Below are 461373 nucleotides of genomic sequence, written 5' to 3' on the forward strand. Positions count from 1 at the left end.
ATCATCGCCAGCAATACCCAGCCAAGACCGTATTTGTAAGCTGCACCGGGGCCGCCAATAAACGAGCTGGCACTGATGTAAGTGGTCGTGATAGTCATGGCCAGCACGAAGCCACCCATAGAACGGCTGCCGAGGAAGTATTCGCTCAGGAAGTTACCCTGGCGCTGTTTGCGCATGGCGAAAACAGACAGTGCCGCAATCAGCACCAGATAAGCCAGAAGTGGAAGAATGATTTCAGCGTCCATCATGGTCCTCCAGTGACATATCACGGAACAGGATGCGCACCATCAGCCAGCACAACACAATAAACAGCAGCGGTGCAAAGATGCAGGAAAGTTCGAACCAGCGAGGCAGGCCCAAAACACCGATTTCATCCCCACCTAACCAGGCGGAAAATCCCCAGACGGCAAGGTAAGCCAGCGTCAGATAAAAAGCCCAGCGCGCCTCTTTGTTCGCTTGCAAAAAACGCCAATCCATTATGTAACCTCAAAGGCGACAAAAATGAAAAAAGGCCGGATTAACCGGCCTCTGATTTGCTCTGCGCTGCCATTACTTCTCGTGCAGGCCGAGTTTTTTCTCCAGATAGTGGATGTTGGTGCCACCCTGCTGGAAGTTTTCGTCGGACATGATTTTCATCTGCAGCTCGACGTTGGTCTTGATGCCGTCGATGATCAGCTCTGCCAGCGCATTCTTCATACGCGCGATGGCCACTTCACGGGTGTCACCGTAGGTGATCAACTTACCGATCATGGAATCGTAATACGGCGGCACGCTGTAGCCGGCATAGATGTGCGATTCCCAGCGCACGCCAAAACCGCCTGGCGCGTGGAAACGGGTGATCTTGCCCGGGCTTGGCAGGAAAGTGTTCGGGTCTTCGGCGTTGATACGGCATTCCACCGCATGGCCGCGAACCACCACGTCTTCCTGTTTGATCGACAGCGGCTGACCGGCAGCAATACGCAGCTGCTCTTTGATCAGATCCACGCCGGTGATCATCTCGGTCACCGGATGTTCAACCTGAATACGGGTGTTCATCTCAATGAAGTAGAACTCACCGTTTTCGTACAGGAACTCGAAGGTACCCGCACCGCGATAGCCGATATCAATACAGGCCTTGGCACAACGCTCGCCGATGTTACGACGCAGCTCTGCCGTGATGCCTGGCGCAGGCGCTTCTTCGACCACTTTCTGGTGACGACGCTGCATTGAGCAGTCACGTTCCGCCAGATAGATCGCGTTGCCCTGACCGTCGGCCATCACCTGAATTTCAATGTGACGTGGGTTCTCGAGGAATTTCTCCATGTACACCATGTCGTTGTTGAAAGCCGCTTTGGCTTCCGCTTTCGTCATGCCGATGGATTGTTCCAGATCTTTTTCGCTGCGCACCACGCGCATGCCGCGACCGCCGCCGCCGCCGGAGGCTTTGATGATCACCGGATAGCCGATGCGCTTGGCGATGGCACGGTTTTTATCCATGTCATCGGTCAGCGAGCCGTCAGAGCCCGGTACGGTCGGTACGCCGGTTTTCTTCATCGCGGTGATCGCAGACACTTTGTCGCCCATCAGGCGGATGGTGTCGGCTTTCGGGCCGATGAAGATAAAGCCAGAGCGCTCAACCTGCTCAGCGAAATCGGCGTTCTCAGAGAGGAAGCCGTAGCCCGGGTGGATCGCCACTGCGCCAGTGATTTCGGCGGCAGAGATCAGTGCCGGGATGTTCAGATAACTTTTGACCGACTGCGCCGGGCCGATGCAGACGGTTTCGTCCGCCAGCAGCACGTGCTTCAGGTCGCGGTCCGCAGTGGAGTGTACGGCAACAGTCTTGATGCCCAGCTCTTTGCAGGCACGCAGAATGCGCAGCGCAATTTCACCGCGGTTAGCAATGACAATTTTATCCAGCATGCTTCGCCTCGTTATTCGATGACAACCAGCGGCTCGTCAAATTCAACCGGTTGGCCGCTTTCGACCAGGATCGCCTTCACAACGCCGGATTTATCGGCTTCGATCTGGTTCATCATTTTCATCGCTTCAACGATGCACAGAGTGTCGCCCGCGTTGACTTTCTGGCCCACTTCCACGAAGGCTTTCGCGTCCGGGCTTGGGGTGCGGTAGAAGGTGCCGACCATCGGGGAACGCACGATGTGACCGGTGATTTCTGGCTTAGCGGCTTCTGCAGCCGGTGCTGCTGCCGCAGGGGCAACGGCGGTGGCCAGCGCAGGTTGCTGCATCATCGGCGCAGCATAAGCCTGCTGCATCACAGGGTAGCCGGCATTAGCAGGTGAACGGCTGATACGAACGGACTCTTCGCCCTCGGAGATTTCCAGCTCGGAGATGCCAGACTCTTCAACCAGTTCGATCAGTTTCTTAATTTTACGAATATCCATGAGTGTGGTTCCGTACTCTGTTTAATTGGAATGTGACAGGCGTTTTACTGCCGTTTGTAAAGCCCACGAGTATCCATCAGCGCCAAGTCCACAGATGACGCCGGCAGATACATCGGAAAGATAGGAGTGATGCCGGAACGGTTCGCGTGCATGCACGTTTGAGAGATGCACCTCAATAAAAGGAATGCTTACCGCCAACAGCGCATCACGCAGTGCAACGCTGGTGTGCGTGAACGCAGCTGGGTTGATGATGATGTAATCCACATTGCCACGGGCCTCGTGAATACGATCGATCAACTGAAACTCAGCGTTCGATTGCAAATGACTCAATTTCACATGGTGCTGGTCAGCCTGTTGTGTCAGATCGCCGACGATTTGTGCCAGCGTGGTATGACCATACTTCTCAGGCTCGCGCGTTCCCAGCAAATTCAAATTGGGACCGTTCAAAAGCAGTATGTGAAATTTGTGCGCCATCTTGCTGCTATCTCCTGCAATCAGTGAGGCATCGCGTAAAATACCGCGACATCTGCCGTTTGTCACTCCTGAGAGTGAAAAAGACGACTTCGCTTGCAATAAAGCCGGGCATTATATCCGTTTCGTCGCAATTCGCAGCAAAATACTGGTCTTATCTGCGAAGTTGATCGGATGCGGCCCTGAGGCCACACCTTTTAACAGATCTCGTGACAGGAAAACAACCTTGCGGGGATTATCGGCGAAGAAGATTACGCAACTTATTGTAACGCCAGCCTAACAACACCAAAGCCAGCAGTGCATAAATCCAAGGCTGAGGTGAGAAGACTTTGACTGACCAAAGATAGTGGATAGGTGCGAGGATCGCGACAAGATAGATGCCATTGTGCAAGGTTTGCCAGCGGCGACCGAGTTTGCGCTGCGCACGTTGAAACGAAGTAATCGCCAGGGCAAACAGCACCAACCAACAGATCATACCCAGTAACAGATAGGGGCGAGAAACGATCTCTTTGCCCAGCAATTGCAGATGGTTGTACCCCAGTTCCAGTAGGTAATAGCTGGTTAAATGCAAACAGGCCCAAACAAAGCACCATACGCCCAACAGGCGACGGGTGCGAATAAGCAGCGGTTGTTTCAGGTAGCGCGTCAAAGGGCTGACAAGTAGCGTGGCGAGCAGTAACTTCAGCGCCATTCTGCCGGTAAAATGCTGAATATCTTTTGCCGGATCGGCACTCAGCCAACCCTGGCTAGCGGCCATAAACAGATAAATAAACGGCAGAAAGGCCGCCAGGTGCAGCACCACTTTCAGTAGGGTGATTTGCCGTAACGTCAGTCGCACTCAGTAGTTCTCCCGTAAATCGAGCCCACGATAGAGCGATGCCACCTCTTTAGCGTAGCCGTTAAACAAAAGTGTAGGCTGACGTTCCACGTTAAGAATACCGCCGGAACCAATAAAGCGTTCAGTGGCCTGCGACCAGCGTGGATGATCGACGTGCGGGTTCACATTGGCATAAAAGCCGTATTCATTGGCGGCGATTTGACTCCAGGTCGTAGGGGGCTGATCGCGCGTCAGGGTGATCTTGACGATAGATTTAATGCCTTTGAAACCGTATTTCCATGGCACCGTCAGACGAATCGGCGCGCCATTCTGCGGTGGCAGCGCTTTGCCATAAACACCGGTACTGAGCAGCGTGAGGGGATGCATCGCTTCATCCAGGCGCAACCCTTCTACATAGGGGTAATCCAGCCCGCCGCCGATAAAGCGGTCTTTTTGGCCAGGCATTTGATCCGGTGCATAGAGCGTCTGGAAAGCGACAAAACGCGCATTGCTGGTAGGTTCCGCCAGTTTGAGCAGTTTATTCAGCTCAAAACCGACCCAAGGGATCACCATCGACCAGGCTTCCACGCATCGCATACGATAAATGCGCTGCTCCATGGCAAACCGTTTAAAGATGTCGTCCATATCCAGCGTCACCGGTTTTGCGACTTCACCTTCAATGCGCAACTGCCACGGCTCGGTTTTCAACGTTCCTGCGTTGGCTGCGGGATCGGCTTTATCCAGGCCAAATTCATAAAAATTATTGTAACCGGAGACCTTATCAAACGGCGTCAGCGGCAAATTCGCCTGCCACTCGGCTGGCTTGGTGAATTGCAGATCGCGGCCCGCAGGCGCAGGCGGGCGATCGTTCCCCTTGAACCAACTCAGCACATCAGCCTGTGCCACCCCGGGTAAACTGGCTGCTGCAGCGCCCAGTCCCAGTGCTTTCAAAACCTGACGGCGACGCATATTAAAGATGCTTTCTGGTGTGATGTCGGCTTCGGTCAGTGATTGCTTCAGCTTCATGGCTTTCTCCAGCGAAAAAGTAACTTGCACTTAGCATGCGTAAAGGCCAGCTATCACGCCAATTTACCCAGAAAAATATGAAATTTCCTGGCGGGAGGATTCTGTTGAGAATAGGACGAAAAAGGCCGCAGAAAACGCAGGCCATCACACTTTGGCGCTATACTCGCGCCGCAGGGTAAATTAGCATAGCGCACCGCATGATTTTGATGCGTATACCCTTCATACTTCGAGTTGCAGGTGCGTTGGCTACGTGCATTCACCTCAGTCACTTACTTCAGTAAGCTCCTGAGGATTCATGCACTTGCCGCCTTCCTAAAACTCGAATTATTTTGGGTATACCCTTCATACTGCGAGTTGCAGATGCGTTGGCTACGAACATTCACCTCAGTCACTGACTTCAGTAAGCTCCTGAGGATTCATGCACTTGCCGCCTTCCTGAACCAAGAGTAGGCCCCATGAGGGGACGCGAATTATTTTGGGTATAGCTGCCGCTGATTCAGGCAATGATTTGTGATATTTTGCTCAGGTTTGCGCCAATGAGCAGGTGAGCAGGCTGGCGCTAACGGATAGCGACCGTTCATAACCGCAGTGATACAGGCACAGGGATGCGATTAACAACAAAGTTTTCTGCGTTTATTACATTATTAAGCTTACTGGCGATGTTACTGATGCTGGTCGGCTGCGCTTTTAGTTTTATCTGGCTGTCACAACAACGTGTGGAAACGCGGGTGAATACGTTGGCAACCGAAGTCGACAAAGCACTCGCGGCGCAATCACCGCAAGAACTCACACAGTGGCTAACGCGCTTGATGCCGGTTATCAATGCCGAGCAAATCGAGATGCATAACGGTAACACCGTGGTCTTTCAGCTTAATCGACATGAAAATCCGATGCTGGAAGATGAGCCCAATCGCTTCATCCAGTTTGATATTCCTTTATTGCACTCTCCTGGCCTTGAGCTGCGCGTGGTGGTACTCGATCCTGCAAAAACCTGGTTTCGATCCTTTACGGGAGCCTACACGCTGATTGCATTGTTTTCTGTGGTCGCCATTATGTCAGCGCTGCTGATCATGACGCATCGCTGGATCAACCGTCGCTGGCAGAACATGGAACGCCTGGAAGATCGTTCTGATCGTATTTTGGCAGGTGAGCGGGCTCCTCATGTTGAGCATTACAGCGAGTGGCCGCCCAAAGCCAGCCGTGCCATAGACACCTTGCTTAACGATCTGCAGGAAGCCGGCGAGCAGCGTCTGCGCATCGATACTTTGATTCGCACCTTTGCCGCGCAGGATTCACGTACTGGCCTCAATAACCGACTGTTCTTTGATAACCAACTGGCTACCCTTTTGGAAGATCAGGAAGACGTTGGCACCCACGGTGTGGTGATGATGGTACGCCTGCCGGATCTCGACGTATTGCACGAAACACTGGGCCCCACGCTGGTGGATGAGTATCTGTTTGATCTGATCAACATGCTGTCGACATTTGTCTTGCGCTATCCAGGCGCATTGCTGGCGCGCTATTTCCGCAGTGATTTCGCCGTATTGTTGCCGCATCGCACTCTGAAAGAGGCCAACAGCATCGCCGATCAGTTAATCAACGCGGTCGATTCGCTGCCGCCGATGCGCATGGTGGACCGTGATGATCTCATTCACATCGGTATCAGCGCCTGGCGTAGCGGCCAGAGCGTGCCTCAGGTGATGGAAAATGTGGAGATGGCCACGCGCCGTGCAGCACTGCAGGGAGGAAACAGCTGGTCAGTGGGTGAGGGCAATACCTTAGACATGGGGCGTGGCAGCGTGCGCTGGCGGACCCTACTGGAAAATACCCTCAACCGTGGCGGGCCACGCCTTTACCAGAAACCCGCGGTGTTATTAGACGGCAAAGTTCATCACCGTGAGATGCTGGCCCGCGTATTTGATGGCGATAAAGAGGTGGTTTCGGCCGAATTTATGCCGCTGGTGTTGCAACTCGGTCTCACCGATAGCTGGGATCGCCAACTCGTGACGCGTATTGCCGCACTTTCTGAAGTCTGGCCAGATGAAACGCTGGCGTTACCCGTGAATATTGATTCATTATTGCAGCGCCCGTTCCAGCGTTGGCTGCAAAATTTACTGTTGCAGTGTACGAAATCGCAAAGAAATCGTTTTTTATTTGAACTTGCTGAGGCGGATGTTTGTCAACACATCAATCGTTTAGTGCCTGTTTTCCGTATGCTGACGGCATTTGGCTGTCGCGTTGCGGTGGATCAGGCGGGCTTAACGGTGGTGAGTAGTGCGTACATCAAGCAATTCCCCATTGAAGTGATCAAGCTTGATCCTGGTTTAGTACGCAATATCGAACGCCGTACTGAGAATCAGCTGTTTGTGCAAAGCTTACTCGAAGTCTGTAAGTCGACGCAGACGCAAGTGTTCGCTGCCGGGGTACGTACCCGTGCCGAGTGGCAAACGCTGGCAGGATTAGGGGTTTCAGGTGGGCAGGGTGACTTCTTTGCACCTTCCTTACCGGTAAACAGTAATGTGAAAAAACACTCACAACGTTATCGAATTTAGTGCTTCGGCGCGTGATGACGCACTAACAGCGTTTTTTCTGCCTTATTCATTTCAGTCGGCTGAATTCTGCTGGCTGGAAATGTTAGATTTTATGTCGAGATTTGCCCACAACAGGTGGGGAAATTGGCGTTTGATAGGGCGACTTAGCGCTATTTAACGGTGGCCAGGGATAAGCGAATCGGCCCAAAAAATTATTCAGCGTGTTTTTTCACCGGAGCAGAACGTTTTTGCGCCTTGTGGCGGCTTCGCGTGGTTGGTAAAGTAGGCGGATTTTATTTTCCGCCCCCAGCTTGCAGGATTATCCCTTAGTATGTTTAAAAAATTTCGTGGCATGTTTTCCAATGACTTGTCCATTGACCTGGGTACCGCGAATACCCTGATTTACGTAAAAGGACAGGGCATCGTGCTGAACGAGCCTTCCGTAGTTGCTATCCGTCAGGACCGTGCTGGCTCTCCAAAGAGCGTAGCGGCAGTAGGCCATGACGCGAAGCAGATGCTTGGCCGTACGCCTGGCAACATCGCGGCTATCCGTCCAATGAAAGACGGTGTGATTGCCGACTTCTTCGTGACCGAGAAAATGCTGCAGCACTTTATTAAACAAGTGCACAGCAACAGCTTCATGCGTCCAAGCCCACGCGTGCTGGTCTGTGTGCCAGTAGGCGCCACTCAAGTTGAGCGCCGTGCGATTCGTGAATCTGCACAGGGTGCAGGCGCACGTGAAGTCTTCCTGATTGAAGAGCCAATGGCTGCGGCAATTGGTGCCGGTTTGCCGGTATCAGAAGCAACGGGTTCAATGGTGGTGGATATCGGTGGTGGTACCACTGAAGTCGCCGTGATTTCATTGAACGGCGTGGTCTACTCTTCATCTGTACGTATTGGTGGTGACCGCTTCGATGAAGCTATCATTAATTACGTACGCCGCAATTACGGTTCACTGATCGGTGAAGCCACTGCGGAACGTATTAAACACGGGATTGGTTCTGCTTATCCGGGTGATGAAGTACACGAAATTGAAGTGCGTGGCCGTAACCTGGCAGAAGGTGTGCCACGTGGCTTTACACTGAACTCCAATGAGATCCTTGAAGCGCTGCAAGAACCGTTGACCGGTATTGTCAGTGCAGTGATGGTGGCGCTGGAGCAGTGCCCGCCGGAACTGGCTTCCGACATCTCCGAGCGCGGTATGGTGCTGACCGGTGGTGGCGCGTTGCTGCGTAACCTCGATCGCCTGCTGATGGAAGAGACCGGTATTCCGGTTGTCGTAGCAGAAGATCCGTTGACCTGCGTCGCGCGTGGCGGTGGTAAAGCGTTGGAAATGATCGACATGCATGGCGGCGATTTGTTCAGCGAGGAGTAATTCCTCATCGGCTGAGACCGTGGTCAAATTGCGCAGGGAGTCGCGCTAATCGACGCTGCGCACGACGGCGTGATGCGTCCAGCCCTGGAGGCGTTGGTCATGTGACTAACGCTTCTTCCCTGATGTCGAGGAACACGCAGATTTTATGAAGCCGATTTTTAGCAGGGGGCCATCCCTGCAGTTGCGCCTCTTTCTGGCAGTCATTGTGGCTATCGCGATTATTATTGCCGACAGTCGCGTGAGCTCCTTTTCCCAGATCCGCAACTACCTGGACACGTCGGTGAGTCCATTTTATTTTCTGGCCAATGGCCCGCGACAGCTTCTGGACGGCGTATCGGAAACGCTGGCCTCACGCCAGCAGCTCGAACTGGAAAATAAAGCGTTGCGCCGCGAGCTCTTCCTGAAAAACAGTGACCTGCTGATGCTGGGGCAATACAAGCAGGAAAACGCACGTCTGCGTGAACTGCTCGGCTCGCCGCTGCGTCAGGATGAGCATAAAATGGTGACCCAGGTGATCTCCACGGGTACCGATCCTTACACCGATCAGGTGGTCATCGATAAAGGCAGCGTAAACGGTGTTTACGAAGGCCAGCCGGTGATCAGCGATAAAGGTGTGGTCGGTCAGGTGGTGGCTGTTGGCCAGGTAACCAGCCGCGTTCTGCTGATTTGCGATGCCTCGCACGCATTGCCGATTCAGGTATTACGTAACGATATTCGCGTCATTGCGGCCGGTAACGGTTGTAGCGAAGATCTGCAGCTGGAGCATCTGCCGGGTAACACGGATATTCGTGTGGGCGATGTGCTGGTGACATCCGGTCTCGGTGGTCGTTTCCCGGAAGGTTATCCGGTTGGCGTGGTCTCGTCCGTGAAAGTGGATACCCAACGCGCTTACACCGTGATTCAGGCACACCCAACAGCTGGCCTGCAACGTCTGCGTTACCTGCTGCTGTTATGGGGCTCGGATAAGAACGGTGACATGCCAATGGCACCGGACGAAGTGCATCGTGTGGCTAATGAACGTCTGATGCAGATGATGCCACAGGTTCTGCCGCCAGCCGGTGAAATGGGCCCTCCGGCACCGGACATGATGCAACCGACGCAACAAATGGGGCCGCCGGCACCCGCTAATGGCAGCCGTTCGCAAGGGATTCCTGCGAACACACGCGGAGGCCAGCCTTGAGTCGATATCGCAGCCAGGGCCGATGGGTTATCTGGCTGTCCTTCCTGATTGCCCTCATTCTGCAAATCATGCCTTGGCCGGAACAAATTTACATGTTCCGGCCTTCATGGCTTTTGTTGATCCTGATTTACTGGGTTCTGGCCTTACCGCACCGGGTGAATGTAGGAACTGGCTTCTTTTTAGGTGCCGTGATGGATCTGGTGGCCGGTTCTACGCTGGGTGTGCGTGCGCTGGCATTCAGCATCATCGCGTATTTGGTGGCCTTCAAATTTCAGCTATTCCGAAATCTGGCGTTGTGGCAGCAAGCATTAATGGTTATGGTGCTGTCGCTTGCGGTGGATGTGATTGTTTTCTGGGCTGAATTTTTGGTGATCAACGTCTCATTCCGCCCGGAAATCTTCTGGAGCAGTGTGGTCGACGGCATTCTATGGCCTTGGCTATTCTTATTAATGAGAAAGATTCGCCGTCAGTTCGCTGTTCAGTAAGGAAGACTATGATAACCCTGTACCTCGCCTCCGGTTCACCGCGTCGCCGTGAACTGCTCACGCAGCTTGGCCTGCAGTTTGAGCGCCTAATCACGCAGGTTGAAGAGCAGCGCAAGCCCGATGAAGCCGCTGAAGCCTATGTGCGACGTCTGGCTTCTGATAAAGCGCGTGCAGGGGTGGCGGTGGCACCGCAGGATTTGCCGGTGTTAGGTGCAGATACTATCGTGGTGCTCAATAGCGAAGTGCTGGAAAAACCGCGCGATGCTGAGCACGCGGCTGAAATGCTGAGTAAACTCTCTGGGCAAACGCATCAGGTGATGACCGCCGTAGTATTAGCGGATGCGCAGCGTGAACTGGATTGCCTTGTGACCACTGACGTGACATTTCGCAATATCACCGCAGCGGAAATTTCGCGCTATATCGCCAGCGGCGAGCCGATGGATAAAGCCGGCGCGTACGGAATACAGGGTCTGGGCGGCAATTTTGTCCGCAAGATTAATGGAAGCTATCACGCCGTAGTGGGATTACCGCTGGTTGAGACCAATGAGCTGCTGAGCCACTTTCAGTCGCTGCGTGCGTTAAGGGGACAAGATGACGGCTGAACTGCTGGTAAACGTTACACCTTCTGAAACCCGTGTCGCCTATATTGATGGCGGCATTTTGCAAGAGATCCACATTGAGCGTGAAGCGCGGCGCGGTATTGTGGGTAACATCTATAAAGGACGCATCAGCCGCGTCTTACCGGGCATGCAGGCTGCCTTTGTCGATATCGGCATGGATAAAGCCGCCTTCCTGCATGCTTCCGATATCATGCCGCATACCGAGTGCGTAGCGGGTGATGAAAAGAAAAACTTCGTGGTGCGTGACATCAGCGAACTGGTGCGCCCCGGCCAGGATTTAGTGGTGCAAGTGGTGAAAGATCCGCTGGGCACCAAAGGCGCGCGCCTCACCACCGATATTACGCTGCCCTCACGCTACCTGGTGTTTATGCCGGGAGCCTCACACGTCGGCGTTTCTCAACGTATTGAAAGTGAAGCAGAGCGCGATCGCCTGAAAGCGGTGGTGTCGGCTTACTGCGACGATTTGGGCGGCTTTATTATTCGCACTGCAGCGGAAGGCATTTGCGAGGAAGATCTGGCACAGGATGCCGCATTCCTCAAACGGCTGTGGACCAAAGTCAGCGAGCGCAAGAAGCGCAACCAGACGCGCTGCTTGCTGTACGGTGAGTTAGCCTTAGCGCAGCGAGTGCTGCGTGATTTTGCTGGCGCAGCGCTTGATCGCATCCGTGTTGATTCCCGTCTGACTTGCGATCTGCTGGTGGAGTTTACCGGCGAATACATCCCGGAAATGGCCAGCAAGCTGGAGCTGTACAGCGGCAAACAACCGATCTTTGATCTGTTTGATGTCGAGAATGAAATTCAGCGCTCGTTAGAGCGTAAGGTGGAGTTGAAGTCGGGTGGCTATTTGATCATCGATCAAACCGAAGCCATGACCACGGTGGATATCAACACCGGTGCTTTTGTGGGGCACCGTAATCTTGACGAAACCATCTTCAACACCAACATTGAAGCCACACAGGCGATTGCCCGCCAGCTGCGACTGCGCAACCTGGGCGGCATCATCATCATTGATTTCATTGATATGAGTAATGATGATCACCGCCGTCGCGTGCTGCATTCGCTGGAAAGTGCGTTGAGCAAAGATCGGGTGAAAACCGGTATTAACGGCTTTTCAGCGCTGGGCTTGGTGGAAATGACGCGTAAGCGCACGCGTGAAAGTATTGAGCATGTACTCTGTGCGGATTGCCCGGTGTGCAAAGGGCGTGGCACGCTGAAAACGGTTGAGACCGTGTGTTATGAGATCATGCGTGAAATTGTACGCGTGCATCACGCCTACGACTCCGACCGCTTCCTGGTGTACGTTTCCCCGGCGGTGGGCGAAGCGCTGAAAAGTGAAGAGTCCCATGCGCTGGCTGAAGTGGAAATCTTTGTCGGCAAGCAGGTTAAAGTCCATGTTGAGCCGCTCTATACACAGGAGCAGTTTGACGTCGTGATGATGTAAGTCGTGAGGTTAAACGCCGTTATTCAACGGAAAGCAAGGAGAGGTGTGTGAGGCGGTTGCCGAGGATATTGTTACTGCTGCTCGCCGCAATCATCGTTATTGTGGCGCTGCTGGTCAGCGGGTTGCGCCTCGTGATGCCGCATCTCAACAGCTATCGCAGCGACATACTGCAGACGATTTCACGCGTCAGCGGCGTGACGGTGGACGCCAGCGAACTACAGGGTAAATGGGAGAACTTTGGTCCCACCTTGCAGGTGCGCAATCTCAACGTGATGATGCCGGATGATGGCAAACTCACCATTGGCCGCGTGAACCTGGCGTTAAACATCTGGCAATCTCTGCTGCACTGGCGCTGGCAGTTCCGCGATCTCACCTTCTGGCAATTACGGGCGGATCTCAATCGTCCATTGCTCACCAATGATCAACAACGCAACAGTTTCAAACCGACGCAAATCAATGATCTCTTTCTGCGCCAGTTTGACCACTTTGATCTGCGCGACAGCAGCATCCGTTTTCTCACGCCCTCAGGCCAACATGCTGAACTGGCTATCCCGCGCCTGACCTGGCTCAACGAAAGTACGCGCCACCGTGCGGAAGGCGAAGTGAGTCTCTCCAGCTTTACCGGCCAACATGGTGTAGTGCAGGTGCGACTCGATCTGAATGACACAGATGGCTTGCTTAACGATGGCCGTATCTGGATGCAAGCGGATGATGTGGATGTCCGTCCGTGGATCGGTCCTTGGTTACGTGACAACACCAGCCTGGAGAGCGCGCGTTTCAGCCTGGCAGCCTGGGTGAATCTGCGTGACGGCGACGTGTATGCCGGTGATTTACTGCTGAGCAAAGGCGGCGCACGCTGGCGTGGTGAGCAGGGCGATCATCAACTGCAAGTGGATGGTTTAACCGCCCATCTGTCGCGTTTCCAAAATGGCTGGAGCCTGTCCGTCCCGCAAACCCGTCTCAGCACCGATGGGATTGCCTGGGCGCCTGGCCACTTCGCGATTCTGTGGAAGCCAGAAGATCAACAGATGCTTGGGGCCAACAGTTCACCTGAGGTGCGTGTTCGTGCCACCCAGCTTGATCTGGAACGTTTAGCCCCGCTGGTGCCGCTGTTCAAACCCTTATCACCGGCGTTGCTCGACAACTGGCGGGCGTTGCAACCGCGCGGCTACCTTGATGCGCTGGCGCTGGATATCCCGCTCAATCAACCCGAAAACACTCGCTTGCAGGCTAAATGGCGCGATTTGGCGTGGCAGCATTGGGAACTCTTGCCTGGCATCAGTAACCTGAGCGGCACGGCCAGCGGCAGCCTGAACAACGGCCAACTGGATGTGGCGATGGGGCAGGCCGAAGTGCCTTACGGCGATATGTTCCAGGCACCGCTGCAGATCAAGCAAATCACCGGCAAGCTGAACTGGTTGCGTGATGCTAATGGCCTGACGCTGGATGGGCAGAACCTCGATGTGCAAGCGCGTTCGCTGTGGGCGCGCGGTGATTTCCGCTATCAGCAGAACCTCGGTAAATCTCCACGCCTCGATATTCTGGCTGGGATTCGCGTCACCGATGCAGGCGATGCCTGGCGCTACTTCCCGGAACCGCTGATGGGGCATGATTTAACCCATTACCTCAGCGAGTCGATCAAGGGCGGGCAGGTGGATAATGCCACCTTGCTGTTTGCGGGCGATCCGCACTTGTTCCCGTTCAAACACAACGACGGCATGTTTGAGGTCTGGGTTCCATTAAAGAATTCCACCTTCCAGTTCCAGCCCGGCTGGCCAGCGCTGCAGAACCTCGATATCAATCTCGACTTCCTCAACAATGGGCTGTGGATGAAGGCGGAGAAAACCAGGCTGGGCGAGGTTGAAGCGCGCAACGTCAGCGCGGTGATCCCTGATTACCTCAAAGAGAAGCTGATCATTGATGGTGACCTGAGCGGTGGTGGCCAGCAGATCGCCGATTACTTTGAACAGACACCGCTGAAACCCACGTTAGGTGCAGCGCTGCAGCAGCTACAAATTGGCGGCAACGTACGCGGTTCGCTTAACCTCGACATTCCGTTGGATGGCGAGCTGGTGCATGCCAGTGGCAACGTGGTGCTGAATAACAATAGCCTGCATATCAAACCGTTAAATACCACGCTAAACAATCTCAGCGGGCGCTTCCGTTACAACAACGGTAACCTGGAAAGTGAAGAGATGCAGGCCAACTGGTTCGGCCAACCCACCGGAGTCAGCTTTACCACCACGGAAAACCCGAATGACTTCGGCGTGAACGTCAAACTGCTGGGAGACTGGCAGCCCGCCAAACTAAAAGTGCTGCCGCAAAATGTCAGCAGTCAGCTGAGCGGCAGTTTGCCCTGGCAGGGGAATGTGGATATCACCTTGCCACACAAAGGTGGCGCGACTTACAAGGTTGATTTGAAAGGCGATGGCAAAACAGTAAGTAGTCACTTACCTGCACCACTGGATAAGCAGGCTGGTGAAGCGATGCCGATTGCAATTAACGCGACAGGCGATCTCCACGGTTTCACCTTAAGCGGCAGCGTGCGTGAGCACCATCGCTTTAACAGCCGCTGGATTCTGGAACCGCAGTTGCGCGTCGATCGGGGCATCTGGCTTAACGACGCGAAAAGCACGCCTAAACTGCCTGAAAACCGCGGTATGGAGCTGAATCTGCCGGCGATGGATGGTGAAGCCTGGATGGGCTTACTGGCTGGCTCGGGTAATTCGCGTAATGCGCAGGGTGAAACCGAAGTCGGCGGTGCGCTTCTGCCCGGTGATGTGATTCTGCGTACACCGGCGTTAACACTGGGCGGACAGCAGTGGCACGACGTCAACGCCACTGTGACGCAAGGCCCTACCGGCAACACGCAGTTGCAGCTGGAAAGCCGTGAGGCGCGCGGCAGCGTGACGACGGCACAGCACGCCCCGTGGCAAATCGACCTCAGCTATCTTTACTACAATCCTGAATGGGCGAGCGAAAACAGCAGCGCTGCTTCCCCATTTGGCAACAGCAGCAGTGTTAACTTCAGCAACTGGCCTGCCATGCAACTGAACTGCGACGAATGCTGGCTGCGAGGCCAGAAGTTTGGCCATATGCAGGCCAGATTGCAGCCGCAGGGAGATACGTTAGCACTCACTAACGGCAGCGTGGATACCGGCAGTTCGAAGTTGTTGATCAACGGTGAATGGGTTAACAAACCGGGCGACCAGCGTACCTCACTGAAAGGCACACTGAGTGGCAAGAGCATCAATGACGCGACCAACTGGTTTGGTATGAACACCCCGCTGCGGGATGCCCCTTTCAAACTGGATTATGACCTGCACTGGCGCTCCGCGCCTTGGCAGCCGTCGGAAGAGACGTTAAGTGGCACGCTGAAAACGCACTTTGGTAAAGGTCAGATTGCCGACGTGAACACCGGGCGTGCCGGTCAGCTGCTGCGCCTGTTCAGTTTCGATGCCCTGCTGCGCAAGCTGCGTTTTGATTTCAGTGACACCTTCAGCGAAGGTTTCTACTTCGACTCGATTAACGGTACGGCGTGGATTGAAAACGGCGTCATGCGCACGGATAACCTGCTGGTGGATGGCCTGGAAGCGGATATCGCGATGCAGGGCAAAATCGATTTGGTGAAACGTCAGATTGATATGGAAGCGGTGGTCGCACCTGAAATCTCTGCTTCTGTCGGCGTGGCGACCGCGTTTGTGGTCAACCCGGTGATAGGTGCGGCGGTGTTTGCTGCCAGCAAGGTATTGGGGCCGTTGTGGAATAAGATTTCGCTGCTGCGATATCACATCAGCGGGCCGCTGGATAAACCGGAAATCAATGAAGTGCTGCGTAAACCGCGCGAAGATGACAAGAAGTGAATTTGACGCCATCGGGGAATTGCCGCAGGCTATGACTATCTGAGCACATAATGAGTGAGAAACGATGACTCTGAATCTGGTAAGTGAGCAGTTACTAGCTGCTAACGGCATTAATCAGCAGGACCTTTATTCCCTGTTAGGGCAGCTTTCAGAACGTCGTCTGGATTATGCCGATCTCTATTTCCAGTCCAGCTTCCATGAGTCCTGGGTGCTGGAAGACAAAATCATCAAAGATGGCTCTTATCATATCGATCAGGGTGTGGGCGTACGTGCGGTGAGCGGTGAAAAAACCGGATTCGCCTACGCTGACCAAATCACGCTGAACGCGTTACGTCAGTCGTCAGAAGCCGCGCGCAGCATCGTGCGGGAACAGGGCAACGGCAAAGCGCACACGCTCTCTGCTGTGGTTAATCGTTCTTTGTATGCACCGATCAATCCGCTGGACAGCTTAACGCGCGAAGACAAGATTGCCTTGCTTCACCGTGTCGATAAAGTGGCCCGTGCCACCGATCCGCGTGTGCAGGAAGTGAATGCCAGCCTGAGCGGTGTCTATGAGCAAGTGCTGGTGGCCGCAACAGATGGCACGCTGGCGGCGGATATTCGCCCGCTGGTGCGTTTATCGATCAGCGTGCAAGTGGAAGACCAGGGCAAACGCGAACGCGGTTCAAGTGGCGGCGGCGCGCGTACCGGTTATGAATTCTTCCTCGCCGATGAAAGTGGCGATGTGCGCGCTGATGCCTGGGCACGTGAAGCAGTGCGCTTAGCGTTGGTTAACCTGTCTGCGGTTGCCGCGCCGGCGGGCACCCTGCCAGTGGTGTTGGGTGCAGGCTGGCCAGGTGTTCTGCTGCATGAAGCGGTGGGACATGGGCTGGAAGGCGATTTCAACCGCCGTGAAACCTCCGTGTTCAGCGGCAAGATGGGGCAACTGGTCGCGTCTGAGCTGTGCACCGTGGTGGATGATGGCACCATCGAAGGGCTGCGCGGCTCCCTGGCTGTAGATGATGAAGGTGTGCCAGGTCAGTACAACGTGCTGATCGAGAATGGCATTCTGAAAGGCTACATGCAGGATAAACTGAATGCGCGCCTGATGGGTGTGCCGCCAACCGGAAACGGTCGCCGCGAATCCTATGCTCATCTGCCGATGCCGCGTATGACCAACACCTACATGCTGGCAGGCAAATCCACGCCGCAGGATATTATCGAGAGCGTGGAGTACGGCTTGTACGCCCCGAACTTTGGCGGTGGTCAGGTGGATATTACCTCGGGCAAATTTGTGTTCTCCACGTCAGAAGCCTATCTGATTGAGAACGGCAAAGTGACCAAACCGGTGAAAGGTGCCACGCTGATCGGTTCCGGTATTGAAGCGATGCAGCAGATCTCAATGGTGGGTAACGACCTGGCGCTGGATAAAGGCGTGGGCGTGTGCGGTAAAGAAGGACAAAGCGTGCCGGTGGGCGTGGGCCAGCCAACGCTGAAGCTGGATAAAATCACCGTAGGTGGTACGGCGTAATAAACCGGGTGCGCATTAATCATGTTCCAGGTGCGTATTAATGCGCACCCTACGAAATATGGCACCTTGCGCATCAATCATGGCCTTGGTGCGCTTTAATTCACATCCTCCGAAATATGACACGGTAGATTGTAGGGTCGCCATTCATGGCGACCAGAACGGTCAGCTCTTTCGATGCTGCTGATACTGCCTTGCCACCTGCTTAAAATACTCGGTCAGATAATCAATACACACCTGCACCTTTAACGGCATTTTGTCCTTTTCGGTATACAGCGCATACACCGGACGGGGTTCAGAATGGTATTGCGGGAACAGAATATCGATCTCGCCCGCGTTAATTTCATCAATCACCCACATCAGTGGCACGTAAGCGATGCCGCAGCCGGCTTTCAGCCAGCGAATCAGCGTTTGCGAATCATTGGTCACAAAGCGCCCTTGCGGGGTGAGTTTGGTTACCAGCCCTTCCGGTGCCACCAACTCAAAGGTGTTGTCCGGACGCACGCTGTACTCCAGCCATGAAAAGTTATCAATCTCACCCGGTTTGTCCGGCGTGCCGTTTTGTGCCAGATAACTTTTCGCCGCGCATACCACCATCGGCATGGCACCCAGGCGGCGTGAAAACAAGTTCGAGTCCTGCAGCGCGCCCACGCGCACCACAATATCCAGCCCATTGGCGATGAGGTCAGGTGCTGGAATACCCGTCACTAAATTCACACTCAACCCCGGATATTCGTGTAACATCTCGCTGGTCATGGCGGACAGGACATTTTGCGCCATGGTGGATGAACAACCGATGCGCAGGATGCCAATCGGCGTATTATTAAAGGCATACAGCTGTTCATGTACCTGAGACGCCTCAGCCAGCATGCGGCGGCAGCCCTGATAGTAGATCTTGCCCGCTTCGGTCAGGCCAATGCTGCGGGTGCTGCGATTGAGTAATTTGACCTGCAGTTCATCTTCCAGTTTGGCGACAATCTGGCTGATTGACGAAACGCTGAGATGGAGCTGACGTGCCGCGGCGGTAAATGAACCTAATTCAACCACTTTGGCGAAGATGGACATGCCTTTAAGTCGTTCCATTGTTTACTCTGGCTAAAAAGTGATTTAGCTCACAATATGTAGAAAACGTATAGTCAAGCGCGTTACTATACGCACGCTGGGTCTGTTCACCGCACCTTAACACGGCTGTGTTTACTCGATGATACGCTATCATTAGCTCAACGCGGCCTGAATGTTGCCATCAGTCTCCCAATCATCCCCTGATAATCAACCCAACGTGCTCCGTGGCATGAGGGCAGGTATCGGTGCGATCCGGCAAGGTCGAACTAAGGATCCGAAATGAGTGTGCTTCCGGTATTTGTCGTATTCGGGCTGTCTTTTCCGCCCATCTTCATCGAACTACTGGTTTCGCTGGCGCTGTTCTGGCTGGTGAAACGCGTGCTGACGCCCAGCGGAATTTACGATCTGGTGTGGCATCCGGCACTTTTTAACACAGCGCTGTATTGCTGTGTGTTTTACCTTGTATCCCGTTTATTCGTCTGAGGTTTTTTAAGTGAAAGCGCTAATAAGAAAAATCGCGCGTTACGCGATTACGATCCTGCTGGTCATCATCGCTATCGTGATCATCTTCCGCGCCTGGGTGTTCTACACCGAGTCGCCCTGGACGCGTGACGCCAAATTCTCCGCCGACGTAGTGGCGATCTCCCCGGATGTGACGGGTCTGATCACTGATGTGCCGGTCCACGACAACCAACTGGTTAAAAAAGGCGACACCCTGTTTGTGGTCGATCGTCCACGCTACCAAAAAGCGCTGGATGAGGCCCAGGCCGATGTCGAATATTACCAGGCGCTGGTCAACGAAAAACGTCGTGAAGCGGCGCGCCGTAACCAGCTTGGCACCAGCGCGATGTCGCGCGAAGCTATCGATCAGGCGAACAACGATTTGCAAACCAGCGAACATCAGCTGGCTAAGTCTATTGCCACGCGCGATTTGGCGGTGATTGACCTCGATCGCACCACGATCAAGGCACCGTCCGACGGCTGGGTCACTAACCTTAACGTCTATCAGGGTGAGTTCATCACACGCGGTTCTGTGGCCGTGGCGTTGGTACAACAGCATTCATTCTACGTGCTGGCCTATATGGAAGAGACCAAGCTGGATGGTGTACGTCCAGGCTTCCGTGCAGAAATTACCCCGCTGGGTAGCAATACCGTACTACGTGGCACTGTCGACAGCATCGCCGCCGGTGTGACCAACAGCAGCAGCAGCGTTGACAGCAAAGGCATGGCCACCATCGACTCCAACCTCGAGTGGGTACGTCTGGCGCAGCGTGTGCCGGTGCGTATTCGTCTGGATGATCAACCAGGTAACCGTTTCCCAGCAGGGACTACAGCGACCGTGGTGATCACCGGGGATAAAGATCGTCAAACCAAAGTCTCACCGATGGCGCAGTTCTTTAACCGCCTGCGCGAGTTTGGTTAAACGAGGCTGTTATGATTGAGTTTTTGCGTTTCCCGGTGAAGCTGACGTTCGCGCTGGTTGCCGCGCTGATGATTGGCTTTCACTTTAATCTGGAAACGCCGCGTTGGGCGGTCATGACCGCCGGCATTGTGGCCGGTGGTACCGCCTTTGCTGCAGGGGGCGATCCCTATTCTGGCGCACTGCGCTATCGCGGCATCTTGCGCATCATTGGTACGTTTATCGGCAGCATTGCCGCACTCACCATCATGATTGCCACCATCCGGGCACCGGTGGTGATGCTGCTGCTGTGCTGTTTATGGGCGGGCATGTGTGTCTGGCTTTCGTCTTTAATCAAAGTCGAAAACTCCTACGCGCTGGGCCTGGCCGGATACACCGCGCTGATCATCGTCATCACCGCCGATGCCAGTGGTGCCTTAACGCTGGCACCGCAGTTTGCTGTCGAGCGCTGTAGCGAAATCGTCCTCGGCATTTTGTGTGCGATTCTTGCTGATATGCTGTTCTCGCCGCGTTCGATCAAGAAAGTGATCGATGCGGAAGTGGATGCGCTGCTGGTGGCCCACTACAAACTGCTGCAACTGTGCGTCGCGCACGGTGATAAAGAGGAAGTCGATAAAGCCTGGAGCGCGCTGGTGCGTCGCACCACGGCACTTAATGGCATGCGCAGCCAGCTGCTGATGGAATCCTCGCGCTGGAAGAACACCAGCCGCCGTTTGCAGATGCTGAATACGCTGTCATTGACGTTGATTACCCAGGCAGCAGAAACCTTCCTGATTCAGAATTCACGCCCGGAATACGTCCCGCCTCAGTATCGTCTGCTGATTGAGAAAGAGGTCAGCAACGTTAACGATGTGCACAAACGTATGAAGGTCATGCGCCGCTTGATTGGCCTCACCAGCAAAACGGTGCCGATGACGGTCGCAAGCTGGGTCGGTGCTGCCACGGAATATCTGCTGCTGATCAACGGTATTCGCAGCAATGGTCGTATCACCACGCTGGAAGAGAGTATTTTGCAGCGTGAGGTGGTGATTCAGGCACGTTCTGCCGAAACCCACCACGCGATGATCAATGGCGTGCGTACTTTTGTCGCCACTGCGCTCGGCTCACTGTTCTGGCTGTATACCGGCTGGACGTCCGGCAGCGGTTGCATGGTGATGCTGGCGGTGATCACCGCGTTGGCGATGCGTATGCCAAACCCATTGATGCTGGCAAAAGATTTTCTCTACGGCATGACCTTCGCGATCCCACTTGGTCTGCTGTACTTCGTCTACATTTTGCCCGCGACGCAGCAAAGTGCCTTACTGCTGTGTATTGCCATTGGTACTTTGGGGTTTGTCGGCGGCATCTTTGTCCAGCGTCGTCAGATTGGTACGTTAGGGGCGCTGATCGGCACCATCAACGTGTTGGTGTTGGATAACCCGATGAAATTCGAGTTCAACGTCTTCCTCGATAATGCGCTGGGGCAGTGGATTGGCTGCTTTGTCGCGATGATGGTGATTCTGCTGATCCGCGATAAATCTAAAGCGCGCACAGGCCGTAAGCTGCTCAACCGCTTTATGTACGCAGCCGTAGCGGCGTTGACCACCAATCAGGCGCGTCGCCGGGAAAACCACCTCCCTGCGTTGTATCAACAGCTGTTTCTGCTGCTGAACCTGTTTCCAGGTGATATCGATAAATACCGCATTGCACTCACGCTGATTATTGGCCATCAACGTCTGCGTAATGCCGAAGTGCCGATCAATCCGGAACTTTCGGCCTACCATCGTCAACTGCGTTATACCGCCGATCGGGTGATCTCGGCGAGCAGTGATGATAAACGCCGTCACTACTTTGAGCGGTTATTGAAGGAGCTGGAGGTCTATCAGGAAAAACTTCAGCATTACGCGGCACCTGAGAGTGTGACCGAACCGGTGAAGCGCCTGTCGCTGATGCTGGAGAAGTATCAGAACACCCTCATCCAAATCTGAATAAGGCCGCTGCCACCCGCAGCGGCCTTTTTGATCCCACGTTGACACAAAACCCAATGATTTTGGCATCTATACTTTTCTGACAGGATACACACTGACAGGAGCATAACGATGTCCACTTCTCTGCAATCACATCCGCTCTTCAAAACCGGCTACTTTGTGGCGGGTCAATGGCACAGCGGCAGTACCACCTTTGACGTCACCAACCCGGCCACGGGTGAGGTGCTGGCAAAAGTGGCTAAGGCCGGTAAGCGTGAAACCGAACAGGCGATTGCCGCCGCCGAACAGGCTTTCCCGGCCTGGCGCGATAAAACCGCGAAACAACGCGCAGAAATTCTGAATCGCTGGTATCAGCTGATGATTGAGAACAAAAGCTGGCTCGGGCAGTTGATGACCGCCGAACAAGGCAAACCCTTAAAAGAAGCAGAAGGCGAAGTCGAGTACGCCGCCAGTTTCATTCAATGGTTTGCTGAGCAGGCCAAGCGCGCCAACGGTGAAATCATCCCTCCGGCAAAACCAGGCTCACGTATTCTGGCCACGCGTGAGCCAATCGGCGTGGTTGCGGCTATTACGCCGTGGAACTTCCCCATGGCGATGCTGACACGCAAGCTCGGCCCGGCGCTGGCCGCCGGATGCACCGGCATTATTAAACCCGCCAATAACACGCCGCTGTGTGCGTTTGCCTTACTGGCGCTGGCACAACAAGCGGGAGTGCCCGATGGTGTGTTGAACGCCGTAGCGGGTGATACCCACGCCATCAGCGACGCGATAATGGCGAGCAAAGCGGTGCGCAAAATCTCCTTCACCGGATCAACCGCGGTCGGCAAAACCTTGATGCGCAATGCGGCTGAAACCATGAAAAAAGTTTCCATGGAGCTGGGAGGCAATGCGCCTTACATCGTGTTTGAAGATGCGGATATTGATGCCGCTGTGCAGGGCGCGATAGCGAATAAATTCCGTAATGCGGGCCAGGTATGCGTCAGCGTGAATCGCTTCTATGTGCACAATGCCATCTACGATCGTTTCGTCAATCAACTGGCTGCTGCGGTAAGCCAACTCAAAGTCGGCATCGGTACAGAAGAGGGCGTCATTGTCGGGCCGCTGATTGAACCGTCGGCGCTGGAAAAAGTGGAAGAGCATGTCAAAGATGCACTGAGCAAAGGCGGCACCTTACTCACCGGAGGCGAGCGCCATCCTCTGGGCGGTAATTTCTGGCAGCCCACGGTGATAGGCGATGCTCACGAAGGCATGAAGCTGGCACAGGAAGAGACGTTTGGCCCGGTGGCGGCCTGTTTCCGTTTCGACGATGAAGCCGATGTGATTCAACGCGCCAATCATACCGATTATGGACTGGCAGCCTATTTCTATACGCAAAACCTGCAGCGGGTATTTCGCGTGTCGGCGGCGTTGGAAGCCGGGATGATTGGGATTAACGAATGTGCCGTGTCCACCGAACTGGCTCCCTTTGGCGGCGTGAAAGCGTCTGGATTAGGTCGTGAAGGGTCCGTACTGGGGATGGAGGAGTACCTTGAGGTGAAAGCGCTGCACCTTGGCGGGCTTGCCTAGAAGAGGGCAACACAATGAGAACCGAGCGTTTCGATTTCGACGAAATCGTCGATCAAGCCCATTTCTATCGCCAGTTCAGCGATCGCTTCGCGCTGGTCGATCGTGCCGTCAGCGATCTTGACGATCTTTGGGATGCGATCATGGGTGAGCATATGCCATTGCCACTGGAGATTGAGTTTGTGAATCTGGGAAAAGGGCAGAAACGCCGATATGGCGCATTGATTCTATTGTTCGATGAAGCAGAAGAGGAGCTGGAGGGCCAGCTCCGCTTTAATGTGACGTGATCAACTAAAAAGGGCCCCGGCGAGCGGGGCCAAAGGGTTCGTCAGAATTGACGAGGAATTATTTATACAACTCAGCGGTCAGGTGATAGCTGTCGCCGGTTTTCGCTTCAATCACTTTGTAAGCGCTGGCACCTTGCTCATCGGCTTTCTGTGAAAGCTGGGCACGGTAATCCATAGGTGATCCACCTGTACCACTGATGGTCACGGTGCTGCCGGTAGGTTGCAGATTTTGCGCCTGCTCATCGGTCACCAGTTGTGCTGCAGAAGCACCAAAGGCAAACAGGGAAAGAAGGCTAGCGGCTGCGATGGTTGTTTTGATTTTCATAATTTTTCTCCTCGTGGCAATCAACAACCTGCGGCAAAAGTGGGTGTGGCGGGTCGTCGATCAATTGTCTGGCGCCGCGAAGGCGCCTGACGTTCGATTAATACTTATTTATACAGTTCAGCAGTGACGTGGTAGGTGTCACCACGGTTGCTCTCAATGATGCGATAGTGGCTGGCACCCTGAGCATCGGCTTTTTGTGACAGTTCCTGGCGAACATTCGCCTGGTCGCCGTCAACACCGCTAACACTGATGGTTTGGTTTAACGATTGCAGCTGTTCAGCTTGTTCGTTAGAAACCAGACTGGCGGCACTGGCACCGAAAGACAGAACAGAAGCCAGACCCAGAACTGCGATAGCTAATTTGGTTTTCATGATTCACTCTCCTGAAATTTGGTTTGGCAACCTGAGAGGCAAATGCGTCTCAAACGGGTCGCCGTTCACACTGCGTCTTGATTCAGCAAACTTATTTGTAAAGCTCAGCGGTGGCGTGATAGCTGTCGCCAGTATTCGCTTCGATCACACGGTAGGCTTTTGCGCCTTCCTGATCGGCTTTAGCGTTCAGTTGCTCATGGATGTCCATCGGAGAACCACCCACGCCGCTTACGCTAATGGTGCCAGCGGGTTGCAGGTTAGCTGCTTGTTGAGCATTGATAGAATCCGCTGCAAAAGCACCAAATGACAGGGCAGATAGAATGCTCAGGGTTGCGATAGTAGTTTTAACGTTCATGATATTTTTCCTCGTCGTCTATTTTTATCTTTTTCTTTCGTGTGATTTGCATCACGAAAAGAAGTATAGATCTAATCACTCATGAAATTAATATCTGGCTAATAATGTTTGGTTGTTATTCTTTATCCTTATGACGCTTTTTTAGAACTCATGGTTATAAAAAACGCCTGGATCTTAACCATTGACGGTTATTTATTCGTAAAAACAATGATCTGCATCAAATTATCTTTTTGTGCGAAAGATCGTGGTTGATCTCGCTGGCTGGTGCGAATTAAGGAGCTATAACGGCTGAGCACGATATGTAAAGCAGTGTAAAATAGCGCATATAGTTAAGCAGGGGAAAAGGTCGTACCAATATTACTCTGGCTACAGAACACGAGGATCTAAGGTTAACTCATTATTTACAAAAGGATTTGTAACAAGCGGGGCGGGACAGGGGGAAAACAAAGGGGGATGACCAGCAGGTGAGCTGCCGGTCTACAGCAGGGTTTTATAACTCTTGTTCGAATAAAACCAGCACAGCGTCGTGCAACTGTTTTACGGAGAAAGCGCGTGCGGGGGTAATAAAGATGGTGTCATCACCGGCGATAGTCCCGAGGATCCCTTCCGCTTTGCCGAGTGAATCCAGCAGACGCGCTATTAGCTGCGCAGCACCCGGGCTGGTGTGGATCACCACCAGCGCATCGTTGTAATCGATATCCAGCACCAAATTCTTCAGTGGGCTGGTGGTGGTCGGCACGCCCAGTTCAGCGGGCAGGCAATATACCATTTCCATTTTGGCATTGCGGGTGCGCACTGCGCCAAACTTAGTCAGCATACGAGAAACTTTTGACTGATTGATATTTTCGAAGCCGTCTTCCTGCAGCGCCTGTACGATCTCACCTTGAGAACTAAATTTCTCTTCCTTTAATAAGGCCTTGAAGGCTTTGATCAGGTCGTCTTGTTTTGATGGATTTCGCATAAGCTACCAATAAAAGAGGGGTGCGGCAGGCAACAGGCCTACAGCAGATAAATTATTATGCATTTAGATGAATTTTTATGCAATAAGCGTGATGAGAGAATCGCCGCATAATTCTGCGGGGGCGGCATCATACCAGAGATTTGTGTTGCGCCAAAATCGCGGGGTGACGCGCAAAGCGAAGGTTGCAATGTTGTTATAGTATTGAAGTGGTAACAACAATATCGATGATCATTGCCGTCCATAGTTTTCTGGCTGCGATTGTATCATTCAGGCGACTTCTGAAGTGGAGATGTCTCGGGAGCCGATTGCGGCGTAGGTTAATGCGCGACAGGTGTGTCGCTATCGCCTGAGAAGTTGATTAAACTCGTAACCTGATGGATTTTCGGCATATCTCTGCCCCACCTTAATAAGGAGTTCAGGATGAAAGTTGCCGTTCTCGGTGCAGCTGGTGGTATCGGCCAAGCGCTAGCGCTGCTGCTCAAAACTCAATTACCCGCAGGTTCCTCTCTCTCACTTTACGACATTGCTCCGGTGACGCCGGGTGTCGCGGTGGATCTCAGCCATATTCCGACTGCGGTAAAAGTAGAAGGGTTCAGTGGCGAAGATGCGACCCCCGCGCTGCACGGTGCCGATGTGGTGTTGATTTCTGCTGGCGTGGCTCGTAAACCCGGCATGGATCGCGCTGATTTGTTTAACGTCAACGCCGGGATCGTCCGCAATCTGATCGAGCAGGTGGCCAGTACCGCACCGAAAGCGCTGATTGGCGTGATTACCAACCCGGTGAACACTACCGTGGCGATTGCCGCTGAAGTGCTGAAAAAAGCCGGCGTCTATGACAAAAACCGTTTGTTTGGCGTGTCGACGCTCGACATCATCCGCGCTAATACATTTGTTGCTGCGTTGAAAGGCAAACAGCCAACCGAGATCGAAGTGCCGGTAGTGGGGGGGCATTCTGGCGTCACCATTCTGCCACTGCTGTCGCAAGTTAAAGGTATCAGCTTCAGCGACCAGGAAGTGGCTGACCTGACCAAACGCATTCAGAATGCGGGTACTGAAGTGGTCGAAGCCAAAGCCGGTGGCGGATCGGCAACCTTGTCGATGGGGCAAGCGGCAGCGCGCTTTGGTCTCTCGCTGATTCGTGCCCTACAGGGCGAAGCCAATGTGGTGGAGTGTGCTTATGTTGAAGGTGACGGCGAATACGCGCGCTTCTTCTCACAGCCGCTGCTGTTGGGCAAAAACGGCATCGTTGAGCGTCGTCCACTGGGACCCTTAAGTGCGTTTGAACAGCAGGCACTTAATGGCATGCTGGAGACGTTGAAGAAAGATATCGCGCAAGGCGTAGAATTCGTGAAGTGACGTTCACTCGATAAAACAACGCCCGGCACTTGCCGGGCGTTTTCATTTATAAGCCACCTGATTTGAAAGTCTGGCTTGAAGGCGAGCCATTACTGGCAGGCGTTTTGCGCCCCAGCGTCTCCATGCGTACCTGGAATGGTGGGAACGGCATCTCGATACCATGCTCCTCAAAACCGCGCAGAATCAGCTGGTGCAACTCATGGCGCAGCGGCATACGGTGCCCCATTTCGGCCGCGTGCACACGCAGTTCGAACAGCTGAATACCCTGCTGTAGGTCAACCAGGAACACATCTGGCGCGGGCATATCCAGTACGTAGGTACAGCGTTCGGCGGCCTGCTTGAGGATATTGGTGACTTCATCACTGTTGACGTGAGCCGGGGCAGGGATGGTCAGCACCACACGTGTCACGGAGTCTGACAGCGACCAGTTGACGAACTGCTCCGTGATGAAGGCCTTATTCGGCACAATAATCTCTTTACGATCCCAGTCGGTGATGGTGGTGGCGCGCGTATTAATGCGGGTAATGCTGCCGGTTAAATCGCGAATCGTCACGGTATCACCAATACGGATCGGTTTTTCAAACAGGATGATCAAGCCGGAGATAAAGTTGGCGAAGATTTCCTGCATACCAAAACCTAACCCCAGACCTAAGGCCGCCACCAACCACTGTAGCTTCGCCCACTCCACGCCAATGATGGAGAAACCAATTAAGCCGCCAATCAGCATCAGCGCATACTTGGTGAGCGTGGTTATCGCATAACCGGTGCCAGGCGTCAGGCTGAGATGCTGTAACAGCGCCAGCTCCAGCAGCGCGGGCATATTGCGTACCAGCTGCGTCGTGATGATGAATATCAAAATGGCAATCAACACGGAGCCCAGTGTGATCGGCTGAACGCTCTCCACGCCTTGTATGGTGGTGCTCACATCCCACAGCGGAATGTTGTCGAGGAAGCTAAAGGCGGAATGGATTTCCGACCACAGCACAATCACGGACACCAGCGCAATTAAAGTAAGGATCGATCGCACCAGGCGCAGAGACTGCGCGCTGATCTCATCCAAATCCAGACTGGGTTCATCTATCTCAATGGTGTCAGCATTAGCCGGTGCCTGCTGCTCTTTCTCTTCTTCGCTGCGCGCGCGATTGGCCAGCATGTCAGCACGGCGTTGACGCGCACGATCAAAGGCGATGCGGCGACGCTGAATCAGCATCCAGCGGCGAATGATGTGATAAATCACCAGCAGGAAGAACCAGATACCCACCGAGGTTTCAAGACGCGCCAGCAGCGCCTGCGCGGTCGCCAGATAGCCAATGCAGGAAGCCAGTGCCGCCACCAGAGGAATGGCGATCATCAGGTTCCATAAAATACGGTTGATGAAGTTGTCGCCGTTGCCCTCTTTATCCAGATAAAGCGGAATACCTGAGCGTTTAAGGCTGACCGTGACAATACTCAAGGCACCGCATATCAGGATAAAGCACAGGCGGCCGAGCGTCGCGGAGAACTGCGGATCATCGAGATTGGCGAAGGCAATCAGCAGCATGATTAGCGGCACGATCAAACCAACGGTGAGTGAGTAGTAGCGCATTGCTCGTGCGACACGCGCTTGTGGCCAGCGGAAATGCACCACAAACAGCCCATCGTGGCGGGCGAAAGCCTTGCTGATCATAAAGGCCCACAGCAGGGGCAGGGTGGCGGTAATTCCATCACCAATCGCCACCGCAAACGGGTAAGGCCATGCATGCTGTAAACCAAAGCCCAGCGCGGCCCACAGCACCGGAACCGGCACGGCAACCAGGATTGACCAGAACACCGTGCGTAACGTCAGGCTAAAGCGGTCTTGCGTCACCTTGCCCACGCGGATGGCAGAACGCGCCATAAAGTCATTGTAATGACGGCGAGAGCTGATACTAAAGCCGACCAGTAACACGGCGCAGATGATTGGCATCACCGTTTCTTTACTGGTAAACATCATGGCCATCGCTTTGCCAAGTTGCCCTAAGGTATCCAGCGACAGTAGACGTGTTAAATCGCGCGCCACCTCAATCGGGTATTTTAGGTCAATGGCGCTGACATCGGCGGTCCAGAAAAGATAGCGATGCGTGGCTTCTCTCACTTCCCCCAGCGCATCCTGAAGCTGCGTATTGGAGACTTTGAGTTTGGTGATTTCAAGAATCAGCGTATCGCAGCCAGAGATCAGCGAGTTGAGCAGTTCACGTTGCGTTTTCAGCTGCGCATCAAGGATGCGGCGTTGCTCGCTGGTAAAGGGTGTGCCATCGTCCTGTTTCTCTTTACGCAGATCTTTCTGCCGCTCAAGCAAATCTTCATAGTGCAGGCGCTGAACGCGCAACTGGCCCATTTCGCTGTCAATTTGCTGCGATTTTGGCATATCCGGCAGCCGCGCAACCTGGGCGCGCAACGCTTCACCGAGCAGATTTGAGGCTCCCAGCCACTGTGATTGCTCACGCAGCGTGCTAAGTGCCTGGCGTACTTGCAAGGTTTGATTGGTGGCCAGGCGCTGCTGCGAGGCGACCAGATCCATGCGCTGGGCTTGTGCATTCAGGTCAGCAGATAATTCGCGGTTAACGCGGAACTGGTCGCTGATGGATGCGGGTAAATCTCCGCTGTTTTCTGCCAGCTGCTCGGTGCGCTCCAGCGCCAGTTCCGCTTCGCGTTGGCGTTGGTTGTTAAGTTGATTACGCAGATCCTGCAGATAGTTATCAAGCTGGGTGGCTTTGCGCTGATGCACTTCAGCCCGCATGCGCGCCAGTTCCTGGCGATTATTGGCTGACAGCTGCGCCAGCTCTAACTCGTCAACCCGCGCTTTGTTGGCGGCATTCTCCGCCTGACGTGCATAGATCTGCGCCTGTGCCAGCGGTGTAGCGGCGGCTGAAAAACCTTGCACACGGCGATCGCTTTCGGTCATCGCGCGTCGTGCATCGGTTTGCTGCTGCGGCAGCTGCGAAAGCGAATCACTGATCTCACGAGCGCGATCCTGCTCCTGCTGCGCCTGACGACCTTCCTCCAGCAACTGGCTGCTGATTTGCAAGATCTCTTGATCCAGCTCGGCGCTGCTCATGTTGCTACGCACCGTTTTACTGCCGTCCGTTAGCGTGGCGATCTGCTGGCGTAATTCACGCGCCAGGCGCGGAAAATCATCAATCACCTGTTGATATTGTTTGGCACGCTCCAGTGATTCATCGCGCTCAGACAGGAAATTAATCGCCGCTTCCAGCGCCTGCACCTGCTCGGCTTGAGTCGGTGTGGCTTTGGCGGATTTGGCTGCATCCAGCTCTTGTTTCAGCTGATTGGCGGGTGGAACGGTAGCGGCAAATACAGAACTGCTGAGCACCAGGCTCAGCAGTAGGGAGAGGAAAACACGCACGGGAGAGGTTCCGGTTAGTCGGCGAGCGGGGCGCTATCGCCGAGCTGCGGCAGGGCGATGGCCAGCGGCTGACCAAGGCGGGTTTTGCTTTCAGCTTCCAGGCTCTCCGCCAGTTTCACGCGACCTGGCGCGAACAGGTTAATGACCGTTGAGCCCAGTTTGAAGCGGCCCATTTCCTGGCCTTTCAACAACACGACTGCGCCGTCATGATCGGCAGCCGGATAGCGCCAGCGTTTAATGACCCCTTCACGTGGTGGCGTAATGGTGCCGGCCCAAACGGTTTCGATGCTACCAACGATGGTGGCGCCGACCAGAATCTGCACCATGGGGCCGTGATCGGTATCAAATACGCAGATCACGCGCTCATTACGGGCGAACAGATTGGGGATGTTACGTGCCGTCAGCGGATTCACAGAGTAGAGATCGCCAGGCACGTAGATCATCTCACGCAGGATGCCATTACACGGCATATGCACGCGGTGATAATCGCGTGGTGCGAGGTAAGTCGTGACGAACTCACCATCGATAAACTTTTCTGCCAGGTCGTCATTACCCGCCAGCAGGGCTTGCAGCGTGTAGTAGTGTCCTTTTGCCTGGAAAATTTGATCGCCTTCAATGCGGCCTAACTGACTGACGGCGCCATCGGCGGGCAGTGCCAGTAATGACGCATCGGGATCGGTCGGGCGCGCGCCTTCTTTTAACGGGCGTACAAAGAAGTCGTTAAAGGTGCGGTAGCTACCCGTGTGCGGTTTGCTGGCTTCCGCCATATCCACTTTGTAGTACCAGACGAAAATGTCGATGACCGCTTTGGTCAGCCAGCCACCACGGCGACTGGCGCCCCAGCCAGCAAGTTCGGTAAGCCCTTTTTTGGGCAGAATATGATTCAGGCCGAGTTTAAAACGATCAAACACCGTTGCCTCCTGGCTTAATTACGCTTGGTTTTACAAAAGGGGGCGGATTGTAGCAGCGCCCCGGTCTGTTGGCGAATGTGCTGTTGTATACCCTTCATACTTCAAGTTGCAGGTGCGTTGGCTAAGTGCATTCACCTCAGTCACTGACTTCAGTAGGCTCCTGAGGGTTCATGCACTTGCCGCCTTGCTGAAGCTCGAATTATATTGGGTATAAACGTTAAATATCGTTATCGGGAAAGTTTTTACGCGTTTTTACCTGCGCCATACTCTCCAGAATTCGGTGGTAGTTAACGAAGCGCGACCTGGCAATAACCCCGTTGTTCACCGCTTCGCGCAGGGCGCAGCCGGGATCGGTGTCGTGCTTACAGTCGCGGAAACGGCAAGTACCGAGAAACTCACGAAATTCGACAAATCCACGCGTGATTTGTTCCGGTTCCAGATGCCACAAACCAAATTCGCGGACGCCTGGGGAATCAATCACGTCGCCGCCGTGCGGGAAATGGTATAAACGGGAGGCGGTGGTGGTGTGCTGACCCAACCCCGAGACATCGGAAACATCGTTAGTCAGAATTTCATCGCCCGCCACATCCAGCCCTAAGAGGTTGTTCAGCAGACTGGATTTACCCACACCCGACTGGCCGGCAAAAATGCTCACGCGTCCGGTCAATGCAGCTTCCAGTTCCGCCAGACCATTTTTAGCGTGGCTGGAAACCATCAACACGCGATATCCAATATGGCGATAGATATCCATCTGCTTATCAACCTGTTCACGGGCCTTTTCATCCAGCAGGTCGATTTTATTCAGCACCAGTAAAGGCTCTACGCCGAGTGTTTCACTGGCTACCAGATAGCGATCGATAATATTGAGTGACAGCTCGGGGAGGATCGCCGATACGATGTTGATCTGATCGATGTTCGCGGCGATCGGTTTGACGCCATCGTAGAAATCCGGACGAGTAAGCACGGTTTTACGTTCGTGCACCGCTTCTACGATCCCTTTACCGCCGCCAATCGCTGCGCGCCACACGACACGATCGCCGGTGACCAGCGACCGAATGGTGCGACGGATATTGCAGCGATGGACTTCGCCCGCGCTATCTTCCACGTCTGCGTGCATGCCGAATCGGCTGATCACCACGCCTTCGGACGCTTCTCCAAACAGGCTATCATCCGGTTCGGGCTTCTCGCTCCGTTGCTGCAGACGACGCTGATGGTTGGCGCTTACGCGACGTTGTTGGCCTTTCGACAGTTTGTTTTTACTCACGCATCCTCTCACGGCTTTCGCCAGGCTTCGCCCCGCTGGGCAAAACGTCTATGATACACCTGAATTGAGTGTAATGACGACATTGGCAACGGGCGGGAAAAGCATGACAGCTGGAAATGAACACAATCTGATTTGGATCGACCTCGAAATGACAGGACTCGATCCTGAGCAAGATCGCATTATTGAGATCGCCACGATCGTCACAGATGCCAACCTGAACATCCTGGCGGAAGGGCCGGTGCTAGCCGTGCATCAATCAGACGCGCAGCTGGCGCTGATGGATGACTGGAACGTGCGCACGCATACCAATAGCGGGCTGGTGGAACGTGTTAAGGCTAGCCAGTATGGCGATCGTGAAGCTGAGCTGGCGACCATTGAGTTCTTGAAGCAGTGGGTGCCAGCCAATACCTCACCGATTTGCGGTAATAGCATTGGTCAGGATCGTCGCTTCTTGTTCAAGTACATGCCTGAGCTGGAAGCCTACTTCCACTATCGTTATCTGGACGTCAGCACGCTGAAAGAGTTAGCGCGTCGCTGGAAGCCGGAGATTCTGCCGGGCTTTAAAAAATCCGGAAGTCACCAGGCATTGGACGATATCCGCGAGTCCGTTGCCGAGCTGGCTTACTACCGCGAGCACTTCTTGCAGCTTTAATCTGCAAAGGGTGCGCAGGAAATCATCAGGTTGTCGATTAAATCAGCAAACGCGCAGAAAGCGCAAAATATTGCTTTTAGACTCTTGCGGCTGAAAGGATTTCTCGTATAATGCGCACCCCGTACCGGTGAAGAATTTGAATCGGTGCGAGGCAGTAATACGAAGCACAGAATCGAGTATTTCAGTTTGCAGCCAAGCAGCAAATTGAAAGAAAAATTCAGAATCGAGTATTTCAGTTTGCAACAAGGCGGCAACTGAGCGAGTACCATGGAGCTTACATCAGTAAGTGACGTGGTTGAGCGAAAGCAGCCAACGCAGTAGCAAAATGAAAGACGAAGATTATGCGGGAATAGCTCAGTTGGTAGAGCACGACCTTGCCAAGGTCGGGGTCGCGAGTTCGAGTCTCGTTTCCCGCTCCAAACTTCGTAAGCAAGAACCTCTAATGCGGGAATAGCTCAGTTGGTAGAGCACGACCTTGCCAAGGTCGGGGTCGCGAGTTCGAGTCTCGTTTCCCGCTCCAGAGTTTGCAGTAAACCATCCAAATCACGGATTTAGTCGCTATCGCGATTGTTGTGACAAGAATACCAGGATTCAGAATCGAGTATTTGAGTATGCAGCAAGGCGGCAACTGAACGAATCCCTGGGAGCTTACATCAGTAAGTGACCTGGGTGAGTAAAGGCAGCCAACGCAGGTGCGAACTAAAATACGAAGATTATGCGGGAATAGCTCAGTTGGTAGAGCACGACCTTGCCAAGGTCGGGGTCGCGAGTTCGAGTCTCGTTTCCCGCTCCAAATTTTCATATTCATTAATGTTATTTGCTCTCGGGCGTCATCAGACATAAAACTGCTGCAGTCTTCATCGATCTTATGCGGCGTGGTTTTGTTTCTGGAAATTTTGCGCACCGCTTTAGCACCAACGATGCCTGTAGTCTGTTGCAGTTATCTTACAGGTTATCCACAATGCGCCTGCAACGTACTGACGGCGTTTTACCCTATCTGCAAAACTGTTTTGAACAGAGTTATCCACAAGCTCTGGACAAGCCCCTGCGCGCTATTCTCTACGTAATTGTTTACAGTAATCAGATAACCTTTTGTTTTTAAATGGATTACAGGTATTTCAGTCTGTGAATAGTCTTACCAGAAGATATAACCATCCCCATCACTAATCGGCTTTATAATTTTATTCACAGCATGTGGAAAAGGATTTTATCCTGCGCGTTTGGTTAATCACGCATCACGGGGTAAGCCTTTCTCGACCGCACGCACCAGTCGCAGTTTCTTCGCAGGCTGCACATCCACGGCCTCTGCGGCCCGCTTTTGTAACTGCTGCGCGATAGCCCAGTCAATATGCTCGTCAAGCAGCGGGTGTTCGCCTTTGCGCATTTGCAACACGGCCAGATTTTCGTCTGCCCATGGCGCATTGCCCAGCGCCACCGCGATATTACGCAGCCAGCGTAAATGGCCGATACGGCGAATGGCGGAGCCTTCAGTGATGCGCAGGAATTTCGCCTCATCCCAGGCAAAGAGTTCCACCAACGGCGGCGCGTGTAATACGGCACGCGGTGAGAAATCATCCTCATCTGTCAGCTGACCATAACGATTCCACGGGCAGATCAACTGGCAATCGTCACAACCGTAGATGCGGTTGCCAATCAGCGGGCGGAACTCTTCAGGGATCGCGCCTTCCAATTCAATGGTGAGATAAGAGATACAGCGCCGGGCATCCACCACATAGGGTTCAACGATAGCGGCTGTCGGGCAGATGGTGATGCAGGCCACGCAGCGGCCGCACTGCTCTTCCTGGGGCTGATCGACCGGCAACGGTAGGTCAATCAACAGTTCGCCAAGAAAGAACCAAGAGCCCGCCTCACGGTTGAGAATCAATGAGTGTTTGCCGGTCCAACCTAAACCTGCTTTTGCGGCGATCGGGCGTTCGAGGATGGGGGCTGAATCAACAAACGGCCGAAAATTAAGTTCACCACAGTGCGCCTGGATCATTTCTCCAAGCTTTTTCAGGCGATTGCGCAATACTTTGTGATAATCGCGGCCCAGCGCATAGCGGCTGACGTAGCCCAAATGTGGATTTTTCAGTGTTGTTGCGAAAGCGGCTTTGGCTGGCAGGTAATTCATGCGGACGCTGATCACCCGCAGTGTGCCGGGCAGCAGTTCATGCGGACGCGCGCGCATCATGCCATGACGTGCCATCCAGTCCATCTCTCCGTGATACTGCTTCTCCAGCCATTCCTGTAGTTTGGGCTCTTCCGCGCTGAGATCGGTATCGCAAATACCAACCTGCTGAAAGCCGAGTTCGCGCCCCCACAGTTTTATCTGTTGGGCAAGCTGATGAAGATCGAGAGGGTATGACATGAGAAACCAGGCAATTGAAGCAAACCCGCGCAGTTTAACACACTCTGTCTGGCCTGCGCAGGCGATGAGGCAATTGGAACGTGATGCCGCGGATAGCCTGGGCTTAACGCTATATGAATTGATGCACCGTGCCGGACAAGCGAGTTATGAACTGGCGCGTGCGCAGTGGCCGCAAGCGCAGCACTGGTTGATCCTTTGCGGCCACGGCAATAACGGCGGCGATGGGTATGTGGTGGCTCGACTGGCGCAGGCAGCGGGGATCAACATTACGCTGCTGGCCTGCGAGGGTAACCATCCCTTACCGGAAGAAGCGCAACTCGCTCAGCAAGCCTGGCTAGAGGCGGGTGGTGTCATTCATGCCGCAACCGCTGCGTGGCCGGAAACGGTTGATTTGATCGTAGATGCGTTACTGGGTACCGGAATCAATCGCCCGCCGGCCGCGCCCTATGCTGGCCTGATCGATTTGACCAATGCCCATGGCGCACCGGTGCTGGCGCTGGATGTTCCATCTGGTCTGGATGCTGCTACCGGCGCAACGCCCGGAAGTGCCATCGTTGCCGATCATACTCTCAGCATGATTGCCCTTAAACCCGGTCAGTTGACTGGTAAAGCGCGCGATGTGGTGGGGCGACTGCACTGTGACAATCTGGGCTTAGGCGCCTTTCTGGCTGGCGAGACGCCTCCTGTCCTCCGCTACGATGCGCATGACCTGGTCCGCTGGTTCAAGCCGCGCCGTGCCACTTCGCACAAAGGCGACCATGGTCGGCTGTTGGTGATTGGCGGTGATAAAGGCACGGCCGGCGCTATCCGCATGACGGGCGAAGCCGCGCTGCGCAGTGGGGCAGGGCTTGTGCGCGTACTGACCCATGAAGATAATATCGGCCCAATTCTCACCGCTCGACCCGAGTTGATGGTCGATACCCTTTGCGAGGAAGCGCTGGAGCAGGCCCTGGAGTGGGCGGATGCCATCGCGATAGGCCCAGGCCTTGGACAGCGTGACTGGGCCCAGAAGGCGCTGATGAAGGTTGCGGCCAGTGAAAAGCCGATGCTTTGGGATGCAGATGCGCTTAACCTGCTGGCAATCAATCAGGATTACCGTCAGAATCGCATCATTACACCGCATCCCGGCGAAGCGGCGCGTTTACTGGGGGTGAAAACCAGCGAAATTGAGCGCGACCGCCTGCACGCCGCGAAGACCCTGGCGAAACGCTATGGTGGCGTGGTGGTGCTAAAAGGTGCGGGAACGATTATTGCCAGCACGGATGGTGACATGGCTATCGCGGATGTGGGCAATGCGGGAATGGCGTCAGGCGGCATGGGCGATGTGCTGAGCGGCATCATCACGGCCCTGCTGGGCCAGAAACTGACTTTACTAGAGGCAGCCTGCGCGGGCTGTGTCGCGCACGGTGCAACGGCAGATGCGGTTGCCCTGCAGCGCGGAACGCGAGGCATGTTAGCCACTGATTTGTTCGAACTGCTGTGGCAGTTTGTTAATCCAGAGATGATTCAATAATAAAGCATGAAGACCTGTGTTATTCCTTTGCCCGATGAGGCGGCAACCCTAAATCTGGGTGCGCAACTGGCTCGCGTTTGCAGCAGCGCGGTGGTCATCTATCTCTATGGCGATTTGGGTGCGGGAAAGACCACCTTTAGCCGTGGCTTTTTGCAGGCACTGGGCCATCAGGGCAACGTTAAAAGTCCGACTTACACACTCGTCGAACCTTATGAACTGGGTGACCGTACGCTCTATCATTTCGACCTTTATCGTCTTGCCGATCCTGAAGAACTGGAATTTATGGGCATCCGCGACTATTTCGGCGGCGATGCGCTATGTCTGGTGGAGTGGCCACAACAGGGAACCGGTGTGTTGCCAGAACCTGATTTGGCGCTGACGCTACGCTATGTGGATACGGCGCGTGAAGCGGAACTGAGTGCCGTTTCTGCACTGGGTGAGACGCTGTTACAGCAGTTTCAGCACGGCAGGGAACAGGCATGATTTCACGGATGAAAGGCATCTTACTGGCCGCGATCTGTCTGTTTTCTGCTTCAGCGCTGTCGGCCACACTGTCTGATATTAAAGTTGAGAACGGTGACAGCCAGGCGACGGTAACACTGAGCTTTAACGGCCAGCCGGTGTATGGTTTTTTCCCTCTGCACAATCCAAATCGCGTGGTGTTGGATATTCGCCAGAGCGGTTCGATTAAAGGATTGCCGCTCAATTTCAGCGGTGAAAACATCGTCCAGCGCATTCGCAACAGCCAGCCAAAAGACAAACAGAGTATTCGTCTGGTGTTTGAACTAACCCAGGCGGCAAAAACACGTGCGACAACTCAGCGCGACGGCAATCAATATCGCGTGGTTTTCACCATCAATGGCACACAGCCTGCACGTCGCAGCGCGGCGGCTGCGCCAGTGACAACCGCCCGTCAGAGTGAAAACAGTAGCAGCCAGGGCAATCCGTTTAATGCCAATCCGGTGACGACGGTCTCGAACAGCAATACCACGGTACGCCCTGGTGGTGCGGTGACGCGCAACGATCAGGTCATCGTAGCGATTGATGCCGGTCACGGCGGACAGGATCCGGGTGCGTCGGGCCAACACGGCTTGCATGAGAAAAACGTCACCATTGCCATTGCGCGCAAACTGAAAGCGCTGATGGATCAGGACCCGATGTTTAAGCCGGTTCTGACGCGTAACGGCGACTATTTTATTTCCGTGATGGGTCGTTCCGAGGTGGCGCGTAAAGAGAATGCCAACCTGTTGGTTTCTATTCACGCTGATGCTGCGCCAAACCATTCCGCCACGGGCGCATCCGTTTGGGTGCTGTCCAACCGTCGTGCCAACAACGAAATGGCCAACTGGCTGGAACAGAAAGAGAAGCAGTCTGAATTGCTGGGTGGTGCCGGTGATTTACTGGCGAATAGCCAGGCCGATCCTTACCTGAGCCAGGCGGTGCTGGATCTGCAATTTGGTCATTCTCAGCGCGTAGGATATGACGTCGCAGTGAAAGTGTTACAGCAGCTGCGCGGTGTGACACCATTGCATAAACGTTTACCGGAACATGCCAGCCTTGGTGTGTTGCGTTCCCCTGACATCCCTTCTTTACTGGTTGAGACTGGCTTTATCAGTAACGCAGCGGAGGAGCGGCTGCTCGGCAGTAGCGCGTATCAGGAAAAGATTGCTCAGTCGATTTATAAAGGACTGCGCAACTATTTCCTCGCGCATCCGCTGCAATCGGTCCCAAAGGAGGAAAACCGGCCGCTGGACAGCGCACCAGCGGTTAGCGTCGCCAGCAACCCGGCGACCGGCACGGTGCAATACACAGGCGCAACACAGCGTCATACGGTGACGCGTGGCGAAACGCTTTCTGGCATTGCAGCCAAGTATGGTGTCAGCATGGCGACACTGCGCGATCTCAACAATCTTAAACGCGATGTGGTTTGGGTGGGTCAGCGTCTTAAAGTACCGGCCAAGTCGGGCGTCAGCGTTACCGCCGCCAGCCGCCCAACGCGACACAAAGTGGTTCGCGGTGATTCGCTCACGGGGATCGCCGCCCATTATGGCGTTAGCCCGAAAGCTATCATGCAGGCCAATAATATGAAGTCGAGCAATGTGATGCTGGGGCAAAACTTAAAGATTCCGCAATCCTGATTGCTGGCTCTGAGGAGCCAGCCCGCTACAAGGATCACCACCATGCCAATACAGATTTTACCACCGCAACTCGCGAACCAGATTGCCGCAGGCGAAGTGGTTGAGCGTCCTGCATCGGTTGTAAAAGAGCTGGTGGAAAACAGCCTTGATGCCGGTGCGACGCGCATCGACGTGGATATCGAAAAAGGCGGTGCGAAGCTGATTCGTATTCGTGACAACGGCTGCGGTATTGCGAAAGCCGAGTTGGCGATGGCGCTGGCGCGTCACGCTACCAGTAAAATATCCTCACTCGATGACCTTGAGGCAATTATCAGCCTCGGTTTTCGCGGAGAAGCCCTCGCCAGTATCAGCTCAGTTTCACGACTCACACTCACCTCGCGTACCGCCGAGCAAAACGAAGCATGGCAAGCCTATGCTGAAGGGCGCGATATGGATGTCACGGTCAAACCGGCGGCGCATCCGGTGGGCACCTCGCTTGAAGTCCTCGATTTGTTCTACAACACGCCGGCCCGGCGCAAGTTTATGCGTACGGAAAAAACCGAGTTTACGCATATTGATGAAGTGATACGTCGCATTGCGCTGGCTCGTTTTGACGTGGCGATTTCCCTGACGCACAACGGCAAGCTGGTGCGCCAGTATCGCGCGGTGGATCAGGATGCGCAGCGAGAGCGTCGGTTGGGGGCAATCTGTGGCACCACCTTTATTCAGCATGCACTGCGTATTGAGTGGCAGCATGACGATTTAGCCCTACGAGGATGGGTTGCCGATCCCGCGGGGTCGCGCCAGGTCACCGATTTACAGTATTGCTACGTCAATGGCCGTATGATGCGGGATAAACTGATTAATCACGCGATTCGCCAGGCCTATCAAACGCAACTCGGTGACGATCAGCAGCCCGCTTACGTACTGTATCTGGAAATTGATCCTCACCAGGTGGATGTGAATGTCCATCCTGCCAAGCATGAAGTGCGCTTTCACCAGTCGCGCCTGGTCCATGATTTTATCTGGCAAGGGGTGATGAGCGCACTGCAGGCGAGCCGCACGGCGGAGCTACCCATTGCTCAGGCTGAAGAACCCGCACCACAGTGGCAGCCAGAGAATCGGCAGTCGGCTGGTGCGAATCATTTTGCACAGCCTGCCCGCACGCCACGTCAAAGTGGTGGCGCAGCAGCAGGCGCTAACTGGCAGAATAAAGAGCCGGTTTATCGTGCGCGTGAAGGTGCCGCCTATCAGCAGTTGATGAAAACCCCGGTGGTGGAAATGCCTGGTGCTGCTGCACCGCAACCGGCACCGGTACGCCAGCCTGAAATGCAGGAAGCGCCACTGGCTGCTCATGCGCAAAGTTTTGGCCGTGTATTGAGCGTAATGCAGGAGCGCTATGCGTTGCTGGAGCGGGGTAATCAGTTACAGTTACTGTCGTTGAGCGTTGCCTCACGCTGGCTAAAACAGGCCCAGTTACAACCTGGAGAGCAAGGGCTGAAACCTCAGCCTTTGTTGATCCCAGTGAGGCTGAAAATTGCCAAAGAAGAGTTACCCGTCATTGATGCCCAAGCCGCGTTATTAACCCTGATGGGCATTGATTTACAACGGGAAGGTCAGCATGTGACCCTGCGCGCCGTCCCTTTACCGTTACGCACACAAAATTTACAAATCTTGATTCCAGACCTGTTAGGCTATCTCGCCCGGCAGCAAGAGGTTTCTGCATCCTCGCTGGCCCAATGGCTGGCAAGACGTGACGATGCCGAAACGGCTCACTGGAATCACTCGCAGGCGATTGCACTGCTGGCTGAGCTTGAACGGCTTTGCCCGCAACTGCTTAAGTCGCCGCCTTCAGGTCTGTTACAGGCCATTGAGATTGAGAGCGCGATTAACGCGTTGAAGCATGAGTGAACTAAACCAGGCTGGCCGGCCAAAGGCTATTTTTTTGATGGGGCCCACCGCTTCCGGAAAGACGGCGTTAGCGATTTCGCTGCGTCAGCAACTTCCAGTGGAACTTATCAGCGTTGACTCTGCCTTAATCTATCGTGGGATGGATATTGGCACGGCGAAACCGTCGGCAGAGGAGTTAGCACTGGCGCCCCATCGTTTGCTGGACATTCGCGACCCGGCAGAAGCTTATTCTGCTGCTGAGTTTCGTCGCGATGCGCTGGCAGAAATGGCGGAGATTACCCAAAAAGGTAAGATTCCGCTGCTTGTTGGTGGAACCATGCTCTACTTCAAGGCGTTGCTTGAAGGATTGTCGCCGTTGCCCTCGGCCGATCCGGACGTGCGTCAGCGGATAGAGCAAATGGCGGCGGAGAAAGGGTGGGATGCCCTGCACCGCCAGCTGTGTGAAATCGATCCGGTCGCCGGTAGTCGTATTCATCCGAATGATCCGCAGAGACTTTCGCGAGCACTGGAAGTTTTTTTTATTTCGGGTAAAACTTTAACGGAACTGACAAAAACGTCCGGCGAAGCGTTACCCTACGACGTGTACCAGTTTGCTATCGCTCCGGCGAGTCGTGAACTGCTACATCAACGCATTGCGTTGCGTTACGACCAGATGCTAGCGTCAGGATTTGAAGCGGAGGCTCGTGAACTGTTTGCACGAGGTGATTTGCATACGGACATGCCTTCCATTCGTTGTGTGGGTTATCGCCAGATGTGGTCTTATCTTTCTGGTGAAATCGATTACGACGAAATGGTTTATCGGGGAATTTGCGCGACCCGGCAGCTCGCGAAACGCCAGATGACCTGGTTACGTGGCTGGCCTGAAGTCCACTGGTTAGACAGTGACGAGCCAGAATTAGCGCGTAATGCGGTGCTTCAGGTTGTTAGTGCGAAGCAGGGATGATTGTGTACAATTGGTCCGTTATCGTGCGCAAATTTTTACGCAGTTTTTCTGAACCACGGTTCTTAAAGTAACAAACAACAAGCATATAAGGAAAAGATAGAATGGCTAAGGGGCAATCATTACAAGACCCGTTTTTGAACGCTTTGCGTCGTGAACGTGTACCGGTTTCGATCTATTTGGTGAATGGTATTAAGCTGCAAGGGCAAATTGAATCCTTTGATCAGTTCGTCATTCTGTTGAAAAACACGGTTAGCCAGATGGTGTATAAGCACGCCATCTCTACAGTGGTTCCTTCTCGTCCGGTTTCGCACCATAGCAACACCCCGGGCGGTGGCGGTGGTAGCAGTAATTACCACCATAGCGGAAGCAACCAGGGCGCTCAGTCGCAGCCACAACAAGACGGCGATAACGCAGAATAATTTTGCGCTGCCGTAAAGCCAGGGCTGGGGAGCGATAACGTTTTCCCGTCCTGGTTATTTTATTTTAGCGAGGTTATAGCTTGTTTGACCGTTATGATGCCGGTGAGCAGGCCGTACTGGTACACATCTGGTTCTCCCAAGACAAAGAGCTGGAAGATTTGCAGGAGTTTGAAACTCTTGTCTCTTCTGCGGGCGTCGAAGCGCTGCAAGTGATTACTGGCAGTCGCAAAGCGCCACATCCCAAATATTTTGTCGGTGAAGGAAAGGCAGTTGAAATTGCCGATGCGGTGAAAGCGAGTGGAGCATCGGTCGTTTTATTCGATCATGCCTTATCGCCTGCCCAAGAACGTAATCTCGAGCGTGTGTGCGAATGTCGTGTTGTTGATCGCACCGGCTTAATTCTTGATATTTTTGCTCAGCGCGCCCGTACCCACGAGGGTAAGTTACAGGTCGAGCTGGCACAGCTACGCCATATGGCAACCCGTTTGGTGCGTGGATGGACGCACCTTGAGCGCCAGAAAGGCGGTATTGGTCTGCGTGGTCCAGGTGAAACTCAGCTGGAAACGGACCGCCGTTTGTTACGTAACCGCATTAGCCTTATCCTTTCCCGCCTTGAGCGTGTAGAGAAGCAGCGCGAGCAGGGCCGACAAGCGCGTGCCAAAGCGGATGTGCCGACTGTCTCGCTGGTGGGGTATACCAACGCCGGCAAATCTACTCTGTTTAACGCAGTCACCTCTGCCAATGTCTACGCGGCGGACCAGTTGTTTGCCACACTCGATCCGACGTTACGTCGTCTGAACGTGGCGGACGTGGGTGAAGTGGTATTAGCGGATACGGTCGGATTTATTCGTCACCTGCCGCATGATTTAGTGGCGGCCTTTAAAGCCACTCTGCAAGAGACGCGTCAGGCGACGCTGTTACTGCATGTGATCGACGCGGCAGATTTACGCGTTAACGATAATATTGAAGCCGTAAATGAAGTGCTGGCAGAAATCGAATCCGATGAAATCCCCACACTGCTGGTGATGAATAAGATCGATATGCTAGAGGGATTTGTCCCGCGTATTGATCGCGACGAAGAGAATAAACCAACGCGTGTTTGGCTCTCTGCGCAGAGCGGAGAAGGGCTGCCCTTACTCTGGCAGGCGCTTTCTGAGCGTTTAGCCGGTGAAATCGCGCAGTATGATTTACGTCTGCCGCCGGAAGCAGGCCGTTTGCGCAGCCGCTTCTATCAGTTGCAGGCGATTGAGAAAGAATGGAATGAAGATGATGGTTGTGTAGGGTTGCATGTGCGAATGCCAATTGTTGACTGGCGTCGTTTATGCAAACAAGAGCCATCGCTCGCCAGCTATATTGTTTGATATTGCCCAATCGAATTTACCTGAATCACGTGTGTTTTCTTTGGGTACACGCAGTAGGGTAAAACGTTATTATCATAAATGGAGTAGAGACATGGCGTGGAATCAGCCCGGAAATAACGGACAGGACCGCGACCCGTGGGGAAGCAGCAATAATCAAGGCGGCAACTCTGGGGGAAATAAGGGAGGGCGCGATCAGGGGCCCCCTGATCTGGATGATATCTTCCGTAAGCTGAGTAAAAAACTCGGCGGACTGGGCGGTGGCAAACAGAGTGACAACAATGGCCAACGTGGCGGCGGTAGCGGTGGCAAACTGGTTGGCATTGTAGCCGTCGCAGCTGTGGTCATCTGGGCTGCCAGCGGTTTCTACACCATTAAAGAAGCGGAACGTGGCGTCGTCACGCGCTTCGGCAAATTCAGCCATCTGGTTGAGCCGGGCCTCAACTGGAAGCCCACCTTTATCGATCAGGTCCGTGCCGTGAACGTTGAAGCGGTGCGTGAACTGGCAGCCTCTGGCGTGATGTTGACCTCTGACGAAAACGTGGTGCGCGTTGAAATGAACGTACAGTACCGCGTCACCGATCCTGAGCGTTATCTGTATGCCGTGACCAGCGCCGACGACAGTCTGCGTCAGGCCACCGACAGCGCATTGCGCGGCGTCATTGGCCGTTCAACCATGGACCGCATCTTAACCGAAGGCCGTACCGTGGTGCGTAGCGAGACCCAGCGTGAACTGGACGAAACCATTCGCCCTTACAACATGGGTATTACGTTACTCGACGTCAACTTCCAGGCGGCTCGTCCACCGGAAGAAGTCAAAGCGTCGTTTGACGATGCCATCGCTGCACGTGAAAACCGTGAGCAGTACGTGCGTGAAGCCGAAGCCTATTCGAATGAAGTGCAGCCACGTGCGAACGGTCAGGCACAGCGTATTCTTGAAGAAGCCCGCGCTTACAAAGAGCGTACTGTGTTAGAAGCACAGGGTGAAGTGGCGCGCTTTGCGTTGTTGCTGCCTGAATACAAGGCTGCTCCGCAAATCACTAAAGAGCGCCTGTACATCGAGAGCATGGAGCGCGTGCTGAGCCATACTCGCAAAGTGTTGGTTAACGATCGTGGTAACAGCCTGATGGTTCTGCCGCTGGATCAACTGATGCGTGGTGGCCAGACGTCTGGCAACCAGGGCGGTCAGAAGACCACCAATTTGATGAAGTTCCCGTCGTCTGACAGTTCAGCCAGCAACGAAGAGACTTCTTCATACAGTCCGAGCAGCATCATGGACCAGCGTCGCGCCAATGCGTTACGCAACGATACCCAGCGCGCAGGGAGGGAGTAATCGATGCGTAAGCCAATTATTGCTGTAATTATTGTCGTACTGGTGGCGCTGTATGCCTCACTGTTTGTAGTGCAGGAAGGCGAGCGCGGTATCGTGCTGCGCTTCGGTAAAGTTCTGCGTGATAGCGAGAACAAACCGCAGGTGTATGCGCCGGGTCTGCACTTCAAGATTCCTTTCATCGAAACCGTGAAATCTCTTGATGCACGTATCCAGACCATGGATAACCAAGCCGATCGCTTTGTCACCAAAGAGAAGAAAGACCTGATCGTTGATTCGTATATCAAATGGCGCATCAGTGACTTCAGTCGTTACTACCTGGCAACCGGTGGTGGTGATGTTTCTCAGGCGGAAGTCCTGCTGAAACGTAAGTTCAGTGACCGTCTGCGTTCTGAAATGGGTCGTCTGGATGTGAAGGATATTGTTACTGATTCACGTGGCCGACTGACTACAGATGTACGTGATGCGCTGAATACCGGTACTGCAGGCAATGACGATGAAGTTCAGACGCCAGCAGCGGATGATGCCATCGCCAATGCAGCAGCCCGTGTAGAGCGTGAAACCAACAGCAGCGAGCCAGCGCCAAATCCAAACAGTATGGCGGCACTGGGTATTCAGGTGGTGGATGTGCGCATCAAGCAGATCAACCTGCCAGCAGAAGTCTCGGATGCGATCTACAACCGTATGCGTGCTGAACGTGAAGCAGTGGCGCGTAGCCAGCGTTCACAGGGTCAGGAAGAAGCGGAGAAACTGCGTGCCCAGGCCGATTACCAGGTGACTCGTACTCTGGCTGAAGCGCAGCGTCAGGCTTTGATCTCTCGCGGTGAAGGTGATGCGCAGGCGGCGAAGCTGTTTGCGGATGCATTTGGTCAGGATCCTGATTTCTATGCCTTTATCCGTAGCTTACGTGCTTACGAGAACAGCTTCTCTGACAATCAGGATGTAATGGTGTTAAGCCCAGATAGCGATTTCTTCCGTTATATGAAGGCGCCCACTAACGCCACGCGTTAAGAACTGATATAACCTTGAGGCCGACAATGTTGTCGGCCTTTTTTTTGGAAAAATAGAATGAACACAACCATCTGGATGGCGCTGGCGTTAGTTTTGGTGCTGGAAGGGCTGGGGCCGATGTTTTTGCCGCGAATCTGGCGCCGTATGATCCTGTCCATGGCTCAACTGCCGGATCGCATCCTGCATCGTTTTGGTGGCGGCTTAGTGGTCGCTGGCGTGGTGATCTACTACATGCTGAGCGCCCACGCGAGTGCCTGATAAGTAAATTTGTGCGCTATTTCACAGCTAAATGGTGTCTGTCCCGCGTTGTTTACCCAACATCTTGTGAGTTGATCAAAACGCAGGCAAAAAACAGCGCAATCGTATGCTAAAAGTGCTGAAAGAGACAAAAACCGATGGTAGAATCCATTTTTAAGCAATCGGTGGTTTTGAAAAAATGGGTAAGAACGTCGTCGTACTGGGCACCCAATGGGGTGACGAAGGTAAAGGTAAGATCGTAGACCTTCTGACTGAACGCGCGAATTACGTTGTGCGTTACCAGGGTGGCCACAATGCAGGCCATACACTTGTCATCAACGGTGAAAAAACCGTCCTCCACTTAATTCCCTCTGGCATTCTGCGTGATAACGTGACCAGCATCATTGGTAATGGTGTTGTGCTGTCACCTGAAGCGCTGATGAAAGAGATGAAAGGTCTGGAAGAGCGCGGTGTGCCGGTACGTGAACGTCTGCTGATCTCTGAAGCATGTCCACTGATTCTGCAATACCATGTAGCGATGGACGTTGCGCGCGAAAAAGCGCGTGGTGCTAAAGCTATCGGTACAACCGGTCGTGGTATCGGCCCAGCTTATGAAGACAAAGTGGCTCGCCGCGGTCTGCGTGTCAGCGATCTCTTCAACAAAGAAACCTTCGCCGTTAAGCTGAAAGAAATCGTCGATTTCTACAACTTCCAGCTGGTTAACTACTACAAAACTGACGCAGTAGACTACGAGAAAGTGCTGAGCGATACGTTGGCCGTGGCCGACGTTCTGACCAGCATGGTGGTTGACGTCTCTGAACTGCTGGACGGTGCGCGCAAGCGTGGCGACCTGATCATGTTCGAAGGTGCGCAGGGTACGCTGCTGGATATTGACCACGGTACCTATCCGTACGTGACTTCGTCTAACACCACTGCAGGTGGCGTGGCGACGGGTTCGGGTATCGGTCCGCGTTACGTTGATTACGTGCTGGGTATTGTTAAAGCTTACTCAACGCGCGTCGGTGCGGGTCCATTCCCAACCGAGCTGTTTGATGAAACTGGTGAATTCCTGTGTGCACAGGGCCACGAGTTTGGCGCCACCACGGGTCGTCGTCGTCGCACTGGTTGGTTGGATGCGGTTGCCGTGCGTCGCGCAGTGCAGATCAACTCCCTTTCAGGTTTCTGCATGACCAAACTGGACGTGCTGGATGGCTTGAAAGAAGTGAAAATCTGCGTGGCGTATCGTATGCCAGATGGCCGCGAAATGACTACCACACCACTGGCTGCTGAAGGCTGGGAAGGTATCGAGCCAATCTACGAAACCATGCCAGGCTGGAGCGAAACCACCTTTGGTGTGAAAACGCTGGAAGGCCTGCCACAGACAGCACGTGACTACATCAAGCGTGTAGAAGAAGTGACCGGTGTACCGATTGATATTATTTCAACTGGCCCGGACCGCAGCGAGACCATGATTCTGCGCGACCCGTTCGACGCATAATCCTTCAGGTTCTCCTCAGGCCGGACATTGTCCGGCCTTACTTCATCCGTTCTTTGACTCCGCTCACTCTCTTTTTCGTGCAAATATCGACACTTGCCTGAAAAAAACGCACCGGCCTCCACGCTCTGGTTTATCATCATACTTAAACACCACGCCGACCGGCGCATAACCATAACAATCGATGATTCACTGAGGTGTATGTGCAGCTAACGAGTTTCACTGATTATGGTCTGCGTGCGCTGATTTACATGGCGACGCTACCCGAAGGTAAGCAGACCAACATTACTGAAGTCACCGATACCTACGGGGTGTCGCGTAACCATATGGTTAAAATCATCAACCAACTGAGCCGGGCCGGCTACGTTGCTGCGACGCGCGGCAAAAACGGCGGAATTCGTTTAGGCATGGACCCGGAAAAGATCGTGATTGGTCAGGTGGTGAGAAAAATGGAGCCTTTGCAGCTGGTAAACTGTGAGGAGTGTGCCATCACACCAGCCTGTCGCCTACGTAAGGCGTTGTATGACGCGGTCCAGTTATTCCTTAAGGAACTGGATAACTATACCCTGGCCGATCTTGTCAGAGACAACGACGGCCTGTACCAAATTTTATTGTCCGAACCGCCGGTGGCAATCCAAATTAAATGACATCGGAGGAACCGTAATGTCAAAAGATCCTTTTCAGGATAGAGAAGCAGAAAAGTACGACAACCCCATTCCCAGCCGCGAATTCATTCTGGCGCTGTTAGAGAAGCGCGAAAAGCCGGCTAACCGCGATGAAATCGCTCAGGAATTGAAGATCACCAGCGAAGAGCAGCTCGAAGCGCTGCGTCGTCGTCTGCGCGCCATGGAGCGCGATGGTCAGCTGGTGTTTACCCGTCGTCAGTGTTACGCCCTGCCAGAACGCCTTGATTTACTGCGTGGGAAAGTGATTGGTCATCGTGATGGCTATGGTTTCTTGCGTGTTGAAGGCCAAAAAGATGATTTCTACCTGTCGGCTGAGCAGATGAAGTTCTGCCTGCACGGTGATGTGATCCTGGCGCAGCCGGGAAGTGCCGATCGTAAAGGGCGTCGTGAGGCGCGCGTCGTGCGCGTGCTGGAACCGCGCAACAGCCAGATTGTTGGCCGCTACTTCACCGATGCCGGTACAGGCTTTGTGGTGCCGGATGACAGCCGCCTGAGCTTTGACATCCTTATTCCACAAGAAGACACCCTCAATGCGCGCATGGGTTCGGTGGTGGTGGTCGAGATCGTCCAGCGCTCAACCCGCCGCAGCAAGGCTATCGGTAAGGTTACCGAAATTCTCGGTGATAACATGGGAACCGGGCTGGCCGTGGATATGGCGCTGCGCACCCATGAAATTCCGCACACCTGGCCAGAAGAAGTAGAGAAAGAGATTTCGAAGCTGAAGGAAGAGGTACCGGAAGCCGCCAAAAAAGGCCGCGTGGACCTGCGTGAACTGCCGTTGGTGACTATCGATGGTGAAGACGCACGTGACTTTGATGATGCAGTATATTGCGAGAAAAAACGCGGTGGCGGCTGGCGTCTCTGGGTCGCGATTGCAGATGTGAGTTATTACGTGCGTCCGGGCACGGCACTGGATACCGAAGCGCATCAGCGTGGTACCTCCGTGTACTTCCCATCGCAGGTGGTACCGATGCTGCCAGAGATCCTCTCAAACGGCCTTTGCTCATTGAACCCACAGGTGGATCGGTTGTGCATGGTGTGTGAGATGACCATCTCTTCCAGCGGCAAACTGACCGGTTACAAGCACTACGAAGCGGTGATGAACTCCCACGCGCGTCTGACCTACAACAAAGTGTGGAGCATTCTGCAGGGTAATCAGGAGCTGCGTGAGCAGTATGCTTCTCAGGTTAAGCACCTGGAAGAACTGCATGACATGTATGAAGTGCTGGAAACGGCACGTGAGCAACGTGGTGGTATCTCCTTCGAAACCGAAGAAGCCAAGTTTATTTTCAATGCGGAACGTCGTATTGAGCGCGTTGAACGCACCGTGCGCAATGATGCCCATAAGCTGATCGAAGAGTGCATGATCCTCGCGAATATCGCGTCTGCACGCTTCGTTGAAAAGAACCAGGAACCTTCGCTGTTCCGCGATCACGATCGTCCAACCGAAGACAGCATCAAAAGCTTCCGTACCGTGTTGAATGAGCTGGGCTTGAGCCTGCCTGGTGGTGCAAAACCGCAGCCTATCGATTATGCCGATTTGCTGAAGCAGGTGGCCGATCGCCCTGATGCGGAAATGCTGCAAACCATGCTGCTGCGTTCGATGAAGCAAGCGGTGTACGATCCGGAAAACCGTGGCCACTTTGGTCTGGCACTGCAGTCTTATGCGCACTTCACCTCGCCGATTCGTCGTTATCCGGACTTGTTACTGCATCGCGCCATTAAGTACCTGCTGGCGAAAGAGCAGGGCACCCTGAACGGGAACACCACGCCGACCGGTGGTTATCACTACGATATGCAGCAGATGTTGCAGCTCGGCCAGCACTGTTCAATGACCGAGCGTCGTGCCGATGAAGCCACGCGCGATGTCGCTGACTGGCTGAAATGTGACTTCATGCAGGATCAGGTGGGCAATGTCTTTAACGGTGTGATCTCCAGTGTCACCGGTTTTGGCTTCTTCGTCCGCCTCAACGATCTGTTTATCGATGGTCTGGTGCATGTGTCTACGCTGGATAACGATTACTACCGCTTCGATCCTATCGGCCAGCGCCTGATTGGCGAATCGGGTGGCCGCACCTATCGCCTTGGCGATGCGGTGGAAGTTCGCGTGGATGCGGTGCATATGGATGAGCGTAAAATTGATTTCGCGCTGATCTCCAGCAAGCGCGTGCCACGCGGCGAAGGTAAAACCGAACGTGAGCGTGAGAAGCGTGGCGGTAAGCCGCCGGCTAAGCGCCGTCGTGATGCGGGCAAGAAGGGGACTTTTGAACCTGATGCTGCATTCCGTGGCGAGAAGAAAAAGTCTGTGGCTGCTGAAAAACCGGCTAAAACTGAGAAAAAAGGCAAAAAAGTCTCAGAGAAAACCCGTAAAATCGCCGCCGCCACTAAGGCAAAGCGTGCGACGAAAAAATCCAGCGAAGCCTGATGAAGCTGCCATTAACGGCAGCTCATATTCGTAGCGGCGCAATTTATTGCGCAATGATTCGCGCCGCTACACACGATTATTCAACGATATACATCCAACCTTGAGCAAAGTAATGAGCGAAATAATTTTTGGTATTCATTCCGTGCAGGCACTGCTGGAACGTGATCCTCAGCGTTTCCAGGAAGTCTTTATTCTCAAAGGCCGTGACGATCGTCGCCTGCAGCCGCTGATTGCCGCACTGGAAGCTCAGGGGATCGTGATTCAGGTCGCTAACCGCCAATGGCTGGACAGCCAGGTTGAAGGCGGTGTGCACCAGGGGATTGTGGCGCGCGTGAAGCAGGGTAAAAACTATCAGGAAGGCGATCTGCCGGATCTGCTGCAGAGCCTCGATAAACCGTTTCTACTGGTACTGGATGGCGTTACCGATCCCCACAACCTCGGCGCGTGCCTGCGTAGCGCAGATGCGGCTGGCGTACACGCCGTCATCGTACCGAAAGACCGTGCTGCACCGCTGAATGCGACGGCGAAAAAAGTGGCCAGCGGCGCGGCAGAAAACGTACCGTTGATTCGCGTCACTAATCTGGCACGTACCCTGCGCTTGCTGCAGGAATACAACATTTGGGTGGTCGGTACGGCAGGTGAAGCCGATCATACGGTGTATCAAAGCAAAATGACCGGCCCCATGGCGCTGGTGATGGGCGCGGAAGGGGAAGGGATGCGCCGTCTGACGCGTGAACACTGCGATGAACTGATCAGCATTCCTATGGCAGGCAGCGTCTCATCATTGAACGTATCTGTTGCCACTGGCGTGTGCTTGTTCGAAGCGGTGCGTCAGCGCCTGGCGTGATCCTCGCCGCAAAAGTGTTTTTGTACCAGGCATAACTGTGCATCACCCTCATACTTGAACCATGCGTTCAATGAGGGGGATGCAATATTATGCCTTGGACCACCCACAACGTTTTCAATCAACCACCGCCACTCAGTAACAGTAACCTGTTCACCCATGATATTGCGCTTTGCGAGGCCTTGACCCGCGAAGGCGCGGGCTGGGATCGCGAATGGCTCGCCTCCGTTGGGCTGCAACTTGGCAGCGCTGAATCTCTCGAATTAGGCCGACTGGCTAATGCGTACCCGCCCGAACTGCTCCGTTACGATGCCCGTGGTGAGCGGCTTGATGAAGTGCGTTTTCATCCCGCCTGGCATTTGCTGATGCAAGGACTTTGCGCCAGCCGCCTGCACAATCTCAGCTGGCAACCTGACGTACAGCCCAATGCCATGGTGGCGCGCGCGGCTCGCTTCATTTTGCATGCTCAGGTTGAAGCCGGATCGCTTTGTCCGGTCACCATGACGCATGCCGCCATCCCGCTACTGCAAAATTATTTGCCGCAGCCCTATGCCGACTGGCACGACGCCCTGCTCAGCGATCGCTATGACGCCCATCACGTGGCGGGCAATAAAAAGCGCGGTCTGTTGATCGGTATGGGGATGACAGAAAAACAGGGTGGTACCGATGTGTTGAGCAACACGACACACGCTGAACCGCTTGGTGTGCGTGGGCCTGGCGAGCCTTATCGTATCACCGGGCATAAATGGTTCTTCTCGGTGCCACAAAGTGATGCACACCTGATCCTGGCGCAGACAGCGCAAGGGCTGAGCTGTTTCTTTTTGCCACGACTGCTGCCGGATGGCATGCGAAATGCCATCCGCATCGAGCGATTAAAAGAGAAGCTGGGAAACCGTTCCAACGCCAGCGCCGAAGTCGAGTTTCAGGATGCCATTGGCTGGTTGATGGGAGAAGAGGGTGAGGGTGTGCGGCTGATCCTGAAAATGGGCAGTATGACGCGATTTGACTGTGCGCTGGGCAGCCATGGTCAGATGCGTCGCGCCTTATCCATTGCCTTGCACCACGCACAGCAGCGCCAGGTAATGGGCAAAAACCTCAGTGACCAGCCGTTGATGCGCAGCGTGCTGGCGCAGCAGGCGCTACAACTGGAAGGGCAAACTGCACTGCTGCTGCGTCTGGCACGCGCCTGGTCAACCCCCGCCAGTGAGCATGAACGTTTATATGCACGGCTGTTTACCCCTGCAGCCAAATTTGGCATCTGCAAGGCGGGCATCCCCTTTGTGGCGGAAGCCATGGAGGTTTTGGGAGGCATCGGCTATTGCGAAGAGAGCGAACTGCCGCGCCTCTATCGCGAAATGCCGGTGAACAGCATTTGGGAGGGTTCAGGCAATGTGATGTGTCTGGATGTGATGCGTGTGATGGGGCGGCATGCGGATGTGTTAACTATGCTGGATGATGAGTTCGATGCGGTGAAAGGGATCAACCGTCATTTTGATCGCCGCTGGCGTCAGCTCCGGTTGCTGCTACCCCATGCCCGGGAGGGGGTTGCGCGCGAAGTGACCCAAACGTTATTGCAGCTGGCAAGCGCAGCCATTTTGCTCAAAGTGGCAGAACCGCCACTCGCCGATAGTTGGTGCGGCCAGCATCTGGATATGCGTGGCCGACGCGGACTGAGTGACGATCTCTGCAGCCGCTTACTGCTGCGAGCCAGTGCCCGTTGATGGGGCGCCAAAGAGAATCGCAGTACCGTACCAAAAACCAGGCAGGGTGGTTTCATCAAGCATCAGGATTTGGTAGTACACCGCTCCAGCCTGATTGGCGCGCGCGGCCAGTGCTCGTTGGGCATCATCTGGCGAGCCACGTGTAGTGACGGTGATATTGCCGAGCTTACGCAAGCCGTAACTTTGTGCGCGGGTGATTTCCTGCGCGTGGCTGGTGGGCGGCGGCGGTGCTTTGGGTGTGGTTTTGAAAGCGGAACAGCCACTCAGCACCAGACACACTGCCAGTAAAAGGCGACGCATAACACACTCCAGAAAGAGGAAGATGGCTCAAGTTTATGCCATCTTCCCTTTTCATATCAGTCCTTCAAATGAAAAAGACTCACCAACTGTGTCAGATGGCGACCTTGTTGATTCAGCGTATGCGCAGTGGTCTCGGATTGGGTGATCATATCGCTGCTCTGGTGCGTGGCTTGACCAATATGGTTCATCGCCAGATTGACCTGACCAATGCCCGCCGCCTGCTCTTGTGCAGCAATATTGATTTCCCCCATCAACGCTTTCACCTGCTCAATATGGCTGACGATGTGCTGCATGGCGTCACGTGTTTGCTCTGACAGCGTGTGTCCCGCCGCGACTTTGTTGATGGAGGTCGCAATCAAAGTATCGATCTCTTTTGCGGCCGTGGCGCTGCGTTGGGCCAGTGCCCGAACTTCGGCGGCGACCACCGCAAAACCTTTGCCATGTTCTCCGGCGCGTGCGGCTTCAACAGCGGCGTTGAGCGCCAGGATATTGGTCTGGAAAGCTATGGATTCAATGACGTGCGTGATATCTGCGATGCTTTGTGATGCGACACGAATCTCAGACATGGTCTCCACGGAACGCGCCACGGTGGCCCCACCCTGATCGACAGTGCTGGCTGCTTCACCCACCAGTGCCAGTGCCTGACGCACGTTCGCCGCGGTTTGCGCCACGGTCGCACCAAACTGCTCCATGCTGGCCGAGGTTTCCTCTACGCTGCTGGCCTGGCGACCAATCTGCTCGCTGATGCTGGAACTGCTGGCGGCGATGGTATCGGTGCCGTGGTTGATATCGCGGGCGGCACTGCGCACCTGGCTGACCACTTTTTCCAGCCCGTCGCCAATGCCATTAATCGCCGCCACCAGTTGGCCCACTTCATCGCGGCGCGAGGAGTCGATATGCGCCTGTAAATTACCCGCAGCGTATTGCTCGGCCAGATGAATCACCTGCTGTAGCGGACGCGTAATAGCACGACGGCTGTACCACATAAAGCCGACGGCGAAAGCGATCACCAACACCAGACCAATGACAATGAACAGGTTGCGGCTTTGCGTGATAGGCGCGAGCAAACTGGCACGACTGACCTCTCCGGCAATAATCCAGTTCCAGCCTGGCAGCTGTTGCCACGCCAGCAGTTTGGTTTCACCTTCCAGTTCAATACTCAGCAACCCTTTTGGCTGGGTTAACAGCTGCTGCTGCACTGATGTATCCCAGCGCGGTAATTTGCCCTCTGCCTGACGGTCAAACAGATATTGCCCTTGCGCACTGCCCGGTGCACCGTTCAGCACAAAGAAGCTGCCGCTGTCGCCCAGATGGCGTGCCAGCACTTTGTCGCGCATCAGCGCATACTGCGCATCGATTTGCACCCCAACGAACAGGATGGCGATCACCGCACCGCTCTCATCCTGTACCGGTTGATACTGTGTGATATAGCGATGACCAAACAATGTCGCCAGTCCACGATACACCTGCCCCTGATTAATACTGCGCCATGCGGTACTGCTGCGATCCAGCTTGGTGCCCACTGCACGATTGCCATCCTCCTTTTTCAGAGAGGTGGCGACACGGATGTAATCTTCGCCATCGCGCACAAAAATGGTCGTCACCGCGCCTGTGCGTTCCAGAAAATCATCCACGGCAATTTGATCGAGATTGAGGGTTTTCAACCCAGCACGCAGGGTGGGGGTGCTGAACTCGCCCACTTGAATACGCGCGTTTTCATCACGGCTAAAGCGCTTGGGCAGGAAACTCTGGAACAGTTTGGTGTAATTCGCCACTTCCTCTGACAGTGTGGCGTTAAACATGGTGGCCATTTCATTAATGCCCAGCACCTGATTTTGCATGTCATCGGTGGCCAGCTGCTCCAGTTGACGCGCGGCGTTATGGCTCAGGGTGAGGGTCAAGGTCAACAGCACAATCGCCACGCTTAAAGACGTCAATACAGACAGCTTAATTCCGAGACCCATGGCGCTGAGAGAGAGACGCTTCATAAAGTACCTATTAAAGAATAATGGAGAGGTACAAGATCAACGGCAAATCTGGCAAAAGGTTTAGTACGGAAATTATTCTGATTAAATGTGAAGTTGCTCGCGTTTTGCTGCTCAGCACTTACACTGTGACGGGTGATAATCATTCTCAACGGAGGCGGTATGATTGAGTTGGCGACGGAGAACCTGGCAGGAATTGAGTGTATTCACGCGTCACCGGCCGGGCAACGGCATGCGCGTTTACCTACCATCCTGTTTTATCACGGCTTTACCTCATCTAAAGAAGTGTACAGCTACTTCGCGGTGGCGCTGGCGCAGGCCGGTTTTCGCGTCATCATGCCGGATGCCGATATGCACGGATCGCGCTATAACGGGGATACCGAAATGCGCATGACGCATTTTTGGGAGATCCTTAAACAGAACATCGATGAAGTGCCGACACTGGAAGCGGCATTGCGTGAGAACGATTGGGTCGCCGATGAGCGCTTTGCCGTTGCAGGCGCATCAATGGGAGGGATGACTGCATTAGGCGCGATGGCACGTTATCCGCAGATCCACAGCGTCGCCTGTATGATGGGGTCGGGTTACTTTATGCAGCTGAGCCACACGCTATTCCCTCCGCTGGTGGCCCGTACGCCGGAACAGAAAGAGACCTTTGCCGCGCGTCTTGCGCCGCTGGCACCTTACGATCCCAGTCAGCAACTGGAGAAACTGGCGCACCGTCCGCTATTGCTGTGGCACGGTGAAGCCGATGAAGTGGTGCCATTCGCCGAGACGGTAAGGCTAGAGAAAGCGCTGCGCGACGCCCAGTTGGATGGGAAAATGACTTATCTCTCCGAAAAGCAGATCGGCCACAAAATTACGCCATCAGCCCTGACTGCGCTGGTGAGTTTTTTCAAACATCATCTGTAGAAACAACTCGGGCTGGCACAAGAGGCCAGCCCGTTACGTCGTCCGATTTTAAAGCTGTGAAGACAGGCGTTCTGCTGCACTGGTATTCGCACTGACCGGGTTGCTGCCAGGCGTATCCAGCCGGTTGACGTAGACATAGCCTGAAGCCGCATTGCTGCTGTTACTTCTCATCTGCTGCGCATAGTCAGCGGAGCTGGCAAAAGCGGGTGGAGACAGGAAGAGACCCAGTAAAGTGGCGAAAATGATGGTTTTCATATTCGACTCCTCACTCCAGGGATTGCACTCTCAGACGCCGCGAATAAGCCAAACCGTTGCGCCTGTAAATAGTTTAGTTGTTTGTCACATTGATGCCAGATCGTCCCATTGAACGCCACCATCAGCAATTTTGAACAATCCCTCGCTAACCTGCTGAATCACAATCCTTAGCACAAAAGGTGCCCTCGACTGGCACACACTCTGCGATTTGATGAATTGTGCGCTTGAGTTATCCCTGCAACGTCAGTATGATTACGCGTCAATTTTTCAGCTGCATTCAGAGGTGTGTTTCATTTTAAATGATTCACAACCTATAACGTTCCTTGCTTCCGTGGGCCGCAGCTGACCCTGACAGGAGGCTGAATAATCCGTAAGGAGCTATCGATGCGTCATTACGAAATCGTATTTATGGTCCATCCTGACCAGAGCGAACAGGTTCCAGGTATGATCGAGCGTTACACTGGTGCTATCACCGGTGCACAGGGCACGATTCACCGTCTGGAAGACTGGGGCCGCCGTCAGCTGGCTTACCCAATCAACAAACTGCACAAAGCACACTATGTTCTGCTGAACGTAGAAGCTCCGCAGGAAGTGATTGACGAGCTGGAAACTAACTTCCGCTTCAACGACGCCGTTATCCGCAGCATGGTTATGCGCGTTAAGCACGCGGTAACTGAAGCATCTCCGATGGTTAAAGCGAAAGATGAGCGTCGTGACCGTCGCGAAGACTTCGCTAACGAATCATCAGATGACTCAGATGCTGGGGATTCTGAAGAGTAATCCGACATGACGGCAAATCGACTGCGCCTGTCAGGCACTGTGTGCAAGACGCCAGTTCGAAAAATCAGTCCGTCAGGGATTCCTCACTGCCAGTTCGTGCTTGAGCACCGTTCTGTGCAGGAGGAAGCCGGTTTTCACCGGCAAGCCTGGTGTCAGATGCCGGTGATTATCAGCGGCAGCACCCATCAGGTGATTACTCAACATATAACGGTCGGTACGCAACTCGTTCTCGAAGGTTTCATTAGCTGCCATCAGGCACGCAATGGTCAAAGTAGAGTCGTGTTACATGCCGAGCAGATTGAATTGATAGATTCTGGAGACTAGCCAAATGGCACGTTATTTCCGTCGTCGCAAATTCTGCCGTTTCACCGCGGAAGGCGTTGTAGAGATTGATTACAAAGATATCGCTACACTGAAAAACTACATTACCGAAAGCGGTAAAATTGTCCCGAGCCGTATCACCGGTACTCGTGCAAAATACCAGCGTCAGCTCGCTCGTTGCATCAAGCGCGCTCGCTACCTGTCCCTGCTGCCATACACTGATCGTCATCAGTAATTGGTAGTTGTCCATTAACGACTTTAAGAGGATAAGGTAATGCAAGTTATTCTGCTTGATAAAGTAGCAAACCTGGGCAGCCTGGGTGATCAGGTTAACGTTAAAGCGGGCTACGCTCGTAACTTCCTGGTTCCACAGGGTAAAGCTGTTCCTGCTACCAAGAAAAACGTTGAGTTCTTCGAAGCGCGTCGCGCTGAACTGGAAGCCAAACTGGCTGACGTTCTGGCTGCTGCTAACGCACGTGCAGAGAAAATCAATGCACTGGGCACCGTTACCATCGCGTCTAAATCAGGCGACGAAGGTAAACTGTTCGGTTCTATCGGTACCCGCGACATCGCTGACGCTGTAACTGCAGCTGGCGTTGAAGTGTCTAAGAGCGAAGTGCGTCTGCCAAACGGCGTTCTGCGTTCTACCGGTGAGCACGAGATTGACTTCCAGGTTCATAGCGAAGTGTTCGCTAAACTGGTTGTGAATGTAGTGGCTGAGTAATTATTACTTGGTAACTGGTTATGCGAAAACGCCGGCTTCTGCCGGCGTTTTTGTTTCTGCGGTTTACTGGGCGCGAATAAAACTGCCGTCCGGCTGGCGAGTAAATAACACCGGACCGTTGCTGCTATCTACCGTCAATCCCGTCACCACACCTTGTGCATTCTGACGAATCTTCACCTGCTGGCCATTTTTCAGCGCGCTGAGCGGCTGATCGTTACCCTCTACGCGAGCCATCGCGAACACATCATTCACCGGTAAATTGTTGTCCCGGAATAGTTGAGCCAGCGTCTGACCAGATGTCACGGTATAACTGTGCCATTCGCCTTGGGAGTCGGCTTTTGGCGTGGCATTCTGCGGCTGTTTGTTGTCATAAATCTCGGCCTGCAGCGGCACCTCTTTGCTGCTGTTATCGGCGGGGTGTTCAATCGGATATTGTGGCGTGCTGCTCGGCCAGAGAAACGCCAGTAACAGTACCAGCAGGGCGATAACAATGCCGCGACGATGGAAGGCCGGGAGCGGGTCCATCCAACGCACATTATCCAGCAGATGCCAGACGCGCAGCAGCACGGCAGGAACGCGGGAAGGGGTATCAGAAGCCATTCGTGAATCCTCCTCGCTGGCGGCCTTGCGCTTAATTTGCGGCAGCCAACGTTGCAACCTCGGTAAAGTAAAAGCACGCGGTGCGCGCGTCCTGCGACGTCGTGGGGCGATCTGGCCCATGTATTCTCTCTTTCTTAGCGCTGTACAGCAAAAACCTTGTCACAGCTATAGTATGGGCAATGCGGGCGCGAAGTGCCTGCCAGCATTGAAAAATTTGACCTGTATATTGTTTCTCTTTCGCTGAGAAATGTCATCTCTGCCGCAGCAGATTTTACGCCAGCCGCCCGCGCTGTTATGCTGCCGTTTCTAATTTATTCGGGATTAAGGAATCAAAATGACCACCCCTTCATTTGACAGCGTCGAATCACAGGCAAGTTACGGTATCGGTTTACAGGTAGGCCAGCAGTTGCAGGAATCTGGACTGCAAGGTTTGCAGCCGGAAGCACTGCTCGCGGGCCTGCGCGACGCGCTGGAAGGGAACTCACCGGCTGTGCCTGTTGACGTGGTACATCGTGCGCTGCGTGAAGTCCATGAGCGTGCTGAAGGCGTGCGTCGTGAGCGTGTTGAAGCCATGGCAGCAGAAGGCCAGAAATTCCTTGAGCAGAATGCGCAGCGCGAAGGCGTAAGCAGCACCGAAACCGGTTTGCAGTTCAGCGTGATCACCCAAGGTGATGGCCCAATCCCTTCGCGTCAGGATCGTGTACGCGTTCACTACACCGGTAAACTGATCGATGGTTCTGTTTTCGACAGCTCAGTTGCACGTGGCGAGCCGGCTGAATTCCCGGTCAGCGGCGTTATTGCTGGCTGGATTGAAGCGCTGACCCTGATGCCAGTTGGCTCTAAGTGGGAGCTGGTGATTCCACAAAACCTCGCCTACGGCGAGCGCGGTGCTGGCGCCTCTATCCCGCCATTCAGCACCCTGATTTTTGAAGTTGAGCTGCTGGAAATTCTGTAATTTTCACCCTGCTTCAGCGTTATTGTAGGAGCGCACCTTGATGCGCCCTTGGGCGGCCTGATGGCCGCCCAAACAGAACTAATCATTCTTCTGCAAATTCACCTGCCAGAGCGCAAAGCCAATCTCATCACTCCCCACCGCTTTCATCGGGTAATCAGCGTACTGCTCAATAAACTGCGTGGCTTTTTCGCCCGGTGCGGTTTCAAAGCGGATATCCAGTGGCGTGTCACTGTGAATGGGCGCTAAACGCCAGTTGTGATCGGCTTGCGGTTTCACCTCACCGTGCGCTTTGGTTTCGCTACTGATATAAGCCGCAACCACGGAACGGTTCTCATCAGGCGAAGCAAACGCGACATACTTATCACCGGTTCCGGCAAACTTACCGCCATAAGCCCGATAGTTGTTGGTAGCAACGAGGAAAGTGGCATTCGGATCGATAGGCTTGCCCTGCCATGTCAGATCCTTGATACGTGAAGCCTGTTTGTTGATCAACGTGCATTCCCCGTCATAGCGCGCCGGTTGCGTCACATCGATTTGATAATCCACGCCATCAATCACATCAAAGTTGTAGGTGCGAAAATCCCAGTTAATCAGCGACTGCGGCTTGCTGCTGTGCGGGTCAATCTGATTAAACTGCGCGGCTGAACACTCCAGCCACTCGCTCACTTGCGCACCGCTGACTTTCATCACCACCAGGGTGTTGGGGTAGAGATAAAGGTCGGCGGCATTACGGAAGGTGAGTTCACCTTTCTCCACCTCGGTATAGCTGGCTGGATCGTTCTTGCGACCGCCGGCTTTAAACGGAGCAGCAGCAGACAGCACCGGTAGGCGGCCTAAATCGGGATCGCCCTGAATAAAGTGCTCAACATAGGCACGCTGCGCATTGTTCACGATCTGTACCGTGGGGTCGTCCTGCACCAGCGACAGATAGCTGTACATCACGTCGGCGGATTTCCCGATGGGCTTGGCCACAAATTCACGCGTGGCACGGTGATCTTGTTCCAGCACCTTCACCAGGTCGGCATCTTCCGTCGCCAGTGATTTCTTCGCGACCGGATCGTAAATCGGACGCGCCTCCGCTTTACCCTGCGTGACCTGCCATTTTCCGCCCTCGTTGTTCAGCACCAAATCGACCACACCGAGATGATCGCCCCACATGCCTGGCATCACTGATGGAATACCGTTAAGGGTGCCCTGCGCAATATCAGCGCCTTTAATGGCGGCGAACTCTTTGCTGGGGAACACCGCATGCGCATGACCAAACATAATGGCGTTAATGCCCGGCACCTGGCTGAGGTAGTAGACCGAATTTTCTGCCATGGCGTGATAGGGTTCACTGCTTAAACCGGAGTGCGGTATAGCGATGATTATTTCAGCACCTTTTGCGCGCATTTCCGGCACATAGCGCTTCGCTGTTTCCGTAATGTCATCAACACGGACTTTTCCCTGCAGATTGTTACGGTCCCACACCATAATCTGCGGCGGTACGAAGCCGATATAGCCAATTTTTAACCGATGTACCTGGCCGCTGCGGTCTGTGACCTGCGTTTCCTTGATTAAATAGGGTGTAAACAGCGGTTTTCCGCTCTTTTCATCGATAATGTTGGCGTTAACGTAAGGAAAACGTGCACCGGCAATCGCTTTTTGCAGATAGGGCAAGCCATAGTTAAATTCGTGATTACCCAGGTTACCGACGGTGTAATCCAGCGTGTTCATCGCTTTATAAACGGGGTGGACATCGCCCTGTTTCAGCCCCTTAGCGGCCATGTAATCACCCAGCGGGCTGCCTTGAATGATGTCTCCGTTATCAACCAGCACGCTGTTTTTCGCTTCCGCCCGCGCTTGTTGAATCAAGGTTGCGGTGCGCACCAGGCCAAACTTCTCGGTCGGTGTGTCTTTGTAGTAGTCGAAATCCATCATATTACTGTGCAGATCGGTGGTTTCCAGAATGCGCAGATCTACGGTAGCGGCCTGTACCGTGGCCGCTGTAACACACAGCGCCAGTAACGACATGCTCGCTTTGAACATGGCTTGCTCCTTGTTTTATGAATAGGCCTCTCAAAATAATGTAAAACAATGACGAATTATCATTTCAATTTGTGATGTAACCCGGACTTTTGCACAGTTTCCGCCGTGCGTCTCAGCCATAAACCTATTCAGCATCGCGCCATAGCCGCGGTCAGTGAACTATGGTATTGATAATCATATAGATTGCCGTAGCCGACAGTACAGCCGCCGAGGGTTGAGGCACAACTGCTAAACTGTGTAGAGGTGGGCTGTAAATGTCTGACAGGCAGAATCAGCGGATAAGAGGTGGAAAATGTTAGATAAAATTTGCCAGCTGGCGCGTGAAGCGGGCGATGCAATTATGCAGGTGTACGATGGTGCACAGCCGATGGATGTCACACGCAAATCGGATGATTCCCCCGTCACCGCCGCCGATCTCGCGGCACATAAAGTGATTATTGATGGGCTTGCCCGGCTGTCGCCCGAGATCCCGGTGCTGTCAGAAGAAGATCCGCCAGTCTGGGCGGAGCGTCAGCACTGGCAAAAGTATTGGTTGGTCGATCCGCTGGATGGAACCAAAGAGTTTATTAAGCGTAATGGTGAATTTACCGTCAACATTGCCCTGATCGACAACGGCAAGCCGGTGCTGGGCGTGGTCTACGCGCCGGCTCTGGGCGTCATGTACTTCGCTGCGGAAGGTAAAGCCTGGAAAGAAGAGGGCGGTCATAAAACGCAGATTCAGGTACGCGAAGCGCGTCCATTACTGGTGGTGGTGAGCCGTTCGCACTTTGATAAAGATGAAGAGCTGAAAGAGTATCTGACGCAGCTAGGCGAGCATCAAACCACGGCGATTGGTTCATCGCTGAAGTTTTGCCTGGTGGCTGAGGGGAAAGCGCAGCTTTATCCGCGCTTTGGGCCGACTAACATCTGGGATACCGGCGCGGGCCACGCGGTGGCGATTGCTGCTGGGGCACACGTGCATGACTGGCAGGGTAAAACGCTGGACTATGCACCGCGTGAATCTTTCCTGAACCCGGGGTTCCGCGTTTCGCTGTTTTAATTCCTGGTGCGCATGAATGCGCACCTTACGTAAACCTTGTAGGGTCGCCATTTAGGGCGACCTTTGTTTTTATTGCAACAACTCACGGATCAACGTCATCGCCTGCTGCACTTCATCCTGCGTCAATGCGCCCTCTTTGGCGTAACGCACATGGCCGGTTTTATCCAACACCACAATGGCAGAGCCGCCTTTCTCCAACTGCCAGACTTTACGTACGTTGCCATTGCTGTCGACGATAAACTGCGACCACGGATATTGCTGCTTATTGCTCTCAATGCTGCTGCGCACAAACATGCCGGTACCGGGAATGGCATCGTCGGTATTGACGATGGTGGTGGTCTGATAACGATCGTGCGGGAATTTCGCGGCTTTAATCGCTTCAATCAACGCGGCATTCTGCTCTTTAGCCGACGAGCGCCCGGCAATATGTAAGATGACTCGCACTTTTCCACTCAGCTGCGCGCTATTCCACGGCTGGTAGCTAAACTTATCTTGTTGATAAAGCAGCTCACCTCTGTCACTCACGCCAACCGGCGGGACGCGGTCGCCCAGCTTCAACGCGTGGGCTGAGACGAGCCCCGGTAACAACAGTGCCAGTGCTATTAAAGAATGTGCCAAACGCATGTTGATGCTCCTTAGTGATCCGACCAGTTATTCATGTTTCTGCAATATTAGGCGTGGATGATGCGCCTGTCGCGATGAGTTAACAGCTTTGCAACCCACGCCACAATTCCTTAATGAGTGAAGGTTTATACTGTGTTTTGTGAACGGCATAACAGAGTGTTCTGTAATGATGTGTCAATTCAGTAAAAAATTCACTTTTTCGGAACATACGTAACGCAGGGTGTTCTATAGTTATGCCTCATTTGCGCTTCATGGGCTCGTACCGAATTTGGCAACGGCGAAGCGTATTCCATCTGTTCAGGAGTTAGACAGCATGAAAATCTTCCAGCGCTATAATCCGCTGCAAATTGCGAAATATGTAAAGACGCTATTTAAAGGAAGGTTGTACATCAAGGATGTTGGCGCGTTTGAGTTTGATAAAGGCAAAGTGATGTTGCCACGCGTCAAAGATAAGCAGCATCTCAGCGTGATGTCAGAAATCAATCGCCAGGTGTTGCGACTGCAAGCCGAGTACAATTAAGCAACAAAAAGAAAGGGCGCCATGAAGTCAGGCGCCCTGTAGCGGCGCGATTTATCGCGCCTTGTTTTTTCAGCTCATCACCCTACGGTGACTCAAGCTCATCCGTCGCACTCTTAGTGACATTCAGCACTGGCGGTCGGTCGTCAATACGCGTGACCAGCAACTGGTCGATGCGGTAACTGTCGATATCCACTACTTCAAACTTATAGCCTGAGAACTTCACGAAATCGGTGCGTTTCGGGATTTTACGCAGCATATACATCATAAAGCCGCCGATGGTTTCATAGTTACCGGACTGCGGGAAATCATCAATATCCAGCACGCGCATCACGTCATCAATTGGTGTGCCGCCTTCGACCAGCCATGAATTTTCATCACGCGCGACAATCTGCTCTTCCTGACCCTGGCCCACCAAATCGCCCATTAAGGTGGTCATCACATCGTTCAGGGTGATGATACCTACCACCAACGCGTATTCGTTCATGATCACCGCGAAGTCTTCACCGGCGGTTTTAAAACTTTCCAGCGCTTCGGAGAGGGTCAGTGTGTCCGGCACAATCAACGCGGAGCGGATCTGCACGCCGCTGCTGAGCGTCATACTCTGGTTACCCAGCACACGCAGCAGCAGCTCTTTGGAATCCACATAACCGACGATGTGATCGATGTCGCCGTCACACACCAGGAATTTAGAGTGCGGATGTTCAGCGATTTTGGTTTTCAGGCTGTTTTCATCTTCATGCAGATCAAACCAGACGATGTTCTCGCGGGATGTCATAGAAGAGGGCACGGTGCGCGATTCCAGCTCAAACACGTTCTCGATCAGTTCGTGCTCCTGCTTACGCAGTACCCCCGCCAGTGCGCCCGCTTCCACCACCGCATAGATATCATCCGAGGTGATGTCGTCTTTGCGCACCATCGGTAATTTGAAGATGCGGAAGAACACGTTCGCCAGACCGTTAAACAGCCACACCAGCGGACGCATGATCAGCAAGCAGAAGCGCATTGGATTGATGATGCGCAATGCCACCGCTTCCGGCGCAATCATCCCCACGCGTTTAGGTGTTAAATCTGCGAACAGGATGAACAGGCTGGTGACAACGGTGAACGAGCAGATAAAGCTCAACTGATCGGCCAGTTCGGGAGACATGAAACGGCTAAACAGGCTGCTGAAGGCGGGTGAGAACGCGGCATCACCGACAATACCGCCAAGGATCGCCACCGCGTTCAGGCCAATCTGCACCACGGTGAAGAACATGCCAGGTTGTTCCTGCATTTTCAGCACGCGCTGGGCATTAATGTTGCCTTCATCGGCCAGTAGTTTAAGTTTGATTTTACGGGCAGCCGCCAGCGAAATCTCTGAAAGAGAAAAGAATGAGCTGATCACAATCAGTAAAAGAATGACAAGTAAGCTATCGAGCATAAAAGATCCGTTGGGTTAATCACTTGTCATTTTTGGCCTGGGCAGCGCGGGCGTACATCCAGTACTCACCCGTGATACAGGGCTATCCGTGCCAAAAATGTCTGCGCCATTTCGACAAGGAACGTTAGCGTCGGGGCAGAAAGGAAAGCAGGTCATGCCTGCTGGGTGCTGATTATAGCAGCAGCGCTTATCATGCCGCCAGAGGCGCGCATCGAAGGCCAGGATTAATCCGAGTGCACCGCTGTCAGGCACAGAACTGCGGCTTCGTTGTTGTATCGGCCCCGCCATTTACCGACAATAGGAAATGATTTGGCTTAGTGACCATTTTTCCTCAGCTATGCGCCGAAAAGAGCGGCTATGCTGATGGGTAAGCGAGTGGTGGTGATAGCCTCCTATGAGCATTAACGCCCCTGCGGAATTAGGGGCAGGCATTATTAACAGGAGTAAACGTGCCACGATTGCATATTTATTGTCTGGCCAGCCTGTTGCTTGCTGCGCCTGCCGTTGAGGCAGCGAAAGTGCGCTTGCAGCTTGAAGGATTAACCGGGGATTTACAGAAGAACGTCAGGGCGCGCTTGTCCACCATTGGTACGGACGAGGTGTCGAGCGACGGGCGTTTCCAGGCGCGTGTTTCGCAGGCGATCAAAGAAGGTTTGCGTGCGCTGGGTTACTACGAACCCGAGATCGATTTTGAGTCCCGTCCTGCTCCGCCGCAGGGTGGTAGACCGGTGTTGATTGCTCATGTGAAACCGGGTGAGCCAGTGAAGATCGGCGGTAGCCACATCGTGGTCGAGGGCGCCGCTAAAAATGATGATGATTACAAAGCCTGGGTGAAACAGGGCACGCCGAAAGTCGGCACCCAACTGAATCACGGCGAATACGATAAATTTAAAAACGGCTTCTCCAGCCTGGCACTGCGTAATGGTTACTTCGACGGTGACTTTAAGCAAAGCCAGCTTGGCGTTTCGGTCGAAAGACGCGAAGCTTTCTGGGACATCGATTACGACAGCGGTCCACGCTACCGTTTTGGCGATGTCAGCTTCCAGGGCTCGCAAATCAACGAAGCCTATCTGCGTAATCTGGTGCCGTTTAAAAAAGGCGATCCCTATAGCTCGCGTGATTTAGCGGAGCTGAACCGTCGTTTATCCGCCACGGGCTGGTTTAACTCGGTGGTGGTGGCCCCGGAATTTGATAAAGGTCGCCAGACCAAAGTGCTGCCGCTCAATGCAGCCGTCTCGCCGCGCGTGGAAAACACCATTGAAGCCGGTGTGGGCTATTCCACCGACGTCGGGCCACGTTTGAAAGGCACCTGGAAAAAGCCGTGGATCAACAGCAGTGGCCACAGCCTGACCGCCAGCTCCTATATTTCTGCTCCCGAACAGCAGTTGGACCTCAGCTATAAAGTGCCGCTGTTAAAAAGCCCGCTGGAACAGTACTACACCTTCTCCGGCGGCCTGAAGCGCACCGATCTCAACGATACCAAAGCCGATACCACCACGCTGGGCGTCTCCCGCAACTGGGACAGCAGCTCCGGCTGGCAGCGCGCGGTTAATCTGAAATGGAGTCTCGACCACTTTACCCAAGGTAGCGTCACCAACACCACGATGCTGCTCTATCCGGGCGTGAGTTTGAGCCGCACGCGTTCGCGCGGTGGCCTGATGCCCACCTGGGGCGACTCGCAGCGTTACTCGGTGGATGTCTCTGATACCACCTGGGGTTCGGATGTTGACTTCCTGATCCTGCAGGCGCAAAACGTCTGGATCCGCATGCTGGGCGAGAAAAACCGCTTTGTGGTACGTGGCAATCTCGGCTGGATCGAAACCAACGACTTCGACAAAGTCCCGCCGGATCTGCGCTTCTTCGCCGGTGGCGATCGCAGTATTCGCGGCTACAAATACAAAGATGTCTCGCCGCGTGACAGCGACGGCAAATTGACCGGGGCCTCCAAAATGGCCACCGGCTCGCTGGAGTATCAATACAACGTGACCGGCAAATGGTGGGGCGCGGTGTTTGTCGATTCCGGTGAAGCGGTGAATGACATCAAACAGAGTGATTTCAAAACCGGCGCGGGTGTCGGCGTGCGCTGGGCTTCTCCTGTGGGGCCGATCAAATTCGATATCGCACGTCCAATTGGCGATGACAAGGAACACGGTTTGCAATTCTATGTAGGACTGGGGCCTGAACTATGAAGCTGTGGAAAAAGGTCCTGATTGGATTCGGTATTTTTCTGGTGGTGCTGTTTGGCAGCGTGGCGTTTCTGATTGGCACTACGCCGGGATTGCATCTGTTACTCAAAGGCGCCGATCGTTGGGTGCCGGGTTTATCGATTAACAAAGTCGAAGGCGGCTGGCGTGATCTCACGCTGAGCGGCGTGAAATATGAGATGCCAGGCGTGAGTGTCGACGCGGGGCGCTTCCACCTGGCGCTGAATCTCAATTGCCTGCTGCACTCCTCAGTCTGTGTCAACGACATTGGCTTGCAGGACGTCAGCGTGGTGGTCGATAGCAAGAAAATGGCCCCGGCCGCTGCTCCGCCTCCGCAAGAAGAAAGCGGTAGCACCAACCTGAGTACGCCATATCCGATCACCCTGAACAAAGTTGGCCTGCATAACATCAACGTCAAAGTGGATGATACGGCGATCTCGCTGTTGGATTTCACCACCGGCCTGAACTGGCAGGGCCGTGCGCTGACGTTAACGCCGACGCATATCCAAAGCCTGCTGATTGCGCTGCCGAAAGCGGCGAAAGTGGTCGATGAGCAAGTGGTGCAGCCAAAAGTGCAGCAGCCGCAGCCAGATGAAAAGCCGCTGGGTGAAACCCTGCAAGAGATGTTTGCCAAACCGCTGCTGCCAGAATTGCCAGATTTCCAACTGCCGTTGGATATCACCGTACAGGAACTGCTTGGCGAGCAGTTGCGCCTGACCGGTGACACTGATGTCTCCATCACGCGTCTGTTGCTGAAAGCCAAAACCGCCGATCGCCATCTGCAACTGGAAACCTTTGATGTCGATTCACCGCAAGGGCAGGTTAACGCCAGCGGTGACGCGCAGCTGGCCGATAACTGGCCAGTGAACTTCACTCTCAATGGTTCCCTGAATCTTGACCCTATCAAGGGTGAGAAGATCAAAATGAACCTCAGCGGGGCGATGCGTGAAGAACTCAAGCTGGGGCTGAATCTCTCCGGACCGGTGCAGGCACAGCTGGATGCCGCTGCACAACCGGCGGTGGCCGGGTTACCGCTGTCGCTCAAACTCACCAGTCCGCAACTGCGCTGGCCGTTGACTGGCCCGGTGCAGTATCAGGCCGATAACCTCGATTATCAGTTCAGAGGCAAAGCCACTGACTATGTGATGTCGCTGCGCACCGCCGTGAAGGGTGAAGGCGTGCCGCCTGCCACTCTGGCGCTGGACGGTAAAGGCAATGTGCAGCAGTTCAATCTTGATAAGCTGCGTATCGCGGCGCTACAGGGCAACGTGGATTTGACGGCGCTGGTGGACTGGAGCAAAGCCATCAGCTGGCGCAGTGAACTGACGCTGTCGGGTATCAACACTGCCAAACAGTATCCAGACTGGCCTGCCAAACTCGACGGCAAAATTGCCACGCGTGGCAGCCTGTATGGCGGTAGCTGGCAGCTCAGCGTGCCGCAGCTGGAGCTGAAGGGCAACGTGAAGCAGAACCTGGTCAGCGCGAAAGGTTCGCTCACCGGCAACAGCTACAACCAGTGGAAAATCCCCGGTATCAACATTGCGCTGGGCCGCAACCATCTGGATGTGAAGGGTGAACTGGGCGATGCACTCAATCTGGATGCCAACATTGATGCGCCGCAGCTGGACAACGCGCTGCCAGGCCTCGGTGGGGTGGCGAAAGGCACAGTAAAAGCGCGAGGAACCTTGAAGGCGCCGCAATTACTGGCGGACCTGACGGCAACCGGCTTACGCTGGCAGCAGTTGCATATTCAACGCGTGGCGCTGCAAGGTGATGTGAAATCCAGCGAGCAGATTGCCGGTAAGCTGCAACTGCGCGTCGAGCAACTGCAACAGGATGCGCTGAAGATCAACCTGCTGACGCTGAATGCCGACGGCAACGAGAAACAGCATCAGCTGAAGCTGAACGTACAAGGCGAGCCGGTTTCTGGTCAGTTGGCACTGAACGGCAGCTTTGATCGTCAAACCCAACGCTGGCAGGGCAATCTCAACAATACCCACTTTGACACGCCGGTGGGTGAATGGCGTCTGACGCGCGCCATGGCGATTGATTATCTCAACAGCAAGCAGACTGCGACTATCGGGCCTCACTGTTGGCAGAACCCGAATGCACAAGTCTGCGTCCCAGAACCGATTGAAGCAGGGCCAAGCGGTCATGCCCATGTGGTACTCAATCGCTTCGATTTGGCGATGATCAAACCCTTCCTCACCGATGCCACCAAGCTTAACGGCGTATTCAGCGGTGATGCGCGGGTGAACTGGACCGCCGATGGCGCGCTGCCTACTGGCACCGTATCGCTCAAAGGCAACGGGGTGAAAATGGAGCAGGATGTGCAGGGCAACACGCTGCCAATTGCTTTCGATACGCTCAACCTCAATGCGGCGATGCGTAATGGACGGGCACAACTCGACTGGCTGATCCACATCGTTAACAACGGTCAGTTGAGCGGTAACGTGCAGATTGCCGATCCGCAAAACCGCCGATTGCTGTCAGGGAACGTGGGCATCAGCAATCTGTCACTGGCGATGTTCAACCCGGCGTTGATGCAGGGTGAGAAGATCAAAGGCAATCTCAACAGCAATCTGCGTCTGGGCGGTTCGTTGCAGCAGCCGCAGGTGTTTGGCCAGTTGGGATTGAGCGATGTGAATGTGCAGGCCAGCTTTATGCCGGTTTCGCTCACCTCCGCCAACCTGAATATGGTGTTTAACGGCATGAGCTCCACGCTCAACGGCCTGTTGCAAACCACGCAGGGCAACCTGAACCTGGGTGGTAATGCCGACTGGAGCCAACTGGATAACTGGCGTGCCCGTGTGACAGCCCAGGGCAGCCGTATCCGCGTAACGGTGCCGCCGATGGTACGTATGGATGTATCACCGGATCTGGTATTCGAGGCCACGCCAGCCGCGTTTAATCTTGATGGCAAGGTTGATATTCCCTGGGCGCGTATCACGGTGCAGGAAGTGCCAGAGAGCGCTACCGGTGTCTCTTCCGATGAGGTGATGCTGGATAAAGATCTGAAACCGATACAGCCGAAGACGGCGGCGATTCCGATCAACAGCAACCTGGTGATCCACGTTGGCAACGATGTGCGCCTCTCTGCTTTTGGTCTGAAAGCTAAACTGAACGGCGACCTCAAACTGGTGCAGGATAAAAACGGCCTGGGCCTGAACGGGCAAATCAATATTCCGGATGGCCGTTTCCACGCCTATGGACAGGATTTGATTGTGCGCAAAGGGGAGCTGCAGTTTGCTGGACCACCGGATCAGCCGTATGTGAATCTGGAGGCGATACGTAATCCAGAGGCAACCGAAGATGATGTCACGGCTGGCATCCGTGTCACCGGCTTAGCGGATGAACCGAAAGTGGAGGTGTTCTCTGACCCGGCAATGTCGCAACAGGAAGCACTTTCTTACCTGTTACGCGGCCAGGGACTGAGCAGTGACGGTGACAGCAATGCATTAACTTCAGCACTTGTAGGGTTAGGGGTTGCACAAAGTGGTCAGGTTATGGGTAAAATCGGCGAGACATTCGGCGTAAGTAACCTTGCCCTTGATACCACCGGCGTGGGCGACAGCCAGCAGGTGCAGGTGAGTGGTTATGTACTGCCGGGTCTACAAGTAAAATACGGTGTCGGCATATTTGATTCACTGGCGACTTTAACCTTGCGTTATCGCCTGATGCCCAAACTCTATTTAGAAGCCGTGTCGGGTCTCGATCAGGCACTGGATTTGCTCTATCAGTTTGAGTTTTAGCAATGCGAATAATTGTCTACGGCAGTTTACGGCGCAAACAGGGAAACAGTCATTGGATGACGAATGCGCAATGGCTCGGCGACCATCAGATTGAAGGGTTCGATCTCTACAATCTGGGGCACTATCCGGGCGTGGTTGAGGGTGAGGGCAAGGTCTGTTGCGAGGTTTATCGCATCGATGCCAGCACGCTCGGCGAACTTGATGCCTTGCGCACCAAGAATGGCGAATACAAACGCCAACTTATCCAGACGCCTTACGGCAGTGCCTGGCTGTATGTGTATCAGCGTTCGATAGCTGGTCGCACCCGCATCGCGAGTGGTGACTGGCTAAAACGCGACGAGGATACCGAGGCATAAATAAAAACACCGTCCAATGGACGGTGTTTTTTTATCATCCGATCGTGGCATGTGCACCCTACATTGTAGGGTGCGCATTCATGCGCACCAGGACTCGATTATTTCTTCTGAGCGCGCTCGAAAGAAGAGATGATTTCAGCTTTGGCCGCTTCTGCGTTGTCCCAGCCGTCAACCTTCACCCATTTGCCTTTTTCCAGGTCTTTGTAGTGCTCGAAGAAGTGGGTGATCTGCGCTTTCAGCAGTTCTGGCAGGTCGTTCACATCTTTGATGTGATCGTATTCTTTGCTCAGTTTGGTGTGCGGAACCGCAACCAGTTTGGCATCTTCACCAGACTCGTCGGTCATTTTCAGCACGCCAACTGGACGGCAGCGAATCACAGAACCCGGCACCAGTGGATACGGGGTTGGCACCAGCACGTCAACCGGATCACCATCCAGAGACAGGGTGTGGTTGATGTAACCGTAGTTGCACGGATAGAACATGGCGGTAGACATGAAACGGTCTACAAACAGGGCGCCAGACTCTTTGTCCACTTCATATTTGATCGGATCGGCGTTCGCTGGGATCTCGATAACGACATAGATATCTTCTGGCAGTTCTTTACCTGCAGGCACCTGGTTCAAACTCATCTGGCTTTCCTTCATTGGTCGTATGTTGAGTGACGGCTATTATAGCCAACTGACTCTGAAAGTATGCCCCCTTTTTGGCGTTTAGGAATGCTCCAACGGCCTACTTAGCAGTGACAAACAGCGAGACAATCCCCGCAGCAATCAGTGGTCCGACCGGGACACCACGGAAAAACGCCACGCCAATCACCGTGCCGATCAACAATCCGCCAATCACCGATGGCTGCACACTCATAAAACTGACGCCACGACCGCCCAGCCAGGCAACAAACACCCCGACAATAATCGCCACGATCGATTGCCAGTTAGCAAACGACTTTAGCAGTGACGACGCGGGCAAGGTGCCACTGGCCAGCGGTGCCATTACCGCCACAGTCAGAATAATGATACCGATCTGAATGCCCTGTTTTTCCACATACGGAAAGAACTGCGACAGCGGCGTAAGTTTGATGGCGAGTAAGATCAGTATCGAGATAGTGACAGCGCTGTTGTGCACGAAATAGCTGAGAACGGCGAGGCAAACCAGAATGATGGTAGAGGCATAAGCAGCCATGATTTCTCCCTGTAGATGGATGGGTGCGCGGATCAGTGCCCGCGCTGACGTTTTTTTAACGCCCCCATTTATCAACAATCATCGGGATTGGCGCAACTGCCTTTGTTGATTGATTGCAACATTAATGCCTGATTACGCACCAGGTTGACCCCTTGTGCGCCCACGGAAAGGGCCGCCATGCTGCCCTGGCTGCTCAGGAAATAGCTGCGGCTGGCATCCATCCAGCTGTCGCGGTATGTCAGCCACGCACGCTGGGCAGTGCGTAATTTGTCTTTAGCGTCACCGGTTAATTTTTTCATTGCCTGGTTGTACTGAACATTCATCTCTTTATCCCAGGACTTATTGGCCGCGCTGTAGCACTGCGACATACCCGCGGTGGACGATTCCTTGTTCAGACACTGTTGTAGCTGCTGATCCTGCGGATGGGTTTGCGCCAGCGCCATTCCCGAGGTGCATAAACAGGCGAGTAAAAGCCATTTTTTCATCGATTTATCCTTTCATTTTTTTACGGTCAAACGTAATTCATGGTGAAGAGTAGGGGATTGCCAGCCGAATGACTATCAACTCTGGATAAAGTTTCTGTGATCAACTGCCGATAATCTCTCCGTTTTAGGGCCAGTGGAGTTCTGCCTTTTTCCATACACACGGGAATGATCATGATCAGACAACTATCAATACGTACCGCTTTGCTTGCGTTGTTGGCCATCATGACGGTGATGCTGTTAGCCGTCAGCGCCATGGGTATTTATGCCATTAATGCTGGGAATCAATCACTGGACGCATTAAACCGCATCCAGGGAATTGAGCTGAACAAGTTGTATCAAAGCCGCTCTGAACTGATGCGTGCACGCGCCAATGCGGCGTTGGCGGTACGCAAAATCGAAATTGGTTTGTTGGACGACGGCACGAAAGTGACCAATCAAGCGCAGGCCGCTGTGGATAGCTCACACGCCTTACTGAAAGCCTTTGTCGATGCGGGCACGGTCACCGCTCAGGGGAAAACCTTGGCGGACGCCGTTGTCGCAACCTATGCCATCTACGACAAAGAGGGCATCACGCCGATGATGGATGCTCTGAAAAAGCAGTATACCGATGAGTATTATCAGGTGCTGGAAGGGAAGCAGTCGCAGCTGGCGGCCAACTACTCGAAAGCGGTGAATGATTTCAGCCAGTATGCCGATCAAGTCTCCGCTGCGCGTTTGCAGCAAGCGGCAGATAACGAAGTGCAGATGAAAGTGATGATTGGCGTGGTGATGGTACTGACGCTGCTGCTGATCGTCCTGGCCTGGCAGCTGTTACGCCGATCTTTGCTGCGTCCTCTCGACAGCGCCATTGCGCATCTGGAGCAGATTGCGGCAGGCGACCTCTCGCAGCCGTTACCCGCTGCGGGCAGCAATGAAATTGGTCGTCTTAATCAGGCACTGTCCGATATGCAGCTGGCGTTGCGTGATTCCGTCAGTCAGGTGCGTGAAGCCAGCTTGCAGATTGATGTGGGCAGCCGTGAACTGGCGGCAGGCACCGTGCATTTGTCACAGCGCACTGAAGAGTCGGCGGCGTCGCTGGAGCAGACGGCGGCCAGCATGGAGCAGCTCACTGCAACGGTACGTCTCAATGCCAGCAACGCACAGCAGGCAAACCAGCTAGCCAGCAATGTCTCGACCAGCGCGGATCGCGGTGCCGAAGTAGTGGGCTACGTGATGGAGAAGATGCAGGAGATCACGCAAAGCTCGAACCGCATCGGCGATATTCTTAGCGTTATCGACGGCATTGCTTTCCAGACCAATATCCTCGCGCTTAACGCATCGGTTGAAGCCGCACGTGCCGGGGAGCAGGGGCGTGGTTTTGCCGTGGTCGCTAACGAAGTGCGCACCCTGGCCGGGCGCAGTGCCACCGCCGCGAAAGAGATCCGCGAGCTGATCAGTGAATCCCAGACGCGCGTCAAAGAGGGCAGCGACATGGCCACGCGTGCGGGGGAAACCATGGATGAGATCTCCACTGAAGTGATGCGCGTGACGTCACTGATGAAAGAGATTTCGATTGCCTCAGAAGAGCAGAGTCGTGGCATTGAGCAGGTGAATCAGGCGGTGACGCAGATGGATGAAGCCGCGCAGCAGAACGCCGCGCTGGTGGAAGAAGCCAGCGCCGCCACCCAGTCACTGGAAGCGCAGTCGCAGCAGTTGCAGGAGTCGATGGCGCAGTTCCGCGTGGTCGCCGCGTAATCAGGTGGCAACGTGCTTATGGCACGTTGCCACTCTTACCTTCAGAAAAGCGCAGGATCATCTCGGCTAATCGGTCATCTTCAGCCAGAAAATAGGCGGCAGAGATATCCAGCGCCTTCGCCAGTAATTGCAGTGTCAGCAAATCGGGCTGATGCACCCCCACTTCATAGCGATTGATACGCGCGCTGGCGGAAAACTCTTCTATTCCTGCTGCAATTCCCAACCTTTTTTGCGACAAATTCTTAGCAAGACGCGCATGTTTCAGGCGTCTACAGAAAGTGTCTTGCAGGGATGAGGTTGGTTTCATAACTACGAGAATCGTAGATTTACTGCTTGTCAGATACTACGAGTAACGTAGTATCGTTAAGTGAACCTATAACGATAACTAAGGAGAGTGACGTGGGTGAAAGCAAGCAGGACTGGCATCAGGCCGATATTATTGCCGCCTTACGAAAGAAAGGGACTTCATTAGCTGCGGTGTCCCGCGAGGCGGGTTTGTGCTCAACGACGCTGGCCAATGCCTTAACGCGATCGTGGCCGAAAGGTGAGTGGCTGATTGCTGAAGCTATTGGTGTGGCACCGAATGAGATATGGCCAAGCCGATACTACTCACCACAAGGTGAGCTGATTGACCGTCAGGCAAAAAGACGAAAGATGAAATGAGCCAACAAAAAGCCCGCTACATTGAGCGGGCTTTTTCACATCAATACAACTTACGCGTGGCTGTCCGGGAATTCACGGATGAAGCGCTCAACGTCATCGACCATCGCATCGTTGCCGCAGAAGAACGGGCAACGCTGGTGCAGCGTTTCAGGCTGAATGTCGAGGATACGATGCTCACCGTCACTGGCTTTACCGCCGGCCTGTTCCGCCAGGAACGCCATTGGGTTGCACTCATACAGCAGACGCAGCTTGCCTTTCGGGTGGCTGGCGGTGCTTGGATAGAGATAGATGCCGCCTTTCAGCAGGTTACGGTGGAAGTCTGCCACCAGTGAACCGATGTAGCGCGACGTGTACGGGCGCTTGGTCGCTACATCTTCTTCCTGACAGAATTTCAGGTATTTCTTCACGCCCTGTGGGAAGCGAATGTAGTTACCTTCGTTGATCGAGTAGGTATAACCTTTCTCTGGGAAGGTCATGCGCTCGTGGCTCAGGCAGAACACGCCGAGAGACGGATCGTAGGTAAACGCATGCACGCCCACACCTGTGGTGTAAACCATCATGGTGGAAGAACCGTACACCACATAACCGGCGGCGACTTGTTTGTTGCCCGGCTGCATGAAGTCCGCTTCGGTGATCGGGGTGCCCGGCTCACTGATGCGGTGATAGATAGAGAAAATGGTACCAACGGAAACGTTAACGTCGATGTTTGAAGAACCATCCAGTGGGTCCATCAACACCACATATTTACCGTCCTCTGAACCTTCAAAGATGACAAACTCATCTTCTTCTTCAGAAGCGATACCGGCAACCACGCCACGCGCTTTCAGGGCAGCTTTCAGTTTTTCATTCGCGAACAGGTCCAGCTTCATCTGCTGTTCACCCTGCACGTTTTCCACGCCGCTGGCACCGAGAATATCCACCAGACCCGCTTTGTTAATGTCGCGGTGGATAATCTTAGCCCCAAGCTTGATGGAGGAAATCAGCGCCGTCAGTTCACCTGTGGCGTGAGGAAAGTCGTGTTGCTTCTCGACGATGAATTCGCCTAACGTTTTCATAACACATTCCCTGAATCTACGGTGGAGTGGTAGCAGCTGTAACACGCTACCAACGTATGAGCGCAGTTTAGCCGATTGAACTTTAAAAACCATAGTCCTAATCCGTTTCTTCCCACTCTGCTCGGGGTTACACTGTGCGCCGAACTTTTGAGTAATGGGTCTCTTTATGCGTATTCACATCCTTGGGATTTGTGGCACTTTCATGGGCGGACTGGCGATGCTCGCCCGTTCACTGGGACACGAAGTGACCGGTTCAGACGCCAATGTCTACCCGCCGATGAGCACCTTGCTGGAGCAGCAAGGCATTGAATTGACAGAAGGTTATGATGCCAGTCAGCTTGTTCCGCAGCCGGATTTAGTGATCATTGGCAACGCCATGACGCGCGGCAATCCGTGTGTGGAAGCGGTACTGGAACGCAACATTCCGTACCTGTCAGGCCCACAGTGGCTGCACGATTTCGTGCTGCGCGATCGTTGGGTGTTGGCTGTGGCGGGCACCCACGGAAAAACCACCACCGCAGGCATGGCAGCGTGGATTCTGGAGGCCTGTGGCCTTGAGCCGGGCTTTATCATCGGTGGTGTGCCAGGAAACTTCGACGTTTCGGCAAAATTAGGAAAAAGTCCATTCTTCGTCATTGAGGCGGATGAGTACGACAGCGCGTTCTTCGACAAACGTTCTAAGTTTGTCCATTACTGCCCGCGCACCCTGATCCTCAACAATCTCGAATTCGATCACGCCGATATCTTTGACGATCTGCGTGCGATCCAGAAACAGTTCCACCACCTGATTCGTATCGTGCCGGGACAGGGTAAGATCCTGCTGCCAGAGCACGATCACAATCTCAAGCAGGTGATGGCGATGGGCTGCTGGAGCGAGCAGGAAACCGTGGGCGACAACGGTCACTGGCAGGCGAAAAAATTGACGCCGGACTCATCACACTGGGAAATCTGGCTCGACGGCGAGAAAGTCGGCGAAGTGAACTGGGCGCTGGTGGGCGAACACAACATGCACAACGGGCTGATGGCGGTTGCCGCCGCTCGTCACGTGGGCGTGAAACCCGTGGATGCAGGTGAAGCGCTCAGCAGCTTTATCAATGCACGTCGTCGCCTGGAACTGCGTGGTGAGGCGAATGGCATCAAGGTGTACGATGACTTTGCACACCACCCCACGGCGATTCACGCCACGCTGGCGGCGCTGCGCAGTAAAGTCGGTGGCACGGCGCGCATTCTGGCAGTGCTGGAGCCACGCTCTAACACCATGAAGATGGGCGTCAGTAAAAACGATTTGGCACCGTCACTGGGCCGTGCTGATAACGTGTTCCTGTTCCAGCCACATCATATTCCGTGGCAGGTGTCGGATGTGGCGGAAGCCTGTGTCCAGCCAGCCAAGTGGAGCGCGGATATCGATACGCTGGTAGAGATGGTGGCGAAAGAAGCCCAGCCAGGAGATTCCATTCTGGTGATGAGTAACGGCGGCTTTGGTGGTATTCATCAGAAACTGCTGGAGCGATTGGGGCGTTAAGTTTGCGGTGGCCATAAATGGCCACCCTACAAGGTATGCAATCTCATTGCAGGGTCGCCATTCATGGCGACCTTTTTAATGAGCGCAGCGGACCTACGCTTCTGCCAACTCGCGCAGATACTGGAAAATCTGACGGGCTGATTTAACCGGCTTGTTCGCGGCTTTCTCTTTCTGCGCATTACGGATCATGCTGCGCAACTGCTGACGGTCAGCGTCTGGATAGAGGGCAATCACCTCTGCCACGGCGTCATCGCCTTTCTCAATCAAACGATCGCGCAACTGCTCGAGTTTATGGAACAGCGCAACCTGCTGGTTGTGGCGGTTCTTCAGCTTATCCAGCGCCTGACGGATCGGATCTTCATCGCGCGCGCGCAACATCTTACCGATCAGCTGCAACTGGCGGCGACGGCCTTCCTTCTTAATGCGCTGTGCCAGTTCAATGGCGGCACGCAGATCTTCGTCGAGGGGGATCTTATCGAGGGAGTTTTTCCCTAAATCCACTAACTCGGCACCGAGGCGTTTTAGCTCTTCGGCGTCGCGTTTAATTTCGCTTTTACTGACCCAGATAATCTCATCGTCTTCATTTTCTTCGTTTTGATTATCCGGCACATCGTCGAGCCAGTCATCGGGCTGCTTGGTCATCTCTTGGCTCCCTAAAAAAAAGAGGCTAATCCTACCAGTTTATCGGGCGACTGCGAAATTGTTCTCTGAGTCTGATAGACTCAATAAATTCATACTTAAGATTAGACGGCAGGTCGATGAACGTATCTACTCAGGTTGCAGAACAACGTAAAGTGTTAGAACAGGCTGTCGCGCAGGCGCTGGAACTGGCGAAAGCCAGCACCGATGGTGCAGAAGTGGCGGTCACGAAAACCACCGGCATCGGCGTCAGCACCCGCTACGGCGAAGTCGAAAACGTCGAATTCAACAGCGATGGTGCGCTCGGCATCACCGTCTATCATCAAAACCGCAAAGGCAGTGCTTCCTCAACCGACCTTAGCCCGGATGCGATTAAACGCACCGTGCAGGCGGCGATCGATATTGCCCGTTACACCTCGGTTGATCCTTTTGGTGCGCCCGCCGATCCCGATCTGCTGGCCTTTGAAGCGCCAGATCTTGATCTCTACCATCCTTGGGAGATCGATGCCGATCGCGCTATCGAACTGGCCGCTCAGGCAGAGCAAGCGTCACTGCAGGCGGATAAGCGCATCACCAATACCGAAGGCGGCAGCTTTAACAGCCATGTCGGCATCAAAGTGTTTGGTAACAGCCACGGCATGCTGCAAAGCTACTGCTCAAGCCGTCATTCACTCTCCAGCTGCGTAATTGCAGAGCAAGATGGCGATATGGAGCGTGACTACGCCTACACCATCGGTCGCTCATTGGACGACCTGAAAAGCGCGGAATGGGTGGGGCAGGAGTGCGCGCGTCGCGTGTTGTCACGTTTAGCGCCGCGTAAGCTGTCGACCATGAAAGCACCGGTAATCTTCGCGCCAGAAGTGGCGACCGGTTTGTTCGGTCATCTGGTGGGCATGATCAGCGGCGGCAGCGTTTATCGCAAATCGACCTTCCTGCTGGATTCACTGGGCAAACAGATTCTGCCGGAATGGCTGACCATCGAAGAGAAACCGCATCTGCTGAAAGGGCTGGCTTCCACGCCGTTCGACAGCGAAGGTGTGCGCACTCAGGCGCGTGACATCATTAAAGATGGCGTACTGCAAAACTGGCTGCTGACCAGCTATTCGGCGCGCAAGCTTGGCTTGCAGAGCACCGGTCACGCGGGCGGCATCCATAACTGGCGCATTGCAGGCCAGGGCCACAGCTTTGAGGATCTGTTGAAGCAGATGGGCCGTGGTTTAGTGGTCACCGAAATGATGGGTTCCAGCGTCAGTGCCATGACAGGCGACTACTCACGCGGCGCGTCAGGTTTCTGGGTTGAAAACGGTGAAATCCAATATCCTGTGAGCGAGATCACAATTGCGGGCAACCTGAAAGACATGTGGCTCAATATGGTAACCCTCGGTAACGACATTGAAACGCGCAGCAATATACAATGCGGGTCGGTGCTGCTGCCGGAGATGAAAATCGCCGGACAATAAAACATCGCTTCCTGAAAGCAGCCCAAGTGGCTGCTTTTTTATTAGCCCGACAATAATAAAAGGATATACCGATGCGTAAGCATGTGATTGCAATGTTGTCTCTCTCGCTGTTGTTCTCCTCGGCTAGCGTTTTTGCCGCTGACCTGGAGAAAGATATGGATACCTTGAAAGATGGTCTGAGCGTGGTGAAAAAAACCTCCGATGCTCAGGAAATGCAAACTGCACTCGGCAAGATGCGCCAGGCGGCGGAGGATGCGAAAAAATCCACCCCGGAGAAACTGGAAGGTCAGTCGGCTGACAGCGCTCAGATTAAGGATTATCACGCCGGTCTGGATTCGTTGATTGCGCAGATTGATGTCGTTGACCAGTTAGCCAAAGCCAACAAACTGGATGAGGCTAAAACGGAAGCGAAGAAACTGGAAGATATTCGCAACGCCAACCATAAGAAATTCCGCTGATAAACCTGGCCAGCCCTCTGCTGGCCTTATTTCCTTCGCTCACCTCACCGTTTTTTTTCGCCTTATTCCATCACATCACCGCATTTTGTGACCCGTTTCGCACAGTTCGTGCGTACTGCGATCTGGCGCACACTCAGCCGTGGGATTTCCACTTCAAGGTGGAAAAGATGCGTCTCCACAGCGGCCAGCGGAAAGCGTAATTTCTTTTCAACGCGAATTATCTCTAATTGTCCGCAGTAAACAGGAGTAACAAGGTGAGGAGTGAAGCTGTCCCACTGAAGCAAAGTACGCCGGAAGCCATTCAGGCGTTGGCGGATAACGTGATGAAGCAAATTGCGGCGATCTACACCGCACACCAGATTGAAGCCAATGCGGTTCAGCAACAGATGCTGGCTTCACATGTGCGGGCCATGGCCGGGCGCTCCCTCACGGGTGAGGCGCTGCCAGAGGTAGAAGCCGAGCTGTTTGAAGATATCTCGCCAGACACCATGGCGCTGGCGCAGCAGGTGGTGGATCTGTTTGGCAATCTGCCTAAAGAAGAAGCCTGGCTACTTTCGGTGCATATCGAAGTGGCGAAATCGAACGAATCTTGAATTGAGAGGAATTGAACATGGTAACTGTCGTCATTGGTGATCGTCTGGGTAAAGGCCAGAAAGTCGCAGCCGGTATTGAGAAAGCGGGCGGACGTGCCGTCGTGGTACCGGGCGTCGCGGCAGACATGAAGCTGGGCGATGTGATGAAAGCGGAAAACGCAGACTTCGGCATCTCTTTCTGCGGCAGCGGCGGTGCGGGTGCCATCACTGCACAGAATAAATACGGCTACAAAGCGAAACACGGTATGCGTTCCATCGATGAGGGCGTCACGGCCATCAACGAAGGCGCCACCGTACTGGGCTTCGGCTTTATGGATAAAGAAGAGCTGGGTGAACGTCTGGTGCAGGCGTGGAACAAGAAGCACGGCAGCTAAGCATGAAACAGCAATATGACACTCAGGTCACGGTGCAGGGCAAAGGCGACAGCAAAGCAAAAGCCTTTGCCGATGCACTGAGCAAGGTGCAGCAGCAAGTGCTGCGCACCAGTCAAAAGATTCTGTTGCGCATTGAACCCATAGATGTGCGGGTGCTGCGCGCGCAGGAGAGCGTACGCACAGAGAAGTTCTTGTTCTTCTTTCTGGCGCGCGAACGACGGAACTACAGCGTCGAGCTGGAAATTACCGTCAGCGTCACCGTGATCGATACCGACAAGGTGGATTTCATCGCGACGAAATAAAAACGACAACAAAGGGTACAACAACATGTTTCTGATCATTTTGTTTAAGTCGTTGATCATAGGTGGATTGGTTGGCGTTGGGGTAGGAGCGGGCGCAGCGCGCATGTTCCACGCACCGACCACGCAGGGTATGGGCGCATTTCGTACCTTGGGTGAACTCAATTCCTGCGAAGGCGATCCTGCATCGCACTTCTCCTTTGGTCTTGGCTTCTTCTTTAACGCCTGGGCATCGTCAGTGGCTGCGGGTTCCTTCACACAGGACGTTGACCACCGCATTATTCCCAACTGGGGCGCGGCAGCGTTGATGGTGAAAAATCGTAACCTCGCCGAAACCCTGCACAACCCGAAACGCATGGCGATTGCCTGCGGCATCATCGGCATGATCGTAGTGGCATTCCTCAACAGTACCGCTTCTGCGGTGCCCGCGGCATTGCAGGTCACGGCGGTCAAAGTCTTAGTCCCCGCCGCGAACCTGCTGGTGAACACCGTGATGCCAGTGATCTTCTGGCTGGCGGCGATTGATGCCGGTAAGAAATCAGGTTTCTGGGCGACCATTTTTGGCGGTCTGGCGCAGTTGATCATGGGTAACGCAGTACCGGGCTTGGTGCTGGGCATTCTGATCGGTAAAGGCGTGGAAGAGAGCGGCTGGAACAAGGTCACCAAAGTGATGATGTTCGCTATCGTGCTGCTGTTTGCCTTGAGCGGCTTCTTCCGTGGCTTCGACATGAAGCTGCTGCAATCCTTCCAACTGGGTATCCCAGGCTGGCTGGACATGATCCACAACAGCCTGAGCGGCAAATAAGGAGCCTTGAGAATGAACGAGACCGAAAACAAAGGGTTCTGGTATGCCGACTGGTCGTTCCCGATCTTTGTTGGCCTGCTGTCTGCGGGTGTGTTTGCCGGTACGCATATGTACTACCTGTACGGTATTGGCGCGTTTAACGAAGTCGCGTTTGTGTCGATGCTGCGTTCGGGTATGGAAACCGGCGTGTATGGCGCAGTGGCGGCATTTGGTGCCAGTTTCTTGTTTGCCCGCATCATCGAAGGTTCGCTGGTGGGGATCCTCGATATTGGTGGCGCAATCCAGACCGGCGTTGGCCTGGGCGTTCCGGCGCTGCTGCTCGGGGCAGGGATTGTGTTCCCGGTGGCCAACTTCGCCGCTTCACTGGCAACGGGCCTGGTGGTGGGGTTAGCCATTGGTTATCTGATTATCCTGGCGCGTAAGTTCACCATTAATCAGAGCGATTCCACCTACGGTGCGGACGTGATGATGGGCGCAGGTAATGCCTCCGGTCGCTTCCTTGGGCCGTTGATCATTCTCTCTGCGATGGCCGCATCGATTCCAATCGGTCTTGGTTCGCTGGTGGGTGCGCTGCTGTTTTATCTCTGGAACAAACCGATCACCGGTGGTGCGATTCTCGGTGCCATGGTGTTAGGCGCGATGTTCCCGATTTCGTTGTGATTTTTTGTGTGACCAGGTCGCCATTAATGGCGACCCTACAATGGCTCGGCGCGGTTTGTAGGGTCGGCAGTCAATTGCGGCTAGTATTTTGTAGGGTGCGCATTTATGCGCACCTGGCTAAGGAGTTCGCATGTTTGATCTGATTCTGCGCCGCGCGCGTCTGTGCGACGAACAGCTGGTGGATATTGCCATCCAGCACGGCAAAATTGCTGCTGTAGGCGAGGTCAGCGGCCCAGCCCAGCAGGAGCGCGATCTGGCAGGGCGTTACTACGTCAGCGCAGGCTGGATCGACAGCCACGTACACTGCTACCCCAAATCCCCGATTTACCATGATGAAGCTGATGCGATTGGTGTGGCGCAGGGCGTCACCACGGTTGTCGATGCGGGCAGCACCGGCGCGGATCATATCGACGATTTCTATCAGCTCACCCGTTCTGCCACCACTGAAGTACGTGCGCTGATCAACATCTCGCGCACCGGCATCATCACCCAGAACGAACTGGCAGATATGGCGCAGATCGACGGCGAAGCGGTGGTGCAGGCGGTGAAACGCCGTCCAGACTTTATCGTGGGCCTGAAAGCGCGCATGAGCAGTAGCGTGGTGGGTGAAAACGGCATCCAGCCGCTGATTCGTGCCAAAGCCATTCAGCAGGCGGCCGGTAATTTGCCATTGATGGTGCATATCGGAAATAACCCGCCGGTGCTGGAAGAGATTGCCGATCTGCTGACCTCGGGTGACATCATCACCCACTGCTTCAATGGCAAACCTAACCGCATCCTGTCGCCGCAAGGTGAGCTGAAAGCGGCGGTGAAAAATGCCATCGCGCGCGGTGTGAAGTTGGATATCGGTCACGGCAGTGCCAGCTTTAGCTTTGAAGTGGCGCGCCAGGCCATCGCGCAGGGCATTCTGCCTGACACCATTAGCTCGGACATCTATTGTCGCAACCGCATCAACGGGCCGGTACACAGTCTGGCGCACGTGATGTCGAAATTCTTCAGCATCGGTATGACCCTGCCGCAGATTATTGACTGCGTCACGGTGAACGCCGCGGCTGGCCTGCGTTTAGCAGGCAAAGGGCGCTTAACCGCCGGTTATGACGCCGACCTGACCATTTTTACCGTCAAAGAGGAAGCCCGCCCGTTCGTCGATGCTGAAGGCGAACGGGTTCTGGGTGAGCAACATTTGCTGCCGCTGGCCGTGGTTGTCGCGGGTGAGTGGCATCTGACTGATGAAGGGAAAACCAATCATGTCTTCGATTTATGAAAAATATGACCTGAAACAGGTCATCAATGCCTCCGGTCGTATGACCATTCTTGGGGTTTCTACCCCGTCTGCTGATGTGGTGGACACGGTCAGCTACGGTCTGAATCACTACTTCGAGATCAAAGATCTGGTCAACAAGACCGGCGCGTACATCGCGAAATTGCTGGAGGTCGAGAATGCGGTAGTGGTGTCGTGCGCCTCTGCCGGTATCGCGCAAAGCGTGGCGGCGGTGATCGTCAAAGATAACGACTGGCTGCTGGATAACCTGCACGCTGCGCCGCTGACCGTGCCGCACGATATCGTGGTGCCAAAAGGCCACAACGTGAATTTTGGTGCTCCGGTGGGTGCGATGGTAGCACTGGGCGGTGGACGCCTGATTGAAGCCGGTTACAGCAATGAGTGCTCGCCAGAACAGCTGGCGGCAGCCATCACGCCGACCACGGCAGCGCTGCTGTATATCAAATCACACCACTGTGTGCAGAAAAGCCACCTCAGCGTTGAGCAGGCGGCGGTCGTTGCGCGTAAGCACGGTATTCCATTGATCGTGGATGCGGCGGCAGAAGAGGATCTGCAGTGCTACTACCAGATGGGTGCCGATCTGGTGATCTACAGCGGTGCGAAAGCGATTGAAGGGCCAACCAGCGGCTTAGTGATTGGCCGCACCCAGTATGTTGAGTGGGTAAAACGTCAGAGCAACGGCATTGGCCGTGCAATGAAAGTGGGCAAAGAAGGTATTCTTGGCCTGACGCAAGCGATTGAAAACTATCTGGTACAGCCAAAAACTACCGGTGCCGAAATGGTCGCCAATATGACGCCGTTTATCGACCATCTCAATGGGATAAATGGCGTGACCGCTCGCGTGGTGTGGGATGCGGCAGGACGTGATATCGCTCGTGCGGAAATTAAGTTTGATGAAGCAGTCACGGGTTGGCCCACTGGCGAACTGGTGCAGGCGCTGAAAACCGGCGACATCGCCATCTATTTCCGTGGCTATAAAGCCAATGAAGGCATCATTGAAGCCGATGTGCGCAGTGTGAGCGCCGATCAGCTACACATCATCTTTAGCCGTATCCAGGCGTTAATCAGCGGAGGAAAACGCGCATGAGTCTGAACCCTAATTTCTATCAGGACCGTCTGTGCCTCAACGTGCTGGCGGGTTCAAAGCAGAATGCCAAAGAGATTTGGCAGGCAGCGGAAGGCCATGTGTTGGTGGGCGTGCTGTCAAAAAACTACGCCAGCAACGAAGAAGCGATTGCCGATATGCGCGAGTATGCGGCGCTGATCGATAACGCACTGTCCGTAGGGCTGGGCGCGGGCGATCCCAATCAGTCGGCGATGGTGAGTGAAATCTCCGCGGTGCTGCAACCACAGCACGTCAACCAGGTGTTTACCGGTGTGGCAACCAGCCGTGCGCTGCTGGGCCAGAACCAAACCGTCGTGAATGGATTGATCTCCCCGACCGGCACGCCGGGTTTGGTGAAGATCTCCACCGGGCCGCGCAGTTCGCAGGTTGAGGATGCGATTGTGCCAATCGACAGCGCGATTGCCATGCTGCAAGACATGGGCGGCAGCTCAGTGAAATACTTCCCCATGGGCGGTTTGAAAGCGGTGAATGAGTACCGTGCGGTGGCGGAAGCCTGCGCGCGTCACGACTTCTGGCTGGAACCGACTGGCGGTATCGATCTCAATAATTTCGAAGCCATTGTGCAAATTGCGCTCGATGCAGGCGTAAGCAAAGTTATCCCGCACGTCTATAGTTCGATCATTGATAGCGCCACCGGCGACACGCGCATTGACGATGTGCGTCAGCTTCTGGCAACGTGCAAAAAATTGCTGTAACACATCAGTACAGGTGAGGCTCCGTGAGATTTCCCAATCAGCGACTGGCACAACTTTTCGCTGCGCTACAAAACGAAACGCTGCCGCAGGATGAGCTGGCGCGCCGCTTTTCTGTTTCCACGCGCACGGTGCGCACCGATATCACCGCGCTGAATGCGCTGCTAGAGCAACACGGCGCGCAGTTCGTGCTGGCGCGCGGCGCGGGCTATCAACTGAAGATTGACGACGTGGTGCGTTTCGACCGCTTGCAGGAAGAGAGCGCCGCGCCGTTGCGCGTGCCGCGCACTTCGCAGGATCGCGTGCGCTATCTGTTGACGCGTTTCCTCACCGCCGCCTATTCCCTCAAGCTGGAAGATTTGTCGGAAGAGTGGTTTGTCAGCCGCGCGACCTTGCAAAGTGATATGGCGGAAGTGCGCGAGTGGCTCGGCCGCTATCATCTCAATATTGAAACCAAACCGCGTTACGGCATGAAGCTGTTTGGCAGCGAGGCGGCGATCCGCACCTGCCTGACGGATTTACTCTGGCAGATCGATCAGGTGACGCCAGACAGCCCGCTGCTGACGGTTGAAGCATTGCACAGCGGCATGCTGGATCAGTTAAAGCCACTGCTGGAACACTGCTTCGCTCAGCACGCGATTCGCCTTAGCGATGAGGGGGAACGCTATCTGCAAATCTACTGCGCCGTGGCGATACGCCGCATCAGCGAGGGTTTTCCCCTTAACGATCCCGGCGCAGAAGATGTCGGTGATGAAGTGCGTGAAGCGGCGCAGGATTTGGTGAACCTGATGCGACCGCTGGTGGGCAAACCGATCTCGCAGGCGGAAGAAAACTGGTTGCGCGTCAATATTGCTGCGCGCCAGATCCAGGCATTAGCACCTAGCACCATCAATGCCGATGACGCTGATGCGCTGGTCGATTACTTGCTGAATTACATCAACACCCATTACAACTACCGGCTCCAGCAGGATGAACAACTGCGCGCCGATCTGCTCACCCATATCAAGACCATGATCACTCGGGTCCGCTACCAAATCCATATTCCGAATCCCTTGCTGAGCAACATCAAACAGCACTATCCAATGGCGTATGACGTGACGCTGGCGGCGGTGACCAGCTGGGGCAAGTACACGCCTTACAGCATCAGCGAAAACGAGATTGGCTTCCTGGTGCTGCACATCGGCGTCGGGCTGGAACGCCACTACGATGTCGGCTATCAGCGCCATCCGCAGGTGCTGCTGGTGTGTGACAGCGGCAACTCCACGCTGCGCATGATTGAGGCGCTGCTGCTGCGCAAATATCCGCAATTAGTGGTCACGGCGCGTTTGTCGCAGCGTGATTATGAGATGCGCGCGCACATCGACGAAGACTTCGTGATATCTACTGCGCGTCTCAGCGAGAAGAACAAGCCGATTGTGGTGATGTCGCCGTTCCCGACTGAGTTCCAGCTTGAGCAGTTGGGTAAGCTGGTGCTGGTGGATCGCACCCGTCCGTACATGCTGGAGAAGTACTTCGATGCGCAGCACTTTATGGTGCTGGATAAGCCGATGTCACAGTCGGCGCTGTTCGGTGTGTTGTGCGAGCAGCTGGAGCGGGAAGGGTATGTGGATGCCGATTTTTATCCATCGGTTGAAGAGCGTGAAGCGATAGTCAGCACGCTGCTTGGCGAAGGTATCGCGCTGCCGCACTCGCTGGGATTACTGGCGAAGAAAACCGTGGTCTACACCGTGCTGGCACCGCATGGCGTGAGCTGGGGTGATGAAACGGCATCGGTGATTTTCCTGCTGGCGATCAGCAAAAGCGAATACGAAGAGGCGATGGCGATTTACGATCTGTTCGTGACCTTTTTGCGCGAAAGGGCGACCGCACGGCTGCGGGATTGTGGCGATTTCGTCAGTTTTAAAGCGGTGGCGATAGATTGTTTGAGCAGGATGTGAGGGGAGCGTTGGTCTTTCACCCTCACCCCAGCCCTCTCCCGCAAGCGGGCGAGGGAATGTTTAGGGGGTGCACCGTTATCACTCCAGTGCTGGGTCGGCCCCCTCTACCGCTTGCGGGAGAGGGCTGGGGTGAGGGAGTCAGCACGCACCACCCTAACCGCGCTTCGCCAGTAACCGCGGGATCTCACGCAAACACCACGCCTTGGCCTCACCCATACTGTCGCGGCGCCACGCCATAATAATATCCACTTCACGCGTGTATTCGGCACTGACCACTCGCAGACGCCCTTCGGCGATATCCTGCTCTACCATCGGGTAGGGCATGGTAGCGACACCCAATCCTGCCAGCAGCGCACGGCGTTTGTCGTCCATGCTACTGACCGTCAGGCGCTGCTGTTTATCCAGCAACTGCACGGTTAAAACCGGACGCTCGCGCGCGGTATCCGCTACGGCAATACCGCGATACTTCACGCGGGTCACTTCGGACAGCGGCTCGGCTTCCTGATGAATCGGATGATCCGGACTCGCCACGTACACGCTCATGATGCTGTACAGTTTGCGGGTGTTGATTTCGGTCGAGGCGCGAAAATGCATATCTGGCGCAATCACGATATCGGCGCGGCCCTGTTCCAGACGCTCCCACGCGCCCGCCAGCACTTCAGTGACCAGCGAAATCTGCGTATTGGCTTTTTCCGCCAGTTTCTCGACGATGGGGAACAGCAGATTGGTGGGGATCAGCGCTTCCGCCACAATGGTGAGATGGGTTTCCCAACCGCGCGCAAGGGCTTCGGCATCGGTGGTGAGTTTATCGGCCGCTTCCAGTAGCACGCGACCGCGCTCCAACAGCATGCGTCCTACATTGGTAAATTTGGTGCGGTGGCCAGAGCGGTCAAACAGCACTACGTCCAGTTCCTCTTCCAGCTTCTGCATGGTATAGCTCAATGCAGACGGAACACGACCCAGTTCATCGGCCGCTGCGGCAAAGCTGCCACGACGATCAATAGCATCCATCACACGTAAAGCTTCGAGGGTTAACGCGCGGTCTTTTGCCATGCCGGTTCTCTGTCAGTAAATTTGAACATGCCCGGCAGATTAACTGGCTTACAATCTGGCGTCCAGCCTTTTACCATTGGCGTATAAAGCCTGCGTTCGATTATCACCGCAGAGCGTCGGAGGTAATTCATGATGACAACCCGCTGCGCGTCCGCATGTGGCCAAGCCGATTTCGGTTGGTTGCAGGCGCGATACAGCTTCTCTTTTGGCCACTATTTTGATCCTAAAATGATGGGCTACGCGTCATTGCGCGTGCTCAACCAGGAAGTGCTGGCGCCGGGTGCCGCGTTTCAGCCGCGTAGCTATCCGCAAGTCGATGTGCTGAACCTGGTGCTGCAAGGCGAAGCGGAATACCGCGACAGTGAAGGGAATCATCTGATCGCCAACGCCGGGGAAGCAATGCTGTTATCCACGCGTCAGGGCGTGAATTACAGCGAAATCAATCTTAGCAAAGATCGGCCCCTTACGCGTATGCAACTGTGGCTGGCCGCTTGCCCCGAGCGTGAAAATCCGCTGCTGCAGAAAATGACGTTGCCGGAACAAACCTGCTTGCTGCTGGCTTCGCCGGATGGTGCCGAAGGTAGCCTGCAACTACGCCAACAGGTCTGGGTGCATCAGGTGACGCTGGCTCCCGGTGAGCACTACACGGTGAAATTGCATGGCGCACGCGCGTATCTGCAATCGATTCACGGTTCACTGGATCTGCAAGCAAACAGTGCCAATCAGGAACGACTCGGCTGTGGTGATGGGGCGTTTTTGAGTGAAGAGAACCAGATTACGTTACAGGCAAAAACGCCGTTGCGTGCGCTGGTGATTGACCTTCCGGGATGAAAAAGGCAGCCGATAGAGGCTGCCCTGATTTGATAAAGAGGCGCACCGTTGTGCGCCTTTTATTTTGCCGTTACTTCAGAATGGTAAAGGCTGTGGTCACGTGCTTCACGCCGCTGACACGGCTGGCCACATCCGCTGCAGCTGCCGCTTCTTGCTGTGTCACCAGGCCCAGCAAGAACACCTCACCATTTTCGGTGGTCACTTTCACGTTAGATGATTTCACCTGATCGCTGCCCAACAGCTGGGAACGAATTTTGGTGGTGATCCAGGTATCAGAAGAGGAGGTCCCGAGGCTGACTTTCTGGCCGGTACGGATTTCGTTATAGACTTCGGTGGCACCATCGACGCCCATGGCGATCTGTTTCGCGCGGCTCGCCAGATCGGCAGACGGTGACTGGCCGGTCAGCAGCACTTTGCCTTGATACGCGGTGACGACCACACGCGCCTGGTTTTTGATTTGTTCATCTTTCGCCAGCGCGTTAGTGACACGTAACTCCAGCGTACCATCATCCACCTGGGTACCTACGGTACGGGGATCGGTGGCCGTTTTGGTGGCGACAGCGGCACCGCCCGCGACAACGGCGACACAGCCCTGCAGCAGCATGGCGGTTAACAGAATGGCGACAGCGTTCAATGCTTTCATTTGAGCTCCTTCAGTCATTCCTGGTGTGGGAACAAAGTGTTATCAATCAAATCGCACAGGCAATTCAGCGTCAGCATATGCATTTCCTGAATGCGTGCGCTGCGATGTGACGGAATGCGAATTTCCACATCGTGCGGACCCAGCAGGCCCGCCAGCTCACCGCCGTCATGGCCGGTCAGCGCGACGATAGTCATATCGCGAGTAACCGCAGCTTCAACCGCTTTGACAATATCGCGGGTGTTACCACGGGTTGAAATGGCCAGCAGCACATCACCGGCCTGACCAAGCGCGCGAACCTGCTTGGCATAAATCTCATCATGAAGACGATCGTTACCAATCGCCGTCAGCATCACGTTATCAGCACTCAGTGCCAATGCAGGCAGGCTGGGGCGCTCGGTCTCAAAACGATTGATCATGCTGGCGGCGAAATGCTGCGCGTTGGCCGATGACGCACCGTTGCCGCAGCTCAGGATTTTGTTACCGTTCAGCAGCGACTGCACCAGCGTCATGGCCGCGCGGGAAATGGCATCCGGCAGCGCTTCCGCAGCGGCGATTTGAGTCTGAATACTTTCGGTAAAACACGCTTTAATTCTGTCCTGCACAAGACCACCTGGTTCTATCCATCGGCATTAAAGGCATCGGGCAGCCACTCCAGCTCGCGCCCGGTAATGGCAATGATGTCAAAACGGCAATTCACCGTATCGAAACTGCCGCCGCGTGCCAGTAACCACAGTGCGGCGGTACGCAGCAGCTTTTGTTGTTTCTGGCGAGTGACACTGGCAGCCGCACCGCCATATCGCGCATCACGCCGATAGCGCACTTCTACAAACACCCAGCAGTCGGCATCGCGCATGATCAGGTCAATTTCCCCGCTGCGACACCGCACATTGCTGGCGACCCACTGCAGCCCGGCGCGCTCCAGATAGCGACGCGCCTGCTGCTCCTGCTCAGCGCCAATGCGCTGGCGGTTTACTGCACCGGAACGATTTGTCCCTGACGATACTGGTTCCATGCCAACTTCCTGTTGATCACGCAATCCGTGTCGGCGTTCAGTTTGCCCGTGTTGCCATCAATGGCAAAACCCGGCACCTGACGCATCTGGTTAAAGTGATTCGCCAGCGTCCAGGCATCAATGCCCATCGCATAGAGACGAACCAGCGAATAATCGTTGTTAAACGACTTCGCCGCTTGCTGCATCAGGCCAGGATTGCTCCCGGAGAGCAGCGGAATATCGCTGAATTGCAGACCATCCATTTCCAGACGGAAATCAGGGCCTGCACCGGCCTGCGCACTGCGTGAGCTGGCATAAAGCGCGATGTTATTGCGGCTGCTGGTACGCATCGCAATCATCGGCTTGATCAGTTGCAGCTCATCCTGGCTGGCAACGATATACACCGCATCGATGCTGCCGCTGCTGGCATCTGCCGTTGGTGCTGGCGTCGTGGTTTGCGGAGCCGGAATGGTCAGGCCCGCCACGGCTACGCCCGCAGCTTGTGGCTGCTCCACGGTCAGTGGCGTGCCACTCAGTGCGATACCTGCACCGCTATTGATACCCTGTTTCAGCTCAGAAACGCCACCAAAACGTTGTTGCAGCACGGTGGAACCGCCGAGTTTCTGCCACTCCTGGGCAAAGGCTTTGCTCACACGGTCGCCATAGCTACTGCGTGGCACCAACAGTAATGGCTGGCGCTTGCCTTGCTCATAGATATGGTGCGCGGCATCACGCGCTTCGTCTTCAGGAGAAAGCGCAAAATAACAAATATTCGGATGGTTCTGGATCTGTTCTGGCTCATTTAACGCCAGAACATTGAGTGGCGTCTGGCTGTTTACCACGGACTCCACTTCATTTTTCAGCAGCGGACCGACCACGATGGTGGCGCCATCCTGCTGTGCCTGCTGCATCACCTGGGCAATCGGCTGGCTGCTGGTGTCATACACTTTGACCTGCGCGTTGCTGTCTGGCTGAGCAGCCGCGGGCTGAGCAGCGGGCTGTGGCTGTTCAGTCTGAGCCGGGGTGTTTGCTGCCATTGCAGGACTAACCACGGTATTGGCTGCGGCGTTGGCATCAACGGGTTGCTGTGCGGCTGGCTGCGCACTGGCATCGGTAGCGGCCGGTGCAGCAGGCGCTGGCTGAGGTGCGGGAGCATTCAGCACGCCATTTTTCGCATCGTTAAAGCCTTTCTGGATGGCATTAGCGAAGACCTGCGCCTGGCCATTCAGCGGTAACAGCAACGCGATAGTGCTGGTGGAGGCTTTGCTGAAATTCTGCACCTGGCTCAGTGCAGTCGGCAGCGTCTTCGCCGCAGGGTTCAGCGGATAGCGCGTCTGCCAGTCTTTGATGGCCGCTTTCAGCATCTGCGGATCCTGGCTGTTGGTGTGCCAGGTGTTCAGCAGATCCAGCCAGCCTTGCAGGGTATTTTCATCGGCATTGATCACCAGGCTGTTCAGCTGATCTTGCGTCATCTGCGTCAGGGCTTGCCAGGTGGCGTCAATATTGCTCTGGTGGTCGGCACCTTGCAGCAGCGGTTCCTGAGCGATATAGGCGCGTAGCAACGCGAGTGAAGGGCGATTCTGCGCCGCCGCGATTTGCAGCGCGTAGTAGCGCACTTGTTGATCCTGAGACAGACCGTCGGTTTTCACCTGACCGAGTTGCTGCTGGGCACCACCAAAATCTTGCTGACCAATCTGCATCTGAGCACGCAGTAATAGCAGCTCTTGCTGCTGTACAGCAGAGAGCTGTTGCGGCAGTTGAGCGATCTGATCGTTAGCCTGAGGATACTTTCCTTCCTTCAATAGGGCACGGATGGCAAGTAATTGCCAGTCGGTCTTGCTATCATCGCTGCTTTGTTGCACCTGCTGCAGATAATAGTCAGACCGGCCAGTTGCCGGGCCCTGAATATTGACGTTGGAGGTTTGCTGCGGTCCCTGACCGCTACACGCGGCTAAAATTAGCCCAGCGAGAAGAACAGGTACAAAGCGTCCTGCTTTATGACGTACGACTTTTGAAGGAAGCATACTGTATCCAGTGATGTTTTTTTCAAGATGCTCAATATTAAATCGGCAATTCGGATGAAACAATGAAACAACTCGATCGGGCAGAGATTTCTGCCAGCACGCTCTATATCGTTCCTACCCCGATCGGTAACCTGGGTGATATCACGCAGCGTGCGCTGACGGTGCTTGCGAGCGTCGATCTGGTCGCAGCGGAAGATACACGTCATACCGGGCTGTTGCTACAACATTTCGCCATCAATGCGCGACTGTTCGCACTTCACGACCACAACGAACAACAGAAAGCAGAGGTGTTGTTAGCCAGGCTGCAGGAAGGCCAGAGCATTGCACTGGTCTCGGATGCGGGCACGCCGTTAATCAACGATCCGGGCTATCATCTGGTGCGTCGCTGCCGTGAAGCAGGTGTGCGCGTGGTTCCGTTGCCGGGTGCCTGCGCGGCGATTACAGCATTAAGCGCGGCGGGGTTACCGTCAGATCGTTTCTGTTACGAAGGGTTTCTGCCCGCCAAAAGCAAGGGACGTTGTGATGTGCTGCGGTCTCTTGAGAATGAACCCCGCACCCTGATTTTTTATGAATCCACCCACCGTTTGCTCGATAGCCTGCAAGATATGGTGAGCGTATGGGGCGCGGATCGCTATGTGGTGCTGGCGCGCGAAATCACCAAAACCTGGGAAACTATTCAGGGCGCGCCGGTGGGTGAACTGCTGGCTTGGGTGCTGGAAGACGAAAATCGCCGCAAAGGCGAGATGGTGCTGATTGTTGAAGGCCATAAGGCAGATGAAGAAGCCTTGCCTGCTGAAGCGCTGCGCACGCTGGCTCTGCTCCAGAGCGAGCTGCCGCTGAAAAAAGCGGCAGCGCTGACAGCGGAAATTCATGGTGTTAAGAAAAACGCACTCTACAAGTACGCCCTGGAGCAGCAAGAGGCGTGACAAACGCTGACGGATCGCCTATTATCCCGCGCCGAAGCTGACCAGACAGTCGCCGCTTTGTCGTCGTCCTCTTTCGGGGGGAGACGGGCAGAGGGGAGGAAAGTCCGGGCTCCATAGGGCAGGGTGCCAGGTAACGCCTGGGGGGCGCAAGCCTACGACCAGTGCAACAGAGAGCAAACCGCCGATGGCCCAGTAATGGGATCAGGTAAGGGTGAAAGGGTGCGGTAAGAGCGCACCGCGCGGCTGGCAACAGTTCGTGGCACGGTAAACTCCACCCGGAGCAAGGCCAAATAGGGGTTCACAAGGTACGGCCCGTACTGAACCCGGGTAGGCTGCTTGAGCCAGTGAGCGATTGCTGGCCTAGATGAATGACTGTCCACGACAGAACCCGGCTTATCGGTCAGTTTCGACTTTTTAATGGAAAAACCCCGCCTCGGCGGGGTTTTTGCTTTCTGGGACAAGATGAATGACTGTCCACTCCTCTTTCTATGAAAAGAACGCGGCTTATCGGTCAGTTTCGACTTCTTTATGGAAAAACCCCGCCTCGCGGTTTTTTTGCTTTTATTTGTGCTCGTTTCCCAGACCACATTTAATAAATAGCGCCCATCGTAAAGAAATGAAAATCCACCCTAAATCTAACGGCCATATGCCAGAATAAGCGCGTGTTTAACTACCGAGGACAATTATTCATCCACATCGATGAAAAGCAACAACGTGGATAAGTTGTAAAATTATGGACAAAATGAACGCCCCAATGATGGCTATTTTTACTGACCTTCCTGAACACTTCCACTGCTCGATCTACGACCAGCACTGGCGCTTCGCGCTTTAGCGTCACACTCTCCTTATTTAAAAATATTCTTAAATTTCTCACGCGATTATTCCGCGTGATGGCTATCTATTTCTCTTAAGGAGAGAAAGTATGCGTTATTGGATTTTATTAGTTTTAGCCATCCTGGCTGAAATTACCGGCACGCTTTCGATGAAATGGGCCAGCGTCAATGACAATCAATCTGTTTTTATTTTCATGCTGGTGATGATTGCGCTTTCCTATATTTTCTTATCGTTTGCCGTAAAACGTATCGCGCTTGGCGTGGCTTACGCCATGTGGGAAGGGATCGGCATTCTGTTTATTACGCTGTTCAGCGTGATGTTGTTTGATGAAAGCTTATCGGTGATGAAAGTGGCCGGCTTAATTACGCTGGTGGCAGGGATTGTGTTGATCAAATCCGGCACTTTGGCGCGCAAGGAGCGACAACATGGCCACGTTTAATGCTGTGCACCTTGCCTGGCTGGCACTGGCGATTGGGTTGGAGATCATCGCAAACATCTTTCTGAAATACTCCGATGGATTCCGCCGCCCGCTGTATGGCCTGCTGTCTCTCACTGCCGTGCTGGCGGCATTCAGTGCCTTGGCACAAGCGGTAAAAGGAATCGATCTTTCGGTGGCGTATGCCCTATGGGGTGGTTTCGGGCTGGTCGTGACCGTCGCTGCAGGTTGGGTGCTGTTTGGCCAGCGGCTGAACCGCATTGGCTGGCTGGGCGTCGGATTGTTGATTGCGGGGATGGTGCTGATTAAGTTTGCTTAAGCGGGTAAATGCGCCCTCATCCTAACCTTCTCCCGCATGCGGGAGAAGGGAATGACCGAGCGGTTATCAGCCATGAACACATTCTGCCAAACCGCACAAAACAGTCCTGTCTTCCTGTGAAGGGTACCAAACCGCACACAACAGTTCCCTCTCCCTGTGGGAGAGGGCCAGGGTGAGGGCACCCAGCCGTACTATCCTCAGCCGCGGCCGTGCGGCTCATCCCAGTCAAATGCCGGGCCCAGCGAAATCACGCCGCTCGGATTGATGGTTTTGTGGCTGCAATAGTAGTGATGGCGAATGTGCGGCAGGTTCACGGTATCGGCAATACCTGGCATCTGGTAGATATCACGCAGGAAGCCGCTGAGATTGCGGTAATCACTGATACGGTGGCGGTCACATTTAAAGTGAGTGACGTAAACCGGATCAAAGCGCACCAGCGTCGTCCACAAGCGCAGGTCGGCCTCGGTGAGACGGTCGCCTGTCAGATAGCGATGCTGCCCAAGGATCTGCTCCAGCCGTGCCAGCGAATGAAACAGCGCCGTTACTGATTCATCATAGGCTGCCTGGGAAGTGGCAAAGCCGCTTTTGTACACGCCGTTGTTGACCGTGTCGTAAATCCAGCCGTTCAGCTCATCAATCTTGTCGCGTAATTCAATCGGGTAGTAATCACCTGCGCGCGCGCCCTGCGCATCAAAGGCGCTGTTGAGCATGCGAATGATATCGGCAGATTCATTACTGACAATGGTGTGCTGCGTTTTGTCCCAGAGCACCGGCACGGTGACGCGCCCTGTGTAGTGGGGATCGGCATGCAGATAGAGTTGATACAGGAATTCGTTCTGGTAAAGCGAGTCACCGGTGGCGTCCGGGAAATCATCATCGAAGGTCCAACCGTTTTCCAGCATCAATGGATGCACCACCGATACGGAGATCATCTCCTCCAGCCCTTTTAACTGACGCATCAACAGCGTGCGGTGTGCCCACGGGCAAGCAAGAGAAACGTACAAATGATAACGGTCACGTTCGGCGGCAAAGCCTTCTTTGCCGGTGGGGCCGGCATGGCCATCAGCGGTGACCCAGTTGCGCCAGACTGCTTCTGTGCGTTTGAAGCGGCCACCGGTTGACTTCGTATCGTACCAGGTGTCATGCCAGACACCGTCAATCAGCTGTCCCATAAGCCCTCCATAAAGAAAAAGGGCGAGGAATATCCTCGCCCCTGCAAATCAGTATATGTGTTCTGACAATGCTTGTGTGCTTAGCGTGCGGCAGCCGGAGCGAAACGCGCACGAATCAGACGATCAATGCTGTAAGCGCCTGGACCTACCAGACCCAACACCAGGAAACCACCGGCGATGGACAGGTTTTTCATGAACATCAGCTGGTTAACACCTTCCGCGAAGTTGCTGTGGAACAGGAACGCGGTCAACAAGGTGAAGCCAGCGGTGAACAGCGCAGTGAAACGGGTCAGTAAACCGAACAGAATCGCCAGACCGCCGCCGAACTCCAGCAGGATAACCAGTGGCAGCAGGAAGCCAGGGACGCCCATTGACTGCATATATTGTGCGGTACCCGCATAACCGGTGATTTTGCCCCAGCCTGCAGTGATGAACAGAATGGTCATTAATACACGTGCCAGCAACAGGCCTGAGTCTTCGAATTTTTTCATCATTTACTCCAACAAGAATTATGAAGCAGGTTGTTGGCCTGCAAGGTTTTAATCCCGCTGAACCGGATGTAAAAGTTCGTTGGGCTGATGGAGGGAGATGATAGTCGCAGGATGGAACAGTTGTAAGCGAGATAAACTGTCAATGTTGTTCAGGAATTCTGATGAAGAAAAACCGAATCAATTAGATCCGGTTTGAAATGAAGGAATTAGCGAGGTTCGAGCGTGGATTTGATCATGCGCCAGGTGCTCCACAAGCCAAAACCGCGTTTTGCCCAACGCAAAATACGGTTAGGGCTGCGGATAGACCAGATTGCTAACGCGCTGCTGCCAATCGCCAGATAGCGGCGCATGCTGATCAGCGTTAACCAACCGCGATCGTACTGCGCAGTGCTATCCAGCCAGTCCCGGCGACCCGCGCTGAGATCGAGGCGCTGCTGCTGCACCTGGTTAAGCAGTTCATGGATGCGCGCTTCACGTTCGCGGCGGCTCATGAGCGATGCTCCTCCAGCAGCTTGCGATCGGTTTCAAGTTCTTTACGCGTGTGGCGCAGCAGCGTGGACTGACGAGACTTATGCAGCGTCCACAAACCAAATATCAACGCCAAGGCAAACAGCACTGCGGTGGTAATGCCTATCGCCATCAGCCGATATTGCGCATCCACCGCCCAGATGATCAGCACCATCAGGCTCATTAAACCGAAAGCGGTAAACAGCATGGTCAAACCAATCATCAGCAGCATCTGAATCAGATTGGCTTTTTCCTCTTCCAGCTCCGCAATCGCAAGCCGGACACGCGTTTCCACCATGCCTACCAGCGTGGTGACAATGCGCTGACCAATGTTGAAGACCCCTTTGCCTGGGCCGTGGCTCTGACTATCGCTCATATCAACGACGTGAGATCAGGATGCCGATCAGCACACCGACAGCAGCACCGATGCCCACGCCGTGCCACGGGTTATCGCGCACATACTCATCGGCTTTCTCCGCAGCTTCACGGGTGGTCTGCGCGATACGCTCGCCAGAATCCCCCAGACGCTCACGAGAACTCTCAATCGCACCACGCGCTTTGCTACGCAGCTTATCCAGCTCAGTTTTGGATTTATCCGCTGAACTGCTCAGGACTTCTTCCAGGGTGTCAGCAAGGTTTTTCAATTCCGCACGCAGATGTTCAGATGTAGTGTCTTTAGACATGAAGTTCTCCATTATACCCTTCATACTTCAAGCTGCAGGTGCGTTGGCTACGTGCATTCACCTCAGTCACTTACATCAGTAAGCTCCTGAGGATTCAGGCACTTGCCGCCTTCCTGAAGCTCGAATTATTTTGGGTATACATCATTTATTTAAGTCCGATTAGTAGGGCTCAGCTTCCAGCTTTTTCAGCTCGTGCTGTGCCTCTTCTAGCTTACGTTCGCGCTTTTCAATCTTGTCTTTGTCGCCATCCTGACGTTCTTCCTTCAACTCTCGCTCACGTTCAGCAATTTTATGCTTCTGCGCTTCGATGCGTTCGCTGTGGGCAGATTTCAGTTTCTCATCGGTGCAGCTGGCACGGACTTCAGTCAGCGCGCGCTCCAGCCCGGTGACCCGGCGCTGATTATCATGCTGTTTAGCCATGTCGATCTCGCGCTGAATGTCATGCTCTTTTTGCAGACACAGTGATTCAGCCGCCAGCAGCGAACCGGAGAGAGAGAACAGAATAGCACCCAGCAGTAATTGTTGTTTCATCAGGCTTTTACCTTCCATTGTTGATGACCTGCCGCAAACCGGGCAGGAATGGCATCCCAGCTTGTCATAACGCACGCTTCCTTAAGGATAGACATCGGACGAAAAAATTCAAAGAAGACGCGGGGATAGCGAGGATTGATTCACCGTCTGGCTTATCGCCAGACGGAGGAATGTTAGCTGTAAGTGGGACGATTGGCGTCAGGAACCTGCTGCGAAGCTTGTGGCCCACTGGCCACCACGAACCCTTGTGGCAGCAGGCGTCGCAGCACTTTCTGTGCCGCTAAACTCTGCTCTTCATTCTCAAAATGAATCACTAGCGCATCGCCAGAAGGCGTAATACTTTTGATACGTACGCCTTGCGCGGTGAGTTGCTGATAAAGATAAAAACCATCGGGCAAATTGGTGCCGCTATGAGCAACACGGATTTGCACCACGGCTTCATGTTGCAGTAACGAAGGCGCAAAAATCACGGTCAGCACTGCCAACGCACCGGCAAATACCCAAGGCAGTATGCGCTTGGGGAATCCACGCAACTTGATCATGACTGTGAATTCCCATTACGTGATGCCTGGCGTTTACGCCACAGTACAACCAGAGAACCCACCAACCCAATCACCAGCAACACTAACGGCAGCAGCATCAGGCAGAACATCAGCTCATCTTCGTAGCGGCGGAAAATCGGGGTTTTACCCAGCGCAAAGCCGAGCACGGTTAGGATCAGCACCCACAAGAAGCCGCTCACCCAGTTGAAGAACTGGAAACGCGCATTGCTCAAGCCAGAGAGCCCGGCAATGGTAGGCAACAGCGTACGCACAAAGGCAATAAAGCGGCCGATCAACAGCGCCGATAAGCCGTGGCGGTGGAATAATTTATGGGCGCGCTGATGATATTGCGCGGGTAAATGTGAGAGCCATTTTTGCACGGTGGGGGTGTTGCCGAGCCATCGGCCCTGTATATAACTCACCCAACAACCGAGGCTGGCGCCGGTGGTCAGCACCAGCAATGTTAACGGGAAACCCATGGTGCCTTTGGCGATTAACACGCCAACAAGAATTAACAGGCTATCACCGGGAAGAAATGCGGCAGGTAGCAGGCCGTTCTCCAGAAACAGGATCATGAACAGCAAACCGTATATGGCCCACACCAGCGTGGGGTCGGAGAGCATTTCGTAATCCTGCTGCCACAGGGCATGCAGCAATGCTTTCAAAATATCCATCAATCGTTCCTGAACATCATTGTTAAACGTGCCCGTGAGGGGCTGAGGCGCAGGCTGGTTTGGTTATACATTTTAGGTATGCAGCCCATGCGGGGTTTCCGGATCCATCCAGAATAGATTGTTAAATCAGCGACTTTTTAAAGCCCTGTCGCAAAGGGTAAGAAAAGGGCGATAACTGTAACAAAAATCACGCTAGTCAGACAGTGTAAAGTGGCTGCCGTACAGGAGTTTTACCTTTTGACGCAGATGGTCAAAAGGAGCTTTACATGAGCTGACATTATTGCAGATTAACTGACTAATTCGCCTGGAAATGCAGCAGAATCAATGTGAATTGTCACTACCTTCCGGCAGGATGACGGGATTTTCCGCAAACATGTAACGGTCAACATTGAATTCAAAATCATCGGCTGTGGCGTTAAACAGCATCTGTTTAGTATTTTCCAGGTGCTGCCACATTGCCAGCTTGCTGGCGGCGGGATCTTTGCGCATCAGTGCTTTCAAAATCTGGTCATGATCGTCGCACCAGCTGGTGATATTGCGCGCATCGATATGTTCGTGCAGTTTCAGCCAATAGGGGTTGTGCAGGCGGTGCAGCCACATCTTTTCAACAATCGCGGCTAATGCACTGTTTTGTGTGGATTGCGCAATACGCACATGGAAATGCATATCCCATTCGGAATCACGTGAGTGATCTTCATGACGCGCTTTTTCCTGGATCGCCATCAACGCCATAATATCCTGACGCGTGACTTGCGTGGCGGCGAATTCGGCCACGTTGCTCTCAATCAGCTGGCGGGCTTGCAGCAGCTCGAAGGGTCCAAAGCTGGCAAATTCCAACTGGCTCGGGGTGGTTTCACGATTCTGCTGCTGATTGCTGACGACGTGAATGCCTGAGCCTTTACGCACTTCAACGTAACCTTCCACTTCCAGCATAATGATCGCTTCACGCACCACCGTACGGCTGACTTCCATCTCTTCAGCGATCAAACGTTCAGCAGGCAGTTTATCGCCCACGCGATAATCGTCTGCTTCAATCCGGCGTTTGAGTTCACTGGCGAGTTGTTGGTAAAGACGACGGGATTCGTTCAGATCCATTGCGCGGTTCGCTGTAGTGGTGGAGGTTGAGTTGTTATACCACTTTGGCGGAACGGAGGAAATGGGCTGGCAGACACCAGCCCGAGGAGATTAACTGCGCGCGGTGGCCGGTTGCGCCATGTGCGCATCATCCAGTTCAGACACCGGTTGATTTTTCAGTACCGTCCAGATAACGCAGGCACCCAGCAAATCAAACACGGCCAGTGCGGCGAACAGCGGGCTAAAGCCTAAGGTATCGGCCAGTGCGCCGACCACCAGAGCAAACAATGTGCTGGCGGTCCAGGCTGCCATGCCGGTCAAACCGTTGGCGGTTGCCACTTCATTACGCCCAAACACATCGGAAGAGAGAGTAATCAGCGCGCCAGACAGGGCCTGATGAGCAAAACCACCGACGCACAATAATCCAATCGCGACATAAGGGCTGGTAAACAAGCCGATGGTGCCCGGCGCAATCATCAGCACTGCGCCCATGGTGACGACCAGTTTACGTGAGACGATGAGGTTGACGCCAAACCAGCGCTGGAACAGTGGTGGCAAATATCCGCCGACAATACAGCCCAGGTCCGCGAACAGCATCGGCATCCAGGCAAACATAGCGATCTCTTTCAAATTGAAGCCATAAACTTTGAACATAAACAGCGGGATCCACGCGTTAAACGTGCCCCAGGCTGGTTCTGCAAGGAAGCGCGGCAGAGCGATACCCCAAAACTGGCGGTTGCGCAGAATCTGGCGGGCGGACATTTTGCTGTTGTTGCCAGTCTGATGCTGTACTTCCTGTCCCGCGATAATGTAATGACGCTCTTCTTCACTCAGCTTGGTTTGTTGCTTTGGATGCTTATAAAACACCAGCCAACACAGTGCCCACACCATGCTCAACACGCCGGTGATGATAAACGCCATTTGCCAGCTGTGTGCCATAATCGCCCACACCACCAGCGGCGGTGCCAGCATCGCTCCTATCGACGAACCCACGTTAAAGTAGCCCACCGCGACGGAACGCTCTTTCGCCGGGAACCATTCGCTACTGGCTTTCAGGCCCGCAGGAATCATTGCGGCTTCCGCTGCACCGACCGCACCGCGCGCCAGCGCAAAACCGCCCCAGCTGCCCGCCATCGCCGTGGCCGCGCAGAAGATTGCCCACAGCACGGCGAATACCGCATAGCCGATTTTGGTACCCAGTAAGTCCAGCACATAACCGGCCACGGGCTGCATCACGGTGTAGCACGCCGAATAGGCGGCAACGATATACGAGTATTGTTGTGTGGTAATGCCAAGCTGGGTTTCCAGCGTGGGTGCGGCAACCGCGATGGTATTGCGCGTGAGGTAGCCGAGTATGGTGCCCAGCGTCACCAGCCCAATCATGTACCAGCGTAGCCCTTTGATCTTACGCATCATTAACCTCTTCCAGTCTGTCGTAATGCTTGCCATTAAAGAGTCAGGCGCACTGCTGTGCGCACTCGGGCGGCCTTGACGAGCAGACCCGCCGCCTTGTTGTTATGCGCTGTGCCATTACGATCGGCATCAACGAGGCGAGAGGTTAACTTGTTATACAACTTTAAAAGTTGAATGCCATCACAAAAACCCTGCATGCCGTGTGAGTTCATTTAAAAAGCCGCTACAACAGCAGGTTAGTGCATTAATGCTGGCTATTTCGTCCATATACCCACAGTGAAACTGTCATTATTGTGAGATGCATCGCAAACAATTTTGCCGATTTGCAAAATTGGTATGATAACTTTGAGTCAGAAGCCAACAGGCACCAAACATGAGGAAGCAGGTATGTCGCGTTTTATGAGTGAAGATTTTCTCCTCGATAGCGAGTTCGCCCGTCGTCTGTACCATGACTACGCCAAAGATCAGCCGATTTTCGACTATCACTGTCATTTACCCCCGCAGCAGATTGCCGAAAATTATCGCTTCACCAACCTCTATGACATCTGGCTGAAGGGCGATCACTACAAGTGGCGGGCGATGCGTGCCAACGGCGTGCCGGAAGCACTGTGCACGGGCGCAGCCAGCGATCAGGATAAGTTCAACGCCTGGGCCCGCACGGTGCCACATACTATTGGGAATCCGCTGTATCACTGGACGCACCTCGAACTTCGCCGTCCGTTTGGTATTACTGATGTGCTTTTGAATGAGCAAAGCGCCGATCGCATCTGGCAGCAGTGCAACGAATTACTGGCTCAGGATGCCTTTAGCGCACGCGGCATCATGCAGCAGATGAAGGTGAAAATGGTCGGTACCACCGACGATCCACTGGACGATCTCCAGCATCACCGCACGCTGGCGAACGATGCCAGTTTCAGCGTGAAAGTGCTGCCGAGCTGGCGTCCAGATAAAGCCTTCAATATCGAACTCGATACCTTCCTGCCGTGGATCCAGCGTCTGGAGCAGGTCACGGATATCAACGTGCTGCGCTTTGACGATCTGCTGCGTGGCCTCAGCCAACGTCTCGATCATTTTGCCGCACACGGCTGCAAAATCTCCGACCACGCGCTGGATGTGGTGCTGTTTGCCGAAGCGGATGAAAGCACGCTGGATGGCATTCTGGCGCGCCGTCTGCAAGGGACCGCACCATCACAACAGGAAGTCGCGCAATTCAAAACTGCGGTGCTGGTATGGCTGGGCAGCGAATATGCCCGCCGCGGCTGGGCGCAGCAATATCACATCGGTGCGCTGCGTAATGCCAACCAACGCCAGTTCGATATCCTTGGCCCGGACGTCGGTTTCGATTCCATTAACGATGCGCCGCTGGCGATCCCGCTGGCTCGCTTGCTGGATGCGCAGAACCGCAATAATGCGCTGCCAAAAACCATCCTTTATTGCGTCAACCCCCGTGATAACGAAGTGCTGGCGACTATGGCGGGCAATTTCCAGGGGGAAGGGGAGCCGGGCAAGATGCAGTTTGGCTCAGCATGGTGGTTCAACGATCAACTGGATGGTATGCAGCGTCAAATGACGCAGCTGGCGCAAATCGGTTTACTGAGCCGCTTCGTCGGCATGCTCACCGACAGCCGCAGCTTCCTCTCCTACACGCGCCATGAGTATTTCCGTCGTCTGCTGTGCCAGATGATTGGCAATTGGGTGGCACGAGGTGAAGCCCCTGCCGACGAAGCGCTGCTGGGCCAGATGGTGCAGAACATCAGCTTTAACAATGCCCGTGATTACTTCGGCATTGAGTTAGGAGCCTGATGATGCAGCGGCTAAACCGTCACGACTTCCCCGGCGCGCAGTACAGCGAACGCGTTATTCAGTTCGGTGAAGGCAATTTCCTGCGTGCCTTCATTGACTGGCAACTTGACTGGCTCAATCAACATCAGGATACCGATGCGGGCGTGGTGGTGGTGCGGCCGCGCAATCGCGTGGTAGCGGATTCACTGAATCAGCAGGATGGGTTGTACACCACGCTGATCCGTGGCCTGAATGCGGCGGGTGAGCAGGTCAGTGAAACCCGCTTGATCCGCAGCGTGAATCGCGAGATCCAGCCTTATCAGCATTATGACGATTTCCTCGCACTGGCCCGCGCACCGCAGATGCGCTATGTGTTTTCCAATACCACCGAAGCGGGTATTGCGTTTGCTGAGCAGGATCGTCTGGAGGATGCGCCCGCCTCCTCCTTTCCCGGCAAGCTGACGCAATTGCTGTGGGAACGCTTTAACCACTTTGCTGGTGCCGCAGACAAGGGCTGGCTGATCGTGCCCTGCGAGTTAATCGATTATAACGGCGATGCGCTGCGCGATTTGGTGTTGCGCTACATCAAGCACTGGCAGCTTCCCTCCGGGTTTGCACGCTGGGTGCTGGATCACTGCGCGTTTTATAACACGCTGGTGGATCGCATCGTCATCGGTTATCCCGCCGACAGCGCGTCGATATCTGCGCAGTTGGGCTATGAAGATCGCTATCTGGTGGCGGGTGAAGTCTATTACCAGTTTGTGATTCAGGGGCCAGATGCGCTGGCGCAGGAGTTGAAGTTGGATCATCTGGCGCCAGAGGTGAAGTTTGTCGATGATATCACGCCCTACAAAGCGCAGAAGGTGGCGATCCTCAATGGCGCGCATACCGCCATGGTACCGGTGGCGTTTCAGGCGGGGCTGGAGAGTGTCGGCGAAGCGATGGATGACGCTGCCATTGAAGGCTATGTCGATGCGCTGCTACGTGATGAGGTGATCCCGACGCTGGATCTACCCCGCGATGAACTCCACGCCTTTGCCGATGCCGTGCAGCGCCGCTTCCGCAATCCGTTTATCCGCCATGCGCTGCTCTCGATTGCGCTCAATGGCATGACCAAGTTCCGCACCCGTTTGCTGCCGCCGCTGTTGCTGTCACAGCAGCAAACCGGCCAATGGCCAACTCACCTGACCTTCGCGTTTGCCGCGCTGCTGGCGTTTTATCGTGGCGAACAGGGTGAGCAGCACTGGCCTTTACAGGATGACGATCACTGGTTGCAGCAGTTCGCTGAGCTGTGGCCCGCCGTAAACCAAAACAAAATGCCCCCAGAACAGCTGGTGCAGACCGTGCTGAGCAACAGCCAACACTGGGGCGAAGATCTGACTCAGCGGCCCGGACTTGTGGCCGCCATCAGCCAACACCTGCAAAACATCATCGTCCACGGGATGCGGGCGGCGTTGAACCCACTGAGATAACGCTATGCAAGATGCGATAAAAATACATTCACGCGACAACGTGGCGGTGGCGCTGCGGGATTTAGCAGCTGACACCCAGGTTGAAATCGATCATCAGGTCATCACGCTGCAGCATGAAGTAGGGCGCGGCCATAAGTTCGCGCTGACACCGCTGGCAACCGATGCGCTGGTGATCAAATACGGTTTGCCGATTGCCCATGCCACGCGCCCAATTGCTGCAGGGGAAATCATTCACTCCAGCAACGCACGCACCAATCTGAGCGATCTGGATGAATATGCGTATCAGCCAGAATTCCTCACGATTCCGCCCCAGGCGGCTGACCGTGAGGTGCAGATATACCGACGCGCCAGTGGCGAGGTGGGGATCCGCAATGAGCTATGGATTCTGCCCACCGTTGGCTGCGTGAATGGTATCGCCCGGCAAATCCTGTCGCGCTTTATGAAAGAAACCAATGACGCGCAAGGCATTGATGGCGTGCATTTGTTCAGCCACCCGTTTGGCTGTTCACAGCTCGGGCAGGACCATGAGAACACGCGCACCATGCTGCAAAACATGGTGCGTCATCCGAATGCTGGCGCAGTGCTGGTGATTGGCCTGGGCTGCGAGAACAATCAGGTGGATGTGTTCCGCGATACCCTCGGTGGCTTTGACAGCGACCGCGTGCAGTTTATGGAATGTCAGAAGCAGGACGATGAGGTGGAGGCCGGACTTGAGCGGCTGCACGCGCTGTATAACGTGATGCGCGAAGATCAGCGCCAGCCGGGCAAACTCAGCGAACTGAAGTTTGGTCTGGAGTGTGGTGGTTCCGACGGTTTCTCCGGCATCACCGCTAACCCGATGTTGGGCTGTTTCTCCGATCAAATGATTGCTAACGGCGGCACCACGGTGTTGACCGAAGTACCGGAGATGTTTGGCGCAGAGCGCATTCTGATGAGCCGTTGCCGGGATGAAGCCACCTTCGACAAAACTGTGGCGATGATTAACGACTTCAAGCGCTACTTTATCGATCACCAGCAGCCGATTTATGAGAACCCGTCGCCAGGGAACAAAGCGGGCGGCATCACCACGCTGGAAGAAAAGTCCCTCGGCTGTACGCAGAAAGCGGGCCAGAGCCAGGTGGTGGACGTGCTGAAATATGGGGAACGTCTCAACACGCCGGGCTTGAATCTGTTGAGTGCGCCGGGAAATGATGCGGTAGCCACCAGTGCCTTGGCCGGTGCGGGCTGTCATATGGTGCTGTTTACCACCGGTCGCGGCACGCCTTACGGTGGCTTTGTGCCCACGGTGAAGATCGCGACCAACACCCAGTTGGCTGAGAAGAAGCCGCACTGGATTGATTTTAACGCTGGACGGTTGATTGATGGCATGAGCATGCCGGAGATGCTGGCCGAGTTCGTCGATATGATCGTAGCGATAGCTAATGGGAAACCAGCGCGTAACGAAGCCAATGATTTCCGTGAGTTAGCGATATTTAAGAGTGGGGTGACGCTGTAAATTCCCCGGCGCATGAATGCGCAAACCGGGCACACAGGTAACACTTTTTGCTGGTCTGGCTAACGTTGCTGTGGGTATCGTGCACGGCCCCATAAAAGCCAGCCCGATCGCAAAGGAATCACGCATCCATGCAGATCGGCCGCCGCTCCCGGCGGCGGACGCTGTTTTACAAATTATGCAGTGCTCGGTTCCCGCTCTGCCTCAGCCTGACATACCGCCGCAGTAAACAGAATGTCGGTCGATGAATTCAGTGCAGTCTCAGCCGAATCCTGCAACACGCTGATAATAAAGCCGATGGCCACCACCTGCATCGCCAGATCATTAGGGATGCCAAACATGTTGCAGGCCACCGGGATCAGCAGAAGAGAACCGCCCGCCACACCGGACGCGCCGCAGGCACAAATTGATGCCACAAAACTCAGCAGAATCGCGGTGGGAACATCCACAGCAATCCCTAAGGTGTGCACCGCCGCCAGGGTTAACACCGTGATGGTGGTGGATGCGCCCGCCATACTGATGGTCGCGCCGAGAGGAATCGAGACGGAATAGGTGTCTTCGTCCAGGTTCAGACGTTTGGCGATGGCCATGTTCACCGGAATGTTGGCGGCAGAGCTGCGGGTGAAGAAGGCGGTCACGCCACTTTCACGGATGCAGGTAAACACCAGCGGATACGGGTTACGGCGCAGCTTTTGAAACACCAGCATCGGGTTGACGATCAGCGCCATGATGGCCATGCATCCCAGCAACAGCGCCAGCAGTGTGGCGTACTCCTGCAGGGCCTCGAAGCCGGTTGAGGCCAGAATCGAAGCCACCAAACCAAAAATTCCCAATGGCGCACAGCGAATCACACAGCGCACCACCCATGTCGCCGCATGAGAGGCATCATTGAGAAACGCCTTACTGCTGGGGCTAGCGTGACGAAATGCCAAACCTAACCCGATGGCCCATACCAGAATACCGATGTAGTTGGCGTTCATTAACGCCTCAATCGGGTTGGCCACCATGCTCATCAACAAACCATGCAGCACTTCAGTAATGCCAGACGGCGGGGAAATCTCGGTCGCTCCCACTTTCATGGAGAGGTTTTGCGGGAACAGATGGCTCATGCTTACGGCGACCACCGCCGCAAAGAAGGTGCTGAGCAGATAGAGCATCACGATCGGTCGGATGTTGGTTTTCTGCCCCTGTTGGTGATTGGCAATCGAAGAGATGACCAGCACCAGCACCAGCAACGGTGCCACAGCCTTCAAAGCGCGAACAAAGAGTTCACCCAGCAGGCCCACCGCCAAGGCGGCATCATGTGAGAACCACGCCAGCGCCACACCGGCAACCAGGCCAATCATGATTTGTTTTACCAGGCTTCCTGCGAACAGCGCGCCCAGACGTCCAATAAAGTTGTTTTGCATAGTTCGGTCTTTTTATAGCGGTATGAATGTTGTGCGCGGTTGCTCCGCACCTAACGGTTTGCCCGGCGGAGTATAAGGAAAAGTCTTGGTGATAAAAGAGATAATTCTGTTTGTATGGGCTGGATCGGTTATTTGATCTGCTAATGATGGGAAGTGTGACAGAGCGATAAAAGGTGAAGGTTTAATCTGGCAAAATAATGCAGGGGCGACTATCGCCCCTGCAGCAGATTATGGTGAGATGCCCTTCTGGTCGTTTCTGTGGTTAACCCAGGCGTTAATCAGCAGTGTGCCGCCCAGAATCACACCCACCACCGTCAGTGAGACACCAACCGGGATATGATAGAACTCGACGATTAGCATCTTGATACCGATAAACACCAGCACTATCGCCAGGCCATATTTCAGCATTGAGAAACGTTCCGCCACGTTCGCTAACAGGAAATACATCGCACGCAGGCCGAGGATCGCGAACAGGTTTGAGGTCAGCACGATAAAGGGATCGGTGGTGACCGCGAAGATAGCCGGGATGCTATCAACCGCGAAAATCACATCGCTCAATTCCACCATGATCAGCACCAGCAGCAACGGGGTGGCAAACAGCACGCCGTTTTTGCGGGTAAAGAACTTCTCTCCTTCGAGGTTATCGGTCATGCGCAGATGTTTTCGCAGCCAGCGCACTACCGGTTTATCACCCACCGCTGCATCATCGCCTTCTTTTGCAAAGGCCATTTTGAGGCCGGTGAACAGCAGGAAAGCACCGAAGATGTACAGTATCCAGCTGAACTGCGTCACCAGGTAACTACCCGCGAAGATCATGATGGTACGCAGCACAATCGCGCCCAGTACGCCGTAGATCAAGACGCGACGCTGTAGCTGCGCCGGAATCGCAAAGTAGCTAAACAGCATCAGCCACACAAAGACGTTATCCACCGCCAACGCTTTTTCCAGCACGTAGCCAGTCAGGAAAGCCAGGGTTTGTGCGGTTGCCACTTCACGCCCCGCGGTGCCTTCGAGGTACCACCAGAACGCCGCGCTGAAGAGTAGGGAGATGGAGATCCAAACCAGAGACCAGATAGCCGCCTGTTTGAATGACATGGTTTGAGCGCCGCGACGTCCCTGTAAGAAGAGATCAATCGCCAGCATGATGAGCACAACAACAGCGAAGCTGCCCCAGAGTAGTGGTGTGCCTACAGAGTGCATAGTCGTATCCTGTCGGAAAATAAAAAACGGCTAAGTCAGAAGACGTTAGCCGCTTTTATTAAGCTGCAAGCAAACCTCGCCTTCCGGCAAGGTCTCACTTACAACTCAGAATTCGATTCCGGGTTGCCTGACGACCGGATGCGTTTAGCATCGTAATGACGATCAATCAGCTAATACCTTTCATAATTCAAATTGCAGGAGCGTTGGCTACGTGCATTCACCTCAGTCACTTACTTCAGTAAGCTCCTGCGGGTTCATGTACTTGCCGCCTTCCTGAAAATCGAATTATTTCGGGTATACAAGTTACTCCCCTTTGCAGCGCTCAACATACGTCCAACCGCAAGCAGATACAATGGGGGAGTGGAAATATTTTGCAATATTTACTGATTAACCTGATCCGCCGGGAACACCACACCGGTCTGACGACGGATTTCCGTCAGCAGTTTTGCCGTGATACGTGAGGTTTCCAGGGCCGGATGTTCAACCTGATGCTGTTCAACCAGACGGGCAAAGGTCTCGGCTTCATACAGCATAGTATTAGTATGCTGGGGCTGCGTCAGCGTCTGGCTCTCACCGCCGCGCGGGATAAAGCGCAGTTGCTGGCACTCAGAGATTTTCTCAATCACCAGCGAACCGGCCTCACCCTGAATTTCACTGGGGATCTGGGAGTCGCTGACTTTAGAGTGCAGCAAAGTGACGTCAAAACCCCCATAGCCCAGTACCACCACGCCGTGTGCATCCACGCCGCTTTCCAGCAGCGAAGCCTGTGCCTGCACTTTTTGTGGCTCGCCAAATAGGGTCACCGCTGCGGCCAGACAGTAGAATCCGATATCCATGATCGAACCATTCGACCAGCGTGGATTAAAGGTGTTGGGGTTTTCACCGTCGAGGTAACGCTGATAACGTGATGAATATTGGCAATAATTGATCAATGCTTTGCGTAGCTTGCCGAGTTGCGGCAGGGTTTGCTGCAGTTGCAGGAAAGTAGGCAGGCTGGCGGTTTTAAAGGCTTCAAACAGCACCACCTGATGCTGACGCGCGCAGGCGATCATCGCTTCGGCTTCACGCAGGTTTGAGGCCATCGGCTTTTCACAAATCACGTGTTTGCCGTGCGACATAAACAGCATCGCCTGTTCAGCATGCAGCGCATTCGGGCTGGCGATGTAGACCGCGTCAATCTCCGGGCTGGCTGCCAGCGTGTCAAGCGATGTGAAGGTGAGTGTGCAGGGATAGTCGGCGATAAAGGCATCAGCCTGGGCTTGCTGACGCGAATAGACGCCGCTTAACTTCATTTTGCCGGTCTCGTGCGCGGCGTCGATAAACTGGCGGGTTATCCAGTTGGTTCCCACAATGGCAAAACGAATCACGGTTAGCTCTCCTGCAACAGTAAAGCGGCAGAGTAGCATGTTCAGCGGGAAGGTCGTCAGACGAAATTTGATCATGCGATCCGCATTCCAATATGATGATGCGGCACATTTTTCTTAACCAGCAAACGGGGACGCGTGGGTGAGTGGAAGTAAACATGCATTGAACTGGACCACGCTGTTAATCGCTATCCCCGTGGGATTTGTCGCGTCGCTGGTGACGCTCGCCTTTCGCGGCGTGATTGATCTCATCAACCGTCTGCTGTTTAACAGCGACAGCGAAATCACCGTGGCGATGCACGTTTGGCCGTGGATCTTTTGGCCACTGCTGGTGGGTGCAGGCGGGGTACTGGCGGGCTATTTCCTGCGTTTTGCCGTGGCGATCGAGAAACAGGAAACGGTCAAAACCGATTACCTCGAAGTGATCAACGCCCGTCTGGATGCGGTGCCGACCAAAACCTCTCTGTTCCGTGCGCTGTCATCGATTGCCAGTATCGGCAGCGGCGCCTCGATCGGTAAAGAGGGGCCGATGGTGCAACTGTCGGCGCTGAGCGGCAGCCTGATCGGGCGCTGGTTTCCGCAGATGCGTAACAGCGATATCGTAGCAATGGCCGCGGCGGCTGGGCTCTCTTCGGTGTATCACGCTCCCTTAGCGTCCGCGATCTTCGTGGCTGAAATTGCCTTCGGTATTTCGGCCTTACAACGGCTGATCCCGTTGATTGTCGCGTCGGCGGTGGCGGTAATGACCATGTGGTCATTGGGTTTCCGCAGCGCGCTTTATCCGCTCTCCGAAGCGCTATTCCAGATGGATATCAGCAGCTTGCTGATGACCATTCTGATTGGTTTGGTGGCGGGCGGTGCGGGCTGGCTGCTGATTAAGTTGATTGCACGCAGTAAAGCGCAGTTTGCTCGTATCTCATCTCTGCCCGCCCGCCTGGGGTTAGGCGGTTTAGCGGTGGGTTTTTTGGCGCTGATCTCCACGGATATTCTGGGCAATGGTTACGAAGTGATCGTGAAAATCATCGATGGTCACTATGTGCTGGCGGGATTGGTGGGCCTCTTGGTGCTGAAAACCCTGGCGACCACCCTGTCGGTGGGATCGAACGCGGTGGGCGGGCTGTTTACCCCTTCTTTACTGATAGGCGCGTTGCTGGGTGTGGCACTGGCGCAGATTGGCGTAGTGCTGCATATACCGGTAGGTAACACCTTGCTGTATGCGGCGATTGGCATGGCGGCGGTGCTGGCAGCAGTCAGTCAGGCGCCGTTAATGGCGATGTTGATGGTGCTGGAAATGACGCTCAACAGCAGCCTGCTGTTCCCAATCATGATTGCCTCAGTGCTGGCCTCGATGGTGGTGTACCGGCTGCAATCCGCCAGCACCTATCCGGTGGTGAGCAATCACTTTAGTCGTTCAGAAGCCAAATTCGACTTCGATAATATGCGCGTGGATCAGCTGATTATCCCCGGCGCGGCGCTGCAACCGGAAGAGTCAGTGGGACAGGCGCTGGCGGTGAGTTCGCTCAAACGTGAACGCTATGTCTACGTGATCAACAGCGTTGGGCAGTTCCTTGGCGTGGTGTCGATTCACGATATCTCACGCAAAGTGCTGACGCAGGAGATCACCCTGGATTCGCCAGTTAGCAGTGTGATGGACGATAACTTCCCGTGTATTTATCAGAATCAGAGTATGCGAGAAGGCTGGGAGGCGTTTGCGCGGGTGACGCTAGAGCGCTTGCCGGTGCTGAACAACCCGCAGGAGCGCCGTTTTATGGGCGCCCTGACCAAAACCAGCTTGATACAGAAGGCGCAGGAGTTTCTTTAAGCCGCGTTGCCGCGCATCGCCTGGTCTGTCATCCACAGGCGCGCATCAAACTCCAGCTGGTGGTAATCCGGTTCCATATGGCAGCAGAGTTGATAAAACGCTTTATCGTGCTCTTTCTCTTTCAGGTGCGCGAGTTCGTGCACCACGATCATGCGCAGAAAAGGCTCCGGCGCCAGGCGGAAGAAGGTCGAGATGCGAATCTCGGCTTTGGCTTTCAGATTGCCACCCTGCACGCGTGAAATGGCCGTGTGCAGCCCAAGCGCATGTTTCATCACCTTAATTTTGTTATCCCAAATCACTTTGCTCACTGGCGGCGCGCTGCGCATATAGCGGCTTTTCATCGCTTGGGTGTAATCGTAAAGTGCCTGATCGCTGACTACATCGTGGGTATCGGGATAACGTTCCTGCAAAAAGCTGCCTAATCGCTGATTATCAATCAGCAACTGCACCTGTTCGAGGATGTTTTCAGGGTAACCCTGCAGATAGATTAATGACATTGGGATTCCCGACGAAAGACAGTATACTGCGCCCCCTTTTTAGGGCGAAAATCGCGCAAAGTGTACCACGCCGGAGATTCCATGAGCCAATTTGAACTGACCGATCGCACGCTGACGTTGCAGCGCTTCCCGCCAATGCGTGAAGAAAGCCCGTTACAGGCGTGGGATTCCGCCGATGAATACCTGTTGCAGCAAGCCCTGCCAGAAGGACCGGTGTTGGTGTTCAACGACAATTTTGGCGCCTTGACCTGTGGATTGGGCAACCGTGAAGTCTGGCACGTGAGCGATTCCTGGCTCAGCCAGATGGCGGCGAAACAGAACCTGCGTCTGAATGAGATGGATGAAGATCAGGTGCACTTTATCGATAGCCTGGCGCCACTGCCGGCCGCGCCTGCCGCCGTACTGATCAAAATCCCGAAAGCGCTGGCGCTGTTAGAGCATCAACTGCGTGCGCTGCGCAAAGTGGTCACGCCTGATACGCTGATCATCGGCGCGGCAAAAGCCAAAGACATTCATAATTCCACGCAACAGCTGTTTGACCGTATCCTCGGTGAGAGCAAAACGTCACTGGCGTGGAAGAAAGCCCGTCTGATTTATTGCACCTTCACGGAACCGAAATTGCCGGAGGTATCAGACACAACGGTTTGGCCACTGGATGATTCGTCTTACCAGATCCATAACCACGCCAACGTCTTCTCACGCGGTTCGCTGGATGTCGGCGCACGCTTCTTTATGCAGCATCTGCCATCAGATATTGAAGGTGAAATCCTCGATCTGGGCTGCGGTAACGGCGTGATTGGTTTACTGGCGCTGGAGCAGAACCCGAATGCCGAGGTGCTGTTCTATGACGAATCCTACATGGCGGTGGCGTCCAGCCAGCTCAATGTGGAAGTGAACCGTCCGCAGGATCTGGCGCGCTGCCAGTTCCGCGTTAACAACGTGCTGAGTGGCTTCCCGTCGGATCGTCTGCACGCCGTGCTGTGTAATCCACCGTTCCACCAGCAGCACGCGGTGACCGATCATCTGGCCTGGCAAATGCTGCGCGATGCCAAACGTTGCCTGCAATATGGCGGCGAATTGCGCATTGTTGGCAACCGTCACCTCGGTTATCACGTCAAAATGAAAAAGCTGTTTGGCAACTGTGAGCTGGTGGCGTCCAATGCCAAATTTGTGGTGCTGCGCTCGGTTAAACTGCGTTAATCACACACTGAGCGCCAGTTCAGTCGCCTGAGCGATGGCGCGGCGAGCATCCAGCTCCTGCGCCACATCCGCGCCACCAATCAGCCGCACTGCTTTACCGCGTGCGGCCAGTTCATCCGCCAACTGGCGCATCGGTTCCTGACCGGCACAAATCACCACGTTATCCACCGCCAGCGTGATCGCCTCGCCCTGATGGCGCAGATGCAGTCCTTCATCATCAATCTTCAGATATTCCACATCGCCCCACAGCTGCACACCGTGTGCCTGCAAACTGGCGCGGTGGATCCAGCCAGTGGTTTTTGCCAGTCCGGCACCGGGTTTACCCGACTTACGCTGTAACAGCCAGATTTGCCGATCGGCTGCCAGCGGCTGCGGGCGAACTAATCCGCCGCGCGCCTGCATGCTGCGATCGATGCCCCAGCTTTGGTAGAAGTCCTCATGTTCATTTCGATGCAGCAAAAACTCGGCGGTATCGAAACCAATACCGCCGGCACCAATAATCGCCACGCGTTGTCCCACCGGTTTTTTATCGCGGATCACCTCGAGATAGCTGAGCACGCTGGGGTGATCGATGCCCGGAATGCTCAACTGGCGCGGCGTAATACCGGTGGCAATCACCACCTCATCTGCGCTTTCCAGTTCATCTGCACAGACACGATGCTGCGTATGGATCGCCACGCCTGCGGCTTCCAACTGATGGCGGAAATAGCGCAGCGTTTCGCTGAACTCCTGTTTGCCGGGGATCTGCCGGGCGATATTAAACTGCCCACCAATCTGCGCATCGGCTTCATACAGCGTAACCTGATGCCCGCGCTGCGCCGCCTGCAGTGCAAACGCCATGCCTGCGGGGCCAGCACCTACCACCGCGATCTGTTTGCGGTGCTGTGTAGGCTCAATCGGCATCAGCGTTTCATGGCAGGCGCGAGGGTTGACCAGGCAAGAGGTGACCTTGCCGACAAAAATCTGGTCGAGACAGGCCTGATTACAGGCAATGCAGGTATTAATGGCATCGGGCTGCCCGGCTTGTGCTTTGCGCACAAAAGCCGCATCGGCGAGGAAGGGGCGGGCCATCGACACCATATCGGCGACGCCATCGCGCAGTAGCGTTTCCGCCACCTGCGGATGGTTAATACGGTTGGTGGCGATAACCGGTACCGACACAGCTTCGCGTAAGTGTTGTGTCACCCAGGCGAATCCAGCGCGCGGCACGCAGGTGGCGATGGTAGGAATGCGCGCTTCATGCCAGCCAATGCCGCTGTTGAACAGCGTCACGCCGCACTGTTCCAGCATTTTTGCCAGCGTCAGCGTCTCTTCCAGCGAGCTGCCGTTATTCACCAGGTCGAGCATCGACAGGCGGAAGATAATAATAAACTCGTTACCCACTGCTTCACGTACCGCCTGGGTCACCGCCAGCGCAAAGTGACGACGGCGCACGACATCGCCACCCCAGTGATCATCGCGATGGTTGGTGTGCGCGACCAAAAACTGATTAATCAGATAGCCTTCCGAGCCCATGATCTCCACGCCGTCATAACCGGCCTGCTGAGCTAAGCGGGCGCAGTGCGCGAAGTCCGCAATGGTTTGCCGAATCTCCGCATCGCTGAGTTCACGCGGGGTAAAGGGGTTAATCGGGGCTTGTAACGCCGAAGGCGCCACGAGATCGCGTTGATAGCTGTAGCGTCCGGTATGAAGAATTTGCAGGGCAATTTTACCGCCTTCCGCATGCACCGCATCGGTGAGCGTGCGGTGCCAGTCGCACTGGCTTTCCAGGTTAAGGACGGCACCCCCTTGCGCACCCACCCCTTGCGGATTCGGCGCGATACCGCCCGTCACGATCAGTGCCACCCCTTCACGCGCCCGCTCGGCATAAAACGCCGCCAGGCGCTCAGCACCATCGGCATGCTCTTCCAGCCCGGTGTGCATTGAGCCCATCAAAAAACGGTTTTTCAGTTGGGTAAATCCCAGATCAAGCGGGGTAAACAAGTGGGCGTAATGCTCAGTCATGATCACAGTCTCAGAAAGTGGTCGGATGAGTGAACTGTAGCGGGAAAAGGGCGGGATGGAAATTCGCGGCGTTCAGGCTGTGAGAAACCTCAAAAAAAGCAGGGCGGCAAGTCGCAAGCGAAAGGTTCGGACTCCTTCGCCAGGCACGGGAAGAAACCTGCGCGCCCTGTAATAACATGAAGATGCGGGCTAATGAATTAGCTCTATAGTTATGACTCCTGTCAGATTCAATCTAAACAACATTCCCGGGTGAGGGTGTGGCGATAATGGCACAACCGTTCCCGCTTAATCCCCCAGACCGTTCTTGGTTTTCGCCAGAAAAAAGTGATCCAGCTTCCATCTTCAGCACGAGTAGTTCACGTTCCAGGTAACAGCTTTTTCGTAACATGATTTTGAGTGATCTGGTTCACAGTTTTGTCGTGCGGATCCCGTTGTTATGGCGCCATTGCAACAGCACCAAATGGGGAAATCATGAATATCGAAACACAATCCTGCGTGATCACCGGTAAAAAACAGGTCAGTGTCGCGCAGCAGCAGGTGAAGTGGGAGGGTAAAGGCACGCTGGTGCGGATTACGCGCGGCGGCATCTGCGGTTCTGATCTGCACTACTACCAGGAAGGCAAGGTCGGCAATTTTGAAGTCAAAATGCCGATGATCCTCGGCCATGAAGTCATCGGTCAGGTGGTCGAAAGTGATGATCCTAACCTCAAGCAGGATCAGAAAGTGGCGGTCAACCCTTCCAAACCCTGTGGCGAGTGCAAATACTGCCAGCGCGACCAGGAAAACCAGTGCACCTCCATGCGCTTCTTCGGCAGCGCCATGTATGTACCGCATGTGGATGGCGGTTTCACCCAATACAAAGTGGTGGACAGCAAGCAGTGTGTTCCCTTCCCACAGGACGCTGATGAAACGGTGATGGTGTTTGCCGAGCCGCTGGCGGTGTGCATTCATGCTACGCATCAGGCGGGCGATCTCACCGGCAAGCACGTATTTATCTCTGGCGTGGGGCCGATTGGCTGCTTGATTGCCGCCGCCGCCAAAGCGCGCGGTGCCGCTTCAGTGGTATGCAGCGACATCAGTGAGCGTTCACTGAACATGGCGTTGCAGATGGGCGCGAGCGAGGTGATCCACGCCGCCGACGGCGATTTCACGCCGTATCTGGCGGACAAAGGCTATTTCGATGTGGCGTTTGAAGCGTCTGGCCATCCTTCTTCGCTGCAGCGCTGTCTGGATGTGGTGTGCGCCAAAGGCACGCTGGTGCAGGTCGGCATGGGCGGCACCATCCCGAACTTCCCGATTATGGCGCTGATTGCCAAAGAGATTCAGCTGGTCGGCTCTTTCCGCTTCACGCACGAGTTCAACACCGCCGTGGAGTGGCTGGCGACCGGCGTAGTGCAACCGCTGCCGTTGTTCAGCGGTGAATACGATTTGCAGGACATCGATGCAGCATTGCAGTTTGCCGGGGACAAAACCCGTGCAGCGAAAGTTCAGTTAACCTTTTAAGGAGCAGTGATGAGTCAGTTATTTTCCCTCGAAGGCAAACGTGTATTGCTCACCGGTTCTGCGCGCGGCATCGGCTTTCTGCTGGCACGGGGTTTAGGTGAAGCCGGCGCGGAAGTGATTATTAACGCCACCACCGCTGAGGGCGCAGAGAAGGGCGCAGAGAAATTACGCGAGTTGGGCCTGCGCGCGCACGCCAAAGCCTTTGATGTGACGCAGTCTGCCCAGGTGCAACAAGCGGTGGATGAGATTGAAGCGGAGTGGGGGCCGATCGATATTCTGGTCAACAATGCCGGTATTCAGCGTCGTCGTCCATTCCTGGAATTCCCGGAGCAGGACTGGAATGACGTGATTGCCGTTAACCAGACCGCGGTATTTTTGGTGTCACAAACCGTGGCGAAGAAAATGGTCGATCGTCAACGCGGCAAGATCATCAATATTGGTTCGATGCAGAGCGAATTGGGCCGCGACACTATCACGCCTTATGCTGCCTCAAAAGGGGCGGTGACCATGTTGACGCGCGGCATGTGCGTCGAGCTGGCACGCCATAATATCCAGGTGAACGCCATCGCACCGGGCTACTTTGTCACTGAAATGACGCAGGCGCTGGCCGACGATCCGGCCTTCACCGGCTGGCTCACCAAACGCACTCCAGCTGCTCGTTGGGGTAAACCGGAAGAGCTGATTGGTGCGGCTGTGTTCCTCGCTTCTGGTGCCTCTAATTTTGTGAATGGTCATCTGCTGTTTGTTGATGGCGGTATGCGCGTCGCCGTGTAATGCCATGGCGCGGCTGGCATTATTGCCGGGCCGCGCCTAAACCTTAATCACCCCTCTGTATTTCTAAGGATAATAAAAAAATGCCAATAACCATTATTGTGCTGGGTGTGATACTGCTGCTGGTGTTAATGATTGTATTTAAGGTCAACGGCTTCATTGCGTTGGTGTTTGTCTCCGCGGTGGTCGGGATTGCCGAAGGCATGACGCCGCTTAACGTGATGGCCTCGATCCAGAAAGGTATCGGTTCGACGCTCGGCGGATTAGCGATGATCCTCGGCTTCGGTGCCATGCTCGGGCGGCTGGTATCGGATACCGGTGCGGCACAGCGTGTTGCCACCACCTTGATTGCGGCCTTTGGTAAGGAACGGCTGCAGTGGGCGCTGGTGGTCACCGGCTTGATCGTCGGCCTGGCGATGTTCTACGAAGTGGGCTTCGTGTTGCTGCTGCCGCTGGTGTTCACCATCGTCGCCGCGGCCGGTTTGCCCCTGCTGTACGTCGGCGTACCGATGGTGGCTGCGCTCTCCGTGACGCACTGCTTCCTGCCGCCGCATCCCGGCCCCACCGCCATCGCCACCATCTTTGGAGCGAATCTCGGTACTACCTTGCTGTACGGCATGATCATCACCATTCCTACGGTGATCGTGGCTGGGCCGATCTTCTCGAAATTCCTCAAGAGCTTTGAGAAGTCGCCGCCGGAAGGGTTGTACAACCCTAAAATCTTCAGTGAAGAGGAGATGCCAGGCTTCGGCATCAGTATCTTTGCGGCGGTGATCCCCGTGGTGCTGATGGCGATTGCCGCAGTCTTTGAGCTGACCACGCCGAAAGAGAACCCGCTGCGCCAGTTCTTTGAGTTCATCGGCAACCCAGCGGTGGCGCTGTTTATCGCGGTGGTGATTGCGGTGCTGACCTTGGGCCTGCGCAATGGACGCAAGATGGAAGAGGTGATGGATATGTGCGGCGAGTCGATTGCCGCCATCGCCATGATCGTGTTCATCATTGCTGGCGGCGGTGCCTTTAAGCAGGTGCTGGTGGACAGCGGCGTCGGTAACTACATTGCCGACATGATGAAAGGATCGTCGCTCTCTCCGCTGTTGATGTGCTGGACCGTGGCCGCCATGCTGCGTATCGCACTGGGATCGGCAACCGTGGCGGCGATCACTACGGCGGGGATCGTCACGCCGATCATTGCTGCGACCCATGCCGATCCGGCATTGATGGTGCTGGCGGTGGGATCGGGCAGTGTGATCGCCTCACACGTTAACGATCCTGGTTTCTGGCTGTTCAAGGGTTACTTCAACCTCAGCGTGGTGGAAACCCTGAAAACCTGGACAGTGATGGAGACGCTGATCTCTATCCTCGGCCTGGCGGGAGTACTGGCGCTCAACGCCATCATCCACTGAGGTCACGGCTTCACAGGGACGTGAAGCCATCAGTCCCGGCGGCGAATCCACGAAAAACGTGACTGGAAGCCGCTGTCAAAATGGGTGTTGAAGCGATAGCTCGATCCCGACTCTGCCATGCAATAGGTGCACACATTCAGCAGCTCAATGTGTTGCGCCGCCATACCGCGCTGTAACAACAATCCCCGTGCCAGATGCGGCAAATCAAACCAGACACCCTGATGATGCGCGCGGGCCTGCGGACGGATCGCCGCGCTATTTTGCGGTTGCTGGTTGGCCCATTTTAATTCAGGCAAATCATCACGCTGCTGCATCTCTGCCACTAGATCCTTACCCAACTCATAACAGCACGGCCCAATCGCCGGGCCGATGGCCACCCGCAGCGTGTCAGGCCGAGCGCCGCGCGCCAGCAGGCCATCAATCGCGCTGTTCAACACACCAGCCAGCGTCCCTTTTAGCCCGGCGTGCACCGCCGCAACCAGATGGTGCTGGGTATCGGCAAACAGCACCGGCAGGCAGTCTGCGGTATAGACCGCCACGGGCAGGTGATCTTCACCGATTACGCCATCAGATTCACAGCTTTTTGGCGGCTGATTCTGCGTCGCCAGCACCACGGTGGCGGTATGGCGCTGCTGGCCGTAAGCGGCATCGGTGGGCACCGGTTGGCCCGCAGGCTGAAAGGCATAATCAAGCCATGGCAGAGCATCAAGCAGGGTTGAGCGCGGTCCGGCATGTGACATAAGTGTCTCCTTTGACTGGGCGGCAGCTTTCTTCTGCCCACAGCTTACGTTAACTGCTACATTTTTAAAGCTTTACACAAACTGACCATAATCACTTAAGGATGAAATGATGAAAAACACCACATTGCTGGCGGCGTCCGGCATGCTTGCGCTGCTGCTGACAGGATGCGCACAACCCGCCAAACAGCAGGCTCAGCAGCAACTCAGCCAGCAATCGGTATTGGCGGTGAACTGGTTCCAGCAGTCTGGGGAATATCAGGCGTTAAGCTGGCAGGCATTCAACAGCGCCCGTATGGCATTTGATGCCGCCCCTTCGCTGGCGGGCAAGCCTAAAGCGGTGATTGTCGATCTGGATGAAACCATGATCGATAACAGCGCCTACAGCGCATGGCAGGCGAAAAACGGTCAGCCGTTCTCCGGTAAAACCTGGTCCGCCTGGACTCAGGCGCGTCAGGCCACTGCGGTGCCGGGCGCAGTAGAGTTTGCCAACTACGTGAACAGTCATGGCGGCACCATGTTCTACGTTTCTAACCGCGACCAAAAGGATTACGCGGCGACAGTGGATAACCTCAACAAGCTGGGCTTCAGCGGTGTCAGCGACCAAACCGTGCGCCTCAGCACCGGAAATTCCAACAAACAGGATCGTTTTGATGCCATCAAAAATGCGGGCTACAACGTGGTGCTGTATGTGGGCGATAATCTGAATGACTTCGGCGGTGGAACCTGGCATCAGGGCAATGCGCAACGCCAGCAGTTTGTCAGCCTTAATCACCAGCGTTTTGGCACCCAGTTTATCGTGCTGCCTAATCCGCTGTACGGTGACTGGGAGAGCGGCATGGCGGAAAACTACAACAAGCTGACGCCGGAACAGCAGCTGCAGGTCCGTGAAGCTCGCCTGAAAGCGTGGAACGGTAAATAATTCGTCAAGCGAAATAGCGCCTGTCTGGCAGGCGCTATTAATCCTTTATTCAGGGCCAGTCATATTTACTTTTCTTCGTCATTATTACTTCCCTCATTATTTTCCTGATATCTTGCTTTGTTGTTGGTAGTATTTTAGAGAAAAATGCCGCTAATTTAATATTCGTCCAGTGAATCACGCTAATCATAAATTTTATAATTAAGATTTTTCTCACCCCAAAATGTTTATATCACCATACCAGTACATAGGCATAAAGAGAGTGCGTGTATATTTTTGTCATTTCATTTGAAATGAATGATTTAAATCTCGTCTTAATTGATTGATATTTATTTAATATGCTGATTTTCAAGCCAACTCTCTCGCTTGCACTAAATTACGTTCGAATGACATTTTTTGACGTTAATTTTACAGAGCGTGTTGTTTTATGGCGCATGGAAATATTCAGCATGCAACACCAAGCATTAGCAGCTATAAACAATTTCTGTGAAGGAGCACGGATTTTGCCTTCCATCGCCTGTCCTTGCGGCTTTTAAACTCCTGTGGCTCAGCCTGAAAATCCTATTTCTGGCAGTAGAGAAAAGATAATTATGACGACACTAAAACCCTTATTAGCGAAAAATCGCAGCGTGGCATTACAACGCCTTGAGCACAATCCAGATTATTTTGCGCAATATCTGCATCAGCAGAAACCGCATTCATTGTGGATCGGCCAGCTAAAACAGCTGGCCCAGCCATTTAGCGAGGAACCTGTGCCATGAATCTGAATACACTGCGTCAGGATGTGCCCGCCGGGCTGGTGGTGTTTTTGGTGGCCTTGCCACTCTGTTTAGGCATTGCGCAGGCCAGCGGTCTGCCGCCCTTTGCCGGACTGCTTACCGGCGTGATCGGTGGCCTGCTGGTCACCTCGCTCAGTCCATCACGCTTTGCGGTCAGTGGCCCGGCAGCGGGTCTGGTCACCATTGTGGTCGCGTCGATCGAGACACTCGGCAGCTTCTCCGCTTTTCTCACCGCATTGATTCTGGCGGGCGTGTTGCAGTGCCTGTTCGGCGTGCTGCGCGCCGGTCGCTTTATTTCCCTGGTGCCAAGCAGCGTGATAAAAGGGATGTTGGCGGCCATCGGTATTCTGTTGATTATGCAGCAGATCCCTGTCGCACTCGGTGCAGCGGGGGATGCCGAGCTGGTCTCGCTGGTGCAGGGCGATTTCCAGTTTTCTCTCAGTGCGATGCTGGTTGCAGGCATCGGCCTGGCGATTTTGTGGCTGTGGACCACTCCCGTAGTGAAGTCGGTTAAGGCGCTGGGCTGGATCCCGGGGCCGTTAGTCGCGGTGCTGTTCGGTTGTATGGCGACGCTGTTTGGCGATCGCCTGTTCCCAAGCCTGGCGGACGGGCTACCCCGCATTGTCTTGCCGGCCTTTGACAGCCTGTCGGCACTGGCGGCTGAACTGGAAACGCCGGACTGGCTGGCATGGCAAAATCCGTCGGTTTGGGTGGTCGCCGTGACGCTGGCGTTGGTGGCAAGCCTGGAAACTTTGCTGAGCCAGGAGGCATTGAAAAAGTTGCGTTCTCAGCATCCGGCACCGTCACCTAACAAAGAGATGTTCGCCCAAGGCGTTGGCAACCTGACGGCTGGCTTGCTGGGTGCGATGCCGATCACTGCCGTGATTGTCCGCAGCTCGGTGAACGTCAGCGTCGGGGCGCAAAGCAAGCTATCCATCTTGATCCACGGCGCGCTGTTGTTGATTTGCGGGCTGTGGTTCAGCGATCTGCTAAATACCATTCCGTTAGCCAGCCTCGCGGCCGTGCTGTTGTACACCGGCTACAAGCTGGCGACGCCGCGCCTGTTCGTTGAGCAATTCCGCATGGGGGCGCAGCAGTACGTTCCTTTTCTCGCCACCATTGGCGGCATTATCGTGTTTGGCATGTTGGCGGGCATTGGCATCGGGATCGCCACGCAGATCCTCTACAGCATTTATAAGAGCCATCGTAATGCGTTGCAGTTAACCCGTCATGACGATCATTACGTCCTCCGCTTCCAGCAGAATCTGACCTTTATGCACAACCCGAAATTGCAGGGTTTGCTGGCGGAGATCCCAGAAAACAGCACGGTGATTGTCGACCACGATAACGCCAGCTACATGGACCCGGACGTCAAAGCGGTTCTGAAGGATTTCGGTGAAAACGCCCCTCAGCGTGGTATTCGTCTGAGTCAGTGGCCAGTTGCGGTGAAATAGCAATATCACTTTGCTTAAAAACGGGTTTTTAAGGTAAAAATCGGATATCTCGGATATCCGATTTTTTTATTTGCAGGGCATAATTGCAGCGATTGAGCACCCCCAGTCGCAGAGTAGGTTGACGAACACCCGCTTAATTGCCGAATCATCACACGGGTATTTCAGGTTTAATGCTTGCTGATGCCCGTGGGCAGAGAGCAGCGATTTCCAGGTTACAGGGTTCAGACGTATGCGCGTTAAGCTGTTTGCTGAGAATAATTTAAAAAAGAATGCACTCTCGCTGTTCCTCATTACGCTTTTCTTCTGCTTTATTGGCAGCCATTTGCGTGTTCCTGAGGAATTTTCACTGTTTTGGCCGGTGAACGCACTGATTGCCGGTTTGATGGTGCGTAATCCATTCCTGCATACCACCTCCAGTTATCTGGTGTGTTTTGCTGCGATGATTTTTAACGACACGGTGTTCTCAGGCTGGGCGCTGCCCGCCGTCACGGTCAACTTCGCCAATATCCTGTTTATCCTTGTTTCAGTCAGTATGCTGATTAAGCATCTGCAACCGCCTTCGGCTAACAGCCAGGTGTTCAATGCGATGCGCATCTTCCCGGCCTGTTTTCTCGGGGCCGCAGCCTGTGCGACCTGGGGCGCATGGGCGCAGGATATCGATTTCAATGCACGCTTTGTGGTGGCCTGGGGTGACTGGTTTAGCGAGCAGTTCTCCACCTCATTAATGCTGTTACCGGTGATGCTGGCGCGTTCGCTGCGCAGCGTTTCCCCGCGTGCCTTGCTGCATCCCGGCAAGCTGTTACCGCTGGCGGCGGTGGTGCTCTCATTAACCATGGGCGCGTTGATTGGTGGCGCAGGCAGCCTGACTTTCCCGGTGCCGGCATTGATCTGGTGCGCCATCGTGTTACCGATTCCTGTTACAAGCTTGGTGATCCTGATTACCGGCATCACTGAGATCGTTCTCGTTTCACATGGTGTGATGAATATTCAGGGCGATGACGCACTGCTGCCTATCAGCCACCTGACTTCAGCGCGCTTGGGCGTTGCCACCGTGGCCTTAAGCCCACTGTTGGTGGCGGTGAGCATGGATGCAGTCCGCCAGCTCAACCATCGCCTGGCGCTACGCGCTAACTTTGATTTTCTTACCCAGTTACTGTCGCGTTCAGGTTTATATGAAAGTCTGAAGCAGGAGCCTTTCTCCCTGCAGCGTGAAGCGGGTGTTGTGATGCTGGATGTCGACTATTTCAAAGCGATTAACGACAACTTCGGCCATGATGCCGGTGATGGCGTACTGGAAGAAATTGCGCGCCGTATCCAGAAAGTGGTGGGTAATCGCGGCATGGTGTGTCGCTTTGGCGGCGAGGAGTTTGTGGTGGTAGTGTTCGACTACAGCCACCTGCAACTGTATCAACTGGCGGAAGCCATCCGTCAGGCGATGGTCAAAGAGAAGTTCTGGATTCAGGGCAACACCGTGACCGTGACTGCCAGTTTAGGTCTGGCGCGCGGCAGTGGCATCAACGAACGCGAGTGGCCAAGCTTGATCAATCGCCTGGTGTCAGCGGCGGATAAGAATCTCTATCTCTCGAAACGCAATGGCCGCAATCAAACCTCTCCGGCGATGGAACCCCGCAGCATGGTGAATGACGTGGCCTGAGGTGCGCAAATGCGCAATAAATTGCACCGCGACGGTTGGGGAGCATGTTGATGCCATCACTGGCTGCAGCGCAAATGCGCAATAAATAGCGCCGCTACGGTTGGTGAGCATATTGATGTCATCACTGGCTGCAGCGCAAATGCGCAATAAATTGTGCCGCGACGGTTGGGGAGCATATTGATGCCAACACTGGCCGCAGCAATGACCATGCTAAAAGCCCCGTAAAGGCCAGCCCGAAGAGCAAAGCGTCCGCCGCCGGGAGCGGCGGCCGATCTGCATGGATGCGTGATTCCTTTGCGATCGGGCTGGCCTTTATGGGGCCGTGCACGATACCCCCAGCAACGTTAGCCAGACCAGCCAAAAGTGTTACCTATGTGCCCGGTCTAATCTGTTACCCACGTGCTCGGTTGCACCTTCATCCGCACCAGGAAACGACACTGATCTTACTGATTAAACGCTACTTTTTAACTGACTGCTCTGCTGATGACGCTGCTGCGCCAGCTCAATCAACCGCGTAATCAAATCGCTGTAACTCAACCCTGCCGCCTGCCATAACTTCGGATACATGCTGATATTGGTGAAGCCCGGCAAGGTATTCACCTCGTTCACCACAATCTCGCCATGCTCCGTCAGGAACACATCCACGCGCGCCATGCCGAAGCACTCCAACGCCTGGAAAGCGCGGATCGCCACCTCACGAATCGCTGTGCTTTCTTGCTCAGCTATGGCAGCAGGTACCACGATTTGCGCGCCGTCTGCGCTGATATATTTGGTGTCGTAGGAGTAAAAGGCATCATGCACCACCACTTCACCGCACGGGCTGGCTTCCGGTTCATCATTACCCAGCACCGCACACTCAATTTCGCGACCTTTAATGCCTTGTTCGATCAGTACTTTGCGATCGAAGGTGAAGGCCAGATCGAGCGCTGCCGCCAAATCTTCAACGCGATCCACTTTACTCACGCCGACGGACGAACCCTGATTGGCTGGCTTGATAAACAGCGGCAATCCAAACTGATCGACCACGGCTTGCGCATCCAGACGAGCACGCTGCGGCTGAGTGACGCTGATCCAGGGTGCCACTTTCAATCCTGCATCACGCAGTAAGCGCTTGGTGAAGTCTTTGTCCATGCTCACCGCCGATCCCAGCACATCCGAACCGACAAACGGCAGATTCGCCATGCGCAGCAAGCCCTGCAGCGATCCATCTTCACCCAGGGTGCCGTGTACGATCGGGAAGATCACATCCAGCTGTGACAGTGGTTGTGCCTGCTGGCGGCTAATTAGCTGCTGCGAAGCACTACCCGGCACCAGCGCCACGTTTTCTCCTGAACGGTTCAGAGCAATCAGCGCTGGGTTATCAGCATTCAGCAGAAAGCCTGATGCCTCATTCAGATGCCACTCGCCCTGTTTATCAATACCCAGCAGCATCACCTCATATTTGCTCTTATCAATCGCTTCGAGGATGTTTTTCGCTGATTGTAACGACACTTCATGCTCAGCGGACTTGCCGCCAAACACGATTCCTACACGTTGTTTTGCCATTGCTGTTGATCCGTTTGCGGTAAAGCGAGTGGGTAAGATAGCACGGTGATTAGAGGCATCAACAGCGCGGGTAACCGGACCGAGGTGTCTTTAACCCAACCTAAACGAAAGCGCTATTCAGAGTAGCCATAACAGGGTGCGGGGTTTAGAATCCCGACGAATTTTTACCCATGAGGATAAAAGCCTTGGACACCTGTCCCGAACGATTACAAAAGGTCCCTGCGGTAAGATAGCCCTCTACGCTGTCTTAACCGTGCGTTAAGACGGTGGATTTCCTTCCTGAATCTTCCCCTCTTTTTTGGCGTGATGCTGCTGAATTTCAGCGGTAATGGCACCGGCTGTAATCCATTTATTACCCCTTGATGTTCCGTCACCTGAAGTGGCGGAGTGAGGTTTATGATGGATTGGAAAATCTTTTTACTGCGCGTCACTGTCGCGCTGGTTCTGGGCGCGCTGATTGGCAGCGAGCGCCAGCTTCGCCAACGTATGACTGGTTTACGCACCAATGCGCTGGTCAGCACCGGCGCGTGTTTATTCGTATTGATGACGCAAAGCGTTCCCGGCATCGCCACCGATGCCTCCCGCGTCGCGGCCTATGTGGTCTCCGGTATTGGCTTTCTCGGCGGCGGCGTGATCATGCGTGATGGGCTCAACGTACGCGGCCTGAACACTGCCGCAACTCTGTGGTGCACCGCCGCCGTGGGCGTGTTGTGTAGCATGGGATTGCTGCTGGAAGCGGCAATCGGCTGCATGGTGATCCTGTGTGCCAACATTTTATTGCGGGATCTGGCGCAAGGGATCAATCGCCAAAGCCTGGTGCCTGCTGAAGAGGTGGTGCAGCACTACAAAGTGCAGATCATCTGTCTGGCGCAGGATGAAGTGCAGGTGCGAAGCCTGATGCTGCACAGCCTCGGCGGCAGCGGTTTACGCCTGCAATCACTGCACAGCGAGGATATGGATCCGCCACACCGTATGGAGGTGAATGCCGAAGTGCTGGGGAAACCGAGCATGACGGATCAGCTGGAAAATCTGGTGGGCAGGATCAGTCTGGAGAAGGGTGTGAGTTCGGTGCGGTGGCAGGTTTGTGGATTGGAAGGGGAGTGATGGGTTGCGATACGATTTCGTTTCCTCTCCTCTAATGTGGGGGAAGCTCTATCATTGATGACTTGGTTCGGAAGTTAAAATCGAGTGCTGACAGATGGTATTGGAAATATTCAATACCATCTGTTGTATTTGATGTATATGAAGGAAACAAAGATCACCCAAGATATACTCAGTAATGCAGCATAATTTGGAATGAATCGTACGAATATATAGATACCTGCCACAATGGCGGCGAGGGGTATGAGGTAGATGAATGACTGAATTAACCACAGGAAGGCTTTCTTCATTTTTTTGTCTTCAATGTGGAATCTCGTTTATTGATGATTTTGATTTTTTAAAAAAACCTGAATTTCACCTGATTCGATAATGATTGATAAAACTTAAAATGGCCACGCTTGGAATGATGCTTTATTTAAGTAAGAATTATTGGTGAAGAATAAAAGTGATTGTGTCATGAAATTATTTTTGTTTTATCTTGGTGCTTTTGTGTTAGGTATGCATCAAAATGTGCTGAATGTTAATTTCACGAATTCAATGTTGATAACACAATAATTCGCTCTTGTTATTATCCCTGTTGGTAACATTAATCTTCATGGGATTATTAAGATATTTACTATTGTATAAAGTTTCTTCATACCTATTCTGAATGTAATCCGATACTCATAACTTCGTCCGATAAAGGATTGAAAATGACTGATGATGACGGCTTAACTGTAGCACTTTCGCCTGTGCAGCTTGCGGCCATTTTACGCAGAGGAACCGTGAGTGAAGGTGAGACACTCAGTAACCGACTTTGGGGTGGGGTGGGGTGGGGGTTTTAGGAGGTGTCGCTGAAATTTTTGGCGCAGGCGTTTTGTGTGTTGTACCTGAGCCAACTATGTTAACGAAAGCTGGATGTGTGGTGGTGGGTTCTCATAGTCTAGATACGCTGAATACCTCAATTAAACAGCTTTGGACAGGGCACCGCATGGAAACGGCAACGGCACAGCTTGCAGAAAAAGCAGCAAGTCAATTTGGTGCGAATCCTGAGATGGCTTACAAGATAGGTGCGACAGTTGATCTAATTGTACCTATTGGCTTCGCCTCGCTAGCAGGAGCATCACGAGTCGCATCTATTTATTCAGGGCGCATCAGGTTGATGGAACATGAGGGTGGGTCTTTAGGGCATACGATTGCCCGCCATGTTGGCAGGACTCCAGAACAGCTTATCGCTCGCTTCTCTGAACCTCGTGCCCCCCATATTTCCAGCAGTTTTGGGAGTCTCAGGCAAGCTGAGTTGGTTATTTCTGAAGTGCTGTCAGTTAAGAGTAAGCAGATGGAATATGCTTTAAAGTATTCACATGCTCGCACTACACTTGTTTATGCTCACAAGTTTAATTTCCCGATTGGCACTTACATTGATCGAGGGGCTACTGAGGTTAAGAAGGCTTACAGCGTCCGTATTGTCATCAGGCCAGCAACTTTCAATGGCAAACAGTACTATCTTGTCACCGCATTCCCAACGCCGTAAGGAGCCATATGGATACTGATATGACAAAATCCTGTGAGATGGATACGCTCGTCGTCGCTTACTTTGGCCAAGATTGCGATCTTATTGATCCTGATTGTAATTTCAATAACCTCTTAAATGATTATCTCTCTACCGCACCAGTTTTCAATTTAAGAATGCTGCTAGCGAACATACAAGAATTTGAACAAGAATCTGACAGTCTTCAGATTTTTTCTGAACGGTATAAGTATGATTTTGCGCCAGATAGATGGGATATGACGGCAGTAGAATGGTTAAGTGTTGTTAAAAAGAGAGTTGTTGACCACCTTCATAATAATGGGCACTCCTCTGAATTATCGGCATTTTGATGCTGATGCGTGGGGGGAGAGAGGGCGGTACTTTGCTAATGAAGACTTTATGAGCATCGCTGTGTGCTGATTAATGGGCACATTCACCATTCACCATTCACCCTTCACCCTTCACCCTTCACCCTTCAGCCTCTTCTCTCTGTAGTGGGAAAACCTCTGCGCATTGAAATCGCGTGCGAGCGGATCGCAAATACACACAAAAGCATGGTTCATGGCTAATTGGCGTTTTAAATCGTCTTTCAAGGTAATGCCATGGGCGCCATACCATACGTCAACCAGCCCTCTCAACTTACATCTGTCTTCTTTTTCTTCCTGCCACGGATTCTGTGCGGTTGTACCGTTCAAAGGCCAGCTCTGGCCTTGTTATCCTGGAACGTGCACTTGCATCAAAGGCGGCCCACGAAACGGACAGACGTGGCGGGGAGAGCATTGCGCTCAGATGGTTGCAAACACGAACATACACAATGTAATGGTTGATTTTCACTGGAAGAAAAAACTTAAGGTTAAGGCCGTAAGGGTGGCAATGGAGGGATAGTATTCCGCACTGAAGTAAATCAGTGTGCATTTGTCAAGACTAAAAGAAGGATTATGCTGTTTAAATGGTCAGTATCATTTTCATAATTTATGTTTAGTTAATCTCTGCCATTTGGCTCCAAGAGTAATCAGGTTTTGATTTTTCTCATAAGAAATGGTAAAGATTACCTTCAATGTTACAAGCTTCCCCTTCAACATTTAAGCTCGCAAGGAATGATAAATGGCTAACGATGATAAGACTTTAAACTTATTTCCTATAGATTATCCATTTGAAACGTTATGCTCAAGGATGGAATCAAATCCTGTTAAGTTGAAATTAAATCCAGACTTTCAAAGGAAGTATAAATGGGATCAGGATGGATGGCAGCGATCTTCAAAATTTATTGAATCTTGCTTAATGAGAATACCTCTTCCATCCTGTTATTTTGCAGAGGAAAACGATGGTAATCATATTGTTATTGATGGAGTTCAACGTTTAACTACTATACAGAAGTTCTTTAATGATGAATTTTCCTTGGAAGGAATGACTACCTTTAAGGAATTAGAGGGTAAAAAGTTTTCTGAGTTAGGAAGTTTACGGTCTGAGCTTGAATCAACCACGATTAGATGCATTGTATTACGTAAAGAAAATCCCAAAGCTCTAATACGAGAAATATTTTCGCGATTAAACCAGGGCGCGGTAAAACTTTCTGATCAAGAAATTAGACATGCGTTATATCCAGGAGGTTTCGACGATTTACTAAATGAACTGGGGGGCATTGAAGCTATAAAAAACTTTGGATTAGCAGAAACAACTACTGTAAAAAGAGATAGTCGTGAACCTGATGAACAAGTTTTACGCTTCTTTGCCTTTTACGATGATGGTTTTGCAGAGCACTTTAATAATACACTGAAAGATTTTTTAGATGATCAAATGGAGACGTTTTCGACTCTGGAAGAAGATCGTTTAAATGAGATGCGTGAGATTTTTAAATCATCTCTTCAGAAATGTGAAAAAATATTTGGCGATGATACTTTCACAAACCCCACTGTTAGAAGAAAAAGAAAAGGGTTGGTACATTACGACATATTGATGCCTACTATAGGTAAATTAAGTGATGAAGTTGTAAATGATAAGGCTGAGAATATACGTCAGGCTTGGGAAGACTTATGCTCCAGCAATGAATTTAAAAGAACTTTATCTGGAGGGTTGCAAAACAAAAGCTCTGTAATTAGGCGGAGAGATAGTTGGACGAAACTTCTGAAGGAAGTTACTGATGGAAAAGACTGAGTGTTTCGAACGCTATCGTTTATTGTTTCTTTCGTTGAAAGAAATCGTTAATGAAACCGAGAGAAATACATTACGTGAAGAAGTCGACTTTTTTAACAAAAATATAAACTTTTTTGTCAAGTCGTATCTTATCACTTTGTGTACTTATCTGGAATCATACTTATCTGACGCTGCTGAATGGCATTGTGATAGAATTAACAACAAATTAAAGGCAGCTTCCTTACCTCATAATTTTTTACTTTGGCGAGTCAAAAAAGATTTCAAAGATAAAGAGCTTAAGTATATTGATGCTGATTTAAAAGTTTATAAAAGTGAATTGTCAGATAATTTATCTGGAAACCCATATAAAACAATAAAGACATTTTCCTACTTGGGTTTAAACCTTATTGGTTCTAATGACTTCAACTTGAATAAAGATATTGTTAATGCAATAGTTACAAAAAGAAATAATATTATTCATCACAATGATCACGCTAATGATATTAGTCTGTCAGATATAAAGGGTTATATTGATATTTTCATAAGTTATATACAGATCATTGATAGTGTGATATGCAAAAACAACCAAGTTTAAATCCGTGATTGTAATTTGGGCCAGTACTCTGGCCCTTTGTTATTTCATTTGGATTAGGGTAAATTAAATTATTTATGGCTAGAGCAATGGTGGCTATTATTCACTGTGCGAGTTTAGGTGTGCTATTAAATTTTTTATAAATTACATATTTTTAATTTTATTACATAACGGAATAATTATATTGACACGCCAAAAGAACACTTGAAATTTGGTGGGCTTATACTACTCACTCACTTGACCGGCCCCCAGTATTAGATACAACGATCAGTTAGTAATGTCGGTTTGTTTACTTTCTAATTTTCCATTTCTCCAGCTTGCTGCAAATTCAGTCGACGTCTGGTAATTCAGCGATGAATGAGGTCTGGACTCGTTATAGTCCTGCCGCCAGTCATTAATGATTTTCCGGGCATGAAGAATATCGCTGAACCAGTGTTCATTCAGGCATTCATCCCGAAGTGACTTATGAAGACATTACTAACATCGCGGTGTATTAAGCAACGGGAAGCAAGTCAGTTGTAGTCGCAGGTGATAAATTTTTTCAGCAATGGCCTTTCTTATGGATGGAAAGGCCTTATTTTTTGTATTCACCGTGTCACTATAATGCAGTTAGAAAACTCTATTCAGGTATGTCTCAGATAACGGAGTAGTGGACGATAAGCTCTGGCATTATTTTGGACAAAAACGTGTCAAACGGGAGACTCGCAATTTGGACATTTGATATTAATCGATGACATGGGCATCAAGGACAAGTAGGTCCAGTACTCTCCATTTTTGATAAGCCTCGTATTGCAAGAGCCACAATGGGTATAAACCGTAAATTGTGTGCAATCATTGCACCGATACCAACGCTTTTCTTTGTTAGAGCGTATTGGATTAGAAATGTCTTCAACGTCTGGTGAGCCACAAGAAACACAGAAATTCACGGCATGAGTATCATCCGATGCTCCTCGTAAAGAAGAGTTATCTTCAATGCCATACTGTAGAAACATGCCAAGCATACGCTGAATTTCGTCAAGATAGCGTTGCGACTTCATTGGATTGGCACACACCGCCCCATAGCTTGTTGCTTGGCGTCCGTGATACGCATGTTCCCAATCGAACATGGAAAGCTCGCCCAGATAACTGTTTTTCGCCCATTCCTGCGGGGATACAATTTTCTCCACTGCCTCTAACACGGGATGAAGAACAAATACGCTGTTCTCTTGGCCTTCGCTATAATCCTTGTCACTGTAAAGTTCATGGATAACGCCACCGATTCCACCTCTTTGCTTGAGATATGTAGCTGAATAATACTTTGCATCAACGACTAGCCGCTTTGAAATCTGCTCACCACTTTTGGTGGTCGCTTTCACATCCAGAACAAAATCTGGGCGCTTACCATTGTCTAGAAACGGCTCGTATTGCAAAGTAATCGCTCTGGAAACACTTGGGTTGAAAAACTGAATGCTGATTTGTTCTTCATTGCCATGAATATGCGAAATTAATTTTCGTTTCCAGTTGTCCTCCGGCTGATATCGCAAAGCATGAGTTAACACCTTAATGATTTGAAGTAAACACCAGCGCTCATAGAGTAGTGGCATGTTTATCATGCCTATTGCCTCGATCTTCTCCAGCGAAAGCAAAATGTCCTCATCTGCTAGACCAATCTGTTCTTTCAAATTTTTAAAACCTGAGTAGACCGCTTGGTAGGGAGGGTTCTGTACAAATGTCATGGAGTTGGGAAAGGTACTTTTACTTGTGACTTTGCATTGACGCCATTCTTTCTCTAGTTGTTGGAAAGGTTTTATTTTTGGCTCCAGAACTTTGCTTACTATTCCCACTTTTTTAAGTTCAGTGGCAAAGTAACCCAAGCGTTTATTGATGGTCGAACGCTCTTTTTCCTGTTCAGAGAGCTCTTCCGGTGTTAGCTTCATTTTCCAATTATTTTCATTTAGAACAATACCTTGCTTGCGCAATTTGGCAAAATTTTCTTTATATCTCTGCAGTGATGGCGAATCCGCCAAAAGAGTTAATCGGAGTATGTGCTTTGGGCGCAATATAGAAGCTGTTCCTCTCTTAGCAGGTGCAGGCATTATCGCTTCCATCTCATAGTCACTGTAAGGCTTAAACAAGCTTGAGTACGGGCTTCCAGAGCTAAAAATAGTATATCTATCTTGCTCAAACTGTTGCCAATCATCACTTAGTTGGGGCTTAATTTTAGCCCACCACTCATTCTCAGAACCTGTAGCTTTTTCTAATCTGAGGTAACCTTTGGCGGCAATATTTTGTGAAAAGTACATATTGGTCTTAATTTCATCTAATTTGTTCGCTAATTCTTTATTGATTTCTTTTGTATCAAAGAGTTTTTTCAACCGCTCTAAGTCTTTAACCACTAGATCACGGTTGATAGAGCGATAGTTTTTTAAACTTTCTAAACGCTCATTAAGCTTGTCGACGGCATCAGAGAAACGACTTTTTTTACTCTCAGCCACCCTAACCAATTTTTTTACAATGTTCAGCGTGTTCGAAACGACATGCAAGACATATTGATTTTCAGGCACGTTGTAGCTTGGCTCAGATGCGCGACTGGTTAAATGGTTACGCGATCCCTTAGTGCAAATCTCCATAAACGTACGTGGAACAGGGCGTACTTCTTTGGTCGGCTTCAATTCTTGAATTTCTTTCAGCTCAACTTTGGGCTTTTTGAGGATTGTTTGTACATTAGTCAGAATAGATGCGACCAGTGACAAAGCCTTTTGATCTATGGTCGCCACCAGAGATTTTTTAGCGTCGCCCGTAATATGGCTATTCTCATCGAGAATCAACTCCCACAGGTCTGCTTTGAAATCTGATAGGTAGCGAGAAAGGTCTGATTTGGTCTGTTCGGAGATATCAATATCAAGCTTTAGCGTTGAGTTACCAACAACAAACGTGATCTGGCCAGCAGTTCGCCGCGCCTCACTGCGCCAGACCCGTTGTTTTTTATCCCAATGAGCAGGTTCAACCCACCACACAGAATTAGAAGCAGGATCAATAATCGACTCTAAAGGCTTCCTCTCGCCATTGGGCATTGCAATATAAGGCGGTGACTTGTCGCCGTGTTTAGCTTTAATCGCTAGTTGAGCAAATCGTAGCTCTTCGACCTTGGGGTATATGATCGTATGCGCAGAGAACGTGTTGTTTCCAAGATGCTCAAGCTTCAGCGAGTACTCTGACTCGTTAACACTGACTAAAGTTTGCTTATCATGCCATTTGGTTTCGATAAACTTGATAATGAATGGAACGTCCATGATTATGCCCAGTAGTTTACAACGCCATCATTTGCTTCGGCTGTCTTAACCAAACGCTCTACCGATTTGGTGCATGAAAACTCCGCCGCAATCTCTGTCTGATTATCTAAAAGGGATTCAAGACGAGGTAAGAATACACGGCCAACAAGCTCAACTTTACTGTAATCGCCCACTTGCTTACCGCCATCAAACGTGAATTTAGGCAACACCTTATGAACGATAAAGTTGTTAATGGCCAGAGATTTATTGTCGTTTACATCGCTAAACAACCTTATGTAGTTAAGCCCCTGACGAATGGTACGCATACCAAACTCCACTCCAAGCGGGTCGAAAACCTCTCGATTTAAGGTGGTGAACAGCTCACAGAATTCATCCGAACGTTCAAATTTCGGATAAGGGCTACGTTCGCCAAGCTCTGCAATATCGAACCCAAGTGGCAAATTGACGTCATCAAGGCCATAAGAATCGATCTCATCAAAAATTGCATCCCAGTCTGTCAGTAAAGGGCTCTTAAACTTCATCACATGCGCACGATCGAGAATTTTTGGTGATAGGTAATGGGTAGTCTCGTCGATGTTAATTGCACCAATGATCCTAACGTTTGCTGGAATCGTGATAGACGAAGGTGTGCCAAGAACACCTGCCAACATGCGTCTGATGTCACCATGGTATTTAATTAACGAATCTTTGTCGCTAAAGCCAAACGAGCGCTTCATTTCAGCGTTAATCTCTTCATCCTGCAGGAGCGCAACGAAGTCCACGATGCCATTTTTACTGAATTTTTCTTGTGCGTTTGAAATGACCGAAACAACCCCTTTTAGCTCTGCAAGAACATGGGCTGCTTCATCATCCGAATAAAGCTGAATCGTCGGTTGCTCGTTACGCTCCTCTAGCTTGGATAGAAAATCGGCAAAGTAATATTCCACTCGGGCAAGGTTCATTTCGTCTAAGCAGATAAAGTATGGGATATCTGGGTTTTGCTTGGCCTCGATTAATGCCTCAAGAAATGGCGTAGCTAGGTATTTCTTCTCTAGTGGGTTGTAATAGCCCAGCAAGTCTTCTGAACTGGTCCAGTTTGGTTTAACTGGGATGATTTTCGATACTCCACCAATCGCTTTAGCAAACGACTGAACTAGGTTCGTTTTGCCTGAACCCGAATCGCCTGCCAAAATGATAAGGTCATTTGTGCGAATTAGAGTAAGGAAATTCTCGATGATATGGCGCGGGTACAGAATGTCTCGTTCTTTCAAGTGTGCTTGAATGTAAGAAACTGCATTACTGTATTTAGAGTCAAGAGTTTGTGAAAAGGAGATATGTTTGCCTTGCTGTGCTGCAGATGAACGATTGCCTACAAAAATATCGAAATCTTCATCATCCAGAAATTCAAAGCTCTTAAGGAATAGAGCCTTACTCTCGACATAAGCTTTCAAGCGTTCAATTTTTTTTGACATCGTCTCTTCTACCTTCTTTTGCAACGCGATTTTGCGTAGCCATTCTGTATTTTTTTCTTCCAACTCTTGAGTTTTAACTCTTGCTTGAGAAAGAATATTATTATTTTTATTTAATTCTTCTTGTGTTTGCTGAAGCAGAACTTCATATGATGATATCTGCGCCTTTAATGAAGATTCTTCTCGCTCGAATTCTGCTTTTAGCGCACTGACTTCGCCGTCAATTCTTGACTGAACGTTCTGTAAATGCAGTTTATAAACAGCATCATCTAAGAAAATACTTTCATCGCCGTTGATGATGTCATTCGCCCTATATTCAGGAAGTTTGATAAGTCGACGAACTGAACTCACTACCACATTGCATTCAAATGGGTTTTCATGTTTTTCACGCTCGGATTGAGGCGCTAAAGCAAGCTCGCATGAGATAAAACTCTCATCATCTATACCAAACAACTCTTCGACGCTTTTGAAAGAAATAAAAACACCTTTGACCATGGCCAAACGAACATTGATTGGGTATTCAAGGTGCAGCCCTGTTTGGAGGGATTTTATATCTAGAAGAAGTGTCGGGAGCTTTCGGTCATCAAAGTTTGTTCGATTTTTAATCTTGCCCCAAACTGCTAGTTTTCCGCTAGTTGAACCCCAGCTCTCACACAGTCGTCGATAAAGCTCTTCATCAGAGAATCCTTTAACTTCTTCAGGATCATAGATAACTTGTTCTAAAGCCATGATTGAATCGCCACTGATAACTTAGATATATCTCATTCATTGATGATATTGGTTTTAATATTCGATCGGTGACACCTTATCGCTCAAAGCATGCCTACGCTTACTGTTACAAAGCATTTTGATGTAATCGAAAAGATCGCATCGACCTCCGGTAAGTGTCAAGGTAGTTGACACTCATTAGTTAATCTAAGCTGTCTGTTTTCCCCGCTACGGATTCAAAGTCACAGGACCTTCCGGTTGCCAGTTTCTTGTTCTCCCTGAATCGCATTCAAGATGCGCTTTCTACGCCCGACTATACAGTTCATCACGTCGTTTCGGTAAGTCACAGTCTTACACATGACGCCGCTCTTACCAACCCATAAACTTATCCGCAGATATCTTCCAGCGTTCTGAACCCCCATGACGGCTATCGAGGCACATATTTCAGTGTCCGGAGCAGCGACTTCGCATACTACCAACAGCCATGTTTTAACCGATTCAGTTATGCCTGAACTTAATAAGTGGCAGCAACACTCGCGGGAGAGAGTTTACTCCTCCGTCAGGCTGGATGCGATTCATAGTAAAATCCGCAAAGATGGCCGGTATCAGAGTAAGGTGACTTTGTAGTGAGAAGATAACGGGCGTCTGTCGAGACTGCTTTGTGATGTGCTGTCGGTTATGGCGGGGAAGGGCTTACTGGATTACAGCCTGTGGGATGAGCACAAGGCATTTTACTTCAAGGCAATACAGGCTGGTGTATCAGGGAACTACAGCCCGATGATGCAACTGGTGGACGACATCTTGCCAAACTAGCGTGCTAGCGTGCGAGGCCAACAGCTTTTGCCTGTACTGGATTTTGTTTGAGTTGCTGCTCAATTTTTTGCACTGAAAAACCTGTCTCAATAGCGGTTGAGCTGGCAACAGAACGGTATATCTGTGCTTTGGTAATCTGAGATGGTGCTGTTTCTTGTCTCATTAGCAAGTCCTCGCCATGTTTTCAGGATTGTAGTTGTACTACAATGTGCTGGCAAGGTTAATGAAAGGCTAGATAGTAAAACGCGGAGACACCAGCCGCTTATTGGGCTGGTGGCGTGGTTAGCATTTAGCGGTATTTAAATCGAAGGTTTTCTGGCAACAACAGCCTCAAAATCAGCACCACTCAAATCAGGGGTTGCACACAGCATATCCCTGGCCAATGCACGTCGGCGCTGCAGTAGGTCATCCAGAGTTTCTTCAAAAGTAATGATTTCAGAGTCCCTTACCGTCGGGTAATAGACATATACGTCTTTAGTTTGCCCAATTCGGTACGCCCGGTCCGTTGCCTGATCTTCTTTGGCTGGATTCCAGCAGCGAGTGAAATGAATAACATGATTGGCTTTCTGGACGTTAACGCCGAACCCGACAGCAACCGTAGAGAGAATAATTACCCCAAACCCGGGCTGAGCCTGAAAATCATCAATCAGGCGCTGTCGGCTGTTTTGGCTTTGACTTTTAGTACTGGTATCACCATTGATAATGACAGGGCGGAAACCAAACTTTTGGTGGATAGCATGTTGAAGTTCGCGCTGTAAATCTCGAAGCTCCGTAAAAATAATGACTTTATCTTTCGTGGTGTGTTTTATTTCTGCGAGTATTTTCAGCAGCCAATTCAGCTTGGGTGAGTTATCACGAAAACGTGGCTCTGGATTAACTACTGCAGGGTGTGCACAGATGAGTTTCAGTCGGTGTAACAAACCTAACATACCGGTTCCGGCCTGCTGCATCCCTTCACTCAGGGCTTGCTGCTGTTGCCAGTTTGCAACAGACGAAAGGTAGAGCTGTTTTTGCACGCCAGACAACGTCAATTGCTTGCAGCTTTCCACTTCAATTTTCTGAGGTAAATCACGCGCAACCTCTTCTTTAGTGCGGCGTAAAGTCTGGGGGTCTATCAGCGCCCGCAGGCTTTCCAGCCGTTCCGTATCGCGACCATCTTCGTTTTCGATGGGGCGAACATAATGTTTACCAAATTCATTTAGTGCACCTAACAATCCAGGCTGGGCAAAATCAAATAAGCTCCACAGGTCGACAAGTGTGTTTTCGACAGGCGTTCCTGTGCATGCCACTTTGAATCTGGCTTGTACCGCGTTGGCCGCATGTGTAATTAATGCAGCTGGGTTTTTTATTTTTTGTGCCTCGTCGCACACCATAATGGACCACGGCTGGCGTGCCAGAGAAAACTCCTGGTCGCGAAGCGTTTCGTAGGTTGTCAGTATGATTTTCGCCTCGCCCTGCCAGCCAGGTTTAAGCAGGTTTTTGATCCCCTGAGACTGCAGATGAGCAGGTATAGCCTGTTTGGGGTATTTCACCGCTTTAATGGTCTCGCCATACAATTTCAATACCGGAATTCCTGCGGTATAGAAGAAATTGTCCAGCTCACGTTCCCAGTTATCTAAAAGAGAGACAGGAGCAACAATGAGACTTGGCGGTTCTTGTGGGAATTTTTCAATGAACCAGACCAGGAAACTCAGGATTTGCAGCGTTTTCCCCAGACCCATATCATCCGCCAGTAAGCAACCTGCCGTTTCCTGTGGTGAGAGAAGAAAGAGTTGCTGGAGCCACGCAACACCCTTCCGCTGATGATCTTTGAGCTGGATATGTTCTTTCAGACTTAGGGGAATTTCAGGCTCGGCATGACGCGCATTGAGGAGCGAATCCCGGCGCTGTTTGATGTAGGCCGCTTCTTCAATATTCTGTTCAATTTTAAGGACGGCCCGAGCCGCTTTAACATCAACATTGCCCTGTGATTCATTTGCCGTATTTTGCTGTTTTTCCCAATTCTTACTGAAGGTTTTAGCCGCATCCAGTGGTAATTCAGCATCATTCCAAGGGGAGATGATATGCGTTTCACCAGCTGCTTCTGCCTGAATGATTCTTTCCTGCAGTTCATCGAGATGGTGCAGGTTTTCAGGCTGCCAGCCATCCAGTGTTTCGACCGAAAATGTAGAGAAATCGATGTCATCGGGGAGCCAATTTTCACTTTGCGCTTTGGTCAGCCAGGGAGATGATATTTTTTCGAACTCGCCAATACCGATAACACGATCGCCATATTTATCGATATCGAGAACATCATCGAATTCTTTACCTTCGATTTCCTGTTGCCAGCGAGATAATAGTGACTGGCAATAATGCCATTGCTGTTCGGTGAATTGGCTCAGTTCCAGCTCGTAACCCTGCCAGGAGCCTGCAGGCATTTGTGCCGCAACACTGATTCCCAATGCCTGAACAAATTTATCCAGCTCCCAAGGGGCGGAAAAGAGGAAGGTGACTTCCGGTTGTGGTACTGGCGAAACGGGCTCCAGAACCAACGTAATATCCTCTATCTTGTTCTCATCATTTAGACGGGGCTGGAGTCTAAAGTGATGGAAGAAAATATGGGCATCAAAGAGTGCCTGTTCATGCTCTTCAGGGGCAATCACGCTAGCGGCATCTTCACCCAGGAATGTGTAGGGGTTGCGAACAAATGACAGAGCTTCACTTCCGGCTACTCGGCGGCCTGGAATGGAGTGTATTAAATTCAGGACTTCTTTCACTTCGGGAGGAATGATGACGTGGCTGAGTTCGCCATTTTCGCCGGGGATTCGATAGCTATCGTGAACCTGCGAATTCTTGTCAAAACTGCCCAGCCAGTTAGCAGGCTGGTCCTCGAAATGGGGCTCAATTTCGATAACCGCAGTATCGGCAACCGTTGCTTTACGCAGACGTAATGACAATGAAGTTGGTTTGACGACATGCGTTTTTTCTAAATAATCATCAAATTTTGCCGCTGCTTGCTTTGCACATTTGCGGATAGCGGCCCATCCCAACTGATTAGTGGTTTCACCAGGAGTCTGACTCTGCTGTGCACTGAGTTGTTCTGTTGCCTGTATGAGTGCCCAGTTTTCCCGCGATAACAGGTATTGCTGATTTTCGTGGGTTAAAATGGCACCGGTACGACTGAAACGGATCGGCTTACGCGCTGGCAGCGTGGCCCATTCAGCAATCCAAACGCGAAAATCACTGTCGCTTAATGCCCCTCGCGAATTTAAACTTGCGCGTAATGGCAAAACCTCAGGGACGCCAATCAGAGGCAGGCTACTGGCATGCTCTTCATCTTCCAACAGACGGTACAATGCATCCCAGCTCAACAACCACCGGTCTGTAAGTGATATCAGATAGTCTTCTTCAGCCAGTTGTTCAAGCCAGGATGCCAGAGCCCAAAGCTCCGGCACATCAACCAGCGATAGCGGAAAGCTGAGTCCGTTATCCTCAACCTGGTATTGATTCTTTAGGTGGCGTTCTATCTGCTGACGGTTTCCCGTCAGTTTACTTAACAGGCGTTTGAGCATTATTTGATCCAGTAGCGATGTGGTTCTTTAGTCACGGGGGCGAAACCGAGTCGGAGCAACTCTCGTTCCGTTGTCTCATCCGGTGATTTGAGCTGCACAGACAGCACACCACCTTTTTGCCGGTTATCGCTGACGACACATGAGGTGTTTTCAACCAGACGCTGTATGGCCGTATCTCTCAATGGGTTGATGATCTTAACATCAGATACCGAGACGGGAGAGGGAGCTTTCTTGTCTACAAACTTGATGGGTTCTTCAGCCATCCAACGGATGCCTAGCTTGCGCAGCTCATCGTCGTATTTCAACATCCAGCCGGTGATACGGACCTTGTTATAGCCCTCAGCCCGAGGGGTATGCGGCAGTCGAAGAACATTACGGTATTTATCTTTTAAATGGATATTAATATCTAATGAACCTGTCTCTGGATTGAACGGTGCCTGACCTACTCGGTAAGCGTACATTGCGTTCCCTGTCCCGGAAAACTCCACGAAAATGTAATCGTTAATCTGCATAATCATGGCGTTATCAAAGCTACGTCCACCACGCAAATGACTCAGCCGTCCACGATTCTCCTCACGGAATTTCATAAAGTCGTTACCACGATCGTGCCAGGCATCAGGCCCCATCACGATACGAGTGAATCCCATCTGATTGGCGAAACGCAGCCAATAGTGCAACCTTGCCTGGTCAACATCGCCATTGCCGCGGAGCAGTTCAAAGAAGTGCATCAGGTCTTGTTTTGCCAGCCAACCCCGCACCATAGCCGCAACGGGCTCAGGAACATATTGATTCCACTTATTCTGCTGGCTTTTTAGCTGCGGGTTATCCCAGTATTCCAGCGCGGCCTGTTTCAGTGCTGTATGAGCCTGATCGCGATAAGTGGAATGGTAATAACGCGTCAGCGTTGCCGTCATAATGTCGTCGCGAAAACGTAGCCACTGCGCAGCCAGACCTAATAACCAGCTAATTTTTTCCAAGAATTGTGGATCGTCAAGCGTATCGAGTTGTGCCAACAGCACCATGAAAATACGCTTCCACAACCAGCTGCCATCGGGGATTTGCGCGATTTTTTCCAGTGATGATAGAGAGTTATTCTCACCGGAAAGTAGCTGTTGGGATATCACGCCGCCCGCTTGCGGCGTAAAAATATCGTGATAAAACTCAATGGTTTTCATCCACGACTTTTCTCTGCGGATAGCGGCTTTCACCACAGAGTAGCCTTGGGCGATGTGCCCACGTAGTACGCACCAATGTGGATTTTCCTCAGGAGATTCATGCTGATATGCAAAATAACTTGAACAAAGCGCTGCCCAATCCTTTCGTTTCAATTCCTTAGATTCAAGCCGCTTCATGATAGCGTTGTCGACCTCAGGAAAAAATACATCATCCTCAAGCAAGATTGGTCGGTCTGGATATAACGGGTCGTTATCGGCTAGACCATAAAATACCATCCGCCATTCTCGCTCGGTGAGTTCTTTTGCAAGACGAAGGCGACGTAGAGCCTCCAGCCGCATTTCTTGTGGCGGTGATGGGATTTTTTCTGCTTTATCAAACCTTTTTTCCATATCGAAGGCAGCGGAAGCCAACGTATGGAAATCATTATGCAGATAATTGTCTTCCCTTTGATTGGAAGAGAGTCTCGCAGCAATACGCTGAGAAAGAGAATTCAGGGCTGGCGTCATTAGGGCATTACCAACTGACAGACTTCTTTATTGACGACTGCGGGGAAATCCACCTCATCAGCCCCATCACGTTTATCTTTAAGTCCGAAGAATTGCATACGTAATTCGACACGACGGCTGGCTTCCTTGCTTTCCTTGGCATTATTGAAGGAGACGCCACCCGCGAGGAAAAGTTTACGGATTTGGATCTGCTGTTCTGCAGTTATGCTTTTTTGCAGCGGGCTGCGGCTATCGAGCAGACTACACATTACCCACTCAGAACGTTGCAAGGAGAGATGTAGATTGTATAAGTACGAACCGTCAGTGTCGGTAAACCCTTCAATAACGATCTGCTTAAACCACTTCTTGCCTTCTTCACTATCAGCTGCGTCCAGCACCAGGGGGACGACATCCTGCAACGCTTTTTGCCCTTCAGCGTTAAGGAAAAACCGGTTGTGATCGAAACGCCCGGCTTCACCAAAACTGATGCGATTATCGTGGCAATCCACCACGATAGTTTTGTTCACGTTACGGGCATGTATTTCCAGTCGCTCACACAATCTGGATATATCCTGACCTCTTGTTTTTTCACCCTGCTCTGCACGTTGGATACGTTGTGTAACGGAGCTCAACGAAGCAACCATGACGACCAGAAATAACACCATCATGGCCGCCATCAGATCGGCATAAGAGATCCAGAATGGTTTCTCTGCTTCATCGCTGCGGCGTTTTTTAACGCCAAATGCGTTTCCAAACATCAGCTGTCACCCCTTAGGCACGAACGCGTGACAGGACATCATCAAGCTCGCTGACGCTCTCTCCAATCTGTTCAACAGAACCCGCGAGCAGAGTAGAGGCCTTCGCCATTTCGACGTCCAGTTTGCCCAGCGTTTTATCCAGGCTGCGTAAAACACCTTCAGAGAAGTCTTCGAACCCTTTCCCGAGCACGTCACTGACATTTTCCATAAAAGCCTGTGCTTCACGGTTGTAGCCCTGAAGACGCTCACCATGTAGCTGAAGATCGGCGATGAATTGGCTGCGTGTGGTTTGTTCAGACTGCGTATTTGCGGCGAGCAGCTCCAGCATGGCAATGGATTTGCTAACAGCTTCCCGATTGTTACGATAATCAGCCACAACGGAAGTGAGTTCGCTGGTGGCAAGGGATAGTGATGAACCTGCTGATTGCGCTTTATTCAGCAAGTCAGCGGTAAGGTGATTTGCTTCCGACACCCGATCACCTGCATGTTCAAAGCGTTCGGCAGCCAGACGCATTTTGTCCGCGCCGTTTTGCATATCCTGAATCTGTCGGTTGGTTTGTTCTGCGAGCAAGCGAAGTGTTTCTGTCGTTCCCTGATGCTGGCTGGCAACAGTGTCGATCAGTTGTTTAATCTGATCGTCTACCTCACTCATCACTCGCTGTGTCTGTTCGTGCAGTGACTGCTGATTCGCTTGCTGAGTCGCTGAAATCTGTTGCTGACCCTTATCAATCTGCCCAAACAGGCTACCCAGTTGTTCACCAAGCGACTCGACAGAGGCTGCCATTTTTTCCATTGTGGCGCTTTGCCCCTGCTGGACAGAGTTCTGAATGGCTTCAATAAAGGCAGCCATATGTTCGGATTGTGCCTTTTCTCGCGCTTCACTATCGGCGAACATTTTCTCCAACTGACGGGCCATACGTTCACCGGCCCCTTCACCTTCTGCGCCAATTTTAGCCACTGAGGTCTGAAGGCTAGTAAGCATGTCATTCATGCCTGCCTGCAAAGCTTGCTGGCCCGACTTCATTTCAGACAGCAGTTGTTCAATGAGTTGAGCGCTACCCTGTCGGGAATCATCGCTCACCTGACGCATGTCCTGTAACAACGCGGCAAAACCGGTTTGCATTGTCTGAATCGCGCCAACAGTTTGCCCCATCATGTCGTTGAGACTTGTAAATTGCTGACCGAAGGTGGTATCGAGTTTCGCCATAAACGCGGTCAGCACATCCTGCAGCATGTTTTGCACCATGCCGCTTTGATCGCCGCTGGCGGTCTGCACAGCACCGGCAATTTTATCCAGCGGCGACTTCAAGCTATTTTCAATCGCGCCACTGACTTGTTCAGCAAATTGTTGTCCTGATTCACGATAGGTCGTGCTAAGGGTGGCCGCCAGTCGCTCATTCTCTACTTTCTGACTTTCGGCCAGCTGAAGCAACATATCGCGTAAATCGGTGACCAGGCTCTCTTTCAGATGGCGCGCCTGGGTCGCACTTTCATTACTGGATTTCACCAGTGAGGCTAAATACTCCTCACCAACGCCGCTCTCATACAGGGAATCCAGAGCAGCCGTGAATTTTTCCAAATATTTGTAGCATTTAGCGATGGACAGCTTCTCTAGCCAGGTAACCAGAATGGAGGCAAAAATAGCGATAGCAGATCCCAGAAAAGCGTACAACACATCGTGCAGAAGATTATTTACGCTACTAGTGACTTGTTCTGGAGTGCTAGGATCAAAGTGACTGAGGCCGATCATTAGGCCATAAAAGGTGCCAATAATTCCTACGCCAGTCAGGATACCAGGAAGGTGTTTGAAGAATTCCGTGTTAAGTGGAATATCAACCAGTTGTTGTTCAGAGAAAAAGCTAGCGCTTGGGGCTGTAGCACGAACACGAACGATTTTTTCGTCCCCGTTCTCCAGTTCACGCTGCGGGTGTAACGATTCTTCAAACTCACTCCAGGCATGTTTCAGTTCAGGCTGCTGAAACAGGTTTTTTAAATGCTCAAGCTGAGATTCTGGCTGGTTTTCTTTGATGGTGATAATGGATTGCGTATAGCGTCTTAAGCCAAATATAATTTTAAAGACTCTAATTAAATAAAAGAAAAAAAAGCAAATGACTGCAAAACTCACCAAGCCAATAACGGTGACTGGCACCTTGTGGGGTTCCACCGAGGTAAGCACAGCTAAAATAGAATTAAGCCAGGACATTGTTCTACCTGTGTAAAAATCAATCCATTATTAAATTCACCAAAGACAACTTTCTAGTTCAATTACCTAAAAAAAGCTGAAATGGTTGTCATTGTGTCTCTACATTGTCCCTATGTGACTAAAGACGTTCAGGGGATGAACGATACAAAGTAGGGCAATGAGTAAAGCGGTTGTCCAGTTTCCTCTTTTTTACCCGTTGAATGCAAACTTCTTTATGCTCCATCGTTTGTAATCATTGACGTACCGGGTATCATTTTGCGAAATGTATCCCAAAACCGAATCTGCGATGAGGCATGGCTGCTTTTTCGCTGCGATCTACCCCCCGAGGATTTTGATGAACAACGCCGAACAACTGTTTCTTAATGAATTGGATAACAAATTCTGGAAGGCCGCTGACAAGCTGCGCGCCAATATGGATGCCGCCAACTACAAGCATGTGGTACTGGGGCTCATCTTCCTGAAGTATGTTTCCGATGCCTTTGAGGCCCGCCAGCAGGAACTTGTGACTCTGTTCCGCGATGTCGGCAACCCGGACAACATCTATGCCATGTTGCGCGACGGTTACGACTCTGATGAAGAATACGCGCAGGCGATTGTTGATGAGCTGGAGGTGGAAGATTACTACACCGAAAAGAACATCTTCTGGGTGCCGAAAGCTGCCCGTTGGGAAACGCTGAAAAACAAAGCCATGCTGCCGACCGGCACGGTGTTGTGGGTGGATGATACCAACGGGCAGGAGGTCAAATTACGCTCCGTGTCCTGGCTGGTGGACAACGCGTTGGATGAAATTGAAAAAACCAACCCGAAACTTAAAGGCATTCTAAACCGCATCAGTCAGTACCAACTTGGCAACGAGGTGCTGACCGGGCTGATTAACACCTTCTCTGACGCGAACTTCAGCAACCCTGAATATAACGGCGAGAAACTCAGCTTAAAGAGCAAAGATATTCTCGGTCACGTTTACGAATATTTCCTCGGCCAGTTCGCGCTGGCAGAAGGCAAACAGGGCGGCCAGTACTACACGCCAAAAAGCATCGTCACCCTGATTGTTGAGTGCTTACAGCCCTACAGCGGCCGTGTTTATGACCCGGCGATGGGCTCCGGTGGGTTCTTTGTTTCCAGCGACCGTTTTATTGAAGAGCACGCGGGGGAGAAGCACTACAACGCCGCCGAGCAGAAGCAGAAAATCTCCGTCTACGGTCAGGAATCCAACCCCACCACTTGGAAGTTGGCGGCGATGAACATGGCGATCCGCGGTATTGATTTTAACTTTGGTGCCAAAAACGCCGATACCCTGCTCGACGATCAGCACCCGGATCTGCGCGCCGACTTCGTAATGGCTAACCCACCGTTCAATATGAAGGAGTGGTGGAACGCGAAGCTGGAAAACGACGTGCGCTGGAAATACGGCACACCGCCTCAGGGCAACGCCAACTTTGCGTGGATGCAGCATATGATCCACCACCTCGCGCCAAAAGGTTCGATGGCGCTGCTGCTGGCGAACGGCTCAATGAGTTCCAACACCAACAATGAAGGCGAGATCCGCCGCAACCTGATTGAAGCGGATCTGGTGGAATGTATGGTGGCGCTACCGGGCCAACTCTTTACCAACACCCAAATCCCGGCCTGTATCTGGTTCCTGACCAAAGATAAATCCGGTGGCAACGGCAAAGCACATCGCAAAGGCGAGGTGCTGTTTATTGATGCTCGCCAGATTGGTTTTATGAGAGACCGCGTACTGCGTGATTTTACCCGCGAGGATATTGCCACAATTACCAATACCTTCCACGCCTGGCAGGCGGATAAAGATTACGCAGATGAAGCTGGCTTCTGCTTCTCTGCAACGCTTGACGATATTCAGAAAAACGATTTTGTGCTGACCCCGGGGCGCTATGTTGGTACCGTCGAACGGGATGAAGACGATGAACCGTTTGCCGAGAAGATGGCGCGGCTTACGGCACAACTTAAAACTCAGTTAGAAGAGAGTGCAAAGCTGGAAGCGCAGATTAAAGCGAATCTGGGGGGGCTGGGTTATGAGTGCTAATTGGCCTTTTGTTCGCCTTGGCGATTACTGCCTAAAGATTGGTAGTGGTGCCACTCCGAAAGGTGGTAAGAGCGTTTATCTTGACGCTGGTCAAATAGCGCTGATACGTAGTCAGAATGTCTATAATGATACCTTCAAACCTGATGGGCTTGCTTATATAACATTAGATGCCGCCAACAAATTAAAAAATGTGGAGGTACAACTTGGTGATATTCTTTTAAATATTACTGGTGATTCAGTGGCACGCCTTTGTCTGGCACCAGATGAGTATCTGCCAGCTCGCGTCAATCAGCATGTTGCGATCATCAGACCAGATCCAGATGAATTCGATTCTAGGTTTCTGCGTTACTTTCTCACATCACCAGAACAGCAAGAATTACTCTTAGCGATTGCTAGTGCGGGGGCAACCCGAAATGCCTTAACAAAGTCACATATTGAATCATTAGAGGTTTGCAAGCCGGAGCTTGCCGTACAGACTTGGATAGCAATTCAGCTTGAATCTTTTGATAAAAAAATACAACTCAATCATCAAATCAATCAATCCCTCGAGCAAATGGCACAAGCTCTGTTCAAAAGCTGGTTTGTTGATTTTGAACCGGTAAAAGCCAAAATGGCAGTGCTGGAAGCGGGCGGCTCGCAGGAAGACGCGACCTTTGCGGCGATGACGGCGATTTCCGGGAAAGATGCTGATGCGTTGGCGCTTTTTGAGCGTGAACACCCTGAGCAACATGTAGAGCTAAAAGCCACGGCAGAACTGTTTCCGTCCGCGATGCAAGACAGTGAGTTGGGGGAGATTCCGGCGGGGTGGACAACACCCGCGATTCAGGATGTAGCGAGCACGGTAAAAGGGAAATCTTATAAAAGTACTGAACTCGATTCTTCCAAGACTGCATTAGTTACCTTAAAGTCTTTCAATCGAGGAGGTGGATATAGGCTTGATGGCCTTAAGGAATACACTGGTAAATATAAACCCGATCAAGAGGTTTTTGCGGGTGATTTGATTATCGCTTACACCGATGTAACACAGGCGGCAGACGTTATCGGTAAGCCTGCAATGGTAATAAGTGATACCAGATACAAACATCTCGTAATATCGCTCGACGTCGCAGTAGTTAGGCCGTTTAATGATAATTTAAAATACTATCTCTATGGGGTGGCAAGAACTGAACAATTCCAAAACCATACAAACTCACATTCAACTGGAACAACTGTATTACACCTAAGCAAAAATGCGGTTCCAAATTATAAATTTATTTTAGCTAATGAAGAGTGGGTTGATATTTATGCAAAGCATGTCAAATCTATTTTTTCTAAGATAAACATAACGATTGAGGAAAGTAATTTTCTCTCTGAGCTTAGAGATACACTTCTCCCTAAACTCCTTTCCGGCGAAATCACCCTACCGGACGCCGAGCAGGCGGTAAGCGAGGCGGAAAATGTATAAAGTCGATACACCGACCAACAGCCTGCATTCTCTGCAAGAGGTGTCCTTCAGCAGTCTCGGTTATACCGAGCGCTATCACCTGCAGGAGTGGCTGGCAAAAAATCCTCAGGCATTGACCCGCGATAACGACGACGAACTGCTGATTATTCAGAAGGAGTTCGCCGGTTTTGACGACACCAAAGAGCGCCTCGATCTATTAGCTATCGATAAGCAGCGCAATCTGGTGATCATCGAAAACAAGCTCGATGACTCCGGGCGCGACGTAGTGTGGCAGGCGCTGAAATATGCCGGTTACTGCGCCAATCTGCGCAAAGAACAGATCCTCGACATCTTTCAGCTCTATCTCGACAAATACGAGCCGGAAGAGACCCGTCCGGCGGCGGAAGTGATGGCGGAGTTTCTGGAGTGCGAAAGCCTGGATGAAGTGCAAATCAACCAGAGTCGCACCCAGCGAGTGATGATGGTGGCGGCCAGCTTCCGCAAAGAAGTGACCAACACCGCGCTGTGGCTGATGCAGTTTGGCCTGCGGGTGCAGTGCTTTAAGGTTAAGCCCTACAAATTCAACGACGATGTGTTTGTTGATATTCGCCAGGTGATCCCCACACCTGAAGCCGAATCTTTCATGATTGGCATGGCACAGAAAGAAGCGGAAGAGCAGTCCACCAGCGGCGAACTGAAAACCCGGCATTATCTGCGCAAGGCCTTCTGGACCAAAGCGCTGGAACGTCTCAAAGCCAGCCAGTGTACGCTTTACAACAATATTAGCCCCTCGACCGACCACTGGCTCAGTGCCGGGTCTGGTATTAGCGCGGTATCGTTTAATCTGATTTTCAGCAAAAAAGAGATTCGTGTTGAGCTGTGGATTGCCAAATCTTCGGCTGAGAGCAATACCTTTGCGTTTAACTGGCTCTATGAACACAAAGCGCTAATCGAGAAGTCGTTTGGTCATGAACTGAAGTGGGAACCGTTGCCGGGCAAAAAATCGTGCAGAATCTCTTTTGCCACGCCTGCTACCAGCCTCGATGAGAGCAACTGGCCAGCGATGATCGACTGGCTGCTGGTTAACCTGACGGCGTTTGAAAAAGCGCTGGAGCCTTTTATCGCCCCACTGAATATGGCGCTTAAAGATATTTCCAACGCGCCGGAAGAAACGGAAGAACCTGAGACAGAGGAAGCCTGATGCTGAGCGAAGACGATTTAGAGCAGCAATGCCTGAAATGGTTTGCTGAACAGGACTGGGAAGTGCTGCACGGGCCCGATATCGCGCCAGATGGCGACAATCCGCTGCGTGTCTCATTTCATGATGTGTTTTTACGCCCAGTAATGCTGGAGCAGCTGCAAACTATCAACCCCCATCTCCCTGTTTCCGTGCTGGAAGAGGTGATACTGCGTATTACCCGTCCCGAAAGCCCGGATCTGGTCGTTAGCAATAAGGCCTTTCATCACCTGCTACTCGACGGTGTGCCCGTAGAGTACAAACGCGAAGATAAGACGGTTCACGATAAAGCGCTGCTGATGGATTTTAACCATCCAGGTATTAACCGCTTTATGGTCGTGAGCCAGGTGGCTATTCAGGGGATAAAACAGGTTCGTCGCCCGGATATTATCGGCTATATCAACGGCCTGCCGGTGGCGGTGATGGAGCTGAAAAGCCCGATTGATGCCAATGCCGATATCTGGGCTGCGTTTAACCAGTTGCAGACCTATAAAAACGAACTCAGCGACCTATTTATCTGCAACGAAGCGCTGGTGGTGAGCGACGGGCAGAATGCGCGTATCGGCTCGCTGACCGCTGATGAAGAGCGCTTCCTGCCGTGGAAAACCGTGGCTAACGAAGACGACAAGCCGCAGTTTGACTGGCAGTTTAAAACCGTGGTGCAGGGCTTCTTTAACCGGGAACTGCTGCTCGATTACATTCGTTTCTTTGTGTTGTTCGAAAATGACGGTAAACGGCTGATCAAGAAGATTGCCGCTTATCACCAGTTCCATGCGGTCCGTGAAGCTGTCGCGGCCACTATTGTGGCGTCTACCGGAAAACATCTGCCGTTGCGCAGTAACATCCAGCCCGGCAGTAAAAAAGCGGGCGTGGTGTGGCATACCCAAGGTTCCGGTAAAAGTATATCCATGTGCTGTTACGCCGGGAAACTGCTGCAACAGGCAGAGATGAACAACCCGACCATCGTGGTGGTGACCGACCGTAACGATCTCGACGGGCAGCTCTACGCCACCTTCTGCCAAGCGCAAGATTTACTGAAACAAACGCCGTTACAGGCCAACGACCGCGACGAGTTGCGCGAGCTGCTCAATGCCCGTGAATCCGGCGGTATTATTTTTACTACTGTGCAGAAATTTGCGCCGTTGGACAATGAGCAGAGCCATCCTGCACTTAACGCGCGCAGCAACATCGTGGTGATTTCCGATGAAGCGCACCGCAGCCAATATGGCCTTAGCGCCACGCTGGACAGACAAACTGGCGTCTATAAATACGGTTATGCCAAACACATGCGCGATGCGCTGCCGAACGCCTCGTTTATGGGCTTTACCGGTACACCGATAGCGTCTGAAGATAAAGATACTCGCGCGGTGTTTGGTGATTACGTCTCTATCTACGACATCCAGGATGCTGTGGATGACGGCGCGACGGTGCCGATTTACTACGAATCCCGACTGGCAAAACTCGACCTGAATCATGAGGAGCTGGAAACGCTCTCCGATCAGGTGGATGAGCTGGTGGAAGATGAAGAGACCGGCCAGCAAGAGAAAACCAAAGGTGATTGGAGCCGTCTGGAAAAGCTGGTGGGTTCTGAGCCGCGTATTGAGCAAGTTGCCGCTGACTTGGTTCAGCACTTTGAAACTCGTAACGCAGCCATGAATGGCAAGGCGATGATTGTCGCCATGAGCCGTGATATCTGCGTGAAGCTCTACAACGCCATCACTGAGATCCGCCCGGACTGGCACAGCACGGACGTTGAACAAGGCGCGATAAAAGTCATCATGACTGGCTCGGCATCAGACAAAGACCATCTTCAGCCGCACATCTACAACAAGCAGACTAAAAAACGCCTTGAAGCTCGCTTTAAAGATTTGAACGACCCACTGAAATTGGTGATTGTCCGCGATATGTGGCTAACCGGGTTTGATGCGCCATGCTGCCACACGATGTATATCGACAAACCAATGCGTGGCCATAACCTGATGCAGGCCATTGCGCGCGTTAACCGCGTGTTCCGGGATAAGCCCGGCGGGCTGGTGGTGGATTATATCGGTATTGCGAACGAGCTAAAGCAGGCGCTGAAAACCTATACCGACTCAAAAGGAAAAGGGCAGACCACGGTTGATGCCCGGGAAGCCTTTGCCATCCTGTTGGAAAAAATAGACATCATCCACGGGATGTTTGCGCCCTCGGCAGGAAAACCAGGCTTTAGCTACGTGGGCTTTTCTCGCGATCCGTTGGCGTTCTTACGCGATGCGGTGAACTACATTCTGGGTCTGGATGACGGTAAAAAACGTTATCTCGACGTTTCATTGGCGATGAGTAAAGCCTGGTCATTGTGTAATACCCTGGATGAGGTGAAACCCTTACAGGAAGAATTCGCGTTCCTCTCGGCGGTCAGGGTGGGGCTTATCAAACTTGATCCCAAGGAAAAATTTAGCCAGTCGGAAAAAAATTCTCTGCTGAGTAAGATCCTTGATAACGCGGTTATTGCGACTGGGGTTGAGGATGTCTTCGCGCTGGCCGGGCTGGATAAACCCAATATCGGCCTGCTGTCGGATGAGTTCCTGGAAGAAGTGCGGGAAATGCCGCAGCGTAATCTGGCAGTGGAACTGCTGGAAAAACTGCTCAATGACGGCATTCATGCCCGTTCTGGTAATAACGTGGTGCAGCAGAAGAAATACTCTGACCGCTTGAAAGCAGTTCTGCTCAAATACAATAACCGCGCTATTGAAACCGCGCAGGTGATTGAAGAGCTGATAGAGATGGCGAAAGCGTTCCAGGAGGCGATGGCGCGCGATGATGCGCTGGGCTTGAACCCGGATGAAATCGCTTTCTATGATGCGCTGGCCGAAAATGAAAGCGCAGTGCGAGAACTGGGTGATGATGTTCTTAAGAAACTGGCTATCGAGGTTACGTTGAAGCTTCGTAAATCAACGACCGTTGACTGGCAGGTTCGGGAAAGCGTGAGGGCGAGATTACGGATTCTGGTGCGTCAGACGCTGCGTAAGTACAAGTATCCGCCTGACAAAACACCCTATGCCGTTGAACTGATACTGAAACAGGCAGAAATGGTGTCCAACAGTTGGACTGTGTGATGTGCAGTTCTTTTATTTTTTGCGGTCACTGTTTTCACAAAAGGTGAAATGTGAAAAAAATATAATATACAACGACTTAATAGTAATGATCGCTTTTTAACTCAATCTAAGAGTGATCATATGAAAATATGTTTGGCTACATGATCACTTTTGAAGTGCTTAATGCGCAATTGGCCGCATATGTATACATTTTTACTAGGGCTATTGGGCCGCAGTACAGTTTAAGCTTCACGGCATCCTGAGCTGGTCATTGGATCAGCCATGTTTTTTTCTGAGGTTTGTGTTGCTTCAGCTGTGCAATCGACTCTATAAACTTTCTGGCCCATTAGCTTTGAACGAATCGATATTTCCGGCCTCAATTTCTTTATCGACTCCATCCCTAAAGTTCCAGTGTTTTGGTTCATCAAATTTGTAGTTAACCCGTTTAAGAGTATTTGGATTAAAAACAAACCGAGATAGTTCATATTCATGCTGTAAGCGAATCCAATTTGCAGGTGTGCCACCGAGCACATAGCTTAATCGAAGCGCCAGTTCTGTTGTGATACGTGTATATCCAGTTACTATATAATGGCAAGTAGACAAGGGCATTTGCATCGCTTTTGCAAACTGTGTCAAGCTCACACTCCTGAAAGCCAGAATGGCCTGGATTCTTTCTGCAGGAATCAAACTATTAAGGTTTTCATAGGTCAGTATTGTTTTATTTATGGAGCGTAGAGTTTTTCGCTTGGCTTGCTCTTTCATAACTATGATTATACGGCATTAAATTATCCTTATCGCTTTTCAGAGTGCAGAGGTTCGTACTGAGTAAAAATGTTTTTACGACATCATCAGTCATCTGAGATGTTATTCAGAGCGGGTATGACTCTGCTGGTGTTGAGGGTAAATAAATATCGATTATTTATACTTGTATCGTTTAATTAATCATTGGCAGCAGTTGAGTTAATGTTTTATTCTGCTTTTGTTGGTCTCCTAAAATTCGTCGATTTCCATGCCGTTTGGTGTACATGTTAAAACGTTTTTTGGTCGTATTCTTAGCCAGGTAGCTCAATCGATAGATAATCTGCCCGAACAGTTTGTTATTACCGAGCCGCCAAATATAATAGCAGTTTGCTGGCAGACTGAATGTTCCCCCGGAAACTTCATGCCAGCACATTGCCATTAATTTGTTTAGCTTTCCAGGATGGCTAATTTTTTGCCCATTCGCCATCAATACGCAGTGATAGTGCTGACATGGACTGTGGCCATGCTCACATACCCATATCAGATGAAACCAAGTTTTAGCGTAATTCTTAAGTAATTTTTTAGTTAGCATTTTACTGAACTTGCTCAGGATAAGATTTGTTTCGCTATGTTCTTTGACATGTAAGTCGAAACGAACCACCAGCACTTTAGTTGAACGACTAAACATTTCCAGCACAGTATCCAGAATACTTCGCATAATTTTTGGCTCAGGACGGATCATGCCTCGTGACCATTCATATACCGGCAATGCATGATTCTGATACAAAAAATAACCGAGCTTATTTCGTGACACCTGAAACATTTCTGCTGAGTTGCTATTATCCATATATTATGAATAATCCTAAATGCATGTTAGCTTTGCCTTGTGACGTTACACGTCCTGACGACTTAATGTATTATCGAAAATAGTGAAATATTGGTTCATCATCAGGGCGAGAAGAATCGACAGGTTATATACCTGTCGAGTTACCTCAATTAATTCGCTCTCTGGCTAGTGTTTGATACACATGATTAATTCTGGAGGCCATCCCACAACCTTTTTCCCTACTTTAAGCGGTGCGGGGAAATCACCATTTCGAATCCAGCGATCAAGTGTCGAGCGGCTAATTCTAAGGTGATGGCATACATCACGTTTACCATGATATCGAATGAGCGATACTGGTGTTAGATCTGTGCGGGTAGGGATGAGCATCGTTCAGTATCCCTTAACGCTGGTTGCACCAGAGTAATAAATCTGATAGTAACCATGCACAACTACTATTGCCTAACTTTTTACGTGGGGGAAATTGGCCATCTTTTTCCAGCTTCCATGACAGAGAACGAGAGATCGCTGTAATTTAATGGCGTTCACTTTCCCGGACTAAGCGATCAGTTTCAATACCGTAAAAAGAGAGAATTTCTTGTTTCGTATGATTGTCGATGTTCATGCCCATCCTCCTTAGGATTTAGTTGGTGATGGGCATTTTGAAGTGCTTCTGATTATGCCGGTACGGATCCAGGGGCTGGGTAAAACTTATCTGCTTTAGATTTAATCAGCTCATACCCTTTTTTGACTTGCTTACGAATCTCTCGCGTTATTAGTTCTAAAAAAGGCATATGTATTTTTTTATCGCGAGCACCGAAAGTGTTTTCCTTGCCATAGATTTCCACGTGCGCCCTCACTTCTGAGGTAAAATCATCATGTATCTCATATGCAACCTCCGAAGCATATAGCTTAAATTCAATCGGTTGCCGATATAGAACTTCGCGAACCAGACGACAGATTAAGCTTAAGCGAAATCTTGCACGATTTTTCGAGGCAAGCCCGCCGGTTTCTCTCTGCATCAACAAAAGATTGAAAAAAGTCATTCTCGTTTTTGTAGGATTTGTTGCCATTATTCTTAATCGAAGAACGATGATGCTCATCAGGGCTTAAACCAGCCACTATGCGAAAATTATGGTCGCAATGAGTTGGTCTTTGGAAGGAAGAGGGTCAATCATGGTCATTGAGTTTATGTCCATTCGATTTTCTCGTTCATTAGCTAAAAGTAACAAAAAGAATTTGGCTCAAACCCAGGCAGTGTCTTAAAGGTACAGATAATGATGCTGAAACGTTACCTGACCCATTACCTGACCCAAATCGCACCCAAACAAAAAGGAGTCAGACGATTTCTCATCTAACTCCTTGTTTTATTTGGTGGCCCCTGCTGGGTTTGAACCAGCGACCAAGCGATTATGAGTCGCCTGCTCTAACCACTGAGCTAAGGGGCCAGCGGAGCGGGGATTATAAAGTATCTCGGATAGGTGATCCAGCGTTCGCCAATCGGTTGGTGAAAATTAGAACAATGCATGAGTCCTTGATCTCCAAACAAAAATCCCTTCCCACAACGAATGATCACCCAAACCACCCAACCCCGTTCTGTTTTTGAGACAAGACGCACCACGCGCCTTGCCCATAAACCCTAACTCTTACAAATAACGTGAAGCAGGCTTATTCAGCGAGATAAACGGAATCATCGCGCCACGCGCTTCATCCAGCTTCTGCCACAGGCCCATGTCTTCCACAGATGGGATGGTAATCAGCTCACCAGCATCCAGCCCACGCAGCGCAGCGGCGACCAGATCCTCAACTTCCATCATCTTCTCGGCGGGGATCTCATTAATCGATTTCCCCGCACGATCAAAGATCTCGGTGCGCGTGAAGCCTGGCAATACCGCTTGCAGCACCACGCCGCTGCCCGCCAACTCGCGGTCCATATTGCGCGTCAGCGACAGCACATAAGCTTTACTGGCGTTGTAGGCGCCATTCATCATCTCATGCACTAGCGCAACCACAGACGCGATGTTCACGATGTTGCCTTGTCCGCGTGCACGGAAGCCCTGCGCCGCACTGTGGGCCAGTTCGGTCAGCGCGATGATGTTGAGAGACAGCATGGTTTGAATCGGTTGGATGTCGGCGTCGGTAAATTCACCTTCCACCACCATTCCTGCATTGTTCACCAGCATCGTGATGTCGCGGTTCTCGCGCAGCTCACGCGCCACTGTCGCCAGATCATCTGTTTGAGTGAGATCCGCCGCCAGCACGTTCACCTCCACTCCATGCGCTTCACGAAGTGATGCGGCCAGTGCGTCAAGACGTGCTGCATCGCGCGCCACCAAAATCAGGTTGCTGCCGCGTGCGGCCAGTTGTTTTGCGTAAGTTGCGCCAATGCCGCTGGACGCGCCGGTGATCAAAGCCAGTTGTTGTGTCATGTTCGGTTCCTGTAAATGATGGTTGTCATATCTGATAGACTTAATATGACGATCATCATATTTATCGTCAAGCTGGAATATGATGATCGTAATAATTACACTGATTGGCATCAACGATGAGCAGGACGGAGAACGATGGAAAAGCTGAGCCACAAAGCGCGTACGCGGCAGCGCATACTGGATGAAGCCGCAGTGGTGATGCGTGAATGCGGCACCGAAGGCATTGGCGTGGCGGCACTAATGAAGCGCGCCGGTCTGACCCACGGCGGGTTTTATGCGCATTTTGCCTCGCGTGAAGCGCTGGTTGAAGCGGTGATAGCTGAGATGTTTGCCGATTCGGCGCAGCGTTTCGTGGCCATCGTCAATCTGGAAGATCCGGCGGAGCGTCTGACGCAACTGATCGACAACTATCTCTCAGAGCATCACCGCAATACGCCGGGTGAAGGCTGTCCGATGCCGGCGTTGGTCAGTGAGATCGCCCATCTGCCCATCGAGACGCGCACACTGTTTTCGCAGCGTCGTGATGCCGTGAAGCAACGGCTGGCGCAGGCGCTGCGCGAATTAAAGCATCCACAGGCTGATGAGGTGGCAAGCAGTATACTGGCTGAAATGGTCGGTGCCGTAGCGCTGGCTCGAGCCTGTCCGGATGACGAGGAAGCCCGCACGATGCTGGCGATCAGCCGTCGTGCGGTGAAACAACGGGCAGGACTGGAGAGCGCATGAGCGAACACGATATTCAGGACATCATTGCACCCGATTTACAGGTGCTGTTCTGCGGCATCAATCCGGGGAAATCCTCGGCGCACACCGGTTTTCACTTTGCCCACCCGGGCAATCGTTTCTGGAAAGTCATCCATCAGGCGGGATTTACCCGTGAGTTATTGAAGCCAGAGCAGGAGCAGCGACTACTGGAAACCGGCTGTGGTATCACCATGTTGGTTGAACGCCCGACGATTCAGGCCAACGAGCTGGCAGGGGATGAGCTGCGTGATGGCGGGGCGCGTTTGCAGGAAAAGATCTTACGCTATCAACCGCGCGCGCTGGCGGTGTTGGGCAAGGATGCGTTTCAGCGGGCGTTTCGTCAGCGTAAGGTGGAGTGGGGCGAGCAGCCACAAACGTTGGGTGAAACTAGCCTGTGGGTGCTGCCTAATCCCAGCGGTTTGAACCGCGCCTCGCTGGAAGTAATGGCGGCGGCCTATCGCCAACTTCATGATTGGTTACAGATTAACGCGTGAGCTTGCTCCGCTTAGCGCGGTCCTGTTGTTGTTCAATCTGCTGTTTCTGACTAAACCCAACTCTTTATGGCAAAAAGGAGAGGGATGATGAAACGCATATTCGCGCTGGCGGCGCTTATGGTACTGGCGCAACAGGGCGCGCAGGCAGAGACGTTAAAAGTGTTTAGCTCCGGTGGCATGTACCCGGTGATTGAGAGCTTAAAACAAGACTATCAGCAGCAAACCGGCAATACCCTGCAACTGGAAGCCGCGCCGTCGATGGGTGATACACCGCAGGCGATCCCCAATCGATTAAAACGTAAAGACAATGCCGATGTGCTGGTGATGGTCGATTACGCCATCAAACCGCTGGAGCAGGCGAAATGGGTCGAGGGTAAAAGCCATCAGGTGCTGGCGCACTCCTATATCGCGATGGCGGTGAAGCAGGGCATGACGCCGCCGGATATCAGCACGGTGGCCAAGTTTAAACAGGTGTTAACTGAAGCCTCCAGCATTGCGGTGTCGGACAGCGCCAGCGGCAAATACATTCAAAGTAAGATGCTGGACAAACTGGCCTTAGGGCCGAAGACGGCGAGTAAAGTGTCGGTGATTCCAGCCACACCGGTAGGCGAGGCGGTGGCGCAGGGCAAAGCGGAGCTGGGCTTCCAGCAGAACAGTGAATTGCAGGCGGTAAAAGGCATCACCATCGTAGGATTGATCCCGCCTGCGGTGCAGCAGGACACCCTGTACGGCGCAGTGATTACCCGCAGTACGCAGCAACCCAAGGCGGCAGCGCAGTTCGTGAAGTATCTGCAGAGCGACAAGGCGCGCAAAATGATGCAGGAGAAAGGGCTGACGCCGTTTTGAAGGCAATAAAAAACCCCGGCAAGCCGGGGTTTTTCGTCTCAACGAGGATTAATCGTCAAGGAAGCTACGCAGCACTTCAGAGCGGCTTGGGTGACGCAGCTTACGCAGCGCCTTGGCTTCGATCTGACGAATACGCTCACGGGTAACGTCAAACTGTTTGCCTACCTCTTCCAGCGTGTGGTCGGTGTTCATATCGATACCGAAACGCATACGCAGAACTTTCGCTTCACGCGCGGTCAGGCCTGCCAACACGTCGTGGGTGGCTGAACGCAGGCTCTCTGAGGTCGCAGAATCCAGCGGCAGCTCCAGCGTGGTGTCTTCGATAAAATCACCCAGATGCGAATCTTCATCATCACCAATCGGCGTCTCCATGGAGATCGGCTCTTTAGCGATTTTCAGCACCTTACGGATTTTATCTTCTGGCATCAGCATACGCTCGGCCAGCTCTTCCGGCGTCGGCTCACGGCCCATCTCTTGCAGCATCTGGCGCGAAATACGGTTGAGCTTGTTGATGGTCTCAATCATATGCACCGGAATACGGATGGTACGCGCCTGGTCAGCGATAGAACGGGTGATAGCCTGACGGATCCACCAGGTCGCATAAGTTGAGAACTTATAACCACGACGGTATTCAAACTTATCAACCGCTTTCATCAGGCCGATGTTACCTTCCTGAATCAGATCGAGGAACTGCAGACCACGGTTGGTGTATTTCTTCGCGATCGAAATAACCAGACGTAAGTTTGCTTCAACCATCTCTTTCTTCGCACGACGCGCTTTCGCTTCGCCGATCGACATACGACGGTTGATGTCTTTAACCTGCTCGATAGTCAGGCCAGTTTCTTCTTCAATCTGCTGCAATTTCTGCAGTGAACGCGTAACGTCGTCTTCAACTTCCAGCAGTTTTTCAGACCACGGCTTATTCATCGCCAGCGCGGCTTTGAACCAGCTTGGGTTGGTTTCATTACCGGTAAACAGAGTGATGAAGTTCTTCTTCGGCATTTTGCACAGTTCAATACACAGCTTCATGATCAGGCGCTCTTGCGTACGCACGCGCTCCATCATCACTCGCATACTGTTCACCAGGTAATCGAACTGCTTCGGCACCAGGCGGAACTGTTTGAACACTTCAGACAGATTGTTGATTTCTGCAATGGCATCAGCGTGGCTGCGGCCTTTGGCTTTGATGACAGTACGGGCGGTTTCGTACTGTACGCGCAGGTCGTTGAATTTCTCGCGCGCCAGCTCTGGATCGATAGAGTTATCGTCGTCAGAGCTGTCGTCATCGCCATCTTCGTCTTCGTCTTCGTCGTCATCACGATCTTCTTCAGACAACTCAGAACCCACGTGGGTGGCAGTAGGCGCGATATCTTCTTCGGCATTAGGATCAACAAAGCCGGTAATGATATCAGACAGACGTGCTTCGCCTGCTTCTACGCGATCGTACTGATCGAGCAGATAGTTGATGGCTTCCGGATATTCAGCAACGGAGCACTGTACCTGGTTGATACCGTCTTCGATGCGCTTAGCGATGTCGATTTCGCCTTCGCGCGTCAGCAGTTCAACGGTACCCATTTCACGCATGTACATGCGCACCGGGTCGGTGGTACGGCCAATTTCAGACTCAACGCTGGACAGCACCTGAGCGGCAGCTTCTGCGGCATCTTCGTCAGTATCGGAACTGTTTTCATTCAGCATCAGATCATCGGCATCAGGCGCTTCTTCAACAACCTGAATACCCATGTCGTTAATCATCTGGATGATGTCTTCGATCTGGTCGGAGTCGACGATATCTTCCGGCAGATGGTCATTGACCTCAGCATAGGTCAGATAGCCCTGCTCCTTACCACGGGTGACAAGCAGCTTAAGCTGTGACTGCGGGTTTTGCTCCATAAGACGGTATCCACACTTCTGTTAATTAGATTGGTGTCGGTCGGCAGCGAGCCAACTATAACAGTGAAGGCGTTGTGTTTTTGCCGCTGCCTTCAACGCGGCCAGGGTATTCACCCTTCATATATCGGCACTTAAGCCGCTTGAATTATGTTCGGGCCTGGCTTACTCGCCATTTTCGTCCCCGGCAGTGCTCGTAATCCTCACGTACTTCAGTACGCTCCGGTTACTGCGCGCTGGCGGTGGCGAAACTGCCTTTGACGCCGACGGCCCTCGTATTAAGTTTTTTCGAGGCTAACTTACTTGCCATTTTCAACGCTGGCAGTGCTCGTAATCCTCACGTACTTCAGTACGCTCCGGTTACTGCGCGCTGGCAGCGTTGAAACTGGCTGCGACGTTAACGCCTCTCGTACGGTGCGCTTTTCAACGGGCCGGACGAACAAACCAAAACGGGGCTTTAACAGCCTTCGGCGTTCTGGTCTGGTATAAATCTTATTTTTTCGCTAATGCCTGGCTTAATGCCCAGAACTCGCGGCGTTCGGCGGCGCTCAGGCCTTCGGTTCGGTCACGCGCGATAAGCGCTTCGAGGCGCTGTTCAAGGGCAGAGTCATAAATGCTCGCCAGTGAATCATGGAAGACGGCTTCCGCCTCTTCATCCACTATCATGTGGTTCCAGGTTGCCAGCGTTTCAAGGGGCTGGCTAAATTCTGTCCCGCGATATAACTCTAGTAGCTGTCCGGTCGTCAGGCCAGGATTCTCCGTACAACGACTGACTAACTCCACAAACAGCGGTAAACCCGCCATCTTTGACTGCTCAAGCCCGTCCAGCGTAGGGACGATGGCGGCAAATTGCGGATTCTGCACCAGTAACGCGATCAATACGCGCATGGTGGTGCGCTTCAACGGTGGTGCCGTTGGTGCCGCGCCGCTTTCTGCCAGCTTCGGCATCAGCTTGTCTAACTGGTTATCGTCAAGAATGCCGAGTTTATTACCCAACGTTTGACGCATATAAATGCGCAACGTTTCACCTGGGATCTGGCTAATCAATGGCAGCGCCAGCGTGGCCAGCTTGGTTTTACCATCGCGCGTGCTCAGATCGACCTGCGGCATCAGGCTGTCGAATAAAAACGTGGAGAGCGGCAGTGCCTGCTCCATCCGCGCTTCGAAGGCGTCTTTACCCTCTTTTCGCACCAGCGTGTCCGGATCCTCGCCATCAGGCAAAAACATAAAGCGTAGCTGACGACCGTCATTCATGTAAGGCAATGCGGTTTCCAGTGCCCGCCATGCGGCTTCGCGCCCGGCACGGTCGCCGTCATAACAACAAATCACTGTGTCGGTCGAACGGAACAGCAACTGAATGTGTTCCGCCGTGGTCGAGGTGCCGAGTGAAGCAACGGCATAATCGATGCCGAATTGCGCCAACGCCACCACGTCCATATAGCCTTCCACCACCAGTAAACGCGCCGGTTGCGGGTGATTTTTTAATGCTTCATACAGGCCATACAACTGACGGCCTTTATGGAAAATCGGGGTTTCAGGGGAGTTGAGATACTTAGGCGTGTCGTTGCCCAGTACGCGTCCACCAAAGCCAATGACGCGCCCACGCTTATCGCGAATCGGGAACATCACGCGATCGCGAAAACGATCGTAAGTCCGGCCTGAATCGTTACTGACCAGCATGCCCGCTTCCATCAAGGATTCGCGGTCTTCTTTTTGCTGACCAAACCGTTTCAGTGCGTTATCCCATCCTGCGGGTGCATAACCAATAGCGAAGTGGTCGATCACTTGCTGGCTGAGACCGCGCGTGGCGAGATAATTTTGTGCAGATGTCGCTTGCGGGTTACGCAGGCTTTGCTGATAGAAACCGTCAAGGCCTTCTAACAGCTGATAAAGGCTTTGACGCTGATGGCGTTCCATTGGGCTAGGGCCGTTGCCCGCTTCATACGGCACTTCTAAGCCGTGCTGCGTAGCCAGCTCCTCAACGCTCTCAACGAAATCCAGACGATCGTGATTCATCAGGAAATCGATGGCGTTCCCTTTGGCGCCACAGCCGAAGCAGTAATAGAACTGCTTCTCACCACTTACGGTGAAAGAGGGGGTTTTCTCGTTATGAAAAGGACAGCACGCGTGATAGTTCTTACCCTGCTTCTTGAGCTTAACGCGGGCATCGATAAGATCCACGATGTCCGTGCGTGCCAGTAAGTCATTGATAAATACGCGTGGAATTCGTCCAGCCATAAGCCCCGGTTTTTCAGCTCATAAACGGCAACAAGCCGCGCTTCCTTTCGGAAAGCACGGCCTCTTACTTGACTCTGTCTGCGTTTAACACGCGACGGAAGCGAACTTCCGAAAGAAATTAGTACAGACGAGTGCGGCGTGCGTTTTCGCGAGCCAGTTTCTTGGCGTGACGCTTAACAGCTGACGCTTTAGCGCGCTTACGTTCAGTCGTTGGTTTTTCATAAAACTCACGACGACGAACTTCAGCCAGAACGCCTGCTTTCTCGCAAGAACGCTTGAAGCGACGCAGTGCTACGTCGAAAGGCTCGTTTTCACGTACTTTAATTACCGGCATGTAACTCTTACCTCGATAAAATTCGGTTTTGCTGCTGACTGCGGCGCCAGCACTTTTAAAATGGTGCAGCATTTTACTTCAGCCGCGGCTGACTTGTAAAGCACCATGAACAATTTAGAACCAACAGAGACATGTGTCATCGCGGCTGCCGGTTTTTTCAGGCCGTGGAGTATAGCGCACTCTTTGTGCGACAGAAAAACACTTTTTCCTGGCAAACTGCTCCGGCGTGTGATTTGCCTGTGCTACACTGCGCGCCGCAAGAAGAGGGTGATAAAAGCTATGCGAGTTCTGGGTATTGAAACGTCCTGCGATGAAACCGGCATCGCGATCTATGACGATGCGTCCGGTCTATTGGCGAATCAACTATATAGCCAGGTGAAACTGCACGCCGATTACGGCGGAGTGGTGCCCGAACTGGCATCGCGTGACCATGTGCGTAAAACCGTGCCGCTGATTCAGGCCGCGCTTAAAGAGGCCGGACTGGCAGCGAAAGACATTGATGCAGTAGCCTATACCGCAGGCCCAGGTCTGGTGGGCGCATTGCTGGTGGGCGCCACCATTGGCCGTGCGCTGGCGTTTGCCTGGAACGTGCCGGCGGTGCCTGTCCATCACATGGAAGGCCATTTGTTAGCGCCGATGCTGGAAGAGAATCCGCCAGAATTCCCGTTTGTCGCGCTGCTGGTTTCCGGCGGTCACACGCAGTTGATTAGCGTTACCGGTGTGGGTGAATACACCTTACTGGGCGAATCGATTGACGACGCCGCCGGTGAAGCCTTCGATAAAACCGCCAAACTGCTCGGTCTGGATTATCCCGGCGGTCCCATGCTCTCACGCATGGCGCAGCAAGGAACACCGGGCCGTTTTAAGTTCCCACGCCCGATGACCGATCGCCCAGGGCTGGATTTCAGCTTCTCGGGTCTGAAAACCTTCGCCGCGAACACCATTCGTGAGCATAACAGCGACGAACAGGCTCGCGCAGATATCGCCCGGGCGTTTGAAGATGCGGTGGTGGATACGCTGATGATCAAGTGCAAACGCGCGCTGGAGCAGACCGGGTTTAAACGCCTGGTGATTGCCGGTGGTGTGAGTGCCAACCGTACGCTGCGTGAACGCATGGCCGAGATGATGCAAAAGCGTGGTGGCGAGGTGTTCTATGCCCGTCCGGAGTTTTGCACCGATAACGGCGCGATGATTGCCTATGCCGGCATGGTGCGGCTGAAAGGCGGCACACGTGGTGAACTCGGCGTTACCGTGCGGCCGCGCTGGCCGCTGGCAGAATTACCCGCCATCTAAAACGAAAAAACCGGCATCGCGCCGGTTTTTTTATTTCTTCTTCTTCCGCTTCCAAATCTTATTTTCCTGGCCGCGCCACAGGCGCTGGATGTTGTCGTGGTGACGTAACAATATCAAACAGGACAGCATCGAAACCGGGAAGGTGAACTGCGGTTTGAACCACCAGACGTAGAAAGGGGCAATCAGTGCGCTGACAATCGCGCCAAGTGATGAATAGCCGCTTAACAACACGGTTAAAAGCCAGGTGCCGGTCATCAACCCCGTTAAATCCCAGCCAATCGGCGCAATCGCGCCAAACGCTGTTGCGACGCCTTTTCCACCGCGAAAACGGAAAAATACCGGATAGATATGGCCGAGGCAGGCGGCTATGGCTGTCAGGCCCAGATACATCGGTGTGACGTGCAGCAGGTAGGCAATCCATACCGGCAGCATACCCTTAGCTACATCAAATATCAGTACTGCGGCTGCAGGGACTTTGCCGCCAATGCGCAATACGTTGGTGGCACCAGGGTTGCCGGAACCGGCAGTACGCGGATCGGGTAAACGCGCGAGTTTACAAACCAGTATCGCACTGGAAATCGAACCGCAAAGATACGCGAAAATAATCATACCAAGCGCGATAGCACTCATAGCCTCGTACCGTTCCTTTTGGGTCGTTTTGTTCTCGATAAGCGTGGATAATACGCATAATCCGCCGGAAGTGGTATCCGGCATAGCCAAAAACAGAGACTGACATCATGGATATCGTATTTATAGAACAACTCACCGTGTTCACCACCATTGGCGTTTACGATTGGGAACAGGGCATGCAGCAGAAGCTGGTGCTCGATGTCGAAATGGCGTGGGACAACCGCCGTGCGGCGGTTAGCGACGATGTGAATGACTGTTTGAGCTACGCCGATGTCACGGAAGTGATCCTCAATCATTTGCAGGGCCAGCGCTTTGCCTTAGTGGAACGCGTGGCGGAAGAAATTGCCGATCTGTTGATGAACCGTTTCAAAACTCCCGGCGTGCGTATCAAGGTCGGTAAACCGGGTGCCGTTGCCCAAGCCGCGACCGTTGGCGTGCGTATCGAGCGCGGGACTATTCCTAAATAAACTCTCCGTGATTGCCATCACAATGAAACCAAACCAAATTATGGTGTGTCTCACTTGAGGCCGTTGCGTTAACGGGCGCGAAGTGACCGATTTTCTTAAGGTTTCCTTCAGCGTGGCGCGGGCATAATTTCAGGCGGTAGCACCTTGCGACCGCCTTTTTACTGTTTAAAACGGATAGAGGAAAAATTTTGATGGCAGATATTCATCAGCTATGGGTCGCTGCAATCCTGGGGGTTGTGGAAGGCCTCACGGAATTCCTGCCGGTCTCTTCTACTGGCCATATGATCATTGTTGGCCATCTGCTTGGCTTCGAGGGCGACAAAGCCGAAACCTTTGAAGTGGTCATTCAGCTGGGTTCAATTCTGGCGGTGGTGGTGATGTTCTGGCGTCGCCTGTTCGGATTGATTGGTATTCACTTTGGTAAAGAGCCACATGAAGGTACCGGAACCGGCAAACTGACGCTGATCCATATCCTGTTAGGCATGGTCCCGGCGGTGGTGATTGGGCTGGTATTGCACGATCAAATCAAAAGCCTGTTTAACCCAATCAACGTGATGTATGCCTTGGTAGTGGGGGGCGTGCTGCTGCTGGTGGCGGAATACTTCAAGCCGAAACAGCCAAAAGCGGTAGGTATCGATGACATCACCTATCGTCAGGCGTTTATGATTGGCTGCTTCCAGTGTCTGGCGCTGTGGCCGGGCTTCTCGCGCTCGGGTGCGACCATTTCGGGCGGTATGCTGATGGGCGTGAGCCGCTATGCTGCCTCGGAGTTCTCATTCATCCTTGCCGTACCGATGATGATTGGTGCCACCGGATTGGATCTTTACAAGAGCATGGGCTTCCTGACGATGCAGGACTTCCCCATGTTCGCTGTCGGCTTCGTGACCGCCTTTATCGTTGCATTGCTGGCGATCAAAGTGTTCCTGGAACTGATTAAGCGTATCTCGTTTGTGTCGTTCGCTATCTATCGCTTTATTGTTGCGGCGGCGGTTTACGCCATCTTCATGTAAGCGCGGCGAGCGGCCAGTTATGCTGGCCGCTCGTTAATCAACCCTTCCTGCACGGCCATCACACGACGACGCGTCAACTCTTCACGCACGGCTGGCCCTTTAAAGCCTGCAGCCACCACCTCTTTAGTCGGCACTGATTGAGCCAAGGCAAAAGCCTGGCGCAAATAATCACCTTGCGGATACGCCATGCTCTCCAACCCGGCACGACCGCGCGCATCGGCTTCACTGGTCAGCGCCATTTTCTCAACGCGGTCGGGTTTACGCCACGCATCGATACGATCAAACAATGCTATCAACGATGCCGCCGACTGACGCTCAATGGTGTGAACCACATCGTGGAATTCGGTCACGATCAATGCCAGATCGCGTACCTGATTCGGCACGCGCAAACGCTGACACAGTGCTTCAACCAGCGGTACACCGGCTAAACCATGGCCATGATGGCTCGGCCATTTTTCCGGCGGAGTCAGCGCCTTACCAACATCGTGGAACAGGGTGGAAAAGCGTACGTCCAACTCGTCTGAAAGTGCGGCGGACATCGTCAGCGTCATCAACGCATGCACACCGGTATCAATTTCCGGATGCCATTTAATCGGCGCGGGAATGCCATACAGATTATCCAGTTCCGGGAACAGCACCTGAAGTGCGCCACAGTCTCGCAGCACCTGGAAATAGACTTGCGGATTGCGGGTCAACAGCGCTTTTTCGGTCTCTTTCCAGACGCGCTCTGCGGTGAGATGCGCCAGTTCACCGCTTTCCGCCATTTCGCGCATCAGATGCTGCGTTTCATCTGCCACGCGGAAATTGAGATGGGCAAAGCGAGCGGCAAAACGCGCCACGCGCAATACACGCAACGGATCTTCATTAAAGGCAGCAGAGACATGGCGCAGAGTGCGTTGGGCTAAATCCTGCTGACCGTTATAGGGGTCAATCAAGGTGCCATCGTCAGCTTGAGCAATCGCATTGATGGTGAGGTCGCGGCGCTGCAAATCCTGCTCCAGCGTGACGTCTGGGGCGAATTGCGTGACAAAGCCAGTGTAGCCATTACCGCTTTTGCGCTCGGTGCGCGCTAGCGCATACTCTTCACGGCTACGCGGATGCAAAAAAACCGGAAAATCCCGGCCAACCTGCTGATAACCCTGTTCGAGCATATTCTCGGGCGTGGCTCCCACCACCACCCAGTCTCGATCTTTTACCGGCAAGCGCAGTAAGGCATCACGCACCGCGCCACCGACCAGAAACGTCTTCACTCAACCACTCCAGAGGCAATGATAATCTGCGCGCCAGGCACGCATGTTGCGTTATTGTTGCATACTTTGGCCAAAAATCGGGCATGCCAAAAGGGGCATCTTACGGTCCCCTGAAATAAAAGAACAAATCGGCGTGGTGGTTTAGTTCATCCAGCGATCGTTTTTCTTACGGCGCGGCAGCATGTGCGGCAGCAAAAGACCCAGCAGCAGACCGACACCCAGCACGCCGCCGCCATACATAAACCACTGCATGATGATGGTGCGCTGTTTGTCATCTAACTGGACGTTCGCGGCACTGACTTTCTTCTGCGCTACGATCAGCTCATTTTTCAGTTTCTGATTTTCGGCTTTTAGGCCATCAATGGTGCCATCGCTGTTCGCCACCTTGTTCTGCATTTCAGAGGTGCGCTGGTTCCAGCTGTTGTCGATATTCGCCAGTTTATCCGTCAGATCTTTGACCTGCTGCTCAAGCTGCGGCACGCGGGTGCGCAGGCTAGGTTGAGCGCTGAGCTGTGACAGCGGAATCCAGTTAGTTTTGCCTTCGGCATCGCGAATCTGGCCATATTGGGAATCGTTGTTGACCTGCAACAGGGTGACTTCCTCTCCGGCATTCAGCTTGCCAATCAGGCGATATTGATCGCCAGGACCGCTGCGTACCCAAGTGGATAATTCATCGGAGATATAACGCTTTTCATCAGCAGCATGAACGGGGGCGATGGCGCTAAAAGCCAGCAAAGAAAGGGCAGCAAGTGTGATTTTTTTCATTCGATATCGTTTTTTCTTAATGGCGTAAAATTACTGGCACAGTCTGGGGACGCTTCTCAAAAATCTGAATGAGAACTATCCTGGTCTCAATCCGGTGCGAAAAGGGTCTAAAAAGCACAAGAAAGCAGAGACAGCGTGCTTCCGGTGCATTACTCTTCGCCAGATTAAACTCGTAAGTGCCAGCAGCGTATTGAATAAAAAATTATGACCATTGAAATCGAACTAAAGTTCATTGCCACACCGCAAGCCGCCGAAAAACTCGGGGAAATCCTTGCCGCATGGCCGCATCAGCACTTCGCCGCACGCGAATTGACCAACATCTATTATGAAACCGATGACAATCAATTGCGTCGTTGGGATATGGGCCTGCGCATTCGTGGTGTTGACCAGCGCTACGAAATGACGCTGAAAGCCGCCGGTAAAACGGTTGGCGGTCTGCATCAGCGCCCGGAATATAACGTTGATCTCAGCGAGCCGCAGTTGGATATCGCCCAATTGCCAAGCGAAATCTGGCCGCAAGGCACGGATATCGCGGCATTACAGCAGCGTTTACAGCCGCTCTTCAGCACCCATTTCCAGCGTGAAGTCTGGCTGGTTCAGTATGGTGACAGCGAAATCGAAGTCGCTTTTGATCGCGGTGAAGTCGCTGCAGGTGAGTTAAGCGAACCGCTGTATGAAGTTGAGCTGGAGTTAAAGAGTGGCCAGCGCGCGGACATGCTGAAATTTGCTGAAAGCTTGATCTCCACCGGTGGCCTGCGCCTTGGCAGTTTAAGCAAAGCCGCACGCGGCTATCAGCTGGCGCAAGGCAATCCGGAGCGACCACTGCGTGCGCTGGCGCTGCAAAAAATCGCCGCCAAAGCGACAGTGGAGCAGGGCATGGTGAACGCCATGACAGCGGCACTGAATCAGTGGCAGTACCACGAAGAAGTGTGGCTGAGCGGAAATCACGATGCCAAAGATTCTGTGGTTGAAGCACTGGAGACACTGCGTCAGGCGTTCTCTTTATTTGGTGCTTTGGTGCCGCGTAAGGCCAACAGCGATCTGCGTCAAAAACTGACTCACCTTGATGAGTTGCTGGCAGAGGCTGATATTGATGCGGAAAGCGCCTGTTTTTCTCCCGTTTCCGTTGCCGCCCAGTTAGCACTTACTCACTGGCTGGTAGAGTCACAATGGCATAACTGGCTGGATGATAAGAGCAAAAGCAAACTGCAGGGGTCGTTCAAACGTTTCAGCGACATTATGCTCAGCCGCATCGCCGCCGATCTGCGTGAAACCTTTGTTGATGTGCAGCTGTTTAATGAATTTCAGGACAAGTCTACGCGCTTGAATCGCCAGCTGTTGGCCGTGCATCTGCTGGCTGGTGCTTATCCAGCGGAAGAGGTGAGTGTCTGGTTGGCGGGTTGGCAAGAGTTACAGCATGCCATTAACACTCATCAGGAGCGCGGCTTGATGCAACTGGTTAACCTGGCCATTCGGCCTGCGCCGTTCTGGCTGAATAGCGGAGTGAAACGCTAAGCCCGACGCACTATCTCATCAGGGAGGGAAGATGTTGTTACCGTTACCGGCGCTGATGCAGGCGCAGTTAGCTATCGTGGCCGAGCGCCTTAATGTGCCGCCTTCGGCCTTTACGCCAGAACAGGCGGGTGCGCTGACCTTTAGTGACTTTATTGTTGATAACCTGCAGCAGCACCCGGAATGGTGGCAACAACTTCAGCAGCAACCACCGGTGGCGGATGAGTGGCAGAATTATTCGACCTGGCTGAAGGGTGCGCTGCAATCGGTGGAGAATGAAGCCTCGCTGATGCGCGAACTGCGTCTGTTCCGTCGTCATATGCTGGTGCGTATTGCATGGATGCAGGCGCTGCAACACGCCAATACTGAACAGAGCCTGACGCAACTCAGCACCCTGGCGGAGATTCTTATCGCTACCGCACGTGACTGGGTATGGCAGGACTGCAGCCGCGATTTTGGCACCCCGACCAATGACGCCGGCGAAGCGCAGCCGATGCTGATACTGGGCATGGGCAAGCTGGGTGGCGGCGAACTCAACTTCTCCTCTGATATCGATCTGATCTTTGCCTGGCCGGAAAACGGCGTAACGCAGGGTGGACGGCGTGAACTCGACAACGCGCAGTTCTTTACTCGCATGGGCCAACGCCTGATTAAAGTGCTGGATCAGCCCACCGTGGATGGCTTTGTTTATCGCGTGGATATGCGCCTGCGCCCCTTTGGTGACAGCGGCCCACTGGTGCTGAGCTTTGCTGCACTTGAAGATTATTACCAGGAACAAGGCCGCGACTGGGAACGCTACGCGATGGTGAAAGCGCGGCTGATGGGCGACGATCACGGCCACTGGAGCCAGGAGCTGCAGCAAATGCTGCGTCCCTTCGTTTATCGCCGCTACATCGATTTCAGCGTGATTCAGTCGCTGCGTAACATGAAAGGCATGATCGCGCGTGAAGTGCGTCGTCGTGGCCTGAAAGACAACATCAAACTCGGGGCAGGCGGTATTCGCGAAACCGAGTTTATCGTGCAGGTGTTCCAGTTGATTCGTGGTGGACGTGAGCGCTCACTACAACTCCGGTCCCTGTTACCTACGCTGAAGGCGATTGGTGAACTGGCATTATTGACCTCACAGCAGGTCGAGCATTTGCATAACGCTTATCTATTCCTACGTCGCCTGGAAAACCTGCTGCAAAGCATCAACGACGAGCAGACGCAAACGCTGCCGGAAAACCCACTCGACCGTCAACGCCTGGCGTGGGCGATGGGGGCAGCGGACTGGGATGCACTGATGCAGCAACTTGAGCAGCAAATGGCGGGTGTGCGCCGTATCTTTGATGAACTGATTGGCGATGATGCGCCAGACGTCGACGACCAACCGCAGCTGGCGGAATTTGCCGGCTTGTGGCAGGACACGCTGGAAGAGAGTGATTTAATTCCTGTGGTGCCGCAGTTGGATGAAGCGCAACGCCACGCGCTGTTTAACGCGCTGAACAGCTTCCGTCAGGACGTGGGTCGTCGCACCATTGGCCCGCGTGGCCGCCTCGCACTTGATCAACTGATGCCGCGTTTGCTCAGTGAAGTGTGTCCGCGCGAAGATGCAGATGTGGTGTTAGGACGTCTGACACCGCTGCTGCTGGGCGTTTTAACCCGCAGTACCTATCTGGAACTGCTGACGGAGTATCATGGCGCGTTGCGTCATCTTATCCGCTTGTGCGCCGCCTCGCCGATGATCGCCAGCCAGCTGGCGCGCTATCCGCTGCTGCTGGATGAATTACTCGATCCCGCCACGCTGTATCAACCCACCGCGACCGATGCCTATCGTGATGAACTGCGTCAGTATCTGCTGCGTATTCCCACCGATGATGAAGAGCAACAGCTGGAAGCACTGCGTCAGTTTAAGCAGGCGCAACATCTGCGCATCGCCGCGGCTGATATCGCAGAAACGCTGCCGGTGATGAAAGTGAGCGATCACTTAACCTGGCTCGCTGAAGCCATCATTGAGTCAGTGGTACAGCAAGCCTGGCAAATGATGGTGCAGCGTTATGGCCGCCCCTCGCATCTGACCAGCGACAATGAGCGTGGTTTTGCCGTGGTCGGCTACGGCAAACTGGGCGGCTGGGAATTGGGTTACAGTTCCGATCTGGATTTGGTGTTCCTGCACGATTGCCCGGATGATGCGGAAACCGACGGCGAACGCGTCATTGATGGCCGCCAGTTCTACCTGCGTCTGGCTCAGCGCGTGATGCATCTGTTTAGCACGCGCACCTCGTCCGGTATTTTGTATGAAGTCGATGCACGTCTGCGTCCCTCTGGCGCAGCGGGAATGCTGGTCAGTACCTTTTCCGCCTTCGATGAATATCAGCGCAATGAAGCCTGGACCTGGGAACATCAGGCGCTGGTGCGCGCCCGGATTGTGTTTGGTGAGACCACACTGTGCGACCGCTTCAATGAGATCCGCCGTGGCATTCTCTGCCTGCCGCGTGAGCGCAGTACGTTGCAAAAAGAAGTGCGCGAGATGCGCGAGAAGATGCGTGCGCATCTCAGCAACAAGCACAAAGGGCGCTGGGAAATTAAGACCGATGAAGGCGGGATAACCGATATTGAATTCATCGCGCAATATCTTGTCTTAGGCTACGCGGCCGAACAGCCTGCGTTGACGCGCTGGTCGGACAATGTGCGCATTTTTGAATTGATGGCGCGTCAGGACATCATGCAGGCAGAAGAAGCGCAGGCGCTTACCCATGCCTACATGGCACTGCGAGATGCCCTGCACCATTTGGCATTGCAGGAGCTTCCGGGGCATGTTGCGCCAGAGTCCTTTGCCGCCGAACGCGCTGCTGTTCATCACAGCTGGCAGCGTTGGCTGGCCGCCACCGAATCTGATGGCGCGGAGTAGTCGTTCACAAGCTAACCCGAGATAATTTGAGCTGTAGTCAGGCGGCAAGTGTGTGAATCCCCAGGAGCTTACAAGGCTGGGGTAAACAGGCGTTGCCATCGCACCAGTGGCTCGAAGTATGCTGGCTTTATGCTACTATCCGCGCAATATTTTGACTGAAGTACGAAGTCTGGAGTCTTTGGAATGAAAGTAACGCTGCCTGCTTTTGGCAAAGCCGCTGTGCTGGTTGTCGGCGATGTGATGTTAGATCGCTACTGGTATGGTCCTACAAGCCGTATTTCACCTGAGGCTCCGGTGCCGGTGGTGAAAGTGGACACCATTGAAGAACGTCCGGGCGGCGCGGCAAACGTGGCCATGAACATCGCTGCACTGGGTGCGGTATCGCGTTTGATTGGCCTGACCGGTGAAGACGACGCAGCACGCGTACTGAGTGAAACGCTGCAGAAGGTGAAGGTTGACTGCGATTTCGTTGCGGTGAAAAGCCACCCGACGATTACTAAGCTGCGTGTGTTATCACGTAACCAGCAGTTAATCCGCCTCGATTTCGAAGAAGGTTTCGAACAGGTTGATCCACAGCCGATCCACGATCGTATGCGTCAGTCGCTGGCGCAGGCCGGTGCGCTGGTGCTATCAGACTACGCCAAAGGCGCGTTAAGCAGCGTCGAAACCATGATTCAGCTGGCACGTGAAGCCAAGGTTCCGGTGCTGATCGACCCGAAAGGCACCGACTTTGAACGCTATCGTGGCGCAACCTTACTGACTCCAAATCTGTCTGAGTTCGAGGCGGTGGTCGGTAAGTGTAAAACGGTCGAAGAGATTGTCAGCCGTGGCATGCAGTTAATCGCTGACTACGACCTCTCTGCTCTGTTGGTTACTCGTTCAGAGAACGGCATGACATTGCTGCAACCGGGTAAAGCGCCATTACACCTGCCAACACAAGCGCAGGAAGTGTATGACGTCACCGGTGCGGGCGATACGGTGATTGGCGTGTTGGCCGCGGTGCTGGCGGCGGGCGATAGCCTTGAAGAAGCCTGCTTCCTCGCCAATGCGGCAGCCGGTGTGGTTGTCGGTAAGCTGGGCACCTCGACTGTCAGCACCGTTGAGCTGGAAAATGCCATTCACGCGCGTCCGGACAGCGGATTTGGCGTGATGACGGAATCTGAGCTTAAAGCGGCCGTTGCCCAGGCGCGTCAGCGTGGTGAAAAAGTCGTGATGACTAATGGCGTGTTCGACATCCTGCACGCAGGCCACGTTTCCTATCTGGCGAATGCGCGCAAGCTGGGCGATCGTTTGATCGTTGCAGTGAACAGTGATGCCTCCACCAAACGTTTGAAAGGAGAAACACGTCCGGTTAACCCACAGGAAAACCGCATGATCGTGCTGGGCGCGCTGGAAGCAGTGGACTGGGTGGTGTTGTTTGAAGAGGACACGCCGCAGCGTTTGATCGCTGAAGTGCTCCCCGATCTGCTGGTGAAAGGGGGGGATTACAAACCGGAAGATATCGCGGGCAGCAAAGAAGTGTGGGCCAACGGCGGCGATGTGCGTGTGCTTAACTTTGAAGACGGTATCTCTACCACCAATATCATCAAAACCATCCGCAGCCATTGATGCTGTCGGGGCGACCTTAAGGCCTGATTTTTGTCATTCAGGCGCATATTGGTCGCCATAAATGGCAACCCTACGATGATCGTGCGCGGTTACGTAGGGTGTGCATTTATGCGCACCGGTGTGAAAATGCCCTAAGCGGCATTAGGGCATTCAGGCCGGCCGATGCTATTGCGCGCGTGCCAAGGCACGCCGCAACATCACTGTGGTGTATCGATTTTACCCGCTGGATCCGGTGTCACCACCGCAGGAGCCGGAGCGGCAGGGCTCTCACTCTCCAGTTTTGCCAGGCGCTGTTCCAGTGCGGCCAGCTTCTCACGCGTGCGCAGTAACACCTGCGTCTGCACATCAAATTCTTCCCGATTAACCAGATCCATGCGGGTTAATTGCGCCTGCAATACCTGACGAATTTTCTTTTCGACATCGTCGCCAAAGTCGCGAATGCCTTTCGGCATAGCTTCATGTACCTGGCGAGCCAGTTGTTCAATTTTTTTCGTGTCGATCATGGTGATTTCCTGGTTGCGGTGGCTGATAACAGCGCGTGTTCCGACTCAACAAAGGGTAAGTGTAATGCCAGAACCGAAAAGGTTAAACCTGAATTGCGCAACGCAGGAAATGCAAAAGCATTTGCACTTTTGGCGATTGCCCGTCCAGATGATTGGCGTTATAGTGACCTCGCTTATTCTCAGGGCGGGGCGAAATTCCCCACCGGCGGTAAATCAGCTTCGGCTGAAAGCCCGCGAGCGCTTTTGCTTTACAGTGAAAGGTCAGCAGATCCGGTGTAATTCCGGGGCCGACGGTTAGAGTCCGGATGGGAGAGGGTAACGACATCAGCCGGGCTTATGCCCGCGTCACGTTTTTGCCATGTGTTTTTTTGCGCACTCCTAAGCACGCCCTGGTTCTGGTAACTCATATATTTTTTATAAGGTTTTTTACCATGAATCAGACGCTTCTTTCTGAATTTGGCACGCCTGAACAGCGTGTAGAACGCGCCATCGATGCGCTGCGTAACGCTCGCGGTGTAATGGTGCTTGACGATGAAAATCGTGAAAACGAAGGCGATATGATCTTTGCCGCCGAAACCATGACCGTAGAGCAGATGGCGCTAACCATTCGCCACGGCAGCGGCATTGTCTGCCTGTGCATTACTGAAGAACGCCGCCAGCAGTTGGATCTGCCCATGATGGTCGAAACCAACACCAGCTCTTATGGCACCGGCTTCACCGTGACCATCGAAGCGGCTACCGGTGTGACAACCGGCGTATCTGCAGCAGACCGTATCACCACCATTCGCGCTGCGATTGCCGATGGTGCTAAACCAAGCGATCTCAATCGTCCAGGCCACGTCTTCCCACTGCGCGCCCGCGAAGGCGGTGTGCTTTCTCGTGGTGGTCACACGGAAGCCACGATCGATCTGGTCACACTGGCGGGATTCAAATCCGCTGGCGTGCTGTGTGAACTCACCAACGACGACGGCAGCATGGCGCATGCGCCGGAAGCCATTGTGTTTGCTAAGCAACACAATATGCCGGTCGTGACCATCGAAGACCTGGTGGCTTACCGCCGCGAGCGCGAGACACGCCAGGCAAGCTAAACCTTGTCGAGGCCGCCGCCGCCGGGCGCGCCCCAACGAAGAGCGGGTGCGCCCGTCCTTGACTCGGACTGTAGGGCGCGGCCTTCAAGGCCGCCCTGACGGGCAAATAACCGTAGCGGCGTGATTTATCGTGCGTGTCTAAAGCGGCAATGCTGCTGACAGATACGCAATGAATTGCGCCGTCCATCATCATCCCACCCTAAATTCTTATTCAAATTCCCTGACAGACATCATCACCGTTATCAGCGTTATTACCGGCACGAAAGCGCGTATCGTAGCGATTAATAAAGCGACACTTCGTCAGAGGAACCCTCATGAGCCACAACCGTATGCCCGCACTGTTTTTAGGTCACGGCAGCCCGATGAACGTACTGGAAGACAACCCTTATACCCGCGCATGGCAGCATTTGGGTGAAACTTTGCCGCGTCCGCGTGCCATCCTGGCGGTGTCGGCGCACTGGTACACTCGCGGTACCTCGGTAACGGCGATGAATAATCCACGCACCATTCACGATTTCGGGGGGTTCCCACAGGCTCTGTTTGATGTGCGTTATCCAGCGCCAGGTTCACCCGAACTGGCACAAGAAGTGATCGATATGCTGGCACCAATTGACGTGCATGCCGATCACGATTGGGGATTTGATCACGGCTCATGGGGCGTCTTAACTAAAATGTACCCGGACGCGGATATCCCAGTGGTGCAGTTGAGTATTGATGGTACCCAACCAGCTGAGTGGCACTTCGAGTTGGGTCGCAAACTGGCAACGCTGCGTGATGAAGGTGTGATGATCGTTGCCAGCGGCAACGTGGTGCACAATTTGCGTATGCTGCGTTGGCAGGGCGCTGCGACAGCCTATCCGTGGGCCGAGAGCTTCAATGAATTTGTGCGTGAGAACCTGAATTTTGAAGGCGCTGTAGCAGATCACCCATTGGTGAATTACCTGCAGCACGAAGGCGCAGAGCTGTCGAACCCCACACCCGAGCACTATCTGCCGTTGCTGTATATCCTCGGCGCGCGTGCCGATGATGAGTCTATTACGATTCCGATCGAAGGAATGGAGATGGGCGCGATCAGTATGATGTCTGTGCAGATCGGTTAACGCGCTGGCCGCCCGAATGTTTCGGGCGGCTCAGCGATCATTCGATAAAGGTGTGCGGGTAGAAGCGAGACAGATCCTGAGTGATCAGGGCGCGATCTTCACGAATACCGATACCGGCAGGTTGATCATCAATCAGCCAGCTACCAATCAGCGTGTAGCTATCGCCAAATTTAGGCAGCGGATGGAACTGCTGAATAATCATCCCTTCTTCGCCATACGGGCCGTCAGCACGCGCGATTTCCTGACCATTCTCGATGATGCGGATGTTGGCACCCTCACGAGAAAACAGCGGTTTCACCACGTACTTGTCCATCTGCGGGGCATTCTTGTCATCAGCAAAATAGGCGGGCAGCAAGTTAGGATGATTCGGGAACATCTCCCACAGCAGGGGCAGCAGCGCTTTATTTGAGATGATGCTCTTCCACGCAGGCTCTAACCAGCGCACACCCGCATCGGCGAGCTTAGTGGAGAACACTTCGCGCAGCATGAACTCCCACGGATAGAGTTTGAACAGGTTGCTGATCACTTGATCCTGCGGATCGGTGAACTGACCTCTCTCACCCAACCCAATCTCATCGATGTAGAGGAACTCGTTCGGCAGGCCCGCTTCGGTGGCGCAATCCTGCATATATTGCACCGTAGCACGATCTTCTTCGGTATCCTGGCAGCAGGCGAAGTGCAGCAGATTAAAACCATGCTCTTGATGCAGCACAGCGAAGCGCTCAATCAGCTTTTCCTGCAGGCTGTTGAACTGGTCACTGCCTTGCGGCAGGTTGCCTGCACGTACCTGATCTTCCAGCCAGATCCACTGGAAAAACGCCGCCTCATACAGCGAGGTGGGCGTATCGGCATTATTCTCCAGCAGCTTGGCATCACCTTTGCCATCCCAGGCTAAATCCAGGCGTGAGTAGAGCGAAGGCTGACGCAATTTCCAGGAATCACGTACGAAATCCCAGGTATGTTTCGGAATGCAGAAACGGGTGAGCAGTTCATCACTGTTCACCACTTTCTCGACGGCCTGCAGGCACATCTGGTGCAGTTCGGCGGTGGTCTCTTCTAACTGCTCAACTTGCGCCAGCGTGAACTGGTAGTAAGCCTCTTCACACCAGTAAGGCTCGCCGTACATGGTGTGAAACTGGAAACCGTATTCGTTGGCCTTTTCACGCCAGTCCGGGCGTTCGCTGATGGCAATGCGTTGCATACTGCGGCTTAGCCTCCCATCGAACGGCTGCTGCCGGTGCTGCTGCGGTTGGTGCTGGTAGCATTACTACGCTGCATGGTGTTTTGCTTCGCGACCGTTTCACCAAAGCCACCACGGGTAATTGTAGAAGTAGTCGCTGGTTTCGGTGCCATGGCGGTTTTCGGCACGTTCATGGTACGGCCTGAAGTAGCAGCACCGTAGTTTTTGCCTGAGGCATCAACAAATTGACCGTTGGCTGGGCTATTCGGTGTTTTCGGTGAGAACAGCGGCTGCTGCGCGAAGCCTGCGCCACCGCCCATCAGACGGCCCATCATGTAACCTGCCATCAGTGGCATCCAGAAGCTACCGCTCTGCTGTGCTTCAGCATTGTTGGCGGTGGTGCCAACGCCAGCCTGAGCTGGCGTCTGCTGGCATTGGTTCTCACCAAATTCCGCCACGCAATCTTCACGAGTAGCGTATTTCGGTGCGGTACGTTCAGCTTCTTTCACCGCGTTGTTATACGCCGTGGTGCATTGTGCGCTCTGGCTTGGATTGGCTTTCGCACAATCATCCGCATTTTGATACAGCGAGACTGTTTCATCGCTCTGTTCGCAGCCAGCCAGCATAAACACTGCGGTCACCGCGAGTGCAACCGGCGTTAGGTGGCGTGCCTGCCAGCTTTTACGAAAAGCGGCATGACGAATATTTTTAGTCCGTTTCATTTTGTTTCATCCTGTGCCCAAAGGTGTGGCTTAGGATAGGTGATGAGTGGTGGAAAATGAAGCGAGAAGCCGGATGGCTGGGGGATCTTTACGTTGTTATACACTAAATTATTTACGGTGCAGCAAGGCGGCAAACGAGGGAGTCCCGATGAGCTTACAAAAGTAAGTGATTCGGGTGAGCGAGAGCAGCCAACGCCGCTGTAGCTTGAATGATGACGTGTATATACGTTTGAATGCGAAAGGGGCCGTAAGCGACCCCTTAACAGATTAATTACCGAATGGATTTCCACTGCTGTGAGCGGCTGCCGGACGGGTTTTCGCTGCGGCTGAAGCGGTGGTGGCTTTTGGACCATTATCCACGCGTGAAGCCTGCTGGCTGTTTTCCGGAGCAACCACTTCAGGTGCGGTGGTCACTTCTTTGCCCAGCGAGCTGTTCAGCACCTGCAAATCCTGCTCGTTCAGCGTACCCAGCGCATATTTAATATTCAGCTGGTTAATCAGATAGCTGTAACGTGCATCAGAGAGCTGCTGTTTGGCGTTGAACAGTGTGGTGGTTGCATCCAACACATCCACGATAGTACGCGTACCGACCTGGTATCCGGCTTCCATCGCATCCAGTGAGCTCTGGGCAGACACAACGGCCTGTTTGTAAGCATCGATGCTACTGATAGAGGCGTTAACGTTATTGAAGGATGAACGCACGGTCTGGATGGCGCTGCGGTGCGCACCTTCCAGCTGTTCGCTGGCGGCGACAAAGTTATATTGCGCCTGCTTCACCTGAGAGGTCACCGAACCACCGCTGTACAGCGGCAGTGAGAAGCTCAGACCAACCTGGTTGGATCCCGTGATGGAATCGGTGGTACCTGAACTCTGATTCGCACGGCTGCCGCCATATTTGCTGTTAGACATGCCCGTTGAAGCGGTCAGATCCAGCGTTGGCATATGGCCAGATTCAGCAGAACGAATCTGTTCACGCGCCAGATCCTGGCTCAAACGAGCAGATAACAGATTGAGGTTACGGCTTTCAGCCTGCTTCAGCAGTGTTGCTACTGCATCTGGACGGGCAGTTTTGAAGCGATCGATGTTCAGTGATGCCAGTGCCAGATAATCCATGCCGGTGATCTGGCGCAGAGATTCCACCGCGTTATCGAGGTTGTTACGCGCCGTCACTTCGTTGGCCAGCACGCTGTCATATTGCGCTCGGGCGTTCTGAACATCGGTGATGGCAACCAGTCCAACGTTAAAACGCTGAGTGGTTTGATCCAGTTCACGGTAGATAGACTGTTTCTGCGCTTCTGTGTAAGAAAGGGTATCAATCGCCTTCAACACGTTGAAATACGCGGTTGCAGTGTTCAGGATCAAATCCTGTTGGGCAACCTGATAGGTGACGTCCTGAATCCCGGCTGTTTTTTCCTGCAACGACAGAGCGCGCCATTTCGACATGTCGAAAATAGTTTGAGTTAATTGCAGAGAAGCGCTGGTCGTGTTGGAATGGAGACCGCTGCTGTCACGGTAACCGTTGTTATAGGTGTAATCTGCGCCTAAACCCAGCTGTGGTAATAAAGGACTACGCGCTTCGTTAATTTTCTCAAAGGCTGCATCGCGGTCAGCGGCTGAAGCACGCAGATCCGGGTTGCTAAGGCGCGCCTGCTGGTAAACCTGCAACAGGTTTTCTGCCTGGCTGGCAAGGCTAAATCCGCCCAGGCTCAACCCAATAAAAAGTGGGAGCAGTTTTTTCATTTGCATTCCTTTTGTTGCAGCAAATTGCACTGGTAGTGCTGCAGGTAAGCCAAAAAATAATCGCCGATTCTACAGAGGCGGCGTCAGAGATAAGTTGGCTGAACGTGCCTTCTTCCCCTAATTTACGTAAATAATTCAGAAAGAACCACTCGGACGGAGCACAAGGGTTGGCTTTTCTTCGCTCCATCCCAATCTGCATAAGGAGCCAGATGATGGCGGGTGAAAAAAAATCCCCTGTGACTTTCACAAAAAACGATGTAGAAATTATTGCACGTGAAACACGTTACGATGGTTTTTTTTCCATCGTCAGCTACCGTTTCCGTCACCGCCGCTTTAACGGCGATATGAGTGGTGAAGTGGTGCGCGAAGTTTTTGAGCGCGGACATGCCGCCGTGCTGTTACCCTATGATCCCAAACGCGATGAAGTGGTATTGATCGAACAGATCCGTATCCCGGCTTTTGATTCCAGCCGAACGCCCTGGCTGCTGGAGATGGTGGCCGGTATCATTGAACCGGGCGAAACCCCAGAAGATGTCGCGCGTCGTGAGGCGGTAGAAGAAGCTGGCCTCAAGGTGGGGCGCATTAAACCGATAGTGAATTACTTAGCCAGCCCAGGCGGAACGTCTGAACGTTTGTCGGTGCTGGTGGGCGAAGTGGATGCCAGCCTGGCAGAAGGAAATCACGGGCTGGAGGAAGAGAATGAGGATATTCTTGTCCATGTGGTGAGCCGTGAACAGGCTTACCGTTGGGTGGAAGAGGGGATTATTGATAACGCGGCATCTGTCATCGCCCTGCAATGGCTGGCGTTGCACCATGAGAAACTACGACAAGAGTGGAAGCTAAAATGAAACAGCGCTATACCCCTGACTTTCCCGAAATGATGCGTCTGTGCGAAACCAATTTCGCCCAGTTGCGTCGCCTGCTGCCGCGAAATGACGAGGCAGGCGCGTCGGTGATCTATCAGGTGAACGGCGCCAGTTATCAGCTCACCATCCAAGAGTCGACGCGTTATACCACGCTGGTGGAGGTTCGCCAGGTGGCCCCTACGGTCAGTTACTGGAGCCTGCCATCGATGTCGGTGCGGCTCTACCATGACGCGATGGTCGCTGAAGTGTGTTCCACTCAGCAGATCTATCGTTTCAAAGCGCGCTATGATTATCCTAATAAAAAACTGCATCAGCGCGATGAAAAACATCAGATTAACCAGTTTCTTGCCGATTGGTTGCGATATTGTCTGGCGCACGGTGCTGTGGCCGTGCCGGTTTGCTGATAACAATGGCGTGGAGATAAAGGAAACGCTTTGGATAGCCTGCTCACTCTTCCTGCGGCAAATGGGGCCGATATCAGGATTTTACAAATCACGGATACCCATCTTTTTGCAGGAAAACATCAATCGCTGCTTGGGGTAAATACCTGGTCGAGTTTTGATGCGGTGCTGGACGCCATCACGGCGCAACAGCACGATTACGATCTGATTATCGCCACTGGCGATCTCGCCCAGGATCACACCGTCGAAGCTTATCAACACTTCGTAGCGGGTATTACACGCCTGCCGAAGCCGTGCGTCTGGCTGCCGGGAAATCACGATTTTCAACCTGCCATGGTCGATACGCTGGCCGAAGCGGGTATCGCCTCTGACAAACATGTTTTGCTGGGGGAGCACTGGCAGTTGGTGTTGCTGGATAGCCAGGTGTTTGGCGTACCGCATGGCATGCTAAGTGAATACCAGCTGGAATGGCTGGACATCGCGCTGCGCAAACATCCGGAGCGTCACACGCTGGTGCTGTTGCACCATCATCCGCTGGCATCAGGATGCACCTGGCTGGATCAGCATAGCCTGCGTAATCCGCATCAGTTAGAAGCGGTGTTGCAACACTTCCCGCGTGCACGAAACCTGGTTTGTGGTCACATTCATCAGGAGCTGGATCTCGACTGGCATGGTCGCCGCGTGCTGGCTTCACCGTCGACCTGCGTGCAGTTCAAACCGCACTGCACCAGCTTCACCATTGATAATGTCGCGCCGGGCTGGCGCTGGTTAACGCTGAAAGCGGATGGCTTGCTGGAAACCGAAGTGAACCGTCTGCAAAGTGATATGTTCCGCCCTGACCTTGATTCCGAGGGCTACTAAACGATGGCGGCGCTGATCTATCTGCATGGATTCAACAGTTCACCGCAATCGGCTAAAGCCACGCAACTGCAACAGTGGGTACATGAGCACCATCCCCACCTCAATGTGCTGGTGCCGCAACTGCCCACGTTTCCGGCAGAAGCGGCCAGCATGCTGGAAGAGTTGGTGATGCAGTATGCAGGTGAACCGCTGGGGTTAGTGGGATCCTCTCTCGGCGGTTACTTCGCCACCTGGCTATCGCAATGTTTTATGTTGCCTGCGGTCGTGGTCAATCCTGCCGTGCGGCCGTTTGAACTGCTGGTGGATTATCTCGGCGAAAACCGGAATCCCTACACTGGCCAGCAATATGTGTTAGAGTCTCGCCACATTTACGATCTGAAAGTGATGCAGATTGACCCGCTTGAAGCGCCCGATTTACTCTGGTTGCTGCAACAAACTGGCGATGAGGTGCTCGACTACCGCCAGGCGCTGGAATATTACAGCGCGTGCCGCCAGACGGTCGAAGAAGGCGGTAATCATGCCTATATCGGATTCGAACGCCATTTTGCGCAGATGATTGATTTCCTGGGATTAAATGCTCCCTGATTGCTGCGGGATGGGCCCATTTTCATATTGCTAATCAGACAGTTACGATGAGCCAATCAAGCTATAATGCCGATGCGATTGAGGTCTTAACCGGCCTTGAACCGGTGCGTCGTCGTCCGGGGATGTATACCGATACCACGCGTCCTAACCATTTAGGACAAGAAGTGATCGATAACAGCGTCGATGAGGCGCTGGCCGGTCACGCTAAACGCGTGGAAGTGATTCTTCATGCTGACCAGTCGCTGGAAGTGATCGACGACGGCCGTGGCATGCCGGTGGATATCCACCCAGAAGAAGGCGTACCCGCCGTTGAGCTGATCCTCTGCCGTTTACATGCGGGCGGTAAATTCTCCAACAAAAACTACCAGTTCTCAGGCGGCCTGCACGGCGTAGGGATCTCGGTGGTGAACGCCCTGTCAAAACGCGTAGAAGTCACGGTGCGTCGTAATGGCGAAGTGTATGACATCGCCTTTGAAAATGGCGATAAAGTGCAGGATCTCACCGTTACAGGTACGGTAGGCAAGCGCAACACCGGCACGCGTGTCCATTTCTGGCCAGATGAAAGTTTCTTCGACAGCCCACGCTTTTCCGTTTCTCGTCTGACACATGTGCTGAAAGCCAAAGCCGTGCTCTGTCCGGGCGTGGAAATTGTCTTCAAAGATAAAGTCAACGATACCGAGCAGACCTGGCTCTACCAAGATGGCCTCACCGATTATTTGGGCGAAGCGGTCAACGGTCTGCCCACGCTGCCAGAGAAGCCTTTTGTCGGTAGCTTTGCCGGTGATGTGGAAGCGGTAGATTGGGCGCTGCTGTGGCTGCCGGAAGGTGGTGAACTGCTGACGGAAAGCTACGTCAACCTGATCCCCACCATGCAAGGCGGTACCCACGTTAATGGTTTACGCCAGGGCCTGCTGGATGCGATGCGCGAGTTCTGCGAATTCCGCAACATTCTGCCACGCGGTGTGAAACTGTCGGCGGAAGATATCTGGGATCGATGCGCCTACGTCTTGTCGGTGAAAATGCAGGACCCGCAGTTTGCCGGTCAGACCAAAGAGCGCCTGTCTTCACGCCAGTGCGCGGCCTTTGTTTCTGCGGTGGTTAAAGATGCCTTCAGCCTGTGGCTGAACCAGAACGTGCAGGCTGCAGAAATGCTGGCCGAGCTGGCGATCTCCAGCGCACAGCGCCGCATGCGCGCCGCCAAGAAAGTGGTGCGTAAAAAGCTGACCAGCGGCCCAGCGCTGCCGGGCAAACTGGCGGACTGTACCGCGCAGGATCTGAACCGAACCGAACTGTTCCTGGTGGAAGGGGATTCCGCGGGTGGGTCGGCCAAACAGGCGCGCGATCGTGAATATCAGGCGATCATGCCGCTCAAAGGTAAGATCCTGAACACCTGGGAAGTGTCGTCCGATGAAGTGCTGGCATCGCAGGAAGTGCACGATATTTCTGTGGCGATCGGTATCGATCCAGACAGTGAAGATCTGAGCCAACTGCGTTACGGCAAGATCTGTATTCTTGCGGATGCGGACTCCGATGGCCTGCATATTGCCACCTTGTTATGCGCGCTGTTTGTGAAGCACTTCCGTACGCTGGTACAACATGGTCACGTTTACGTCGCTATGCCGCCGCTTTATCGCATCGATCTCGGTAAAGAAGTCTTTTACGCACTGGACGAAGATGAGAAAGAGGGTGTGCTGGAGCAGCTGAAGCGTAAAAAGGGCAAGCCTAACGTTCAGCGCTTCAAAGGTCTGGGTGAAATGAACCCGTTGCAGCTGCGTGAAACCACACTCGATCCCAACACGCGCCGGTTAGTCCAACTGACGGTCAGCGATGACGATGTAGAGCAAACGCTGCGTGTCATGGACATGCTGCTGGCGAAGAAACGTTCGGAAGATCGTCGTAACTGGCTGCAGGAAAAAGGCGACCTCGCCGACCTGGAAGCTTAATTGCTGTGCGCTTGCCATCACCATGATGGCAAGCGCCTGTTAAGCGTTTTGTGCATTAATCCGCTTCGCCAGCATCTCATGAAAAATCTTCGTCGCCATTGATAGCGTGCGCTGTCTTGGCAAGCCCAGATCCACTTTTACCGTTCCCATCACGCTATCACTCAGCGCGACCGCGATGAGCTTTTCCTGATCGCTGATATCGCCCACATTGAGCTGCGGTAATATCAGCAGGGCCATACCCAACATCGCCAGTCGCTTCTGTACTTCAATCGAATTGGTCACGAAGCGCATATCCAAAACCAGATTTTCTCGCTTGGCTGCCGACTCCAGCAACTGCCTGACGGAAAAATTCGAGGGCGGAATGGCGAGAGGATGTTGTGCGATGTCCCGCAGTGTCAGCACGTTCTTACTGGAAAGACGATGGCTGGGTGCCATCAAGATCTTGTGTTTGAGCGAACAGGAGTGCGTCACCTGCAATTCGGCACTGACGGGCATGTAAAAAGTCAGGGCAATGTCCGCTTTATCGCTAATTAATGCCTCGGCAATATGCGGTGCACTACCGACGTCAATATCGAAACAGACGCCGGGATGTAGCCGCTGGAAGTCATTCATCGTGGGAGCAATAAAAGGCGCAATCAGGCTTTCAGCTGAACAAATGCGAATACAGCCAGACACGATGCTTTGTGATGAAGCGATTTTCTCTTTCACCCCTTCTAATTCCCGCAGCGTTGCCTGCACGGCTTGCGCCAGGTATTCCCCTTCACGCGTCAGTTTTATTCCGCGTGGGCTGCGCTCAATCAGTGAGGCACCATAATGATGCTCCAGTAATTCAATCTGTCGTGTCACCGCTGTGGGAGTGACAAACAGCTTATCAGCAGCTTCACGGAGTGAGGCTGACTTCGCCACCTGACTAAAATATTTCAGTGCTCTGAGCTGCATATTCCCTCTTATTCACTTTGCGGTGCTCCATAATCAGGCGCACTGGCGTTGTTATTGTGCAAATGACATTTCTTTAGCTCTCAAATAAGAAAAATGGGTTTTTTATCAACGCTATAGATTTTATTTTTTCTGCACCAATAATGTCGAATATTGATCTGGTGCACACATTTAGTGCCGTAATGGTTATTTTTCTGATGCCAGATAAAGCGCTGTTGCAGAGGGTGTTGATTGGAAAATACTATAAATCATAGGGATGGCGTTTATGATACTTTTTGCTTATGCATGAGAGAACCGCAGCAGTGCTCACATTTAGTAGACACTAAAAGCGCAGATTGGTGATAGTGATGCCCTCTGCGCTTTGTTATATCTCTGTAACCAAGATGAGACTTAAAGCATTAACCGTGGTGGTACAGGGCAACGTTAATACCTCATCACATCCTACTGACCGTAATTAATATTCTTTCATTTGGGAGCGAGATAATTTGTTCTCAAAGGAATTCTGGTGGCTGGCTTGAGTACAACATTGAGGATGGCCTGAAATGTCGAATCATATTCAAACCCACACGGGTGAAAAAAGAGCAACGCCCAAAGAAGTGTTGGCCGTCGTGCTGGGTGCGGCGGTCGAGTTTTTTGATTTCAGTGCCTACGCGACATTTGCTGTGTTAATTGGCAATGCGTTTTTCCCTTCACACGATCCCTTTTTGAGTTTGTTATTATCCGTTTCCATCTTCGGCATCGGTTTTGTGGTGCGGCCACTGGGGGCGATCTTTATTGGCAGCTACGCAGACCGCGTGGGGCGTAAACCCGCGATGTTGCTGACCATGGTATTTATGACGATCGGCACCGGGGGATTGGTTATTTTGCCGGGCTATGAAACCCTCGGGATTGCCGCCCCGATTTTACTGGTTCTGGTGCGCCTGTTGCAGGGGCTGGCATGGGGGGGAGAAGCGGGCCCAGCGACCACCTTTATTATGGAAGCGGCACCGCACGGCAAGCGCGCCTTTTTCGCCAGCTGGCAGATTGTGGCGCAGGGCCTCGCGGGCATTACCGCTGGGTTGATTGGCTATCTGCTGACACAACTGCTGACGCCGGAACAACTGGCCAGTTGGGGCTGGCGCATTCCCTTCGCCTTTGGTTTGATTATTCTGCCTATCGCGCTCTATCTGCGCCGCAATCTGCGCGAAACCTTTAACAGCGACAACACCGCAGTGACCAAGACCACGGGTAGCCTGCTGTCTGAAGTCGTTAAAAATTATCGCGGCTTGATCCTGCTCGGTATCTTCATGCTGTCAGGCAGCACCATCACCCAATATTTTCTCAATTACATGACCACATACGCGCTGAATGAGTTGCACTTTGCCTCCAGCACGGCAATGGCCTCGACCATGTTGATAGGCGTGTGCGTGGTGATTTTCTCGCTGGTTGGCGGCTGGATGGCCGATCGCTTTGGCCGCAAGATCACCATCATCGCGCCGCGCGTGTTACTGCTCATCTTGCTGCTCCCGGGTCTGGAACTCATCAACACCTGGCGAAGCGATACGGTATTTTTCAGTGTGATTGCGGTGTTCGCCGCCTTGCAGTGCATCAGTGGTTCTGGCGTGTTGGTGGTGCTGTGTGAAAACTTCCCACGCTATGTGCGTTCTACCGGTTTCTCCATCGCTTATGCCTTTGGCATTACGCTGTTTGGCGGTACGGCACAAATCATCTTCTCCTGGCTGATTAAGGCCACGGGCAATCCGGTGTCACCGGGTTACTACCTGATTACCGCCAATCTCTTGTGTATTGCTTCGGTGCTGTTGATTCGTGAGCGCCAGCGTCATGCCACCCCCGTGACGGTGAAAACCTGATTAAGAGACGCGAAAGGAGCTAACAACATGAATACCATCATGAGTTGGGAAGAGTGGGTCGATTGTGATGCCACTGACTTGGCCATCCTGGTCAAACGCGGCGAGGTATCTGCACAGGAGCTGGCTTCACAGGCCAAAGCGGCCGTCGAAAAAGTGAATCCGCACATCAGTTCCGTGGTTGAGATGTTTGATGATGCCATCGCCCATCCTGCCGACAATACGAACCTTGATGGCCCGTTTTGCGGCGTGCCAATGTTGATCAAAGATCTTGGCCCCACGCTGAAAGGGCGGCTGCAAGAGCAGGGCTCGAAATTTATGCAGGGCAACCGCGCAACTGAGGATGCGTTTCTCACCGAAAAAATTCGTGCCGCAGGGTTGAACCTGATTGGCCGCTCAGCAACGCCTGAGTTTGGTGTGGCGGGGTCGGCAGAAAATCCCGATATCTATGTTGTTCGTAACCCGTGGAATACCGATTACACCACCTTTGGTTCCTCGGCGGGAGCGGCGTCATCCGTGGCGGCAGGTGTGTTGCCGTTAGCGCATGCGACTGACGGCGGGGGATCGATTCGCATTCCGGCAGGTTCACATGGCTTGATTGGTTTGAAAAGCACGCGCGGGGTGTTTTCCATCGCGCCGGGTCTGTCAGATATAACTGGCTATGTGTCGACACAGGGCTGCGTAAGCCGCTCGGTGCGTGACTCCGCGCTGTTTATTGACCGCTGCCGTGGCGGCGCGCCCGGTGAGTTTATGCCTTACTGGCAGCCCGATATCCCTTATGGTGACCTGATTCAGCGCGATCCCGCCCCGCTGAAAATTGCCGTCTCACATCAGTGGGGCGATTATCATGCTGCTCCACACTTTGTGCAGCAGTTAGAACAAACGGTGCGGCTATTGCAGGAGCTAGGGCATCAGGTGGAGTGGGTGACGCCTGACATCGATTTTGCCGCTGCATTTGAGGCGCAAACGACCTGCTATATCAGCAACTTCGCAGAATCTATTCAGCGTTTGCTGGAGAAAAGAGGTCTGCAAGCCCCGCCAGAGGATCAGTTTGAGCCCATCAACATCAAAATCTGGCAGAAAGGGCGCGAGATGTCCTACCACCAGCGCTGGCTGATGCAGGATGTGTTCAACACCACATCACGCAAACTTGGCCAGTTTTATCAGGAGTGGGACATGATTTTGACCCCTACTTTCTCCGGCCCCACACCTTTGCTGGGAGACAAACGTTATCTGACTCTGAGTGACAACCCAGATGTTCTGGACTGGTTTTATGGCTTATGGGAATTGTTCTCCTACACACCGTTGGCCAGCTTGACGGGCACGCCGGGTATCTCGATTCCTTTGGCCTGGCAGGAATCCGGTATTCCTCTTGGCATGCATTTCCAGACGCGTCAGGAAAATGATGGCGCACTGTTGCAGTTGGCGGCACAGCTTGAACGTGCTGTGGGCGGACGCTTCAATCGCCAGTCCATTCCCGCTGTTTCTGTTTTACGTTGAGCCTGTCCTCCGTGTTTAACCCGTCGCTGGCCGTGGCAGTCGAAGCATTGTGCTATGCTGCCGCAGACAAATGTTGCGCATGCCAAGCTGGGTATAGCTCTGAGGACAGGAATTTTGAAAATCACGCTGGAAGAGTTACGCGCCTGGGTGGCGGTGGTGGATACGGGATCGATCACCGCAGCCGCCGATCATCTCGAACAAACCAGTTCTGGCATCAGTCGGGCGCTCAGCCGCCTGGAATCCAAGCTGCAAACCACCTTACTGCATCGCACCACCCGGCGGCTGGCGCTGACTGAGGAGGGGCTGATCTTCCTCGATCATGCGCGGCAGATCCTCTCATCGGTGGAGCTGGCAGAAGAGCAGATTGCCCAACGCCGCGATATCCCTTCTGGCCGCTTGCGGGTGAATGCTAACGCTCCCTTTATGCTGCATGTGATTGTGCCGCTGGTGGCGGAGTTTCGGCAGCGTTTTCCGCAAATCCAGTTGGAGTTAAACACTGACGACATCATGATCGATCTGCTGGAACAGCAGACCGATATTGCGATTCGCGTTGGGGAACTGCGTGATTCGACGCTGCGCGCCCGCGTGCTGGGCAGCAGTGCGACGCGTTTAGTGGCCAGCCCAGGTTATCTGCAACATCACGGCACGCCGGTCAATGTGGAGGCACTGTCTGCCCACCAGCGGCTCGGTTTTAGTCAGTTAGATGCGCACAATGTCTGGCCGGTGTGGCAGCGGGAGGGGGAGTTTTTACAGGTCAAACCCACGCTGTTAGCTTCCAGCGGAGAGACGCTGAGACAACTGGCGTTAGCGGGGCAGGGCATTGCGCGCTTATCCGATTTTGTCACCCGTGAGGATCGTGCGCGCGGTGATTTGGTGCAGGTACTGGAGAGTGACACGCGTGAGTTGCGTCTGCCGATCCATGCGGTGTATTACCGTAATCAGTCTCTCACTTCACGCATTACCTGTTTTCTTGATTTTCTGCGCGAGAAGATTGAGCAAAACCAACTGCTGTAATAAAAAAGCCTCTGCCAGGGCAGAGGCGCGAGCGGATCAGCGAACCGGCTCCAGCACCAGGATCTTCACATCCACCACATCATCTTTAATCAGGGCGCGATGCGCATCCATATGCGGCATCTGTTGATGTTGCTCCAGATGGCGCAACGATTCCCACTGTTCCAGCATAAAGATCGAGTCCGGTGAATTGTGCTTCCACGGCACCTGCGCCTGGTGATCGACCAGCGCATCGTACTGATGGCAACCTTCCTCTTCCAGCACGGTAGGGATCAGTTTGTTGATGGCTTCCAGCACCACATGACGACGGCCTGGCTTGATACAAATCTCTGCAACGACAGTTAACATAGTGCTTCCTCTTTTCCCGGTGTGCTTAAAGTTAAGCAAAGATTTGGCTGAGATGAGTCCGATAACGCTCAATATCGCGTGGCACGTCTGGCATTTTGATCACATCGTTACAGATAAAGGTGGGCAGGCCTTCCATACCGAGGAACTGATTGGCTTTGTGGAAGTGCAGGTACAGGCCGTCAACGCCGACACCTTCAAAGAACTGCTCGGGATCGGTAAAGGCTTCCAGCGGGGCGTTCCAGGTCAGCGACAGCATATATTTTTTGCCCTGAATCAGGCCGCCTGAGCCGTATTTTTTACTGGCATCGCTGCGGCTGCGGCCATCGCTGGCATACAGTGCGCCGTGGCCTTCGGTAAACACATCATCGATGTACTTTTTCACGGTCCAGGGTTCGCCCATCCACCAGCCTGGCATCTGGTAGATCACCACGTCACTGTCGAGATATTTCTGCACTTCTTCTGCCACGTTGTAATCGCTGTCAGCCACCGTCACCACAACGTTATGGCCGAGGTCACGCAACTGGCTGGCGGCGACGTCCGTCAGCGTGTGGTTCAGCTCGCCTTTTGAGTGGGCGAAGGTTTTACCGCCATCGATAATTAAAATATTGCTCATGGATGATTCGCTCCGTTATTCGTTAATGGCGCACACTCTACGCGCGCAGGCGAAGCAGAAAAATGCGTGATTGATCACAAGACTTTTGCTAATAAAGCAATAATGCGGCGCTTCATGAAACAATCCGCAGGCAAACCAACATCAACACAATTAAGAAGAATCCATGAAAACCGCGATACTGAGTGCATTACTTCTGGTGACAGGCACGGCTTCGGCGCAGTCTCACCTCGATGAAATTCGTAGCAGTAAAACCCTGAAAGTCTGTACCACCGGTGACTACAAACCCTATAGCTATCTGCGCAGCGACGGTCAGTATGAGGGGCTGGATATCAGCATGGCGCAGTCACTGGCGGCAAGCTTAGGGGCCAAAGTGCAGTGGGTGCCCACCACGTGGAAAACCATGAGCGACGATTTTGTCGCGAAGCAGTGCGATATCGCCCTCGGTGGGGTGTCCGTCACGCTGAAGCGCCAGCAGATTGCCTGGTTCGCCGAACCGTTGGGTGTGGATGGAAAAATCCCGCTGGTACGCTGCGATGACAAAGACAAATACCAGACCGTTGAGCAGATTAACCAACCCAGCGTCCGCGTGATTGAACCGGCTGGCGGCACCAATGAAGCCTTTGTGCACAGCCATTTGCCACACTCGACGCTGCAACTGGCCGACAACGTGGGCATTTTCCAGCAGCTGGTGGATAAAAAAGCCGATGTGATGATCACCGATGCGTCAGAAGCCCTGTTCCAGATGAAGCACTATCCGACGCTGTGCGCCATCAATCCGGACAAGCCCATGCAGTATGGTGAGAAGGCTTATATGATCCCGCGTGATGATATGAGCTGGAAGCTGTATGTCGATCAGTGGCTGCATCTCAGCACCGCGACCGGTGAATATGCGCAGATTGCGCAGCAGTGGTTGGGTGTGATCAAGTAAACAACGAGGTCGCCATAAATGGCGACCCTGCAAAAACCCTACTCGACCGTCGTAGGGTTGCCATTTATGGCGACCGAAAGCGCTAAACTGACGAGCACCAGGTCAGAAATCGCGACCATAAATGTAGGGTGCGCATTTATGCACACCAGGACATTTAACGATACAGCCCCGCTTTCCCCAAGCCACCAAACAGATTCATCTTGTAGCGAATCACCGCTTTAGCGGCAGCAATCGCGTCCGGGTAAATCACGTTGGGATCCCACCAGGTTTCGCGCGCCAGAATCTCACGCAGTTTGGCGAAGTAAGCGTATTTCATATCGCTGGAGATATTGATTTTACCCACGCCCAGCGTCACCGCTTCGGCAATCTCTGCATCCGGGTTGGCTGAACCGCCATGCAACACCAGTGGAATGGTCACACGCTGCGAAATATCTTTCAGGATATGCATCTGCAACTCTGGCTTCATGTCTTTCGGATAGATACCGTGCGCGGTACCGATGGCCACCGCCAGCGTATCGACGCCGGTGCGCTGCACAAAATCTTCTGCCTGCGCCGGTTCGGTGTAGATCACTTTACTTACGCCGCCCTCCACCGTGGTACCGGTATCGCCAATGGTGCCGAGTTCACCTTCCACCGAAACCCCCACCGAGTGCGCCAGTTTCACTACCTCTTTGGTCAGCGCCACGTTCTCTTCATAAGGCAGCAATGAGCCATCAATCATCACGGAGGTGAAGCCGCATTGGATTGCCCGCAGCACCTGGGCAATCGATGCGCCGTGGTCGAGGTGGATAGTGAAGGGCACGCGGCTTTTCAACGTGCGTTCACGCACATAGCCAAAGAATTCATCGGTGACAAACTCCAGCTCGCTTGGGTGAATCGAGATGATTGCCGGGGTGTTAGTGGCTTCGGCTTCTTCTACCACTGCGCGGATAAAGCAGCTGTCTGCCACGTTGAATGCGCCAATAGCAAAGCGATGTTCACGAGCAGGTGACAACATTTTTTTCATTGAAATCAACATGTTAATATTTCCTTAACGTGAATTTTACCAGAGCCGACGCGCGCGCCGACCCGATGATGGATATAGAAAAGTGGTATTTAAATTTTGATGCGTCTCACTGCGTTAATGACGTGCGCCTGTTTAACCGGTGCGCATATATGCGCACCCTACGGGCAGAGTCATTACCCTGCAGGGTCGCCATTTATGGCGACCAGACGCGCGTATTACGCCTTGCCAGCCGATCCCGACCAGCTCAAATACTCAATCACCACCTCGCGGCAGGCGGATTCCATTAGCCCGAGCAAATCGGCCAGCTCCGCGTGTGGATGCTGCTTGAGCGCCTGTTCAACGGCATTTTTACCGGCATCAAATACCGCCGCGCCCACGTTAATTTTGGCCACGCCATATTGACTGACACGGCGAATATCTTCGGCCGGCGTACCCGATCCGCCGTGCAGCGCCAAGGGGCGTGTGGAAACCGCATGCAGCTCCTGCAAACGCTGGAAATCGATCTTCGGCTTCACTCCGGCAGGATAAAGGCCATGCGCGGTGCCGACGGAAATTGCCAGCAAATCAATCTCGGTCTGCTCGATAAACGGCAGCACATCCGCAACCTGCGTCATCTTCACCGAGGCATCCGCCAGCTCGTAAGTGGGTGCATCCGCAATGTGGCCCAACTCACCTTCAACACAGACGCCCGCCGTGTGCGCCATCTTCACCACTGCCGCAGTCTGGCGAATGTTCTCAGCCAGCGGATCGGCAGAGGCATCGATCATCAGCCCGGTAAACCCGGCGCGAAACGCCTGGCCGATCAGCGGGAAGGCTTTGCCGTGATCCAGTGCCAGCGCCACCGGCACGGTTGCGGCACCGGCCAACGCCTGTACTAATGGCACGGCCACGGCGGGTGGAAAATGCGCACTGTGCCCCTGATACACATTGAGGATCAGCGGGGCGCGCTGCTGTTCTGCGGCTTGAATCGCCGCACGTGCGGTTTCAAGGTTAAAGCAGTTGATCGCCAGGACTGCGTACTGCTGTTTGGCGGCGGCCTGAATCAGGTCATTCATCATGGCAAACATGGTGGCTCCTTATTCCAGTGTGAATTTGATCTCTTCATCGCGGACGCCAGGGGCTTCCACGTCATCGAACTCTTCATCGGCCTGCGTCACCGGTTTTTTCATCAGCGACAGCATCACGCCACATACAGCCGTACCGATACCCAGTGCCAGACAGAACATCAGGGGTTTGGTGAACAGTGGCACCACGAACATCCCACCGTGCGGCACTGGCGCTTCTACGCCCCACACCATGATCAGGCCCCCGGCGATGGCAGAGGCCACCACACAGCTGGCGACCACGCGCAGCAGGTCACGTGCTGCAATCGGGATCACGCCTTCGGTAATCATGCAGATGCCCATCGGGAAGGCGGCCTTCAACGCCTCTTTTTCCGCTTTGGTGTACTTATGACGTGTCAGCAGATACGACAGCGTGATACCAAACGGTGGGATCATCGAGCCGACAAACTTCACCGCTTCCGGGCCGTAGATGCCATCAACCAACATGCCGTCGGCGAACAGCGACATGGTTTTATTGATGGGGCCGCCGAAGTCAAAGGTCGCCATCGCGCCCAATACCGCGCCCAGCACAAATTTTGATCCGCCCTGCATGGATTCCAGCAAGTGAATCAGCGCCTTCTGTAGCCAGACAATCGGCTGACCGATAAAGGTCATCATCAACAACCCGGCGATGATGGTGCTCAGCACCGGCAGCACCATAATCGGCATCAACCCCTGCATCGACTGCGGCAGCTTGATCGTGCGGCGCAGCAGCAGCACGGTGTAACCGACGAGGAAGCCGCCCAGCATACCGCCGATAAAACCCGTACCAATCTGGCCGCAAATAAAGCCGACAATTAAACCGGGTGCAAAGCCGGGTCGATCGGCAATTGAGTAGGCGATCGCCGCACTGATCAACGGCACGATCAGCCCCATGCCCCAGCCGCCGATCTGGTTCAACATCCAGGCGATAGTGCCAGGATGCTTACCAACATCCGGGCCGCCGATCACCTGGCCGAGCGCGATACAGATCCCGGCGGCGACGATCAGCGGGATCATCCACGAAATCCCGGTGAGCAAGTGGCCTTTGATCTCCTGGCCATACTGACGTTTGTTCTCGTTCATGGTGGATCTCCTCAGGCACGCGCCAGTGAATCCGCCACTTTTTCGAGGAATTTCACCGGTGACTTAATCACCACTTCGGTTTTCACTCGTACGATGGGTTTGCCCTGGAAGCGTTCTTCGCCTTTGATCTTCACGTCAATGGCGAGGATCACCACATCAGCGGCGTCAATATCTTCACGCGTCAGCGCCGTTTCAGTACCGATGGTGCCTTGGGTTTCGACGTGGATGGTGTGGCCCAGCGCGTGAGCCCCTTTAATCAGTTTTTCGCGCGCAATATAGGTATGCGCGATGCCTGCCGTGCAGGCCGCTACACAGACAATATTCATGTGTCACCTCAGAGAGTTGGGTGTTAACAGAGGTCGGTTTCGGCGTACTGACTAAACAGCCGGATGATATTGCTGGGGTCGTTTTCCACCAGCAATTGGGCTATCACCTCATCATCGGCCAGCGCGCTGGCCACCTGCGACAACAGGCGAATATGGGTGGTGTTCTGATCTTCCAGTCGCACAGCGAACAGGATGATGCAGCGCACCTGGCTGCCATCAAGCGTTTCCCACGGGATATCCTGTTGGGTACGACCAATGGCGAGCGTGGTGTGGAGAACCGCAGAAGATTTGCCGTGCGGAATGGCGACGTGGTTTTCAAAACCGGTCGACCCTTCGGCCTCACGCAGCCAGACGTCTTCAATAAAGGCTGCACGATCGGTGATGGCACCGTCCTGATACAACAAATCGGTGAGTTCATTAATCACCTCTTCTTTAGTGGTCGCGGTCAGCGCCAGATTAACGCGGCGTGGCGTGAGAATGCGGGAAATATCCATGGGTGCTACCTCATTCAATTAATGTTCAGCCAAGGCGCAGGGCGCGCCGTCCGGCAGCTGGCTGCCAATCATGGCGTCAGTCACTCGCCGAATATCGTCATCGTTAAAAAATGCACTGACATACACCGCCGGAATCGCGCCGGCGTCGAGATGAATCGTGGTAATCACTAAATCCACCGTTTGGTTCTGGCAAAACGCCGCGTGATTACTGGCAGAGACCACGCCGGCAATTTCCCAGTCTGGGAAGGCACGCAAAATACGGCTTTTCAGTAGATGAGAGGTCCCCACGCCGCTGGAGCACACCACCAGAATGCGTTTATGGGCAATTTGCCGCTCCAGCGCTGCCTGGAAATGTACGCAGAGGTAGCCGATTTCATCATCTGCCACGGGCGAAAGGGCATGCGTCCGGGCGGTTAATTGCATCGCCTGTTGGGTCAGGGAAAATATTCCCTTCATTTCCTGCTGAATATCCTCCAGCAGGGGATTACGAATGTGAATATGATATTTGAGTCGATTTAATAATGGCTTTATATGTACCAGCAGTCCGTCGAATAATAACCGGTCCTGTGCTAAATCTTGCTGAATAAAAGCGGAAAACCGATCAATTAATTCACAGGTTATTTTTACGGACTCTGCGGTGGAAAACTGATTATGCACCGGGGCATTATCCCCACGCTCTTCCACCACAATGCCGGATGAAACGATATATTGATAAATAAATCCGACTTCATCTTTAGGCAGCGCGCAGCACATCCGCTGCTCAATCTGCACCACCATCTGCTGCGCGATAATCAGGATGCGCTGGTCGAGATCCTGCGCGGTGGTTGAGGTAGCAAGGGCGAGCGCGTTGCCCTGCGCCATACGATGCATCATGATCAGAATATGCGTGCAGAGATTCAGGTACCAGGCATCGCCCAGTGGGTAACTCAGCTGCTGCTCCATCTGCTGTAGCAGCGCCTGCACAAAAGCCACATCCTCATCGCCAAAATAATGCACCAACGCTTGCTGGCTACCGGGATCGAGCCGGGGTAGCAGCGGCGTTCCGGCGACATTTTGCTGCATCACGTCATTAATCAGTGACACCATTGCCTGACGCAGCGTGTGTTCATCCCCTTCGATGTGCGTACCGCCAGGCCCGCGCTGCAGCGTTAGCCCCAAAGGTTGCAGCCACTCCTCGATCACTTTCAGATCATTCACGATCGAAGCGTGGCTGATAAAATAGCGCTCTGACAGCTTGCTGATGGAGGTGGCGCGTGGCGCATCGCTCAACAGCTGTGAGGCAATCTTCACTCTGCGGCTGTTTTGCCCCAGCGCATCGGCGCTGCTCTCATCGCCGTTTAACTGCTGCTCCAGCTGCAAGCGTTGCTGAATGTCATCAACCCGCAGACGTACGCCGCGTCCCGGCGTCTTTTCCAGCACCATTGACCATCCACTTAGCCAGCTCTCCAGCCACTGCAAATCGCGTTGAATGGTTTTCTCTGACACGCCAAGTTGTAAAGCTAACGCTTTGGTCGGCTGCGGTGCAGCGTGTTGCAACAGCATTTTGACTAAACGGTGTTGTCGCGAAGTCAGTATTTGCATTCGGTCACCCTTTATTTTGGCTAATCGTTTTTAAGATTATTTCCTCGATATATTTATTTGGTGCCAGAAATCAGGAGCGCAAAAATTTTTTTTGTTGAGTGTAAATTTAGAAAAGGATGGCGTAAGCAACAATACTAAATGTTGTCCATGGATGCGGACAGTATTAATACGCTTCTCATGTGAGATATTTAATTGCGATCCTGCTCACAATTTATTACGGATATTAATTGTGATGCTGCTCTCATTCCTTTTTATTTTTCTAACCAATGTCACGTTATTTAACCTCACAGGTTTCTCTTCTCCACCACTGGCTTCCCTGTGACTAACTCGCACGAATAAGGTACTATCCTCGCCAAATGACCGCCGGATGTCCCGCCGTTGCGGGCCACGAAGTGAGGATGCGAGCTTAATGAGCGAATTGACGCAGGATGGTGCAGAGCGTCTTGCCCTGCACAAGTTTACGGAAAACGCGTACCTGAATTACTCCATGTACGTGATCATGGACCGCGCACTGCCGTATATCGGTGATGGCCTCAAGCCAGTGCAGCGCCGTATCGTGTATGCGATGTCAGAGTTGGGCCTCAACGCGAGTGCCAAATTCAAGAAATCGGCGCGTACCGTGGGTGACGTATTAGGTAAATACCATCCGCACGGCGACAGCGCCTGCTATGAAGCGATGGTGTTGATGGCGCAGCCCTTCTCCTATCGTTATCCGCTGGTGGACGGGCAAGGCAACTGGGGCGCACCGGATGATCCCAAATCCTTCGCCGCGATGCGTTACACCGAATCGCGTCTGTCGAAATATGCGGAAGTCCTGCTGGGTGAACTGGGTCAGGGAACGGTCGATTACATTCCCAACTTTGATGGCACCATGCAGGAGCCGAAAATGTTGCCGGCGCGTCTGCCGAACATCCTGCTCAACGGCACCACCGGCATCGCGGTAGGCATGGCCACTGACATTCCTCCGCACAACCTGCGGGAAGTGGCGGAAGCCGCCGTGCGCCTGATTGATAAACCCAATACCACGCTTGATGAGCTGCTGGATATTGTGCAAGGCCCGGATTATCCGACAGAAGCGGAGATCATCACGCCACGCGACGAAATTCGTAAGATTTACCAGAACGGTCGCGGATCGATCCGCCAGCGTGCGGTGTGGAAAAAGGAAGATGGCGATGTGGTGATTACCGCACTGCCGCATCAGGTATCCGGTGCACGTGTGCTGGAGCAGATTGCTGCGCAGATGCGTAACAAAAAGCTGCCGATGGTAGAAGACCTGCGTGATGAATCCGATCACGAGAACCCAACGCGTCTGGTCATCGTGCCGCGTTCCAATCGTGTTGATCTTGAGCAGGTGATGAACCACTTGTTTGCCACCACCGATCTGGAAAAAAGCTATCGCGTTAACCTGAATATGATCGGGCTGGATAACCGTCCGGCGGTGAAAAACCTGCTGGAAATCCTGTCTGAGTGGCTGGTGTATCGTCGCGATACGGTGACGCGCCGCCTGAATTACCGCCTGGATCGCGTATTGCGTCGCCTGCATATTTTGGAAGGCTTGCTGGTCGCGTTCCTCAATATTGATGAAGTCATCCACATCATTCGTACTGAGGACGAGCCTAAACAGGTCTTGATGTCGCGCTTTGAGCTGACCGACACCCAAGCCGAATCGATCCTTGAATTAAAACTGCGTCATCTCGCCAAACTAGAAGAGATGAAAATTCGTGGTGAGCAAGCGGAACTGGAAAAAGAGCGTGATCAGCTGCAGGCGATTCTGGCGTCCGAACGCAAGATGAGTAACCTGCTGAAGAAAGAGTTGCTGGCTGACAGCCAAACCTATGGCGACGATCGTCGTTCGCCATTGCATGAGCGTGAAGAAGCCAAGGCATTGAGCGAAAACGAGCTGGTAAGCGCCGAGCCGGTGACCATCGTGCTGTCACAAATGGGCTGGGTGCGCAGCGCGAAAGGCCATGATATCGATGCAGCAGGCTTGAGCTACAAAGCCGGTGACAGCTACCTGGCCGCAGCACGCGGTAAGAGTAACCAGCCGGTGGCGTTTATCGACTCCACTGGACGCAGCTACACGCTGGATCCGACTTCATTGCCGTCCGCACGCGGGCAGGGCGAGCCGTTAACCGGTAAGCTCACGCCACCACCGGGCGCGGCATTTGAACAGGTGCTGATGGAGCCAGACGATCAAAAACTGCTGATGGCTTCGGATGCCGGTTACGGCTTTATCTGTACCTTCGCGGATTTGATTTCACGCAACCGTGCGGGTAAAGCGCTGCTGACGTTGCCAGATAACGCCAAAGTGATGACGCCAATGGCGGTGCATTCGGGCGATGACATGCTGCTGGCGATTACCCAGGCTGGCCGTATGTTGATGTTCCCGGTGGGCGATCTGCCACAAATGTCGAAAGGCAAAGGCAATAAAATCATCTCGATTCCATCCGCAGATGCCGCAGCGGGCCTGGATAAACTGCAATGGTTGCTGATTCTGCCACCGGGCAGTTCCATCACCATCCATGTTGGCAAGCGCAAGTTAATTATGCGTGATGAAGACCTACAGAAGGTGCGTGCCGATCGTGGCCGTCGCGGTAGTGTGTCGCGTGGCTTGCAGCGTATTGATAGCGTGGAAGTGAATGCGCCTGCGCGCCCAAAGAGTGACGCGAGTAGCGAAGAATAATACTGACCAGGCGATGGAATGCCAACTTTGAGGAAGCTATGTTACTAATTTTACGTACGATTATTGTTATCGTTTATTCGATTTTGGTCTGTATCTTCGGCAGTATCTGGTGTCTGTTTTCACCGCGTAATCCGCGTCACGTCGCGACTTTTGGTCATATGCTCGGTCGCCTGTCGACCGTGTTTGGCGTCAAAGTGGAGTTGCGTAAACCGGCCGATGCGGAGAGTTACGGCAACGCGATTTATATCGCTAACCATCAGAACAACTACGACATGATCACCGCGGCGAAGATCGTGCAGCCTACCACGGTTACCGTGGGTAAAAAGAGCCTGCTGTGGATCCCGTTCTTTGGCCAGCTTTACTGGTTAACCGGCAATCTGTTGATTGATCGCGACAACCGCGCCAAAGCACACGGTACCATCGGTGAGCTGGTGGCGCAGTTCAACAAAAAGAAAATCTCCTTCTGGATGTTCCCGGAAGGTACGCGCAGCCGTGGTCGTGGCCTGTTGCCGTTCAAAACCGGCGCTTTCCATGCTGCGGTGGCCGCTGGTGTGCCGATCATCCCGGTGGTGGTGTCTAACACCCATGACAAAGTGAAACTCAACCGCTGGAACAACGGTCTGGTGATTGTTGAAATGCTGCCGCCTGTCGATACCAAACAGTTTGAAACCACTTCAGTACGCAAGTTAGCGACCCATTGTCGCGAATTAATGTCTGCTAAGCTGGAAGAATTGAACGCCGAAGTCGCCGAACGCGAAAAAAACGGTAAAATCTAGCCAACCAGGGGCAGTACCGCTGCCCCATGCTCATCACAGCAATAATCCACTAACAAAAACAACATGGACACGGCGTCTTCACGCCCCGCTCAAAAGGTCTGAAGTTTTATGTCTTGCAGCAGACGTCAGTTTATTCAGCTTTCCGCCGGCGTTGCGCTGGCTTCAGGCAGCATGCCTTATGCTGCTCATGCTGCGGCACCGGTAGGCGATGTGCCGCTTCCGATTCCGCCGTTGATCGAATCGCGTCGTGGTCAGCCGCTGTTTTTGACGTTGCAACGCAGCCATTGGTCGTTCAGCGGAAACAGCAACAAGGTGCCGGTATGGGGTATTAATGGCATGTACCTCGGCCCCACTGTGCGCGTGTACAGCGGCGATGATGTGAAGCTGATTTACAGTAACCGCCTCAACGAACCGGTGGCGATGACCGTCAGCGGGCTGCAAGTGCCGGGCGCGCTAATGGGCGGTGCCCCGCGCTTAATGTCTGCGGGCGTAGACTGGGCGCCGGTGCTGCCGATTCGCCAGGGAGCTGCCACACTGTGGTATCACGCCAATACGCCGAATCGCATGGCGCCGCATGTTTACAACGGCTTGGCCGGCATGTGGCTGATTGAAGATGACGTCAGCAAAGCGCTGCCGTTGCCTAAGCACTATGGCGTCGATGATTTCCCGCTGATTATTCAGGATAAGCGTCTGGATAACTTCGCCACACCGGTTTACAACCCCCCTTCAGACGGCGGTTTCCTCGGCGACACCCTGCTGGTGAATGGCGTACAGAACCCGTACATCGAGGTTTCTCGCGGCTGGGTACGCTTGCGCTTGCTGAATGCGTCCAACGCGCGCCGGTTCGATCTGAGCTTCTCGGACAACCGCCCGTTCACGGTGATCGCCAGCGATCAAGGCTTCCTCGCCGCTCCGGTGGCGGTGCAGACGCTGTCACTGGCACCGGGTGAACGCCGTGAAGTGCTGGTAGATATGTCGCAAGGCGATGAAGTGTCGATTACTGCAGGTACCGCCGCCGGTCTGATGGATCGCCTGCGCGGTCTGTTTGAACCCTCGTCCATCCTGGCGAATACATTGGTGCTGAGCCTGCGACCGACGGGCTTACTGCCGTTGGTTACCGATAATCTGCCGATGCGTCTACTGGCGGATCAGATTCTGGATGGCGTCGCGGTGCGCACGCGTGAATTCCGCATCGGAGACAGTGCGCCGGGCATTAATGGCGCGCTGTGGGATATGAGCCGCATCGATACCACCGTGCAGCAGGGCACCTTTGAACGCTGGATTATCCACGCCGATCGTCCGCAGTCGCTGCATATTCAGGGTGTGATGTTCTTGATTAAGAACGTCAACGGCGCGCAACCGATGGGCGAGGATCGTGGCTGGAAAGATACCGTCTGGGTTGATGGCGACGTGGAGCTGTTGGTGAGCTTCCCGCAGAGTTCGTCGGATCACTTCCCGTTTGTCTACTACAGCCAGACGCTGGAGTTGGCGGATCGCGGTACGGCAGGGCAGTTGCAGGTGAATCCGGTTCCTTGATTTACCCTCACCCTAACCCTCTCCCACAAGTGGGAGAGGGGATCGTTAGTGCGGTATTTGGATAGGTATGAGAACTTCAAATCGCAGCGGAGTGCTCCCTCGCCCGCTTGCGGGAGAGGGCTGGGGTGAGGGAAGACGTCCGCATAATCCTACCCGTTAAACTTCTCCGGATCCGGCCCCAAACGATTGCCGCTATCCAGCTTGGTAATCTCGCTGATCTCCGTTTTTTCCAACCTGAAATCAAACACCTGGAAGTTTTCGCGAATGCGTTCTGGCGTAACGGATTTAGGGATCACTACCAGTCCGCTATCCAGATGCCAGCGAATCACGATCTGCGCCGGGGTCTTGCCATACTTTTTGGCTAAATCGCGGATGATCTCCTGATCGAACACGCCTTTACCGCCTTGCGCCAACGGACTCCAGGATTCTGTCTGAATGTGATGCATTGCATCCCAGGCATGCAGGGTGCGCTGTTGCAGCATCGGGTGTAGCTCAATCTGATTCACCACCGGTGAAACCCCGGTCTCATCGATCAAACGCTTGAGGTGGGCTTCGTGGAAATTACAGACACCAATACTTTTGGTTAAGCCCTGTTTTTGCAGCTCAATTAAGCCTTTCCAGGCTTCAACATAGTGATCTTTCTCTGGGCACGGCCAGTGCATCAGGTAGAGGTCGACGCTCTCCAGCTGCAATTTCTTTAGGCTGGTTTCCATCGCCGCCTGCCAGTTTTGCTGGTCGTCATTCCACAACTTGGTGGTAATGAAAATATCTTCACGCGCCACGTCGGTATCCTGCAGCGCCTGCCCGACTGCTTCCTCGTTTTTGTAAATAGCGGCGGTATCGATGGAGCGATAACCCACTTTTAACGCTTCCACAATCGCATTGCGGGCATCCTCAATGCTAGCCTGCCATACGCCGAGTCCAAGCTGAGGCATCATATTGCCGTCGTGCAGTTTAATAATGGGTTGCTCTGCCATAGTTGCTCCTTATCTGTCGCAGTGACTTACCGTTAAAAGCGCTGTGGTTAAGTCTAGTCAACAAACTTAACCGAGGAGATCATTGTGGCAATCAAACCGCCGTTTTGCCCTGGTCATTTCTGCCAGAATCTTGCCTGATTCTCCAGAGTTGTGGAGCTTTAAGCAGCATTGCGGCACACTGGATTTTTGCTGCCAGAGAGAAAACCATGCCGAATGATGCCCTTTGCCGCCAGCTGGCGCAGCGAGTGATTGCGTTAATGAATGATGCCCGGCAACCATTGTGCGCGGTTGATAACGTCAAGCTGATCTATGCCTGTGAAACGCTGCCGCGCACGCCGATGATGTACCAACCCGGCATTGTGATTCTGTTCCAGGGACGTAAAACCGGCTATCTCGGCAGCACGGTGTTCCACTACGATGCCACCAAATATCTGATGCTGACCGTACCGTTGCCGGTGGAGTGTGAAACCGAAGCAACGTTAGAAGAGCCGCTGGCGGGCATGTGTCTGAGCGTGGATACGGCCAGTCTGCAGGATCTGCTGATGGATATTGGCGATGATGAGCAGTTTCAGCCGCAGCTGCATACCTCGGGCATCCATTCGGCTTTTATGAGCGAGGAGATGCTCTGTGCAGCCGAACGCTTGTTGGATGTGATGAACAAACCGCGTGATGCGCGTGTGTTGGGTCCGCAGCTGGTGCGTGAGATTATTTACTATGTGCTAACCGGGCCGATTGGCGGCGCACTGCTGTCGCTGGTGAATCGTCAGACACAATTCAGTCAGATTGCGCGCGCGTTGCGCCGCATCGAAAACCATTTCTCAGAAAGCCTGAGCGTAGAGATGCTGGCGGCGGAAGTGAACATGAGCGTGTCGGCATTTCATCACAACTTTAAAGCGGTAACGCAAACCTCGCCGCTGCAATACCTGAAGCGCTATCGCCTGCATCAGGCGCGATTAATGATGTTGCAGGATGGGATGAAAGCCAGTGCGGCAGCGGTGCGCGTAGGTTACGAGAGCCCTTCGCAGTTTTCGCGGGAGTTTAAACGCTATTTCGGCGTAACGCCGGGAGAAGAGGCCAGCCGCGTGCGTCTCACGTTACCGTTTGACGCTGCGTGAATGACAGGTGCGCAAAAATGCGCACCCTACAAAACCTTATTTGGTCGCCATTGATGGCGACCAAATACATGACAGCGTTTATTTACGCTTTCTGGCGGCGCTTTTTCCAAATCACCACAATGCTGCCAGCCAGCCCGACACACAGCAGCACCATCGGTAGCACCATCAGCACGGCCATCACCTGGTCTTCATGGCGCTTGATAAACGGCACCTGACTGATGCCATAACCCATGGCCACCACAATGCCGACCCACAATGCGCCACTCAGCCAGTTGAACAGCTGGAAGCGACCGTTCTGTAAGCCAGAGATGCCCGCCATGGTAGGCAGCAAAGTGCGTACAAACGCCAGGAAACGACCGACCAGCAGCGCCATCAACCCATGACGGTTAAACAGGTTCCACGCCCGCTGGTGGTATTGCGCGGGGAGGTGCATTAACCAGCTTTTCACCAACCGGGTATTCCCGAGCCAGCGGCCTTGCAGATAACTCAGCCAGCAGCCGAGGCTGGCGGCGGTGGTCAGAATCACCATAGTCGGCACGAAATCCATCACGCCTTTGGCAATCATGGCACCCGCGAGCAGCAGCAGGCTGTCGCCCGGCAAGAAAGAGGCCGGCAACAAACCGTTTTCCAGAAACAGCGTCAAAAACATCACGCCGTAGACAACCCACACGACATCCGGATTGGCCAGCGCGGCAAAATCCTGATGCCAGAGCGCGTGGACAATCTCATGTAAAACACCCATCTGCTATCCCATCGAGTCACAAGGATTCTATTTTAACGTTCTGTGGCATCGTATTCGTTGATCTCACCAATGCCACACAGAACGGTTTAGGTTTTGTTTATCTTTTTACGGCTTTAAACGGGCAAAGCCGGCTTTCAGGTCATCTAACAGGTCATCGACATGCTCAAGACCAATGTGCAACCGCACCAGCGTTCCGGTGAAGTCCACGCCACCTGCTGGGCGAATCTCTGCCAGTTCTTCCGGCTGGTTGGCCAGAATCAATGATTCATAACCGCCCCAGGAATAGGCCATGCTGAAGTGGTGGAAGTGATCGAGGTAATTCGCCAACTGCTCGCGGCTCAGCTTTTCATGCAGGATAAAAGAGAAGAGTCCGCTGCTGCCGTTGAAATCACGCTGCCAGAACTCATGCCCCTTGCATTGCGCTAACGCGGGGTGATTCACGCGCGCCACTTCCGGCTGTGCAGCCAGCCATTCTGCCACCTGCAAACCGCTCTCTTCATGCTGGCGCAGGCGTGTACCCAGCGTGCGCAACCCGCGGCTGGCCATGTAGGCGGTATCGGCATCTACCATCTGGCCCATCAGGTACGAATTCTCACGCAGCTGCGGCCAGCAACGTTCATTTGCAACGGCAGTACCGATCATCGCATCGCTGTGGCCAATAATGTATTTGGTGCCCGCCTGGATAGAGATATCGATGCCATGCTCCAAGGCGTTAAACAAGACGCCCGCCGCCCAGGTATTATCGATCATGATGATCGCGTCTGGCGCTTTAGCTCGCACCGCCGCCACGATGGCCGGGATATCCTGCACTTCCATGGTGATGGACGCGGGCGACTCAAGGAACACCACGCGCGTATTCGGCTGGACTAATTCACCGATTTCGCTGCCAATGCAGTGATCAAAATAGGTGGTGGAGACGTTCAGCTTACTGAGGATTTTTGAGCAGAAATCCTGCGTGGGTTCATACACCGCGCCGCTGACCAGAATGTGATCGCCTGCTTCAACAAAAGAAAGAATCGCGTTCGACACCGCCGCTGCACCGCAAGGATAAAGCGCACAGCCTGCGCCGCCCTCCAGTTCCGTCATGGCGTCCTGGAACGAGAAGTGGGTGAGCGTGCCGCGACGGCCATAAAAAAGCTCACCGGATGCACGACCTGCGGTCGCACGTTTTTTGTCAGCAACGGTGTCAAAAACCAGTGACGAGGCGCGTTGAATCACGCTGTTAACTGAGCCCTGAGTGTAACGTTTGCTGCGTCCCGCGCTAACCAGCGTGGTATCAATTTTATTCGTTGCCATCACTGCCTTTCCTGACACTTACCGCAAAACATCCACGTTACCACGAAATGTCGCACTGGGTTGATCCAGATTACGGAATATCAGAGTGGTGCCAGTATTCTTTAAAACAATGGGCAAATTGTGGAATTACAAGGCACTTTTGGATTGTAAATAGTAATGAGAACTACTATCACTTCGGTCAATTTTTTTGCTATGATCCGCGCTTCAATCGTGAACTGTGCAACAGAAGTTGGAGACGCAGCGTGGTAGCCAGTGATTTGATGCAAACGGACCTCTCCGTTTGGGGCATGTATCAGCATGCCGATATCGTGGTAAAAATTGTGATGATTGGCCTGTTACTGGCCTCAGTTGTCACCTGGGCGATTTTCTTCGGCAAGTTTGCTGAGCTGAGCGGGGCGAAACGTCGCCTGAAACGCGAACAGCAGGCACTGGGCGAAGCACGATCGCTTGATGATGCTTACCGCGCCGCCGAAAGCTTCAAAAGCAATAGCCACAGTGCTGTGCTGCTGAATGATGCACAAAACGAGCTGGAACTCTCAGCGGGTGCCGACGATCTTGATGGTATCAAGGAGCGCACCAGCTTCCGCCTTGACCGTCGCGTTGCGGCATTCAGCCGTCATGCCGGTCGTGGTAATGGCTTCATTGCCACTATCGGTTCTGTTGCGCCATTTATCGGTCTGTTTGGTACCGTGTGGGGCATCATGAACAGCTTTATCGGTATCGCTAAAACGCAGACGACGAACCTCGCCGTTGTGGCGCCGGGCATCGCAGAAGCGCTGCTGGCCACCGCCATTGGTCTGGTTGCTGCTATCCCTGCGGTGGTGATTTACAACGTTTTCGCCCGCATGATTGCCAGCTACAAAGCCTCATTGGGTGATGTGGCCGCTCAGGTGATGCTGCTGCAAAGCCGCGATCTGGACCTCGGTAACGTGGATACCGCGAAAGAAGCGACCCGTCCAGCGGCGGCACAGAAACTGCGCGTAGGATAAGTATTATGGCGATGCGTTTAAACGATGACTCGGTAGGCGACGGCGAAATGCATGAAATCAACGTGACGCCGTTTATCGACGTTATGTTGGTTCTGCTGATCATCTTTATGGTCGCCGCGCCATTAGCCACGGTGGATGTGCGCGTTAACCTGCCTGCTTCCACCAGCGCACCGCAACCGCGTCCGGAAAAACCGGTCTATCTGTCGATCAAAGAAGATAAGCAGATTTACATCGGTAATGATGCGGTCACCAAAGAAACCCTGGTGAATGCGCTGACGGCACAAACCGAAGGCAACAAAGAGACCACCATCTTCTTCCAGGCTGATAAGTCAGTGGATTACGAAACGCTGATGAGCGTGATGGATCAACTGCGAGAAGCGGGTTATCTGAAGATTGGATTGATGGGTATGGAGACCGTGAAGAAATAATTCACCGCTCTCACCACCCTAAGGGCCGCTATTTACAGCGGCCCTTTTTATTTGCCTCGCTATAGCAATGTTAATTTCTTGTTACTTTTGGTCTCACTTTTGTAAACTGCAATGGTGAAGCAGATCACATCTATTCCTGGCGTATCCGGTTAAAACGGAAGAAAAACCCCAGGAAGATCAATATGAGTGCGAGCCAGTCTTTACAAAAGCCATCGCAAGGCGGTGCCAAAACCATCTTTAGTGTCACCAGCGGTAATTTCCTTGAAATGTACGATTTCATGGTATTTGGTTATTACGCAACGGCGATTGCCAAAACCTTTTTCCCCGGAGATGACCCTTTCGCCTCACTGATGCTCACTTTGATGACTTTCGGTGCAGGCTTCCTGATGCGCCCCCTCGGCGCGATTATTCTCGGTGCTTACATTGACCATCACGGTCGCCGCAAAGGGCTTTTATTGACGCTGGGGCTGATGGCGCTGGGTACGCTGACGATTGCCCTGGTGCCAGGTTATGCCACCCTGGGGGCCGCCGCGCCGATTCTGATTTTGCTGGGGCGTCTGCTGCAAGGCTTCTCCGCGGGTGTCGAGTTAGGCGGTGTGTCCGTTTATCTGGCCGAAGTCGCGCCAAAAGGGCGCAAGGGCTTTTATGTCAGCTGGCAGTCTGGCAGCCAGCAAGTGGCGGTGATCTTTGCTGCACTGCTGGGACTTGGCCTGAACCATCTGCTGGCGAAAGATGCGGTCACCGAGTGGGGCTGGCGTATTCCGTTTGTGGTCGGTTGTATGATTGTGCCGTTCCTGTTCTGGATCCGTCGCATGCTGGAAGAGACCGAGGCGTTTAGCCAGCGTAAGCATCACCCTTCGATGGGCCAGATTATGCGCTCGGTGGGGCAGAACTGGGCTCTGGTGCTGGCGGGGATGCTGATGGTGGTGACTACCACAGTGATGTTCTACATGATCACCGCGTTCACCCCGACCTTTGGCAAAACCGTGTTGATGATGAGTGATGAGCAGAGCTTTATGGTGACGCTGTTTGTTGGCATCTCCAACCTTATCTGGTTGCCGGTGATGGGGTCTCTCTCGGATCGGATTGGCCGTCGTCCCTTGCTAATCACCTTTACCATTCTGATGATCCTGACGACCTGGCCGGTACTGCACTGGTTAGTGGGTTCACCGAGTTTTGCGCATCTTGTGGAAGCCGAACTGTGGTTGTCTTTCCTGTATGCCAGCTATAACGGTGCGATGGTGGTGTATCTGGCTGAAATCATGCCAGCGGAAGTGCGTGCATCAGGTTTCTCGCTGGCTTACAGCCTGGCAACAGCCCTGTTTGGCGGTTTCACGCCAGCCGTTTCCAGTTATCTGATCCATGCCACCGGAGATAAAGCGATGCCCGGCGTCTGGCTGTCGTTTGCCGCGGTATGCGGATTGGTCGGTACGCTGTTGATTGGCCGTATGGTGAAACAGTATCAGGCACGCCACAGCGGTTCGCCGGTGAGTGCATCCTTGTAAGATTTGGGCGGCCTTAGGGCCGCCTTTACCCCTCTAAAACGATAAATCCACCACCACACTATCGGTATAGCTGCCTGCGGCAGGCGTATTCTGCGTGGTCAGGATTTGTGCCGTGTAGGTAAAATTGCGCGTAATGAGATCGCTGTTCAGCGATGTAGCGCTTGCGCTACTCCAGCGATCGGTGCCCGTGGGTCCCCAGCGAGTCGTGGTGGTGGTTCCTTTATAGATGTCATAGGCCAGCCGGTTTGTGCCGCTCGCCATCTGGCGTGTCGTACCGCTGTAATAACTGCCGTTGCTCAGTCCCACCGTGAAGGTACTGCCTTTAGAACACACCACGTTGATGGTTTGCTGCACGGTAGAGAAACTGCCGACCAGCGGCGCACTGCCAAAACTGACGTTGGGTGCGGTGATGGTGGTGCAGTCGTTCGTAAGGACCAGGTTAACCGCAAACGTCATGGCTGTGCCGGTACTGGTTTGCACGGTGCCAACGCATATCCCCGCTACGTTGAGGCCCGCACATACCGTGTAGCTGACGGTTATCGTCACCATCGTGGTGTAACTGCCCGCCGCCACCACCTGTCCCGGTACGGTGCGGAAATAGAGTGGAATGTTGAAGTTCAGGCTGTTCCCCAAACCCAGCAGTAGCGAAGAACTCCAGGTATATTTCCCACCCTGCTGCAGTTCAGTGGCGCAGGCGCTGTCGATGCATATCTGAAACGGGATAGTATCGGTGCCGGTACTGTCGGTTTTCAACGCTGCGCGCGTGCCACTCAGATAGGTTGAGGTGGTAAAGGTGTAGGCCACATTATCGGTGCCCAGCAGCGACAAGGTGCCTGAACCACAGTTAACGTTGGTGATGGTTGAAGTGCTTTGCGCGGTTGAGCCGACGGCAAAGGTGGTAACAGAGCCAAAGGTCGCCGTCGGTGCCGATAAGCTACACAGCGCGTAGCTGGTACCCGGCAGAATAAACAGCGCCAGCAACAAAAGTAGCTTTCTCATGGTGAAATCCCTGACTGTGAATTATTTGCCGAACTGATTGCTGATCCTGGCGGCGGCGGGGGCAGAGCACAGGTGAGCGGTCCGTAGGTTTGCAGCGCTTTGGGCTGGCCACCCTCAATGGTCAGTGTGGTATCGCATGTGCGGCCATCCGGTGTGACCACATGAATGGGGTTATCAGCGCTGAGATTCTCCATCCAGACAATCCCGTCCCAGCCGACATATTCGGTCGCCTGGCTGGGACGTAAAACCTGGCTGGAGATAGGGATCGGCTGACCGTCGCTGTCGTGGAGCACCACGCTGGCAGCACGCAGACGCTCGACCGGGAAGTGAAGCAGATAACCGCTTTTCCTTTTCACCGCGAAGCGTTGTTCCACTTTGGGTGCGGTTCGGTCAGCGGGTAAATCCAGGGTATCGAGATCGTATTTCGCGCCGTAATAACTGCTGATCGAGGGCACCAGCAAATAGCCCTCTTTGTCGGTGCGTCCCATTGACTGGTTCTCATAGCGCACCGTCACATCCGGATAATCGGTTTTCACCACCACAAAGGCATCGTTGATATCGTTGGCGGCGAAGACGCGATTATCCATCAGCACCAGTGATCCCGTTAAATCTGCCCACTGCGTGGTGTTGTCGTTATCCCCGTAGAAACCGGCAGAGGTATCAATTTTGTTGTTGCGATAGCGCAGGCTCGCCTGGCGATAATCTCCGCTATCGCCGCCCTGATTGGCCCATGCGGCATCGTATGCAAACCCGCCGTCCGTTGGCATGGCGCGTGAAACGTAGACGCGCTGGTTATTGCGGCCTTGCTGATCACGTTCATAGCTGACCGAGGCGCTGCTCTGCTCACCGAAGGGAATGACGAGGGAAATCGCGCCGCTCCAGTCGCCTTGTTCCTGATCGCGGCTGGCCGAGATATACAGGCTGCTGTTGCCCCACAGATTCTTACTCCATGACAGGTTCCACAGTCGGGTGCGGTCGCCAGATCCGCCAGCGATATCAAAGTAAGCAAGGCCAAGACTACCGTATTGGTTAAGGGAGACGCTGGCAGTATATTGCGCACTGCGCCGTGCCAGCGAGTAGCTGGTATTGGCGCTGTCACCACGGCTGCCCACTAACGCCAGGTTGCCGAAATCAGCCGTTCGCAGCGTGTGTTGCGTCCCTAAACTGAACCAGCTGTTGTTGTACTGATAGCCCCAGCTGTATTGCGTGCCCGGTTTACCCTCCATCTGGCTCTGCGCCAGTGCACCGTTCACCACGCCCCAACTGCCAATCTTCACTAATCCTCCGGCTCCCCCCATCGCCACGCTGTCGCTGCCCTCGGCATGGCTCTCTAATGTCAGCCAGTCGGTTAAGCCATAACGATAAGACCCGCTGGCGGCTGCCGCCCCGTAATCGAAGTTTTGCAGACCGTAGTTTTCACGAATCGCACCGGCAGAGAAGGAGTAATCGGATAAGCCCTGACGCAACAAACTGCTGGAAACATAAAACGGCAGCGTGGTCGTCACCTGGCGTCCCACGGCATCGGTAGTGGTGATCACCGCATCGCCCGCGCCATTAACAAACGGGACATTGGTCAGCGACCACGGGCCCGGTTGCACATTGGCCTGGGTGCTGCGATAGCCGTTGATAAACAGATCAACCGACGAGGGAACGGCAGCCTGGCCAGAAAATGCGGGCAGGGGATAGGTCACCAGATCAGGGCGCACGCTAAAATCACGCGCGATCTGAATCCCGCCGAGACGCACGCTGTTGCTCCAGCTTAGCGCGTCAGTGACCAAATCCCCGGCGCGCCAGCTGATGGCATCATTTTCATCTTCGTTACTGAACCAAGTGTCGTAGCGGATGTAGCCTTCTTGCTGACCGCTCACGCCACCTTCAAGCTGCTGGGTGTAAACCCCGTTGGTGGAGAACTGTCCCACGGGGCCGAAGAAGCGCAACTCGTTCCAGCTGGAGAGGCGCGAACCTGCGTTATCCGTGCGCGTCGCGTAGAAATCGTAATTGAGTAAGGCACCGTTGCTGGAGCGTCCCGGATAGCGCGGACCCCGCTGATCCTTGCCAATCACCTGGCCGGGTAACCAGGCGGGGGGAACCGTGAGCAGCAAGCGTTGGCGGCGCTCGTCGTAATCCACCTTCACGTCCGCCAGTTTATTGATATCGACTTGCTGGCCCTGCAGCTTCTCGGCGGGAATACCCACACGTTGCAAATCGCCGCTGCGTACCCAGAAATCCCCGTTTTTTCGCTCGACCGGTACGATGTCACCGCGATCGCTCTGGTTAACCACCAGTTCCAGCATATATTGCTGGCCGCTGGCGTTATTCTCCATGGCAGGCGGGGGCGGCAGCTCGGAGAAGGTTTCCGCGCCGCTGGTCTGGGGGCTGAGACAGAGTACGCTGGCAACGGCGAGCGCACAGGGATGTAGCGTAAACCTCATTAGCGCGCGGCCGCGCTGCTCCAGTGGCCTTTATTCACCTCGGCCGATAGCTCGCCACTCACGCTACTGGTTAACGGCCAGCGGTTGCTGCTATTAGCGAGCACATAGCCAAACAAGCCATTTCCGATGCGACGGCCACCGATAGTGACATTACTTAACCGCGCATGGCCATTACCCCGGTTAGTGAGTTCTAGCCAGCGTCTGCCACCGCTGTCAATTTGTTGCCAGCTGAGCTGCGGTTTCGCACTGTCACTGGTGACGCCGTTACCGTAGACAAACAGCGGGACCGAATAGCGCATCTGGAAGGTCAGCCCCGCCTGATTCTCACCCGGGGTGCGTGGCGTCGGGATTTCATCCAGCACCACACGGTAGGACATTTCACGCCCTGCTTCAGGTGGCGTTTGTTTGATCAAACGAACCAACTGTTTCTGACCTGGCTCCAGGCGCACCATGGGTGGGCTCGCCACCACCTGCTGCTGGGTTTGATACTGCTCCTGACCGCCGACTTGCAGCCAACTGAAAATGCGGACCTGCATGATCGTGGTGGCGTTGCCGCGGTTTTCCAGCCACAGCTCGCTGGCCTTATCTTCGGGATTTATCGCCGGATCGATTGGCCAAATCATCAGCGAATTGGCCGCGTGGGCGGCGGGGATCAGGGCCATGACAAACAACAGTGACAGGGCGCGCAGGTTCATGATTATTCATCCTTCTTTAATACTTCCATCACCAACTCAGTGTGACGGTTAAGGTGTCGGTATAAGTCCCGGCGCGCGTCGGGCCGGGCAGCGTTAACAGGCCGTAAATCGGCAAAGTGATGTTATTGGCGTTGCTATAGCTCAATGCCACAGCTGTATTCACCGGTATCGCGGTGGTATGCGCCGCATTGGTATACAGGCTATAAGCCACGGTATTGGTGTTACCGGATATCTTGAGATTGCGGGTGGTGGTGTAATTGCTGCCGCCGTTGATGCTCATGCTCACGGCGGTGCCTGGCGTACAGGCGAGGGTGATAGTGGTGCTTTGCACATAGCTGGCGCTGACACTGCTCGACGCCACGCCCGACTGCGTGCCGAAATTAAGCGTGCCAAAAACCCCGGTATTGGTACCGGAAACCACACAGCCTGCCACCACTGACGCAGAGACCTGAAACGTTGCCGTTGGCAACGCCCAGGCGGAGACGCTCCCTATCAGCAGGGCCAGGCCGCCTACACTGTGCACCCAACGCACTACGGCCACCCTGATTACCCCAACCGATCCCTTAGTAATTCACCGCCACGTTGATGGTATCGGTGTAGGTCCCCGCTGGAATGAGTGGGTTAAAGCCACCCCCAACCACACGACCATAGATGGCGTAATTGGTGCCCAGTGTCGGGTCGGTGGTGCCGCTGGCCGCTATGTTGGTGTTATTGGCAATCGCGGTGGTGAAGGCGGCGTCGCTGTACAAGGTATAAGCAATGCCTTGGGTGTTGTTGGAACCGAGAATTAAATAGCGCGGCTGACCGCTCACCGTGCCATAGATGGTGGCGGGCGCGGCATTACTGCTGGTGACCTGCACGTTAAACGTTTGACCGGTGGTGCAGCGCACATAAATACCGTTACCCGATGCGCCCACTAAGGTGGCGTTTAAGGTATCAAAGGTTGCCGCACTACTACCAAAGTTCAGGGTACCGAAGTTGACGCCGGTGGTGGCTGACTGACCATTCACCAGACAACCGGTGGTGAGCGTCAATGTGGCATTGATGGTTCCCGTTGTGGTGGCGGCAAAAGCAGCGGTGGGTGCGAGCGCGACGCTCAGGCTGGAAGCCAAAAGAAAAAGCTTGAGTTTCATAATCATTCCTTACTGATTATCCAATGTCATTGCTTTTTCACCTGGTGATTCATTTATGTAACGAATCCGAATTCAAACAAGAGCCGCGATCGGCTGCACTTCGTAAGTGCCCGTCACCTAGGAATATTCTTAGATTGTGGGTTGATGATTTATATCAGTTTTCTTTACTATAGATCAGCAATTCAGCAGTTGTGATGCTGCGCTTAGTTTTTTCACTAATCAATTCACACTTTTCGCCGATAACTCAGTGACTACAAGGGGTAGCGACCTGTTAAAAAAACTAAACAACGAGTGATTTAACCCTCTACCGCGTCTCACGGTTCAATGCTATGTTCGTGCATTAATCAGATATTATTAATTTTTCTGACTGCGACAGATGATGAAAATAAAAAAACACAGCGCGGTGATTCCAGAATTGTCTGGATCGGCTCCTTACTCTGCCTCACTGCATGCGGTCATTAATCGCCCTTAATCGATGTTCGAATACTCTTTGACCTTTTTTGACGATACAGCACCTGCTCCGCAGCGGGCTGAGCTTAGGAGCGCACATGCTGCTGGTTACCTGGGATAGCGTTCTGGTGACGGTTTCACTGATTGTGGCCTTTATCGCCGCGTTTACCGCGCTGGACACGGCTGGGCGCGTTGCGGTTTCGCGCGGCTGCCTGGCGAAGATGTGGCTCGTGGGCGGCGGCACCGCGATGGGTATTGGCATCTGGGCGATGCACTTCATCGGTATGTTGGCGATGATGATGCCAATGACCATGCGCTACGACATCCCCCTCACGGTTATTTCTCTGGTGGTGGCGATCCTCGCCTCTATTTTTGCCTTTGCGCAGGGTGTTCAGGGCAGCCATCTGACCCGTCGTCGGCTGATACGTGGCACCTTGATACTCGGCAGTGGCGTGGTGATGATGCACTACATCGGCATGAACGCCTTGATGATTGAGCCCGCGATCCGCTGGGATGCGTTGTTAGTGGCGGTGTCGGTGATCATTGCCTACGTCGCCTCTGGCGCCGCATTGTGGCTGGCTTTTCATCTGCGCCAGGGCGAAAGCGTGCTGATGATGCGCGTTTGTGCCGCGTTGGTGATGGGCATTGCCATTGCGGGCATGCATTACACCGGCATGGCGGCGGCAGAGTACAGCATGCCGAGCACCATGATGCAGCATCACGGCGTCAGTGAAGATGGGCTGGCGGTGTGGGTAACCATCATTACGCTCACCATTCTGGGTTTAACGCTGTTGGTCTCGATGCTGGATGCGCAACTGCGTGCCGCGCGTCTGGCTGCCAAACTCAAACGTGCTAACAATGAACTGCGTCAGTTGGCGATGCATGACAACCTCACCACGCTGCCTAACCGCGTACTGCTGGAGCAGCAGCTCAACGAGCAAATCAAGCAGGCGACTTTACAAGATCAAACCTTTGCGCTGATGTTCATGGATCTCGATGGCTTTAAAGCCGTCAACGATACCTGGGGACATCACGTCGGTGACCGTTTGTTGATTGCGGTAGCGGAGCGGCTGCGCGTGCAGCTCAGTGATGACATTTTCCTTTCCCGACTCGGCGGGGACGAATTCGTGCTGCTGTGTCCGCAATACAACGCTTTGCAGGCTTCAGCCTTGGCGCAAAGGTTGGTCAATACCATCGATTTACCCTTTGAGCTGGATCGCTATTCGCTGCGCGTATCGTTAAGCGTCGGTATCGTCACTTTCCCCGAACACGGTCGCAGCCAGCAGGAGATGATGTTCAACGCTGACTCTGCCATGTATCACACCAAACACAGTGGCCGAAACGGTTGGTGCTTATTTGAACCGGTAATGAGTGCCACGGCACAACATCAGTTGGCCTTGGCCAATGACCTGTGGAATGCGCTGGAGCACCAGGAGATGTGCCTGTTCTATCAGCCAAAATTCCGCGCGGGCGGCACGGTGTTGATGGGCTTTGAGGCGCTGTTGCGCTGGCAGCATCCCCGCCGAGGTTTGCTGATGCCCGATATGTTCCTGCCGCGAGCGGAAAAAACCGGACAAATCGTCGCGCTGGGTAACTGGGTGATCAATGAAGCCTGCCGTCAGTTAAAACAGTGGCACAGTGAAGGCAACAGCGACTGGAGCGTGTCAGTGAACCTCTCCGCGCTGCAATTTCACCAGCGAGATTTGATTGACAGTCTGCGCCTGGCACTACAACGCCATCAGTTGCCGGAAGGGGCGCTGATGCTGGAGATTACCGAAAATATTGCCATGCGCGACCCGCAATTTAGCCAGCAGCGCATCGCCGAACTGCATCGCCTGGGGGTGAAAGTCGCGATTGATAACTTTGGTATCGGTTATGCCAATCTGCTGCATCTCAAGCACCTGGAAGCCAGTGAACTAAAAATTGACCGTGCTTTTGTGAATAGCCTGCGGGCCGACAGTGAAGACGCCACGGTAGTGAGCGCGATGCTGACGCTGGCACAAAGCCTGAACCTGCGCATGGTCGCGGAAGGCGTCGAAACTGAGGAACAGCAACGTTTACTCACTGGTTTAGGTTTTGACACTTTGCAGGGCTATTTGCTGGGCAAACCAACGCCCGCTGAGCGAGTGGGTGAATTTACCGCTGCGCTTAATATGCCGCTGCCCTTTGCCGATAACGTCATGCCACTGGCAGGCGCATAACAAACAATTTTTATTTTCTTCCACATCGGAAGGTTTCATCGTTCAAAGACTCAAATCGGCAGTGATTCTGCCGATAATTTCAACAATAAAACCAATAGCCTTCATTTTTCTTTCATAACACCACAGCTGATTTAAAACGGCTTTAACTTGGGAAATCACTATGTTAGTGACTTCGTATGATTCGTTTACCGTGATCGTCTCGATTCTGGTGGCGATGCTGGCCTCGTTTACCGCATTAGATATGGCGGGACGCGTGGCCTCCTCAACCGGCAAGGTGGCGCTGGTTTGGTTGTTGGGCGGTGGATTCGCCATGGGCGTTGGCATCTGGGCGATGCACTTCATCGGCATGCTGTCGATGAGCCTCGACATGGTGATGAGCTACGATCCGATGCTGACGGTGACCTCCATGGTGGTCGCCATTCTGGCCTCGATCTTTGCCCTGTGGCTGGTCTGTTCCTCAGCGGATTTACCCTGGAAACGCTTAGTGGGCGGCGCCTTCGTGCTCGGTTCTGGCGTGGTGGCGATGCACTATACCGGCATGGCGGCCCTGATGTTCGCACCAGGTATCACCTGGAACTGGAATTGGGTAGCGGCTTCGGTGGTGATTGCCATGGTGGCCTCCGGCGCGGCATTGTGGTTGGCCTTCAACCTGCGCGAAGGTCACGGGCGCGTCACCCTGTTGCGTCTGGGGGCATCGGTGGTGATGGGCTGCGCGATAGCCGGTATGCACTACACCGGTATGGCGGCGGCGTCTTTCCCGATGCAGAGCCACGCCACGCATATGGGCGTTAACAGCAACTGGCTGGCGATTGTGGTTACCGTCGTCACCCTGGCAATTCTGGGCATCACGTTACTGGTGTCGATGCTTGACGCCCGCCTGCAGGCGCGCACCTCGATCCTGGCGCATTCCCTTGCCGAAGCCAACCGTGAACTGGCACAGCTGGCGCTACACGATAACCTGACGCGTCTGCCCAACCGCATACTGCTGGAGGATCGTCTGGAGCAATCCATCAACAAAGCCAACCGTGAAAAATCACAGTTTGCCTTAATGTTTATGGATCTGGATGGCTTCAAAGCGGTCAATGACGCCTTTGGACACCACGTGGGAGACAATCTGCTGATCGCCGTGGCCGAACGCATGATTGGTCAGATGAAAGGGCACTACACGCTGGCGCGCATGGGCGGCGATGAGTTTGTGCTGTTGATTGAAATCGACGATCCCAACGATGCGGCAGCCGTGGCGGATGCCTTGGTGAAAGCGGTGGACCGTCCGTTTGATATCTCCCGCTATGAGTTAATGGTCTCGCTGAGTATCGGTATCGCGGTCTATCCTGGCGATGGTAAAGATGATCGCGAGCTGATGTTCAATGCCGATGCCGCGATGTACCACACCAAAAACAACGGGCGTAACGGATACAACTTCTTCCAGCCATCAATGAATACGCTGGCGCAGTCACAGCTGCAGTTGAATAACGACCTGTGGCAGGCGTTGGATAATGGCGAACTGCGTTTGTTCTACCAGCCGAAATACTGCGCGCCCAGTGGCCCAATTATCGGTTTTGAAGCGCTGTTACGCTGGCAACATCCGACTCGCGGATTGCTGGCTCCCGACAAATTCCTGCCGATGGCCGAGAAGACCGGCATGATTATTAATATCGGCAACTGGGTGATTGATGAGGCTTGCCGTCAGTTGCACAGCTGGCACATGCAGGGCCATCCGCACTGGTCGGTGGCGGTGAATCTCTCTGCGCTGCAATTTGAGCAGTGCAATCTGGTGGAGACCGTCACGCAGGCGCTGGCAAAGCATAAGATTCCCGCTGAGCTGTTGACGCTGGAGGTGACAGAAACCACGGCGATGCGCGATCCAGAAGAGAGTGTGCGCATCCTGACCGAGCTGACCAATATGGGGGTCAAAGCCTCGATCGATGACTTTGGTACCGGTTATTCCAGTCTGCTCTACCTCAAGCGCCTTCCCGCGAGCGAGCTGAAAATTGACCGCGCGTTCGTTAATGAACTGCAGGCCAAATCGGAAGATGCCACCATCGTTTCTGCCATTGTGGCACTGGCGCAGTCGCTGGACCTCAAAGTGGTGGCCGAAGGGGTGGAAACTCAGGAGCAGCAGGCGTTCCTGACAGGCCTCGGCTGCGATACGTTGCAAGGCTATCTGCTCGGCAAGCCGGTACCGCCAGAGCGCGTTCACGAGCTGGCCAATTTTGTAGAGGAAGAGCTGGAGTTGGTGCGGATGCCTTGATGGTGCGGTGATGCCCCTCTCCCGCTTGCGGGAGAGGGTTAGGGTAAGAGAAAATAGCCGCACAAATCCCAAACAGCGGAGGTCGGGTGGCGAAATACCAGCAGTTGGTCGATCAGTTACGGGCACAAATCGAAGCACGCATCTGGCCGCCGGGAGAAAAGCTGCCGTCGCTACGTCAGCAAGCGGAGCAGAGCGGGCTTAGCCTGATGACGGTGATGCACGCCTACGAAGTGCTGGAGAGTCAGGGCTGGATCGTCTCTAAGCCGCAGTCCGGCTACTATATTGCCCCGCGCGCCGCTGAAAGCCGTCCACGTTTACCCACGCAGGCCATTGCCAGAACTGAGCAGGCAGACACCAACAGCTTCGTATTCGATGTACTGCAAGCCACGCGCGATCCGGCCATTATTCCCTTCGGCTCAGCGTTTCCCGACCCTGAACTCTTTCCGCAGCGCCAGCTGATGCGCTCGCTGGTGAAAGTTTCGCACAATCTCAAGCCCTCTGACGCGCTCAACAATTTGCCGCCGGGGAACGAAGCGCTGCGTAAAATTCTGGCCCAGCGTTACGCCCAGCAAGGCATCACCTTATCACCCGACGATATCGTCATTACCAATGGCGCGATGGAAGCCCTCAATCTCAGTTTGCAGGCCGTAACGGAACCCGGTGACTGGGTGGTGATTGAGAACCCCTCTTTCTACGGGGCATTGCAGGTGATTGAGCGCCTGAAGCTGAACGCCATCGCCATCGCCAGCGACGTCGAACAAGGCATCGATCTTGATGAACTGGAGCAGGCGCTGCAACGCTGGCCGGTGAAAGCCTGCTGGTTGATGACCAACCGCCAAAATCCGCTCGGCTTTACGCTGAGCGTCGAACGCAAGCAGCAACTGGTGGCTTTGCTGGCGCGGCACAAGGTGGCGATGATTGAGGATGACGTCTACAGCGACCTCTACAATGGTCACGACAAACCACTGCCCGCGAAAGCCTTTGATCGTGAAGGGAATGTCCTGCACTGCGGCAGTTTTTCAAAAAATCTGGTGGCGGGATTTCGCGTCGGTTGGGTGGCGGCCGGACGTCACGCCCAGCGCGTGCAGCGGATTCAGTTGATGAGCACGCTCTCCACCAGTGCGCCGATGCAGCTGGCGCTGGCCGATTTCCTCAGCACCCGCAGCTACGATACCCATCTAAAGAAGCTGCGTCAGACGCTGGCAAAGCGTAAGCAGCAGGCGCAGCAGGCGCTGCGCCGCGTCTTGCCGATTGAGGCGCACATCAGCGATACGCCCGGTGGCTATTTCCTGTGGATTTCACTGCCCGAGCAGATCAACACCACGCAGCTTTATCATCTGGCCTTGAAAGAGGGCATCAGTATTGCGCCGGGCCAGTTGTTCTCCGGCAGTGAAGGATTCAGCCACTGCTTCCGATTCAATACCGCCTGGCCGTGGGATGCACGGGCCGAGACGGCAGTGGAGACGCTGGGCAAATTGATTGCTGAACTCAGGTCGGACAGCTCTACTGAATCGTAGCGGCGCCATTTATGGCGCATCTGACTGCGAGGGTATGGCTCAACTACGCGCGATAAATCGCGCCGCTACATGACATTAAATCGCGCCGCGACATCCCTTTAAACCGTTGCCGCCTGCTGGTGGCCCCAGGTCAGATAATACACATCGTAAAAATCGACTTCGCCTTTCTGTTTCATCAAACGGTCGATACCACTGCGCACGCGATCGGGCGTGCCGGGATGGTCCACAATTTTATCCAGCGCCTGCTGTGAAACCGGCTGTACGTAATACCATTCGCCGTTGTAACACACGCGCAGATCCAGCGTATCGATATCTTCGAAGCGGTATTTGGGGTTGATGTCCATCAGCATCAGCACACTCATCACCAGCACAAACGCGGTGGCAAACCAGAACGCTGGCCAGCCCAGCATCTCAGTGGAGAAAATCAGCGCCACGCACAGCGCGTAACACAGGTACATCACCGCCCAGAGGCCGGGATGGGTTTTGAGGAAAGAAAAACTAAAGCGCGGCAGATTATCGCGCTGGCCTTCACGGTTCAGCGTGGCGATCTCATCGAGCAGGATTTGTTTGATCGTGTCCATTGTTCACCTCTCATTATCACTGCCTGCCAGTTAATCACATAACAGTGAAGTGAATCAGATACAGATCTGGGATGTTTTTATATAACAGTTTAGGCTTCTCTCCCTCACCCCACGAAATGTTAAATTTGTTGCCAACTAATTTGGCTTTAGTAAGGTAAATCATTCTTTTATGTGAATTTTGTTGGTGGGCGCACATTGCAATGCCCCTGGGCTTTGCCACAATTAAGCAACGTGGCTTCCCGGAGAAAGAGTATGACTGCCAACACTTCCAGCCTGCTGTTACTGATGTCTTTCGCCGCCGGTACCTTTTCAGCAGGTTCATCCAGCAATCCGCAGCATTTGATGCTGTCGCTGCCGTCGGGCGGCATACCTAACAATCTGCTGCCGCTGATCATCTGGCCTGGCATCGCACCAGACTATGATGAGGAACTGCAGAGCGACAGCGCGGCCTGGTTCGAGAAAACGTTTAGCGCGAACGGCTGGCCTGCTGCGTGGCGCGCGCCAATCTACCCTTACACCCATTACCACCCCAATACCCATGAAGTGCTGGGCATTGCATCCGGCTGGGCTGAAGTGCTGTTCGGCGGCGACAGCGGCCGCATGGTGACGCTGCGCGAAGGCGATGCGGTACTGATCCCCGCAGGTGTCGGCCATAAACAGGTGTTCGCCTCGGACGATTTTTTTGCCGTTGGCGCCTATCCTGAAGGAATGTCGCCAGAAACCGTGCGTGATGAGCCTTCTCGTTTACGTGCCGCGAAAGATCAGATTGCGCGCGTACCGCTACCGCATCGCGATCCTTTTACTGGCGGCGATGGGGCGATGACCGATATCTGGCTGCCAGTTGCGCAGCAGTTGATGCACCAGTAAGGTGCAACACCACCGTTATCCGGCGCTGCTCCGCTATTGGGGCGCGTGTGCCGTTGCGGGCGCGAGCCTCTGGCACACTTTGTGCAGGAGAGGAGATACGTCCTCTGACAAGCGCCGGGTAAATCATGAAAGAAAGCTACCAGATAGCGTCACACTTCTATGATGAGATGTTGCTGAGCGACGGCCAACACCGCGCGCACTATCAGCATTACTGGGAATGGTTACAACAGGCGGACAAAGAGGCAGTGGCGCGTAAGCGCGAAGAGGCGGAATTATTGTTTCATCGCGTGGGCATCACCTTCAACGTCTATGGTGATGATGGCGGAGCGGAGCGTTTAATCCCGTTCGACAGTGTGCCGCGCATCATTCCTGCTCGCGAATGGTCGATGCTCGATCGCGGCATCCGCCAGCGTGTGCAGGCACTCAATGCCTTTCTGCACGACATCTATCATCAACAACACATCCTTAAAGCCGGTATCGTGCCTTCCGAGCAGGTGCTGGTGAACGATCAATACCAACCCTGCATGCAAGGCGTTGATCTGCACCGCAATATCTATGCGCATATCACCGGCGTCGATATGGTTCGTAATAATGACGGTGATTATTACGTGCTGGAAGACAACCTGCGCACGCCGTCTGGCGTCTCCTATATGCTGGAGAACCGCAAGATGATGATGCGCCTCTATCCGGAGCTGTTTATCGAACAGCACGTGGCCCCGGTGGAGCGTTATCCTTCACACCTGCTACAAACGCTGCGCGAAAGCTCCCCAGTCAACGACCCCGTGGTGGTGGTGCTGACGCCAGGCCGCTTTAACAGCGCTTACTTTGAACACAGTTTCCTCGCCCAGCAAATGGGGGTGGAGCTGGTGGAAAGCGCCGATCTGTTTGTGAAAGATGGTGCAGTGATGATGCGCACCACCGCAGGACCCTGCAAAGTCGATGTGATCTATCGCCGCGTGGATGATGCCTTCCTCGATCCTTTGGCGTTTAGGCCGGATTCAATGCTGGGCGTGCCGGGCTTATTGTCGGTGTATCGATCCGGCAACGTGGTGCTGGCCAATGCCATCGGCACCGGCGTAGCGGACGATAAATCGATCTACCCTTACGTGCCAGACATGATCCGCTTCTATCTGGATGAGGATCCGATCCTCAACAACGTGCCGACCTGGCAGTGCCGCAAACCGCAGGATCTCTCCTACGTGCTGGCGAATCTCAACAAAATGGTGGTGAAAGAGGTTCACGGCGCAGGGGGTTACGGCATGCTGATTGGCCCGGTTGCCAGCCAGCAAGAACTCAGCGATTTCCGCGATCGCTTAAAAGCGCGACCGGCTAACTATATCGCGCAGGACACGCTCTCCCTCTCGACTTGCCCGACCTTTATCGACAACGGCCTTGCGCCACGCCACATCGATTTACGCCCCTTTGCCTTGAGTGGCGCGGATATCCGCATCGTGCCTGGCGGCTTAACCCGCGTGGCGTTGACGGAAGGTTCGCTGGTGGTGAACTCATCGCAGGGCGGTGGCACCAAGGACACCTGGGTTCTGGAGGATGACGCATCATGCTAAGCCGCACGGCCAGTGGCCTTTACTGGATGGCGCGCTATCTGGAGCGCGCAGAACAACTCGCCCGGGTGTTGGATGTGACCAACCGCCTGTCGCTGATGCCGGTACGTAACAGCCACGGTGATGAACTGCTGTTGCCACTGAATCTCACCGGCACACGACAGTTGTTTGAAACCCTCAACGGGCGCTTCACCATGCCGCAGTTGTTTAACTTCTTTGCCCTAGATGACCGTAATCCCAGCAGCATTTTCAGTTGCTGGCAGGAGGCGTGGAACAATGCGCACGCGGTGCGCGGCAGCTTGTCATCGGAAGTGTGGGAGAGCATCAACTCCACGTGGATTGAGATGCGAAACACGCGGCGACGCGGCATCACCAGTGCCAATGCCGACAGCTTTTTTGACTGGGTGAAAGAGCGCTCCCATCTGTTTCGCGGCGCGATGTTTGGCACCCTGTTGCGTGGGGATGCCATGAGTTTTATTCGCATCGGCACCTTAATGGAACGCAGTGACGGCACCGCGCGTTTACTCAGCGTCAATCAGCAGTTGCTGGAGCAGAATCCCGATTCGGTGCGTGAATATTATTGTCTCGACTCGTTATTGCGCGCCGTATCGGCCCGTGAAGCCTACAACGCGATCTTCAAGCAGCAACTGATGCCGGATCTGGTCAATGAGATGCTGATCCTGCGCAGCGAAAGTCCGCGATCGCTGCACTCCTGCATTGAAGAGATCGCCACGCAGCTGGAGCAGATCGGCAGCAGCGGTGAGGATCGCCCGCGTTATCTGGCCACGGTGCTGCTAGCGGAGATGCGCTTTAGCACCTGGGAGAGCCTGACGCGTGAAGGGTTGTACAGCTGGCTTAATCACTTTCTTTCGCAGATCAACGCGTTGGCGGAAAGCATCAATCAAACCTATCTGGAGGCGAAATGAGACTGAATATCGAGCATAAAACCTGGTATGCCTATGAGCAGCAGGTGAAACTCAGCACCCAGTATCTGCGCCTGACGCCGCAAAATTCAGTGCACCAGCAGATTCTGTCCTGGGATCTGGATCTGCCCTGCGAAGCCACGCGGACTCTGGATGCATATGGCAATGTGATGCATGTGTTAACCCTGGATACGCCGCATCAGCAGTTGGAGATTGCGGCGCGCGGGGTGGTGGATATTCTGGATGCCGGTGAACTGTCGCCGGATCCCGAATGCACCTTGTCGCCGTTGGTGTTTTTGCGCGCCACGCCGCTGACACTGCCAGATGCGGCTATTCGTGATTTCGCGCTGCGCTACTGGCATGCGGAAAAGCCCCTCGCCAGCCTGGAAAAACTGATGGGCGAACTGTTGTTGAAAATGCCTTATCGGCCAGGTAGCACTCAGGTGAGCGATGCCGCAGCGAAAGTATTTGCCGCCGGCAGCGGCGTTTGCCAGGATCACAGCCACGTGTTTCTGGCGTGCTGCCGTAGCCTCGGGATTCCTGCACGCTATGTCAGTGGTTATCTCTATACTGATAATGTTGAACACGTTGCCACCCACGCTTGGGTAGAAGCCTGGATGGATGGCAATTGGCACAGCTTTGATATCACCAATAATACTCGCAGTACGCGCCAACATTTGCGTCTGGCGGTGGGTGTGGATTATCTCGATGCTTGTCCAGTGCGTGGTATGCGACTGGGCGGCGGCGGTGAAGATATGCTGGCGGTAGCCGCGGTGCAGCAGGTGCATCCGCAGCAGTAATTTTTTTGTAGGCGTGACTATGACTTATTGTGTGGCAATGCGTTTATCGTCAGGGATGATTTTTGTGTCGGATTCACGCACCAATGCGGGCGTCGACCATATTTCCTCGTTCCGTAAATTGCACGTGTTTCAGGTTGATGATGAACGCACTCTGGTGCTGCAAAGTGCCGGAAATCTGGCGACCACGCAAAGCGTCATGAGCCTGCTGCGGCGCAACAGCCATGACAGCGATCAGCCCAATTTGTTGAATGGGCGATCGCTGTATGACATTGCGCTGCTGGTGGGTGAAACCCTACGTGAAGTGATTAAACGTGATGGCGAAGAGTTTGGCGGCACGCTGCTGTTAGGCGGCCAGATTCGCGGTGAAGAGCCGCGCCTGTTTCAGATCTATCCGCAAGGCAACTTCATTGAAGCCAGCGTGGATACACCCTATTTCCAGATTGGTGAGAGCAAATACGGCAAGCCAATTATTGACCGGGTGCTGCGCTATGAAACGCCATTGAGCCAGGCGATGCAATGTGCGCTGATTTCAATGGATTCAACGCTGGCGAGTAATATTTCAGTCGGGCTGCCACTGGATGTGATGATTTATCACACCGATACCTTCAGTGATAACGAGCAGTATCATATCACTGAACAGCATCCCTATTTTTCGCAGATTCGTCAGCTGTGGAGCAAAGGTTTGCTGAGTGTTTTCTCGCAGTTACCGCCGTTGAAGCTGTAATACCCACCTGTGTGACTAGCGCTTTCGGTCGCCATAAATGGCGACCCTACAACGACAAGGCACGATTTTCGTAGGGTGCGCATTGATGCGCACCTGCAATCTGCCATGAATGACGCTGCTTATCCGTTCTACGCTTTTTCCGGTCCACCCCGTCACCAGTCATAAATCTGAAAACAAGCCTGTTTACCTTCGGTGCGATAACCTCTGCGCATAAAAGGTGAATGATGTTCTCTGTTGATCAACTTCTCGATACTTACTGGCCAGGCCATCACCCCGCGAACTGGCAAAAACGCCTGCTGAAATGGGCGGTTCGCGAACATGAATTCCAATCCTTTGCTGACCGTTATCGCCACCTGAAAGGGGTGGATATGGTTGAGCAAGTGCTGGAGCACCTGGATGTGCGCTGTGAATTAAGTGAACGCGATCTGGAGCAGATCCCGACTCAAGGCCCGGTGGTGATTGTAGCTAACCATCCGCTGGGTGCGTTGGACGGTCTGGCGCTGTTGGCGGCGGTCTCTCAGGTGCGTCGCGACGTGAAAATTGTTGCGAACCGCATGTTGATGATGCTGGAACCGATCAACAACCTGATGTTACCCGTGGATAACATGGGTAACCGCACCAGCCGTGAACAGCTGTCACGCATGCAGCAGCATCTCGACAATCAAGGTGCGCTGATTATCTTCCCAGCGGGTGAAGTCTCACGCCTTGGCACTCAGGGCGTACGCGACAGCAAATGGCACCACAGCTTCCTACGTCTGGCGGCGCGTGCTCGCGCCCCGATTGTGCCGGTGCACGTGGTGGGTCGTAACAGCCTCGCATTTTACGCGGCGGCAAAAATTGCCTCGCCGCTGGCGCTGCTGATGCTGGTGCGCGAGATGTTTCGTCAGCGCGGTTCCCGCATCAAGCTGCACATCGGTGAGCAAATTCCCTTCGCCAACTGGCACGACGGCCACACGCCGGGTAAAGAGCTGGCAAAACGGCTGCGCAAACATCTCTATCGCATTGGTCAGGGGCGGCGCGGTTTGTTCCTGACAGAAGCGGCGATCGCGCGTCCGGAAGATCGTGCCGAACTGAAAAAAGCGCTAATGGAGAGTGAGCGACTTGGCTCGCTGCCGGATGGCAAGCAGATCTATCTGTGGCGACGTAACGGGGCCACCTGGGTGCCGCTGTTACGCGAACTGGGACGCCTGCGCGAGATTGCTTTTCGCGCGGTAGGTGAGGGCAGCGGCCGCCGCCGTGACCTCGATAAATACGATGATGATTACTATCACCTGATTTTATGGGATGACGATGCGCTGGAGATCGTCGGGGCGTACCGCTTCATTCCGGGGGCCGAGCAGTTAAATCGTCGTGGCCTGGAAGGCATTTACAGCGACAGCCTGTTCCACTACGACGAGCGCATGCTGCCGATCATCAATCAAGGGCTGGAACTCGGGCGCAGCTTTATTCAGCCCGCCTACTGGGGTAAACGTGGTCTGGATTATCTGTGGATGGGGATTGGTGCCTACATCGCTAAATACCCGGAAACCCGCTACCTGTTCGGCCCGGTATCGATTTCCGGTGGCATGCCACTGGCCGCGCGCGATCTGTTAGTGGCGTTCTACCGCATGTACTTCCCGACCGAGTTGCCGCTGGCGAAGTCACGCCGACCGTATCCGGCTTCGTTGCCAGAGGTGCTGGCGCAGTTCACCGGGGATAATTACACGGAAGATTTACGTCGCCTCAAGCATCTGCTGGCAAACCTGGGCACCGCGATTCCAACGCTCTATAAGCAGTACTCAGAGGTGTGCGAACCGGGAGGAGTGCAGTTTATTGATTTCGGCAGCGATCCCGATTTCAACAACTGTATTGACGGGTTGGTGTTGGTGGATCTGACACGCGTTAAGCCATCCCGTTATGAGCGTTATATCGGCATGCATTTGCAACCGCAGGATATGGCATAAAATTGTAGCGGCGCGATTTATCGCGCGTATTTTAGGCTTTTTAACGCTGAAAGATGCGCAATGAATTGCGTAATGCTCGTCAGTTAAGCGACTGACGATAACGCCGTCTGGGGCCGCACCGGGGCTGGCGGTCCTCGCGCCGCTGTCGCGGTGCCTTCACTTCACTCGCCTGCCTTACGGACCGGTGCCGATGGAACATCCATGTTCCAGCGCCACCTTTCGCCCGCGTCCTGCGGGCTCTCCTGGCATACTCACTCAGCTCAGCGCTGCGGATGCCAGCCCCGGTGCGGCCCCAGCCAGCTCATTAGCTTCAGTGCGGGTTGTCAAAAAGGGCACATTGGCGGCAGAGCCCGCACAGAAAAGAAAGGCCACTGGTGTAAGTACAGCCATGTCATGTAATCGTCATCGTCGTGTCGTAGGGTCTTAGCCGGACTGTCAGATAAAGGCCAGAAACATGGCAACGATCACACTTCGCGGGTTGTGCAAATCTTTCGCCGCCCAACCGGTACTGCAAGATATCTCTCTGCAGATTGCGCAGGGCGAGTTTATCGCCGTGCTCGGCCCGTCCGGCTGCGGCAAAACCACCTTATTACGCTTACTCGCCGGGTTTGAAACCGCCGATGCCGGTGAAATCCACGTTGGCGAACGCTGCTTTGCGGCACCGGGTGTGCATCTGCCGCCGGAAGATCGTCAACTCGGCGTGGTATTCCAGAGTTATGCGCTGTGGCCTCATATGACGGTGGCAGAAAACGTCTGCTACAGCCTCAAAGTCAACGGTGTGGCGCGTCAAGAACGCGACAGCCGCACCCAGCAAGCGCTGGAACTGGTGGGCTTGGAGAAATTTGCCGCCCGGCGTCCGGCGGATCTCTCTGGCGGTCAGCGTCAGCGTGTGGCACTCGCCCGCTGCCTGGTGGCCCAGCCCACGCTGGTGCTGCTCGACGAACCGCTTGCCAACCTCGATGTGCATCTGCGTGCCACCATGGAAGAGGAGTTCCGCCGCTTCCATCGTCACAGCCACGCTACCTTGATTTACATCACCCACGATCAGCACGAAGCGATGGCGCTGGCCGATCGCATTGTGGTGATGGATGGCGGCCGCGTCATGCAATTCGCCACACCCCAAACCCTGTGGCGCGAACCGGCGAACGCCATGGTCGCGGGATTTATCGATGACGGCAAAGTGCTGCCGGTCAGTGACATTGAACCCTGCGCTGACGGCCACGCCTTTGCCACGCTGTGCGGCCTGCGCGTGACGTTGCGCTGCGCACCCGATCAGCGTCCGATGCCCCACGGCCACGCCAGTTTTCACGCGGTGGATTTCCGCCTGGCACAGCCGGACGAGCCACAATTCGCGGTGCATGTTCAGCGGGTTATCTATCGCGGCGGGCACTATCAGATCGATGTCGCCCCTGTGGCGGCACCCGACACCAGCATCACGCTACTGTCCGATACCCCTTTACCCGTTATCGACGCGACGCTGGGTGTCGCGCTGCGTGACGGTTGGATTCTTCCTTCATAACGTTCAGATACTTAGGGAAATTGCTATGCGCACGTCGTTTAACGCTTTGATGTTAGCCAGTGGATTACTGCTTGCCGCCGCCAGCCAGGCGGAAGATGCACCCTCCGGGAAGCTGGTGCTTTACACCTCGCAGGCGCCAGAAATCGCGCAGCAAACCGTGGATGCGTTTAAAGCCGCCTATCCGAACGTGCAAGTGGAGTGGACGCGCAACGGCACTACACAGCTGATGAACGTGTTGCAGACCGAGATGATGAGCGGCGGGGCCAAGCCCGATGTGTTGCTGATTGCCGATGCCATCAACCTTGGCGCGCTGAAAAACCAGAATCAGCTTTACAGCTACACGGATGCCCCGCTGAGCCACATCAACCCTTCGTTTTACGATAAAGATAAAACCTTCTTCGGCACCAAAATCATCGCCACGGTGATTGCGTACAACACCCAACACGCACAGCCGATCGACAGCTGGAACGCGCTGGCGGTGGAAGCCAACAAAGGCCAGATCGCCGTGCCAAGCCCACTTTACTCTGGCGCGGCGCTCTACAAACTGCACACCGACATCAATACGCCAACCATTGGCTGGAACTTCTATAAGAAGCTTGCAGCAATCGGCGTGGCACCGCAGGGCGGTAACGGCCCGGCGCTGAAAGCGGTGGCCAGCGGGCTGGATAAATACGGCATCATCACCGATGCCGACGTGATTCTGGCGAAGAAAAAAGGTTCGCCGGTGGATCTGGTGTATCCGAAAGAGGGCGTTTCTTACGTCACCGAGCCGGTTGCCATCATGAAATCGGTACATAACCTGCCAGCCGCCAAAGCCTTTGTGAATTTTATGCTGTCCGAGCAAGGCCAGAAGCTGGTGGTCGAGCAGGGTAACCGTCCGGTTGACGATCGCGTTTCTGCGCCGGCAGGCTTCACGCCGATCAACAAAATCAAGCTGCTGACGCCTGATGTGGCGAAAGCCATCAAGGAAGATGCCACGGTGCGCGATCAGTTCACCGCGCTGTTTGGCGGCTAAGCATGAGCGTGGTGAGCAACGAATGGCGTAACGCGACGCGAGGCGTTCAACGCCTCCGTTTCAACAGTGAAAAGCTGGTCTTGGCGCTGATGGTGCTGCTGATTGGCCTGCTGTCGGTTGCGCCCTTAGTGCGACTGGTATGGACGGCGATTGCGCCGCAGGGCGTGCCGGATATGGCACGTCTGATGCGCCTGATCGCCAGCGACCGCGTATTGATCGCCAGCGGCAATACTTTGCTCATCGCGCTGAGCTCGACCCTGATTTCCGTGCTGCTGGGTACTGCCGCCGCCTGGCTGGTGGCGCTCAGCGATTTACGCGCGAAAACGGCCTGGGTCTTCGCCTTTATCCTGCCGCTGATGATTCCACCGCAGGTCACGGCACTCGCCTGGCTCCAGGCGTTGGCCCCGTCGAGCCCGTTAGCGCTGCTGTTTGGCTCGCTGGGTTTGCCGTGGTTTGCGCCGGGCGAGCAGCCGCTCTATTCGCTGAGTGGCATTGTCCTGCTGCTGGGCACCCACAATGCGCCACTGGTGTTTCTTACGGTACGCGCGGGTTTACGCCGCCTGCCCGCAGACCTGGTGGAAGCGGCGCAGGTTAGCGGGGCATCCCGCACTCGCGTGCTGTTCACCATTATTCTGCCGCTGGCACGACCGGCGATCTTTGCCGGGGCGGCACTGACCTTTGTTGCCGCCGCCGGTAACTTTGGTATTCAGGCGATGCTCGGTATCCCTGCGCGGGTGCCGACACTCATCACGCTGGTGTATCAGCAGCTCAACGGTATTGGCCCCAGCGCTCTTCCGAACACAGCCGTTTATGCGCTGCTGATCGCGGTGATTACGCTGGCGGGCATGGCGGCCAGCGCCTGGCTGGGCGGACGCCACGATGTGCGCGTCAACGGCGCACCGCGCCTGTGGCAGCAGTCATTGGGGCGTGGACGCATGGCGATTGAAGGGGCGGCCTGGTTGTGGATGGCGCTGACGCTGCTGCTGCCCATCAGTGCGCTGTTGATTACCGCGCTGACCAGCGGATTTGGTCAGGCGCTGACATGGCAAACCCTGACGCTGGAGAACTTCCGTAGCGCGCTGTGGGGCTATCCCGCGGTGCGACACGCGTTTATCACCAGTCTGGGATTAACCTCGCTGGCCGCGATCATTTTGACCGCCACTGCGCTCTTCCTTGCCTATTTCCTTAGCTGGCGGCGGACCAAACTGGTACGTGGCCTGTGGCTGGCCAGTGAACTGACCTACGCATTGCCGGGCATTGTTACCGGCGTCGCCGCAATGCTGTTCTTTCTGCGTCCGCTGCCGATTATCAATGTGTCGCTGTATGGCACGGTGTGGATCATCCTCGCGGCCTATCTCGCCAACTTCCTCGCGCTGGTGCTGCGCCCAACGCTGGCAGGATTCGCCCAGCTCGAACCGGCATTAGATGAAGCGGCACGGCTGTGCGGTGCCGGATTTATGCGTCGTATGCGCGATATTTTGCTGCCGTTAGCGGCGCCTTCTGCGCTGGCGGGCACGGTGCTGGTGTTCCTCACCGCACTCAATGAAATTCAGGTCTCGGTATTGCTGGTCACTTCGCAAACCCAGACCATCGGACCCACCATCGTGTTTCTGGACGAAGGGGGCTCCGCCTCGCTGGCGGCCGCGGTAGGCTGCCTGATGATTCTGGTCGTCTGTTTGCTGATGGGACTGGCAACGCGGCTGGCGCGGCGATTGCCGCAAGGGGTATTGCCATGGCAAGCGTAACGGTGATCAGCGGTGTGGGTGGCAAGCTGCCTGCGGCATTTTTGCTGGAGATTGATGGCTATCGATTACTCATGGATCTTGGCGCCGGGCCACAGCCCGGCGTGCGCCCGGATATTCCAGCCATTGGTCGTGTAGACGCACTGTGCCTGACGCATTCACACATTGATCATGCTGCTTCGCTCGATTGCTGGGGGCAAATTGGTTCCCCGCCCGTCTATGCCACCGAACAGACTTGGCTGCAGTTAGGCGACGTCGCGGTGCCGATGTATGCGCGCCGTCTGCTGCCGTTACGCGGTCAGAGCGCGATTGGCCCGCTTAACCTGTTTACTGGCCGCAGTGGCCATTCACCCGGTTCGGTGTGGTTTCATCTACCGGTTGCGGGCGGTATCACCTACATGGGGGACTGGAGCCGTGAAGCGTTGCTGCTGCCTTTTGACTGCCCGCCCCAGGCAAAATTACTGATCACCGATGCGTCCTACGGTGACCGTAATCAGCGCCTCAGTGAGCAGATGGACGCGCTGGCGATAGCCGCCTGCAACGGTGCGGTGGTGGCGGTGCCGGAACACGGACGCGGGCCGGAGATGGCATTACAGCTGGTGGCGCGTGGTCTGGCTGTGCAACTCTGTCCGCAAATCCGCAGCGAAGTTACCCAATTGCTGGCGATGGATAAGTTACCGGCTGCGACGGTGTTAGGTTTGGTGCGTCTGTTGCAACAGCCACAGCCGGAGCAGTGGTTGCCCACCAGCGTGATCGTTGCGGCGGATGCGGTGGCCGATCACGGCTTAGCGGCCCAGCTCAGTCAACGAGATGGCTTCCGTCTGATCTTCAGTAGCCACGTAGCAGCGGGCACGCGCGCAGCGGAACTACTGGCTACCCAGCAGGCTCGCTGGCTGCCGTGGAACGTGCATCCCCCGCTGGATGACCAACAGTGGCTGATCGACAAAACCGGCGCACAGCGGGTGGTCCCGGCATTTGTCGCGGCGGCGGAATGCCCACAATTGGCCGCCAGCGCACCGCTATGCTGGCAGGCGCTCATTCCTCTGCAATGTCATCTTGAGAGTCCCCGCTTTCCCCGTGAGCACCGTCAACGCAGCATAATAAGTTGAGTATCCCTCTGAATAATTTTTCGCCACTGCCGATAACCTGACTACCAACTTTTGTCTGATGATGATTAGCGCTTGTAAGCCAAGCGCTTTTGCGTTTAAGTCAGCACATTGATTAAGAAATATCTTAAGCAGCAATGTACACCAGGCCAGCAATAGGCGAACAACAATGAATAATAACTCTGACGTCATGTACCGGCTTCTGGTGCAGAGCGTGGTGGATTATGCCATTTACATGCTCAAACCCGACGGCACTGTAGCAAACTGGAATGCTGGGGCGCAGCGTGCCAAAGGCTATACGCCGGACGAAATCGTCGGCAAAAACTTTGCGCTGTTTTACAGCGAAGAAGATCGTAAAAACGGTGCACCGCAGCGTGGGCTTTCCGTCGCGACAGCGGTGGGGCGCTTCGAGACGGAAGGTTGGCGCTATCGCAAAGATGGCAGCGCTTTCTGGGCACATGTGGTGATCGATGCGATTCGTGACGACTACGGCGAGCTGCTTGGCTTTGCCAAAATCACTCGCGACTGTACCGCACAGCAGGAGCTACAGCGTAAGCAGCGTGAGCAGGAGCAGCGTTTCCGTTTATTAGTTGAAGGCGTAACGGACTACGCCATCTACATGCTTGATCTCGACGGTAATGTCGAAAACTGGAATGCCGGCGCGCAGCGTGCCAAAGGCTATGTGGCTGAAGAGATCGTCGGCCAGCACTTCTCGCGCTTCTACAGCGCGCAGGACCGCAAAAATCATATCCCAGAAAAAAACCTCAGCACCGCTTTCAAAACCGGACGTTTTGAAGACGAAGGCTGGCGTTATCGCAAAGATGGCAGTGCGTTTTGGGCGCATGTCATTATTGATGCCATTCGTGATGATTCAGGCAAGCTGATTGGCTATGCCAAAATCACCCGCGACTGCACCGAACAGCGTGAGCTTCAGCGTAAACAGCGTGAGTATGAGAAAACCTTCCGTCTGCTGGTGGAAGGCGTCACTGACTACGCCATCTACATGCTGGATTTGCAAGGCCGCGTAGTGAACTGGAACGCCGGTGCACAGCGTGCCAAAGGCTATGTCTCCGATGAAATTGTGGGTCAGCATTTCTCCGTGTTCTACGGTTCGCAGGAGCGCTTGGCCAATACGCCGGAAGCTAATCTCGGTATCGCACTGAAAACCGGTCGCTTCGAGGATGAGGGCTGGCGCTATCGTAAAGACGGCTCCGCGTTTTGGGCTCATGTGGTGATCGACGCGATTCACGACGAAGAGGGCAAGATGATTGGCTTTGCCAAAATCACCCGAGACGTCACAGAACGCCGTGAGAACGAACAGCAACTGCTGCGGGCGCGGGATTTGGCGCAGGCGCAGAGTGCCAAAATGTCTGAGCTTTCTACCTTCCTCGACACTGTCATCGCCAATATCCCGTCGTGCGTGATTGTCGAAGATGCCATCAGTCGCGAAATCCTGATGGTCAACGACAAAGCTGAGCAGCTGTTTGGCATCAGCAAACATCTGATCATGCACAAACGCCCGCATGAGTGTATGTCAGCGGAGCAGAGCGATTACTTCAACAGTCTGGCGGATATCGCGCTGCGCAGTGAAGGTATCCACTCGCGTGAGCAACTGCTGCTGACGGCGGGCGGGGAGCGCATTCTGCATACCCGCGCCACCACCATCAGCGGCAATGATATGCGACAGAATTACGTAATGCTGATTGTGGAAGACGTCACAGATCAGCGTGAAGCGGATGCGCGCATTCATCACATGGCGCATCACGATACGCTTACCAGCTTGCCAAACCGTGTACTGTTCCGGCAGAAATTGAGCGAAGCGTTGCGCGTGGATAATCAGCACCATTCGCTGAGTGCCACGCTGTGCCTTGATCTCGATAACTTCAAGAACGTCAACGATGCGCTGGGTCACCAGATTGGTGATGACCTGCTGCGGGTGGTGGCGAAGCGTCTGCGCAGTGCGCTGCGCGATCAGGACACGCTGGCCCGTATTGGCGGCGATGAGTTTGCCATCGTGCTGCCGAATATCAACAACGCCCAGGAAGCGGCGGTGGTGGCACAGCGCCTGATTGAAGCGATCCGTCCACCGGTCAACGTGGAAGGGCACAACCTGTCGGTTGGCTTGAGCGTCGGCATTGCCCTGACCTCGCAAACCACTAACACGCCGGAGCACATGCTACGCTGCGCGGATATGGCGCTGTACGAAGCCAAACGTAATGGTCGTAACCGCTTTGAGCACTTCACGCTGGAGATGGATGACCTGGCGCGTAGTCGTCGTGTGATTGAAAACGATCTGCGTGATGCGATTACCGGTCGTCAGCTCAAGCTTTACTATCAGCCGATCACCAATGAAGAAGGCATTATCGGTTATGAAGCGCTGATGCGTTGGCATCATCCGATCAAAGGATTGATCATGCCGAATGACTTTATTCCGATTGCCGAAGAGACCGGGCTGATTCATATGCTCGGCGCGTATGCGCTGTATGAAGCCTGCCGCGAGGCGCAGAGTTGGGGCACAGACCAGTCGGTGTCCGTCAACCTGTCGCCGCTGCAGTTCAAGAACAGCTCTCTGGTGTCGGTGGTGGAAGGCGCGCTGCGAGAGTCCGGTCTGGCACCGCATCGTCTGGAAGTTGAGATCACCGAATCGGTGTTACTCGACGATACGCTGGGTAATATCCGCACCTTGCAAAGCCTGAAAGCGATTGGCGTGCAGATCGCGTTGGATGACTTCGGCACCGGTTACTCATCGCTGAGCTATCTGCGTTCGTTCCCGTTCGACAAGATCAAAATCGACAAGTCGTTTATCAATGATATGGGTGACAGCCGTGAAGCCATGGCGATCATCCGTGCCATTACCGGCATGAGTCGTAGCCTGGACATTCAGATTACGGCAGAAGGCGTAGAGAGCAGCGAGCAGTTCGCGAAGCTGCGTGAAGAGGGTTGTACCTTGTTCCAGGGATACTATTTTGGTCGCCCACAGCCGTCCGAATTGCGTTTGAAAGAGTTGGAGTAATTAAGGTCGCCATTAATGGCGACCTTACAATGGCATATCGTAGGGTGCGCATTAAGGTGCAAACCGGGCACATGGGTAACACTTTAGACCGGGCACATGGGTAACAGTTATAAATTGGCATAGCAGAGGAGACTCACTATGCCCTGGACTGAGACTGTTACCATGCAACGCCTTCACTTCATCCTCGCCTGCCAGGCAGGCGATAAATCCATGACCGAGCTTTGCCACCTTCACGGCATTAGTCGAAAAACCGGTTATAAATGGCTTAAGCGTTTTAATGCTGAAGAGCTCTCCTCTGTTGAAAATCGCTCCCGTGCCCGTCTCACGCAGCCAGAAAAAATCCCTCCGGATATCGCCGAACAACTCGTCCTCTTTCGCCAGCAGCATCCCGACTGGGGGCCTAAAAAAATTCGCCACTGGTTCCTCAATAACAACGCTGACTTCATTGTTCCCGCGGCCAGCACGATAGGGGACCTTTTGAAAGAAGAAGGGCTGGTGTCTCCACGGATAAGGCGCAAGCGTACGCCGGGAAATCTGAACGAACTCACCGATGCGAACAGAAACAATCACGTCTGGAGCGCTGACTTTAAGGGCCGCTTTCGCCTGAAAGACGGCAGCTGGTGCCGCCCGTTCACCCTCACCGACAACCACAGCCGCTACCTCCTGTGCTGTGAGCCCGGCACGTCAGAGACTACGACATTCGTGCGTGGCTGTATGGAAGCCGCCTTCCGCGAAGGTGGACTCCCCGACATTATCCGCACCGATAACGGCTCTCCCTTCGTCGCGCCGGGCATCCTGGCGCTGACACAGTGGAGCGTGTGGCTGATGAAGTTGGGTATTAAAACAGAAAGAACCACGCCGGGATGTCCGGGGCAAAATGCCCGTCACGAGCGCATGCATCTCTCGATGAAAACCGCGATGAGCCACCATGATGTATTTGGCTCGCTGTCGGAACAACGGGTGTGGTGTAACGGATGGCGTAATGAGTTCAATCAGGAAAAGCCGCATGAGGCTCATGGACAGGTACCGCCCGCAAAAATATGGGTGCCCTCACCGCGAAGTTGGGATGGAAAAGTGCCTGAGGTGAACTATCCGGAGGGGGCAAAGCTATATAAAGTCGGAGAAAAAGGTGACCTGAGCCTGAACGGGCGCACGTTCCTGAGTTCGGCATTACGGGGTGAGTATGTGAGGTTCCTGGAAGTGGATGACGGAGTTGACGTCATCCTCTTCGACAGGGTGATACTGGCGTATTATGACCGGGCAGAAAGAAGTATTATTCGAATCGACTGAGCACAAAAGTGTTACCTATGTGCCCGGTCTGATCTGTTACCCATGTGCCCGGTTGTACCAAAATGCGCACCTGGCCGATAACCTCAAACAATTCATTAATGCATAAAAAAACGCCCGGCAATGCCGGGCGTTGTGCTGTTTGCTGTGTGTAATCTTTGCTTATGACTGGCCGTGGCCTTCCACGTTCATGCGGCCCAGGTCTTTATCGACCAGGAACAGGCCTTCGCCTTTATTGCCGACCAGTGCCAGTTTATCCAGTACGGTTTTGAACAGCTTCTCTTCTTCGTGCTGCTCAGCCACATACCACTGCAGGAAGTTGAAGGTTGAGTAGTCTTGAGACATCAACGCGGTGTGCACCAGATCGTTGATGCGCTGGGTGATCAGCTGCTCATGCTTCAGCGCTTCTTCCAGCACGTCATTCAGTGAGTTCCAGCTAACGGCAGGCGCGGCAATGCTGCCCAGCACCGGCAGTGAACCGGCATCGCTGACGTAATCGAACAGGCGCTGCATGTGTTCCATCTCTTCACGAGAGTGCATCTTCAGGAAAGAAGCAGCACCTTCAAAGCCTTTGTCGCTGCACCATGCGCTCATCTGCAGATACAGGTTGGCTGAGAAGAATTCCAGGTTCAGTTGGTCGTTCAGGCGAGAGGTCATTTCAGCAGTTAACATGGCTGAGTCCTTTTTAATTTGTCAGGTGAAGTACGGTGAATTATGCATCAATCTATACTTTTTTGTGAAGGCTTTTTCGCAAAAAAGTTGAATTTATCTTATTGATTGTAAATGGAATTATTCCGTTTGTTGAATGCGAAGAGTTCTCAGTTTTGACTCATTTTCATTCACGCTGGATTGATTATAGCTGCGCATCGGCGGATGCTGGAGCGAGCCTTTACTTGTCAGGAGCTTAGCGGTGTCGAACGTATTAGATCATTACCATTACCTGCATGAAATCCCGGAACTGGGATTTGAAGAATTCAAAACTTCCGCCTATATCGCCGAACAGCTGGAGCAAGCCGGGATCAAGGTGACGCGCGGCATTAACAACACCACCGGCATCGTGGCGGAAATTGATAGCGGCGTGCCGGGTCCGGTGCTGGCGTTGCGCGCGGACATGGACGCGCTGGGTCATATCATTAACGGTGTCGCGTGTGCACGTCATACCTGTGGCCATGATGGGCACTCTTCGGTGGTGCTGACCGCAGCGCAGGAACTGCTGAAAGAGGGCGCAATCAAAAAGGGCAAACTTAAGCTGCTGTTCCAGCCCGCTGAAGAGTTGGGTGCCGGTGCGCTGGCGATGATTGAAGGCGGCGCGATGGATGACGTGGAGATGATTCTCGGCTTCCACGTCCGCCCACTGGAAGAGTGCCATGTTGGTCAGGCGACACCCGCCGTGATCTACTCAGCCTGTAGCACGCTGGAAGCTACTATCAAAGGCGTTCCCGCCCATGCGGCACGTCCCCATTTAGGGGTGAATGCGTTAGACGCTGCCGTACAAGCGGTGCAGGCCGTCAACAGCATTCATCTCGCTCCGGGTTTGACCTGGAGTGTCAAGGCAACGCGTTTCCTGTGCGATGCTGGCGTCACCAACTCGGTGCCGGATGAAGCGCGCGTGGTGTGGGACCTGCGTTCACAGGAGAACGCGCCAATGGATGTGCTCAAGGATAAAGTCACCAAGGCGATTCAACACAGCGTGGCCGCGCTGGGTGCCACTGCTGAAGTGGTGGTGTTGAAAGAGATGCCAGCGGCTGAGATCCATGAAGACGCTACGGCGGTAATTCGTGCGGCGATTGTCGATGTGCTGGGTGAGGAAGGATTGCTGGATACCAAAACCACCCCAGGCAGCGAAGATTTCTTCTACTACCCGGTGAAGCGCCCGCAGGTGAAAGCCGGCTTCTGGGGCCTGGGAACCAATCTGGTGCCGGGCCTGCATCATCCTGATATGCGCTTTGAGCTGAGTTCGCTGGAGATCGGGGTGAAGATCTTTAAAGCGGCAGTGGTGCGTGTTTTAGGCTGATAAGCTGACTACGCGCAATGAATTGCGCCGCTACGTATCAGCAACATGCTGTAGCGGCGCGATTCATCGCGCTTTATTAATCTTTCTGCACGAATCCCACGATTTCCCCGCCTGCCGAATTATTGTATGCTATGCCGCCTCAATGCTGACTGGATAACCGGACTGCCGCCCATGTAGATCGCGCACATCTTGCTGTGAACTGACGCCTTTGCGTCACTATTGGGTCCGTTATCCTCCGGACAGCCCGGAACAATTTATTCGCAGCGCGCCCCCGCGTGTTGCCCTTGAAGAAGAATTCACTCATGTCTATTGCTCCCTTTTTAGAAGAAGTGGCGCGCCGTCGTACGTTTGCGATCATCTCGCACCCGGATGCTGGTAAAACCACAATTACCGAAAAAGTGCTGCTGTTCGGGCAGGCGATCCAAACCGCCGGTACCGTAAAAGGCCGCGGCTCCAGCCAACATGCGAAATCCGACTGGATGGAGATGGAGAAACAACGTGGTATCTCCATCACCACCTCCGTGATGCAGTTCCCGTATCGCGATAGCCTCGTTAACCTGCTGGATACCCCAGGACACGAAGACTTCTCGGAAGATACCTACCGCACCCTGACGGCGGTGGACTGCTGTTTGATGGTGATCGACGCTGCAAAAGGTGTTGAAGATCGTACCCGTAAGCTGATGGAAGTGACCCGTCTGCGCGATACGCCAATCATCACCTTTATGAACAAACTTGACCGTGATATCCGCGATCCGATGGAGTTGCTGGATGAGGTGGAAAGCGAGCTGAAAATTGCCTGCGCGCCTATCACCTGGCCAATTGGTTGCGGCAAGCTGTTCAAGGGGGTGTATCACCTCTACAAAGATGAAACTTACCTGTATCAGACCGGTAAAGGCCACACCATTCAGGATGTGCGCATTGTTAAAGGTCTGGCGAACCCCGATCTGGATGCGGCAGTCGGTGAAGATCTGGCGCAGCAGCTGCGTGATGAGCTGGAACTGGTGCAGGGCGCTTCACACGAATTCGATCAGGATCTGTTCCTGAGCGGCGAAATTACCCCGGTGTTCTTCGGTACCGCATTGGGTAACTTTGGCGTTGACCACATGCTCGATGGCTTAGTGGCCTGGGCACCTACGCCGATGCCGCGTCAGTCAGATTCGCGTCTGGTTGAAGCGAAGGAAGAGAAGTTCAGCGGATTCGTGTTCAAGATTCAGGCCAACATGGACCCGAAACACCGTGACCGCGTGGCCTTCATGCGCGTGGTGTCGGGCAAGTACGAGAAAGGCATGAAACTGCGCCAGGTGCGTACCGGCAAAGACGTGGTGATTTCCGATGCGCTGACCTTTATGGCGGGTGACCGTTCGCACGTCGAAGAAGCCTATCCGGGTGACATCATCGGTTTGCATAACCATGGCACCATCCAGATCGGTGACACCTTTACTCAGGGTGAAAACATGAAGTTCACCGGTATTCCGAACTTCGCCCCAGAGCTGTTCCGTCGTATCCGTTTGCGCGATCCACTGAAGCAGAAACAGCTGCTGAAAGGGCTGGTTCAGCTGTCGGAAGAGGGCGCAGTGCAGGTGTTCCGTCCAGTGCACAACAACGACCTGATTGTTGGTGCAGTAGGTGTGCTGCAGTTTGAAGTGGTGGTGGCGCGCCTGAAAAGCGAATACAACGTTGAAGCGATTTATGAAGCCATCAACGTCTCGACTGCACGTTGGGTCGAGTGCAAAGACGCGAAGAAATTCGATGATTTCCAGCGTAAAAATGAAGTGAATCTGGCGCTGGATGGCGGTGACAACCTCACCTACATCGCCCCGACCATGGTTAACCTCAATATCACCCAGGAACGCTATCCTGACGTGACCTTCCGCAAGACGCGCGAACACTGATGCTGCGCGGCCCTTAGGGCTGTAGGGTGCGCCCTTACTGACGCCCGCCGACTCATTAAGATGCATCTCTGCTTCAGGGCCAGTGGTTATCACTGGCCCTGTTTTTATCCTACAGACTGTTCCTATTTACGCTGCGTTTATCGCTTTTTGGCGAGATATCAACCACAAAAGCCAGCAAAACCTGTAATCCCTACTATGATTATCCTGTCGGACGAGAAAAGAGACCTCTGGTTTCATTACGTCCATTCACGCAGCGACGCCGTTTGTTGCTGGCGCATTCGCAGTTGCGAGTGAGTTAACTGATAGAAGGATGATATCGATGAATAAGACTAAGATTGCTAAAACCCTGATTGCTGCGCTGGCCAGTTCTGTCTTGCTGAGCGGTGCTGCGTTTGCTGCAGATACCAGCAGCACGGGTTCCAAAATCGATAGTTCTATGAAAAAAGTCGATGGTTTTATGGATGACAGCGGCATCACTGCCAAAGCCAAAGCGGCGCTGGTGGATGATGAAGCGATTAAAAGCACGGATATCTCAGTAAAAACGCATCAGGGCGTGGTCACGCTGAGCGGTTTTGTCGCCTCGCAGGATCAGGCAGAAAAAGCCGTGGCGCTGGTGCAAAAAGTTGAGGGTGTGAAATCCGTCAGTGACAAACTACACGTTAAAGACAGCAAAGAAACCACGCTGAAGGGTTACGCGGGTGATACCGCCACCACCAGCGAAATCAAAGCTAAGCTTTTAGCAGATGACATTGTGCCATCGCGCAACGTGAAAGTGGAAACTAACGATGGCGTGGTGCAGTTATCAGGGAATGTGGCAACCCAGGCACAGTCTGATCGTGCTGAGAAAATTGCCAAAGCCATTGAAGGCGTGAAAAGCGTGAAGAATGACCTGAAAGTGAAATCTTAACGCGAGCAGAACGGCATCAGCTTGACGCCGTTCTTTAATAAAAACAGTGATGTATGAATAAGCAGTTCGATTTTCACTATGGTAAAGGAGAGGCTTATGTTTCGTTGGGGTATTATCTTTCTGGTCATCGCTCTGATTGCTGCAGCATTAGGTTTCGGCGGTCTGGCGGGTACGGCAGCATGGGCAGCTAAAATTGTCTTCATCGTCGGTATTATTCTGTTCCTCATCAGCCTGTTTACTGGGCGTAAACGACCCTGACCGATTGCGTTAACACAACGCTAACCCGCGAGTCACTAAAGCGGAGAACCGTCATTTGCGGCATACTAACCCGCCGCGCCGATTGCTGATGCAGATGCAATGGGTCAGGGAACGACAATGACTGGTTCTCCGGGATGCTGCCTCAAGCGGCTCCCTCAGAGCAGGAATACTGAGGGACATCCATTGGGAATACGCATCCCGGTGTCACTGGACACCTTTGAGCCTTTGGCGCTCACCCCATTCAAATCCAACAAAATCGCCCTGGTCTGCGAAGGCGGCGGTCAACGCGGCATCTTCACCGCAGGCGTGCTGGACGAGTTTCAGCGTGCGGGATTTAACCCCTTCCAATTGATGTTAGGCACCTCGGCAGGCGCCCAAAACCTGTCAGCGTTTGTCTGCGCGCAGCCTGGCTATGCTCGCCGCGTGATTACCCGTTACACCACCAGCAAACTGTTTTTTGATCCGCTGCGCTTTGTACGCGGTGGTCATCTGATCGATCTCGACTGGCTGGTGGACATCACCAAACAAGAGTTTCCACTGGCGCTGGACACGGCTCAAGGTCTGTTTGCCAAGGGCAGCGAGTTTTACATGTGTGCCTGTCGTGGCGACGATTACTCGGCTGAGTATTTCAATCCGACTCACACCACATGGCACGACATTATTAAAGCCTCCAGCGCAATCCCTGGATTTTACCGCAGCGGCGTGGAGATGAACGGCATCAGTTATCTGGATGGGGGCATCAGTGATGCGATCCCGGTGCGCGAAGCGGCCCGGCGTGGCGCGGACACCATTGTGGTGATCCGCACGGTGCCTTCACAGATGTCCTATACGCCGAAATGGTTTAAACGCATGGAGCGCTGGCTGGGCGACAGTGCGCTGCAGCCGATGATTAACATCCTGCATCACCACGAAGAGAGCTACCGTGAGATTCAGCAATTCATCGATCAGCCACCGGGCGATCTGCGTATTATCGAGATCTATCCGCCTAAACCGCTGGCCAGTATGGCGCTGGGCAGCCGTCTCGCCTCGCTCAATCAGGATTATCATCTGGGCCGCCGCAGTGGTCGCTATTTCCTCGCTACCCTCGGCCAGTGGTTGAGCGATGCCGAACCGATCCTGCGCGTGACGCCTCCGGCCGCAGTGGCGAATGCCCCCGATAATCGTGCCGTGCATACGCCATTGCTGGCGGATAACGATGCAGACTTTGATGCAGGGTCGCTGGCATGAGATTTATCGATACCCACTGCCATTTTGATTTTCCCCCTTTTGTCAATGACGCAGCGGGCAGCATCGATCGGGCGGCGCAGTCGGCGGTGGAACGGATTATTGTGCCAAGCGTCGATGCCAGTCGATTCGCTTTGGTCACTCAACTGGCGCAGCAACATGACGCGCTGTATGCCGCGTTGGGCTTACATCCGATCAATATCGCCGTGCATACCGATGCGCATCTGGATGAGCTGGATCGCTGGCTGCAAACGCCCGATCCTAAACGGGTGGCGATCGGCGAGATCGGTCTCGATCTCTATATGGATGATGCGCAGTTCAGCAAACAAACGCATCTGCTGGATGCGCAGTTAAAATTAGCGAAGCAGTATGACTTGCCGGTGATCCTGCACTCACGGCGTACGCACGATCAGTTAGCGTTGCATTTGCGCCGTCACAACTTAGCGCGCTGCGGTGTGGTTCACGGCTTTGCCGGGAGCCAGCAGCAGGCCGAGCGTTTTATTCAGCTCGGCTATGCCATTGGCGTTGGCGGCACCATCACATACGAGCGGGCCAGTAAAACCCGCAATACTATCGCCAGTTTACCGCTGTCATCGCTGTTGCTGGAGACCGATGCGCCAGATATGCCGCTGCAAGGTTTTCAGGGCCAGCCTAATCGTCCTGAAAGGGCGCGTAACGTATTTGATGTGCTGTGCGAGCTGCGCAGCGAGCCGCCTGAAATCATCGCTGAAGCCCTGTGGCAAAACAGCCTGCGCGTGTTTGCACTCCCCGACTGACACCCTCCCGACAGATTCTGGAAATGCCACTTTTGTGGTCCGAATTGGCTACAGTATTAAAGCCGCTATACACTTTTTCACCAAAAATTGTGATAATATTAACAACCAGTATTTCGCCAGAAATCGGTTGTGCCAGCGGCGATTTGTGATGAATGTCACGATATGACTGTATTTACATGACAGGTTTTCTTTTTTCGTGTGACTCATGGCGCAATTAATTCGTGCGAGGATTGTTATAATTATCACATTCCCCGGTGACACCGTCTGCCGGTTACCTTTTGGAGAGCACCATGACCGATCTCAACGCTGCTGCACAACGTGCACTGCAACTGATGGACTTAACCACGCTGAATGAAGACGATACGGATGAGAAGGTGATCGCACTGTGTCGTCAGGCGAAATCGCCAGCCGGTAACACCGCGGCTATCTGCATCTATCCACGCTTTATTCCGGCGGCGCGTAAAGCACTGCGTGAGCAGGGCACCCCAGAGATTCAGATTGCGACTGTAACCAACTTCCCGCACGGCAACGATGACATTGACATCGCGCTGGCAGAAACCCGCGCGGCTATCGCTTACGGTGCCGACGAAGTGGATGTGGTTTTCCCGTATCGCGCGCTGATTGCCGGTAATCGCGAAATCGGCTTTGAACTGGTGAAAGCCTGTAAAGAAGCCTGCGCCGCCGCTAACGTGCTGCTGAAAGTGATTATCGAAACCGGTGAGTTGAAAGAGGAAGCGCTGATCCGTGCCGCTTCTGAAATTGCCATTGATGCGGGTGCTGATTTCATCAAAACCTCCACCGGTAAAGTGCCGGTCAACGCCACACCAGAAGTGGCGGCGATCATGATGCAAGTAATCCGTGATAAAGGCGTCAAGCAGCAGGTCGGTTTCAAACCGGCGGGTGGCGTACGTACCGCCGAAGATGCGGCCATCTATCTGGAACTGGCAGACGATATCCTCGGCGAAGGCTGGGCGGATGCGCGTCATTTCCGCTTTGGCGCGTCAAGCCTGTTGGCAAGCCTGCTAAACACGCTGGGCCACGCAACGGCGACCAGTAAGACGGGTTATTGATTTCACGCCAATGGTCGCCATAAATGGCGACCCTACAGGTGTCTGGCGTATTTATGCGCACCTGGCCGATGTTCTGCCATTTTCACAGCAATCTCCGGGGAGGCAACCTTGTTCCTGCCACAAGAAATTATTCGAAAAAAACGCGATGGCCTGCCACTGACTGAGGCGGAAATCCGCTTCTTTATTAATGGCGTGCGCGATAACAGCGTATCAGAGGGTCAGATCGCTGCGCTGGCGATGACCATCTATTTCCACGATATGAATCTGGAAGAGCGTGTGGCGTTGACCATGGCAATGCGTGACTCCGGCACCGTGCTCAACTGGCAATCGCTGAATCTCAACGGTCCGATTGTCGATAAACACTCAACCGGCGGCGTGGGTGACGTGACATCGCTGATGCTCGGCCCCATGGTTGCCGCCTGCGGCGGTTATGTGCCGATGATCTCCGGGCGTGGCCTCGGGCATACCGGCGGCACGCTGGATAAGCTGGAAGCGATCCCCAGTTTTGACATCTTCCCGAGCGACGACCGTTTCCGCCAGATCATCAAAGAGGTCGGCATCGCGATTATTGGCCAGACCAACTCACTGGCACCGGCCGATAAACGTTTCTACGCCACGCGTGATATCACCGCCACCGTTGACTCAATCCCGCTGATCACCGCCTCGATCCTTGCCAAAAAACTGGCTGAAGGCCTCGATGCGCTGGTGATGGATGTCAAAGTCGGTTCCGGTGCCTTTATGCCGAGCTTTGAAGCCTCTGAAAATCTGGCGCAGGCGATTGTTGGCGTGGCGAACGGCGCAGGCTGCAAAACCACCGCGCTACTCACCGACATGAATCAGGTGCTGGCTTCAACCGCAGGCAATGCGCTGGAAGTGCGTGAAGCGGTGCAGTTCCTCACTGGCGAAGCGCGCAATCCACGTCTGCTGGAAGTCACCATGGCGCTGTGCTCTGAAATGCTGATCTCCGGCAAACTGGCGGAAAATGACGCTGAAGCGCGGCAAAAACTGCAGCAGGTGCTGGATAACGGCAAAGCGGCAGACGTGTTCGCTCGCATGGTGGCTGCACAAAACGGCCCGGTTGACTTTATCGAACGCATGGACCACTACCTTCCTGCGCCTACGCTCAGCAAAGCGGTGTACGCCGACCGCGCGGGTATTGTCAGTGCGATGGATACACGAGCGCTGGGCATGGCGGTGGTGGCGCTCGGCGGTGGTCGCCAGCGCGCCAGCGACAGTATTGATTACAGCGTGGGCTTAAGTGAGATGACCGCGCTCGGCACGCAGATTGATGCGCAGCGCCCGCTGGCGGTGATTCATGCCGCCTCGGAAGCGCAATGGCAGCAGGCTGCTGAAGCCGTCAAAGCGGCTATCACCTTAAGCGATACTGCGCCTGCGGCAACACCGGTGGTTTATCGCCGCGTCAGCGAGTAACGCTTCTTCGTGCCAGGGAGCGGCCGTTCGGGTATACTGATCTGATCGCTTTTTTTTGACTTGTCATCGCGCCGTTGCGCAGGAGACTTGCATGAAACGTGCTTTTATTATGGTTCTCGACTCCTTTGGGATCGGCTCCAGCAAAGACGCCGATAAATTCGGTGATGAAGGATCGGATACGCTCGGCCATATCGCCGAAGCGTGCTTCGAAGGCCGCGCCAATACTGGTCGCGAAGGCCCGCTGCATCTGCCTAACCTGACCGCACTCGGTCTGGGGAAAGCGGCTGAACTCTCTACCGGTCGCTTCCCGCCGGGTCTGGACGCCAATGCGGAAATCATTGGTGCCTATGCCTACGCCAGCGAGCTGTCGTCGGGCAAAGACACGCCGTCAGGCCACTGGGAAATCGCCGGTGTGCCGGTGCTGTTTGACTGGGGCTACTTCAGCGACAAAGAGAACAGCTTCCCACAGGAACTTCTCGATGTGTTGGTGAAACGCGCCGATCTGCCGGGTTATCTCGGTAACTGCCACTCATCCGGTACAGTGCTCCTCGACCAGTTGGGCGAGGAGCACATGAAATCCGGCAAGCCGATTTTCTACACCTCGGCTGACTCGGTATTCCAGATTGCCTGCCACGAAGAGACCTTTGGTCTCGATCGTCTGTATAAGCTGTGTGAAATCGCCCGTGAAGAGCTGACCAACGGCGGCTACAACATCGGCCGTGTGATTGCGCGTCCGTTTGTCGGTGACAAAGCGGGCAACTTCGAACGTACCGGTAATCGCCACGATTTAGCGGTGGAACCGCCTGCGCCAACTATGCTGAAAAAGCTGGTGGACGAGAAGGGCGGCGAAGTGATCTCCGTTGGCAAGATTGCGGATATCTACGCCGAGCAAGGCATCACCCAGAAGGTGAAAGCCACCGGTCTGGATGCGCTGTTCAACGCCACCATTGAGCAGATGAAGAAAGCGCCAGACAATTCCATTGTGTTCACCAACTTCGTTGATTTTGACTCAACCTGGGGTCATCGTCGCGATATCGCGGGTTATGCTGGTGGGCTGGAGTTCTTCGACCGTCGTTTGCCTGAGCTGATGGCGCTGGTGAAAGAGGGGGATATTTTGATCCTCACTGCCGACCACGGTTGTGACCCAAGCTGGCAAGGCACTGAGCACACGCGCGAGCACATTCCGATTCTGATTTACGGTCCGAACGTGAAGCCGGGATCGCTGGGTTACCGCGATACTTTCGCTGATATCGGTCAGACCATTGCGACCTATTTTGGCCTGTCCAGCATGGACTACGGTAAAAGCCTGCTGTAAAACAGCCCACCAATTTTAAAAAGGAAAATAACCATGGCAACGCCTCATATTAATGCAGAAATGGGTGATTTCGCAGACGTCGTACTGATGCCGGGCGATCCGCTGCGCGCGAAGCACATCGCAGAAACCTTCCTGGAAGATGCGGTTGAAGTGAACAACGTGCGCGGCATGCTGGGTTACACCGGGACGTACAAAGGCCGTAAGATTTCAGTGATGGGTCACGGTATGGGCATTCCTTCTTGCTCAATCTACACCAAAGAGCTGATCACCGATTTCGGCGTGAAAAAAATCATCCGTGTTGGCTCCTGCGGCGCGGTGCGTGAAGATGTGAAACTGCGTGATGTGGTGATTGGTCTGGGTGCCTGCACCGATTCCAAAGTGAACCGTATGCGTTTCAAGGATCACGATTTCGCGGCGATTGCCGATTTCGATATGGTGCGCAACGCGGTTGACGCGGCAAAAGCACTGGGTGTCGATGCTCGCGTGGGTAACATCTTCTCCGCTGATCTGTTCTACACGCCAGATCCGCAGATGTTCGACGTGATGGAAAAGTACGGCATTCTGGGCGTGGAGATGGAAGCGGCCGGTATTTACGGTGTGGCAGCAGAGTTCGGTGCTAAAGCGCTGACTATCTGTACGGTGTCGGACCATATCCGTACCCATGAGCAGACCACTGCGGCAGAGCGCCAGACCACCTTCAACGATATGATTAAGATCGCGCTGGAGTCGGTGCTGCTGGGAGACTGATTAGACATATCTCCCTCACCCTAGCTCTCTCCCGCAAGCGGGAGAGAGCACGGTTCGAAGAAGGTATCAAAAGTGTGCGGTTTGCTCCCTCTCTCGCTTGCGGGAGAGGGCCGGGGTGAGGGCGTCAAACCGCACTATCTAGTCCGCCGTAAACATCTGACACACTTTTACCCAAGCTTGTGCATCTTCCTGCTGGCTCTAAAGCCATCTCTGCTTATCATTAGCGTGATAACAAAGAGACTAAGCCCCCCTGATGAATTTCCGTAATTTCGAAGCTGAAGAGAAACTGTTTGTCCGCCGTGCGCTTGTCGCTTTTGCTCTGGTCGTCATCTGCTTCATCATTCTTGGCGTCAACCTGTATCGTATTCAGGTGGATCAGCACAGCTATTATCAGACGCGATCCAACGAAAACGACATCAAAATGATCCCCATCGCACCCACGCGCGGGCTGATCTACGATCGCAACGGCATTCCGCTGGTGCGCAATGTCACTTGGTACGACATCCTCATCACGCCTTACAAAATCGCCAACATGCAGGAAACGCTTAAAGCGCTGACGCCGATTGTCGATTTGACGCCAGAAGAGATCGAAACCTTTGAGCATGAGTTGAAACAGAACAGCCGTTATAAGCCGGTAGAGTTGAAAGGCGAACTCACTGACGAAGAGGTGGCGCGTTTTTCCGTTAACCAGTTCCGCTATACCGGCGTCACCATCGATACCTATCAAGACCGTGAATACCCTTACGGTGCCGATCTGGCGCACGTGGTCGGCTATGTTTCCAAGATCAACGACAACGATTTCAAACGCCTGAACGCGGAAGGCGTGGGCGAAAACTACGCGGCGGACCATAACATCGGCAAGCAGGGCATCGAAGGCTATTACGAATCGCTGCTGCATGGCAAAACTGGCTATCAGGAAGTGGAAGTCGATAACCACGGCCGCATCGTGCGCGTGCTGAAAGAAGTGCCGCCCGTCGCCGGACAAAACATCTACCTTACGCTGGATCTGCATTTGCAGCAGTATGTGGAGAGCCAGTTGGCCGGACAGCGAGCAGCGGCATTGATTGAGGACCCGCGCGATGGCAGCGTGTTAGCGATGGTGTCCGCGCCGAGCTACGATCCCAACCCGTTTGTGAAAGGCATCAGTTATAAAGCCTACAAAACGCTGCTGCAGGACAAAAACCTGCCGCTGATCAACCGCGTCACTCAAGGTCTCTATCCACCAGCCTCCACGGTGAAACCCTATATGGCGATGTCGGCGTTATTAAGCAAAGTCATCACCCCGACCACGACGTTCTTCGGGGCACCGACCTGGACCTTGCCAGGGACCGATCGTAAATACCGTGACTGGAAAAAATCGGGCCATGGCATGTTGGATGTTACCCGCGCCATTGAAGAATCCGCGGATACGTTCTTCTATCAGGTGGCGTTTATGATGGGCATCGACCGCATTCACACCATGCTGAGCCAGTTTGGTTACGGCAAACCTACCGGTATCGACCTGAATGAAGAGTACGCGGGCCTGTTGCCAAGCCGCGAGTGGAAGCAGAAAGTGCACAAGCGTGCCTGGTATCAAGGGGATACGGTGTCCGTGGGTATCGGGCAAGGCTACTGGATCGCCACGCCGATTCAGATGGTGAAAGCGTTGGTGGCACTGCTTAACAATGGCCGCGTCATTAACCCGCATCTGCTGGAGAAATCACAGCGCGGTACTGTGCAGCAACCTTATCAACCGAAAGAGCCGCAGCCACAAATTGGCGATCCAAAATCGCCGTACTGGTCGCTGGTGCGTCATGCGATGTTTGGTATGGCAAATGCGCCAAATGGTACAGGTTATAAGTACTTCCATACCGCGCCTTACGGCATTGCGGCGAAGTCCGGGACCTCTCAGGTCTTCAGCCTGAAACAGAACCAGGTGTATAACGCCAAGATGATTCCCACGCGCCTGCGTGACCACATTTTCTATACCGCTTTTGCACCCTTTGATGCGCCGAAAGTGGCGGTGGCGTTAATTCTGGAAAACGGGGGAAGTGAAGGGGTGACGGCGGCTCCGCTGATGCGCAATATCCTTGACCATATCTTCCTGCCGCCAGCGACCGATCCCCCAATGCAAACGGCGCAGAAAAATTAGCGAGCGATTGGCCTGTAGGGTGCGGCCTTCAGGCCGCCCGTCGCAGCGAACGCTGTTATTTAACGGAAAAACACCCGATTACGGCCATGGTTCTTGGCATCGTATAACGCGGCATCGGCATTGTTATACAGGGTTTCAAAATCGGAACCCGGTTTGCCGTAGCTCACGCCGAGGCTGGCTGTCACCAATTGCCCTGGCAGTACCGCCAGCGGTGAAGCATTAAGGGATGCGTGAATCGCGCCCGCCACGATCACCGCATCTGAGAGGCGATAGTGAGGCAGCAGCACGGTAAACTCTTCGCCACCAATGCGGCCAATGCTGGCATCTTCCGGGCAATGGTTCTGAATACGTGATACCAGCCCACAAATCACTTTATCGCCCATCGGATGGCCGAACTCGTCGTTAATCTTCTTGAAGTGATCAATATCCAAAATGATCAGTGCCGCCGGGCCATTGCTCAATGTATTGGTAATACGCTGAATGATGGCACCGCGGTTCCACACCGCCGTCAACGGGTCGTGGGTGGCTTTGTACTCCAGCTCTTGCGCCAACTGCTGCAACTGCTCATTTACGCGGTTGAGTTCTCGCTCGGCGCGATCGCTGCGTGAGATCATGCGATAGGTTTCACGCATCAGGCGCTGATAATGGCGATTCACCATTTGCAGCGCATCACGGTAATCTTCCGCGCTCAGCGCGCTTTGTGCCGCAACATCCTGTGAACGAGTCAGTACCTCGCTCTCTTCGCGAAACAGCTCGTTCAGATCCATCATGACGCCATTTCCGCTCGCAGATTGACCTGCAAATCGGTGAAGTCCAGCGCCAGCTCCTGACCGAACTCTTCAGAGACATCATCTTCTTCATCGAAGAACCAGTTCAGCTCCACCGTCTGGCCTTTTTGCGCTAACTGGTTGAACAGGTCGAACAGGCTGAACAGCATCTTGGTGCTGGAGCTGTTGAAGTAGCGCAGTGCGATGTTGACCTCTACCTGACCGCCTTGCTCGGGCTGCCAGTTTTCCAGGGCATCCAGCAGGGGACGATAAAAGGCCGCGGCATTTTCGGGCCAGGACTCTCCGCGCAGGGCGAACTGGCTGGTTTCGAAATCAAAATTGACGTCGGGGGTGCTTTCTGTGGCAGCAATAACAAGGTTTTGCATAGCAAAATCAATCCTGGTGAATGGTGGCTTTCAGCCAAAACGTGGCGTAACCGCTGGACTCCAACGGACGCAGTTCATACTCCAGCGGTTCGCTGACGTCACGTGCCAACGTCAGTAAACCTATGTTGGCCCCTTTGCTTGTCGCAGGGCTCTCAGCACGCAGACCTACCCGGTATGCCTGTTTGATCTCTTCATTACTCATCGTGCGCAGCAAATCCAGCCAGTAACGTAACTGCTCGCAGGCGACTTCATCCACCTGGTTGCTGCTCTCCAGCACATAGTTGTCACCCTCAACGTGCAGGGTAACGGTGCCAAAGCGAAAATCCTGTTCGGCATAACTCATGCTGCGACTGTCCTGCGAGTAGCGCAGGATGTTCTGTACGATTTCAACAAAACTGGAGAACAAGCGGCGACGGACTTTGACGGGCGCTTGCTGGTTCTCCAAAAAGACCTTGATCACCTCGCCCATGGCGGTGATGTTCTGCGGCGAGAAAAAGCCAGTATAGTGCAGCGCAACACTTTTGGGTGGCACGTTGCTAAGGGTTGAACCTGAGTTCATACGGTGCTCATTAATAACGGAAGCCAAACCAGGTGACGTCATCGCGTCGCGGCTGGTTGCCTTGCCAGTTGAGAAATTCCCGCTCAAATGTTGCTGATAGTTCAGCCATCGGCAGGGTTTGATATTGTGAAACCAGCGTCTGAATGCGCTTTTTGCCAAACATAATATGACGTTCGCCGCCGGGCTGATCGGTAACGCCATCGGTCATCACCAGCAGCATGTCGCCGGGGCTGAGCGTGCGTTGATGCTGAGGCCAGACATAATCCTGCGGCGTATCGGTATAACCCACCCCCACACGATCGGCCTTCAGCGATTCTGCATCGCCCTCGGCAGGGTGCAACAGCGCATGCATACGTGCACTGGACCAGCTGAGTTGATGTTGTTGTGTATCGAGCCGCAGCGCGATGGCATCACAGCCGTCATTGGATAAGGATGTTTGCTGTGAAGCATTGAGCTGGCCTAAGGTTTGCTTGATATGTCGATTCAACGATTGCAGCAGATCGGACGGTGCACGACGATTTTTCTGCAGGGCGTTTTCCAATGCCGATTGCAGGATCACCGTCATAAAGGCACCCGGAATGCCATGGCCGGTACAGTCGGCAATCAATGCCAGCCAGCCTTGTTCATCCTGATGAAACGCATAGTAATCGCCGCCTACGCCATCGCGCGGCTGCCAGTGCAGGCACCAGTCATTAAGCTGCTGTGCCATTTGCTGTTTAGAACGATCGAGCATCGCGTCCTGAATCACGCGCGCGTAGTCAATGCTCTGCAAAATCTGCTGATGCTGCTGCGCCTGTAAATCCGAGACGGTGCGGATCAGATCGATACCCAAGCCGATGCCAATATAGCGGCCCTGCTCAGTGAGAATGAAGCCATCGGTAACCGATTTATCGCCGCTGGCCACCACCTGTTGTGCCACCTGATCAAGCTCGGTATCGGCATCAATCACCAGTGGCTCTTTATCCATAAAGGCGATGCAGCTTTTGCGGTCGTAGAGTTCGCGGAAGAAGGGGCGCGTCATCTGCGACAGGAAAATATGGCGGTTAATCATGCCGAACGGCGTGCCGTTTTCGACCACCGGCAGACCAATCAAATCTTTGTGTTCAGTAAACAACGCCATCACCGCGGTATTGTCGATGGCTGGACTCACAAACGGGACTTCAATGCACAGCGAACGCGCACGGGAGCGGCTCGACAAGGAGGCTAATCCTGCGCGTAAATCAGGCAACTGCATGGGAGTATTCTGGCGTTGGTTAGGAATTATCCTAGATTACTGCAATGCTATGACACTTTTATGTCATCAGCTTTGAACGTAGGGTGCGGCTCGCAGGCCGCACCCTACAAAACGTGGCGTGCACGTCGGTAGGCGCGGTTTATTGTTCTTCTTTTAATGCCTCAGCCACATGGCTGATAGCGCGTACCACTTCACTGGAGCTGCCGCGAATCTCGGAAATCACGCCACCGGCTTCTTTGGCAAGAACGACACCATGATCGGCGCGTTTCAGGTTCGATTCGATGCCTTTCAGCGCTTTTTCCGCCAGCATATGGTTCTGCTGCACCATGTTCTCAATCTCGGTGGTTGCGCGGTTAATGTTAGCTGCCAGCGTACGCACCTCGTTAGCGACCACGGCAAAGCTACGGCCATGCTGACCGGCGCGGGCGGCTTCCACCGCTGCGTTGAGCGCTAACAGGTTGGTTTGATCGGCAATGCGGCGGATGCTCTCGACAATCGCACCGATGCGATCGGAAGACTTGCTCAGATTGTTGATATCACCGGAGATGCCATGCAGCTCGCCCGCCAACTCATTGATGGTCTGCACGCTGTTTTCGATCACCGTGGCACCGAGTCGGGTGCTTTCGCTGGTTTGCAGCGCGGTTTGATAGGCCTGCTGCGCGGCCTCACGCTCAAGTTGGTTCTTCTCGACCTGTGCGGTGACATCGGTGGCAAACTTCACCACTTTGTATAGTTCGCCGGCTTCATTAAATACCGGGTTATAGGTCGCACGGAGCCACACAGTGCGACCCAACTTATTTACACGCTCAAACTGTCCTGAGATGTATTCGCCCTGGTTCAGTTTGTGCCAGAAGCGGCGATACTCTTCACTGTTACGCATCTCAGGCGGACAGAACTGGCTGTGGTGTACGCCAACCACCTCGCTGGCGCGATAGCCCATGGTTTTGAGGAAGTTGTCATTGGTCATCAACACTTCGCCTTTAAGGTTGAAGGCGATAACCGCCATCGAACGCTCAATGGCGGTGGTCATGGCGCGCTGTTCTTGTGCATCAATGATGCGTGCGGTGATATCACTCGCCAGCTTCACGATCTTGATCACCCGACCGCTGCGATCCTGCACCGGCACATAGTTGGCTTCGAGCCAGATAGGGCGGCTGTGTTTTGCCACGCGCAGGAATTTATCGCTGAATCCTTCGCCGCGATTTAAGCGGCGCCAGAAGTCGCGATACTGCGGCGAGTGAATCAAATCCTCAGTACAGAACATGCTGTGATGCTGGCCGACAATTTCCGGCAGCGTATAGCCCATGCGCTCAAGGAAAAGCTCATTGGCGCTGATAATCTTGCCTTCCGGTGAAAATTCGATCATCGCAATCGCATCCTGCAACGAGTTGAGCGTTGCGCTGCTATTGCCGCGTTTCTGCCACGCAAGACGCGACAGGATTCCCGATGTAATCGTGCTAAACATGGTGGACCTTATAATTGGTATTTGTCGTCAAATCGGTTATCGGCGGACGCGGTTAAAAATTCACCGCCAAAGTTGGTAGTTGCAGAATTTTTTTACCGAATGGTCTGAAGGTTGCTGTAAAAGCCAGCAGTCAGCGGGTTTTTGCAGAAAAGCGTTTGACGGTGCGGCCTGAGTAGGGTTTAATGCGCCCCGTTGCCCGGATAGCTCAGTCGGTAGAGCAGGGGATTGAAAATCCCCGTGTCCGTGGTTCGATTCCGCGTCCGGGCACCAACATTCTGAAAACCCAGCCTTATGGCTGGGTTTTTGCTTTTCAGAGATCGCATCCACCCCTCATCATTGAACAAGTAGATGCTGTAGTAATTCACGGCTCTTATTCAAATCATCAAACTGTCTTTCAATCTGCTGAAGCTGATCCTGAATTTTGTTTTTCAGCGCATCGCAGGGGGCAGTTCCTGAGTTCACGCAGTTGAGCAAGCCGATGATGGTCGGCAACGTAAAGCCCGCCCGGTTCAGCACTAATATTCGCTCCACTCGCGAAACATCATCGACCGTATAGCGCCGATATCCGGTCTCTGTTCGTTCTGGAACAAGTAACCCCGCCTCTTCGTAATAGCGCAGCATACGAATGCTCACACCGGTTAACGTGGCCAGCTTTCCTATTTGCATAATGTCCCTCTTGACCCTGACAGCACTGTCAGAGTGTAGGCTTTGAGCTTCATAGTGAAAAGGAGTAAAGAAGATGTTGAAGCTAATCATGTGCGCAAAGAGAAACCCCGCAATTTCACGTGAGGAATTCGATCATCACTGGCGCAATGTTCATGCGCCACTGGTTCGCAAGCATGCGGAATTGTTAGGTATACGGCGCTACATCCAGACGGTGCCCTATGCCAACCCGGAGGCGCAAGATGCTTTACAGAAAACGCGCGGGACTTTAGCCGTCGATTTTGATGGCTGCGCGGAATTGTGGTGGGATGATTTACCTTCGCATCTCGCGGCCCGAAAAACGGAACAGGGTTTGGCGGCATTACGTGAGTTAATAGAAGATGAGCGCAAATTCGTGGATCTTGAAAACTCTCAGCTTTGGTATGGTGAAGAGAGAAGTATTATCCCGTTGTTATGATTTTGCGCTTCATAAATCCAACTGAATCGCCTCTATCTCGCCATCCTGCTGCGCCGGAACCGCGCAGCAGATCAAAACCTCATCCTCTGCCACTTTGGCACTCGGTCGCGTTTTATAGGTTACGGCACCTTTAAGCAGTCGGGTTTTGCAACTGCCGCAGTGGCCCTCGCGACAGCTGTATTCCGGGCTCAATCCGCGCGCTTCAGCTAACTCCAGCAGTGAACCGCTTTGCGGCGTCCAGCGGGCTTCTTTTAAAGACGACATAAATTTGATTGGTACAGCGCTGTTTGCCACGGGCGACAATAGCGTTGCAGGCTCATCGTTATCGGTGTGGCGTACCAGTGATGACGGCCCAAAAGCCTCGGCGTGAATACGTTGATCGGCAATGTTGTAGCTGCGCAGCCCGTCATACAGCGCCTGCGTGAACGGCGGCGGGCCGCACAAGTAAAAGTCGTAATCGTTGAACGGCAGCACTTGGGAGAGTAGGGCCATATCGATGCGTCCGGCAACATCGTAATCAAAACCCGCTTCTGCATCCTCGGTGTGACTCAGCACGCGTATCAGCCTGAACCCACCTTGCGCAGCCGCCAGCAGCGTATCTAACTCGCGCGCAAAAGGACGTTCGGCCTTGTTGCGTGCCGACTGGATAAAGTAAGTGGGACGCATGCGCTGTTTGCGGCGCCCTTCAAAAACCAAGTGGCGCAGCATCGCCAGCATCGGTGTGATGCCGACGCCTGCCGCCAGCATAACCGCGGGACGCGTCTCGCTGGCATCAATGGTGAAATCGCCAGCGGGGGCGCGGGTTTCAAGGCGATCGCCCACTTGCAGATGATCGTGCAGGTAGTTTGAGACCACGCCATCACGCTTCACACTGATGCGGTAAAAACCGTCCGATGGCGCGACCGATAAGGTGTAGTGGCGAATCAGCGGTTTCTCTGTGTCGGGCAAGGTCACGCGAATCGGCAGATGTTGTCCGGCCAGATGCGGCAATAAACCCGCGCCATCATCTGGCATCAGATGGAAGGATCGAATCGAGGCGCTCTCATCGACAATTTTCGTCACTTTGAATGGACGCCAGCGCTGGGCCAGTTCGCTGGCGCGTAACTGGTTGGCGGCAGATTGCCAGTCGCCGGTCATCTCAGAGGCGGGTGAAATGCCCCCCGGATCGCTGTGCCAGCGCAAGGCCAACGCCGCTCGACGGCGCACAATTCGGCGAGCGCGAAAGGTCCATAGCCGCTCGGCACCCTGGAAGGCGGCAATTTCTGGCGAATCAAGGATGACGCGGGCATCGCCGGTGATTTGCAGCGTATCGCCGCTGTGATAATCCACAAACAGCAACCCGGCTTTACCATTCTGATGGATATTACCGAGCGTGGAGAAGAACAGGTTGCCGTTAAAATCAGGGATGGTCAGCAGACCATCGTCATCGACCCGCACAAAGCCCGGTTTGCCGCCGCGATGTGAGACATCTACTTGCTGGTCCGCGTAGGTGGCGACGTAAAACGTATCGGCGGTGGCGATGGTGGTGCGTGCCTCCGCATCCAGTGCGTTCAACTCTTCGACATCATCGCTAGAAGGCTCGTCAGGCTGGCGAGCAAAACGATAATCACGCAGTTGGATGTAACGCGGACAGTTACCAAAACTCTGTGTGACCTGCACCCGTAGCCCTCCGCCGATGGTGCTCAATACCCCATTCATGCGGTTACGGCGGCGTGTATGCAGTTCAATGCCGAGCAGACCAACTGATGCGCCATCCGTGATGCCCGCCGCAGCCGGATCGCGGGCGTCCGGCTGCGCTTCAATATCTAGCGTGGTGGCGTTGGGCGAGAAAATAAATCCGGCTCGGCCTTCCAGCAGCGTGGCCCAGGCATCGCCTTGTGCGTCAACGCTGCCCAGCACGATAAACGGCAGCTGTGCATAGAAGTCGCGATGCTGATCGGGCATGAAATCGCGAATCACACGCTGGCCGACCTCGGCCATGCGCTCCGCTACACCTGCCTGCTGTTGCAGGGCTATTTCACCTGCATGCCATACCGAACGTTTCTCGCCCATGATGACTCACTCACGCGATGCTGCGCAGACCGGCAGCCGTTTGGGGGAAGGGGACAAAACCGGGTAATGCTTCGATGCGGCGCAGCAGCGCATTCACCGCCGGATAACCCGAGAGATCCACATTGCCCTCCGGTGCACCGATGAGATAGCTGTACTGCGCAACGTCCGCGACAGTGGGATGATCGCCGACCAGCCAGTCGCGTCCGGTCAGATGCTGCTCCATCAGCGCCAAAATCGCATGTGCGCGGGCGATGACTTCATCCGGGTTGAAGGGGCGGCCAAATACGGTGATCAAGCGCGCCGCGCAGGGGCCGTAAGCCAGTTCACCCGCTGCTACCGATAACCAGCGCTGCACTTGTGCCGCACCCAATGCATCTTCTGGCAGCCATTCGTGGCGGCCCGATTTCTTCGCCAGATAGACCAGAATGGCGTTGGAGTCGGAGATATAAACACCTTCATCTTCCAGCACCGGCACCTGGCCGAACGGATTCATGGCGAGGAAAGCAGGCATTTTGTGTTCGCCGCCTTTGAGGTCCACATCGATAACCTCGTGTGGCAAGCCAAGCAGTGACAGGAACAGGCGCGCACGATGCGCATGGCCAGAGAGTGGGAAGTGGTAGAGTTTCATCAGCGATATCCTTTAGTGGTGGCCGGGGCGATCCCGAACCTTGTCTAAAGGTTGTCACAGCCTGTGGCACGGCAGAATAGCCGGGTTTGCAAAGTCATTATTGCGGAAACTGGAAGAATAGGGATGTGAGGCAGGGCGGCCAGCAGGCCACCCTACAGATATGTTATGAAACCACCGGGTTGCCGGCCACAGCCTGCGCCTGCTGTTCGCTTTGCTGCTCTTCGCGATGTTTCAGGCGATCCCAGATGCGGAAGAACGGATAGTAGATCACCATTGAGATAGCCAGATTCACCACTTGCAGCACCGTACCGGAGATATGGCCGCCCGTGGCTAAATAGCCACTGACAAAAATCGGAGTGGTAAACGGCAGGGCGATGCCGGCGGGTGGCGCGACCAATCCGGTGGTCATTGCCGCCCAGGAAACGATCACCAGCACCACGGGCGTCAGGATAAAAGGCAGGAACAGGTACGGGTTCATCACCAGCGGGAGGCCAAACACCAGTGGCTCGCTGATGTTGAACAGGGCTGCCGGTCCGGCAATTTTACCCAGTTGCTTCATCTGACGGCTGTGTGAACGGATCAGCATGAAAATCACCAACCCCAATAGCGCCCCGGTGCCGCCGGGTGCAATCCACAAATCATAAAACTGCTGCGTGAAGATGTGCGGAATCGGCTGGTTATGCTGAAACGCCTCAAGGTTTTCGCTCATGTTGGAGAGCCATACCGGCTGGATAAACACCAGCACAATCGCATCGCCATGCAGGCCCAGGGTCCAGAGGATACCAATCAGCAGCACCGAGAAAATCATGCCCGGCAGCGTGCCGCCCACGTGATGCATCGGCAGCCCAATCACCGTGGCGATCAGATTATTAATATCGCCAAAAGGTGAGGCTTCCACGGCCAGACGGATCAGCAGCACCACCGCCAGCACACAGAAACCCGGCACCAGCGCGAGAAAGGATTTCGCCACCGCAGGGGGAACGCCTTCCGGCATCTTGATCACCAGATTGCGGCTGTGGACGAAGCGATAGATCTCCGTCGACATCAGCGCAATCACAATCGCCACGAACAGGCCCTGGCTACCAATCATCGAGATCGGCAGTACGCCGGTCACCAGCTGTGCGGGCGCATTTTCAACCGGGGCGAACAGCGTCTGCTGTGGAATGGTCATCACAAAGGCGACTAACGCCATTGCGCCGCTGGTGAGCGGGTCCAGCGTGCGGTACTTCTCCGCCAGACGATAGGCGATACCGAAGCTGGAGATTAGCGCCATGATGTCGTAGGTGGCACGTACCGGATAGAGCAGTTTGTTGCGCCAGCTATCACCAAACAGATCCGCCATCAGATGGCCCCATGCCGGGATGGGCAGGTAAGCGAAGATCAGGAAGAAACTGCCAATCAGCATAAAGGGCATGTTGAGAATGATGCCGTCGCGCACCGAGAGCACATGCTTCTGGCCAGCGACTTTCAGCGCTGCGGGCAACACATAACGTTCAATAAAAGTTCGGTTGGACACAGGGCCTCCTCAGGCTCAATGGCACAACAATATAATGGGCTCGGTAGCGGCGCGATTCATCGCGCAATAAATTGCGCCGCTACGGCATTACGCGTGATGGGTGAACTGGGGTAACCACGGCTTATTCAACGTCAACACCTCTGCCAGCAGGGCTTCCGCCGTGGCAACATCACCGACTAATGGGTTGCCCAACAGCGCCAGCAGCGCCTGATGGCGATCGCCGTGCACTGCTGCTTCGATGGTCAGGCGTTCAAAGGCTTTGATTTGCTGCGTCAGGCCATTCATCAGCGGCGGCAGTTCACCAAACATCAGCGGATGCGCGCCTTGGGCATCCACCAGGCAATTGACCTCCACCACCGCATCATCCGGCAGGCCATGGATCGCGCCGTTATTACGGCAGTTCACCACCAGATTCTTGCCGCTGTTGTTATGAATCGCGCTGATCAGCTCAACGGCCACTTCGGAGTAATAAGCGCCGCCGCGGAAGCTTAACTGCTCCGGTTTGTGCGCCAGATGCGGGTCGGCATAGAGTTCAAACAGCTCTGCTTCCACCTTCATCACTTGCTCTGCGCGCGTACCCTCATGGCCGTTTTGCGCTTTTTGCTGCTCTTCGGCCAGCATCTGGGGTGTCTGCCAGTAGTAGCGATGATAAGGGCAGGGAATGGCATTAAGCGCGCGCAGGAACGTCGGCGACCACGGCATATCCTTGATATTGTTCATGGTAAGCGACTGGCCGTCACAGAGTTGTTCAATCACCTGTGCAGTGACATCTTCGCCCCGACAGGTGACCTGATGCACCCACACCAGATGGTTCAGCCCGGCAAAGCGCAGCTGCACCTCATCCCGCGGGGCGTTGAGCATGCCAGCAATCATATGATGCATATTCACCGGCACGTTACACAGTCCGATAATTTTGGCGTTGCTGTAGCGCGATACCGCTTCCGTCACGATGCCTGCGGGATTGGTGAAGTTGATGATAAAGGCATCGGGAGCCAGCTCTTCCACTTTACGCGCGACGTTCAGCATCACCGGAATGGTGCGCAGTGCTTTGGCAAAACCGCCGACGCCGGTGGTCTCCTGGCCGAGACGGCCATATTTCAGACCCAGGCGTTCATCGGCGGCACGCGCTGCCAGTTGGCCTACGCGCAATTGTGTCAGCACAAAGCGGGCACCGCGAATGGCATCGTCGAGTTCAAAGTGGACGCTGACTTTAACCTGCTCTAAACCACTCTTCTGCAGCATCCGGCGCGTGAGATCGGCGATGATATTCACCTTTTCGCGTCCCGACTCGACATCCACCAACGCCAGCTCCGTGACCGGCAGTTGTGCGTAACGATTGATAATCCCTTCAACCAGCTCCGGTGAGTAGCTGCTGCCACCACCAATAATCGCCATCTTAAGCATCGGTTCCTCCTGCCGCAGTGCGGCGGTAGAGTTCTATGATTTCGCCCGCCAGATCCTGAATTAACATGGCGTTCATCAAGTGATCCTGGGCATGTACCAAAATCAGGGTGACCGCGAGTTTGCCGCTGCCTTCATCAAGACCAATTAACGCGGTTTGCTGATGATGCGCACCGTTGATGCTCGCTTTCGCAGAGGCTAATTGCTGTTCAGCGGCAGCAAACTTGCCCTCACGCGCCAGTCGCAGTGCGCTGAGCGCTGCACTGCGGGCTGCTCCAGCCTGAACCAGCAGCAACATGATTTGCTCTTCAAAATCGATAACCACGTCTTCGGACATGCAGAATCCCCCACAGCACAGGGCCGTGTTTCAATCAGTAGAGTTGGGTAAAACGGGTGAGTTAAGCGGTGTGCAACGCCAGGGCTTTATCCAGCACCTGCTCGCCACGCATCATGCCGTAATCCATCATGTCGATGACGGCGACAGCTTTACCTTGCGGCGTCGCGATGGCGGTTAGCCGGGCAGCTTCAAACTGCACCTGTGGGCCGAGCAGCACCACATCGGCATCGGGTAGGATGCGTTCAAATTCCGCCACTGGCACCGCTTTGATATCAATCGCCAGTCCGCGGCCTTGAGCGGCACTCTGCATTTTGGTGACCAGCATGCTGGTGGACATCCCTGCTGCACAGCAAAGTACGATACGCATATGATTTCCTCCTGTGATTTGTCGGGGCCATTTAAGACCCGTCTCGGTGGTGCTGTAAATACCCTCTGGACAGACGATTTTCTGATGAATGTGAGATAAGTCATTAATAATCAGTGAATTGAATTATCTTTGTTTGTGAAAATATTTTTCATGAGTGTGATCGGTGCTTTAATTTATCGTTAATAAGCGCTGTTTTAAGCAGGGTAAAGACGTAATCAGATGAAAAAAAACTCACATTGAAAAATATTTTCATGCATGATGAGTGTTCGCAAATTGAGGATGTGGTGAGCGAATGGATATTGTCTGGCAACTGCGACAGCAGTCGGCACGGGTGGATGCACCGGAATCTAGGCTGGCGCGTTTTATTCTGGATAACTTGCACGTCAGCGCGCAGGCCACGATGGAAAGTCTGGCTACCCAAGCGGGCGTCAGTCCTGAAGTGCTGCGTCGTTTTGCCGCCTCTGCTGGCTGTCGCGATCTTGATGATTTTCTACACCAGGTGCGTAAAGCTGGCCAGCAGCAGGAAGGCGCATTCATCGAGGTGATCCGCCAGCGGCAGCCGTCACTGAGCCAGCAGGAAAATCGTGTGGCACTGGCCATCCTTAACGATATGGCGTTTGCCGCATCCGCCACTATTGAGCAACTGGCCGGACGCGCCGAAGTCAGCGCTGCCACCATCACCCGATTTGCGCGTTCGGTGGGCTGTGAAGATATCCGCGATTTGCGCATGCGTCTGGCGCGCGCCAGTTCGGTGCCATCAGCGCGCCGTGCACAAAACATTCCACAGCTTGAGACGATTCATCAGGCACTGGCACAGCAGTGGTCGCTGGCTGAAGGGTTAACCTGGGAGCGTGCTGCGCTTATGCTTCGGAATGCCCGAAGTGTGTTATTGATTGGGGCCGCAGGACAGACCACACCGCTGGTAGCAGAAGTTCACCAGCGACTTACAACGGCAGGACTGGCACTGGCATGGATTCAGGACGACAACCTGCTGCGTATGACGCTGAGCCGCTTACAGCCGGATGATTTACTGTTAATCCTCGCGCCAGATACGGTGAACAGCAGCGTGCTGAGTGCGGTACACCATGCACACATCCAGAAAACAGCGGTGATTGCGATCTGCCCAGCAGCGCTGGATCTGGCGAACCAGGCAGATGTTTGGCTGCCGCTGCCGGAAAATCAAAGCGCGCGTAGCTATGGCATTCTTTGCGCGCTAGACCGATTAGAAACGGCACTGGCATCGCCGCAAGACAATGCTGCACCAACGCAGGTCAAAGATAATTCAGGATAAATGTCGTAGTGGCCGTGAATTGTCCATGGCCAATCCGACGATTTAGGATGGCATCGGGTTCGCCCTGCATATAAGCCTGGAATGCTAGCACCATATTGCCGGTCTGCAGTGCTCTTACAGGCGCAGGCTTATTGATGCTGATAGTAGAACCGTCCAGACCCTCAATGCCAATCGCAACGCCACTGGCAATGCTACCTGCATCAAGGCGTAATAATCCCGGTAAAGCCGTATTTTCAATACCTTGAAAGGTAATCTCGACCTCTTTAACAACACTGACATCGCAATCTTCTAAATGAATCAGTAAAGGCCGACTTGGCGTGCGGGAAAAGCGATAGAGATATTTATCTATGACTTCTCCAAAATCGAGTTTTATTAACTCATCGCCCGGTCGTATAACACAGGGTGCATCGACGAGGCTACCGCGCATAATAAGATTTTCCGCTGCGTTGACCGCAGAAGGAGAGAGGAAACCAAAGGTCCACACGAACAGGAAACCTAACAATGTAATAGTTTTCTTCATCAAGAGTCCTATTGATAGTCTGCAATGATTGTGGCTCGTGATGTAAAGGCCCCCGAAGAAGGCAATGATGCCGGATTAGCCACAGGGACAACCGTTAAAGTAGGAGGCCGTAAAAGGTTGATGGCAATATATTGGTTTATACGGAGCGGGGAGCCATCTTGTTCAACTCTAATTCCTAACCCACTCTGATTAGTGACAACAGCGGTGTTATCAAAGCTTGAAGGTGTTCCTTGTACACTCAGTCGCACACTTCCCGTTCCCGTGCAATTTACTGAATAGGGCACGGGGCGACGATATTTATCCCCATCGATGGAACGAATGATTAAGGTGTCGAAATCAATCTCGATTAGCCCACCATTATTTATTTCACAGGGAATAGATTCTACAAGTGTTCCCTTAAAACTGACATTTGTGGCTTGTGCCAATGGAAGCGTGATAAATGAACAAGCCAGTATTATTGCCTTTTGTCCGTTAAGACGTTTTACGTGTCTCATTATTCTTCCCTATTGATACTCAACCAGCAATGTTGATGTTGCTGTAAAAGCCCCGCCCGTGACAGTGCCGCTGCGATTTTTAACCAGCACAGCACTTAATGCCGGGCGTGCAGGATCGGTGAAATTGTGCCAACTATTTACCGCCATTTTTGTACCGTTGCTTTTTAACTCAATAGCGAGATTGGCTTTGCTGGTGCTAAGCACTGTTGTGTCAAAAGAGGCCCCCCCTCCGCGCAACTGCATTTTCAATGATTTTGATGTGGCTGAAGAACAGTCAAGTACATAAGGTATTGGGCGTTCATAAATACGGCTATCAATGCGTGAAATGATAATGTCATTGCCAAAGTCTATTGGGATATCTCTATTGCCGTTTACGATGCAGGGTGCCGATAAAACTTTAACCTTCACCGTGGCAATGGTCGAAAATGCCTGTACATAACCGGGAAAAGGCATAAAGGCGAGTAGCGTCGCCATTATGCAGATTAGGGCATCTTTTCTTTTCCTTGAGGATGAATTAATCATAGTTCAACCTGAAGTTCACAGTGGCAAAATAGCTTCCGGCACGGAGATTATTGTGCGTGCGTTCCGGAGCAATGTAATAAATGACGACATGACTTGCTGGTGTGATGAGTAGTGGTTTGCCGCGCTGCCCGAGTGTGACGTTATTTCGCAACGCGTCTTTTATACGCAGCCCAATACCTTCTACACCGTGAGTTTTAATTAATTGCGGATTAGCAATGTCCTCAATCCCGGTGAAGGTGAAGGAAGCGGCTGGCTGGCTGGCGCTCCAGGTCAGATTGCCTTTTACATCGCGATTGGCCGATGAGGTACGTAGGCAGTCATGCAAGTAGAGGGCAACGGGAACAAGGTTACCTGTATCGCCGGGATTCTGCAGTTTACCTGTGGCGATATTGCCCAAAGAGACTGATTGATCAGCCGAACGCATATCTAACCGGCAGGCGCTTTCGGTCAAGGTGCCGTGGGCACGGATAACCCCATAGTTGCCATCGACCAGACCATCAGTAAAGCCGGCTTGCGCCATTGAGGAAAAGAGGATTGCGCAAGATATTAATGCTGAACCTTGCATCTTACGCATTCCAGAGGCTGAACGTGCTGCAATGACGATTATTTTCATTTCATCATTTCCCTGATTATTTTGGCGTTGCACGTTTACTGGTATCTACGGTGCAAGTATTTCCGCTGCATTTAAAGGTTAAGGCTGTTTGGCCGCCGTAATCATTAACGTAAACCAGCACGGGCGTCTGCCCTAAAGCTGCTGTGCTGCCGCCCATCGCCGCCTGACTTTTCGGTGCGATCATCAGTGCTTCAAATCCTTTAATCACGTCGCCCTCTTTTTTGGCGCTCGCACCAATCAAGGTGACGTAATAAGGTGTCGGATTTACAATAGTATATTTATCACCACTTTTACTGAGGGTGATTTTTTCCTGGAATGGTAATGCTTGCTGTGCAGCCGCGGCTTCTGCTAATGCCGCAGGGCGATAAAACACTTTAATACGTGTTTGCAGGGCAATCTGCAATACATTGGGTTTGTCACTTTTAGGTGGGATCTCTCTCAGATTGAAATAAAAAAGAGACTCTCGATCCTGTGGTAATTTTTTAAATGCCTCAGAAGAGGTGAGTGCCTGAATTTTTACCTGACTTTCAGCTCGGGGTTCAATACGTTGTACCGGCGGTACGACCGTCAACGGATTGTTATTATCCAGTTTTTCACCTTGTTCATCTTCAAGCCATCCTTGAGCCAGATAAGGCAATTCAGTGTTTTGGTTACTTACGGTCAAACTTACTGATTTCTCTGACCCGGGGAATACGACACGTGTTCTGTCCAATGAAATGGCGGCAGAAACAGAATGGGCAATAAAGCTCAATGTCGTGGCGGCGAAGATGTTCACTAATGTTTTTCTTTTCATCATTGACCTACAGAGTCTCATCATTGGAGTGTGTTTATTTATGACGTTACGATTGTTTCGCAAGGAAGTAGTAAATTATTCATCATGTTGTCCGGTAAAGTGTTCGGCAGGGAAATTTCGCATTGTTCCGCATTATTCCAACGTACTGTCATGGTATCACCGGCATTAATTCCGCTCAGATAGACACGGCCATAATCATTAACAATGCCGGTTTCCTGTTTTTTTGTATTCAGTACGATGGCACCAAACGGCGGCGAACTGCCATCAGCCAGACGGATGACCGCCATGGCTTTTTCACCGGAAATGACGTTGAAGTTACGATAGCCAATCGCCCCCTCGGTCAGCGTACCCTGTGCCACCGATTGGCTGGCTTCGACATTGTCTGCCAGTTTATCGATGTTGATTCGCACGCTGTTGCGATAGTAGCTGCTGATATCACTCACCACCGCTTTACCGAAACGGTTGGTATAAACGGGGTTACCGTAACTGCCGACAGGCACACCGGCAACGCCATCGGTGTCAACTAACATCCTTGTGCCGCCCAGGATATTAGTGCGATGTAATGCACCGCCTTTAGTGGTGAGTGTTGCGCCGCCTTGCAGGGCAACGCCTAATGCGCTGTGTTGGCCCTCGCGATAGCTTGCCGAGCTGTTGACCTTAGCCAGGGTGCCGTTATGGGTATAGTAGCCACTCAGATCGGCGCCCTGACGTGCAACACCTGCACTCACCTGATAGGAGTCAGCATCGTCCAGCCGACTGTAATAACTCGCACTTTGACGGTTATCTCCTTTGGTATAGGAACCGTTGTAACTTACCGTTCCGGATTCGCCCCACGGTAATGACAGTGACATGTACATGCCGTCATCATTGGTGTTATTCAATTTGTTACGATAAGCCGTAAGTGAGAGGCTAAGATTTCTGAAGCGGCCAAGATCGAAATAACGGGAAAGCGATAAGTCATAACGATCGTTGGCTGGTTGGTTCCAGAATGTCTGATGGTTGTAATTGACATACGCGGTCAGATTGAGCGATTCAAATTGCTGATTCAGAGAGAGGGTATACATCTCTTTGCTGCGCCCGGTGGTGATATCGCCATCCCGTGAATCCAGATATTCGGCCATGGAGCGAAAGCCGCTATCGGAAAAGCGATAACCGGCGAACGTCACCTGACTCCCTGTTTGCTCAAAGCGTTTGGCGTAACTCAGGCGGTAAGATCCGCCGCGCTGGGTATCCCGGCTCGGGATTTTAGCCTGCGACATCGTTACATCTGAGGATAGAGCGCCAAAAGCCAATAGATCACGACCCACCCCCACGGAAAAAGCGTTGTAATCTTCCCCGCCCATGCCTCCACCATAGAGTGACCAGCCATTGCTGATGCCCCATGAAAGCTCGCTGGCAGCGAACACCGGCCCATCAACACGATGCTTCCAGTCCGATGGTTTCCCCACGGCGGTTTTAAAACGCACTTGTCCCGGCCGGGTGAGATACGGAATGGTGGCGGTGCTCACTTGGTACTGCTTAACACTGCCGTCCTGCTCTTCAATGCGTACATCAAGATTGCCAGACACCGCACTATCGAGATCCTGAATACGGTAAGGACCCGCAGCTACCTGCACCTCTTTGATGATACGCCCTTGCTGGCTGATGATGATTTTGGCATTGCTGTTCGCCACACCGCTGACTTCCGGTGCGTAGCCGCGCAAATTAGGGGGCAACATGTTGTCATCAGATACCAGACTGAGTCCGGTAAATCGGAAGCTGTCGAAGATTGCCGAGTTGAGGTAATCCTCGCCCATAATGAATTTCGCGCCGATCTTACTTAGCGCGCGATAAGCGTAAAACCTGCTCCAATCCCAGGAGCGGGTATTCGCCTCGTGATGGCTACCGTTGCGAAGATCGTAACGAGTTTGCCAATCGGCACGTACCCGCCAGGCATCAAAGTTCGCGCCGCTGGTACCGTTACCGGATAAGTTGGTTGCGCTACCGCCGCCCGCCCCCTTTTGCTGCAGGGTTTGCAGGTTGAGATTGTAGTCAAAGAGTGCACCTGTGATGCCCTCTTCCCAACGAGCAGGTGGATCCCAATAGGGACTGCTGTACTCTAAATAAGCTTGCGGGATACTAATGAACAGCGCTGATTTTCCTAAATCACCGCGTACTTCCATGCCTTTAATGCTTTCCAGTTTGAGGCACTGTTGGTTATGCCACCATGAGAGGTCAGTTAAGGCTGATTCCTTCAGGCCTAACTGAGACACCATCTCTGGCGTAATGCAGGCCACAGTTTGATTGGCGTCATCTTCTGCTGGGTAGAAGTGAACCTGGCGTTCAGGCAGCGTGTTCGCATTAAGATTAATGCCCAGGGTATAAGTACCCGGCAAAATAAAACCTTTACGTGAAAACTGGCTCAAATCGATATTGCTGCGATCACTAAGATCAAGCACATCTGTGTTGAACTGCACATCACTGACAGCAAGGGATGAAGATAATTTCCCGATGAATAATGTTGTCCCCACTACGAAGACAAAAATGAGATAACCTATATGGCGAGGAAGGCATTTCAGCATGATGGCGTGCCTCGTTAATTATAATCGATTCTAAAACGAATCGTTAATTGGTGGTCGCCAGCTTGCAATATTTCCTGGTTACCCACTAAGTTGAGCGTGTATTTAAGATGCATATTCTCGACCATGAGATCACCTTCAGGCAGATGTACCCCCGGCGTTGCGACATTGCCAATAAGATCGCTGATTCTGACGGATACACCACTGGCGGTACCGGACGTTTTAAAATGGCCTTTGTCATTTTCACCATCAAACATCACTTTAAATTTTTTCCAGTCAGATTTGCTGGGATCCAGGCTTGTCAATGTGCAGCCATATAATCGAATGGAAAACTCTTTTTTAGGCCCTTGGCCTTCTCTAATGATTTTGCTAATGGGATGATTACCCATATATAAAGTCTGATCGCGATCGCCGACGTCAATCGCACAGGGCGTTTCGACAATTGATCCCGTCATATTTAAACGACCAAAACCTTCGGCGTTTGCGAAGGTTTTGGTCATACTTAAAGCGCTGCACAATACCAGGAATGGGGCCGCATAGCGTAAAAATAAGGGCTTCCAAAACATCAATAAGCTCCAGAATACGGTACAGGTAAAAAGACCTGCGGCAGGGGCGCCGCAGGCCAATTAGTCACGCATATTGTTAGATGTAATTCAGTACGAAATTAGTCGGTACCTGGAATGTGCCAGGTACAATGGTGGCGGTTGCGCCGCCGCCCTTCACGCTGGCAGCAAAGGTCAGCGTGTTTTTGCCATCAACAACGGTTTGGCCTACTGTCGCGGTATTCAGTTTCACTTTGGAGCCGTCAGCGGCGGTCAGAACAATAGACGCACCGCTGGCATCACCCCCTACCAGCGCCAGGCTTTCTGCATCATAAGGAGAAGCTGTGCCAGTGAAGGTCACTGTGACTTTATCTTTAGTGCCCGGCGTAGCAATAACGCAATCTTCCAGTTCAATATGGAAAGGCTTTGCACTTGAAGAACCGGTATTACCGTTTGCAGCCAGCACCACATTGGAAATAGCGCCGAGCGGAACGGTTTGATCTAATGAACCCGGAGCGATGGAGCAAGGTGCATCAATAATGGAACCGGTAAAAGTGACTTTTCCGGTTCCACCCGCAGCGTGTACAGAGGAAACAGCAAACAGGCTAAACATAGACAAGGCGATAAGACTCTTTTTCATTTAATATCTTCCATTGAGTTTTTTCTTCATGTTTTTTTAAAACATGGCGTTCTCTGGTTTTAATCAGACGTATAGACGTTGATCACCGTTTTTTATCGTCAGGTACCAGCATTTGCACGCTGTTAGCAGGTGCTCCGTTATCATGCAACTGGAGTAGGGCATGATATATTTAACGTGGCTGTTTTTATTTTTAATTGGCAGCTCAAGTGAGTGCTATTATGTTCAAGGTGAGTAATTAAGAATATAAGATTTCTATGGCGTTTATGTAGTAAGCGAACGGGGTGCTTGTAAGGGGAATATTACAAGGATAAAAGATGGGTGTGTGAGTAAGAGAGGGAGAGTGTTAATTTTAATCGTCTATCAATTCAATTGCTGAAAACTATATCATTAATGTCATGAGGTGAATGTGACCGAGGCTGTATTTATTAGGTCAAATATTAACGCAATCTACTAATGATGACGTTCGTGACAGATGAGATTAAGCGAATCAGCCCGTGCCACTGTATCGTCACGGGCGTGACCTGTTATCGGCTAAGCACCTGTGCGCCGGCACTCTTTTCTAACCGCCGAACATCAAGCAGTGACATCAATACCAACAAAGCTACGCCGGCAAAGGCGATGTGAATATCACTCTGCTCAATGGTGGTGTGGCCATGCCACAGCATTGAGCCGCGCAGGAACAGGGCTGCCAGCGCAATTCCGGCGCTCATGCTGAACTGGAAGAAGATACTGAACACCACGGAGGCATCACTCATTTTTGTTTGGGGCACGTCAGCAAAGCCCAGACTGTTGTAGCAGCTAAACTGCAGTGAACGCGACAGCCCGCCAATAAACAGAATCGCGGCAATCGCAAAATAACCCAGTGAAGGGCTAAGCAGCAGGCACCCCAGCATCGCCACCAAACTGATGATGCCATTCACCATCAATACCTGACGGAATCCCCAGCGCTTCATGAGCCATGTGGTGGCCGGTTTCATGGCTAAATTTCCGGCGAACACCCACAATACCGTGGCACCGGCTTGTGCGGCACTCCAGCCAAACCCCAACTGGAACAGTAAGGGCAGCAGAAAGGGCACGGCATTAATTGAAGCGCGAAACAGCGAGCCACCCATCACTGAGTTGCGGAAGGTGTTAATGGTCAGCGCATTGAATGGCAGCAACGGTTGCGGATAAAGGAAGCTGTGGCGATAAGCCAGTATACTGCTCAGTATGCCGACCAACAGCAGTGGGATGCCGAGGCTGAGATGCATCTGTCCGAGCGCTTCCAGTGCGATAATCAACGCCGTACAGGCGGATGCCGTCAGCACAAAACCACGCACATCAAAGGGGCGCGGCTGTTCTGCTTTGAACTGTGGTACCAGATAGCCGGTAGCGATAATGGCGAGCAGACCGAGTGGAATATTCAGCCAGAAAATCCACGGCCAATGTCCGTAGGTGACAATCAACCCGCCGAGTGGTGGGCCGAGCACGGGGGCAATCAGCCCGGGCCAGGTAATAAAAGCGATCGTTTTCACCATCTCTCTCTTTGCGGTGACGCGCAGTACTACCATACGGCCGACTGGCACCATCATTGCCCCTCCGATGCCTTGTAAAATACGGCTCAGTGTAAACATCGCTAAGGTGTCGCTGAAGCCGCACATGACTGAGGCGAGGGTAAAAATCAAAATGGCACAGGCAAACACGGTACGTGCCCCAAAGCGCTCGGCCAGCCACCCGCTCATTGGGATGCCCACAGCCACCGCCAACAGATAAGCACTGACACCCACATTCAATGCCACCGGACTTGCCGCGAAGTCATGTGCCATTTGTGGAATGGCCGTGGTGATTACCGTGGCGTCGAGGTTTTCCATGAAGAAAGTGATGGCCACCAGCAAGGCCAGTAACAGGGGATGGTTCGCCTTAAGCCCCGTTTGCGTCATAGCAACATTCCTTTCTCTTTCTGGGTTCGTGATGATCAAGAAAGGTCAGTTTTATGTGCAATGGTGTTTCATGCAAGTCTCACCAATGAAAAACCCGGCAGGTGCCGGGTCATCAGAGAGGCAGGGAGAGGAGCATCTTTGCCGGGAAAAGTTACGGCAGTGTAATCACAATGGTGCCGCTACCGCTTTTATCGCCGGGGGTAGGATTGGTCCCCCGGAGCGTAGAGGCAACGGTATGGGATGAGTTACCGTTGGGCAAATAAATGGAGCCTGTGGTGCGGCCATCAAAGGTCAGTGTGGATGTCACACCTCCCCCTAAGTTAATGGTGCCGCCCAGACTCGTCAGGGTGGCTGAGGTGGCACGATTGCAGTTTACATTAATCGAGACGCTATCCTGTTTGCCATTGACCTGATTAGGCTGCAGCGAGCCGTGGTCAATGATTGGCGATCCGCTAAAGGAACAACTGGTCGGCTGAGGGGGTAAGGGCACTGTGACGCAGGATGTGCCTGGCTGGGTGCGAAACAGGTATCCCATATTATTTTGAGCCCCACCCACACAGACGGTAAAAGGCCCTCTTGACGGATAAAAAACCGTTGTGAATGTGGCGCTGGCAGGGTAGCGATGCAAAAATGCTTTGTTGGCATTGGCCCAGGTATCTGTCCCGCCATTCGACCCACTATCCAAAATAATACGTGAGGGATAGATATCGGGATAGGTGCCACTGTCGTGCAACACCCAAATGCCAAAATCGCAGTATCGTGTCCCACATCCTATCGACGCGCTCGAGTTTCCTCCCGACATGATGTAGCTGATTTCCATGGGCATATTCCAGGCAGGAAAGGCCGCGCGCGTGATGATGATGACCGCCTGAGCAGGAAGCGTAATAAGAGCGAAAGTGAACAACAATAATAGCGGGATTATTTTCATGTTATTCCAGAATAAAATGGGGAAGAAAGGCGCTCGACTCGTTCAAAATGAATCGTGACATGACCTTCCAGCTGGACGAGCCAATATATTGGGATTTCGATAATGAGATTTATTGTACGGAGGCTGTTTTCTTAAATATGTAAATATTGGCTGCGATGTGAGTCATTTAATACTGGTTATATTGTCAGGCAGCACTGACAAAAATAAACGGAGACACTGCGATACTGTAAAGGAAGGGAATAAAACAGGTCACCCAGCGGCAACCTGTTTTTGCGTCATTATGCCGTTGCAGCCACTTGGGTTTTCGCTTCAATATACTGCACAACTGCCTGTGTCACCTCGGCGGTATTGGCGCTGCCCCCCACATCCGGTGTCAGAATTCCTTTCGCACACACATATTCGATCCCTTCCATAATCAACGCGGCAGCGTTGCGCTCACCGAGATGCTCCAGCATCTGCACTGCGGTCCAGAAGGTAGCAATCGGGTTGGCGATGCCTTTGCCGGTAATATCAAACGCCGAGCCGTGGATCGGTTCAAACATCGAAGGGAAACGACGCTCTGGATCGATATTGGCGGTCGGTGCCACGCCCAGACTGCCCGCCAGCGCGCCCGCCAGATCGGAAAGAATATCGGCGTGCAGGTTAGTGGCGACGATGGTATCCAGCGTCTGCGGATGCAGCGTCATGCGGTGCGTCATGGCATCGACCAGCATTTTGTCCCACTGCACATCCGGGAATTCCAGCGCCACTTCAGCGGCAATCTCATCCCACATCACCATGCCGTGACGCTGCGCGTTGGATTTGGTCACCACCGTCAGCAACTTGCGTGGACGTGACTGCGCCAGTTTGAAGGCATAACGCATGATACGCGTGACGCCGACACGGGTGAAAATCGCCACTTCGGTGCCGACTTCTTCCGGTAAACCCCGGTGCGCACGGCCGCCGTTACCGGAGTATTCCCCTTCAGAGTTTTCACGCACGATGACCCAGTCCAGATCGCCCGGACCGCGATTGCGCAGCGGCGAGGTGACGCCCGGCAGGATTTTGGTCGGACGCACGTTGGCGTACTGGTCAAAGCCCTGGCAAATCGGCAGGCGCAGGCCCCACAGCGTGATGTGATCCGGCACATCCGGCGCACCCACGGCACCGAAGTAAATCGCGTCGAATTTTTTCAGCGTGTTCAGACCGTCTTCCGGCATCATCACGCCATGTTTTTTGTAGTAGTCCGAGCCCCAGTCAAAGGTCTGCACATCAAATTTTAGTTGCTCATCGTGACGGGTCAGCGCCTGTAACACCTCTACACCCGCGGAGATCACTTCCGGGCCGATACCGTCTGCCGGGATGGCTGCAATTTTGTAGTTACGCATGTTGTTTCTCCAGTTGCTTAATGTGTTTGGGGGATCTCAGCCGTCTCGGGTTTATTCGAGCGGGCAGAAAGAATCAGGACAACGAGGGCAGAGAGCGCCAGCAAACCAGCGACAAAATAGAGCCCCCAGGTGTAGCTGCCGGTTTGCTGGCGGATGACGCCAATCATCATCGGGCCGACAAACCCGCCCAGGTTGCCGATAGAGTTGATGGTAGCGATGCCCGCAGCCGCAGCCGGGCCGCTGAGGAACAGCGTCGGCATACTCCACAGCGGCGGTTTTGATGCGCTGATACCAACCGTCACCAGCGTCAGGGCAACGATCACCGCAAACAGCGTGCTGACGTTCCCGGCGTAAATCAGTCCCGCCGCCGCCAGTAAACAGGCACCAATCACATGCCAGCTGCGCTCCCTGGTGCGGTCGGAATGGCGTGCCCACAGGATCATGCCTATTACCCCGATCACCGCCGGGAAGGCGTTCAGGAAACCAATCTCCAGCGAGGAGGCACCGAAGCTTTTGATGATCTGGGGTGACCAGATGCCGAGCGTGTAGAGTCCGGCGGAGGTGCCGAAGTAAACCAGCGCCAGGGCCAGCACGCGTTTATCCGCCAGTCCGCGCCAGACGCTGCTGTGCCCCTGAGCTGCGGCACGCGTGCGCTCTTCCGCCTGCATGGTGTTTTGCAGCCACTCGCGCTCTTCGTCAGTCAGCCATTTGGCTTTGGCCGGGCGGTCAGTGAGGAAGAACAGCACCACGACGCCCAGCACCAGCGCGGGGATGGCCTCCAGCACAAACATCCACTGCCAGCCCGCGTAACCCAGGAAGCCATGCATCTCCAGCAGGGCAGCTGAGATCGGCGATCCCAGTGCGGTGGAGAGCGGGGCAGCCGCCATAAAAATGGCAGTCACCTGCGCGCGTCTGGCGGCCGGGAACCAGTAGCTGAGATAGAGGATGATGCCGGGGAAGAAACCGGCTTCCGCTACGCCGAGCAGAAAACGCAGGGTGTAGAAACTGGTGGTGCCCTGCACAAAGGCCATGCAGCCAGAGACTAAGCCCCAGGTGATCATCACGCGGGCGATCCAGATGCGCGCGCCGACTTTATGCAGAATTAAATTAGAGGGGACTTCGAACAGGAAATAACCGAGGAAAAAGATGCCCGCACCCAAACCAAATACTGTGGGTGAGAAACCTAAATCCTGATTCATGGTTAACGCAGCAAAACCGATATTGACGCGGTCGAGAAAGGCGATGAAGTAGAGCAGCATGATGAAGGGCACAATGCGCAACGTCACTTTACGCATCACCCTTTTTTCGAGGTGAGAGTTCATATTAAAGTGCTCCAGATTGTGTAGGGTGGTGTTATTTTTTTGTCATCGAGTTCAGTATGCAGTTTTGCCTTGGCGGATCATTAAGTGTGGATTATATAAAGTATTTGAATAATCGAATGGCGAGGGAAATGTGGATATAAATCAACTGCGTTGTTTTGTTGCGGTGGGTAAAGAACTCCATTTTGGGCGCGCAGCCCAAAGAATGGAAATGATGCCTGCGTCACTTTCTCGCTTCATTCGATTACTGGAAGAGGACCTCGGCGTACGGTTATTGAACCGTTCGACGCGCAATGTTTCACTCACGGCGGAAGGTGCGATCTTTTTTGACGAAGCCAGCAAACTTATCGATCAGTTTGATGCGCTGGCATTGCGTTTTAAAGTGGGATTAAAAGATGAGCGCCGCACATTGCGTATTGGTGCCATTGATAGCGCCGCACGTGGAATAGTGCCAGCATTATTGAATTTATTTCTGCCGTTACATCCCACCAGTGATATTCATATTATTGAAGATAAAACCATCAACCTGATCCCGAAATTAAAATCTGGCTGGCTGGATATGATTATTATTCGTGCTCCGCAAGTAATGGATGCCTCGCTAGCGATGCGCTTTATCACCCGAGAAAGCTGCGTACTGGCCGTGCCGTTGCAGCATCCGCTGGCGGGACGGTCACAGGTCAGCGTTGAGGATTTCCAACATGAGGCGATGATCATTCCTGACCGACGCACGCGCCCGCACAGTCACGATCTCACCATGAGTTTGTTTAAACAGGCCGGATTAACGCCGCATATTGCCCAGTTCGCTGAAGAAAAGCAGACCATTTTGAGCCTGGTGTCCGCAGGCTTGGGCCTCGCGGTGGTGCCCGCATCTTACCGCACCATGAACAGTGACAGCGTCAGCTATATCGCGCTGACGTTACCTGAGCAAATCAAAGGGTTGCCACTGAGCATTGCCTGGCAAAAGGGCAATGAAGATGATTATCTGCGGGAGATGCTGCGCCTGTTGCATGACAACAAGCGCGAACTCACGGAAAAGCTGTAATGAGCGATTAACTGAATTCTGATTCCGGCGGGCAGTTCTCGCGAATATAAATATTGAACGGAGTGTAGCCGCCAGTATTTTTATCATTTTCGACGCGATTAAAATGCACCGCAATAATCTCCAGTGCGCGGCGCGCTTCTTCATGCGGATTTTGATCGATAATCACATCAATAACCCCCTCACGTAACATTCGACGTCGCTCAGTAGTGAGTTCATGGGTAATTAAGACCACCTGCTGTTCCAGTTTGAGGGATTTTATTGCCTGAGTAATATTGGTATTGCCCGCAGAGACGTTATAGATACCTCGGATATTCGGATTATTTTGCAACGCCCGTCGCACCACTTCACCGGCACGGGTTTGATCCTCGCCGCTTTCCAGCGTTTCGCTGATGGCATACTGTGGAAAACGCTCACGCAGTACCGAGCGGAACCCCATCTCGCGCTCTTCATGACCAATCATATGCTGCATACCCAGCACCACTAAAACCTCACCGCCCTGGCTACCGCAAAAACGGCCAATAAGTTCACCGGCTGCACGTCCCATCTGACGATTATCTGGCCCCACATAGGCGATACGCCCGCTGGTGGGGATGTCGGTGACCAGCGTCACCACCGGCGTTTTGCCTGAAATCTGGCGCAGTGCTTCCGCGACATCCGGATCGTTGGGGCATACCACTATCATCGCGTCGTTGACTGCCGCAATTTGGTGGATCTGCTTAATGGTGCCCTGCGGATTGGTCAGATTGAGGTAGTGGATAAAGCAGTTGAGGCGCATATCGGACAGGGTCGCGCCAATGTCGGCGAAAGCATTACGCAGACCGCTATAAAAGGGATTCTTGGGCGACTGCATCAGCACCGCCACGCGCAGCATCGGCAAATAGCCGCGAAACAGCACGCGATCCACGTTGAGCTTGTTGGCCCACTCCAGCACTTTGGCTTCCCTGGCCGGAGAAACACCGCCGCGTCGATTCATCACCCGATCGACGGTACTTAAACTGACGCCTGCAGCGGCAGCAATCTGATCTAACGTGGTTTTTTTGATGTCAGTCACAATAAAGCCCCGATTTGAAGGGAAGCCCTCATTGAATGAATGTTTACCGCCAATTCAGCGATTGATCAATATATCCGCATCACTTAATTTTTAATTCGTGAGGTGAGTGGGATTTATTAATGAGTGTAACTGAGGTTTTAAAATAAAAGGGCGTTGAGACCATCCTGTTTAATTAAATTCATTCGATATAAATAACGTAAATAACCAAGCAACCATCAATCCTTTTATTTAAGGAGTCAAACATGACGCAATTAACCGGCATTGCGCTACTCGGCGCGGGCCGCATGGCAAAAGTGCATGCGGCTGCCATTCGCCAGGCCGGCGGGCAGATCGTTACGGTGTACGATCCCGTCAGTGCGGCAGCTGATGCGATGGCAGCAGAAACCGGTGCGGCGGTGGCATCCAGTGCCGCGGCGGCGATCGGCCATCCGGAGGTCACTGCCGTGGTGATTGCCACTTCTTCAGACACTCACGTGGAACTGATCATCGCGGCGGTCAATGCCGGGAAACCGGTGCTGTGCGAAAAACCCATTGCCAGCAGCTTAACCGAGGCGCGGCGCTGCATTGAAATCATTGGCAGCGAGGCCGCACAGCAGGTATTCCTCGGCTTCAATCGCCGCTTCGATCGCGGCCATGCTTCGGTGCGCCAGGCGGTGCAGGCGGGTGAGATTGGTCGTCTGGAGCAGCTCACCCTCACCAGCCGCGATCCGTTTCCGCCGCCGCTGGAATACATTCCCCGCTCAGGGGGCCTGTTCCGCGACATGATGATCCACGATTTCGACATGGCGCGCGGCATTGTCGGCAAAGAGTTTGTCAGCATCACTGCGCACGGTTCGTCGATTATCGATCCTGAAATCGGTCGACTGGGGGATGTGGACACCGCCAGCGTCACGTTACTGGCAGAGGATGGCACCCTCGTCACTATCCTCAACTCCCGCCGCTGCAGCTATGGCTTTGATCAGCGCATCGAGGCGTTTGGCTCGCAGGGTATGGTGATGTCCGATAACCCACGGCAGTCAGGCTTCACCCGCTACACGCCAGAAGCCCCCGGCTGTGCCGCACCGATCCTTGAGTTCTTTATGGAGCGCTACGGGCCGAGCTACATCGAAGAGATGCGCTTATTCCTTGAATGCGCACGCAGTGGCACACCGATGCCGGTCAATGCGCTGGATGGCCTGAAGGCCGCGCTGTTGGCAGAAGCCGCCACCGCATCACTCAAACTGGGCAAAACACTTCATCTCACCGGATTAGATCAGGAGTTCCCTCATGCATAACACCGCAGGCCGTCATGCGAATACCATTGCCATCGTGACCGGTGGCGCCCAGGGCGTGGGGTTTGCCATCGCACGTCAACTGGTACTGGAAGGGTGCACGCGTCTGTTGCTCGCCGGGCGCGATGCCGAAAAAGGCACGCGAGCCAGTGCTGAGCTGGCTGAGTTAGGTGCCAGGGCGCAGTTTGTGGCGCTGGATTTGCAGGATGTCGAAGCCTGTCTGGCACTCACGGAGAAAGCCGTCACCACTTTTGGTGATGTGAATGTGCTGGTCAACGCCGCTGCATTGGGCGCTCGAGGCACGCTGGTGGATACGCCGCTCGCACTCTGGGATCAAATGTTTAATACCAATGCGCGCGCGCCGTTCTTTTTGATGCAGGGCTTTGTGCGCCATCGGCTGGCGCAGGGAGGTATCGGGGCGATCGTCAATATCCTGTCGCAGTGTGCACACTGTGGGCAATCCTATCTGGCGCCTTACTCGGCGTCTAAAGGCGCGCTGGCAACCTTGACCAAAAACGTCGCCAATGCCTATCGCGGCAACCGTATTCGTTGTAACGCCATTTTACCAGGCTGGATGGACACCCCAGGCGAAGATCTCACTCAACGGAAGTACCACGCTGCCACCGATGGCTGGCTGGAGCGTGCTGAAGCGTCGCAGCCGATGGGGCAGCTATGTAAACCGCAGGAGTTGGCGGGGCTTGCCAGTTATCTGCTGAGTCATGAAGCCGGTGTGATGACCGGTGCCTTGATCGATTACGACCAGAATGTTGCCGGTGCCTATCCAGAGTAATCTGGGCACTGATTCTGTCCCCTGGTTATCCATAAAAATAAGGTCAGATTATGCAATTTAAAAAACACCTTACCGCGCTGGCACTGCTGTGCGCGTTACCCGTGAGCGTGATGGCGAAAGATCTCAGCATCGGCGTCAGCATGGATCATTTCGACGATAATTTTCAGACCATCCTGCGTCAGGCCATGGCCAGCAAAATGAAGCAGCTCGGTGATGTGAAAGGGCAGTTTGAGGATGCCAAAGGCGATTCCGCACAGCAGTTGCAGCAGGTTGAATCCTTTATTGGTCAAGGTGTGGACGCCATTATCGTCACCCCCACGGACACTCAAGCGATGAAGCCGATTATTGCCCTGGCTCAGAGAGCCAAAGTGCCGTTGGTGTTTGTTAACCGCCGACCCGAAACCCCGTTGAGTGATGGCATGGCTTATGTCGGCTCCGATCCGCGCCTCGCAGGAAAAATGCAGATGGAAGCGTTGGCGCAGCAGATGGGCGACAAAGGCAACGTGATGATTCTGATGGGGAATCTCTCCGGCGAAGATACCCGTGAACGCACCAAAGGGGTAGAAGAGGTGATTGCACAGCATCCGGGGATGAAAGTGCTGGATAAGCAGTCGGCCCTGTTTTTCCGCAAAGAGGCGAATGATGTCACCACCAACTGGCTGCTCACCGGACAAGACATCAACGCCATCGTTGCCAATAACGATGAGATGGCGATTGGGGCCATTCTGGCGTTGAAGCAGGCGGGCGCGAAGCACGTGCAGGTGGCGGGCATTGATGGCACGCCGGATGCGTTACAGTTCATCAAAAGCGGCGACATGCGTCTGACGGTGTTCCAGGATGCCAAAGGTCAGGGCGATGGCGCAGTGCAATCGGCGATCGGTCTGGTAAAAGGCGAGAAGGTGGCAAAGGATACCTTTATACCTTATCAACTTATTACCAAAGAGAATGTCAGCCAGTTTGCCAACAGTAATACGCGATAAAGCTGCTGCGTGTGATTTGACCTGGTCGCCATCAATGGCGACCCTACAGTGTGCGCAGGGTATGCCTGTGTATTACCCATTCCCGTAGGGTGCGCATTGATGCGCACCTGGCGAAAACCGGCTCTACGCCGCCCAGAGTGGCTAATTCTCATCACTCTCTCTATGATGGATTTTTTCCCGCATGATTGTCGGGAACGATCAATGACTTAGGGAAGTAACCACGCGATGACCCTGTTAAACGACCTCGATTTGCGCCAGCTGGAAGCCTTCTCGGCGGTGATCTCTGCGGGTAGTGTTACGGCAGCCGCCAAAGCGCTAAACCGCTCGCAGCCTGCGGTCTCCCGCTTGATCCAGGAACTGGAGCAGTCGCTGGGTTATCCGCTGTTTATCCGCAACGGCCCACGCATCCATCCATCCGAAGAGGCGCTGCAACTGCATCAGTATGTGCAAAAAGCCTTGCTGTCGTTACAGCAGATCCGCTTGCGCGCGCAGGAGATCGCGCATCAGCAGCATCGTCCACTCAGCATTGCTGCTACACCCGCATTGGCTGCCGGTTTACTGCCGCAGGCGTTGGCGGCGCTGAATTTGCCGAACAAAGTACAAATTCTCAGTGAATCCGCAGAAAAAACCGCCCACGCGGTAATCACCGCAGAGGCCGATATTGGGCTGTGCAGCTTACCGCTGGAGCATCATGCGGTAGAGTTACACTGGATTGGGCAGTCGCAGTGCGTGATTGCGCTACCGGAAGAGGATGAACTGGCGGCGCAGGCAACGTTATCCCTCAGCCAGCTGGCAGGTCGCCGTTTGATCGCCCCCTGGAGCCCGCAACGTCTGCGTGGACGCTATGAAAAAGCGCTGAAGAAGGTGAAAGCACCGCTGTTGGAAACCATCGAAACCAACTCTTCGGCGAATATTCTTGGCTGCGTGCGCGCGGGATTGGGCGTGGCGATCCTTGAACCGGTAACGGGTTGGGGCATGCCGCTGTCAGGCGTGGCGATCCGTCCGATTGAGGAAGACATTCCCTACTTCTTTGGCGTGATTACGCCGCAGGGGCGTCAGATTTCCAGTGCCGCACTGGCGCTGGTGGAGGCGCTGGCAGAGGCTGCGACCCAGCTTCTGCCGGGCTTTGAACGTCTGCCCGCCAGCGAACATCCGCTCATTATGCGGGTGATTAACCAGAACGGATAACCGCGGTCACCATAAATGGTGACCCTACAGCCTTCGCGGTCCTTCGTAGGGTGCGCATTTATGCGCACCGTCTCGCACAATCCCTTTATTTTCAACGCTTATAACTTTTCCGGCATAAGATATAAGAAATCCATTGGTCAAATCCTGAGCGCACTTCTTGACTCCGATTTAGGGCAAGAGGATTATGCGAAAACTTAGTTCTTATTATGCGTATTGATGATTGTTAGCTATCCATTATGTGATTTAAAGATAATTAAAAGGGTCGCTTCATCAACGCATTTTAACCGTTTTCGCTCGCTCTCATGGCGATCGCTGACACCAGGGAAATCTCTCTATGACTTATGCCGCTAAAGGTCTTGCCGCGCTGGAAGCTCAGCTACAACAGGATCTGGAGTTTCTGGAACTGCCTGCCAAATCCTGGGTACCGGAACGCACCTATCTGAGTGCACCGGTGCGCGACGTGGTGGTGATTGGCGCAGGCATGTGCGGGCTGGCGGCACTGGCCAAATTACAATTCACCGGCATCAGTAATGTGGTGGCGTATGACGCCGCACCCGCTGGACTGGAAGGTCCGTGGATCACCTTTGCGCGTATGGAAACCCTGCGCTCACCGAAAACCCTGCACGGTCCGGCACTCGGCTTGGCTCAACTGACCTTCCGCGCCTGGTTTACCGCGCAGTGGGGCAAAGAGGCATGGCAGGAGCTGGACAAAATCCCTAAAGCACAGTGGATGGATTACCTGATTTGGTATCGCAAGGTGCTGAATCTGCCGGTGCATAACAACGTGCGCGTGAGCAATATCGCGCAGGACGGGGATTTGATTGCGCTGGATCTGGACGGTGCCGAAACCGGCCGGGTTTACACGCGTCGTTTGGTGCTGGCCACGGGACGTTCTGGTCTCGGCGGCTTTGCCGTTCCGGATTTCCTGCAAGGCATCGATCGTCAATTCTGGGCGCACTCCGCGGATGACATCGATTTTGCTGCCTTGCAGGGGAAACGTATTGCGGTGATTGGCGCAGGTGCTTCATCGATGGACAACGCCGCCACGGCGCTGGAACAAGGCGCAGGCGCGGTGGATCTGCTGATTCGCCGCAAAGCGATGCCGCGCATCAACAAGATGACCGGTATTGGTAGCCAGGGCGTGGTGCACGGTATGCACCAGCTGCCGGATGCGTGGAAATGGAAGTTTGTCGATTACACCGCCGCCACGCAAACGCCGCCACCACGTTCCTCAACTTTGCGCGTATCGCGTCATGAAAATGCGCGTTTCTTCCTCGATTGCGGCATCAATGCTGTCAAACAGGAAGAGAATGGCCTGCTCATCGAAACTACCCAAGGTGCGCTGCACTACGACTATCTGATTGCCGCCACCGGTTTCACCAACGATTTCCACGGTCGCCCGGAATTTGCGGCTATCGCACCGCATATCCGCAGCTGGTCTGATGGTCGCTATCAGCCAGAAATGGGGAACGCGCGTCACAGCATGCTGGAAGCGCCCGACCTCGGCCCATCATTCGAATTTCGTGAACTGTCGCCAGGCACCTGCCCGATGCTGGCACACATCCACTGCTTTAACGATGCCGCGATGCTGACGCACGGCAAAGTCTCCGGCGATATTCCGGCGGTGAGCGCCGGTGCCGATCGTCTGGTGCGCGGGATTACTGCCTCACTGTTTGCCGAAGACGTGGAGCAGCACTACGCCAACTTACAAGCTTTTGACACCCCTGAACTGCAGGGCGATGAATGGGTGGACTCAACCCCCTTACTCAAACAGGAGAACGCGTTGTGAGCGACGCTATTGATCAAGCAGCCGGATTAACACCAGAAGATGCGTTGTATCAAACGCGCCGCCTGCGCCCCGAATTTGTTGTGGGTGCGGAAGCGTGCCGTGTATCAGTACTTACGCCGGAAGACGATCAGGGTCTGCCTGCGGATCTGCGTCTGGCGCTGGCGCAGCGTATGGCGGTGCTGAATTACGATGCGCCGCTGCAACGCGATTATCAGGCACAGCTGGCGGCGTTAAACCCGTCTGAAGCTCTGCTGGCGCTGGCCTCGGGTTGCGCCGTAGCGGAAGAGCCGCTGGCGACCATTGCACGTCATGCCGACATGGTGACGCAGCAGCCAATTCAGGCCACCGAGCAGCATATCCGCCTGCTGGAACAGGCCGGTTTGAGCAATCCGCAAATCGTCGCGCTCTCTGAACTGATTGCCTTTGTTAACTTCCAGACGCGCGTTGCGGCTGGCTTACGTCTGCTGAGGTCTGCATGATTCCGTCGGTTAATCTCAAGCCTTTGCACTGGCATCCTTACATTCAGCCCGTGGACGTCGAACAAGCGACGCCGGCCCAGCTGGATGCGATGAAGGTGACGCCATCCAACAAGAAGATCTCCGAGTACGTGCGCACGCTGGTGCACGATCCGGAGAGCTACACCGCACGTACCGGGTTGTTCAACGCGATTATGTATGTCGAAGGCGGTCTCGATCGTGCCGATCGTGAACTGGGCGCGTTGGGGGCATCGATCGTGAACGGCTGCCGCTACTGCGCCGTGGTACATGCGCGCCGCCATGCGCAGCTGGCCGACAGTGACGCGGTGGTCAGTGCCATCTATTTTGATAGAGCGGATGTGTTAGGTGAACGTGATGCGGCGATCTACCACTTTGCTCGTCGTTTATCGGTCACGCCATCAGAAGCCACGCCGGAAGATGTAGCGGCACTGCGCGCGGTCGGTATGAACGATCAGGAGATTATCGATCTGATCCACGCCATTGCCATTTTCGGCTGGGCCAACCGTCTGATGCATGTGCTCGGCCATGCTGACCTGAACAAATAAGGGCTGCACCAGATGTTAGAACTCAACAATATTACGCTCTCTTATGGCAGCAACCCGATCCTGAAAGGTGTCGATCTGTCGGTTAAACGCGGCGATGTAGTGTCGATCATCGGGCCAAGTGGCACCGGCAAAACCACGTTGCTGCGCTGCATTAACTACTTGGCCAAGCCCTCTGCGGGCACTATCCAACTGGATCAGATCCGTATGGATTACCAGTCGCCAGATAAAGCGGCGATCCAGGCGATCCGTTTGCGCACCGCCATGGTGTTTCAGCAATTCAACGTGTTCAAAAACATGACGGTGCTGGAAAACGTGATGGATCCACTGATCGTGATCCAGCGTAAAACCAAACAGCAAGCGCGCGATATTGCCGTGCAGGAGCTGGAGCGTGTGGGCTTGGGTGCCAAGCTCGATCACTATCCGTCGCAGCTGTCTGGCGGCCAGTTACAGCGTACCGGTATCGCGCGTGCCCTGGCGGTACGTCCAGATGTGATGCTGTTTGATGAACCGACCTCATCGCTCGATCCTGAGCTGGTGGGGGAAGTGCTGAAAGTGATTAAAGATGTGGCGTCTTCTGGCATTACCTCGCTGCTGGTAACGCACGAGATGCAGTTCGCAAAAAGCATCTCGAATCGCATTGTGTTTATGGATCAAGGTGTGGTGGCCGCGCAGGGCAGTCCGGCAGAGATGTTTGATAACCCAACCCTGCCGCGCCTTGCACAGTTCCTCAGTAGTGAACGAGCATTCTAATAATTAAAGGAATCAAAGACATGCCTGCAATCAAAACCACATTACGTCGCCTGGCCGCGCCTGGCATCATCGCGTTAGCCCTGATCAGCGGTAACAGCTTCGCTGACGCGGTCCGTACCATTAAAATTGCTACCGCAGCCGAATCCAAACCGCTGTCATGGGGCGCGATTGGTCACGAGCCGCAAGGCTATGAGCCGGACGTGCTGAAAGCTATCAACGCTAAACTGCCGCAGTACAAATTTGTCATGGAAGGCGCGGCAGACATCGCGCAGGAAACCGGCCTCGTGACCGGCAAGTACGACATGGCGACCGGCGGTTACTACAAGGCGCCTGCACGCAGCAAACAGTTCCTGATCCCCGATGCACCGATCGGTGCCAGCCTGATGAAGATCTACAGCCGCAGCGATAGCAATATCAACGGTATGAAAGATCTGGTCGGCAAGAATATCGTGCCAGTGACCGCAGGCGGTGGCGTGTATAAGTTCGTCACCCAGTGGCAGCAGGATAACCCGAATGACAAAATCACCATCAAAGCTTCCAGTGCTGGCGTGCCTTACCCGGATCGTCTGAAAGAAGTACAGAACGGTAAATACGATGCGCTGATCTTGCCTTCAAACCTCGGTGAACAGACGGTGATCGACAACCAGAAGCTGGCGATCAAAGCCAGTGAGCCAGTGGTGATCAACAACACTTATGTGCTGATCCACCGTTCTGCTGAAAACCAGGCGCTGAACGATGATGTGAACAAAGCGCTGAAAGAACTGAAAGATGACGGCACGCTGGATAAGCTGGCGCAGAAGTGGTTCGGCGAAGAAGTGACGAAGTACATGAAGTAACAGATTCACTGCGCCCGGTCTTAATCCGGGCGCATGCTGTCCTTTTTAGCAGGAGTGTTTCACCGTGAATCTATCCTCCATGATTCCTGAACTGCTGTCGGCGCTGCCTTTGACGCTCGGCATCATGTTTGTCGCGATGATTGCCGGGTTCTTTCTGGCGCTGATCGCCACGGTTTTTCGCGTGCGCCGCATCCCGGTGATCAGCCAACTGGCCGATCTCTATGTTTCCTACGCGCGCAGCGTACCGGTGGTATTACAGCTGTTTGTCGCCTTTTACGGCATGCCGCTGATCACCGATAACTTTGGTTTTGGTGACTTCTTTACCGCCAACGTGGCGGCGATGATCGGCCTGAGCCTGTATCACGGCGGCTATCTGTCGGAAGTGATGCGCCCGGCGTACCTCGCCGTGGAACGGGGTCAGCACGATGCCACCGACAGCCTCGGTTACAGCTTCCGCCAGAAAATGCTGCGTGTGATTGGGCCACAAGCGGTGCACTTCGCACTGCCTGGTTACGGCAATGCGATTATCTATCTGATTCATAACGTGGCGCTGGTGATGTACATCGGGGCGGCGGATGTGATGGCGACCGCGCACTTAATTATGGAACGCGATTACAACCAGTATCAGTTCGGCACCTATCTGGTGTTGGCGGTGCTCTATTCACTGCTGTGCGGTGTGGCCTGGTTGATCATTCGTTTCTTCGAACAACGTCATGCGAAGTACAGCTCGAAGTCTGCGGCGCGCGTGAAGTTCACCACCAGCGTCTGAGTAGGGGAGAAAAACCATGTTTGATGCTGAGGTTTTGCTGCCGGACTTCTGGAGCATTCTCGATGCTGTGCCGGTGACGCTGCTGATGGCGGTGACGGTCTTTATCTGTTCGACGCTGCTCGGTGGTTTGTTCGCGTTTATTGAACATCGCCGTATTCCGGTGCTGCGTCAGTTAGTCATCACCTACAAAATCGCCTTCAAAGGCGTACCGATGGTGGTGGTGATTTTCCTCGCCTATTACGGCTTGCCACCGGCACTGCACTTTGTTGCCACGCTGTTTGGTGTTGAGGTCAATGCCCATTCGCTGCCGAACTGGGTGATCATCATTGTGGCGCTGAGTGCCTGCGTAGCGGCATTCCAGGCTGAAGTATGGAAAGGTGCGCTGAACTCGTTCGACAGTGGGCAATCCGATGCGGCCTTATCGCTGGGTTACAGCGGGGGTCAGCTGTTCCGCAGGGTGATGTTCCCACAGATTATCGTGGCGGCGATCCCTGATTTGGCGAATGCTTTTATGGTGATCATGAAGGCACTGTCGCTGGCGTTTGCCATCGAAGTGGTGGATATCTTTGCTCAGGCGCAGCTCACTGCGGCACTGAACTTCTACTACCTTGAAGCCTTCCTGATCGCGGTGGTGTTCTACATGGTGATTGCCTATGTGGTCACCAAGATCGCCGATAAGATCGAGGCAGCACTGCGCGTGCGCACCTGAGGTTCATGATATTGATGCGAAAACGGCAGCCCAATGTGGCTGCCGTTTTTTTTGGATAATGAACACTCCTTGCTTTCATTTTGCAAGTTACTTGCAAAATGAAAGTGACTTTGCGACAGTATTCCGCATCCAATCTCCTGCAGAATACCTCTCATGAAAAACGAACCGCTTTACCATATGCCTTGCCCTATTGCCCGCAGCTTGGGTCGCGTCGGAGATGGCTGGAGCATGCTGATCATGCGCGACGCGCTGGCTGGCTTTACCCGCTTTGACGAGTTCCAGAAAAGCAGCGGCGTTGCGCCTAACATCCTGTCGCGTCGCCTGAAAGAACTGGTGGAAGATGGTTTGCTGCAGAAGGTGTGCTATAGCACCACGCCAGCGCGTTACGAATATCATCTGACTCACGCCGGACGTGATTTGCGCGGCGTGATTCTGGCGCTGGCCGAGTGGGGCAGCACGCACTTTTCGCCGGAAGGGCGTCAGATGCAGCTGGTGGAAACCGCCACCCAGCGCCCGGTGAAACTGCAACTGGTCGATAGCGAGAATGGCCAGCCGCTGACGCTGGATAAATACCAAATGGTGCCGGGCCCGGCAGCGGTGCCAATGATGCACTATCGCCATGACTATCTGCAGAAAAAACGCGCTGGTGATACCACGCAGAAATTCACACCGCCTGCGCTGGCAGAGAAGCAATCATGACACTCACGCGCAAAAAATCGGCGCTGCTGTTAGCGCTGACGCTGGGTGGTATGGCACTGGCAGGCTATGGCTATTACTGGTGGCATACGGCGCGCTTTATGCCTTCGACTGACGATGCCTACGTTGGGGCAGATATCAGCGCGATCTCGGCGAAAGTCCCAGGTTATATTCACACCCTGGCGGTGCAAGACAACGCCAGGGTGAAAAAGGGCGATCTGCTGGTACAACTGGATAACCGGGATTATCTGGCGGCGCTGGATCAGGCGGCGGGTGAAGTCGCCGCACAGCAAGCCGCGTTAAGTGATATCGCGGCGACGCGCCAGTTACAGCTCGCCACCATTGCCGGTACGCACGCTTCATTGTTGGCGGCACAGGCGGTGACGCAGAAAACCACCTCGGATCAACGTCGTTACAGTGCGCTGGCAAGCAGTTCCGCGGTGTCGCAACAGATTCGCGACCATGCGCAAGCGGATTACCATCAGGCCATAGCCGAAGAGAGCAAAAGCCGCGCCGATACCCGCGTTGCCGAGCGCCAGTTGCAGGTATTAGACGCACGCGAGCAGCAGGCGAAGGCGGCGTTAGTGCAAGCCCAGGCGGGACTGGCGATGGCGAAGCTCAATCTTGAGTACACGGAAATCCGCGCCCCGTTTGATGGCGTGGTCGGCAATCGTCGCGCGTGGTCAGGCTCCTATGTCAGCAGCGGTACGCAACTGCTGTCGCTGGTGCCGGCACAGGGATTGTGGGTCGATGCCAATTTCAAAGAGAGCCAGCTGGCGGATATGCGCCCCGGACAGGCGGCCCGCATTGTGGCGGATGTCTTACCCGGCCGCACGTTCAACGGCCATGTCGGCAGTTTGTCACCGGCCACCGGCTCGCGCTTTAGCATTCTTCCGGCGGAAAACGCCACGGGCAATTTCACTAAGATCGTCCAGCGCGTGCCGGTGCGTATTGTATTGGATGGCGATGCGGCTCTGCTCGGCCTGCTGCGTCCGGGTTTATCCGTCACGGTGACGGTTGATGAGAGAAACATGCGATGAGCAGCGTGGCCGCGCCGCTGATGGCTCCGGCAGAGATGCCGGTAAGCAAGAAGGTGTTCGCCTTCGCTACCATGTGCATCGGTATGTTTATTGCCCTGCTGGATATCCAGATTGTTTCGGCATCGCTGCGGGATATTGGCGGCGGATTATCAGCCGGCGATGATGAAACCGTGTGGGTGCAAACTAGCTATCTGATCGCGGAGATCATCATTATTCCGCTCTCCGGTTGGCTGGCGAGCGTGATGTCAACGCGCTGGTTGTTTGCTGCCTCGGCCTGTGGCTTTACGCTGATGAGCCTGCTGTGCGCCTGGGCGTGGAACATCCAGAGCATGATCGCCTTCCGTGCCTTACAGGGGCTGGCGGGCGGATCGATGATCCCGCTGGTCTTCACCACCGCCTTTGCATTTTTTCACGGTAAGCAACGCGTGATTGCTGCCGCCACCGTGGGTGCACTGGCCTCGTTAGCGCCAACGCTGGGGCCAACGGTCGGCGGATGGATTACCGATAACTTAAGCTGGCACTGGCTGTTTTATATCAACATTATTCCCGGCATTTACATCACTATTGCCGTGCCGCTGTTGGTCAGGATCGACACGCCTAATCGCGAACTGCTGCGCGGCGCGGATTACTTCAGCATTTTGTTGTTGGCACTGTCGCTGGGGTGTCTGGAATATACGTTAGAAGAGGGCCCGCGCTGGGGCTGGTTTGACGACAGCACCATTACCACCACCGCTTGGATCGCCTTGGTGTGCGGCGTATTCTTTGTGATCCGCACGCTTAATCATGCGAAGCCGATCATGGATCTGCGGGCGCTGAAAGATCCGGGCTTTACCCTTGGTTGCTATTTCTCGTTTATGGCGGGGGTCGGGATCTTCGCCACCATTTACCTCACGCCGCTGTTTCTCGGCCAGGTACGTGGCTTTAGCGCACTGGAGATCGGGCTGGCGATCTTCTCTACCGGCATCTTTCAGATCTTATCGATCCCCTTCTATGCGTGGCTGGCGAATCGCGTCGATTTGCGCATTTTGCTGGCCTTTGGGCTGATGAGTTTTGGCTTGTCGATGTTTTTCTTTGTGCCCATCACCCATGACTGGGGCGCAAAAGAGCTGCTGTTTCCGCAAGCCTTTCGCGGCATGGCACAGCAGTTTGCCGTAGCGCCCACGGTCACACTGACACTCGGCAGCTTGCCGCCAGCAAGACTAAAATTAGCCTCAGGACTGTTTAATCTGATGCGCAACCTCGGCGGTGCCATCGGTATCGCACTGTGCGGCACCGTGCTGAACGACCGTACCAATCTGCATTACAGCCGCCTCGCTGACCATCTCAACAGCGCCAGCCTGTCACTCGGTGACTATCTGCAGTCGCGTACCGCAGCCCTGATTCTCAACGGATTAAGCCCGGATGCCGCGCACACGGCGGCGCTGCAATCACTGGCTTCACTCACCCTGCGCGAAGCGCGGACGCAGGCTTTCTCGGACGCATTCTGGCTAATTATGGTCGGATTCTGTATCGCCGCGCTGCTGGTTCCCTTTATGAAAAAGCCCGCGGCTTAAGGAGTTATCAATGAAACGTATTGTGATTACAGGTATGGGGCTGGTTTCGCCGCTTGGCTGCGGGACCGAAGCCGTATGGCAGTCACTGCTGGCCGGGAAATCCGGTATCAGCGCTTTGCCGGAAGAGATGGTGCAGGATATCAGCTGCAAAATTGCCGGGCAGGTGCCAACGCTGGAGCAAGATCCACAGCATGGTTTCGATCCCGAACGCGTGATCGCGCCGAAAGATCGCAAGAAAATGGATCGTTTTATTGAGTTTGCTTTAGTCGCGGCGCACGAGGCGCTGACGCAAGTCAACTGGTTCCCGCAGGATGAGGCGCTGCGCCAGCGTACCGCCACGGTGATCGCCACCGGAATCGGCGGCTTCAACGAAATCGCCAATGCGGTGGAAACCACCGCCAATCGCGGTCCACGTCGGCTGTCGCCCTTCACCATTCCGTCATTCCTCGCCAATCTGGCGGCGGGACATGTGTCGATTGCGCATGGTTTCCGTGGCCCAATTGGGGCGCCGGTCACGGCCTGTGCCGCGGGCGCTCAGGCGATTGGTGATGCTGCACGACTGATCCGCAGCGGAGAGGCGGATATTGCGCTGTGCGGCGGCACGGAAGCTGCAATCCATCGCGTCAGCCTGGCCGGTTTTGCCGCCGCGAAAGCGATGTCAGGTGGTTTTAACGATCGTCCTGAACAAGCATCACGACCTTTTGACCGCGATCGTGACGGTTTCGTGATGGGGGAAGGCGCTGGCTTGCTGGTGATTGAATCACTTGAGCATGCGCAGGCGCGCGGTGCGACACCACTGGCAGAGCTTGTCGGTTACGGCACCAGCGCTGATGCTTACCACCTCACCGCCGGGCCGGAAAGCGGTGAGGGCGCTCGCCGTGCCATGGAAGCCGCGCTGGCGCAGGCGGGGATTACGCCTGCAGATGTGCAGCATATCAATGCGCACGCCACCTCCACGCCAGTAGGTGACAAAGGCGAGCTGACGGCGATCCGCACGTTGTTTGCCGGTAGTGATGTGGCGATCACCTCGACCAAATCGGCCACTGGGCATCTGCTGGGTGCGGCCGGTGGAGTCGAAGCGATCTTCTCGATCCTGGCATTGCGGGATCAGATTGCGCCACCGACCCTCAATCTGTTGCATCCCGATGAAGCCGCCGCCGGGCTGAATCTGGTGGCGTTAAAACCGCAGCCGATGACGATGCAACATGTGCTGTCGAACGGTTTCGGTTTTGGCGGCGTGAATGCCAGTTTGCTGTTTAAAGGCTGGGGGTAGCGGATAGGTTGGCTAACAATATTGTGCGGTCATCGGGCAGGTCGCCATAAATGACGACCCTACAAACACAGTAGGGTGCGCATTTATGCGCTCTAGGCCAATAACCGCACAGTACCCAATGGCGCATTTATGCGCACCTGGCTGCTATCAGCGCTTACCCAACGCTTCCCACAATCCCATCAGATAGGTGGTACCCAGCGCACGGTCATACAGGCCATAACCCGGACGGCCCGTCTCGCCCCAGATAAAGCGGCCGTGATCTGAACGGATGTAGCCATCAAAGCCATTGTCATACATCGACTGCAGCACTTTATACATATCCAGCGAGCCGTATTCAGTTGGATGCGCGCACTCGTAGAAATCTTTATCCTGAATAATCTTGATGTTACGCACATGGGCAAACGGAATGCGTTTGCGGCGGGAGAACTCCGCCAGGATGCCATACACATCGTTCTGCGGATCTTCCGCAATCGAACCGGTACACAGCGTAATACCGTTGGCCTCGGAATCCACCACGTTACAGATCCAATCCAGATCTTCGCGGTTTTTCACAATGCGCGGCAGACCGAAGATCGAATACGGTGGATCGTCAGGATGGATCGCCATCTTCACGCCCACTTCCTCACACACCGGTATAACTGCTTTGAGGAAGTAAGCCAGGTTTTCACGCAGCTTCGCGTCATCAACATCTTTATATTGCGCAAACAGATCCTGCACTTTCGCCAGACGCTCAGGCTCCCAGCCTGGCAGGGCGAAACCGTTGGAGTTGCCCAACACTTCTTGCACCACTTCGTCGAGGCTTTTATCGATGCCTTTCTTCTCGAACGCCATGGTGAGTGAGCCATCCGGCAACACATAGTTCATGTCGGTCTTCATCCAGTCAAACACCGGCATGAAGTTGTAGCAGATGACTTTCACGCCCACTTCAGCGAGGTTACGGATGCTCTGCTTATAGTTCTCGATGTACTGATCGCGGCTTGGCAGGCCGATCTTGATGTCATCGTGAATGTTAACGCTTTCGATCACTTCGACGGTCAGACCTGCACCATGCACCTGATCAACCAGCGCTTTAATCTTGTCCTTCGGCCAGGTTTCCCCGACGGGCACATCATAGAGTGCGCCCACCACGCCGCGTACGCCCGGCACCTGGCGAATATATTCCAGCGAAACTTTGTCTTCTTTCGGACCAAACCAACGCATTGTCAGTTGCATAATCTCATCCACCGTTATCGTGTTGCTGCGATAACTGTTAAACTACCATTCTAGTAAACATGATGACAGCACCGTGCACCGAATATCGCTTGATCCGCGTCACAGATCATCATTTCTCCCTCAATAAGCCGTTTTTCCTTGGATGATGTGCAGTTCGACTGCCATCTCACCATAAAGAAAGTTTTGTTCACTGATTTATAGGGATTATTTCGCCGTAACCTCTGAGGTCGGCGCAATTTGCCGCTGCTAATCGGCTTTTCATTTGTTTTATTTACAGAAACTTCCTGGCAGGCAAAATAGCTTTTATTTCCTCTCCGTCATCCATCATGTCCGAAGAAGCGCTGCGTCAGCAGATTCAGAACCTGAAAAAGCATAATGCGCGCTTAAAGCGCATAGCGCATGACGCGCGTAATAAGCTGAGTGCGGCGCTGGATGGAACCGGTTTATGTTTGTGGCAGCTGGATATTCCCAGCGGCAAGCTGGTGATTTTTAATCGTCGCTGGGGCTCCATGCTGGGCTTCCAACCCAAAGAGACCAAAGCGCAATTTGAGGTCTGGCGTGAACGCCTGCACCCCGACGATGCGGATGAGGTGTTGAAAGCCTTTTACGATCATATAGAAGGGCGCGCACCTTACTATGAAGCGCTGCATCGCATGCTGGGTAAGAATGACAAAATTACCTGGGTGCTGGATCGCGGGCGCGTCAGTGAATGGGACGAAGAGGGCAATCCACTTAAAGTCACCGGTACGCACATCGATATGACCAAAGAGAAGAACTACGAAGCACAGCTCTCTTCTTTGGCTAACCACGATCCGCTGACGGGCCTGACCAACCGCCATGCCTTGCACACGCATTTCAGCAAAATGAAAGCGCAGGGGCCGCTGTGTGTGGCCTTTATCGATCTCGATAACTTCAAGCACGTTAATGACACGCTGGGCCATCGCAGTGGCGATGAGGTATTGATTCAGCTCAGCCAGCGCATCAGCGAGCAGGTACCGCCAAATGTGGTGGTGGGGCGATTGGGCGGTGATGAGTTTGTGCTGTTGATGCCGTTCCTGATCGACTTCCCGAAAGTACGCATCATGATGCAGGCGGTGCTGGATGCGGCGCTGACGCCGTTTGATGTGGATAACGGTCATGCGCAGATTGGCGCGTCAATTGGCGTGGCGGCGGTGCAGCCACATTATAGTTTTGATGAGGCGCTGACACGCGCCGATGAAGCGATGTACCAGATTAAGAAGAATGGCAAACAGGGGTTTGGGTTGGCGGGGTGACGGCATCACCCCGCGTCTCACTCAAAACGCAAAGCAAGAACAGCCCAGCGCACCCCAGAACGCGTTGTTATCCGACACCGGCACTGAAGACTGACGCGCCACATCGTGTGAGTGGCTGTGCACGCCACAGGGGCCGCTGCACTGGTGTACTTTAGGCATCATCGCGGCGCGGCCATTAGCTTGCGGTGGGGCGCTGCGGTAGTGGCCCGGCACGGTGACGACCGGTGACCACTCAGGCAATACCGGTACCGGCGGGGGTGACAGCGGAGAGAAGCCGCCTGCGGCATATACGATTTCGCCATCGACCAGCGTCAACACCGACTCGATACCTTTAATCTCCTCTTCCGGCACGCTGAAGAAATCTTTCGACAGCAGCACCAAATCCGCTAACTGTCCGACTTTAATCTCGCCTTTGGCATTCTGCTCGCTGGAGAACCAGGCGCTACCTTTGGTCCACAGCATCAGCGCGGTTTCGCGGTCAATACGGGCATTGTCATCATACAACTGCATCCCGCCCACGGTGCGCCCAGAAACCAGCCAGTACAGCGCGGTCCACGGGTTATAACTGGCCACGCGTGTGGCATCGGTCCCTAAACCGACCGGGACATCGGCATCCAGCATACGTGCCACCGGTGGAGTCTGTTTAGCCGCCTCTTTGCCATAGCGATCAACAAAGTATTCACCCTGGAACGCCATGCGATGCTGTACCGCCAGGCCGCCGCCCAGCGCCTTAACGCGTTCGATGTTGGCTTCGGTAATGGTTTCGGCATGGTCAAAGAACCAGTGCAGGCCGTTAAACGGAATGTCGCGGTTTACTTTCTCGAACACATCCAACATACGACTGATCGATTCGTTATAGGTGGCATGCAGGCGGAACGGCCAGCGATGCTCGACCAGATGGCGCACCACGCGCTCCAGCTCATCTTCCATGCCTGGTGCCAAATCAGGGCGCGGTTCAAGGAAGTCTTCGAAATCGGCCGCCGAGAACACCAGCATTTCGCCCGCGCCGTTGTGGCGCAGGAAGTCGGTGCCCTGGCCCGGTTTCAGCATATCGGTCCACTTCTCAAAATCTTCCAGCTCGTGGCCGGGGTTCTGCGTGAAAAGGTTATAGGCGATACGCACCGTCAGCTGCTTTTTGGCATGCAGCTCTGAAATCACATCGTAATCATCGGGATAGTTCTGGAAGCCGCCGCCCGCATCGATGGCACTGGTCAGGCCGAGGCGGTTCAGCTCACGCATAAACTGGCGCGTGGAGTTGACCTGCTGTTCCAGCGGTAGTTTCGGGCCTTTCGCCAGCGTCGCATACAGCAGCATGGCGTTGGGGCGCGCAATCAGCATCCCGGTCGGATTGCCATTGCTGTCGCGCTGGATCTCACCGCCCGGAGGGTTAGGTGTGTCTTTGGTGTAACCCACCACGCGCAGTGCGGCGCGGTTAAGTAAGGCACGGTCATACAGGTGCAGGATGAAGACTGGCGTATCTGGCGCTGCGGCGTTGATCTCATCCAGCGTCGGCATACGGCGTTCAGCAAACTGGAACTCGCTCCAACCGCCGACTACGCGCACCCATTGTGGTGAAGGGGTACGCAGTGCCTGTTCACGCAACATGCGTAATGCATCCGCTAACGAAGGAACACCTTCCCAGCGCAACTCAAGGTTGTAGTTCAGGCCGCCACGAATCAGGTGCAGGTGTGAATCGTTGAGGCCCGGAATGCCGGTACTGCCTTTGGCATCAATAATCTGGGTATCGCTGCCTGCAAAGCGCATCACTTCCGCTTCGCTGCCCACGGCCAGGAACTTGCCGTCTTTGATCGCCACTGCGCTGGCAAACGGGTTAGCACGATCCACGGTGTGGAATTTGCCGTTGGTAAAAATCAGTGAGGCCGTTGTCATCATCTCTTCTCCAGTTAGATTACGCGTTGCGGCCAATTAGCCACTGTTTTAAAACTCGTGTTACGACAGGCATCCATAAGAACACCACCAGTGCCACCACGCTGGCATCATTCAGCAAGTGGCCCCACAGCGTGCCGTGGGCGGCAGGCAAAACCTGGTTCCAGAACCACGGCACCAGATTGGTAGACGGAAAAATCACCCCCAGCGTCAGTAAGTATTGTTTCCATTTCGCGGGTTTGACCTGGCCTTTTTGCGTCGGGGTAAACCAGAACGCTGCGCCGGGACGTACCTCAATATGTTCCGGCTGCGCCAGCATAGTTGGCAGATCTTTGATCAGGCTTTTGCGCTGGTCTGATTTCAGCCAGGCGTACAGCTCATCCAGCCCGGTAAAACGAATCAGCACGGTGTAGGCGTTATCGCCGTGTACCGGACGCAGCACATTCACACCCAGGTGCCCCTGAAAGCTCGCGGCCTGCGGCATGATGGTGTCGAGCCACTGCTCATAGCTGGCCTGCTTTTCAGGCAGGATGCTGTGGGTAATCACCAGCGTCACATGGTTGGCCTGCTGTGAATAATTCATAGGTTGTTCCTTAAGTTACTGCTGGTGAAAGTGCTTGCGTCGTTGAGTAAAAAAATACGAAATGAGAGCGTTTATTGATAACGGATAGATTTTGGGTTGTTGTTCAACAATTTTTGGGGAGGGTAGGGAATGCGTTTAAATCTTGAGGCATTGCTGATTTTGGATGCGCTGGATCGCCATGGCACCTTTGCTGCGGCAGCTGCACGTCTGTTTAAAACCGCGTCTGCGTTGAGCTATACCGTGCAGAAGATGGAGAGCGATCTCAAAATCACGCTGCTCGATCGCTCTGGCCATCGTGCCACATTTACCCCGACGGGGCGGCTGATGCTGGAAAAGGGCCGCACTCTGCTGCGTGCGGTGAATGAGTTAGAACAGCAGGCGCGTTATGTAGAAAGTGGCTGGGAAAGTCAGTTGGTGATCAGCGTCGATGCTTCACTGCCTTTTCGTATTCTCACGCCGCTGATCGATCAGTTCTATCAGGAGCATCCGCATACCCAACTGCAGTTCCGTCAGGATGTGCTTTCCGGCTGCTGGGAAGCGCTCAACTACGGCGATGCGGACATTGTCTTTGGCGCGGTGCAAGAGCCCGCCACGCGCAAAGAGATTGTCTGCCAACCGTTGGGCTGGCTGGAGTATGTTTTCGCCGTGGCACCGGAACATCCACTCGCCTCCGCGCCGGAACCGCTGCTGCGTGAGCAAATCCGCCAGTATCGAGCGGTTACCGTTCATGACTCCTCACGTCACGGTGCAGGGATTGATTTGCGCGTGCTGGATGAGCAGAAAACCTTGAGCGTGCATGACTTCCCCGCGAAATTGCAGGCGCAGCTGGATGGTTTAGGCTGCGGCTATTTGCCACTGTATTTGGCAAAACCGCATCTGGAGAGTGGAGCGCTAGTGGCGCGTCAGCTGGATAGCGAGTGCCGTCGTGATATGGCGTATCTGGCGTGGAATGAGAGCGCTTCGGGTAATGCGGCTATTTGGTGGCGCGAGCATTTACTCGCGCTGCCGGGCCTGCAGGAGATCTATTCTCCGGCGTGATGGCGTTTCTTGATGCGCATAAATGCGCACCCTACGATGTAGGGGCGCCATTTATGGCGACCGTGACGTTATCGCCGCGCGATCGCAACGTTAAATCGCAATATGATGGCTGACCTGCGGGGCATCATCACCCTGATGGAATTGCAGTACCGCTTGCTGTAGCTCGGCATCGGCGTGAGACACACGCTGGTGCTGACGCATATGCTCCTGCCATGACTCGACCATAAACCACTCTAACAAGGCTGTCGGGTCATCGGTTTGCTCCATCAATCCCCACGAATAGGCACCATCGCGACGACGAGACTGCGCCAGCTTGTGGATAGCGCGTTTGAACGCTGAGCGGTCTTCCTGTGGTACGCGGTAGCGAATCTGGATCAATACGGGACCATGACGCACATCCACCTCTTCATGCACCACCGGATCGGCCCAGTGCTGTGCCGGTTGCAGATCTGCTTCTCCAGCGGGCAGTGCCAGACGTTTAAGCAACAGGCCACTGATCACCAGACCTGCACCGGCAATCAGCAAGGTCGTTGCGAGACCCAGCTGCTGAGCAATCAGGCCCCAGGCCAGACTCCCGCCCGCCAGCGTGCCGTTGAACACCATCAGATAGACTGCCAAGCCACGGCCGCGCACCCAGTCGGGCAATACCGCCTGTGCCACACCGTTCAGGGTGGTGAGCGCGATAATCCAGCCCACGCCCAACACCAGCATCAACAGCAGTGCCAGCCACTGCGGCGGGCTCATGGCCAGCGCCAGCATCACCAGCGCACTCAACACCGCAGAGAGCAGCATTAGGCCATCGTTGCTCAGCGTGCTACGCAAACGTGGCAGCAACAGCGCACCAGCAATCGCACCGCCACCGACCGCACCCAACAGCAATCCATAAAATCCGGCGGTGCCGTGCAGCATGGTGCGCGCCACCAACGGCAGCAGCGCCCAGATAGCACTGGCAAAGGCGAAGTACAGTGCTGCGCGTAGCAGAACGCGGTGCAGCTCACGGCTGGCTTTCACATAGCGCAGGCCAGCGCGGAAGGCACCAAAGAAATGCTCATTCAGTTCGGTTTTTGCTTTCGCCGGACGTTTCCAGTACAGCAGGGCGGCAATAACGAAAAAATAACTCGCCACGTCGGCGCCGTAGGCCGCCATAGCGCCTAAACTTGCCAGCAGTAAACCGCCGGTCGCGGGGCCGATCGCGCGGGCAATATTGATGCCCAACGAGTTAAGCGCCACAGCGTTTTTCAGCTCATGGCGTGGTACCAGTTCCGGCACAATCGCCTGCCATGCAGGGCCAAACAGCGCCGCGCCGATGCCGCCAACGAAGGTCAGGCCGATCAGCCATTCGACGGTGAGCCAGTTGTTGTGGGAGAGCAGCAGCAAGGTCCCGCTGACGCTGGCCATCAGCAGCTGCACCACAATCAGCAGGCGGCGGCGGTCAACAATATCGGACAGCACGCCCGCAGGCAGCGCCAGTAAAAATACCGGTAGGGTGGCCGCCGTTTGCATCAACGCCACGGCGGTGGGGTTATCGGATAATCCGGTCACCAGCCAGGCGCTGGCGACGTCGCGAATAAAGCTGCCGGTGTTACCCAGTACCGAGGCGGTCCAGATCAGGGCGAATAGCCCGTATCCGAAGGGAGAGAAGGCACCGCCGCGCGATGCTGTAGAAGGTTGCTGGCTCATCATCATGTTCCTGTCAGTGTGCGATAGCTGCACCTTACGAAGCCCGAGACTTGCTTGATAGCGGAAAAAATCGGCCAACTTGTCCAGGCTTTTTTAACAGCTGGGCAGGGCAAAAATCTTTGAACAAGTTGTCAAAATCTCTGCTTTAGGTTTTCCCGATAGTTCGATGTAGCTTGATTGGCAGACACAACATCACTCACTTAACGGAGCAAAAACATGAGCACATTCAAAGCAAAAGACGGCGTTAACCTCTACTACAAAGACTGGGGCAAAGGTCAGCCCGTATTGTTCAGCCACGGTTGGCCGCTGGATGCCGATATGTGGGACAGCCAGCTGAATTTCCTGGCTGAACGTGGCTATCGTGCCATTGCCTTTGACCGTCGCGGCTTTGGTCGCTCAGAGCAGCCTTGGGAAGGTTACGATTACGATACTTTCGCTGATGACATCCATGCACTGATCGAACATCTGCAGTTAGACGACGTCACGCTGGTGGGCTTTTCAATGGGCGGCGGGGATGTTTCACGCTATATCGGGCGTTACGGCACGGCAAAAGTGAAAGGGCTGGTGCTGCTTGGTGCGGTGACACCGATCTTTGGTAAGACAGATGATCATCCTGAAGGGGTGGAAAAAGCGGTCTTTGACGGCATTAAAGCTGGCTTGTTGAAAGACCGTGCGCAGTTTATCAAAGACTTTGCCACTCCGTTCTACGGTGCCAATGCCGGTCAAACTATCTCGGATGGCGTCATGACGCAGACGCTGAATATTGCGTTGTTGGCTTCACTGAAAGGCACTCTGGATTGTGTCACCGCCTTCTCTGAGACTGATTTCCGTGCAGATATCGCCAAAGTGGATGTGCCTACCCTGGTGATCCACGGCAGTAACGACCAGATCGTGCCGTTTGAAGCCACCGGGAAGCTGGTGCATGAGATGATTAAGGGTTCAGAGTTGAAGGTTTACGAGAATGGCCCGCACGGTTTTGCGGTGACGCATCAGGATCAGCTGAACGACGATTTGCTGGCGTTTTTGCAGCGTGCATGAAAAAGGTCGCCATCAATGGCGACCTTACAGAACGGATACGTAAGGTGCGCATTTATGCGCACTTTTTTTAATCCGCCAGCAAATGCCCATACATCGACATCAACCGACGCGTCACGCCGTTGGTCCAGCCGAACCCATCCTGCAGCGGATATTCACCGCCGCCACCCGGACGGGCACGATCGCCGCTGATGTCGTATTTCTCCACCAGCTTATGATGCAGTGAATAGAAATTTTTCACCGTGGTGAGCCAGTTAACGGCAATCTCTGTCGCCAGCGTCTCTTCACCGTAATGGTTCAATCCGACAACTGCCATCCACTGTAACGGCGCCCAGCCGTTGGGTTTATCCCACTGTTCACCGCTTTCTACCATCGACGTCACCAGGCCACCCTGGGTCAACAGCAACTGGCGTAACGCCACGGCTTGCAGATGCGCCTGCTCCGGCGTTGCCAGCCCAAGAAACAACGGAACAACCGCAGCAGCCGTAAAGGCACCAAAGCGTTCATCGCGCCAGTTGTAATCACGGTATACACCTGCCGTGCCGTCCCACAGATAACGATGGATAGCTTGTTTGCGCGTATCGGCTTTCTTCTGCCACGCCAGCGCGGTTAACTCTTCGCCTTTGGCATGCGACAGCGTGGAGATCATCAACTCCAGCTTATACAGGAACGCATTGAGATCGACCGGAATAAACTGCGTGGTGCGAATGCTCGCCAGACGATGCGGATCGCGCAGCCAGCGAGACGAATAATCCCAGCCCGAGGCGGCTCCCGCTCGCAAATCGCGGTACACCTCATTAGCCGGACGGCTGGATTTGCTGGCGGTTTCCACATCCTCCATCCACGACTCATCACGTGGCGTGTCGCGGTCATCCCAGTAGCGATTCAGCAGCGAACCGTCGGGCATGCGCACCACATGGCGATAAGCCTGGTGCGGCATCAGCTCACCTGCGCCATCCATCCAGAATTGATACTCCTTCATCAACTGGTCGAGATAGCGTTTTGCCCCACGAATCCCGTCTTCCTCGAACAGCTCAACCATCAGAGCAAACACCGGCGGCTGTGAGCGGCTGAGGTAATAGGTACGGTTACCGTTTGGCACATGGCCGTAGTTATCAATCAGCCACGCGAAGTTATCGGCCATGTCGCGCAGCAGATCGTCACGCCCGGCATCAGCGAGGCCGAGCATGCTGAAATAGGAGTCCCAATAATAGGTCTCACCAAAGCGTCCGCCTGGCACCACGTAAGGCTTAGGCAGAGGCAGTAATGAAGAGTGCGGTAAATGCTGCTGCGGCATTTTGGTTAACACCGGCCAGAGTTCATCGATATGTTCCGTCAGCGTTTTGTCCGGATTCGAAACATAGAAACTCTCATTCACCTGCGGTAAATAAAAATGGTCATGCACAAATTTTTCGAGATCAAATTCTGCCGTGCGTTTACGGCGGCGATAGCGGATTAATATATCCAGCGGATCGAATTTTGGCGCGCAGTCGGGGAAGGTTTTTCCATCCGGAAATATACGCGACATTTGTACATGCTCGAACAACTCCATATAGCGATCGGCAGGCGTCAGCGCATCCGGCGCGGGCAGACCTTCAATCAGCTCCGGCTCCGGTTCTGAATCCTGCATTCCTTCGCGGGTAAACTCGTGGGGATCGTATTGATACTCCAGTTCAGCATCATCGCGTCGATCCTCGAAAGCGTTGCGTTGCTGGTTGAATGTATTAATAGCGGCCTCCTGATAAAGTCCCGGTTGCGTAAAGACCAAATTATATCTTGCTGACAAGGCGTGACAACAATGCAAAATATCTATGAACGTAATAAATCTTGTCGATGGATCGGGTTTTTCGGTGAATTTTCAGGGATTACAACGGACTATATTTCAGGAAATGAAAGCGGTGTTTTAAATGAAGGTTTAAATTAGCGTGCAGAATTATCTGTAAATAAGAAAATCGCCATCACAGGGTTTAAAATCGCCATTTTGATTGATCAATTGATGGCAAACGAGGCGGGGAAGGTGGGCTGTCTGATGCCCTCACCCTAGCCCTCTCCCACAAGCGGGAGAGGGGACAGTTAGTTGCGATGTTTAAGTAGAATGCCGGCCTGATAACTCTCTCGATCAATCCCCTCTCCCTGTGGGAGAGGGTCAGGGTGAGGGCATCAAACCCGCACCTCACTTCGCCAACGTTGCCTTAATCACATCCGCAAAGGGCGTGGTCGGGCGGCCGATCAGCTTGCTCAGCGCACCGCTGTCGTCAAACAATCCACCTTTGGCGGCACCTGCATCGGAATCCGCCAGTAGTTCGGCCAAACCCTCTGGCAAGCCTGCCCCTTTCAGCGCTGCTTCAAACTCAGCAGGCGGCAGGTTGATGTAATCCACTTGCTCACCAGACTGTTTGGCAATCTCAGCGCTGAATTCAGCCAGTGTGTAGCTGTTGTCGCCAGCCAGTTCGTAAACTTTGCCTGCCTGATCGTCACGGCTGATCACCTCTGCTGCCGCAGCAGCGTAATCTTCGCGTGATGCAGAAGCGATACGACCTTCGCCCACAGACCCAATAAAGGCGTGATGGGCCAAAGCAGGCGCAATGCTGGCGGCGTAGTTTTCGGTGTACCAGCCGTTACGCAGCAGGGCGAACGGCACACCGGATGCTTTCAGCAGGGCTTCGGTCGCGCGATGCTCTACACCTAAGCCAAGAGGTGATGTATCGGCATGCAGCAGGCTGGTGTAAGCGATGAACTTTACGCCCGCTGCTTTCGCTGCATCAATCACGGCTTTGTGTTGCGCTTCACGCTGACCGATTTCGCTAGAGGAGATCAGCAGCACTTTATCCACGCCGCTAAAAGCACTCAGCAAGGTTTCTGGCTTGCTGTAATCCGCGGTACGCAGTGTCACGCCTAATGCCTTCAGGTCTGCGGCTTTCTCAGGGGAACGCACCGCCGCAATCACTTCGCTGGCAGGGACTTTTTTCAGTAACTCGTTAATCACTAAACGGCCAAGCTGGCCAGTGGCACCGGTAATCGCAATCATGATGTTCTCCTTCAGTTTGAGCTGGTATGAAAACAGCGTAGGGGATAAACTAACTTTTAGTAAGTACTTACAGATTTGTTAGTTTGAAGAAGGCTGATTAAATGTCTGAAAAGCTGAGTAAAAAATTTATTCGCGGTGAGTTACTGAACGTCAACTGCCCATCGCGTGATGTACTTAAGCGCATTACCAGCCGTTGGAGCGTATTGGTATTATTAGCGCTGCGCGAAGAAACGCTGCGTTTTAGTGAGTTGCGCCGCAAGATTGGTGGCGTGAGTGAACGCATGCTGGCGCAAACGCTGCGTTATATGGAAGAGGACGGATTTATTGAGCGCATGGCTTATGAGGTGGTGCCCCCACACGTGGAATATCGTCTGACGCCGCTGGGTCATGAGGTCGAGGGCCATGTGATTGGCCTTGCCGACTGGCTGGAGAGCAATGTACATCGCATTGTGAAAGAAAACGCGGAGTAGCGGCGCGATTTATCGCGTTTAGGTCAGCGATCTCGTCGCTTCCGTAATGCTTGATAAACCAAGCCGCTACACATACGTCACCCGTGCAAATACTTCTCAAACCAACCCAACGTCCGGCTCCACGCCAGCTCGGCTGCGGCTTTGTCATAGCGCGGGGTCGAGTCATTATGAAAGCCGTGATTCACACCCGGATAAACATAGGCTTCATAAGTTTTATGGTTAGCCTTTAGCGCCGCTTCGTACGCTGGCCAACCCTCATTGATGCCCTTATCTAAAGCCGCGTAGTGCAAAAGCAGCGGGGCATTAATGCGCGGCACATCCTCGGCTTTGGGCTGGCGGCCATAAAAGGGCACGGCACAGGCCAGTTCGGGGAATGCTACGGCCGCCGCGTTGGCGACACCGCCACCGTAACAGAACCCGGTGATGCCGACTTTGCCGGTGCCTTCTTCGTGATGCATCAGAAAATCGACAGCGGCAAAAAAATCATTCATCAGCTTAGTGGGATCGACTTTCGCCTGCAGGGCGCGGCCTTCTTCGTCATTGCCGGGGTAGCCGCCCACTGAACTCAGGCCATCCGGTGCCAGCGCGATATAACCGGCTTTTGCCACGCGGCGTGCGACATCCTCAATATAAGGGTTCAACCCGCGATTTTCGTGCACCACCACCACGGCACCCACTTTGCCGGTGGCGTTGGCGGGGCGCACCAGATAGCCACGCACTTCACCGTGCCCCTGCGGCGAGGGGTAGTGAATGTATTCGGGTTTGATAGTGGGATCGGTGAACTCCACCTGCTGCGCCAGCGCATAGTTGGGGCTCATGGCGCTGAGTAACGTGGCACCGGTCATACCGGCAATGGTGAATTTGGCGGCAAGCGTGACGAACTCGCGTTTGCTGATCTTGCCGTGCGCGTAGTAGTCGTACAACTCAAGCAGTTCCTGGGGAAAATCCTGTGCGGTAAGACGGGTCATAACCTCTCCTTCGCTGATTAACCGTTTGCTTTGCTGCTTTAAAAAAGCACAGCGGGTTAACACTTGCAAATAGCTTGCCGCAAAGGGTTAAGGCATAACGTGAAGGTATTACCGTTTCGTATGGTGGCGAGCGTACTGCAGATGCGTAGATCATGGTTTCCTGGTGCACAATAATGCGTACGCTACGCGGCGATCTCAGGCAAAACCCTAATTTTTGACAGGCATTTCACATTTTAAACGCGCCCAATTTGACCATTAAACATTAGTCACCTAAGCAATTAATGCTTTTCCCGCTGCGTTACCTTTACTCTTCCTTACGTTAGTAATACGTTTTTGTTATATTTATGTGACGAATCGCGCAAATCCTTCACCTTTATCACTCGATCAAAAAAATCATGCTCAGCCTGAATCTAAAAAAACAGTACATCAACGATCTGGTGGACTGGATAGAGGCAAATCTGACCGATGAGCTTAATATCGATCTGATTACCCTGAAATCTGGTTACTCCAAATGGCACATGCAGCGCATGTTCAAAGAGATGACCGGCCAGACACTGGCGTCCTATACGCGTAAACGTCGCCTGACCATGTCAGCGATGGCGCTGAAATTGACCAGTATGCCGCTCATTGATATTGCCGTGCGCTTTGGCTTTGATAACCAACAAAATTTCACCCGGGTGTTCAAAAGCCACTTCTCCATGACGCCTGGCGCCTATCGTCGCATTCCAGAAATGCTGATGAAGGATTTCCACAGCCGCATCTCCACCCAGCGTTCATGGGTCAATGCACGTCTGGCCGAGAAGCCTGAGCTGCAGCTGTGTGGCGAAGTGATTGAATGGGAGTGCCGCTTTGGCGAATACATCGACCATCACAACCAAGTGGTGGCGCAACATACGCGCGATTTTGTCTCCTTTGCCGGTAAGCACGTCAGCCGGGGTTGGTTAGGCTTCCAGTTCAGCCCAGGCGTCAATTCTGCCGATCAGCAGCACATCAGTCTGTTCCAGGCGCTGGAAAGTCAGTATGCCGATGTACTGCCGCGCAACGTGCAGAACTGGACCGGGGAAAGCGGGTTGTATGCGGAGATTGACTGGCACGGTACGCCGGAAGAGATCAACGCCTTTACGGCAGAGATTTACTACAACCATCTGCCTGCATTGGGTGTGGCCCGTCGTGCAGGCAAAGATCTACTCAAGCTGGATCTGAAATACAGTACGCCCGATCTGCTGCAAGGCACGTTCTACATTCCAGTCTCGATCTGTTAATGCATAAATCGTGCGGTTTACTGTGATTAACCGCACGATTTTATAAAATCATTGCCGTAACTGGCGTAAAATCCTCCATTGAAACCTGATTGGCCGCGTAAAACTCCAGCCGCCTCACATCAGGCTGGATAATCACCTGCATTCCCGGTTCGCTCCGAACCTCAAAGTGAAAAAGAAAAAATTATGCGACTTCTACCGTTGTTTCTCATGACAGCGCTTGTGGCGTTTTCCTCGCTGGCAAGTGTACAGATGGCTGAGCCATTCTCACCGCCAGGCGGGCTGCATCCGCATCAATCACACTGCCAGCAGCACGAAATTGTGGGCGATAACCCACTGCCGCAGCACACTCAGGAAGATAACAGTTTCGTTAACTGCACCAACCATCAAGCCTGATTTCTGCCCGATTTAAGCTCTCCACTTCGATCCCACGCCGCACGTTCACGTCGCGGCGCGATTTCTCACGCCTAAACCTCAATAGCATTTTTCGGCATTGCGCTGAAGATATATCATAACTATTCTAACGCCTGTCAGATGAGAATGATTTTCGATAACATTTGATTCATGCGCGGACTTCTGACGTCCGGTACGGGGCAAAATTATGGATAAACAATCAGCATCAGCCAGCAGCGCGCTGGCAAACTCATACCACTCAATTTCATTGGCAGCGGCGCGAGTGGTGATTAATGCCGCCTTTGAGGCTGCCGCGGAGTATGGCTGGCATATCAGTGTGGCAGTGGTGGATCGTGCGGGCGAAATCGTGAGTCTGGATCGCAGCGACAAGGCTATAGGCATCAGTCCCACCGTTGCACTGGGTAAGGCGCGTACAGCAGCACTACTGCGCGCGCCATCGAAGGAGTTTGAGACGTTTATTAATGCAGGCAGCCCCAGTTTTCTGGCCACGCCCGGTGTGACACCGCTGGAAGGCGGCATTCCACTCTGGCTGAACGGCGAAGTCGTGGGTGCAGTAGGCGTGAGTGGGGCGCATGGTGCCAATGACTCACAGGTTGCGGAAATGGCTGCCGAAGCGCTGGCGGTAGTGTAAGGACACAACAATGGCAAGTTTGCAGAATAAGCATCTGGTGGTATTTGGCGGCAGCTCTGGCATTGGGTTAAAGGTGGCGCAGCAAGCAGCAGCACTTGGCGCCGAACTTACGCTGGTTGGTCGGAATGAAGAACGTTTGCAACAGGCGCAGTCGCTGTTGCTTGAACAGGGCGAGAACGTGTCGATCCTGGCAGTGGATGCGCATGACCACGCGGCGTTGCGTGAGGCCTTTGGGCAGATCAAGCCCTTCGACCACCTGGTTTCAATGGTGGGTGATGCGATGGGGGGCGGTTTTCTCAATGCTGACATGTCGCTGATTGAGAAAGTCATTCACTCCAAATTTCTGACGAATGTATTGATTGGCAAACTGGCGGCCGAGAAGATCCGCGAGGGGGGATCGATAACCTTTACGGCGGGCACGGGTGGTCGGGCGCAGAATGCCTGTGCCAGCTATGTTGGCAATCAGGGCATCGTCTCGCTGGCACAAGGTTTGGCAGCGGAACTGGCACCGAAAGCGCGTGTAAACTGTGTTGCACCGACCTGGACAGTCACGCCATTCTGGCGACATCAGGATGAAGAGCAGGTTGAGCAAACGCGTCAGCACTTTGCTGAGATTATCCCGCTGAAGCGCACGGCAGAAATTGATGAACTCGCCAGCGCATACCTCTTTCTCATCCAAAACGACTTTATCACTGGACAACAAATTGCGGTGGACGGCGGCATTATGCTGAGCTGATCCACAGGAGATGACACTTGCGAAACACCACTAACGATCGTGCGCCGCAGCGCGTACGCAATGAATTGCGTTTTCGTCATATCACCGTGGCGAGTAAAACCTTAATCGCCGGCGTTTTCTGGCGTATCGAATTTACCGGCAGCGATCTGGCGGGCTTTAACTCGCCATCGTATGACGATCACATCAAGGTGTTTTTCCCGGAAAACGCGGGCAGTGCGCTGGCTCTGCCGCAGATGACCGAGGAAGGCATTGTCTGGCCGGGCGGGGTGCGTCCTGCCGCGCGTGATTACACCCCGCTGACCTTTAACGGCGTTGATACGCTGACGCTCGACTTCTACATCCATGATGGCGGCGTGGCCAGCAGTTGGGCCAATGATGCTAAACCGGGTGACCAAATCGCCATGGGCGGTCCTCGGGGTTCCTGCGTGGTACCGGTCGATTACGCCTGCCAGATTTATGTCTGCGATGAAACCGGTCTGCCCGCGTTCAAGCGCCGTTATGCTGAAATGCAGGCGCAGCAGATTCATCTGCTGGCGTTTGCCGATGAAAACACCGGACGTGATTACCTGGGCGACTTGCCAAACGTGCAGGTGACCTGGTTAGGCAGCGGTACGATGCAGGTGGATAATTTGGGCCCGTTGATTGCGCAACTGGATAAGATCTCGCTGCCAGCAGAAGAGTATTTTATCTGGCTGACCGGTGAAGGCGAGGCGGTGAAGCTGCTTAGCGATTACTTCACGCAGCGTCGTGGTGCTCATACCGACTTCGTACGTGCAGTGGCTTACTGGCATCAGAAATAACTGACTTCACCGCGCCTGCTGCCGCCTGTGTTGAATTTTGCCAGGCGGCAGACTACTATCAACCTCCCTTAATTGACCTCAGGGAAGGCAATGAAACATCAGCGGGATTTTCCATGGCAGTCCGAAAATGCACAGCGTGCAATCTGTGCAGGTGCGCGTAAAAAGCGACGAGAAAGGATGCTGGACGCCAGTGATATCCGTTTATTGATGTTGCACTTCCTGGCGAACGGATCGGCACATGGCTATGAGCTGATCAAGTCGGTTGAAGAGCTGTCGAAAGGGGAGTACTCGCCAAGCCCAGGCATTATCTATCCCAACTTAACGCTTCTGGAAGAGATGGATGCGATCCGCGTCGTGGATGCCCATGCGTCTCGTAAAGCCTATGCGCTTAACAACGGTGGTCGGGCATTATTAGCCGAGAATGGCGACAATGTTGCGACTATTATTGAGCGCCTGACTTCGTTAGCCATTCTGGTGAATAATCGCAGTATTCCGGAAATGGAACAGGCCATCCATAATATTCGACATACCTTGAATCATCGTCTGGCGCAGGAAGATATTTCGCCTGAAGCGCTTGAGGTGGTGATTAATGCGTTGAACGAAGCCACCGAAAAAATCGCCAATAGTTAACAGCATAACAGCGCGATTTATCGCGCTTTTTTTATTCTCTCTTATGTTAATTTTTCTGTTTTAAATTAATAAAAATAAAACAACTCAACATGAATTATTACAGCCATACCAAAAAGGTTTAGCTGATAAATATAAACGGTAGTTCCCCCCATTTTTATTTAGCGCTACTTTTTCTCCATTGCAGTTAACGCGTTTATGGAGAGAAATATGTCTGAAACCAAAACCCCAGCCGTACACGATCTGCGCTCGGCGATTGCCTTATTGACCGGCATCAAAGGTGAGTTTGTCAGCACTGATACTGAAGTCGATCCCCACGCTGAGCTTTCGGGCGTTTATCGCTATGTCGGGGCGGGTGGCACTTGCGAACGTCCTACGCGCAAAGGCCCGGCGATGATGTTCAATAAGGTGAAAGGCTTCCCGGATGTGCGGGTGGTAACCGGATTGATGTCAACGCGTGAGCGTGTCGGCCATCTGCTTAACTGCCCGCCAGAAAAACTCGGCTTCCTGCTGAAAGATTCGGTTCATCATGCCATCGCGCCAGTGGTGACCAGCACCAAACCGGCTTGTCAGGAAGTGGTGCACTACGCCGAAGATCCTGGCTTTGATCTGCGTACTTTGTTACCTGCACCGACCAACACCGAAGAGGATGCTGGTCCGTATTTCACCATGGGCATGTGCTACGCCTCCGATCCTGACACCCATGAATCCGATATCACCATTCATCGCCTGTGCATTCAAAGCCGTGACGAACTCTCAATGTGGTTAACGCCTGGCCGCCACATTGATGCTTTCCGTGAAAAAGCCGAGCAGGCCGGTAAGCCATTGCCAATCTCCATCAGTATCGGTGTCGATCCCGCAATTGAGATCGCCGCCTGCTTTGAACCGCCCACCACGCCTCTTGGCTTCAACGAACTCAGTATTGCCGGTGCGCTGCGCGGTTATCCGGTTCAACTGGCCCCTTGCGTTAGCATCAACGAAAAAGCCATTGCTCATGCGGAGATCGTGATTGAAGGTGAACTGCTGCCAAACGTGCGTGTACGGGAGGATCAGAACACCAATACCGGCAAAGCGATGCCGGAATTTCCGGGCTATACCGGCGAAGCCAAAGCCGAGTTACCAGTGATCAAAGTGAAAGCCGTGACCCACCGTAAACACCCGATCCTGCAAACCACGCTGGGCCCCAGTGGTGAACACGTCAGCATGGCGGGCATTCCAACTGAAGCCAGCATTCTCGATATGCTGGATCGTGCAATGCCTGGCAGGGTGTTGAACGTCAATGCGCACACTTCCGGCGGTGGCAAGCTGTTGGCGGTGATCCAGTTCAAAAAGTCATCGGCGGTGGATGAAGGGCGTCAGCGTCAGGCAGCCCTGATCGCTTTTGCCGCTTTCTCTGAACTCAAGCATGTGATCCTGGTGGATGACGATGTGGATGTGTTCGACACCGACGACATTCTGTGGGCAATGCAAACTCGCTATCAAGGCGATGTCGATACCCTCACCATTCCCGGTGTGCGCTGCCATCCGCTCGATCCTTCCCAGGTGCCGGAATACAGTGCCAGCATCAGCCAGCAGGGCGTGACCTGCAAAACCATCTTTGACTGCACCGTGCCGTGGCATATGAAAGCGCATTTCGAACGTTCGAAGTTCAAAGAAGTCGATGTGAAACGTTTTCTATCCGATTTTGAGTAAGTGAGGTGGCAGTGAGCAGAAGGCGGATTATCGTCGGCATCAGCGGCGCGTCAGGGTTTCAGTACGGCATGAAGGCGTTGCATCTGCTGCGCGACCAAGATGTCGAGGTGCATCTGGTGGTGACCAAGGGGGCAGAAGTGACACGCTCAATGGAAACCCACTGGCAACGGCAGGATGTGGTGGATTTAGCCGATGAGGTTCACAGCATCAGCAACCTGGGGGCTTCTATCTCCAGCGGATCTTTTAAAACGCTCGGCATGTTGATTGCGCCCTGCTCAATGAACTCGTTGGCCTCGATTGCTCATGGGCTGACCAGTAATCTACTGACGCGTTCAGCTGATGTGATTCTCAAAGAACGGCGTCGGTTGGTACTGATGGTGCGTGAAACGCCGCTCAATCTGGCACACATCCGCAATATGCAAGCGGTGACCGAGATGGGCGGCATTATCTACCCTCCGGTTCCCGCCTTCTATCAGCAGCCGCAGTCGGTGGATGAGATGGTGCATCACAGTGTGGCGCGCGCCCTTGATCTGTTCGATCTCGACGTGGGCAATCTCAAACGCTGGGGTGAAAATAACAACGATAAGTAAGGAGAAAATTATGGTAGTGGGACCCTTTGTCAACGGCAGTGCCGTGCTGATTGGCGGGCTGGTGGGCGCTTTTCTCGGCACCAAAGTGCCTGAAAGGCTGCGCGTCGCGTTGCCAATGACCTTCGGCCTGTCGTCGATGGGCCTCGGAATTGTGCTGATCGGTAAGATCCACAGTATGCCTGCGGTGATCCTGGCGCTGATCCTCGGAGCCGCCATCGGTGAACTGGTTTATCTGGAGGAGAAGATTGGCCGTTTGGGAAATCTGGCGAAAGGGCTGGTGAGTCGCTTTCAAAGCCAGCCTGCCGAAGGCGGCCTGAGCGGTGAAGCGTTCACCGAGAAGTATGTGGCGATCATGGTGCTGTTCTGTGCCAGTGGTACCGGCATTATTGGTGCCATGACCGAAGGCATGACGCACGATGCCAACATCCTGCTGGTGAAATCGATCATGGATATCTTCACGGCGGCGATTTTTGCCACGCTGCTGGGGTATGCGGTGGCGGTTATTGCTGTGCCACAGTTGCTGGTACAACTGGTGCTGGCTTCCGCCGCGGTGCTGATTTTGCCACACACCACGGCACCGATGATGAGCGACTTCACGGCGGCTGGCGGGTTTGTGATGCTGGCAGCGGGTTTTCGTATCGCGGGGATTAAATCCTTCCCGGTGGCCAACATGTTACCGGCGTTGGTGCTGGTGATGCCGGTGAGTCATTTGTGGAGCAGCTATATCCACTAAGCTTGCGTTCAGCGCGGTTGGATCGATTTTGGCCATGTTAAAATAAGCGCGAATAAGGCGTGGAGGCACCATGGATCTGAAACGATTGCACTATTTTTGCACGATAGCGGAACAGGGCTCGATCAGTAAAGCCGCGAAGCTATTGAACATCGCACAACCGCCGTTGGGAAAACGTTTGCAGGAGCTGGAAGAGGAGATCGGTTCTCCCTTATTCACCCGCACATCGCGCGCCATGGTGCTGACTGAGGCGGGCAGTTTTCTCTATCGTCGTGCCTGCGATATTCTCAGCCAGGTCAACAGTTTGCAGCGACAGACAGTGACCATCGCCACACGTAAACAGCGCCGCGTTACCATCGGTATCTCCTACCTTTATCTGCGCTACTTCACGCCGATCCTGATGGATTATTACCAAAACCGCCCCGACTGGGACATCAACGTCGTGGTGTCTGATTCCAGTCATCTGGAAGCAATGCTGATCGATCACAGTGTGGATATCGCTCTGATGCAGATACCTCAAGACCGTCACCCCTGGTTTGTACGCGAGTTGCAACCCATCGATACCATTACCGTGGTTTCAGCACATTACAGCGCCATGCTGGCGGGAAAAACCCTCAATTTCGCCGATCTCAGCGGTATCCCACTGATTCTCTTGCACCGCATTGGCGGTGAAGGCACTTATGAGATGCTGCGTAATAAGCTGTTCAGCAGCCTCAGTCAGGTCAATATCAGCATCAAGGTGTCGGAACCTCGGCTGGTGCTGGAGATGATGGAGCAGGGTTTTGAAGGAGCGGCGTTTATGCCACGCTCAGAGTTTGTGCCCAGCCAGCAAGGTAAATACATGGTATGCCCGCTGGCGGAATCATTCGCTATCTATCATCCTGCGATTGTGACGCTGAGTACTGCGCAGGATCGTCTGTTATGGCCGCAGAAACATGAGGCCGAGGGTTAATTAGCTGCGGTCGCCATTAATGGCGACACCTACAAATGTGTGCTGCGGAATGTAGTGTGCGCATTTATGCGCACCTCGATTAGCCAGGCTTCTTCTTATCCACATGTCCCAGCTCGCGGTCGGGCCAGCAGAAATCGCGCACGCGCTGCTTCAGCGCCGCCGCATCCGGGAATCCGCCTTCCTGCTTACGCTCCCAAATCACCTGACCATCGATACTGATTTCAGACACACCACCAGTACCCGGTTTTAACGTCACTGCGCTTAAGTCTTCAGCAAAAGTATGTAACAACTCCTGCGCCATCCACGCCGATCGCAGCAGCCAGTTGCACTGAGTGCAGTAGTAAATGGTCACAGCCGGTTTTTGCGACATAACATGCCTCTTCTTAATTATTGATTATAAACAAGTTAACAAATTGTGCGGTCTAAGATACATCTTAGTGTAAAGTTTATTGATAATGATTACCAATTGCATTACATTCCTGACGAAATTATTTATTACATAAAATAAGTCCACACATTTTACGGTTTTTTAACGCATATCGCGTTTTTTTGGCGGCAATCCAGTGAGCGAATACTAACAATTAACCAGGTATTTCGCGCATGTCTTCACTCTTTCAGGGAATGACCCAGCAACGTCTGTTTAAAGTTGCCATTTTGTCTTCCGCTATACACGCCGTTTGCAGCTATGCCGCCAGCGACAACACGACACTTGCCCTATCTTCTGATAAAACCACGGCTGCTGAACCCGTTATGACGGTAACAGCGCCGAAACTGGAAAAACAGGCCGGAAGCAAAAGCACCATTACCGCCGCTGATATGCAGCGCGATGGTGGCAACGATTTCGGTACCATCATGCGTTACGAACCGGGCGTCACCGCGACTGGTGCGAGCGGTGGATCTTCAGCGGGTAAAAGCGGCTTCGACCGCGCAGGTTACACCGGCTATAACATCCGTGGTCTGGAGAGCAACCGTGTCGATATCAACGTCGATGGGGTTTCGCTGCCGGATGCCACAGGACGTAGCTATGTCAGCCGCGCCGGTTTAGATACCTTTGGCATTGGCCGTGACTACATCGATCCTTACATGTTTGGTCGCGTGGATATCGATAAAGGCGCCACCTCCGTTGATCAAGCGAATACCGCTATCGGCGGCGCAGTGTCATTCCGTAACAAGACACCAGATGACCACCTGCGCCCAGGCAAAGAAACCTACTTTGGTTATCAGAGTGATTTCGACTCTTCCAACCGTAGCTGGCATAACGGCATCACCGCTGCAGCGGGCGATCAGGAGCTGCGCGGCATCTTTGTTTACAGCCGCCGCGATGGTCAGGAAACGCAGAATAACGATGCCAGCCGTGGCGCTTATCCCGCCAATTGGCACTCTGACGCACTGCTGGGCAGCGTGGTGTGGGAGCCAAATGACGCGCACAAAATCACCGGTACCGCAGACTTCTACCACAAAACCAATCATACCCATTACGACAGCTGGGATACCTCCGGCAATACCGTTTATGGCACCGCGCAGCAGCAGAGCGATACCCGTCGCTTTGGCTTGAGCCTGGCGGACGAATACACGCCGTATAACGATTTCATCGACAGCCTGAATACGCGTATCTATTGGCAGCACACCGAAGCGCATGACAACACCTACATGCCTTCCAGCGCGTCAGCCTATGAAACGGTTTATTCGGACTACAATACCGACAGCTATGGCTTCGAAACGCGTCTGGCGAAAACCCTGGGCCGCCATGAAATCAGTGCGGGCCTGAATGGTCGTTTGGAAGATACCGAACGTCCATTCCGTCAATCGCCAACGCCAAGTACTTTCAGTGTGATCATGCAGCCAGAAGCGGACAGCCGCAGCTACACGCTGGGCGGTTTCGTGCAGGATAAGATCAACTTTGATCTGGATAGCCACAATCTGTCGGTGATCCCTGGCGTGCGCGTTGCGTACCAGAATACCAAACCGCAGAACCTCAGCAGCCTGACCACCGGCAGTACCGTACTGACCGAATCAGAAGTGGAAACGCTGTACGGCTCGGGCAACAGTGATACTCAGGTATTGCCGTCACTGGCATTCCAGTACGAGCTGACGCCAAACCTGATGACCTACCTGCAATACAAGCGTGGCGCGCAGTTCCCGAACGCCAGCCAGCTGTATGGTTCATGGAACCTTGGTTCCAGCTACGCGGGCAGCCAGCAGTACGCGCTGATCGGTAATCCGGATCTGAAAACTGAAACCAGTAACAACTTCGAATGGGGCCTGAAAGGGCAGCCGACTGAAGGCGTGGTAATGAACACGGCGGTTTACTATAACGCCTATAAAAACTTCATTGCATACAACCGTTACATGCGTTCGAGCAACCCGGAGAAATTCACCAACGTTCCGAGCAACATCTACACCACTTATCAGGCAGAGAACCGCGATAAAGCCTATATCTATGGTGCAGAGCTGAGTGGAAAAGTGAACTTCGGTACCTGGTTCGAGGAAGTGCAGGGCCTGAGCGCGCGCTTCGCCTTTAGCTATAACGAAGGTAAATCGAAGTCCAGCTACCTCGGCGACCGCTATGTCGATCTGGAAAGCGTACCACCAATGAAAGCGGTACTGGGTCTGGGTTGGGATGCACCACAGAATGAATACGGTGCAGCAGTTACCGCGACCTTCGTGAAAGGTAAAAAAGCCACCGCGACCAATCGCCAGAGCTATACCAACACCGGAACTGCACTGACGGATTCCACCACCGATTACGAACGTGTGCCAGGCTACGGCATGGTTGATCTGACGGCGTACTGGCAGGTGATGAAGAACGTCAAGCTGAGCGGTGGCGTGTACAACCTGACAGATCGCAAATATTGGGATTACCTGAGCAGCCGCGAAATGACCAGCGATACTGCGCAAGATCGTAATGATATCGCGCTGGCAACTCAGCCAGGCCGCACCTTCCAGCTCGGTGTGAACGTCGACTTCTAATCACTTTTTCGCCCTGCGTTCGCGCAGGGCCTTTTCATGGAGCAAGAGCAATGAACCCACGTTACGATCACTACCTCGCACTGAAAGGCGAACATCCGAAAAAGTATGCCCGCGATCTGGCGGCATTAATGGGCATTGGCGAAGCGCAGCTGTGTGAAGCGCGCGTCGGCCAGGATGCACAAGCGTTAAAAGCGGATTTCCCGGCGTTGCTGAAAGCGCTGGAAGCTGTTGGCGAAACCAAAAGCATCACCCGCAACGAATATGCGGTGCATGAGCAGGTAGGGAAATATGAAAACCTGCATCTCGGCGAACATGCCGGGCTGATTCTTAACCCGCGCGCGCTGGATCAACGTCTGTTCCCGGCACAATGGCACAGCGCTTTCTTCCTGCGTGAGCAGACCGCGCGCGGTGAGCGTCAAAGCATTCAGATCTTTGACCGCCACGCCGATGCGGTGCTGAAAATCTACACCACGGATAACACCAACATGGCGGCATGGGATGCGTTGATCGCCGAATTCAGCATCGAAGCGGCTGCGCCACTTGATCCGCAACCTGCGGCTGCGCCGGAATATAGCCACGCTATTGATGCCGGAAAAGTGGAAGCTGAATGGCGCGCCATTACCGATGTGCATCAGTTCTTTGGCTTACTGAAGCGTCACAATATTTCGCGCCAGCAGGCGTTCCGCGCGGTGCCTGACGACTTGGCGCGCCAGGTGAGTAATGATTCACTGGCCCAGTTGCTGGATCAGGCGCAGCAGGATGGTAACGAAATCATGATCTTTATCGGCAATCGCGGTTGCACGCAGATCTTCACCGGTGCGGTGGAGAAGCTGATGCCGATGGACAACTGGGTCAACATTTTCAACCCAACTTTCACCCTGCATCTGATGGCGGATCACATCGCCGAAAGCTGGGTCACGCGCAAACCGAGCGGTGATGGCTTCGTTACCAGTCTCGAACTCTTCGCTGCTGACGGTACGCAGATCGCGCAGCTTTATGGTCAACGCAGCGAAGGCACACCTGAGCAGGCGCGCTGGCGTGAGCAGGTCACCGCATTAGGAGCAACGGCATGAAACGTTTGACGCTGTTACTGCTGGGCGCGCTGGCACTGCCGACATGGGCCGCCGAGCGGGTGATTTCGATTGGCGGGGACGTCACGCAAATCATTTATGCGCTCGATGGGCAGGCTGATCTGGTGGCACGCGACAGCACCAGCCAGCATCCGGCGCAGGCCAATAAGCTGCCGGATATTGGCTATATGCGTCAACTCAACGCCGAAGGCATTCTGGCGCTGAAACCCACGCTGGTGCTGACCAGTGAGCTGGCGAAACCGTCGCTGGTATTGCAGCAGGTTGAGAGCGCGGGCGTGAAAGTGGTGGATGTCACCGGCAAAACCAGCCTTGATGCGATCCCGGAAAAAATCGCCACCATCGGCAAAGCGTTGCATCGTGAAGATGAAGCTAAAGCGCTGATTGAAAAAGTGAATAAGCAGCGTGCGCAGATTCCACAGCAGCCGTTGCCGGTGAAAGTGCTGTTTGTGATGGCGCATGGCGGCATGCGTACCCAGGCGGCAGGAAATCAAACCGGCGCAGATGCCGCCATTCGCAGTGCCGGTCTGGTCAACGCCATGGCCGCTATCCCGCATTATCAGCAACTGTCGCAGGAAGGGGTAGTGGCAGCGGCACCCGATCTGGTGGTGGTCGGTGAAGATGGCCTGCGCACGCTGGGTGGCGAGGATAAAATCTGGTCGCTGCCGGGCCTGGCGTTGACGCCTGCGGGTCAGCATCATGCGCTGCTGGTGGTGGACGAGATGGCACTGCTGAGCTTTGGCCTCGACACGCCAGAGACTATCGTTAAGCTGCGCAAAGCCGCCGAAGCGGTAAAGCATGACTAATGCCGCCGTGATGCGCTGGCTGCTATTGATGGGCATCAGCATGGTGGTTTGCATGCTGATGGCCGCCAATTTCGGCGCGATGCCGCTCTCTATGCGCACCTTGTTTCATGCACCGCTCAGCGATATGGCGTGGCAGATCTGGCTCAATATTCGTCTGCCGCGCGTGCTGCTGGCGGTGCTGCTCGGTATGGCGTTGGCGGTATCCGGTGCGGTAATGCAGGGTTTGTTCCGCAACCCGCTGGCCGATCCTGGTTTACTGGGTATCAGCAGTGGAGCGGGGCTGGCGGTGGCGGTGTCGATTGTGGTGCCGCTGAGCTTGCCGCCGCTGCTGGCGCTGTGGTTACCCTCGATTGCGGCATTTATTGGCAGCCTGATCGTCACGCTGCTGATCTTCAGTTTTAGCCGACTGGCGCTGGGAAATCTGTCACGTTTACTGCTGATTGGTATCGCGATTAATGCCCTGTGCGGTGCGGCAGTTGGGGTGCTTTCCTGGCTCAGTAATGATCAACAGCTGCGCCAGCTGGCGCTGTGGGGCATGGGCAGTTTGAGCGCCGCGCAATGGCCGAGTCTGGCGGTGTGTGCGGTACTGATCCTTCCTGGGCTGGTTGCCATTCAGACCCGTGCGCGCCGTCTTAACCTGCTGCAACTGGGCGAGGAAGATGCGCACTACATGGGGATTGATGTGAAGCGCACCCAGCGTGAATTGCTGGTGCTGAGCGCACTGCTGGTGGGCACGGCGGTATCTGTAAGCGGAATTATCGGCTTTGTCGGGTTAGTGGTGCCGCACGTGATGCGTTTCTGCGTCGGTAGCGATCATCGCTGGATGTTGCCGGGCTCCGCGTTAGCGGGTGCGATTTTGCTGTTACTGGCGGATACGCTGGCACGCACAGTGGTGATCCCCGCAGAGATGCCGGTGGGTTTACTCACCAGTTTACTGGGGGGGCCGTGGTTTCTCTGGCTGATTCTGCGCCAGCAAAGGGGGATGAATGAGTGATTCAATGCAGGCTCGCGGCCTGCGTTTTAGCCATGGTGCGCGAGCACTGATTGATGATGTCTCTGTCACCTTCGCGCCAGGCGAGATGATCGCCTTGATTGGCCCTAACGGCGCGGGAAAATCCACCTTACTGCGTCTGCTGACCGGGTTTCTGACGCCTGATACGGGTGAATGTTGGCTGGGCGATCGTCCGTTGAGTGAGTGGCCGCGTGAGCCACTGGCGCAACGTCGCGCGGTAATGCGTCAGCAAAACAGCGTCACTTTCCCGCTGCCTGCCGAAGAGGTGGTGGCGATGGGGCGTGCGCCCTGGCCAGCCAGCAAATCCAAAGCGGTGATTGAGGAAGTGATGCAGATTACCGGCAGCCTTGAGCTGGCAAAGCGTGATTATCGCTCGCTCTCGGGTGGCGAGCAGCAGCGGGTGCAGCTGGCGCGGGTACTGGCGCAGTTGTGGCACGATGATGGCCCGCGCGGCTGGCTGTTTCTGGATGAGCCGACCTCGGCACTGGATCTGTTTTGGCAGCAGTACAGTTTGCGTCTGCTGCATAAATTGACGCGCAACGGGCGCTTCAGCGTCTGTACCGTGCTGCACGATCTCAATCTGGCTTCGCTGTGGTCCGATCGTATTTTGTTGCTGCATCAGGGCAAGCTGGTGGCGCAGGGCGCGCCGCAAGAGGTGATGACAGAAAGCACGCTGACGCGCTGGTATCAGGCGGACCTGCACGTGGTGATGCCACAAGAGCAGGGAAGGCCGCAGATTCAGCTGCGGGCGTAATGCTTGTCAGTTAAGCGACTGACAGTAACGCCGTCTGGAGCCGTACCGGGGCTATCCGCAGCGCTGAGACTTTTACGTTGGGCCAGGAGCCCCACGCGGGGAGGCGTGGGGCAGTTCGCGGCCGACCATGGATGGTCATCCGCGAACGGTTCGTCCGGCACGACGTGGAAGTCGAAGGCACCGCTTTAGCGGCGCGAGGACGGCCCTGAGGGGGCAGTAGTGGCGGCAGAGCCCGCACTGAACAGTCAGGCCACTTATCAATAAGCAGCCTGAGTCCTTAAATGACAAGCATTACGCCATTTATGGCGACCAAATCGTTAGCGACAATCCACAATCAATCGGCCGCGTACTTCACCTGCCAGCAGCGCTTCGGCACCTTCACGCGCTTCACTCAACGGGATCACTTTGGTTAACTGCTCCAGCAGTGCGCCATCCACCAGCTCTGCCAGTCGCTGCCACGCTTGCTGGCGCAACGGTTTGGCACACATCACGCTATCGACACCGGCCAGCACCACACCGCGCAGAATGAACGGAGCCACGCTGGTAGGCAGATCCAGACCTTGCGCCATGCCGCAGGCAGCGACCACGCCATCGCGTCTGATGCCTGCCAGCACATTGGCCAGCGTATGGCTGCCAACGCTATCAATCGCCGCGGCCCAGCGCTCTTTCGCCAGCGGTTTACCCGGCGCGCTCAGTTCGGCACGATCGATAATCGAAGTCGCTCCCAGGGTATTGATCAGGTAGTCACTGTCGCTGGCGCGGCCGCTGGAGGCGACGACCTCATAGCCTAAGCGCGACAGCAGGCTGACGCTAAAACTGCCCACGCCACCGCTGGCACCCGTCACCAAAACAGGACCGTGCTGCGGCGTGATGCCCTGTTTTTCCAGTGCCAGCACACACAGCATGGCGGTGAAACCGGCGGTGCCAATCGCCATGGTTTGCAGCGGGCTCAGTGCCGCCGGGACTTTTACCAGCCAGTCCCCGGAAACGCTGGCCTTCTGCGCCAGACCGCCCCAGTGCTTCTCACCTACGCCCCAGCCAGTGAGCAGAGCGACATCATCCTGCTGCCACTCTGGGTGGCGGCTGTTGATCACGCGCCCCACAAAATCGATACCGGGCACCATAGGAAACTGGCGCACAATCGGCCCTTTATTGCAGATGGCGAGTGCGTCTTTGTAGTTGAGCGTGGAGTAGCTGACTTCGAGGGTGACATCCTGATCGGGCAACTGCTTTTCTGAGAGATCCTGCAGGGATGTGCGGTATCCCTGTTCATCATTTTCAATGACCAATGCCTTGAACATGCAGCCTCCGGCTGGTTGAGGAAAGTTACTGGCATCTTACGCCTCTGAAACATGGGAACAACTGGCTTCTGGTAATACCTTGCATAAATTTTCATAACACAAAGATATTTAAGCGTTTTTATCATTGTTTAATCTAATAATACATTATTAATCAATTGGTTATAAATTGTTGATTATGCGTATAAATCTCTTTGCACGGGTTGTTCCAGTAAAAAAAAGATGCCATCATTGCGCCCCAGTTAATCACCTTCTGCCTGACCCCTGAGGACGCCGCCATGCTCGTAACACTGCGCATTCGCCATCCGCGTTTCTCCGTCATCTGTTGTTCGCATTTCTCGCTCACCATGCGGTGAGGCCAGCTTAACGCGCTATGCTTTTGGACATGACTAAAGACAGACGCGATCTGACTTTACTGATGTCTATCGGTTGTGGTGGTTGAACCGCCCGAAGTGACGTTATTCGCCGGGGAAATTTCCTCATTGCTGTGCCACTGGCACCCACTCATCCTTCATTACGGGGATTTGTGTTATGAATCCATTGAAAATCGCTGCCAGCGTAGCGGTAGCACCAAGCCTCAGCCTGAACACCGCACGTGATGTGGTGACGCTGGACAATACTGATTTTACGGATGTGGCGGCGGTTGTCGTCTCACTGGCGGATACGCGCAGCGGCGTGTTAACGCTGTTGCGCCAGACCGGCTTTAATTTGCCGGTGTTTGTGGCTAACGCGTTCGATGAAGAAGTGCTAAAGCTGCCGGGCGTGACCGGCGAAATCAATGGCGCTGAGGAAGAGTGGGAGGCGCTGGAAGACGCCGCGCAAGCCTATGAATCTGACCTGCTGCCGCCATTCTTCGATACGCTCACCCGCTATGTCGATATGCAGAACAGCACCTTTGCGTGCCCAGGTCACCAGGGCGGTGCGTTTTTCCGCAAACATCCGGCGGGCCGTCAGTTCTATGAATTCTATGGCGAGAACGTCTTCCGTTCCGATATGTGCAACGCCGACGTCAAATTAGGTGATTTGCTGATCCATGAAGGATCGGCCAAAGATGCGCAGAAGTTTGCCGCCAAAGTCTTTAACGCCGACAAAACCTACTTCGTGCTGAATGGCACCTCCAGCGCCAACAAAGTGGTGACCAACGCCATGCTGACCCGTGGCGACCTGGTGTTGTTCGACCGTAACAACCACAAATCCAACCACCACGGCGCGCTGATTCAGGCGGGAGCCACGCCAGTGTATCTGGAAGCGGCCCGTAATCCATTTGGTTTTATTGGTGGCATTGATGCGCACTGTTTCGATGAGGCTTATCTGCGTGAGCAGGTACAAAAAGTGGCGCCGCATCGTGCCAAAGAGCAGCGTCCGTTCCGTCTGGCAATCATCCAACTCGGCACCTATGACGGCACCGTGTATAACGCGCGTCAGGTGGTAGACCGCATCGGCCATCTGTGTGATTACATCCTGTTTGACTCCGCGTGGCTGGGCTACGAGCAGTTCATTCCGTTGATGGCAGGCTGCTCGCCGCTGACGCTGGAACTCAACGAAAACGATCCCGGCATTTTTGTTACACAGTCGGTGCATAAGCAGCTGGCGGGTTTCTCCCAGACTTCGCAAATCCACAAAAAAGACAACCACATCCGCGGGCAGAAACGCTTCTGTCCGCATAAGCGTTTAAACAATGCCTTTATGCTGCACGCCTCAACCAGCCCGTTCTATCCGCTGTTTGCTGCTCTGGATATCAACGCCAAAATGCACCAGGGTGATGCGGGGCGCAGCATGTGGCATGACTGCGTCACCCATGGCATTGATGCGCGCAAAGCGATTCTGGAACGCTGCGAGATGATCCAACCGTTCCTGCCAGAGAAAGTGCACGGCAAGCTGTGGCAATCCGCCGAAACCGACGCAATTGCTGCCGATCCTGCCTACTTCAGCTTTGAGCCGGGCGCGAAATGGCACGGATTCGCGGGTTACGATGAGGGGCAATATTTAGTCGATCCCTGCAAGCTGCTGCTGACCACGCCAGGCATTGATGCCGCCAGCGGTGAGTACACCAGCTTTGGTATTCCGGCGACCATCCTGGCGAACTATCTGCGCGAAAACGGCATTGTGCCAGAGAAGTGCGACCTCAACTCCATCCTGTTCCTGCTGACCCCAGCGGAGAACACCGAGAAGATGGCACACCTGGTGGCGATGCTGGAGCAGTTTGAAAACCACGTGAAAGAGGATGCGCTGCTGGCGGAAGTGCTGCCGAGTGTTTATCGCAAGAATATTGAGCGCTACAAAGGCTACACGCTGCGCCGCCTGTGCCAGGAAATGCACGATCTTTATGTTAGCTACGATGTGAAAGATCTGCAGAAGGCGATGTTCCGTGAGGCATGCTTCCCGAAAGTGGAAGTGAACCCGCAGGATGCGCATCAGGCTTATATTCGTGGCGAAGTTGAGCTGGTGCCGATTGCCAAAGCAGAAGGCCGCATTGCAGCCGAAGGTGCCTTGCCGTATCCACCGGGCGTGCTCTGTGTGGTACCGGGTGAAGTGTGGGGCGGGGCGGTGCAGCGTTACTTCCTCGCGCTGGAAGAGGGGATCAATCTGTTGCCTGGCTTCTCACCGGAGCTGCAGGGGGTTTACACCGAGGAAGATGAGAGCGGTCGTAAGCATCTGGTGGCGAATATGATGGTGTAATAAACAGAGCGGTCGCCATGAATGGCGACCGCACAGGTTTTAAGGGCGCACCCTGTAGATCAATACCGATGATAACTGCGCTGCGCCTGGCTCACTTTATACAGATAACGGCGAGATTCGGCTGACGGATGGTTGGTGGTCAGCGTCTGATAAACCTGGCTCGGCGACATGCCGTTGATGGTTGAGAAGGCACGATCCTTATCGCTGGAGAAGACGCGCAGTACGCTTCCCGCACCGCCGTTGTAAGCGGTAATCACCGCATAACGACGTGACAGCGGATCCTGAATCCCACCTAAATAACTCTTCTGCAGCAGCGACAGATACGCGGTACCGGCATCAATGTTATTGGCTGGATCCAGCAGATAGCTGCGGCTCGGTTTACCCCATTTCCCTTTCATACGGAACACATCCACCCCGGCCGTATGCTGAACCACCTGCATTAAGCCCAGTGCGTCAGAGTTGCTCACCGCATAGGGGTTGAAACTCGATTCGGTCTGCATAATCGCCAGAATCAAGGATGCATCAACGCCATACTCTTCAGCCGCTTTACGTACCAGCGGCAGGTATTTGTGCGCACGTTTATCGAGGTGGTTCGGCACCATTGGAATGGTGACAGACCAGATCACATGCAAGCCAGAGGTGCGTTTTTGCAGCTTGTTCTGAATCAGGTAATCCGCAAAGCTGGCGGCGCGGCCCTGCCAGCGAATCGGTTGACCGGTGTTATCCAGCACCTGGCCGTAAAGCAGCGGCTCTTTACTGATCTGGATATCGTTGGCATCGGAGTAGAGATCAACATTACCCGGATCGTCACCGATTAATAGCGTGGTGATGATCGCCTGGCGCAAGCTGGCCATTGGATCGGTACCGGCGATGGTCTCAATGGTGATGCTACCGCTGTCGAAGTTGATGTGACTGCGGGTGTAATAGCTGTCGCTGTATTTGACGTAATCCTTTGGTCCGGCGATCAGAACCTCATTGATTCCCCAAATATTTTCAATGTTGGCGGCAAACTGCCCCATCAGAATATCGAAACCGTTGGTGTCCTTAACCCACTCTTCATGATACTGCGATTGTTTTTGTCCGGAGCAGGAAACCAAAAGTGGTGCAATCACCAGCAGGGCTATCAGTTTTTTATTCATTGTAAATGCGTGCCTGATTCGAAAAAGAGGGCCTCAAAGGGAGGCCCTGAACGGTTATTTTTCCGGCGGGGTGAAACCTTCGATGTGCACATCTTTGCCTTCGAACAGGAAATTAATCATCTCCTTCTCCAGCACTTTGCGATCTTCCGGGTTCATCATGTTGAGCTTCTTCTCGTTAATCAACATGGTCTGCTTGGACATCCACTGCTGCCAGGCTTCTTTAGAAATCTCGTTATAGATGCGCTTGCCAATCTCGCCAGGGTAGAGCTGAAAGTCCTGACCTTCAGCGTCGCGTTGCAGAAACGTACAAAAAATGGTGCGGCTCATTACTCTTCCTCTTCGATCATGCTTGAACGCAGTTTTAGCTGCTGGGGATGGCGCAGTTCGTGCAGTAAGCGCTCAACCGGCGCAGCCAACCCCACTGACGGTGGTTGCGCTAAGTTATACCAGAGACCGCTCACTTCATCCATCAGCGACCCGGCAGAAGGCCACGCCAGCCACATAGGCACAATATCTAAGTGGAAATGGCTAAAGGTGTGACGAAATGCCGTTAATTGCTGGGGTTTGGCATGAATACCGCGCTCGGCGAGCCAGTCAGTTAGCGCTTGCTCACTGGTGAACTGCGGGAAGCAGAACAAGCCGCCCCACAGGCCCACAGGCGGGCGCTGTTCGAGGAACACCTCATCACCATGCTGAATCATCAGGAACCAGCCACTGCGTTCTGGAATGGTCACTTTGGGTTTCTTGCCCGGATATTCAGTCCAGCTGCTGTTGGCGTAAGCCACACAGCCATTGCTCAATGGGCAAATCTCACACTTAGGGCGTGAGCGAGTGCACACTAACGCGCCAAGATCCATCATCGCCTGGTTGAACTGACTGACCCCTTCAGCGGGCGTAACCTCTTCACTGATCTGCCACAAACGTTTCTCAACGTCTTTTTTCCCCGGCCAACCGCCCACGGCATAGCAACGAGCCAGCACGCGTTTAACGTTGCCATCCAGAATCGGGAAATGCAGGCCGAGCGACAGTGACAGCACGGCTCCCGCAGTGGAGCGCCCCACGCCAGGCAGTGCGGCGACATCATCAAAATTGCGCGGAAATTCGCCACCGTGCTTATCGACCACCTGTTTCGCCGCTTTATGCAAATTGCGCGCACGGGCGTAGTAGCCGAGACCGGTCCACAGGTGCAGCACTTCATCCAGCGGTGCCGCAGCCAGATCGGCGATCGTCGGAAAGCGCGCCATAAAGCGTTCAAAGTATGGGATAACGGTGGCAACTTGCGTCTGCTGCAGCATCACTTCAGAGAGCCACACCTTATAAGGTGTCTTCTCTTGCTGCCACGGCAGAGTTTTACGGCCAAAGCGGTGATACCACTCCAGCACCTGTTGCGCGAACTGCGGCGCTTGCATCATTAGAAGGAAATTTTCCGTGTTTACTCTACAATCAGGCAGGAATTCCAGCACAGAGACATCAGGGTGTAAACCGGAAGATTGCAAAGGCTTGCTTCTGCTATCTAACTTTGCATAATGCCCGTTTCCCAGAATAGGCTAACCAGCAGGCTTCAACATGATAAATGACGTCATCACCCCAGAATTTGATGAGAACGGGCGGCCATTACGCCGTATCCGCAGTTTTGTGCGTCGCCAGGGGCGCTTAACCAAAGGACAGCAACTGGCACTCGATAATTACTGGCCGGAGATGGGCGTCGAGTTTCAGCAGGAGCCGCTGGATATGGTGGCGCTGTTTGGCCGTGAAGCCCCAGTCGTGCTGGAGATTGGTTTTGGTATGGGCGCCTCGCTGGTGACCATGGCGCAGAACAATCCCCATCAGAACTTCCTCGGCCTTGAAGTGCATGCGCCGGGTGTCGGTGCGTGTCTGGCCTCGGCTAAAGAGGCGGGCGTGGAGAATCTGCGTGTGATGTGCCACGACGCTGTCGAAGTGCTGCAGCAGATGATCCCGGATAACTCGCTGCGTATGGTGCAACTGTTCTTCCCGGACCCGTGGCATAAAGCGCGCCACAACAAACGTCGCATTGTCCAGGTACCTTTTGCCGAGCTGGTGATGCGCAAGCTAAAGCTGGGCGGCGTCTTCCACATGGCAACGGACTGGGAAGATTATGCGACGCACATGCTGGAAATCATGAGCAGCGTGGACGGGTATAAAAACCTGTCAGAAAGTCACGATTACGTGCCGCGTCCTGAAACGCGTCCGTTAACCAAATTTGAGCAGCGCGGGCAGCGATTGGGCCACGGCGTATGGGATCTGATGTTTGAGAGGGTGAAATAATGGCCGTACAGCGTAGCCGTCGTTTACGTAAAAAATTGCATATTGATGAGTTTCAGGAGTTAGGCTTCTCGGTTGCCTGGCGTTTTGCCGAAGGCACCACTGAAGAGCAGATTGATGCCACTCTGGATCAGTTCATCACTGAAGTGATTGATCCTAATGGCCTGGCTTATGATGGCAGCGGTTATCTGGTGTGGGAAGGTCTGGTTTGCCTGCAGGAAACCGGCAAATGCACCGATGAGCACCGCGAGTTAGTGCGTAAGTGGCTGGAAGCCCGCAACCTGACAGACGTTCAGGTGACTGAACTCTTTGACGTTTGGTGGGACTAAGTTATTTATTAGTCTGAGATCTCGCTTCAGGCTAGCTCACTTGCGCATTGGGCACCGGGCAGTGCTCGTAATCCTCACGTACTCATGTACGCTCCGGTTACTGTGCGCTGGCCGTCACCCAATTCGCTGCGCCGCCTACGCCTGACCTGCTTTCACAGCAAAGGCGTGGGCGGCTTTTATTTAAGGAAGATTTCATGGTTCGTAAGGCTCTTCTTACCGCACTGCTGCTGGCCGCAGCGACGCAGGCGCAGGCTGATTATCAGTGCAGCGTTAATCCTCAGGATGATGTGATTATCAAACCGCAGAGCGTACAGGTGGTGGGCACCAACGGTAACCTCGAAATCTCTCCGCAGGGTGATGTGACCTTTAACGGTCAGAAAGCCAATGTCGATAATGCGACACGCCAGAAAGCCATTGATTACCAGAACGCATTGCGCCGTGATTTACCTTGGGTTGATAACGGTGCCTCTACCCGTCTGGAGCGCAGCCGTATTGCACTGGATAAAGTGATTGTGGAAAAGCTCGGGGCGAACAGCAACGTGCGTAATCGCCTCACCACTCTGGATGGTCAGCTGAAACAGCAGATGAACCGTATTATCGAGCATCGTCCCGATGGATTGACCTTCCACCATCAGGCGATTGATCAAGTGCGTGCGGACGGTGAAAAGCTGGTGCAGAGCACGCTCGGCGGCATTATGCAGGATAGCCTGAACGAGATGGGCAGCAGCCAGGCGGCGAGCGGTAGCAATCCATTGCAGGCGATTATGGGCAATTTGGGTGGCTTACAGCAGGCGGTTCAGGCGGAGTGGAAGAATCAGGAACAAGATTTCCAGAACTTCGGGCACGAGGTGTGTAACCGGGTGACGGATCTGGAAGGCCAGCGTAAAGCACTGACGCAGAGCCTTAAAGGTTAAGAAAACGTAGCGGCGCAATTTATTGCGCATCAGTCAGCAGCTTAGCTGCTTCAGGTCAGCACGATAAAGCGCGCCGCTACGTCTCAATCATTACTCGCTTTTGGCTTCTTCTGATGTCGCTTTGTTGCTGGCGACATAGTTATAAATAACCAACAAGGCGAAGCAGCCGGTGATGATCATCATGATCATCCCTTTATCCAGGTAGCGTGCCATATTGCCGAGGATGATGCCGGTGACGCCAAAATCGGTGTCGGAGAAGGTGGTATTGGTCAGCCCAATCGCACCCAGCACGGGTAACAGTGCCACTGGCAGGAAGGTGATGAGGATACCGTGCGCAAAAGCACCCAGCATCGCACCGCGTTTCCCGCCGGTCGCATTACCAAACACCCCCGCCGTCGCACCACAGAAGAAGTGCGGCACTACACCTGGCAAAATTAGCACCCAGTGCAGTTGTCCGAGGAAGAACAGCCCGACCAAGCCACCAACGAAGCTGGAGATAAAGCCCACCAGTACCGCATTAGGTGCATACGGGAAGACGATAGGGCAGTCCAGAGCCGGGCGTGCATTCGGCACCAGTTTTTCCGAGAAGCCGGTGAAGGCCGGGACGATTTCCGCCAGAATTAAGCGCACACCCTGCAGGATAATAAACACACCCGCTGCAAAGGTAATCGCCTGCACGAACGAGTACACCAGATAGTTCTGACCATGGCTGAACTGACTCTCTACATATTCGCGGCCTGCAGACACCGACAGAATAAAGTAAATAATCATCATCGTCAGTGAGATGGAGATAGTGCTGTCACGCAAAAAACTGAGGTTTTTTGGCATGTTCATCTCTTCAGTGGATTTCGAACCCTTACCCACTAATGAGCCAATCCATCCTGACAGCACGTAGCCCACGGTACCGGTATGCGCTAACGCAACCTGGTCGTGGCCGATGATTTTACGCATATGAGGTTGCGCGATGGCCGGGAAGATCGCCATCAGCATGCCGAGTGTGAGCGAGCCGGTATAAATCAGCTGCACACCTTCGAAACCCGCCACCGACAAAATAATGGCAATCATACAGGCCATATAGAACGTCACGTGACCTGAAAGATAGATGTATTTCAGGCGGGTGAAGCGCGCCACAATGATATTGGCCACCATACCAAACGCCATAATCAGCGTAGTGGGTGCGCCGTACTTCTCTAAAGCAATGGAAACCATCGCTTCATTATTTGGAATGATTCCCTGCACATCAAAAGCGTGTTTGAAGATATCGCCGAGTGGGGTTAACGAACCCACCAACACCGTTGCGCCACCTGCCAACACCAGAAAACCCAGGATAGTTTTTACCGTGCCCTTGATGATGTCCGGGAACGGTTTTCTTTGTGCAATCAGTCCAAACATCGCCACCAAACCAACCAGAATGGAGGGGACTTTCAGCACGTCGACAACTACCAGTAAAAGGTTTTGTATAAACATAATAACCTCAGCGGTAAATGTTCTATACCCAAAATGATTCGGGTTTCAGGAAGGCGGCAAGTGCATGAATCCTCAGGAGCTTACTCAAGTAAGTGACTGAGGTGAGTGCACGTAGCCAACACACCTGAAACTTGAAGTATGAAGGGTATATTTTCAGTAGGTTGAGAGTGTTATTTATTGAAGTAACTACGAACTTTTTGCTCAATCTCTTTCAGATCAATGATGTTGTTAATGATGATCACTTTGTCTTCTGGAAGATTGGCGCTATAGGCAATGTCTTTTGCCATCACAAACACGTCTGCTACATCAGGCGTCACAGAACCCAAATCGGAATGTTCGACGTCGGCGGTGACATCAATCATTTTCAGCACTTTCTTGATGTTCATTTCCATCATGAAGCTGCTTCCCAGGCCGGAGCCACAAACTGCCATTATTTTCATCGTTGACCTCATTGATTTTTAAACGGAATGATTAATTGTCTGATAACAAATGGGTGCTGAGTTCAGCTTGATTGGTGCTGCTGAAGATCTGTGCCATTTTTTCCTCATCGGAAAGGACTTCAGCCAGCTGAGAAATCATTTCGATATGGCTGTTGCTGTCCGGCGCGGAGAACATAAAAAGGATATCCACCGGGTCGTTTTCATCCGCATCAAAAGAGACACCCTGCGCCAGTTTCAGTACTGATAAGGCCAGCTTTTTAGCCCCTTGCTCGGGTCGGGCATGCGGCATGGCGATGCGCGGCGCAATCACAAAATAGGGACCAATTTCCAGCTTCTGCTGGATGATGGTGTCAATGTAATCCTGCGTAATCGCCCCTTCCTGCAGCAAAGGACGTCCTGCCACCTCAATCGCCTGTTGCCAGTTTGCAACGTTATCGAGGTACTGAATTTTTTCTTCATTCAGCCATTTAGCGAGATGCGCCATGATGATCTCCTGAAGTCAATGTGACTGAAGTTGTCATCATTTCCATGATGAGATGTACAGTCATGTTTGAATGAAATTCCCTGGTATTGGTGGTGTTTTTAATCGTCAGTCTTGGCTTCTCTGTGCTGATGAGAAGCTTTTTTTCCTTAACTTACTAATAATTATCGTTATTAGTTAAGCGAGTAAAAAACTCATTAGTTAAAGATGTATAGTCATCTTGATAATGCTCCTCGACCTGTACAGATACAATATGTAATATTGAAATCTGGCTGGACAGGTTGCTATTGAATGCAAAAGCGTTAACTGGATCACATCCATAAGCGGTGGAGGTGGCGCAATGAAAATAAATTCAGGCATACGTGTTGAGTCACCGAGCGCAACTTTGCACTCGCACACTTATTGGGAAGCATGTTGATGGCCGATGGCATTACCGAGAAGCAAAAAGAGGTGGTCGATTACCTCCTGCAAAAAATCAAAGATGATGGGCTGCTGCCGGGTGACAAACTGGACACCGAAATTGCTATTGCCAAAAACATCGGTATCACGCGGGCAACGGTGCGCGAAGCCACGCGCATTCTCATTGAGCAGCAGCGCATTTATCGGGTGAAGGGCTCGGGGCTGTTTGTCGGCTCGACCGGAAAAAGCGATCACGTTGGCCGATTCCACGCATTGTCCCCCTTTGATTTTCAGGCGCAAAAGAAAGGGTACAAAGGGGTTCGAAAAGTTATCACCGTCAGCATCATGCAAGTCCCTACCGCTGACATGGCTCAGGCGTTGCGCATCAAGCCGAACGATCAAATTTATAAAGTGGTGCGTCTGATGAGCTTCGACGACATTCCGGTCGCGCTGGAATATAACCACTTTCCGGTCAGCATGTTTAGCAGCATGGAATTCAGCAAGCTGGAAATATCCAAATACTCCTACATTGAGCAGATCACCGGTAAGAAGGTGCAGCGCAGGGAACAGCATTTAAATGCCATCAATGTGACGGATGAAGAGCAGATTCGGTTGCTGAATTTCAATCAGAATGGTGCGGCGTTAGAGATCTACGAAACGGTCTATCTTGATGATGGCGCACCTTGTGAGGTGAACATCGCCATTATTAATACGCAGTTGCTGCAGCTCAGACAAAATACCGAAAGGCCATAACGGATAACCCAGTATTCACTGGGTCATCCGCATATCATTACTTCTCTTCAGGCAGGAACAGCTCTAACAGAGAGTTCAGGAACAGTTTCCCTTTCTCCGTGATTTGCCAGTGTTCAGCAGTTTCATCCACGTAACCGGCGGCAATCGCCTGGTCTATCTGTGGACGAATCTCCTGCTCATCCAGCCCGGTGTAGCGGCGGAAATCGGCGCGCGGTGCCGCTTCCAGCAAGCGGAATCGGTTCATGAAGAATTCAAACGCTTTATCTTCGTTCTCGACGTCGTGCTGCTTATCCAGGTAGCTACCCTTCATAAATCCGCGTGGATGGCGGGTTTTCACCGTGCGCACAATCCGGCCATCCGGCTGGGTGAGTTTGCCATGAGCGCCACAGCCAATGCCGAGGTAGTCACCGAAGCGCCAATAGTTGAGATTGTGCTCGCAGCGATAGCCCGGTTTGGCGTAAGCCGAGGTTTCATACTGCTGATAGCCCGCGGCGCTCAGCAACTGATGACCTTGCTCAAAGATGTCCCACAGCGCATCGTCATCGGGCAGTTTCGGCGGACGCGAGCCAAACAGCGTGTTGGGCTCAATGGTCAACTGATACCACGACAGATGTGGCGGATTGAGCGCAATTGCCTGGCGCAAATCGTCCAGCGCCTCTTCCAGAGACTGATCCGGCAAGCCGTGCATCAGGTCGAGGTTGAAACTGCGCAGGCCCAGCCCGGCCGCCAAATGCGCCGCGCGGACCGCTTCCTCTGGTCCGTGAATACGACCCAGACGCTCCAGCTTCTGTGGGCTAAAACTTTGCACGCCAATCGAAATACGGTTGATGCCGGCTTTCTGGTAGCCGCTGAAACGGTCCGCTTCAACGGTGCCCGGATTGGCTTCCATGGTGATTTCTGCATCGGCTGCTAACGGCAGGCGCGCACGCACGCCATCCATTAGCATCTGCATCGCATTGCTGCTCAGCAGGCTCGGTGTACCGCCACCAATAAAGATGGTGCGCACTTCACGTCCGGCGGTGAGCGGCAAATCCTGTTCGAGATCGCTGAGCAGGTGCTGCACATACTCGATGTGCGGCACCTCGCCTTTTAACGCGTGAGAGTTGAAATCACAGTAGGGACACTTCTGCACACACCACGGAATGTGGATGTAGAGGCTTAACGGAGGTAACTCAGGCATTGCGCATCGCTTCCAACAACAGCGTCAATGCTTTGCCACGATGAGAAACGGCACGCTTCTCATCTTTCGTCAGCTCACCGGCGGTTTTGCCCAGTTCCGGCACGTAGAAAATCGGGTCATAGCCGAAGCCGCCTTCACCGGCCGCCGCACGAGTAATCTCGCCCGCCCAGCTACCGTGAAACACCAGCGGCGTCGGATCCGCCGCGTGGCGCACATATACCAGCACGCAATGAAACTGCGCCTGACGTTGGCCATCTGGCACATTTTCCAGCGCGACCAGCAGCTTTTCCAGGTTTTGCTGATCGCTGGCCTCGAGGCCGGCGTAGCGTGCAGAGTAGATGCCCGGCGCACCGCCGAGTGCATCCACCGCCAGACCGGAGTCATCGGCAATCGCAGGCAGGCCAGTAATCTGAGCCGCATGGCGTGCTTTGAGGATGGCATTTTCAATGAAGGTCAGGCCGGTTTCTTCCGCTGACTCCACGCCCAACTCGGTTTGCGCCACGATATCCAGGCCAAAAGCCGCTAACAAATCGGCCAGTTCACGAACTTTGCCCGGATTACCGGTGGCGAGTACAACTTTTTGCATAACAGTTCCAGATTAACGAATTACAGCAGGTACCAGAGACCTGGGAACAGGTCCATGCCGAGGAAATTCAGCGCGTAGAGCACCAGAATCACAATCATGGCAGAGAAATCGATGCCGCCCATGGCAGGCAGAATGCGGCGAATCGGTGCCATCAGCGGCTCAGTCAACTGAATCAACACGTAATCAATCGGGCCGCGACCCTGGCTGATCCAGCTCATCAGTGAACGGATGATGATGACCCAGAACACCAGATAACCGGCAGATTTTACTAATGACAACAAGCCCACCAGCAGGTTGGTCGGGTCAACGGAGAACACCCCGACCTGAATCAGCAGCAGCACCGGATATTTAAGCGTAGTCAGGACAAACGCCAACACCAGTGAGGCGGTATCAATCGGGCCCAGCGCCGGTAACACGCGGCGCAGTGGCTTAATGATTGGCTGAGTAATCTTCACCACAAACTGTGACAGCGGGTTATAGAAGTCACAGCGTGACCACTGCATCCAGATACGCAGCAGCAGTACCATCACGTACAGGTCGATCAGCGTTTTGACTAAAAACGTCATTGTTAACATGAGGTTCCTCAATTATTGTTGTGAAGGTCGCGCATAATCCCGCGCGCCAAAAACGGCGGTGCCAATGCGCACCATGGTGCTGCCAGCGGCGATTGCCGCATCCATGTCGTCGCTCATTCCCAGAGAAAGCGTATCGACGTCAGGGTAATCCTGTTTGAGGGCGTGAAACGCGCTCGCCATCTGCTGGCAGACGGCCAACTGACGATCATAGTCTGATTCTGGTGCCGGAATTGCCATCAATCCCCGCAAGCGCAAATGCGGCAGTGCCGCGATCTGCTGAGCCAGCTCTGAAACGGCCTCCAGCATGATGCCAGATTTGCTGTTCTCGTCACTGATATTTACCTGAATTAACACGTTAAGCGGTGGCAGTGCTGCCGGACGCTGGTCGTTAAGACGCTGTGCAATACGCAGGCGGTCAACGGTGTGGCACCAGGCAAAGTTTTCCGCCACCAGGCGACTCTTATTGGATTGTAGCGGCCCGATAAAGTGCCATTGCAGATCAGGATGTGCGGCCAGCTCAGCCACTTTTTCAACCCCCTCCTGCACGTAATTTTCACCGAAGGCGAGCTGCCCGGCAGCGATAGCATCTGCGACGGCGCTCGCAGGTTTAGTTTTACTCACTGCAAGCAGGGTAATTTCTTCTGGCGCGCGACCGCAACGTGCGGCAGCGGCGGCGATGCGCTCACGCACTTGCTGTAAGTTGTGTTCAATGGAAGTCATAGTCAGGAGAAGTTAAATGGATTTGGATGAAGTAGTGGCCCTTAGTGTAAAGCATAACGCCGCCGATCTGCACCTTTGCAGCGGACATTTGCCTCACTGGCGACGACAAGGCGCACTGGAGCCGATTCCCCAGCAGGGCGAACTGGCTGCTGACTGGCTGGACGCGTTTATCGAGAAGTGGATGAGTGGTGTGCAACAAGAAGAGTTGGAAGAGAACGGACACGTCGATTTCGCCATCACTCTACATAGCGGCGTGCGACTGCGCGCCAATATCTTTATGCAGCGACAGGGCTTATCGCTGGCTCTGCGATTGATTGCCAGCCGTGCGCCCAATCTACACAGCCTGCAGCTTCCTGACGTGGTGCAGCAATTGCTGCAGTTGGAAGAAGGGCTGATTTTAATTACCGGTGCCACCGGGAGTGGCAAATCCACCACGCTTGCGGCGATGGTGGATGCCCTTAACCGCGAACAAGCGCGCCATATCATTACGCTGGAAGATCCGATTGAGTTTGTGCATCACAGCCAACGCTCACTGATTCAGCAACGGGAAGTCGGCACGCACACCGCCTCGTTTCAACAGGCGTTGAAAGCGGCGCTGCGTGAAGACCCTGATGTGATTCTGTTAGGGGAGTTGCGCGACAGTGAAACGATTCGTCTGGCGCTGACCGCTGCTGAGACCGGGCATCTGGTGTTGGCAACCTTGCATACGCGCGGAGCGACACAGGCGGTGGATCGTCTTGTTGATGTGTTTCCTGCAGAAGAGAAGAATCTGGTGCGTACCCAACTGGCGGGGAGCCTGAAAGCGGTGCTGGCGCAGCGACTGGTGCCAGCCATCGAGGGCGGGCGAATAGGGCTGTTTGAGGTGCTGGTGGCGACGCCTGCGGTAGTGAATTTGATTCGTGAAGGGAAGATGCATCAGCTACCCGGCGTGCTGCAAACCGGCGCGCAATCGGGTATGCAGACCTTTGCGCAGAGCGAACAGGCACGGCGACAGTCGGGGATGATTTGATCTGTAGCGGCGCGATTTATCGCGCGTTTTTACCAGATGTGGCAACGTGCCCAACGCCATATTGCGCGATAAATCGCGCCGCTACGGTGACGTGAAATGAAAAATTACCCGGCATTCCAATGGATGAGGCTCAGTGCGTATCGAACCAATCTTCCAGAATAATCACTGCTGATTGTGAATCAACCTGACCTTTTTGCAGGGCACGAAAACCGCCACGTTCAAACAGGTCGGCGCGGGCTTCTATGGTGCTCAGTCGCTCGTCCTGCAGTTCAACGCGCACACCGAAGCGGCCATGCAAACGGTTCGCGAACTTGCGCGCACGCACCGTCAGAGGCTGTTCGGTGCCATCCATATTCAGCGGTAAACCCACCACCACATAATCTGGCTGCCACTCTTTCAGCAGTTTCTCAATCTGATTCCAGTCTGGTGTGCCGTCTTGCGCTTTCAGCGCCGTCAACGCGCGTGCGGTGCCGGTCAGCTGCTGGCCCACGGCAACGCCGATGCTTTTGGTGCCAAAATCAAATCCCAGCAGAGTTTCACTGGCCATCAGGCGTGTCCTGCATCGCTGGTCATATTGTGGATATCCACACCCATGCTGCGCGCGGCTTCACGCCAGCGTTCGGCAATCGGCGTCTGGAACAGAATGTTGCTGTTAGCAGGCGTGGTCAGCCAGGCATTTTCCAACAGCTCGTTTTCCAGTTGATCCTTCTCCCAGGCACAGTATCCCAACGCCACCAGCACGTTGTCTGGCTGCGATGACGTCCCTATGGCTTCCAGCACATCACGTGACGTGGTGATCACGGTGTTATCGGAAATACGGATGCTGGAGGAGTAAACTTTCTGGGCAGAGTGCAGGATAAAGCCACGATCTTCCGCCAGCGGCCCACCGGAAAATACCGGCTTGTCCAGTTTGATGGCAGGATCGCGATCGTTCGCGCTGATTTTGAGCTTCTTCAGGATGCCTTCGACAGTCAGATTTTCCATCGGCTTATTCACGATCAAGCCCATGGCACCGTCCTCATTGTGCTCGCAGATATACACCACCGAGCGTTTGAAGAGCGGATCCTGCAGCGACGGCATCGCAATCAAAAAATGGTGCTGTAAATTCATTATCACTCGTATACCAAAAATAACCGGCGTAGCCGCAGCCACGTCGGTTTTGGGTTCTCACGGCGCTTACACGCCGTTGACATCAGCCCAAACGTTTCTCGATGGCATCCATCAGCATGCCCGTGATCGAAATGGGGAAAGCCGCTTCGATTTCACGCACGCAGGTTGGGCTGGTAACGTTAACTTCGGTGAGTTTATCACCAATGATGTCCAGTCCGACAAAAATCAGCCCTTTGGCTTTCAGGGTGGGGCCGACACGACGGGCAATTTCCCAGTCGCTGTCACTTAATGGGCGCGCTTCACCACGACCACCCGCGGCAAGGTTACCACGGGTTTCACCGCCCTGTGGAATACGCGCCAGGCAATATGGCACCGGTTCGCCATCCACCACCAACACACGCTTATCGCCGTCTTTAATGGCAGGCAGATAGTTCTGCGCCATGCAGAAGTTCTGCCCGTGGTTGGTCAGGGTTTCGGTAATCACACCAAAGTTAGGATCGTCCTGCTTCACGCGGAAGATTGATGCGCCGCCCATGCCATCTAATGGCTTGAGGATCACATCACCGTGCTCCTGCCAGAAAGCGCGCAGCTGCTCTTTATTGCGCGTCACCAGCGTATCAGGTGTCAGATCGGCAAACCAGGCGGTATAGAGCTTCTCGTTACAGTCACGCAGGCTCTGCGGTGTGTTGACGATCAGCGTACCTTGCTCTTCCGCACGTTCCAGTAAGTAGGTTGCATAGATGAATTCGGTGTCGAACGGCGGATCTTTACGCATCAGTACCACGTTCAGGTCAGCAAGCGGGATCACCTGCTCGCTGCCAAACTCGTACCATTTGTCATAGTTCTGCTCGACGCTCAGCAGACGCGTGCGGGCATAGGTCACACCGCCACGCAGGGAGAGATCGCCCATCTCCATGTAATGAATTTCGTAACCACGGCGCTGTGCTTCCAGCAACATGGCGAAGCTGGTGTCTTTTTTAATGTTGATGGACGAAATTGGGTCCATAACGATGCCAAGCTTAATCATTATTCTCTCCTAAAAGGGGGGACTGCCCGTCATACCCGTCATACTTCAAGCCGCAGGTGAGTTGGCTGCTCTCATTCACCCGAATCACTGACTCAGTCAGCGATTCAGGACTCTCTCGTTTGCCGCCTTCCCGCAACATGGATTATTAAGGGCAGCCAAGTAAATTAAATTATCGCTTAACCAAGGTCGCCAAACCTCACCTGAAGTGCCGTAATCGCGGTGAGAGCCGTGGTTTCGGTGCGCAGCACGCGCGGACCGAGCAGGATATCGGTGAAACCCTGCTGTGCGGTCATAGCAATTTCATCAGCGGACAAGCCGCCTTCTGGCCCAATCAGCAGACGAACACGCTCCACAGGTTGCGGCAGCGTGTTAATGCTGTGGCTGGCTCGCGGATGCAGATTCAGCTTCAGACCGCTGTCTTCCTCGGCGCACCACGCCTCTAATGTCATCGCTTCGCGGATTTCTGGCACACGATTACGACCGCACTGCTCACAGGCGGCAATCGCGATTTTCTGCCATTGCTGAATCTTTTTCGCCAGCCGTTCGGCATCCAGCTTTACGCCGCAGCGCTCAGAAAACAAGGGTGTAATCACGTTCACACCGAGTTCGATCGATTTCTGGATGGTGAATTCCATTTTCTCACCGCGCGACATCACCTGTCCGAGGTGTAAATGTAGTGGAGATTCACGGTCATCAGGCTGACTGGCAAGGATGTTTACTTTTACACGCTTTTTATCCGCTTGGGTGATTTCAGCGCGAAAAGTCAGATTACTGCCATCAAACAGCTCAATTTGTTGACCGGCGGTCATGCGCAGCACGCGCCCGACGTGGTTGGCGGCGTCTTCATCAAGGAAGACTTCGCTGTTAACTTCAAGAGATTCGGGATGATAAATGCGAGGTATACGCATGCGGTTCCTGCCAGCGTTATGCCGTGTCATTGGACACGGCGCAATCGGAAAAAAAAGCTAGTGTAGGGTAGCGCTTTTAGCGCTGGCAAGCCTGTTGTACATAGGGGTTGTGATTTCCCTGTACCTGCGCAATGCGGTTATCACGTTCGCACTCCCACTTTGTCACTGGGTACTGCTTGTTCCAGGCGGTGAACAGCTGCGTTTGCTGGCGTGATAAACGCAGCTGATACTGGTCACGCATATAGAAGTAGGTTCGGGCGATGGCGCCGCGTGCGCGCTCCGGCGGCTGCGCCAGCTTCTGTTTAAAATCGATCTTCATTGAGCACTGACCATATTGCGGGTCGCCGCCGTTCCACTGGCTGTACTGGAAGTTATTGCGATCGCCATTCACTTCGCCAATCGCCGGTTGCAGGTTATGCAAATCGCTTTCGATACGGCGGTAATCGGCATCTTTACTGCAATTTTTGCGCCCGCCGTTTTGCCAGCACTGGCGCTGATGGCCGAACTCCCACGCCGGCATCACATGTTCCCACTCAATGCGATCGGCGCGGTTGGCATTTTTGCGCACGTTGTAGCCGCAGCTGCTGAGATCGGGCACGCCTTTCTTGCCATGCCAGTTGATTTTACAGCCGCAGTAAAAATCCGCTGGGGCATCCGCATTGATCTGCGCGGCGACGACTTTGGCCTGCTGGAAGTTGTTCTGATGGTAGTTGGAGAAACTCAGGCTGAATGCACTGATGGGCGCGACTAATAAAGAAAGTAACAACAGCGTTTTGCGAGACATATTCCAAAAATTAACCTGGTGCAGAAAAAGGCGGCAGGGTAACAGAATGGCAGGGGAGGGGATATCAGATTTGCGGACTAACGTGCTGTAAATCCACCGGGTTGCAGCAGTGTACCGCACTGCACGCAACGATATTCGCTCTCACCACGCAGCACGCGGTTATGACGACGTACCGTGAGCTGATGTTGCTGGCAGCCACAGCGATAGGGGAAGGTGTCACTGCGCACTGAGGCGATTTCAAATTTGTGCGTGCGGCGCGCCGGCACACCGAGCACGCTTTCCATCATCCATTTCCACTCTTTGCCATGCGGCGGCACGCGACCAAAGGTTTTCCATACCAGCAGGTGCGCCAGTTCGTGTGGCACCACTTCATCGATAAAGGGCTGCTGGTTTTCCAGCAATAAAATCGGGTTGAGGCGGATTTCCCATTTCTCCAGCCAGGCGGTGCCCGCCGCGGTTCCGCGCTGCTGATAAACCAGCTTTGGCTCGTCAAAGTGACGTTCCAGCTTTTCATTGGCGAGCTGCAAAAAGTGGCGCAGTGAGCGCATTACGGCTTGCTGGAGCGCGATGGGGAGACGAGGAGTTTTCATGTTGGGGAGGATAAGGGGTTGTTATCGCCGAATCAACTGAGCGCGATTTATGGCACAAAAAAAAGGGCCGCCATCCGGCAGCCCTTTCTCAGCTCAATCAGCCTTATTTCTGGCCGATATCACGCAGTTTTTTACCTGACATCAGGTTACGCTCAATGTGCTCCAGCGACACACCTTTGGTTTCTGGAATCAGCGCCACGGTCAGCAGGATAAAGAACACGTTCAGGCCTGCATACACCCAGAAGGTCGGTGCATTGCCCAGGGTGTTCAGCATGGTCAGGAAGGTGGCACCGACAATCATGTTCGCGATCCAGTTAGTCGCGGTAGAGACGGTGATACCAAAATCGCGGCCTTTCAGCGGCTGAATTTCAGAACACAGTACCCAGATCAGCGGGCCAGCAGACATCGCAAAACCAACGATGAACATCAGCAGCATCGCAACCGCGAAGTACTGTGCAGCAGCCGAGTTGATGCCGATGTGCAACATGGTCCCGAGGATGCCCATACCCGCAGCCATCACGATAAAGCCCAGCACCAGCGTTGGTTTACGACCCCAGCGATCCACCAGACCGATGGCGATAAAGGTGGCTAACACGTTCACCAGACCCACAATCACCGTGCCCCACATTTGCTGCGTGGTGTTGGCGAAGCCAGCAATCTCAAAGATTTTTGGCGCGTAGTACATGATGACGTTCATACCGGTGAACTGCTGCATCACCTGCAGCAATACGCCGAGGAACACCGCACGGCGGAAGTTGCCGTTGCTCTGGAACAGCTGCCAGCCAGACTGTTTGATCTTCAGGCTTTCACGAATTTCATCCAGCTCACGTTTGGCCTGCTCGCTGGTGTCACGCAAACGCGCTAACACGCGTTCTGCGCTGCGGAAATCGCCTTTCGCTGCCAGCCAGCGTGGGCTGTTGGGCAGGAAGAACACACCGACCAGCAGCAGAATCGCCGGGATGGTGATCACGCCCAGCATCCAGCGCCATGCGCCTGCATCGCTGAAGGCGGTATCAGACAGATAGGCCGCCAGAATACCGATGGTGATCATCAACTGGTACAGCGAAATCATGCTGCCACGAATTTTTTCTGGCGCGATTTCAGACAAGTACAGCGGTGCGGTGTAAGACGCGACGCCCACGGCCAGGCCGAGAACCACACGTGCTGCAATCAGCATCTCAGGATTCGTTGCCATGGCTGACCACAGCGAACCGATGACGAACAGGATGGCACCCGCCATCAGGCTCTTTTTACGACCCAGATGAGATGACATCCACCCGCTACCCACAGCACCCACGGCGGCACCAAACATCATGGAACTTACAATCCACTCTTGCTGGTGCGCGGTGACGTTGAAATCTTTTGCGATGAAGGGCAGGGCACCAGCGATAACGCCGATATCCAGGCCAAACAGCAGGCCGGCCAGAGCCGCTAAGAAGCAGACAAACAAGGTCATCATCTTGTTCGATGTTCTGCTCTTATGAGTATTACCAGGCATAATGCCTCCGAAGTTTATCTATCATTGTTTTTATCAATGTTATGAAACCTGCCGACGGAAAAAAGTGAGAGCGATCACATCAGTGTAATCGGTTACACACGCTGAAACCCTGCAATCCAGCATTTTCCGCCTGAAATAGTTACGTAACCAGTAAGGTATTGCACCCTTTAAGTTTCTGACATCACTCTAAATATCGGCTATCAGACGACGCTGAAAATAACGCATTTTAATAGGAATAACTACGCTGAAAATTCTCTAAATAACCGAAAATAAAAGAATTTCAAAATGTAATCGTTAACATGATGTTGTGAACGCGCGCAAAAAAAAGCCCGCACAATGTGCGGGCATCTCTTCAACCTCTCCGGTGGGAGAGGGAATGTGCTGATTACAGGCCAGCCGCTTCGCGCAGTTGAGCAGCTTTATCAGTCTGCTCCCATGGGAAGTGTTCACGACCAAAGTGACCGTAAGCGGCAGTCTCTTTGTAGATTGGCTTCAGCAGATCCATCATCTGAATCAGACCGTATGGACGCAGGTCGAAGAACTCGCGCACCAGCAGGGTCAGCTGTTCGGTAGAGACTTTCTCAGTACCGAAGGTTTCCACCATGATGGAGGTCGGCTCAGCAACGCCAATGGCGTAAGACACCTGAATTTCGCAACGATCGGCCAGACCTGCAGCCACGATATTTTTCGCGACATAACGCGCAGCGTAAGCGGCTGAACGGTCAACTTTCGATGGATCTTTACCTGAGAAAGCACCGCCACCGTGACGTGCCATACCGCCGTAGGTATCAACAATGATTTTACGACCAGTCAGACCGCAGTCACCCATTGGGCCACCGATAACGAAACGGCCAGTTGGGTTGATGTGGTACTTGGTGCTGGCATTGACCCACTCAGCAGGCAGAACCGGCTTGATGATCTCTTCCATTACCGCTTCACGCAGATCGGCGGTGGTCACCTCTTCAGCGTGCTGAGTTGACAGCACCACGGCATCAATACCGACAATTTTGCCGCCATCGTACTGGAAGGTGATCTGGCTTTTCGCATCCGGGCGCAACCATGGCAGTGAGCCATTTTTACGCACTTCAGCCTGGCGCTGCACCAGACGGTGTGCGTAGGTTACTGGTGCTGGCATCAGCACGTCGGTTTCGTTGGTCGCATAACCAAACATCAGGCCCTGGTCTCCTGCGCCCTGCTCCAGCGGATCGCTACGGTCAACACCCTGGTTGATGTCAGGAGACTGCTTACCAATTGCACTCAGTACGGCGCAAGAGTTCGCATCAAAGCCCATATCGGAATGGACATAACCGATTTCACGTACGGTATTACGGGTGATCTCTTCGATATCAACCCATGCGCTGGTGGTGATTTCACCGCCAACCAGCACCATACCGGTCTTCACGTAAGTTTCGCAGGCCACGCGTGCTTTCGGATCCTGTTCGAGGATCGCATCGAGCACTGCATCGGAAATTTGGTCTGCAATTTTATCAGGATGTCCTTCTGATACGGACTCAGATGTAAATAGGTGTTTAGCCATTCTGTTCTTTACCTTACAAATGGTTTGAATTCGACTGCATAGCGTAAGTGGACCAGGCCGACTCGACGCCCCTTCAGGCAAAGCCGCGAGCAGTAGGGAGTGTTGATATATGTCATCGACACCGCCTGGATGTTAACCAGTTTAGATGGAAAACCATCTGGACGGCTATTCTAGGTTACTCAGTGAGCACTTTTCCAGTGCTTTTTCAGATACCGCACGTTTACGCAAGCGACTCAGTGGAATAAATTCCTGACACCTTCCACAGATTCCAGACAAAGATTTTGCATTTTTACCTGTCAGGCTGTATAAAACGCGGCTGCTTCCCCAATCCAGTTCTGTTCTTTTCTCTCGTCGATGTTTTGTGTGTTGTGGTCATTATCCCGACACGAGCGCCGGCTAAGCTATTCCCACATTCCCGTTGCTGTGTTTCACTCGACATGCGTCTTGAAAATTCCTGGCTTTACGGCCGGTTTTTTACTGACGTCGGCGCAGTGTTTTACACTTAGAGTCAGCAACGTACTGGGTTACCCGATACCCGGAGTTCAGTAGGATGGGGAAATGTTTACCCGGAATGACCACAGCAAAACCCGGCAACTGTTTCATTTTTCAACGGAAAATTGAGGTTCGTGATGTCTGACGACATGAAGAATATCAAGGGTTCGTCAGCTGGCGAACAGGGTGTACTCCGCTCAATGCAGGAGGTGGCGATGAACGATCAGGAAGCGAGCAGAATGCTGCGTACCTACAATATTGCCTGGTGGGGTAATAACTATTATGACGTCAACGAGCTGGGGCACATCAGCGTGTGCCCCGATCCGGACCAACCGGAAGTGCGCGTTGACTTGGCTAAGCTGGTAAAAGAGCGCGAAGCCGATGGCCAGCGTTTGCCTGCGTTGTTCTGCTTCCCGCAGATTTTGCAACACCGCCTGCGTTCGATTAACGCCGCTTTTAAACGCGCACGTGAATCTTACGGCTATAAAGGTGACTACTTCCTGGTTTACCCGATTAAGGTGAACCAGCATAAACGTGTTATCGAATCCCTGGTCAACTCGGGTGAGCCGCTGGGTCTGGAAGCCGGTTCTAAAGCCGAGCTGATGGCCGTGCTGGCGCACGCCGGTAAAACCCGTTCGGTGATCGTCTGTAACGGCTACAAAGACCGTGAATACATTCGTCTGGCGCTGATTGGTGAAAAGCTTGGTCACAAGGTTTATCTGGTGATCGAGAAAATGACTGAAGTGCGTCTGGTGCTGGAAGAAGCCGAGCGCCTCAACGTAATCCCTCGCCTCGGTATCCGTGCCCGTCTGGCTTCGCAGGGTTCAGGCAAATGGCAGTCAAGCGGTGGCGAAAAGTCCAAATTCGGTCTGGCCGCCTCACAGGTATTGCAGCTGGTGGACATCATGCGCAAAGCGGGCCGCCTCGACAGCCTGCAACTGCTGCATTTCCATCTTGGTTCGCAAATGTCGAACATTCGCGATATCGCCACCGGCGTACGTGAGTCGGCACGCTTTTATGTCGAGTTGGCCAAGCTGGGTGTCAACATCAAGTGTTTCGATGTCGGCGGCGGTTTAGGTGTCGATTACGAAGGCACACGCTCGCAGTCTGATTGCTCGGTCAACTATGGCCTGAACGAATACGCCAATAACGTCATTTGGGCAATTGGCGATGCCTGTGAAGAGCATGGTCTTGAGCATCCAACGGTGATCACTGAATCGGGCCGTGCGGTTACCGCGCACCACACCGTACTGGTTTCCAACATCATTGGTGTAGAGCGCAACGAATTCAGCACGCCTGTGGCGCCGGATGTGGATTCGCCGCGTCCGATCCAAAGCCTGTGGGATACCTGGCAGGAGATGCATGAGCCAAACGTGCGTCGCTCGCTGCGTGAATGGCTGCACGACAGCCAGATGGACTTGTTTGATATTCATACCGGTTACTCTTCCGGTACTTACGATCTGGGCCAGCGTGCCTGGGCAGAGCAGCTTTATCTCAGCATCTGCCACTATATCCAGCAGCATCTTGATCCCAGCAACCGTGCCCACCGTCCGATCATCGACGAGCTGCAGGAGCGTATGGCGGATAAGATTTACGTCAACTTCTCGCTGTTCCAGTCGATGCCGGATGCATGGGGCATTGATCAGCTGTTCCCGGTACTGCCACTGGAGGGGCTGAATAAGATTCCTCAGCGTCGTGCCGTATTGCTCGATATTACCTGTGACTCGGATGGCACCATCGATCACTACGTGGATGGCGACGGTATTGCCACCACCATGCCGATGCCTGAGTACGATATCGACAATCCGCCGATGCTCGGCTTCTTTATGGTCGGGGCGTATCAGGAAATCCTCGGTAACATGCACAACCTGTTCGGTGATACCGAAGCGGTCGATGTGTTTGCCTTCCCAGACGGCAGCGTAGAAGTGCAGCTGTCGGATGAGGGCGATACGGTGGCCGATATGCTGCAGTATGTGCAGTTGAACCCGAACGATCTGATGACCCTGTTCCGCGATCAGGTGACGCAGCAAAAGGACATCGACGAAGGTCTGCGTGCGCAGTTCCTTGAAGAGTTCGAAAGTGGGTTATATGGCTACACTTACCTCGAAGATGAGTAAGGTTTAACCCCCTCGAAACGGGCCCTTTTTAGGGCCCGTTTTATTTTCCCCCATTTAATTTTCTTATCACCCTGATCTTTTATTTAAAATGTGATGAGCGTCACCCTCAATAAATCTTAACCTGCCCGATTAAACACGCTTTTAAAATGCGTTTATCTATCTCCTTCATTTTTTTAATAAAGCAAAAATGCCGCTGCGCTTTGGCGCGCAATAACCCTGCTTTAACTACTGATTTCTGAAGAATTAGCCTGTCAAACTGTTATGTTTTCTTTGATATGTATAATCAAAATTTAAACATTAAGATTTTAATAATCTCTAATTGAAACTATATTTTCTGGCGCTTATTGGAATCATGCATTCTGAATGAAATAAAGTGCACTTCAGGATAAAAATAAAAAAACTACTTCGTTGACTTATTATAAATTGTTTAAAATCAATGAATTCGTTATTTTTTGATATGTCAAGGAAGGCCTTAACTTAAATTTTTCTAGGAATTATCTGATCGTTTTGTGAAACTAAAAGAAATTTACATGAGTTATTGATAGTTTTAATCGATTGAAGTTTCATCTTTGGTTAACTGAAATCTATTTTTCAAAGTGTAAGTTGTACGTTAGGCTTCAGTTAACGTGTTAAGTTTTATCGATGTTTCCCTTACTTCTTACATGAGAAAACCTGACATTTCAGGCGTATCAGCCAGTTGCGGAGGGGGAGGTGAAATGAGCGCTCAACCACAATACATTTTCTTGCTGGAACCCGTTCACAGTATATCCGGCGAGCTAATTGCGTGGGAGTTGTTAACACGTTTTGCAGATGATGCAGATATTAATAATAAACGTAACCCAAACAGGGATGCAGGGTTCTTCAGTCAGCTTCCTGCTGACGAAAAATGGCAGTTATTCCTCCACCAGATCGGAAAACTTATTCAGCTATACCAGAAAGGATTTCAGCAGATCATTAGTGTCAATGTGGATAGAGATATCGTAGCCAGTATTTTCAAAGATACTGAAATACAAGAAAAACTGGCTCAACTTACGCTGATGCGTTTAGAGATATCCGCATTTTTCACCGCGCGATTTAACAGCGCCGATCTCCTGATATTAAAAGGTGTCGCGAAAGTGACACCTGCCCCTTTATGGCTTGATGACTTTGGTCCGGGTTATTCCAACCTGACCATGCTTGATAGCGGAATATTTGAAATCGTCAAGATTGACAAAGAATTTTTTTGGCAATTTGGCGACGGTCACATCTTTGACACGCTGCTCAACCACCTAAACGAGTTATGCGATGGCGTTATCGTCGAGGGAGTTGAAAACCAGTCGCACATTGACCTGCTGGCACACAAGAAGATTTACGGCATGCAGGGGTATCACTGGAGTGGTTTCTATTTGTCTGATTTGCTTGAAAAATCCTGAAGTGGCTCTGGTTGAATCTACTCCGTCGGGGAAGCAAAAATGTCTAAAAAAGGGTATGTCGCATTCCATCTGATTTGTGCTCGCCCAATCGAAAATAAAGACATTACTCCCGTCGTGCTGTTGAGAAATAAACCCGATCCCTTTTCAGGATGGAGGCTTAACAAGGCTCAGCGTGACTTCATCATCAGTTTGTATGAGGTCGACCAAGAGAAAAAGTGAATAAACGCATGGGTTATTCACTATTGAAGCCGGTATCTACGGATACCGGGCGTTTTTATGGAATTTAATAACTGTGCGGGATTTCGATAAAATGAATAATATCTCTATCACTCCTAAAGGTGGGACGGTTGACACAGTCGTCAATGGCAGCCAAGTCAATTTAACTGCGCCAAGCGTGGTTAAACTTCACCTTAATCAATCAGATATTAAGTCTTTCACACGCAATGGTAATGATTTAGTCGTCACCACCAAATCTGGTGAAGTTGTTGTAATCCATAACTTTTACACTACAGCTGGCGATAGCGATTTGGTCCTGCAGGACGATAAAGGTGCGCTGTGGTGGGTTGAAGATCCCGGCACTGAAGGTTTCCAGTACGTCAACATTGACACCACTGAAGGGCTGTTAGCAGAGAACACCACCAATGACGGCACTATCGCAGCCTTCGGTATCGGTGGTGCTGCGCTGGCAGGTTTGGGTGCTATGTTTGCTGGTTCTTCCGGCGGTGGAGGCGGAAATGCACCGGTCAATGATGGCAACACCGGCGGTGGCGATAACGGTGGTGGTAACAATGGCGGCGGGAACAATGGTGGTGGTAACAACGGTGGTGGCAATACTGGCGGTGGCGATACCACTCCTCCGGGCGCGGTTACTGACCTGGCTATCAGCGACAACGTAGGGCCGTATCAGGGTGCCATCATCGCTGGCTCCGTCACCGATGACAATACCCCAACCTTAAGTGGCAGCGCAGAAGCAGGTGCCACAGTGCGTATTTACGATGGTTCAACCCTGCTCGGTTCCGCTGTGGTGGGCGCTGATGGCAAGTGGACCTTCACTTCACCGGCACTGGCGGACGGTTCTCACAGCCTGACGGTGACAGTGACCGATGCTGCGGGCAATACCAGCGCAGCAAGCGATCCGATCAACTTTACTGTGGACACCACCGCGCCAGAAGCGGTGAGTGATTTAACTGTCTCAAACAACGCCGGCTCCGTAGTCTTGCCTGTCACTAACGGCGGCTCAACTAACGACACCACGCCATTGCTGAGCGGCAGGGGTGAAGTCGGCAGTATTATTACCATTCGCGACGGCGATACTATCCTCGGAAGCGTCACCGTGGGCAGCAACGGTAGCTGGAGTTTCACCAGCCCTGAGTTGAGTCAGGGTAGCCACACCCTCAGCATCACTTCCACCGATGCTGCAGGCAACACCAGCGCGGCCACCACCATCACCTTTACTGTCGATACTGTCGCCCCTGCTGCGGCAACCGATCTCTCGATGACCGGTGACGCTAATGGTACGGCATCAAATGTTCTCAATGGCGGCACGACAGATGACAGCACGCCGACCCTGAGCGGACGGGGTGAGGCAGGCGCGGTTGTCAGTGTTTACGACAACAACACACTGATCGGCACCGCCGTGGTCGGCAGTGATGGTACCTGGAGCTTTATCACTCCGGCGCTGAGTAATGGTTCACACAGCCTGACGGTTACGCAGACCGATGCCGCAGGAAACGTCGGTCCAGCCAGCTCCGCTTATGAAATCACCGTAGACGCCGGCTTACCTCCGGCCACCACCTCGCTGGAAATCACCGACGACTCTGGCAATACCCTGGTGCAATTAAGCAACGGGGACAGCACACATGACAGCACGCCAACGCTGAGTGGCCTGGCCACTGCGGGCGCATTGATCACCCTGTATAACGGCAGCACAGAGATTGGTAGCGTTGTGGCAGACGCCGATGGGCAGTGGAGCTTCACACCCGCAGCACTGGCGGACGGCACCTATAACTTCCACGCCTCTGTCACCGATGCCGATGGCAATGTGACGCAAACGCCAAACATCGCTATCACTATTGATACTGTTGCTCCAGCCGCTGCGAGCGGCCTGCAACTGAGTGATAACGACAACGGTACGGTGCAGCCGATCGCTTCTGGCGGCGCGACCAACACCACAACGCCGCACTTGAGCGGCACCGCTGAACCGGGCAGCACGGTCACCATTCGTGATGGTGATACCGTACTCGGTACGGCGACGGTGGGCAGTAATGGCACCTGGAGCTTTACTTCACCGACACTGAGTGAAGGCAGCCACAGTCTGACCACCACCGTAACTGACCCGGCGGGCAATACCAGCCCGGCGACAGATCCGATTACCTTCACCGTGGATACCCAGGCACCTGCGGGTGCCAGCGATCTGGTGGTGAGCGATAACGTAGGTGCGGTCACCGGGCCACTGGCCGCGGGGGCTACCACCGACGACAGTACACCAACCCTGAGCGGTAAAGCTGAAGCCAACAGCATTGTCAAAGTCTACGATGGCAGCACCTTGCTCGGCAGCGCGGCCGCTGATAGCAGTGGCAACTGGAGCTTTACTACCCCAACTCTGAGCAACGGTGCGCACACCTTAAGCGTCACCGTTACCGATGCAGCAGGCAATGTCAGCCCAGCTACCACCGGCTTTGGCCTGACCGTGAATGCCGGCGTACCACCGACCACCAGTACCCTGCAGGTAACCGATGACAGTGGCAGCACGCTGAAAGTGCTGCCGGATGGCTCCAGCACCCATGACAAAACACCGATTCTGAATGGTTTGGCTGCGGCTGGCGATGTTATCACGATCTACAACGGCACCACCGTGCTGGGCAGCACCACCGCAGGTGCGGATGGTCAGTGGAGCTTTACGCCTGCATCACTGGCAGACGGGACTTACGCGTTCCATGCCGTTGCGACTGACAGCACTGGTAATCCAACTAATTCCGTTACCATCAACATCACCATCGACACTGTTGCACCAGCAGCAGCAGGCGATCTGCAACTCAGCAACAACAATGGCACCACCGTCACGCCAATCGCGGCTGGTGGCACAACCAGTGACAACACGCCTGTCTTGAGCGGCACGGCTGAACCTGGCAGCACCGTTACCGTGCGCGATGGGGATAATGTGCTGGGCACCGTGACCGTCGGCAGCAACGGTAGCTGGAGCTTTACTTCTCCCGCACTCGGAGAGGGCAACCACAGCCTGACCACCACAGTCACCGATGCCGCAGGCAACACTGGACCGGCATCTTCTCCGATTGCGGTCACTGTTGATACCACACCACCGGCGGCGGTGAGTGGGTTAGTGGTCACCGACAACGTGGGTGATTCGCAGGGCGAACTGACCTCGGGTGCTATTACTGATGACAATACACCAACGCTGAGTGGCACCGGTGAACCTAACGCGCTGCTGAGTATCTATGATGGCACCACGCTGCTGGGTAATACCACAGTTGGAGCGGATGGCACATGGAGCTTCACAACGGCAGCCCTGAGCAACGGTTCGCACAGTTTCACTATCACCGCAACGGATGCGGCAGGCAACGTTGGACCAACCAGCCCACCATTTGTTATTGATATTGAAGCAGATCTGCCAACTGCCAGCGATTCGCTGGAAGTAATCGATGATAATGGCAACACTGTCGAACAATTGGTTGATGGCGCCAGCACCAACGACCCGACACCGGTATTGATTGGTTCGGCCAGCCCAGGAAATATCATCACGCTGTATGATGGCGATCAGGTACTGGGCAGCACCACCGCAGGTGCTAATGGGCAATGGTCATTCAGAACAGGCACGTTGAGTGATGGTCCACATGCCATACATGGCACCATCACCGACGCGGCAGGTAACATCACTGATACCATCACCGTTAATATCATCGTGGATACCGTTGCCCCTGATGCGGTGAGCGGCTTGCAGGTGAGTAATGATGCAGGCAGCACATCCGTGCCAATTACCGCTGGCAGCATCACCAATGATGCTTCGCCAGTCCTGACCGGAAGCGCTGAAGCGGGCAGTGTGGTGACCATTCGTGATGGTAACACCGTACTGGGCACGGTCACCGTGGGCAGTACCGGCAACTGGACCTTTACCACTCCAGCCTTGGGCGATGGCAGTCATAGCCTGACCGCCACAGCAACTGATGCTGCTGGTAACAGCAGCCCAGCCACCACGCCAGTGACCTTTACCGTGGATACCACCGCACCGGCTGCCGCCAGTGGCCTGGTGCTCACCGATAATGCGGGTACCAGCACCGGCGCGCTGACCTCTGGTGCCACCACCGATGACAGCACCCCAACCCTGAGTGGTACCGCGGAAGCGGGTAGCATCGTTAAGGTTTACGATGGCAGTGCGCTACTCGGTTCGGCGGCGGTGGGTAGCGATGGCAGTTGGAGCTTCACCCCGGCATCGCCACTGACCAATGGCCAGCACAATCTCACCACCACGGTGACTGATGCGGCTGGCAACGTCAGCCCGGCATCCCCAGCCTTTACCGTTAACATTGATGCGGGCGTGCCGACCACCAATGAACTTATCGTGGTGGCGGACGACAGCGGCAGCACCATTGTGCAGTTGGAGGATAACTCCAGCACGCATGACAGCACGCCAGTGCTGAGTGGTCTGGCGGGCGCGGGTGATCTGATCACTATCTATAACGGCACGACCGTGCTTGGCACCGTTACCGCGGGCAGCGACGGGCAGTGGAACTTTACGCCTACCGCGCTGGCGGATGGCACCTATGCCTTCCACGCCACGGCGACTAATGCAACTACGGGTGTGATCAGTGATACCCCAACCATTAACGTCACTATCGATACCGTAGCGCCAGCAGCACCAACCGGCGTGGGTCTGACCAATGGTGATGGCGATCCCATCCCATCAGGCAGCAGCACCAACACCACGACGCCAACCCTGGAGGGTAACGGTGAGCCGGGCGGCACCGTCACGATTACGGATGGCACCACCGTAATTGGCACCACGACAGTGAATGACGATGGCACCTGGAGCTACACCACACCACCGTTGAGCGATGGCAACCACAGCCTCACCACCACTGTCACTGACCCTGCGGGTAATACCGGCCCGGCTTCTACTCCGGTCACCGTAACCGTGGATACTCAGCCTCCAGCAGCGGCAGGTAATCTTCAGCTCAGCAACGATGGCGGCACACCTATCGCGTCTGGCGGCAGTACCAATGACAGCACGCCAACTCTGAACGGCACCGCCGAACCGGGCAGCACGGTAACCGTATCTGATGGCGGCACCGTAATTGGCAGCACCACCACTGGCAGCGATGGCACCTGGAGCTATACCCCAAACACGCCGCTGGACGATGGCAGCCACAGCCTGACGACCACGGTAACTGACCCTGCCGGTAACACCGGACCAGCCAGTTCACCTGTGACCGTGACAGTGGATACCACACCGCCAGCCGTCGCAACCGGCGTACAGCTGAGCAATGATTCCAGCGGTACTGCGGTACCTATCACCAATGGCACCACCAATGACACCACGCCAGTGCTGACAGGACGTGCAGAGCCAGGCAGTACAGTCACTGTCTCTGACAATGGCAACGTGATTGGCACAACCACAGTGGGTAACGATGGTAACTGGAGCTTTACCCCATCCTCACCGCTCGGCGATGGCAGCCACAGTCTGACCACCACCGTGACGGATACTGCGGGTAATACCGGTGGCGCTTCAGCACCTGTCACCGTGACTGTTGATACCAGTATTCCAACCGTTCCGGGTAATGTGGCCTTGAGTAATGATGAAGGCACGACTTCAGTGCCGATTAGTTCGGGTACAGCAACCAATGACGCCACCCCAGTTCTGAGCGGAACGGCGCCAGAGGGCAGCACGATCACGGTCTCTGACGGCGGCACCGTATTGGGCACTGTCGTGGTTGGCGATAGCGGTAACTGGAGCTTTACGCCAACCGATCCATTAGGTGAAGGCAGCCACAGTATTACGGCAACGACGACCAGCCCAGCCGGTAACACCAGCGGCCCGTCCACGCCGATTATGATTACAGTTGATACCACACCGCCAGCTGCGGCCACAGGCCTGCAACTGAGCAACGACAGCAGTGGCACGGCTGTGCCGATTGCGGCAAATGGCACCACCAATGACACCACGCCAGTATTAACCGGCAGCGCAGAGCCTGGCAGTACCGTGACGGTTTCTGACAATGGCACGGTGTTGGGCACGGCTATTGTTGGCAGCAATGGTAGCTGGAGTTTCACCCCAACCACACCGCTGGAGGCGGGTTCGCATAGTCTGACCACCACGGTGACAGACCCTGCGGGTAACACCGGTACGGCATCAACGCCTGTTGCCTTTAATGTGGATACTACCCAGCCGGATCCGGCAAGTGGGCTGGTATTGAACAATGACAACAGCGGTACGCCAGTGCCGATCACCAATGGTGCGACCAATGACACCACGCCGGTATTAACCGGTACCGCGGATGCGGGCAGCACGGTCACTGTGTTGGATGGCACCACCGTGCTGGGCACCGTAGTGGTAGGGGACAATGGAAGCTGGAGCTTTACAACGCCAGCGCTGAGCCAGGGCGAGCACAGCCTGACCACCACCGTCACCAGCCCAGTGGGTAACGTCAGCGACCCTTCTGCACCGATCGTTGTCACCGTGGATACGCAGGCTCCGGCATCGGCGGGCGGTCTGCAGTTCACCACGGATGATGGCACACCGATTGCTACCGGCGGTTCAACCAGCGATACCACACCAACCTTGAGCGGTACGGCCGAAGCGGGCAGTACGGTCACGGTTTCTGAAGGCAATACGGTATTGGGCTCAGTGGTGGTTGGCAGCGATGGCACCTGGAGCTTCACACCAACCACACCACTGGATGAGGGCAGCCATAGCCTGACCACGGTGGTCACTGACCCTGCTGGTAACAGCAGTGCGCCAACCTCTGAAGTGATTGTCATTGTCGATAGCACCTCCCCAGGTGAGGTCGGCGATCTGCAACTCAGTAATGACTCTACGGGTGTGGCGGTGCCTATTACCGCAGGCAGTGCCACCAACGACTCGACCCCTGTCCTCAGCGGTACCGCTGAGGCGGGCAGTATTGTCACCGTGAAAGATAACGGCATTGAAATCGGTACGGCGATTGTCGGCAGCGATGGTAACTGGAGCTTTACCCCGGCTACCGCGTTGGATGATGGTCCACACAGCCTGACCACAATTGTGACTGACTCAACCGGTAACGCCGGTCCTGAATCTGATGCCTTTGCATTCAGCGTGGATACTGTTGCGCCAGATGCCGCGAATGCCGTGGTGTTGAACAATGACAACGGCGGAACTGCTGTTCCGATCACGTCCGGTAGTGCCACCAATGACACGACGCCAGTGCTGAGTGGTACTGCCGAAGCGGGCAGCATCGTCACCGTGCGTGATGGTGATACGATTCTGGGCAGTGTGCAGGTCACTGATGGCGGTACATGGAGCTTCCCTTCTCCAGCGCTGAGCCAAGGTTCCCATAGCCTGACGGCGACAGTGACGGATGCGGCTGGCAACAGCAGCCAACCTTCCACAGCCATCACCTTTACCGTAGACACGCAGGCGCCTGCTACTGCGGGTGCGGTGCAGTTGAGTAACGACAGCAGCGGCACATCCGTACCGATCACGGCTGGCAGCGTCACCAACGACAACACGCCAGTGCTGAGCGGAACGGCAGAAGTAGGCAGCACAGTTACCATCCTTGATGGCAGCAATGTGCTGGGCACGGTTGTCGTGGGTACTGGCGGTACCTGGAGCTTCACGCCAACACTGGCATTGGGCGAGGGTGCTCATAGCATCACCACCACCGTCACCGATGCAGCAGGCAACGTCAGTGCACCGTCAGCGGCGATTGGCTTCACCGTGGACAGCACACCACCGGCCACACCAGTGGTGACCAGCCTCAGCAACAACAACGGCGGTACCGCTGTGGTCTTCACTGCGGGCAGCACCACCAATGACTCAACGCCTGTTATCCGCGGGACCGGTGAGGTCGGTGCCACTGTCACCATTCGTGATGGCAGCACTATTCTGGGTACGGCGATTGTCGGCACTAACGGCATCTGGCGTTTCGAGCCCACCACGGCGCTGGGCCAGGGCAGTCACACTCTGACGGTCACGGCGACGGACACTGCAGGTAACACCAGTGCAGCTTCTGCGGGCATTACTTTCAGCGTGGATACCATTGCGCCAGACGCCATCACTAATCTGGTGGCGAAAGATGACAGTGGCAATACGCTGACTGGCGTGACCAATGACAGCACACCAGCGCTGAGCGGCACGGCGGAAGCGGGCAGCATCATCAAAATCTATGATGGCTCAACGCTGATTGGTTCTACCCAGGCTGGCACCAACGGTGACTGGAACTTCACCACGCAACCGCTCACCGATGGCAGCCATAGCCTGAGTGCGACCGCCACCGATACCGCAGGGAACGTCAGTGCTGCCGGTAACGTGGTGACGGTGACGGTGGATACTTCCGTTCCGGTAACTCCTGAGTTTGTGGTGAACAACAATGATGTGACGCCTGTCGAGCCGGTAGCCAACAACGGCTACACCAACGACAACACACCGGCGTTGAGCGGTACTGCCACGGCCAATAGCCTGGTGATCATTTACGATGGCGATACCGCGATTGGCAGTGTCACCACGAATGCGCAAGGCGTGTGGAGTTTCACTACCGATACACTGGATGATGGCGCCCATGCATTGACGATTACGGTAACGGATTCGGCGGGCAACGTCAGCCCGGCTTCTTCAGTGACCACAATCAATGTTGATACGGTGACCCCGGATGTAGCTACCAATGTGTTGGTTAACAACAACGAAGGCAGCACACTGGTACCGATTGCGGCTGACGGTGCCACCAACGACACCACGCCAGAACTGACCGGTAGTGCTGAAGCGGGCACCATCGTCAGAATTTATGACGGCACGGATGAAATCGGATCGGTCCTGGTGGGCAGCACTGGCAACTGGACCTACACCACCGATACCCTCACTCAGGGCGAGCACAACCTGAGTGTGACGGTGACGGATGCGGCGGGGAATACCAGTGCTAATTCGCCAACCCTGACCTTCACCGTAGACAGCGAGGCCCCGGATGCAGCGACAGGTCTGACGCTGGCGAATAACAACAGCGGCACAGAAGTGCCTATCGCTAACAACGGCACCACCAATGACAGCACCCCATTACTGCGCGGTACCGCGGAAGCGAACAGCACCATTATCATTTCTGATGGCAACACGGTGCTGGGTACGGCAACGGCGGATGGTACAGGCAGCTGGAGTTTCTCACCAACGTTAACTGACGGCACGCATAATCTGACGGCAGTCGTGCGTGACGAGGCGGGTAACACCAGCCCGGTCAGCGGTACGGTAACAGTGACAATTGATACGGTGGCACCGCCATCAGTCACCAACCTGGTGCTGACTAATAACATTGATGGCGCGGTTAACATCCCGAACGGTGGCCTGACCAACGACAATACTCCAGTGCTGAGCGGCAATGGTGAGGTGGGCAGTATTATCACCATCTCCGACGCCAGCGGTGTTCTGGGATCTACCACCGTTATTGCCGGTGGTACATGGAGCTTTACCCCGACGACAGGCTTGGCAGATGGTTCCCATACCTTCAGCGTAACGGCGTCGGATACCGCAGGCAACGTCAGCGGCACCAGCACCATCAGTGCGGTGATTGATGCCACACCGCCAGCAGCCCCGAGTGCGATCACAGCCAGCAACGACAACGGTACAACACCGGTGGCGATTGCCAGCAATGCGACCACCAACGACAGCACACCATTCCTGAGCGGCAGTGGTGAAGCGGGTAGCATCATCAGAATCTACGATGGTGCAACCGAGTTGGGCAGCACGGCGGTAGGGAGCAACGGTCAGTGGAGCTTCAGCGTGCCAGCGCTGGATGACGGTAGCTACACGCTGAGAGTGACGGCGACGGATGCAGCAGGCAACACCAGCCAGGCTGCGGATACCGTTAACTTCACTGTGGATGCCACTCCACCAGCGATACCAACGCTGGTGGTGACCAACGACATTACCTCTGTGGTCGTCAACAACAATGGATTAACCAACGACAACACGCCTTCACTCAGTGGAAACGCGGAAGCGAACAGTGTGGTGACCATTTATGATGGCACCACGGTGATTGGCTCTACCACATCCACTGGCGCAGGCACCTGGACCTTTACTTCACCAACACTGACTGACGGCTCGCACACGCTGACGGTGACCGTCGCCGATGAGGCCGGCAACGTTAGCACCTCCGCTGCGACCACGGTGCGCATCGATGCTACACCGCCGCAGCCGGTAAGCGATTTGCTGCTGCAAAACAACAACGATACCGCTAACCCAACCACCATCGCTAATGGTGGGACCACCAACGACAGCACGCCTGTTGTCAGCGGTCAGGCGGAAGTGGGTTCAACCGTAACGGTCTATGAGGGCACCACCGTGCTGGGTACGGCGGTGGTAGATGCAGAGGGTAACTGGAGTGTCACCACCTCTACGCTGTCGAATGCCACGCACACGCTGACCATCAACGTCACGGATCCGGCCGGTAACATCAGTTCCAACACCACAGCCACAGTGACGGTGGATACCACTACGCCGGCGGAAGTCACGACGTTTGCAATTTATAACAACGCCAACACCACGCCAGTGCTGGTGGCAAACGATGGCTACTCCAATGACAACACCCCAGTGCTGCGTGGCACCGGTGTGGCAGGCACCACCATTAATATCATTATTGATGGCGTGCAGGTCGCGACGACCACAGTGGCGAGTAACGGCGTATGGCGTTATGAAACAGGTATTGAGGCTGATGGTCCGCACAGCTATACCGTGTCGGTCACTAATGCCGCTGGGACCACCGGGCCGGAGTCCACACCTATTCAGATCACGATAGATACCAGCATACCGACAACGGTGCAGGCAGGTACCTTAGTGGTCAGTGATGATGTGGGTACACCTGCGACCTTGGCCTCCGGCGATACCACCGATGACAACACTCCAACCTTCAGTGGTACTGTCGAAGGTAACGCCACGGTATCTGTTTACGACGGCACCACGCTGTTGGGCACTGCTACGGCGTCAGGAACGGGAGCCTGGACCTTCACGCCAGCCACTGGCTTGTCGAACGGTGACCACAGCTTCACCTTCACGGTGACGGATCAGGCGGGCAATATCAGTGCCGCCAGTACGCCGGCCTTCACCCTGAATATTGAAGCGGGCTTGCCAACCGCCAGCGGTACACTGGTTATCACCGATGACAGCGGCAGTATGCCAGTCAACTTAACCGATGGCGCGAGTACGAAAGACACCACGCCAGTGTTAACGGGGGCGGCAACGGCTGGTGATGTGATTACCATCCACGATGGTTCGGGTACGGGTACGGTATTGGGTAGCGTGACCGTGGGAGCGGATGGACAATGGAGTTTCACGCCTACTCTGGCCGATGGCTCTCATGCTATCTACGTGACCAATCTTGCGGGTACAGAATCCGATACTATTAATATCACCGTCGATACCGTGGCGCCTGTTGCGGTCAGTGACCTGGCGGCTGCCAATAATAACGGCAGCACACCGGTAGCGATTGCCAATAACGGGATCACTAACGACAGCACGCCGTTGCTGACAGGTACCACAGAGGCTAATGGTATTGTCACCATCTATGATGGCAACACTGTCGTCGGCTCAACCACCGCCAGCGGCACCGGCGCGTGGAGCTTTATCTCGCCAACTCTCAGCCAGGGCGCGCATACATTGAGCGTCACGGTAACGGATGCAGCAGGTAACGTTGGGCCGCGTTCATCGACAGTGAGCTTCACCATAGACAGCATTGCGCCGAACGCCACGACGCTGGTGGTCACCAATGATACCAACAGCACCACCGTGCCAAACAATGGCTCGACCAACGACACTACGCCAACCCTGAGCGGCACGGCGGAAGCCAATGGACGCGTCTCTGTATACGATGGCACCACGCTGCTGGGTACGGCGATTGCCAGTGCTACGGGGGCATGGACCTTCACCTCAACGGCGCTGACACAAGGCACGCATACGCTGAATGTCACCGTAACGGATGCGGCAGGTAACGTCAGCGGAACCACCTCGTCCAACGTCGTTATTGATACCACGCCGCCAGCTGCAGTGGCCGGTTTGGCTGCCGCCAACAACAACGGCAGCACGCCAGTCGCCATTGCTGCAGGTAGCAGCACCAACGACAACACACCTGCTCTCAGCGGTACTGCGGAAGCGGGCAGCGTTGTCAGGATCTATGACGGCGGTGTCTTGCTCGGTTCTGTCACCGCCAGTAGCACCGGCGCGTGGAGCTACACGTCAACCCAACTTGCGGATGGCAGCCACACCATCAACGTGACGGCGACGGATGCGGCGGGCAACATCAGCCCGAATGCCTCTATCACCTTTACCGTGGTGACCGGCGCACCGAACCCGGTAGCGGGTCTGGTGGTCAACGACAACGCGGGTACCGTACAGGGCAACTTGACCAGTGGTCAGTCAACCGATGACACCACGCCAACCCTGAGCGGCACGGCTACGGCAGGCAATATTGTCGTCATCAGCGAAGGCACCACTGTGCTTGGCTCGGTGGTGGCGGGCAGCAATGGGGCATGGACCTTCACTACAGCAGCATTGAGCGAAGGTTCACATCCGCTGAGTGTGACCGTGCGTGATGCAGCAGGCAACACCAGCACCGCGACCAACTTCACAGTGGTAGTGGACACCGTGGCACCGGCGACTTCATCGCTGGTGGTCACCAACGATGTCACCAGTACCGCAGTGCCAAACGGTGGTTCGACCAATGACACCACCCCAACCCTGAGCGGGGTGGCGGAAGCTAACGGTCGTGTCTCCATCTACGATGGCAGCACGCTGTTGGGCACCACTACGGCCAGCGCTACCGGAGCATGGAGCTTCACCTCCACCACGTTGGCGCAAGGTTCCCATACCCTGAACGTCACGGTGACGGATGCCGCAGGTAACGTCAGTGGTACCACCAGCTCTGTCGTAGTGATCGATACCACGCCTCCGGCGGCGGTCGCGAGCCTGGCTGCGGCGAACAACAACGGCAGTACGCCGATTGCGATTGCCGCAGGCAGCAGCACCAACGACAACACGCCAGCCATCAGCGGTACCGCTGAAGCGGGCAGCGTAGTCAAGGTCTACGATGGCGGTACCTTGCTCGGTTCTGTTATTGCGGGCAGCAACGGTGCCTGGAGTCTGACCTCGACGACTTTGGCCGATGGTAGCCACACCATCAACGTCACAGCGACAGATGCAGCGGGCAACGTCAGCCCGAATGCCTCTATCACCTTCACGGTGGATACCGGTGTCCCTGTCGCAGTCACTAACCTGGTGGTCACCAACGATGTTACCAACACTGCGGTGCCAAACGGTGGTTCGACCAACGACAACACGCCAACGCTGAGCGGTACGGCTGAGGCGAATGCGATTGTGACGGTTTACGACGGCACAACCGTACTGGGTTCCACCACCGCCAGCGGCACCGGCGCATGGAGCTTCGTCAGCCCGGCATTGAGCAACGGTACCCATCCGTTGAGTGTGACAGTGAAAGATGCGGCGGGTAACGTCAGCCCGGCATCGACCACGGTTTCCGTGATTGTCGATACCGTTGCGCCGAACGCCTCGACGCTGGTGATCACCAACGACGTCACCAATACCACGGTGCCGAATGGTGGATCGACCAACGACAGCACGCCAACCCTGAGCGGTACAGCGGAAGTCGGCAGCATCGTCAGAATCTACGATGGCAGTACGCTGCTCACTTCGATCACAGTCGGCAGTACAGGGAACTGGAGCTACACCACGGGCGTACTGAGTCAGGGTTCACACCCGATCAGCGTCACTTCAACCGATGCAGCGGGTAACGTCAGTGCGACCACCAGCGCAACGGTGACAGTAGATACCGTGGTGCCAACGCTGACCCTGGCCGCTGCTAATAACAACGGCAGTTCGTCGGTGGCGATTGCCGCAGGTACCAGTACCAATGACAACACGCCTGCGCTGAGCGGTACGACTGAAGCAAACAGCGTCGTCAGAATCTTCGACGGCGGTGTGCAGATCGGTTCTGTCACGGCCAGCAGCACGGGTGCGTGGAGCTGGACCTCCACCACTCTGGCGGAAGGCGCACACACTATCACGGCGACGGCGACAGATGCGGCGGGTAACGTCAGTAATACGCCATCGATTACCTTCACTGTGGATACTGTTGTCCCTAACGCTGTGACCAACCTGGTGGTCACCAACGATATCACCAGTACCGCGGTGCCAAACGGCGGTTCGACCAACGACAACACGCCAACACTCTCTGGTACAGCTGAGGCGAACGCGATTGTCACGGTGTATGACGGCACCACGGTACTGGGATCCACCACCGCCAGCGGCACCGGCGCATGGAGCTTCGTCAGTCCGGTACTGACCAATGGTAGCCACCCTCTGAGCGTGACGGTGAAAGATGCGGCAGGCAACGTCAGCCCGGCATCAACAACCGTGACGGTCACGGTGGATACCGTCGCGCCGAACGTCTCAACGCTGGTGATTACCAACGATGTGACTAATACCACAGTGGCAAGCGGCGGTTCGACCAACGACACCACGCCAACGCTGAGCGGTACGGCGGAAGCGGGTAGCCGCGTGACCATCTATGACGGCACCACCGTCTTGGGCACTGCGATTGCCAGCGGCACTGGAGCATGGACCTTCACCACCTCAGTATTGACGCAGGGCTCACACCCGATCAGCGTGTCGGTCACGGATGCGGCCGGTAACGTCAGTGGCAGAACCAACGCCACGGTAGTTATCGACACCACACCTCCGGCAGCCGTCACCAGTCTGGTGGCAGCAAACAACAACGGCAGCACGGCGGTGACGATACCGAACAACGGTGTCACTAACGACAGCACGCCGCTGTTAACCGGTAATGGCGAAGTCGGGGCCAAAGTCAGCATCTATGATGGCAGCAACCTGCTGGGTACCACCACCGTCGGCAGCAACGGCAGCTGGAGCTTCATCTCCACCACGCTGAGCAACGGCACCCATACCATTAACGTCACGCAGACCGATGTGGCGGGTAACGTCAGCCCAACGGCATCGACGGTGATGACTATCGATACTGTGGCACCTGCGGCGGTGACTAACCTGGTGATCAACGATGACGTTGGCGCGAGTCAGGGGCCTCTGGCCAATGGCGCTGTGACCGATGATGCGACGCCAACCCTGAGCGGCACGGCGGAAGCGAACGCCATTGTCACCATCTACGATGGCACCACCGTATTGGGGTCAGTCACGGCGAGCAATACAGGGGCCTGGACCTTCACCACCGCCACACTGAGCAACGGTACGCATCCGTTGAGCGTCACCGTCACTGATGCAGCGGGTAACACCAGTGCGGCGTCGGCAACGGTCTCCATTACCGTGGATACTGTGGCACCAGCCGTCTCAACCCTGGTGATCACCAACGACATCACCAATACCACTGTTCCAAGTGGCGGTTACACCAATGACACCACACCAACCTTAAGCGGTGTGGCGGAAGCGGGCAGCCGCGTGTCGATCTACGACGGTAGCACGTTGCTGGGTACTGTCACGGCAGGCAGCAACGGCGCATGGACCTTCACCACGGCGGTACTGACGCAGGGTAGTCACCCGATCAATGTCACCGTGACGGATCCGGCGGGCAACGTCAGCGGCACCACCTCTGCAACGGTGATTGTCGATAGCGTCGCTCCTGCGGCGGTGACCAGTCTGGTGGCGGCTAACAACAACGGCAGTACGGCGGTGACCATCCCGAACAATGGGGTGACCAACGACAATACGCCGCTGTTGAGTGGTAGCGGTGAGGTCGGGGCGATTGTCAAAGTCTACGACGGTAGTGTGCTGCTTGGCAGTACCACTGTCGGTAGCAACGGCACCTGGAGCTTGATTTCTGGCACCTTGAGCAACGGTACCCACACCATCAACGTGACGCAAACCGATGCAGCGGGCAACGTCAGCCCAACAGCCTCAACTATCATGACCATCGATACGGTGGCACCAACAGCGAGCAGTCTGACCATTACCGACGACACGGGTAGCACGCCGGTATCGCTGGCAAATGGAGCCTACACCAAAGACACCACGCCAACATTGAGTGGTACAGCGGAAGTGGGGGCGGTTGTCACCATCTATGATGGAGCCACCATTCTCGGTTCCGTCACGGTGGGTAGTAGCGGTGCATGGACATACACCACGGCAGTGCTGGCGAATGGCGCGCATCCATTGAGCACCACCGTCACCGATGCAGCAGGTAACGTCAGTACCGGTAACACCACGGCAACGGTCAACATCGATACCGTGGCACCGGTTGCGGTCACCAACCTGGCGATTAACGCAGCGGGCACGACCGTCACCGGTAGTGGTGAAGTCGGGGATACGGTCACCGTGCGTGATGCCAGTGGTAACTCGCTGGGTACGGCAACCGTGGGATCGGCGGGCACATGGTCGGTGACCTTGAGCACGGCGCAAACCACCGGCGCTTCCCTCTCGGTTATCCAGACTGACCGCGCGGGTAACGTCTCACCTTCTGCTGCACTGACGGGGGCGATTCGTATTGTTGCCACCAACGATACCAACGAGGTGGATTACACCACCGCGACCGGTACGGTGACGAATGCGAACGTGAGTGATACCAGTACCGCGTTACTGAGTGTCAACCTTGGCACCCTGTTGGGCGTCGGCGTCTTGACCAGCAACAACGCCTACACCTTCAGCGTGGGAACGGGGGATACACGAACCGTAACGTTACATGGCTCGGTGACCAGCCTGTTGTCCGTCACTGCAAACTACACCTTGTATCTGTATAAGCAGAATGCGGATGGCACCTGGTCAATCCAGTCTTCTAACGCCAACTACATCCAGTCGTTCCTGTCACTGGGCACGCAGACTGGCGGTAACGTGACCTACAGTAACCTGACCACCGGTAACTATGCTGTGGTACTGGGTTCCAGTAACGGTATCTCGGCGCTGCCTTCTACCACGATCTACACCACGTCGGATATCACGACGCTGGCAGTGACTGTGGCAGCGACCGTCACCGGTAACTTGCTGACCAACGATACCAGTTCAGTCTCCGGTACGGTTCCGACCGGTACGGCGGTCACAACGGTGTCTGGTAGTGCAGTGGCCGCGTCCGGTAACACGGTGATCAATACCACCTACGGCACGCTGACCATCGATTCGCACGGTAACTACACCTATACGCTGAAAGCAGGTCTGGACATCGATACCTTGCCAACAGCGGATACCTTCACCTATTCGGTGAGGGATGCCAGTGGTGCGGTGACCTCTGCGTCATTGACGGTCACGCTGCATAACGGTGTGGCAACGTCGTTGACGGTGAACAGCTTGCTGGCGGAAACCACCTCGACAAGCGCGACGCACGATGCCAGCGGCAGCATCTACAGTGACTCGACGACGCATACCGGAACCTTGAGCATCACTAATGAACACGGTGATGTCACAACGGTTCACAGTGTGGGTACTACGTCGATTGCGGGGGACTATGGTGTGCTGAGTATTGCAGCCAACGGTAGCTACACCTATACGCTGAATGCAGGGGTTGATGGGCAGAGCCTGCTGCATAAAGAGGTATTCAGTTATACCCTGGCAGCAACGGATGGCACCATTACCACCCAGTCGTTCACTATCGACCTGCACCCGACCATCACTGGTACGGCGGGGGCTGACACCATTACCGGCGGTGCCTATAACGACACCATTACTACCGGTGCGGGTGCAGACACTCTCGTCTATCACTTACTGGCGAGCGCAGACTCTACTGGCGGTAACGGTCACGATACCTGGACCGACTTTAATGTTGCGCAAGGCGACAAAATTGACATCAGTAACTTGCTAATTGGTTGGAATGATTCCACAAGTAATATTAATGATTTCGTGAAAGTGGATCATACTTCAGATGGCAATACGGTGCTTTCGATTGACCGTGACGGTACCGGTACGGGTTACAGCAGTACCCAGTTGATTACGCTGGAAGGCGTCAACGTTTCACTGGAGGAACTGTTGCAACAACCGCACCAAACCCACACGGCTTAACGGCAGCTATGTGATGCAAGGATGCAGTAAGGGCACAGGGATGTGCCCCTTTCTTTGTTACTGACTGGTGGATTATCGATGGATTTGATGCAATCAGGCGCTACAACTCGCCGTTTAACCAAGCTCAGCGTCTTCTGTGCTGGCATCACGTTGTTTCATTGTGCTCAACTCATGGCTGCCAGTGACGCGATCACCTCGGCAGGCATCATTACTTCGAAGGGTCTTGCGCAACAACAGCAGGATCTGCCCTCTTTAACCGGTGAAGTGGCCGAACCCGCATTGGCTCATGTACCGGACTTCTTAACCATCAATCAGGCTGTTCAGCGTGCTATCCAGTGGCATCCCGATATCGCAGAAGCGGTCGGCAAAATGCTGGAACAGGCAAATCAGGTCGATGTGGCCAAAGCCAAATACTATCCGCAGATTAGCGGGGGGATGAACAACGGCTACACCAACGCCTATACCGAAAAGGGCTTCAGCCCATCATTTGTATTGTCGGTGTCGCAGATGCTGTACGACTTCGGCAAAGTCAGCAGTTCGGTGCGTTCCGCTGAAGCGGGTGTGGCGATGGAACAAGCCAACGTGCTGGTGAGTATTGATAGCGTGGCACATGACACTGCCTCTGCGCTGGTGGAAGTGCAGGGGTATCAGCAGTTGGTCAAGATTGCTCAACAGCAATTGGATGCCCTGACTAAGATTGGCGATCTGGCGCGTCAGCGTAACGATGAAGGCGCTGCCTCGCTCTCTGATGCCACGCAAACCGATGCGCGTATCGAAGGGGCCCGCACCACGCTGATCCAGTATCAAGCCAACCTTGATCGCTGGCGTGCCACGCTGGCGACCTATCTCGGCTGGCCGCTGGTCAAAAAAGTGAATGATGATTTCCCGGTCAACCTGACGCGCGCCTGCGCGGTGGGCAAAGCCGATGACAAACTTAACCCTACCGTGTTGTCCGCGTGGGCGCAGGCCAACCAGGCGCAAGCCAAGCTGGATAACGCCAACGCGCAAAACTTGCCCACCATCTCACTGGAACCGCAGGTCACGCACTATCTTAATGACCACTATTCCGGCAGTGAAACCCTGGATCGCACCCAGTATCAGGCGTTCGTGAAAGTGGAAATGCCGATTTATCAGGGCGGGGGGATCACCGCTGCGCGTGATGCCGCTGCCAACGCCTTGCAGGCGGCAAATGCAGCCGTTAACTCGGCCCGCTTAAAAGCGCGCCAGCAGCTGAGTGAATCACAAAGTGCCGCGCTGAGTCTGTCGCAGAGCCTGGCAATCATGGGGCGGCAACAGACGTTGGGTGAGAAAACTCAGCAACTGTATCAGGACCAGTATCTGCAACTCGGCACGCGTCCGCTGCTGGACGTGCTCAACGCCGAGCAGGAAGTGTTTCAGACGCGCTTCACTCTGCAGCAAACCATCAGCCAGTTACGATCGTTGCAACTCGACTGCTTATACAGCACCGGGCATATCCGCTCGGCCTTCGCGTTGAATAATCAGCGGATCCAGAATGTGGAGATCCAGCCATGACACAGCTACAAATTCCCGACGCACCCAACGGTGACAGCAGTAATGCAACCGGAGGGGACGTACCGTTAAATGGATGGGCAACGGCGATCATCCTGATTGCCACCCATTACCGCTTGCCTTGTTCACCGGGCATGATCATGGCCGCGGCTGAGTGGCAGGGTAAACAGACGCGTGACAAAGCGTTGCGGCATCTGGCGCGTCAGGCGGGCTTATCGTTGCAACTCTATGAAGAGAACAAATGGGAGATCACCAGTTGGCGTTTGCCGCTGGCGATAGAGCTGACTGATGGTCAGGTTGGAGTCATCACCAGTTTTGATGGTGAAGACGAAGTGCGTGTCCATTTCGCGGGTGACGAACAACCGGCTCCGGTGGCGCTGGAGACGCTGTTACCGGAGATCCGCTTTGCGGCGGCGCTGCGTCCGGTCACCGCAGCAAAAGACAGCCGCGTCGATCGCTACTTAGCCACGGTAAAACCTGACTGGCTGCGGCGGTTGGTGCTGCACGACATGCGCCCTTATGCGCACGTCATGCTCGGCTCGTTTTTGATTAACCTGATGGCGCTGGTCGGCATTATTTTCTCGATGCAGGTATATGACCGTGTTATTCCCGCGCAATCTTACCCCACGCTGTATGTGCTCTATATCGGCGTAATTATCTCGGTGGTGTTTACCTATGTGCTGCGCGTCGGGCGCGATCACGTTACCGACCTGCTGGGTAAACGTGCCGATATGCGCGTCTCTGACCGCGTGTTTGGCCATGCGTTGCGCTTGCGTAACAGTGCGGTACCTCGCTCCACTGGGACGTTCATCTCGCAGTTGCGCGAGCTGGAATCAATCCGTGAGATGGTGACCTCCACCACCGTTTCCGCGATTGTCGATATGCCGTTCTTCCTGCTGTTTATGTTGGTGATGGCAATTATCGCGCCACAGCTGGCATGGATTGCGCCCATATCGGTGATCCTGATGATCTTGCCCGGCATTTTCAGCCAGAAGAAACTGGCGAAACTGGCACAGCAAAACCTCAAAGAATCGACGCTGCGTAATGCGGTGCTGGTGGAGAGCGTGCAGGGGCTGGAGGATATCAAGCTGATGCAGGCTGAAGACCGTTTCCTGCAACAGTGGAACAGCTACATACGCATTACCGCGCAGTCCGGCGTTGAGATGCGCAAAGTGATGCACTCTCTGATCAGCTGGGGTGTCACGGTGCAGGGGCTGGTGTACGCCAGCGTCATCGTTGTCGGCGCGCCGATGGTGATTAACGGGGATATTACCACCGGTGCCATCGTTGCGGCTTCCTTACTCTCTTCTCGTATGATCGCGCCGATGGCCACGCTGTGCGGCGTGCTGGCACGTTGGCAGCAGGTGAAAGCCGCCAAAGGCAGCCTGGATGCGCTGATGAACTTGCCGGTGGAAAACAGCAAAGATGAAACGCGCATCCACTGCCCGGTGCTGTTTGGTCACTACCAGTTCAGCGATGCGATGTTCCGTTATTACACCGACTCCCTCACGGTCGCGCTGCGTATTAAAAGCCTGACGATTAAACCGGGTGAACGTATTGCGGTATTGGGGCGCAACGGTTCCGGTAAATCGACCCTGCTGCAAGCCATGATTGGCGGTATGGATTTAGTGGCGGGCGAACTGCGCCTGGATAACCTGAGTCTGCCGCACATTGATGTGGCGGATGTGCGGCGTAACGTGGGCCTGATGACGCAAAACGCACGTCTGTTCCACGGCACGCTGCGTGAAAACCTCACCATGGGCGCGGCTCACGCTACCGACGATGCCATTTTCGGTGCACTGACGGTGAGCGGCGGGGCTGATTTTATCCGCCGTCTGCCGCTGGGGCTGGACCATCCGGTGATGGAAGGTGGCGTGGGATTATCAGGCGGTCAGCGTCAGTCGCTGCTGCTGGCGCGCATGCTGCTGCGCGACCCCAATATCATCCTGTTGGATGAACCCACTGCAGCGCTGGACGATCATACCGAGAAAGAGTTTATTGAACGGCTCGGCGCGTGGCTCAATGGCCGAACCCTGATTGTTGCAACACACCGTGCGGCGATTCTCGCGCTGGTGGATCGTGTGCTGGTGCTGAAAGATGGGCAACTGGTGATGGACAGCCCGAAAGAGAATGCGCTGCCGCCACCGCGTGCGGGCGGTAATCCACCGGAGGTGCGCCCATGATGAAGCAACTTCCCGGTAAACTGCGGCTGGTGACGGCGGCGGAAGTCGACTCTTCTGACGATTTGTTGGGAGAGCTGAAATCAGAAACCCATTACACCGGCGCGGTGCGACTGATCACGATTAGCGCCGCCTTGATTCTGGTGTCACTGGTGTGGGCGTGGTTTGGCGTGCTGGATGAAGTCTCAACCGGCACCGGCAAAGTGATCCCCAGCTCGCGTGACCAGGTGCTGCAATCGCTGGAAGGCGGCATCCTGACCGAACTGTATGTGCACGAAGGGGACCGGGTGAAAGCCGGACAGGTGGTGGCCCGGCTTGATGCTACGCGTTCTGAATCTAACGTGGGTGAAAGTGCGGCGCGCTATCGTGCGGCACTGGCGGCCGCTGCGCGTCTGAATGCAGAGGTTAACGATCAGAAACTCGTCTTCCCCGCAGAGCTGAACAAGTTCCCGGATCTGATCGCCTCAGAAACTCGGCTGTATAAAACCCGCCGCGCACAGCTCACCGATGCCACGGCGCAGTTTAATCAGTCGCTGGCCTTGGCCAATAAAGAACTGGCCATCACCCAGCGACTGGCGAAAACCGGTGCAGCCAGTAGCGTCGAGGTGCTGCGCTTGCAACGTGATAAGTCGGATCTGGAGCTGAAGCTGACCGATATGCGCTCGCAGTACTATGTGCAGGCGCGTGAGGAGTTGGCGAAAGCCAGTGCCGAAGCCGACAGCCTGGCGCAGACCATCAAAGGACGTGAAGACACGGTAACTCGCTCGACTATCCGTTCGCCGATGGACGGTATCGTGAAAAACATCAAAGTCTCCACCGTGGGTGGGGTGATCCCGCCAAACGGTGAGTTGATGAATATCGTGCCGTTGAATGACCGCCTGCTAATCGAAGCGCGTCTGTCACCGCGTGATATCGCCTTTATCCATCCTGGCCAGCGTGCGGTGGTGAAGATCTCCGCGTATGACTATGCCATCTACGGCGGCTTGAACGGCGTGGTGGAGAGCATTTCGCCGGATACCATTCAGGATGAAGTGAAACCGGAAATCTACTACTACCGTGTATATATCCGCACTGATAACGACTACGTGCAGAACAAAGCCGGTAAACGGTTCGCGATCAGTCCGGGGATGGTTTCTACGGTGGATATCAAAACCGGTGAGAAGACCATTATGGATTACCTGATCAAACCGTTTAACAAAGCCAAAGAGGCGATGCGCGAGCGGTAATTGCTGTTCGTTAACCGTCATTGAGCCGCTGTTTGTGATGCAAACAGCGGCTTTTTTTATGCTTAAAGTTTATGAGATATAAGTTGTTTTTATGTTTAAGTCAGAAAGTAAGGACGATGCACAACTACAGATAAGGCGCGTTATTGACTGTTTTATGGGTGTCATGGGTGACGTAATGAGATGAGCTTATTATTCGAACTTTTTGGGTGAATTTTAAACATCTCTACACGTATTCTAAGGTCGTGGCAGGCAGGATTTCATTTATTGGAAGCTTTTTGAAATCTTTTGAAAATTTTAGAGCGTTTAAGAGAGAAGTGCTGTGGGTTTGGCTTATTTTCACGATTTAATTTATTCAAATTAGCAAGTAACGTCATTTTTAACTGATGTTAGATTGAAAATTAACCATTCGCATACTAAGGATTCAATAAGAATGTGCTTAAAATTCTTGTGCCGACTATTACTGTATGTTACATAGAGTGTCGAATTTCTATCCCTTGCTCACTTCAGATTTTTCCGTGAGCGCCGTAGTGCCAAATAATAAAAAGAGCAGACTTCAATACCCCTTTAGCGGACGCTTTTGCTCACGCTTTGACTTGTCACGCAGCGTGATAAAACCGTCTTGTTACAGATTGCGATAGAAAAGAAACGTTAATACAACCCGTCGTGATGCTTTTAGTGATTTGAAAGTGTGGCGATAGCATTTGCTACAACACCCATGCAAAGGAACTGACATGACCCAGGTGGTAATTCAGGAGCAACAACGCGGCGTTATTGAGCCGGAGTTAATTGAATCCGTACGTCAAACGCTAGCGGAACAAGGTGCCGCGCTGCAAAATCTTGCGCAGCAGTTGGATAGCCAGCAATACCAGAATGCTCTGCACCTGATCATGAACTGCAAAGGTCATGTGATCCTGTCCGGGATGGGCAAATCGGGCCATGTTGGACGCAAAATGTCTGCCACCCTGGCTTCAACGGGCACACCCAGCTTCTTTATTCATCCTGCTGAAGCCTTCCATGGCGACCTCGGCATGATCACGCCTTATGATCTGCTCATCCTGATCTCTGCCAGTGGCGAAACCGACGAAATTCTCAAGCTGGTGCCTTCGCTCAAGAATTTTGGCAACCGCATTGTGGCGATTACCAATAAAGGTGACTCCACGCTGGCTAAAAATGCGGATGCGGTGCTGGAACTCAACATGACGAGTGAAAGCTGCCCGAACAATCTCGCACCTACCACATCCACGACCTTAACGATGGCGATTGGTGATGCGCTGGCGATTGCCATGATTCACCAACGTAAATTCATGCCTGATGACTTCGCTCGCTATCACCCCGGGGGTTCGCTGGGACGCCGTCTTTTGACGCGCGTAGTGGATGTGATGCAACGCGATGTACCAACAGTGAAAACGGATGCGCCATTCAAAATTGTCATTCAGCGCATCACTAGTGGCTGCCAAGGCATGGTGGTGGTGGAAGATGCAGCGGGAAATCTGGCAGGCATTATCACGGATGGTGATTTACGCCGTTTTATGGAGAAAGAGGATGCGTTGGGCGCAGCCACTGCCGAACAAATGATGACGCGCGAACCTCTGACTTTGCCGGAAGAAACCATGATTTTTGAAGCCGAAGAAAAGATGCAAAAGCATCGTGTTTCTTCGCTTTTAGTGACTGATAAAACAAATAAAATTACCGGGCTAGTGCGAATTTTCGACTAACCGAATATCACTGGGTGTGTCGCGCGGCGAGCCGCAAGTCGTACCTCAATATGTGCCTGAGCACCCAAATAAAAAATTTGATGATAGTTCCATGTTGATGAAAGTGAAGTCCGCCGCATCCACGATGCGTACGCGTTTTTCTGCTGTTTCGCTGGCGGAAATCCAGAAACACCTGGCGAAAATTATCATTTTGCTGCCGATGGCGCTGTTGCTGATCTACCTCGTGATCTTCAGCCAGCCGCGCTATATGAGCGAATCCAAAGTCGCGATCAAACGTTCAGATGACCTGAACAGTAGTAGCCTCAATGTCGGTTTGCTGTTGGGGGCATCGAACACCAGCTCAGCAGAAGATGCGCTCTATCTGAAAGAGTACATCAACTCGCCAGATATGCTGGCGGCGCTGGATAAACAACTGAATTTTCATGAGGCTTTTAGCCATAGTGGGCTGGATTTTCTTAATCATCTTGGTAAAGACGAGACGGTCGAACGCTTCCTGCAATATTACCTCAGCCGCATTAGCGTCTCTTACGATGACAAAACCGGTTTGCTCGATATTCAAACTCAGGGTTTCACGCCCGAATTTGCACTGAAATTTAACCAGGCAGTGCTGAAAGAGTCCGAGCGTTTTATCAATGAAATGTCACACCGTATCGCGCGCGATCAGCTCACCTTTGCTGAAGAAGAAATGCAGAAAGCGCGTACTCGCCTGAACGCCAGTAAGGCTGACATGCTTGCCTATCAGAACAGCAACAACATGCTGGACCCAGAAGCGCAGGCATTGGCCGCCACGACCCTGATTAACACCCTGGTGGGGCAAAAAATCCAGATGGAAGCAGACCTGCGTAACTTGCTGACCTATCTGCGTGATGACGCTCCGCAGGTGGTGAGCGCCCAAAACGCGATCAAGTCATTACAGGCTCAGATTGACGATGAAAAGGGCAAGGTCACCGCACCGCAAGGCCACAAGTTGAACCGTATGGCGGTGGATTTCGAAGAGATTAAATCGAAAGTCGAGTTTGATACCGAGCTGTATAAACTGGCACTGACTTCGATTGAAAAAACCCGCGTGGAAGCGGCGCGCAAATTAAAAGTGTTGTCTGTGATCAGTTCACCGCAACAGCCGCAGGAATCCACTTTCCCAAATACACCTTATTTGATCGCCTGTTGGTTGCTGGTTTGCTGCTTATTATTCGGCACCCTGAAACTGCTGCTGGCTGTTATTGAAGATCACCGGGATTAATTGAGTTTGTCATGAAATTATTAAAGTCACTTTTACTGATTGCTGCGTGGCAGGCCACCTCTGCCAGCGCTGCGCTGGATATTAATGCCGATCCCAATCTGACGGGGGCGGCTCCATTGCCAACATTCCTGACAGGCCAACAAAACCAGACGCAAAACAACAGCGGTTTTGATAACACGCCACCACCGGCGGCACCCGTTGCGATGAGCCGCATGTTCGGCGCGCAACTGTTTAACGGCACCAGTGCTGACAGCGGTGCCACCGTCGGCTTCAACCCTGGCTACGTGCTCAATCCGGGCGACAGCATTCAGGTGCGTCTGTGGGGGGCGTTTACCTTTGATGGCGCGTTACAGGTTGATCCGAAAGGTAATATCTTCCTGCCCAATGTCGGCCCGGTGCAGGTAGCGGGCGTCAGCAATAGTCAGCTAAATGCGCTGATTACCAGCAAAGTTAAACAGGTGTATCAGGCCAACGTCAGCGTGTATGCCTCTCTGCTGCAAGCGCAGCCAGTGAAGGTCTACGTGACAGGCTTTGTGCGCAGCCCAGGCTTATATGGCGGTGTGACCTCGGACTCTCTGCTCAACTACCTGATCAAAGCGGGTGGCGTTGATCCGGATCGCGGCAGCTACGTGGATATCGTGGTGAAGCGTGGCAACCGCGTCCGCTCCAGCATCAACCTGTATGACTTCTTGCTCAACGGCAAGCTGGGGCTTTCGCAGTTTGCTGATGGCGACACCATCGTCGTCGGGCCGCGCCAGCACACCTTTAGCGTGCAGGGTGACGTGTTCAACAGTTATGACTTCGAGTTCCGTGACAGCAGCATTCCGGTGACTGAAGCCTTGAGTTGGGCACGTGCCAAGCCGGGTGCCACCAACATCACCATTATTCGTCAGCAAGGCTTGCAGAAACGCAGCGAGTATTACCCGCTTAGCTCTGCGCCGGGCCGTATGTTGCAGGATGGCGATACGCTGATTGTCAGCACCGATCGCTATGCGGGCACCATCCAGGTACGCGTAGAAGGGGCACACTCCGGCGAACACGCAATGGTACTGCCATACGGTTCAAGTATGCGTGCAGTGCTGGCGAAGATTCGCACCAACAGCATGTCGGAAATGAGTGCGATCCAACTTTATCGCCCATCTGTGGCACAGCGTCAGAAAGAGATGCTGGATCTGTCACTGCAGAAACTGGAAGAGGCTTCGCTCTCGGCCCAGTCCTCTACCAAAGAAGAAGCCAGCCTGCGTATGCAGGAAGCGCAGCTGATCAGCCGTTTTGTGGCGAAGGCACGCACCGTGGTGCCGAAGGGTGAAGTGATCCTCAACGAGCAGAATCTGGATTCTATCCTGCTGGAAGACGGCGACGTCATTAACATCCCGCAGAAAACCTCGCTGGTTATGGTGCATGGCGAAGTGCTGTTCCCGAATGCAGTCAGCTGGGAAAAGGGCATGAGCCCGAAAGATTACATCGAGAAGTGCGGCGGTCTGACGCAGAAATCGGGTAACTCAAAAATTGTCGTGATTCGTCAGAACGGTGCTGCCGAGAACGGTGAGGATGTCGATACCCTCAACCCAGGTGACGAGCTGATGGTACTGCCGAAGTACGAATCGAAGAACATCGAAGTGACGCGCGGTATTTCCACCATCCTCTACCAGTTGGCGGTGGGTGCGAAAGTGATTCTGTCGATCTAAGGAATGGATATGAACAAAGCAGTGATTGTTATCCCCGCCCGTTTTGGCTCCTCGCGTCTGCCAGGTAAGCCGTTACTGGATATCGTTGGTAAGCCGATGATCCAGCACGTCTATGAACGTGCTCTGCAAGTGGCGGATGTGGCGGAAGTGTGGGTTGCGACCGACGACGAGCGCGTAATGCAGGCAGTCGAAAGCTTCGGCGGGAAAGCAATTATGACGCGCAGCGATCATGAATCGGGCACTGACCGTTTAGTTGAAGTGATGCAGAAGGTTGAAGCGGATATCTACATCAATCTGCAGGGTGATGAACCGATGATTCGCCCGCAGGATGTGGCCCACCTGGTGCAGGGAATGCGTGATGATGCAGAGCTGCCTGTGGCAACGTTGTGCCATGCGATTACGGCGGAAGAAGCGCTGGAAGCCAGTACGGTAAAAGTCGTGGTGAACACGCGCCGTGATGCACTTTACTTCAGCCGCTCACCGATTCCTTATCCGCGTAATGCCGATAAGGCGCGCTACCTGAAACACGTCGGTATTTACGCCTATCGCCGTGATGTATTGCAGAACTACAGCCAACTGCCGGAGGCCATGCCGGAACAGGCTGAATCACTGGAACAGTTGCGTTTGATGAACGCGGGTATTGCGATTCGTGCATTTGAAGTGGCCGCTACCGGACCGGGTGTGGATACACCAGCTTGTCTGGAAAAAGTGCGCAAGCTCATGGCACAGGAGCTAACAGAAAACACATGATCGGTATCTTCTCTTCGGGTATCTGGCGCATTCCGCATCTGGAAAACTTTCTGGCACAACCGTGCCAGAGGCTTTCTGCACTGCGTCCGATTCCGCAAGAGATAGATGCTGTTGCGGTGTGGGGTCATCGACCAAGTGCGGCCAAACCGGTTGCGCTGGCACAGGCTGCAGGTAAACCTGTTATTCGCCTTGAAGATGGGTTTATCCGTTCGCTAGATCTTGGTGTTAATGGTGCGCCACCGCTCTCTATCGTGATAGACGACATTGGCATTTACTACGATGCCAATCAGCCAAGTGCGCTGGAGCAGCTGATTCAGGATAAAGCGGGTAATGCCGCTTTAACTGAGCAGGCGCGCGAGGCGATGCAAACCATAGTCACTGAAGACCTGTCGAAATATAACCAGGCTCCGTCGTTTGTGGCGGGCGAAGCACTGAACCCCGAACTGGTGCTGGTGGTTGACCAGACCTTTAACGATATGTCGGTGACATACGGCAATGCGGGGGCCGATGACTTTGCTGCGATGTTAGACGCCGCCATTAAAGAAAACCCTCAAGCGATTATCTGGGTCAAAGTTCACCCTGATGTCTTACAAGGCAAGAAAGCCGGTTACTTCGCATCATTGCAATCTACGCATCGTGTGCATCTGATGGCCGATAATGTCAGCCCTCAGTCACTGTTACGCCACGTTTCACGCGTCTATGTGATGACGTCGCAATACGGTTTTGAGGCGCTTATCGCGGGTAAACCCGTAATCTGCTTCGGTCAGCCTTGGTATGCCGGTTGGGGGTTGACTGACGATCGCCATCCGCAATCTACGCAGCTCGCTGAGCGTCGTGGCTCTGCGTCATTAGTTGATTTATTTGCCGCGGCATACCTGCGTTATTGCCGCTATATCGACCCTCAATCTGGCGCGGCTACCGATCTGTTCACCGTGTTGCAATGGATGCAGTTGCAGCGTCGGCACCAGCAGCAGCGAAGCGGTTACTTGTGGGCACCGGGATTGACGTTGTGGAAATCCACCATCCTCAAACCCTTCTTACGCACCACGGCAAACAGAGTGCGCTTTTCTCGCCGCTGTTCTGAAGCAACTGCATGTGTGGTATGGGGTGTGAAGGGTGAGCAACGCTGGCGTGATGAAGCGAATCAACGTCTGCTACCTGTATGGCGGATGGAAGATGGCTTCTTGCGGTCCTCTGGTTTGGGATCTGACCTATTACCGCCGCTGTCGCTGGTGCTGGATAAGCGCGGTATCTATTACGATGCAACGCGCCCAAGCGATCTCGAAGTGTTATTGAATCATAGCCAACTGACGTTGGCGCAGCAGTTGCGGGCTGAAAAACTTCAGAAGCGTCTGGTTGAGAGCAAACTCAGTAAATATAACCTTGGCGCAGATTTCAAACTACCGCATGCAGCACAGGATAAGACAGTGATTTTGGTGCCGGGCCAGGTTGAAGATGACGCTTCGATCCTTACTGGCACCGTCTCCATCAATACCAACCTGGGATTACTGCGTACCGTGCGTGAGCGTAACCCGGAAGCATTTCTGATTTATAAGCCACATCCTGATGTGCTGGTGGGTAATCGTAAAGGCGATATACCAGCAGAGCAGGTGCAGCAATTAGCTGATTATCAGGCGCTGGATGCGGACATTATCCAGTGCATTCAGGTGGCCGATGAGCTGCACACGCTGACCTCACTTTCAGGTTTTGAAGCCTTACTGCACGGTAAGAAAGTCTTTTGTTACGGCCTGCCTTTTTATGCGGGCTGGGGAGTGACCACCGATGAACATTGCTGCAATCGCCGTGGGCGTTCACTCTCGTTATTAGACCTGATTTATCAGGCTTTGATTGTCTATCCAAGTTACATCCATCCCCTGCGCCTGGAACCGATAGCGGCTGAAGAAGCGGCTGAATATCTGATCCAGACTCCGCGGCGACAGATGTTTATTACAAAAAAGAAAGCGGGGCGGATTATCCGTCATTACCGCAAGTTAGTGATGTTTATTAAGGTCAAATTCGGCTGACCACAGCCGGTTACGGACAATAATGAATAACCATGAAGGTTGAATATGCACAGTAATGCATTGACCGTTTTGCTGTCTGGGAAAAAATACCTGCTGTTACAGGGGCCGATGGGACCGTTCTTCAATGATGTAGCCGTTTGGCTGGAATCATTGGGACGTGAAGCCGTGAATGTCGTATTCAACGGTGGCGATCGGTTTTACTGTCGCCAGCGTGAATACCTGACGTATCAGGAAACGCCGAAACAGTTTCCTCGTTGGCTGCGTGACACCCATGCAAATTATGACTTCGATACCATTCTGTGTTTCGGGGATTGTCGTCCTTTGCATCAGGCGGCGAGTCGCTGGGCAAAGGCGAAAGGCATACGCTTCCTGGCATTCGAAGAGGGCTACCTGCGTCCGCACTTCATTACGGTGGAGGAGGGCGGGGTCAACGCACACTCTTCACTGCCACGCGATCCGGAGTTTTATCGTCAGTTGCCTGAAATTCCCGTTCGCGATGTTGAACACCTCAAGCCCTCTGCGGCGAAGCGCATCGGCCATGCGACTTGGTACTATCTCGTAGGGTGGCGTCACCGACATGAGTTCTACAAGTACCGTCATCACAAGTCTTTCTCACCGTGGTACGAGGCACAGTGCTGGATTCGCGCTTACTGGCGCAAACAGTTGTATGGCGTAATGCAACGCAAGGTGTTGCCACGTTTACAATCTGAACTTGATCAGCGCTATTACCTGGCGATCTTGCAGGTGTACAACGACAGCCAAATTCGTAACCATAGCCGCTATGAAGATGTACGTGATTATATTAATGACGTGATGTTTTCGTTTGCGCGTAAAGCGCCAAAAGATAGCCATCTGGTGATCAAGCATCATCCGATGGATCGCGGCCACCGGTTATATGGGCCGCTGATTAAGCGCTTAGGGAAAGAGTTTGGTGTGAGCGACCGTGTGATCTATGTGCATGATCTCCCCATGCCAGAATTGCTGATGCACGCCAAAGCGGTGGTCACAATTAACAGTACGGCGGGGATTTCAGCGCTGATTCACAACAAGCCCCTGAAGGTGATGGGCAATGCCCTGTACGACATCAAAGGATTGACGTATCAAGGGCATTTGCACCAGTTCTGGCAGGCTGGGTTTAAGCCAGATATGAAGTTGTTTAAGCAGTTTAGGGGGTATTTGTTGGAAAATACTCAGGTGAATGCGGTTTATTACATCATTGGAAAAGTGAACAGAGAAAAAGTTGGTGTAAATTTCAACTTTAATGTTACTAATAATGCCAATGCTAGATGTTCTAAGGGTGATGAGGTTTTACCGTTCTAGATGTTTTTCATTCTTGACAGTTCAGCAGTTTTTTTATTTATATCTAACTCTAAGAAATTCATTAGTGATTTCTGGAACGCTGAATTTCCTTTATTCAATCTGCATGCTTCTCTGAAATGTTGTTCAGCACGAATTGTTTCATCGAGATCAATGAATATCTGGGCCAATGTATGATGAGCATGAGCTGAAAATGGATTAATTTCAACAGACCTTAAAAGTAACTTTTTTGCTTGGTATGTTTGACCTTGTCTTCTTAAGTTTGCCCCCAATTTCGCTAAAGCTTCACTCTGAAAATTACACAGTTTTATGGACTGCAACCAAGCTTCATTGGCATCATAAGTCTTTCCATTTTTTTGGTAAGCTTCTCCTAGCTTTGATAACAAAACAGGATTTAACTTGAATTTATCATTTATATTTATAAGGAAATCGAGCCAAGCTTTGTGATTCCCTGAATTTTTAATTAACATGGCATTATATAATTCAAATGCTAACTTCTCATTTCCTTTTCTTTTTAAATTGTATATTCTATGACTTCGGATGTTAACTTTAAGGGTGTTTGCGAACTCGAGGATTAGCTCACCAACCTTTCCGTCAATGTCATACAATTGCACCCCTGGGTGTTCAATTCCTTTGATGAGATACCGTTCTATATTTTCCCCAGATAAAGATAATATGCTAATTAAATCTATCTCATCACTTTCGCTTGCAAAAAAATAGAATGGTAAACTAGAGTGGTTAATTAGTTCATTTAAATTGCTGTATGCATTCTTGACTTTATTTATGCAATATATTTCACTACGGCTACCGGGTAGGCCAATTTCAGATTCAACACCAAAGGCTAAGCATCCATCAGCATTGCCAAGTAGAGCGTACAAAGCGGCGCCATAAGCACCCATTGACGTTCCGAAAGTTATTACTCGGCCGTTGCCAATGGTTCTCGCATAGGCGACCAATTTTTCAGCGCAATTTTTGGAATCAGCTGAAATTCCATCAATCCCATTTTGGTACCATCTGTTCCCATCGTCGTTTACAAAAATTATATTTAAATTTGATGAGTTTATTATTTTAAAAGGTTTGAATTTTCCTTTTGGTGTGTTTACAGATGAAAAAGCAATAACAGTAGGAAGATTTTTGTCACGTGTAATTATTTTAATAAAATCATTTTTTTCTTTCATTTCAAGATCTTACTCTAAGTAATAGATTTCCAACCATTTTGGTCAGAACCAGAAACTTTCACATATAAAGATGGCGTTCCATTATCCCCTGATCGTAAATACAATGACCCTTTAGTTGCACTAATACTCCCTTGAGGGTCATCAGAGCCAGAAATTAGATCGAATCCATCATTGATACGGATCTTTTCTGCTTTTATTTCAAACGCATTATCGTTTTCTTGAATGTTTAAACTATTTAATTTTATTTCGTTTATTTTGCTGTCATCTTTTTCGAAAGCTTTTCCTTTAAATGAAGAAACAAGGCTGTATGAATTTATGTTTATTTTACGTGTGTTGTCAGTCATATAGAACAAAATATCACCTATCTCATTTTGAGCTGTGACTGTATTGCTTAAATTGAATCCTGTACAGTTTCGAAGAATGATGCCTTCCTCGCAACCCACTCCAATAAAGTTTCCCTCTAAAGTTCCAAGTGAACAAGAGTCAAGATAGTAGGCATACTTTTTATTCGGAAATAAACCGCTGCTTTCATCAGGTTGTACTGTATTACCCGATATTTTTAGATCTGATATTCTTTCTAATCTAAAACCGTACCAGTCATCGTTAGATTTTTTCCATCCTTTACGGTGACGTCGAATTGTGTTGTCATTAAAACTTAAAGAGTTGGCACCTTTGACGTATATTCCATATCTTTGGGAATTAAAATTGTTGTGATGAATTTTAGGTTCACCAAATGCTTGTTCTCCAGACCAAATTAAACCATCTAAAGTTCCAATAATGTCATTATCATGCATGCTAAAGAACACACGATTAACAATATTTAGTGCGTTTTTAATTGGGCCGATATTATTGTCATGTATTCTTGCTGATAATACAGCTGCATCAGCATCTAATTCAATACCTACATCGCTAAACTGGCCATTCTCAGGTTTCTGGAGATCGTAAGTACCTTGTATACAGTTTTCTGTGATAATCGCCTGAATACAATCTCCTATTCTAAACCATTTTCGCGCACCATAATCCCATGAAAAACCATAAGCCTTTTCTTTTCTAACGGTACCGTGACAGTAATTCCCTTTAATAAAATAGCGAAGTTGCTTCTCAAAATAAAACGAAGATGACTTAGGGCCTAATAGGAAACAGTCAACATTATTACCTTCAACTATTAATTCAATATCCACGACCCCTATGATTCGTCCTGCATCTGGAGACGATAATGTCATGTCAAACACGACTTTTTCAGACATGTTTTTTGCTGTGATTTTAGTAGAACCTTTCTCCCCCTCTAATAAAAATGGAGAGCTTTTTATTGTATCTGTAACTAAGTAATTCCCACGGCCTAAATATAATTTTCTATTGTTTGACTGAGAACAATAATTAGCAGCTTTTTGAAAAGCTTTGGTGTTATCGGTTCCGCCATTCTCAGGACTATAATCGCCTTTTGCACCAAAAATTTTAATGTTTATGACTTCTTGGTTTAAATCTCTTTGTGTAAGTTCATTACCACTTAAATAATCAGAGGAAATTGTGACATTTACGTCGTCTATTTTTTCTTTTATGGGGTCGGCTAATGAATTTGAAGCGGTTTTATTTTTCTCATTGGCATATGCACATGATATTGAGAATAAGCTAAGTATTGTTGATGGCATTAGTTTCTTAAATAGCAATCGTCTCGTCAGCTTCATTAAAACCTCACCATTTTATGAATTAAAATTCAGCGATTTGTATCTGTTATACACCTTGATCGATTTTATGAAAGTGTATTGCTTGATCAATATCTTCATATAACTGAACAGAAGAATTAGGGCCTATATAAATAGCATGATCACAATATTTTCGTAAAGAGGATAAACTATGTGATACCATGATGAGTTTTGACGAAATGGTCTTTTCGTGAAAAATTTCTGAGCATTTTTTTTTGAATGCTGCATCACCAACAGCAGTAACTTCATCAACTAAGTAGTAATCAAAATTAAATGCCATACTCAATCCAAAGCTTAGTCTTGATTTCATTCCGGATGAATAAGTTTTTATTGGCATATCAAAATAATTTCCTAGCTCTGAAAATTGCTCAACGTAATTTATTTTTTCTCCAATTTCATTTTCTTTGCAATATAATCTTGATACAAATTTGACATTATCTCTGCCAGTTAAACTACCTTGAAATCCACCGGATAAACCGACAGGCCACGAAATGGTTTTATTGGTTTTAATTGAACCAAAATTAGGTAAGTCTATTCCTCCTATAAGACGCATTAGAGTTGATTTTCCTGCTCCATTTCGGCCGATCAATGCTATGCTTTTACCCTCAGGGATAACAATATTTAAATCGTTAAATATATAGTGCTTCCCCTTTTTCGTTTTATAAAACTTGGTTAGGTTTTTTATTTCAATCATAGTATTCTCATGATGTTTTATTTGGGGGGGGGGCCCCCCAGACATTTTAAAAGCTTTTACCGAATTTATTCCAGTATAGACTTATCAGTCTGCTTTTTGAGTCTTTAAAGAATGACTCTCTATTCTTGAAGTATTTATTCTTCTTATTAGTACTCTTAACGAATTTATTCACAAGATAAATCTCAATTGACTCCCGACGCCTTTTTTTTGATGTGGCGTTGAGTGATGAGCTTTGCGTGCTATTTGGTCTCTTATTGGCCTCGTTACTACTAGGTAATGAATGTTTAAGATTACTATTCAGAATCTTAGATTTTTCGCTATTTTTTAACTCAATTTTGCTAACTGGTTTGCCATCTGAATTTTTAATATCTGGACGTCTGCTAAAAACGGCTGTTCCTTCCCTCCAAATAAAATCTCCTGGAGATAGCTTGCCAGCTATTATCAAGTTTCTAGGTGGAACAATGTATCTTAGCTTGCTACCAGAGAATGCATCTTCAAATATACACCCTTCAAAAATCTCAGCATCACGACCACTAGGGTTAATTATGAAATCATTAAATATTTTTGATGCAGTGATTGAGTTGATTAGCAAACTTGAAACATCACTATCGTAAGTTGAGCGAAGATCTCTAGCAAAGCTAACGCAAGCATTGTGAATTTTATCCACTATACCTCTTCTTTTATAATCGAAACTATTATTAATAAAAGTTGGCATGGCATGATTTTCATTTTTTTCTTTGAATGCAATAAATGATGAATCTGAACTGCAGAAAATAGTCTCGTATAAAAAACCATTATGGCAAATAGGGTCGCTATGTATTTGGCGCTTTACAAACTCACCAGCATAACCCCGCATTGAGCCAGTGCGTTCCAATTGATTTAGAGCAGATTCAAAGGTGATGTAATAATATCCCTTAATATGTTCCGCATCAGTTATTTTTTCTAACGCTGCTTGCATAGTTCCAGCATAGCCTATATCGACTAAACCAATACTATTTTTTTCGGTCACCCCTAATTTTACATAGTAGTCTCTTAAGTGTTCGCGTTCTTTTTTTGCTGCAGCGATAATTTCATTTGAAATATCATATGAAAGTTCTCTTAGCTGCTCTCTATTTAGGTGGGATATTTGTTGATCGAACGAATTAAATCCATGCTTATGAATTAATTCAACATCAGTTGAGAATATGTCAAACCCAAATTTCCCAGAGAAAAACTCATTCAACTTACAGTTTGATATTGCAGAATCAATAAGCTCTGAAATATCACCTTTATGGAAAATAGAAGCGACTCTGGCAGACCTTCGTGAACTCAATGCATATTTAATTTCAGGCCAGCCATCTTCGATTGGGAATAAAACATTCGCCATCCGATATAAGACTTGAGCATCTCTCGACAAGAAAAGTAATTGATCAACACCATCTCTTTTAGCTTGAGTCATAATCCATTGTAAAAAGCCAAACATTAGAGGAGCGATGGCAATATAGCCTAACTTGTAAGCATCACCTCCGACATGAGTGTTTGATGGTATTAACGAAGTGGGGTCATCAAAATACTTCTTCTGAATTAGTCCATATATTGCCGATTCAGCTAAAGAACGTGTTTTTCTGTCAGGCTTAATTAAATTAAAAAGCTTTTCATTTGTTTCAATGTTTCTAAAGGCACTTTTTATATGAAATGTTTGAATTCCTTTAGATGCTGGTATTTTAATATCACCATGGGTGTTATCACCAACGTGCAACCATTTTTTATGGTCTACATTTTCTAGATTTGAAACATAATCAAATAGATCCCCTTCATGCTTTCTCAAGCCGATGTCGGAGGACAGGTATAATTTAATGCTCGGATAGTTACTTTTATGAAGTATCTTGGATATTGTCTCATTATCAAGATACATGTCGCTTATTAATATTATTTTAGCATTAGTTTTACATGCAGCGTCAAAGAGTTTTCTACCCGCCAATCTTGAGTCAAGACTTTTTAATTCTTCACTTATTTCTAATTCCTTCACAGCGAATGTTTGTTCTTTCGATATACCTGATCGCCTCTCAATTTCAGCATATATTTCCTGCAATGTTATTTCTTGCATGCCACCAGATAATTTTTCTCGCAAGTAACGTTCAGATGATTGTCGAATAGTGCAAAAATTACTTATTTTTCCAAAGGTTAATTTTTCTACCTTTCTCTCTATTAAGCTAAATATATGAGCAGGTTGTTCAACCTTTCTATCAACCAATGTATCAAAAATGTCAAATGAAATAAGGTTTGGCTTTAATTCTGATATTTTTGATTTAAATTTTTCGACTAAAGTACTTGTGCTTTTAATTGTAAACTTTTGTCTGATAATACTTTCAGCTATATCTTTTTTTATAGCATTGCGGAAATGATTGTTATAATCCTCATCTAAATCATAAAAGCTATAGTTATTATTTTTTGTTTTTATTTTTTCTAATAGCTTTATAAGGAAGTCTGAACTTTCAAAAAGCAAAGAAACTAAAGGTTGGTGAGATGATAATAGCCATTTTAAAAACAAATCAGTTTCTACTTCTTTTTTGTTTTCAATACCTTTGGCATAGTTAGTCAACGATTTGTAATCGCTGTGAGAATTCAAATAGTTGTTACAAATAGAAATTAGTGGCTTATTCCATAATAGAGCTTGAATTCCTATTGAAGATGATACGGTCACAACCGCGTCGACAGAAGAGATCAAATATTGGCTAGAGTTATCAATTAAACTAAAACTTTCAGACCAAATAAGATTAGGATAAATGTTTTTATAATCTTGATAGTTTTCTTCATTAATGACTTCTTCTGCAGTGCTCCCGGTTTTATACTGAGTTACAATAACACCTATATTGGTCGGTGTATTACTTAAGACATCAATCATTAAGTCAAGTTGATTTTTATAATTAGTCTCACTAAGGAATGAATATTGATCTGTAATTTGAAGCGGAAGTAAAATTAATTTTTCAAATTCAGATTCTGGATCTAATTCACAGCGTTCAAAGGGATTATGTTCTTCAATGAAGCTTAACAAATCATTTCTAATGTAGCCCAGTAGCTCTGCAGATTTTGGGTTTGCTTTATAATTCGAAATGTCAGAGTTAATTTTACCTTTATTGAATAGTCCTTCACTATCAAATGTTAATAGTTCTGGGAATGGCACTCTGCTTAAAAAACCGGGCATTTGATGAACGAGAAGGGTATTAGGATAATCGTGTTTTAAAAAATCAATGGGTGTTTCCCATGAAATGATACAGTCTAAATCTAGTGGGATTTTATCTCTCAATAATTTTTTTAATTCAAGTTCTGTTTCAAAGCAATTCTCATAAAGATTTTTTTCAACATTAACATTTTTTAGATTAGAGTTGGATATATCACACTGCTTGATTGGAATTATTGTTGCGAAAGGTACTTGTTCTTCAGCCAACTTTTGGCTGTATTCATTTGTGAGTATATATATATCACAATTGTTTGCGTAAAGCTTAGCCGCTTGTTTAGCAATTTTCTTTTTAATAGCACCATCATAAAATGCTGGGTTGCCTCTGACAAAAAATGGATTTATATAGAAAAGTATTTTCATTTTTATCTCTTTGTTTTGTTAGTTACTTGCTCATAAGCATTTTTTTCTCATTAACGCGATACATCGTTAGGCTGAGAAATAATATAGCTAATGTGCAAAATGCTAGATAATTTAAGCTTATCCCTTCGCTGATATAACCGGGCATTACAGATTCCCTGCTTAGCTCAACCACATGGACAATGGGGTTCCATAAAAAATAGGGCCAATATTCTCGTGGAATAGTATGCAATGGATACATTATGCATGATAAGAAATACAATGGCTTTAATATAATTGGCAGGAACTTTTGTGTTTCCTTATATTCATTTCCTATCACCATAAATATAATACCGATGCTGCTTGAGTATATTATCAAAAGCATCCATGAGGATATTAATTGTAATAGATTGGTTATTGAGAAATATTCCCCGGCAATGCTAACTGAAAGCATTAAAATCGCATATACAAATATGTAAATTAGAGATTCGAGAGTTGCTCTTGCAATTATCGTATCAATAGGTTTTACGGGACGGTAATTAAATAGCCCCTGATTTGCCTCAATTGCTCCCACTGAGCGATTACTGATATTACTGAAAATAAAGTAAGGGATAATTCCATTTAGCAAAAAAACCGGAAATGATATGTCAGGCATTGTGCGATGCATAATAAAACCGAAGATACCTAACAAAACTAATAAATGCGCAGCAGGTTCCAATATCGCCCAAAAATAACCCAGCCGATATTTTCCAAATCGTGTTCGTATTTCGCGTAGAAAAAGTGCCTTAACGGCAGCTTGCTGGACTTCAAATCCACTTCTGGCCATTTCAAAAACTCATTATCGTTGGGTTGAATTTGTGCACGCTACCGCCCTTGGCTCAATAGCTACCAATGCACTGGGTACAATTCGGGCGGTGTAGGGGAGAGGGTGGGGTTTTCAAGACGAGAGGGTGTGCTGAATAATTCAGCATATTTACGCAAATTCAGATTATGAGTTCTGATCAATACGTGGAAATGGTGACGCTAATGCGTTCAATAGGATGCTTTCGTTACGAAATTATTGCATCCATGTGAATCGCCATTCCCTGCTTGTCTGTAAGAATTTCCCTAATTTAGAGGCTGTACGTTACAGAGCATGTCAAAATAATCCTAAACGTTTTCCTCTATTAATATTCTGCAAATAATTAGTAAATCCTATTAAATGTCTCTGTTACTTGTTTTTTGTTTATCACATTGATTTTTATGGTTTTATTTTAACGCGCTGGTTTTTGTATGGTTGAATCTTTTGAGGTTGCAATCAATTCGGCTAATGAATCCCATGGCGATATAATTCACTGTTTTTTACAAAAAGTAGTAGTTGGAGCGATTCGTAAGTGCCGATTGCAGATAGCGGGAATCTTGGCGATAATCAGCTTCAACAAATCCCTTCCTCGTCGGGCCTAACGACGCGGAGGGGATTTTTTTTATCTATATTTTAGTGACTAACCGACTCACGGATCTAAAGAGGACAAGTTATGTATAACACCCTGGGCAATCAGTACGATAACTCCCTGGTTTCCAATGCCTTCGGTTTCATGCGCTTCCCGGTAAACTTCCAGCCTTATGACAGCGATGCTGAGTGGGTGATTACCGGTGTACCTTTCGATGCGGCGACCTCGGGCCGTCCGGGCAGCCGTTTAGGACCAGGCGCGATTCGTCAGATCTCCACTAACCTCGCGTGGGAAGGCTGCCGCTGGCCGTGGGATTTCGATCTGCGTCAGCGTTTGAACGTGGTGGACTGCGGTGATTTGGTTTATGCGTTCGGTGATTCACAAGATCTGTCAGACAAACTGCAGGCGCACGCTGAAAAGCTGCTGGCTAACGGTAAACGTATGCTGACCTTCGGCGGTGACCACTACGTCACGCTGCCGCTGCTGCGTGCGCACGCCAAGCATTTCGGTAAGATGGCGCTGGTGCACTTCGATGCGCACACCGACACCTACTCTAATGGCCCGACGTTTGACCACGGCACCATGTTCTTCACCGCGCCGAAGGAAGGATTGATCGATCCTAACCATTCAGTGCAGATCGGTATTCGTACCGAGTTTGATAAGAGCCTCGGTTTTAACGTACTTGATGCGGCGCAGGTTAACGATCGCAGCGTTGACGATATTCTGGCTGAAGTGAAGCGCACCGTGGGTGACTTGCCGGTGTACCTGACCTTTGACATTGATTGCCTTGATCCGGCTCATGCACCAGGCACCGGTACGCCAGTGATTGGCGGCCTGACCAGCGATAAAGCCACTAAGCTGATTCGTGGTTTGCAGGGGATGAATATTGTCGGGATGGACTTGGTGGAAGTGGCGCCAGGTTACGATCACGCAGACCTCACTTCTCTGGCTGCGGCTACGCTGGCGCTGGATATGCTGCATGTGCAGGCGGCGAATAAAGGTTAAGTGGGGCAGTGAATTAAGCGGCTTAAGAGCTGCCCTGGGGCGCGCCAAGGTGCGCGCCTACAGGAACAAAATCAGCATCAGGATTTGGCTGGCCTTTGATCAGTAATCGTTGTCTACATCATTAATGGTTGAACGTAAAAAATGGCGTCCGGCACTCGCCATAATCGCTACAGCGGTCACAATCTGTATTGTCAGCATTCAACGCTCCTGGGCTCTCTAAGAGCCAACCACGCAAGATAAAATCTTTTCTGCCCTAACTGACTTTGCCACACTCACTTTCTGCTGTTTCACGCCATCGTCACGTTTCTGCTTTTTTCTTTCCCAACGAATCTTCAACTACTTAAGGTTATCGACAACGTCTGGTCGGGGTTTATGGATGTTTAATGAATATGTGATGTGTGTTGGGTTGCTGCGGGTCAAGCTGCTGACTTGCGCGATAAATCGCGCCGCTACGATTCACTGCGAAGAAGATAAAGAAGGGGAAAAATGAGAGGGAAACTGATGGGGCGTTCCTTTGCCCTCGACGTCCCCGGTTCCTTAATAATCGTCATTTATGTCCTGCGAAGCGGAGCGTATCACCAGATACACGCCCAGCAGCACAATTGCGATGACGACGGCGATGATGATCAGAATGGTCAGCATAGTATGTGATGCTCCTGTGACTCTCTCTGATGTCGCCTGCTAGCTATAAAAAGGTCATTGTAGACCATGCTAAATATGACATGGCCCGGACTGCTTTGTTCCAACCATTATCACGTTCTGTACATCAACACTTCGACAATTGAATAGTGTCAAATCGTTATCGGCGGTGTATGGCTATACTTTGGGGCGGTAAGTGAAAATCGCATGCGCTCCGGTTCTGCATGGGCGCGCCAAGGCATGCCCCTACGTTACAGTCAGCTATTTCGCAGGGGAAACAGTTACATAATCTTCGGAGGTCACCATGGGCTTTCTGGATGAATTAGTCGGTTCGCTGGGGAACAGCAACGGTAACGGGCAGGGCAATCAGTTGGGTCAACTGGCGGCTATCTGGACCTGGGTGCAGGAGCAGGGCGGGGTTGAAGTGCTGCTGCAGAAGTTTCAACAGGGCGGGTTGGGTGAAGTGCTGAGTTCATGGATTGGGACCGGCGGCAATCAGCCGATTGGTGGCGGTGAGATTCAAAATGCCTTTGGCCAGAATGAGTTGCAGTCGCTAGCCGATAAGTTGGGCACCGATGTGAATGGCGCGTCGGGTACGTTGGCGGCGCTGTTACCACAGTTGATTGATAAGATGTCGCCACAAGGGCAGTTGGATGAGCAGAGTGTGAATAACAGCCAGATGGATTTGGGTTCGATGGTGGATGGGTTGTTTAAGCGGTAAGGGATCGGGGCGACCTGAAAAGCCGCCCCTGCAACATCTAAACCGCTATTTCCCGTCGGCCGCAATGCGATCGCGGATGTGCTGCGCGCGTGCGGCGGAATCAGGGTGTGAATCAAACATCGAGCTGGTTTGGCCCTGCTGCATTTTCGCCAGCTTCTCGAAACTGGTGGCTAAGCCCAACGGATTGATGCCGCGTTTCTTCATCAGATCGTAAGAGTAGTCATCGGCCTGCGATTCCTGTGTCTGCGAGAATTGCGCGTTAACCAATTTCTCACTCAGGTCTCCAAGCTGTGACTGCGAAAGCTGGCCAATCACACCACCCACCGATGCCGCGGCGGTGCGCGCAGCCGTGGTGGCGTAGGCGACCTGCATCGCCTTGCGTGTATGGCCTAGCGCCACGTGGCCCATTTCATGGCCGAGCACGCCCTCCACTTCATTATCCGTCATCATATCCATCAAGCCGCTGTAGACGCGGATGCAGCCGTTCGCCATCGCCCACGCGTTCACATCTTTGGTCAGATAGACTTTGTAGTTGGCCGGAACACCGTTGATGTTATCGCCCAGCGCGGCGGCGATTTTGTTCAGGCGCTGCTGGTATTCGCTGTTAGCCGGGGCAACCTGATTATCTTTGTCCATCTGGGCACAGGACTGGTCGCTCAACTGCTTCACCTGTGAATCATTCAGGGTATAAGCCTGATAGGCCTGCGCGCCCGATTGCAGCAGCGCGTTATTGTCCATCCCTTCGCAGCCGCTCAGCAGCGAAGCGATTCCCACAGCAAGTATGGTGGCGCGGATTTTCATTTAGAGGTCCTTTGCGTAACAAGGTAGAGAAAACAAACACCTGAAATTGAGATCGGTGTTCAAACGCTTTGGTTATAGCCTGCATCTTGTTCACTGGCTAGCAGACAAGCCCCGAATTGCAACCGTTTACCCGCTATTTAGCACGTCGACGCATGTACTTTTGCCCCGATATTCATGTACATTGATGTGCGACTTTTTTCTCGCTTCGCCTGATAACTGATTAATTACAATACGTTAAGCGCGGCGGAGCATTAATCCGACCTGGAGTAGAAGATGCCCTCTCGTAAAGAGCTTGCCAACGCCATTCGCGCGTTAAGTATGGATGCAGTACAGAAAGCCAAATCGGGACATCCGGGTGCCCCTATGGGCATGGCGGACATCGCTGAAGTGCTGTGGCGTGATTTCCTGAACCACAATCCGACTAACCCGCTGTGGGCAGATCGTGACCGCTTCGTGCTGTCTAACGGTCACGGCTCAATGCTGATCTATAGCCTGCTGCACCTCACCGGTTACGACCTGCCGATGAGCGAACTGCAGAACTTCCGTCAGCTGCACTCTAAAACTCCAGGCCACCCGGAATACGGCTACACCGCCGGCGTTGAAACCACCACCGGTCCACTGGGCCAGGGTATCGCTAACGCTGTGGGCTTCGCGATTGCAGAGCGCACGCTGGCGGCACAGTTCAACCGTCCTGGCCATGACATCGTCGACCACAACACCTATGTGTTCATGGGCGACGGCTGCATGATGGAAGGCATCTCACACGAAGTGTGCTCCATCGCCGGTACCCTGAAGCTGGGCAAACTGGTTGCTTTCTATGATGACAACGGCATCTCTATCGACGGTCACGTTGATGGCTGGTTCACCGACGACACCGCGATGCGTTTCGAATCCTACGGCTGGCACGTGGTGCGTGGCGTAGACGGTCACGATGCTGAAGCGATTAAGAAAGCGGTAGAAGAAGCGAAAGCGGTTACCGATAAACCTTCACTGCTGATGTGCAAAACCATCATCGGTTTCGGTTCGCCGAACAAAGCAGGCACCCACGATTCACACGGCGCACCGCTGGGTGATGACGAAATCGCACTGACCCGTAAGCAACTGGGTTGGAACCACGCGCCGTTTGAAATTCCTTCAGACATCTATGCGCAGTGGGATGCAAAAGAAGCTGGCCAGGCAAAAGAATCTGCATGGGATAAGAAATTTGCCGCGTATGCCGCTGCACATCCTGAACTGGCTGCTGAGTTCACCCGTCGTACTAACAACGAGTTGCCAGCAAACTGGGAAACTGAGTCGCAGAAGTTCATCGAACAGCTGCAGGCTAACCCCGCTAAAATCGCCAGCCGTAAAGCCTCTCAGAATGCTATCGAAGCCTTCGGTAAGATCCTGCCAGAGTACCTGGGTGGATCCGCTGACCTGGCACCCAGCAACCTGACCATGTGGTCTGGCTCTAAGCCGATCAACGAAGATGCTGCCGGTAACTATATCCATTACGGCGTGCGCGAATTCGGTATGACCGCTATCGCCAACGGCCTGGCGCTGCACGGTGGTTTCCTGCCGTACACCGCAACCTTCCTGATGTTTGTTGAATACGCGCGTAACGCCGCTCGTATGGCTGCACTGATGAAGATCCGTCAGATCATGGTCTACACCCACGACTCAATCGGTCTGGGCGAAGATGGCCCAACGCACCAGCCGGTTGAGCAGATGGCCAGCCTGCGCGTGACGCCAAACATGAGCCTGTGGCGTCCATGTGACCAGGTCGAATCTGCTGTGGCGTGGAAGTACGCAATTGAGCGCGTAGACGGCCCATCAGTCCTGGTGTTCTCACGTCAGAACCTGGCGCAGCAGGATCGTACTGCTGAGCAGCTGGCTAACGTGGCACGCGGTGGTTATGTGCTGAAAGACAGCGAAGGTACGCCAGAGCTGATCCTGATCGCCACCGGTTCAGAAGTGGAACTGGCTGTCGCCGCTTACGAGCAACTGACCGGCGAAGGCCGTAAAGTGCGCGTGGTGTCTATGCCGTCTACCGATGCCTTCGACAAGCAAGACGCGGCTTACCGTGAGTCTGTGCTGCCGAAAGCGGTTGCAGCGCGTGTGGCTATTGAAGCCGGTATCGCCGATTACTGGTTCAAATACACCGGCCTGAACGGCGCTATCGTGGGCATGACCACCTTCGGTGAGTCTGCTCCGGCAGAGTTGCTGTTCAAAGAGTTCGGCTTCACCGTAGAAAACGTAGTGAAGACCGCGAAATCGATTCTGTAATCCGTGGTCGCCATAAATGGCGACCCTACAGATTCCGATAGCCGTAAGGTGCGCATTTATGCGCACCTTTGTTTTATCCGACTTTCCATCTCCCACCTGAAACGCTTCAATTATTCCTGCAGTAATAATTTTTTATCGCGAAATTTGTGACGTAGATCCAATAATCAGCAGCGCAATTGATCGCAATCATTCCTGTTATTCCTTGCATGCTTTATTCTGGCTGAACCGTTTCAGTCGTAATGCAGTGGCATCATTTTGCAACGTTAAGCGGGCAATAATTCCCTGTACAAAACGCAGCGAAACGCTCAAGGTATTTGGCACGTTTTTTTGGGTGTTGTTGCAGGAAGTGAGATGACCATTCGCATCGCAATTAATGGTTTTGGCCGTATCGGACGCAATGTGCTGCGTGCGTTGTATGAAACCGGTCGCCGCGCGGAGATTACCGTGGTGGCCATCAACGAACTGGCGGAAGCCACCGGCATGGCGCATTTGCTGAAGTACGATACCAGCCATGGCCGTTTTGCCTTTGATGTGCGCCAGGAGCGCGATCAACTGTTCGTCGGCGATGACACCATCCGCATTCTGCATCTGGCCGAGATTGATGCGCTGCCGTGGCAGGAATTGAACGTCGATATCGTGCTGGATTGCACCGGCGTCTACGGCAGCCGCGCAGACGGTGAAGCCCATCTGCAAGCAGGCGCGAAGAAAGTGTTGTTCTCGCATCCGGGCGGTAACGATCTGGATGCCACCGTGGTGTTCGGCGTGAACGAACAGGCTCTTAAACAAACTGACCGCATTGTCTCCAACGCATCCTGTACCACCAACTGCATTATTCCGGTGATCAAGTTGCTGGATGACGCCTTCGGCATTGAGTCGGGCACTGTGACCACGATTCACTCGGCGATGCACGACCAACAGGTGATTGACGCCTATCACAGCGATCTGCGTCGTACGCGTGCGGCCAGCCAATCGATCATCCCGGTGGATACGCGTCTTGCTGCTGGCATCACCCGTATTTTTCCGAAATTTAACGATCGTTTTGAAGCCATCGCTGTCCGTGTGCCCACCATCAACGTGACAGCCATTGATTTGAGCGTTTCGGTACGTGAAGCGGTGAAGGCCTGTGAGGTCAATGCGTTGCTGCAAAACGCGTCAGAAGGGGCGTTTCGTGGTATAGTTGACTATACGGAATTACCGTTAGTCTCAGTAGATTTTAACCATGATCCGCACAGTGCCATTGTGGACGGCACACAAACGCGGGTCAGTGGTCACCACCTGATCAAGACCTTGGTCTGGTGTGACAACGAATGGGGCTTTGCTAACCGCATGATCGACACCACGTTAGCAATGGCCGCAAGCGGTTTCAGGTAAGACGCGGACTGCGTCTGGCAAAACTTATGAGAATCAACGAGAGGGTTCACCATGTCTGTAATTAAGATGACCGATCTGGATCTTGCTGGTAAACGTGTTCTGATCCGTGCCGATCTCAACGTGCCAGTAAAAGAAGGGAAAGTGACGTCAGATGCACGTATTCGTGCTTCTCTGCCTACCATCGAAGCGGCGTTGAAACAGGGCGCGAAAGTGATGGTTACCTCTCACCTGGGTCGTCCGACCGAAGGTGAATACAATGAAGAGTTCTCCCTCCTGCCTGTTGTTAACTACCTGAAAGACAAACTGAGCGGCACGACTGTGACCCTGGCCAAAGACTACCTCGACGGCGTTGAAGTCGGCGCGGGTGAGCTGGTGGTGCTGGAAAACGTGCGCTTCAACAAAGGCGAGAAGAAAGACGAAGAGACCCTGTCGAAGAAATATGCCGCCTTGTGCGACGTCTTCGTCATGGATGCCTTCGGCACCGCTCACCGCGCGCAGGCTTCTACCCACGGTGTCGGCAAGTTCGCGCCTATCGCGTGTGCCGGTCCGCTGCTGTCAGCTGAGCTGGAAGCACTGGGCAAAGTCATGAGCAACCCACAGCGCCCACTGGTGGCGGTGGTGGGTGGTTCTAAAGTGTCTACCAAGTTCGACGTGCTGCAGTCTCTGGTGAAAATCGCGGATACCGTGATCGTCGGTGGCGGTATCGCTAACACCTTCGTGGCTATCGACAACAACGTCGGTAAATCACTGTACGAGCCAGACTTCGTTGAAGCGGCAAAAGGCCTGCGCGATCAGTACGGCATTCCGGTTCCAACCGACTCTCGCGTTGGAACGGAATTCTCTGAAACTGCACCGGCAACCGTGAAAAAGGCTTCCGAAGTGGCAGATAACGAAGAGATTATGGACTTCGGTGACGAAACCGCACTGGCGATGGCAAAACTGCTGAAAGATGCAAAAACCATCCTGTGGAACGGTCCAGTTGGCGTGTTCGAATTCCCGAACTTCCGTAAAGGCACCGAAATCATCGCTAACGCGATTGCAGACAGCGAAGCGTTCTCTGTAGCGGGTGGCGGCGATACTCTGGCAGCGATTGATCTGTTCGGTATCGAAGACAAGATCTCCTACATCTCTACCGGCGGTGGCGCATTCCTCGAGTTCGTGGAAGGCAAAAAACTGCCAGCAGTAGCGATGCTGGAAGAGCGCGCTAAGCAGTAATTTTTGGGGGCGGCGCTTCGGCGCCGTCTGAAGGCTTGCCCATCCTGGGCAAAAAATCGACGTCCCTTTGTGGGATGAACGGTAACGAAACAGGACACAACCATGTCTAAAATTTTTGATTTCGTAAAACCCGGCGTTGTCACTGGTGATGACGTTCAGAAAGTTTTCCAAGTAGCGAAAGAAAACAAATTCGCTCTGCCTGCAGTTAACTGCGTCGGCACGGACTCCATCAACGCGGTACTGGAAGCTGCGGCCAAAGTTAAAGCGCCGGTCATCGTTCAGTTCTCCAATGGTGGTGCTGCCTTCATCGCCGGTAAAGGTTTCAAAACCGACAAGCCACAGGGCGCGGCAATCTTCGGCGCTATCGCCGGTGCGCACCATGTGCATCTGATGGCTGAACAGTACGGCGTACCAGTGATTCTGCACACCGACCACTGCGCCAAGAAACTGCTGCCGTGGATCGACGGTCTGCTGGATGCCGGTGAAGAGCACTTCAAGAAAACCGGTAAGCCACTGTTCTCTTCTCACATGATTGACCTGTCTGAAGAGTCACTGGAAGAGAACATCGAGATCTCTTCTAAGTACCTGGCGCGCATGGCGAAAATCGACATGACCCTGGAAATCGAACTGGGTTGCACCGGTGGCGAAGAAGATGGCGTGGACAACAGCCACATGGACGCTTCTGCGCTTTACACCCAGCCAGAAGACGTTGATTACGCGTACACTGAGCTGAGCAAAATCAGCCCACGTTTCACCATCGCGGCTTCTTTCGGTAACGTTCACGGCGTGTACAAGCCAGGCAACGTGAAACTGACCCCGACCATCCTGCGTGATTCTCAGGAATATGTGACCAAGAAACACAACCTGCCGCACAACGCGCTGGACTTCGTGTTCCACGGTGGTTCTGGTTCTTCTGCGGCAGAAATCGAAGAGTCTATTGGTTACGGCGTCATCAAGATGAACATCGATACCGATACCCAGTGGGCAACATGGGACGGTATTCTGCAGTACTACAAAAAGAACGAAGACTATCTGCAAGGCCAGTTGGGTAACCCAAATGGCGTAGATAGCCCGAACAAGAAATACTACGACCCACGCGTATGGCTGCGTTCTGCACAGGCTTCAATGGTTGTGCGTCTGGAGCAGGCTTTCAAAGAGCTTAACGCTGTCGACGTGCTGTAATTTTTCCTTACAGTACAAAAAAGGCCCGAAAGGGCCTTTTTTTATGCGTTTCATTCAGAATAGTGAGTAAATTCAGGCCATCTTTGGCGCTTCGTCACATTTTTGTTTACCCTTGTACACGGGAGTGCCGGATTAATTCTGGCCGTTTTTGCATTTTCCTGCGGGAAACTCAACAACAGGGCTAACAAATGGAAGACTTAAATGTCGTTGACGGCATCAACAGTGCCGGCGGCTGGCTGGTACGTAATCAGGCGCTGATTCTGAGCTACGCGGTGAATATCGTTGCCGCGATCATCACCATCATCATCGGTATGTTCATCGCGCGCCTTATCTCTAACGCGGTGAATCGTGTTCTGCAGGCGCGGCATATTGATGCCACCGTCGCTGACTTTCTCTCTGCACTGGTGCGTTATGGCATCATCGCCTTCACCTTAATTGCCGCCTTGGGGCGCGTCGGGGTGCAAACCGCATCGGTTATTGCCGTGTTGGGTGCCGCCGGTTTGGCCGTGGGTCTGGCACTGCAAGGTTCGCTGTCGAATCTTGCGGCAGGCGTGCTGTTGGTGACCTTCCGTCCGTTCAAAACCGGTGAGTTTGTCGATCTCGGCGGCGTGATGGGTACAGTCCAGAACGTGCAGATTTTCTCCACCACCATGAAAAGCGCTGACGGCAAAATCGTTGTGGTGCCAAACGGTAAAATCATTGCCGGTAATATCATCAACTATTCCCGCGAACCGATTCGTCGTAATGAGTTCATCATTGGCGTGGCCTACGATGCGGACGTCGATAAGGTGATTGCGCTGTTCCAGGAAGTGGTGGAAGCCGACGAGCGCGTGTTGAAAGATATGGGGATCCAGATCGGTCTGAACGAACTGGCCGCATCATCGCTTAACTTTGTCGTGCGTTGCTGGAGCAAAAGCAGTGACCTGCAGAACGTATACTGGGATCTGATGAAGAACTTCAAGCGCACGCTGGATGCTAACGGCATCGGTATTCCGTACCCGCAGATGGATGTGCATCTGCATCAGGTGAAAAGCGAGCAGCAGGCTTAAACCTTGTAAGGTCGCCATTTATGGCGACCTTATTAGTTTATCTAATGCCCAATTAAATCTTTCAATTTCCTCTAATAACCTCGCGTCACTATACTGCATCGCATTATCTCGTTATTCAGGACTATCGCTGTGTTATCTGTTTACTTACAAGGGCTTGCCCTCGGGGCGGCACTCATTCTGCCATTGGGTCCGCAAAACGCGTTCGTGATGAATCAGGGCATTAAACGCCATTACCACTTAATGACGGCAGGATTGTGTACCCTCAGCGATATCGCGCTGATCTGCGGCGGCATCTTCGGCGGCAGCGCGTTACTGAGTCAGTCGCCGATTCTGCTGATGCTGATCACCTGGGCTGGCGTGGCCTTCCTGCTGTGGTACGGTTGGGGCGCTCTACGTAGTGCCTGGCTGGGCGATGTCACCCTGGGGACTGATGCGGCGATGAAGCAGGGGCGCTGGCGGATTATTGCTACCATGCTGGCGGTGACCTGGCTCAACCCACATGTCTATCTCGATACCTTTGTGGTGCTGGGTAGCCTCGGTAGTCAGTTGCCTTCAACCGAAGCACGGCAGTGGTTTGCTTTGGGCACGGTCAGCGCCTCGATTATCTGGTTCTTTGGTCTGGCACTGCTGGCCGCATGGCTGTCGCCACGGCTGCGCACGGTGCGTGCACAGCGCATCATCAACCTGCTGGTGGGCGGCGTGATGTGGTTTATCGCTATCCAACTGGCGCGTCAGGGCATCGCTGCTTTCTGATGCAGATGCAGGCCGTACAGTGCGGGCACCGCGCCCGCACTGGCAATCAGTTCTAAGCGTATTTGCCGAAAACTCACGCCTGGCGGCACCGGGTGATGGCAAAGCGAGTGATGGTTATCCGTTACTTCATCTAACAACATCTCATCCAGCCAGAGCCGATAATGCGTGGTGCAGTGCGGCGTTACCGCCTGCGCATGGCCCATCTGCACCGTCTCCATCGCATGATCGAAATCGTTATCGAACATTAGCGTGATTTGCTGCGCTTGTTGCCGTTCATCCCAACGCCAGGTGACGTTCGGCTGCACATCATCCAGTGCCGGAACCCAGCAGTTGGTGTGCTGCTCAGGACGCAGTTTGCCGTTGAGCAGATAGTCGCGATGCCAGAGTTTCAGCGGCGTTTCCAGCGCGAAGGCCAACAGGATCTGATGCGGTGCTCGGCGCGGCAGCCAAAAATCAAACTCATCCACGCCGTAATCGCCATCGTTAATCTGGCGGGTGCGTTTGGCGACGCGCGGGTTGAGGCTATTAAACACCATCATCACCCCCGGCAGGCGTTGACGCGTCAGGGCCACTTCAATCGCGGGATTCTCCTCAAAGGCGATAAACAGGTAGCGATCGACATCAGCCCGATAATCAAAACTCAGGCGATAGTTGCCCTGTTCATTCACAGTAAGAGTTTGACTGGCGAGCAGACGGTCGCCGCAGGTATTTGCCGGGTTGTCGCTGGTGAGCAACGAAATCTGCAATCTCTGCGCCTGTGCCGCACGCAAACGCAGCGACAGGGCTGGCAGACGCTCGCCCGCTTTTAACGGCAGCAGCAGGGCGCAGCGAGACTGTAAGGCGTGCCAACCGGCATCGGCGGGCAGGGCGCTCAGTTGCAGCGTGCTGCTGACGTCAATGCGCGCGTCATTAACCGGATTCTCTAACACCTGTCGCGGGATAAATGCACCCTGGCGCAGCAATTGCTGTTGCAGCTGCGGCACACGTTCCGGCTGCGCAAGTTGTGCTGGCGTGAGCTGTTGCTGGTGGCAGATGGCGGCGGCACGTCCCACCACTTCGCCCAATACGCCGCAGGTGCACATCACCCGTGCGCTGCCAAAGGCGACATGGGTGGCAGAGATCAAACGGCCGGTCAGCAGCAGGTTATCCAGTGACTGGCTGTAAAGCGCGCGAAACGGAATGGTGTAAGTGCCTTTGCTATGAAACTGGCGGCAGCCGTCGTGCTCACTGTAGACGCCATCGGCCGGATGCAGGTCAATCGACCAGCCACCGTACGCCACCGCATCATAGTGATCGCGCTGTTCGATGATGTCCTGCTGGCACAGCAAAGTATCGCCGAGGAAGCGGCGGCTCTCGCGCTTGCCGGGGATCAGGCCAACCCACTCAATAGTCAGCGTATCCGCATCCGGGAATTCACCGGAGTTTTTGATGTAATCCCACACCCCCCAAACGATTTTCCACAGCTCCCATTTGATGGTTTCACTTTCGTGCACCGTATCCAGCCGTCCACCCCATTCCAGCCACCACAGATCGCAGCCGTTAAGATCGGAGGTCAAACGTTTGTAGCGGGGAATGGCAGTGATCTCTTTCAGGGCGAAAGAGGGCGGCACGAAGCGCACCGGCTGCGTGGTGCGTTTGGTGTAGAAGTAAATCGAGTGGCCGAGTTTGTGACCGAAATGCTCGCCTGGCGCCATCTTCTCGCCAAACTCCTCCACGGTTTCAGCACCTATGCGGTGCGCCGCACCGGCCAGATAACCCAGCACCCCATCGCCGCTGGCATCGATAAACTGACTCGCCCGCACGTGATAGCGCATCTGGTTGATGGCGTTGAAAGCCTGCACCGCGTTGAGTCGTCGGCCGGATTTCTCCGCATCGCTCACCACGGTGTTCAGCAGCAGCGTTAAGCCGGGCTGAGCCTGCACGATATCCAGCAACACCATATCGAACAGCACCGGATTGCCCTCCTTGTTGCGCCACAGGTTCTCCTCCATGATTTCGCCCATGATGCCGCCTTCACGCGCCCAGCGATTGTTGTTGCCCATATGCGAGGTGGCACCGTTGGCCCACAACCGCACTTCGCTGGAGGCATTCCCGCCCAGCACGGGACGATCCTGAATCAGTACCACCTGAAGCCCGTCACGTGCCGCCGCCAGTGCCGCACACACGCCCGCCAGACCGCCGCCCGCCACCAGTAAATCGGCCTGAAGCTGCTGTTGTGGGAAGTGGCGCGCATTTTGCGAGGAGAAATTCTGCATCATTTGCTTCCTGTCATGCTGGAGCTAAGATTGGTGTTTTGAGCGCCACAGGGTGAACTATGTCTTCTCAACCCAACCAAAGCCTGATTGATGGGATTCGCTGCCTGCAGTATCTGGTTTCCAGCGATAAAGCGGTGGGCTGCCGTGAACTGGCGCGACAAATGGGAATGAACAGCACACGCGTTAACCGTTTGCTGATGACCATGGCGTCGATAGGCCTGACGATACAGGATGAGCATCGGCGCTACTTGCCCGGTCCGGGTATTCATGCGCTGGCGGCGCAGTCTATCCGGGGTTCTTCGCTGTTTGCCCAGGCACTGCCACAACTGGAAGTCCACGCGCCGCGCGATATCGTGGTGGCCTTGGGCGTGCTGTGGGAGGATCAGGTGATCTACATCTGGCACTCCGAGCCGGGTGAGCGCACCAATGCCAGCCAGGCACTGGCAGGATTCCGCATGCTGCCCGCCTGGCAGTCGGTGATTGGTGTGTCGCTGCTGGCCGCTGAGAGTGATGAGGCACTTCGCCCGCGTTTTAGCGATGAACAGTGGGCGCAGATTGCGCCGCTGCTGACGCGCAAACGTGAAGAAAGTTATTTGATCTGGCATCGCGATGACGGGGAAGTGAGTATGGCGCAGCCGATCAACAACAACCGTGCTGCCATCGCCTTTGCCAAAATCTGGCAGGCCGATGACGCTCACCTGCAGCAGCGCTTGAAGCAGTTGCAGGCGCTGGCGAAGATTTTGCTCAGCGCGCGCTGACATGCTCAATTTTCCCAACGATAAACAGATAACTGCAGATGCCAATCGCCGCCAGTACGGCGATAAAGCCGAGGGCCGGGGCGAAGTTGTCGCCATCGATTAAGGCACCAATCGCGATGGGCACCACAATCGCGGAGAGCGCGCCGGTAAAGTTGAATACGCCACCGGCGAGGCCAATCAAATGACGTGGCGCCAGTGCGGTGACAAACACCCAGGTAATGGTCGCCAGCCCGTTGCCAAAGAATGCCAGCGACATAAACAGGATGATCAGCGTGGCGTCGTCAGTGTAATTTGCGCCGAGGATAAACAGCGTCAGGAACAGGCCGAGGATCACCGGCAGTTTGCGTGCCACGCTGGCTGACACGCCGCGTCGGATCATGCGGTCGGAGGCAAATCCCGCCAGCAACACGCCACAGAATGCCGCGAAGTAGGGCACCGAGGCGACATAGCCGCTTTTGATAAAGCCCATATGGCGATATTCCACCAGGTAAGTGGGGAACCAGGTCAGGAAGAACCAAAAGGTGGCGGAGATGGTGAACTGGCCGATGTAGATCCCCACCAGTTTGCGGCTGCGGAACATCTGCGCCAGGTCGCGCCAGCGGGCCTTGGGCTGTTGATGGTTTTTCAGCAGGGCACCGTTGCTGGTTAGATAATTCAGTTCGGCCTCAGACACGCCTTTGTGTTCATGCGGTTCGCGATACAACAGATACCACACCAGCGCCCAGATCATTCCGGCGATGCCGGTGATTAAAAACAGGCCACGCCAGCCCCATGCATCCTGCACATGAAACAGCAGCGGGGTCATACAGGCGAGACCGACAAACTGAGCAGACGAATAAATGCCGATGGCGCTGGCGCGCTCCTGCTCGGGGAACCAGCTGGAGATTACCCGGTTGTTGGCGGGCATGACCGGGGCTTCAAAGGCACCAACACCCAGCCGCAGGCCAAACAGCGCACCAAAACTGCTGGCCAACGCGTGTAAAGCGGTGATCAACGACCAGGCAAACAGCCCCACGCCATACACCAGACGGGCACCGAGTCGGTCAATCAGAAAGCCGCCGGGAATTTGCAGCGCGGCGTAGATCCAGCCAAATGCGGAGAAGATCAATCCCATCTCCATCGGCGTGAAACGCAGTTCGCCAGCCATTTGCGTGGCTGCCACCGAAAGATTGGTGCGATCCATGTAGTTGATGATGATGTTGATAAACACCAGGGCGAGCATCAGGAAACGTGTGCGCCCTGCGCGGACGCCCACAGCGGTTTGGCTAAGTGGCTGTTCTGTCATTTACAACTCTCCCAGAGGCTAGAATTGTTTCTTTAATAGAAACATCAAGGCGTGCTTTGAGCGAATCTGTCAGCATCGTTTTGCGATCGCGGATACGTTAAAACATCCCTTAATCCGAACTTTTTGGTGATTTCAAACTCAGACCATCACGCATAGTAATGTGTTTTAGGTTTAGCCATAGTGGCGACCTGCAAATTGAACCCTCAAGGAGGACTTTCGTGAAACTGAAAGCACTGGCGCTGGCCGCCTTAATGAGCACGGGCGCTCTGTCCGCCATGGTACAGGCGGGTGAAGTCCCGAATGGCCCACATGTTGTGACTTCAGGACAGGCCAGCGTAGACGCCCGTCCAGATATCGCGACGCTCTCAATCGTGGTGAATGTTTCGTCGAAAGACGCGGCCGATGCGAAAAAGCAAGCGGATGACCGCGTGGCGCAATATTTCGATTTCCTGCAAAAGAACGGTATCGAGAAGAAAGATATTGATGCGGCAAACCTGAGCACGCAACCGGAGTATGATTACACCAAAGAGGGTAAGTCGGTACTGAAAGGCTATCGCGCGGTGCGTCAGGTGCAGGTGACACTGCGCCAGTTGGATAAACTGAATGAGTTGCTGGATGGTGCGTTGAAGTCCGGCCTGAACGAAATCCGTTCCGTCGAGTTGGGCGTGGCGAATGCGGATAACTACAAAGAGCAGGCACGTAAAGCAGCAATTGCCAATGCAACGCAGCAAGCAAATGCTTTAGCTGAAGGCTTTAACGCCAAGTTAGGTTCGGTGTACAGCATCCGTTACCACGTGGCCAACTATCAGCCGATGCCAATGGCGCGCATGTACAAAGCCGCTGCGGCACCAGCGGATACCACCGCGCAGCAAACCTATGAACAGCAGAGCATTCACTTCGATGACCAGGTGGATGTGGTGTTCGAGATCAAGCCGAATACGCCTTGATGTGACCCGGTGCGCATTAAGGTGCAAACCACGCACGATCGGTGTAAGGTCGCCATTTATGGCGACCTTTTTTACGCCGTCACATCATCCTGACGCAACACGCGATGACCATGCGCGATCAATGCGTCGGTCACGCTGCGCATCAATCGGCTCTCCGGCGCGAAGCGGTGCCAGTAAAGCATACGGCGCTGATACAGGCCTGGCGTCAAATCCACCAAATCCCCTTGTGCCAGTTCGCGTTCAATCTGCAGGTGCGGAATCATACAGCACACCGAACCCTGACGCGCCAACTGCACAAAGGCTTCTGACGAGTTAACAATGTGGCACGGCACGCTGCCGGGCGACAGGTCAAAGTTCTGCTGTAAAAACGCCTGATGCATATCATCAAGGTGGTCAAACGCCACCGCTGGGGCTTTCAGCAAAGCAGAACGCGTCACACCATTGGGGAAGTAACGTGCGGCGAAGTCGGGCGAAGCACAGAACAGATAATCCAGCGCACCTAACTGATCCACCAGGCAGCTTGGCAGCGGCTGTGGCTGGATACTCACTGCACCCACCACTTCACCGCGACGCAGACGTTCCTGAGTGCGGGTTTCGTCTTCTACCTGCAAGTTCAGGCGCACTGGCGAATCAGCCAGCACATCTTTCAGCGCGGGCAGCAGCCAGGTGGCCAGACTGTCGGCGTTGACCGCTAGTGACAGCAACAATGGCGTGCCGCCGCTGTTGTCATCACCCAGCCACTCCTCTTCCAGCAGCTCAACCTGATGCAATAACGCCAGCAGTTTCTGCCCTTGTTCTGTCGGACGCGGCGGCACGGTGCGCACCAGCAGCGGCTGACCAAATAAATTCTCTAACTGTTTAATGCGCTGAGACACCGCGGACTGCGTGATGCAGAGTTTTTGGGCGGCGCGCTCAAAGCCGCGCTCGCGAATCACAGCATCCAGCGCCTGAAGCGTTCGATAATCCGGGCGTTTCATTTTTTTCTCTCTCGTTCAGGATGGAAAGTACTATGCCACAAAACGGTAATATTGTGCTGCGGTGGTTTTTTGCGGGCTGGCTTCCAAAGGATTAAATCGATGCATCAACAGCCGCGCAATTTTACGACGCCTTGTTTTATACTACGCGCACTTCGATGTCGCACAGGTTTTAAACATATCATGACCCAGGATGAACTGAAAAAAGCAGTAGGTTGGGCAGCGTTGCAGTACGTTGAGCCAGGCACAATTGTGGGCGTTGGCACCGGTTCTACTGCGGCGCATTTCATTGATGCGCTCGGCACCATGAAGGATCAAATTGAAGGCGCGGTTTCCAGCTCGGAAGCCTCGACCGAAAAACTCAAAGCGTTAGGCATCCATATCTTTGACCTCAATGAGGTGGATGAGCTGTCGGTTTATGTCGATGGTGCTGATGAAATCAATCCACAGATGCAGATGATCAAAGGCGGCGGTGCCGCGCTGACCCGCGAGAAAATCGTGGCGGCGGTGGCGAAGAAATTCGTCTGCATCGCAGATGCCTCCAAAGAAGTCGATGTGCTGGGTCATTTCCCGTTACCGGTGGAAGTGATCCCGATGGCGCGTTCGTTTGTGGCACGTGAACTGGTGAAGCTGGGTGGCTTGCCAGAGTATCGCCAAAACGTGGTCACTGATAACGGCAACATTATTCTCGACGTGCATAATCTGCGTATTCTTGACCCGATTGCATTGGAAAAAACCATCAATGCGCTGCCTGGCGTGGTGACGGTTGGCCTGTTTGCCGCGCGTGGGGCCGATGTTGCGCTGATCGGCACCGCAGATGGCGTGAAAACCATCACTAATTGATCTGTCCGGCGCGCAGCCCGCGCCGGTTATTTCCATTCGCAAAACATCTTTTCTCGCCAGGGTGAAATTTGGTGACTTATGTCACAAAAGATTCATCAATCGCGGGTTCGTACTTCACGGAACACGCATGTCACGATTTTGTACGGCATTGTGCTGCCTGAGCGTGGGCGCATGCTGGTGGTGAGGCAATCGTTTGTATTGCTGCGCACGAAATTTTTGATATTTTGGCAGAAGGCTAGCTTATGGTAGTCCTCATTGAATTCAGAATAGGGTCGGGAAATGGCAAAGGTATCACTGGAAAAAGACAAGATTAAGTTCCTGCTGGTGGAAGGCGTTCACCAGAGTGCACTGGATAATCTGCGCGCTGCAGGTTACACCAACATCGAATTCCATAAAGGGGCACTGGATGCGGAGTCGCTGAAGTCCTCGATTCGCGATGCGCACTTCATTGGTATCCGTTCCCGTACCCAACTGACCGAAGAGATTTTTGCGGCAGCTGAAAAGCTGGTGGCTGTAGGTTGCTTCTGTATCGGAACCAACCAGGTTGACCTGGGTGCAGCAGCGAAACGCGGTGTGCCGGTATTCAACGCGCCATTCTCTAACACCCGTTCAGTGGCTGAGCTGGTGATTGGTGAAATGTTGCTGATGCTGCGCGGCATTCCTGAAGCCAACGCCAAAGCGCACCGTGGTATCTGGAATAAAGTGGCCAACGGCTCCTATGAAGCGCGTGGTAAGAAGCTGGGTATCATTGGCTACGGTCATATCGGTATGCAGTTGGGCGTGCTGGCAGAAAGCCTGGGCATGCACGTCTTCTTCTACGATATCGAGACTAAACTGCCACTGGGTAACGCGACTCAGGTGCGTCATCTGTCTGACCTGCTGAATATGAGCGATGTGGTCAGCCTGCATGTGCCAGAAAACCACACCACGCAAAATATGATCGGTGCTGATGAGCTGGCGCTGATGAAGCCGGGTTCACTGCTGATCAACGCCGCACGCGGCACCGTGATTGATATCCCGGCGCTGTGTAATGCGCTGGCGAACAAACATCTGGCAGGCGCGGCGATCGACGTGTTCCCGGTTGAACCAGCGACCAACAGCGATCCGTTCAACTCGCCGCTGTGTGAGTTCGACAACGTGATCCTGACGCCACACATTGGTGGTTCTACTCAGGAAGCGCAGGAAAATATCGGTCTGGAAGTTTCTGGCAAGCTGGCGAAGTACTCTGACAACGGTTCTACGCTGTCTGCGGTTAACTTCCCGGAAGTATCACTGCCGATGCATGCCGCCAGCGCCAGCCGCTTACTGCACATCCACGAAAACCGTCCAGGTGTGTTGACTGCGATTAACCAGATCTTTGCTGAGCAGGGCATCAACATTGCCGCCCAGTATCTGCAAACATCCCCGCTGATGGGCTATGTGGTTATCGACATTGATGCGGAAGAAGATGTGGCGGATAAAGCGCTGCAACTGATGAAAGCCATTCCGGGCACCATTCGCGCTCGTCTGCTGTACTGATTTGCTGCTATCGGGCGCGTCTTGGCGCGCCCCTCTCAAACCGCTACGCGTTATCCCACTGCCACAATTTTGACGGTGTCAAAATGGCGGGCAACGGCACATCCCACGCAGCTATCGGCAATGCCTCCACGCGCTGGCAATCGTGGGCAATACCCATCGGTAAAAAACCATGCTGCTGCCAGTTTTGCAGCGTGCGATCGTAAAATCCGCCCCCCATCCCCAGACGCTGTCCCTGATGGTCAAATGCCACTAACGGCACCAGCATCACATCTAACTGGTCAAGTGTGGCCATCTGGGTGATATCCAGAGGTGGCTCGGGAATGCGTAATTTGTTGGGATTGAGCGGCGTATCTGGGGTATAGCGCAGAAACAACAGATTGCCCGGCGCAAAGGGGTGCAGTACTGGCAGGTAAACCTGTTTTTTTTGCTGCCAGAGTTTGGCAATCAGTGGGCGAGTGCTGATTTCGCCATCTACAGACAAGAACAGTGCGATGCGCTGTGCGTTGGCAATGGGTGCGAAATTAATAGCGTGCTCAGCCAGCAGATCGGCGGCGTGTTCCTGTTGCTCAGACGTGAGATTGCGGCGCAGATGGCGCACATGCTGACGGATGTCCTGACGGTCGAGAAGGGAGGGTGCTGACATGATAACCCCGGCAGAGTCGGCTGTTGCCAGCCACTATATCATACCGGGAATTAACAGGTTGGAACTAAGAGAGGATCTCCGAGATGCCGCCGCAGGCTGTAACCCTTGAACCCATGGTTCAAGGTGAACATGCCGTCACAATTATTAGGCTTCTCGGACGGACCGAGCATGCGCACAAATTGTGGATCGTCACATTCTGTTGGTATTAAATATCGGCTCAGGGGACGGGCCCGCTTGCAAACATCTCAGAGAAAATTGACTTCACCGTCACTCTACCACGAGTACCATGAAGTGTTATTCGAATTTAGGGCCCTGGCGATCAGTTATGCGACCTTGCTCAACTAATGCTTGTTCAATCGTCTGCTGCAGCATGCGGATACGTTGTTCCATGTTTGCTGCATAGTCGCGCGTTTTGCCTTTTTCCTGTGCCAATTCATGGCAGATGTTTAAGGCGGCGATGAACACCAGCTGCTCTGTATTGGTGACTCTAGTGCGAACTTTTAAATCTTGCAACCGTTGATTGAGATCCTCTGCTGCCAGATTCAGCGCTTCTTGCTGTTCAGGCGGACAATTCACTCTCAATGAACGACCAAAAATCTGAATATCTACCGGTTGTGCAGACATGCCACCATCCTAACTGATTACTTCGTTCGCTCTCCCTTACCGTTCAATGGGTTGGGAGGTGCGCAACTATATATACCCGAGTTATAAGTTACAACCCCTTTTCTGGAAACTCAGAGGCACCTGGTGGTAGCATAACACGAACTTATTCTGCCAACGACGACCAAAGCTTATGTCATTACAGAACGCAACTCCTGGTTACAACGCGCTTGCCGCGGCACTCTCACAGCAAGGTGTCGGTATGACACCTGCCGAAATGCACGGATTACTCTCTGGCATTTTGTGCGGTGGTAATCAGGACACCAGCTGGAAAACCCTGGTCCATGACCTCACCAACGAAGGCATGGCGTTTTCGCAAAGCCTGTCTCAGCCTCTGCAGGCGCTGCATGAGAGCCTGGCAAGTACGCTGGAAGACGAAGGATTTATGTTCCAGTTGATGCTGCCGGAAGATGACGACATCACTGTGTTTGACCGTGCCGATGCACTTGCGGGCTGGGTGAATCACTTCCTGCTGGGATTAGGGGTGACGCAGCCTAAGCTGGAAAAAGTGACCGGCGAGACCGGTGAAGCCATTGACGATTTGCGCACTATCGCGCAACTCGGTTATGACGAAGACGAAGATCAGGAAGAGCTGGAGCAGTCACTGGAAGAGGTGATTGAGTATGTGCGCGTGGCAGCGTTGTTGTGCCATGACACCTTCGCGCGCGCGCAAACGCCAACCGCACCTGAAGTTAAAAAGCCTACGTTACACTAAGCGCGTCATTGCGGGCGGAGGTGCCCGTTTCAACAGGGAGTGCAAACATGATTACACTGGAAACTTTCCAGCAACGTCGTCAGGCGCTGATTGCCCGTATGGCGCCTGGCAGTGCCGCTTTGATTTTTGCTGCACCTGAAGTGACGCGCAGCAACGATACCGAATATAACTTCCGCCAAAACAGCGACTTCTGGTATTTCACGGGCTTCAATGAGCCGCAGGCGCTTTTGGTGTTGATCAAAAGTGACGACAAGCATAATCACAGCGTGCTGTTTAACCGTGTGCGTGACCTGACGGCAGAGATCTGGTTTGGTCGCCGTCTTGGACAAGACGCCGCCCCCGCCAGGCTGGGTGTCGATCGCGCCTTGCCATGGGATGACATCGGGGAACAGCTGCATCAATTGCTGAATGGTCTGGATGTGGTCTATCACGCCCAGGGTGAGTATGCAGAATCTGATCAGCTGGTGTTCAGCGCGCTGGAAAAACTGCGCCGTGGATTCCGTCAAAATCTGAGCGCACCGGCCACGGTCACCGACTGGCGTCCGTGGGTGCACGACATGCGCCTGTTTAAAAGCGAAGAAGAGATCGAGATTCTGCGCCGCGCTGGCAAGATCAGCGCGTTGGCACATACCCGCGCGATGCAAACCTGCCGCCCCGGTATGTTCGAATATCAGCTGGAAGGCGAAATTCATCATGAATTCAATCGCCACGGCGCGCGCTTCCCGTCTTACAACACCATCGTCGGCTCGGGTGAAAACGGCTGCATCCTGCATTACACCGAGAACGAAAGTGAAATGCAGGATGGTGACCTGGTGCTGATTGATGCCGGCTGTGAGTTTCACGGTTATGCCGGTGATATCACCCGTACCTTCCCGGTGAACGGCAAATTCACCCAGCCACAGCGCGAGATTTATGACATCGTGCTCGCCTCTCTCTACAAAGCACTGTCAATGTTCCGTCCAGGCATTAGCATCCACGACGTTAATGACGAAGTGGTGCATATCATGATCACCGGCCTGGTTGATCTCGGCATTCTTGAAGGCAACATCGATACCTTGTTTGAAGAGCAGGCACATCGTCCCTTCTTCATGCACGGTTTGAGCCACTGGTTGGGGCTGGATGTACATGATGTTGGCCATTACGGCACGCCGAGTCGTGACCGTATTCTGGAGCCGGGCATGGTGCTGACGATTGAACCGGGTCTGTACATTGCGCCCGATGCTAAGGTGCCTGCGCAATATCGCGGCATTGGTATTCGTATCGAAGATGACATCGTGATTACAGCGGACGGCAATGAAAACCTCACCGACAGCGTCGTCAAAGACGCCGATGCGATTGAAGCATTGATGGCGGCGGCACGTCACGCATGAGCATTGTAATTGCAGGTGGCGGCATGACCGGCGCCACCCTCGCATTGGCGATTTCGCACCTTACGCAAGGTCAGCTGCCCGTCACCCTGATCGAACGCAGCCTGCCGGATAGCCGTGCACATCCCGGCTTTGATGGACGCGCGATTGCGCTGGCAGCGGGCACCTGCCAGCAGTTGGCGGATATTGATCTGTGGCGTTCACTCGCCGATTGCGCTACGCCCATCACCGATATTCACGTTTCCGATCGCGGTCACACCGGCTTCGTCCAGTTGCAGGCGGATGACTATCAGCTCCCGGCACTCGGCCATGTAGTGGAGTTATACGATGTGGGACAGCGCCTGTTTCAGCGTCTGAAAAGTGCGCCGGGCGTGACGGTGCGTTGCCCCGATTATGTCACCGCAGTATCGCGCAGTGCAGAGTCGGTGCAAGTGACGCTCAACAGCGGCGAACAGCTGGAAGCTGCGTTACTGGTGGCGGCAGACGGTTCTCGTTCGCCGCTGGCAGCCTCTTGCGGCATCACCTGGCAGCGCGACGATTACCAGCAGCTGGCGGTGATTGCCAATGTCACCACGCAATTGCCGCATCAGGGGCGTGCGTTTGAGCGCTTTACGCAGCACGGCCCACTGGCGTTGCTGCCGATGTCTGGCAATCGTATGTCGCTAGTGTGGTGCCATCCGGTTGAGGCGGAAGCAGACATTAAACAGTGGGATGATGCTACTTTTCTGCGCACGCTCCAGCAGGCATTTGGCTGGCGGCTGGGGCGTTTTACCCACACCGGGCAGCGCGAAGTCTATCCGTTGGCACTACAAACCGCCGAACGTCAGGTGGCACACCGTCTGGCGCTGGTGGGCAATGCGGCACAGACGCTGCATCCTATCGCGGGCCAGGGCTTTAATCTGGGGCTGCGTGATGTGATGTCTCTGGCGGAAACGCTGGCAAGTGCGCATCGTCGTCAGCAGGACGTTGGGAGTTATGGTGTGCTGCACCATTTTGCCGCGCGTCGCCAACCGGATCGGGCCGCGACCATTGGTGTCACCGATGGCCTGGTGCGGCTGTTTGCCAACCGTTATGCGCCCTTAGTGGCGGGAAGAAATCTTGGGCTGGTGGCAATGGACCATCTGCCATGGCTGCGAAACCCACTTGCCGCGCGCACGCTCGGCTGGGTCAAGCGTTAAGCATGAATTAAGGGGCAGCAATGCAAACATTTGATGTGGCCATCGCCGGTGGCGGCATGGTAGGTCTGGCCGTCGCCTGCGGATTGCAGGGCAGTGGCTTGCGCGTTGCCGTGCTGGAAAAAGCACCTGAGCCACAATTTGATCCCGCGAGCGCCGCGTCGATCCGTGTGTCTGCCATCAACGCGGCCAGCGAACGTCTGCTGCAAAAACTGGACGTCTGGTCCAGCATCCTCGCGTTGCGTGCCAGTGCTTATCACGGCATGGAAGTGTGGGACCAAGATAGCTTTGGTTCGATCAGTTTTGATGATGAGCAGCAGGGGCTGTCGCACCTTGGACACATCATTGAAAATGAGGTGATTCACAGCGCGCTATGGCAGCGCGCCAGCCAGTGCAGTGATGTGACCTTATTTGCTCCAGCGCAGTTGCAGCAGGTGGCATTTGGCGATAACGAAGCCTTTGTCACACTGCAGGACGGCAGCATGATGAGTGCGCGCTTACTGATTGCCGCAGATGGCGCCAATTCCTGGCTGCGAGATAAAGCAGATATTCCAGTCACCTTCTGGGATTACGATCACCATGCGCTGGTGGCGAATATTCGCACCGACATGCCGCACGATGCGATTGCGCGACAGGTGTTCCACGGTGACGGCATTCTGGCGTTTCTGCCGATGCAAGACCCGCACCTGTGCTCCATCGTCTGGTCTCTCTCGCCACAGGAAGCGGCGCGGGTACAGTCCATGCCGGAAGCCTTGTTCAATCAGCAACTCTCCGTTGCCTTTGATATGCGCCTCGGGCTGTGCCACGTTGAAAGTGAGCGCAAAACCTTCCCGCTGATGGCACGTTACGCGCGTAATTTTGCCGCACATCGTCTGGCCTTGGTTGGCGATGCTGCGCACACCATCCATCCACTGGCGGGGCAGGGGGTGAACCTCGGCTTTATGGATGCCGCTGAACTGATTGGTGAAATTCGCCGTTTGCAGCAGGAAGGTAAAGATATCGGTCAGCATCTGTATCTGCGTCGCTATGAGCGCAGCCGTAAACACAGCGCCGCCATGATGCTGGCAGGGATGCAGGGATTCCGCGAGTTATTTGCCGGCACCCATCCAGCAAAAAAACTGCTGCGTGATGTCGGATTGAAACTGGCCGATACGCTGCCGGGCGTAAAACCGATGATGCTGAAACAGGCAATGGGGCTGAACGATATGCCCAGTTGGATCCGCTAACGTCCCCCTTTCTGTCCGGGCGGCCTTCGGGCCGCCCTCTGAGCCACGACCTACACTCATTTCATCCCTGTAAGTGGGCCCTTAAGCCGCTCGCTGGCGCCCGCCCGAACTCCTGATAAAAACGTCTTCGCACCACGCTGGTGCGCACCTGCACCCAAATTGCGCCTCGTTTGATTTATTCTAATTTCACCCATTAATTCGCATTAGTTTATCTCATGCTAATGCTTGCGGGTTACCGAACCATTTCCGCGCCTTAGGACATGAGTTCCATTATCTGGCTGGTTTAATGTATCAGTAACGTATTTTGTGCGCGGTTAATCACAAAATTGCAGTGAATTATGCTGATTGATATTCGGTGTATCACGGAATGATGGTAGTGTTTCGCCCTCGTTTTCCTTATGGTTAATCGCCGCATTCGGTGGTAACTTCAGCACAAAGAGAACGTTTGCGTCAGCCTGAAAAGGCGACGCAGGCGCGTCACGCTCACTTGTTTTCACAGGATGGTTATGACTCAGCAAACGCCTCTATTCGAACAGCATCAGGCATGCGGTGCTCGCATGGTGGACTTTCATGGCTGGATGATGCCACTGCATTACGGCTCACAAATGGATGAGCACCATGTGGTGCGTAACGATGCCGGCATGTTTGATGTTTCCCACATGACCATCGTCGATCTGCGCGGTGCGCGTACGCGCGAATTCTTGCGCTATCTGCTGGCGAATGATGTCGCCAAACTGACCCAGCCGGGTAAAGCCCTGTATACCGGCATGCTGAATGCTTCTGCTGGCGTCATTGATGATTTGATTGTTTACTTTATGACCGAAGACTTTTTCCGTCTGGTGGTGAACTCCGCCACGCGTGAGAAAGATTTGGCATGGATTAAGCAGCATGCACAGCCGTTTGGCGTTGAACTCACTGAGCGTGATGATCTGTCGCTGATTGCCGTGCAGGGCCCTAATGCACAGCAGAAAGCCCAAACGTTATTCAGCGATGCACAGCGTCAAGCCGTTGCCGGAATGAAACCTTTCTTCGGGGTACAGGCGGAAAACCTGTTTATCGCCACCACCGGTTATACCGGGGAAGCGGGTTACGAAATCGCTATGCCTAACAGCGAAGCGGCTGATTTCTGGCAGAAACTACTGGCCGCTGGGGTAAAACCTGCGGGTCTGGGCGCGCGCGACACGCTGCGTCTGGAAGCCGGTATGAACCTGTATGGCCAGGAGATGGACGAAGGCGTTTCACCGCTGGCTGCCAACATGGGCTGGACGGTCAGTTGGGAACCCAGCGATCGTCATTTTATCGGCCGTGAAGCCCTTGAATCCCAACGTGCTAAAGGCACTGAAAAGCTGGTTGGATTGATCATGACCGAAAAAGGGGTGCTGCGTAACGGCTTGCCGGTACGCTTCACTGACGAACAAGGTCAGCCGCAGCAGGGTATTATTACCAGTGGTTCCTTCTCCCCGACGCTGGGTTGCAGCATTGCGCTGGCACGTGTGCCAGCGGGCATTGGTGAGCAAGCGATTGTAGAGATCCGCAATCGTGAAATGCCGGTGAAAGTGACTAAACCGATTTTTGTTCGCGCCGGTAAGCCGGTCGCTCAGTAATTTTTTTCAGGAGAAATGGCGATGAGCAATGTGCCTAATGAATTGAAATACCGCGATAGCCACGAGTGGGTGCGTAAAGAAGCCGATGGCACCTTTACCGTGGGTATCACCGAACACGCGCAAGAACTGCTGGGCGACATGGTGTTTGTTGACCTGCCCGACGTTGGCGCGACTTACGCTGCCGGTGACGACTGTGCCGTGGCGGAATCCGTTAAAGCCGCATCCGATATCTATGCCCCACTGAGCGGTGAGATCGTGGCGGTTAACGAAGCCTTAGCTGACGCGCCGGAGCTGGTGAACAGCGAACCCTACGCAGAGGGTTGGCTGTTCCGTATCAAAGCCAGCGACCTGTCAGAACTTGACTCAATGCTCGATGCCGATGCGTACAAAGGCGCCATCGACGAGTAACCGGTAGCCACAGAAGGTGCTGCATTGCGGCACCTTCTTTTTTATCTGCCTGATTTTATGCCGTTTTGTCACCCAGCCCGATTCAGGATTTACTGCAAATGACCCAGACTCTCAGCCAGCTTGAACACAACGGTGCTTTCATTGAGCGCCACATCGGTCCTACCCCCGCGCAGCAGGCCACCATGTTGGAAGCGATTGGTGCCAGTTCGCTGTCATCATTGATCAGCGCGATTGTTCCTGCCGACATCCAACTGCCAGGCCCGCCTGCGGTAGGTGATGCCGCGACCGAGCAGCAAGCGCTGGCAGAGTTGAAAGCTATTGCCAGTCAGAATCAACGTTACAAATCCTGGATCGGCATGGGCTACAGTGCGGTGATCACTCCGCCGGTTATTCTGCGTAACATGCTGGAGAACCCAGGCTGGTACACCGCGTATACCCCTTATCAGCCTGAAGTGTCACAAGGCCGCCTGGAAGCGCTGTTGAATTTCCAGACCCTGACGCTCGATTTAACCGGACTGGATATCGCCTCCGCTTCACTGCTGGACGAAGCCACTGCCGCCGCTGAAGCGATGGCAATGGCAAAGCGCGTCAGCAAACTGAAAAACGCCGGTAAATTCTTTATCGCCGACGATATCCATCCGCAAACGCTGGACGTGGTGCGTACCCGTGCTGAAACCTTTGGTTTTGAGCTGATCATCGATCGTGCCGACAAAGCGCTGGATCATGACGATCTGTTCGGTGTGTTGCTGCAGCAGGTCGGCACCAGCGGTGAAGTACACGATTACCGCGCGCTGATGACTGAGCTGAAAAGCCGCAAAGTGGTGGTCAGCGTTGCCGCTGATTTCATGGCGCTGGTGCAGTTAGAAGCTCCGGGCAAACAGGGCGCGGATATTGTCTTTGGTTCTGCACAGCGTTTTGGTGTGCCGATGGGCTATGGCGGTCCGCACGCCGCCTTCTTTGCCAGCCGTGATGAGCACAAGCGTTCCATGCCGGGCCGTATCATCGGTGTCTCGCGTGATGCAGCAGGCAACACCGCATTGCGTATGGCGATGCAAACCCGTGAGCAGCACATTCGTCGCGAGAAGGCGAACTCCAACATCTGTACTTCACAGGTGCTGCTGGCCAACATCGCGGGTCTTTATGCGGTCTATCATGGCCCTGATGGCTTGAAGCGCATCGCTTCACGCATCCACCGTTTGACCAGCATTCTGGCCGCCGGTCTGCAAAATGGCGGCTTGAAACTGCGCCACGCCAGCTGGTTCGATACTTTGACCGTTGAAGTGGCTGATAAGGCCGAAGTGCTGAATCGTGCGCTGAGCTTCGGTGTTAACCTGCGTAATGACGTGCTCAACGGCGTGGGTATCACCCTTGATGAAACTACTTCACGTGAAGATGTGCAGGCGCTGTTCGCCATTCTGCTGGGTGATGCGCATGGTCAGGATATTGACGCGCTGGATGCCAGCGTTGCCGCTGAAAACAGTGCTATTCCAGCGGGTATGGTGCGTGAAAGCGCCTTCCTGACCCATCCGGTGTTCAATCGCCATCATAGCGAAACCGAGATGATGCGCTACATGCACAGTCTGGAGAAAAAAGATCTGGCGCTGAATCAGGCGATGATCCCATTGGGCTCATGCACCATGAAACTCAACGCCGCAGCGGAAATGATCCCGATCACCTGGCCTGAATTCGCCGATCTGCATCCGTTCTGCCCAGCCGATCAGGCCTCAGGTTATCTGCAAATGATTGGCCAGCTTTCTCAATGGCTGGTGCAACTCACCGGTTACGATGCACTCTGCATGCAGCCGAACTCCGGTGCGCAGGGTGAGTATGCCGGTCTGCTGGCGATTCGTCGCTATCATGAGAGCCGCAACGAAGGTGGACGTAATGTTTGCCTGATCCCAAGTTCTGCTCACGGCACCAACCCTGCATCTGCACAGATGGCGGGCATGGCGGTGGTTGTGGTGGCCTGTGATAAACAAGGCAACATCGACCTGGGCGATCTGCGCGAGAAAGCGGCTCAGGTGGGTGATGAGCTCTCTTGTATCATGGTGACCTATCCTTCGACGCACGGTGTTTACGAAGAAACTATTCGTGAAGTGTGCCAGATCGTGCATCAGTATGGCGGCCAGGTGTACCTCGATGGCGCCAACATGAACGCTCAGGTGGGCATCACTACCCCAGGTTACATCGGCGCAGATGTCTCGCACCTTAACCTGCACAAAACCTTCTGCATTCCACACGGCGGTGGCGGTCCGGGTATGGGTCCAATCGGCGTGAAAGCGCATCTGGCCCCGTTCGTACCTGGCCACAGTGTTGTGCAAATTGATGGTGTGCTGACGCAACAAGGTGCGGTTTCCGCGGCACCGTTCGGTAGCGCCTCCATTCTGCCGATTAGCTGGATGTACATCCGCATGATGGGCGCGGAAGGCCTGAAGCAAGCCAGCTCGGTTGCGATCCTTAATGCCAACTACATTGCCAGCCGTCTACAATCCGCTTATCCGATCCTGTATGCGGGTCGTGATGGTCGCGTCGCGCACGAATGTATTCTCGATATTCGTCCTTTGAAAGAGCAAACCGGTATCAGCGAACTGGATATTGCCAAGCGCTTGATCGATTACGGCTTCCATGCACCGACCATGTCATTCCCGGTGGCGGGCACGCTGATGGTTGAGCCAACCGAATCGGAAAGCAAAATCGAGCTGGATCGCTTTATCGATGCGATGCTGTCTATCCGCATGGAGATTGACCGCGTGGCCGATGGCGAATGGCCAGCCGATGACAACCCGCTGGTGAACGCGCCGCACACGCAGATGGAGATCGTCGGCGACTGGGCGCACCCCTACACCCGTGAGCTGGCGGTGTTCCCGGCAGGCAGCGCTAACAAATACTGGCCAACCGTGAAGCGTCTGGATGATGTGTTTGGTGACCGTAATGTGTTCTGTTCATGTGTTCCGATGAGCGAATACATTTAGTCGTCATAGTTTGAGCCGCAGCGGCGTTGGCTGCGCGCGTTCACCACGGCCACTTACTGATCCGTGGATGAACGCGCTTGCCGCCTTGCTGCAACGCAAACTATTTAGGCTAAACTGCTTCAGTGGAAAAATCCTGAGGGCCGAGTAATCGGCCCTTTTCATTTTGGAGGCATCATGGATCTGGCATTAGTGACTGGCGGTAGCCGGGGTATTGGACGGGCGACGGCGCTTCTCTTGGCGCAGGCTGGCTATCGGGTGGCGGTCAATTATCGCCAGCGTGAAGCTGAGGCTCAGCAAGTGGTTGCCGAAATTGCAGCGCAAGGCGGCAGTGCTTTTGCCGTGCAGGCGGATATCGCGGATGAAGCTCAGGTGATGCGCATGTTTCAGCAACTTGATCAACAAGATGGCAATCTGCGCGTGCTGATCAACAACGCCGGAATTTTGTTTACCCAGTGCCGCGTTGAGGATCTCGACGCCGAACGTATTCAACGCGTATTCGCCACTAACGTCACCGGAACCTTTATCTGCTGTCGTGAAGCGGTCAAGCGCATGAGCACCGCGCATGGTGGGCAGGGCGGCGCGATTGTTAATGTGTCTTCTGCTGCCTCACGCCTGGGGGCGCCAGGCGAATACGTTGATTACGCGGCGTCAAAAGGTGCGATGGATACCCTGACCAAAGGCTTATCACTGGAGGTGGCGGCACAGGGCATTCGCGTCAATAGCGTGCGGCCCGGATTGATCTACACCGAGATGCATGCCGATGGCGGTGAACCGGGAAGGGTGGATCGGGTCGCTGGCTCTCTGCCAATGGGGCGCGGCGGTCAGGCCAAAGAAGTCGCCGAGGCAATTCTCTGGCTGGCGAGTGATGCCGCTTCCTACGTGACAGGCACCTTTATTGATGCGGCGGGTGGTCGTTAAATTTTGCCCCATAACCGTAATCCGCAGCGGCGCAATTTATTACGCATCTCGCAGCAACGCCACCGCTACAGACCAGCGCGATAAATCACACCGCTACAGATTCACGCAGATAATGTAGCGGGCAATTCATTGCGCGCCTTACAGCTCCGCGCCATTACTCGCAATTACCTGCTGATACCAGGCAAAACTCTTCTTCTTCGAACGGGCAAAATCACCGCTGCCATCATCATTCTTATTAACATGGATAAAGCCATAACGCTTGTTGTACTGGCCGGTGGTGAACGACACACAATCAATACAGCCCCAAGGCGTGTAGCCCAGCAAATCCACGCCATCCAACGCGACGGCTTTCTTCATCTCTTCGATGTGTGCGCGCAGATAATCGATGCGGTAATCATCCTCAATAAACCCGTCGGCATTCGGCTTATCAATCGCACCAAAACCATTCTCAACGATAAACAGCGGTTTTTGATAACGCTCATACAGCGAGTTCAACACATAGCGCAGGCCCACGGGATCGATCTGCCAACCCCAGTCAGAAGCTTTCACATGGGGATTCGGCACCACGCCCTCAAAGCCGGTAATCGGGTCGTCCACGCCGCTGGCTTGGGTATTCACCGCGTTGCTCATGTAGTAGCTGAAACCTACGTAATCACAGCAACCCTGACGCAGCGTGTCGGCATCTTCTGGCTGCATCTCAATCTGATAACCTTTGCGCGCCCACTCTTTCAGGGTGTAGGCAGGATAGGCACCGCGCATCTGCACATCACTGAACACATAGCGTTGATGCATCGATTCCTGCGCCAGCATCACATCATCAGGATGGCAAGAGAACGGGTAGACCGGCACCATGGCAATCATGCAGCCAATCTGGAAGCTCGGGTTGATTTCGCGGCCACGTTTCACCACTTTGGCGCTGGCAACGAACTGATGGTGCATCACCTGATACATCATCTGCTCCGGTTTTTCGTGCTCGGTAAACACCACGCCAGAGCAGCAATAACCAAACAGCGGATACTGCCAGTTACGCTGGTTATTGATTTCGTTGAAGGTCATCCAGTATTTCACTTTGTGCTGATAGCGCGTCATAACGACTTCACTGAAGTGCACAAAGAAATCGACCACTTTACGGTTGGACCAACCGCCGTACTCTTTGGCCAGGTGATAAGGCATTTCAAAGTGGGAGAGGGTGATCACCGGTTCAATGCCGTGCTTCAGCAGCTCATCGAACAGGTCATCATAGAATTGCAGGCCCGCCTCGTTCGGCTGTTGCTCATCCCCATTCGGGAAGATGCGCGTCCAGGCAATCGAGGTGCGGAAGCACTTAAAGCCCATTTCGGCAAACAGTGCTACGTCCTGTTTATAGTGAGAATAGAATTCGACAGCCTGATGATTGGGGTAGTATTTATCGGCCTCAACGCGAGAGGTAATCACGCGATCCACGCCATGTGCACCACCGGTCAGCACGTCGGCAATACTGACACCTTTACCGCCCTGATCCCAACCGCCTTCAACCTGATGTGCGGCAACCGCGCCACCCCAAAGAAACCCTTTCGGTAATTGCAATCCTTCATTCATCGGCATACCCCATTACACTGTTTGCGAAATAACTCACTGCCTGCAGTGTAACCTGCTAATAATGGAAGTCACGATATAACACCATTAATAAAAAGGTGATTTGTCACAGCTAAAAAACAGGGTGTTTTATACGGCAGTGGCGCGAGAAATATAGCGGCCCAGCGTTTCCAGAATATAGATTACCGGTACTTGTGTGGTGATATTGAGACGGTCACCCAGTTTCATCTGCGGCATATGATACGAAAGATTGAAGTCCGCCATTTTAGCCAGTGAGCAGCTCTCATGGTTGGTTATCGAAATGATTTTGCAGTGATTGAGGCTAAACTGGCTGGCAAAGCGCAGGATCTCTTCAGTCTCGCCCGATACCGATAAAATAATGGCCAACGCATTTTCGTACGCGCTTTTACTCACAGGATAATAAGGATCATCAATGTGGTGGCTGAATTTCCCGATATTAGAAAAGTAGCGTGCGCCATATTTACCCAGGCTGCCAGATGTACCCGCCCCAATAAAGAAAATATGCTCGGCTTGCATAATCATCTGCGCGGCTTGGGCTATCTGCTGCTCAAACTCATCGTTATGAATACTTTTGAAAAAGCTGAGCATTTCACCGACGCCAGACGGCATCAACTCAGGCGCTGCTTGCTCCTGTGCCAGACGAAAACGGATGCGGAATTCTGACCAGCCTTCACAGTGCATTTTGCGGCAGAAACGCAGCACGGTGGTGGTGGAAACCGCTGCCTGAGCGGCCAGCTCGCGAATCGTCATATAACTGACACTTTCCCGATGTTTGATGATGAAGTGGTAAACCTGCATCTCAAGGTCATTCAGGCTGGACAGATCGCGGTGTGAAAACATGCAGGCGGCACTCATCGGCAAAATGAGTGGTCAGTGTAACAGATTGAATGTTCATCGGGGGGTTACAACCCTACACAGAATAATTTTAGCGTACAGGTGTACACTGAAATTTTTCCCGGTTACTCTGGTGCACAGAAAAAGCACAGCTCTCTCTACATTGTTCAGGAATGAAGCGCATGGCACAGAATCGACTTATCGCTCAGGGCTACTCGTTAGCTGAAGAGATTGCCAACAGCATTAGCCACGGAATCGGCTGTATTTTCGGGGTGGTTGGCTTGGTGTTGCTGCTGACTCAAGCGGTTGAAATGCGCGCCGATATCACCGCCATCACCAGTTACAGTCTGTATGGCGGCAGCATGATCTTGCTGTTCCTCGCCTCGACGCTCTATCACGCGATTCCGTATCAGAAAGCGAAGCACTGGCTGAAAAAATTCGACCATTGCGCCATCTACTTATTGATTGCGGGCACTTACACACCTTTCCTGCTGGTGGGGCTGAAATCGCCGCTGGCACAAGGGTTGATGGTGGTGATCTGGAGTCTGGCGCTGGCGGGGATTATCTTCAAACTCACCATCGCGCACCGTTTTAAAATACTCTCGCTGGTGACCTATCTCAGCATGGGATGGTTGTCGCTGGTGGTGATTTATCAGCTTGCCACCAAGCTGGCAGCGGGCGGGGTTTGGCTATTGGCTGCGGGTGGGATTGTCTATTCGTTGGGTGTGATTTTCTATGTCTCGCGCCGCATTCCCTACAACCACGCTATCTGGCACGGTTTCGTCTTGGGCGGCAGCGTATTGCACTTCTGCGCGATCTATTTTTATGTGACGTAAAAGCAAATTGCAGCACGAAAGCGTAGCGGCGCAATTTATTGCGCCGCGACCACATTTAATCCACTAACGAATACGGCAACGGCTGAATCGTCAGCTTACCGCCTTCATCCCCTTCCACACGCAGCACGCTGTCTGGCTCCAGATCGTTGTTCATCACCACTTGCACCCACACGCTGCCATCATCCAGCTGGACGCCGCTCAGCACGGTGCCGGTACGACGCCATTTATCGCCCATCTGCAGCTCCATTGAACCGTCAGCCTGGGGGACTTTGCTGGCCGTGCCTGCCAACCAATAGAGGGCGCGCTTGTTGGCACCACGGAATTTCGCACGGGCCACCATCTCCTGACCGGTGTAACAGCCTTTTTTGAAGCTGATCGCGTCAAGGGCTTGCAGGTTAGTGGCCTGCGGAATCAACTGCGCACTGGTCGCGCTTTCGATCACCGGAATACCTGCTTCAATGTCCAAAGCCAGCCACTGTTGGCTGTCATTAAACTGTGCGGTTCCCGCCAGCTTCTCTTTTAAAGATTCTGCCTGCGCTCGGGTGGTCACCAGCAGGAAGCGCTCGGCAGGTTGGGCGAACCACAGCAGCGTGCTGTCATCCTGCTGCACCACCGGTGTTTCAGCATCCGGCAGTACCGGGAACAGGTCCGCCAGTGCGGCGCGTGCCTGGAAGCCCGCGACACCCAGCAGTACGGCTTCGTTATCCGCAGCAATAGTGACTTTGGCAAACACCGCGTATTTCTTCAGTTCGGTAAGCTGCTGTTCATGCAGATTACGGCGCACGATATAGGCATAACCCTCACCGCGATGGAACAGACGCAGGTTGCTCCACATTTTGCCTTTGGCATCACAATGCGCGGCAGGGCGATGCTGCGTAGCGTCCATTGCGGCGACATCCAGCGTCAATTGACCTTGCAGATAAGACGTACTGTCTTTGCCCTGCACGGCAACCAGCGCCCACTCATCAAGCGACATCAGGGTTAAAGGCAAGCGTGACGCCGCAGCAGGCTGGCGTGGTGGAAGGGTAAAAATCGGCATGTGTGCATCCTGATTAATAACGATAATGCTTCCAATGTTAAAAGAGCAGTGCGGGTTTGCAACCTGTTTACCGAATCTGGCGCACAAATCGCGTGATAACCCTGCAATGGGTGAAACTGCTTTGCGTCATATCGCGCAGCATGAGGCACAGCGCCTGCAGTGTTTTCAAAAAGCAGGTACACTGAGCGCCACTGTTTTCAGCCATGGAAAAATGACACATGGATATTCATGATAAAGCTCGCGTTCAGTGGGCGTGCCGCCGCGGCATGCTGGAGCTGGATGTCTCCATCATGCCGTTCTTTAAGTTCGAGTATGATTCGCTGACCGACACCGACAAGCAGGTGTTTATTGCTCTGCTGAAGAGTGACGATCCTGACCTGTTTAACTGGTTGATGAATCACGGTGAACCGGCCGATCCCGAGTTCAAACGCATGGTGCAACTGATCCAACAGCGCAACCGTGAACGCGGTCCGGTACCAATGTGATTTGCAGGCGTCACGCAGTGCCAGAGCACTGAACGTGGCGCTGTTTTTACTGGTCGCTGGCGTGTTGATGAGCCTCCGTTGGCCTGCCGAATGGCAATGGGGGCAAGTGCCTGTATTGCTGCTCCTGCTGCTTGAGTGCTGGCACAACGAACGAAGCTTGATGCAGCGTACCGGTCGTTTAGTGCTGGATGATCAGGGAAACTGGCTGTGGCGTGGAGAGCACTGGCGATTGGCGCGAAAAGCGGACTGGCTAGCCTGCGGCGTACTGCTGGAGTTGCGTAATCCGCAAGGCAAACGCTGGCGGCTATGGTTGATGCATGACAACCTGCCGCCAAACGAATGGCGCACATTGCGCGCCTGCTGTTTGCTTCGAGAGGGCGCTGCGGCCTAGAGCAGCGCAGCCGTTTCGGTCAGAACCTGTTCACACCACTGTTCAACCCGCTCTTCACTCAGTTCGAACTGATTGACATCATCGAGCGCCAGGCCGACAAACTGGGTGCCGTCAGCGGTGAGCGGTTTCTTGCTGGTAAACTCGTAGCCTTCTAATGGCCAGTAACCGACAAACTGCACGCCCATCGGTTGCAGCAATTCATGCAGCATCCCCAGCGCATCCAGGAACCACTCCGCGTACTCCATTTGGTCGCCCATACCGTACAGCGCCACAATTTTGCCTTGCAGATTGAGCGCGGGCAGCTGCTGCCAGATGGCTTCCCAGTCTTCCTGCAATTCGCCAAAATCCCAGGTTGGAATACCAAGGATCAGCAAATCATACTGCTCCATCAACGAGGGATCATCATCTTTGAGGTTGTGCAGTGTGACTAATTCTTCACCGATGAAGTCGCGAATCTTCTCCGCCGTCATCTCGGTGTAACAGGTGCTGGAACCGTAAAACAGACCGATATTCATGCAATTAATGCTCTGACTGATACTCACTTTGGCGCAATTGTACCAGAAGCAGGTGACTTTCAGGCATAATGAGCACGATTTCACACGCGCTGGAGGGGAACCGTGCAGGACAGCGATCTGATAGAACAGTTTCTGGATGCGCTCTGGATTGAGCGAAATCTGGCGCAAAACACCCTTGCGTCGTATCGCCAGGATCTGCAAACGCTCACCGGCTGGTTACATCATCACGAACGAACCCTGGTGACGCTGGAAGCGCCCGATTTACAGCAGTTTCTCGCCGAACGCGTCGAGGGGGGTTACAAAGCCACCAGCTCTGCCCGCACGCTCAGCGCTATACGCCGCCTGTTCCAATATCTTTATCGTGAAAAGCTGCGCAGTGATGACCCCAGCGCGCTGCTTTCTGCACCAAAACTGCCACAGCGTCTGCCGAAAGATCTCAGTGAAAAACAGGTCGAAAGGCTGTTGCAGGCACCGAGTATCGACGTTCCGCTGGAGCTGCGTGACAAAGCGATGCTGGAACTGCTGTATGCCACCGGCTTGCGCGTGTCGGAGCTGGTGGGGCTCACCATCAGCGATATCAGTTTGCGTCAGGGTGTAGTGCGCGTGATTGGTAAAGGCAACAAAGAGCGCCTTGTGCCGTTAGGTGAAGAAGCCATTTACTGGCTGGAGCATTATATGGAGCACGGGCGTCCCTGGCTGCTAAACGGCCAAACGCTGGATGTGATGTTCCCCAGTAACCGTGCGCAACAAATGACCCGACAGACCTTCTGGCATCGCATCAAGCACTATGCCACTCTGGCAGAGATTGACAGCGAAAAACTGTCGCCGCACGTGCTGCGTCACGCATTTGCCACACATTTACTGAACCACGGCGCGGATTTGCGCGTCGTACAGATGTTGCTGGGCCACAGTGACCTCTCGACAACCCAAATTTATACGCACGTTGCTACCGAGCGCCTGCGTCAGTTACATCAACAGCATCATCCGCGCGCCTGAGCAGCGGCAACAAGGATTAGAGATGAAAAAACAGTTAACGATGCTGGCATTGTTGGTCAGCGCCTTTACCGGTCTGGCTCATGCCGATGACAGCGCCATTCAGCAAGCTTTGAAAAAACTCGGGCTGCAACAGGTTGAAATCCAGCCATCACCGTTGCCGGGGATGAAAACCGTATTAACCGAAAGTGGCGTACTGTACGTCAGCGAAGACGGTAAACACATGATCCAGGGGCCACTGTACGATGTCAGCGGTGCACAACCGGTGAACGTCACCAACCAGCTGCTGGACAAAAAAATCAGTGCGCTGGCACCGGAAATGATCGTCTACAAAGCGCCAAAAGAGCAGCATGTGATTACCGTGTTCACCGATATCACCTGTGGCTACTGCCGTAAGCTGCATGAGCAAATGGCGGACTACAATGCGCTGGGCATCACCGTGCGCTACCTGGCTTTCCCGCGTGAAGGGCTGCATGGTCAGGTGGAAAAAGCTATGCGCGCTGTTTGGTGCAGTGCCGATCGCAATAAAGCGTTTGATGCAGCAATGAAAGGTGATGCGCCGCAAATGGAAGCGCCAGAGACCTGCAAAATCAATCTTGATAAACACTATCAGCTCGGCATCCTCTACGGGATTCAGGGCACGCCTGCGATCCTGACGGATACCGGCGCGATGATCCCTGGCTATCAAGGCCCGCAAGAGCTGAAACAGGTACTTGATGGTCAGAAGCGGGGCGGTTAATTCACAGTGATTCATTCTGTCGAACTGCGTCGGCGTGAAGCCCAGGCCGACGCCAGCTTACCCGATCATTTACCGCCGCTGCTGCGTCGTCTTTATCTGCAACGCGGTGTGCAGGATGCCGCTGAACTTGAGCGCGGTGCTAAACATCTGCTGCCATGGCAAACGCTGGGTGGCATAGAACAAGCCGTGACGTTGCTGCATCAGATGCTGGAATCGGGCCGCCGCATTGTGGTGGTGGGTGATTTCGATGCAGATGGTGCCACCAGTACGGCACTCACCGTGCTGGCGCTGCGCAGTCTGGGCGGCAACGTCGATTATCTGGTACCCAACCGCTTTGAAGATGGTTATGGCCTGAGTCCGGAGGTGGTGGAGCAGGCGCGTGCACGTGGTGCGGAGATGATTCTCACCGTGGATAACGGCATCTCTTCCCATGCTGGCGTCGACACCGCGCATCAACACGGTATTCCGGTCTTGGTCACCGATCACCACTTGCCCGGCGACACGCTGCCACAGGCTGAGGCGATCGTTAACCCCAATCTCAACGACAGTGAATTTCCTTCGCGCTCGCTGGCGGGCGTAGGCGTGGCGTTTTATCTGATGCTGGCGCTGCGGGCCCATTTACGGCAAAAGAACTGGTTCAGCGATGGCCGTGCCGAACCCAATCTGGCGGAGTTGCTCGACTTAGTTGCGCTGGGCACCGTGGCTGACGTGGTCCCGCTGGATGCCAACAATCGCATTTTGGTGTGGCAGGGCTTAAGCCGTATTCGTGCCGGGAAATGTCGTGCCGGCATACGTGCGCTACTGGAAATCGCCAACCGCGATGCCAGACAACTCGCGGCCAGCGATCTCGGTTTCGCCGTGGGGCCTCGCCTGAATGCGGCGGGCCGTCTGGATGATATGTCGGTAGGGGTGGCACTGCTGCTCACGGAAGATATTGCCCAGGCGCGTATGCTGGCTAACGAACTTGATGCGTTGAATCAAACACGTAAAGAGATTGAGCAAGGCATGAAAAGTGAGGCGCTGGCGCTGTGCGATGAGCTGGAGCGCCAGCACACGGATTTGCCGCTTGGCCTGGCGTTTTACCATCCCGAGTGGCACCAGGGTGTGGTGGGGATTCTGGCATCACGCTTAAAAGAGCGTTTCCATCGCCCGGTGATCGCCTTCGCGCCCGCTGGAGATGGCACTCTGAAAGGCTCAGGCCGTTCGATTACTGGTTTGCATTTGCGTGATGCGCTGGAACGCCTCGATACGCTCTATCCGGGTATGATGATCAAATTTGGTGGTCACGCCATGGCCGCCGGTCTGTCACTGGAGACCGAGAAGTACGATCTGTTCCGTGAGCGTTTTGCCGCGCTGATTGATGAGTGGCTGGATGGCGAAGCGTTACAGGGCGTGATCTGGTCCGATGGTGAACTGCATGCGCAGGAGTTCAGCCTGCACACCGCCGAAATGCTGCGTGAGGCCGGTCCCTGGGGCCAGGCGTTCCCGGAACCGGTATTCGACGGACAGTTCAAACTGCTGCAGCAGAAGCTGGTGGGTGAGCGTCACCTGAAAGTGATGATTGAACCGCTGGGTGGTGGCCCGCTGCTGGATGGCATCGCCTTCAACGTTGATACCACCCTGTGGCCAGACACCAGCGTGCGCCAGGTGAAACTCGCTTATAAACTGGATATCAATGAATATCGCGGCAACCGATCGGTGCAGCTGATTATTGACCATATCTGGCCTCAATAACGGCACAACACATCCAGATGCGCATAAAGGTGCAAACCGGGCACATGGGTAACACTTTAGACCGGGCACATGGGTAACAGTTATAAATTGGCATAGCAGAGGAGACTCACTATGCCCTGGACTGAGACTGTTACCATGCAACGCCTTCACTTCATCCTCGCCTGCCAGGCAGGCGATAAATCCATGACCGAGCTTTGCCACCTTCACGGCATTAGTCGAAAAACCGGTTATAAATGGCTTAAGCGTTTTAATGCTGAAGAGCTCTCCTCTGTTGAAAATCGCTCCCGTGCCCGTCTCACGCAGCCAGAAAAAATCCCTCCGGATATCGCCGAACAACTCGTCCTCTTTCGCCAGCAGCATCCCGACTGGGGGCCTAAAAAAATTCGCCACTGGTTCCTCAATAACAACGCTGACTTCATTGTTCCCGCTGCCAGCACGATAGGGGACCTTTTGAAAGAAGAAGGGCTGGTGTCTCCACGGATAAGGCGCAAGCGTACGCCGGGAAATCTGAACGAACTCACCGATGCGAACAGAAACAATCACGTCTGGAGCGCTGACTTTAAGGGCCGCTTTCGCCTGAAAGACGGCAGCTGGTGCCGCCCGTTCACCCTCACCGACAACCACAGCCGCTACCTCCTGTGCTGTGAGCCCGGCACGTCAGAGACCACGACATTCGTGCGTGGCTGTATGGAAGCCGCCTTCCGCGAAGGTGGACTCCCCGACATTATCCGCACCGATAACGGCTCTCCCTTCGTCGCGCCGGGCATCCTGGCGCTGACACAGTGGAGCGTGTGGCTGATGAAGTTGGGTATTAAAACAGAAAGAACCACGCCGGGATGTCCGGGGCAAAATGCCCGTCACGAGCGCATGCATCTCTCGATGAAAACCGCGATGAGCCACCATGATGTGTTTGGCTCGCTGTCGGAACAACGGGTGTGGTGTAACGGATGGCGTAATGAGTTCAATCAGGAAAAGCCGCATGAGGCTCATGGACAGGTACCGCCTGCAAAAATATGGGTGCCCTCACCGCGAAGTTGGGATGGAAAAGTGCCTGAGGTGAACTATCCGGAGGGGGCAAAGCTATATAAAGTCGGGGAAAAAGGTGACCTGAGCCTGAACGGGCGCACGTTCCTGAGTTCGGCATTACGGGGTGAGTACGTGAGGTTCCTGGAAGTGGATGACGGAGTTGACGTCATCCTCTTCGACAGGGTGATACTGGCGTATTATGACCGGGCAGAAAGAAGTATTATTCGAATCGACTGAGCACAAAAGTGTTACCTATGTGCCCGGTCTGATCTGTTACCCATGTGCCCGGTTGTACCTAAATGCGCACCCTACAACATGGCCTTACCTATCCCTGGGCATGTTGTGGGGCGCCATTTATGGCGACCAAAAGCATAAGATGGGCATCTAACAACATGCTCCGATCTCTGTAGGGGCGCCATTTATGGCGACCGAAAACAACCGGGGAGCAATGCTACAAACTGAGCGTGCTTTCGGGTAAACTACCGCGTTACGTTTTATCTCCTATCACCGATTCGTCAAAAAAGACTGAAAAGCCATGTTTGAAATTAATCCGGTCAAAAATCGTATTCAGGACCTCAGCGAGCGCAGCGACGTTCTTAGGGGGTATCTTTGACTATGATGCCAAGAAAGAACGCCTCGAAGAAGTAAACGCCGAGCTGGAACAACCTGACGTCTGGAACGAACCAGAACGTGCTCAGGCGCTGGGCAAAGAACGTGCTTCACTGGAAGCCGTGGTGGAAACCTTAGACCACATGCGTCAAGGCCTGGAAGATGTGCAGGGCTTGCTCGATCTGGCCGTTGAAGCCGACGACGAAGAGACCTTCAACGAAGCCGTTGCTGAACTCGATGCACTCGAAGTGAAACTGGGCGAACTCGAATTCCGTCGCATGTTCTCCGGCGAATATGACAGCGCTGACTGCTACATGGATATCCAGGCCGGTTCTGGCGGCACCGAAGCGCAAGACTGGGCCAGCATGCTGCTGCGCATGTACCTGCGCTGGGCGGAAGCCAAAGGTTATAAAACCGAAATCATTGAAGAGTCTGACGGTGAAGTTGCGGGCACCAAGTCTGCCACCATCAAAATCATCGGTGACTACGCATTTGGCTGGCTGCGCACGGAAACCGGTGTCCATCGCCTGGTGCGTAAGAGTCCGTTTGACTCCGGCGGCCGTCGCCACACCTCATTCAGTTCGGTGTTTATTTACCCGGAAGTGGATGACAACATCGATATCGATATCAATCCAGCCGATCTGCGTATCGACGTCTACCGTGCCTCGGGCGCGGGTGGTCAGCACGTTAACAAAACCGAGTCTGCGGTGCGTATTACCCACTTGCCGACCAATATTGTAGTGCAGTGCCAGAACGACCGTTCACAGCATAAAAACAAAGATCAGGCTTTCAAGCAGCTGCGTGCAAAACTGTACGAATATGAGATGCAGAAGAAAAACGCTGACAAGCAGGCTGCGGAAGATAATAAATCCGATATCGGCTGGGGCAGTCAGATTCGCTCTTACGTGCTCGATGATTCACGTATCAAGGATCTGCGCACCAGCGTAGAGACGCGCAATACTCAAGCGGTGCTGGATGGCGACATCGACCGTTTTATTGAAGCAAGTTTAAAAGCAGGGTTATAAGGAACCGACATGTCTGAACAACAACCGCAGAGCGCTGATGCCGCCCTTGAGTTAAACAACGAACTGAAAGCGCGTCGCGAAAAACTCAGCGCGCTGCGTGAAAAGGGCATCGCGTTTCCCAATGATTTCCGTCGCGATACCACCTCCGATGTGCTGCACGCCAGCTATGACGCCAAAGAAAACGAAGAGCTGGAAGCACTCGGCGTCGAAGTGAGCGTTGCAGGTCGTATGATGACGCGTCGCATCATGGGTAAAGCCTCCTTCGCCACGCTGCAGGATGTTGGTGGCCAGATTCAGATCTACGTTTCACGTGACGATCTGCCAGAAGGCGTTTACAACGAGCAGTTCAAGAAGTGGGACCTCGGCGATATCCTCGGCGCGCGCGGTAAGTTGTTCAAGACCAAAACCGGTGAGTTGTCGATTCACATCACTGAGCTGCGTCTGCTGACCAAAGCATTGCGTCCGCTGCCGGATAAATTCCACGGTCTGGCCGATCAGGAAACCCGTTATCGCCAGCGTTATCTGGATCTGATCTCGAACGACGATTCACGTAACACCTTCAAAGTGCGTTCTAAAATTATGGCCGGCATCCGCCAGTTCATGGTTAACCGTGACTTTATGGAAGTGGAAACCCCAATGATGCAGGTGATCCCTGGCGGTGCGTCTGCCCGTCCGTTCATCACCCATCACAATGCGCTCGACATCGATATGTACCTGCGTATTGCGCCAGAGCTGTACCTGAAGCGTCTGGTGGTCGGTGGTTTTGATCGCGTATTCGAGATCAACCGTAACTTCCGTAACGAAGGTATTTCGCCACGTCATAACCCAGAGTTCACCATGATGGAACTCTACATGGCGTATGCGGATTACAAAGATCTGATCGAACTGACCGAAAGCCTGTTCCGTACTCTGGCGCAAGACGTGCTGGGCACCACCGAAGTGCCTTACGGTGACCACACCTTCGATTTCGGTAAGCCGTTTGAGAAGCTCACCATGCGTGAAGCGATCAAAAAGTACCGTCCAGAGACTGACCTGAACGATCTGGAAGACTTTGATAAAGCGGTCGCGATTGCCAAGTCGCTGCACATCAAAGTGGAAAAGAGCTGGGGTCTGGGCCGCGTGGTCACTGAGATCTTCGAAGAGACCGCAGAAGCAAGTCTGATTCAGCCGACCTTCATCACTGAATATCCGGCTGAAGTGTCACCGCTGGCACGTCGTAACGACGAGAACCCAGAAATCACTGACCGCTTTGAGTTCTTCATTGGCGGCCGTGAAATCGGTAACGGCTTCTCCGAGTTGAACGATGCAGAAGATCAGGCTGAGCGTTTCCTGCAGCAGGTGAATGCCAAAGATGCTGGCGATGACGAAGCGATGTTCTACGACGAAGATTACGTCACCGCACTGGAGCACGGCCTGCCGCCAACCGCAGGTCTGGGTATCGGTATCGACCGTATGGTGATGCTGTTCACCAACAGCCACACCATCCGTGATGTGATCCTGTTCCCAGCGTTGCGTCCGACCGGTAAATAATCGGGTGGCCTCTAGGCCGCCTCGACACAGGTATGACATATTGCACGCGTAAGGGCGGCCTTTTAGGCCGCCCTTATTCATTTCCGCTCATTCCCCAACAAAATTCCTGATGACAACCCGGCACGCTCTGTGCAGGATAGTTTTTTTATTTTCAGGGAATCACCATGAGTGCAAAAGCGGCAACGTTAGAGGGCCGGATACAACAGCACTGGGATCAACTCTCCAGCCATGAACAGAGACTGGCCGACGTGCTGCTGGCCGCACCGGGTCAGTTGGCGATGAACACCGCCACCGAACTGGCGCAGAGCGCGGGGGTCTCCAAGGCCACCACAACGCGTTTTTTCCGCCATTTGGGCTACGAAAGCTACGAAGCCGCACGCCGCCAGGCGCGTGAAATGCAGAGCAGTGGTTCGCCGCTTTATCTGCAAGCCGTACCCACCGCGTCACCGCTCGCCAGTATCATGCAGCAGCATCTGGAGCGAGAAATCGCCAATCTGGTCAACAGCTATCGCACGCTGGACAGCGAACAACTGCAGCAGGCGGTGAGCGCGATTGCTCAAGCACGCCGTGTGGTGGTGATGGGCTGGCGTCATAGCCAGACTATCGCACAGCTGATTTACCGCGATCTGGTGCATATCCATGCCGATGTACGGCTGTTACCTCGTCCCGGCGACTCGCTGGCTGAACACCTCGCCGCGCTCAATAAACAAGACGTGGTGATTTGTGTTGGCCTGCGCCGCCGCATGCCCGCGCTGGAAGCGGCGATGAATGCACTGGCTGAGCGTGACGTGCCGATGCTCTACATCGCGGATGTGCTCTCTGGCAAACCCGCGCGCCACGCGCAGTGGGTGGTGCGCTGCCACACTGACAGCAGTTTAATCTTCGACAGCACCGCCGCGCTCTCTGGCGTGTGCAATCTACTCTGTTCACTGGTGGCCCGACAAATGGGCAAAACCAGTAATGACCACCTCGCACAAATCGAAGCGTTGCACCAATCTCTCGACGAACTCGAATAACGCCCCATTCTGGCGCACCTTGCGCCAGAGATTGCCCCAAAAGCGTGCGTGTACGCTGGCGCTCGTTTCTCACATTCTCTCGCCAGTGAAACTGTAGAAACTAAAATTAAATACAAAGAAACATATGTTTCTCACTGATTTTATTCAATAAAGACTCAACTGGATTGAGTGCATTCCTGAATGGTGAAAAAACTGGCACAAAATATGCTCAGTAGAAAAAGACATTTCACCAACACCATAATGAAAAAAACAGCACTGCTGATCGCCGCACTTCTCTCCGTTGGCACCATGGCACAGGCGCAAGCCGACACCCTGAGTGACATCAAAAGCAGCGGCAAAATCACCGTTGGGATCGATCCAACCTTTCCTCCATACGAATACACCGACGACAAAGGCGAGATCACCGGCTACAGCGTGGCGATCATGCAATCCTTCGCCAAAGATCTCGGTGTAAAAGTTGAGTTTCAAAAAACCGCTTTCAGCGGCATTTTGCCGGGCCTGATCTCCGGCTCGTTCAACGCGGAAGGTTCCTCTCTCAACCTGACGGCTGAACGCGCGAAGAAAGTGCTGTTCACCGTGCCTTACAGCAAAACCGTTAACGGCGTATTGATGCGTGACGATGGGGCGAAAGCGTTCAGCGGCAAAACCCTGACGCCAGAGAGCCTGTCGGGCCTGCGTGGTGCCGTGAAAACTTCCAGCGTGCCTGAGCAGTTGCTGAAAGGGTTCAATGAGCAGCTGAAGAAAGAGGGCAAAAAACCGATCACCATCATCAACGTGGATTCGCTGGACCAGACCGTCAGCACCCTGATGACCAAACGCGCTGACTTCGTCTATGACGATATCTCGGTGCTGGCGCCGGTAGCGAAAAAATACAGCGGCAAAGTAGCACAGGTGGGTGAAGTCGGGCCATCGCAGTGGATGGGTTGGGCAACGCGTAAAGAAGATGGCAGCCTGAACAAAGCCATCAGCGACCATATTCTGGCGATGCAGAAAGACGGCGAGCTGACCAAACTGCAGCAGCAGTATCTCGGCACCACCTTTACCGTTCCCGCCAGCGATTTCATCCCTCAGGAGTAATTATGTGCCAGTGCAACCTGACGGTGCCTGCGGGCCATGGCAAAACCTTCCGCGTGCGTAAGGGCCAGTTTATTACCGTGATTGACAGTGAAGGGCAGCAGGCGGCCGATTTTGTCGCGGTGAATGCCGGTGACCTGAACGAAAAGCTGTCGCCGGTGCATACCCGTCAGCATCTGCGTTCGCTGTTCTTCAAGCCGGGCGATGCGCTCTGGTCGAGTGAAAACCGTCCGATGCTGCGCATTCTGGCTGACAGCATCGGCATTCACGATGCCAACGTGCCTGCTTGCGATCGCACCCGTTTTAGCGTGGATTTCGGTGTCGAAGGGCACCGTAACTGCGTGGATAACCTGCTGGAAGGCATGAAAGAGTTTGGTGTGACCTACTTCTCGCTACCAGAGCCGTTCAACCTGTTCCAGAACGGCCCGGTCACCGCCGATGGTCGTATGGAAGTGACCGATCCCAACAGTAAAGCCGGCGACAGTATTACTTTTGAAGCGCTGTGCGATCTGATCTGCTCTGTCTCGTCCTGCCCGCAGGACATCATTCCGGGCAACGGTTTGCAGGTTACGCCGATTGATATCGTGGTGAGTGACCATTTTCACGCTGAGGAGATGATTCATGCTGTTAATGCGTGAAAGTTTTGAAGAGACCGCCGAGCGTACGCTGGCACCGTCGGTCACGGTAAAGCCGGGAAGCGTTGGATCGATCAAGGTGCTGCGCGGCCAGTTGCTGCGGATCACCGCGCAGGGCGACGGCGCGGTAGCCTCGCTGTTTGGTTTTAGTCTGGCCGATCCAGCGGTATGGCTGTCGGTGCATCACACCCGCGTGTTCAGCAACAGCTATCTGTTGGGTTCTGGCATGCGTCTGGTGAACAACCGTCGCCGTCCGATGATGGTACTGGGCAAAGACAGCGTGAAACGTCATGACCTGCTGCTGCCAGCCTCGACCTCGGCGTTTCTTGCCGAGCGTGGTTATCAGGGCGAGGGTTGCCTCGAAGCGGTCAGCGCGGAACTGGCGCGACTGGGAATGGCGGTGCCGAAGCTACCGGACCCCATCAACCTGTTTATGCACGTCAAGCTGACGCGTGCGGGTGACTTGCTGCCTGAGCCGAACCTGACCAAAGCCGGTGACAGCATCACCTGCCGTGTGGTGATGGATACCCAGTTCATTGTCTCTGCCTGCAACACCGGCATCGAAGGTAACGATCGTCCGGCACCGCTGCTGCTGTCGGTGGCGGAGAACCTGCACGACTTTAACGCGGAGTAACGCATGGGGCTGGATCAACAGGTAGTGGCCGCGCTGCCGGAACTCGGACACGGCCTGCTGATGACGCTGGTGCTCACCGTACTGGCCTCATTAGTCAGCGTGGTGATGGGGCAGCTCGGCTGCTTCCTGCAACTGCGCCGTGCCTGGATCTGGCGTTTCATCGGTCGGTTATATGTCAGCCTGATGCGCGGGACACCGGCCATCGTGCAGCTATTTGTGGTGTTTTTCACCTTGCCGCGTTTGGGCTTGGGCGGTCAGCCAATGCTGGCCGCGGTGGTCGCCATCGGCCTCAACAGCGGTGCCTATGTGGCGGAAATTTTGCGTGTGAACCGCTCGTTAGTGACGCGTGGCCAGCTCGAAGCGGCACGTACCTTGGGCTTAAGCCGCTTTATGACCTGGTGGTATGTCATCAATCCGCAGGTGATGCGCGCCAGTCTGCCGATGCTGGTCAATGAGTTCACCATTCTGCTGAAAACCACGCCGCTAGCCTCGGTGGTGGCACTCACTGAGTTGACCTATGCCGGGCAAATTGTCATTGCGCGCACCTATGAGGCCACGCAAGTGCTGTTGCTGGTGGCGGCAGGTTATCTGTTGATCGCCATGCCATTGATTGCCGCTGCACGGCGTCTGGAAGTGAAACGGAGGAGTGCGTAATGGATTGGCAGGCAATTCTTTCATCACTTCCCTCGCTCGGCGATGGTCTGATCGCCACGCTGCAACTGTGTATCGTGGCCGCGCTCTGCTCACTGGCATGGGGCGGGCTGATGGCGCTGCTGCTGATGCGCGCTTCGCCGTTCTGGCTGCGCTTGCTCAATCTCTACAGTGGGTTAACGCTGGCGTTGCCGCTGCTGGTGGTGATCTATCTGCTCTATTTTGTGCTGCCGGAATATGACATCACGCTGTCATCACCGGTGGTCGGCGTGCTGGCATTGACGCTTTATTACGCGCCTTATATCGCGCAGGTGATTCGCGCCGCGATTGAAGCCTTGCCGAAAGGGCAGTGGGAAGCGTGTCGGGTACTGGGTTTGAGCCGCACGGAGCAGCTGCGCGATGTGGTGCTGCCGCAAACCTTGCCGCAGATGCTGTCACCGCTGGTGGGGCTGATGATCGGGTTGATCAAAGACTCGGCGCTGCTCTCAATCGTCTCGGTGCAGGAGTTTATGTACGCCGCGAAACAGGCGATTTCGGATACCTACGCACCGCTGGAGATCTACCTCACTGTGGCGGTGTGTTACTGGGTGCTCAACAGTCTGATCGACTGGCTGGCGCGCCGCCTTGAATCTCGCATGACGCGCTATCGCCGCGGCATGCAGCATTAATCAGGAGAATATTATGTCGGCTGAATTTCAGCATCGTGAAGTGATCACCATCCCCGCACGCTACGGTAAAGCGGTGCGTTTGAAAAAAGGCGAAGCGGTGCAGGTGATCAACACCCACGGCACCCAGGTGGTGGATTGCTGGGCTTACAACGCGCACGACGTCAGCGAATATATGTGTATGGAAGCCACGCGCGTGTGGAACCAACGGCTGAACCCCAAAGTCGGTGACAGCTTTATCACCAGCCAGCGCCACCCGATTCTGACTTTAGTGGCGGATACTTCACCCGGCGTGCATGACTCTTTTATGGCCGCATGCGATGCGCGTCGATATGAGCTGCTGGGCTGTACGGAGTATCACCGTAACTGCCACGATAACCTGTTCGAGGGCATGCGCGAATTGGGCGTGGATTTACCGCATGGTAATCTGGCGTCACTGAATATTTTCATGAACATTCAGGTGCAGCCGGATGGCATCACCCTGAAAACCTTGCCGGTGGTGACCAAGCCGGGCGACTACATCGTGCTGCGCGCCGAGATGGATTGCTTTGTGGCGTTTTCAGCCTGCCCGCAGGATATTGTGAGTATTCAGGGGCAGGGCGATAACACCCCGCGCGATGCCGAGTTGCGCATTCTGACCGCAGGTTTCCCGCAGCTGCAGCTGCAAGGGGCGTGGGTGCCCGCGTAATGCTTGTCAGTCAAGCGACTGACGATAACGCCGTCTGGGGCCGCACCGGGGCTGGCGGTCCTCGCGCCGCTACGCGGTGCCTTCACTTCACTCGTCTGCCTTAACGGACCGGTGCCGATGGAACATCCATGTTCCAGCGCCACCTTTCGCCCGCGTCCTGCGGGCTCTCCTGGCATACTCGCTCAGCTCAGCGCTGCGGAATGCCTGCCCCGGTGCGGCCCCAGCCAGCTCATGAGCTTCAGTGCGTGTTGTTAAAAAGGGCACATTTCCTGAGGCGATGACGCCACTACTGCCCCCTCAGGGCTATCCGCAGCGCTGAGACTTTTACGTTGTGCCAGGAGCCCCACGCGGGGAGGCGTGGGGCAGTTCGCGGCCGACCATGGATGGTCATCCGCGAACGGTCCGTCCGGCACGACGTGGAAGTTGAAGGCACCGCGTTAGCGGCGCGAGGACGGCCCAGAGGGGGCAGTAGTGGCGGCAGAGCCCGCACAGAAAAGTCAGGCCACTTATCAATAAGCAGTCTAAGTTCTTAACTGACAATCATTACGCCATTTATGGCGACCTTGATAATGATCGCACCGAACTCAAGACTTCACCACCCCATCCAGCCATGCCTGAAAGCGCGCATAGGGCACATACAGCGCGACATCTTTGTACAACGTCTTACCCGTCTTGTTGTCATCAATCTGGCTGCTGTAACCGACAATCACACCCGCTAAGGTATCGTCGCTGGCGTTATACACCGCGCCGCCAGACATGCCTTTCACCACGCCCGCATTGGCGGCAACCACCACGCAACTTGGTTTATTCCAGTCATTCGCCAGTGTGGTATTAATCAAATTCTTGCCGCTGGAAGCTACCGGCATGGCAGAGATAAAGCTGTAACCGTAGAGATTCACGTTGTCGCCAATATGGCTGTTACGGAACGGCGGGGGCAGGTTAGTTTCGCTGTTTTTGTGGTACACCACGGCGATGTCACACTCCGGATGCCAGGCTTTCACCCGGTACATCGAGTATTTCGCCACGTGCGCCGCCGTCAGGCTGTATTCGGGGGTCAGAGGGATGGTGGTGCCCAGCGCACCAATACCCAGCACGGTAGGAATGCCGGTCACGGTCATGTCGACGCGTTTAGCCGCTTCTGAGCTGTATTCATAATGCCCAACCGAGCAGCCGCTTAAGCAACTTACTGTCAGTACGATCAGCCATCGCATAGGTCTTTCCCCCTGCATTTTTGACACCACATTACCGGGCAATCCATTGGGGTATCGGCAATGTGCGCGCATCCTTTACTGATTGATTTCTCGCCAAAAGCTGAGCCGCTGTGACAGCGATCACATCTGTATCAAGCGTAGCGCGAAAAGTGCGATCTGTCTCAGTGGTCAGGTGAGGTCACTTTTTCACGTGGGGATTATTGCGTTGCAAGCAAAAATGCCTTGCAGCACACAGGCTGGTTGAGCCGCCAAGGCTGTGCTTTAATCGGAATGTGACGCAGTTCAAATATTATTAAGCGTCAGCTGTAACCGTTCTGCATTCGCAGTGCGGCCCGCCTGCATAATTATTTTAGGAGAGAGTGTTATGCCTGTTGCATTACTGGCGCTGGCGCTGAGTGCGTTCGCCATCGGCACCACGGAGTTCGTCATTATGGGATTACTGCCGGAAGTGGCGGGCGATCTGCAGGTGTCGATTCCTTCAGCAGGATGGCTGATCAGCGGGTACGCGCTGGGTGTGGCCATCGGTGCACCGATCATGGCGCTGTTGACCGCCAAACTGCCGCGTAAACGCACGCTCATTCTGCTGATGATCATCTTCATCATCGGTAACGTACTCTGTGCGCTGGCTTACACCTACAACCTGTTAATGCTGGCGCGCGTGGTGACTGCACTCTGCCATGGAGCCTTCTTCGGTATCGGTTCGGTGGTGGCGGCGAGCCTGGTGGCACCCAGCCGTCAGGCCTCTGCGGTGGCGCTGATGTTCACCGGCTTAACCCTGGCAAACGTGCTGGGCGTGCCGCTCGGTACCTGGTTTGGTCAGCTGTTCGGCTGGCGCGCCACCTTCTGGGGCGTCGCGATTATCGGTATCCTCGCCTTTATCGCCTTGATCGTCAGTCTCCCGACCAACAAAGAAGAGAAACCGGTACATCTGGCCAGTGAAGTGAGTGCGCTCGCCAACGGCAAACTGTGGCTTTCATTGCTGATGACGGTGTTCTTCGCGGCTGCGATGTTTGCCCTGTTCAGCTACATTGCGCCCCTGTTGTTGCAGGTGACGGGGATTACCGATCGTGGCGTGAGCTGGACGCTGTTCCTGATTGGTGCGGGCTTAACCGTGGGCAATATTCTGGGCGGTAAACTGGCCGACTGGAAAGTCTCCTTCAGCCTGATCCTGAGCTTTGTGCTGATCGCCGTCTTCTCGCTGCTGTTCAGCTGGACCAGCCATGCACTGTGGCTGGCCGAAATCACCCTGTTCCTGTGGGCGATGGCGACTTTTGCCACCGTGCCAGGTTTGCAGATTAACGTGGTGCGCCACGGTAAAGAGGCACCGAACCTGGTCTCTACCCTGAACATCTCGGCGTTCAACGTCGGGAACGCGCTCGGTGCCTGGGTCGGTGGTGCGGTGATTGATAAAGGTTACGGCCTGACCGCTGTGCCGGTGGCGGCGGCTGCGCTGGCGGTGGTCGGGCTGGTGATCTGCCTGATCACCTTCCGCAAGTCGGGAGGGCAGGGCGAAGCGGTACGCGCTTAAACCAGACGATCGGCAATGCGTTGGGTAAAGGTGGCCACCTGCTGCTGCAGGTGGTCGCAGAAGTGATCAACCAGTGCCGATGCGGGACGATGTTGCGGCCGCACCAGGCTGACGGTGAACGGCACGGCAACGCTGAAGCGACGCATCACTACCCCGCTGTCGGCGTAATCCAGCGCCGTCAGCGGGTTCACAATCGAAATCCCCACCCCCGCCCGCACCATGGCGCACACCGACGCGGCACTGTGCGTTTCCAGCACTAAACGACGCTCAACCTCTTGCTCATGAAACAGCGAATCCAGTAACTGACGATAGCTGTCACTGCGCGACAGGCTGACGTAATTTTCCCCGTGGAAATCCTGTGGCGTCAGGACGTCACGCTGGCACAACGGATGCTGCGGCGGCAACACGCACACTTCATCGCAGGTCAGCAGCGGCAGACGATCAGTGCCTGCGGGCGCGTGTTGGGTTTCGGTCAGGCCGAGATCGTAGCGTTGCGCCGACAGCCACTCTTCCAGCAGCGGTGACTCCTGCGGAATGATGTTCAAACTCACCTGTGGATAGCGTTGCAGGAAAGGTTGTAACAACGGTGGCAGCAGTGACTGGGAAAACACCGGCAGACAGGCAATCGACAGTTCGCCCTGACGAAACTGGCGCAGCCCTTCTGCGGCATCCATGATGCGGTCCAGTCCATACCACGAACGCTGCACCTCTTCGTACAGCCGTAAGCCTTGTACTGTCGGTTGTAAACGCCCACGCACCCGTTCAAACAGCTGTAAGCCTAGCTGTTGTTCCAGCCTTGCAAGCTCGCGGCTGACCGTGGGCTGCGAGGTATGCAGCAGCGTAGCCGCCTGCGTCAGGTTACCGCTGGTCATCACCGCATGAAAAATTTCGATAAGTCGCCAGTTAATTTTTGCCATCAGTTCCTCCGCCCATCCATATCATATTTGTATAGATGTCACTAAAACAGATATTTTTATGAATCGATGTGCTGTGGCTAAATAGTCGCAAAGACACAGGAGAATTGAGATGCCACGTCCACTGAACAACACTGAAACGGCGCTGACTGCCGCCAACTTACTGCCGCTGGCCCAGCGCTATGCAGGTCCCTTCTGGGCTTACGATGCCGCGATTATCCAGCAGCGTATCGCGCAGCTCAGCGCTTTTGACGTGGTGCGTTTTGCGCAGAAAGCCTGCTCCAACATCCATATTCTGCGTTTGATGCGTGCTGCAGGTGTAAAGGTTGATTCAGTTTCGCTGGGTGAAATTGAGCGCGCGCTGGCCGCCGGCTTCCAGCCGGGTGGCGAGGATATCGTCTTCACCGCAGACGTACTGGATGAACCTACGCTGGCACGTATCGCCGAACTGAAAGTGCCGGTCAATGCCGGATCGGTGGATATGCTGCATCAGCTCGGTGCGGTGTCCGCAGGACACAAAGTGTGGCTGCGTATTAATCCGGGCTTCGGTCACGGTCACAGCCAGAAAACCAACACCGGCGGTGAGAACAGCAAGCACGGCATCTGGCACAGCGATCTGCCGCTGGCGCTGGCCGCGATTCAGCAGCACGGCTTGAAATTAGTTGGCCTGCATATGCATATCGGTTCCGGCGTGGATTATGGCCACTTGCAGCAGGTGTGTGACGCGATGGTCGATCAAGTGGTGGCCTTTGGTCAGGACCTGGAAGCAATCTCTGCCGGTGGTGGGTTATCGATTCCGTACCGTTTCGGCGAAGAAGCCATTGATACGCAGCACTATTTCGGTCTGTGGAACGGTGCGCGCGAACGTATTGCGGCGCATTTGGGCCATCCGGTGAAACTGGAAATCGAACCCGGCCGTTTCCTGGTCGCAGAGTCAGGTGTGCTGGTGTCACAGGTGCGTGCGGTGAAAGAGATGGGCAGCCGCCACTTTGTGCTGGTGGATGCGGGCTTCAGCGATTTGATGCGTCCGTCGATGTACGGCAGCTATCACCACATCTCCGTGCTACCAACTGATGGCCGTGCGTTGAGCGATGCGACGGTAGATTCGGTAGTGGCGGGTCCTCTGTGTGAATCGGGTGATGTGTTTACCCAGTTGGAAGGCGGCAAAGTCGAGACACGCGCACTGCCTGCTACCCAGGTGGGAGATTACCTGGTGTTCCACGATACCGGCGCGTACGGTGCATCCATGTCATCTAACTACAACAGCCGCCCGTTGATCCCGGAAGTGCTGTTTGAGAATGGCACGCCACGTGAGATCCGTCGTGCGCAGACCATTCAGGAGCTGCTGGCGCTGGAGCTGATGTGATCAAGATTGTCGCGCTCAGCGAGGTGCCACATCACGCCAGTCACATCACCGACTGGCTGTGGCAGGCGTTTGGCGAAGGGACCTCGCGCGAGTTTTATCACAGCATTGTGCGTAGTAGCCTGAATGGTGCCGACTATCCGGTGACCTTTGTGGCACTGGATGGTGATGTGCCTTTGGGCACGGTTGGGTTCTGGCGCTGCGATTTGATCAGCCGTCAGGATCTTTACCCCTGGGTTGCCGCGCTCTATGTCGATGAACCTGCGCGCGGTCAGGGATTGAGTGAAGCACTGCAGCAGCATGTGATTGATTTTGCCCGCCAGCGCGGGCATGAGAAGTTATGGCTGTGGTCAACCTTTGGCGGCTACTACGAGCGCTTTGGCTGGGATTATCAGTGTGATGCGCTGGAGTTCCCGGACGTGCGGGTGAAGGTGTATTCGCAGGATTTGGCGTAGAGCGGTAGCGGCGCGAGGACGGCCCAGAGGGGGCAGTAGTGGCGGCAGAGCCCGCACAGAAAAGAAAGGCCACTTATTAATACGCAGCCTGAGGTCTTAACTGACGAGCATTACGCAATAAATTTCGCCGCTACGGATTGCACGGCGCTTTTATCTCTTCAACCCGGCCCGCTCACCGAATGTCGTCTCACCAGCGTCGGGCTAAACATATTGGTCACTTCCGGCATTGCCGTGCCGTTGGCTAATGCCAGCGCCAGTTGCGCTGCCTGCTGCGCCATGGTGACAATCGGATAGCGCACCGTGGTCAAACGTGGGCGCACATAGCGTGATACCAGCACATCATCGAAACCAATCAACGACATCTCTTCCGGCACGCGCACGCCATTGTCACTCAGTACCGCCAACGCGCCTGCCGCCATCGAATCGTTGTAGCAGGCCACGGCGGTAAATTGTTTACCGCGACCTAACAACTCGGTCATTGCCTGCTCGCCGCCGACTTCATCCGGTTCTCCCCAGGCCACTAAGCGATCGTTTGACGGCAAACCATGCTCTTTCAGTGCATCGTAATAGCCTTGCAGGCGATCTTCGGAGTCCGAAATCGGGTGGGTGGAGCAGATAAAGGCGATCTGTGTATGGCCTTGCTGAATCAGATGGCGTGTCGCCAGCCAGGCACCGTAACGGTCATCCAGCGCGATACAGCGCGATTCAAAGCCTTTCAATAAACGGTTCAGCAGCACCATGCCCGGCACCTGCTTCATCAGCACTTCTAAATCCGCATCAGGGATTTTCTTGGCGTGCACCACTAAGGCATCACAGCGGTGACGCATCAGCTGTTCAATCGCCTGGCGCTCTTTTTGCTCGTTGTGGTAACCGTTACCAATCAGCAGGAAGTTGCCGGTGGCACCTGCCACTTCATCGACCGCTTTCACCATCGCGCCAAAAAAGGGATCGGAAACGTCACCCACCACCAACCCTAAGGTTTCGGTGGACTGCTGCGCCAGGGCGCGTGCGTTGGCGTTCGGGTGATACTGCAACTGCTCCATTGCCTGGGTCACGGCGAGGCGTGAACTCTCGCTGGCTTTGGGCGAATTATTGATGACGCGGGAAACGGTCGCGACCGACACCCCCGCCATGCGGGCAACATCCTTAATGGTAGCCATGCGGTTACTTGCATCCGGGAAAACGTTTACACATGCCACCAGTGTTACGGAAAACAGTACCTGTAGCAACCCGCGAGAATGCCAGCGCTGTCGCAAAAGCGCGGAAATTAAGGGGATTCAGCCAGGCTTTAGCCCGGCCGCACCCTCATGTTATGCTGCCACTATTATTCATACCTGCCTGCCGGACCCAAAACCATGAAATCACGCGTGCCGCACCTGGCGCACTGGGGCGCTTTTACTGCTGTTACCGAAAACGATCGCCTCATTGGCTGCGAACCTTTCTTTGCCGATGCCGATCCTTCGCCGATGCTCAATACCATCCCAGAGCTGGTCTATTCGGATAAACGTATTCGCCAGCCGATGGTGCGCCGTTCGTGGCTGAAATCGCGTGAAAACAGTGACCGTACCCTGCGCGGGCGGGAAGACTTTGTGGCGGTGGATTGGGACACCGCGCTGGATCTGGTGGCAGAAGAGAACCGTCGCGTGCGCGATCGTTATGGTGCCTCCGGCATTTTCAACGGCTCTTACGGCTGGTCTTCCGCTGGGCGCGTTAACCACGCCCGTACCCTGATTCGTCGTTTCTATTTCCAGGGCGGCGGTGGGGTTGACCAGCAGGGCAACTACAGCTGGGGCGCCGCGCAGTTCTTCCTGCCCTATGTGATCGGTACATACATGCCGCTCACCGGCCGCGTGACAGACTGGCCTGACGTGGTGGAACACGCCGAAATCTTTATCGCTTTTGGTGGACTGGCGCTGAAAAATGCCCAGGTCGCGTCCGGCGGGGCAGGGCAACACAGCCTGAAACCGGCGCTGGAACAGCTGACCGCCAAGGGTACGCCGATTATCAACATCAGCCCGATGCGCGATGACTGCCCAGCCTTCGTTAATGCAGAGTGGATCCCGATTCGGCCTAACACCGACGTGGCGCTGATGCTGGCGCTCGGTTTCGAGATCACCCGTCGCCAGGCGGTGGATGAAAACTTCCTTGCCAGCCACTGCACCGGTTGGTCGCAGCTGCGCGCCTACCTGCTGGGCGAAAGCGATGGCATCGCCAAAACCCCGGAATGGGCCAGCGATATCACCGGCATTCCGGCGGCACGTATTGCGTTGCTGGCGCAGCAGCTGATCGGTAAACGCAGCTTCATTACTTGCTCCTACTCGGTACAGCGCGCCCATCGTGGCGAGCAGCCGTACTGGATGATGATTGCGCTCTCTTCGATGCTTGGTCAGCCGGGTTTGCCAGGCGGCGGTTTCTCCTTTGGTCACGGCTCGATGAACAGCGTCGGCAATCCGCGCCAGGAAGGGCCGGCGCCAATGATGAGCACCGGACCCAATCCGGGCAATCACTCGATTCCGGTGGCGCGTATCAGCGACATGCTACTCAATCCGGGCCAGCCTTACCGCTTCCAGGGTGAGACCTTGCACTATCCGGATATCCATCTGGTGCACTGGGCGGGCGGCAATCCTTTCCACCATCATCAGCAGCTCAACCGTTTAGTCGAAGGCTGGCAGCGTCCGGATACCGTCATCGTGCAGGACATCGTCTGGACGCCAGCGGCGCAAATGGCCGATATCGTGCTGCCCGCCACCACCACGCTGGAGCGCAACGACATTGGCGGTTCATCGCGTGACCGCTTCGTGTTTGCCATGCATCAGGCGGTCAAACCTCAGCATCAGGCGCGAAATGACTTCGACATCTTTGCCGATATCGCCGATCGCCTCGGCTATCGCGATGTCTTCACCGAAGGGCGCAATGAGATGCAGTGGATTGAGCACCTGTATCAGCAGTGTGCCGTGGCGCATGCGCGTAAAGACATCCACTTCCCAGAGTTTGGTGAGTTTTGGCAGCGTGGCTTTGTCGAGATCCCGGAAGGCGGCAAACCCTATGTGTTTATGGACGATTTCCGCGCTAACCCGACTCAACACCCGATTCAAACTGCCAGCGGCAAAATTGAGCTGTTCTGCCAGACCATTGCCGACTATCAACTGGATGATTTTGCCGGGCATCCCGAGTGGCGTGAGCCGCAGGAGTGGCTAGGTGCGCCCTTGAGTGAGGAATTCCCGCTGCATATGATCTCCATCCAGCCGTCGGATCGCCTGCACAGCCAGATGGATGCCACCGCCACGGTGCAGGCCAATAAAACCGCCGGACGCGAAACGTTGTTTATGCATCCGCAGGATGCGCGTGCGCGAGATATTGCCGATGGCGATGAGATTGAAGTCACCAATACACGAGGACGCATGCTGGCAGGCGCACGTATTACTGACGGCTTAACCCCTGGTGTGGTGATCATCGCCACCGGTGCCTGGTTCGATCCCGGCTTTGGCCAAGCGTGGCAGCCATGGGATCGCGCAGGCAACCCGAATGTGCTGACGCTGGACATCGGCACCTCGTCATTGACGCAGGGACCTAACGCCATGAGTTGCCTGGTGCAAATCAAAAAACATTTGATGTGAATGGTGCGCTAACAATCTCACTGCTGGTTACATTTTGCGGGTAACTGTTGCGTTTGAGAGATGGTCTCCTCATCAGCCACCTTGCTAAAGTCAGGGTCCCAGAGGTATTGATGGGTGAACATCAAAAAGTTTTCTTGATTACACCGACCTGCGCAGATGCGCAGGTTTTTTTTGCCCGCACGTTTCGCTAACGAACTGAAACACAGTTTTCCTGTTATCACTCTCAAGCTTTCTTTATAACTGCAGATAACAAGCTTAGATTCACCCTTTATCGCAGCGGAATGCTATGCCCCCGATTAAAAAATTTCTGGGAAAAGACCAGATTAAAGCCCCATTTAACCCTTTTCGCTTTCGCCTGATTTGTCTGGGTGTCCTTGGCTGCATGGTGCTGCTGCTGATTTTCGTCGGTGACTTGCAACTGATTAAACATCCGATGCTGGAACATGAAGCCGACCAGCGCTCGCTGCGCACTGTCACGCTGCCGACGAACCGCGGTACCTTACTGGATCGTGATGGCCAGGCGCTGGCGCTGAGCGTGCCCGCGCGCGATATCATTGCCGATCCGATGCGTGTGTTAGAAGCCAACCCTGATTTCACCAGCGCCAAATGGGCCTATCTGGCGGCCGCACTCAGCATGCGACCGGAAGAGATCCGTGCACAAATCACCGCCAACCCGAAAAAGCGCTTCCTCTATCTGGGGCGCAAGATTGAGCTGGGTATTGCTAAAGACATCGCTGAACTGCACCTGAAAGGGATCAGTTCGGTGTACAACGACAGCCGCTTCTACCCGATGAGTGAAGCGGCAGCGCCGTTAATCGGCATCGTGGGGGCGGACAGCAATGGTCTGAATGGACTGGAAAAAGGCTTTGATCATGTGTTGCAGGGGGAACCCGGCAAAGAGGTTTATCGTCAGGATGGCGATGGCCATATCATTTCGATGATCGACTACGATCCGCCTAAGCAGCCGCCCACGGTGCAGCTGAGTATCGATAAATTTGACCAGTTCACGCTCTACAGCAAACTGCGCGATGGCGTGCTGTTGAACAAAGCTGACTCGGGTGCGGCGGTGTTGATCAAAATCGATACCGGAGAAATTTTAGGGATGGCGTCATACCCGTCGTTCAACCCTAACAACTACGAAAACGCCACGCCTGCGCAGATGCGCAACACGGCGATCAATGACAGCTATGAACCCGGATCAACGGTGAAACCGCTGGTGGTGCTGGAAGGACTGGAGCGACATTTGATTCGCCCGGATTCGGTGCTGGATACCTCGCCTTATACGGTCAACGGCCACTTGATTCGTGACGTGGGCCACTGGCCGCGCCTCACAGTGACCGGCATCCTGCAGAAATCGAGTGATACCGGAGCGTCCCATATTGCGTTAGCGATGCCCGCTGATGCGCTGGTCAACACCTATCAGGCATTTGGTTTGGGTAAACCGACTGGATTAGGGCTGACTGGCGAAAGCGTGGGCTATTTCCCTGCGCATCGTCAGCGCTGGGCCGATATCGAACGCGCAACCTTTGCCTTTGGCTACGGATTGCGTGTTACGCCGCTGCAAATCGCACGTGAGTACGCCACGCTGGGCAGTTATGGCATCTATCGTCCGCTCTCGATTACCAAAGTGACGCCACCGGTGGTGGGCACGCAGGTGGCGAATCCGGTAACGGCGGAAATTGTTGTTCACATGATGGAGAGTGACGTGCTGCCCGGCGGTTCAGGATTGCGTGCTAACGTGCCGGGCTATCGTCTGGCGACCAAAACCGGTACCGCTGAAAAGATGGGGCCGAGTGGCAAATATGATGGCGGCTATGTCAACTACACCGCAGGCGTGGCTCCCGCCAGCCATCCGGAAGTAGCGCTGGTGGTGATCGTGAACCATCCCACTGCGGGTGACCACTTCGGGGGAACCGTGGCGGCACCGATTTTCGGCAATATCATGGGGCCGGTGCTGAAGCACATGAACATCGCACCTGATGCGATTTACAACAAGCCACCTTCGGATAAATCTTAGTAAAATCAGGATGTAACTGCACAGTCTTGCTTTTCACACCTCGTTGCATTTCGCCGAACTCGGTTGCGATTTGCGGCTGTTCTCTTTCACTGCTTTCGGCGACGATGAAAGTCCCAGAGGTATTGATGGGTGTGATGAGCGGCTGCTGCGGCAGCGATACCTGTCTTCAGGTATTCACCCTGTTCTGTTGCACCGACCCACGCAGATGCGTGGGTTTTTTTTGTCTTAAATTTACCGGCACGCGAACTCGCTCACACCTCTTGTCTGAGTCTTAACACTTCCCCAGCAACATAAAAATATCTCGCCGTGTAACCTATATTCAACGCACCGCGATGCCGCATTCCATTTCGGTTCGCCAGCCCTGGGCCGTGTTGGTAGCACGGTGCTGGGGCGTATTAATTTGTTATTCGTTGAGGACATCAGTGATGCCAAAAACCAAAGACTGCACCCCGAAAGGGGAAGGCCGCTCCTCGGCGTTTCAGTTACGTATTCATCCTGAGTTGCACGAGCAACTGCGCGAAGTCACCGAAGATGACAACATCACCCTGTCATGCTGGCTGAAAGATCTGGCCCGGCGGGAATTGCGCCGTAGAGGGATTGAGCCGAAAGGTTAGCGGCGAGATTTATCACTTGAATGTAGCGGCGCGATTTATCGCGCGTTGTTCACCCAAGAGACACGCCATTCATTGCGCCGCTACCCTTCCGCAATCATCATCAAAAAACCGCAAAAAGCTAAATTCCACAGCCATTTAAGGCACGAAAGGTTTACCATTTTCCTTTGGAAAATATATTTTACGCAACCTTAACAACCCCGCTCGCTTCCGCTCCCTACAATGCCATTTTGAGTCATTACATTCGTGACTATTTCCCTCCTATCGTTAGAGAAAAACTATGCGCCTGAAACTTCTTTCTGCCAGCGTGGTGTTTTTACTGGCAGCCTGCGACCAGGGCGGAGCTAAGCCCGCTGCAACGGCCACTCCCCAAGTGGGGGTGATCACCCTGAAATCTGAGCCTGTCACTTTAGTCACCCAGTTACCTGGCCGTACCACCGCCGTGCGAACCGCACAGGTGCGTCCTCAGGTCAGTGGTGTCATCCAAAAAATTCTTTTCACTGAAGGTGGAGAAGTGAAAGAGGGGCAGCCGCTGTATCAAATCGATCCGGCCACCTACAAAGCCACCTACGACAAAGCGATGGCAACCTGGCAAAACGATGCCATGGTAGCGAAGCGCTACCAACCCTTAGCGGCTGCCCATGCGATCAGTCAGCAAACCTACGATGATGCGGTAGCGGCAGAGCGCGAAGCCAAGGCCGATGTCGAAACCGCCAAAGTGAACCTCGACTACACGCTGGTGAAAGCACCGATTTCGGGCCATATCAGCCGTTCGATTTACACCGCCGGTGCGCTGGTAACCAGTGGGCAGAGTGACTACCTTGCCACCATCACCCAGCTCAACCCGATGTATGTGGATGTCAGTGAGTCGGCCACCGATCTGTTGCGTATGCGCCGGGCGCTCGCCGAAGGCAAGATTGCTAAAGTGGATGACAACACCGCTGCGGTTCGTCTGTCGCTGGAAGATAACAGCCAATACGATCAGCAGGGCAAACTGGCGTTCTCCGAAGTGAACGTCGATACCACCACCGGCACTGTGGTGCTGCGTGCCGTGTTCCCGAATCCACAAAACGAATTGCTGCCGGGGATGTACGTACACGCCAGCTTCCCACAGGGCATCCAGCAGCAGGGCATTTTGCTGCCGCCTGAATCGCTGATGCATGACAGTAAAGGCCAGCCCTATGTCTACGTGGTGAAAAGCGATAACACCATCGACCAGCGCACCATCCAGACCGGTGAAATGGTCAAGGGTGAATGGCTGGTGACGGGCGGCCTGAAGGAAGGTGAAAATGTGGTGGTGAACAACTTACAGGGTGTGCGTAGCGGAGTGAAAGTCACCACTACTGCCGCGAACACCAATGACACCCCGCCAGCCAATGCCGTTAGTCTCTCGATGACTGACGCTGCGGCACAATAAGGGGGCGTCATGTCTAAGTTTTTCATTGAACGCCCAATATTCGCGTGGGTCATCGCGATTATTGTGATGCTGGTGGGTGCTATTGCGGCCATCAGCCTGCCCGTTAACCAGTATCCCAATATCTCGCCGCCAGCGGTGTCGATCTCCGTGACCTATCCAGGCGCGAGCGCCGAAACCACGCAAAATACCGTGGTGCAGGTCATCGAGCAGCAGTTAAACGGTCTGGATGGCCTGCGTTATCTGGAGTCGAGCAGCGCCTCGGACGGCAGTGCGCAGATCATTGCCACCTTTAACCAAGGGATCAACCCGGATATCGCGCAGGTGCAGGTGCAGGACCGCGTCTCACTGGCGGAATCACAGTTACCCAGCACGGTAACCGATCAGGGTATCCGTATCCGTAAGTACCAGAAAAACTTCATGATGGTTATCGGGCTGATCTCCAAAGATGGCAAGCTAACCAACGGCGATTTGGCCGACATGCTGGTATCAAAACTGGAAGACCCGATCTCGCGTACGCCTGGCGTCGGTGACTTCATGGTGCTCGGCTCGGAATACGCCATGCGTATCTGGCTCGATCCGGCCAAGTTGTACAAATACAACCTGATGCCGAGCGATGTCTCGACGGCGATTGATAATCAGAACGTGCAGGTCTCCTCCGGTTCACTCGGCGGTTTGCCAACCATTCAGGGCGCGAAAAGCCAGGCGACGATTCTCGGTAAAACCCGTTTCACCACGGTGAAACAGTTCGAGAACGTGCTGTTGAAGGTCAATACCGATGGTTCACAGGTGCGTCTGAAAGATGTCGCCAGCGTAGCGCTCGGGCCGCAGACCTACGGCATTGATGCCACCATGAACGGCAAACCGGCTGCGGGTATCGCCTTGCGTCTCGCCACCGGGGCGAATGAACTGGATACCGCGAAAGCGGTGCGCCAGACCATTGCCGATCTGAAAGATGCCCTGCCGGATAACGTTGAAATTCAGTATCCGTACGACACTTCTCCGGTGGTCAGTGCTTCGATTGAAGAAGTGGTGAAAACGCTGATCGAAGCGGTCATCCTGGTGTTCTTCGTGATGCTGATCTTCCTGCAGAACCTGCGTGCCACGCTGATCACCACTCTGGTGGTGCCTGTGGTGCTGCTCGGTACCTTTGGCGTGCTGGCGGCATTCGGCTACAGCATCAACACCCTGACGATGTTCGGGATGGTGCTGGCGATAGGCTTGCTGGTGGATGATGCCATCGTGGTGGTGGAAAACGTCGAGCGTGTGATGCATGAAGAGCATCTCGACCCGAAAACCGCCACCATCAAATCGATGCAGCAGATTCAGGGCGCGCTCTTTGGTATCGCGCTGGTGCTGTCAGCGGTGCTGCTGCCGATGGCGTTCTTCTCCGGCTCTACCGGGGTGATCTACCGTCAGTTCTCCATCACCATTGTGTCGGCGATGGCGCTGTCGGTGATCATGGCCTTGATCTTCACCCCTGCGCTCTGCGCCACATTGCTGAAAGCCAGCTCCGCCGAGCATAAAACCACTGGCTTTGCGGGCTGGTTTAACCGCAAGTTTGATAGCGGCGCGATGCACTACACGCGCGGCGTCAGCAAGGTGATTTCCCGTCGCGGCCTGTTCCTGGTGATCTACCTGGTGATCGTCGGCGTGACGGGCTTTTTGTTCACCCGCGTCCCCACCACCTTCCTGCCGGGCGAGGATCAGGGGCTAATGATGGTGCAGATGACGCTGCCGGTGAACTCATCATCCCAGCGTACTCAGCAGGTGATCAACGACCTGAATGATTATCTGCAGAAGAACGAAGCCTCCGTGGTCACCACCACCTTTGGTGTAGCGGGCTTTAACTTTGCCGGTCGCGGTCAAAGTAACGCCATGGCCTTTGTGCGTCTGAAAGACTGGAGCGACCGTACCCACAGCGGGCAAAGCGTGCAGGATTTGGCAAATCGGGTGATGGCGCACTTTGCCAACTATAAGAACGCCAAAATCTTCGCCATGGTGCCGCCTGCGGTGATGGAGTTGGGTAACGCCACCGGTTTCGATCTCTATCTGCAGGATACCGGCGTGCATACCCATCAGCAGA

Annotated in this window: 395 protein-coding genes, 5 tRNA genes, 2 other RNA genes, 5 pseudogenes and 1 riboswitch (2 of these 408 running past the window's edge); of the genes and pseudogenes, 240 read left to right on the forward strand and 167 right to left on the reverse strand. The window is 53.7% G+C overall.

What is annotated here, in order from left to right:
- From panF to msrP, 7 genes are all read right to left on the reverse strand, one after another.
- Positions 1 to 245, reverse strand: partial view of a sodium/pantothenate symporter gene (panF, locus tag LK04_RS01145; RefSeq protein ID WP_039336879.1) — the start only. It extends 1201 nt beyond the left edge of the window; only the first 245 of its 1446 coding nucleotides appear in the window; the start codon lies at positions 243 to 245; its stop codon lies beyond the left edge, outside the window.
- Positions 235 to 477 (reverse strand): YhdT family protein, encoded by a 243-nt coding sequence (locus tag LK04_RS01150; RefSeq protein ID WP_039336876.1) that lies wholly within the window; start codon positions 475 to 477, stop codon positions 235 to 237. Before LK04_RS01150 ends, panF begins: the two co-directional genes overlap by 11 nt.
- Before the next feature lie 72 nt (positions 478 to 549).
- Complete coding sequence (accC, locus tag LK04_RS01155) at positions 550 to 1899, reverse strand: acetyl-CoA carboxylase biotin carboxylase subunit (RefSeq protein WP_059109760.1); 1350 nt, start codon at positions 1897 to 1899, stop codon at positions 550 to 552.
- Positions 1900 to 1910: 11 nt separating this feature from the next.
- A complete protein-coding gene (accB, locus tag LK04_RS01160; RefSeq protein WP_059109761.1) occupies positions 1911 to 2381 on the reverse strand; it encodes an acetyl-CoA carboxylase biotin carboxyl carrier protein in 471 nt (156 codons plus the stop codon).
- 21 nt (positions 2382 to 2402) lie between these two features.
- Positions 2403 to 2855, reverse strand: a complete 453-nt coding sequence (aroQ, locus tag LK04_RS01165) for a type II 3-dehydroquinate dehydratase (RefSeq protein WP_039335885.1) — start codon at positions 2853 to 2855, stop codon at positions 2403 to 2405.
- A gap of 232 nt (positions 2856 to 3087) precedes the next feature.
- Entirely contained in the window at positions 3088 to 3690 is a 603-nt protein-coding gene (gene msrQ, locus LK04_RS01170) for a protein-methionine-sulfoxide reductase heme-binding subunit MsrQ (RefSeq protein WP_039335887.1), read from the reverse strand.
- Entirely contained in the window at positions 3691 to 4695 is a 1005-nt protein-coding gene (msrP, locus tag LK04_RS01175; protein ID WP_039335889.1) for a protein-methionine-sulfoxide reductase catalytic subunit MsrP, read from the reverse strand.
- A gap of 605 nt (positions 4696 to 5300) precedes the next feature.
- Between msrP and csrD the strand changes: the two genes are divergently transcribed.
- The 8 genes from csrD (at position 5301) to tldD (ending at position 17700) form a co-directional block, all read left to right on the forward strand.
- Positions 5301 to 7247 (forward strand): RNase E specificity factor CsrD, encoded by a 1947-nt coding sequence (csrD, locus tag LK04_RS01180; protein WP_039331584.1) that lies wholly within the window; start codon positions 5301 to 5303, stop codon positions 7245 to 7247.
- 310 nt (positions 7248 to 7557) lie between these two features.
- On the forward strand, positions 7558 to 8601 hold the full coding sequence (gene mreB, locus LK04_RS01185) for a rod shape-determining protein MreB (protein ID WP_007891976.1): 1044 nt from the start codon (positions 7558 to 7560) through the stop codon (positions 8599 to 8601).
- A 145-nt stretch (positions 8602 to 8746) separates the two neighbouring features.
- A complete protein-coding gene (gene mreC, locus LK04_RS01190; protein ID WP_039331579.1) occupies positions 8747 to 9781 on the forward strand; it encodes a rod shape-determining protein MreC in 1035 nt (344 codons plus the stop codon).
- The gene (gene mreD, locus LK04_RS01195; protein ID WP_039331577.1) at positions 9778 to 10266 is read left to right on the forward strand and encodes a rod shape-determining protein MreD; all 489 of its coding nucleotides are present in this window, start codon (positions 9778 to 9780) and stop codon (positions 10264 to 10266) included. Before mreC ends, mreD begins: the two co-directional genes overlap by 4 nt.
- An 8-nt stretch (positions 10267 to 10274) precedes the next feature.
- Positions 10275 to 10868, forward strand: coding sequence for a Maf family protein (locus LK04_RS01200; RefSeq protein ID WP_039331575.1), 594 nt, complete (start codon positions 10275 to 10277; stop codon positions 10866 to 10868).
- Positions 10858 to 12327 carry a ribonuclease G gene (rng, locus tag LK04_RS01205; RefSeq protein WP_038644369.1) on the forward strand — a complete coding sequence of 490 codons (1470 nt, stop codon included), beginning with the start codon at positions 10858 to 10860 and terminating at the stop codon, positions 12325 to 12327. The genes LK04_RS01200 and rng overlap by 11 nt, the downstream gene beginning before the upstream one ends.
- A 47-nt stretch (positions 12328 to 12374) precedes the next feature.
- On the forward strand, positions 12375 to 16190 hold the full coding sequence (yhdP, locus tag LK04_RS01210; RefSeq protein WP_039331573.1) for an AsmA2 domain-containing protein YhdP: 3816 nt from the start codon (positions 12375 to 12377) through the stop codon (positions 16188 to 16190).
- A 64-nt stretch (positions 16191 to 16254) separates the two neighbouring features.
- Positions 16255 to 17700, forward strand: coding sequence for a metalloprotease TldD (gene tldD / locus LK04_RS01215; RefSeq protein WP_039331571.1), 1446 nt, complete (start codon positions 16255 to 16257; stop codon positions 17698 to 17700).
- A 162-nt stretch (positions 17701 to 17862) separates the two neighbouring features.
- On the opposite strand, the gene aaeR is transcribed toward tldD, so the two are convergent.
- Complete coding sequence (gene aaeR, locus LK04_RS01220; protein ID WP_039331569.1) at positions 17863 to 18780, reverse strand: HTH-type transcriptional activator AaeR; 918 nt, start codon at positions 18778 to 18780, stop codon at positions 17863 to 17865.
- Between the two features lie 258 nt (positions 18781 to 19038).
- On the opposite strand from aaeR, the gene aaeX reads away from it, so the two are divergent.
- The 5 genes from aaeX (at position 19039) to LK04_RS01245 (ending at position 23996) form a co-directional block, all read left to right on the forward strand.
- Positions 19039 to 19242, forward strand: a complete 204-nt coding sequence (gene aaeX / locus LK04_RS01225) for a p-hydroxybenzoic acid efflux pump operon protein AaeX (RefSeq protein WP_021508145.1) — start codon at positions 19039 to 19041, stop codon at positions 19240 to 19242.
- A 10-nt stretch (positions 19243 to 19252) separates the two neighbouring features.
- The gene (gene aaeA / locus LK04_RS01230; protein ID WP_039331568.1) at positions 19253 to 20182 is read left to right on the forward strand and encodes a p-hydroxybenzoic acid efflux pump subunit AaeA; all 930 of its coding nucleotides are present in this window, start codon (positions 19253 to 19255) and stop codon (positions 20180 to 20182) included.
- An 11-nt stretch (positions 20183 to 20193) separates the two neighbouring features.
- Complete coding sequence (gene aaeB / locus LK04_RS01235; RefSeq protein ID WP_039331565.1) at positions 20194 to 22146, forward strand: p-hydroxybenzoic acid efflux pump subunit AaeB; 1953 nt, start codon at positions 20194 to 20196, stop codon at positions 22144 to 22146.
- 111 nt (positions 22147 to 22257) lie between these two features.
- Positions 22258 to 23712 (forward strand): NAD-dependent succinate-semialdehyde dehydrogenase, encoded by a 1455-nt coding sequence (locus LK04_RS01240; protein WP_039331563.1) that lies wholly within the window; start codon positions 22258 to 22260, stop codon positions 23710 to 23712.
- A gap of 14 nt (positions 23713 to 23726) precedes the next feature.
- A complete protein-coding gene (locus tag LK04_RS01245; RefSeq protein WP_039331561.1) occupies positions 23727 to 23996 on the forward strand; it encodes a barstar family protein in 270 nt (89 codons plus the stop codon).
- Between the two features lie 58 nt (positions 23997 to 24054).
- On the opposite strand, the gene yhcN (LK04_RS01250) is transcribed toward LK04_RS01245, so the two are convergent.
- The 4 genes from yhcN (LK04_RS01250) to argR form a co-directional block, all read right to left on the reverse strand.
- Complete coding sequence (yhcN, locus tag LK04_RS01250; RefSeq protein WP_039331560.1) at positions 24055 to 24321, reverse strand: peroxide/acid stress response protein YhcN; 267 nt, start codon at positions 24319 to 24321, stop codon at positions 24055 to 24057.
- Positions 24322 to 24425: 104 nt separating this feature from the next.
- Entirely contained in the window at positions 24426 to 24692 is a 267-nt protein-coding gene (locus LK04_RS01255) for a YdgH/BhsA/McbA-like domain containing protein (protein ID WP_039331559.1), read from the reverse strand.
- Positions 24693 to 24783: 91 nt separating this feature from the next.
- A complete protein-coding gene (gene yhcN, locus LK04_RS01260; RefSeq protein WP_039331558.1) occupies positions 24784 to 25047 on the reverse strand; it encodes a peroxide/acid stress response protein YhcN in 264 nt (87 codons plus the stop codon).
- Between the two features lie 490 nt (positions 25048 to 25537).
- Entirely contained in the window at positions 25538 to 26008 is a 471-nt protein-coding gene (gene argR / locus LK04_RS01265; RefSeq protein WP_039331557.1) for a transcriptional regulator ArgR, read from the reverse strand.
- Positions 26009 to 26428: 420 nt separating this feature from the next.
- Between argR and mdh the strand changes: the two genes are divergently transcribed.
- Positions 26429 to 27364: a malate dehydrogenase gene (mdh, locus tag LK04_RS01270; protein ID WP_039331555.1), complete on the forward strand. Its 936-nt coding sequence runs from the start codon at positions 26429 to 26431 to the stop codon at positions 27362 to 27364.
- A 46-nt stretch (positions 27365 to 27410) separates the two neighbouring features.
- On the opposite strand, the gene mscM is transcribed toward mdh, so the two are convergent.
- The 3 genes from mscM to rsgA all read right to left on the reverse strand — a co-directional run bounded on the left by mscM (position 27411) and on the right by rsgA (position 32921).
- Entirely contained in the window at positions 27411 to 30746 is a 3336-nt protein-coding gene (gene mscM / locus LK04_RS01275) for a miniconductance mechanosensitive channel MscM (RefSeq protein ID WP_039331554.1), read from the reverse strand.
- A gap of 14 nt (positions 30747 to 30760) precedes the next feature.
- Positions 30761 to 31657, reverse strand: coding sequence for an archaetidylserine decarboxylase (gene asd / locus LK04_RS01280; protein WP_039331553.1), 897 nt, complete (start codon positions 31655 to 31657; stop codon positions 30761 to 30763).
- A gap of 217 nt (positions 31658 to 31874) precedes the next feature.
- Entirely contained in the window at positions 31875 to 32921 is a 1047-nt protein-coding gene (gene rsgA, locus LK04_RS01285; RefSeq protein ID WP_039331552.1) for a small ribosomal subunit biogenesis GTPase RsgA, read from the reverse strand.
- Between the two features lie 103 nt (positions 32922 to 33024).
- Between rsgA and orn the strand changes: the two genes are divergently transcribed.
- From orn to LK04_RS01305, 4 genes are all read left to right on the forward strand, one after another.
- Positions 33025 to 33573 carry an oligoribonuclease gene (orn, locus tag LK04_RS01290; protein WP_039331550.1) on the forward strand — a complete coding sequence of 183 codons (549 nt, stop codon included), beginning with the start codon at positions 33025 to 33027 and terminating at the stop codon, positions 33571 to 33573.
- Between the two features lie 343 nt (positions 33574 to 33916).
- Positions 33917 to 33992 (forward strand) — tRNA-Gly (locus LK04_RS01295).
- Positions 33993 to 34017: 25 nt separating this feature from the next.
- Positions 34018 to 34093, forward strand: a tRNA-Gly gene (locus tag LK04_RS01300).
- 197 nt (positions 34094 to 34290) lie between these two features.
- Positions 34291 to 34366: transfer RNA gene (locus LK04_RS01305), tRNA-Gly, on the forward strand.
- Positions 34367 to 34801: 435 nt separating this feature from the next.
- Here the strand turns inward: LK04_RS01305 and queG are convergent.
- Entirely contained in the window at positions 34802 to 35941 is a 1140-nt protein-coding gene (queG, locus tag LK04_RS01310; RefSeq protein WP_039331548.1) for a tRNA epoxyqueuosine(34) reductase QueG, read from the reverse strand.
- Here queG and nnr point away from each other — a divergent pair.
- The 15 genes from nnr (at position 35940) to LK04_RS01385 (ending at position 53951) form a co-directional block, all read left to right on the forward strand.
- Positions 35940 to 37454 (forward strand): bifunctional ADP-dependent NAD(P)H-hydrate dehydratase/NAD(P)H-hydrate epimerase, encoded by a 1515-nt coding sequence (nnr, locus tag LK04_RS01315; RefSeq protein WP_071885714.1) that lies wholly within the window; start codon positions 35940 to 35942, stop codon positions 37452 to 37454. The two genes, queG and nnr, sit on opposite strands and share 2 nt — an antisense overlap.
- A 6-nt stretch (positions 37455 to 37460) precedes the next feature.
- Entirely contained in the window at positions 37461 to 37937 is a 477-nt protein-coding gene (gene tsaE / locus LK04_RS01320; protein WP_039331547.1) for a tRNA (adenosine(37)-N6)-threonylcarbamoyltransferase complex ATPase subunit type 1 TsaE, read from the forward strand.
- Positions 37934 to 39592: an N-acetylmuramoyl-L-alanine amidase AmiB gene (amiB, locus tag LK04_RS01325; protein ID WP_039331544.1), complete on the forward strand. Its 1659-nt coding sequence runs from the start codon at positions 37934 to 37936 to the stop codon at positions 39590 to 39592. Before tsaE ends, amiB begins: the two co-directional genes overlap by 4 nt.
- 42 nt (positions 39593 to 39634) lie before the next feature.
- The gene (gene mutL / locus LK04_RS01330; protein ID WP_039331542.1) at positions 39635 to 41482 is read left to right on the forward strand and encodes a DNA mismatch repair endonuclease MutL; all 1848 of its coding nucleotides are present in this window, start codon (positions 39635 to 39637) and stop codon (positions 41480 to 41482) included.
- Positions 41475 to 42425: a tRNA (adenosine(37)-N6)-dimethylallyltransferase MiaA gene (gene miaA, locus LK04_RS01335; protein ID WP_039331540.1), complete on the forward strand. Its 951-nt coding sequence runs from the start codon at positions 41475 to 41477 to the stop codon at positions 42423 to 42425. The genes mutL and miaA overlap by 8 nt, the downstream gene beginning before the upstream one ends.
- A 101-nt stretch (positions 42426 to 42526) precedes the next feature.
- The gene (gene hfq, locus LK04_RS01340) at positions 42527 to 42844 is read left to right on the forward strand and encodes an RNA chaperone Hfq (protein ID WP_039331538.1); all 318 of its coding nucleotides are present in this window, start codon (positions 42527 to 42529) and stop codon (positions 42842 to 42844) included.
- A gap of 80 nt (positions 42845 to 42924) precedes the next feature.
- Entirely contained in the window at positions 42925 to 44205 is a 1281-nt protein-coding gene (hflX, locus tag LK04_RS01345) for a ribosome rescue GTPase HflX (RefSeq protein ID WP_039331536.1), read from the forward strand.
- Between the two features lie 91 nt (positions 44206 to 44296).
- Entirely contained in the window at positions 44297 to 45535 is a 1239-nt protein-coding gene (hflK, locus tag LK04_RS01350; RefSeq protein ID WP_039331534.1) for an FtsH protease activity modulator HflK, read from the forward strand.
- A gap of 3 nt (positions 45536 to 45538) precedes the next feature.
- Positions 45539 to 46543, forward strand: a complete 1005-nt coding sequence (gene hflC / locus LK04_RS01355; protein ID WP_039331532.1) for a protease modulator HflC — start codon at positions 45539 to 45541, stop codon at positions 46541 to 46543.
- 57 nt (positions 46544 to 46600) lie between these two features.
- The gene (locus LK04_RS01360) at positions 46601 to 46801 is read left to right on the forward strand and encodes a DUF2065 domain-containing protein (RefSeq protein WP_039331529.1); all 201 of its coding nucleotides are present in this window, start codon (positions 46601 to 46603) and stop codon (positions 46799 to 46801) included.
- Between the two features lie 178 nt (positions 46802 to 46979).
- Entirely contained in the window at positions 46980 to 48278 is a 1299-nt protein-coding gene (locus tag LK04_RS01365) for an adenylosuccinate synthase (protein WP_039331527.1), read from the forward strand.
- Positions 48279 to 48478: 200 nt separating this feature from the next.
- Complete coding sequence (nsrR, locus tag LK04_RS01370) at positions 48479 to 48922, forward strand: nitric oxide-sensing transcriptional repressor NsrR (protein WP_039331591.1); 444 nt, start codon at positions 48479 to 48481, stop codon at positions 48920 to 48922.
- A 16-nt stretch (positions 48923 to 48938) separates the two neighbouring features.
- Positions 48939 to 51386 (forward strand): ribonuclease R, encoded by a 2448-nt coding sequence (gene rnr / locus LK04_RS01375; RefSeq protein WP_039331525.1) that lies wholly within the window; start codon positions 48939 to 48941, stop codon positions 51384 to 51386.
- A 112-nt stretch (positions 51387 to 51498) separates the two neighbouring features.
- Positions 51499 to 52233, forward strand: coding sequence for a 23S rRNA (guanosine(2251)-2'-O)-methyltransferase RlmB (gene rlmB / locus LK04_RS01380; protein WP_039331523.1), 735 nt, complete (start codon positions 51499 to 51501; stop codon positions 52231 to 52233).
- An 89-nt stretch (positions 52234 to 52322) separates the two neighbouring features.
- The gene (locus tag LK04_RS01385) at positions 52323 to 53951 is read left to right on the forward strand and encodes an isovaleryl-CoA dehydrogenase (protein ID WP_039331521.1); all 1629 of its coding nucleotides are present in this window, start codon (positions 52323 to 52325) and stop codon (positions 53949 to 53951) included.
- Here LK04_RS01385 and bsmA read toward each other — a convergent pair.
- Positions 53925 to 54251, reverse strand: coding sequence for a biofilm peroxide resistance protein BsmA (gene bsmA, locus LK04_RS01390; RefSeq protein WP_039331520.1), 327 nt, complete (start codon positions 54249 to 54251; stop codon positions 53925 to 53927). The genes LK04_RS01385 and bsmA overlap by 27 nt on opposite strands.
- A gap of 56 nt (positions 54252 to 54307) precedes the next feature.
- Positions 54308 to 56239 carry a methyl-accepting chemotaxis protein gene (locus LK04_RS01395; protein WP_039331519.1) on the reverse strand — a complete coding sequence of 644 codons (1932 nt, stop codon included), beginning with the start codon at positions 56237 to 56239 and terminating at the stop codon, positions 54308 to 54310.
- A gap of 159 nt (positions 56240 to 56398) precedes the next feature.
- Here LK04_RS01395 and yjfP point away from each other — a divergent pair, with 159 nt between their 5' ends.
- On the forward strand, positions 56399 to 57148 hold the full coding sequence (gene yjfP / locus LK04_RS01400) for an esterase (protein ID WP_039331518.1): 750 nt from the start codon (positions 56399 to 56401) through the stop codon (positions 57146 to 57148).
- A 48-nt stretch (positions 57149 to 57196) separates the two neighbouring features.
- Here yjfP and LK04_RS01405 read toward each other — a convergent pair whose 3' ends face one another.
- Positions 57197 to 57403: a hypothetical protein gene (locus tag LK04_RS01405; RefSeq protein WP_039331517.1), complete on the reverse strand. Its 207-nt coding sequence runs from the start codon at positions 57401 to 57403 to the stop codon at positions 57197 to 57199.
- A 384-nt stretch (positions 57404 to 57787) separates the two neighbouring features.
- Here LK04_RS01405 and rpsF point away from each other — a divergent pair, with 384 nt between their 5' ends.
- The 4 genes from rpsF to rplI are packed head-to-tail and all read left to right on the forward strand — an operon-like array spanning position 57788 to position 59228.
- Positions 57788 to 58183 (forward strand): 30S ribosomal protein S6, encoded by a 396-nt coding sequence (gene rpsF, locus LK04_RS01410; RefSeq protein WP_034829324.1) that lies wholly within the window; start codon positions 57788 to 57790, stop codon positions 58181 to 58183.
- Between the two features lie 6 nt (positions 58184 to 58189).
- Entirely contained in the window at positions 58190 to 58507 is a 318-nt protein-coding gene (gene priB, locus LK04_RS19925; RefSeq protein WP_071885715.1) for a primosomal replication protein N, read from the forward strand.
- 4 nt (positions 58508 to 58511) lie between these two features.
- Entirely contained in the window at positions 58512 to 58739 is a 228-nt protein-coding gene (rpsR, locus tag LK04_RS01420) for a 30S ribosomal protein S18 (RefSeq protein WP_002210155.1), read from the forward strand.
- 39 nt (positions 58740 to 58778) lie between these two features.
- Positions 58779 to 59228 (forward strand): 50S ribosomal protein L9, encoded by a 450-nt coding sequence (rplI, locus tag LK04_RS01425; protein ID WP_039331442.1) that lies wholly within the window; start codon positions 58779 to 58781, stop codon positions 59226 to 59228.
- A 63-nt stretch (positions 59229 to 59291) separates the two neighbouring features.
- Here the strand turns inward: rplI and LK04_RS01430 are convergent, their stop codons facing one another.
- The gene (locus tag LK04_RS01430) at positions 59292 to 59948 is read right to left on the reverse strand and encodes a LysM-like peptidoglycan-binding domain-containing protein (RefSeq protein WP_156138058.1); all 657 of its coding nucleotides are present in this window, start codon (positions 59946 to 59948) and stop codon (positions 59292 to 59294) included.
- Positions 59949 to 60162: 214 nt separating this feature from the next.
- On the opposite strand from LK04_RS01430, the gene fklB reads away from it, so the two are divergent.
- Entirely contained in the window at positions 60163 to 60783 is a 621-nt protein-coding gene (fklB, locus tag LK04_RS01435) for an FKBP-type peptidyl-prolyl cis-trans isomerase (RefSeq protein WP_039331436.1), read from the forward strand.
- Positions 60784 to 60861: 78 nt separating this feature from the next.
- Here the strand turns inward: fklB and LK04_RS01440 are convergent, their stop codons facing one another.
- Complete coding sequence (locus LK04_RS01440) at positions 60862 to 62811, reverse strand: bifunctional 2',3'-cyclic-nucleotide 2'-phosphodiesterase/3'-nucleotidase (protein ID WP_039331433.1); 1950 nt, start codon at positions 62809 to 62811, stop codon at positions 60862 to 60864.
- Positions 62812 to 63103: 292 nt separating this feature from the next.
- On the opposite strand from LK04_RS01440, the gene cysQ reads away from it, so the two are divergent.
- Positions 63104 to 63850 (forward strand): 3'(2'),5'-bisphosphate nucleotidase CysQ, encoded by a 747-nt coding sequence (cysQ, locus tag LK04_RS01445; protein ID WP_039331431.1) that lies wholly within the window; start codon positions 63104 to 63106, stop codon positions 63848 to 63850.
- A gap of 69 nt (positions 63851 to 63919) precedes the next feature.
- On the opposite strand, the gene LK04_RS01450 is transcribed toward cysQ, so the two are convergent.
- Positions 63920 to 64474: a YtfJ family protein gene (locus tag LK04_RS01450; protein WP_039331428.1), complete on the reverse strand. Its 555-nt coding sequence runs from the start codon at positions 64472 to 64474 to the stop codon at positions 63920 to 63922.
- Positions 64475 to 64787: 313 nt separating this feature from the next.
- Between LK04_RS01450 and LK04_RS01455 the strand changes: the two genes are divergently transcribed.
- A complete protein-coding gene (locus tag LK04_RS01455; RefSeq protein ID WP_031280153.1) occupies positions 64788 to 64994 on the forward strand; it encodes a DUF1107 domain-containing protein in 207 nt (68 codons plus the stop codon).
- A gap of 82 nt (positions 64995 to 65076) precedes the next feature.
- Here the strand turns inward: LK04_RS01455 and LK04_RS01460 are convergent, their stop codons facing one another.
- Positions 65077 to 66414 carry a hemolysin family protein gene (locus LK04_RS01460; RefSeq protein ID WP_039331425.1) on the reverse strand — a complete coding sequence of 446 codons (1338 nt, stop codon included), beginning with the start codon at positions 66412 to 66414 and terminating at the stop codon, positions 65077 to 65079.
- Between the two features lie 449 nt (positions 66415 to 66863).
- Here LK04_RS01460 and tamA point away from each other — a divergent pair, with 449 nt between their 5' ends.
- The 3 genes from tamA to LK04_RS01475 are packed head-to-tail and all read left to right on the forward strand — an operon-like array spanning position 66864 to position 72726.
- The gene (gene tamA / locus LK04_RS01465; protein ID WP_038644462.1) at positions 66864 to 68603 is read left to right on the forward strand and encodes an autotransporter assembly complex protein TamA; all 1740 of its coding nucleotides are present in this window, start codon (positions 66864 to 66866) and stop codon (positions 68601 to 68603) included.
- The gene (gene tamB, locus LK04_RS01470; RefSeq protein ID WP_039331422.1) at positions 68600 to 72370 is read left to right on the forward strand and encodes an autotransporter assembly complex protein TamB; all 3771 of its coding nucleotides are present in this window, start codon (positions 68600 to 68602) and stop codon (positions 72368 to 72370) included. The genes tamA and tamB overlap by 4 nt, the downstream gene beginning before the upstream one ends.
- Before the next feature lie 2 nt (positions 72371 to 72372).
- The gene (locus LK04_RS01475) at positions 72373 to 72726 is read left to right on the forward strand and encodes a gamma-glutamylcyclotransferase family protein (protein ID WP_039331420.1); all 354 of its coding nucleotides are present in this window, start codon (positions 72373 to 72375) and stop codon (positions 72724 to 72726) included.
- Between the two features lie 98 nt (positions 72727 to 72824).
- Here LK04_RS01475 and ppa read toward each other — a convergent pair whose 3' ends face one another.
- From ppa to LK04_RS01490, 3 genes are all read right to left on the reverse strand, one after another.
- Positions 72825 to 73355 (reverse strand): inorganic diphosphatase, encoded by a 531-nt coding sequence (ppa, locus tag LK04_RS01480; protein ID WP_039331418.1) that lies wholly within the window; start codon positions 73353 to 73355, stop codon positions 72825 to 72827.
- A 100-nt stretch (positions 73356 to 73455) separates the two neighbouring features.
- Complete coding sequence (locus LK04_RS01485; RefSeq protein WP_038644476.1) at positions 73456 to 73905, reverse strand: DUF441 domain-containing protein; 450 nt, start codon at positions 73903 to 73905, stop codon at positions 73456 to 73458.
- A gap of 71 nt (positions 73906 to 73976) precedes the next feature.
- Positions 73977 to 74390: a lysozyme inhibitor LprI family protein gene (locus LK04_RS01490; protein ID WP_039331415.1), complete on the reverse strand. Its 414-nt coding sequence runs from the start codon at positions 74388 to 74390 to the stop codon at positions 73977 to 73979.
- 174 nt (positions 74391 to 74564) lie between these two features.
- On the opposite strand from LK04_RS01490, the gene LK04_RS01495 reads away from it, so the two are divergent.
- Positions 74565 to 76124, forward strand: coding sequence for a methyl-accepting chemotaxis protein (locus tag LK04_RS01495; RefSeq protein WP_039331589.1), 1560 nt, complete (start codon positions 74565 to 74567; stop codon positions 76122 to 76124).
- Positions 76125 to 76140: 16 nt separating this feature from the next.
- Here the strand turns inward: LK04_RS01495 and LK04_RS01500 are convergent, their stop codons facing one another.
- Entirely contained in the window at positions 76141 to 76362 is a 222-nt protein-coding gene (locus tag LK04_RS01500) for a helix-turn-helix transcriptional regulator (protein WP_324609337.1), read from the reverse strand.
- Between the two features lie 161 nt (positions 76363 to 76523).
- Between LK04_RS01500 and LK04_RS01505 the strand changes: the two genes are divergently transcribed.
- Complete coding sequence (locus tag LK04_RS01505; protein WP_039331412.1) at positions 76524 to 76787, forward strand: helix-turn-helix domain-containing protein; 264 nt, start codon at positions 76524 to 76526, stop codon at positions 76785 to 76787.
- A 50-nt stretch (positions 76788 to 76837) separates the two neighbouring features.
- Here the strand turns inward: LK04_RS01505 and fbp are convergent, their stop codons facing one another.
- Complete coding sequence (gene fbp, locus LK04_RS01510; RefSeq protein WP_039331410.1) at positions 76838 to 77842, reverse strand: class 1 fructose-bisphosphatase; 1005 nt, start codon at positions 77840 to 77842, stop codon at positions 76838 to 76840.
- A 166-nt stretch (positions 77843 to 78008) separates the two neighbouring features.
- Here fbp and mpl point away from each other — a divergent pair, with 166 nt between their 5' ends.
- Positions 78009 to 79364 (forward strand): UDP-N-acetylmuramate:L-alanyl-gamma-D-glutamyl-meso-diaminopimelate ligase, encoded by a 1356-nt coding sequence (mpl, locus tag LK04_RS01515; protein ID WP_039331408.1) that lies wholly within the window; start codon positions 78009 to 78011, stop codon positions 79362 to 79364.
- Positions 79365 to 79457: 93 nt separating this feature from the next.
- Here mpl and yjgA read toward each other — a convergent pair whose 3' ends face one another.
- Positions 79458 to 80006, reverse strand: coding sequence for a ribosome biogenesis factor YjgA (yjgA, locus tag LK04_RS01520; RefSeq protein ID WP_039331406.1), 549 nt, complete (start codon positions 80004 to 80006; stop codon positions 79458 to 79460).
- Between the two features lie 116 nt (positions 80007 to 80122).
- On the opposite strand from yjgA, the gene pmbA reads away from it, so the two are divergent.
- From pmbA to LK04_RS01575, 11 genes are all read left to right on the forward strand, one after another.
- Positions 80123 to 81463 (forward strand): metalloprotease PmbA, encoded by a 1341-nt coding sequence (gene pmbA, locus LK04_RS01525; protein ID WP_039331404.1) that lies wholly within the window; start codon positions 80123 to 80125, stop codon positions 81461 to 81463.
- 71 nt (positions 81464 to 81534) lie between these two features.
- Positions 81535 to 81921: a cytochrome b562 gene (gene cybC / locus LK04_RS01530; RefSeq protein WP_039331402.1), complete on the forward strand. Its 387-nt coding sequence runs from the start codon at positions 81535 to 81537 to the stop codon at positions 81919 to 81921.
- A 254-nt stretch (positions 81922 to 82175) separates the two neighbouring features.
- On the forward strand, positions 82176 to 82514 hold the full coding sequence (locus tag LK04_RS01535) for a glycine dehydrogenase (protein WP_039331400.1): 339 nt from the start codon (positions 82176 to 82178) through the stop codon (positions 82512 to 82514).
- Between the two features lie 17 nt (positions 82515 to 82531).
- The gene (locus tag LK04_RS01540; protein ID WP_009087404.1) at positions 82532 to 82888 is read left to right on the forward strand and encodes an SFCGS family glycine-rich protein; all 357 of its coding nucleotides are present in this window, start codon (positions 82532 to 82534) and stop codon (positions 82886 to 82888) included.
- 2 nt (positions 82889 to 82890) lie between these two features.
- Complete coding sequence (locus LK04_RS01545; RefSeq protein ID WP_039331394.1) at positions 82891 to 83190, forward strand: DUF4312 family protein; 300 nt, start codon at positions 82891 to 82893, stop codon at positions 83188 to 83190.
- Between the two features lie 25 nt (positions 83191 to 83215).
- On the forward strand, positions 83216 to 83992 hold the full coding sequence (locus LK04_RS01550) for a DUF4311 domain-containing protein (RefSeq protein ID WP_039331392.1): 777 nt from the start codon (positions 83216 to 83218) through the stop codon (positions 83990 to 83992).
- A 12-nt stretch (positions 83993 to 84004) separates the two neighbouring features.
- Complete coding sequence (locus LK04_RS01555; protein ID WP_039331390.1) at positions 84005 to 84652, forward strand: DUF4310 family protein; 648 nt, start codon at positions 84005 to 84007, stop codon at positions 84650 to 84652.
- 130 nt (positions 84653 to 84782) lie between these two features.
- Entirely contained in the window at positions 84783 to 85916 is a 1134-nt protein-coding gene (locus LK04_RS01560; RefSeq protein ID WP_039331388.1) for an amidohydrolase/deacetylase family metallohydrolase, read from the forward strand.
- Positions 85900 to 87021 carry a DgaE family pyridoxal phosphate-dependent ammonia lyase gene (locus LK04_RS01565; RefSeq protein ID WP_039331386.1) on the forward strand — a complete coding sequence of 374 codons (1122 nt, stop codon included), beginning with the start codon at positions 85900 to 85902 and terminating at the stop codon, positions 87019 to 87021. The genes LK04_RS01560 and LK04_RS01565 overlap by 17 nt, the downstream gene beginning before the upstream one ends.
- Positions 87018 to 87755 (forward strand): 2-dehydro-3-deoxy-phosphogluconate aldolase, encoded by a 738-nt coding sequence (gene dagF / locus LK04_RS01570; protein ID WP_039331384.1) that lies wholly within the window; start codon positions 87018 to 87020, stop codon positions 87753 to 87755. The genes LK04_RS01565 and dagF overlap by 4 nt, the downstream gene beginning before the upstream one ends.
- A gap of 23 nt (positions 87756 to 87778) precedes the next feature.
- Positions 87779 to 89689, forward strand: coding sequence for a BglG family transcription antiterminator (locus LK04_RS01575; protein WP_039331381.1), 1911 nt, complete (start codon positions 87779 to 87781; stop codon positions 89687 to 89689).
- A gap of 153 nt (positions 89690 to 89842) precedes the next feature.
- On the opposite strand, the gene LK04_RS01580 is transcribed toward LK04_RS01575, so the two are convergent.
- Positions 89843 to 90742 carry a LysR family transcriptional regulator gene (locus LK04_RS01580; protein ID WP_039331379.1) on the reverse strand — a complete coding sequence of 300 codons (900 nt, stop codon included), beginning with the start codon at positions 90740 to 90742 and terminating at the stop codon, positions 89843 to 89845.
- Between the two features lie 129 nt (positions 90743 to 90871).
- On the opposite strand from LK04_RS01580, the gene LK04_RS01585 reads away from it, so the two are divergent.
- Positions 90872 to 91573, forward strand: coding sequence for a pirin family protein (locus LK04_RS01585; protein ID WP_039331377.1), 702 nt, complete (start codon positions 90872 to 90874; stop codon positions 91571 to 91573).
- Positions 91574 to 91643: 70 nt separating this feature from the next.
- Here the strand turns inward: LK04_RS01585 and dolP are convergent, their stop codons facing one another.
- Genes dolP through LK04_RS01605 form a run of 4 tightly spaced genes read right to left on the reverse strand, consistent with a single transcriptional unit; the run spans position 91644 to position 95231 of the window.
- The gene (dolP, locus tag LK04_RS01590; protein ID WP_039331375.1) at positions 91644 to 92216 is read right to left on the reverse strand and encodes a division/outer membrane stress-associated lipid-binding lipoprotein; all 573 of its coding nucleotides are present in this window, start codon (positions 92214 to 92216) and stop codon (positions 91644 to 91646) included.
- 14 nt (positions 92217 to 92230) lie between these two features.
- Positions 92231 to 92818 carry a DnaA initiator-associating protein DiaA gene (gene diaA, locus LK04_RS01595; protein WP_007890352.1) on the reverse strand — a complete coding sequence of 196 codons (588 nt, stop codon included), beginning with the start codon at positions 92816 to 92818 and terminating at the stop codon, positions 92231 to 92233.
- Positions 92819 to 92832: 14 nt separating this feature from the next.
- The gene (locus LK04_RS01600) at positions 92833 to 93228 is read right to left on the reverse strand and encodes a YraN family protein (protein WP_039331368.1); all 396 of its coding nucleotides are present in this window, start codon (positions 93226 to 93228) and stop codon (positions 92833 to 92835) included.
- Positions 93186 to 95231 (reverse strand): penicillin-binding protein activator, encoded by a 2046-nt coding sequence (locus LK04_RS01605; protein WP_039331366.1) that lies wholly within the window; start codon positions 95229 to 95231, stop codon positions 93186 to 93188. Before LK04_RS01605 ends, LK04_RS01600 begins: the two co-directional genes overlap by 43 nt.
- 62 nt (positions 95232 to 95293) lie before the next feature.
- Between LK04_RS01605 and rsmI the strand changes: the two genes are divergently transcribed.
- The 4 genes from rsmI (at position 95294) to mdtI (ending at position 97746) form a co-directional block, all read left to right on the forward strand.
- Positions 95294 to 96157 (forward strand): 16S rRNA (cytidine(1402)-2'-O)-methyltransferase, encoded by an 864-nt coding sequence (gene rsmI, locus LK04_RS01610; RefSeq protein WP_039331364.1) that lies wholly within the window; start codon positions 95294 to 95296, stop codon positions 96155 to 96157.
- A gap of 33 nt (positions 96158 to 96190) precedes the next feature.
- An RNA gene (rnpB, locus tag LK04_RS01615) (RNase P RNA component class A) lies at positions 96191 to 96569 on the forward strand.
- A 510-nt stretch (positions 96570 to 97079) separates the two neighbouring features.
- The gene (gene mdtJ, locus LK04_RS01620) at positions 97080 to 97430 is read left to right on the forward strand and encodes a multidrug/spermidine efflux SMR transporter subunit MdtJ (RefSeq protein WP_039331363.1); all 351 of its coding nucleotides are present in this window, start codon (positions 97080 to 97082) and stop codon (positions 97428 to 97430) included.
- Positions 97417 to 97746, forward strand: a complete 330-nt coding sequence (mdtI, locus tag LK04_RS01625; RefSeq protein ID WP_039331360.1) for a multidrug/spermidine efflux SMR transporter subunit MdtI — start codon at positions 97417 to 97419, stop codon at positions 97744 to 97746. Before mdtJ ends, mdtI begins: the two co-directional genes overlap by 14 nt.
- A gap of 197 nt (positions 97747 to 97943) precedes the next feature.
- Here the strand turns inward: mdtI and LK04_RS01630 are convergent, their stop codons facing one another.
- From LK04_RS01630 to LK04_RS01675, 10 genes are all read right to left on the reverse strand, one after another.
- Positions 97944 to 98918, reverse strand: a complete 975-nt coding sequence (locus tag LK04_RS01630; RefSeq protein WP_039331358.1) for a glutathione S-transferase family protein — start codon at positions 98916 to 98918, stop codon at positions 97944 to 97946.
- Between the two features lie 80 nt (positions 98919 to 98998).
- Complete coding sequence (locus LK04_RS01635) at positions 98999 to 99409, reverse strand: DoxX family protein (protein WP_039331356.1); 411 nt, start codon at positions 99407 to 99409, stop codon at positions 98999 to 99001.
- A 206-nt stretch (positions 99410 to 99615) separates the two neighbouring features.
- Entirely contained in the window at positions 99616 to 99900 is a 285-nt protein-coding gene (locus LK04_RS01640; protein ID WP_039331354.1) for a YqjK-like family protein, read from the reverse strand.
- Complete coding sequence (locus LK04_RS01645; protein ID WP_039331351.1) at positions 99897 to 100292, reverse strand: phage holin family protein; 396 nt, start codon at positions 100290 to 100292, stop codon at positions 99897 to 99899. The genes LK04_RS01640 and LK04_RS01645 overlap by 4 nt, the downstream gene beginning before the upstream one ends.
- A 1-nt stretch (position 100293) precedes the next feature.
- Positions 100294 to 100599 (reverse strand): DUF883 family protein, encoded by a 306-nt coding sequence (locus tag LK04_RS01650; RefSeq protein WP_039331587.1) that lies wholly within the window; start codon positions 100597 to 100599, stop codon positions 100294 to 100296.
- Positions 100600 to 100758: 159 nt separating this feature from the next.
- Positions 100759 to 101130 (reverse strand): DUF1090 domain-containing protein, encoded by a 372-nt coding sequence (locus tag LK04_RS01655; protein ID WP_153011386.1) that lies wholly within the window; start codon positions 101128 to 101130, stop codon positions 100759 to 100761.
- Between the two features lie 173 nt (positions 101131 to 101303).
- On the reverse strand, positions 101304 to 101672 hold the full coding sequence (mzrA, locus tag LK04_RS01660; protein ID WP_039336774.1) for an EnvZ/OmpR regulon moderator MzrA: 369 nt from the start codon (positions 101670 to 101672) through the stop codon (positions 101304 to 101306).
- Positions 101669 to 102346 carry a DedA family protein gene (locus LK04_RS01665; RefSeq protein ID WP_039336772.1) on the reverse strand — a complete coding sequence of 226 codons (678 nt, stop codon included), beginning with the start codon at positions 102344 to 102346 and terminating at the stop codon, positions 101669 to 101671. The genes mzrA and LK04_RS01665 overlap by 4 nt, the downstream gene beginning before the upstream one ends.
- Positions 102347 to 102667: 321 nt before the next feature.
- Positions 102668 to 103441 (reverse strand): transcriptional regulator ExuR, encoded by a 774-nt coding sequence (exuR, locus tag LK04_RS01670; protein ID WP_039336770.1) that lies wholly within the window; start codon positions 103439 to 103441, stop codon positions 102668 to 102670.
- A gap of 90 nt (positions 103442 to 103531) precedes the next feature.
- Positions 103532 to 104833 carry an MFS transporter gene (locus LK04_RS01675; protein WP_039336778.1) on the reverse strand — a complete coding sequence of 434 codons (1302 nt, stop codon included), beginning with the start codon at positions 104831 to 104833 and terminating at the stop codon, positions 103532 to 103534.
- A 387-nt stretch (positions 104834 to 105220) separates the two neighbouring features.
- On the opposite strand from LK04_RS01675, the gene uxaC reads away from it, so the two are divergent.
- The 3 genes from uxaC to LK04_RS01690 are packed head-to-tail and all read left to right on the forward strand — an operon-like array spanning position 105221 to position 109582.
- Positions 105221 to 106636 carry a glucuronate isomerase gene (gene uxaC / locus LK04_RS01680; RefSeq protein ID WP_039336768.1) on the forward strand — a complete coding sequence of 472 codons (1416 nt, stop codon included), beginning with the start codon at positions 105221 to 105223 and terminating at the stop codon, positions 106634 to 106636.
- Between the two features lie 2 nt (positions 106637 to 106638).
- Positions 106639 to 108087 (forward strand): tagaturonate reductase, encoded by a 1449-nt coding sequence (locus LK04_RS01685; RefSeq protein ID WP_039336766.1) that lies wholly within the window; start codon positions 106639 to 106641, stop codon positions 108085 to 108087.
- 4 nt (positions 108088 to 108091) lie between these two features.
- The gene (locus LK04_RS01690; RefSeq protein ID WP_039336764.1) at positions 108092 to 109582 is read left to right on the forward strand and encodes a UxaA family hydrolase; all 1491 of its coding nucleotides are present in this window, start codon (positions 108092 to 108094) and stop codon (positions 109580 to 109582) included.
- A 173-nt stretch (positions 109583 to 109755) separates the two neighbouring features.
- On the opposite strand, the gene sstT is transcribed toward LK04_RS01690, so the two are convergent.
- The 3 genes from sstT to LK04_RS01705 form a co-directional block, all read right to left on the reverse strand.
- On the reverse strand, positions 109756 to 110988 hold the full coding sequence (gene sstT, locus LK04_RS01695) for a serine/threonine transporter SstT (protein ID WP_039336762.1): 1233 nt from the start codon (positions 110986 to 110988) through the stop codon (positions 109756 to 109758).
- A 228-nt stretch (positions 110989 to 111216) separates the two neighbouring features.
- Positions 111217 to 112188: a TerC family protein gene (locus tag LK04_RS01700; RefSeq protein WP_039336760.1), complete on the reverse strand. Its 972-nt coding sequence runs from the start codon at positions 112186 to 112188 to the stop codon at positions 111217 to 111219.
- A 380-nt stretch (positions 112189 to 112568) separates the two neighbouring features.
- On the reverse strand, positions 112569 to 113555 hold the full coding sequence (locus tag LK04_RS01705; protein ID WP_039328615.1) for a Gfo/Idh/MocA family protein: 987 nt from the start codon (positions 113553 to 113555) through the stop codon (positions 112569 to 112571).
- A 139-nt stretch (positions 113556 to 113694) separates the two neighbouring features.
- Here LK04_RS01705 and LK04_RS01710 point away from each other — a divergent pair, with 139 nt between their 5' ends.
- Positions 113695 to 115374 carry a chloride channel protein gene (locus LK04_RS01710; protein ID WP_039328487.1) on the forward strand — a complete coding sequence of 560 codons (1680 nt, stop codon included), beginning with the start codon at positions 113695 to 113697 and terminating at the stop codon, positions 115372 to 115374.
- Here LK04_RS01710 and LK04_RS01715 read toward each other — a convergent pair.
- Positions 115371 to 115871: a M48 family metallopeptidase gene (locus LK04_RS01715; RefSeq protein ID WP_039328488.1), complete on the reverse strand. Its 501-nt coding sequence runs from the start codon at positions 115869 to 115871 to the stop codon at positions 115371 to 115373. The genes LK04_RS01710 and LK04_RS01715 overlap by 4 nt on opposite strands.
- Before the next feature lie 81 nt (positions 115872 to 115952).
- Here LK04_RS01715 and rlmG point away from each other — a divergent pair, with 81 nt between their 5' ends.
- The gene (rlmG, locus tag LK04_RS01720; RefSeq protein ID WP_039328489.1) at positions 115953 to 117071 is read left to right on the forward strand and encodes a 23S rRNA (guanine(1835)-N(2))-methyltransferase RlmG; all 1119 of its coding nucleotides are present in this window, start codon (positions 115953 to 115955) and stop codon (positions 117069 to 117071) included.
- On the opposite strand, the gene LK04_RS01725 is transcribed toward rlmG, so the two are convergent.
- Positions 117072 to 119075, reverse strand: a complete 2004-nt coding sequence (locus LK04_RS01725) for an NADPH-dependent 2,4-dienoyl-CoA reductase (protein WP_039328490.1) — start codon at positions 119073 to 119075, stop codon at positions 117072 to 117074. It abuts the gene before it with no gap.
- A gap of 471 nt (positions 119076 to 119546) precedes the next feature.
- On the opposite strand from LK04_RS01725, the gene idnD reads away from it, so the two are divergent.
- The 3 genes from idnD (at position 119547) to LK04_RS01740 (ending at position 122752) form a co-directional block, all read left to right on the forward strand.
- The gene (gene idnD / locus LK04_RS01730) at positions 119547 to 120578 is read left to right on the forward strand and encodes an L-idonate 5-dehydrogenase (RefSeq protein ID WP_039328491.1); all 1032 of its coding nucleotides are present in this window, start codon (positions 119547 to 119549) and stop codon (positions 120576 to 120578) included.
- 9 nt (positions 120579 to 120587) lie between these two features.
- A complete protein-coding gene (gene idnO, locus LK04_RS01735) occupies positions 120588 to 121352 on the forward strand; it encodes a gluconate 5-dehydrogenase (RefSeq protein WP_039328492.1) in 765 nt (254 codons plus the stop codon).
- Between the two features lie 80 nt (positions 121353 to 121432).
- A complete protein-coding gene (locus tag LK04_RS01740) occupies positions 121433 to 122752 on the forward strand; it encodes a gluconate:H+ symporter (RefSeq protein ID WP_039328493.1) in 1320 nt (439 codons plus the stop codon).
- Positions 122753 to 122781: 29 nt separating this feature from the next.
- On the opposite strand, the gene LK04_RS01745 is transcribed toward LK04_RS01740, so the two are convergent.
- Positions 122782 to 123492: a polyphenol oxidase family protein gene (locus tag LK04_RS01745; protein ID WP_039328495.1), complete on the reverse strand. Its 711-nt coding sequence runs from the start codon at positions 123490 to 123492 to the stop codon at positions 122782 to 122784.
- Between the two features lie 109 nt (positions 123493 to 123601).
- Between LK04_RS01745 and LK04_RS01750 the strand changes: the two genes are divergently transcribed.
- The 4 genes and pseudogenes from LK04_RS01750 to LK04_RS01760 all read left to right on the forward strand — a co-directional run bounded on the left by LK04_RS01750 (position 123602) and on the right by LK04_RS01760 (position 128295).
- A complete protein-coding gene (locus LK04_RS01750) occupies positions 123602 to 124411 on the forward strand; it encodes a 5'-nucleotidase, lipoprotein e(P4) family (protein ID WP_039328497.1) in 810 nt (269 codons plus the stop codon).
- A gap of 587 nt (positions 124412 to 124998) precedes the next feature.
- Positions 124999 to 125121 (forward strand): annotated as a pseudogene (locus LK04_RS19935) (carbonic anhydrase); the annotation flags it as partial.
- A 50-nt stretch (positions 125122 to 125171) separates the two neighbouring features.
- Positions 125172 to 126641, forward strand: coding sequence for a SulP family inorganic anion transporter (locus LK04_RS01755; protein WP_102136025.1), 1470 nt, complete (start codon positions 125172 to 125174; stop codon positions 126639 to 126641).
- Positions 126642 to 126870: 229 nt separating this feature from the next.
- A complete protein-coding gene (locus LK04_RS01760; RefSeq protein WP_039328501.1) occupies positions 126871 to 128295 on the forward strand; it encodes a GGDEF domain-containing protein in 1425 nt (474 codons plus the stop codon).
- Between the two features lie 450 nt (positions 128296 to 128745).
- Here the strand turns inward: LK04_RS01760 and ddlA are convergent, their stop codons facing one another.
- Positions 128746 to 129840: a D-alanine--D-alanine ligase gene (ddlA, locus tag LK04_RS01765; protein WP_039328503.1), complete on the reverse strand. Its 1095-nt coding sequence runs from the start codon at positions 129838 to 129840 to the stop codon at positions 128746 to 128748.
- Positions 129841 to 130239: 399 nt separating this feature from the next.
- Between ddlA and LK04_RS01770 the strand changes: the two genes are divergently transcribed.
- The 3 genes from LK04_RS01770 to LK04_RS01780 all read left to right on the forward strand — a co-directional run bounded on the left by LK04_RS01770 (position 130240) and on the right by LK04_RS01780 (position 132801).
- The gene (locus LK04_RS01770) at positions 130240 to 130944 is read left to right on the forward strand and encodes an MgtC/SapB family protein (RefSeq protein WP_039328616.1); all 705 of its coding nucleotides are present in this window, start codon (positions 130240 to 130242) and stop codon (positions 130942 to 130944) included.
- A gap of 877 nt (positions 130945 to 131821) precedes the next feature.
- Positions 131822 to 132454: an RNase A-like domain-containing protein gene (locus tag LK04_RS01775; protein WP_231568831.1), complete on the forward strand. Its 633-nt coding sequence runs from the start codon at positions 131822 to 131824 to the stop codon at positions 132452 to 132454.
- A gap of 8 nt (positions 132455 to 132462) precedes the next feature.
- Positions 132463 to 132801, forward strand: a complete 339-nt coding sequence (locus tag LK04_RS01780) for a contact-dependent growth inhibition system immunity protein (RefSeq protein WP_039328505.1) — start codon at positions 132463 to 132465, stop codon at positions 132799 to 132801.
- A 117-nt stretch (positions 132802 to 132918) separates the two neighbouring features.
- On the opposite strand, the pseudogene LK04_RS20815 reads toward LK04_RS01780, so the two are convergent.
- A pseudogene (locus tag LK04_RS20815) lies at positions 132919 to 133153 on the reverse strand (site-specific integrase); the annotation flags it as partial.
- A gap of 402 nt (positions 133154 to 133555) precedes the next feature.
- Here LK04_RS20815 and LK04_RS01790 point away from each other — a divergent pair.
- Both LK04_RS01790 and LK04_RS01795 read left to right on the forward strand, forming a co-directional pair.
- Positions 133556 to 134605, forward strand: a complete 1050-nt coding sequence (locus LK04_RS01790) for a DUF262 domain-containing protein (protein ID WP_039328508.1) — start codon at positions 133556 to 133558, stop codon at positions 134603 to 134605.
- Positions 134592 to 135179 carry a HEPN domain-containing protein gene (locus LK04_RS01795; RefSeq protein ID WP_039328509.1) on the forward strand — a complete coding sequence of 196 codons (588 nt, stop codon included), beginning with the start codon at positions 134592 to 134594 and terminating at the stop codon, positions 135177 to 135179. Before LK04_RS01790 ends, LK04_RS01795 begins: the two co-directional genes overlap by 14 nt.
- A gap of 264 nt (positions 135180 to 135443) precedes the next feature.
- Here LK04_RS01795 and LK04_RS19940 read toward each other — a convergent pair.
- The 3 genes and pseudogenes from LK04_RS19940 to LK04_RS01805 all read right to left on the reverse strand — a co-directional run.
- Positions 135444 to 135632, reverse strand: a pseudogene (locus tag LK04_RS19940) (integrase core domain-containing protein); the annotation flags it as partial.
- 233 nt (positions 135633 to 135865) lie between these two features.
- Entirely contained in the window at positions 135866 to 138448 is a 2583-nt protein-coding gene (locus tag LK04_RS01800; protein WP_039328510.1) for a nuclease domain-containing protein, read from the reverse strand.
- A 2-nt stretch (positions 138449 to 138450) separates the two neighbouring features.
- Positions 138451 to 140625, reverse strand: coding sequence for an McrB family protein (locus LK04_RS01805; protein WP_039328511.1), 2175 nt, complete (start codon positions 140623 to 140625; stop codon positions 138451 to 138453).
- 399 nt (positions 140626 to 141024) lie between these two features.
- Here LK04_RS01805 and LK04_RS20925 point away from each other — a divergent pair, with 399 nt between their 5' ends.
- Positions 141025 to 141231 carry a transposase gene (locus LK04_RS20925; protein ID WP_156138031.1) on the forward strand — a complete coding sequence of 69 codons (207 nt, stop codon included), beginning with the start codon at positions 141025 to 141027 and terminating at the stop codon, positions 141229 to 141231.
- A gap of 3 nt (positions 141232 to 141234) precedes the next feature.
- Positions 141235 to 141417 (forward strand): annotated as a pseudogene (locus LK04_RS20825) (cell filamentation protein Fic); the annotation flags it as partial.
- Between the two features lie 4 nt (positions 141418 to 141421).
- Here the strand turns inward: LK04_RS20825 and LK04_RS20435 are convergent.
- The 5 genes from LK04_RS20435 to zorA1 form a co-directional block, all read right to left on the reverse strand.
- On the reverse strand, positions 141422 to 141580 hold the full coding sequence (locus tag LK04_RS20435) for a hypothetical protein (protein WP_102135995.1): 159 nt from the start codon (positions 141578 to 141580) through the stop codon (positions 141422 to 141424).
- Positions 141581 to 141716: 136 nt separating this feature from the next.
- Positions 141717 to 144968 (reverse strand): type I Zorya anti-phage system protein ZorD, encoded by a 3252-nt coding sequence (gene zorD / locus LK04_RS01815; RefSeq protein ID WP_039328514.1) that lies wholly within the window; start codon positions 144966 to 144968, stop codon positions 141717 to 141719.
- Positions 144968 to 146650 (reverse strand): type I Zorya anti-phage system protein ZorC, encoded by a 1683-nt coding sequence (gene zorC / locus LK04_RS01820; RefSeq protein ID WP_039328516.1) that lies wholly within the window; start codon positions 146648 to 146650, stop codon positions 144968 to 144970. The genes zorD and zorC overlap by 1 nt, the downstream gene beginning before the upstream one ends.
- Entirely contained in the window at positions 146650 to 147387 is a 738-nt protein-coding gene (zorB1, locus tag LK04_RS01825) for a type I Zorya anti-phage system protein ZorB1 (protein ID WP_039328518.1), read from the reverse strand. Before zorB1 ends, zorC begins: the two co-directional genes overlap by 1 nt.
- A 13-nt stretch (positions 147388 to 147400) precedes the next feature.
- On the reverse strand, positions 147401 to 149590 hold the full coding sequence (zorA1, locus tag LK04_RS01830; protein ID WP_039328520.1) for a type I Zorya anti-phage system protein ZorA1: 2190 nt from the start codon (positions 149588 to 149590) through the stop codon (positions 147401 to 147403).
- 334 nt (positions 149591 to 149924) lie between these two features.
- Here zorA1 and LK04_RS01835 point away from each other — a divergent pair, with 334 nt between their 5' ends.
- The 4 genes from LK04_RS01835 to LK04_RS01850 are packed head-to-tail and all read left to right on the forward strand — an operon-like array spanning position 149925 to position 157389.
- Positions 149925 to 151634 (forward strand): type I restriction-modification system subunit M, encoded by a 1710-nt coding sequence (locus LK04_RS01835; RefSeq protein WP_039328523.1) that lies wholly within the window; start codon positions 149925 to 149927, stop codon positions 151632 to 151634.
- Entirely contained in the window at positions 151624 to 153078 is a 1455-nt protein-coding gene (locus LK04_RS20830; protein WP_039328525.1) for a restriction endonuclease subunit S, read from the forward strand. The genes LK04_RS01835 and LK04_RS20830 overlap by 11 nt, the downstream gene beginning before the upstream one ends.
- Positions 153071 to 154258 carry a DUF4268 domain-containing protein gene (locus LK04_RS01845; RefSeq protein ID WP_039328527.1) on the forward strand — a complete coding sequence of 396 codons (1188 nt, stop codon included), beginning with the start codon at positions 153071 to 153073 and terminating at the stop codon, positions 154256 to 154258. The genes LK04_RS20830 and LK04_RS01845 overlap by 8 nt, the downstream gene beginning before the upstream one ends.
- On the forward strand, positions 154258 to 157389 hold the full coding sequence (locus LK04_RS01850) for a type I restriction endonuclease subunit R (protein ID WP_039328528.1): 3132 nt from the start codon (positions 154258 to 154260) through the stop codon (positions 157387 to 157389). The genes LK04_RS01845 and LK04_RS01850 overlap by 1 nt, the downstream gene beginning before the upstream one ends.
- Before the next feature lie 306 nt (positions 157390 to 157695).
- On the opposite strand, the gene LK04_RS01855 is transcribed toward LK04_RS01850, so the two are convergent.
- The 7 genes and pseudogenes from LK04_RS01855 to LK04_RS01875 all read right to left on the reverse strand — a co-directional run bounded on the left by LK04_RS01855 (position 157696) and on the right by LK04_RS01875 (position 161361).
- On the reverse strand, positions 157696 to 158130 hold the full coding sequence (locus tag LK04_RS01855) for a HigA family addiction module antitoxin (RefSeq protein ID WP_052205915.1): 435 nt from the start codon (positions 158128 to 158130) through the stop codon (positions 157696 to 157698).
- A gap of 172 nt (positions 158131 to 158302) precedes the next feature.
- On the reverse strand, positions 158303 to 158956 hold the full coding sequence (locus LK04_RS01860; protein ID WP_039328530.1) for a YagK/YfjJ domain-containing protein: 654 nt from the start codon (positions 158954 to 158956) through the stop codon (positions 158303 to 158305).
- Between the two features lie 165 nt (positions 158957 to 159121).
- A complete protein-coding gene (locus LK04_RS20930) occupies positions 159122 to 159322 on the reverse strand; it encodes a helix-turn-helix transcriptional regulator (protein ID WP_039328532.1) in 201 nt (66 codons plus the stop codon).
- A gap of 13 nt (positions 159323 to 159335) precedes the next feature.
- Positions 159336 to 159557: pseudogene (locus LK04_RS19950) on the reverse strand (helix-turn-helix transcriptional regulator).
- A 52-nt stretch (positions 159558 to 159609) separates the two neighbouring features.
- Complete coding sequence (locus LK04_RS01865) at positions 159610 to 160035, reverse strand: hypothetical protein (RefSeq protein ID WP_156138032.1); 426 nt, start codon at positions 160033 to 160035, stop codon at positions 159610 to 159612.
- Positions 160036 to 160304: 269 nt separating this feature from the next.
- Positions 160305 to 160380, reverse strand: a tRNA-Ile gene (locus tag LK04_RS01870).
- A gap of 198 nt (positions 160381 to 160578) precedes the next feature.
- Positions 160579 to 161361 (reverse strand): SDR family NAD(P)-dependent oxidoreductase, encoded by a 783-nt coding sequence (locus LK04_RS01875; RefSeq protein ID WP_039328536.1) that lies wholly within the window; start codon positions 161359 to 161361, stop codon positions 160579 to 160581.
- Between the two features lie 135 nt (positions 161362 to 161496).
- Between LK04_RS01875 and LK04_RS01880 the strand changes: the two genes are divergently transcribed.
- From LK04_RS01880 to LK04_RS01890, 3 genes are all read left to right on the forward strand, one after another.
- Complete coding sequence (locus tag LK04_RS01880) at positions 161497 to 162084, forward strand: TetR/AcrR family transcriptional regulator (protein ID WP_039328537.1); 588 nt, start codon at positions 161497 to 161499, stop codon at positions 162082 to 162084.
- Complete coding sequence (gene mug, locus LK04_RS01885) at positions 162081 to 162596, forward strand: G/U mismatch-specific DNA glycosylase (protein ID WP_039328539.1); 516 nt, start codon at positions 162081 to 162083, stop codon at positions 162594 to 162596. Before LK04_RS01880 ends, mug begins: the two co-directional genes overlap by 4 nt.
- 84 nt (positions 162597 to 162680) lie before the next feature.
- Positions 162681 to 163442: a substrate-binding domain-containing protein gene (locus LK04_RS01890; protein ID WP_039328541.1), complete on the forward strand. Its 762-nt coding sequence runs from the start codon at positions 162681 to 162683 to the stop codon at positions 163440 to 163442.
- 48 nt (positions 163443 to 163490) lie between these two features.
- Here the strand turns inward: LK04_RS01890 and rpoD are convergent, their stop codons facing one another.
- From rpoD to rpsU, 3 genes are all read right to left on the reverse strand, one after another.
- Positions 163491 to 165335, reverse strand: a complete 1845-nt coding sequence (gene rpoD / locus LK04_RS01895; protein ID WP_039328543.1) for an RNA polymerase sigma factor RpoD — start codon at positions 165333 to 165335, stop codon at positions 163491 to 163493.
- A 489-nt stretch (positions 165336 to 165824) separates the two neighbouring features.
- The gene (gene dnaG, locus LK04_RS01900) at positions 165825 to 167570 is read right to left on the reverse strand and encodes a DNA primase (protein ID WP_039328544.1); all 1746 of its coding nucleotides are present in this window, start codon (positions 167568 to 167570) and stop codon (positions 165825 to 165827) included.
- A 118-nt stretch (positions 167571 to 167688) separates the two neighbouring features.
- Complete coding sequence (gene rpsU, locus LK04_RS01905) at positions 167689 to 167904, reverse strand: 30S ribosomal protein S21 (protein WP_001144069.1); 216 nt, start codon at positions 167902 to 167904, stop codon at positions 167689 to 167691.
- A gap of 279 nt (positions 167905 to 168183) precedes the next feature.
- On the opposite strand from rpsU, the gene tsaD reads away from it, so the two are divergent.
- Entirely contained in the window at positions 168184 to 169197 is a 1014-nt protein-coding gene (tsaD, locus tag LK04_RS01910) for a tRNA (adenosine(37)-N6)-threonylcarbamoyltransferase complex transferase subunit TsaD (protein WP_039328546.1), read from the forward strand.
- A gap of 30 nt (positions 169198 to 169227) precedes the next feature.
- Here the strand turns inward: tsaD and plsY are convergent, their stop codons facing one another.
- Positions 169228 to 169827, reverse strand: a complete 600-nt coding sequence (gene plsY, locus LK04_RS01915) for a glycerol-3-phosphate 1-O-acyltransferase PlsY (protein ID WP_039328547.1) — start codon at positions 169825 to 169827, stop codon at positions 169228 to 169230.
- Positions 169828 to 169934: 107 nt separating this feature from the next.
- On the opposite strand from plsY, the gene folB reads away from it, so the two are divergent.
- Together folB and bacA are read left to right on the forward strand one after the other, a co-directional pair.
- Positions 169935 to 170294: a bifunctional dihydroneopterin aldolase/7,8-dihydroneopterin epimerase gene (folB, locus tag LK04_RS01920; protein ID WP_034828354.1), complete on the forward strand. Its 360-nt coding sequence runs from the start codon at positions 169935 to 169937 to the stop codon at positions 170292 to 170294.
- A gap of 191 nt (positions 170295 to 170485) precedes the next feature.
- Positions 170486 to 171304 (forward strand): undecaprenyl-diphosphate phosphatase, encoded by an 819-nt coding sequence (bacA, locus tag LK04_RS01925; RefSeq protein WP_038644661.1) that lies wholly within the window; start codon positions 170486 to 170488, stop codon positions 171302 to 171304.
- A 17-nt stretch (positions 171305 to 171321) separates the two neighbouring features.
- On the opposite strand, the gene LK04_RS01930 is transcribed toward bacA, so the two are convergent.
- Positions 171322 to 172554: a multifunctional CCA addition/repair protein gene (locus tag LK04_RS01930; RefSeq protein ID WP_039328550.1), complete on the reverse strand. Its 1233-nt coding sequence runs from the start codon at positions 172552 to 172554 to the stop codon at positions 171322 to 171324.
- Between the two features lie 141 nt (positions 172555 to 172695).
- Positions 172696 to 173319 (reverse strand): TIGR04211 family SH3 domain-containing protein, encoded by a 624-nt coding sequence (locus LK04_RS01935; protein WP_039328553.1) that lies wholly within the window; start codon positions 173317 to 173319, stop codon positions 172696 to 172698.
- A gap of 204 nt (positions 173320 to 173523) precedes the next feature.
- Here LK04_RS01935 and LK04_RS01940 point away from each other — a divergent pair, with 204 nt between their 5' ends.
- The 3 genes from LK04_RS01940 (at position 173524) to hldE (ending at position 179329) form a co-directional block, all read left to right on the forward strand.
- The gene (locus tag LK04_RS01940) at positions 173524 to 174834 is read left to right on the forward strand and encodes an inorganic triphosphatase (RefSeq protein ID WP_039328555.1); all 1311 of its coding nucleotides are present in this window, start codon (positions 173524 to 173526) and stop codon (positions 174832 to 174834) included.
- Positions 174835 to 174865: 31 nt separating this feature from the next.
- Positions 174866 to 177721: a bifunctional [glutamate--ammonia ligase]-adenylyl-L-tyrosine phosphorylase/[glutamate--ammonia-ligase] adenylyltransferase gene (gene glnE / locus LK04_RS01945; protein ID WP_039328557.1), complete on the forward strand. Its 2856-nt coding sequence runs from the start codon at positions 174866 to 174868 to the stop codon at positions 177719 to 177721.
- Between the two features lie 183 nt (positions 177722 to 177904).
- Complete coding sequence (gene hldE, locus LK04_RS01950) at positions 177905 to 179329, forward strand: bifunctional D-glycero-beta-D-manno-heptose-7-phosphate kinase/D-glycero-beta-D-manno-heptose 1-phosphate adenylyltransferase HldE (protein WP_039328559.1); 1425 nt, start codon at positions 177905 to 177907, stop codon at positions 179327 to 179329.
- Between the two features lie 197 nt (positions 179330 to 179526).
- Here hldE and ubiK read toward each other — a convergent pair whose 3' ends face one another.
- On the reverse strand, positions 179527 to 179832 hold the full coding sequence (gene ubiK, locus LK04_RS01955; RefSeq protein WP_034828368.1) for a ubiquinone biosynthesis accessory factor UbiK: 306 nt from the start codon (positions 179830 to 179832) through the stop codon (positions 179527 to 179529).
- 171 nt (positions 179833 to 180003) lie between these two features.
- A riboswitch (FMN riboswitch) is annotated at positions 180004 to 180153 on the forward strand.
- 110 nt (positions 180154 to 180263) lie between these two features.
- Here ubiK and ribB point away from each other — a divergent pair.
- Entirely contained in the window at positions 180264 to 180920 is a 657-nt protein-coding gene (gene ribB, locus LK04_RS01960; RefSeq protein WP_039328563.1) for a 3,4-dihydroxy-2-butanone-4-phosphate synthase, read from the forward strand.
- A 314-nt stretch (positions 180921 to 181234) separates the two neighbouring features.
- Entirely contained in the window at positions 181235 to 182020 is a 786-nt protein-coding gene (ygiD, locus tag LK04_RS01965) for a 4,5-DOPA dioxygenase extradiol (protein ID WP_039328566.1), read from the forward strand.
- Between the two features lie 37 nt (positions 182021 to 182057).
- Here ygiD and LK04_RS01970 read toward each other — a convergent pair whose 3' ends face one another.
- The 3 genes from LK04_RS01970 to tolC form a co-directional block, all read right to left on the reverse strand.
- Complete coding sequence (locus tag LK04_RS01970) at positions 182058 to 183221, reverse strand: glutathionylspermidine synthase family protein (protein ID WP_039328568.1); 1164 nt, start codon at positions 183219 to 183221, stop codon at positions 182058 to 182060.
- Between the two features lie 8 nt (positions 183222 to 183229).
- Entirely contained in the window at positions 183230 to 183922 is a 693-nt protein-coding gene (locus tag LK04_RS01975; RefSeq protein WP_039328569.1) for a DUF1190 family protein, read from the reverse strand.
- 267 nt (positions 183923 to 184189) lie between these two features.
- Positions 184190 to 185662 (reverse strand): outer membrane channel protein TolC, encoded by a 1473-nt coding sequence (tolC, locus tag LK04_RS01980; protein ID WP_039328571.1) that lies wholly within the window; start codon positions 185660 to 185662, stop codon positions 184190 to 184192.
- A 212-nt stretch (positions 185663 to 185874) separates the two neighbouring features.
- Between tolC and nudF the strand changes: the two genes are divergently transcribed.
- From nudF to parE, 5 genes are read left to right on the forward strand one after another with little or no spacing between them, the layout of a single operon-like run.
- A complete protein-coding gene (nudF, locus tag LK04_RS01985) occupies positions 185875 to 186510 on the forward strand; it encodes an ADP-ribose diphosphatase (protein ID WP_039328573.1) in 636 nt (211 codons plus the stop codon).
- Positions 186507 to 186932: a DUF1249 family protein gene (locus LK04_RS01990; RefSeq protein ID WP_039328574.1), complete on the forward strand. Its 426-nt coding sequence runs from the start codon at positions 186507 to 186509 to the stop codon at positions 186930 to 186932. The genes nudF and LK04_RS01990 overlap by 4 nt, the downstream gene beginning before the upstream one ends.
- A gap of 30 nt (positions 186933 to 186962) precedes the next feature.
- The gene (cpdA, locus tag LK04_RS01995) at positions 186963 to 187790 is read left to right on the forward strand and encodes a 3',5'-cyclic-AMP phosphodiesterase (RefSeq protein ID WP_039328576.1); all 828 of its coding nucleotides are present in this window, start codon (positions 186963 to 186965) and stop codon (positions 187788 to 187790) included.
- A gap of 3 nt (positions 187791 to 187793) precedes the next feature.
- On the forward strand, positions 187794 to 188375 hold the full coding sequence (gene yqiA / locus LK04_RS02000; protein ID WP_039328578.1) for an esterase YqiA: 582 nt from the start codon (positions 187794 to 187796) through the stop codon (positions 188373 to 188375).
- A 47-nt stretch (positions 188376 to 188422) separates the two neighbouring features.
- Positions 188423 to 190318: a DNA topoisomerase IV subunit B gene (parE, locus tag LK04_RS02005; RefSeq protein WP_039328580.1), complete on the forward strand. Its 1896-nt coding sequence runs from the start codon at positions 188423 to 188425 to the stop codon at positions 190316 to 190318.
- A 39-nt stretch (positions 190319 to 190357) separates the two neighbouring features.
- Here parE and LK04_RS02010 read toward each other — a convergent pair whose 3' ends face one another.
- Positions 190358 to 191257, reverse strand: coding sequence for a LysR family transcriptional regulator (locus LK04_RS02010; protein ID WP_039328582.1), 900 nt, complete (start codon positions 191255 to 191257; stop codon positions 190358 to 190360).
- A 539-nt stretch (positions 191258 to 191796) separates the two neighbouring features.
- On the opposite strand from LK04_RS02010, the gene LK04_RS02015 reads away from it, so the two are divergent.
- The 3 genes from LK04_RS02015 to LK04_RS02025 all read left to right on the forward strand — a co-directional run bounded on the left by LK04_RS02015 (position 191797) and on the right by LK04_RS02025 (position 195615).
- Positions 191797 to 193104 carry an MFS transporter gene (locus LK04_RS02015; RefSeq protein ID WP_039328584.1) on the forward strand — a complete coding sequence of 436 codons (1308 nt, stop codon included), beginning with the start codon at positions 191797 to 191799 and terminating at the stop codon, positions 193102 to 193104.
- Positions 193105 to 193131: 27 nt separating this feature from the next.
- Entirely contained in the window at positions 193132 to 194601 is a 1470-nt protein-coding gene (locus LK04_RS02020; RefSeq protein WP_039328587.1) for an amidase, read from the forward strand.
- A 114-nt stretch (positions 194602 to 194715) separates the two neighbouring features.
- Positions 194716 to 195615, forward strand: coding sequence for a LysR substrate-binding domain-containing protein (locus LK04_RS02025; RefSeq protein ID WP_039328618.1), 900 nt, complete (start codon positions 194716 to 194718; stop codon positions 195613 to 195615).
- A gap of 36 nt (positions 195616 to 195651) precedes the next feature.
- Here LK04_RS02025 and LK04_RS02030 read toward each other — a convergent pair whose 3' ends face one another.
- Positions 195652 to 195960 carry a putative quinol monooxygenase gene (locus tag LK04_RS02030; RefSeq protein WP_039328588.1) on the reverse strand — a complete coding sequence of 103 codons (309 nt, stop codon included), beginning with the start codon at positions 195958 to 195960 and terminating at the stop codon, positions 195652 to 195654.
- A 31-nt stretch (positions 195961 to 195991) separates the two neighbouring features.
- Entirely contained in the window at positions 195992 to 196573 is a 582-nt protein-coding gene (locus LK04_RS02035) for an NAD(P)H-dependent oxidoreductase (protein WP_039328590.1), read from the reverse strand.
- A 163-nt stretch (positions 196574 to 196736) separates the two neighbouring features.
- On the opposite strand from LK04_RS02035, the gene LK04_RS02040 reads away from it, so the two are divergent.
- On the forward strand, positions 196737 to 197501 hold the full coding sequence (locus LK04_RS02040) for a transporter substrate-binding domain-containing protein (protein WP_039328592.1): 765 nt from the start codon (positions 196737 to 196739) through the stop codon (positions 197499 to 197501).
- A gap of 154 nt (positions 197502 to 197655) precedes the next feature.
- On the opposite strand, the gene LK04_RS02045 is transcribed toward LK04_RS02040, so the two are convergent.
- The 6 genes from LK04_RS02045 to LK04_RS02070 all read right to left on the reverse strand — a co-directional run bounded on the left by LK04_RS02045 (position 197656) and on the right by LK04_RS02070 (position 203076).
- Positions 197656 to 198519 (reverse strand): ketose-bisphosphate aldolase, encoded by an 864-nt coding sequence (locus tag LK04_RS02045; RefSeq protein WP_039328594.1) that lies wholly within the window; start codon positions 198517 to 198519, stop codon positions 197656 to 197658.
- Positions 198520 to 198722: 203 nt separating this feature from the next.
- The gene (locus LK04_RS02050; RefSeq protein WP_039328596.1) at positions 198723 to 199574 is read right to left on the reverse strand and encodes a class II fructose-bisphosphate aldolase; all 852 of its coding nucleotides are present in this window, start codon (positions 199572 to 199574) and stop codon (positions 198723 to 198725) included.
- A 9-nt stretch (positions 199575 to 199583) separates the two neighbouring features.
- On the reverse strand, positions 199584 to 200675 hold the full coding sequence (locus tag LK04_RS02055; protein ID WP_039328598.1) for a PTS fructose transporter subunit IIC: 1092 nt from the start codon (positions 200673 to 200675) through the stop codon (positions 199584 to 199586).
- 11 nt (positions 200676 to 200686) lie between these two features.
- A complete protein-coding gene (locus LK04_RS02060) occupies positions 200687 to 201001 on the reverse strand; it encodes a PTS fructose transporter subunit IIB (protein WP_039328600.1) in 315 nt (104 codons plus the stop codon).
- A gap of 23 nt (positions 201002 to 201024) precedes the next feature.
- On the reverse strand, positions 201025 to 201495 hold the full coding sequence (locus tag LK04_RS02065) for a PTS sugar transporter subunit IIA (RefSeq protein WP_039328602.1): 471 nt from the start codon (positions 201493 to 201495) through the stop codon (positions 201025 to 201027).
- Between the two features lie 18 nt (positions 201496 to 201513).
- Positions 201514 to 203076, reverse strand: a complete 1563-nt coding sequence (locus LK04_RS02070; RefSeq protein WP_039328603.1) for a BglG family transcription antiterminator — start codon at positions 203074 to 203076, stop codon at positions 201514 to 201516.
- Between the two features lie 409 nt (positions 203077 to 203485).
- Between LK04_RS02070 and parC the strand changes: the two genes are divergently transcribed.
- From parC to ftsP, 3 genes are all read left to right on the forward strand, one after another.
- Positions 203486 to 205759, forward strand: coding sequence for a DNA topoisomerase IV subunit A (gene parC, locus LK04_RS02075; protein ID WP_039328604.1), 2274 nt, complete (start codon positions 203486 to 203488; stop codon positions 205757 to 205759).
- 38 nt (positions 205760 to 205797) lie between these two features.
- Complete coding sequence (locus tag LK04_RS02080; RefSeq protein WP_039328606.1) at positions 205798 to 206535, forward strand: 1-acylglycerol-3-phosphate O-acyltransferase; 738 nt, start codon at positions 205798 to 205800, stop codon at positions 206533 to 206535.
- A 108-nt stretch (positions 206536 to 206643) separates the two neighbouring features.
- A complete protein-coding gene (gene ftsP / locus LK04_RS02085; protein ID WP_039328607.1) occupies positions 206644 to 208071 on the forward strand; it encodes a cell division protein FtsP in 1428 nt (475 codons plus the stop codon).
- A gap of 149 nt (positions 208072 to 208220) precedes the next feature.
- Here the strand turns inward: ftsP and dkgA are convergent, their stop codons facing one another.
- A complete protein-coding gene (gene dkgA, locus LK04_RS02090) occupies positions 208221 to 209048 on the reverse strand; it encodes a 2,5-didehydrogluconate reductase DkgA (protein ID WP_039328609.1) in 828 nt (275 codons plus the stop codon).
- A gap of 206 nt (positions 209049 to 209254) precedes the next feature.
- On the opposite strand from dkgA, the gene LK04_RS02095 reads away from it, so the two are divergent.
- Positions 209255 to 210163 (forward strand): AraC family transcriptional regulator, encoded by a 909-nt coding sequence (locus tag LK04_RS02095; RefSeq protein ID WP_039328611.1) that lies wholly within the window; start codon positions 209255 to 209257, stop codon positions 210161 to 210163.
- 82 nt (positions 210164 to 210245) lie between these two features.
- On the opposite strand, the gene LK04_RS02100 is transcribed toward LK04_RS02095, so the two are convergent.
- Together LK04_RS02100 and metC are read right to left on the reverse strand one after the other, a co-directional pair.
- Complete coding sequence (locus tag LK04_RS02100; RefSeq protein ID WP_039328612.1) at positions 210246 to 210905, reverse strand: DedA family protein; 660 nt, start codon at positions 210903 to 210905, stop codon at positions 210246 to 210248.
- A 105-nt stretch (positions 210906 to 211010) separates the two neighbouring features.
- On the reverse strand, positions 211011 to 212201 hold the full coding sequence (gene metC, locus LK04_RS02105; protein ID WP_059109763.1) for a cystathionine beta-lyase: 1191 nt from the start codon (positions 212199 to 212201) through the stop codon (positions 211011 to 211013).
- A gap of 260 nt (positions 212202 to 212461) precedes the next feature.
- Here metC and exbB point away from each other — a divergent pair, with 260 nt between their 5' ends.
- The 3 genes from exbB to LK04_RS02120 all read left to right on the forward strand — a co-directional run bounded on the left by exbB (position 212462) and on the right by LK04_RS02120 (position 215123).
- Positions 212462 to 213190: a tol-pal system-associated acyl-CoA thioesterase gene (exbB, locus tag LK04_RS02110; protein WP_071885764.1), complete on the forward strand. Its 729-nt coding sequence runs from the start codon at positions 212462 to 212464 to the stop codon at positions 213188 to 213190.
- A 5-nt stretch (positions 213191 to 213195) separates the two neighbouring features.
- Complete coding sequence (exbD, locus tag LK04_RS02115; RefSeq protein ID WP_039328885.1) at positions 213196 to 213618, forward strand: TonB system transport protein ExbD; 423 nt, start codon at positions 213196 to 213198, stop codon at positions 213616 to 213618.
- A 182-nt stretch (positions 213619 to 213800) separates the two neighbouring features.
- Entirely contained in the window at positions 213801 to 215123 is a 1323-nt protein-coding gene (locus LK04_RS02120; RefSeq protein ID WP_039328883.1) for an MFS transporter, read from the forward strand.
- 33 nt (positions 215124 to 215156) lie between these two features.
- Here LK04_RS02120 and LK04_RS02125 read toward each other — a convergent pair whose 3' ends face one another.
- The 5 genes from LK04_RS02125 to LK04_RS02145 are packed head-to-tail and all read right to left on the reverse strand — an operon-like array spanning position 215157 to position 220382.
- A complete protein-coding gene (locus LK04_RS02125; RefSeq protein WP_039328882.1) occupies positions 215157 to 216122 on the reverse strand; it encodes a spore coat U domain-containing protein in 966 nt (321 codons plus the stop codon).
- A complete protein-coding gene (locus LK04_RS02130) occupies positions 216119 to 218554 on the reverse strand; it encodes a fimbria/pilus outer membrane usher protein (RefSeq protein WP_039328881.1) in 2436 nt (811 codons plus the stop codon). Before LK04_RS02130 ends, LK04_RS02125 begins: the two co-directional genes overlap by 4 nt.
- Positions 218554 to 219252, reverse strand: a complete 699-nt coding sequence (locus LK04_RS02135) for a molecular chaperone (protein WP_418903646.1) — start codon at positions 219250 to 219252, stop codon at positions 218554 to 218556. Before LK04_RS02135 ends, LK04_RS02130 begins: the two co-directional genes overlap by 1 nt.
- Before the next feature lie 25 nt (positions 219253 to 219277).
- Positions 219278 to 219790, reverse strand: coding sequence for a spore coat U domain-containing protein (locus LK04_RS02140; RefSeq protein ID WP_039328878.1), 513 nt, complete (start codon positions 219788 to 219790; stop codon positions 219278 to 219280).
- Between the two features lie 22 nt (positions 219791 to 219812).
- Positions 219813 to 220382 (reverse strand): spore coat protein U domain-containing protein, encoded by a 570-nt coding sequence (locus tag LK04_RS02145; RefSeq protein WP_039328877.1) that lies wholly within the window; start codon positions 220380 to 220382, stop codon positions 219813 to 219815.
- A gap of 548 nt (positions 220383 to 220930) precedes the next feature.
- On the opposite strand from LK04_RS02145, the gene LK04_RS02150 reads away from it, so the two are divergent.
- From LK04_RS02150 to LK04_RS02160, 3 genes are all read left to right on the forward strand, one after another.
- Entirely contained in the window at positions 220931 to 223033 is a 2103-nt protein-coding gene (locus LK04_RS02150; protein ID WP_039328876.1) for a putative bifunctional diguanylate cyclase/phosphodiesterase, read from the forward strand.
- Between the two features lie 160 nt (positions 223034 to 223193).
- On the forward strand, positions 223194 to 225284 hold the full coding sequence (locus tag LK04_RS02155) for a putative bifunctional diguanylate cyclase/phosphodiesterase (RefSeq protein WP_039328875.1): 2091 nt from the start codon (positions 223194 to 223196) through the stop codon (positions 225282 to 225284).
- Positions 225285 to 225370: 86 nt separating this feature from the next.
- Positions 225371 to 226801, forward strand: a complete 1431-nt coding sequence (locus LK04_RS02160; RefSeq protein ID WP_039328874.1) for a PLP-dependent aminotransferase family protein — start codon at positions 225371 to 225373, stop codon at positions 226799 to 226801.
- 98 nt (positions 226802 to 226899) lie between these two features.
- On the opposite strand, the gene LK04_RS02165 is transcribed toward LK04_RS02160, so the two are convergent.
- Positions 226900 to 227382: a YlaC family protein gene (locus LK04_RS02165; RefSeq protein ID WP_039328872.1), complete on the reverse strand. Its 483-nt coding sequence runs from the start codon at positions 227380 to 227382 to the stop codon at positions 226900 to 226902.
- A 252-nt stretch (positions 227383 to 227634) separates the two neighbouring features.
- Between LK04_RS02165 and LK04_RS02170 the strand changes: the two genes are divergently transcribed.
- The 12 genes from LK04_RS02170 to LK04_RS02225 all read left to right on the forward strand — a co-directional run bounded on the left by LK04_RS02170 (position 227635) and on the right by LK04_RS02225 (position 243886).
- The gene (locus LK04_RS02170) at positions 227635 to 228249 is read left to right on the forward strand and encodes a cupin domain-containing protein (RefSeq protein ID WP_039328871.1); all 615 of its coding nucleotides are present in this window, start codon (positions 227635 to 227637) and stop codon (positions 228247 to 228249) included.
- 125 nt (positions 228250 to 228374) lie between these two features.
- The gene (locus LK04_RS02175; protein WP_039328870.1) at positions 228375 to 229814 is read left to right on the forward strand and encodes a circularly permuted type 2 ATP-grasp protein; all 1440 of its coding nucleotides are present in this window, start codon (positions 228375 to 228377) and stop codon (positions 229812 to 229814) included.
- Positions 229808 to 230737, forward strand: a complete 930-nt coding sequence (locus LK04_RS02180) for an alpha-E domain-containing protein (RefSeq protein ID WP_039328868.1) — start codon at positions 229808 to 229810, stop codon at positions 230735 to 230737. Before LK04_RS02175 ends, LK04_RS02180 begins: the two co-directional genes overlap by 7 nt.
- Positions 230734 to 231534, forward strand: a complete 801-nt coding sequence (locus LK04_RS02185; protein ID WP_039328867.1) for a transglutaminase family protein — start codon at positions 230734 to 230736, stop codon at positions 231532 to 231534. The genes LK04_RS02180 and LK04_RS02185 overlap by 4 nt, the downstream gene beginning before the upstream one ends.
- 19 nt (positions 231535 to 231553) lie before the next feature.
- Positions 231554 to 232258: a proteasome-type protease gene (locus tag LK04_RS02190; RefSeq protein WP_039328866.1), complete on the forward strand. Its 705-nt coding sequence runs from the start codon at positions 231554 to 231556 to the stop codon at positions 232256 to 232258.
- A 224-nt stretch (positions 232259 to 232482) separates the two neighbouring features.
- Entirely contained in the window at positions 232483 to 234201 is a 1719-nt protein-coding gene (locus LK04_RS02195; protein WP_039328865.1) for a lysophospholipid acyltransferase family protein, read from the forward strand.
- A 454-nt stretch (positions 234202 to 234655) separates the two neighbouring features.
- Positions 234656 to 235720 carry an ABC transporter ATP-binding protein gene (locus LK04_RS02200; protein ID WP_059109764.1) on the forward strand — a complete coding sequence of 355 codons (1065 nt, stop codon included), beginning with the start codon at positions 234656 to 234658 and terminating at the stop codon, positions 235718 to 235720.
- A 25-nt stretch (positions 235721 to 235745) separates the two neighbouring features.
- Positions 235746 to 236735 (forward strand): ABC transporter substrate-binding protein, encoded by a 990-nt coding sequence (locus LK04_RS02205; protein WP_058968720.1) that lies wholly within the window; start codon positions 235746 to 235748, stop codon positions 236733 to 236735.
- A gap of 2 nt (positions 236736 to 236737) precedes the next feature.
- Positions 236738 to 238480, forward strand: a complete 1743-nt coding sequence (locus LK04_RS02210; protein ID WP_059109765.1) for an ABC transporter permease — start codon at positions 236738 to 236740, stop codon at positions 238478 to 238480.
- Complete coding sequence (locus tag LK04_RS02215) at positions 238468 to 239586, forward strand: MBL fold metallo-hydrolase (RefSeq protein ID WP_081998158.1); 1119 nt, start codon at positions 238468 to 238470, stop codon at positions 239584 to 239586. The genes LK04_RS02210 and LK04_RS02215 overlap by 13 nt, the downstream gene beginning before the upstream one ends.
- Positions 239587 to 239752: 166 nt before the next feature.
- A complete protein-coding gene (locus LK04_RS02220) occupies positions 239753 to 242596 on the forward strand; it encodes a bifunctional diguanylate cyclase/phosphodiesterase (protein ID WP_059109766.1) in 2844 nt (947 codons plus the stop codon).
- 138 nt (positions 242597 to 242734) lie between these two features.
- Positions 242735 to 243886, forward strand: coding sequence for a DDE-type integrase/transposase/recombinase (locus tag LK04_RS02225; protein ID WP_059109757.1), 1152 nt, complete (start codon positions 242735 to 242737; stop codon positions 243884 to 243886).
- Between the two features lie 159 nt (positions 243887 to 244045).
- Here LK04_RS02225 and ftnA read toward each other — a convergent pair whose 3' ends face one another.
- Entirely contained in the window at positions 244046 to 244555 is a 510-nt protein-coding gene (gene ftnA, locus LK04_RS02230; protein WP_038644750.1) for a non-heme ferritin, read from the reverse strand.
- Between the two features lie 238 nt (positions 244556 to 244793).
- On the opposite strand from ftnA, the gene LK04_RS02235 reads away from it, so the two are divergent.
- The 11 genes from LK04_RS02235 to mrdA all read left to right on the forward strand — a co-directional run bounded on the left by LK04_RS02235 (position 244794) and on the right by mrdA (position 257648).
- A complete protein-coding gene (locus LK04_RS02235; RefSeq protein WP_039327025.1) occupies positions 244794 to 245897 on the forward strand; it encodes a M20 peptidase aminoacylase family protein in 1104 nt (367 codons plus the stop codon).
- A 302-nt stretch (positions 245898 to 246199) separates the two neighbouring features.
- Positions 246200 to 247789, forward strand: a complete 1590-nt coding sequence (gene prfC, locus LK04_RS02240) for a peptide chain release factor 3 (RefSeq protein ID WP_039327028.1) — start codon at positions 246200 to 246202, stop codon at positions 247787 to 247789.
- 319 nt (positions 247790 to 248108) lie between these two features.
- Positions 248109 to 248696 carry a molecular chaperone OsmY gene (osmY, locus tag LK04_RS02245; protein WP_039327031.1) on the forward strand — a complete coding sequence of 196 codons (588 nt, stop codon included), beginning with the start codon at positions 248109 to 248111 and terminating at the stop codon, positions 248694 to 248696.
- 96 nt (positions 248697 to 248792) lie between these two features.
- Positions 248793 to 248954, forward strand: a complete 162-nt coding sequence (locus LK04_RS19960; protein WP_013510475.1) for a DUF1328 domain-containing protein — start codon at positions 248793 to 248795, stop codon at positions 248952 to 248954.
- A 183-nt stretch (positions 248955 to 249137) separates the two neighbouring features.
- The gene (locus tag LK04_RS02250; protein WP_039327032.1) at positions 249138 to 250181 is read left to right on the forward strand and encodes a patatin-like phospholipase family protein; all 1044 of its coding nucleotides are present in this window, start codon (positions 249138 to 249140) and stop codon (positions 250179 to 250181) included.
- Positions 250178 to 250954, forward strand: coding sequence for a TatD family hydrolase (locus tag LK04_RS02255; RefSeq protein ID WP_039327035.1), 777 nt, complete (start codon positions 250178 to 250180; stop codon positions 250952 to 250954). The genes LK04_RS02250 and LK04_RS02255 overlap by 4 nt, the downstream gene beginning before the upstream one ends.
- A 290-nt stretch (positions 250955 to 251244) precedes the next feature.
- Complete coding sequence (deoC, locus tag LK04_RS02260; protein WP_039327038.1) at positions 251245 to 252024, forward strand: deoxyribose-phosphate aldolase; 780 nt, start codon at positions 251245 to 251247, stop codon at positions 252022 to 252024.
- A gap of 108 nt (positions 252025 to 252132) precedes the next feature.
- Positions 252133 to 253455 carry a thymidine phosphorylase gene (deoA, locus tag LK04_RS02265; RefSeq protein WP_039327041.1) on the forward strand — a complete coding sequence of 441 codons (1323 nt, stop codon included), beginning with the start codon at positions 252133 to 252135 and terminating at the stop codon, positions 253453 to 253455.
- 91 nt (positions 253456 to 253546) lie between these two features.
- Positions 253547 to 254770, forward strand: coding sequence for a phosphopentomutase (gene deoB / locus LK04_RS02270; protein WP_039327043.1), 1224 nt, complete (start codon positions 253547 to 253549; stop codon positions 254768 to 254770).
- 33 nt (positions 254771 to 254803) lie between these two features.
- Positions 254804 to 255517 carry a purine-nucleoside phosphorylase gene (deoD, locus tag LK04_RS02275; RefSeq protein ID WP_039327047.1) on the forward strand — a complete coding sequence of 238 codons (714 nt, stop codon included), beginning with the start codon at positions 254804 to 254806 and terminating at the stop codon, positions 255515 to 255517.
- Between the two features lie 253 nt (positions 255518 to 255770).
- Positions 255771 to 257648 carry a penicillin-binding protein 2 gene (mrdA, locus tag LK04_RS02280; protein ID WP_039327050.1) on the forward strand — a complete coding sequence of 626 codons (1878 nt, stop codon included), beginning with the start codon at positions 255771 to 255773 and terminating at the stop codon, positions 257646 to 257648.
- A 59-nt stretch (positions 257649 to 257707) separates the two neighbouring features.
- Here the strand turns inward: mrdA and LK04_RS02285 are convergent, their stop codons facing one another.
- The 5 genes from LK04_RS02285 to LK04_RS02305 form a co-directional block, all read right to left on the reverse strand.
- Entirely contained in the window at positions 257708 to 258418 is a 711-nt protein-coding gene (locus LK04_RS02285) for a GGDEF domain-containing protein (RefSeq protein WP_081998037.1), read from the reverse strand.
- Complete coding sequence (locus LK04_RS02290; RefSeq protein ID WP_039327053.1) at positions 258415 to 258801, reverse strand: DUF1987 domain-containing protein; 387 nt, start codon at positions 258799 to 258801, stop codon at positions 258415 to 258417. The genes LK04_RS02285 and LK04_RS02290 overlap by 4 nt, the downstream gene beginning before the upstream one ends.
- 7 nt (positions 258802 to 258808) lie before the next feature.
- Positions 258809 to 259360, reverse strand: coding sequence for a SiaB family protein kinase (locus tag LK04_RS02295; protein ID WP_052205854.1), 552 nt, complete (start codon positions 259358 to 259360; stop codon positions 258809 to 258811).
- Between the two features lie 10 nt (positions 259361 to 259370).
- The gene (locus tag LK04_RS02300) at positions 259371 to 260594 is read right to left on the reverse strand and encodes a SpoIIE family protein phosphatase (RefSeq protein ID WP_039327059.1); all 1224 of its coding nucleotides are present in this window, start codon (positions 260592 to 260594) and stop codon (positions 259371 to 259373) included.
- Positions 260595 to 260733: 139 nt separating this feature from the next.
- Complete coding sequence (locus tag LK04_RS02305) at positions 260734 to 262059, reverse strand: methyl-accepting chemotaxis protein (protein ID WP_039327062.1); 1326 nt, start codon at positions 262057 to 262059, stop codon at positions 260734 to 260736.
- A gap of 194 nt (positions 262060 to 262253) precedes the next feature.
- Here LK04_RS02305 and LK04_RS02310 point away from each other — a divergent pair.
- Positions 262254 to 262329 (forward strand) — tRNA-Phe (locus tag LK04_RS02310).
- 63 nt (positions 262330 to 262392) lie between these two features.
- On the opposite strand, the gene LK04_RS02315 is transcribed toward LK04_RS02310, so the two are convergent.
- Positions 262393 to 262725, reverse strand: coding sequence for a MerR family transcriptional regulator (locus LK04_RS02315; protein ID WP_052205856.1), 333 nt, complete (start codon positions 262723 to 262725; stop codon positions 262393 to 262395).
- A 73-nt stretch (positions 262726 to 262798) separates the two neighbouring features.
- Between LK04_RS02315 and LK04_RS02320 the strand changes: the two genes are divergently transcribed.
- Positions 262799 to 263179, forward strand: a complete 381-nt coding sequence (locus LK04_RS02320) for an EthD domain-containing protein (RefSeq protein WP_039327065.1) — start codon at positions 262799 to 262801, stop codon at positions 263177 to 263179.
- A gap of 9 nt (positions 263180 to 263188) precedes the next feature.
- On the opposite strand, the gene LK04_RS02325 is transcribed toward LK04_RS02320, so the two are convergent.
- From LK04_RS02325 to LK04_RS02350, 6 genes are all read right to left on the reverse strand, one after another.
- Positions 263189 to 265231 carry a pyridoxamine 5'-phosphate oxidase family protein gene (locus LK04_RS02325; RefSeq protein ID WP_039327068.1) on the reverse strand — a complete coding sequence of 681 codons (2043 nt, stop codon included), beginning with the start codon at positions 265229 to 265231 and terminating at the stop codon, positions 263189 to 263191.
- 10 nt (positions 265232 to 265241) lie between these two features.
- Positions 265242 to 265859, reverse strand: coding sequence for a glutathione S-transferase family protein (locus tag LK04_RS02330; protein WP_039327071.1), 618 nt, complete (start codon positions 265857 to 265859; stop codon positions 265242 to 265244).
- A gap of 163 nt (positions 265860 to 266022) precedes the next feature.
- Positions 266023 to 267375 (reverse strand): PTS cellobiose transporter subunit IIC, encoded by a 1353-nt coding sequence (gene celB, locus LK04_RS02335; RefSeq protein ID WP_039327073.1) that lies wholly within the window; start codon positions 267373 to 267375, stop codon positions 266023 to 266025.
- 87 nt (positions 267376 to 267462) lie between these two features.
- The gene (locus LK04_RS02340) at positions 267463 to 268779 is read right to left on the reverse strand and encodes a 6-phospho-beta-glucosidase (RefSeq protein ID WP_039327076.1); all 1317 of its coding nucleotides are present in this window, start codon (positions 268777 to 268779) and stop codon (positions 267463 to 267465) included.
- Positions 268772 to 269113, reverse strand: coding sequence for a PTS lactose/cellobiose transporter subunit IIA (locus LK04_RS02345; RefSeq protein WP_039327079.1), 342 nt, complete (start codon positions 269111 to 269113; stop codon positions 268772 to 268774). The genes LK04_RS02340 and LK04_RS02345 overlap by 8 nt, the downstream gene beginning before the upstream one ends.
- Positions 269114 to 269174: 61 nt before the next feature.
- Complete coding sequence (locus LK04_RS02350; RefSeq protein ID WP_039327081.1) at positions 269175 to 269480, reverse strand: PTS sugar transporter subunit IIB; 306 nt, start codon at positions 269478 to 269480, stop codon at positions 269175 to 269177.
- A 292-nt stretch (positions 269481 to 269772) separates the two neighbouring features.
- Here LK04_RS02350 and LK04_RS02355 point away from each other — a divergent pair, with 292 nt between their 5' ends.
- A complete protein-coding gene (locus tag LK04_RS02355) occupies positions 269773 to 270771 on the forward strand; it encodes a MurR/RpiR family transcriptional regulator (protein WP_052205858.1) in 999 nt (332 codons plus the stop codon).
- Here LK04_RS02355 and LK04_RS02360 read toward each other — a convergent pair.
- The 12 genes from LK04_RS02360 to LK04_RS02410 form a co-directional block, all read right to left on the reverse strand.
- On the reverse strand, positions 270752 to 271291 hold the full coding sequence (locus LK04_RS02360; RefSeq protein WP_039327083.1) for a fimbrial protein: 540 nt from the start codon (positions 271289 to 271291) through the stop codon (positions 270752 to 270754). The two genes, LK04_RS02355 and LK04_RS02360, sit on opposite strands and share 20 nt — an antisense overlap.
- A gap of 8 nt (positions 271292 to 271299) precedes the next feature.
- Positions 271300 to 271785 (reverse strand): fimbrial protein, encoded by a 486-nt coding sequence (locus LK04_RS19965; protein ID WP_071885718.1) that lies wholly within the window; start codon positions 271783 to 271785, stop codon positions 271300 to 271302.
- 9 nt (positions 271786 to 271794) lie between these two features.
- Entirely contained in the window at positions 271795 to 272307 is a 513-nt protein-coding gene (locus tag LK04_RS02365; protein WP_081998038.1) for a fimbrial protein, read from the reverse strand.
- Positions 272300 to 272920, reverse strand: coding sequence for a fimbrial protein (locus LK04_RS02370; protein ID WP_156138026.1), 621 nt, complete (start codon positions 272918 to 272920; stop codon positions 272300 to 272302). The genes LK04_RS02365 and LK04_RS02370 overlap by 8 nt, the downstream gene beginning before the upstream one ends.
- Positions 272921 to 272936: 16 nt before the next feature.
- Positions 272937 to 273713, reverse strand: a complete 777-nt coding sequence (locus tag LK04_RS02375) for a fimbria/pilus periplasmic chaperone (protein ID WP_039327310.1) — start codon at positions 273711 to 273713, stop codon at positions 272937 to 272939.
- A 38-nt stretch (positions 273714 to 273751) separates the two neighbouring features.
- The gene (locus LK04_RS02380) at positions 273752 to 276274 is read right to left on the reverse strand and encodes an outer membrane usher protein (protein WP_052205863.1); all 2523 of its coding nucleotides are present in this window, start codon (positions 276272 to 276274) and stop codon (positions 273752 to 273754) included.
- Between the two features lie 14 nt (positions 276275 to 276288).
- Complete coding sequence (locus LK04_RS02385; RefSeq protein WP_039327092.1) at positions 276289 to 276837, reverse strand: fimbrial protein; 549 nt, start codon at positions 276835 to 276837, stop codon at positions 276289 to 276291.
- Positions 276838 to 276913: 76 nt separating this feature from the next.
- Positions 276914 to 277453, reverse strand: a complete 540-nt coding sequence (locus LK04_RS02390) for a fimbrial protein (RefSeq protein WP_039327095.1) — start codon at positions 277451 to 277453, stop codon at positions 276914 to 276916.
- A 524-nt stretch (positions 277454 to 277977) separates the two neighbouring features.
- Complete coding sequence (locus LK04_RS02395; protein WP_039327100.1) at positions 277978 to 279372, reverse strand: MFS transporter; 1395 nt, start codon at positions 279370 to 279372, stop codon at positions 277978 to 277980.
- 151 nt (positions 279373 to 279523) lie between these two features.
- On the reverse strand, positions 279524 to 280300 hold the full coding sequence (locus LK04_RS02400) for a hypothetical protein (RefSeq protein WP_052205865.1): 777 nt from the start codon (positions 280298 to 280300) through the stop codon (positions 279524 to 279526).
- A gap of 278 nt (positions 280301 to 280578) precedes the next feature.
- Positions 280579 to 281667, reverse strand: a complete 1089-nt coding sequence (locus LK04_RS02405) for a tartrate dehydrogenase (RefSeq protein ID WP_039327103.1) — start codon at positions 281665 to 281667, stop codon at positions 280579 to 280581.
- Between the two features lie 17 nt (positions 281668 to 281684).
- Positions 281685 to 282989 carry an MFS transporter gene (locus LK04_RS02410; protein WP_039327106.1) on the reverse strand — a complete coding sequence of 435 codons (1305 nt, stop codon included), beginning with the start codon at positions 282987 to 282989 and terminating at the stop codon, positions 281685 to 281687.
- Between the two features lie 130 nt (positions 282990 to 283119).
- Here LK04_RS02410 and LK04_RS02415 point away from each other — a divergent pair, with 130 nt between their 5' ends.
- The gene (locus LK04_RS02415; protein WP_039327109.1) at positions 283120 to 284028 is read left to right on the forward strand and encodes a LysR family transcriptional regulator; all 909 of its coding nucleotides are present in this window, start codon (positions 283120 to 283122) and stop codon (positions 284026 to 284028) included.
- A 7-nt stretch (positions 284029 to 284035) separates the two neighbouring features.
- Here the strand turns inward: LK04_RS02415 and LK04_RS02420 are convergent, their stop codons facing one another.
- Complete coding sequence (locus tag LK04_RS02420) at positions 284036 to 285079, reverse strand: LacI family DNA-binding transcriptional regulator (RefSeq protein ID WP_039327112.1); 1044 nt, start codon at positions 285077 to 285079, stop codon at positions 284036 to 284038.
- Between the two features lie 242 nt (positions 285080 to 285321).
- Here LK04_RS02420 and iolG point away from each other — a divergent pair, with 242 nt between their 5' ends.
- The 15 genes from iolG to fabF all read left to right on the forward strand — a co-directional run bounded on the left by iolG (position 285322) and on the right by fabF (position 299765).
- Entirely contained in the window at positions 285322 to 286353 is a 1032-nt protein-coding gene (gene iolG, locus LK04_RS02425; RefSeq protein ID WP_039327115.1) for an inositol 2-dehydrogenase, read from the forward strand.
- Positions 286346 to 287140, forward strand: coding sequence for an SDR family oxidoreductase (locus LK04_RS02430; RefSeq protein WP_039327118.1), 795 nt, complete (start codon positions 286346 to 286348; stop codon positions 287138 to 287140). The genes iolG and LK04_RS02430 overlap by 8 nt, the downstream gene beginning before the upstream one ends.
- A 50-nt stretch (positions 287141 to 287190) precedes the next feature.
- Positions 287191 to 288120, forward strand: coding sequence for a sugar ABC transporter substrate-binding protein (locus LK04_RS02435; RefSeq protein ID WP_039327121.1), 930 nt, complete (start codon positions 287191 to 287193; stop codon positions 288118 to 288120).
- Positions 288121 to 288345: 225 nt separating this feature from the next.
- Positions 288346 to 289308: a LysR family transcriptional regulator gene (locus tag LK04_RS02440; protein WP_039327124.1), complete on the forward strand. Its 963-nt coding sequence runs from the start codon at positions 288346 to 288348 to the stop codon at positions 289306 to 289308.
- 334 nt (positions 289309 to 289642) lie between these two features.
- Entirely contained in the window at positions 289643 to 291097 is a 1455-nt protein-coding gene (locus LK04_RS02445; RefSeq protein ID WP_039327127.1) for an NAD(P)-binding domain-containing protein, read from the forward strand.
- Positions 291094 to 291576: a CMD domain-containing protein gene (locus LK04_RS02450; RefSeq protein WP_039327130.1), complete on the forward strand. Its 483-nt coding sequence runs from the start codon at positions 291094 to 291096 to the stop codon at positions 291574 to 291576. The genes LK04_RS02445 and LK04_RS02450 overlap by 4 nt, the downstream gene beginning before the upstream one ends.
- Positions 291573 to 292139, forward strand: a complete 567-nt coding sequence (locus LK04_RS02455; protein ID WP_039327134.1) for a peroxidase-related enzyme — start codon at positions 291573 to 291575, stop codon at positions 292137 to 292139. The genes LK04_RS02450 and LK04_RS02455 overlap by 4 nt, the downstream gene beginning before the upstream one ends.
- A 12-nt stretch (positions 292140 to 292151) precedes the next feature.
- Positions 292152 to 292889 carry an amino acid ABC transporter ATP-binding protein gene (locus LK04_RS02460; protein ID WP_034823326.1) on the forward strand — a complete coding sequence of 246 codons (738 nt, stop codon included), beginning with the start codon at positions 292152 to 292154 and terminating at the stop codon, positions 292887 to 292889.
- Between the two features lie 20 nt (positions 292890 to 292909).
- Positions 292910 to 293725: a transporter substrate-binding domain-containing protein gene (locus LK04_RS02465; protein ID WP_039327144.1), complete on the forward strand. Its 816-nt coding sequence runs from the start codon at positions 292910 to 292912 to the stop codon at positions 293723 to 293725.
- A gap of 79 nt (positions 293726 to 293804) precedes the next feature.
- Positions 293805 to 294494 carry an amino acid ABC transporter permease gene (locus LK04_RS02470; RefSeq protein ID WP_197063286.1) on the forward strand — a complete coding sequence of 230 codons (690 nt, stop codon included), beginning with the start codon at positions 293805 to 293807 and terminating at the stop codon, positions 294492 to 294494.
- A gap of 16 nt (positions 294495 to 294510) precedes the next feature.
- Entirely contained in the window at positions 294511 to 295203 is a 693-nt protein-coding gene (locus LK04_RS02475; protein ID WP_034823323.1) for an amino acid ABC transporter permease, read from the forward strand.
- A gap of 153 nt (positions 295204 to 295356) precedes the next feature.
- Entirely contained in the window at positions 295357 to 295902 is a 546-nt protein-coding gene (locus tag LK04_RS02480) for a winged helix-turn-helix transcriptional regulator (RefSeq protein ID WP_039327149.1), read from the forward strand.
- Positions 295899 to 296939: an HlyD family secretion protein gene (locus LK04_RS02485; RefSeq protein ID WP_039327153.1), complete on the forward strand. Its 1041-nt coding sequence runs from the start codon at positions 295899 to 295901 to the stop codon at positions 296937 to 296939. The genes LK04_RS02480 and LK04_RS02485 overlap by 4 nt, the downstream gene beginning before the upstream one ends.
- Complete coding sequence (locus LK04_RS02490; protein WP_039327156.1) at positions 296936 to 298492, forward strand: DHA2 family efflux MFS transporter permease subunit; 1557 nt, start codon at positions 296936 to 296938, stop codon at positions 298490 to 298492. The genes LK04_RS02485 and LK04_RS02490 overlap by 4 nt, the downstream gene beginning before the upstream one ends.
- A gap of 10 nt (positions 298493 to 298502) precedes the next feature.
- Positions 298503 to 299765 carry a beta-ketoacyl-ACP synthase II gene (gene fabF / locus LK04_RS02495; protein WP_039327158.1) on the forward strand — a complete coding sequence of 421 codons (1263 nt, stop codon included), beginning with the start codon at positions 298503 to 298505 and terminating at the stop codon, positions 299763 to 299765.
- A 147-nt stretch (positions 299766 to 299912) separates the two neighbouring features.
- Here the strand turns inward: fabF and uxuA are convergent, their stop codons facing one another.
- Entirely contained in the window at positions 299913 to 300977 is a 1065-nt protein-coding gene (gene uxuA / locus LK04_RS02500; protein WP_039327161.1) for a mannonate dehydratase, read from the reverse strand.
- 326 nt (positions 300978 to 301303) lie between these two features.
- Between uxuA and LK04_RS02505 the strand changes: the two genes are divergently transcribed.
- Entirely contained in the window at positions 301304 to 302251 is a 948-nt protein-coding gene (locus tag LK04_RS02505) for a sensor domain-containing diguanylate cyclase (protein WP_039327165.1), read from the forward strand.
- A 21-nt stretch (positions 302252 to 302272) separates the two neighbouring features.
- On the opposite strand, the gene LK04_RS02510 is transcribed toward LK04_RS02505, so the two are convergent.
- A complete protein-coding gene (locus LK04_RS02510; RefSeq protein ID WP_418903647.1) occupies positions 302273 to 304141 on the reverse strand; it encodes an amidohydrolase in 1869 nt (622 codons plus the stop codon).
- A 19-nt stretch (positions 304142 to 304160) separates the two neighbouring features.
- Positions 304161 to 304721, reverse strand: coding sequence for an antibiotic biosynthesis monooxygenase (locus LK04_RS02515; protein WP_039327170.1), 561 nt, complete (start codon positions 304719 to 304721; stop codon positions 304161 to 304163).
- A gap of 129 nt (positions 304722 to 304850) precedes the next feature.
- Here LK04_RS02515 and LK04_RS02520 point away from each other — a divergent pair, with 129 nt between their 5' ends.
- Positions 304851 to 305759, forward strand: coding sequence for a LysR family transcriptional regulator (locus LK04_RS02520; RefSeq protein WP_039327171.1), 909 nt, complete (start codon positions 304851 to 304853; stop codon positions 305757 to 305759).
- 90 nt (positions 305760 to 305849) lie between these two features.
- On the opposite strand, the gene LK04_RS02525 is transcribed toward LK04_RS02520, so the two are convergent.
- The gene (locus LK04_RS02525) at positions 305850 to 307439 is read right to left on the reverse strand and encodes an MFS transporter (RefSeq protein ID WP_039327174.1); all 1590 of its coding nucleotides are present in this window, start codon (positions 307437 to 307439) and stop codon (positions 305850 to 305852) included.
- 216 nt (positions 307440 to 307655) lie between these two features.
- Here LK04_RS02525 and LK04_RS02530 point away from each other — a divergent pair, with 216 nt between their 5' ends.
- Positions 307656 to 308477: an alpha/beta fold hydrolase gene (locus LK04_RS02530; RefSeq protein WP_039327176.1), complete on the forward strand. Its 822-nt coding sequence runs from the start codon at positions 307656 to 307658 to the stop codon at positions 308475 to 308477.
- Positions 308478 to 308544: 67 nt separating this feature from the next.
- On the opposite strand, the gene treF is transcribed toward LK04_RS02530, so the two are convergent.
- Positions 308545 to 310146, reverse strand: coding sequence for an alpha,alpha-trehalase TreF (treF, locus tag LK04_RS02535; RefSeq protein WP_231568818.1), 1602 nt, complete (start codon positions 310144 to 310146; stop codon positions 308545 to 308547).
- Between the two features lie 501 nt (positions 310147 to 310647).
- Positions 310648 to 311502 (reverse strand): SDR family oxidoreductase, encoded by an 855-nt coding sequence (locus LK04_RS02540; RefSeq protein WP_039327181.1) that lies wholly within the window; start codon positions 311500 to 311502, stop codon positions 310648 to 310650.
- 101 nt (positions 311503 to 311603) lie between these two features.
- Here LK04_RS02540 and LK04_RS02545 point away from each other — a divergent pair, with 101 nt between their 5' ends.
- The gene (locus tag LK04_RS02545; protein WP_039327183.1) at positions 311604 to 311972 is read left to right on the forward strand and encodes a winged helix-turn-helix transcriptional regulator; all 369 of its coding nucleotides are present in this window, start codon (positions 311604 to 311606) and stop codon (positions 311970 to 311972) included.
- Positions 311973 to 312049: 77 nt separating this feature from the next.
- On the opposite strand, the gene yghX is transcribed toward LK04_RS02545, so the two are convergent.
- Positions 312050 to 312940, reverse strand: a complete 891-nt coding sequence (gene yghX / locus LK04_RS02550; RefSeq protein WP_039327185.1) for a YghX family hydrolase — start codon at positions 312938 to 312940, stop codon at positions 312050 to 312052.
- A 395-nt stretch (positions 312941 to 313335) separates the two neighbouring features.
- Between yghX and LK04_RS02555 the strand changes: the two genes are divergently transcribed.
- From LK04_RS02555 to LK04_RS02600, 10 genes are all read left to right on the forward strand, one after another.
- Positions 313336 to 314202, forward strand: coding sequence for a helix-turn-helix domain-containing protein (locus LK04_RS02555; RefSeq protein ID WP_039327187.1), 867 nt, complete (start codon positions 313336 to 313338; stop codon positions 314200 to 314202).
- 249 nt (positions 314203 to 314451) lie between these two features.
- Positions 314452 to 314595, forward strand: a complete 144-nt coding sequence (locus LK04_RS02560; protein ID WP_231568816.1) for a hypothetical protein — start codon at positions 314452 to 314454, stop codon at positions 314593 to 314595.
- A gap of 205 nt (positions 314596 to 314800) precedes the next feature.
- On the forward strand, positions 314801 to 315244 hold the full coding sequence (locus LK04_RS02565; protein WP_052205866.1) for a GlcG/HbpS family heme-binding protein: 444 nt from the start codon (positions 314801 to 314803) through the stop codon (positions 315242 to 315244).
- A gap of 10 nt (positions 315245 to 315254) precedes the next feature.
- A complete protein-coding gene (locus LK04_RS02570) occupies positions 315255 to 315980 on the forward strand; it encodes an SDR family NAD(P)-dependent oxidoreductase (RefSeq protein WP_039327193.1) in 726 nt (241 codons plus the stop codon).
- Between the two features lie 17 nt (positions 315981 to 315997).
- Positions 315998 to 316780 carry a siderophore-interacting protein gene (locus tag LK04_RS02575; RefSeq protein ID WP_039327196.1) on the forward strand — a complete coding sequence of 261 codons (783 nt, stop codon included), beginning with the start codon at positions 315998 to 316000 and terminating at the stop codon, positions 316778 to 316780.
- Between the two features lie 90 nt (positions 316781 to 316870).
- A complete protein-coding gene (locus LK04_RS02580) occupies positions 316871 to 317410 on the forward strand; it encodes a PadR family transcriptional regulator (RefSeq protein ID WP_039327199.1) in 540 nt (179 codons plus the stop codon).
- 207 nt (positions 317411 to 317617) lie between these two features.
- A complete protein-coding gene (locus LK04_RS02585) occupies positions 317618 to 319099 on the forward strand; it encodes a UbiD family decarboxylase (RefSeq protein WP_039327202.1) in 1482 nt (493 codons plus the stop codon).
- A gap of 11 nt (positions 319100 to 319110) precedes the next feature.
- Positions 319111 to 319689, forward strand: a complete 579-nt coding sequence (locus tag LK04_RS02590) for a UbiX family flavin prenyltransferase (protein WP_039327205.1) — start codon at positions 319111 to 319113, stop codon at positions 319687 to 319689.
- A 10-nt stretch (positions 319690 to 319699) separates the two neighbouring features.
- A complete protein-coding gene (locus LK04_RS02595) occupies positions 319700 to 320422 on the forward strand; it encodes a DUF554 domain-containing protein (RefSeq protein WP_039327208.1) in 723 nt (240 codons plus the stop codon).
- A 70-nt stretch (positions 320423 to 320492) separates the two neighbouring features.
- Entirely contained in the window at positions 320493 to 321371 is an 879-nt protein-coding gene (locus tag LK04_RS02600; RefSeq protein WP_039327211.1) for a LysR family transcriptional regulator, read from the forward strand.
- 79 nt (positions 321372 to 321450) lie between these two features.
- Here LK04_RS02600 and LK04_RS02605 read toward each other — a convergent pair whose 3' ends face one another.
- Entirely contained in the window at positions 321451 to 321741 is a 291-nt protein-coding gene (locus LK04_RS02605) for a SelT/SelW/SelH family protein (RefSeq protein ID WP_039327214.1), read from the reverse strand.
- 230 nt (positions 321742 to 321971) lie between these two features.
- Here LK04_RS02605 and LK04_RS02610 point away from each other — a divergent pair, with 230 nt between their 5' ends.
- The 5 genes from LK04_RS02610 to LK04_RS02630 are packed head-to-tail and all read left to right on the forward strand — an operon-like array spanning position 321972 to position 328001.
- Positions 321972 to 324341, forward strand: coding sequence for a TonB-dependent hemoglobin/transferrin/lactoferrin family receptor (locus LK04_RS02610; protein WP_039327217.1), 2370 nt, complete (start codon positions 321972 to 321974; stop codon positions 324339 to 324341).
- A gap of 50 nt (positions 324342 to 324391) precedes the next feature.
- Positions 324392 to 325414, forward strand: a complete 1023-nt coding sequence (locus LK04_RS02615) for a hemin-degrading factor (protein WP_039327220.1) — start codon at positions 324392 to 324394, stop codon at positions 325412 to 325414.
- Positions 325411 to 326235: a heme/hemin ABC transporter substrate-binding protein gene (locus LK04_RS02620; protein WP_039327223.1), complete on the forward strand. Its 825-nt coding sequence runs from the start codon at positions 325411 to 325413 to the stop codon at positions 326233 to 326235. Before LK04_RS02615 ends, LK04_RS02620 begins: the two co-directional genes overlap by 4 nt.
- Positions 326228 to 327229: a FecCD family ABC transporter permease gene (locus LK04_RS02625; protein ID WP_039327226.1), complete on the forward strand. Its 1002-nt coding sequence runs from the start codon at positions 326228 to 326230 to the stop codon at positions 327227 to 327229. Before LK04_RS02620 ends, LK04_RS02625 begins: the two co-directional genes overlap by 8 nt.
- On the forward strand, positions 327222 to 328001 hold the full coding sequence (locus tag LK04_RS02630; RefSeq protein WP_039327230.1) for a heme ABC transporter ATP-binding protein: 780 nt from the start codon (positions 327222 to 327224) through the stop codon (positions 327999 to 328001). The genes LK04_RS02625 and LK04_RS02630 overlap by 8 nt, the downstream gene beginning before the upstream one ends.
- 317 nt (positions 328002 to 328318) lie before the next feature.
- On the opposite strand, the gene LK04_RS02635 is transcribed toward LK04_RS02630, so the two are convergent.
- Positions 328319 to 329302, reverse strand: coding sequence for an MDR family oxidoreductase (locus tag LK04_RS02635; protein ID WP_039327232.1), 984 nt, complete (start codon positions 329300 to 329302; stop codon positions 328319 to 328321).
- A 528-nt stretch (positions 329303 to 329830) separates the two neighbouring features.
- Here LK04_RS02635 and LK04_RS02645 point away from each other — a divergent pair.
- Complete coding sequence (locus LK04_RS02645) at positions 329831 to 331978, forward strand: ornithine decarboxylase (protein ID WP_039327238.1); 2148 nt, start codon at positions 329831 to 329833, stop codon at positions 331976 to 331978.
- Between the two features lie 59 nt (positions 331979 to 332037).
- On the opposite strand, the gene mltC is transcribed toward LK04_RS02645, so the two are convergent.
- The 3 genes from mltC to mutY are packed head-to-tail and all read right to left on the reverse strand — an operon-like array spanning position 332038 to position 334529.
- Positions 332038 to 333117: a membrane-bound lytic murein transglycosylase MltC gene (gene mltC, locus LK04_RS02650; RefSeq protein ID WP_039327242.1), complete on the reverse strand. Its 1080-nt coding sequence runs from the start codon at positions 333115 to 333117 to the stop codon at positions 332038 to 332040.
- A 54-nt stretch (positions 333118 to 333171) separates the two neighbouring features.
- Entirely contained in the window at positions 333172 to 333444 is a 273-nt protein-coding gene (locus LK04_RS02655; RefSeq protein ID WP_034823278.1) for an oxidative damage protection protein, read from the reverse strand.
- The gene (gene mutY, locus LK04_RS02660; protein ID WP_039327247.1) at positions 333444 to 334529 is read right to left on the reverse strand and encodes an A/G-specific adenine glycosylase; all 1086 of its coding nucleotides are present in this window, start codon (positions 334527 to 334529) and stop codon (positions 333444 to 333446) included. The genes LK04_RS02655 and mutY overlap by 1 nt, the downstream gene beginning before the upstream one ends.
- Positions 334530 to 334683: 154 nt before the next feature.
- Here mutY and trmB point away from each other — a divergent pair, with 154 nt between their 5' ends.
- The 3 genes from trmB to LK04_RS02675 all read left to right on the forward strand — a co-directional run bounded on the left by trmB (position 334684) and on the right by LK04_RS02675 (position 336643).
- Positions 334684 to 335403 (forward strand): tRNA (guanosine(46)-N7)-methyltransferase TrmB, encoded by a 720-nt coding sequence (trmB, locus tag LK04_RS02665; protein ID WP_039327249.1) that lies wholly within the window; start codon positions 334684 to 334686, stop codon positions 335401 to 335403.
- Positions 335403 to 335729 (forward strand): YggL family protein, encoded by a 327-nt coding sequence (locus LK04_RS02670; protein ID WP_039327253.1) that lies wholly within the window; start codon positions 335403 to 335405, stop codon positions 335727 to 335729. Before trmB ends, LK04_RS02670 begins: the two co-directional genes overlap by 1 nt.
- Positions 335730 to 335923: 194 nt before the next feature.
- Positions 335924 to 336643 carry a DUF2884 domain-containing protein gene (locus LK04_RS02675; protein ID WP_039327258.1) on the forward strand — a complete coding sequence of 240 codons (720 nt, stop codon included), beginning with the start codon at positions 335924 to 335926 and terminating at the stop codon, positions 336641 to 336643.
- A 90-nt stretch (positions 336644 to 336733) separates the two neighbouring features.
- Here the strand turns inward: LK04_RS02675 and LK04_RS02680 are convergent, their stop codons facing one another.
- From LK04_RS02680 to LK04_RS02690, 3 genes are all read right to left on the reverse strand, one after another.
- Entirely contained in the window at positions 336734 to 338110 is a 1377-nt protein-coding gene (locus LK04_RS02680) for a PTS ascorbate transporter subunit IIC (RefSeq protein ID WP_039327261.1), read from the reverse strand.
- Between the two features lie 170 nt (positions 338111 to 338280).
- Positions 338281 to 338550: a PTS sugar transporter subunit IIB gene (locus LK04_RS02685; protein WP_039327264.1), complete on the reverse strand. Its 270-nt coding sequence runs from the start codon at positions 338548 to 338550 to the stop codon at positions 338281 to 338283.
- A gap of 31 nt (positions 338551 to 338581) precedes the next feature.
- Positions 338582 to 339034, reverse strand: a complete 453-nt coding sequence (locus LK04_RS02690; protein WP_039327267.1) for a PTS sugar transporter subunit IIA — start codon at positions 339032 to 339034, stop codon at positions 338582 to 338584.
- 414 nt (positions 339035 to 339448) lie between these two features.
- On the opposite strand from LK04_RS02690, the gene LK04_RS02695 reads away from it, so the two are divergent.
- A complete protein-coding gene (locus LK04_RS02695) occupies positions 339449 to 340183 on the forward strand; it encodes a GntR family transcriptional regulator (protein ID WP_039327270.1) in 735 nt (244 codons plus the stop codon).
- A 37-nt stretch (positions 340184 to 340220) separates the two neighbouring features.
- Here the strand turns inward: LK04_RS02695 and hemW are convergent, their stop codons facing one another.
- Genes hemW through LK04_RS02715 form a run of 4 tightly spaced genes read right to left on the reverse strand, consistent with a single transcriptional unit; the run spans position 340221 to position 343244 of the window.
- On the reverse strand, positions 340221 to 341363 hold the full coding sequence (hemW, locus tag LK04_RS02700; RefSeq protein WP_039327273.1) for a radical SAM family heme chaperone HemW: 1143 nt from the start codon (positions 341361 to 341363) through the stop codon (positions 340221 to 340223).
- The gene (locus LK04_RS02705) at positions 341356 to 341949 is read right to left on the reverse strand and encodes an XTP/dITP diphosphatase (RefSeq protein ID WP_039327276.1); all 594 of its coding nucleotides are present in this window, start codon (positions 341947 to 341949) and stop codon (positions 341356 to 341358) included. Before LK04_RS02705 ends, hemW begins: the two co-directional genes overlap by 8 nt.
- Positions 341950 to 341969: 20 nt before the next feature.
- Positions 341970 to 342524, reverse strand: a complete 555-nt coding sequence (locus LK04_RS02710) for a YggT family protein (protein ID WP_039327279.1) — start codon at positions 342522 to 342524, stop codon at positions 341970 to 341972.
- 12 nt (positions 342525 to 342536) lie between these two features.
- Entirely contained in the window at positions 342537 to 343244 is a 708-nt protein-coding gene (locus LK04_RS02715; protein WP_039327282.1) for a YggS family pyridoxal phosphate-dependent enzyme, read from the reverse strand.
- A gap of 16 nt (positions 343245 to 343260) precedes the next feature.
- Between LK04_RS02715 and LK04_RS02720 the strand changes: the two genes are divergently transcribed.
- Complete coding sequence (locus LK04_RS02720; RefSeq protein WP_039327284.1) at positions 343261 to 344253, forward strand: type IV pilus twitching motility protein PilT; 993 nt, start codon at positions 343261 to 343263, stop codon at positions 344251 to 344253.
- Between the two features lie 130 nt (positions 344254 to 344383).
- On the opposite strand, the gene ruvX is transcribed toward LK04_RS02720, so the two are convergent.
- From ruvX to metK, 8 genes are all read right to left on the reverse strand, one after another.
- Entirely contained in the window at positions 344384 to 344800 is a 417-nt protein-coding gene (gene ruvX, locus LK04_RS02725) for a Holliday junction resolvase RuvX (RefSeq protein WP_039327287.1), read from the reverse strand.
- A complete protein-coding gene (locus LK04_RS02730; RefSeq protein WP_039327290.1) occupies positions 344800 to 345363 on the reverse strand; it encodes a YqgE/AlgH family protein in 564 nt (187 codons plus the stop codon). The genes ruvX and LK04_RS02730 overlap by 1 nt, the downstream gene beginning before the upstream one ends.
- An 82-nt stretch (positions 345364 to 345445) precedes the next feature.
- Positions 345446 to 346390 (reverse strand): glutathione synthase, encoded by a 945-nt coding sequence (gene gshB / locus LK04_RS02735; RefSeq protein WP_039327293.1) that lies wholly within the window; start codon positions 346388 to 346390, stop codon positions 345446 to 345448.
- Positions 346391 to 346566: 176 nt separating this feature from the next.
- The gene (rsmE, locus tag LK04_RS02740) at positions 346567 to 347298 is read right to left on the reverse strand and encodes a 16S rRNA (uracil(1498)-N(3))-methyltransferase (protein WP_039327297.1); all 732 of its coding nucleotides are present in this window, start codon (positions 347296 to 347298) and stop codon (positions 346567 to 346569) included.
- Positions 347299 to 347374: 76 nt separating this feature from the next.
- Entirely contained in the window at positions 347375 to 348082 is a 708-nt protein-coding gene (endA, locus tag LK04_RS02745; RefSeq protein ID WP_059109767.1) for a deoxyribonuclease I, read from the reverse strand.
- A gap of 77 nt (positions 348083 to 348159) precedes the next feature.
- Entirely contained in the window at positions 348160 to 348672 is a 513-nt protein-coding gene (locus LK04_RS02750; protein WP_052206296.1) for a SprT family zinc-dependent metalloprotease, read from the reverse strand.
- Between the two features lie 103 nt (positions 348673 to 348775).
- Positions 348776 to 350170, reverse strand: coding sequence for a sugar porter family MFS transporter (locus tag LK04_RS02755; RefSeq protein ID WP_039337080.1), 1395 nt, complete (start codon positions 350168 to 350170; stop codon positions 348776 to 348778).
- A gap of 385 nt (positions 350171 to 350555) precedes the next feature.
- Positions 350556 to 351707, reverse strand: a complete 1152-nt coding sequence (metK, locus tag LK04_RS02760) for a methionine adenosyltransferase (protein WP_039337079.1) — start codon at positions 351705 to 351707, stop codon at positions 350556 to 350558.
- 629 nt (positions 351708 to 352336) lie between these two features.
- Here metK and speA point away from each other — a divergent pair.
- The 13 genes from speA (at position 352337) to LK04_RS02825 (ending at position 387615) form a co-directional block, all read left to right on the forward strand.
- On the forward strand, positions 352337 to 354316 hold the full coding sequence (gene speA / locus LK04_RS02765) for a biosynthetic arginine decarboxylase (RefSeq protein ID WP_071885721.1): 1980 nt from the start codon (positions 352337 to 352339) through the stop codon (positions 354314 to 354316).
- A gap of 716 nt (positions 354317 to 355032) precedes the next feature.
- Positions 355033 to 355728, forward strand: coding sequence for an EAL domain-containing protein (locus tag LK04_RS02770; RefSeq protein WP_039337078.1), 696 nt, complete (start codon positions 355033 to 355035; stop codon positions 355726 to 355728).
- 39 nt (positions 355729 to 355767) lie between these two features.
- The gene (locus LK04_RS02775; RefSeq protein ID WP_039337077.1) at positions 355768 to 355947 is read left to right on the forward strand and encodes a hypothetical protein; all 180 of its coding nucleotides are present in this window, start codon (positions 355768 to 355770) and stop codon (positions 355945 to 355947) included.
- A gap of 91 nt (positions 355948 to 356038) precedes the next feature.
- Positions 356039 to 373942 (forward strand): Ig-like domain-containing protein, encoded by a 17904-nt coding sequence (locus tag LK04_RS02780; protein WP_059109768.1) that lies wholly within the window; start codon positions 356039 to 356041, stop codon positions 373940 to 373942.
- Between the two features lie 78 nt (positions 373943 to 374020).
- Positions 374021 to 375475: a TolC family outer membrane protein gene (locus tag LK04_RS02785; RefSeq protein WP_039334316.1), complete on the forward strand. Its 1455-nt coding sequence runs from the start codon at positions 374021 to 374023 to the stop codon at positions 375473 to 375475.
- A complete protein-coding gene (locus tag LK04_RS02790; protein ID WP_059109769.1) occupies positions 375472 to 377655 on the forward strand; it encodes a type I secretion system permease/ATPase in 2184 nt (727 codons plus the stop codon). The genes LK04_RS02785 and LK04_RS02790 overlap by 4 nt, the downstream gene beginning before the upstream one ends.
- Complete coding sequence (locus LK04_RS02795) at positions 377655 to 378878, forward strand: HlyD family type I secretion periplasmic adaptor subunit (protein ID WP_418903648.1); 1224 nt, start codon at positions 377655 to 377657, stop codon at positions 378876 to 378878. Before LK04_RS02790 ends, LK04_RS02795 begins: the two co-directional genes overlap by 1 nt.
- 731 nt (positions 378879 to 379609) lie before the next feature.
- Entirely contained in the window at positions 379610 to 380593 is a 984-nt protein-coding gene (locus LK04_RS02800; protein WP_039331916.1) for a KpsF/GutQ family sugar-phosphate isomerase, read from the forward strand.
- A 91-nt stretch (positions 380594 to 380684) separates the two neighbouring features.
- Positions 380685 to 381833 (forward strand): capsule biosynthesis protein, encoded by a 1149-nt coding sequence (locus LK04_RS02805; RefSeq protein ID WP_039331914.1) that lies wholly within the window; start codon positions 380685 to 380687, stop codon positions 381831 to 381833.
- Positions 381834 to 381844: 11 nt separating this feature from the next.
- The gene (locus LK04_RS02810; RefSeq protein WP_039331912.1) at positions 381845 to 383521 is read left to right on the forward strand and encodes a polysaccharide biosynthesis/export family protein; all 1677 of its coding nucleotides are present in this window, start codon (positions 381845 to 381847) and stop codon (positions 383519 to 383521) included.
- A 9-nt stretch (positions 383522 to 383530) separates the two neighbouring features.
- A complete protein-coding gene (kdsB, locus tag LK04_RS02815; protein ID WP_039331909.1) occupies positions 383531 to 384271 on the forward strand; it encodes a 3-deoxy-manno-octulosonate cytidylyltransferase in 741 nt (246 codons plus the stop codon).
- Positions 384268 to 386295: a capsular polysaccharide biosynthesis protein gene (locus tag LK04_RS02820; protein ID WP_039331907.1), complete on the forward strand. Its 2028-nt coding sequence runs from the start codon at positions 384268 to 384270 to the stop codon at positions 386293 to 386295. The genes kdsB and LK04_RS02820 overlap by 4 nt, the downstream gene beginning before the upstream one ends.
- Before the next feature lie 45 nt (positions 386296 to 386340).
- Positions 386341 to 387615 (forward strand): capsule biosynthesis protein, encoded by a 1275-nt coding sequence (locus tag LK04_RS02825; RefSeq protein ID WP_052206052.1) that lies wholly within the window; start codon positions 386341 to 386343, stop codon positions 387613 to 387615.
- Here LK04_RS02825 and LK04_RS02830 read toward each other — a convergent pair.
- Genes LK04_RS02830 through LK04_RS02850 form a run of 5 tightly spaced genes read right to left on the reverse strand, consistent with a single transcriptional unit; the run spans position 387612 to position 395569 of the window.
- Positions 387612 to 388790 carry a tetratricopeptide repeat protein gene (locus LK04_RS02830; RefSeq protein ID WP_039331905.1) on the reverse strand — a complete coding sequence of 393 codons (1179 nt, stop codon included), beginning with the start codon at positions 388788 to 388790 and terminating at the stop codon, positions 387612 to 387614. The two genes, LK04_RS02825 and LK04_RS02830, sit on opposite strands and share 4 nt — an antisense overlap.
- Before the next feature lie 14 nt (positions 388791 to 388804).
- Positions 388805 to 390475, reverse strand: a complete 1671-nt coding sequence (locus LK04_RS02835) for a NosD domain-containing protein (RefSeq protein ID WP_071885722.1) — start codon at positions 390473 to 390475, stop codon at positions 388805 to 388807.
- A 46-nt stretch (positions 390476 to 390521) separates the two neighbouring features.
- Entirely contained in the window at positions 390522 to 391187 is a 666-nt protein-coding gene (locus tag LK04_RS19980) for an ABC transporter ATP-binding protein (protein ID WP_071885723.1), read from the reverse strand.
- Positions 391188 to 391233: 46 nt separating this feature from the next.
- Positions 391234 to 394767 (reverse strand): HAD-IA family hydrolase, encoded by a 3534-nt coding sequence (locus tag LK04_RS02845; protein ID WP_039331899.1) that lies wholly within the window; start codon positions 394765 to 394767, stop codon positions 391234 to 391236.
- Positions 394768 to 394789: 22 nt separating this feature from the next.
- Positions 394790 to 395569 (reverse strand): ABC transporter permease, encoded by a 780-nt coding sequence (locus LK04_RS02850; protein ID WP_039331897.1) that lies wholly within the window; start codon positions 395567 to 395569, stop codon positions 394790 to 394792.
- A gap of 688 nt (positions 395570 to 396257) precedes the next feature.
- On the opposite strand from LK04_RS02850, the gene speB reads away from it, so the two are divergent.
- Positions 396258 to 397178: an agmatinase gene (gene speB, locus LK04_RS02855; RefSeq protein WP_034823229.1), complete on the forward strand. Its 921-nt coding sequence runs from the start codon at positions 396258 to 396260 to the stop codon at positions 397176 to 397178.
- 943 nt (positions 397179 to 398121) lie between these two features.
- Positions 398122 to 398538 carry a YidB family protein gene (locus LK04_RS02860; RefSeq protein WP_039331895.1) on the forward strand — a complete coding sequence of 139 codons (417 nt, stop codon included), beginning with the start codon at positions 398122 to 398124 and terminating at the stop codon, positions 398536 to 398538.
- A gap of 45 nt (positions 398539 to 398583) precedes the next feature.
- On the opposite strand, the gene LK04_RS02865 is transcribed toward LK04_RS02860, so the two are convergent.
- Positions 398584 to 399339, reverse strand: a complete 756-nt coding sequence (locus LK04_RS02865; RefSeq protein ID WP_039331892.1) for a M48 family metallopeptidase — start codon at positions 399337 to 399339, stop codon at positions 398584 to 398586.
- Positions 399340 to 399612: 273 nt separating this feature from the next.
- Between LK04_RS02865 and tkt the strand changes: the two genes are divergently transcribed.
- From tkt to argO, 6 genes are all read left to right on the forward strand, one after another.
- Positions 399613 to 401604: a transketolase gene (gene tkt / locus LK04_RS02870; RefSeq protein ID WP_039331891.1), complete on the forward strand. Its 1992-nt coding sequence runs from the start codon at positions 399613 to 399615 to the stop codon at positions 401602 to 401604.
- Positions 401605 to 401955: 351 nt separating this feature from the next.
- The gene (epd, locus tag LK04_RS02875) at positions 401956 to 402975 is read left to right on the forward strand and encodes an erythrose-4-phosphate dehydrogenase (RefSeq protein ID WP_039331888.1); all 1020 of its coding nucleotides are present in this window, start codon (positions 401956 to 401958) and stop codon (positions 402973 to 402975) included.
- Positions 402976 to 403026: 51 nt separating this feature from the next.
- A complete protein-coding gene (pgk, locus tag LK04_RS02880; protein WP_039331886.1) occupies positions 403027 to 404190 on the forward strand; it encodes a phosphoglycerate kinase in 1164 nt (387 codons plus the stop codon).
- Positions 404191 to 404292: 102 nt separating this feature from the next.
- Entirely contained in the window at positions 404293 to 405372 is a 1080-nt protein-coding gene (gene fbaA / locus LK04_RS02885; protein WP_034823221.1) for a class II fructose-bisphosphate aldolase, read from the forward strand.
- A 188-nt stretch (positions 405373 to 405560) separates the two neighbouring features.
- Entirely contained in the window at positions 405561 to 406421 is an 861-nt protein-coding gene (gene mscS, locus LK04_RS02890) for a small-conductance mechanosensitive channel MscS (RefSeq protein WP_039331884.1), read from the forward strand.
- Positions 406422 to 406550: 129 nt separating this feature from the next.
- Entirely contained in the window at positions 406551 to 407174 is a 624-nt protein-coding gene (gene argO, locus LK04_RS02895) for an arginine exporter ArgO (protein WP_039331882.1), read from the forward strand.
- On the opposite strand, the gene LK04_RS02900 is transcribed toward argO, so the two are convergent.
- The gene (locus LK04_RS02900) at positions 407153 to 409429 is read right to left on the reverse strand and encodes an FAD-dependent oxidoreductase (protein WP_039331880.1); all 2277 of its coding nucleotides are present in this window, start codon (positions 409427 to 409429) and stop codon (positions 407153 to 407155) included. The genes argO and LK04_RS02900 overlap by 22 nt on opposite strands.
- A 59-nt stretch (positions 409430 to 409488) precedes the next feature.
- Between LK04_RS02900 and LK04_RS02905 the strand changes: the two genes are divergently transcribed.
- A complete protein-coding gene (locus LK04_RS02905; protein WP_039331877.1) occupies positions 409489 to 410187 on the forward strand; it encodes an IclR family transcriptional regulator domain-containing protein in 699 nt (232 codons plus the stop codon).
- Here LK04_RS02905 and LK04_RS02910 read toward each other — a convergent pair.
- A complete protein-coding gene (locus LK04_RS02910; RefSeq protein WP_052206049.1) occupies positions 410174 to 411472 on the reverse strand; it encodes an MFS transporter in 1299 nt (432 codons plus the stop codon). The genes LK04_RS02905 and LK04_RS02910 overlap by 14 nt on opposite strands.
- Before the next feature lie 218 nt (positions 411473 to 411690).
- Between LK04_RS02910 and LK04_RS02915 the strand changes: the two genes are divergently transcribed.
- On the forward strand, positions 411691 to 412419 hold the full coding sequence (locus tag LK04_RS02915; protein WP_039331875.1) for an oxidative stress defense protein: 729 nt from the start codon (positions 411691 to 411693) through the stop codon (positions 412417 to 412419).
- A gap of 71 nt (positions 412420 to 412490) precedes the next feature.
- On the opposite strand, the gene LK04_RS02920 is transcribed toward LK04_RS02915, so the two are convergent.
- On the reverse strand, positions 412491 to 413396 hold the full coding sequence (locus tag LK04_RS02920; RefSeq protein WP_039331873.1) for a LysR family transcriptional regulator ArgP: 906 nt from the start codon (positions 413394 to 413396) through the stop codon (positions 412491 to 412493).
- 180 nt (positions 413397 to 413576) lie between these two features.
- Between LK04_RS02920 and rpiA the strand changes: the two genes are divergently transcribed.
- Both rpiA and serA read left to right on the forward strand, forming a co-directional pair.
- Positions 413577 to 414236 (forward strand): ribose-5-phosphate isomerase RpiA, encoded by a 660-nt coding sequence (gene rpiA / locus LK04_RS02925; protein WP_039331870.1) that lies wholly within the window; start codon positions 413577 to 413579, stop codon positions 414234 to 414236.
- 279 nt (positions 414237 to 414515) lie between these two features.
- The gene (serA, locus tag LK04_RS02930; protein WP_039331868.1) at positions 414516 to 415754 is read left to right on the forward strand and encodes a phosphoglycerate dehydrogenase; all 1239 of its coding nucleotides are present in this window, start codon (positions 414516 to 414518) and stop codon (positions 415752 to 415754) included.
- Between the two features lie 43 nt (positions 415755 to 415797).
- On the opposite strand, the gene LK04_RS02935 is transcribed toward serA, so the two are convergent.
- The 3 genes from LK04_RS02935 to zapA form a co-directional block, all read right to left on the reverse strand.
- Positions 415798 to 416397, reverse strand: a complete 600-nt coding sequence (locus LK04_RS02935) for a 5-formyltetrahydrofolate cyclo-ligase (protein ID WP_039331866.1) — start codon at positions 416395 to 416397, stop codon at positions 415798 to 415800.
- A gap of 71 nt (positions 416398 to 416468) precedes the next feature.
- Positions 416469 to 416652: non-coding RNA, 6S RNA (ssrS, locus tag LK04_RS02940), on the reverse strand.
- 39 nt (positions 416653 to 416691) lie between these two features.
- Positions 416692 to 417021, reverse strand: coding sequence for a cell division protein ZapA (zapA, locus tag LK04_RS02945; RefSeq protein ID WP_039331864.1), 330 nt, complete (start codon positions 417019 to 417021; stop codon positions 416692 to 416694).
- 169 nt (positions 417022 to 417190) lie between these two features.
- Between zapA and LK04_RS02950 the strand changes: the two genes are divergently transcribed.
- The 8 genes from LK04_RS02950 (at position 417191) to LK04_RS02985 (ending at position 427442) form a co-directional block, all read left to right on the forward strand.
- Positions 417191 to 417772: a YecA family protein gene (locus LK04_RS02950; RefSeq protein ID WP_039331862.1), complete on the forward strand. Its 582-nt coding sequence runs from the start codon at positions 417191 to 417193 to the stop codon at positions 417770 to 417772.
- Between the two features lie 47 nt (positions 417773 to 417819).
- On the forward strand, positions 417820 to 419142 hold the full coding sequence (gene pepP, locus LK04_RS02955) for a Xaa-Pro aminopeptidase (RefSeq protein WP_081998092.1): 1323 nt from the start codon (positions 417820 to 417822) through the stop codon (positions 419140 to 419142).
- Positions 419139 to 420317, forward strand: coding sequence for a 2-octaprenyl-6-methoxyphenyl hydroxylase (gene ubiH / locus LK04_RS02960; protein ID WP_039331860.1), 1179 nt, complete (start codon positions 419139 to 419141; stop codon positions 420315 to 420317). Before pepP ends, ubiH begins: the two co-directional genes overlap by 4 nt.
- A 20-nt stretch (positions 420318 to 420337) precedes the next feature.
- Complete coding sequence (gene ubiI, locus LK04_RS02965; protein ID WP_039331858.1) at positions 420338 to 421540, forward strand: FAD-dependent 2-octaprenylphenol hydroxylase; 1203 nt, start codon at positions 420338 to 420340, stop codon at positions 421538 to 421540.
- 506 nt (positions 421541 to 422046) lie between these two features.
- Positions 422047 to 423144 carry a glycine cleavage system aminomethyltransferase GcvT gene (gcvT, locus tag LK04_RS02970; RefSeq protein WP_039331856.1) on the forward strand — a complete coding sequence of 366 codons (1098 nt, stop codon included), beginning with the start codon at positions 422047 to 422049 and terminating at the stop codon, positions 423142 to 423144.
- A 21-nt stretch (positions 423145 to 423165) separates the two neighbouring features.
- The gene (gcvH, locus tag LK04_RS02975; protein ID WP_039331854.1) at positions 423166 to 423552 is read left to right on the forward strand and encodes a glycine cleavage system protein GcvH; all 387 of its coding nucleotides are present in this window, start codon (positions 423166 to 423168) and stop codon (positions 423550 to 423552) included.
- Positions 423553 to 423650: 98 nt separating this feature from the next.
- Positions 423651 to 426524: an aminomethyl-transferring glycine dehydrogenase gene (gcvP, locus tag LK04_RS02980; RefSeq protein WP_039331851.1), complete on the forward strand. Its 2874-nt coding sequence runs from the start codon at positions 423651 to 423653 to the stop codon at positions 426522 to 426524.
- A 174-nt stretch (positions 426525 to 426698) separates the two neighbouring features.
- The gene (locus LK04_RS02985; RefSeq protein WP_039331849.1) at positions 426699 to 427442 is read left to right on the forward strand and encodes an SDR family oxidoreductase; all 744 of its coding nucleotides are present in this window, start codon (positions 426699 to 426701) and stop codon (positions 427440 to 427442) included.
- Positions 427443 to 427580: 138 nt separating this feature from the next.
- Here the strand turns inward: LK04_RS02985 and LK04_RS02990 are convergent, their stop codons facing one another.
- Both LK04_RS02990 and LK04_RS02995 read right to left on the reverse strand, forming a co-directional pair.
- Entirely contained in the window at positions 427581 to 429020 is a 1440-nt protein-coding gene (locus LK04_RS02990) for a 6-phospho-beta-glucosidase (RefSeq protein WP_102136028.1), read from the reverse strand.
- Positions 429021 to 429146: 126 nt separating this feature from the next.
- On the reverse strand, positions 429147 to 429878 hold the full coding sequence (locus tag LK04_RS02995) for a MurR/RpiR family transcriptional regulator (RefSeq protein ID WP_039331845.1): 732 nt from the start codon (positions 429876 to 429878) through the stop codon (positions 429147 to 429149).
- Between the two features lie 176 nt (positions 429879 to 430054).
- Here LK04_RS02995 and trhA point away from each other — a divergent pair, with 176 nt between their 5' ends.
- Positions 430055 to 430708, forward strand: coding sequence for a PAQR family membrane homeostasis protein TrhA (trhA, locus tag LK04_RS03000; protein WP_039331843.1), 654 nt, complete (start codon positions 430055 to 430057; stop codon positions 430706 to 430708).
- 55 nt (positions 430709 to 430763) lie between these two features.
- Here trhA and ygfZ read toward each other — a convergent pair whose 3' ends face one another.
- Positions 430764 to 431747: a tRNA-modifying protein YgfZ gene (ygfZ, locus tag LK04_RS03005; protein WP_039331841.1), complete on the reverse strand. Its 984-nt coding sequence runs from the start codon at positions 431745 to 431747 to the stop codon at positions 430764 to 430766.
- 218 nt (positions 431748 to 431965) lie between these two features.
- On the opposite strand from ygfZ, the gene sdhE reads away from it, so the two are divergent.
- Positions 431966 to 432232 (forward strand): FAD assembly factor SdhE, encoded by a 267-nt coding sequence (sdhE, locus tag LK04_RS03015; RefSeq protein ID WP_039331837.1) that lies wholly within the window; start codon positions 431966 to 431968, stop codon positions 432230 to 432232.
- A 34-nt stretch (positions 432233 to 432266) separates the two neighbouring features.
- The gene (locus LK04_RS03020) at positions 432267 to 432623 is read left to right on the forward strand and encodes a protein YgfX (protein WP_231568862.1); all 357 of its coding nucleotides are present in this window, start codon (positions 432267 to 432269) and stop codon (positions 432621 to 432623) included.
- Here LK04_RS03020 and fldB read toward each other — a convergent pair.
- The gene (fldB, locus tag LK04_RS03025) at positions 432620 to 433138 is read right to left on the reverse strand and encodes a flavodoxin FldB (RefSeq protein ID WP_039331833.1); all 519 of its coding nucleotides are present in this window, start codon (positions 433136 to 433138) and stop codon (positions 432620 to 432622) included. The two genes, LK04_RS03020 and fldB, sit on opposite strands and share 4 nt — an antisense overlap.
- A gap of 102 nt (positions 433139 to 433240) precedes the next feature.
- Here fldB and xerD point away from each other — a divergent pair, with 102 nt between their 5' ends.
- The 13 genes from xerD to LK04_RS03085 all read left to right on the forward strand — a co-directional run bounded on the left by xerD (position 433241) and on the right by LK04_RS03085 (position 446157).
- Positions 433241 to 434134, forward strand: coding sequence for a site-specific tyrosine recombinase XerD (xerD, locus tag LK04_RS03030; protein WP_039331831.1), 894 nt, complete (start codon positions 433241 to 433243; stop codon positions 434132 to 434134).
- A 22-nt stretch (positions 434135 to 434156) separates the two neighbouring features.
- Positions 434157 to 434870, forward strand: a complete 714-nt coding sequence (gene dsbC / locus LK04_RS03035) for a bifunctional protein-disulfide isomerase/oxidoreductase DsbC (RefSeq protein ID WP_039331829.1) — start codon at positions 434157 to 434159, stop codon at positions 434868 to 434870.
- A gap of 6 nt (positions 434871 to 434876) precedes the next feature.
- Positions 434877 to 436604: a single-stranded-DNA-specific exonuclease RecJ gene (recJ, locus tag LK04_RS03040; RefSeq protein WP_039331827.1), complete on the forward strand. Its 1728-nt coding sequence runs from the start codon at positions 434877 to 434879 to the stop codon at positions 436602 to 436604.
- Positions 436605 to 436715: 111 nt separating this feature from the next.
- The gene (locus LK04_RS03045) at positions 436716 to 437867 is read left to right on the forward strand and encodes a DDE-type integrase/transposase/recombinase (RefSeq protein ID WP_059109757.1); all 1152 of its coding nucleotides are present in this window, start codon (positions 436716 to 436718) and stop codon (positions 437865 to 437867) included.
- 298 nt (positions 437868 to 438165) lie between these two features.
- A protein-coding gene (prfB, locus tag LK04_RS19985) for a peptide chain release factor 2 (RefSeq protein WP_102135998.1) occupies positions 438166 to 439264 on the forward strand; the annotation gives its coding sequence in 2 pieces (ribosomal slippage) (positions 438166 to 438240 and positions 438242 to 439264; 1098 coding nt in all).
- A 9-nt stretch (positions 439265 to 439273) separates the two neighbouring features.
- Positions 439274 to 440794, forward strand: a complete 1521-nt coding sequence (gene lysS / locus LK04_RS03050) for a lysine--tRNA ligase (RefSeq protein WP_039337247.1) — start codon at positions 439274 to 439276, stop codon at positions 440792 to 440794.
- Positions 440795 to 440958: 164 nt separating this feature from the next.
- Positions 440959 to 441810 carry a MurR/RpiR family transcriptional regulator gene (locus LK04_RS03055; protein ID WP_039337245.1) on the forward strand — a complete coding sequence of 284 codons (852 nt, stop codon included), beginning with the start codon at positions 440959 to 440961 and terminating at the stop codon, positions 441808 to 441810.
- Between the two features lie 240 nt (positions 441811 to 442050).
- Complete coding sequence (locus LK04_RS03060) at positions 442051 to 442887, forward strand: transporter substrate-binding domain-containing protein (RefSeq protein WP_039337250.1); 837 nt, start codon at positions 442051 to 442053, stop codon at positions 442885 to 442887.
- Positions 442888 to 442889: 2 nt separating this feature from the next.
- Positions 442890 to 443522 carry a DUF1989 domain-containing protein gene (locus LK04_RS03065; RefSeq protein WP_039337243.1) on the forward strand — a complete coding sequence of 211 codons (633 nt, stop codon included), beginning with the start codon at positions 442890 to 442892 and terminating at the stop codon, positions 443520 to 443522.
- Positions 443506 to 444153: an urea carboxylase-associated family protein gene (locus tag LK04_RS03070; protein WP_039337239.1), complete on the forward strand. Its 648-nt coding sequence runs from the start codon at positions 443506 to 443508 to the stop codon at positions 444151 to 444153. Before LK04_RS03065 ends, LK04_RS03070 begins: the two co-directional genes overlap by 17 nt.
- 3 nt (positions 444154 to 444156) lie before the next feature.
- On the forward strand, positions 444157 to 444807 hold the full coding sequence (locus LK04_RS03075) for an amino acid ABC transporter permease (RefSeq protein WP_039337237.1): 651 nt from the start codon (positions 444157 to 444159) through the stop codon (positions 444805 to 444807).
- The gene (locus LK04_RS03080; protein WP_039337235.1) at positions 444807 to 445472 is read left to right on the forward strand and encodes an amino acid ABC transporter permease; all 666 of its coding nucleotides are present in this window, start codon (positions 444807 to 444809) and stop codon (positions 445470 to 445472) included. The genes LK04_RS03075 and LK04_RS03080 overlap by 1 nt, the downstream gene beginning before the upstream one ends.
- Positions 445473 to 445485: 13 nt before the next feature.
- A complete protein-coding gene (locus tag LK04_RS03085; protein ID WP_039337233.1) occupies positions 445486 to 446157 on the forward strand; it encodes a DUF1989 domain-containing protein in 672 nt (223 codons plus the stop codon).
- A gap of 584 nt (positions 446158 to 446741) precedes the next feature.
- On the opposite strand, the gene LK04_RS03090 is transcribed toward LK04_RS03085, so the two are convergent.
- Positions 446742 to 447368 (reverse strand): hypothetical protein, encoded by a 627-nt coding sequence (locus tag LK04_RS03090; RefSeq protein ID WP_039329018.1) that lies wholly within the window; start codon positions 447366 to 447368, stop codon positions 446742 to 446744.
- A gap of 364 nt (positions 447369 to 447732) precedes the next feature.
- Between LK04_RS03090 and LK04_RS03095 the strand changes: the two genes are divergently transcribed.
- A complete protein-coding gene (locus LK04_RS03095) occupies positions 447733 to 448896 on the forward strand; it encodes an MFS transporter (RefSeq protein ID WP_039329020.1) in 1164 nt (387 codons plus the stop codon).
- Here LK04_RS03095 and LK04_RS03100 read toward each other — a convergent pair.
- A complete protein-coding gene (locus tag LK04_RS03100) occupies positions 448893 to 449813 on the reverse strand; it encodes a LysR family transcriptional regulator (protein WP_039329022.1) in 921 nt (306 codons plus the stop codon). The two genes, LK04_RS03095 and LK04_RS03100, sit on opposite strands and share 4 nt — an antisense overlap.
- Before the next feature lie 109 nt (positions 449814 to 449922).
- Between LK04_RS03100 and lysA the strand changes: the two genes are divergently transcribed.
- Both lysA and LK04_RS03110 read left to right on the forward strand, forming a co-directional pair.
- Positions 449923 to 451176, forward strand: a complete 1254-nt coding sequence (gene lysA / locus LK04_RS03105; RefSeq protein WP_039329024.1) for a diaminopimelate decarboxylase — start codon at positions 449923 to 449925, stop codon at positions 451174 to 451176.
- Positions 451173 to 451628, forward strand: coding sequence for a GNAT family N-acetyltransferase (locus LK04_RS03110; RefSeq protein ID WP_039329026.1), 456 nt, complete (start codon positions 451173 to 451175; stop codon positions 451626 to 451628). The genes lysA and LK04_RS03110 overlap by 4 nt, the downstream gene beginning before the upstream one ends.
- A 158-nt stretch (positions 451629 to 451786) precedes the next feature.
- Here LK04_RS03110 and galR read toward each other — a convergent pair whose 3' ends face one another.
- On the reverse strand, positions 451787 to 452788 hold the full coding sequence (gene galR, locus LK04_RS03115; protein WP_039329028.1) for an HTH-type transcriptional regulator GalR: 1002 nt from the start codon (positions 452786 to 452788) through the stop codon (positions 451787 to 451789).
- 195 nt (positions 452789 to 452983) lie between these two features.
- On the opposite strand from galR, the gene LK04_RS03120 reads away from it, so the two are divergent.
- The 5 genes from LK04_RS03120 to LK04_RS03140 form a co-directional block, all read left to right on the forward strand.
- Complete coding sequence (locus LK04_RS03120) at positions 452984 to 455245, forward strand: molybdopterin-dependent oxidoreductase (RefSeq protein ID WP_039329030.1); 2262 nt, start codon at positions 452984 to 452986, stop codon at positions 455243 to 455245.
- Between the two features lie 286 nt (positions 455246 to 455531).
- On the forward strand, positions 455532 to 457262 hold the full coding sequence (locus LK04_RS03125) for a penicillin-binding transpeptidase domain-containing protein (protein WP_039329031.1): 1731 nt from the start codon (positions 455532 to 455534) through the stop codon (positions 457260 to 457262).
- 425 nt (positions 457263 to 457687) lie between these two features.
- Positions 457688 to 457876, forward strand: coding sequence for a hypothetical protein (locus LK04_RS03130; protein WP_039329033.1), 189 nt, complete (start codon positions 457688 to 457690; stop codon positions 457874 to 457876).
- 277 nt (positions 457877 to 458153) lie between these two features.
- Entirely contained in the window at positions 458154 to 459290 is a 1137-nt protein-coding gene (locus LK04_RS03135; RefSeq protein WP_039329035.1) for an efflux RND transporter periplasmic adaptor subunit, read from the forward strand.
- A gap of 9 nt (positions 459291 to 459299) precedes the next feature.
- On the forward strand, positions 459300 to 461373 hold the 5' portion of the coding sequence (locus LK04_RS03140) for an efflux RND transporter permease subunit (RefSeq protein ID WP_039329037.1). The gene runs 1061 nt beyond the window's last position; the window shows 2074 of its 3135 coding nt (coding positions 1-2074); it begins with the start codon at positions 459300 to 459302; the stop codon falls past the right edge of the window.

The sequence above is a fragment of the Pantoea vagans genome, assembly GCF_001506165.1.
Classification (GTDB): domain Bacteria; phylum Pseudomonadota; class Gammaproteobacteria; order Enterobacterales; family Enterobacteriaceae; genus Pantoea; species Pantoea vagans_C.

Excerpts from the sequence above, each read along its gene's own strand:
- LK04_RS02655 (WP_034823278.1), bottom strand. The coding sequence starts at position 333,444 with ATGAGCCGCACCATTTTTTGTACGTTTCTGCAACGCGACGCTGAAGGT.
- LK04_RS02525 (WP_039327174.1), bottom strand. The coding sequence starts at position 307,439 with ATGAGCCAGCAACCTTCTACAGCATCGCGCGGCGGTGCCTTCTCTCCC.
- LK04_RS02195 (WP_039328865.1), top strand. The coding sequence starts at position 232,483 with ATGTTCTCTGTTGATCAACTTCTCGATACTTACTGGCCAGGCCATCAC.
- LK04_RS02475 (WP_034823323.1), top strand. The coding sequence starts at position 294,511 with ATGTTTGATGCTGAGGTTTTGCTGCCGGACTTCTGGAGCATTCTCGAT.
- LK04_RS02710 (WP_039327279.1), bottom strand. The coding sequence starts at position 342,524 with ATGTTAACAATGACGTTTTTAGTCAAAACGCTGATCGACCTGTACGTG.
- LK04_RS02670 (WP_039327253.1), top strand. The coding sequence starts at position 335,403 with ATGGCCGTACAGCGTAGCCGTCGTTTACGTAAAAAATTGCATATTGAT.
- hflC (WP_039331532.1), top strand. The coding sequence starts at position 45,539 with ATGCGTAAGCCAATTATTGCTGTAATTATTGTCGTACTGGTGGCGCTG.
- speB (WP_034823229.1), top strand. The coding sequence starts at position 396,258 with ATGTATAACACCCTGGGCAATCAGTACGATAACTCCCTGGTTTCCAAT.
- LK04_RS01585 (WP_039331377.1), top strand. The coding sequence starts at position 90,872 with ATGATGACAACCCGCTGCGCGTCCGCATGTGGCCAAGCCGATTTCGGT.
- mdh (WP_039331555.1), top strand. The coding sequence starts at position 26,429 with ATGAAAGTTGCCGTTCTCGGTGCAGCTGGTGGTATCGGCCAAGCGCTA.
- LK04_RS01365 (WP_039331527.1), top strand. The coding sequence starts at position 46,980 with ATGGGTAAGAACGTCGTCGTACTGGGCACCCAATGGGGTGACGAAGGT.
- fabF (WP_039327158.1), top strand. The coding sequence starts at position 298,503 with ATGAAACGTATTGTGATTACAGGTATGGGGCTGGTTTCGCCGCTTGGC.
- LK04_RS01645 (WP_039331351.1), bottom strand. The coding sequence starts at position 100,292 with ATGAGCGATAGTCAGAGCCACGGCCCAGGCAAAGGGGTCTTCAACATT.
- LK04_RS02480 (WP_039327149.1), top strand. The coding sequence starts at position 295,357 with ATGAAAAACGAACCGCTTTACCATATGCCTTGCCCTATTGCCCGCAGC.
- LK04_RS01580 (WP_039331379.1), bottom strand. The coding sequence starts at position 90,742 with ATGGCAAAAGACCGCGCGTTAACCCTCGAAGCTTTACGTGTGATGGAT.
- LK04_RS02065 (WP_039328602.1), bottom strand. The coding sequence starts at position 201,495 with ATGGATATTTCCCGCATTCTCACGCCACGCCGCGTTAATCTGGCGCTG.
- LK04_RS01805 (WP_039328511.1), bottom strand. The coding sequence starts at position 140,625 with ATGGCTTTAGAACAAGTTATCTATGATCCTGAAGAAGTTAAAGGATTC.
- LK04_RS02220 (WP_059109766.1), top strand. The coding sequence starts at position 239,753 with ATGAATAATAACTCTGACGTCATGTACCGGCTTCTGGTGCAGAGCGTG.
- orn (WP_039331550.1), top strand. The coding sequence starts at position 33,025 with ATGACAGCTGGAAATGAACACAATCTGATTTGGATCGACCTCGAAATG.
- LK04_RS02540 (WP_039327181.1), bottom strand. The coding sequence starts at position 311,502 with ATGATTGCGATTACCGGTGCCACTGGCCAGCTTGGCCGTTTAGTGATT.
- endA (WP_059109767.1), bottom strand. The coding sequence starts at position 348,082 with ATGTCTCGCAAAACGCTGTTGTTACTTTCTTTATTAGTCGCGCCCATC.
- LK04_RS02510 (WP_418903647.1), bottom strand. The coding sequence starts at position 304,141 with ATGACAACGGCCTCACTGATTTTTACCAACGGCAAATTCCACACCGTG.
- pepP (WP_081998092.1), top strand. The coding sequence starts at position 417,820 with ATGATTACACTGGAAACTTTCCAGCAACGTCGTCAGGCGCTGATTGCC.
- LK04_RS01565 (WP_039331386.1), top strand. The coding sequence starts at position 85,900 with ATGTCTTCGATTTATGAAAAATATGACCTGAAACAGGTCATCAATGCC.
- LK04_RS03065 (WP_039337243.1), top strand. The coding sequence starts at position 442,890 with ATGTGCCAGTGCAACCTGACGGTGCCTGCGGGCCATGGCAAAACCTTC.
- LK04_RS01545 (WP_039331394.1), top strand. The coding sequence starts at position 82,891 with ATGAAACAGCAATATGACACTCAGGTCACGGTGCAGGGCAAAGGCGAC.
- metC (WP_059109763.1), bottom strand. The coding sequence starts at position 212,201 with ATGGCAACGAATAAAATTGATACCACGCTGGTTAGCGCGGGACGCAGC.
- LK04_RS01650 (WP_039331587.1), bottom strand. The coding sequence starts at position 100,599 with ATGTCTAAAGACACTACATCTGAACATCTGCGTGCGGAATTGAAAAAC.
- LK04_RS02835 (WP_071885722.1), bottom strand. The coding sequence starts at position 390,475 with ATGAAGCTGACGAGACGATTGCTATTTAAGAAACTAATGCCATCAACA.
- bacA (WP_038644661.1), top strand. The coding sequence starts at position 170,486 with ATGGCAGATATTCATCAGCTATGGGTCGCTGCAATCCTGGGGGTTGTG.
- bsmA (WP_039331520.1), bottom strand. The coding sequence starts at position 54,251 with ATGCGTCGCCTTTTACTGGCAGTGTGTCTGGTGCTGAGTGGCTGTTCC.
- LK04_RS03060 (WP_039337250.1), top strand. The coding sequence starts at position 442,051 with ATGAAAAAAACAGCACTGCTGATCGCCGCACTTCTCTCCGTTGGCACC.
- LK04_RS02560 (WP_231568816.1), top strand. The coding sequence starts at position 314,452 with ATGGCTGAGCCATTCTCACCGCCAGGCGGGCTGCATCCGCATCAATCA.
- LK04_RS02620 (WP_039327223.1), top strand. The coding sequence starts at position 325,411 with ATGAAACGTTTGACGCTGTTACTGCTGGGCGCGCTGGCACTGCCGACA.
- rpiA (WP_039331870.1), top strand. The coding sequence starts at position 413,577 with ATGACCCAGGATGAACTGAAAAAAGCAGTAGGTTGGGCAGCGTTGCAG.
- deoB (WP_039327043.1), top strand. The coding sequence starts at position 253,547 with ATGAAACGTGCTTTTATTATGGTTCTCGACTCCTTTGGGATCGGCTCC.
- LK04_RS01450 (WP_039331428.1), bottom strand. The coding sequence starts at position 64,474 with ATGCGTTTGGCACATTCTTTAATAGCACTGGCACTGTTGTTACCGGGG.
- LK04_RS02900 (WP_039331880.1), bottom strand. The coding sequence starts at position 409,429 with ATGCAGAATTTCTCCTCGCAAAATGCGCGCCACTTCCCACAACAGCAG.
- sdhE (WP_039331837.1), top strand. The coding sequence starts at position 431,966 with ATGGATATTCATGATAAAGCTCGCGTTCAGTGGGCGTGCCGCCGCGGC.
- LK04_RS02055 (WP_039328598.1), bottom strand. The coding sequence starts at position 200,675 with ATGAACGAGAACAAACGTCAGTATGGCCAGGAGATCAAAGGCCACTTG.
- LK04_RS02730 (WP_039327290.1), bottom strand. The coding sequence starts at position 345,363 with ATGAATTTACAGCACCATTTTTTGATTGCGATGCCGTCGCTGCAGGAT.
- LK04_RS01975 (WP_039328569.1), bottom strand. The coding sequence starts at position 183,922 with ATGAAACGGACTAAAAATATTCGTCATGCCGCTTTTCGTAAAAGCTGG.
- LK04_RS02345 (WP_039327079.1), bottom strand. The coding sequence starts at position 269,113 with ATGTCCGAAGACGTGGTTATCGATTTTGAAGAGCAAATCATGTTGCTG.
- tldD (WP_039331571.1), top strand. The coding sequence starts at position 16,255 with ATGACTCTGAATCTGGTAAGTGAGCAGTTACTAGCTGCTAACGGCATT.
- LK04_RS02850 (WP_039331897.1), bottom strand. The coding sequence starts at position 395,569 with ATGGCCAGAAGTGGATTTGAAGTCCAGCAAGCTGCCGTTAAGGCACTT.
- ddlA (WP_039328503.1), bottom strand. The coding sequence starts at position 129,840 with ATGGCAAAACAACGTGTAGGAATCGTGTTTGGCGGCAAGTCCGCTGAG.
- LK04_RS03080 (WP_039337235.1), top strand. The coding sequence starts at position 444,807 with ATGGATTGGCAGGCAATTCTTTCATCACTTCCCTCGCTCGGCGATGGT.
- tsaD (WP_039328546.1), top strand. The coding sequence starts at position 168,184 with ATGCGAGTTCTGGGTATTGAAACGTCCTGCGATGAAACCGGCATCGCG.
- LK04_RS01455 (WP_031280153.1), top strand. The coding sequence starts at position 64,788 with ATGAAAATCTTCCAGCGCTATAATCCGCTGCAAATTGCGAAATATGTA.
- LK04_RS02215 (WP_081998158.1), top strand. The coding sequence starts at position 238,468 with ATGGCAAGCGTAACGGTGATCAGCGGTGTGGGTGGCAAGCTGCCTGCG.
- LK04_RS01865 (WP_156138032.1), bottom strand. The coding sequence starts at position 160,035 with ATGAGCATCATCGTTCTTCGATTAAGAATAATGGCAACAAATCCTACA.
- LK04_RS02175 (WP_039328870.1), top strand. The coding sequence starts at position 228,375 with ATGAAAGAAAGCTACCAGATAGCGTCACACTTCTATGATGAGATGTTG.
- LK04_RS02385 (WP_039327092.1), bottom strand. The coding sequence starts at position 276,837 with ATGTTTTGGAAGCCCTTATTTTTACGCTATGCGGCCCCATTCCTGGTA.
- LK04_RS01665 (WP_039336772.1), bottom strand. The coding sequence starts at position 102,346 with ATGGATATTTTGAAAGCATTGCTGCATGCCCTGTGGCAGCAGGATTAC.
- LK04_RS01490 (WP_039331415.1), bottom strand. The coding sequence starts at position 74,390 with ATGAAAAAATGGCTTTTACTCGCCTGTTTATGCACCTCGGGAATGGCG.
- LK04_RS01405 (WP_039331517.1), bottom strand. The coding sequence starts at position 57,403 with ATGAAAACCATCATTTTCGCCACTTTACTGGGTCTCTTCCTGTCTCCA.
- iolG (WP_039327115.1), top strand. The coding sequence starts at position 285,322 with ATGACGCAATTAACCGGCATTGCGCTACTCGGCGCGGGCCGCATGGCA.
- cybC (WP_039331402.1), top strand. The coding sequence starts at position 81,535 with ATGCGTAAGCATGTGATTGCAATGTTGTCTCTCTCGCTGTTGTTCTCC.
- LK04_RS02485 (WP_039327153.1), top strand. The coding sequence starts at position 295,899 with ATGACACTCACGCGCAAAAAATCGGCGCTGCTGTTAGCGCTGACGCTG.
- tsaE (WP_039331547.1), top strand. The coding sequence starts at position 37,461 with ATGAAGACCTGTGTTATTCCTTTGCCCGATGAGGCGGCAACCCTAAAT.
- LK04_RS02350 (WP_039327081.1), bottom strand. The coding sequence starts at position 269,480 with ATGCGTATCGTACTTTGCTGTGCAGCAGGGATGTCCACCAGCATGCTG.
- msrP (WP_039335889.1), bottom strand. The coding sequence starts at position 4,695 with ATGAAGCTGAAGCAATCACTGACCGAAGCCGACATCACACCAGAAAGC.
- LK04_RS01800 (WP_039328510.1), bottom strand. The coding sequence starts at position 138,448 with ATGGACGTTCCATTCATTATCAAGTTTATCGAAACCAAATGGCATGAT.
- LK04_RS01790 (WP_039328508.1), top strand. The coding sequence starts at position 133,556 with ATGGCTAACGATGATAAGACTTTAAACTTATTTCCTATAGATTATCCA.
- LK04_RS02340 (WP_039327076.1), bottom strand. The coding sequence starts at position 268,779 with ATGCTTAAGATGGCGATTATTGGTGGTGGCAGCAGCTACTCACCGGAG.
- LK04_RS01875 (WP_039328536.1), bottom strand. The coding sequence starts at position 161,361 with ATGACACAACAACTGGCTTTGATCACCGGCGCGTCCAGCGGCATTGGC.
- LK04_RS20930 (WP_039328532.1), bottom strand. The coding sequence starts at position 159,322 with ATGCTCATCCCTACCCGCACAGATCTAACACCAGTATCGCTCATTCGA.
- LK04_RS02330 (WP_039327071.1), bottom strand. The coding sequence starts at position 265,859 with ATGAAACTCTACCACTTCCCACTCTCTGGCCATGCGCATCGTGCGCGC.
- LK04_RS01745 (WP_039328495.1), bottom strand. The coding sequence starts at position 123,492 with ATGTCACATGCCGGACCGCGCTCAACCCTGCTTGATGCTCTGCCATGG.
- LK04_RS01475 (WP_039331420.1), top strand. The coding sequence starts at position 72,373 with ATGCGAATAATTGTCTACGGCAGTTTACGGCGCAAACAGGGAAACAGT.
- rlmB (WP_039331523.1), top strand. The coding sequence starts at position 51,499 with ATGAGCGAAATAATTTTTGGTATTCATTCCGTGCAGGCACTGCTGGAA.
- LK04_RS02460 (WP_034823326.1), top strand. The coding sequence starts at position 292,152 with ATGTTAGAACTCAACAATATTACGCTCTCTTATGGCAGCAACCCGATC.
- accB (WP_059109761.1), bottom strand. The coding sequence starts at position 2,381 with ATGGATATTCGTAAAATTAAGAAACTGATCGAACTGGTTGAAGAGTCT.
- fbaA (WP_034823221.1), top strand. The coding sequence starts at position 404,293 with ATGTCTAAAATTTTTGATTTCGTAAAACCCGGCGTTGTCACTGGTGAT.
- aaeX (WP_021508145.1), top strand. The coding sequence starts at position 19,039 with ATGAGTGTGCTTCCGGTATTTGTCGTATTCGGGCTGTCTTTTCCGCCC.
- tkt (WP_039331891.1), top strand. The coding sequence starts at position 399,613 with ATGCCCTCTCGTAAAGAGCTTGCCAACGCCATTCGCGCGTTAAGTATG.
- LK04_RS02255 (WP_039327035.1), top strand. The coding sequence starts at position 250,178 with ATGAGATTTATCGATACCCACTGCCATTTTGATTTTCCCCCTTTTGTC.
- LK04_RS02625 (WP_039327226.1), top strand. The coding sequence starts at position 326,228 with ATGACTAATGCCGCCGTGATGCGCTGGCTGCTATTGATGGGCATCAGC.
- fldB (WP_039331833.1), bottom strand. The coding sequence starts at position 433,138 with ATGAATATCGGTCTGTTTTACGGTTCCAGCACCTGTTACACCGAGATG.
- LK04_RS02750 (WP_052206296.1), bottom strand. The coding sequence starts at position 348,672 with ATGAAAACTCCTCGTCTCCCCATCGCGCTCCAGCAAGCCGTAATGCGC.
- rsmE (WP_039327297.1), bottom strand. The coding sequence starts at position 347,298 with ATGCGTATACCTCGCATTTATCATCCCGAATCTCTTGAAGTTAACAGC.
- LK04_RS02990 (WP_102136028.1), bottom strand. The coding sequence starts at position 429,020 with ATGAATGAAGGATTGCAATTACCGAAAGGGTTTCTTTGGGGTGGCGCG.
- rpsR (WP_002210155.1), top strand. The coding sequence starts at position 58,512 with ATGGCACGTTATTTCCGTCGTCGCAAATTCTGCCGTTTCACCGCGGAA.
- LK04_RS01940 (WP_039328555.1), top strand. The coding sequence starts at position 173,524 with ATGACCATTGAAATCGAACTAAAGTTCATTGCCACACCGCAAGCCGCC.
- LK04_RS01395 (WP_039331519.1), bottom strand. The coding sequence starts at position 56,239 with ATGAAGCGTCTCTCTCTCAGCGCCATGGGTCTCGGAATTAAGCTGTCT.
- LK04_RS02080 (WP_039328606.1), top strand. The coding sequence starts at position 205,798 with ATGTTACTAATTTTACGTACGATTATTGTTATCGTTTATTCGATTTTG.
- LK04_RS02440 (WP_039327124.1), top strand. The coding sequence starts at position 288,346 with ATGACCCTGTTAAACGACCTCGATTTGCGCCAGCTGGAAGCCTTCTCG.
- osmY (WP_039327031.1), top strand. The coding sequence starts at position 248,109 with ATGAATAAGACTAAGATTGCTAAAACCCTGATTGCTGCGCTGGCCAGT.
- LK04_RS20830 (WP_039328525.1), top strand. The coding sequence starts at position 151,624 with ATGAGTGCTAATTGGCCTTTTGTTCGCCTTGGCGATTACTGCCTAAAG.
- LK04_RS01740 (WP_039328493.1), top strand. The coding sequence starts at position 121,433 with ATGCCAATAACCATTATTGTGCTGGGTGTGATACTGCTGCTGGTGTTA.
- LK04_RS02445 (WP_039327127.1), top strand. The coding sequence starts at position 289,643 with ATGACTTATGCCGCTAAAGGTCTTGCCGCGCTGGAAGCTCAGCTACAA.
- LK04_RS01990 (WP_039328574.1), top strand. The coding sequence starts at position 186,507 with ATGAAACAGCGCTATACCCCTGACTTTCCCGAAATGATGCGTCTGTGC.
- LK04_RS01150 (WP_039336876.1), bottom strand. The coding sequence starts at position 477 with ATGGATTGGCGTTTTTTGCAAGCGAACAAAGAGGCGCGCTGGGCTTTT.
- LK04_RS02845 (WP_039331899.1), bottom strand. The coding sequence starts at position 394,767 with ATGAAAATACTTTTCTATATAAATCCATTTTTTGTCAGAGGCAACCCA.
- folB (WP_034828354.1), top strand. The coding sequence starts at position 169,935 with ATGGATATCGTATTTATAGAACAACTCACCGTGTTCACCACCATTGGC.
- LK04_RS01555 (WP_039331390.1), top strand. The coding sequence starts at position 84,005 with ATGAACGAGACCGAAAACAAAGGGTTCTGGTATGCCGACTGGTCGTTC.
- LK04_RS01845 (WP_039328527.1), top strand. The coding sequence starts at position 153,071 with ATGTATAAAGTCGATACACCGACCAACAGCCTGCATTCTCTGCAAGAG.
- ubiH (WP_039331860.1), top strand. The coding sequence starts at position 419,139 with ATGAGCATTGTAATTGCAGGTGGCGGCATGACCGGCGCCACCCTCGCA.
- LK04_RS02790 (WP_059109769.1), top strand. The coding sequence starts at position 375,472 with ATGACACAGCTACAAATTCCCGACGCACCCAACGGTGACAGCAGTAAT.
- LK04_RS02470 (WP_197063286.1), top strand. The coding sequence starts at position 293,805 with ATGATTCCTGAACTGCTGTCGGCGCTGCCTTTGACGCTCGGCATCATG.
- hemW (WP_039327273.1), bottom strand. The coding sequence starts at position 341,363 with ATGCCTGAGTTACCTCCGTTAAGCCTCTACATCCACATTCCGTGGTGT.
- LK04_RS01460 (WP_039331425.1), bottom strand. The coding sequence starts at position 66,414 with ATGCTCGATAGCTTACTTGTCATTCTTTTACTGATTGTGATCAGCTCA.
- LK04_RS02985 (WP_039331849.1), top strand. The coding sequence starts at position 426,699 with ATGGATCTGGCATTAGTGACTGGCGGTAGCCGGGGTATTGGACGGGCG.
- LK04_RS02010 (WP_039328582.1), bottom strand. The coding sequence starts at position 191,257 with ATGCAGCTCAGAGCACTGAAATATTTTAGTCAGGTGGCGAAGTCAGCC.
- LK04_RS01855 (WP_052205915.1), bottom strand. The coding sequence starts at position 158,130 with ATGAAAGAGCAAGCCAAGCGAAAAACTCTACGCTCCATAAATAAAACA.
- LK04_RS01255 (WP_039331559.1), bottom strand. The coding sequence starts at position 24,692 with ATGAAAACCAAATTAGCTATCGCAGTTCTGGGTCTGGCTTCTGTTCTG.
- hldE (WP_039328559.1), top strand. The coding sequence starts at position 177,905 with ATGAAAGTAACGCTGCCTGCTTTTGGCAAAGCCGCTGTGCTGGTTGTC.
- LK04_RS01675 (WP_039336778.1), bottom strand. The coding sequence starts at position 104,833 with ATGCGTAAGATCAAAGGGCTACGCTGGTACATGATTGGGCTGGTGACG.
- LK04_RS01550 (WP_039331392.1), top strand. The coding sequence starts at position 83,216 with ATGTTTCTGATCATTTTGTTTAAGTCGTTGATCATAGGTGGATTGGTT.
- aroQ (WP_039335885.1), bottom strand. The coding sequence starts at position 2,855 with ATGGCGCACAAATTTCACATACTGCTTTTGAACGGTCCCAATTTGAAT.
- LK04_RS03100 (WP_039329022.1), bottom strand. The coding sequence starts at position 449,813 with ATGGCAAAAATTAACTGGCGACTTATCGAAATTTTTCATGCGGTGATG.
- deoC (WP_039327038.1), top strand. The coding sequence starts at position 251,245 with ATGACCGATCTCAACGCTGCTGCACAACGTGCACTGCAACTGATGGAC.
- LK04_RS02825 (WP_052206052.1), top strand. The coding sequence starts at position 386,341 with ATGCACAGTAATGCATTGACCGTTTTGCTGTCTGGGAAAAAATACCTG.
- LK04_RS02200 (WP_059109764.1), top strand. The coding sequence starts at position 234,656 with ATGGCAACGATCACACTTCGCGGGTTGTGCAAATCTTTCGCCGCCCAA.
- LK04_RS02830 (WP_039331905.1), bottom strand. The coding sequence starts at position 388,790 with ATGAAAGAAAAAAATGATTTTATTAAAATAATTACACGTGACAAAAAT.
- LK04_RS03070 (WP_039337239.1), top strand. The coding sequence starts at position 443,506 with ATGCTGTTAATGCGTGAAAGTTTTGAAGAGACCGCCGAGCGTACGCTG.
- LK04_RS01640 (WP_039331354.1), bottom strand. The coding sequence starts at position 99,900 with ATGAGCCGCCGCGAACGTGAAGCGCGCATCCATGAACTGCTTAACCAG.
- LK04_RS02435 (WP_039327121.1), top strand. The coding sequence starts at position 287,191 with ATGCAATTTAAAAAACACCTTACCGCGCTGGCACTGCTGTGCGCGTTA.
- ruvX (WP_039327287.1), bottom strand. The coding sequence starts at position 344,800 with ATGGCCAGTGAAACTCTGCTGGGATTTGATTTTGGCACCAAAAGCATC.
- parC (WP_039328604.1), top strand. The coding sequence starts at position 203,486 with ATGAGCGAATTGACGCAGGATGGTGCAGAGCGTCTTGCCCTGCACAAG.
- LK04_RS02905 (WP_039331877.1), top strand. The coding sequence starts at position 409,489 with ATGTCTTCTCAACCCAACCAAAGCCTGATTGATGGGATTCGCTGCCTG.
- deoD (WP_039327047.1), top strand. The coding sequence starts at position 254,804 with ATGGCAACGCCTCATATTAATGCAGAAATGGGTGATTTCGCAGACGTC.
- LK04_RS03120 (WP_039329030.1), top strand. The coding sequence starts at position 452,984 with ATGAAATCACGCGTGCCGCACCTGGCGCACTGGGGCGCTTTTACTGCT.
- uxuA (WP_039327161.1), bottom strand. The coding sequence starts at position 300,977 with ATGCAACTGACAATGCGTTGGTTTGGTCCGAAAGAAGACAAAGTTTCG.
- rpsU (WP_001144069.1), bottom strand. The coding sequence starts at position 167,904 with ATGCCGGTAATTAAAGTACGTGAAAACGAGCCTTTCGACGTAGCACTG.
- LK04_RS01890 (WP_039328541.1), top strand. The coding sequence starts at position 162,681 with ATGATGAAACGCATATTCGCGCTGGCGGCGCTTATGGTACTGGCGCAA.
- gcvT (WP_039331856.1), top strand. The coding sequence starts at position 422,047 with ATGACTCAGCAAACGCCTCTATTCGAACAGCATCAGGCATGCGGTGCT.
- mscS (WP_039331884.1), top strand. The coding sequence starts at position 405,561 with ATGGAAGACTTAAATGTCGTTGACGGCATCAACAGTGCCGGCGGCTGG.
- LK04_RS01200 (WP_039331575.1), top strand. The coding sequence starts at position 10,275 with ATGATAACCCTGTACCTCGCCTCCGGTTCACCGCGTCGCCGTGAACTG.
- LK04_RS01850 (WP_039328528.1), top strand. The coding sequence starts at position 154,258 with ATGCTGAGCGAAGACGATTTAGAGCAGCAATGCCTGAAATGGTTTGCT.
- LK04_RS02360 (WP_039327083.1), bottom strand. The coding sequence starts at position 271,291 with ATGAAGAAAACTATTACATTGTTAGGTTTCCTGTTCGTGTGGACCTTT.
- mutL (WP_039331542.1), top strand. The coding sequence starts at position 39,635 with ATGCCAATACAGATTTTACCACCGCAACTCGCGAACCAGATTGCCGCA.
- LK04_RS02070 (WP_039328603.1), bottom strand. The coding sequence starts at position 203,076 with ATGCAAATACTGACTTCGCGACAACACCGTTTAGTCAAAATGCTGTTG.
- LK04_RS01725 (WP_039328490.1), bottom strand. The coding sequence starts at position 119,075 with ATGACTGAGCATTACGCCCACTTGTTTACCCCGCTTGATCTGGGATTT.
- LK04_RS02300 (WP_039327059.1), bottom strand. The coding sequence starts at position 260,594 with ATGCAGTTGCCTGATTTACGCGCAGGATTAGCCTCCTTGTCGAGCCGC.
- LK04_RS02820 (WP_039331907.1), top strand. The coding sequence starts at position 384,268 with ATGATCGGTATCTTCTCTTCGGGTATCTGGCGCATTCCGCATCTGGAA.
- mutY (WP_039327247.1), bottom strand. The coding sequence starts at position 334,529 with ATGATGCAAGCGCCGCAGTTCGCGCAACAGGTGCTGGAGTGGTATCAC.
- aaeR (WP_039331569.1), bottom strand. The coding sequence starts at position 18,780 with ATGGAACGACTTAAAGGCATGTCCATCTTCGCCAAAGTGGTTGAATTA.
- priB (WP_071885715.1), top strand. The coding sequence starts at position 58,190 with ATGACGGCAAATCGACTGCGCCTGTCAGGCACTGTGTGCAAGACGCCA.
- rng (WP_038644369.1), top strand. The coding sequence starts at position 10,858 with ATGACGGCTGAACTGCTGGTAAACGTTACACCTTCTGAAACCCGTGTC.
- LK04_RS02060 (WP_039328600.1), bottom strand. The coding sequence starts at position 201,001 with ATGAATATTGTCTGTGTAGCGGCCTGCACGGCAGGCATCGCGCATACC.
- LK04_RS02050 (WP_039328596.1), bottom strand. The coding sequence starts at position 199,574 with ATGTTTGCCATGATGAATGACCTGATTCAGGCCGCCGCCAAACAGCAG.
- LK04_RS02505 (WP_039327165.1), top strand. The coding sequence starts at position 301,304 with ATGTCCGAAGAAGCGCTGCGTCAGCAGATTCAGAACCTGAAAAAGCAT.
- lysA (WP_039329024.1), top strand. The coding sequence starts at position 449,923 with ATGCCACGTCCACTGAACAACACTGAAACGGCGCTGACTGCCGCCAAC.
- zorD (WP_039328514.1), bottom strand. The coding sequence starts at position 144,968 with ATGCTCAAACGCCTGTTAAGTAAACTGACGGGAAACCGTCAGCAGATA.
- exbB (WP_071885764.1), top strand. The coding sequence starts at position 212,462 with ATGCAAACGGACCTCTCCGTTTGGGGCATGTATCAGCATGCCGATATC.
- LK04_RS02565 (WP_052205866.1), top strand. The coding sequence starts at position 314,801 with ATGGATAAACAATCAGCATCAGCCAGCAGCGCGCTGGCAAACTCATAC.
- LK04_RS02685 (WP_039327264.1), bottom strand. The coding sequence starts at position 338,550 with ATGAAAATAATGGCAGTTTGTGGCTCCGGCCTGGGAAGCAGCTTCATG.
- LK04_RS02805 (WP_039331914.1), top strand. The coding sequence starts at position 380,685 with ATGTTGATGAAAGTGAAGTCCGCCGCATCCACGATGCGTACGCGTTTT.
- dagF (WP_039331384.1), top strand. The coding sequence starts at position 87,018 with ATGAGTCTGAACCCTAATTTCTATCAGGACCGTCTGTGCCTCAACGTG.
- LK04_RS02365 (WP_081998038.1), bottom strand. The coding sequence starts at position 272,307 with ATGATTAATTCATCCTCAAGGAAAAGAAAAGATGCCCTAATCTGCATA.
- serA (WP_039331868.1), top strand. The coding sequence starts at position 414,516 with ATGGCAAAGGTATCACTGGAAAAAGACAAGATTAAGTTCCTGCTGGTG.
- LK04_RS01600 (WP_039331368.1), bottom strand. The coding sequence starts at position 93,228 with ATGGAACCAGTATCGTCAGGGACAAATCGTTCCGGTGCAGTAAACCGC.
- dolP (WP_039331375.1), bottom strand. The coding sequence starts at position 92,216 with ATGAAAGCATTGAACGCTGTCGCCATTCTGTTAACCGCCATGCTGCTG.
- aaeB (WP_039331565.1), top strand. The coding sequence starts at position 20,194 with ATGATTGAGTTTTTGCGTTTCCCGGTGAAGCTGACGTTCGCGCTGGTT.
- LK04_RS03130 (WP_039329033.1), top strand. The coding sequence starts at position 457,688 with ATGCCAAAAACCAAAGACTGCACCCCGAAAGGGGAAGGCCGCTCCTCG.
- LK04_RS02455 (WP_039327134.1), top strand. The coding sequence starts at position 291,573 with ATGATTCCGTCGGTTAATCTCAAGCCTTTGCACTGGCATCCTTACATT.
- trhA (WP_039331843.1), top strand. The coding sequence starts at position 430,055 with ATGGCACAGAATCGACTTATCGCTCAGGGCTACTCGTTAGCTGAAGAG.
- prfC (WP_039327028.1), top strand. The coding sequence starts at position 246,200 with ATGTCTATTGCTCCCTTTTTAGAAGAAGTGGCGCGCCGTCGTACGTTT.
- LK04_RS02600 (WP_039327211.1), top strand. The coding sequence starts at position 320,493 with ATGGATCTGAAACGATTGCACTATTTTTGCACGATAGCGGAACAGGGC.
- LK04_RS02045 (WP_039328594.1), bottom strand. The coding sequence starts at position 198,519 with ATGTTGATTTCAATGAAAAAAATGTTGTCACCTGCTCGTGAACATCGC.
- LK04_RS02405 (WP_039327103.1), bottom strand. The coding sequence starts at position 281,667 with ATGCGTAACTACAAAATTGCAGCCATCCCGGCAGACGGTATCGGCCCG.
- dnaG (WP_039328544.1), bottom strand. The coding sequence starts at position 167,570 with ATGGCTGGACGAATTCCACGCGTATTTATCAATGACTTACTGGCACGC.
- miaA (WP_039331540.1), top strand. The coding sequence starts at position 41,475 with ATGAGTGAACTAAACCAGGCTGGCCGGCCAAAGGCTATTTTTTTGATG.
- ygiD (WP_039328566.1), top strand. The coding sequence starts at position 181,235 with ATGAGCCACAACCGTATGCCCGCACTGTTTTTAGGTCACGGCAGCCCG.
- LK04_RS02795 (WP_418903648.1), top strand. The coding sequence starts at position 377,655 with ATGAAGCAACTTCCCGGTAAACTGCGGCTGGTGACGGCGGCGGAAGTC.
- amiB (WP_039331544.1), top strand. The coding sequence starts at position 37,934 with ATGATTTCACGGATGAAAGGCATCTTACTGGCCGCGATCTGTCTGTTT.
- epd (WP_039331888.1), top strand. The coding sequence starts at position 401,956 with ATGACCATTCGCATCGCAATTAATGGTTTTGGCCGTATCGGACGCAAT.
- metK (WP_039337079.1), bottom strand. The coding sequence starts at position 351,707 with ATGGCTAAACACCTATTTACATCTGAGTCCGTATCAGAAGGACATCCT.
- LK04_RS02370 (WP_156138026.1), bottom strand. The coding sequence starts at position 272,920 with ATGAAAATAATCGTCATTGCAGCACGTTCAGCCTCTGGAATGCGTAAG.
- LK04_RS02810 (WP_039331912.1), top strand. The coding sequence starts at position 381,845 with ATGAAATTATTAAAGTCACTTTTACTGATTGCTGCGTGGCAGGCCACC.
- plsY (WP_039328547.1), bottom strand. The coding sequence starts at position 169,827 with ATGAGTGCTATCGCGCTTGGTATGATTATTTTCGCGTATCTTTGCGGT.
- LK04_RS01775 (WP_231568831.1), top strand. The coding sequence starts at position 131,822 with ATGTTAACGAAAGCTGGATGTGTGGTGGTGGGTTCTCATAGTCTAGAT.
- LK04_RS02775 (WP_039337077.1), top strand. The coding sequence starts at position 355,768 with ATGTCTAAAAAAGGGTATGTCGCATTCCATCTGATTTGTGCTCGCCCA.
- LK04_RS02595 (WP_039327208.1), top strand. The coding sequence starts at position 319,700 with ATGGTAGTGGGACCCTTTGTCAACGGCAGTGCCGTGCTGATTGGCGGG.
- accC (WP_059109760.1), bottom strand. The coding sequence starts at position 1,899 with ATGCTGGATAAAATTGTCATTGCTAACCGCGGTGAAATTGCGCTGCGC.
- LK04_RS02920 (WP_039331873.1), bottom strand. The coding sequence starts at position 413,396 with ATGAAACGCCCGGATTATCGAACGCTTCAGGCGCTGGATGCTGTGATT.
- LK04_RS01780 (WP_039328505.1), top strand. The coding sequence starts at position 132,463 with ATGGATACTGATATGACAAAATCCTGTGAGATGGATACGCTCGTCGTC.
- LK04_RS02720 (WP_039327284.1), top strand. The coding sequence starts at position 343,261 with ATGGATTTGGATGAAGTAGTGGCCCTTAGTGTAAAGCATAACGCCGCC.
- LK04_RS03125 (WP_039329031.1), top strand. The coding sequence starts at position 455,532 with ATGCCCCCGATTAAAAAATTTCTGGGAAAAGACCAGATTAAAGCCCCA.
- LK04_RS02285 (WP_081998037.1), bottom strand. The coding sequence starts at position 258,418 with ATGATGGATCTGAACGAGCTGTTTCGCGAAGAGAGCGAGGTACTGACT.
- LK04_RS02610 (WP_039327217.1), top strand. The coding sequence starts at position 321,972 with ATGTCTTCACTCTTTCAGGGAATGACCCAGCAACGTCTGTTTAAAGTT.
- LK04_RS02120 (WP_039328883.1), top strand. The coding sequence starts at position 213,801 with ATGAGTGCGAGCCAGTCTTTACAAAAGCCATCGCAAGGCGGTGCCAAA.
- mltC (WP_039327242.1), bottom strand. The coding sequence starts at position 333,117 with ATGAATAAAAAACTGATAGCCCTGCTGGTGATTGCACCACTTTTGGTT.
- LK04_RS03075 (WP_039337237.1), top strand. The coding sequence starts at position 444,157 with ATGGGGCTGGATCAACAGGTAGTGGCCGCGCTGCCGGAACTCGGACAC.
- ftnA (WP_038644750.1), bottom strand. The coding sequence starts at position 244,555 with ATGTTAACTGCTGAAATGACCTCTCGCCTGAACGACCAACTGAACCTG.
- LK04_RS01750 (WP_039328497.1), top strand. The coding sequence starts at position 123,602 with ATGAAAAACACCACATTGCTGGCGGCGTCCGGCATGCTTGCGCTGCTG.
- LK04_RS02395 (WP_039327100.1), bottom strand. The coding sequence starts at position 279,372 with ATGACGCAAACGGGGCTTAAGGCGAACCATCCCCTGTTACTGGCCTTG.
- LK04_RS20435 (WP_102135995.1), bottom strand. The coding sequence starts at position 141,580 with ATGAGACAAGAAACAGCACCATCTCAGATTACCAAAGCACAGATATAC.
- LK04_RS02715 (WP_039327282.1), bottom strand. The coding sequence starts at position 343,244 with ATGACTTCCATTGAACACAACTTACAGCAAGTGCGTGAGCGCATCGCC.
- LK04_RS01970 (WP_039328568.1), bottom strand. The coding sequence starts at position 183,221 with ATGCAACGCATTGCCATCAGCGAACGCCCGGACTGGCGTGAAAAGGCC.
- LK04_RS01880 (WP_039328537.1), top strand. The coding sequence starts at position 161,497 with ATGGAAAAGCTGAGCCACAAAGCGCGTACGCGGCAGCGCATACTGGAT.
- tolC (WP_039328571.1), bottom strand. The coding sequence starts at position 185,662 with ATGAAAAAACTGCTCCCACTTTTTATTGGGTTGAGCCTGGGCGGATTT.
- LK04_RS02785 (WP_039334316.1), top strand. The coding sequence starts at position 374,021 with ATGGATTTGATGCAATCAGGCGCTACAACTCGCCGTTTAACCAAGCTC.
- yjgA (WP_039331406.1), bottom strand. The coding sequence starts at position 80,006 with ATGACCAAGCAGCCCGATGACTGGCTCGACGATGTGCCGGATAATCAA.
- LK04_RS02910 (WP_052206049.1), bottom strand. The coding sequence starts at position 411,472 with ATGACAGAACAGCCACTTAGCCAAACCGCTGTGGGCGTCCGCGCAGGG.
- idnD (WP_039328491.1), top strand. The coding sequence starts at position 119,547 with ATGAATATCGAAACACAATCCTGCGTGATCACCGGTAAAAAACAGGTC.
- yhcN (WP_039331560.1), bottom strand. The coding sequence starts at position 24,321 with ATGAAAATCAAAACAACCATCGCAGCCGCTAGCCTTCTTTCCCTGTTT.
- LK04_RS02410 (WP_039327106.1), bottom strand. The coding sequence starts at position 282,989 with ATGAACTCTCACCTCGAAAAAAGGGTGATGCGTAAAGTGACGTTGCGC.
- LK04_RS02580 (WP_039327199.1), top strand. The coding sequence starts at position 316,871 with ATGAAACATCAGCGGGATTTTCCATGGCAGTCCGAAAATGCACAGCGT.
- galR (WP_039329028.1), bottom strand. The coding sequence starts at position 452,788 with ATGGCTACCATTAAGGATGTTGCCCGCATGGCGGGGGTGTCGGTCGCG.
- LK04_RS02520 (WP_039327171.1), top strand. The coding sequence starts at position 304,851 with ATGCGTTTAAATCTTGAGGCATTGCTGATTTTGGATGCGCTGGATCGC.
- LK04_RS02675 (WP_039327258.1), top strand. The coding sequence starts at position 335,924 with ATGGTTCGTAAGGCTCTTCTTACCGCACTGCTGCTGGCCGCAGCGACG.
- LK04_RS02490 (WP_039327156.1), top strand. The coding sequence starts at position 296,936 with ATGAGCAGCGTGGCCGCGCCGCTGATGGCTCCGGCAGAGATGCCGGTA.
- LK04_RS02755 (WP_039337080.1), bottom strand. The coding sequence starts at position 350,170 with ATGCCTGGTAATACTCATAAGAGCAGAACATCGAACAAGATGATGACC.
- kdsB (WP_039331909.1), top strand. The coding sequence starts at position 383,531 with ATGAACAAAGCAGTGATTGTTATCCCCGCCCGTTTTGGCTCCTCGCGT.
- LK04_RS02630 (WP_039327230.1), top strand. The coding sequence starts at position 327,222 with ATGAGTGATTCAATGCAGGCTCGCGGCCTGCGTTTTAGCCATGGTGCG.
- mpl (WP_039331408.1), top strand. The coding sequence starts at position 78,009 with ATGCGTATTCACATCCTTGGGATTTGTGGCACTTTCATGGGCGGACTG.
- LK04_RS01540 (WP_009087404.1), top strand. The coding sequence starts at position 82,532 with ATGGTAACTGTCGTCATTGGTGATCGTCTGGGTAAAGGCCAGAAAGTC.
- LK04_RS02290 (WP_039327053.1), bottom strand. The coding sequence starts at position 258,801 with ATGCAAAACCTTGTTATTGCTGCCACAGAAAGCACCCCCGACGTCAAT.
- LK04_RS02800 (WP_039331916.1), top strand. The coding sequence starts at position 379,610 with ATGACCCAGGTGGTAATTCAGGAGCAACAACGCGGCGTTATTGAGCCG.
- LK04_RS02210 (WP_059109765.1), top strand. The coding sequence starts at position 236,738 with ATGAGCGTGGTGAGCAACGAATGGCGTAACGCGACGCGAGGCGTTCAA.
- exuR (WP_039336770.1), bottom strand. The coding sequence starts at position 103,441 with ATGGATCTGAACGAATCCCGTCGTCTTTACCAACAACTCGCCAGTGAA.
- LK04_RS02150 (WP_039328876.1), top strand. The coding sequence starts at position 220,931 with ATGCTGCTGGTTACCTGGGATAGCGTTCTGGTGACGGTTTCACTGATT.
- LK04_RS01685 (WP_039336766.1), top strand. The coding sequence starts at position 106,639 with ATGCAGCGGCTAAACCGTCACGACTTCCCCGGCGCGCAGTACAGCGAA.
- speA (WP_071885721.1), top strand. The coding sequence starts at position 352,337 with ATGTCTGACGACATGAAGAATATCAAGGGTTCGTCAGCTGGCGAACAG.
- lysS (WP_039337247.1), top strand. The coding sequence starts at position 439,274 with ATGTCTGAACAACAACCGCAGAGCGCTGATGCCGCCCTTGAGTTAAAC.
- hfq (WP_039331538.1), top strand. The coding sequence starts at position 42,527 with ATGGCTAAGGGGCAATCATTACAAGACCCGTTTTTGAACGCTTTGCGT.
- parE (WP_039328580.1), top strand. The coding sequence starts at position 188,423 with ATGAGCCAATCAAGCTATAATGCCGATGCGATTGAGGTCTTAACCGGC.
- mug (WP_039328539.1), top strand. The coding sequence starts at position 162,081 with ATGAGCGAACACGATATTCAGGACATCATTGCACCCGATTTACAGGTG.
- rsmI (WP_039331364.1), top strand. The coding sequence starts at position 95,294 with ATGAAACAACTCGATCGGGCAGAGATTTCTGCCAGCACGCTCTATATC.
- LK04_RS02465 (WP_039327144.1), top strand. The coding sequence starts at position 292,910 with ATGCCTGCAATCAAAACCACATTACGTCGCCTGGCCGCGCCTGGCATC.
- mreB (WP_007891976.1), top strand. The coding sequence starts at position 7,558 with ATGTTTAAAAAATTTCGTGGCATGTTTTCCAATGACTTGTCCATTGAC.
- exbD (WP_039328885.1), top strand. The coding sequence starts at position 213,196 with ATGGCGATGCGTTTAAACGATGACTCGGTAGGCGACGGCGAAATGCAT.
- rpsF (WP_034829324.1), top strand. The coding sequence starts at position 57,788 with ATGCGTCATTACGAAATCGTATTTATGGTCCATCCTGACCAGAGCGAA.
- LK04_RS02690 (WP_039327267.1), bottom strand. The coding sequence starts at position 339,034 with ATGGCGCATCTCGCTAAATGGCTGAATGAAGAAAAAATTCAGTACCTC.
- LK04_RS02315 (WP_052205856.1), bottom strand. The coding sequence starts at position 262,725 with ATGCAAATAGGAAAGCTGGCCACGTTAACCGGTGTGAGCATTCGTATG.
- LK04_RS01630 (WP_039331358.1), bottom strand. The coding sequence starts at position 98,918 with ATGGGACAGCTGATTGACGGTGTCTGGCATGACACCTGGTACGATACG.
- yqiA (WP_039328578.1), top strand. The coding sequence starts at position 187,794 with ATGGCGGCGCTGATCTATCTGCATGGATTCAACAGTTCACCGCAATCG.
- LK04_RS02305 (WP_039327062.1), bottom strand. The coding sequence starts at position 262,059 with ATGTTTAGCACGATTACATCGGGAATCCTGTCGCGTCTTGCGTGGCAG.
- fklB (WP_039331436.1), top strand. The coding sequence starts at position 60,163 with ATGACCACCCCTTCATTTGACAGCGTCGAATCACAGGCAAGTTACGGT.
- LK04_RS01700 (WP_039336760.1), bottom strand. The coding sequence starts at position 112,188 with ATGCACTCTGTAGGCACACCACTACTCTGGGGCAGCTTCGCTGTTGTT.
- LK04_RS02770 (WP_039337078.1), top strand. The coding sequence starts at position 355,033 with ATGAGCGCTCAACCACAATACATTTTCTTGCTGGAACCCGTTCACAGT.
- LK04_RS01635 (WP_039331356.1), bottom strand. The coding sequence starts at position 99,409 with ATGAAAAAATTCGAAGACTCAGGCCTGTTGCTGGCACGTGTATTAATG.
- LK04_RS02400 (WP_052205865.1), bottom strand. The coding sequence starts at position 280,300 with ATGAAAATAATCCCGCTATTATTGTTGTTCACTTTCGCTCTTATTACG.
- nnr (WP_071885714.1), top strand. The coding sequence starts at position 35,940 with ATGAGAAACCAGGCAATTGAAGCAAACCCGCGCAGTTTAACACACTCT.
- LK04_RS02390 (WP_039327095.1), bottom strand. The coding sequence starts at position 277,453 with ATGAAAAAGAGTCTTATCGCCTTGTCTATGTTTAGCCTGTTTGCTGTT.
- LK04_RS01440 (WP_039331433.1), bottom strand. The coding sequence starts at position 62,811 with ATGTTCAAAGCGAGCATGTCGTTACTGGCGCTGTGTGTTACAGCGGCC.
- LK04_RS02680 (WP_039327261.1), bottom strand. The coding sequence starts at position 338,110 with ATGTTTATACAAAACCTTTTACTGGTAGTTGTCGACGTGCTGAAAGTC.
- idnO (WP_039328492.1), top strand. The coding sequence starts at position 120,588 with ATGAGTCAGTTATTTTCCCTCGAAGGCAAACGTGTATTGCTCACCGGT.
- LK04_RS01715 (WP_039328488.1), bottom strand. The coding sequence starts at position 115,871 with ATGTCATTAATCTATCTGCAGGGTTACCCTGAAAACATCCTCGAACAG.
- LK04_RS02555 (WP_039327187.1), top strand. The coding sequence starts at position 313,336 with ATGCTCAGCCTGAATCTAAAAAAACAGTACATCAACGATCTGGTGGAC.
- LK04_RS03045 (WP_059109757.1), top strand. The coding sequence starts at position 436,716 with ATGCCCTGGACTGAGACTGTTACCATGCAACGCCTTCACTTCATCCTC.
- LK04_RS02430 (WP_039327118.1), top strand. The coding sequence starts at position 286,346 with ATGCATAACACCGCAGGCCGTCATGCGAATACCATTGCCATCGTGACC.
- LK04_RS01605 (WP_039331366.1), bottom strand. The coding sequence starts at position 95,231 with ATGCTTCCTTCAAAAGTCGTACGTCATAAAGCAGGACGCTTTGTACCT.
- LK04_RS02515 (WP_039327170.1), bottom strand. The coding sequence starts at position 304,721 with ATGAATTATTCACAGCAGGCCAACCATGTGACGCTGGTGATTACCCAC.
- ftsP (WP_039328607.1), top strand. The coding sequence starts at position 206,644 with ATGTCTTGCAGCAGACGTCAGTTTATTCAGCTTTCCGCCGGCGTTGCG.
- LK04_RS02015 (WP_039328584.1), top strand. The coding sequence starts at position 191,797 with ATGTCGAATCATATTCAAACCCACACGGGTGAAAAAAGAGCAACGCCC.
- LK04_RS19960 (WP_013510475.1), top strand. The coding sequence starts at position 248,793 with ATGTTTCGTTGGGGTATTATCTTTCTGGTCATCGCTCTGATTGCTGCA.
- ribB (WP_039328563.1), top strand. The coding sequence starts at position 180,264 with ATGAATCAGACGCTTCTTTCTGAATTTGGCACGCCTGAACAGCGTGTA.
- LK04_RS01430 (WP_156138058.1), bottom strand. The coding sequence starts at position 59,948 with ATGGGCCAGATCGCCCCACGACGTCGCAGGACGCGCGCACCGCGTGCT.
- gshB (WP_039327293.1), bottom strand. The coding sequence starts at position 346,390 with ATGATTAAGCTTGGCATCGTTATGGACCCAATTTCGTCCATCAACATT.
- csrD (WP_039331584.1), top strand. The coding sequence starts at position 5,301 with ATGCGATTAACAACAAAGTTTTCTGCGTTTATTACATTATTAAGCTTA.
- ubiI (WP_039331858.1), top strand. The coding sequence starts at position 420,338 with ATGCAAACATTTGATGTGGCCATCGCCGGTGGCGGCATGGTAGGTCTG.
- LK04_RS01935 (WP_039328553.1), bottom strand. The coding sequence starts at position 173,319 with ATGAAAAAAATCACACTTGCTGCCCTTTCTTTGCTGGCTTTTAGCGCC.
- LK04_RS01835 (WP_039328523.1), top strand. The coding sequence starts at position 149,925 with ATGAACAACGCCGAACAACTGTTTCTTAATGAATTGGATAACAAATTC.
- hflK (WP_039331534.1), top strand. The coding sequence starts at position 44,297 with ATGGCGTGGAATCAGCCCGGAAATAACGGACAGGACCGCGACCCGTGG.
- dkgA (WP_039328609.1), bottom strand. The coding sequence starts at position 209,048 with ATGGCAGAGCAACCCATTATTAAACTGCACGACGGCAATATGATGCCT.
- rplI (WP_039331442.1), top strand. The coding sequence starts at position 58,779 with ATGCAAGTTATTCTGCTTGATAAAGTAGCAAACCTGGGCAGCCTGGGT.
- cysQ (WP_039331431.1), top strand. The coding sequence starts at position 63,104 with ATGTTAGATAAAATTTGCCAGCTGGCGCGTGAAGCGGGCGATGCAATT.
- yjfP (WP_039331518.1), top strand. The coding sequence starts at position 56,399 with ATGATTGAGTTGGCGACGGAGAACCTGGCAGGAATTGAGTGTATTCAC.
- yghX (WP_039327185.1), bottom strand. The coding sequence starts at position 312,940 with ATGACCCGTCTTACCGCACAGGATTTTCCCCAGGAACTGCTTGAGTTG.
- LK04_RS02935 (WP_039331866.1), bottom strand. The coding sequence starts at position 416,397 with ATGTCAGCACCCTCCCTTCTCGACCGTCAGGACATCCGTCAGCATGTG.
- LK04_RS02325 (WP_039327068.1), bottom strand. The coding sequence starts at position 265,231 with ATGGGCGAGAAACGTTCGGTATGGCATGCAGGTGAAATAGCCCTGCAA.
- LK04_RS01760 (WP_039328501.1), top strand. The coding sequence starts at position 126,871 with ATGCGCGTTAAGCTGTTTGCTGAGAATAATTTAAAAAAGAATGCACTC.
- LK04_RS02295 (WP_052205854.1), bottom strand. The coding sequence starts at position 259,360 with ATGAACTCAGGTTCAACCCTTAGCAACGTGCCACCCAAAAGTGTTGCG.
- mdtJ (WP_039331363.1), top strand. The coding sequence starts at position 97,080 with ATGCGTTATTGGATTTTATTAGTTTTAGCCATCCTGGCTGAAATTACC.
- mzrA (WP_039336774.1), bottom strand. The coding sequence starts at position 101,672 with ATGATCAAGTTGCGTGGATTCCCCAAGCGCATACTGCCTTGGGTATTT.
- argR (WP_039331557.1), bottom strand. The coding sequence starts at position 26,008 with ATGCGAAATCCATCAAAACAAGACGACCTGATCAAAGCCTTCAAGGCC.
- zorB1 (WP_039328518.1), bottom strand. The coding sequence starts at position 147,387 with ATGTTTGGAAACGCATTTGGCGTTAAAAAACGCCGCAGCGATGAAGCA.
- rpoD (WP_039328543.1), bottom strand. The coding sequence starts at position 165,335 with ATGGAGCAAAACCCGCAGTCACAGCTTAAGCTGCTTGTCACCCGTGGT.
- LK04_RS03055 (WP_039337245.1), top strand. The coding sequence starts at position 440,959 with ATGAGTGCAAAAGCGGCAACGTTAGAGGGCCGGATACAACAGCACTGG.
- LK04_RS01245 (WP_039331561.1), top strand. The coding sequence starts at position 23,727 with ATGAGAACCGAGCGTTTCGATTTCGACGAAATCGTCGATCAAGCCCAT.
- LK04_RS01240 (WP_039331563.1), top strand. The coding sequence starts at position 22,258 with ATGTCCACTTCTCTGCAATCACATCCGCTCTTCAAAACCGGCTACTTT.
- LK04_RS02020 (WP_039328587.1), top strand. The coding sequence starts at position 193,132 with ATGAATACCATCATGAGTTGGGAAGAGTGGGTCGATTGTGATGCCACT.
- LK04_RS02545 (WP_039327183.1), top strand. The coding sequence starts at position 311,604 with ATGTCTGAAAAGCTGAGTAAAAAATTTATTCGCGGTGAGTTACTGAAC.
- ygfZ (WP_039331841.1), bottom strand. The coding sequence starts at position 431,747 with ATGCCGATTTTTACCCTTCCACCACGCCAGCCTGCTGCGGCGTCACGC.
- trmB (WP_039327249.1), top strand. The coding sequence starts at position 334,684 with ATGATAAATGACGTCATCACCCCAGAATTTGATGAGAACGGGCGGCCA.
- LK04_RS02185 (WP_039328867.1), top strand. The coding sequence starts at position 230,734 with ATGAGACTGAATATCGAGCATAAAACCTGGTATGCCTATGAGCAGCAG.
- ubiK (WP_034828368.1), bottom strand. The coding sequence starts at position 179,832 with ATGATCGACACGAAAAAAATTGAACAACTGGCTCGCCAGGTACATGAA.
- LK04_RS02320 (WP_039327065.1), top strand. The coding sequence starts at position 262,799 with ATGTTGAAGCTAATCATGTGCGCAAAGAGAAACCCCGCAATTTCACGT.
- LK04_RS03135 (WP_039329035.1), top strand. The coding sequence starts at position 458,154 with ATGCGCCTGAAACTTCTTTCTGCCAGCGTGGTGTTTTTACTGGCAGCC.
- LK04_RS02030 (WP_039328588.1), bottom strand. The coding sequence starts at position 195,960 with ATGTTAACTGTCGTTGCAGAGATTTGTATCAAGCCAGGCCGTCGTCAT.
- LK04_RS02040 (WP_039328592.1), top strand. The coding sequence starts at position 196,737 with ATGAAAACCGCGATACTGAGTGCATTACTTCTGGTGACAGGCACGGCT.
- LK04_RS03095 (WP_039329020.1), top strand. The coding sequence starts at position 447,733 with ATGCCTGTTGCATTACTGGCGCTGGCGCTGAGTGCGTTCGCCATCGGC.
- LK04_RS02180 (WP_039328868.1), top strand. The coding sequence starts at position 229,808 with ATGCTAAGCCGCACGGCCAGTGGCCTTTACTGGATGGCGCGCTATCTG.
- zorC (WP_039328516.1), bottom strand. The coding sequence starts at position 146,650 with ATGACGCCAGCCCTGAATTCTCTTTCTCAGCGTATTGCTGCGAGACTC.
- LK04_RS02695 (WP_039327270.1), top strand. The coding sequence starts at position 339,449 with ATGGCCGATGGCATTACCGAGAAGCAAAAAGAGGTGGTCGATTACCTC.
- glnE (WP_039328557.1), top strand. The coding sequence starts at position 174,866 with ATGTTGTTACCGTTACCGGCGCTGATGCAGGCGCAGTTAGCTATCGTG.
- LK04_RS02585 (WP_039327202.1), top strand. The coding sequence starts at position 317,618 with ATGTCTGAAACCAAAACCCCAGCCGTACACGATCTGCGCTCGGCGATT.
- LK04_RS02780 (WP_059109768.1), top strand. The coding sequence starts at position 356,039 with ATGAATAATATCTCTATCACTCCTAAAGGTGGGACGGTTGACACAGTC.
- rnr (WP_039331525.1), top strand. The coding sequence starts at position 48,939 with ATGTCAAAAGATCCTTTTCAGGATAGAGAAGCAGAAAAGTACGACAAC.
- yhcN (WP_039331558.1), bottom strand. The coding sequence starts at position 25,047 with ATGAACGTTAAAACTACTATCGCAACCCTGAGCATTCTATCTGCCCTG.
- LK04_RS02125 (WP_039328882.1), bottom strand. The coding sequence starts at position 216,122 with ATGAGAAAGCTACTTTTGTTGCTGGCGCTGTTTATTCTGCCGGGTACC.
- LK04_RS02865 (WP_039331892.1), bottom strand. The coding sequence starts at position 399,339 with ATGAAAATCCGCGCCACCATACTTGCTGTGGGAATCGCTTCGCTGCTG.
- zorA1 (WP_039328520.1), bottom strand. The coding sequence starts at position 149,590 with ATGTCCTGGCTTAATTCTATTTTAGCTGTGCTTACCTCGGTGGAACCC.
- LK04_RS02995 (WP_039331845.1), bottom strand. The coding sequence starts at position 429,878 with ATGTTTTCACACCGCGATCTGTCCAGCCTGAATGACCTTGAGATGCAG.
- mreC (WP_039331579.1), top strand. The coding sequence starts at position 8,747 with ATGAAGCCGATTTTTAGCAGGGGGCCATCCCTGCAGTTGCGCCTCTTT.
- LK04_RS02205 (WP_058968720.1), top strand. The coding sequence starts at position 235,746 with ATGCGCACGTCGTTTAACGCTTTGATGTTAGCCAGTGGATTACTGCTT.
- pgk (WP_039331886.1), top strand. The coding sequence starts at position 403,027 with ATGTCTGTAATTAAGATGACCGATCTGGATCTTGCTGGTAAACGTGTT.
- LK04_RS02155 (WP_039328875.1), top strand. The coding sequence starts at position 223,194 with ATGTTAGTGACTTCGTATGATTCGTTTACCGTGATCGTCTCGATTCTG.
- LK04_RS02605 (WP_039327214.1), bottom strand. The coding sequence starts at position 321,741 with ATGTCGCAAAAACCGGCTGTGACCATTTACTACTGCACTCAGTGCAAC.
- LK04_RS01560 (WP_039331388.1), top strand. The coding sequence starts at position 84,783 with ATGTTTGATCTGATTCTGCGCCGCGCGCGTCTGTGCGACGAACAGCTG.
- gcvP (WP_039331851.1), top strand. The coding sequence starts at position 423,651 with ATGACCCAGACTCTCAGCCAGCTTGAACACAACGGTGCTTTCATTGAG.
- queG (WP_039331548.1), bottom strand. The coding sequence starts at position 35,941 with ATGTCATACCCTCTCGATCTTCATCAGCTTGCCCAACAGATAAAACTG.
- zapA (WP_039331864.1), bottom strand. The coding sequence starts at position 417,021 with ATGTCTGCACAACCGGTAGATATTCAGATTTTTGGTCGTTCATTGAGA.
- LK04_RS02130 (WP_039328881.1), bottom strand. The coding sequence starts at position 218,554 with ATGAGGTTTACGCTACATCCCTGTGCGCTCGCCGTTGCCAGCGTACTC.
- LK04_RS20925 (WP_156138031.1), top strand. The coding sequence starts at position 141,025 with ATGACGGCTATCGAGGCACATATTTCAGTGTCCGGAGCAGCGACTTCG.
- LK04_RS01770 (WP_039328616.1), top strand. The coding sequence starts at position 130,240 with ATGGATTGGAAAATCTTTTTACTGCGCGTCACTGTCGCGCTGGTTCTG.
- LK04_RS02165 (WP_039328872.1), bottom strand. The coding sequence starts at position 227,382 with ATGGACACGATCAAACAAATCCTGCTCGATGAGATCGCCACGCTGAAC.
- LK04_RS02100 (WP_039328612.1), bottom strand. The coding sequence starts at position 210,905 with ATGGGTGTTTTACATGAGATTGTCCACGCGCTCTGGCATCAGGATTTT.
- LK04_RS19965 (WP_071885718.1), bottom strand. The coding sequence starts at position 271,785 with ATGAGACACGTAAAACGTCTTAACGGACAAAAGGCAATAATACTGGCT.
- nudF (WP_039328573.1), top strand. The coding sequence starts at position 185,875 with ATGGCGGGTGAAAAAAAATCCCCTGTGACTTTCACAAAAAACGATGTA.
- LK04_RS02615 (WP_039327220.1), top strand. The coding sequence starts at position 324,392 with ATGAACCCACGTTACGATCACTACCTCGCACTGAAAGGCGAACATCCG.
- LK04_RS01690 (WP_039336764.1), top strand. The coding sequence starts at position 108,092 with ATGCAAGATGCGATAAAAATACATTCACGCGACAACGTGGCGGTGGCG.
- LK04_RS02145 (WP_039328877.1), bottom strand. The coding sequence starts at position 220,382 with ATGAAACTCAAGCTTTTTCTTTTGGCTTCCAGCCTGAGCGTCGCGCTC.
- LK04_RS03085 (WP_039337233.1), top strand. The coding sequence starts at position 445,486 with ATGTCGGCTGAATTTCAGCATCGTGAAGTGATCACCATCCCCGCACGC.
- LK04_RS02355 (WP_052205858.1), top strand. The coding sequence starts at position 269,773 with ATGGATATTGTCTGGCAACTGCGACAGCAGTCGGCACGGGTGGATGCA.
- LK04_RS02095 (WP_039328611.1), top strand. The coding sequence starts at position 209,255 with ATGCCGAATGATGCCCTTTGCCGCCAGCTGGCGCAGCGAGTGATTGCG.
- LK04_RS03090 (WP_039329018.1), bottom strand. The coding sequence starts at position 447,368 with ATGCGATGGCTGATCGTACTGACAGTAAGTTGCTTAAGCGGCTGCTCG.
- LK04_RS02380 (WP_052205863.1), bottom strand. The coding sequence starts at position 276,274 with ATGCTGAAATGCCTTCCTCGCCATATAGGTTATCTCATTTTTGTCTTC.
- LK04_RS19980 (WP_071885723.1), bottom strand. The coding sequence starts at position 391,187 with ATGATTGAAATAAAAAACCTAACCAAGTTTTATAAAACGAAAAAGGGG.
- LK04_RS01795 (WP_039328509.1), top strand. The coding sequence starts at position 134,592 with ATGGAAAAGACTGAGTGTTTCGAACGCTATCGTTTATTGTTTCTTTCG.
- LK04_RS01860 (WP_039328530.1), bottom strand. The coding sequence starts at position 158,956 with ATGGATAATAGCAACTCAGCAGAAATGTTTCAGGTGTCACGAAATAAG.
- LK04_RS02225 (WP_059109757.1), top strand. The coding sequence starts at position 242,735 with ATGCCCTGGACTGAGACTGTTACCATGCAACGCCTTCACTTCATCCTC.
- LK04_RS02635 (WP_039327232.1), bottom strand. The coding sequence starts at position 329,302 with ATGTTCAAGGCATTGGTCATTGAAAATGATGAACAGGGATACCGCACA.
- LK04_RS02530 (WP_039327176.1), top strand. The coding sequence starts at position 307,656 with ATGAGCACATTCAAAGCAAAAGACGGCGTTAACCTCTACTACAAAGAC.
- dsbC (WP_039331829.1), top strand. The coding sequence starts at position 434,157 with ATGAAAAAACAGTTAACGATGCTGGCATTGTTGGTCAGCGCCTTTACC.
- ppa (WP_039331418.1), bottom strand. The coding sequence starts at position 73,355 with ATGAGTTTGAACCAGGTGCCTGCAGGTAAAGAACTGCCAGAAGATATC.
- mrdA (WP_039327050.1), top strand. The coding sequence starts at position 255,771 with ATGAATTTCCGTAATTTCGAAGCTGAAGAGAAACTGTTTGTCCGCCGT.
- LK04_RS01385 (WP_039331521.1), top strand. The coding sequence starts at position 52,323 with ATGCCTTGGACCACCCACAACGTTTTCAATCAACCACCGCCACTCAGT.
- LK04_RS02645 (WP_039327238.1), top strand. The coding sequence starts at position 329,831 with ATGAATCCATTGAAAATCGCTGCCAGCGTAGCGGTAGCACCAAGCCTC.
- rlmG (WP_039328489.1), top strand. The coding sequence starts at position 115,953 with ATGAGCCAATTTGAACTGACCGATCGCACGCTGACGTTGCAGCGCTTC.
- LK04_RS02375 (WP_039327310.1), bottom strand. The coding sequence starts at position 273,713 with ATGAAAAGAAAAACATTAGTGAACATCTTCGCCGCCACGACATTGAGC.
- fbp (WP_039331410.1), bottom strand. The coding sequence starts at position 77,842 with ATGAAAACGTTAGGCGAATTCATCGTCGAGAAGCAACACGACTTTCCT.
- LK04_RS02860 (WP_039331895.1), top strand. The coding sequence starts at position 398,122 with ATGGGCTTTCTGGATGAATTAGTCGGTTCGCTGGGGAACAGCAACGGT.
- gcvH (WP_039331854.1), top strand. The coding sequence starts at position 423,166 with ATGAGCAATGTGCCTAATGAATTGAAATACCGCGATAGCCACGAGTGG.
- LK04_RS01360 (WP_039331529.1), top strand. The coding sequence starts at position 46,601 with ATGAACACAACCATCTGGATGGCGCTGGCGTTAGTTTTGGTGCTGGAA.
- LK04_RS02170 (WP_039328871.1), top strand. The coding sequence starts at position 227,635 with ATGACTGCCAACACTTCCAGCCTGCTGTTACTGATGTCTTTCGCCGCC.
- LK04_RS01655 (WP_153011386.1), bottom strand. The coding sequence starts at position 101,130 with ATGAAACAACAATTACTGCTGGGTGCTATTCTGTTCTCTCTCTCCGGT.
- LK04_RS02950 (WP_039331862.1), top strand. The coding sequence starts at position 417,191 with ATGTCATTACAGAACGCAACTCCTGGTTACAACGCGCTTGCCGCGGCA.
- tamB (WP_039331422.1), top strand. The coding sequence starts at position 68,600 with ATGAAGCTGTGGAAAAAGGTCCTGATTGGATTCGGTATTTTTCTGGTG.
- uxaC (WP_039336768.1), top strand. The coding sequence starts at position 105,221 with ATGTCGCGTTTTATGAGTGAAGATTTTCTCCTCGATAGCGAGTTCGCC.
- LK04_RS01485 (WP_038644476.1), bottom strand. The coding sequence starts at position 73,905 with ATGGCTGCTTATGCCTCTACCATCATTCTGGTTTGCCTCGCCGTTCTC.
- mdtI (WP_039331360.1), top strand. The coding sequence starts at position 97,417 with ATGGCCACGTTTAATGCTGTGCACCTTGCCTGGCTGGCACTGGCGATT.
- LK04_RS02705 (WP_039327276.1), bottom strand. The coding sequence starts at position 341,949 with ATGCAAAAAGTTGTACTCGCCACCGGTAATCCGGGCAAAGTTCGTGAA.
- sstT (WP_039336762.1), bottom strand. The coding sequence starts at position 110,988 with ATGCAAAACAACTTTATTGGACGTCTGGGCGCGCTGTTCGCAGGAAGC.
- pmbA (WP_039331404.1), top strand. The coding sequence starts at position 80,123 with ATGAACGTATCTACTCAGGTTGCAGAACAACGTAAAGTGTTAGAACAG.
- LK04_RS02190 (WP_039328866.1), top strand. The coding sequence starts at position 231,554 with ATGACTTATTGTGTGGCAATGCGTTTATCGTCAGGGATGATTTTTGTG.
- LK04_RS02570 (WP_039327193.1), top strand. The coding sequence starts at position 315,255 with ATGGCAAGTTTGCAGAATAAGCATCTGGTGGTATTTGGCGGCAGCTCT.
- LK04_RS02035 (WP_039328590.1), bottom strand. The coding sequence starts at position 196,573 with ATGAGCAATATTTTAATTATCGATGGCGGTAAAACCTTCGCCCACTCA.